The 455,989-nt window shown below is 64.6% G+C and carries 398 protein-coding genes, 3 tRNA genes and 24 pseudogenes (2 of these 425 cut by a window edge); 236 read left to right on the top strand and 189 right to left on the bottom strand.

Going from position 1 to position 455,989, the window contains the following annotated elements; translation table 11 throughout:
* From ACFLEY_RS37405 to ACFLEY_RS37395, 3 genes are all read right to left on the bottom strand, one after another.
* Window positions 1-124: the 5' portion of a hypothetical protein gene (locus ACFLEY_RS37405; protein ID WP_249163212.1), read on the bottom strand. The gene continues 65 nt to the left of window position 1, outside the view; the window shows 124 of its 189 coding nt (coding positions 1-124); it begins with the start codon at window positions 122-124; its stop codon lies off the left edge, out of view.
* A gap of 340 nt (window positions 125-464) precedes the next feature.
* On the bottom strand, window positions 465-1,364 hold the full coding sequence (gene rpoH / locus ACFLEY_RS37400) for an RNA polymerase sigma factor RpoH (RefSeq protein ID WP_060910598.1): 900 nt from the start codon (window positions 1,362-1,364) through the stop codon (window positions 465-467).
* A gap of 219 nt (window positions 1,365-1,583) precedes the next feature.
* Window positions 1,584-2,591 carry an RluA family pseudouridine synthase gene (locus ACFLEY_RS37395; RefSeq protein ID WP_060910599.1) on the bottom strand — a complete coding sequence of 336 codons (1,008 nt, stop codon included), beginning with the start codon at window positions 2,589-2,591 and terminating at the stop codon, window positions 1,584-1,586.
* Here ACFLEY_RS37395 and ACFLEY_RS37390 point away from each other — a divergent pair.
* The 4 genes from ACFLEY_RS37390 (at window position 2,590) to ACFLEY_RS37375 (ending at window position 6,346) form a co-directional block, all read left to right on the top strand.
* Window positions 2,590-2,934 carry a hypothetical protein gene (locus ACFLEY_RS37390; RefSeq protein ID WP_060910600.1) on the top strand — a complete coding sequence of 115 codons (345 nt, stop codon included), beginning with the start codon at window positions 2,590-2,592 and terminating at the stop codon, window positions 2,932-2,934. The two genes, ACFLEY_RS37395 and ACFLEY_RS37390, sit on opposite strands and share 2 nt — an antisense overlap.
* Window positions 2,918-3,097 carry a hypothetical protein gene (locus ACFLEY_RS37385; RefSeq protein WP_060910601.1) on the top strand — a complete coding sequence of 60 codons (180 nt, stop codon included), beginning with the start codon at window positions 2,918-2,920 and terminating at the stop codon, window positions 3,095-3,097. Before ACFLEY_RS37390 ends, ACFLEY_RS37385 begins: the two co-directional genes overlap by 17 nt.
* A 148-nt stretch (window positions 3,098-3,245) precedes the next feature.
* Window positions 3,246-3,320: transfer RNA gene (locus ACFLEY_RS37380), tRNA-Glu, on the top strand.
* Between the two features lie 242 nt (window positions 3,321-3,562).
* Window positions 3,563-6,346: a UPF0182 family protein gene (locus ACFLEY_RS37375; RefSeq protein WP_211434004.1), complete on the top strand. Its 2,784-nt coding sequence runs from the start codon at window positions 3,563-3,565 to the stop codon at window positions 6,344-6,346.
* A gap of 151 nt (window positions 6,347-6,497) precedes the next feature.
* Here ACFLEY_RS37375 and ACFLEY_RS37370 read toward each other — a convergent pair whose 3' ends face one another.
* The 13 genes and pseudogenes from ACFLEY_RS37370 to ACFLEY_RS37310 form a co-directional block, all read right to left on the bottom strand.
* A complete protein-coding gene (locus ACFLEY_RS37370) occupies window positions 6,498-6,917 on the bottom strand; it encodes a CBS domain-containing protein (RefSeq protein WP_028172874.1) in 420 nt (139 codons plus the stop codon).
* A gap of 199 nt (window positions 6,918-7,116) precedes the next feature.
* Window positions 7,117-7,587: an aminoacyl-tRNA deacylase gene (locus tag ACFLEY_RS37365; RefSeq protein WP_028172875.1), complete on the bottom strand. Its 471-nt coding sequence runs from the start codon at window positions 7,585-7,587 to the stop codon at window positions 7,117-7,119.
* Between the two features lie 335 nt (window positions 7,588-7,922).
* Window positions 7,923-11,045 carry an efflux RND transporter permease subunit gene (locus tag ACFLEY_RS37360; protein WP_396604363.1) on the bottom strand — a complete coding sequence of 1,041 codons (3,123 nt, stop codon included), beginning with the start codon at window positions 11,043-11,045 and terminating at the stop codon, window positions 7,923-7,925.
* A pseudogene (locus tag ACFLEY_RS37355) lies at window positions 11,042-12,282 on the bottom strand (efflux RND transporter periplasmic adaptor subunit). The gene ACFLEY_RS37360 and the pseudogene ACFLEY_RS37355 overlap by 4 nt, the downstream one beginning before the upstream one ends.
* A gap of 60 nt (window positions 12,283-12,342) precedes the next feature.
* On the bottom strand, window positions 12,343-12,585 hold the full coding sequence (locus ACFLEY_RS37350) for a hypothetical protein (protein ID WP_309142112.1): 243 nt from the start codon (window positions 12,583-12,585) through the stop codon (window positions 12,343-12,345).
* 200 nt (window positions 12,586-12,785) lie between these two features.
* The gene (locus ACFLEY_RS37345; RefSeq protein WP_129557520.1) at window positions 12,786-12,962 is read right to left on the bottom strand and encodes a twin-arginine translocation signal domain-containing protein; all 177 of its coding nucleotides are present in this window, start codon (window positions 12,960-12,962) and stop codon (window positions 12,786-12,788) included.
* Window positions 12,963-12,964: 2 nt separating this feature from the next.
* On the bottom strand, window positions 12,965-13,522 hold the full coding sequence (locus ACFLEY_RS37340; protein ID WP_060912923.1) for an HdeD family acid-resistance protein: 558 nt from the start codon (window positions 13,520-13,522) through the stop codon (window positions 12,965-12,967).
* 155 nt (window positions 13,523-13,677) lie between these two features.
* Window positions 13,678-14,163, bottom strand: a complete 486-nt coding sequence (locus ACFLEY_RS37335; protein WP_060910604.1) for a DUF992 domain-containing protein — start codon at window positions 14,161-14,163, stop codon at window positions 13,678-13,680.
* Window positions 14,164-14,712 carry a hypothetical protein gene (locus ACFLEY_RS37330; protein ID WP_060910605.1) on the bottom strand — a complete coding sequence of 183 codons (549 nt, stop codon included), beginning with the start codon at window positions 14,710-14,712 and terminating at the stop codon, window positions 14,164-14,166.
* Between the two features lie 11 nt (window positions 14,713-14,723).
* Window positions 14,724-15,842 carry an AI-2E family transporter gene (locus tag ACFLEY_RS37325; RefSeq protein WP_028172881.1) on the bottom strand — a complete coding sequence of 373 codons (1,119 nt, stop codon included), beginning with the start codon at window positions 15,840-15,842 and terminating at the stop codon, window positions 14,724-14,726.
* Window positions 15,843-15,882: 40 nt separating this feature from the next.
* Window positions 15,883-16,122 (bottom strand): hypothetical protein, encoded by a 240-nt coding sequence (locus tag ACFLEY_RS37320; protein WP_038965452.1) that lies wholly within the window; start codon window positions 16,120-16,122, stop codon window positions 15,883-15,885.
* Between the two features lie 30 nt (window positions 16,123-16,152).
* Window positions 16,153-17,592, bottom strand: a complete 1,440-nt coding sequence (locus tag ACFLEY_RS37315) for a basic amino acid/polyamine antiporter (RefSeq protein ID WP_060910606.1) — start codon at window positions 17,590-17,592, stop codon at window positions 16,153-16,155.
* 186 nt (window positions 17,593-17,778) lie between these two features.
* On the bottom strand, window positions 17,779-17,976 hold the full coding sequence (locus ACFLEY_RS37310; RefSeq protein WP_038965439.1) for a DUF6894 family protein: 198 nt from the start codon (window positions 17,974-17,976) through the stop codon (window positions 17,779-17,781).
* A 260-nt stretch (window positions 17,977-18,236) separates the two neighbouring features.
* On the opposite strand from ACFLEY_RS37310, the pseudogene ACFLEY_RS37305 reads away from it, so the two are divergent.
* A pseudogene (locus ACFLEY_RS37305) lies at window positions 18,237-18,936 on the top strand (Bax inhibitor-1/YccA family protein).
* A 15-nt stretch (window positions 18,937-18,951) separates the two neighbouring features.
* On the opposite strand, the gene ACFLEY_RS37300 reads toward ACFLEY_RS37305, so the two are convergent.
* From ACFLEY_RS37300 to ACFLEY_RS37260, 9 genes are all read right to left on the bottom strand, one after another.
* Window positions 18,952-19,455 carry a DUF1269 domain-containing protein gene (locus tag ACFLEY_RS37300; protein WP_011090056.1) on the bottom strand — a complete coding sequence of 168 codons (504 nt, stop codon included), beginning with the start codon at window positions 19,453-19,455 and terminating at the stop codon, window positions 18,952-18,954.
* A gap of 218 nt (window positions 19,456-19,673) precedes the next feature.
* Window positions 19,674-21,452 carry a complex I subunit 5 family protein gene (locus ACFLEY_RS37295; protein ID WP_060910607.1) on the bottom strand — a complete coding sequence of 593 codons (1,779 nt, stop codon included), beginning with the start codon at window positions 21,450-21,452 and terminating at the stop codon, window positions 19,674-19,676.
* Entirely contained in the window at window positions 21,452-21,850 is a 399-nt protein-coding gene (locus ACFLEY_RS37290; RefSeq protein ID WP_249163211.1) for an NADH-quinone oxidoreductase subunit K, read from the bottom strand. Before ACFLEY_RS37290 ends, ACFLEY_RS37295 begins: the two co-directional genes overlap by 1 nt.
* Window positions 21,747-22,811, bottom strand: coding sequence for an IS630-like element ISRj1 family transposase (locus ACFLEY_RS37285; protein ID WP_026192128.1), 1,065 nt, complete (start codon window positions 22,809-22,811; stop codon window positions 21,747-21,749). Before ACFLEY_RS37285 ends, ACFLEY_RS37290 begins: the two co-directional genes overlap by 104 nt.
* 98 nt (window positions 22,812-22,909) lie before the next feature.
* A complete protein-coding gene (locus ACFLEY_RS37280; protein WP_060910609.1) occupies window positions 22,910-23,854 on the bottom strand; it encodes an MnhB domain-containing protein in 945 nt (314 codons plus the stop codon).
* Complete coding sequence (locus ACFLEY_RS37275) at window positions 23,851-24,144, bottom strand: monovalent cation/H(+) antiporter subunit G (protein ID WP_011090052.1); 294 nt, start codon at window positions 24,142-24,144, stop codon at window positions 23,851-23,853. Before ACFLEY_RS37275 ends, ACFLEY_RS37280 begins: the two co-directional genes overlap by 4 nt.
* Window positions 24,141-24,431, bottom strand: coding sequence for a monovalent cation/H+ antiporter complex subunit F (locus ACFLEY_RS37270; RefSeq protein WP_060910610.1), 291 nt, complete (start codon window positions 24,429-24,431; stop codon window positions 24,141-24,143). Before ACFLEY_RS37270 ends, ACFLEY_RS37275 begins: the two co-directional genes overlap by 4 nt.
* Entirely contained in the window at window positions 24,424-24,840 is a 417-nt protein-coding gene (locus ACFLEY_RS37265) for a Na+/H+ antiporter subunit E (RefSeq protein ID WP_039187035.1), read from the bottom strand. The genes ACFLEY_RS37270 and ACFLEY_RS37265 overlap by 8 nt, the downstream gene beginning before the upstream one ends.
* A 124-nt stretch (window positions 24,841-24,964) precedes the next feature.
* A complete protein-coding gene (locus ACFLEY_RS37260) occupies window positions 24,965-25,153 on the bottom strand; it encodes a hypothetical protein (RefSeq protein ID WP_131234198.1) in 189 nt (62 codons plus the stop codon).
* A gap of 81 nt (window positions 25,154-25,234) precedes the next feature.
* Here ACFLEY_RS37260 and ACFLEY_RS37255 point away from each other — a divergent pair, with 81 nt between their 5' ends.
* The gene (locus ACFLEY_RS37255) at window positions 25,235-26,299 is read left to right on the top strand and encodes an IS630-like element ISRj1 family transposase (RefSeq protein ID WP_026192128.1); all 1,065 of its coding nucleotides are present in this window, start codon (window positions 25,235-25,237) and stop codon (window positions 26,297-26,299) included.
* A gap of 9 nt (window positions 26,300-26,308) precedes the next feature.
* On the opposite strand, the gene ACFLEY_RS37250 is transcribed toward ACFLEY_RS37255, so the two are convergent.
* Complete coding sequence (locus ACFLEY_RS37250; protein WP_231166709.1) at window positions 26,309-26,473, bottom strand: DUF3551 domain-containing protein; 165 nt, start codon at window positions 26,471-26,473, stop codon at window positions 26,309-26,311.
* A gap of 415 nt (window positions 26,474-26,888) precedes the next feature.
* Between ACFLEY_RS37250 and ACFLEY_RS37245 the strand changes: the two genes are divergently transcribed.
* From ACFLEY_RS37245 to ACFLEY_RS37205, 9 genes are all read left to right on the top strand, one after another.
* Window positions 26,889-27,944 carry an efflux RND transporter periplasmic adaptor subunit gene (locus ACFLEY_RS37245; RefSeq protein WP_161537149.1) on the top strand — a complete coding sequence of 352 codons (1,056 nt, stop codon included), beginning with the start codon at window positions 26,889-26,891 and terminating at the stop codon, window positions 27,942-27,944.
* Window positions 27,941-31,003, top strand: a complete 3,063-nt coding sequence (locus tag ACFLEY_RS37240; RefSeq protein ID WP_396604362.1) for an efflux RND transporter permease subunit — start codon at window positions 27,941-27,943, stop codon at window positions 31,001-31,003. The genes ACFLEY_RS37245 and ACFLEY_RS37240 overlap by 4 nt, the downstream gene beginning before the upstream one ends.
* 143 nt (window positions 31,004-31,146) lie before the next feature.
* Window positions 31,147-32,580 carry a basic amino acid/polyamine antiporter gene (locus tag ACFLEY_RS37235; RefSeq protein WP_060910613.1) on the top strand — a complete coding sequence of 478 codons (1,434 nt, stop codon included), beginning with the start codon at window positions 31,147-31,149 and terminating at the stop codon, window positions 32,578-32,580.
* Between the two features lie 26 nt (window positions 32,581-32,606).
* The gene (gene arcA / locus ACFLEY_RS37230) at window positions 32,607-33,869 is read left to right on the top strand and encodes an arginine deiminase (protein WP_060910614.1); all 1,263 of its coding nucleotides are present in this window, start codon (window positions 32,607-32,609) and stop codon (window positions 33,867-33,869) included.
* A 264-nt stretch (window positions 33,870-34,133) separates the two neighbouring features.
* Complete coding sequence (locus ACFLEY_RS37225; RefSeq protein ID WP_060910615.1) at window positions 34,134-34,952, top strand: outer membrane beta-barrel protein; 819 nt, start codon at window positions 34,134-34,136, stop codon at window positions 34,950-34,952.
* Between the two features lie 660 nt (window positions 34,953-35,612).
* Window positions 35,613-36,509 carry a histidine kinase gene (locus tag ACFLEY_RS37220; RefSeq protein ID WP_309142158.1) on the top strand — a complete coding sequence of 299 codons (897 nt, stop codon included), beginning with the start codon at window positions 35,613-35,615 and terminating at the stop codon, window positions 36,507-36,509.
* A complete protein-coding gene (locus ACFLEY_RS37215) occupies window positions 36,506-36,805 on the top strand; it encodes an ATP-binding protein (protein ID WP_309142157.1) in 300 nt (99 codons plus the stop codon). The genes ACFLEY_RS37220 and ACFLEY_RS37215 overlap by 4 nt, the downstream gene beginning before the upstream one ends.
* 70 nt (window positions 36,806-36,875) lie before the next feature.
* Window positions 36,876-37,505: a response regulator transcription factor gene (locus ACFLEY_RS37210; RefSeq protein ID WP_038965441.1), complete on the top strand. Its 630-nt coding sequence runs from the start codon at window positions 36,876-36,878 to the stop codon at window positions 37,503-37,505.
* A gap of 168 nt (window positions 37,506-37,673) precedes the next feature.
* Window positions 37,674-38,309, top strand: coding sequence for a response regulator transcription factor (locus tag ACFLEY_RS37205; protein WP_011090041.1), 636 nt, complete (start codon window positions 37,674-37,676; stop codon window positions 38,307-38,309).
* Window positions 38,310-38,409: 100 nt separating this feature from the next.
* Here ACFLEY_RS37205 and ACFLEY_RS37200 read toward each other — a convergent pair whose 3' ends face one another.
* Window positions 38,410-39,294, bottom strand: a complete 885-nt coding sequence (locus ACFLEY_RS37200) for a hypothetical protein (protein ID WP_171901228.1) — start codon at window positions 39,292-39,294, stop codon at window positions 38,410-38,412.
* 337 nt (window positions 39,295-39,631) lie between these two features.
* Between ACFLEY_RS37200 and ACFLEY_RS37195 the strand changes: the two genes are divergently transcribed.
* Genes ACFLEY_RS37195 through ACFLEY_RS37185 form a run of 3 tightly spaced genes read left to right on the top strand, consistent with a single transcriptional unit; the run spans window position 39,632 to window position 42,978 of the window.
* Entirely contained in the window at window positions 39,632-41,137 is a 1,506-nt protein-coding gene (locus ACFLEY_RS37195; protein ID WP_249163191.1) for an amidohydrolase family protein, read from the top strand.
* Window positions 41,138-41,140: 3 nt separating this feature from the next.
* Window positions 41,141-42,070: a GTP-binding protein gene (locus ACFLEY_RS37190; protein WP_060910618.1), complete on the top strand. Its 930-nt coding sequence runs from the start codon at window positions 41,141-41,143 to the stop codon at window positions 42,068-42,070.
* A 44-nt stretch (window positions 42,071-42,114) separates the two neighbouring features.
* Complete coding sequence (locus tag ACFLEY_RS37185) at window positions 42,115-42,978, top strand: DUF1989 domain-containing protein (protein WP_060910619.1); 864 nt, start codon at window positions 42,115-42,117, stop codon at window positions 42,976-42,978.
* Between the two features lie 3 nt (window positions 42,979-42,981).
* On the opposite strand, the gene ACFLEY_RS37180 is transcribed toward ACFLEY_RS37185, so the two are convergent.
* From ACFLEY_RS37180 to ACFLEY_RS37170, 3 genes are all read right to left on the bottom strand, one after another.
* Window positions 42,982-43,377, bottom strand: a complete 396-nt coding sequence (locus ACFLEY_RS37180; protein WP_396604361.1) for a GFA family protein — start codon at window positions 43,375-43,377, stop codon at window positions 42,982-42,984.
* Window position 43,378: 1 nt separating this feature from the next.
* Window positions 43,379-43,750 carry a hypothetical protein gene (locus tag ACFLEY_RS37175; protein WP_011090035.1) on the bottom strand — a complete coding sequence of 124 codons (372 nt, stop codon included), beginning with the start codon at window positions 43,748-43,750 and terminating at the stop codon, window positions 43,379-43,381.
* A gap of 108 nt (window positions 43,751-43,858) precedes the next feature.
* A complete protein-coding gene (locus tag ACFLEY_RS37170; protein WP_011090034.1) occupies window positions 43,859-44,236 on the bottom strand; it encodes a tautomerase family protein in 378 nt (125 codons plus the stop codon).
* A gap of 166 nt (window positions 44,237-44,402) precedes the next feature.
* Here ACFLEY_RS37170 and ACFLEY_RS37165 point away from each other — a divergent pair, with 166 nt between their 5' ends.
* The gene (locus ACFLEY_RS37165; protein ID WP_038965445.1) at window positions 44,403-45,002 is read left to right on the top strand and encodes a TetR/AcrR family transcriptional regulator; all 600 of its coding nucleotides are present in this window, start codon (window positions 44,403-44,405) and stop codon (window positions 45,000-45,002) included.
* Window positions 45,003-45,005: 3 nt separating this feature from the next.
* Here ACFLEY_RS37165 and ACFLEY_RS37160 read toward each other — a convergent pair whose 3' ends face one another.
* A complete protein-coding gene (locus tag ACFLEY_RS37160; RefSeq protein ID WP_060912925.1) occupies window positions 45,006-45,479 on the bottom strand; it encodes a hypothetical protein in 474 nt (157 codons plus the stop codon).
* Window positions 45,480-45,652: 173 nt separating this feature from the next.
* Here ACFLEY_RS37160 and ACFLEY_RS37155 point away from each other — a divergent pair, with 173 nt between their 5' ends.
* Complete coding sequence (locus ACFLEY_RS37155; RefSeq protein WP_026192128.1) at window positions 45,653-46,717, top strand: IS630-like element ISRj1 family transposase; 1,065 nt, start codon at window positions 45,653-45,655, stop codon at window positions 46,715-46,717.
* Here ACFLEY_RS37155 and ACFLEY_RS37150 read toward each other — a convergent pair.
* Window positions 46,704-47,111 (bottom strand): hypothetical protein, encoded by a 408-nt coding sequence (locus ACFLEY_RS37150; RefSeq protein ID WP_396604360.1) that lies wholly within the window; start codon window positions 47,109-47,111, stop codon window positions 46,704-46,706. The genes ACFLEY_RS37155 and ACFLEY_RS37150 overlap by 14 nt on opposite strands.
* Window positions 47,112-47,406: 295 nt before the next feature.
* Here ACFLEY_RS37150 and ACFLEY_RS37145 point away from each other — a divergent pair, with 295 nt between their 5' ends.
* From ACFLEY_RS37145 to ACFLEY_RS37125, 5 genes and pseudogenes are all read left to right on the top strand, one after another.
* Window positions 47,407-49,089 (top strand): methyl-accepting chemotaxis protein, encoded by a 1,683-nt coding sequence (locus ACFLEY_RS37145; protein WP_060910622.1) that lies wholly within the window; start codon window positions 47,407-47,409, stop codon window positions 49,087-49,089.
* A 12-nt stretch (window positions 49,090-49,101) separates the two neighbouring features.
* Window positions 49,102-49,773 carry an aspartate/glutamate racemase family protein gene (locus ACFLEY_RS37140; protein ID WP_011090029.1) on the top strand — a complete coding sequence of 224 codons (672 nt, stop codon included), beginning with the start codon at window positions 49,102-49,104 and terminating at the stop codon, window positions 49,771-49,773.
* A 146-nt stretch (window positions 49,774-49,919) separates the two neighbouring features.
* Complete coding sequence (locus ACFLEY_RS37135; protein WP_060910623.1) at window positions 49,920-51,641, top strand: AMP-binding protein; 1,722 nt, start codon at window positions 49,920-49,922, stop codon at window positions 51,639-51,641.
* Between the two features lie 12 nt (window positions 51,642-51,653).
* Window positions 51,654-54,958 (top strand): annotated as a pseudogene (locus tag ACFLEY_RS37130) (carboxyl transferase domain-containing protein).
* A 252-nt stretch (window positions 54,959-55,210) separates the two neighbouring features.
* Entirely contained in the window at window positions 55,211-57,079 is a 1,869-nt protein-coding gene (locus ACFLEY_RS37125) for a sigma-54-dependent Fis family transcriptional regulator (RefSeq protein WP_060910624.1), read from the top strand.
* Window positions 57,080-57,263: 184 nt separating this feature from the next.
* Here ACFLEY_RS37125 and ACFLEY_RS37120 read toward each other — a convergent pair whose 3' ends face one another.
* Window positions 57,264-57,818, bottom strand: a complete 555-nt coding sequence (locus ACFLEY_RS37120) for a flavin reductase family protein (protein ID WP_028172907.1) — start codon at window positions 57,816-57,818, stop codon at window positions 57,264-57,266.
* A 57-nt stretch (window positions 57,819-57,875) separates the two neighbouring features.
* Complete coding sequence (locus tag ACFLEY_RS37115) at window positions 57,876-58,973, bottom strand: LLM class flavin-dependent oxidoreductase (RefSeq protein WP_396604359.1); 1,098 nt, start codon at window positions 58,971-58,973, stop codon at window positions 57,876-57,878.
* A gap of 216 nt (window positions 58,974-59,189) precedes the next feature.
* Between ACFLEY_RS37115 and ACFLEY_RS37110 the strand changes: the two genes are divergently transcribed.
* The 3 genes and pseudogenes from ACFLEY_RS37110 (at window position 59,190) to poxB (ending at window position 62,567) form a co-directional block, all read left to right on the top strand.
* On the top strand, window positions 59,190-60,104 hold the full coding sequence (locus tag ACFLEY_RS37110; protein WP_060910625.1) for a 2-dehydro-3-deoxygalactonokinase: 915 nt from the start codon (window positions 59,190-59,192) through the stop codon (window positions 60,102-60,104).
* Between the two features lie 15 nt (window positions 60,105-60,119).
* Window positions 60,120-60,752 carry a 2-dehydro-3-deoxy-6-phosphogalactonate aldolase gene (locus ACFLEY_RS37105; RefSeq protein ID WP_060910626.1) on the top strand — a complete coding sequence of 211 codons (633 nt, stop codon included), beginning with the start codon at window positions 60,120-60,122 and terminating at the stop codon, window positions 60,750-60,752.
* 80 nt (window positions 60,753-60,832) lie between these two features.
* A pseudogene (poxB, locus tag ACFLEY_RS37100) lies at window positions 60,833-62,567 on the top strand (ubiquinone-dependent pyruvate dehydrogenase).
* Here poxB and ACFLEY_RS37095 read toward each other — a convergent pair.
* Both ACFLEY_RS37095 and ACFLEY_RS37090 read right to left on the bottom strand, forming a co-directional pair.
* Window positions 62,564-62,929 carry a hypothetical protein gene (locus tag ACFLEY_RS37095; protein ID WP_028172912.1) on the bottom strand — a complete coding sequence of 122 codons (366 nt, stop codon included), beginning with the start codon at window positions 62,927-62,929 and terminating at the stop codon, window positions 62,564-62,566. The pseudogene poxB and the gene ACFLEY_RS37095 overlap by 4 nt on opposite strands.
* 68 nt (window positions 62,930-62,997) lie before the next feature.
* Window positions 62,998-63,921, bottom strand: coding sequence for a PaaI family thioesterase (locus ACFLEY_RS37090; protein ID WP_060910627.1), 924 nt, complete (start codon window positions 63,919-63,921; stop codon window positions 62,998-63,000).
* Between the two features lie 147 nt (window positions 63,922-64,068).
* On the opposite strand from ACFLEY_RS37090, the gene ACFLEY_RS37085 reads away from it, so the two are divergent.
* Window positions 64,069-64,386: a hypothetical protein gene (locus ACFLEY_RS37085; protein WP_060910628.1), complete on the top strand. Its 318-nt coding sequence runs from the start codon at window positions 64,069-64,071 to the stop codon at window positions 64,384-64,386.
* A gap of 39 nt (window positions 64,387-64,425) precedes the next feature.
* On the opposite strand, the gene ACFLEY_RS37080 is transcribed toward ACFLEY_RS37085, so the two are convergent.
* On the bottom strand, window positions 64,426-65,895 hold the full coding sequence (locus ACFLEY_RS37080; protein WP_060912926.1) for an amidase: 1,470 nt from the start codon (window positions 65,893-65,895) through the stop codon (window positions 64,426-64,428).
* Window positions 65,896-66,022: 127 nt separating this feature from the next.
* On the bottom strand, window positions 66,023-67,135 hold the full coding sequence (locus ACFLEY_RS37075; RefSeq protein WP_396604358.1) for a ring-opening amidohydrolase: 1,113 nt from the start codon (window positions 67,133-67,135) through the stop codon (window positions 66,023-66,025).
* Window positions 67,136-67,432: 297 nt separating this feature from the next.
* Here ACFLEY_RS37075 and ACFLEY_RS37070 point away from each other — a divergent pair, with 297 nt between their 5' ends.
* The 5 genes from ACFLEY_RS37070 (at window position 67,433) to ACFLEY_RS37050 (ending at window position 73,797) form a co-directional block, all read left to right on the top strand.
* Window positions 67,433-69,769 carry a Tex family protein gene (locus ACFLEY_RS37070; protein WP_211433972.1) on the top strand — a complete coding sequence of 779 codons (2,337 nt, stop codon included), beginning with the start codon at window positions 67,433-67,435 and terminating at the stop codon, window positions 69,767-69,769.
* A gap of 340 nt (window positions 69,770-70,109) precedes the next feature.
* Complete coding sequence (locus ACFLEY_RS37065; protein ID WP_211433971.1) at window positions 70,110-70,655, top strand: hypothetical protein; 546 nt, start codon at window positions 70,110-70,112, stop codon at window positions 70,653-70,655.
* 100 nt (window positions 70,656-70,755) lie between these two features.
* Window positions 70,756-71,448, top strand: coding sequence for a response regulator transcription factor (locus ACFLEY_RS37060; RefSeq protein ID WP_011090013.1), 693 nt, complete (start codon window positions 70,756-70,758; stop codon window positions 71,446-71,448).
* Window positions 71,435-72,526, top strand: a complete 1,092-nt coding sequence (locus tag ACFLEY_RS37055; RefSeq protein WP_060910631.1) for a HAMP domain-containing sensor histidine kinase — start codon at window positions 71,435-71,437, stop codon at window positions 72,524-72,526. The genes ACFLEY_RS37060 and ACFLEY_RS37055 overlap by 14 nt, the downstream gene beginning before the upstream one ends.
* A 29-nt stretch (window positions 72,527-72,555) precedes the next feature.
* A complete protein-coding gene (locus ACFLEY_RS37050) occupies window positions 72,556-73,797 on the top strand; it encodes an amidohydrolase family protein (protein WP_249163189.1) in 1,242 nt (413 codons plus the stop codon).
* A gap of 10 nt (window positions 73,798-73,807) precedes the next feature.
* Here the strand turns inward: ACFLEY_RS37050 and ACFLEY_RS37045 are convergent, their stop codons facing one another.
* Together ACFLEY_RS37045 and ACFLEY_RS37040 are read right to left on the bottom strand one after the other, a co-directional pair.
* Window positions 73,808-74,179: a response regulator transcription factor gene (locus ACFLEY_RS37045; protein WP_060910633.1), complete on the bottom strand. Its 372-nt coding sequence runs from the start codon at window positions 74,177-74,179 to the stop codon at window positions 73,808-73,810.
* On the bottom strand, window positions 74,176-75,042 hold the full coding sequence (locus ACFLEY_RS37040) for a S1C family serine protease (protein WP_060910634.1): 867 nt from the start codon (window positions 75,040-75,042) through the stop codon (window positions 74,176-74,178). Before ACFLEY_RS37040 ends, ACFLEY_RS37045 begins: the two co-directional genes overlap by 4 nt.
* A gap of 183 nt (window positions 75,043-75,225) precedes the next feature.
* On the opposite strand from ACFLEY_RS37040, the pseudogene ACFLEY_RS37035 reads away from it, so the two are divergent.
* The 3 genes and pseudogenes from ACFLEY_RS37035 (at window position 75,226) to ACFLEY_RS37025 (ending at window position 79,698) form a co-directional block, all read left to right on the top strand.
* Window positions 75,226-76,192 (top strand): annotated as a pseudogene (locus tag ACFLEY_RS37035) (VOC family protein).
* A 56-nt stretch (window positions 76,193-76,248) separates the two neighbouring features.
* Window positions 76,249-77,124, top strand: a complete 876-nt coding sequence (locus tag ACFLEY_RS37030) for a dihydrodipicolinate synthase family protein (RefSeq protein ID WP_011090007.1) — start codon at window positions 76,249-76,251, stop codon at window positions 77,122-77,124.
* Between the two features lie 249 nt (window positions 77,125-77,373).
* Complete coding sequence (locus tag ACFLEY_RS37025) at window positions 77,374-79,698, top strand: xanthine dehydrogenase family protein molybdopterin-binding subunit (RefSeq protein WP_060910635.1); 2,325 nt, start codon at window positions 77,374-77,376, stop codon at window positions 79,696-79,698.
* A 222-nt stretch (window positions 79,699-79,920) separates the two neighbouring features.
* On the opposite strand, the gene ACFLEY_RS37020 is transcribed toward ACFLEY_RS37025, so the two are convergent.
* The 6 genes and pseudogenes from ACFLEY_RS37020 to ACFLEY_RS36995 all read right to left on the bottom strand — a co-directional run bounded on the left by ACFLEY_RS37020 (window position 79,921) and on the right by ACFLEY_RS36995 (window position 86,208).
* Window positions 79,921-80,681 (bottom strand): IS5 family transposase gene (locus ACFLEY_RS37020; protein ID WP_110115998.1). Its coding sequence is split into 2 segments (ribosomal slippage): window positions 79,921-80,342 and window positions 80,342-80,681, totalling 762 coding nucleotides; the frame shifts between segments, so codons are not numbered across the junction.
* Between the two features lie 75 nt (window positions 80,682-80,756).
* Entirely contained in the window at window positions 80,757-81,821 is a 1,065-nt protein-coding gene (locus ACFLEY_RS37015) for an IS630-like element ISRj1 family transposase (protein WP_026192128.1), read from the bottom strand.
* Between the two features lie 46 nt (window positions 81,822-81,867).
* Window positions 81,868-82,929, bottom strand: a pseudogene (locus ACFLEY_RS37010) (IS630 family transposase).
* A 56-nt stretch (window positions 82,930-82,985) separates the two neighbouring features.
* Entirely contained in the window at window positions 82,986-84,182 is a 1,197-nt protein-coding gene (locus ACFLEY_RS37005) for an acyl-CoA dehydrogenase family protein (RefSeq protein WP_396604357.1), read from the bottom strand.
* 17 nt (window positions 84,183-84,199) lie between these two features.
* A complete protein-coding gene (locus ACFLEY_RS37000; RefSeq protein WP_060910638.1) occupies window positions 84,200-85,348 on the bottom strand; it encodes an acyl-CoA dehydrogenase family protein in 1,149 nt (382 codons plus the stop codon).
* A gap of 5 nt (window positions 85,349-85,353) precedes the next feature.
* The gene (locus tag ACFLEY_RS36995; RefSeq protein ID WP_396604356.1) at window positions 85,354-86,208 is read right to left on the bottom strand and encodes an enoyl-CoA hydratase; all 855 of its coding nucleotides are present in this window, start codon (window positions 86,206-86,208) and stop codon (window positions 85,354-85,356) included.
* Window positions 86,209-86,493: 285 nt separating this feature from the next.
* On the opposite strand from ACFLEY_RS36995, the gene ACFLEY_RS36990 reads away from it, so the two are divergent.
* From ACFLEY_RS36990 to ACFLEY_RS36970, 5 genes are all read left to right on the top strand, one after another.
* The gene (locus tag ACFLEY_RS36990) at window positions 86,494-87,102 is read left to right on the top strand and encodes a LemA family protein (protein WP_060910640.1); all 609 of its coding nucleotides are present in this window, start codon (window positions 86,494-86,496) and stop codon (window positions 87,100-87,102) included.
* Window positions 87,103-87,234: 132 nt separating this feature from the next.
* Window positions 87,235-88,125, top strand: coding sequence for a YgcG family protein (locus ACFLEY_RS36985; protein WP_060910641.1), 891 nt, complete (start codon window positions 87,235-87,237; stop codon window positions 88,123-88,125).
* A gap of 4 nt (window positions 88,126-88,129) precedes the next feature.
* On the top strand, window positions 88,130-88,627 hold the full coding sequence (locus ACFLEY_RS36980; protein WP_060910642.1) for a TPM domain-containing protein: 498 nt from the start codon (window positions 88,130-88,132) through the stop codon (window positions 88,625-88,627).
* A gap of 381 nt (window positions 88,628-89,008) precedes the next feature.
* Window positions 89,009-90,016, top strand: a complete 1,008-nt coding sequence (locus ACFLEY_RS36975; protein WP_060910643.1) for a hypothetical protein — start codon at window positions 89,009-89,011, stop codon at window positions 90,014-90,016.
* Between the two features lie 93 nt (window positions 90,017-90,109).
* Window positions 90,110-91,645 (top strand): hypothetical protein, encoded by a 1,536-nt coding sequence (locus ACFLEY_RS36970; protein WP_060910644.1) that lies wholly within the window; start codon window positions 90,110-90,112, stop codon window positions 91,643-91,645.
* Between the two features lie 6 nt (window positions 91,646-91,651).
* Here the strand turns inward: ACFLEY_RS36970 and ACFLEY_RS36965 are convergent, their stop codons facing one another.
* Both ACFLEY_RS36965 and putA read right to left on the bottom strand, forming a co-directional pair.
* Window positions 91,652-92,857 carry a CaiB/BaiF CoA-transferase family protein gene (locus ACFLEY_RS36965; RefSeq protein WP_060910645.1) on the bottom strand — a complete coding sequence of 402 codons (1,206 nt, stop codon included), beginning with the start codon at window positions 92,855-92,857 and terminating at the stop codon, window positions 91,652-91,654.
* A gap of 337 nt (window positions 92,858-93,194) precedes the next feature.
* Window positions 93,195-96,194 (bottom strand): bifunctional proline dehydrogenase/L-glutamate gamma-semialdehyde dehydrogenase PutA, encoded by a 3,000-nt coding sequence (gene putA / locus ACFLEY_RS36960; RefSeq protein WP_060910646.1) that lies wholly within the window; start codon window positions 96,192-96,194, stop codon window positions 93,195-93,197.
* 112 nt (window positions 96,195-96,306) lie between these two features.
* Here putA and ACFLEY_RS36955 point away from each other — a divergent pair, with 112 nt between their 5' ends.
* The gene (locus tag ACFLEY_RS36955) at window positions 96,307-96,768 is read left to right on the top strand and encodes an Lrp/AsnC ligand binding domain-containing protein (protein ID WP_011089995.1); all 462 of its coding nucleotides are present in this window, start codon (window positions 96,307-96,309) and stop codon (window positions 96,766-96,768) included.
* Window positions 96,769-96,940: 172 nt separating this feature from the next.
* On the opposite strand, the gene ACFLEY_RS36950 is transcribed toward ACFLEY_RS36955, so the two are convergent.
* The 4 genes from ACFLEY_RS36950 to ACFLEY_RS36935 all read right to left on the bottom strand — a co-directional run bounded on the left by ACFLEY_RS36950 (window position 96,941) and on the right by ACFLEY_RS36935 (window position 100,952).
* Complete coding sequence (locus tag ACFLEY_RS36950; RefSeq protein ID WP_008563500.1) at window positions 96,941-97,141, bottom strand: cold-shock protein; 201 nt, start codon at window positions 97,139-97,141, stop codon at window positions 96,941-96,943.
* A gap of 197 nt (window positions 97,142-97,338) precedes the next feature.
* Window positions 97,339-97,647 carry a sulfite:cytochrome C oxidoreductase subunit B gene (locus tag ACFLEY_RS36945; protein ID WP_028172935.1) on the bottom strand — a complete coding sequence of 103 codons (309 nt, stop codon included), beginning with the start codon at window positions 97,645-97,647 and terminating at the stop codon, window positions 97,339-97,341.
* 12 nt (window positions 97,648-97,659) lie between these two features.
* Window positions 97,660-98,859, bottom strand: a complete 1,200-nt coding sequence (locus tag ACFLEY_RS36940) for a molybdopterin-dependent oxidoreductase (protein WP_060910647.1) — start codon at window positions 98,857-98,859, stop codon at window positions 97,660-97,662.
* A gap of 362 nt (window positions 98,860-99,221) precedes the next feature.
* Complete coding sequence (locus ACFLEY_RS36935; protein WP_082756012.1) at window positions 99,222-100,952, bottom strand: adenylate/guanylate cyclase domain-containing protein; 1,731 nt, start codon at window positions 100,950-100,952, stop codon at window positions 99,222-99,224.
* Between the two features lie 471 nt (window positions 100,953-101,423).
* Here ACFLEY_RS36935 and ACFLEY_RS36930 point away from each other — a divergent pair, with 471 nt between their 5' ends.
* Window positions 101,424-102,989: a glycosyltransferase family 39 protein gene (locus tag ACFLEY_RS36930; protein ID WP_249163014.1), complete on the top strand. Its 1,566-nt coding sequence runs from the start codon at window positions 101,424-101,426 to the stop codon at window positions 102,987-102,989.
* A 114-nt stretch (window positions 102,990-103,103) separates the two neighbouring features.
* Here ACFLEY_RS36930 and ACFLEY_RS36925 read toward each other — a convergent pair whose 3' ends face one another.
* On the bottom strand, window positions 103,104-104,138 hold the full coding sequence (locus tag ACFLEY_RS36925) for a YcjF family protein (RefSeq protein WP_060910649.1): 1,035 nt from the start codon (window positions 104,136-104,138) through the stop codon (window positions 103,104-103,106).
* A complete protein-coding gene (locus ACFLEY_RS36920) occupies window positions 104,135-105,604 on the bottom strand; it encodes a YcjX family protein (protein ID WP_060910650.1) in 1,470 nt (489 codons plus the stop codon). Before ACFLEY_RS36920 ends, ACFLEY_RS36925 begins: the two co-directional genes overlap by 4 nt.
* A gap of 179 nt (window positions 105,605-105,783) precedes the next feature.
* Between ACFLEY_RS36920 and ACFLEY_RS36915 the strand changes: the two genes are divergently transcribed.
* Together ACFLEY_RS36915 and ACFLEY_RS36910 are read left to right on the top strand one after the other, a co-directional pair.
* A complete protein-coding gene (locus tag ACFLEY_RS36915; protein ID WP_060910651.1) occupies window positions 105,784-106,479 on the top strand; it encodes a hemolysin III family protein in 696 nt (231 codons plus the stop codon).
* An 85-nt stretch (window positions 106,480-106,564) separates the two neighbouring features.
* Window positions 106,565-107,359 (top strand): SDR family oxidoreductase, encoded by a 795-nt coding sequence (locus ACFLEY_RS36910; RefSeq protein WP_060910652.1) that lies wholly within the window; start codon window positions 106,565-106,567, stop codon window positions 107,357-107,359.
* 139 nt (window positions 107,360-107,498) lie between these two features.
* On the opposite strand, the gene ACFLEY_RS36905 is transcribed toward ACFLEY_RS36910, so the two are convergent.
* Window positions 107,499-107,960, bottom strand: a complete 462-nt coding sequence (locus tag ACFLEY_RS36905) for a MarR family winged helix-turn-helix transcriptional regulator (protein WP_171901231.1) — start codon at window positions 107,958-107,960, stop codon at window positions 107,499-107,501.
* 75 nt (window positions 107,961-108,035) lie between these two features.
* Here ACFLEY_RS36905 and ACFLEY_RS36900 point away from each other — a divergent pair, with 75 nt between their 5' ends.
* Window positions 108,036-108,812: an SDR family NAD(P)-dependent oxidoreductase gene (locus tag ACFLEY_RS36900; RefSeq protein ID WP_060910654.1), complete on the top strand. Its 777-nt coding sequence runs from the start codon at window positions 108,036-108,038 to the stop codon at window positions 108,810-108,812.
* A gap of 172 nt (window positions 108,813-108,984) precedes the next feature.
* Here ACFLEY_RS36900 and mdlC read toward each other — a convergent pair whose 3' ends face one another.
* The 4 genes from mdlC to ACFLEY_RS36880 form a co-directional block, all read right to left on the bottom strand.
* Window positions 108,985-110,607 (bottom strand): benzoylformate decarboxylase, encoded by a 1,623-nt coding sequence (gene mdlC / locus ACFLEY_RS36895; protein WP_060910655.1) that lies wholly within the window; start codon window positions 110,605-110,607, stop codon window positions 108,985-108,987.
* A gap of 138 nt (window positions 110,608-110,745) precedes the next feature.
* A complete protein-coding gene (locus tag ACFLEY_RS36890) occupies window positions 110,746-111,597 on the bottom strand; it encodes a MaoC family dehydratase N-terminal domain-containing protein (RefSeq protein ID WP_211433775.1) in 852 nt (283 codons plus the stop codon).
* Between the two features lie 15 nt (window positions 111,598-111,612).
* Complete coding sequence (locus ACFLEY_RS36885) at window positions 111,613-112,713, bottom strand: CaiB/BaiF CoA-transferase family protein (RefSeq protein WP_060910657.1); 1,101 nt, start codon at window positions 112,711-112,713, stop codon at window positions 111,613-111,615.
* 10 nt (window positions 112,714-112,723) lie between these two features.
* The gene (locus ACFLEY_RS36880; protein ID WP_060910658.1) at window positions 112,724-113,893 is read right to left on the bottom strand and encodes an acyl-CoA dehydrogenase family protein; all 1,170 of its coding nucleotides are present in this window, start codon (window positions 113,891-113,893) and stop codon (window positions 112,724-112,726) included.
* A 125-nt stretch (window positions 113,894-114,018) separates the two neighbouring features.
* Between ACFLEY_RS36880 and ACFLEY_RS36875 the strand changes: the two genes are divergently transcribed.
* Entirely contained in the window at window positions 114,019-114,939 is a 921-nt protein-coding gene (locus ACFLEY_RS36875) for a LysR substrate-binding domain-containing protein (RefSeq protein WP_028172945.1), read from the top strand.
* A gap of 235 nt (window positions 114,940-115,174) precedes the next feature.
* Here the strand turns inward: ACFLEY_RS36875 and ACFLEY_RS36870 are convergent, their stop codons facing one another.
* Together ACFLEY_RS36870 and ACFLEY_RS36865 are read right to left on the bottom strand one after the other, a co-directional pair.
* On the bottom strand, window positions 115,175-116,449 hold the full coding sequence (locus ACFLEY_RS36870) for a cytochrome P450 (RefSeq protein ID WP_060910659.1): 1,275 nt from the start codon (window positions 116,447-116,449) through the stop codon (window positions 115,175-115,177).
* A 242-nt stretch (window positions 116,450-116,691) separates the two neighbouring features.
* On the bottom strand, window positions 116,692-117,957 hold the full coding sequence (locus tag ACFLEY_RS36865) for a cytochrome P450 (RefSeq protein WP_211433774.1): 1,266 nt from the start codon (window positions 117,955-117,957) through the stop codon (window positions 116,692-116,694).
* A 302-nt stretch (window positions 117,958-118,259) separates the two neighbouring features.
* Here ACFLEY_RS36865 and ACFLEY_RS36860 point away from each other — a divergent pair, with 302 nt between their 5' ends.
* Together ACFLEY_RS36860 and ACFLEY_RS36855 are read left to right on the top strand one after the other, a co-directional pair.
* Window positions 118,260-119,414: a YjgN family protein gene (locus ACFLEY_RS36860; protein ID WP_038965475.1), complete on the top strand. Its 1,155-nt coding sequence runs from the start codon at window positions 118,260-118,262 to the stop codon at window positions 119,412-119,414.
* 3 nt (window positions 119,415-119,417) lie between these two features.
* Window positions 119,418-120,527 (top strand): M48 family metallopeptidase, encoded by a 1,110-nt coding sequence (locus tag ACFLEY_RS36855; protein WP_060910661.1) that lies wholly within the window; start codon window positions 119,418-119,420, stop codon window positions 120,525-120,527.
* Between the two features lie 161 nt (window positions 120,528-120,688).
* Here ACFLEY_RS36855 and upp read toward each other — a convergent pair whose 3' ends face one another.
* From upp to ACFLEY_RS36840, 3 genes are all read right to left on the bottom strand, one after another.
* Window positions 120,689-121,318, bottom strand: a complete 630-nt coding sequence (upp, locus tag ACFLEY_RS36850; RefSeq protein WP_011089974.1) for a uracil phosphoribosyltransferase — start codon at window positions 121,316-121,318, stop codon at window positions 120,689-120,691.
* A gap of 201 nt (window positions 121,319-121,519) precedes the next feature.
* The gene (locus tag ACFLEY_RS36845; RefSeq protein WP_060910662.1) at window positions 121,520-122,758 is read right to left on the bottom strand and encodes a URC4/urg3 family protein; all 1,239 of its coding nucleotides are present in this window, start codon (window positions 122,756-122,758) and stop codon (window positions 121,520-121,522) included.
* A gap of 7 nt (window positions 122,759-122,765) precedes the next feature.
* Entirely contained in the window at window positions 122,766-124,022 is a 1,257-nt protein-coding gene (locus tag ACFLEY_RS36840) for a GTP cyclohydrolase II (RefSeq protein ID WP_028172951.1), read from the bottom strand.
* A gap of 375 nt (window positions 124,023-124,397) precedes the next feature.
* Between ACFLEY_RS36840 and ACFLEY_RS36835 the strand changes: the two genes are divergently transcribed.
* The 3 genes from ACFLEY_RS36835 to ACFLEY_RS36825 all read left to right on the top strand — a co-directional run bounded on the left by ACFLEY_RS36835 (window position 124,398) and on the right by ACFLEY_RS36825 (window position 127,108).
* Window positions 124,398-125,525, top strand: a complete 1,128-nt coding sequence (locus ACFLEY_RS36835) for a threonine synthase (protein ID WP_060912927.1) — start codon at window positions 124,398-124,400, stop codon at window positions 125,523-125,525.
* Window positions 125,526-125,534: 9 nt separating this feature from the next.
* Window positions 125,535-126,194: a transcriptional regulator gene (locus ACFLEY_RS36830; RefSeq protein WP_060910663.1), complete on the top strand. Its 660-nt coding sequence runs from the start codon at window positions 125,535-125,537 to the stop codon at window positions 126,192-126,194.
* 107 nt (window positions 126,195-126,301) lie between these two features.
* Window positions 126,302-127,108, top strand: a complete 807-nt coding sequence (locus ACFLEY_RS36825; RefSeq protein ID WP_060912928.1) for a class I SAM-dependent methyltransferase — start codon at window positions 126,302-126,304, stop codon at window positions 127,106-127,108.
* Between the two features lie 22 nt (window positions 127,109-127,130).
* Here ACFLEY_RS36825 and ACFLEY_RS36820 read toward each other — a convergent pair whose 3' ends face one another.
* Window positions 127,131-127,946 carry a DUF2927 domain-containing protein gene (locus ACFLEY_RS36820; RefSeq protein ID WP_060912929.1) on the bottom strand — a complete coding sequence of 272 codons (816 nt, stop codon included), beginning with the start codon at window positions 127,944-127,946 and terminating at the stop codon, window positions 127,131-127,133.
* 296 nt (window positions 127,947-128,242) lie between these two features.
* Window positions 128,243-128,821, bottom strand: a complete 579-nt coding sequence (locus ACFLEY_RS36815; protein ID WP_028172955.1) for a L,D-transpeptidase — start codon at window positions 128,819-128,821, stop codon at window positions 128,243-128,245.
* 283 nt (window positions 128,822-129,104) lie between these two features.
* On the opposite strand from ACFLEY_RS36815, the gene ACFLEY_RS36810 reads away from it, so the two are divergent.
* The 3 genes from ACFLEY_RS36810 (at window position 129,105) to ACFLEY_RS36800 (ending at window position 132,266) form a co-directional block, all read left to right on the top strand.
* On the top strand, window positions 129,105-130,652 hold the full coding sequence (locus ACFLEY_RS36810) for an acetolactate synthase large subunit (RefSeq protein ID WP_028172956.1): 1,548 nt from the start codon (window positions 129,105-129,107) through the stop codon (window positions 130,650-130,652).
* 37 nt (window positions 130,653-130,689) lie between these two features.
* A complete protein-coding gene (locus ACFLEY_RS36805; protein ID WP_060910664.1) occupies window positions 130,690-131,208 on the top strand; it encodes a hypothetical protein in 519 nt (172 codons plus the stop codon).
* A gap of 191 nt (window positions 131,209-131,399) precedes the next feature.
* Window positions 131,400-132,266, top strand: a complete 867-nt coding sequence (locus tag ACFLEY_RS36800; protein ID WP_060912930.1) for a L,D-transpeptidase — start codon at window positions 131,400-131,402, stop codon at window positions 132,264-132,266.
* A 201-nt stretch (window positions 132,267-132,467) separates the two neighbouring features.
* Here the strand turns inward: ACFLEY_RS36800 and ACFLEY_RS36795 are convergent, their stop codons facing one another.
* The 3 genes from ACFLEY_RS36795 to ACFLEY_RS36785 form a co-directional block, all read right to left on the bottom strand.
* The gene (locus ACFLEY_RS36795; protein WP_162494155.1) at window positions 132,468-133,196 is read right to left on the bottom strand and encodes a ZIP family metal transporter; all 729 of its coding nucleotides are present in this window, start codon (window positions 133,194-133,196) and stop codon (window positions 132,468-132,470) included.
* Window positions 133,197-133,550: 354 nt separating this feature from the next.
* Complete coding sequence (locus tag ACFLEY_RS36790; protein WP_060910665.1) at window positions 133,551-135,086, bottom strand: heme peroxidase family protein; 1,536 nt, start codon at window positions 135,084-135,086, stop codon at window positions 133,551-133,553.
* A gap of 327 nt (window positions 135,087-135,413) precedes the next feature.
* The gene (locus ACFLEY_RS36785; RefSeq protein WP_060910666.1) at window positions 135,414-135,647 is read right to left on the bottom strand and encodes a DUF3551 domain-containing protein; all 234 of its coding nucleotides are present in this window, start codon (window positions 135,645-135,647) and stop codon (window positions 135,414-135,416) included.
* Window positions 135,648-135,915: 268 nt separating this feature from the next.
* On the opposite strand from ACFLEY_RS36785, the gene ACFLEY_RS36780 reads away from it, so the two are divergent.
* The 4 genes from ACFLEY_RS36780 (at window position 135,916) to ACFLEY_RS36765 (ending at window position 138,195) form a co-directional block, all read left to right on the top strand.
* Window positions 135,916-136,254, top strand: coding sequence for a hypothetical protein (locus ACFLEY_RS36780; protein WP_060912931.1), 339 nt, complete (start codon window positions 135,916-135,918; stop codon window positions 136,252-136,254).
* A 145-nt stretch (window positions 136,255-136,399) separates the two neighbouring features.
* Window positions 136,400-136,885, top strand: coding sequence for a hypothetical protein (locus ACFLEY_RS36775; RefSeq protein ID WP_060910667.1), 486 nt, complete (start codon window positions 136,400-136,402; stop codon window positions 136,883-136,885).
* Between the two features lie 97 nt (window positions 136,886-136,982).
* A complete protein-coding gene (gene greA / locus ACFLEY_RS36770) occupies window positions 136,983-137,471 on the top strand; it encodes a transcription elongation factor GreA (protein WP_060910668.1) in 489 nt (162 codons plus the stop codon).
* 46 nt (window positions 137,472-137,517) lie between these two features.
* Window positions 137,518-138,195: a hypothetical protein gene (locus ACFLEY_RS36765; RefSeq protein WP_011089958.1), complete on the top strand. Its 678-nt coding sequence runs from the start codon at window positions 137,518-137,520 to the stop codon at window positions 138,193-138,195.
* A gap of 330 nt (window positions 138,196-138,525) precedes the next feature.
* Here the strand turns inward: ACFLEY_RS36765 and ACFLEY_RS36760 are convergent.
* From ACFLEY_RS36760 to ACFLEY_RS36750, 3 genes are all read right to left on the bottom strand, one after another.
* Window positions 138,526-138,600: transfer RNA gene (locus ACFLEY_RS36760), tRNA-Val, on the bottom strand.
* Between the two features lie 158 nt (window positions 138,601-138,758).
* Window positions 138,759-140,057 (bottom strand): hypothetical protein, encoded by a 1,299-nt coding sequence (locus ACFLEY_RS36755; protein WP_060910697.1) that lies wholly within the window; start codon window positions 140,055-140,057, stop codon window positions 138,759-138,761.
* 119 nt (window positions 140,058-140,176) lie between these two features.
* Window positions 140,177-140,782: a DUF1134 domain-containing protein gene (locus ACFLEY_RS36750; RefSeq protein WP_060910698.1), complete on the bottom strand. Its 606-nt coding sequence runs from the start codon at window positions 140,780-140,782 to the stop codon at window positions 140,177-140,179.
* Between the two features lie 139 nt (window positions 140,783-140,921).
* Here ACFLEY_RS36750 and ACFLEY_RS36745 point away from each other — a divergent pair, with 139 nt between their 5' ends.
* A complete protein-coding gene (locus ACFLEY_RS36745) occupies window positions 140,922-141,407 on the top strand; it encodes a YHS domain-containing (seleno)protein (RefSeq protein WP_060910699.1) in 486 nt (161 codons plus the stop codon).
* On the opposite strand, the gene ACFLEY_RS36740 is transcribed toward ACFLEY_RS36745, so the two are convergent.
* Window positions 141,401-142,231: a 3'(2'),5'-bisphosphate nucleotidase CysQ gene (locus ACFLEY_RS36740; RefSeq protein ID WP_082756024.1), complete on the bottom strand. Its 831-nt coding sequence runs from the start codon at window positions 142,229-142,231 to the stop codon at window positions 141,401-141,403. The two genes, ACFLEY_RS36745 and ACFLEY_RS36740, sit on opposite strands and share 7 nt — an antisense overlap.
* 186 nt (window positions 142,232-142,417) lie before the next feature.
* Between ACFLEY_RS36740 and chpT the strand changes: the two genes are divergently transcribed.
* The 7 genes from chpT to ACFLEY_RS36705 all read left to right on the top strand — a co-directional run bounded on the left by chpT (window position 142,418) and on the right by ACFLEY_RS36705 (window position 149,927).
* The gene (chpT, locus tag ACFLEY_RS36735) at window positions 142,418-143,071 is read left to right on the top strand and encodes a histidine phosphotransferase ChpT (protein WP_028176023.1); all 654 of its coding nucleotides are present in this window, start codon (window positions 142,418-142,420) and stop codon (window positions 143,069-143,071) included.
* 197 nt (window positions 143,072-143,268) lie between these two features.
* Window positions 143,269-146,070: a hybrid sensor histidine kinase/response regulator gene (locus ACFLEY_RS36730; RefSeq protein ID WP_060910700.1), complete on the top strand. Its 2,802-nt coding sequence runs from the start codon at window positions 143,269-143,271 to the stop codon at window positions 146,068-146,070.
* Window positions 146,071-146,151: 81 nt separating this feature from the next.
* Window positions 146,152-146,622: a chemotaxis protein CheW gene (locus ACFLEY_RS36725; protein ID WP_011084983.1), complete on the top strand. Its 471-nt coding sequence runs from the start codon at window positions 146,152-146,154 to the stop codon at window positions 146,620-146,622.
* A 73-nt stretch (window positions 146,623-146,695) separates the two neighbouring features.
* Window positions 146,696-147,061 carry a PleD family two-component system response regulator gene (locus tag ACFLEY_RS36720; RefSeq protein WP_007600538.1) on the top strand — a complete coding sequence of 122 codons (366 nt, stop codon included), beginning with the start codon at window positions 146,696-146,698 and terminating at the stop codon, window positions 147,059-147,061.
* Between the two features lie 75 nt (window positions 147,062-147,136).
* Complete coding sequence (locus ACFLEY_RS36715; RefSeq protein WP_211433564.1) at window positions 147,137-148,330, top strand: chemotaxis response regulator protein-glutamate methylesterase; 1,194 nt, start codon at window positions 147,137-147,139, stop codon at window positions 148,328-148,330.
* Window positions 148,327-149,199 (top strand): protein-glutamate O-methyltransferase CheR, encoded by an 873-nt coding sequence (locus ACFLEY_RS36710; RefSeq protein ID WP_011084985.1) that lies wholly within the window; start codon window positions 148,327-148,329, stop codon window positions 149,197-149,199. Before ACFLEY_RS36715 ends, ACFLEY_RS36710 begins: the two co-directional genes overlap by 4 nt.
* A gap of 332 nt (window positions 149,200-149,531) precedes the next feature.
* Window positions 149,532-149,927 carry a hypothetical protein gene (locus ACFLEY_RS36705; protein WP_304566241.1) on the top strand — a complete coding sequence of 132 codons (396 nt, stop codon included), beginning with the start codon at window positions 149,532-149,534 and terminating at the stop codon, window positions 149,925-149,927.
* Window positions 149,928-149,984: 57 nt separating this feature from the next.
* Here ACFLEY_RS36705 and ACFLEY_RS36700 read toward each other — a convergent pair whose 3' ends face one another.
* Window positions 149,985-151,145 carry a glutathionylspermidine synthase family protein gene (locus tag ACFLEY_RS36700; protein WP_038966501.1) on the bottom strand — a complete coding sequence of 387 codons (1,161 nt, stop codon included), beginning with the start codon at window positions 151,143-151,145 and terminating at the stop codon, window positions 149,985-149,987.
* Between ACFLEY_RS36700 and ACFLEY_RS36695 the strand changes: the two genes are divergently transcribed.
* Window positions 151,144-151,428 carry a hypothetical protein gene (locus ACFLEY_RS36695; RefSeq protein WP_060910702.1) on the top strand — a complete coding sequence of 95 codons (285 nt, stop codon included), beginning with the start codon at window positions 151,144-151,146 and terminating at the stop codon, window positions 151,426-151,428. The genes ACFLEY_RS36700 and ACFLEY_RS36695 overlap by 2 nt on opposite strands.
* Window positions 151,429-151,436: 8 nt before the next feature.
* On the opposite strand, the gene ctrA is transcribed toward ACFLEY_RS36695, so the two are convergent.
* The gene (gene ctrA, locus ACFLEY_RS36690; RefSeq protein WP_008138878.1) at window positions 151,437-152,138 is read right to left on the bottom strand and encodes a response regulator transcription factor CtrA; all 702 of its coding nucleotides are present in this window, start codon (window positions 152,136-152,138) and stop codon (window positions 151,437-151,439) included.
* Between the two features lie 449 nt (window positions 152,139-152,587).
* Here ctrA and fliI point away from each other — a divergent pair, with 449 nt between their 5' ends.
* From fliI to ACFLEY_RS36660, 6 genes are all read left to right on the top strand, one after another.
* Window positions 152,588-153,913, top strand: coding sequence for a flagellar protein export ATPase FliI (fliI, locus tag ACFLEY_RS36685; RefSeq protein ID WP_060910703.1), 1,326 nt, complete (start codon window positions 152,588-152,590; stop codon window positions 153,911-153,913).
* 121 nt (window positions 153,914-154,034) lie between these two features.
* Window positions 154,035-154,454: a flagellar export protein FliJ gene (fliJ, locus tag ACFLEY_RS36680; protein WP_011084990.1), complete on the top strand. Its 420-nt coding sequence runs from the start codon at window positions 154,035-154,037 to the stop codon at window positions 154,452-154,454.
* 182 nt (window positions 154,455-154,636) lie between these two features.
* Window positions 154,637-155,182 carry a sigma-70 family RNA polymerase sigma factor gene (locus ACFLEY_RS36675; protein WP_011084991.1) on the top strand — a complete coding sequence of 182 codons (546 nt, stop codon included), beginning with the start codon at window positions 154,637-154,639 and terminating at the stop codon, window positions 155,180-155,182.
* A 37-nt stretch (window positions 155,183-155,219) separates the two neighbouring features.
* Window positions 155,220-156,311, top strand: coding sequence for an anti-sigma factor domain-containing protein (locus tag ACFLEY_RS36670; RefSeq protein WP_060910704.1), 1,092 nt, complete (start codon window positions 155,220-155,222; stop codon window positions 156,309-156,311).
* Window positions 156,312-156,662: 351 nt separating this feature from the next.
* On the top strand, window positions 156,663-157,622 hold the full coding sequence (locus ACFLEY_RS36665; protein ID WP_028175163.1) for an AraC family transcriptional regulator: 960 nt from the start codon (window positions 156,663-156,665) through the stop codon (window positions 157,620-157,622).
* A gap of 116 nt (window positions 157,623-157,738) precedes the next feature.
* Complete coding sequence (locus ACFLEY_RS36660) at window positions 157,739-158,959, top strand: NAD(P)/FAD-dependent oxidoreductase (protein WP_028175164.1); 1,221 nt, start codon at window positions 157,739-157,741, stop codon at window positions 158,957-158,959.
* Between the two features lie 306 nt (window positions 158,960-159,265).
* Here ACFLEY_RS36660 and ACFLEY_RS36655 read toward each other — a convergent pair whose 3' ends face one another.
* The 8 genes from ACFLEY_RS36655 to ACFLEY_RS36620 form a co-directional block, all read right to left on the bottom strand.
* Window positions 159,266-159,466 (bottom strand): hypothetical protein, encoded by a 201-nt coding sequence (locus tag ACFLEY_RS36655; RefSeq protein ID WP_011084994.1) that lies wholly within the window; start codon window positions 159,464-159,466, stop codon window positions 159,266-159,268.
* Window positions 159,467-159,760: 294 nt separating this feature from the next.
* Window positions 159,761-161,902, bottom strand: a complete 2,142-nt coding sequence (gene flhA, locus ACFLEY_RS36650; RefSeq protein ID WP_211433565.1) for a flagellar biosynthesis protein FlhA — start codon at window positions 161,900-161,902, stop codon at window positions 159,761-159,763.
* 329 nt (window positions 161,903-162,231) lie between these two features.
* Window positions 162,232-162,534, bottom strand: a complete 303-nt coding sequence (locus tag ACFLEY_RS36645; RefSeq protein ID WP_028175166.1) for a copper-binding protein — start codon at window positions 162,532-162,534, stop codon at window positions 162,232-162,234.
* 16 nt (window positions 162,535-162,550) lie between these two features.
* Window positions 162,551-163,003, bottom strand: a complete 453-nt coding sequence (locus ACFLEY_RS36640) for a cupredoxin domain-containing protein (protein WP_060912936.1) — start codon at window positions 163,001-163,003, stop codon at window positions 162,551-162,553.
* Between the two features lie 32 nt (window positions 163,004-163,035).
* Window positions 163,036-164,373 (bottom strand): copper oxidase, encoded by a 1,338-nt coding sequence (locus ACFLEY_RS36635; protein WP_211433566.1) that lies wholly within the window; start codon window positions 164,371-164,373, stop codon window positions 163,036-163,038.
* Between the two features lie 13 nt (window positions 164,374-164,386).
* The gene (locus ACFLEY_RS36630; RefSeq protein ID WP_060910707.1) at window positions 164,387-165,811 is read right to left on the bottom strand and encodes a TolC family protein; all 1,425 of its coding nucleotides are present in this window, start codon (window positions 165,809-165,811) and stop codon (window positions 164,387-164,389) included.
* Window positions 165,812-165,820: 9 nt separating this feature from the next.
* On the bottom strand, window positions 165,821-166,105 hold the full coding sequence (locus ACFLEY_RS36625) for a hypothetical protein (protein WP_060910708.1): 285 nt from the start codon (window positions 166,103-166,105) through the stop codon (window positions 165,821-165,823).
* A gap of 77 nt (window positions 166,106-166,182) precedes the next feature.
* On the bottom strand, window positions 166,183-166,626 hold the full coding sequence (locus ACFLEY_RS36620; RefSeq protein WP_028175171.1) for a hypothetical protein: 444 nt from the start codon (window positions 166,624-166,626) through the stop codon (window positions 166,183-166,185).
* A gap of 151 nt (window positions 166,627-166,777) precedes the next feature.
* Between ACFLEY_RS36620 and ACFLEY_RS36615 the strand changes: the two genes are divergently transcribed.
* The gene (locus tag ACFLEY_RS36615) at window positions 166,778-168,052 is read left to right on the top strand and encodes an MFS transporter (RefSeq protein WP_060910709.1); all 1,275 of its coding nucleotides are present in this window, start codon (window positions 166,778-166,780) and stop codon (window positions 168,050-168,052) included.
* Here the strand turns inward: ACFLEY_RS36615 and ACFLEY_RS36610 are convergent.
* On the bottom strand, window positions 168,049-168,456 hold the full coding sequence (locus ACFLEY_RS36610; protein ID WP_060910710.1) for a DUF4864 domain-containing protein: 408 nt from the start codon (window positions 168,454-168,456) through the stop codon (window positions 168,049-168,051). The two genes, ACFLEY_RS36615 and ACFLEY_RS36610, sit on opposite strands and share 4 nt — an antisense overlap.
* 66 nt (window positions 168,457-168,522) lie before the next feature.
* The gene (locus tag ACFLEY_RS36605; RefSeq protein ID WP_396604994.1) at window positions 168,523-169,164 is read right to left on the bottom strand and encodes a TetR/AcrR family transcriptional regulator; all 642 of its coding nucleotides are present in this window, start codon (window positions 169,162-169,164) and stop codon (window positions 168,523-168,525) included.
* Between the two features lie 240 nt (window positions 169,165-169,404).
* On the opposite strand from ACFLEY_RS36605, the gene ACFLEY_RS36600 reads away from it, so the two are divergent.
* The 4 genes and pseudogenes from ACFLEY_RS36600 to ACFLEY_RS36585 all read left to right on the top strand — a co-directional run bounded on the left by ACFLEY_RS36600 (window position 169,405) and on the right by ACFLEY_RS36585 (window position 172,940).
* Complete coding sequence (locus tag ACFLEY_RS36600) at window positions 169,405-169,902, top strand: (2Fe-2S)-binding protein (RefSeq protein WP_011085005.1); 498 nt, start codon at window positions 169,405-169,407, stop codon at window positions 169,900-169,902.
* Window positions 169,899-170,954 carry a xanthine dehydrogenase family protein subunit M gene (locus ACFLEY_RS36595; protein WP_060910711.1) on the top strand — a complete coding sequence of 352 codons (1,056 nt, stop codon included), beginning with the start codon at window positions 169,899-169,901 and terminating at the stop codon, window positions 170,952-170,954. Before ACFLEY_RS36600 ends, ACFLEY_RS36595 begins: the two co-directional genes overlap by 4 nt.
* A pseudogene (locus tag ACFLEY_RS36590) lies at window positions 170,947-172,064 on the top strand (xanthine dehydrogenase family protein molybdopterin-binding subunit); the annotation flags it as partial. The gene ACFLEY_RS36595 and the pseudogene ACFLEY_RS36590, both read left to right, overlap by 8 nt.
* A gap of 9 nt (window positions 172,065-172,073) precedes the next feature.
* Entirely contained in the window at window positions 172,074-172,940 is an 867-nt protein-coding gene (locus ACFLEY_RS36585) for a xanthine dehydrogenase family protein molybdopterin-binding subunit (RefSeq protein WP_396604993.1), read from the top strand.
* A 78-nt stretch (window positions 172,941-173,018) separates the two neighbouring features.
* Here the strand turns inward: ACFLEY_RS36585 and ACFLEY_RS36580 are convergent, their stop codons facing one another.
* Window positions 173,019-173,171 carry a hypothetical protein gene (locus ACFLEY_RS36580; protein ID WP_171901232.1) on the bottom strand — a complete coding sequence of 51 codons (153 nt, stop codon included), beginning with the start codon at window positions 173,169-173,171 and terminating at the stop codon, window positions 173,019-173,021.
* A gap of 187 nt (window positions 173,172-173,358) precedes the next feature.
* Window positions 173,359-173,907: a cupin domain-containing protein gene (locus tag ACFLEY_RS36575; protein ID WP_011085008.1), complete on the bottom strand. Its 549-nt coding sequence runs from the start codon at window positions 173,905-173,907 to the stop codon at window positions 173,359-173,361.
* 148 nt (window positions 173,908-174,055) lie between these two features.
* On the opposite strand from ACFLEY_RS36575, the gene ACFLEY_RS36570 reads away from it, so the two are divergent.
* Together ACFLEY_RS36570 and ACFLEY_RS36565 are read left to right on the top strand one after the other, a co-directional pair.
* Window positions 174,056-175,384 carry an aspartate aminotransferase family protein gene (locus ACFLEY_RS36570; protein WP_039185890.1) on the top strand — a complete coding sequence of 443 codons (1,329 nt, stop codon included), beginning with the start codon at window positions 174,056-174,058 and terminating at the stop codon, window positions 175,382-175,384.
* 70 nt (window positions 175,385-175,454) lie between these two features.
* Window positions 175,455-176,720: a D-amino acid dehydrogenase gene (locus ACFLEY_RS36565; protein ID WP_060910712.1), complete on the top strand. Its 1,266-nt coding sequence runs from the start codon at window positions 175,455-175,457 to the stop codon at window positions 176,718-176,720.
* A gap of 97 nt (window positions 176,721-176,817) precedes the next feature.
* On the opposite strand, the gene ACFLEY_RS36560 is transcribed toward ACFLEY_RS36565, so the two are convergent.
* On the bottom strand, window positions 176,818-177,477 hold the full coding sequence (locus ACFLEY_RS36560) for a helix-turn-helix domain-containing protein (protein ID WP_039185887.1): 660 nt from the start codon (window positions 177,475-177,477) through the stop codon (window positions 176,818-176,820).
* A gap of 181 nt (window positions 177,478-177,658) precedes the next feature.
* On the opposite strand from ACFLEY_RS36560, the pseudogene ACFLEY_RS36555 reads away from it, so the two are divergent.
* The 4 genes and pseudogenes from ACFLEY_RS36555 to ACFLEY_RS36540 all read left to right on the top strand — a co-directional run bounded on the left by ACFLEY_RS36555 (window position 177,659) and on the right by ACFLEY_RS36540 (window position 181,131).
* Window positions 177,659-178,422 (top strand): annotated as a pseudogene (locus ACFLEY_RS36555) (ABC transporter substrate-binding protein).
* Window positions 178,423-178,450: 28 nt separating this feature from the next.
* Entirely contained in the window at window positions 178,451-179,104 is a 654-nt protein-coding gene (locus ACFLEY_RS36550) for an amino acid ABC transporter permease (RefSeq protein ID WP_028175182.1), read from the top strand.
* Window positions 179,101-179,832, top strand: coding sequence for an amino acid ABC transporter ATP-binding protein (locus tag ACFLEY_RS36545; RefSeq protein WP_060910713.1), 732 nt, complete (start codon window positions 179,101-179,103; stop codon window positions 179,830-179,832). The genes ACFLEY_RS36550 and ACFLEY_RS36545 overlap by 4 nt, the downstream gene beginning before the upstream one ends.
* A gap of 12 nt (window positions 179,833-179,844) precedes the next feature.
* On the top strand, window positions 179,845-181,131 hold the full coding sequence (locus ACFLEY_RS36540) for an FAD-binding oxidoreductase (RefSeq protein WP_060910714.1): 1,287 nt from the start codon (window positions 179,845-179,847) through the stop codon (window positions 181,129-181,131).
* Window positions 181,132-181,182: 51 nt separating this feature from the next.
* On the opposite strand, the gene ACFLEY_RS36535 is transcribed toward ACFLEY_RS36540, so the two are convergent.
* Both ACFLEY_RS36535 and ACFLEY_RS36530 read right to left on the bottom strand, forming a co-directional pair.
* The gene (locus tag ACFLEY_RS36535; RefSeq protein ID WP_060910715.1) at window positions 181,183-181,404 is read right to left on the bottom strand and encodes a hypothetical protein; all 222 of its coding nucleotides are present in this window, start codon (window positions 181,402-181,404) and stop codon (window positions 181,183-181,185) included.
* 190 nt (window positions 181,405-181,594) lie between these two features.
* Window positions 181,595-183,184 (bottom strand): gamma-glutamyltransferase family protein, encoded by a 1,590-nt coding sequence (locus tag ACFLEY_RS36530; RefSeq protein ID WP_060910716.1) that lies wholly within the window; start codon window positions 183,182-183,184, stop codon window positions 181,595-181,597.
* Window positions 183,185-183,312: 128 nt separating this feature from the next.
* Here ACFLEY_RS36530 and ACFLEY_RS36525 point away from each other — a divergent pair, with 128 nt between their 5' ends.
* The gene (locus ACFLEY_RS36525) at window positions 183,313-184,086 is read left to right on the top strand and encodes an enoyl-CoA hydratase-related protein (RefSeq protein WP_060910717.1); all 774 of its coding nucleotides are present in this window, start codon (window positions 183,313-183,315) and stop codon (window positions 184,084-184,086) included.
* Window positions 184,087-184,171: 85 nt separating this feature from the next.
* Here ACFLEY_RS36525 and ACFLEY_RS36520 read toward each other — a convergent pair whose 3' ends face one another.
* Entirely contained in the window at window positions 184,172-184,348 is a 177-nt protein-coding gene (locus ACFLEY_RS36520) for a hypothetical protein (RefSeq protein WP_171901233.1), read from the bottom strand.
* Between the two features lie 9 nt (window positions 184,349-184,357).
* Window positions 184,358-184,591, bottom strand: a complete 234-nt coding sequence (locus ACFLEY_RS36515; RefSeq protein ID WP_028175186.1) for a DUF6894 family protein — start codon at window positions 184,589-184,591, stop codon at window positions 184,358-184,360.
* Window positions 184,592-184,798: 207 nt separating this feature from the next.
* Between ACFLEY_RS36515 and ACFLEY_RS36510 the strand changes: the two genes are divergently transcribed.
* The 3 genes and pseudogenes from ACFLEY_RS36510 (at window position 184,799) to ACFLEY_RS36500 (ending at window position 188,907) form a co-directional block, all read left to right on the top strand.
* Window positions 184,799-186,871 carry a sorbosone dehydrogenase family protein gene (locus ACFLEY_RS36510; protein ID WP_060910718.1) on the top strand — a complete coding sequence of 691 codons (2,073 nt, stop codon included), beginning with the start codon at window positions 184,799-184,801 and terminating at the stop codon, window positions 186,869-186,871.
* Window positions 186,828-187,766 (top strand): SMP-30/gluconolactonase/LRE family protein, encoded by a 939-nt coding sequence (locus ACFLEY_RS36505; protein WP_060910719.1) that lies wholly within the window; start codon window positions 186,828-186,830, stop codon window positions 187,764-187,766. Before ACFLEY_RS36510 ends, ACFLEY_RS36505 begins: the two co-directional genes overlap by 44 nt.
* Before the next feature lie 125 nt (window positions 187,767-187,891).
* Window positions 187,892-188,907 (top strand): annotated as a pseudogene (locus ACFLEY_RS36500) (histone deacetylase family protein).
* A 99-nt stretch (window positions 188,908-189,006) separates the two neighbouring features.
* On the opposite strand, the gene ACFLEY_RS36495 reads toward ACFLEY_RS36500, so the two are convergent.
* The 4 genes from ACFLEY_RS36495 to ACFLEY_RS36480 form a co-directional block, all read right to left on the bottom strand.
* Window positions 189,007-189,987: an LLM class flavin-dependent oxidoreductase gene (locus ACFLEY_RS36495; protein ID WP_060910720.1), complete on the bottom strand. Its 981-nt coding sequence runs from the start codon at window positions 189,985-189,987 to the stop codon at window positions 189,007-189,009.
* Window positions 189,984-190,715, bottom strand: a complete 732-nt coding sequence (locus ACFLEY_RS36490) for a 4'-phosphopantetheinyl transferase superfamily protein (protein ID WP_060910721.1) — start codon at window positions 190,713-190,715, stop codon at window positions 189,984-189,986. The genes ACFLEY_RS36495 and ACFLEY_RS36490 overlap by 4 nt, the downstream gene beginning before the upstream one ends.
* Before the next feature lie 221 nt (window positions 190,716-190,936).
* The gene (locus ACFLEY_RS36485; protein ID WP_166466031.1) at window positions 190,937-191,104 is read right to left on the bottom strand and encodes a hypothetical protein; all 168 of its coding nucleotides are present in this window, start codon (window positions 191,102-191,104) and stop codon (window positions 190,937-190,939) included.
* 140 nt (window positions 191,105-191,244) lie between these two features.
* Window positions 191,245-197,703, bottom strand: coding sequence for a non-ribosomal peptide synthetase (locus ACFLEY_RS36480; RefSeq protein ID WP_211433569.1), 6,459 nt, complete (start codon window positions 197,701-197,703; stop codon window positions 191,245-191,247).
* A 135-nt stretch (window positions 197,704-197,838) separates the two neighbouring features.
* On the opposite strand from ACFLEY_RS36480, the gene ACFLEY_RS36475 reads away from it, so the two are divergent.
* From ACFLEY_RS36475 to ACFLEY_RS36465, 3 genes are all read left to right on the top strand, one after another.
* Window positions 197,839-201,303: an AAA family ATPase gene (locus ACFLEY_RS36475; protein ID WP_211433570.1), complete on the top strand. Its 3,465-nt coding sequence runs from the start codon at window positions 197,839-197,841 to the stop codon at window positions 201,301-201,303.
* Window position 201,304: 1 nt separating this feature from the next.
* Entirely contained in the window at window positions 201,305-202,099 is a 795-nt protein-coding gene (locus tag ACFLEY_RS36470; RefSeq protein WP_060910723.1) for a protein-L-isoaspartate O-methyltransferase, read from the top strand.
* Window positions 202,100-202,194: 95 nt separating this feature from the next.
* Window positions 202,195-203,145 carry a DUF6492 family protein gene (locus tag ACFLEY_RS36465; RefSeq protein ID WP_060910724.1) on the top strand — a complete coding sequence of 317 codons (951 nt, stop codon included), beginning with the start codon at window positions 202,195-202,197 and terminating at the stop codon, window positions 203,143-203,145.
* A gap of 12 nt (window positions 203,146-203,157) precedes the next feature.
* Here ACFLEY_RS36465 and ACFLEY_RS36460 read toward each other — a convergent pair.
* Window positions 203,158-204,224 (bottom strand): annotated as a pseudogene (locus tag ACFLEY_RS36460) (endo-1,4-beta-xylanase).
* Window positions 204,225-204,609: 385 nt separating this feature from the next.
* Between ACFLEY_RS36460 and ACFLEY_RS36455 the strand changes: the two are divergent.
* From ACFLEY_RS36455 to ACFLEY_RS36445, 3 genes are all read left to right on the top strand, one after another.
* Window positions 204,610-206,046, top strand: coding sequence for a lipopolysaccharide biosynthesis protein (locus ACFLEY_RS36455; RefSeq protein ID WP_060910725.1), 1,437 nt, complete (start codon window positions 204,610-204,612; stop codon window positions 206,044-206,046).
* A gap of 434 nt (window positions 206,047-206,480) precedes the next feature.
* A complete protein-coding gene (locus tag ACFLEY_RS36450) occupies window positions 206,481-206,627 on the top strand; it encodes a hypothetical protein (protein WP_156149857.1) in 147 nt (48 codons plus the stop codon).
* Window positions 206,628-206,672: 45 nt separating this feature from the next.
* Window positions 206,673-207,011 carry a hypothetical protein gene (locus tag ACFLEY_RS36445; protein WP_049832558.1) on the top strand — a complete coding sequence of 113 codons (339 nt, stop codon included), beginning with the start codon at window positions 206,673-206,675 and terminating at the stop codon, window positions 207,009-207,011.
* A gap of 79 nt (window positions 207,012-207,090) precedes the next feature.
* On the opposite strand, the gene ACFLEY_RS36440 is transcribed toward ACFLEY_RS36445, so the two are convergent.
* The 3 genes from ACFLEY_RS36440 to ACFLEY_RS36430 form a co-directional block, all read right to left on the bottom strand.
* On the bottom strand, window positions 207,091-207,318 hold the full coding sequence (locus tag ACFLEY_RS36440) for a hypothetical protein (protein ID WP_028175197.1): 228 nt from the start codon (window positions 207,316-207,318) through the stop codon (window positions 207,091-207,093).
* A 57-nt stretch (window positions 207,319-207,375) separates the two neighbouring features.
* A complete protein-coding gene (locus tag ACFLEY_RS36435; protein ID WP_011085032.1) occupies window positions 207,376-208,053 on the bottom strand; it encodes a Crp/Fnr family transcriptional regulator in 678 nt (225 codons plus the stop codon).
* A 159-nt stretch (window positions 208,054-208,212) separates the two neighbouring features.
* Complete coding sequence (locus ACFLEY_RS36430; RefSeq protein ID WP_011085033.1) at window positions 208,213-208,488, bottom strand: hypothetical protein; 276 nt, start codon at window positions 208,486-208,488, stop codon at window positions 208,213-208,215.
* 278 nt (window positions 208,489-208,766) lie between these two features.
* Here ACFLEY_RS36430 and ACFLEY_RS36425 point away from each other — a divergent pair, with 278 nt between their 5' ends.
* From ACFLEY_RS36425 to ACFLEY_RS36415, 3 genes are all read left to right on the top strand, one after another.
* Window positions 208,767-209,072, top strand: coding sequence for a GlsB/YeaQ/YmgE family stress response membrane protein (locus tag ACFLEY_RS36425; protein ID WP_038966522.1), 306 nt, complete (start codon window positions 208,767-208,769; stop codon window positions 209,070-209,072).
* 729 nt (window positions 209,073-209,801) lie between these two features.
* On the top strand, window positions 209,802-210,851 hold the full coding sequence (locus ACFLEY_RS36420) for a fatty acid desaturase (protein WP_060910726.1): 1,050 nt from the start codon (window positions 209,802-209,804) through the stop codon (window positions 210,849-210,851).
* 427 nt (window positions 210,852-211,278) lie between these two features.
* The gene (locus tag ACFLEY_RS36415; RefSeq protein ID WP_060910727.1) at window positions 211,279-212,841 is read left to right on the top strand and encodes a L,D-transpeptidase; all 1,563 of its coding nucleotides are present in this window, start codon (window positions 211,279-211,281) and stop codon (window positions 212,839-212,841) included.
* Between the two features lie 35 nt (window positions 212,842-212,876).
* On the opposite strand, the gene ACFLEY_RS36410 is transcribed toward ACFLEY_RS36415, so the two are convergent.
* The 6 genes from ACFLEY_RS36410 to ACFLEY_RS36385 form a co-directional block, all read right to left on the bottom strand.
* Window positions 212,877-213,689 (bottom strand): class I SAM-dependent methyltransferase, encoded by an 813-nt coding sequence (locus tag ACFLEY_RS36410; protein ID WP_060910728.1) that lies wholly within the window; start codon window positions 213,687-213,689, stop codon window positions 212,877-212,879.
* Window positions 213,690-213,741: 52 nt separating this feature from the next.
* Window positions 213,742-213,957, bottom strand: coding sequence for a caspase family protein (locus ACFLEY_RS36405; RefSeq protein WP_129557528.1), 216 nt, complete (start codon window positions 213,955-213,957; stop codon window positions 213,742-213,744).
* Window positions 213,958-214,067: 110 nt separating this feature from the next.
* Window positions 214,068-214,607, bottom strand: a complete 540-nt coding sequence (locus tag ACFLEY_RS36400) for a VOC family protein (RefSeq protein ID WP_060910730.1) — start codon at window positions 214,605-214,607, stop codon at window positions 214,068-214,070.
* A 37-nt stretch (window positions 214,608-214,644) separates the two neighbouring features.
* A complete protein-coding gene (locus tag ACFLEY_RS36395; RefSeq protein WP_060910731.1) occupies window positions 214,645-215,613 on the bottom strand; it encodes a tripartite tricarboxylate transporter substrate binding protein in 969 nt (322 codons plus the stop codon).
* Between the two features lie 11 nt (window positions 215,614-215,624).
* A complete protein-coding gene (locus tag ACFLEY_RS36390) occupies window positions 215,625-216,518 on the bottom strand; it encodes an MBL fold metallo-hydrolase (protein WP_060910732.1) in 894 nt (297 codons plus the stop codon).
* Window positions 216,519-216,521: 3 nt separating this feature from the next.
* Complete coding sequence (locus tag ACFLEY_RS36385) at window positions 216,522-217,733, bottom strand: ABC transporter substrate-binding protein (RefSeq protein ID WP_211433572.1); 1,212 nt, start codon at window positions 217,731-217,733, stop codon at window positions 216,522-216,524.
* 167 nt (window positions 217,734-217,900) lie between these two features.
* Here ACFLEY_RS36385 and ACFLEY_RS36380 point away from each other — a divergent pair, with 167 nt between their 5' ends.
* From ACFLEY_RS36380 to ACFLEY_RS36355, 6 genes are all read left to right on the top strand, one after another.
* The gene (locus ACFLEY_RS36380) at window positions 217,901-218,596 is read left to right on the top strand and encodes a TetR/AcrR family transcriptional regulator (RefSeq protein ID WP_060910734.1); all 696 of its coding nucleotides are present in this window, start codon (window positions 217,901-217,903) and stop codon (window positions 218,594-218,596) included.
* Window positions 218,574-219,134, top strand: coding sequence for a carboxymuconolactone decarboxylase family protein (locus ACFLEY_RS36375; RefSeq protein ID WP_028175205.1), 561 nt, complete (start codon window positions 218,574-218,576; stop codon window positions 219,132-219,134). Before ACFLEY_RS36380 ends, ACFLEY_RS36375 begins: the two co-directional genes overlap by 23 nt.
* Window position 219,135: 1 nt before the next feature.
* Window positions 219,136-219,981: an SDR family NAD(P)-dependent oxidoreductase gene (locus ACFLEY_RS36370; protein ID WP_060910735.1), complete on the top strand. Its 846-nt coding sequence runs from the start codon at window positions 219,136-219,138 to the stop codon at window positions 219,979-219,981.
* Window positions 219,982-220,286: 305 nt separating this feature from the next.
* Window positions 220,287-221,126 carry a shikimate dehydrogenase gene (locus tag ACFLEY_RS36365; RefSeq protein WP_060910736.1) on the top strand — a complete coding sequence of 280 codons (840 nt, stop codon included), beginning with the start codon at window positions 220,287-220,289 and terminating at the stop codon, window positions 221,124-221,126.
* 21 nt (window positions 221,127-221,147) lie between these two features.
* Window positions 221,148-221,996, top strand: coding sequence for an amidohydrolase (locus ACFLEY_RS36360; RefSeq protein ID WP_028175208.1), 849 nt, complete (start codon window positions 221,148-221,150; stop codon window positions 221,994-221,996).
* A 29-nt stretch (window positions 221,997-222,025) separates the two neighbouring features.
* Window positions 222,026-223,180 (top strand): ABC transporter substrate-binding protein, encoded by a 1,155-nt coding sequence (locus tag ACFLEY_RS36355; RefSeq protein ID WP_060910737.1) that lies wholly within the window; start codon window positions 222,026-222,028, stop codon window positions 223,178-223,180.
* Window positions 223,181-223,211: 31 nt separating this feature from the next.
* Here the strand turns inward: ACFLEY_RS36355 and ACFLEY_RS36350 are convergent, their stop codons facing one another.
* A complete protein-coding gene (locus tag ACFLEY_RS36350) occupies window positions 223,212-223,628 on the bottom strand; it encodes a MarR family winged helix-turn-helix transcriptional regulator (protein ID WP_038966547.1) in 417 nt (138 codons plus the stop codon).
* A gap of 208 nt (window positions 223,629-223,836) precedes the next feature.
* Between ACFLEY_RS36350 and ACFLEY_RS36345 the strand changes: the two genes are divergently transcribed.
* The 4 genes and pseudogenes from ACFLEY_RS36345 to ACFLEY_RS36330 all read left to right on the top strand — a co-directional run.
* A complete protein-coding gene (locus ACFLEY_RS36345; RefSeq protein ID WP_060910738.1) occupies window positions 223,837-224,778 on the top strand; it encodes an alpha/beta fold hydrolase in 942 nt (313 codons plus the stop codon).
* 38 nt (window positions 224,779-224,816) lie between these two features.
* Window positions 224,817-226,025, top strand: a complete 1,209-nt coding sequence (locus tag ACFLEY_RS36340; RefSeq protein WP_060910739.1) for an ABC transporter substrate-binding protein — start codon at window positions 224,817-224,819, stop codon at window positions 226,023-226,025.
* A gap of 99 nt (window positions 226,026-226,124) precedes the next feature.
* Window positions 226,125-226,709 (top strand): HutD family protein, encoded by a 585-nt coding sequence (locus tag ACFLEY_RS36335; protein ID WP_060910740.1) that lies wholly within the window; start codon window positions 226,125-226,127, stop codon window positions 226,707-226,709.
* 108 nt (window positions 226,710-226,817) lie between these two features.
* Window positions 226,818-227,802, top strand: a pseudogene (locus ACFLEY_RS36330) (adenylate/guanylate cyclase domain-containing protein); the annotation flags it as partial.
* Here ACFLEY_RS36330 and ACFLEY_RS36325 read toward each other — a convergent pair.
* Entirely contained in the window at window positions 227,777-228,376 is a 600-nt protein-coding gene (locus tag ACFLEY_RS36325) for a hydrolase (protein WP_082757212.1), read from the bottom strand. The pseudogene ACFLEY_RS36330 and the gene ACFLEY_RS36325 sit on opposite strands and share 26 nt — an antisense overlap.
* A 152-nt stretch (window positions 228,377-228,528) precedes the next feature.
* On the opposite strand from ACFLEY_RS36325, the pseudogene ACFLEY_RS36320 reads away from it, so the two are divergent.
* The 8 genes and pseudogenes from ACFLEY_RS36320 (at window position 228,529) to ACFLEY_RS36285 (ending at window position 237,158) form a co-directional block, all read left to right on the top strand.
* Window positions 228,529-229,403: pseudogene (locus ACFLEY_RS36320) on the top strand (LysR family transcriptional regulator).
* Window positions 229,404-229,565: 162 nt separating this feature from the next.
* On the top strand, window positions 229,566-230,318 hold the full coding sequence (locus ACFLEY_RS36315) for an IclR family transcriptional regulator (protein WP_396604355.1): 753 nt from the start codon (window positions 229,566-229,568) through the stop codon (window positions 230,316-230,318).
* Window positions 230,319-230,439: 121 nt separating this feature from the next.
* Entirely contained in the window at window positions 230,440-231,351 is a 912-nt protein-coding gene (locus tag ACFLEY_RS36310) for an amidohydrolase (RefSeq protein ID WP_306421874.1), read from the top strand.
* A complete protein-coding gene (locus ACFLEY_RS36305) occupies window positions 231,348-232,271 on the top strand; it encodes an SMP-30/gluconolactonase/LRE family protein (protein WP_060910744.1) in 924 nt (307 codons plus the stop codon). Before ACFLEY_RS36310 ends, ACFLEY_RS36305 begins: the two co-directional genes overlap by 4 nt.
* A 275-nt stretch (window positions 232,272-232,546) precedes the next feature.
* Window positions 232,547-233,911: an MFS transporter gene (locus ACFLEY_RS36300; protein WP_249162867.1), complete on the top strand. Its 1,365-nt coding sequence runs from the start codon at window positions 232,547-232,549 to the stop codon at window positions 233,909-233,911.
* Between the two features lie 2 nt (window positions 233,912-233,913).
* Window positions 233,914-234,828 carry an NAD(P)-dependent oxidoreductase gene (locus tag ACFLEY_RS36295; protein ID WP_060910746.1) on the top strand — a complete coding sequence of 305 codons (915 nt, stop codon included), beginning with the start codon at window positions 233,914-233,916 and terminating at the stop codon, window positions 234,826-234,828.
* A 36-nt stretch (window positions 234,829-234,864) separates the two neighbouring features.
* A complete protein-coding gene (locus ACFLEY_RS36290; protein ID WP_082756037.1) occupies window positions 234,865-236,187 on the top strand; it encodes an MFS transporter in 1,323 nt (440 codons plus the stop codon).
* Window positions 236,184-237,158 (top strand): amidohydrolase family protein, encoded by a 975-nt coding sequence (locus ACFLEY_RS36285; protein WP_060910748.1) that lies wholly within the window; start codon window positions 236,184-236,186, stop codon window positions 237,156-237,158. The genes ACFLEY_RS36290 and ACFLEY_RS36285 overlap by 4 nt, the downstream gene beginning before the upstream one ends.
* 19 nt (window positions 237,159-237,177) lie before the next feature.
* Here ACFLEY_RS36285 and ACFLEY_RS36280 read toward each other — a convergent pair whose 3' ends face one another.
* The 3 genes from ACFLEY_RS36280 to ACFLEY_RS36270 form a co-directional block, all read right to left on the bottom strand.
* Window positions 237,178-237,855: an RraA family protein gene (locus ACFLEY_RS36280; protein ID WP_060910749.1), complete on the bottom strand. Its 678-nt coding sequence runs from the start codon at window positions 237,853-237,855 to the stop codon at window positions 237,178-237,180.
* A gap of 258 nt (window positions 237,856-238,113) precedes the next feature.
* Window positions 238,114-238,242 carry a hypothetical protein gene (locus tag ACFLEY_RS36275; RefSeq protein WP_007600646.1) on the bottom strand — a complete coding sequence of 43 codons (129 nt, stop codon included), beginning with the start codon at window positions 238,240-238,242 and terminating at the stop codon, window positions 238,114-238,116.
* 85 nt (window positions 238,243-238,327) lie between these two features.
* Window positions 238,328-238,789, bottom strand: a complete 462-nt coding sequence (locus tag ACFLEY_RS36270) for a universal stress protein (RefSeq protein ID WP_011085072.1) — start codon at window positions 238,787-238,789, stop codon at window positions 238,328-238,330.
* 798 nt (window positions 238,790-239,587) lie between these two features.
* On the opposite strand from ACFLEY_RS36270, the gene ACFLEY_RS36265 reads away from it, so the two are divergent.
* From ACFLEY_RS36265 to ACFLEY_RS36235, 7 genes and pseudogenes are all read left to right on the top strand, one after another.
* Complete coding sequence (locus tag ACFLEY_RS36265) at window positions 239,588-239,962, top strand: response regulator (protein WP_060910750.1); 375 nt, start codon at window positions 239,588-239,590, stop codon at window positions 239,960-239,962.
* Between the two features lie 417 nt (window positions 239,963-240,379).
* Window positions 240,380-241,442 (top strand): annotated as a pseudogene (locus ACFLEY_RS36260) (IS630 family transposase).
* A 74-nt stretch (window positions 241,443-241,516) separates the two neighbouring features.
* Window positions 241,517-242,623 (top strand): FIST signal transduction protein, encoded by a 1,107-nt coding sequence (locus tag ACFLEY_RS36255; RefSeq protein ID WP_249163283.1) that lies wholly within the window; start codon window positions 241,517-241,519, stop codon window positions 242,621-242,623.
* Window positions 242,586-243,746 (top strand): PAS-domain containing protein, encoded by a 1,161-nt coding sequence (locus ACFLEY_RS36250; RefSeq protein ID WP_060910752.1) that lies wholly within the window; start codon window positions 242,586-242,588, stop codon window positions 243,744-243,746. Before ACFLEY_RS36255 ends, ACFLEY_RS36250 begins: the two co-directional genes overlap by 38 nt.
* Window positions 243,700-245,013 carry a response regulator gene (locus tag ACFLEY_RS36245; protein ID WP_060910753.1) on the top strand — a complete coding sequence of 438 codons (1,314 nt, stop codon included), beginning with the start codon at window positions 243,700-243,702 and terminating at the stop codon, window positions 245,011-245,013. The genes ACFLEY_RS36250 and ACFLEY_RS36245 overlap by 47 nt, the downstream gene beginning before the upstream one ends.
* A complete protein-coding gene (locus ACFLEY_RS36240; RefSeq protein WP_249163281.1) occupies window positions 245,010-246,143 on the top strand; it encodes a response regulator in 1,134 nt (377 codons plus the stop codon). Before ACFLEY_RS36245 ends, ACFLEY_RS36240 begins: the two co-directional genes overlap by 4 nt.
* Window positions 246,144-246,593, top strand: coding sequence for an adenylate/guanylate cyclase domain-containing protein (locus tag ACFLEY_RS36235; RefSeq protein ID WP_249163282.1), 450 nt, complete (start codon window positions 246,144-246,146; stop codon window positions 246,591-246,593).
* 45 nt (window positions 246,594-246,638) lie between these two features.
* Here the strand turns inward: ACFLEY_RS36235 and ACFLEY_RS36230 are convergent.
* Both ACFLEY_RS36230 and ACFLEY_RS36225 read right to left on the bottom strand, forming a co-directional pair.
* Window positions 246,639-246,714: transfer RNA gene (locus ACFLEY_RS36230), tRNA-Ile, on the bottom strand.
* Between the two features lie 345 nt (window positions 246,715-247,059).
* Complete coding sequence (locus tag ACFLEY_RS36225) at window positions 247,060-248,034, bottom strand: tripartite tricarboxylate transporter substrate binding protein (RefSeq protein WP_028174256.1); 975 nt, start codon at window positions 248,032-248,034, stop codon at window positions 247,060-247,062.
* 107 nt (window positions 248,035-248,141) lie between these two features.
* Here ACFLEY_RS36225 and ACFLEY_RS36220 point away from each other — a divergent pair.
* Window positions 248,142-249,103, top strand: a pseudogene (locus tag ACFLEY_RS36220) (TAXI family TRAP transporter solute-binding subunit).
* A 137-nt stretch (window positions 249,104-249,240) separates the two neighbouring features.
* Here ACFLEY_RS36220 and ACFLEY_RS36215 read toward each other — a convergent pair.
* The 3 genes and pseudogenes from ACFLEY_RS36215 to ACFLEY_RS36205 form a co-directional block, all read right to left on the bottom strand.
* Window positions 249,241-250,470 (bottom strand): annotated as a pseudogene (locus tag ACFLEY_RS36215) (ABC transporter substrate-binding protein).
* A 97-nt stretch (window positions 250,471-250,567) separates the two neighbouring features.
* Window positions 250,568-251,461: a helix-turn-helix transcriptional regulator gene (locus ACFLEY_RS36210; RefSeq protein ID WP_060910754.1), complete on the bottom strand. Its 894-nt coding sequence runs from the start codon at window positions 251,459-251,461 to the stop codon at window positions 250,568-250,570.
* Window positions 251,439-251,783: a hypothetical protein gene (locus ACFLEY_RS36205; RefSeq protein ID WP_129557529.1), complete on the bottom strand. Its 345-nt coding sequence runs from the start codon at window positions 251,781-251,783 to the stop codon at window positions 251,439-251,441. Before ACFLEY_RS36205 ends, ACFLEY_RS36210 begins: the two co-directional genes overlap by 23 nt.
* Between ACFLEY_RS36205 and ACFLEY_RS36200 the strand changes: the two genes are divergently transcribed.
* The 4 genes and pseudogenes from ACFLEY_RS36200 to ACFLEY_RS36185 all read left to right on the top strand — a co-directional run bounded on the left by ACFLEY_RS36200 (window position 251,782) and on the right by ACFLEY_RS36185 (window position 256,059).
* Entirely contained in the window at window positions 251,782-252,615 is an 834-nt protein-coding gene (locus ACFLEY_RS36200) for a substrate-binding domain-containing protein (RefSeq protein ID WP_060912937.1), read from the top strand. The genes ACFLEY_RS36205 and ACFLEY_RS36200 overlap by 2 nt on opposite strands.
* A 54-nt stretch (window positions 252,616-252,669) precedes the next feature.
* Window positions 252,670-253,776 carry a molybdopterin-binding protein gene (locus ACFLEY_RS36195; RefSeq protein ID WP_211434131.1) on the top strand — a complete coding sequence of 369 codons (1,107 nt, stop codon included), beginning with the start codon at window positions 252,670-252,672 and terminating at the stop codon, window positions 253,774-253,776.
* A gap of 1 nt (window position 253,777) precedes the next feature.
* Window positions 253,778-255,738 (top strand): annotated as a pseudogene (locus ACFLEY_RS36190) (molybdopterin biosynthesis protein).
* A 51-nt stretch (window positions 255,739-255,789) separates the two neighbouring features.
* Complete coding sequence (locus tag ACFLEY_RS36185; RefSeq protein ID WP_257787561.1) at window positions 255,790-256,059, top strand: FAD-dependent monooxygenase; 270 nt, start codon at window positions 255,790-255,792, stop codon at window positions 256,057-256,059.
* Here the strand turns inward: ACFLEY_RS36185 and mobA are convergent.
* Together mobA and fdhD are read right to left on the bottom strand one after the other, a co-directional pair.
* Window positions 255,992-256,633, bottom strand: a complete 642-nt coding sequence (mobA, locus tag ACFLEY_RS36180; RefSeq protein WP_082756040.1) for a molybdenum cofactor guanylyltransferase MobA — start codon at window positions 256,631-256,633, stop codon at window positions 255,992-255,994. The two genes, ACFLEY_RS36185 and mobA, sit on opposite strands and share 68 nt — an antisense overlap.
* Window positions 256,614-257,504 (bottom strand): formate dehydrogenase accessory sulfurtransferase FdhD, encoded by an 891-nt coding sequence (fdhD, locus tag ACFLEY_RS36175; RefSeq protein WP_038966588.1) that lies wholly within the window; start codon window positions 257,502-257,504, stop codon window positions 256,614-256,616. Before fdhD ends, mobA begins: the two co-directional genes overlap by 20 nt.
* A 207-nt stretch (window positions 257,505-257,711) precedes the next feature.
* Between fdhD and mobB the strand changes: the two genes are divergently transcribed.
* The 7 genes from mobB (at window position 257,712) to fdhF (ending at window position 266,782) form a co-directional block, all read left to right on the top strand.
* Complete coding sequence (gene mobB, locus ACFLEY_RS36170) at window positions 257,712-258,239, top strand: molybdopterin-guanine dinucleotide biosynthesis protein B (RefSeq protein ID WP_011085099.1); 528 nt, start codon at window positions 257,712-257,714, stop codon at window positions 258,237-258,239.
* Window positions 258,240-258,248: 9 nt separating this feature from the next.
* Complete coding sequence (glp, locus tag ACFLEY_RS36165; RefSeq protein ID WP_060910756.1) at window positions 258,249-259,505, top strand: gephyrin-like molybdotransferase Glp; 1,257 nt, start codon at window positions 258,249-258,251, stop codon at window positions 259,503-259,505.
* 44 nt (window positions 259,506-259,549) lie between these two features.
* A complete protein-coding gene (locus ACFLEY_RS36160) occupies window positions 259,550-259,813 on the top strand; it encodes a sulfurtransferase TusA family protein (RefSeq protein ID WP_028174267.1) in 264 nt (87 codons plus the stop codon).
* Between the two features lie 316 nt (window positions 259,814-260,129).
* Complete coding sequence (locus tag ACFLEY_RS36155; protein WP_060910757.1) at window positions 260,130-261,785, top strand: OFA family MFS transporter; 1,656 nt, start codon at window positions 260,130-260,132, stop codon at window positions 261,783-261,785.
* Between the two features lie 92 nt (window positions 261,786-261,877).
* Window positions 261,878-262,159, top strand: a complete 282-nt coding sequence (locus tag ACFLEY_RS36150; protein ID WP_011085103.1) for a hypothetical protein — start codon at window positions 261,878-261,880, stop codon at window positions 262,157-262,159.
* A gap of 154 nt (window positions 262,160-262,313) precedes the next feature.
* On the top strand, window positions 262,314-264,017 hold the full coding sequence (locus tag ACFLEY_RS36145) for an NADH-ubiquinone oxidoreductase-F iron-sulfur binding region domain-containing protein (RefSeq protein WP_028174269.1): 1,704 nt from the start codon (window positions 262,314-262,316) through the stop codon (window positions 264,015-264,017).
* Window positions 264,014-266,782 carry a formate dehydrogenase subunit alpha gene (fdhF, locus tag ACFLEY_RS36140; RefSeq protein WP_028174270.1) on the top strand — a complete coding sequence of 923 codons (2,769 nt, stop codon included), beginning with the start codon at window positions 264,014-264,016 and terminating at the stop codon, window positions 266,780-266,782. Before ACFLEY_RS36145 ends, fdhF begins: the two co-directional genes overlap by 4 nt.
* A 95-nt stretch (window positions 266,783-266,877) precedes the next feature.
* On the opposite strand, the gene ACFLEY_RS36135 is transcribed toward fdhF, so the two are convergent.
* Window positions 266,878-267,942, bottom strand: coding sequence for an IS630-like element ISRj1 family transposase (locus ACFLEY_RS36135; protein ID WP_026192128.1), 1,065 nt, complete (start codon window positions 267,940-267,942; stop codon window positions 266,878-266,880).
* 141 nt (window positions 267,943-268,083) lie between these two features.
* On the opposite strand from ACFLEY_RS36135, the gene ybaK reads away from it, so the two are divergent.
* Window positions 268,084-268,557: a Cys-tRNA(Pro) deacylase gene (ybaK, locus tag ACFLEY_RS36130; protein ID WP_060910758.1), complete on the top strand. Its 474-nt coding sequence runs from the start codon at window positions 268,084-268,086 to the stop codon at window positions 268,555-268,557.
* 10 nt (window positions 268,558-268,567) lie between these two features.
* On the opposite strand, the pseudogene ACFLEY_RS36125 reads toward ybaK, so the two are convergent.
* A pseudogene (locus tag ACFLEY_RS36125) lies at window positions 268,568-269,240 on the bottom strand (GntR family transcriptional regulator).
* 154 nt (window positions 269,241-269,394) lie between these two features.
* Here ACFLEY_RS36125 and tcuA point away from each other — a divergent pair.
* From tcuA to tcuB, 4 genes are read left to right on the top strand one after another with little or no spacing between them, the layout of a single operon-like run.
* Window positions 269,395-270,786 carry an FAD-dependent tricarballylate dehydrogenase TcuA gene (tcuA, locus tag ACFLEY_RS36120; protein WP_211434132.1) on the top strand — a complete coding sequence of 464 codons (1,392 nt, stop codon included), beginning with the start codon at window positions 269,395-269,397 and terminating at the stop codon, window positions 270,784-270,786.
* Window positions 270,787-270,828: 42 nt separating this feature from the next.
* Window positions 270,829-271,893: an IS630-like element ISRj1 family transposase gene (locus ACFLEY_RS36115; protein ID WP_026192128.1), complete on the top strand. Its 1,065-nt coding sequence runs from the start codon at window positions 270,829-270,831 to the stop codon at window positions 271,891-271,893.
* A 43-nt stretch (window positions 271,894-271,936) separates the two neighbouring features.
* Window positions 271,937-272,965 (top strand): esterase, encoded by a 1,029-nt coding sequence (locus ACFLEY_RS36110; RefSeq protein WP_060912939.1) that lies wholly within the window; start codon window positions 271,937-271,939, stop codon window positions 272,963-272,965.
* A 4-nt stretch (window positions 272,966-272,969) separates the two neighbouring features.
* Window positions 272,970-274,070 (top strand): tricarballylate utilization 4Fe-4S protein TcuB, encoded by a 1,101-nt coding sequence (tcuB, locus tag ACFLEY_RS36105; RefSeq protein ID WP_060910760.1) that lies wholly within the window; start codon window positions 272,970-272,972, stop codon window positions 274,068-274,070.
* Between the two features lie 4 nt (window positions 274,071-274,074).
* On the opposite strand, the gene ACFLEY_RS36100 is transcribed toward tcuB, so the two are convergent.
* Both ACFLEY_RS36100 and ACFLEY_RS36095 read right to left on the bottom strand, forming a co-directional pair.
* Window positions 274,075-274,749, bottom strand: coding sequence for an alpha/beta fold hydrolase (locus ACFLEY_RS36100; RefSeq protein ID WP_060910761.1), 675 nt, complete (start codon window positions 274,747-274,749; stop codon window positions 274,075-274,077).
* Window positions 274,750-274,754: 5 nt separating this feature from the next.
* Complete coding sequence (locus ACFLEY_RS36095; RefSeq protein ID WP_060910762.1) at window positions 274,755-278,159, bottom strand: acyl-[ACP]--phospholipid O-acyltransferase; 3,405 nt, start codon at window positions 278,157-278,159, stop codon at window positions 274,755-274,757.
* Between the two features lie 673 nt (window positions 278,160-278,832).
* Between ACFLEY_RS36095 and ACFLEY_RS36090 the strand changes: the two genes are divergently transcribed.
* Window positions 278,833-279,456 (top strand): TetR/AcrR family transcriptional regulator, encoded by a 624-nt coding sequence (locus ACFLEY_RS36090; RefSeq protein ID WP_171901327.1) that lies wholly within the window; start codon window positions 278,833-278,835, stop codon window positions 279,454-279,456.
* A gap of 11 nt (window positions 279,457-279,467) precedes the next feature.
* Here the strand turns inward: ACFLEY_RS36090 and ACFLEY_RS36085 are convergent, their stop codons facing one another.
* The 5 genes and pseudogenes from ACFLEY_RS36085 to ACFLEY_RS36065 form a co-directional block, all read right to left on the bottom strand.
* Entirely contained in the window at window positions 279,468-280,775 is a 1,308-nt protein-coding gene (locus ACFLEY_RS36085) for a GGDEF domain-containing protein (protein ID WP_011085114.1), read from the bottom strand.
* Window positions 280,776-281,012: 237 nt separating this feature from the next.
* Entirely contained in the window at window positions 281,013-282,317 is a 1,305-nt protein-coding gene (gene pncB, locus ACFLEY_RS36080; protein WP_060910765.1) for a nicotinate phosphoribosyltransferase, read from the bottom strand.
* Between the two features lie 183 nt (window positions 282,318-282,500).
* The gene (locus ACFLEY_RS36075) at window positions 282,501-282,695 is read right to left on the bottom strand and encodes a DUF2783 domain-containing protein (protein WP_011085116.1); all 195 of its coding nucleotides are present in this window, start codon (window positions 282,693-282,695) and stop codon (window positions 282,501-282,503) included.
* Window positions 282,692-284,328 (bottom strand): annotated as a pseudogene (locus tag ACFLEY_RS36070) (FAD-dependent oxidoreductase). Before ACFLEY_RS36070 ends, ACFLEY_RS36075 begins: the two are co-directional and overlap by 4 nt.
* Before the next feature lie 28 nt (window positions 284,329-284,356).
* A complete protein-coding gene (locus ACFLEY_RS36065) occupies window positions 284,357-284,899 on the bottom strand; it encodes a VOC family protein (RefSeq protein WP_011085118.1) in 543 nt (180 codons plus the stop codon).
* Window positions 284,900-285,019: 120 nt separating this feature from the next.
* Here ACFLEY_RS36065 and ACFLEY_RS36060 point away from each other — a divergent pair, with 120 nt between their 5' ends.
* Entirely contained in the window at window positions 285,020-285,508 is a 489-nt protein-coding gene (locus ACFLEY_RS36060; RefSeq protein WP_011085119.1) for a MarR family winged helix-turn-helix transcriptional regulator, read from the top strand.
* A gap of 26 nt (window positions 285,509-285,534) precedes the next feature.
* Here the strand turns inward: ACFLEY_RS36060 and ACFLEY_RS36055 are convergent, their stop codons facing one another.
* The gene (locus ACFLEY_RS36055; protein ID WP_028174284.1) at window positions 285,535-286,464 is read right to left on the bottom strand and encodes a LysR family transcriptional regulator; all 930 of its coding nucleotides are present in this window, start codon (window positions 286,462-286,464) and stop codon (window positions 285,535-285,537) included.
* A gap of 97 nt (window positions 286,465-286,561) precedes the next feature.
* Here ACFLEY_RS36055 and pcaH point away from each other — a divergent pair, with 97 nt between their 5' ends.
* Together pcaH and pcaG are read left to right on the top strand one after the other, a co-directional pair.
* On the top strand, window positions 286,562-287,350 hold the full coding sequence (pcaH, locus tag ACFLEY_RS36050; RefSeq protein WP_211434242.1) for a protocatechuate 3,4-dioxygenase subunit beta: 789 nt from the start codon (window positions 286,562-286,564) through the stop codon (window positions 287,348-287,350).
* 4 nt (window positions 287,351-287,354) lie between these two features.
* The gene (gene pcaG, locus ACFLEY_RS36045; RefSeq protein ID WP_028174286.1) at window positions 287,355-287,981 is read left to right on the top strand and encodes a protocatechuate 3,4-dioxygenase subunit alpha; all 627 of its coding nucleotides are present in this window, start codon (window positions 287,355-287,357) and stop codon (window positions 287,979-287,981) included.
* 23 nt (window positions 287,982-288,004) lie between these two features.
* Here the strand turns inward: pcaG and ACFLEY_RS36040 are convergent.
* Both ACFLEY_RS36040 and ACFLEY_RS36035 read right to left on the bottom strand, forming a co-directional pair.
* Window positions 288,005-288,615, bottom strand: a pseudogene (locus tag ACFLEY_RS36040) (NYN domain-containing protein).
* Window positions 288,616-288,957: 342 nt separating this feature from the next.
* Window positions 288,958-289,863, bottom strand: a complete 906-nt coding sequence (locus ACFLEY_RS36035) for a helix-turn-helix domain-containing protein (RefSeq protein ID WP_211434243.1) — start codon at window positions 289,861-289,863, stop codon at window positions 288,958-288,960.
* A gap of 50 nt (window positions 289,864-289,913) precedes the next feature.
* Between ACFLEY_RS36035 and pobA the strand changes: the two genes are divergently transcribed.
* Window positions 289,914-291,086 (top strand): 4-hydroxybenzoate 3-monooxygenase, encoded by a 1,173-nt coding sequence (gene pobA, locus ACFLEY_RS36030; protein WP_060910766.1) that lies wholly within the window; start codon window positions 289,914-289,916, stop codon window positions 291,084-291,086.
* 233 nt (window positions 291,087-291,319) lie between these two features.
* Window positions 291,320-292,384 (top strand): IS630-like element ISRj1 family transposase, encoded by a 1,065-nt coding sequence (locus ACFLEY_RS36025; protein ID WP_026192128.1) that lies wholly within the window; start codon window positions 291,320-291,322, stop codon window positions 292,382-292,384.
* Window positions 292,385-292,415: 31 nt separating this feature from the next.
* Here the strand turns inward: ACFLEY_RS36025 and ACFLEY_RS36020 are convergent, their stop codons facing one another.
* The 3 genes from ACFLEY_RS36020 to ACFLEY_RS36010 form a co-directional block, all read right to left on the bottom strand.
* Complete coding sequence (locus ACFLEY_RS36020) at window positions 292,416-294,566, bottom strand: CHASE2 domain-containing protein (RefSeq protein WP_060910767.1); 2,151 nt, start codon at window positions 294,564-294,566, stop codon at window positions 292,416-292,418.
* An 18-nt stretch (window positions 294,567-294,584) separates the two neighbouring features.
* Window positions 294,585-295,253 (bottom strand): hypothetical protein, encoded by a 669-nt coding sequence (locus tag ACFLEY_RS36015; RefSeq protein WP_211434298.1) that lies wholly within the window; start codon window positions 295,251-295,253, stop codon window positions 294,585-294,587.
* Window positions 295,254-295,439: 186 nt separating this feature from the next.
* Window positions 295,440-296,570 (bottom strand): HD domain-containing phosphohydrolase, encoded by a 1,131-nt coding sequence (locus tag ACFLEY_RS36010; RefSeq protein ID WP_060910769.1) that lies wholly within the window; start codon window positions 296,568-296,570, stop codon window positions 295,440-295,442.
* A gap of 266 nt (window positions 296,571-296,836) precedes the next feature.
* On the opposite strand from ACFLEY_RS36010, the gene ACFLEY_RS36005 reads away from it, so the two are divergent.
* The 13 genes and pseudogenes from ACFLEY_RS36005 (at window position 296,837) to ACFLEY_RS35945 (ending at window position 310,161) form a co-directional block, all read left to right on the top strand.
* Window positions 296,837-297,160 carry a lipid asymmetry maintenance protein MlaB gene (locus ACFLEY_RS36005; RefSeq protein WP_396604354.1) on the top strand — a complete coding sequence of 108 codons (324 nt, stop codon included), beginning with the start codon at window positions 296,837-296,839 and terminating at the stop codon, window positions 297,158-297,160.
* A complete protein-coding gene (locus ACFLEY_RS36000) occupies window positions 297,160-297,525 on the top strand; it encodes a response regulator (protein WP_008142319.1) in 366 nt (121 codons plus the stop codon). The genes ACFLEY_RS36005 and ACFLEY_RS36000 overlap by 1 nt, the downstream gene beginning before the upstream one ends.
* Window positions 297,522-299,591: a chemotaxis protein CheA gene (locus ACFLEY_RS35995; protein ID WP_060910770.1), complete on the top strand. Its 2,070-nt coding sequence runs from the start codon at window positions 297,522-297,524 to the stop codon at window positions 299,589-299,591. Before ACFLEY_RS36000 ends, ACFLEY_RS35995 begins: the two co-directional genes overlap by 4 nt.
* Window positions 299,591-300,052 carry a chemotaxis protein CheW gene (locus ACFLEY_RS35990; protein WP_162185819.1) on the top strand — a complete coding sequence of 154 codons (462 nt, stop codon included), beginning with the start codon at window positions 299,591-299,593 and terminating at the stop codon, window positions 300,050-300,052. The genes ACFLEY_RS35995 and ACFLEY_RS35990 overlap by 1 nt, the downstream gene beginning before the upstream one ends.
* 41 nt (window positions 300,053-300,093) lie before the next feature.
* A pseudogene (locus tag ACFLEY_RS35985) lies at window positions 300,094-301,792 on the top strand (methyl-accepting chemotaxis protein).
* A gap of 65 nt (window positions 301,793-301,857) precedes the next feature.
* Window positions 301,858-302,334, top strand: coding sequence for a chemotaxis protein CheW (locus tag ACFLEY_RS35980; RefSeq protein ID WP_028174296.1), 477 nt, complete (start codon window positions 301,858-301,860; stop codon window positions 302,332-302,334).
* Between the two features lie 59 nt (window positions 302,335-302,393).
* Window positions 302,394-304,199 (top strand): methyl-accepting chemotaxis protein, encoded by a 1,806-nt coding sequence (locus ACFLEY_RS35975; RefSeq protein ID WP_060910771.1) that lies wholly within the window; start codon window positions 302,394-302,396, stop codon window positions 304,197-304,199.
* Between the two features lie 132 nt (window positions 304,200-304,331).
* Window positions 304,332-305,186 (top strand): protein-glutamate O-methyltransferase CheR, encoded by an 855-nt coding sequence (locus ACFLEY_RS35970; RefSeq protein WP_011085135.1) that lies wholly within the window; start codon window positions 304,332-304,334, stop codon window positions 305,184-305,186.
* A gap of 16 nt (window positions 305,187-305,202) precedes the next feature.
* A complete protein-coding gene (locus ACFLEY_RS35965; protein WP_011085136.1) occupies window positions 305,203-306,294 on the top strand; it encodes a chemotaxis response regulator protein-glutamate methylesterase in 1,092 nt (363 codons plus the stop codon).
* Window positions 306,295-306,299: 5 nt separating this feature from the next.
* A complete protein-coding gene (locus ACFLEY_RS35960) occupies window positions 306,300-308,027 on the top strand; it encodes a chemotaxis protein (RefSeq protein WP_060910773.1) in 1,728 nt (575 codons plus the stop codon).
* Between the two features lie 149 nt (window positions 308,028-308,176).
* Window positions 308,177-308,647 carry a hypothetical protein gene (locus tag ACFLEY_RS35955; protein ID WP_028174299.1) on the top strand — a complete coding sequence of 157 codons (471 nt, stop codon included), beginning with the start codon at window positions 308,177-308,179 and terminating at the stop codon, window positions 308,645-308,647.
* Window positions 308,648-308,766: 119 nt separating this feature from the next.
* On the top strand, window positions 308,767-309,831 hold the full coding sequence (locus ACFLEY_RS35950) for an IS630-like element ISRj1 family transposase (protein WP_026192128.1): 1,065 nt from the start codon (window positions 308,767-308,769) through the stop codon (window positions 309,829-309,831).
* Between the two features lie 45 nt (window positions 309,832-309,876).
* A complete protein-coding gene (locus ACFLEY_RS35945) occupies window positions 309,877-310,161 on the top strand; it encodes a hypothetical protein (RefSeq protein ID WP_028174300.1) in 285 nt (94 codons plus the stop codon).
* A gap of 22 nt (window positions 310,162-310,183) precedes the next feature.
* On the opposite strand, the gene ACFLEY_RS35940 is transcribed toward ACFLEY_RS35945, so the two are convergent.
* Window positions 310,184-310,549 carry a VanZ family protein gene (locus ACFLEY_RS35940; RefSeq protein WP_060912942.1) on the bottom strand — a complete coding sequence of 122 codons (366 nt, stop codon included), beginning with the start codon at window positions 310,547-310,549 and terminating at the stop codon, window positions 310,184-310,186.
* A gap of 825 nt (window positions 310,550-311,374) precedes the next feature.
* Complete coding sequence (locus ACFLEY_RS35935; protein ID WP_129557530.1) at window positions 311,375-311,560, bottom strand: hypothetical protein; 186 nt, start codon at window positions 311,558-311,560, stop codon at window positions 311,375-311,377.
* 772 nt (window positions 311,561-312,332) lie between these two features.
* Here ACFLEY_RS35935 and ACFLEY_RS35930 point away from each other — a divergent pair.
* From ACFLEY_RS35930 to ACFLEY_RS35920, 3 genes are all read left to right on the top strand, one after another.
* Window positions 312,333-312,488 (top strand): hypothetical protein, encoded by a 156-nt coding sequence (locus ACFLEY_RS35930; protein WP_165448141.1) that lies wholly within the window; start codon window positions 312,333-312,335, stop codon window positions 312,486-312,488.
* A 206-nt stretch (window positions 312,489-312,694) separates the two neighbouring features.
* Window positions 312,695-312,997 (top strand): hypothetical protein, encoded by a 303-nt coding sequence (locus ACFLEY_RS35925; RefSeq protein ID WP_028174304.1) that lies wholly within the window; start codon window positions 312,695-312,697, stop codon window positions 312,995-312,997.
* Window positions 312,998-313,048: 51 nt separating this feature from the next.
* The gene (locus ACFLEY_RS35920) at window positions 313,049-313,471 is read left to right on the top strand and encodes a hypothetical protein (RefSeq protein WP_028174305.1); all 423 of its coding nucleotides are present in this window, start codon (window positions 313,049-313,051) and stop codon (window positions 313,469-313,471) included.
* Window positions 313,472-313,495: 24 nt separating this feature from the next.
* Here the strand turns inward: ACFLEY_RS35920 and ACFLEY_RS35915 are convergent, their stop codons facing one another.
* Together ACFLEY_RS35915 and ACFLEY_RS35910 are read right to left on the bottom strand one after the other, a co-directional pair.
* The gene (locus ACFLEY_RS35915) at window positions 313,496-314,230 is read right to left on the bottom strand and encodes a metallophosphoesterase family protein (RefSeq protein WP_011085143.1); all 735 of its coding nucleotides are present in this window, start codon (window positions 314,228-314,230) and stop codon (window positions 313,496-313,498) included.
* Between the two features lie 149 nt (window positions 314,231-314,379).
* Window positions 314,380-314,658 (bottom strand): hypothetical protein, encoded by a 279-nt coding sequence (locus tag ACFLEY_RS35910; RefSeq protein WP_309142165.1) that lies wholly within the window; start codon window positions 314,656-314,658, stop codon window positions 314,380-314,382.
* Between the two features lie 345 nt (window positions 314,659-315,003).
* Here ACFLEY_RS35910 and ACFLEY_RS35905 point away from each other — a divergent pair, with 345 nt between their 5' ends.
* The 5 genes and pseudogenes from ACFLEY_RS35905 to istB all read left to right on the top strand — a co-directional run bounded on the left by ACFLEY_RS35905 (window position 315,004) and on the right by istB (window position 322,151).
* Window positions 315,004-316,428, top strand: coding sequence for an undecaprenyl-phosphate glucose phosphotransferase (locus ACFLEY_RS35905; RefSeq protein WP_011085145.1), 1,425 nt, complete (start codon window positions 315,004-315,006; stop codon window positions 316,426-316,428).
* 170 nt (window positions 316,429-316,598) lie between these two features.
* The gene (locus ACFLEY_RS35900; RefSeq protein ID WP_396604353.1) at window positions 316,599-317,663 is read left to right on the top strand and encodes a hypothetical protein; all 1,065 of its coding nucleotides are present in this window, start codon (window positions 316,599-316,601) and stop codon (window positions 317,661-317,663) included.
* A 33-nt stretch (window positions 317,664-317,696) separates the two neighbouring features.
* Window positions 317,697-318,857 carry an acyltransferase gene (locus tag ACFLEY_RS35895; protein ID WP_060910776.1) on the top strand — a complete coding sequence of 387 codons (1,161 nt, stop codon included), beginning with the start codon at window positions 317,697-317,699 and terminating at the stop codon, window positions 318,855-318,857.
* A gap of 765 nt (window positions 318,858-319,622) precedes the next feature.
* Window positions 319,623-321,380 carry an IS21-like element IS1631 family transposase gene (istA, locus tag ACFLEY_RS35890; protein ID WP_100214066.1) on the top strand — a complete coding sequence of 586 codons (1,758 nt, stop codon included), beginning with the start codon at window positions 319,623-319,625 and terminating at the stop codon, window positions 321,378-321,380.
* Between the two features lie 4 nt (window positions 321,381-321,384).
* Window positions 321,385-322,151 (top strand): annotated as a pseudogene (gene istB, locus ACFLEY_RS35885) (IS21-like element IS1631 family helper ATPase IstB).
* A 270-nt stretch (window positions 322,152-322,421) separates the two neighbouring features.
* Here istB and ACFLEY_RS35880 read toward each other — a convergent pair.
* The 5 genes from ACFLEY_RS35880 to ACFLEY_RS35860 form a co-directional block, all read right to left on the bottom strand.
* Complete coding sequence (locus tag ACFLEY_RS35880; RefSeq protein WP_161536154.1) at window positions 322,422-324,632, bottom strand: GNVR domain-containing protein; 2,211 nt, start codon at window positions 324,630-324,632, stop codon at window positions 322,422-322,424.
* Window positions 324,633-324,652: 20 nt separating this feature from the next.
* Entirely contained in the window at window positions 324,653-325,210 is a 558-nt protein-coding gene (locus ACFLEY_RS35875) for a hypothetical protein (RefSeq protein ID WP_231166652.1), read from the bottom strand.
* Window positions 325,211-325,560: 350 nt separating this feature from the next.
* Window positions 325,561-326,199, bottom strand: coding sequence for a transglutaminase-like cysteine peptidase (locus tag ACFLEY_RS35870; protein ID WP_060910779.1), 639 nt, complete (start codon window positions 326,197-326,199; stop codon window positions 325,561-325,563).
* 159 nt (window positions 326,200-326,358) lie between these two features.
* Window positions 326,359-327,027 (bottom strand): hypothetical protein, encoded by a 669-nt coding sequence (locus ACFLEY_RS35865; RefSeq protein ID WP_236842194.1) that lies wholly within the window; start codon window positions 327,025-327,027, stop codon window positions 326,359-326,361.
* 5 nt (window positions 327,028-327,032) lie between these two features.
* Window positions 327,033-328,502: an O-antigen ligase family protein gene (locus ACFLEY_RS35860; protein WP_396604352.1), complete on the bottom strand. Its 1,470-nt coding sequence runs from the start codon at window positions 328,500-328,502 to the stop codon at window positions 327,033-327,035.
* Between the two features lie 348 nt (window positions 328,503-328,850).
* Between ACFLEY_RS35860 and ACFLEY_RS35855 the strand changes: the two genes are divergently transcribed.
* The 6 genes from ACFLEY_RS35855 to ACFLEY_RS35830 all read left to right on the top strand — a co-directional run bounded on the left by ACFLEY_RS35855 (window position 328,851) and on the right by ACFLEY_RS35830 (window position 335,646).
* Entirely contained in the window at window positions 328,851-329,972 is a 1,122-nt protein-coding gene (locus ACFLEY_RS35855) for an acyltransferase (protein ID WP_304566146.1), read from the top strand.
* Between the two features lie 6 nt (window positions 329,973-329,978).
* Window positions 329,979-331,331 (top strand): hypothetical protein, encoded by a 1,353-nt coding sequence (locus ACFLEY_RS35850; protein ID WP_060910782.1) that lies wholly within the window; start codon window positions 329,979-329,981, stop codon window positions 331,329-331,331.
* An 88-nt stretch (window positions 331,332-331,419) separates the two neighbouring features.
* The gene (locus tag ACFLEY_RS35845; protein WP_060912943.1) at window positions 331,420-332,472 is read left to right on the top strand and encodes an acyltransferase; all 1,053 of its coding nucleotides are present in this window, start codon (window positions 331,420-331,422) and stop codon (window positions 332,470-332,472) included.
* Between the two features lie 48 nt (window positions 332,473-332,520).
* A complete protein-coding gene (locus ACFLEY_RS35840; RefSeq protein ID WP_011085157.1) occupies window positions 332,521-333,975 on the top strand; it encodes a lipopolysaccharide biosynthesis protein in 1,455 nt (484 codons plus the stop codon).
* Between the two features lie 31 nt (window positions 333,976-334,006).
* Window positions 334,007-334,558, top strand: coding sequence for a serine O-acetyltransferase (locus ACFLEY_RS35835; RefSeq protein WP_028174314.1), 552 nt, complete (start codon window positions 334,007-334,009; stop codon window positions 334,556-334,558).
* Window positions 334,559-334,914: 356 nt separating this feature from the next.
* Window positions 334,915-335,646 (top strand): bifunctional 2-polyprenyl-6-hydroxyphenol methylase/3-demethylubiquinol 3-O-methyltransferase UbiG, encoded by a 732-nt coding sequence (locus ACFLEY_RS35830; protein ID WP_028174315.1) that lies wholly within the window; start codon window positions 334,915-334,917, stop codon window positions 335,644-335,646.
* A gap of 69 nt (window positions 335,647-335,715) precedes the next feature.
* Here the strand turns inward: ACFLEY_RS35830 and ACFLEY_RS35825 are convergent, their stop codons facing one another.
* Window positions 335,716-340,077, bottom strand: a complete 4,362-nt coding sequence (locus ACFLEY_RS35825; RefSeq protein WP_396604351.1) for an RHS repeat protein — start codon at window positions 340,075-340,077, stop codon at window positions 335,716-335,718.
* 331 nt (window positions 340,078-340,408) lie between these two features.
* A complete protein-coding gene (locus tag ACFLEY_RS35820) occupies window positions 340,409-340,795 on the bottom strand; it encodes a hypothetical protein (RefSeq protein WP_129557531.1) in 387 nt (128 codons plus the stop codon).
* Window positions 340,796-340,949: 154 nt separating this feature from the next.
* Between ACFLEY_RS35820 and ACFLEY_RS35815 the strand changes: the two genes are divergently transcribed.
* Window positions 340,950-342,170 (top strand): glycosyltransferase family 4 protein, encoded by a 1,221-nt coding sequence (locus ACFLEY_RS35815; RefSeq protein WP_249163254.1) that lies wholly within the window; start codon window positions 340,950-340,952, stop codon window positions 342,168-342,170.
* Here the strand turns inward: ACFLEY_RS35815 and ACFLEY_RS35810 are convergent.
* The 5 genes from ACFLEY_RS35810 to ACFLEY_RS35790 form a co-directional block, all read right to left on the bottom strand.
* Window positions 342,167-343,564: a hypothetical protein gene (locus ACFLEY_RS35810; RefSeq protein ID WP_060910785.1), complete on the bottom strand. Its 1,398-nt coding sequence runs from the start codon at window positions 343,562-343,564 to the stop codon at window positions 342,167-342,169. The two genes, ACFLEY_RS35815 and ACFLEY_RS35810, sit on opposite strands and share 4 nt — an antisense overlap.
* A gap of 71 nt (window positions 343,565-343,635) precedes the next feature.
* Window positions 343,636-344,847, bottom strand: coding sequence for a glycosyltransferase family 4 protein (locus ACFLEY_RS35805; RefSeq protein WP_060910786.1), 1,212 nt, complete (start codon window positions 344,845-344,847; stop codon window positions 343,636-343,638).
* A 56-nt stretch (window positions 344,848-344,903) separates the two neighbouring features.
* Window positions 344,904-346,100, bottom strand: a complete 1,197-nt coding sequence (locus ACFLEY_RS35800) for a glycosyltransferase family 4 protein (RefSeq protein ID WP_060910787.1) — start codon at window positions 346,098-346,100, stop codon at window positions 344,904-344,906.
* Between the two features lie 33 nt (window positions 346,101-346,133).
* Window positions 346,134-347,426 carry a hypothetical protein gene (locus ACFLEY_RS35795; RefSeq protein WP_060912944.1) on the bottom strand — a complete coding sequence of 431 codons (1,293 nt, stop codon included), beginning with the start codon at window positions 347,424-347,426 and terminating at the stop codon, window positions 346,134-346,136.
* A 159-nt stretch (window positions 347,427-347,585) separates the two neighbouring features.
* Window positions 347,586-348,815 carry a polysaccharide biosynthesis/export family protein gene (locus ACFLEY_RS35790; RefSeq protein WP_039183945.1) on the bottom strand — a complete coding sequence of 410 codons (1,230 nt, stop codon included), beginning with the start codon at window positions 348,813-348,815 and terminating at the stop codon, window positions 347,586-347,588.
* Window positions 348,816-349,343: 528 nt separating this feature from the next.
* On the opposite strand from ACFLEY_RS35790, the gene ACFLEY_RS35785 reads away from it, so the two are divergent.
* The gene (locus tag ACFLEY_RS35785) at window positions 349,344-349,487 is read left to right on the top strand and encodes a hypothetical protein (RefSeq protein WP_165448142.1); all 144 of its coding nucleotides are present in this window, start codon (window positions 349,344-349,346) and stop codon (window positions 349,485-349,487) included.
* Between the two features lie 11 nt (window positions 349,488-349,498).
* Here ACFLEY_RS35785 and ACFLEY_RS35780 read toward each other — a convergent pair whose 3' ends face one another.
* On the bottom strand, window positions 349,499-350,659 hold the full coding sequence (locus ACFLEY_RS35780; protein WP_028174323.1) for a glycosyltransferase family 4 protein: 1,161 nt from the start codon (window positions 350,657-350,659) through the stop codon (window positions 349,499-349,501).
* 82 nt (window positions 350,660-350,741) lie between these two features.
* Window positions 350,742-351,857 (bottom strand): glycosyltransferase family 1 protein, encoded by a 1,116-nt coding sequence (locus tag ACFLEY_RS35775; protein WP_060910788.1) that lies wholly within the window; start codon window positions 351,855-351,857, stop codon window positions 350,742-350,744.
* A gap of 309 nt (window positions 351,858-352,166) precedes the next feature.
* Here ACFLEY_RS35775 and ACFLEY_RS35770 point away from each other — a divergent pair, with 309 nt between their 5' ends.
* From ACFLEY_RS35770 to ACFLEY_RS35760, 3 genes are all read left to right on the top strand, one after another.
* A complete protein-coding gene (locus ACFLEY_RS35770; RefSeq protein WP_060910789.1) occupies window positions 352,167-353,177 on the top strand; it encodes an NAD-dependent epimerase in 1,011 nt (336 codons plus the stop codon).
* A 250-nt stretch (window positions 353,178-353,427) separates the two neighbouring features.
* Window positions 353,428-354,744, top strand: a complete 1,317-nt coding sequence (locus tag ACFLEY_RS35765) for a UDP-glucose/GDP-mannose dehydrogenase family protein (protein ID WP_011085170.1) — start codon at window positions 353,428-353,430, stop codon at window positions 354,742-354,744.
* 144 nt (window positions 354,745-354,888) lie between these two features.
* The gene (locus ACFLEY_RS35760; protein WP_060912945.1) at window positions 354,889-355,779 is read left to right on the top strand and encodes an aldose 1-epimerase family protein; all 891 of its coding nucleotides are present in this window, start codon (window positions 354,889-354,891) and stop codon (window positions 355,777-355,779) included.
* A 12-nt stretch (window positions 355,780-355,791) separates the two neighbouring features.
* Here ACFLEY_RS35760 and ACFLEY_RS35755 read toward each other — a convergent pair whose 3' ends face one another.
* Window positions 355,792-356,640, bottom strand: a complete 849-nt coding sequence (locus ACFLEY_RS35755) for an MBL fold metallo-hydrolase (protein ID WP_060910790.1) — start codon at window positions 356,638-356,640, stop codon at window positions 355,792-355,794.
* A 333-nt stretch (window positions 356,641-356,973) separates the two neighbouring features.
* Here ACFLEY_RS35755 and ACFLEY_RS35750 point away from each other — a divergent pair, with 333 nt between their 5' ends.
* Window positions 356,974-357,789: a response regulator transcription factor gene (locus tag ACFLEY_RS35750; protein ID WP_011085173.1), complete on the top strand. Its 816-nt coding sequence runs from the start codon at window positions 356,974-356,976 to the stop codon at window positions 357,787-357,789.
* 34 nt (window positions 357,790-357,823) lie between these two features.
* Here ACFLEY_RS35750 and ACFLEY_RS35745 read toward each other — a convergent pair whose 3' ends face one another.
* Complete coding sequence (locus ACFLEY_RS35745; RefSeq protein WP_082756054.1) at window positions 357,824-358,996, bottom strand: S9 family peptidase; 1,173 nt, start codon at window positions 358,994-358,996, stop codon at window positions 357,824-357,826.
* 65 nt (window positions 358,997-359,061) lie between these two features.
* Window positions 359,062-359,448 carry a cytochrome c family protein gene (locus ACFLEY_RS35740; RefSeq protein WP_060910791.1) on the bottom strand — a complete coding sequence of 129 codons (387 nt, stop codon included), beginning with the start codon at window positions 359,446-359,448 and terminating at the stop codon, window positions 359,062-359,064.
* 315 nt (window positions 359,449-359,763) lie between these two features.
* Here ACFLEY_RS35740 and pgm point away from each other — a divergent pair, with 315 nt between their 5' ends.
* From pgm to ACFLEY_RS35715, 5 genes are all read left to right on the top strand, one after another.
* Window positions 359,764-361,410, top strand: a complete 1,647-nt coding sequence (gene pgm / locus ACFLEY_RS35735; protein ID WP_060910792.1) for a phosphoglucomutase (alpha-D-glucose-1,6-bisphosphate-dependent) — start codon at window positions 359,764-359,766, stop codon at window positions 361,408-361,410.
* Between the two features lie 288 nt (window positions 361,411-361,698).
* Window positions 361,699-362,748, top strand: a complete 1,050-nt coding sequence (locus tag ACFLEY_RS35730; protein WP_060910793.1) for an aromatic ring-hydroxylating dioxygenase subunit alpha — start codon at window positions 361,699-361,701, stop codon at window positions 362,746-362,748.
* A gap of 4 nt (window positions 362,749-362,752) precedes the next feature.
* A complete protein-coding gene (locus ACFLEY_RS35725; RefSeq protein ID WP_060910794.1) occupies window positions 362,753-363,511 on the top strand; it encodes a GntR family transcriptional regulator in 759 nt (252 codons plus the stop codon).
* 5 nt (window positions 363,512-363,516) lie between these two features.
* On the top strand, window positions 363,517-364,497 hold the full coding sequence (locus tag ACFLEY_RS35720; protein ID WP_060910795.1) for a PDR/VanB family oxidoreductase: 981 nt from the start codon (window positions 363,517-363,519) through the stop codon (window positions 364,495-364,497).
* 196 nt (window positions 364,498-364,693) lie between these two features.
* Window positions 364,694-365,137 (top strand): DoxX family protein, encoded by a 444-nt coding sequence (locus ACFLEY_RS35715; protein WP_038967373.1) that lies wholly within the window; start codon window positions 364,694-364,696, stop codon window positions 365,135-365,137.
* A 6-nt stretch (window positions 365,138-365,143) separates the two neighbouring features.
* Here the strand turns inward: ACFLEY_RS35715 and ACFLEY_RS35710 are convergent, their stop codons facing one another.
* The 3 genes from ACFLEY_RS35710 to ACFLEY_RS35700 all read right to left on the bottom strand — a co-directional run bounded on the left by ACFLEY_RS35710 (window position 365,144) and on the right by ACFLEY_RS35700 (window position 368,142).
* Entirely contained in the window at window positions 365,144-365,293 is a 150-nt protein-coding gene (locus tag ACFLEY_RS35710; RefSeq protein WP_166466020.1) for a hypothetical protein, read from the bottom strand.
* A 130-nt stretch (window positions 365,294-365,423) separates the two neighbouring features.
* Window positions 365,424-367,445: a bifunctional diguanylate cyclase/phosphodiesterase gene (locus ACFLEY_RS35705; protein ID WP_211433621.1), complete on the bottom strand. Its 2,022-nt coding sequence runs from the start codon at window positions 367,443-367,445 to the stop codon at window positions 365,424-365,426.
* Between the two features lie 331 nt (window positions 367,446-367,776).
* Window positions 367,777-368,142, bottom strand: a complete 366-nt coding sequence (locus ACFLEY_RS35700; protein ID WP_011085182.1) for a nuclear transport factor 2 family protein — start codon at window positions 368,140-368,142, stop codon at window positions 367,777-367,779.
* Between the two features lie 347 nt (window positions 368,143-368,489).
* Here ACFLEY_RS35700 and ACFLEY_RS35695 point away from each other — a divergent pair, with 347 nt between their 5' ends.
* Genes ACFLEY_RS35695 through hemC form a run of 3 tightly spaced genes read left to right on the top strand, consistent with a single transcriptional unit; the run spans window position 368,490 to window position 371,765 of the window.
* Entirely contained in the window at window positions 368,490-369,080 is a 591-nt protein-coding gene (locus tag ACFLEY_RS35695) for a TetR/AcrR family transcriptional regulator (protein ID WP_060910797.1), read from the top strand.
* A gap of 52 nt (window positions 369,081-369,132) precedes the next feature.
* Window positions 369,133-370,758 (top strand): GMC family oxidoreductase, encoded by a 1,626-nt coding sequence (locus ACFLEY_RS35690; RefSeq protein WP_396604350.1) that lies wholly within the window; start codon window positions 369,133-369,135, stop codon window positions 370,756-370,758.
* 26 nt (window positions 370,759-370,784) lie between these two features.
* On the top strand, window positions 370,785-371,765 hold the full coding sequence (gene hemC / locus ACFLEY_RS35685; RefSeq protein WP_082756057.1) for a hydroxymethylbilane synthase: 981 nt from the start codon (window positions 370,785-370,787) through the stop codon (window positions 371,763-371,765).
* 188 nt (window positions 371,766-371,953) lie between these two features.
* On the opposite strand, the gene hemE is transcribed toward hemC, so the two are convergent.
* Window positions 371,954-372,988 (bottom strand): uroporphyrinogen decarboxylase, encoded by a 1,035-nt coding sequence (hemE, locus tag ACFLEY_RS35680; protein ID WP_060910799.1) that lies wholly within the window; start codon window positions 372,986-372,988, stop codon window positions 371,954-371,956.
* 106 nt (window positions 372,989-373,094) lie between these two features.
* Between hemE and ACFLEY_RS35675 the strand changes: the two genes are divergently transcribed.
* Window positions 373,095-373,310, top strand: coding sequence for a hypothetical protein (locus tag ACFLEY_RS35675; protein ID WP_396604349.1), 216 nt, complete (start codon window positions 373,095-373,097; stop codon window positions 373,308-373,310).
* Window positions 373,311-373,482: 172 nt separating this feature from the next.
* Window positions 373,483-375,387, top strand: coding sequence for a diguanylate cyclase (locus ACFLEY_RS35670; RefSeq protein ID WP_060910800.1), 1,905 nt, complete (start codon window positions 373,483-373,485; stop codon window positions 375,385-375,387).
* A 23-nt stretch (window positions 375,388-375,410) separates the two neighbouring features.
* On the opposite strand, the gene ACFLEY_RS35665 is transcribed toward ACFLEY_RS35670, so the two are convergent.
* The gene (locus ACFLEY_RS35665; RefSeq protein WP_011085189.1) at window positions 375,411-375,629 is read right to left on the bottom strand and encodes a SlyX family protein; all 219 of its coding nucleotides are present in this window, start codon (window positions 375,627-375,629) and stop codon (window positions 375,411-375,413) included.
* A complete protein-coding gene (locus tag ACFLEY_RS35660; RefSeq protein WP_028175081.1) occupies window positions 375,619-376,386 on the bottom strand; it encodes a rhodanese-related sulfurtransferase in 768 nt (255 codons plus the stop codon). Before ACFLEY_RS35660 ends, ACFLEY_RS35665 begins: the two co-directional genes overlap by 11 nt.
* 198 nt (window positions 376,387-376,584) lie before the next feature.
* On the opposite strand from ACFLEY_RS35660, the gene ggt reads away from it, so the two are divergent.
* Both ggt and ACFLEY_RS35650 read left to right on the top strand, forming a co-directional pair.
* On the top strand, window positions 376,585-378,171 hold the full coding sequence (gene ggt / locus ACFLEY_RS35655) for a gamma-glutamyltransferase (RefSeq protein ID WP_060910801.1): 1,587 nt from the start codon (window positions 376,585-376,587) through the stop codon (window positions 378,169-378,171).
* A gap of 84 nt (window positions 378,172-378,255) precedes the next feature.
* Complete coding sequence (locus ACFLEY_RS35650; RefSeq protein ID WP_060910802.1) at window positions 378,256-378,720, top strand: FKBP-type peptidyl-prolyl cis-trans isomerase; 465 nt, start codon at window positions 378,256-378,258, stop codon at window positions 378,718-378,720.
* Window positions 378,721-378,877: 157 nt separating this feature from the next.
* Here the strand turns inward: ACFLEY_RS35650 and ACFLEY_RS35645 are convergent, their stop codons facing one another.
* On the bottom strand, window positions 378,878-379,096 hold the full coding sequence (locus tag ACFLEY_RS35645; protein WP_060910803.1) for a CsbD family protein: 219 nt from the start codon (window positions 379,094-379,096) through the stop codon (window positions 378,878-378,880).
* 126 nt (window positions 379,097-379,222) lie between these two features.
* Between ACFLEY_RS35645 and ACFLEY_RS35640 the strand changes: the two genes are divergently transcribed.
* From ACFLEY_RS35640 to ACFLEY_RS35630, 3 genes are all read left to right on the top strand, one after another.
* Window positions 379,223-379,735: a cupin domain-containing protein gene (locus ACFLEY_RS35640; RefSeq protein ID WP_011085194.1), complete on the top strand. Its 513-nt coding sequence runs from the start codon at window positions 379,223-379,225 to the stop codon at window positions 379,733-379,735.
* A gap of 131 nt (window positions 379,736-379,866) precedes the next feature.
* On the top strand, window positions 379,867-380,295 hold the full coding sequence (locus ACFLEY_RS35635) for a VOC family protein (protein ID WP_028175078.1): 429 nt from the start codon (window positions 379,867-379,869) through the stop codon (window positions 380,293-380,295).
* Between the two features lie 44 nt (window positions 380,296-380,339).
* Window positions 380,340-380,828, top strand: a complete 489-nt coding sequence (locus ACFLEY_RS35630) for a VOC family protein (protein ID WP_011085196.1) — start codon at window positions 380,340-380,342, stop codon at window positions 380,826-380,828.
* A 139-nt stretch (window positions 380,829-380,967) separates the two neighbouring features.
* On the opposite strand, the gene ACFLEY_RS35625 is transcribed toward ACFLEY_RS35630, so the two are convergent.
* Both ACFLEY_RS35625 and ACFLEY_RS35620 read right to left on the bottom strand, forming a co-directional pair.
* Window positions 380,968-382,110, bottom strand: coding sequence for a hypothetical protein (locus ACFLEY_RS35625; RefSeq protein WP_060910804.1), 1,143 nt, complete (start codon window positions 382,108-382,110; stop codon window positions 380,968-380,970).
* Window positions 382,111-382,112: 2 nt separating this feature from the next.
* On the bottom strand, window positions 382,113-382,814 hold the full coding sequence (locus tag ACFLEY_RS35620) for a FecR domain-containing protein (RefSeq protein ID WP_060910805.1): 702 nt from the start codon (window positions 382,812-382,814) through the stop codon (window positions 382,113-382,115).
* A 51-nt stretch (window positions 382,815-382,865) separates the two neighbouring features.
* Between ACFLEY_RS35620 and ACFLEY_RS35615 the strand changes: the two are divergent.
* Window positions 382,866-384,295, top strand: a pseudogene (locus ACFLEY_RS35615) (phospholipid carrier-dependent glycosyltransferase).
* Window positions 384,296-384,360: 65 nt separating this feature from the next.
* Window positions 384,361-385,155, top strand: a complete 795-nt coding sequence (locus ACFLEY_RS35610; protein ID WP_309142084.1) for an ATP-binding protein — start codon at window positions 384,361-384,363, stop codon at window positions 385,153-385,155.
* A gap of 179 nt (window positions 385,156-385,334) precedes the next feature.
* On the opposite strand, the gene ACFLEY_RS35605 is transcribed toward ACFLEY_RS35610, so the two are convergent.
* A complete protein-coding gene (locus ACFLEY_RS35605) occupies window positions 385,335-386,351 on the bottom strand; it encodes an IS630-like element ISRj1 family transposase (protein ID WP_082756064.1) in 1,017 nt (338 codons plus the stop codon).
* 42 nt (window positions 386,352-386,393) lie between these two features.
* On the bottom strand, window positions 386,394-387,035 hold the full coding sequence (locus ACFLEY_RS35600; RefSeq protein WP_011085204.1) for an OmpA family protein: 642 nt from the start codon (window positions 387,033-387,035) through the stop codon (window positions 386,394-386,396).
* Between the two features lie 324 nt (window positions 387,036-387,359).
* Here ACFLEY_RS35600 and ACFLEY_RS35595 point away from each other — a divergent pair, with 324 nt between their 5' ends.
* The 4 genes and pseudogenes from ACFLEY_RS35595 to ACFLEY_RS35580 all read left to right on the top strand — a co-directional run bounded on the left by ACFLEY_RS35595 (window position 387,360) and on the right by ACFLEY_RS35580 (window position 390,913).
* Window positions 387,360-388,748 (top strand): caspase family protein, encoded by a 1,389-nt coding sequence (locus ACFLEY_RS35595; RefSeq protein WP_060910807.1) that lies wholly within the window; start codon window positions 387,360-387,362, stop codon window positions 388,746-388,748.
* A 257-nt stretch (window positions 388,749-389,005) separates the two neighbouring features.
* Window positions 389,006-389,251 (top strand): hypothetical protein, encoded by a 246-nt coding sequence (locus tag ACFLEY_RS35590; RefSeq protein ID WP_060912949.1) that lies wholly within the window; start codon window positions 389,006-389,008, stop codon window positions 389,249-389,251.
* Window positions 389,252-389,372: 121 nt separating this feature from the next.
* On the top strand, window positions 389,373-389,627 hold the full coding sequence (locus ACFLEY_RS35585; protein ID WP_060910808.1) for a hypothetical protein: 255 nt from the start codon (window positions 389,373-389,375) through the stop codon (window positions 389,625-389,627).
* Window positions 389,628-389,742: 115 nt separating this feature from the next.
* A pseudogene (locus tag ACFLEY_RS35580) lies at window positions 389,743-390,913 on the top strand (winged helix-turn-helix domain-containing protein).
* Here the strand turns inward: ACFLEY_RS35580 and ACFLEY_RS35575 are convergent.
* The gene (locus ACFLEY_RS35575) at window positions 390,898-391,338 is read right to left on the bottom strand and encodes a DUF2809 domain-containing protein (RefSeq protein WP_060912950.1); all 441 of its coding nucleotides are present in this window, start codon (window positions 391,336-391,338) and stop codon (window positions 390,898-390,900) included. The pseudogene ACFLEY_RS35580 and the gene ACFLEY_RS35575 overlap by 16 nt on opposite strands.
* Window positions 391,339-391,418: 80 nt before the next feature.
* On the opposite strand from ACFLEY_RS35575, the gene ACFLEY_RS35570 reads away from it, so the two are divergent.
* From ACFLEY_RS35570 to ACFLEY_RS35520, 11 genes and pseudogenes are all read left to right on the top strand, one after another.
* On the top strand, window positions 391,419-392,750 hold the full coding sequence (locus ACFLEY_RS35570) for an MFS transporter (RefSeq protein ID WP_060910809.1): 1,332 nt from the start codon (window positions 391,419-391,421) through the stop codon (window positions 392,748-392,750).
* Window positions 392,751-393,099: 349 nt separating this feature from the next.
* Window positions 393,100-394,206, top strand: a complete 1,107-nt coding sequence (locus ACFLEY_RS35565) for an efflux RND transporter periplasmic adaptor subunit (RefSeq protein ID WP_011085209.1) — start codon at window positions 393,100-393,102, stop codon at window positions 394,204-394,206.
* A gap of 273 nt (window positions 394,207-394,479) precedes the next feature.
* Window positions 394,480-397,617 carry an efflux RND transporter permease subunit gene (locus ACFLEY_RS35560; protein ID WP_011085210.1) on the top strand — a complete coding sequence of 1,046 codons (3,138 nt, stop codon included), beginning with the start codon at window positions 394,480-394,482 and terminating at the stop codon, window positions 397,615-397,617.
* Between the two features lie 34 nt (window positions 397,618-397,651).
* On the top strand, window positions 397,652-398,251 hold the full coding sequence (locus ACFLEY_RS35555) for a TetR/AcrR family transcriptional regulator (protein WP_028175068.1): 600 nt from the start codon (window positions 397,652-397,654) through the stop codon (window positions 398,249-398,251).
* Window positions 398,252-398,371: 120 nt separating this feature from the next.
* Complete coding sequence (locus ACFLEY_RS35550; RefSeq protein ID WP_028175067.1) at window positions 398,372-398,995, top strand: flavin reductase family protein; 624 nt, start codon at window positions 398,372-398,374, stop codon at window positions 398,993-398,995.
* 287 nt (window positions 398,996-399,282) lie between these two features.
* Window positions 399,283-401,549, top strand: a pseudogene (locus ACFLEY_RS35545) (acyl-CoA dehydrogenase).
* Entirely contained in the window at window positions 401,549-402,832 is a 1,284-nt protein-coding gene (locus ACFLEY_RS35540) for an acetyl-CoA C-acetyltransferase (RefSeq protein WP_011085214.1), read from the top strand. Before ACFLEY_RS35545 ends, ACFLEY_RS35540 begins: the two are co-directional and overlap by 1 nt.
* Before the next feature lie 2 nt (window positions 402,833-402,834).
* Window positions 402,835-404,931 (top strand): 3-hydroxyacyl-CoA dehydrogenase NAD-binding domain-containing protein, encoded by a 2,097-nt coding sequence (locus ACFLEY_RS35535; protein WP_060910810.1) that lies wholly within the window; start codon window positions 402,835-402,837, stop codon window positions 404,929-404,931.
* Between the two features lie 261 nt (window positions 404,932-405,192).
* A complete protein-coding gene (locus ACFLEY_RS35530) occupies window positions 405,193-405,744 on the top strand; it encodes a fatty acid desaturase CarF family protein (RefSeq protein ID WP_396604348.1) in 552 nt (183 codons plus the stop codon).
* Window positions 405,745-405,823: 79 nt separating this feature from the next.
* Window positions 405,824-406,255, top strand: a complete 432-nt coding sequence (locus ACFLEY_RS35525; RefSeq protein ID WP_028175063.1) for an acyl-CoA thioesterase — start codon at window positions 405,824-405,826, stop codon at window positions 406,253-406,255.
* A 191-nt stretch (window positions 406,256-406,446) separates the two neighbouring features.
* Window positions 406,447-406,638, top strand: coding sequence for a hypothetical protein (locus tag ACFLEY_RS35520; RefSeq protein WP_060910811.1), 192 nt, complete (start codon window positions 406,447-406,449; stop codon window positions 406,636-406,638).
* A gap of 99 nt (window positions 406,639-406,737) precedes the next feature.
* Here ACFLEY_RS35520 and ACFLEY_RS35515 read toward each other — a convergent pair whose 3' ends face one another.
* Complete coding sequence (locus tag ACFLEY_RS35515) at window positions 406,738-407,205, bottom strand: nuclear transport factor 2 family protein (protein ID WP_011085218.1); 468 nt, start codon at window positions 407,203-407,205, stop codon at window positions 406,738-406,740.
* Window positions 407,206-407,360: 155 nt separating this feature from the next.
* Between ACFLEY_RS35515 and ACFLEY_RS35510 the strand changes: the two genes are divergently transcribed.
* Complete coding sequence (locus tag ACFLEY_RS35510; protein ID WP_038967389.1) at window positions 407,361-408,047, top strand: HAD family phosphatase; 687 nt, start codon at window positions 407,361-407,363, stop codon at window positions 408,045-408,047.
* A gap of 91 nt (window positions 408,048-408,138) precedes the next feature.
* The gene (locus ACFLEY_RS35505) at window positions 408,139-408,984 is read left to right on the top strand and encodes a DeoR/GlpR family DNA-binding transcription regulator (protein WP_060910813.1); all 846 of its coding nucleotides are present in this window, start codon (window positions 408,139-408,141) and stop codon (window positions 408,982-408,984) included.
* Window positions 408,985-408,986: 2 nt separating this feature from the next.
* Here ACFLEY_RS35505 and ACFLEY_RS35500 read toward each other — a convergent pair whose 3' ends face one another.
* Both ACFLEY_RS35500 and ACFLEY_RS35495 read right to left on the bottom strand, forming a co-directional pair.
* The gene (locus ACFLEY_RS35500; protein ID WP_060910814.1) at window positions 408,987-409,412 is read right to left on the bottom strand and encodes a type II toxin-antitoxin system VapC family toxin; all 426 of its coding nucleotides are present in this window, start codon (window positions 409,410-409,412) and stop codon (window positions 408,987-408,989) included.
* Window positions 409,409-409,693 carry a type II toxin-antitoxin system Phd/YefM family antitoxin gene (locus ACFLEY_RS35495; RefSeq protein ID WP_060910815.1) on the bottom strand — a complete coding sequence of 95 codons (285 nt, stop codon included), beginning with the start codon at window positions 409,691-409,693 and terminating at the stop codon, window positions 409,409-409,411. The genes ACFLEY_RS35500 and ACFLEY_RS35495 overlap by 4 nt, the downstream gene beginning before the upstream one ends.
* Before the next feature lie 233 nt (window positions 409,694-409,926).
* On the opposite strand from ACFLEY_RS35495, the gene glpD reads away from it, so the two are divergent.
* From glpD to ACFLEY_RS35460, 7 genes are all read left to right on the top strand, one after another.
* Complete coding sequence (glpD, locus tag ACFLEY_RS35490; protein ID WP_060910816.1) at window positions 409,927-411,477, top strand: glycerol-3-phosphate dehydrogenase; 1,551 nt, start codon at window positions 409,927-409,929, stop codon at window positions 411,475-411,477.
* Window positions 411,474-412,550, top strand: a complete 1,077-nt coding sequence (locus tag ACFLEY_RS35485; protein ID WP_060910817.1) for an ABC transporter ATP-binding protein — start codon at window positions 411,474-411,476, stop codon at window positions 412,548-412,550. Before glpD ends, ACFLEY_RS35485 begins: the two co-directional genes overlap by 4 nt.
* A 12-nt stretch (window positions 412,551-412,562) precedes the next feature.
* Entirely contained in the window at window positions 412,563-413,648 is a 1,086-nt protein-coding gene (locus tag ACFLEY_RS35480) for an ABC transporter ATP-binding protein (protein ID WP_060910818.1), read from the top strand.
* Window positions 413,648-414,622 (top strand): carbohydrate ABC transporter permease, encoded by a 975-nt coding sequence (locus ACFLEY_RS35475; protein WP_060910819.1) that lies wholly within the window; start codon window positions 413,648-413,650, stop codon window positions 414,620-414,622. Before ACFLEY_RS35480 ends, ACFLEY_RS35475 begins: the two co-directional genes overlap by 1 nt.
* Window positions 414,622-415,428: a carbohydrate ABC transporter permease gene (locus ACFLEY_RS35470; RefSeq protein WP_060910820.1), complete on the top strand. Its 807-nt coding sequence runs from the start codon at window positions 414,622-414,624 to the stop codon at window positions 415,426-415,428. Before ACFLEY_RS35475 ends, ACFLEY_RS35470 begins: the two co-directional genes overlap by 1 nt.
* Before the next feature lie 10 nt (window positions 415,429-415,438).
* On the top strand, window positions 415,439-415,768 hold the full coding sequence (locus ACFLEY_RS35465; protein ID WP_011085228.1) for a DUF2160 domain-containing protein: 330 nt from the start codon (window positions 415,439-415,441) through the stop codon (window positions 415,766-415,768).
* Between the two features lie 130 nt (window positions 415,769-415,898).
* The gene (locus tag ACFLEY_RS35460) at window positions 415,899-417,641 is read left to right on the top strand and encodes an ABC transporter substrate-binding protein (RefSeq protein WP_060910821.1); all 1,743 of its coding nucleotides are present in this window, start codon (window positions 415,899-415,901) and stop codon (window positions 417,639-417,641) included.
* 117 nt (window positions 417,642-417,758) lie between these two features.
* Here the strand turns inward: ACFLEY_RS35460 and ACFLEY_RS35455 are convergent, their stop codons facing one another.
* A complete protein-coding gene (locus tag ACFLEY_RS35455; protein ID WP_060910822.1) occupies window positions 417,759-418,763 on the bottom strand; it encodes an alpha/beta hydrolase in 1,005 nt (334 codons plus the stop codon).
* 310 nt (window positions 418,764-419,073) lie between these two features.
* Between ACFLEY_RS35455 and ACFLEY_RS35450 the strand changes: the two genes are divergently transcribed.
* Window positions 419,074-419,817, top strand: a complete 744-nt coding sequence (locus ACFLEY_RS35450; protein ID WP_060910823.1) for a helix-turn-helix transcriptional regulator — start codon at window positions 419,074-419,076, stop codon at window positions 419,815-419,817.
* A 115-nt stretch (window positions 419,818-419,932) separates the two neighbouring features.
* Here ACFLEY_RS35450 and ACFLEY_RS35445 read toward each other — a convergent pair whose 3' ends face one another.
* The 5 genes from ACFLEY_RS35445 to ACFLEY_RS35425 form a co-directional block, all read right to left on the bottom strand.
* Window positions 419,933-421,036 carry an alkene reductase gene (locus ACFLEY_RS35445; RefSeq protein ID WP_060910824.1) on the bottom strand — a complete coding sequence of 368 codons (1,104 nt, stop codon included), beginning with the start codon at window positions 421,034-421,036 and terminating at the stop codon, window positions 419,933-419,935.
* Window positions 421,037-421,215: 179 nt separating this feature from the next.
* Window positions 421,216-421,719 carry a DUF1993 family protein gene (locus tag ACFLEY_RS35440; protein WP_011085233.1) on the bottom strand — a complete coding sequence of 168 codons (504 nt, stop codon included), beginning with the start codon at window positions 421,717-421,719 and terminating at the stop codon, window positions 421,216-421,218.
* A gap of 313 nt (window positions 421,720-422,032) precedes the next feature.
* A complete protein-coding gene (locus ACFLEY_RS35435) occupies window positions 422,033-423,334 on the bottom strand; it encodes a lytic murein transglycosylase (protein ID WP_060910825.1) in 1,302 nt (433 codons plus the stop codon).
* A gap of 123 nt (window positions 423,335-423,457) precedes the next feature.
* Window positions 423,458-425,395: a glycosyltransferase gene (locus tag ACFLEY_RS35430; protein ID WP_249163017.1), complete on the bottom strand. Its 1,938-nt coding sequence runs from the start codon at window positions 425,393-425,395 to the stop codon at window positions 423,458-423,460.
* Window positions 425,395-426,753, bottom strand: a complete 1,359-nt coding sequence (locus ACFLEY_RS35425; RefSeq protein ID WP_060912951.1) for an HlyD family secretion protein — start codon at window positions 426,751-426,753, stop codon at window positions 425,395-425,397. Before ACFLEY_RS35425 ends, ACFLEY_RS35430 begins: the two co-directional genes overlap by 1 nt.
* A gap of 286 nt (window positions 426,754-427,039) precedes the next feature.
* Between ACFLEY_RS35425 and htpX the strand changes: the two genes are divergently transcribed.
* Both htpX and ACFLEY_RS35415 read left to right on the top strand, forming a co-directional pair.
* Entirely contained in the window at window positions 427,040-428,011 is a 972-nt protein-coding gene (gene htpX / locus ACFLEY_RS35420) for a zinc metalloprotease HtpX (RefSeq protein ID WP_028175047.1), read from the top strand.
* A 137-nt stretch (window positions 428,012-428,148) separates the two neighbouring features.
* Complete coding sequence (locus tag ACFLEY_RS35415) at window positions 428,149-428,790, top strand: tetratricopeptide repeat protein (RefSeq protein ID WP_028175046.1); 642 nt, start codon at window positions 428,149-428,151, stop codon at window positions 428,788-428,790.
* A 169-nt stretch (window positions 428,791-428,959) separates the two neighbouring features.
* On the opposite strand, the gene ACFLEY_RS35410 is transcribed toward ACFLEY_RS35415, so the two are convergent.
* Together ACFLEY_RS35410 and ACFLEY_RS35405 are read right to left on the bottom strand one after the other, a co-directional pair.
* A complete protein-coding gene (locus tag ACFLEY_RS35410; protein WP_028175045.1) occupies window positions 428,960-429,316 on the bottom strand; it encodes a hypothetical protein in 357 nt (118 codons plus the stop codon).
* 172 nt (window positions 429,317-429,488) lie between these two features.
* Window positions 429,489-430,295: a hypothetical protein gene (locus tag ACFLEY_RS35405; protein ID WP_060910827.1), complete on the bottom strand. Its 807-nt coding sequence runs from the start codon at window positions 430,293-430,295 to the stop codon at window positions 429,489-429,491.
* 228 nt (window positions 430,296-430,523) lie between these two features.
* Between ACFLEY_RS35405 and ACFLEY_RS35400 the strand changes: the two genes are divergently transcribed.
* Entirely contained in the window at window positions 430,524-430,817 is a 294-nt protein-coding gene (locus ACFLEY_RS35400; protein WP_027543691.1) for an antibiotic biosynthesis monooxygenase, read from the top strand.
* Window positions 430,818-431,004: 187 nt separating this feature from the next.
* Here ACFLEY_RS35400 and ACFLEY_RS35395 read toward each other — a convergent pair whose 3' ends face one another.
* Window positions 431,005-432,450: a short-chain fatty acyl-CoA regulator family protein gene (locus ACFLEY_RS35395; RefSeq protein ID WP_011085241.1), complete on the bottom strand. Its 1,446-nt coding sequence runs from the start codon at window positions 432,448-432,450 to the stop codon at window positions 431,005-431,007.
* 228 nt (window positions 432,451-432,678) lie between these two features.
* Between ACFLEY_RS35395 and ACFLEY_RS35390 the strand changes: the two genes are divergently transcribed.
* The 3 genes from ACFLEY_RS35390 (at window position 432,679) to ACFLEY_RS35380 (ending at window position 435,336) form a co-directional block, all read left to right on the top strand.
* Window positions 432,679-434,313, top strand: coding sequence for an isocitrate lyase (locus ACFLEY_RS35390; protein ID WP_060910828.1), 1,635 nt, complete (start codon window positions 432,679-432,681; stop codon window positions 434,311-434,313).
* A 70-nt stretch (window positions 434,314-434,383) separates the two neighbouring features.
* Window positions 434,384-434,593 (top strand): hypothetical protein, encoded by a 210-nt coding sequence (locus tag ACFLEY_RS35385; protein WP_018323282.1) that lies wholly within the window; start codon window positions 434,384-434,386, stop codon window positions 434,591-434,593.
* Between the two features lie 188 nt (window positions 434,594-434,781).
* The gene (locus ACFLEY_RS35380; RefSeq protein WP_396604347.1) at window positions 434,782-435,336 is read left to right on the top strand and encodes a hypothetical protein; all 555 of its coding nucleotides are present in this window, start codon (window positions 434,782-434,784) and stop codon (window positions 435,334-435,336) included.
* A 61-nt stretch (window positions 435,337-435,397) separates the two neighbouring features.
* Here the strand turns inward: ACFLEY_RS35380 and ACFLEY_RS35375 are convergent, their stop codons facing one another.
* Complete coding sequence (locus ACFLEY_RS35375; RefSeq protein ID WP_060910831.1) at window positions 435,398-436,279, bottom strand: metallophosphoesterase; 882 nt, start codon at window positions 436,277-436,279, stop codon at window positions 435,398-435,400.
* A 92-nt stretch (window positions 436,280-436,371) separates the two neighbouring features.
* Between ACFLEY_RS35375 and ACFLEY_RS35370 the strand changes: the two genes are divergently transcribed.
* Together ACFLEY_RS35370 and ACFLEY_RS35365 are read left to right on the top strand one after the other, a co-directional pair.
* Window positions 436,372-436,863 carry an NUDIX domain-containing protein gene (locus tag ACFLEY_RS35370; protein ID WP_011085245.1) on the top strand — a complete coding sequence of 164 codons (492 nt, stop codon included), beginning with the start codon at window positions 436,372-436,374 and terminating at the stop codon, window positions 436,861-436,863.
* Between the two features lie 261 nt (window positions 436,864-437,124).
* Window positions 437,125-437,640, top strand: a complete 516-nt coding sequence (locus ACFLEY_RS35365) for a GNAT family N-acetyltransferase (RefSeq protein ID WP_011085246.1) — start codon at window positions 437,125-437,127, stop codon at window positions 437,638-437,640.
* A gap of 74 nt (window positions 437,641-437,714) precedes the next feature.
* On the opposite strand, the gene ACFLEY_RS35360 is transcribed toward ACFLEY_RS35365, so the two are convergent.
* From ACFLEY_RS35360 to ACFLEY_RS35335, 6 genes are all read right to left on the bottom strand, one after another.
* Window positions 437,715-440,111: a TonB-dependent receptor gene (locus ACFLEY_RS35360; RefSeq protein ID WP_396604346.1), complete on the bottom strand. Its 2,397-nt coding sequence runs from the start codon at window positions 440,109-440,111 to the stop codon at window positions 437,715-437,717.
* 155 nt (window positions 440,112-440,266) lie between these two features.
* Window positions 440,267-440,671 carry a DUF2946 family protein gene (locus ACFLEY_RS35355; RefSeq protein ID WP_028175038.1) on the bottom strand — a complete coding sequence of 135 codons (405 nt, stop codon included), beginning with the start codon at window positions 440,669-440,671 and terminating at the stop codon, window positions 440,267-440,269.
* A 353-nt stretch (window positions 440,672-441,024) separates the two neighbouring features.
* Window positions 441,025-443,088, bottom strand: coding sequence for a hypothetical protein (locus ACFLEY_RS35350; protein ID WP_060910833.1), 2,064 nt, complete (start codon window positions 443,086-443,088; stop codon window positions 441,025-441,027).
* A 151-nt stretch (window positions 443,089-443,239) separates the two neighbouring features.
* Complete coding sequence (locus tag ACFLEY_RS35345) at window positions 443,240-446,053, bottom strand: DUF4159 domain-containing protein (protein ID WP_060910834.1); 2,814 nt, start codon at window positions 446,051-446,053, stop codon at window positions 443,240-443,242.
* Window positions 446,050-446,994 (bottom strand): DUF58 domain-containing protein, encoded by a 945-nt coding sequence (locus ACFLEY_RS35340; protein WP_028175035.1) that lies wholly within the window; start codon window positions 446,992-446,994, stop codon window positions 446,050-446,052. Before ACFLEY_RS35340 ends, ACFLEY_RS35345 begins: the two co-directional genes overlap by 4 nt.
* The gene (locus ACFLEY_RS35335) at window positions 446,994-447,992 is read right to left on the bottom strand and encodes an AAA family ATPase (RefSeq protein ID WP_396604345.1); all 999 of its coding nucleotides are present in this window, start codon (window positions 447,990-447,992) and stop codon (window positions 446,994-446,996) included. Before ACFLEY_RS35335 ends, ACFLEY_RS35340 begins: the two co-directional genes overlap by 1 nt.
* Window positions 447,993-448,292: 300 nt before the next feature.
* Between ACFLEY_RS35335 and ACFLEY_RS35330 the strand changes: the two genes are divergently transcribed.
* Genes ACFLEY_RS35330 through ACFLEY_RS35310 form a run of 5 tightly spaced genes read left to right on the top strand, consistent with a single transcriptional unit; the run spans window position 448,293 to window position 451,866 of the window.
* The gene (locus ACFLEY_RS35330; RefSeq protein ID WP_028175034.1) at window positions 448,293-448,904 is read left to right on the top strand and encodes a DUF1285 domain-containing protein; all 612 of its coding nucleotides are present in this window, start codon (window positions 448,293-448,295) and stop codon (window positions 448,902-448,904) included.
* Complete coding sequence (locus ACFLEY_RS35325; protein ID WP_028175033.1) at window positions 448,901-449,572, top strand: CoA pyrophosphatase; 672 nt, start codon at window positions 448,901-448,903, stop codon at window positions 449,570-449,572. Before ACFLEY_RS35330 ends, ACFLEY_RS35325 begins: the two co-directional genes overlap by 4 nt.
* Window positions 449,569-449,832, top strand: a complete 264-nt coding sequence (locus tag ACFLEY_RS35320) for a DUF6111 family protein (protein ID WP_011085255.1) — start codon at window positions 449,569-449,571, stop codon at window positions 449,830-449,832. The genes ACFLEY_RS35325 and ACFLEY_RS35320 overlap by 4 nt, the downstream gene beginning before the upstream one ends.
* A 10-nt stretch (window positions 449,833-449,842) precedes the next feature.
* Window positions 449,843-451,099: a CCA tRNA nucleotidyltransferase gene (locus ACFLEY_RS35315; RefSeq protein ID WP_161536102.1), complete on the top strand. Its 1,257-nt coding sequence runs from the start codon at window positions 449,843-449,845 to the stop codon at window positions 451,097-451,099.
* Entirely contained in the window at window positions 451,096-451,866 is a 771-nt protein-coding gene (locus ACFLEY_RS35310) for a sulfite exporter TauE/SafE family protein (RefSeq protein ID WP_060910835.1), read from the top strand. The genes ACFLEY_RS35315 and ACFLEY_RS35310 overlap by 4 nt, the downstream gene beginning before the upstream one ends.
* A gap of 283 nt (window positions 451,867-452,149) precedes the next feature.
* On the opposite strand, the gene ACFLEY_RS35305 is transcribed toward ACFLEY_RS35310, so the two are convergent.
* Together ACFLEY_RS35305 and ACFLEY_RS35300 are read right to left on the bottom strand one after the other, a co-directional pair.
* Entirely contained in the window at window positions 452,150-452,368 is a 219-nt protein-coding gene (locus ACFLEY_RS35305; RefSeq protein ID WP_039183971.1) for a hypothetical protein, read from the bottom strand.
* A gap of 176 nt (window positions 452,369-452,544) precedes the next feature.
* Window positions 452,545-453,108, bottom strand: a complete 564-nt coding sequence (locus tag ACFLEY_RS35300; protein WP_011085258.1) for a hemerythrin domain-containing protein — start codon at window positions 453,106-453,108, stop codon at window positions 452,545-452,547.
* 322 nt (window positions 453,109-453,430) lie between these two features.
* Between ACFLEY_RS35300 and ACFLEY_RS35295 the strand changes: the two genes are divergently transcribed.
* Window positions 453,431-455,002: a hypothetical protein gene (locus ACFLEY_RS35295; RefSeq protein ID WP_211433779.1), complete on the top strand. Its 1,572-nt coding sequence runs from the start codon at window positions 453,431-453,433 to the stop codon at window positions 455,000-455,002.
* Between the two features lie 371 nt (window positions 455,003-455,373).
* Here ACFLEY_RS35295 and ACFLEY_RS35290 read toward each other — a convergent pair whose 3' ends face one another.
* Window positions 455,374-455,583: a YodC family protein gene (locus ACFLEY_RS35290; protein WP_011085266.1), complete on the bottom strand. Its 210-nt coding sequence runs from the start codon at window positions 455,581-455,583 to the stop codon at window positions 455,374-455,376.
* 33 nt (window positions 455,584-455,616) lie between these two features.
* Window positions 455,617-455,989, bottom strand: partial view of an IS630-like element ISRj1 family transposase gene (locus ACFLEY_RS35285; protein WP_082756073.1) — the end only. 704 nt of this gene lie beyond the right edge of the window; only the last 373 of its 1,077 coding nucleotides appear in the window; its start codon lies beyond the right edge, outside the window — the gene reads right to left on this strand; the stop codon is at window positions 455,617-455,619.

The raw sequence follows: 455,989 nt of genomic DNA, 5'->3' as shown, positions 1-455,989 counted from the left end.
GCGGCTCGTCCGCTGCGAGCACGCGTTTGAAGAAGTAGTCCAGGAACACCATGTCGTTCGGCTCGGTGACGGTGAATGTCTCGTCGCCGAAGTACACACTGTAGTTAAAGAAGAATGGACCCATGATCGGGATCGTCGCGGTCGAGGCGTAGTCTTGGAGATCACGAACTCCGCGGGATCGAGCCCGTGCTCCCGCATCGCCTGCTCGACCAGCGGCAGCTTGCGCATGAACTGGGCGGAGAAGCCGCCAACGGTGGATTGCAAAATGATCGACACGGCGCGTGTCCGTTCTCTGGATGTGGCCCGTCAAGAGTGTGTCGGGCGACCCGTCACGGGCGTTCAAGGTGCCTCGCCGGCATCGCTGCGAAATATGCCGCAGCTCACACCCAACAAAAAAGCCGGCGTTGCCGCCGGCTTTTCCGTCTCTTTCGATCCGCCAATCTCTGGCGCCAGCGAAGCCTTGCTTAATGCGCGGCTTCCAGCGCGGCCTGTTCTGCTCTTGCGATCGTGCCCTTGACCGCGGACTGCACCTTCTCGAAGGCGCGGACCTCGATCTGGCGGACGCGCTCGCGCGAGACGCCGAACTCGGCAGCAAGGTCTTCCAGCGTCATCGGCTCATCGGCGAGGCGGCGGGCCTCGAAGATGCGGCGTTCGCGCGGGTTGAGCACGCTCATGGCGCCGTTCAGCGCGTCACGGCGGTGATCATACTCCTCGTGCTCCGCCATCATGGCTTCCTGGTTGGGCGTATTGTCGACCAGCCAGTCCTGCCATTCGCCGGCTTCGCCGTCGTCGCGGATCGGCGCGTTGAGCGACGCGTCGCCACCGAGGCGGCGGTTCATGTCGATCACGTCCTGGTCCGTCACGCCCAGCCGCTTGGCAATGGTCGCAACCTGGTCGGGGCGGAGATCGCCCTCGTCCAGCGCGTTGATCTTGCTCTTCGCCTTGCGCAGGTTGAAGAACAGCTTCTTCTGGTTCGCGGTGGTGCCCATCTTCACGAGCGACCAGGAACGCAGGATGTACTCTTGAATTGACGCCTTGATCCACCACATCGCGTAGGTGGCGAGACGGAACCCCTTCTCGGGTTCGAAACGCTTCACCGCCTGCATCAGGCCGACATTGCCTTCCGAGACGACCTCGGAGATCGGCAGGCCGTAGCCGCGATAGCCCATGGCGATCTTGGCCACGAGGCGGAGATGGCTGGTGACGAGTTGGTGCGCCGCGTCGCGATCGTCATGCTCCCGCCAGCGCTTGGCGAGCATGTATTCCTCCTGGGGTTCCAGCATCGGGAACTTGCGGATCTCGGCGAGGTAGCGAGAAAGGCCGGATTCTCCATTGAGGACCGGCAGGGCAGCGGTACGGGCCATAGTTGAGCCCTCCAAAGGTTCAGGCCCCCGATAGCGGCGGGCCAGGCAGACGACCGCTGTGTTAAAGCCGGCCGTAGCTGCGATGTTCCGCGTCGGTCATTTCCAACGCAGGCGCAATATACCCCATGGGGGGGCAAAAAGGGAAGGATTGCTGACGTCACGTCCCCGTGTGGCAGCTATAACTTTTTGTAATGTAACGCTTTTCCTAACGGGCCTGCGTCATAGCGCCGCTTTCAGGGCGCCTTCCAGGAGAAGCAAATCCTCCGGCAGCGGCGCCTCCCAGTGGAGTAATTCTCCCGTCCTCGGGTGCTCCAATACCAGCAGATAGGCATGCAGGGCCTGCCGCCCGAGCGCCGCCAAAGCGGCCTGCGATTCTGGCGCCAGCTGGTTCGCCTTGGTCTTGAAGTGCGGGCCATAGACCGCATCGCCCATCAGCGGATGGCCGATATGGGCGAGGTGGACGCGGATCTGGTGCGTGCGCCCGGTCTCGAGCTCGCAGGCGAGCAGCGCCGCGATCGGCTTGCCGTCGCGCCCCGGAAAACTCTCCAGGATTTCCCAATGCGTCACTGCCTCGCGGCCGCCCTGGCGCACCGCCATCTTCTCCCGCGCATACGGATGGCGGTCGATCGGCGCATCGACGGTGCCGCGATGCCGGCCCGGCACCCCCCAGGCGAAGGCCATATAGCCGCGCCGCATCGCCCCGGTGCGGCCGTGGTCGGCGAACTGTGCCGACAGCGAGGCGTGGGCGAGGTCGTTCTTGGCGACCACCATCAGTCCCGTCGTGTCCTTGTCCAGCCGGTGCACGATGCCGGGCCGGCGTACCCCGCCGATCCCCGACAGCGTCGAGCCGCAATGGGCGATCAGCGCGTTCACCAGCGTGCCGGTCTCGTGGCCGGCCGCGGGGTGCACGACCAGGCCCTTGGGCTTGTTGATGACGATGATGTCGTCGTCCTCGAACACGATATCGAGGGCGATCTCTTCGCCCTTCGGCTCGGCGGGCGCGGCCTCCGGCACGTCGATTATGATCGTATCGCCGTGACTGACGTGATAAGCGGGGTCGCGGACGGCGGAGGCCTTCAGGCTCACCGCCCCCGCCAGGATCAGGGCTTTCAGCCTCGATCGCGACAGGTCCGGCAGGCGCGCCGCCAGCACGCGGTCGAGCCGGGCCGAGCCCTCGTCGCCGGCGACGACAACCTCCAACCTTTGCGCAGAGCCTGAGTTTTCCATGACGACGTCTGATACCGCTGTTCCCGAACCGACCCCCGAGCAGGCCGCGCTGTTCGCGCGGGTGCGGCGGATGATGCTGATCGCGGGGCTGACCACGGCGCTGGCGATCTGCGCCGTTCTGATCGCGGTGGGCTACCGCCTTTTCAAGTCGGAGGGAAGGGCGCCCGAGATCGCGGGCGACGTCACCGCCACCCTGCCGAAGGGCGCCAGGATCGTCTCGACCGGGGTCGCCGGCGACCGCCTCGTGATCACGCTGGATGTCGGCGGGGTCACCGAGATCCGCACCTTCGACGCCCACACCCTGAGGCCGGCCGGAAAGCTCAAATTTGCCAACGAGCCGTAGCGCCGCACCGGCTCAGGATCTGCTCAACCAGGCCATTGCCGGCAGCAGCGGCGAGCAGATCCGCTCGACGTCGCCGTTCAAATCCGCATTTTCGGGCTCTGGCCTGTTCCGCCTGGAGCCGGCCGGCGGCGCCGCGGCGATCGAGAAATTGAAGAAGTCCTGAGTGTTCCCGGCCATATGCGGGAACGCGAGCGGCCGGCCGGTGCTTCGCGCCGTTAAGCCTGAGCCGCACTCGCCATGCATATCCGCCGATTTCGCCCCCGATCGAGGCTTGCCGCCGGCAAAATTCGCGGCTATGTCCTGTCCCTCACGCTCCCTTCGTCTAGCGGTTAGGACGCGGCCCTCTCAAGGCTGAAACAGGGGTTCGATTCCCCTAGGGAGCGCCAAATCCAAGATATTTCCCGACATTGTACGATGGCACTCCGGTTCGGGAGCGCCATGTTGCGCGATAGCTGATTGATCGCGCCGGCTGCATCAGCCGTGCTTGGCGCCTTGCGCCGTTTCGAAATGCCATATTGCGCCGCGGTCCTAGCGACGCAGCTTCGAGCACTTGCGTCGCCCGCCTCGAGGCGTCATCCCGACCACGAATCAAGCGGCGGGCGTCCCTGATTTCGACTATGATCAGGCGATGACGATCGGGATTACAGGACCCGAGCGGAAGGCACCAAGGCAAAGTGCCGTGGTCGGGCTGATTATTGCGGCCCTCGTCATTGCGATTGTCCTGACCCTGCTCGCGCTCGCCAGCGACTTCCTGGTCGACTGGCTTTGGTTTTCCGTGATCGGTTATCGCGAGGTTTTCTGGACAACAATCGGCGCCAAGGCCGTCGTCTTTCTTGCGGTCTGGACGGCAACTGCCGTCATCCTGTTGTTGAACGGATGGCTCGCACTGCACTTCGCCCGACGGCGGTCGACACAGCTTGCCGCCGCTTCCGTGTGGAGCGCCGCGGGCAACGCGCCGCCAGATCTGCTTGCGCTTGTGCGCGACCGACTGCGGTGGCCGCGGTTGATCGCAGCTGGTGCGGCTTCGCTCGCTCTGCTTGTCGCGGCGGCCGAAGCCGGCAACTGGGGCGTCTTCCTGCAGTTTGTCTATCAGGCGCCGTATGGGGCAGACGATCCGCTCTACAACAACGACATCGGCTTCTATCTCTTCTCGCTGCCCGCCTATATCCTCATCAAGAATTGGATGATGCTCGCGCTCGCGCTGAGCGCGCTGTTCGCCGCGGCGATCTACTTGGTGCACGGCGAGATCGAATACGACATTCATCGCCGATCAATGTCGTCGACGGTGATCGCCCACGGCTCGGCGCTGCTCGGTCTTCTGTTTGCGGTGAAGGCCTGGTCCTTTGGTCTCGATCGCTACCTGCTGCTCTATGGCGATAACGGCGTGGTTGTCGGTGCAAGTTACACCGATGTCCATGTGGGGCTGCCGGCCTTGTGGCTGATGATCGGACTTTCGGGCATCGCGGCGCTCGCCGCGTGGGCAAACGTGCGCGTGCGCACCTACCGGCTTCCTGCCGCCGCGTTCCTGCTTGTCGCGATCGGGTCTTTCGTGCTGTCCGGCCTGGTTCCCGTGCTGTTCCGGCAGTTCTTCGTCAGGCCAAGCGAACTGGAGCTGGAAAGGCCCTATATCGAACGCAACATCGCGCTCACCCGGCAGGCCTACAATCTCGATCAGATCGCGGCCAAGCCGTTCGCCGCCGAACAGAAGCTCAGCTTCAAGACGCTCGATGCCAACAAGGCGACCATCGACAATATCAGGCTGTGGGATTGGCAGCCCCTGGCGGACACCTACGCGCAGCTGCAGGAGATCCGCACCTACTACAAATTCCATCACCTTGACGTCGATCGCTACTGGCTCAATGGCTCCTACCAAAGCGTCATGATCTCGGCCCGCGAACTGCGACCTTCCTTGCTGCCGCCGAATGCCCAGACATGGGTCAACCACCACGTGCTGTTTACTCACGGCACCGGCGCAGTGATGAGCCCGGTCACTCGCAAGAGCAGCGAAGGGCTGCCATTCCTCTATTTGCGCGACATACCTCCTGTCGCGGACGGAGGCCCGCAGATCCGCGAACCGCGCATCTACTACGGCGAAGAGCACGACAGCTACGTCATCGTCAAAGGGAGCACGCCTGAGTTCGACTACCCGAAGGGCAAAGACAATGTCTACGCAGCCTATGACGGGACGGGCGGCGTTCCGATAGGAGCGGCGGTATGGAGAGGCCTGTTCGCTTACTACTTCAACGACCCGAACCTGCTGCTCTCAAGCTACATCACGGCGGACAGCCGGATCATGATCCGCCGCAACATCGGGGAAAGGGTGCGAACGATCGCTCCGTTCCTCAGGCTCGATCACGATCCTTATCTGGTCATCAGCAATGGGCGGATGTTCTGGATGCAGGACGCCTACACGGTGAGTTCCTACTTCCCTTCCGCGCAGCCGGCGCAAGATCAGGATCTCAACTACATTCGCAATTCAGTGAAGGTCATCGTCGATGCCTATAACGGCACCGTCGACTTTTATCTGATGGACACCGGCGATCCGGTTGCCGCAACCTGGCGGCGCATCTTTCCGAACCTGTTCAAGCCATTCTCGGTCATGCCGGCGGATCTGCAGAGGCACATCCGCTATCCGGAGGATCTATTCCTGATTCAGGCGCAGCTCTATCAGAGCTATCACATGGAGGCCGCCGACGTTTTCTACAACCGCGAGGATCTCTGGCAGTTCCCGCGCCAGCCGGGCGGCGGCGGCGTTGCAACGATGGCCCCATATTACATCATCATGCGGCTGCCCGGTGAGTCGCAGGCTGAGTTCTTCCTCATGCTTCCCATGGTGCCGAGCCGCCGCGACAACATGATCGCCTGGCTCGCCGCACGCTGCGATGCGCCCGACTACGGCAAGCTGATTGTCTACGAATTTCCCAAGGAGAAGCTCGTCTACGGGCCGTTCCAGATCGAAGCGCGGATCAACCAGAGTACCGAGATATCGCAACAGATCACGCTGTGGAATCAGATGGGCTCGCGGGTGATACGCGGCGCGAACCTGCTTGTGATCCCGATCGAGAACTCGATCCTCTATGTCACGCCGCTCTATTTGCGAGCGGAGCACGGGCACCTGCCGGAGCTGAAACGCGTGATCGCAGCCTATGGCGAGCATGTGGTGATGAAGGAGACGCTCGATGAGGCCTTGTCGGCTCTGTTCACCGAGCCTGGCGCGGTGCGGCCGGTCTCGAGCACGATGGAGGAAATTCCCGTCACACGCCCATCGGCAAGTCAGGCACGGGAGGCGCTCGACCGCTACAATCAGGCCGTTGAACGATTGAGGTCCGGCGACTGGAAAGGCTTTGGCACGCAGTTCGACGCCATGCGCGAGCTCCTGGAGGACATGAACCGACACTCCGCCGACCGCTAGGGCCTCGACTTTTCAGTTTAGCCCGTTCACGCCGACGCAAAGTCAAGCGCTTCGGGCCGCAGCTCTCGCGCCGCGCGATGGTTGCATGACAAACGCCTGACTCCGGCCCAGCTCGACGTCTGGCGATCGCGAGAGCAACTCGGGCCTCAATTCAATGATGCGCCGAAACACTCCTGACGGTCTCGGTCAGCAGATCATTTGAGGCGGAGCGGCTGAGATCGCCCAGGCTGATGATGCCGACCATCCGCTTGCTCTTGTTGATCACGGGCAGCCTGCGGACCTGCAGTTTCTCCATATGATGCATCGCCTTTGCGAGGTCGTCGTCCTCCCGGCAGCAATGAATACCCTCAGTCATCACATCGCGGGCCGTTGCGCGGCGAGCATCAAAGGTGTGGCTCGCGAGCCCTTTGCAGACGATATCGCGGTCGGTCACCATCCCGACCAGCTTGTCGTCCTCGCCAATCGGAATGCAGCCGATGTCATGCGCCCGCATCAATTTGGCAATCTCGGCGATGGGGGTGTCGGGGCTGACCCAGTCGACACCCTTGTGCATCACGTCTTTGACTTTCATGGCGAGCCTCCGTTGTTGCAGCAGCGCCCCCATTCGTTTGAACTGTACAACCGATCGGGTGCGAGGTCACAGGAGAAAGCATCATTACTTCGCGATCTGACCAGACAAGCGCCGACGCTGTCGCCGTCGCTTTCCTGAACAGTTTGACGGCGACGTCGCGGCCGAGGTTCCCGCCCAAGATTGGGCAGTGCGCAAATCCTCAGTCGTGCGCGCTGAAGCGCCCGTGCAGTGCGTTGGCCGTCAGGCGTGCAAACTGCGCGTGACCCATATGAAGCAGCGTCTCGTGGTCGCCGGCTTCCATATAGATGTCGGGCTGCGCCTCGATGCTGTCGTCGACGATAGTATCCAGCCCGTAGCACTTGCCGACGGCGGGAACTGCACCGTGCGCACAATCGCGGAACAGCTCACCGATCTCGGTTTCTTGTGCCATGTGGACATTTCCGCCGAGTATCGTCTTCAGTTCCGACGGGCGGAGGTGATGCGATGCGGGCAAGATGGCCAGCATATATTCGCCGTCGCGCCGCAGCACGACGCCTTTGGCGAGGCGATCGCCCGGGATATGGCATGCCTCGGCCGTGCGAGTGGACGTCATGCTGAGTTCGTGCGGGACCACTTCGTATTGGATGTTCTCAGCGGCGAGGTACTTCTGGAGTGTGGGAGCAATGGCCATGATGTGACCTCCGGCGCAAAATGCACGCCATCCACCGTGAGGTCTCTCCCCTGCAGACTCTCGCCGTACGATGGGCGGCTGCTTGGTTGGAGACTCAACATAGGCCTTCAATCCGCAAGCTGCAATTCGTTGTCGTTGACCAATCTGACGCACGGTCGGCAGTCGGAAGCGCGCGCGTTGCGCTTGTTTTCCCGAACGGGCTCGGGATCACATGAGGCAAGACCGTATAAATTACATAGCAATTTCAATTATATGAGAGTTCGCGGGTTTGTTCGCTCGACAACTGATTGATCGCGCAGGCATCGGCCGAGTTTGCGCACCTTGCGCCAGTCAACTCAGTTGCCGGACTTTGGCGCGGCCTTCATCCGCTCCCGCAGACGCTGGAACGTCACGTAGAGCGTCGGGACGAGAAAGATGCCGATTGAGCTTGCCGCGAGCATGCCCGCAAATACGGCTATCCCGACCGCCCTGCGGCTGAGCTCCGCAGCGCCGGTTGCAATCCCGAGCGGCAGGAGGCCAAGGATGAAGGCGACCGAAGTCATCATGACCGCGCGAAAGCGCATATGCGCGCCCTGGATCGCGGCGTCGTTGAGCGCCACGCCCGCTTCGCGTTGCTCCTTGGCAAATTCGACGATCAGAATGCCGTTCTTGGCGGCGAGCGCGATCAGGACCACGAGCCCGATCTGGCCGTAGAGGTCGAGATTGAGGCGGGCGAGCTTGATGCCGACATAGGACACGAGCACGCCGACGACGACCGATAGCAGCACCGGGATCGGGATCACCGTGCTCTCATAGAGCGCCACCAGGAACAGGTAGGCGAACAGCACCGCAAGCATGAGCACGATGCCGGTCTGGCCAGCGGCCTGCTGCTCCTGATAGGCGGTGCCGGTCCACGCGAAACTGTAGCCCGCAGGCAGCACGGTGTTGGAGATTTCTGCCATTGCGACCATCGCGGTTCCTGAGGAGACGCCCGGCGCCGGGCTGCCGTTCACCGTCACCGAGCGATAATTGTTGTAGCGGGTGATGACCTGAGGCCCGGTCACGATCCTGATCCCGGCGAGCGACCTGATCGGCACCATCTGGCCGGCGCCGTTGCGCAGATAGATCCGCCAGATGTCCGAAATATCGGCGCGATCGAACGCTTCGCCCTGAACGTTGACCTGCCAGGTGCGGCCGAACAGGTTGAAGTTGTTGACATAGATGCCGCCGAGCGTCGCCTGCAAGGCCGTGAAGATGTCGCTGACCGTCACGCCGAGCGCCTGCGCCTTGCGGCGGTCGATGTCGAGATGGATGGATGGATTGGTCGCAGTGAAGGTCGAAAAGACACGCGCAAGCCGTGGATCGGCATTGGCTGCACCGATCAGCGCCCCGGTGACGCTGGAGATCGCGGCCGGAGTCTGTCCTTCCAGCGCCTGAAGCTGGTATTCGAACCCGCCTCCGGTGGAGAGCCCAATGATCGGCGGCAGATTGAACGGCAACACGTTGGCCTGTCGAATCTGTGCGCCGGCTGCGAAGGTTTGCCGGATCAGCGCCTGCGCGGAATCGGCTGCCGCCTTGCGATCGGAAAACGGCTTCAGCCGCGTGACCACCAATGCGCTGTTCGGTTCGGACGCGCCGTCGAGCAGGGAAAAGCCCACGATGGCAAGGACGTGATCGACGGCGGGGATCTGCTTCAGGAGATCCTCGATCTGTTGGGTGACTTCGCTGGTTCGCGCCACCGATGCGCCGTCTGGCAGTTGCACCGAGGTGAAGAAGGCGCCCTGGTCTTCCTCGGGGAGGAAACCTGTTGGCGTGATCAGCGACATGCCGAAGATGCCGGCGGCAACGACGGCGACGAACGGCAGTGAGAGACCCGCCACGCGCACCAGGCGGCGGACGCCGCCGCTGTAGCGGTCGCGCAGCCAGTCGATGAAGCCGAGGACGCGCCCCATGATGCCGCGCCTGGGTCCGGTGTGGCGCAGGAACAGCGCGCACAAGGCGGGCGACAGCGTCAGCGCATTCAACGCCGAGATCATCATCGCGGCGCTGATCGTCACCGCAAACTGGCGAAACAGCGTTCCGGAAATGCCGGGAATGAATGCGATCGGTACGAAGACCGAGAGCAGCACCAGGGTGATCGCGATGATCGGCGCGGTGATCTGGGTCATGGCCTTCTTGCTGGCCTCGGCGGGGGAAAGGCCCGGCTCCTCCTCCATCACCCGCTCGACGTTCTCGACGACGACGATGGCGTCGTCCACCACGATGCCGATGGCGAGCACCATGGCCAGCAGGGATACCGTGTTGGCCGAATAGCCCAGCACCAGCAGGACGGCGAACGTGCCGACCAGGCTCACCGGAACGGCAACGGCCGGGATCACCGTGGCCCGCAGATTGCCGAGGAAGAGGTACACCACGATCACGACCAGGACGAAGGCCTCGCCCAGCGTCCGCAAGACCTCCGTGATCGTGTCGCGCACGAAGCTCGTGGAATCGTATTGCACGAGATAGCTCAGGCCGGTGGGAAAACGCAGCGACAGCCGCTGCATCGTCGCCGCCACGGCCTGTGCGGTGCTCATCGCATTGGCACCCGGCGCCAGATAGATCGCGACCGGCACGGCCGCGCGGCCGTCGATCCGCGCTTCGCTGTCGAGATTTTGCGCGCCCATCTCGACACGGGCAACGTCCTTCACGAGCAGCGACGAGCCGTCCGGGTTGGCGCGCAGCACGATATTGGCGAATTGGTCGACGGTGGCGAGCCTGCCCAGGGTCTGCACATTGAACTGGAGCTGCTGGTCGTCGCTGATCGGACGTGCACCGATGCGCCCCACAGGCGCCTGGACGCTTTGCGTGCGGATCGCGGCAATGACGTCCGAAGGCGTGAGATCGAGGCTGGTGAGTCGCTGCGTATCGAACCAGATCCGCATCGAGTAGTTCATCTTGGCGAACAGGTTCGCCTGGCCGACGCCGGGCGTGCTGGCGATCGCATCGAGCACGTTGATGATCGCGTAATTGGTAATGAACAGCGGATCCTGCTGGCCATTGGCGCTGTAGAGCACGAGGAATTGCAGGATCGACGAGGACCGCTTGTGCACCGTTACCCCCTGCTGCTGCACTTCGGTCGGTAGTTGCGACAGTGCGCTCTGCACGCGGTTGTTGACGTTGACGGTATTGATGTCGGGGTTGGTGCCGAGCGCGAACGAGACCGTCAGTGTGTAGCTGCCGTCATTGGCGCTGGTCGATTTCATGTAGAGCGCGCGGTCGACGCCGATTATTTGCGCCTCCAGGGGTTGGGCGACGCTGCTCTCGACCACCTCGGCGGATGCGCCCGGGAAGGTGCCGGAGACCGTGACCTGCGGCGGCACGATGTCCGGAAATTGCGCCACCGGAATCTGCATCAACGCCAGCGCGCCGGCGATGGTGATGATGAAGGCGATCACCATCGAAAGCCGCGGGCGATCGATGAAAACGGCGGATATCATGGTTTGCGGTCCAGCGGGCGGGTGCTGCCGGAGGCGCCGTGATTTGCGGAGCCGGGGCGTCCGCGGCGGGCTTCATGCTCGACAGGATCAGCGGCCTTGCCGGTCCCGGCGAAACGATCTGGCCGGGACGAACTCGCTGCAAGCCTTCCGCGATGACCTTGTCGCCGGCCGCAAGTCCGGCGATCACGGCGGCGATGGTCGTAGTCGATTGTCCGAGCTGGATGCGGCGCTGCTCGGCCTTGTTGTCGGCGCCGACAGCCAGCACATAGTCGCCCTGCTGATCGGAGAGCACGGCGGAGCGCGGGATTGCCAGCACCTCGACCGGCTGGACGCCCTCCAGCACGACGGTGAAGAACTCGCCGTCAGTCAGCTCGTGAACGGTGACGCCAGCCGCCGAAGAAGCCCGCAGGATTGGATTGCCGATCTCCCCGCGTACGATGATGGTATCGGTGCTCTGGGCGATGGTGTTGTCGACGAAATTCAGCTTGCCGGAGTGGCCGTACATGCGGCCATCGGGCAGTCGCAGCCTGATCACCACCGCGTCCAGGCCGCCTTGTGGTCCGTATCGTTCCCGCAGCTCGAGCCCCTGGCGGAGTGGCACCGGGAAGGTGACATACATCGGGTCCTGGCTGACGATGGTGGTCAGCACGCCCGAGCTCGGACCGACGACGTTGCCTTCGGTCACCGCCGTGCGTCCGATCTTGCCGGCAATCGGCGCGTTGATCTTCGTGTAACCGAGATTGATCTGGGAGGCTTGGACCTGGGCTTGCGCGGCCTGCACCTGGGCTTCGAGGCTCAGCTGGTTGGCGATCGCTGCGTCGTAGATGGACTGTTGCCCGGCGGGACCTCCGAGCAGGGTCCGCGCGCGTTCGGTCGTCAATTTGGCGTTTTCGAGCGTTGCCTGGAGCTGCGCGACCTGCGCCTGTTTCGATGCAAGATCCGCTTCGAAGGGACCACGCTCGAGCCGGTAGAGCTCGTCGCCTTCCTTGATCTCGGCGCCCTCGTCGAACAGGCGCTTGTCCAGAAATGCCGTCACGCGCGCGACGACGCTGACCCGATTGATCGCCTCGATCCGTCCAAGAAATTCGCTGGTCTCGGTGATCGGCCGCCTGGTCGCTTCCACGACGCCGACCGCAGGGGCTCCGGCCGCGGCGGGTTGTGTCCGGGCGGTCCCACCGGCGATGATCGTCAGGAGAGTTGCCGCCAGCAGCCTGATCGAGACGCCAGCAAGGTTCATTGTCCGCTCCTTGCTCCAGACCTAAGAGCCGGGCCGGGTCGGTGCTTCACCAGCGCCTCGTTACTTCCGCCGTATCCGATCGCTGCGCGTGGGCTCGTCATAACCCTTGCGACGGCTATAGAACATCAGCGCGATCAGGCCGCAGCCGAACACCAGCATCAGGACGACGGCCCCTCCGAGGATGATGTTGCGGTAGAGCGGCATCGATGGAGTTGCCTGCCATACCGACACGCAGAAGGCGGCTGCCACCACGAGAAGAGCTATCAGAGCGGCCCACAGGAGCCATTGATTCACGTGGCGCACGATCGCCTCCATCGCCTTCGTGGCAAATCTGCTCCCGGCGGATTGCGCAAGTTAAGAGGGCGGTCCTAGCGCCACCGCCATCCGCAACGACGACGGCCGCGATGCCACCAGCAAACCCATCGGCGCCGGCGCGGCGGTGGGCGGCCCCAGCCCGGACCAGGTCCCCAACCGGGACCGGCTGGGGGTCCCCACCACTGAGCTTACGTCAGGAGGTCCGACGGCTCGCTGGCCTGGCCAAGATCGTGGGCAATCGGCATCGCTTCCGCAGTCTCAATCAGACGAACTCCGACAGCGCCGATCGCCGCGGCAGCAACGGCATTCTGAGCAAAGCCAAGGAAAGCTCGACGGGTGGGAGCGTCCATCATCATCTTCTCCATCGTTACGCAGTTCGCCGCACGGACTGAAACGCATAAAGCAGCCACGCCAGGCCGTGCGAGATCAGGTCGACGCCAAGCAGGAATCCGAGGGCCCAGACGCTGATGGTCGGAAAGCCGAACAGGATCAGCACGCCCGCGAGCAGTCCGAAGATGCCGGAGATCAGCATCATCCATCCGTTCTGTCGCCAATGGGCGAAGCTCAGCACGCATCGAATGACGCCCGAGGCGAGCAGCACCGCGCCGAGGAAATAGGTGAGGATCAGGGCACCGGAAGCCGGCTGGGTGAGCAGCACAAGCCCGAAGGCGAGATAGAGAGCGCCGAGAAGGATCTGCCACAGGAAGCCACCCCATCCCTTGGTCCAGAAGGCATGCATGATCTCGAATGCGCCGGCCGCGATAGCCGTCAGCCCGATCAGCTTGACGCTGATGATCGTCGCGAAAACCACGTCGCTGAGAGCCGCGATGCCGGCGGCGATCATCACGATGCCAAGGAGAGCGCAGACCCACAGCGGAGGCGAGCCCAGAACCCCGATGTCCGACCGGCTGTCATAGACTGTCATGCCATCCTCCTGATCCGTGCGATGATCGGCACGCTTGGGATGGTAGCTTCGAGCCCGCGCCGTCGACATCCGACGAAACCCTGAGCGACGGGGTGGGAATGTTCTCGTGAGCCCAACCGGAATCCGGCGATCGCGCGCGGGATCGCGGTTGCGAGCTAGCGGCTGCCGCGCGGACCCAGCGTCAGATTGGTGACGCCGGCCGCGAGATTGATCCCGATCGATCGCTCGATCGACAGCGGCTGCAACATCACGCTCCTGCGCGAGCCGCCGATCAGGACGTTGGCGCCGAGACCGGGGCCGAATGCCAAGCTGCCGCTCGCGCCGACATAGTTGCCGCGCAGGGTGGCGGAGCCGATCCGCGAGTTCTTGGCGAGCACGGCCCAAGACAGGGAGCCTGCACTGGTCACGCCGAGATCAAGGCCAACGCGCCGGATCCGTCCCTCATAGATGAACTGCCTCGGCGGGTTTCTCGCAAAGAATGTGCAGCGCAGTGACTGCGCCGATCCGAGCACAAGCCCGACGCGCGGGTTGCTCAAGCAGAGGAGCCGGCCGACCCTGAACGTTTCGGCGCGCGCGGGCAGGTTGGCGATGCATAGCAGCGCGGATGTGGCGAAGACTGCAACAGGCCGTGTCTTTCGCATTCAAGCCTCCACTTGGCTGTTGGTGTCGGAGGGCGCAATCCTCGGTCGGCTGTCCTGGCGGAGCCAGAAGGTGATGCCGAGGCCGATCAGCAGCACTGCGCCCAGCAGGAAGAAGAAGACGGACTGCTTCAGCCATGAGATCGCTAGGCTGACGCCGGCAAGGAACGTGCCGAGTGCGAGCAACGTTAGCAGGACGAGGCCGGTTGCCGGTGTCGGAAGCAACTGCTGGACGCCCGAGACCAGTATGATGTTCATCGTGACCAGGACGGCAATCCAATGCAGCGCCTGGGTCCAAATCAATCGGAGCTGGGCCTCTTTGCCCTGAGCCTCCGGCCATTTGGTAACGACGCAGACGACGCAGATGGCAAGCGCCAGGAATTCCCAGTAGCCGACGAGAGGCTGGTGGGAGACGTTGGTATAGGCGACGCCCGCGATAGCGAGCACCCGCGCCACGACATAAGGAAGCTGCTGCCACAGGAAATGAGCCATTCCGGGACGAGGCGAGGGAGGCTCCGTACCCACGTTCCGTTGTACATCGATCTTGCTCATGGGCTATCCAGTCACGATCTGCCGTCGTTGAATGTCTGCTTGAGGTTGTCGCCAAGGTAGTCCTCGACGTAGAATCGGATGATTGCGACACGGCCGATCGCGACCAGTGGCATGGCCAGCGCAATGCCCAGGACGCCGAACAGCGCGCCCAGAATGACGATGGCGACCAGCGTCCAGGCAGGCGGGATCTCGACCGCCTGACGCTGGATCAGCGGGCCGATCACATAGCCTTCGACTGACTGGATGATCGTGTAGATCAGGACGGCCCAGATCAGCAGCGAACTGCCGAGCGGCATTGCGACGAGCGCGATCGGAATTGCGGCCACGATGGGTCCTAGATAGGGAATGAAATTCGACAGGCCCGCCTGCAATCCGAGCACGAAAGGACCGGGCAGCCCGATGAGGTAGAGTGCGATCCAGACCCACAGCGTCATCAGGATGATGCGGATGAGCTGTCCGACCAGCCACAGCCGCATGACGGTGCCTATCTCGTCCATGACGGCTCTTGTCCGCGCGCGATAGGACTGCTTCACCAGCATGACCAGGCTTTCGCGATGGCTGTTCGGATCGAAGGCAAAGAGGATCCCGAGGAACAGGATCACCAGCGCGCCGGTCAGAAGAGTTGAGGCTCCGCCGAGCAGAAATTGTGCATGGCTGAGAAAGCGGCCCTGATCCGAGAACAGCCATTGTGCAAAGTCGCGGCCCCATTCCGGGCCGAGGAGGTCAACGCCATATGACAGGAGATGCTCCTGCAGGACGTCGATCTGGCTGTCCATGACCTTCAGCAGGAGGCGCGTCTGCTCCGGCAGCTTGCCCGCACCCCAGACCATTCCAAACCCCGACAGAGCGGAGAACAGCAACAGGACCAGCGTCAGGCGCCAGGCGCGATTGAGCGGAAGGACCGGCGCCAGAGCCCTTGCGCACGCGTCCAGAAATGCGGCGAACAACACGCCTGCGAAGATGAGCAGGAGACTGGACACCGTCTGCCACGCCAGAAACAGGAAGACGCATGCGGCGAGCAGGGTCAGCCCGGTCGCGAGAATGCTGCGTCGCGCGTCCGGCAGATCGGCGGACGTGTCGCGCAGAACGACCTCGTGGAGCTTCTCCGGTCCTGTCCTGGACTCGCTCATGGATCGGTCCAATCGCTGGAGTGGGCTATCGTCTTTGCGCCTAGGTCCGGACGCGCCGGCTGCCATAGTGCGGATGCTTTCCGCCGCGATGACGCCAGTAACGGTGCTTCGTCGGGTTCGTATTGGTGTTGGGCGCCGCGTTCTTCGGTGCCGGCGCGCCGGCATCTTTTTGGGCAGACACGCCGGTCTCGGTCGACTGGGCCAGCGACAGGGTTGGATATGCGGAGACCGCCACCAATCCGCCGAGGATCAAGGCGCTACAGATGGCCCGGGTGCTCATATCCGCCTCCATGTAACCAGGGACAAGGACTCAAATCGAGATGGCTCCGATGGCCAGCGCGTAGACGCCGGCGCATGCGGCGATCGTGATCGCTGCAAAAAGGATGATTTCGAACGGCCGGAAGATCGCTTCCTTGCGCTCGCGTTTTGCGAGAAGGAACAGCAACGTGCCGGGCGCATAGAGGATCGACGACAGCAGGAGAAACTTGGGCCCGCCTGCGTAGATCATGCCGGCCGCGTAAACTGTCGCGATGGCCGAGCGGATCCAGTCGACAATCCGGGCGTGCTCGCCGGCGTGATAGGCCTCGCTGGTCCAGGCGAGCTTCAGGCCGTACGCCGCAACAAAGAAATATGGGATCAGCGTCATCGCGCTCGTCATCTTCAAGGCAAGCGTGAATGCGTATTCCGCAAACCAGGTGACGAGCAGAAAAATCTGGATGACGCAGTTGGTGAGCCAGAGCGCGCCGGCAGGGACCTTGTACACGTTCACCGTGGCGAGAAAGGAGGGCATGGTGCGGTGGATCGCGGCGGAATGCAGGATCTCGGCCGCCAACAGCGACCAGGACAAATAGTTGCCGAGGACCGAGATCAGGAGTGCCACGCTGATGAACACACTGCCCCAGCGGCCGACGACCGCCTCCATCACGCCGGCCATGGATGGTGTCGGGAGATCCGCCAGCTCCGCTCGTGGCAGCACGCCGTACGACAGGAGCGTCACGAGGACGAGGAGGCACAGAACCGTCAGAAAGCCGGCAAGGGTTGCGAATCCGACATCGGTGCGGCTCCGGGCGTAACGGGAGTAGACACTCGCGCCTTCAATTCCGACGAACACGAACACCGTCAGCAGCATCGTGCCGCGAACCTGCGCGACCACCTTCGATACGGCCGGCTGCTCCGTGCCCCAGAAATTAATGGAGAAGAGCGTGCCGTCGAAGGCGATGACGGCGACGACGATGAACAATAGTATCGGGATGATTTTAGCGTAGGTCGCGATCGTGTTGAGCGCGGCCGCCCCCGTGATGCCGCGCAGCAGCAGAATGTGCACGCCCCAGAGCAGGACGGACGCAGAAGCGATCGCCACTGGCGTCGTGCCGTCGCCGAAGACCGGGAAAAACTGTCCGAGCGTCGCCTTGATCAGGACGAGGCAGGCGACGTCGGCAAGGCAGCAACCGATCCAGTATCCGACGGCCGAAGCAAAGCCGATATAGTCGCCAAATCCGGCCCTGGCATAGGCGTAGATGCCGGCATCGAGGTCCGGCTTGCGCTGTGACAAGGTCTGAAACACGAAGGCGAGCATCAGCATGCCTGTGCCCGCGATGACCCAGGCGATCATCGCTCCGAGCGCGCCCGTGGTCCGCCCGAACGCTGCAGGCAATGCAAAGATACCGGAACCGACCATCGACCCGATCACGAGCGCGATGAGCGCATTCCGGGAGAGCCTTTGATCGGCCTGGCTCGATGGAGGCGCCATGGTGCAAGCTGGCCTTCCAATCGGAGATCGGGCAGGCGCGACAAACCTTTGCGACGGTGGAGCGCCGGCCACCCCTTGGCGAAGACCTTAGGAGCAGCCCTTCTGCTCGAACATCCGTGATTCTATGTAGAGAGCAGTGGCAGGAAACCAGTAGGCCGGACCTGGTCCGGCCAGCCTCGTCTTTCCTCAGTCGCGACCGGACGAAAGTCCGGGAGCAGTATCGGCCACAAACACGAAGCTCGACCGGACGAATTCCCCGGCCTTGGCCAGCTCTTCTGCAATGCGACGGGCATGCAGCATCGCCGCGTGCTGGTCAACGTGCTCGCATCCGCTCTCGTCCGGCGAGAGGCCGTATTTGTCGACGATGTGAAAGAAGTACCGCATGTCGGCCGATTAGGCCGGAAAGCGTGCCGCTTCCAGTGACAAATGCGTAAGGGGCGTGCTCGGAAAGACGAACGCAAGCGGCAGCACCATCTTACGGTTCCGTAAGGCGGAAATCGCCACAACTGAAGGGCCGGCGTGCCGCATTTGCAGGCCGAGTAGGGTGATCGTGCCCCCGGGATATCAGGTGATTGTCCGATATCCCGTGCGAGGGCAGAGGAATAGGGTCGCTGCCTCCCAACGGCTCCGCGAGGAGGCAAGCGATGTCAAACTACGATCAGAACCTGGCGACCTCTGACGCAATCGCGGTGGACGCTGGATTGCGCGGTTACATGCTGCGCATCTACAACTACATGGCCGCCGGCGTCGGCCTGACCGCCGTTGTGGCATGGCTGACCTATCAGCTCACCGGTCCCGCATTGCTGCAGAGTCCGTTAATGTGGGTCTTCATACTGGCGCCGCTCGCGCTGGTCTTTTTCATCAGCGCGCGCATCAAATACGCTGTCGGCGGCGACGGCGCGGCTTCTGTTCTTCATCTATGCCGCGCTGGTCGGGGTCTCGCTCTCGATACTGCTGCATATCTACACCAGCGCCTCGATCACGCGCGTGTTTTTCATCGCGGCCGCGATGTTCGGAGCGCTCAGCGTATTCGGCTACACCACAAGGCGTGACCTGTCCGGTCTCGGCACTTTCCTGTTCATGGGCCTGATCGGGGTCATCATTGCCAGCCTGGTGAACCTCTTCCTGCAATCAAGCGGGCTCGACTGGTTGATCTCGGTCGTGGGTGTCGGCGTCTTTGCGGGGCTCACGGCCTACGACACCCAGCGGATCAAGGCGATGTACGACAGCGGGGACGATGAAACGTCGGCTGGCCGCAAGTCGGTGATTTCAGCGCTGTCGCTCTATCTCAACTTCATCAACCTGTTCATGATGCTGCTGCGTCTGGCCGGCAGCCGGCGCTGAGCGGCCAAAGGGCTGTCAGGCCGCCGGTCGCTCCGCGGCGCTTGCTAGCGCGTCGCGCAGGGCCTGTTCCCTGGTATCATCCAAAGACGTCTTCAGCACGGTCCCTCCGGCGTCCTTGATCTCCTTCAGTACCTTGTCGGCGGTCATACTCTTGATCAGGACGAACAGGGCGGCGTTGCCGGTGTGGAGCGACGCTGACAATTCCTTCATGAAGGAGTCGTCGATGCCGAAATCGGATAACGCGCCGCCGAGCGCGCCGGAGGCCGCGCCGACGGCGACACCGAGGATCGGATTGAGGAAAATCATGCCAATCAGAAGCCCCCAGAAACCACCGGTTACCGCTCCCATCGACGTCGTGTTGACGAGTTGATTGAGCTTGATGCCCCCGGAATCGGTCTTCACGGCGATCACGGCATCGCTGATCGTGATCAGATATTCCTTCTGCAGGTTGAGCAGCCGTTGACGAACTTCCTCAGCCTTCGCTTCGGATGGATATACGATCGCCACTAAATCGGACATGAAGACCTCCTGCTGGATCGCAACTCCCGGCCAAGCCTGGTACGCCAGCGCCGCTGGCGGGATGCGTTGTCAGAGATTAGCCGTCGGTTCACCGGCGCGGGATCGGAGAAAACCCTGAGGCGTCGGGATGAATGTTCCTGATCATGGCGATGGGGAACACTTGGGCCTGACCTGTTCTTGGGCCTCACCTGTTCCCGGCCGATGCATGAGCCGGCGCCTCACGCGGCCACAAGCATCAACACGCCGAACAGCAGGGCCAGCATGAGAAGGCAGATGCTTGCCGCCGGCCACTCGCACAGGACACCGTTGCCCCTTTCAACATAGCCACCGAACGCGCAGCAGCCGCGTCGGAATGAATCGAACACGCCGATGGCGAGCCTCCAACGCACCGAAGACGCAAGCGGGTGCGGCCAGGGGCGGAGCAGGATTGCCAGCACGACGCCTCCCAGGAGAGGCAAGAGGAATTTGGAGAGAGTTTCGAGATCTAAGAGACCTGACGGCGAGATGCGCTGGACAGGCAGAAACGGTTCCCAGGGCACGAGGCCAAGCAATAACGAGCAGAGCGCCAGCACGAGCACCGCCACGTCCGGAAGGCGCGGTGCCGGGTCGGTCAATACAACAGACTTGTCCGGAGGGGCCAGCGCATGAGCCAGAACCAGCACGACATAGGAGGCAGTGAACGCCCCGCTTGCCTGGAGCACGACCGCCCACCACCATTGCTCCCTCTCGGTCGCGGCCTGAAGCAACAGGTCTTTCGCCAGGGACGCGCCACTCGGCTGCACGCCCATCAGCGCGATGCCGGCGATGGCAAACGCCAGGACGCTCAAGGGCAGGACGCGCGCGATACCGCCGAGCCCCGCGATGCGATCGTGGCCCAGCCCGGCGTAGATCGATCCGGCGGCCATGAACATCGCCGCCTTTGCGGTGGCGTGAGAGGCAGCCTGCAGCAGGCCGCCCGCCAGGGCCTCGCCACTCTCCAGATGACCCGAGGCATTGAACGCGAGCGGAAACATCAGGAAGAGATACCCGATCTGGGCCAGCGTCGAATACGCGATCAGGAGCTTCAGTCGCTCCTGGCGCAAGGCGAGGACGCTTCCGAGCACGATTGCCGCAGCTCCCAGCGCGGCGAGCAGTTGTGCGGCGGCGAAACCAGGCAGCCCGGGCATCACCTGGAACCAGAGCCGCACGATGATGAAGAAAGATCCCTTCACGACGAGGCCAGACAGGATCGCACTAGCGGCAGCCGGCGCGCCTGCGTGGGCAGGCGGCAGCCAGAGATGCAACGGAAAGAGTGCGGTCTTGGCCAGAAGACCTGATGTCATCAATGCCGCCGCGACGAGCGAGGCAGGCTGTGCTCCAATCCGGTGCGACAACAGCACGATATCCAGGGTGGCATGAAGACCATAGAGGAGCGCCGTGCCCAGCAAATAGAGCACGGAGCCGAGCAATGCGAAGAGCAGATAGCGTATCGCCGCGCGCAGGGTCCCCGGACGGCCATCCAGCGAGACCAGCGGCACCGCGGCGAATGTCAGCAATTCCAGGGCAACATAAAGCGTGAAGAGGTCTCCACCGACAAAGATTGAGTTCAGCGCGGCCCAGACCGCCAGCAGCAGGATCCAGAACACGAATGGCGCGCGCGCCTCCGTCGTTGTCACGGAGAATTCAGTACCGGCATAGACGGCGACTGCGGAGATCACGACTGCGGTCGCCGCAAGCATCACGGCCGACAATCCGTCCGCGCGCAGCGCCACCCCCAGCGGCGGCGGCCAGGCGCCGAGCAGGTAAACGAGAGGGCCCATGCGCTGCGCAACTGCTGCCAGAATCGCTACGACGATCACCAGCCCCAGCGGGATCGTCGCGAATGCGACCAGCCTGATGTGTCGCTCGCCCAGAACGAAGGCTAGCAGAACACCCGCGATGGGTATGGCAATCGACAGCACCAGCAGGAAGCCGCTTGGGGTTGTTGTCGCGTCCAGCGCTGGGGCAGGGGGCAGCATCAGCCACCGGCCTGATCTGGGTCATCGCGCGGCGAGGCGCGACTGCGCGGCGCCATGGAGGCACTCGTCTGGAACAGCCGCAGCAGCAGTGCAATCGCCAAAGCCGTTGCGGAAAACGCGACGACGATGCCGGTGATCACCAGGGCTTGCGGCACCGGATCATTGCCGATCCCCGCCGCCGCACCGCGCCGTCCAACGACGCCGAACAGGAGGAATACGCCGCTGCCGAGCAGATTGAAGGCGATGATCTTGCGGAGGGGCTGGGGCTTCGTGATCAGGCCGTAGTACCCGGAATCAGAGCTGAGTGATACGGCGGCCTTTGAAACGGCGTTGACGGACCTTTTTCTTGGTCCAGACGAAGGGCTCGGCTCTGTCGTTGTATGCGTTGACGTAGGCATCGATGTGTTCCTGAAGCTGCTTGAGGCTCGTGAAGGAGGTGCCGCTGAGCGACTGCCCCTGCAAGATGGAAAACCATACTTCGACCTGATTGAGCCATGACGCACTTGTCGGCGTGAAATGAAATTGCACGTTGGGGTGGGCCTTGAGCCAGTCCTCGTTCTTTTTATGGGTGTTGAGGTTGTCGAGGATGACGTGAAGCTTGCGGTTCGGAAAAGCCGCGGTGACGCTGTTCATGAAATCGAGAAACTCGACGCGGCGCCGGCGTTTTGAATGGGTCGCGATGATCTTTCCGGTGGCGACTTCGAGCGCCGCAAACAATGTTGTGGTGCCATGCCGCTTGTAATCGTGGCTTTGGCCGGTCAAGGCGCGGCCATTGGGCAACTTCAGATAACCCTGCGCTCGCTCCAAAGCCTGGATCGAGGGCTTCTCGTCCACGCACAGCACAATGGCCTTCGCCGGCGGCGCGACATAGAGGCCGACAACATCGGCGGCTTTGGCCGTAAAGTTCGGGTCGTTGCTCTCGCACCAGGACTTGCGAGCCACCAGGTCAATCTTGTGGCTGCGCAGGAACCGCCAGACATATTGGACATCGACATCGCCCAGCGCCTCGGCCAGCAGGGGGCCGGTCCAGCGCGCAAACCCTTGCGGTGGCGGCTTATCCAGCAGCTTCAGAATCCGCTTGTCGGTCGTCTTCGTATAGATCGGCTGCTTGCCAGGCCGCGGCTTGTCTTGCAGCCCTTCAAGGCCATGGTCGGCATAGCGATGCCGCCAAAGGCTGACAATCCGCGGCTGGACCCCAACTTCCTTGGCGATCGACCGGGTGCTGCGCCCATCCGCCGCCAACAGAACTATCCGCGCCCGCTTCAAATCGCGCTGCAACGTCACCGGTGAGCGACAGCACGCCTCAAGCACCTTGCGATCTTTCCTCGAAAGGTGGACTTCTCTTGCTTCGGGTATCATCCCGACCTTGAATCACGACTCACGTTCCAAGAAAAATGGGTAGTAGAGCCCAAGTCCGACCGTGGCAGCAGCGCACAATCCGAACACCGTCACGCCGCTCACGGCTCCATGCCCCGTTCCGGTACGCCGGCGAGCAGCAGTCCGAGCGTCGCTGCGATCGTCAGGGTCATTGCGACCTCGATGCCAAGTATCAGCGGCTTGGCCAGCGCTGGCGGATAGGACAGGAACGCGGCGCCAAACAGAAGGCAGGCAAGGCCGACGAGCAGGAACAGGCCGGGCCCGGCAACGAGGATGAACCGTACCGATCGATCGCTCACGAGCGGTGTGTCCGCCAATCCGGCCATGACGGCCAGCAGCCACATCGACGCGAGAATCGCGCCGCCCTGAAAAGCTCCGCCGGGATGGTCGGAACCGGTCCAGAGGATATAGATCCCGATGACGATGCCAACCGGCGGCAGCAGCCGCGCAAGAAAGGCGAGAACGCCACGTGGATCGGCTTGGTGGCGCGGCCCGGGACGGCCGCCCCACGCACTGTCAGGCGCAAGCGACCAAACGCCGACGATGGCCAGCAACAGCACGATCTTCTCGAGCATCGTATCCATGGCGCGGAACGCCATGAGCACGTTGGTGACGGGGTTGGACAGACCCGTTGCCCAGGCATTTGCAACAGCAGCCGGAGCAAGCGTCGGAGCGGAATCGGGCAGCCACAGGACCGCGCCGGCCAGCGCCGCAGCCGTCAGCACGGACAGCGCTGCGGCGCCCGCTCGCAGCAGTTTGCCTGGCGCTTCGTCCGCCATCATGTCGGCATCCCGCAATCGCGCCGCCGCGCTCAGCAGCAAGACGCCACCGAGGCCGCCGCCGATTGCGGCCTCGGTCAGAGCAACGTCGGCAGCGTCGAGGCGTACCCAGATCAGTGCCACCAGCAGTCCATAGGCAACGAACCCGACCGTGGCCGAAAACGTCTCGGGCACGACGATCGTCCAGACGCCGAGGGTCAGCACGACCGCGGCAAGGACAATTTCAAAGACCGTCGCAATGCTCATCGGTTCAACTGGCCTTGGCGCGCCGCGCGCGCAATCAGTTGCGAGACGGTGGCGCCCGCGAGCAGGCCGAGCAGCCAGATACCAACCAGCTTCGACCCGTCGCGAAGACCCGCTGCTTGCGGGAGCAGTCCGAGCACGACCAGGCCGAGGCCGAGGTTGTCCGCCTTGGTGAGCGCGTGCAGACGCGTCAGGGTATCGGGAAAGCGAAGCAGGCCGACCGTGCCCGCCAGAAAGAAGAACGCGCCGGCCGACACCGCTGCAATCGTCATCATGTCGCGTGCGAGGCTCATTCGTCCTCCGTTGATGCGGTCCCATCGGCCTCGAAGCGGGAAAGCCCCTTCTTGACGAACGCGATGGAGGCGAAGGTGGCGAGCAGCGCCATGGTCAAAGCCACGTCGATCGCTGCGGGTATGCTCGCTACGGTGCCGAGCAGCAGCAGCGTCGCAATGCCTCCGGTCCCGATCAGTTGCGTCGCCATGACCCGGTCAGCGTCGCCGGGGCCACGCAGGATCGACAACAGTCCAAGCGCCAGCATTGCCAGAATGAAACCGACCACGACCGTCAGGAACTCAGTCATTGTAAAGCGCTCGAACCAAGGCCGCCTCCTCCTGATCAAGTTCGGCGATCACGGGCTGATCGACGTCGAGGCAGTGATAGAGGAGTTGCGCCTCCTCCTCTCCGGCCGGCACGGTGCCTGGCAACAGGCTGGTGAGCGTTGCGAACACGTTGCGACGCAGGCCACGCGGAAGACGGGTTGGATACGCGACAAATCCCGGGCGCAGCGGCAGGCCGGGATCGAGTGCGCGCCTTGCGACGTCCACTCCGGCCACAATGGACTGGTACAGGAACAGAAGCGCCAGTCGGAGGATGGCGCGAGGTGAGCGCCGCGACGTGCCAGGCTCCAGCAAACGCAAGCTCGTCCAGGTTGCCGTCGCGACGGCGATTGTTGCGGCAGGAATGTCATCGACAGAGGTGCCGGCAAGCACGAGCCAAAGGCAGAGGAACCATGCCGCTCGGGACGCCGCGCTTCGCCAGGACGCCCCGACGCCCGTACGCGCGTCTCGTTTTCCTGAGGGTCCGCTCACGTCGGAGTCCTCGGCTGGCGGCGGGTCAGCTCGCGCCGTTCTGCGATGTTTCGAAAACCAGGCCTTGTGCATTGAAGGACGGGATTCCGGCGGCGGCGCTGTCGGCGGCCGCAGCCGAGAACCCGTCGATGTGTCGAAACGGGGGTTGGCGTAGCGATACAACAGCATCCACACCGGTTCGAATGGCGTCCACGAGCGGATCGTTCGACGCCATCGCCCTGGATGGGCTCTCGCTGCCCTGCCACGCAACTAGTACCCATTTTTCTTGGAACGTGAGTCGTGATTCAAGGTCGGGATGATACCCGAAGCAAGAGAAGTCCACCTTTCGAGGAAAGATCGCAAGGTGCTTGAGGCGTGCTGTCGCTCACCGGTGACGTTGCAGCGCGATTTGAAGCGGGCGCGGATAGTTCTGTTGGCGGCGGATGGGCGCAGCACCCGGTCGATCGCCAAGGAAGTTGGGGTCCAGCCGCGGATTGTCAGCCTTTGGCGGCATCGCTATGCCGACCATGGCCTTGAAGGGCTGCAAGACAAGCCGCGGCCTGGCAAGCAGCCGATCTATACGAAGACGACCGACAAGCGGATTCTGAAGCTGCTGGATAAGCCGCCACCGCAAGGGTTTGCGCGCTGGACCGGCCCCCTGCTGGCCGAGGCGCTGGGCGATGTCGATGTCCAATATGTCTGGCGGTTCCTGCGCAGCCACAAGATTGACCTGGTGGCTCGCAAGTCCTGGTGCGAGAGCAACGACCCGAACTTTACGGCCAAAGCCGCCGATGTTGTCGGCCTCTATGTCGCGCCGCCGGCGAAGGCCATTGTGCTGTGCGTGGACGAGAAGCCCTCGATCCAGGCTTTGGAGCGAGCGCAGGGTTATCTGAAGTTGCCCAATGGCCGCGCCTTGACCGGCCAAAGCCACGATTACAAGCGGCATGGCACCACAACATTGTTTGCGGCGCTCGAAGTCGCCACCGGAAAGATCATCGCGACCCATTCAAAACGCCGGCGCCGCGTCGAGTTTCTCGATTTCATGAACAGCGTCACCGCGGCTTTTCCGAACCGCAAGCTTCACGTCATCCTCGACAACCTCAACACCCATAAAAAGAACGAGGACTGGCTCAAGGCCCACCCCAACGTGCAATTTCATTTCACGCCGACAAGTGCGTCATGGCTCAATCAGGTCGAAGTATGGTTTTCCATCTTGCAGGGGCAGTCGCTCAGCGGCACCTCCTTCACGAGCCTCAAGCAGCTTCAGGAACACATCGATGCCTACGTCAACGCATACAACGACAGAGCCGAGCCCTTCGTCTGGACCAAGAAAAAGGTCCGTCAACGCCGTTTCAAAGGCCGCCGTATCACTCAGCTCTGATTCCGGGTACTAGCGTGACGCCTGCCGAGGGAAGCAGGTGCCGCCTCTTCCGCTCCGGGACGCCTGGCACTGATCCTGGGTGGAGTACTTGCAGTTCACCATCCCTTTGAATTTGGAGCACCATTGGTTCTGCTGGGTCTGTGCCGATGCAGTCTGTGGCGCGATGGTCAGCATTGCCGAGATCGCCGCTGCAACTAGGATCAACTTTCGCATCTTGAACCCTCCTGATTCATCAAGCCGACGCGCTCGATCGCTTCATCTGGGTGTGCAACCGTGCGCTCTTGATGAGACCGGCGATATTGGGTGATTGCCTGATCAGGCGTCAGGAATTCCCTAGAGCGCTCTCCGACGGATTGTCACGCCTCGTCGGGTTTCTGCCTGCGTTTGCGTTGCGCCGTAACCGCGATTGCATCCGGCCGCACCGAGTAGATTTGCCGATGTGTGCGGCCGATCCCCTGGGCAAGAATACCGAGGGGCGATATCGCGAAATCGCAACCTCGGGAAAGGCGGACCTGCCCGGCAACGTTTCAGGAGCTTGGCTATGCGCGGTCGCCGAACGACATCTCGGCAAGCCATTGCATTGACGCTGATGGCGGCTGCATCCGCGTCGGTCCTGGCTGCGTGTGACCGTCAAGTGGAAACCAAGGAATCGTCTCCGCGTCCGGTCCGGACCACGACGATCGAGAAGCGTGAGAGCCTGGTGCCGCTGACCTTCACGGGGCGCATCGAGGCGGAGGACGAAGTCAGCGTCGCTTTCCGGATCTCCGGACGTCTGCTTGCGAACGACACCAGGCTCGGTGACAGGGTCGAGGCCGGGCAGTTGCTGGCCCAACTCGAGCCTCAGAACGAGCTGAGCACATTGCGACAGGCGAAGGCCGCTCTTTCCGCCGCACAGGGCCAGTTGACGCAGGCACGCAACCATTACGAACGCCAGGAGACTCTGTTGGCACAAGGGTGGACCACGCGTGCCAATTTCGAGGCGGCGACGCAAGCACGACAGACTGCCCAGTCGCAGGTCGAGGCGGCGGAGGCGCAATTGAGCTCTGCGCACGATCTCGTCAGTTTCACCGAACTGCGAGCCGACGCGCCGGGCAAGATCACCGCGACGGGGCCGTCGGCCGGCGAGGTCGTTCAGGCCGGACAAATGATCGCGCGGATCGCCAGGCAGGACGGCCGCGACGCGATCTTCGATGTTCCCGCTCAGATGGTCAGATCAGCCCCAGCCGACGTGCAGGTCACCGTCAGCCTGACGGATGATCCGAAGATTACGGCGCGAGGCCGCATTCGTCAGATCGCGGCGCAAGCCGATCCGGTCACCCGCACCTTCGAGGTCAAGGTCGGCCTGACGGATCCACCGGCGGCGATGCGGCTCGGCGCGACCGTCAATGGTCGCGTCGAAACCAGTTCCGGTCCAGTGATCGACATACCGGCAACCGCGTTGACGCGGATAAATCGACAGCCGGCGGTGTGGATTGTCGATCCGTCGACGAACCTCGTTTCGGCGCGCAATGTCGATATCCTGCGTTTCGACCAGGCACAGGTCATCGTCTCGCAGGGGTTGGACGCCGGAGAGATCATCGTCACCGCGGGCGTGCAGGCGCTTCATCCGGGCCAGAAGGTGCGGGTGCTCGGGGCAGAGCCATGACCGGGCTCAATCTCTCCGACTGGGCCCTCAGGCATCGCTCGCTTGTCGTCTATGTCATGATCGTTGCCGTGATCGCCGGGGGCCTGGCGTATTTCCGGCTTGGTCGAAACGAGGATCCCTCCTTCACCATCAAGACCATGGTCGTTCAGGCGGCCTGGCCGGGGGCAACGGCCGAAGAGACGATGAAGCAGGTGACTGAGCGGCTCGAGCGCCAATTGCAGGAGACGCCCCATCTGGACTTCCTGCGCAGCTTCACCCGGGCGGGTCTCGTCACCATTTTCGTCAACCTGGAAGGAAGTGCGAACGCGAGGCAAGTTTCCGACACCTGGTATGAGGTGAGAAAGAGCATCGGCGACATGCGGCACACCTTGCCAGCCGGAGTTGTCGGTCCGGGCTTCAATGACGACTTCGGTGACACGTTCGGCATCGTCTACGGCTTCACCAGCGACGGCTTCACGCAACGGGAGTTGCGGGATCACGTCGAGCGCATCCGTTCTCGATTGCTTCAGGTCCCGGACGTGTCAAAGATCGAACTCCTGGGTGCGCAGGACGAAGTGATCTTCGTCGAATTCTCCAAGCAGGAGCTCGCGACCTTGGGCGTCGATCGGGCGGCTCTGCTCGCTGCGCTGCAATCGCAGAATATGGTCCGCCCGGCGGGCGTGATCCAGACCGGCAAGGAAAGCATCTCCGTGCGGGTGTCGGGCGGTTTTCAGTCGGAGCAGGACATCGCCAGCGTCAATTTCGTCGCAGGAGGGCGCACGATTCGGCTGAGCGACATCGCGCAGGTGCGGCGCGGCTACGTGGATCCGCCGCAACCGATGTTCCGGGTCAACGGCCAGCCCGCAATCGGGCTTGCCATCGCAATGCGCGACGGCGGCGACATTCTTGCGCTCGGCCGAAACGTCAAGAAGGTGATGGCGGAGATCACCGCCGATCTCCCGATTGGAATCGAGCCGATCCTCGTTGCCGACCAGGCCGTCGTGGTGGGAGGCGCGATCGGCGAATTCATGACCTCGCTCCTTCAGGCTATCGCCATCATCCTGGTGGTGAGCTTCATCAGCCTCGGAATCCGTCCCGGCCTCATCATCGCGCTTGCCATTCCGTTGACGCTGGCCATCGTGTTTCCGATCATGGAGATCGCTCGCGTCGACATGCAGCGAATATCGCTGGGAGCGCTGATCATCGCGCTCGCACTGCTGGTCGACGACGCGATGACGACCACCGACGCAACGCTCAATCGGCTGGCGCAAGGCGACAGCAAGGTCGACGCTGCGACGTTTGCCTACCGCAGTCATGCCTTTGCCATGCTCGCCGGAACGCTGGTGACGATCGCGGGCTTCATCCCGGTCGGGTTTGCCGCGAGCTCGGCCGGCGAATATACGTTCTCGCTGTTTGCGGTGGTTGCGATCGCGCTCCTGGTGTCGTGGCTCGTTGCCGTGGTCTTCACGCCCTTGCTGGGTGTCGTCATTCTCGTCCCGCCGGTGCAGAAGGGGGCTGCCGAGCCTGGCGCGATGTTCCGTTTCTATCGGAATTTTCTGACGCTGGCGATGCGCGCCAAGTGGCCGACGATTGCGATCTCGCTGGCGCTCTTTGCCGCGTTCGTTCTCGCGCTTCCGTTGATCCCGCAGCAGTTCTTTCCGTCGTCCGATCGGCCCGAATTGCTTGTGGACCTCACCCTGCCGCAGAATGCATCGATCCACGCGAGCGAGACGGCAGCCAAGCGCCTGGATGCAGCATTGGCCGCCGATCCGGACGTCCGTCATTGGAGCACCAATGTGGGGCGCGGCGCGATCCGCTTCTATCTTCCACTGAGCGTGGAGCTTCCGAATGATTCCTTCACGCAGGCGGTTGTGGTGGCAAAGGACGTCGCAGCGCGCGAGCGCCTGCAGGCGAGGCTGGAGCGTCTTCTCGCGGAGCAGTTTCCGGCCGCCGTCGCGTCGGTTTCGCCTCTCGGCCTCGGCCCCCCTGTCGGATGGCCGCTGCAATATCGCGTTGGCGGACCCGATGTGGAGCAGGTACGTGAGATTGCGCTCAAGGTCGGGCAGATCGTTGCCTCCGATCCCAGGACAAAGAGCATCAACTTTGACTGGATGGAGCCGGAGCGCCAGCTGCGGATTTACGTCGATCAGGATGAAGCGCGCCGTCTCGGCCTGAGCTCGCAGGCGATATCGAGCGTATTGAACACCGTGATATCTGGCGCAGTCGTCACCCAGGTCCGCGACGACGTCTATCTGGTCAACGTGGTGGCCCGGGCTATCGACGAACAGCGCATTTCGCTGTCCAACCTGCGCACGCTCCAGGTGCCGCTGCCTGGAGGAAAGACGGTGTCGCTCAGCCAGTTTGCGACGTTCGGATATCATCAGGAGCATCCCCTGATCTGGCGGCGCGACCGTATTCCGACCCTGACGGTGCGTGCCGACATCGGCGGTGGAACGCTGCCCGATACGGTGGTGGATGCCCTATCGCCCGCGATCGAAAAGCTGAGGAAGACGCTTCCTGCATCCTACGGCGTGGCCGTCGGCGGGACCGTGGAAGAGAGCCGGAAATCGCAGGCCTCCGTGCTCGCTGTCGTGCCCATGATGCTGTTCGTCATGTTCACGGTTCTGATGGTCCAGTTGCAGAGCTTCCCGCGGCTGGTCATGGTCGTTAGCGTGGCCCCGCTCGGGATGATCGGTGTTGTGGCCGCGCTGTTGCTGTCCGGCAGGCCGATGGGCTTTGTCACCATTCTCGGCGTTCTCGCCCTGCTCGGCATGATCAGCAAGAACGCGGTGATTCTGATCAGCCAGATCGATGCGGAGCGCGCGCAGGGCAAGAGCCCATGGGACGCGGCGGTGGATGCCAGCAGCTCCCGTTTCCGTCCCATCATGCTGACGGCGGTGTCGACCGTTCTCGGCATGATCCCGATTGCTCCAACCGTATTCTGGGGCCCGATGGCCGTCGCAATCATGGGCGGCCTGCTGGTCGCGACCGTGCTGACGCTCGTCTTGCTGCCGACATTGTATGTGACCTGGTTCGGGGAGAAGGGACCAGCCATGGCCTCCGCTCCACCGTCGTCTTGAGCGGCTGTTTCCGGCGAGGGAAATCCCGACGCTCGACTAGGTAATCACCCGATATTCCAGGTGTCGCCCAAGGCGCATCGTGCGACCGCCGGCAAAGTCGCTCGGCCAGGATGCCGCGCACCCGCGCGTCGCGAGGTCTTCACATGACTGGGACGCCGTCAATCCAAAAGCTCTCCCTGTTCGCATTGACCGCGATGGTGGTCGGCTCGATGGTCGGCTCGGGGATCTTCTCGCTGCCGAGAACTTTCGGCATCGCCACCGGTCCGTTCGGCGCGATCTTTGCCTGGTGCATTGCCGGCGGCGGCATGTACACCCTCGCGCGGGTGTTCCAGGCGCTGGCCGAGCGAAAGCCCGAGCTCGATGCCGGCGTCTATGCCTATGCGAAGGAAGGATTTGGCGATTATCCCGGCTTCTTGTCGGCATTCGGATACTGGATCGGCAGCTGCATCGGCAACGTATCCTATTGGGTCCTCATCAAGTCGACCTTGGGCGCCTTCTTTCCGGTCTTTGGGGATGGCAACACGGTCACCGCAATCATCGTCGCCTCGATCGGAATTTGGCTGTTCCACTTCATGATCCTGCGCGGCGTGCAGCAGGCGGCCGCGATCAACACCATCGTCACTGTCGCCAAGATCGTTCCGATCCTGGTCTTCATCGTTATCCTGATTGTCTCGTTCAACGCCGACATGTTCCGCGGCAATTTCTGGGGCGGCGAGGGCATGCCGGACAAGGGCCTGTTCGAGCAGATCCGCGCCACCATGCTGGTCACGGTGTTTGTCTTTCTCGGCATCGAGGGCGCGAGCGTCTATTCACGCTACGCCAAGGAGCGCGCGCATGTCGGTGCTGCGACCCTGCTGGGGTTTGCGATCGTCACGAGCCTGATGGTGCTCGTCACCATGCTGCCATACGCCGTGCTTCTCCGCGCCGAGATCGCCGGCATGCGGCAACCGTCCATGGCGACGGTCCTGGAGGCCGTGGTCGGGCATTGGGGCGCGATCTTCGTCAGCATCGGACTTCTGGTTTCTGTGTTGGGGGCCTATCTCGCCTGGTCGCTGATCTGTGCCGAGGTGCTCTCCGCCGCCGGCCGGACCAGGGATATGCCGGCATTGTTCGGCACGGAGAACGCGAACAAGGTGCCGGCCGCGGCGCTCTCGCTCACCAACGTGATCGTCCAGCTCTTCGTCATCAGCACCTATTGGTCGCAGGATGCCTTCGCGCTGATGCTCAATCTGACGAGCGTGATGTCACTCATTCCGTTCTTCCTCGTTGCGGCCTACGGGCTCCTGCTCGTCAGGCGTGGCGAGACCTATGAGAAGAGCGGCAGCGAGCGAACGCGCGACACGATCTTTGCCGGCATCGCCGTCATCTACACGCTGTTCCTGATCTATTCGGCCGGAATGAAGTTTCTGCTGCTGTCCTTGATCCTCTACGCGCCCGGCACGGCGCTCTATTTCTGGGCGCGCCTGGAACAGAAGGCGAGGGTCTTCACGGCCGTCGAGTGGGGCATCTTCATCGCAGCCGCCGTCGGCGCGGCTGTCGGAATCCACGGATTGGCCACCGGCTACATCACGATCTAGGCAAGGCAACCCACAAGGGCAGTCCCATGGCAAAGCAGGCATCGGAATCCAACAGAGCCTTTGGTGTTCATTCGGAGGTCGGTCAGCTCCGCAAGGTCATGGTCTGCTCACCCGGCCGCGCCCATCAGCGCCTCACGCCCTCCAATTGCGACACGCTGCTGTTTGACGACGTGCTGTGGGTCGAAAACGCCAAGCGCGATCATTTCGATTTCGTCCAGAAGATGCGTGATCGCGGCATCGAAGTGGTCGAGATGCACAACCTGCTGACCGAGACGGTCGCGATCCCCGAGGCCAGAAAGTGGATCCTCGACAACCAGGTTGTTCCCGATCAGGTCGGTCTCGGCCTCGTCGACGAACTGCGGGGCTATCTGGAGAGCCTCACGCCGCGCGATCTGGCCGAGACGCTGATCGGCGGCGTTTCGACCCATGACTTCCCGGACGCCCATGGCGGCGAGATGCTCAAGCTCGTCCGCGAGGCCGCCGGCATGACCGAGTATCTGCTGCCGCCGCTCCCCAACACCTTGTATACGCGGGACACGACATGCTGGATCTACGGCGGGGTCACGCTGAATTCGCTCAATTGGCCGGCGCGGCATGAAGAGCCGATTCTCGCCACCGCCATCTACAAGTTCCATCCGGATTTCGCCGGCAACGTCAATGTCTGGTGGGGCGATCCGACCCGGGATCACGGTCTGGCGACGCTGGAAGGCGGCGACGTGATGCCGATCGGCAAGGGCAACGTCCTGATCGGGTTGAGCGAGCGCACCTCGCGGCAGGCGATCAGCCAGGTCGCCGCGGCCTTGTTCAAGAAAAAGGCGGCCGAGCGCGTGATCGTGGCTGCAATGCCGAAGCTCCGCGCCGCGATGCATCTCGACACCGTCTTCACGTTCGCGGACCGAGATTGCGTTCTGCTCTATCCCGACATCGTCAACAACATCGCGGCCTTTTCCTACCGGCCGGCCGACAATTCCGCCGGCCTCGAGCTGCGCAGGGACGAAAAGCCGTTCGTGGACGTCGTGGCTGAAGCCCTCGGCCTGAAGAAGCTGCGCGTGGTCGAGACCGGCGGCAACGCCTATATGCGCGAGCGAACGCAATGGGACAGCGGCGCTAACCTGGTTTGCGCGTCCCCGGGCGTGGTGTTTGCCTATGACCGCAATGCCTACACCAACACCTTGCTGCGCAAGGAAGGGATCGAGGTGATCACCATCGTCGGTGCAGAGCTGGGGCGGGGCCGGGGAGGCGGTCATTGCATGACCTGTCCGATCACCAGGGACGCGGTGGACTATTAGGCGGATCGAGTGGGGTCGGCCGCGATACCAGCGTGCCACATCCGCGCGCCGTTCCGCTTTTGCCTGGGGGCAACGCAGCCGATCGGGGTCACGTGCAGCGTGAGTTCCCCGGCGTCTCTTTCGCAGCGTCGGGAGCTTCCGGCATTTTACGAAATGGCAATCTGTCGGTTCAATCCCTGATTTAAAGTATCATCACTAACACGCCACAATCGTTGCCCAATCTAAGGCGATTCCTGGTGTACGCAGAAGCCATCGGGGCATGCCATGCGCGGGTCTATCGTTCTGTTACCGGTCGTTGGATTGTTTGGGGCAAGCCCCGCGTGGGCCGCGGATGTTGATCTCACCGAGCTGAAGGCGAGCAGTCCCGTGCCGTACTACTCCGCTCCGTCGTGGAGCGTCGTCGGTTCCGTCGCGCCGACTTTCACCGACAATGCTTTGTTCAGCCGGGACAACCGCAAATCGGATCTCTACTATGAGCCCGACGTGAGCGTCAGGCTGGACGGGAATCTGACCAATGACCTCTCCTACCGGCTCTACGCCCGCGCCCAATACGAGGCATTCGCGACGGAGAAGGATGGCAACGCTGCAGTCGCACGCGTGGGAGCGCGCCTGACCGAGAATTGGGACGGCTGGCGCTTCTCCGCCATCTACGAGAACCGATACGATTTCGATGGAGTCTACCGGGACCTTGCCTTCACCTCGCACGACGTGATGGGCTCAGTGGCGCGCGACTTCCGCATGAATAATGTGACACTCTCGCCGCTGTTGCTTGTGACCTACCGGTTTTCCGACCTTGCGGAAGCTCGCCGCTGGCGCTTCGATGCGTTGCTTGGCATCGAAGTCAAGCTCGATCCGAAATGGTCAATCGTGAGCACGCCGCTGTTCGAAGCCTTCTGGTTCACAGACGGGCTGAACCGGGGGCGGCAAGACCAGATCTACTCGGCGGACCTGGGTGTGAAGTACAATTTTACCAGCAACGCGTCGCTGACGACCAGTGTGTTGTACGAAGCGCGTACATCGAACGTTGCTGTGCGGCGCTACCGGGACCTCAGGATCGGTCCTCGGCTTGACTTCGCTTTCTGAGGGGCCTGCAAGATGATGAAATACGCGTGGGTGCTGATGGGAGTCGCCGTTGGGCTAGCGGCGCCGTCTGCCGCCGTCGCAGACCCGCGCGATTCAGTCGACCGAAGCCAGCGCTTGGATACTGATGCACTCAGGGACGACGCCGCCACTCACCGCCTCCAAGTGCCGTCTCATCCGCTGGTGATCGCGCCGCCTCAGCAGCCTTCTCCGAGCGCGAAGGCCGGAAAGAAAAGGAAATCCAGCGCGAGCGGAGCCGGAACCCGCTAGCGCCTGGTAGAGTGTCGTCCGATGTTGATCCGAGAACGATATGCATGATTCTCGGAGGGCGCTGCTTGCGTATCAGGGAAGCTGTTATCCTCTCGCGCCGTTTCGTGAAGGCCATTGGCGGCACTTTAGCATTTGTTGCATCTCTTTTGAGTCCAGTGCCGAATGGTCTGGCACGAACCGCATATTTGATCCCTTCAGCTCTCCCCCTCACGAATTCGAGATTCTAATCTCGCGCTACTACTACTTATGGCGCGATCAACCTAACGGTGTATAATCTGCGGACCCCACGGGCGTACTCTGATCCAGGGTGATGCCCCGCCTGCGGGGCAGGACGGCGACTCTCGATATCGAGCTTCAATGTCGGGCGTTGCCGCAGCAGAGTGAGCGCGTACCGTGAAGCCTCATAGCTTTCCCGCTTCCGAGCCAATTCGAACCAGCGGCACAGGGTCGTTCCGGCTCGATTTCGAAGAGGCCAGCGACCGGCTGTACTGGATGTGCTCGGCTGACTTTCTCTTCGTCGTGCGCCCTTCGCCTGGCCGTCGCTTCGTCTATGAGGGGATCAACCCGGCATTCGAGCAGCATCTCGGCATCTCGTCCGAAGACATCAGGGAGATGGACGTCTCCAGCTGCATGAGCAGGGATGACGCCAGATCCATCTATGAAGCCCTTCGCGCCTGTCTCGCGGAAGGAACGGAAGTGAGGATTCGCCATCGTCTCGCATTTGGCGACCGGCGGCAAAATATGGAGACGACCATCGCTCCGGTTGTGGATCCCGTGGCGGGTAGCGCGATCCGGCTGATCGGCAGCCATCGTACCGTGCGCCATGGTGCATTCGAAACCGCGACCGAAGGTGTCGATGATGTTCAAGTCATTGCCAATCTGGCGTCCATCCAGGAGGATATCCAGCAGCGGATTGCTTCCGATCTCCATGATTCGACATGTCAGCATTTGATTGCCGCGAGTCTCGGTCTCATGCGGCTCCGGCGTGAAATGAGCGACGCGGTCGGCGCCGAACGGCTTTGCGGTGAGATCGACGCGTCTATCGATGAGGCACTCAGGGAAATCCGTGCCTTTTCCTATCTGCTACACCCCCAGAATCTGACGATCGACAGACTCAAGGCCGCGATCGAGCACTACGCTGATGGTTTTGCGGCCCGCACCTCGTTGCGGGTCACGACCAGGATCGTGCCCGACGTCGATAGGCTACCTTACGAGAAGCAACGCGCCTTGCTGCGGATCGTCCAGGAAGCCCCACGAACATATTCCGCCACGCGCAAGCGACGGAGGTGAGCATCGTTATCGACGCCATCGGCGCTCGTTTTCGACTGACGGTCACCGACAATGGGCGGGGGATGCGCGCCGACTACGCGAAGCAAGGTGCGAAAACCATATCCGTCGGCGTCGGCATTCCCGCGATGAGGGCACGGCTCGAACAGATCGGAGGGTCATTGGATATCCACTCCGATCCGGCAACACAGCTCTCCGGCACCATCCTGCGCGCGGTGTTTCCGCATGGGCTGACGACGAACAAGCATGGCCGGCGAAAGGCCACGGGCTTCGGGAGGGCCCAAGCTGGCACCCACTGAGGCAAGAAGAAGAAGGTTATCGGTGGCGGGTGGACATGGCTGCCGTATAGCGACATTGGAGTGCTCTGCCATGAAACGCTTTCTTATCGCAGATGATCACGAGGCGGTGCGATTGGGCTTGCGAGCGGTGCTCGAACAGCGGGCGGATTGGGAGGTGGTTGCCGAGGCGAACGACGGCAGCAAGGCGTTGACTGCGGCAATCGAAAGCCGGCCGCACGTGGCTATCGTCGACTTCTCCATGCCGCGAATGACGGGTGTGGAGGTTGCGCGGCGGATCAGGGACTATCCGCTGCAGACGGAGGTTCTGATCTTCACGGTGCACAAGTCCGGTCTGCTCGCGCAGCAGGCGTTCGAGGCCGGTGCACGCGCATTTCTGACGAAATCGGATGCGAACAGATCGCTATTGGCGGCCGTCGACGCGCTTTTGGTGCATAAGCGATTTTGCAGCGAAAGCTGTCGGAACGAACTGGATCACGGCGCGGGCGGCGAAGCAGACCGGGGCCGCGGGCTTACGCCACGCGAGCAGCTTGTCGTCAAGCTGGTAGCCGAAGGCTACAGCAACAAGGGCATCAGCGCGATCCTGAACCTCAGCGTCAAGACGACAGAGGCACATCGAGCGGCTGCGATGCGCAAGCTGGACGTGAACTCAACCGCAGGTCTGGTCCGGTACGCCGTTCGTGCGCAGCTGGTTGAGGCATGACGGCGCGTCGGTCCGTGGGGTCTCCTTGAAGCCGGCCACGTCGGTACATTCGCCGAGGCAGTTCAGGGTTTTGCAGGATGGCGCTTCGAGCCATGATCGGCATGATCGTTCGACCTTGCGGCTGCCGGCCGTCTCCATCGATTGCGGCCGGAAAACGAGAACGACGCCATGAAACGCATCTTGATTGCGGATGATCATGCAGTCGTACGTTCAGGGCTTCGCGCGATTGTCGAAACGCAGTCCAACTGGATCGTCGCCGGCGAAGCGACCAATGGCGAGCAGGCCGTCGGTTTGGCCGTGGAGACGATGTCGGACATCGTCATCGTCGACTATTCGATGCCACTCATGAACGGGTTGGAGGTCAGCCGCCGGCTCAAGGCACTTGATCTGCGCACGGAGGTGCTGATCCTGACGATGCATGAAGACGAGGAACTGCTGTCCGAAGCCGTTCTGGCGGGAGTCCGCGGCTTCTTGTTCAAGTCGGATGCCAAGAAGCACCTGATTTCCGCAATCGAGGCGCTGCTCGACGGCAGGCCCTACTTCACCAGCGCCCTGGTGGAGAAGCTGCTCCACGACTACCAGCTCAACAAGCATGGCAGGTCGGACATGCTGCTGACGTCGCGCGAGCAGAGCGTGGTCCAGTTGATTGCGGAAGGGCATACCAACAGATCCATGAGCGTCATTTTGAAGCTGAGCGTGAAGACGGTCGAGACCCATCGTGCGTCGGCCATGCGCAAGCTTGGAATGTCGTCGACGGCCGAACTGGTCCGCTATGCCATTCGCAAGAAACTGGTTGTGCCTTGAGAGACGCCGCCGTTGCCGCGGAATGGGTGCTGTGCAGATCCATGCAGGATGCACAAGCGTCGACGCGACGATCAGGTGGACCGAAGCCACCCTTCCGCAGTCAAAGCTTCCAGCTCAGCGAAATAATCCGCATTCGGGTCAAGACCCGCGACCGATTATGTGCGAGGTTCTGGCCATAGGTGTTGAGGCAATTCCTCATTGCCTTCGCTTCCTCGGTGATGGCGGCAATCGAATCCAGAGGCAGAAATTCGTAGCCCGCCACCCGGCCGGGTCGCAGCCACATATCGGCGATCGGCTGGCGGCCGAGGTTCGCATGCAGGGCCACGATCGTACGCCAATCCTCTGCGGCCGAAAGTGCGGCATCGATGCGCATGTCCGGCGTCCATGGCCTCTCGATCAGATCATGTCCCAACGTCGCGGGCTCGGTCGAATACCAGGCCCAGAGACAAATCAGCCGCAGCCGTGCAGGCTTCACCCGTCGCGGCTCGCGCGCAAATTCACGCGCGATCCACGCCGCCATCGGTTCGTGCGCGCGCTCGGCGGCATCGGCTACGAGCTGAAGCCATGTCGGCGCGAGCTTGGGAGAGCGCGGAAGGTGGTTCGCGATCTGTCGCCGAAAGAGTTCGCCGTCGGGCAATCGCGGGATCGGACGCGCAAACGTCTCCGGAGGCAGCTTGCGCAGCCACAGCGGGGCGTCGGCGGCAGGCGCCGCCTCCGCGAGGGCATGGCCGTCGATCACGCACGCAATCGCGCGTGCAGGATCGAGCCCCCGCCGCGGAACAGCAAGCGCGAAGAGCAGCGCGGGAAAGCTCGCGGCAAGGTCCGCAATGCGCGGATGCCGCACGGCCAAGGCGCGCACCGCGCCCTGGAAGCGCGGGTGATATCGCCGCAGCCGGCTTTCCAGCAGGTCGCAACGCCGGTCGTCCCGATCAGGGGCCAGCTTGAGATTGGATGTCATGACAATAGGTTCGCAAACGCGCGCCAATAGGTCGCGGCAGATTCGATTTGATGCAGGGCTTGGTGGTCTCACCCGGGAACCCATCCCGGGAAGCGCGTCAAATATCGCGTGACGAACCCGGGAAGCGTGCAGTCGTAGACATGGTCGCCTCCAAAAATGAAATTGCGCGCATCCCATAGCTTGGCATCTGCCGGGATGCAACCCGAGACTGCATCTCGTATGCGCGTCCCCGCGACAGCCGCGCGGCAATATGCATGCTGCATCGGCATCCGCGGCGGTGGTCGTTGTCACAAAAATCTGCCTCTATGCGGCTCAGACGCACCTCCGAAGCTGCTGCCGGGTCTTTGGAGGTTTTGGCAATGGCATGCGGAGTGACGATATGAGCGGTTTGGTGATCTCTGGCGGCCGGGTGGTGGATCCCGCGAGCGGGATGGATGCCATCGGCGATGTGGCGGTGGTGGACGGCAGGATCGCCGCCGTCGGCTCCTCGCTCGGCGGCGCCGAGCGGGTGATCGACGCCACCGGTCTCGTGGTGGCGCCGGGCTTCATCGACCTGCACGCGCATGGCCAGTCGATCCCGGCGGATCGCATGCAGGCGTTCGACGGCGTGACGACGACGCTCGATCTCGAGGCCGGCGTGCTGCCGGTCGCATCCTGGTATGAGCGCCAGGCCAGGAAGGGGCGCGTGCTGAACTACGGCGCCGCCACCAACTGGGCTTTTGCGCGCATCGGCGCGATGACGGGCTCCAACGCGGAGAGCTCGCTCGAGGCGTTCGGCAACGCCATGCGCGACCGCCGCTGGATGGACAATGTGGCGAGCGATGCGGAGGTATCAGGCATCCTCGATCGCCTCGCGCGCGGCCTCAACGAGGGCGGCATCGGCATCGGCATCCTGAACGCCTACGCGCCGGGCGCCGGCGTGCAGGAGCTGACCGCGGTCTGCCAGCTCGCCGCGAAGCAGGACGTGCCGACCTTCACCCACGTCGCCTACATGTCGCGCATCGACCCCGAGAGCGCGGCGGAGGCCTATATCCGCCTGATCGGCTATGCCGGCGCCACCGGCGCGCATATGCACATCTGCCACTTCAACTCGTCGAGCAAGACCGACATCGAGCGCTGCCGCGTGCTGGTCGAGAAGGCGCAGGCGCAGGGCCTGCCCATTACGGTCGAGGCCTATCCTTACGGCACCGGTTCGACCGTGCTGGCCGCGGCCTTCTTCAGTGATCCCCAATTCGTCGAGCGCAACGGCACCGGTTACGATTCCGTGCAGCGCGTGACCGACGGCTATCGCTTCCATGATCGCGCGGAGCTGCTCAAGGCGCAGGCCGAAGAGCCGTCCTCGCTGGTGCTCTGGCACATCCTCGACACCGAGAACAATTCGCATCACCGCGACCTGCTCGACATGTCGGTGCTGTATCCCGGCGGCGCCATCGCGTCCGACGCGATGCCGTGGACGACGTCGGACGGCAAGACTTACACCGGCGATGCCTGGCCGCTGCCGGATGACGCCACCTCGCATCCCCGCTCGGCCGGCTGCTTCACAAAATTCATCCGCGAATGGGTGCGCGAGCGCAAGACGGTGTCGCTGCTGGAAGGCGTGCGCAAATGTGCGCTGATCCCTGCGGAGATCCTGTCGCAGAGCACGCCCGCGATGCGCGCCAAGGGCAGGCTCGCAAAGGACGCCGATGCCGACATCGTCGTGTTCGATTACGAGAAGCTCAGCGACCGCGCGACGTTCACGGCGATGAACCGGCCGTCCGAGGGCGTGCGGCATCTCGTCGTCAGCGGCCAGCCGCTGATCAGCGACGGCATTCTGGATGTGACTGCGCGGCCCGGCCGGCCGGTGCGCCGCCCGGTCGTCGAGGGCTGACCTATGCCGGTCCCCATTCTCCTGGTCACGGGCTTTCTGGGGGCGGGCAAGACCACGGTCGTCAACTATCTGCTGGCGCATGCGGAGGGACGGCGCATCGCCGCCGTGGTCAACGATTTCGGCGCGATCAACATCGATGCGGAGCTGATCGCGGGCGCGAGCGACGGCGTGGTGAGCCTTGCCAACGGCTGCATCTGCTGCTCGCTCGAAGGCGATCTGCTCCGCACGCTGTCGACACTGCTGCGGCGTGATCCGAAGCCGGAGTATATCGTCATCGAGACCAGCGGCGTCGCCGATCCCTCCGACATCGTGCGCAACCTGATGGATCCGGTGATCCTGCGCGAGGCGCCGCTGGAAACCGTGCTCTGCGTGATGGACGCAGGCACACTGCCGTCGGCCCTGGATGATGCGCTGGTGCGCGCGCAGCTGCGGGTCGCCGATATCGTGGCGCTCAGCAAGCTGGATCTGGCGGACGAGGGCGCGGGTGCCCGCATGCGCGAAGCCATCCGCGCGCTGCGCGTCCCCGCCGTGGTGGTCGATGCGCAGCACGGCGAGATTCCCGCCGCGCTGCTGTTTCCCGCAGCCATCGATCGCGCGCCCGCGACACGCGAGCCGGGGCCGCGGCGGCCGGCAGAGGAACGCTTCGAGACGTTGAGCTGGACCTCGGACCACCCAATCTCGTTGCCGCGCTTGCAGCAGGCGATCGGCCGGCTGGCACCGAAACTCGCCCGCGCCAAGGGCCTGTTCGAGACCGTCGAGCAGCCCGGCCGTCTGACGGTGTTTCAGTTCGCCGGCGGCCGCGCAACACTGGCGCCGGGTGAGGCGCCGACACCAGGCGTGCCGCGGTCACGCATCGTTTTCATCGCCGAGCTCGGCGTTCTCTCGAAGGCGGAGCTCGATGGGATCATGGCGGAGTGCGTTGCGAGTGGGTGAGATGAGGCGGTAGGATGGATTGCAGTCACAGGGATCAGCTTGGCATGTCGCCCAAAATCGCACCCGCAGACGCCGCTTCGCGCCGCGCCGCCAAGCCGACGATCGTCTATCCGGCCGGCACGATGCCCGGGCCTGACCTGGCCGCGCTCGAGCAAGCTCGCCGCACGATGGTCAAGACGCACGAGCTCATCGTGCCGCCACGCGATGCCAGAGCATTTCGCGTGGCGCGCGGCCAGTTTTTCCGCATCGTCAGCATCGAAGGTCCTCAGGTCGGCGACCTCAATCTCTGGAATGCGGAGGATCTCTCCGAGCGCTTCTTCAGCGGCAAGACGCGGGCGCTCCATGGTACGCATGTCGGCATCGGGGACCGGCTCTGGAGCAATATGCCCTACCTTCGGCCGATGGCGACCATCAGTCACGACACGCTCGGCTGGTACGGCTTCGACGAGGACGGCGCCGGCATTCATGATGTCATCGGCACGCGCTGCGACCCCTATACAAATCTCCTGTTGAACGGCACGGCTTACGATTTTTGCTGCCATTCCAACCTGTCCCGCGCGCTTGCCGCCGAGCTCGAGATGGAGCCACGCGCGATCGAGCATCATATCCACGACGTACTCAACGTCTTCATGTGCACCGGCTTCACGAAGGACACGCACCAATATTTCATGAAGGCAAGTCCGGTCCGTCCCGGCGACTTCATCGAGTTTCTTGCGGAGATCGACCTGCTCGGCGCGTTGTCGGCCTGTCCCGGTGGCGACTGTAGCGCAACCCATTCCAGCGATGCCGCGGCATGTCATCCGCTCAAGATCGAGATCTTCGAGCCGGATCGAACGGCACTGAAGGACTGGAGCTGGTCGTCGCCAAGCGCGTATCACCGCCGCCACGGTGGGCATGCGCAAAGCTGAGCTTCAAGCCTCCACCGGTAATCCGTCCCCGTGCGCGTACCAATCCGCGCGGGACGTCCAATGCACGTGCCGGTCAGGTGCCGCGCCCAGCGGCTCGTCGAACGCGCCGGCATGAATGATCGCTTCGCGTCCGCTGCGCGTGAGATGCGGCATCGGGCTGCCGCAGCTCTTGCAGAACGCGGTCGCAAAGCTTCGTGCATTGGGCAGATCGAAGCGCGCGACGGATGTTTCCCCGCGCAGCCAGCGCAGCGCCCCCGCCTTCACGATCACCTCGCAGGCATGCGCGGTCCCGGTCGCTTTGCGGCAGCGCGAGCAATGGCAGTTGAGGAAGCGATCGAACGGACCGTCGACCTCGAACGCGACCTCGCCGCACAGGCAGCTTCCGCGGAACGCAGCCATCTCACTCCCCCTCCGGCTCGGCCGGTTTCTCGGCCGCCTCTTCGGCGTGAACCGGCGGGGCGCCGTGCGCGCCGCGCAGCCGGATCATCGTGTCGATCACGTCCACGTCGATCTTCAGCATGTCGAGATCGCGCGTCATCTCGCGCACCTCCTGGCCCTTGCGCGCCAGCTCCTCGGAAACGTCGACCGCCATCTTGCGCTCGGTCACATTGCCCTGCGTGTTGACGAACAGCTTTGCGCGCATCCATTCCAGCCGCGCCCGCTGGGTGTCGCGCTCGAACTTCTTCTCCGCGTAACGGCGCCGCGCCTCTGCGTAGGCGCCGACCAGCGCGGTTTCAGGCAGGCTCCACAATTGCTCGACCGACATGGTCATGCGGCTCAGGTCCCGGGTTCGGCTCGGCGGAGGTTTCCTCCGCCGCCTATCAGACCCTTCCGGCCGGCAATTCTCAAGGGGGCGCGGGCAACTCCGCGCCCGGCAAGTTCACGCGAACTGTGCGAGGCCGTGGCCGACCGACCAGTTCTCCCCGGGGGCATCGAGCACGTTCACGAACACGTCCTCGGGCCGGATGCCCGGGTTCTCGCCGAGCAGCTCCGCGATCCGCCGGTACAGCGCTTTCTTCTGCTCAGGGGTGCGCGAGGCGAACACGGTGATCTGGATCAGCACGGCGTCCTCGCTTCGCTCGACGCCGTAGGCGTTGCCGCAGCGGAAGTTCGCGGGGTCATGCTCGCTGATGGTCATGAACTCGTCGCCCTCGGGCACGTTCAGCGCCTCGCGCATGGCGCGGTAGAGACCGTCGAGGATCGCCTGCCGGTAGGCGTCGGGCTTTCCGGCGCGCATCGAGATGTGGAGGAGAGGCATGAGCTGGTCCCTTTGCATGCGGGCCGACCGGCCAGGGCGCATGGTGCGCGCCGGCGGTCCGGCTCATTGACGAAACGGGCTATCAATCCCAATTGGTTTTTGACACCATGTCGAGAAAACACGTTCTTGACAACGTGTCAAATACTTTCAGGCCGAGGATCGACATTTGAGACCGCGCGAGTTCGACCACGACGACGTCCTGCGCATTGCGTTCGACCAGTTCTGGCGCAAGGGCGTGCGCGGCACCTCGCTGTCCGACATCGCGCGCGACGCCGGCGTCCAGCGCGGCAGCCTCTACAATGCCTTCGGCAGCAAGGAGGCGCTGTTCCTGCAGGCCTATGAGCGCTACGCGGGCGATTACCTCCTCGCCCTGCAAAAGGCGCTCGGTGCCGGCAGTTTGCGAAAACGCCTCACCGCGTTCTTCGACCTGACCATCGTGAATTTCCGCTCGGGCTCGCCACCGCGCGGATGTCCGACCACGCGCGGCCTGATGGAGCTCGGTGCGGTCGAAGGCGAGGGGCTCGACGAGGACGCGCGCCAGGCCTTTGCGAACCTCATCTCGCGCATCACCGCTTTGGTTCAGGACACATTGTCGGCAGGCGCGAAACGCGGCGAGTTCAACGGCAATCCCGCGGTCGCAGCGCTCCACATCATCACGGTGACGCGCGGCCTCGCCGTGCTCGAACGGGCCTTCGGCGACGACGCGCAGCTGCGCAAGATCGCGTCCCACACGATCGATCTCGTGCTCGGCAAGGCCGGAGGTTAGGCGTCAGCAGCAGGCAAGCGCGTTGACCGCCCGCGTTGTCGCATCCTCTTTCCCGGATCCGACGAACCCGCAGACGATGGTCTCGAGTTCACCAGGCTGCTTGCTGCGGGCGACCGACAGCAGTCGCATTAACTCCGCCTCGTCCTTCGAGAGGCGCCGGCACGACGGCGGCATGAAGCACAGCTCGCATGGCCGGCCGCTGCGCAGGATCCTGACGAGCGCAGCCGCTCGCGCGACCAGCAGCGGGCTGTCGGCAATGCCGGGCGCCTCGTCGGCGAAGCGATAGGCCGCCTCCCAGCAATCGGACGCGCCGGTCGCATAGGCAGCGCCAATGAAGCGGAACAGCGAAAGCGCGACGCGGCAGAATTGATCGTAGCCTTCGACGCCGGGACGGGTCGCAAGCGCGGCTTGAAGCGGGCAGAGCCGCGACTGGCCGGCTTCCGGGTCAGGCACGGAATTGCTCGCAGCCTCCATCATGAACGATCTCATCAATGCAACGTGGGACTGCCCACAAGCCAGCTCTTCATCACCATTGTCCGGTCCTGGTCAAAAGGCTCGACATGCCGGTCAGGCAGAATGAGGCCGGCCATGCGGAAGATGGTCGCTAGTACCCACTTTTCTTGGAACGTGAGTCGTGATTCAAGGTCGGGATGATACCCGAAGCAAGAGAAGTCCACCTTTCGAGGAAAGATCGCAAGGTGCTTGAGGCGTGCTGTCGCTCACCGGTGACGTTGCAGCGCGATTTGAAGCGGGCGCGGATAGTTCTGTTGGCGGCGGATGGGCGCAGCACCCGGTCGATCGCCAAGGAAGTTGGGGTCCAGCCGCGGATTGTCAGCCTTTGGCGGCATCGCTATGCCGACCATGGCCTTGAAGGGCTGCAAGACAAGCCGCGGCCTGGCAAGCAGCCGATCTATACGAAGACGACCGACAAGCGGATTCTGAAGCTGCTGGATAAGCCGCCACCGCAAGGGTTTGCGCGCTGGACCGGCCCCCTGCTGGCCGAGGCGCTGGGCGATGTCGATGTCCAATATGTCTGGCGGTTCCTGCGCAGCCACAAGATTGACCTGGTGGCTCGCAAGTCCTGGTGCGAGAGCAACGACCCGAACTTTACGGCCAAAGCCGCCGATGTTGTCGGCCTCTATGTCGCGCCGCCGGCGAAGGCCATTGTGCTGTGCGTGGACGAGAAGCCCTCGATCCAGGCTTTGGAGCGAGCGCAGGGTTATCTGAAGTTGCCCAATGGCCGCGCCTTGACCGGCCAAAGCCACGATTACAAGCGGCATGGCACCACAACATTGTTTGCGGCGCTCGAAGTCGCCACCGGAAAGATCATCGCGACCCATTCAAAACGCCGGCGCCGCGTCGAGTTTCTCGATTTCATGAACAGCGTCACCGCGGCTTTTCCGAACCGCAAGCTTCACGTCATCCTCGACAACCTCAACACCCATAAAAAGAACGAGGACTGGCTCAAGGCCCACCCCAACGTGCAATTTCATTTCACGCCGACAAGTGCGTCATGGCTCAATCAGGTCGAAGTATGGTTTTCCATCTTGCAGGGGCAGTCGCTCAGCGGCACCTCCTTCACGAGCCTCAAGCAGCTTCAGGAACACATCGATGCCTACGTCAACGCATACAACGACAGAGCCGAGCCCTTCGTCTGGACCAAGAAAAAGGTCCGTCAACGCCGTTTCAAAGGCCGCCGTATCACTCAGCTCTGATTCCGGGTACTAGTCCCCGGACCGGCGCCAGCGCCCAATCCGCGCCCACCGGCGGCAGCCAGCACTCGAACTGCTCGCGCGCGACATCGTCGCGCTCCTTCTGCGCGGCGGCGATCGCCCGCAGGATTCCGTGCTCGCTCTCCGACATGCGCGGACAGGTGGGGCAATGCACTTCGATCGCCGTATGCGCCGTGCAGGCAAAGATCTCGATGATCGATTCCAGCGACGGCACGGCATCGCCGACGCGGAAATGGTCGTACACCTGCTGGATGTCGGCCGCGGTCGGAACGGCGCTTCCGCTGCGCGCCTTGGCACGAAATCCCCAGATGAAGAGTCGCTCGGCTGCGGTCAGTGCGGGAAGGTCGATGGGCTTGGCGTATGTCGATTGATGCATTGAGCCTGTGGCCTTGGGCTGGGCGCACGCCGCGTCTGGCGCTGACGATCTGCGTTGATCGTTCCGCCAGAGCCTGTCGCAAGTCAACGCGTCGAGGGCCGATATCGAGGTCTTCTAGATTTGAAGCGTTCGGATCTCGGATGCGGCCGGCCCCGCAAACCTGCCGGGCCGCATACGGCATGCCGCCGAGCGCCCACGCGATTTTGCGGGGATTTGGGGAACCCGAATGCTTAAAGCTTTGCTAAGGGGAGCGGGATAAACTGGCATATCAGCCCTTCCAATTTTGCGAGCCCCGATGATTTTTTCCCGCATCAGTTTCAAGCTGGTCCTGATTGTCGGCATCAGCCTCCTCGGCATGATCGTGCTGGCGCCGATCGCGCTTTCGACCCTGCGCACGCAGATGGTCGCCGATCGCCAGGCCAAGACGCAGCACATGGTGGACGTCGGCTACGGCATCCTGGCGCACTATCAGAAGCTCGAGAGCGACGGAAAACTCCCGCGCGAGCAGGCGCAGGCCGCCGCCATGGCGGAGATCAAGAGCCTGCGCTACGACAAGGTCGAGTATTTCTGGATCAACGACATGACCCCCAGGATGGTCATGCATCCGATCAAGCCCGAGCTCGACGGCAAGGACCTTTCGGGGATGAAGGACCCCGCCGGCAACGCGCTCTTTATGGGCTTCGTTGACGTCGTCAGCAAGCAGGGCGCCGGCTTCTACAGCTATCTCTGGCCGAAGCCCGGCTTCGACCAGCCGGTCGGGAAGGTCTCCTATGTGAAGGGCTTTGCGCCCTGGGGCTGGATCATCGGCACCGGCATCTATCTCGACGACGTCGATGCCGTGTTCCGCCAGAACGCGACGACGTTCGCGCTGGTGTGTCTTGTCGTGCTCGTGCTGGTGCTCGGTGCCTCCTTCGTGATCGGCCGCAGCGTCACGAAGCCGCTGGCAGGAATTACGGCGCTGACCGAACGCCTCGCCGCCGGCGACAGTGCGTTCGACGTGCCCTACACCGATCGGCGCGATGAGGTCGGCGGGCTCGCCAACGCGCTCGCCGTGTTCAAGGACAATGCGTCGGCCGTGGGCCGGATGCATGCCGAGCAGCAGGAGGCGAAGCAGCGAGCCGACGACGAGAAGCGCAGGACGATGGCCGATCTCGCCGGCAAGTTCGAGGCGAGTGTCCAGGCCGTGGTCCGCGACGTGTTCGATGAGGCGCGCGCGATGCAGCAGGCCGCGCAAGGCATGTCGGAGACCGCGAACAAGGCGACCGATCGCGCCAGCTTCGTGGCAACGGCCTGCCAGCAGGCGTCGAGCAACGTGCAGACGGTGGCCTCCGCCGCCGGCCAGCTGTCGTCCTCGATCTCTGAGATCAGCCAGCGCGTCGCGCAGGCCGCGACGGTGGCCGACAAGGCGGCCGCCGACGGCCAGCGCACCAACGATACGGTGCAGGGGCTTGCCGCCGCCGCGCACAAGATCGGCGAGGTCATCGACCTCATCAACCAGATCGCCTCGCAGACCAATCTGCTCGCGCTCAACGCCACCATCGAGGCGGCGCGTGCGGGCGAATCCGGCAGGGGGTTTGCGGTGGTCGCGAGTGAGGTAAAGTCGCTGGCGAGCCAGACCGCGAAGGCGACCGACGAGATCGGCGCGCAGATCACCGCGATCCAGGCCGAGACCAATCAGGTCGTCGGCAATATCGAGAGCATTCGCGCCACCATCATGGAGGTCAACGAGATCTCCTCGTCGATCGCAGCCGCCGTCGAGGAGCAGGGCGCGGCGACGCAGGCCATCGCGCACAGCGTGCAGGAGGCGGCGTCCGGCACCGATCAGGTCTCGCAAAACATCTCCGGCGTGACCGATGCGACCGCCGAGACCGGCCAGGCCGCCGGCCTCGTGCTGCAATCCAGCGGCCGGCTGACGCAGAAACTGCAATCGCTCGAGAACGAGGTCAGCGCCTTCGTTGCCGGCGTGCGGGCGGCCTAGTATAGCGGTGGGATGGACCAAAACCCTGATCGGCGTGCGCGCATCCTCCTGATCAATCCGAACAGTCTCGAGGCGACCACCGCGATGATGGTGGCCATCGCGAAGTCGGCCGCCGTGGCCGGTTTCGACATCGTCGGCGCCACGGCAACGCGCGCGCCGTCGATGATCGTGTCGGCGGAGGCGCTGGAGGCGGCCGCCGCCGAGGTCGAGGAGATCGCGCGGACGCATCGAGCTTCCCCGGACGGCATCATCGTTGCAGCGTTCGGCGATCCCGGTCTCGCCGGAATCAGGGCTGCGATGAAGCTGCCTGCGGTCGGCATCGGCGAGTCGTCGATGCTGGAGGCCGCCGCAGGAGGCCGCCGCTTCGGTGTGGCGACCACGACACCGCTGCTCAAGTCGAAGATCGACGCGTTGCCGGAGGCGCTGGGGCTGCGATCGCGCTACACCGGCACGCGCTTTGCCGAAGGCGATCCGCAAGAGCTGATGCGCGATCCGGCGCAGCTGCGCGCAGCCCTCGCCGGCGCGGTCGAGGCCTGCATCGCGAAGGACGGGGCGGAAGCTGTCATCATCGGCGGCGGGCCGCTGGGGGAAGCCGCGTGCGAGCTTCAGCCGATGTTCACTGTCCCTGTCGTCGCGCCGATCCCATCGGCCGTGAGGCGGATCATTCGCCTCGTCGCGGCGTAACGCCCGCTTTTTCCGCGCCGCGGCATCGGCCGTGATGCGGAAAACTGTTTTCCTTGACATGAAGTCTGCCGTGCTCGACGTGTAACGATGTCGATTGACGGCACGTGCGTGCCTTATGAAAAGAAAAGCAACACGGGGAAGACGTCATGAGCGCGGCCCTCAACGAGAAGGACTACCTCGCCACCTTGCGCGGGTTGTGGGACAAGGCGTGGCCGAAGGGCCTGCCGCGTTCGCCGAACTATCTGCACGGCGAAGCTCCTTTGACGGAATATCTGCGCGCCTGGGCGAGGCGGAGCCCGGAGCGTCCGGCGGTGATCTTCTACGGGCACGTCACCACCTACGCCGATCTCGACCGGCAGAGCGACCGCTTCGCGGCACTGTTGCAGGCCAAGGGCGTGCGCAAGGGCGATCGCGTCGCCGTCTTCCTGCCGAACTGCCCGCAATTTCACATCGTGTTCTTCGGCATCCTGAAGCTCGGCGCGGTCCATGTCCCCGTCAGCCCGCTGTCGCGCGCGTTCGAGCTGTCCTACGAGCTCAACGATACCCAGGCCGACGTAATCGTGGCACTGGACCAGCTCATCCCCGTCGTCGAGCAGGTGAGGGGCGAGGTGCGGATGCGCGAGATCATCGTCACCAGCTTTGCCGATGTCCTGCCGGCGGCGCCTGCATTTCCCACGCCGGAATCGATCCGCGCGCCGCGCATCGCGGCCGCAGGCGCGACCGATCTGTTGCCGGCGCTTGCCGCGATGCCCGCGCCGTCGCCGCTGCCGCCGCCCGGCCTCGATGAGGTCGCTGCGCTCAACTACACCGGCGGCACCACCGGCATGCCCAAGGGCTGCGTTCACACCCATCGCGACATGGTCTATACCGCCGCCGCCAATTACGGCATCTCGGTCCTGTCGGACGAGAGCAGCGTGTTCCTGTCGTTCTTTCCGGAGTTCTGGATTGCCGGTGAGAACTTTGGCTTGATCTTTCCGCTGTTTTCCGGCGCGACGCTGGTTCTGCTGGCGCGCTGGGATGCCGTCGGCGCGATGGCCGCGATCGACAAGTACAAGGTTACGATCACCGCGATGCCGGTCGACGGAGCGGTGGAGCTGATGGACCATCCGCGCTGGAGCGAGTTCGACCTGTCGTCCTTGAAGCAGGTGCGCGTCGTCTCCTTCGTCAAGAAGCTCAACGCCGACTATCGCAGGCGCTGGAAGGACCTCACCGGCACGATCCTGATGGAGGCGGCCTGGGGCATGACCGAGACCCACACCTCCAACACCTTCACATCAGGCTTCCAGGACGACGATTTCGATCTGAACAACCAGCCGATCTTCGTCGGCCTGCCGGTCCCCGGCGCCGAGTTCAAGATCACCGATTTCGAGACCGGCGCGCTGCTGCCGCTCGGTGCGGAAGGCGAGATCCGGGTGCGGACGCCGTCGCTGCTCAAGAGCTACTGGAACAAGCCGGAGGCGACCGCGGAGTCGCTCGTCGATGGCTGGCTGCGCACCGGCGACATCGGCAGCATCGACAAGGACGGCTTCCTGCACTTCCTCGGCCGCCGCAAGGAGATGCTGAAGGTCAAGGGCATGAGCGTCTTCCCGCCGGAGATCGAGGCGCTGCTGGGTCAGCATCCGAAGGTGCTGGGCTCGGGCGTGGTCGGACGCGACGATCCCGACAAGGGGCAGGTGCCGGTGGCCTATATCCAGCTCAAGCCGGAGGCGGTCGGTACCATCTCGGCAGAGAGCCTGCGTGCCTGGTGCGCCGAGCGCATGGCCGTCTACAAGGTCCCGGAGATTCGCATCATCGAAGCTCTGCCCCTGACGGCGACGGGCAAGGTGAAGAAGCAGGACCTCGATCCAAATCTGCCCGCCGCAGTCTGAGTGAGAGACATCATGTCGTTCAAGAAACTCCTGATAGCCAATCGCGGCGAGATCGCCATCCGCATCGCGCGCGAGGCGGCCGATGCCGGCATCGCGACGGTAGCGATCCACCCTGCAGACGACGCGCTGTCGCTGCATGTGCGTGTCGCCGACGAGGCGCTCGAGATCCCCGGCCGCGGCGCGCGGGCCTATCTCGACATCGAGGCCGTGGTGACGGCGGCGAAGGGCGCCGGCTGCGATGCCGTGCATCCCGGCTACGGTTTTCTGAGCGAGAATGCCGCGTTCGCCAAGGCCTGTGGCGAGCAGGGGATCACCTTTGTCGGGCCAAAGGTGACAGCGCTCGAACTGTTTGGCGACAAGGTCGCGGCACGGCAACTGGCCAAACGCTGCGGCGTGCCGATCATCGCCGGCACCAGCGGGCCTTCGTCGCTCGAGGAGATCACGGCGTTCTTCACGTCGCTTGGCGGCAACGCGGCGATCGTGATCAAGGCGATGGCCGGCGGCGGTGGCCGCGGCATGCGCGTGGTCGAGAATGCGGCCGATCTGGCGGAAGCCTATGCGCGCTGCCAGTCCGAGGCCAAGGCGGCATTCGGCTTCGACGGCGTCTATGCCGAGCGGCTGATCCGCCAGGCGCGTCATATCGAGGTGCAGATCATCGGCGACCGTCATGGCGCGGTCTCTCATCTCTGGGAACGCGAATGCACCATCCAGCGCCGGCACCAGAAGCTGGTCGAGGTGGCGCCGAGCCCGTCGCTGAGCGAGCCCTTGCGCGGCCGCATCATCGAGGCGGCGAGGCAACTCGCGACCGCCGCGGCTTACGACAATCTCGGTACTTTCGAGTTCCTGGTCGACGGCACGGCGGAGGATAGCTTTGCCTTCATCGAGGCCAATCCGCGGCTCCAGGTCGAGCACACCGTGACGGAAGCGGTGCTCGGCCTCGACCTCGTCCGCGCCCAGCTCGCGGTCGCAGCAGGCAGCACGCTGGCCTCGCTCGACCTTGCGCAGGGATCGATCCCGAAGCCGCGCGGCTACGCCATGCAGCTCCGCGTCAACATGGAGACGCTGGACGAGACTGGCGCGACGCATCCGACCGGCGGCGTGCTCGCCTTGTTCGAGCCGCCGTCGGGGCCCGGCGTCCGTGTCGATAGTTTTGGCTATGCGGGCTACAAGACCAGCGCGGCCTTCGATTCGCTGCTCGCAAAAGTCATCGTGCATACGCCGGGCGAGGCCTGGCATGACGTGGTCGCCAAGGCTTCGCGCGCCCTGCGCGAATTCCGGATCGACGGCGTCGTCACCAACATCGCCTTCCTCCAGGCGGTGCTCGCGCATCCCGATTTCAGGACCAACCGGATCGCGACCGATTTCATCGATCGCAACATCGCGAAACTGGTCGAGGCGGCCGATGGCGCAGCCAAGCCGCTCTACTTCGCCCCGACTGAGCGAGGCGGCGGTCACGGCATGGAGACGCACATTACGCAGGCCGTGCCCGAAGGCGCGGTGATGGTCGCGGCACCCCTGCAAGGAACCATCGTCACCATCCAGGTGAAGGAGGGCGAGGTCGTGCGCCCCGGCCAGCAGCTTGCCGTGATCGAGTCCATGAAGATGGAGCATCTCGTCATGGCCGAGCAGGGCGGCCGGGTGATGAAGCTCGTCGCCGGAGACGGCGCCACTTTGATGCATGGCGAACCGATCCTGTATCTGGAGCCGCTCGACGTCGCGGCCGACGCGTCGGCGGCGGAAGCCGATGTCGACCTCGACCACATCCGTCCTGATCTCGCCGAGCTGATCGCGCGCCAGGCCAACACGCTCGATGCGAACCGGCCGGCCTCGGTCGAGCGCCGCCGCAACACCAACCAGCGCACCGCCCGCGAGAACGTCGCGCAGCTCGTCGACGACGGCTCCTTCATGGAGTACGGCAGCCTCGCGATCGCGGCCCAGCGCCGCCGGCGCAAGCTCGACGACCTCATCAAGAACACGCCGGCCGACGGCCTCGTCATGGGCGTTGCGACCGTCAATGGCGAGAAGTTCGGCCCGGAGGGCGCGCGCTGCATCGTCGTGGCCTATGACTACACCGTGCTCGCGGGCACGCAGGGCCACATGAACCACAAGAAGATCGACCGCATGCTGACGCTGGCGGAAGACTGGCGCGTGCCGCTGGTGTTCTACGCTAGGGCGGCGGCGGCCGGCCCGGCGATACCGACCGGCTCGGCATGACCGGGCTCGACGGCCCGTCCTTCGTGCAGTTCGCAAGGCTCTCCGGCCTCGTGCCTGTCATCGGCGTCGTCTCCGGCTATTGCTTTGCCGGCAATGCCGCGATGCTCGGTTGCTGCGACGTCATCATCGCCACCAAGAACGCCTCGATCGGCATGGGCGGCCCTGCGATGATCGAGGGCGGCGGGCTCGGCGTCTACCATCCGGCCGAGGTCGGCCCGGTCTCGTTCCAGTCGCCGAACGGCGTCATCGACATCCTCGTCGAGGACGAGGAGGAGGCGACGCGCGTCGCGCAAAAATACCTGTCCTATTTCCAGGGCGCGGTGACCGACTGGCAGGCCGTCGACCAGCGTCTGCTCCGCCGCGCCATTCCGGAGAACCGCCTGCGCGTCTACGACATCCGCAGCGTGATCGATCTCGTCGCGGACAGGGACAGCGTGCTGGAGCTGCGCCGCGACTACGGCGTCGGCATGATCACCGCGCTGATCCGCATCGAAGGCAAGCCGTTCGGCCTGATCGCCAACAACCCGCGCCATCTCGGCGGCGCGATCGATGCCGATGCCGGCGACAAGGCCGCGCGCTTTCTCCAGCTCTGCGACGCCTTCGATCTGCCGATCGTCTCACTCTGCAACACGCCCGGCTTCATGGTCGGCCCGGAAGCCGAGAAGACCGCGATCGTGCGGCACGTCTCGCGCATGTTCGTGACCGGCGCGAGCCTCACCGTGCCGCTGTTCGGCATCGTGCTGCGCAAGGGTTACGGCCTCGGCGCACAGTCGATGATCGGCGGCGGCTTCCACGCCTCGTTCTTCACCGCGGCGTGGCCCACGGGCGAGTTCGGCGGCATGGGCCTCGAGGGCTATGTCCGCCTCGGCTTCCGCAAGGAGATGGAGGCGATCGCCGACCCCGAAGAGCGCGAGACCTATTACCGCAACAAGGTCGCCGAGCTCTATGCCAACGGCAAGGCGGTCTCGATCGCGTCCGTGTTCGAGATCGACAACGTCATCGACCCCGCCGAAACCCGGCGCTGGATCATGGCGGGGCTTAGGTCGGTGCCGAAGCCGCCCGCGCGGACGGAGAAGAAGAGGCCCTGCATCGATACCTGGTGAGCGCAGTGCAGCAATCTTGATGATGCCGTCATTCCGGGGCGCGCGCAGCGCGAACTATGGTGTGCAATTGCACACCTGAGAATCTCGAGATTCCGGGTTCGATGCTCCGGGCCGCGCTTGCGCGGTCCCATCGCATCGCCCCGGAATGACGTCTAGAGACCGTGTGCCATCTCCCCCGTTCCCGGTTCCCGATTGACATCCCCGCCCGTGCTGCCAGACTTTGCACAATAATACAGGGTGGAGACGTCCGCGATGGCCAGCCTTTCGGCCTCGAACCATGTCGCCCGTGTCTTGTCCGTCGCCAATCATGTGGCCGACGTCGATGCCTCTTCGCGGATCGCCAATTCGTGGCGGCGCTGCCTGATCAGCCACAAGCTCGATCCCGCCCGTCAGGGCCCGCCGCAAACGCTCACCGAGGCCGAGATCCGGCATGTCGCCGAGCCGATGGAGGAGACGATCCGGCTCGCGACGCCCGAGCTCGACGACCTCGCCCGCGTGCTGCGCGACGCCGGCTACTGTGTGAATCTGGCCGATGTGAACGCGACCATGCTGTTCAGCCGGCTGCCGGGCGAAGCCGATGCGAAGATGTTTCTGGACTGGAAGATCTACACCGGCTCGAATTTCGCCGAGACGTTTGAGGGCACCAACGGGCTCGGCACCGCGCTTGCCGAGCAGAAGCCGATCCTGGTGCATCGCGACGAGCATTTTCGCGCGCAGTGGCACATGTTCTCCTGCGCCGTGGCGCCGCTGTTCGACCAGGCCGGCCGGCTCGCCGGTGCCATCAACATCACCTCCTGCCGCGAGGATCTCGAGCGCGCCGCGCATCAGCTCGCGCTCGCGGTGACGATGGAGGCGACGCGGCGGATGGAGGGTGCGATCTTCCGCGGTCATTTCCGCAACGCCTGGATCGCGACGGTGCCGGGTGACGGCGGCAGTGGCCTACTCGCCTATGACGACGACCGCCGTATCGTCGGCGCCTGCCGTTCCGCGCGTGCGCTGCTCGGCCTCACCGACGGCATGATCGCATCGGGCATCGATCTGTCGCGTTACGTCAAGTTCGATCATCACGCCGCGCGCAGTGCGGACGATGTTGTCGAGCTGCGCCGCGCCGACGGCAGTCCGTTGGGCGAGGGCCATGTCGCCCCGCCGCTGCGCGCCAAATCCTTCACGGGTCCACACGCTCCGCGCCGCGATGCGACGATCGACCGTTTTGATGACCTGCATCGGCTCGCCGGCCGCGATCCCGGCCTGATCCGAAGCGTGAAGCGGCTCCGAAGCATCGGTGATCGCAATCTGCCGGTGCTGCTGCATGGCGAGACCGGCGTCGGCAAGGACGTGTTCGCCCGCGCCATTCACGCGGCGAGCAACCGTGCCCGCAACCATTATGTCGCGCTGAACTGCGCGGCGATGCCGGAGAGCCTGATCGACGCCGAGCTGTTCGGTTACGAGGCCGGTGCCTTCACCGGCGCGCGGCGCGAGGGCTCAAAGGGCCTGATCGTGCAGGCCGACGGCGGCACGCTGTTCCTCGACGAGATCGGCGACATGCCGATCGCGCTGCAGACGCGTCTCTTGCGCGTGCTGGAAAACCGCGAGGTCTGGCCGCTCGGCGCGCTCAAGCCGGTGCCGGTCGACATCCGCCTGATCAGCGCCACCCATCGCGATCTCGGCCGCATGGCGGAGGAGGGCGCCTTCCGCGCCGATCTCTATTTTCGTCTCCGCGGCATGGAGGTGAAGCTGCCGAGCTTGCGCGAGCGCGCCGACCGCGACGACATCATTCGCCAGATCGCGCGCGAGGAAGCGCCGAATTGCCGCCTCTCGGACGAGGCCTGGGCGCTGCTGTCGGCCTATCCGTATCCCGGCAACATGCGCCAGCTCCGCCATGTGCTGCGGCTTGCCGGCTGCACGGCGGAGAACGGTGTCGTCACCGATGCCGATCTCGATCTGCCGCTGTTCGGCGGCCGTGCGGCGGAGCCGGACCTCGCGGCGGCCGAGCGCGCGACGATCGTCGAGGCGCTGCGCAAGCATGGCGGTCGTGTGACCGAGGCGGCGCGTGCGCTGAAGCTCAGCCGCGCGACGCTGTATCGCAAGATCAAGCACCTGAAGATCGAGACCGCGCAGTAGCGCTTTCGGTTGGAGATGAACGAGGAGCGAGCCGCGGGCTTTCGCCTCTCCCCGCGTGCGGGGAGAGGCCGACGCGCGAAGCGCGGCGGGTGAGGAGGACTCTCCGCGAGTCCAACTGTCACCATCCTCGGAGAGACTCCCCCTCTCCCCGCAAGCGGGGCGAGGGAGCGCACCGCCGCCGCCCTTACGAAAAATCCGTCCAGCTCAGATGCCTTGAATCGAGATCGCCGACTGTAACGGTGCCGCGGATTTCGTGGGGTACGTGGAAGCTGCTGCGCAGATAGACCAGCGGCGCGGCCCCGTCGGAATGCGACACCCCGCGGACTTCGCCGACGAAGATCGAATGCGTCTTCGTTTCGAATTCCTGCGCCAGCTCGCAATCGAACGCGGCCACCGCGTCGGTCAGCACGGGTGCGCCGGTGGCCCCGCGCGTCCACTGCCCGAACGCAAAGCGGTCGTCACCGTTGACGCCCTTCTGGCCGCTGAAGGTGAGTGCCAGCAGCGCGTGGTCCTCGTGCAGGAAGTTGATTGCGAAGGCGCCTTCCTCGCGGATCCGCGTATGTGCGCTGGCGTTGCGGTTGACGCAGACGATCAGCGACGGTGGATTGTCCGACAGTGAGCAGGCCGAGGTGACCGTGAGCCCGGTGCGCTTGCCGTGCTCGGCACCGACCGTGACCAGCGCGACGGCACCGGCGCATTGGCGCATCGCCTGCTTGAAATCCTTTGCGTCCACGCTCACGCGGAAATCTCCGAAACGGGTGCGGATGCGGCACGATCGCGCCGCATCCGCGTCGGGTCAAGCCGCCTTCTTCGCGGAGCCGAGATGCTTCAGGCGCGGCATCACCTCGCTGCTGAGCAGCGAGAGCGAGTGGTGCCAGGCCTCTGCCTTGTGCTTGTAGTCGAAGCCGAACACCAGCAGCACGCCGAAGCCGCCGACCTCGTCGTAGATCTTCTCGATCTTCTCGGCGACGGTGGCGGGCGAGCCGACGATCCAGTTCCGCTTGGCGCAATATTCGACGGTGACGTCGCTGTCGGGCACGTCGGGCGCGTGCTTCAAATAGTCCTTGAAGCCGAAATGGCCGAGCAGGGGCAAGAAGTACTCGTGCATCATCCGGCCCATCATGTCGCCGGTGGAGAGCTTCCAGGCCTCTTCGTCGGTGTCGGCAACGAAGACCTCGCGCACCAGCCGCCAGTCCTGCCGGTTCGGCTTGCGTCCGGTCTTGGCGGCGCCGATCTCGACCGAATCCCAATGGCTGCCGACATAGGCCGGGTTGAGGTTGAGGCTCATCGGGATGAAGCCGCGTTCGCCGGCGAGCTTCAGTGTGTCCGAGTTCTTCGACAGACCGGCAACGCCGATTGGCGGATGCGGCGCCTGCAACGGCTTGATGTGAGGCTTGAGGAAGTCGAACATCGTGTCCGGCTTGGTCACCGTCCAGAATTTGCCCTTGTAGGTCCAGGGCGCGGGATCGGTCCACATCTTCAGGATGATCTCCAACGCTTCGCGGGTCATGTCGCGGTTCTGCCCGCTCATGCCGTCGACGTTGAACATCGCCCAGTCGCTTGGCAGGCCGCTAGCCGCGACACCGAAATTGAGCCGGCCTTCGGACATGTGGTCGAGCATCGCGACGCGGTTGGCGAGCTCGGCGGGATGGTGATAGGGCAGCAGGAAGCCGCCCGGCCCGATGCGCAAGCGCTTGGTTTGCATCAGCGCCTGCGCGATCAGGAGATCCGGCGTGGGATTGGGTTCCCAGGGCGCGGTGTGGTGCTCGCCGACCCAGGCCTCTTGATAGCCGAGCTCGTCCAGCCAGCGCATGACTTGCAGGTCCCAGTCGTTTCCTTCCTTCAGGCCGCACTCCGGCGGGTGCGAAGGCATCGGGAAATAGCCGATCTCCATGTGTTTCCTCTCCACAATTGACGCGTCTTGGTGCGCGGTTCACGGATGTGAGTGGGGATGCATGAGCAAGCGGTGTGCCAGCGCGGCAGCGTCTCAGACCTGCGATAAAACGCTGGTTTGCGGCGGCAATAGCCGATATCCCGGGGCGAATTTGCCAGCCGTCGTCTCATTGTCGCGAGACGGCGTCTTGCCGGTGAGACGAGGACGAGAACCGAGATGAGCGAACCCGCCTATGTCGCGGTGGACTGGGGCACCAGCAGCTTCCGCCTGTGGCTGGTCGATCGGGCCGGCCAGGTCCTGGCCGAACGCCGCAGTGGCGAGGGCATGCTGGCCGCGGCCAAGACCGGATTTGCCGGTGTGCTGCAATCGCATCTTTCCGCCGTCGAAGCACCGGATCATCTGCCCGTTCTCGTCTGCGGTATGGCCGGCGCCAAAACCGGCTGGGTCGAGGCCGGCTATGTCGACACGCCGGCACCGCTCACCTCCATCCTGAAGCAGGCCGTGCGGGTGCCGGGTGAGGCGCGCGACATCCGCATCCTGCCCGGCATCGCGCAGCGCGACGCAGGCGCGCCGGACGTGATGCGCGGCGAGGAGACGCAGTTGCTCGGCGCGCTCGGCCTTAAGGCCGCCGGCGAAGCGCTGGTCTGCATGCCCGGCACGCATTCGAAATGGGTGCGGGTGAAGGACGGCACGGTCGAGCATTTCTCCACCTTCATGACCGGCGAGCTGTTCAGTGTGATCTCGCGCGAGACGATTCTGTCACTCGCGGTCGCAGGCGCCGATGACGCCGAGGATGTTGCAAGCTTCAAGGCGGCGGTGAAAGCCGCGTTCGAGGCGCCGGCGTTCGCCGCCAACCTGCTCTTCGGTGCGCGGTCGCGGCAGTTGCTGTTCGGCGGCACGCCGGCCGCCGCGCGCGAGACGCTGTCGGGCACGTTGATCGGCACCGAGCTGGCGGCGGGTCTCTCTGGCAATGTGCCCAAAGCCGGCATCACGTTGGTTGCGTCAGGGCGGCTGGCGACGCTGTATCAGCTGGCTTTCGATGCGGTGTCGGTGACGCCGCGGCCGATCGATGCGGATGAAGCCGTTCGCCACGGCCTGTCGATGGCGGCGGCGGCGATCTGGACGAGTTAAGAAGGATTTCCTGAGATGAGTGTTCCATTTCCGTCGATGAAGCGTCCGTTGGTCGCGATCCTGCGCGGCGTCAAGCCGGAGGAGGCCGAGTCCATCGTCAGTGTGCTGATCGAGGCCGGCATGACCGCGATCGAAATTCCGCTGAATTCGCCCGATCCGTTCCGCTCCATCACCACCGCCGTGAAGCTCGCGCCGGCCGGCGTGCTGATCGGCGCCGGCACCGTGCTAGCCACCGCAGATGTCGATCGTCTCAATGACGCCGGCGGCAAGCTGATGGTCTCGCCGAATGTGGATACGCAGGTGCTCGCGCGTGCGCATCAATACGCCATGGTGACGTTGCCGGGGGTGTTCTCGCCGACCGAGGCGCTGCTTGCCGCGCGCTCTGGCGCATCGGGCCTGAAATTCTTTCCGGCGAGCGTGCTCGGCGCATCCGGTATCGCCGCGATTCGCGCGGTGCTGCCGGCCGGCGTGATGATCGCTGCCGTCGGCGGTGTCTCCGACCAGAATTTTGCGGAGTATAGCAAGGGCGGCGTCACCGCATTCGGGCTTGGCTCCAGCCTCTACAAGCCCGGCATGTCGGCGGCCGATGTCGCAGCGCGCGCAAAGCAGACGATCGCGGCCTACGATCGGGCGATTGTGAAAGACTGAAGCTGCAATAAACCAGCCGTGATCCCGTCACGGCCGCGCTTTATCCTATCTTGCTGAATCAGCGAGATCAGGAGACCGACATGGCGATCAACAACGTGGCCGATCTGTTCGTGGCAACGCTCGAACAGGCCGGCGTCAAGCGGATCTACGGCATCGTCGGCGACAGCCTGAATGCTTTTACCGAGGCGCTGCGGCGTCGCGGCACCATCGAATGGATCCACGTCCGGCATGAGGAGGTTGCGGCGTTCGCAGCCGCCGGCGAAGCCGAGATGACCGGAAGCCTTGCGGTCTGCGCAGGTTCCTGCGGCCCGGGCAATCTGCATCTGATCAACGGCCTGTTCGACGCGCATCGCAGCCGCGTCCCCGTGCTGGCGATCGCGGCGCAGATTCCGTCGGCCGAAATCGGCGGCGGCTACTTTCAGGAAACCCATCCCCAAAACCTGTTCCGGGAATGCAGCCATTATTGCGAGCTGGTCTCGGATGCGAGCCAGCTGCCTTTCGTGATCGAGAACGCCATTCGTGCGGCCGTCGGCCTGCGCGGCGTCGCCGTCATCGCCATGCCCGGCGACGTCGCGTTCCGCGATCCGCCGAGGCGCGCGCTGTCGACGGCGCGGGGGCTCGCGCTGTCGGCGCCGAAAGTCGTGCCTGAGGCCGATGAGCTGAAGGCGCTCGCGGACCTCCTGAACGGCGCCGAGCGCATCACCCTGTTCTGCGGCCGTGGCTGCGCCGGCGCGCATGCGCCGTTGATGCAGCTTGCGGAGGCCTTGAAGAGCCCGATCGTGCATGCGCTCGGCGGCAAGGAGCACGTCGAATACGAAAATCCCTACGATGTCGGCATGACCGGGTTCATCGGCTTCTCCTCGGGCTATGCCGCCATGCACGCCTGCGACGCGCTGGTGATGCTCGGCACCGATTTCCCCTACAAGCAGTTCTTCCCGACCGGTTGCCAGATCGCGCAGATCGACATCCGCCCGGAAAATCTCGGCCGGCGCTGCAAGATCGACCTCGGCCTCATCGGCGACGTCAAGCTGACCATCGAGGCGCTGCTGCCGCTCCTGAAGACCAAGACCCAGCGCAAGCATCTCGACGATGCCCTCGCGCATTACAAGAAGGCGCGCGAGGGGCTGGACTCGCTCGCCAGGGGCACCCCCGGCAGCAAGCCGATCCATCCGCAATATCTCGCCAAGGTCGTCAGCGACCATGCGTCCGAGGATGCCGTGTTCACCGCCGATGTCGGCACACCCACGGTGTGGGCGGCGCGCTATCTCGAGATGAACGGTCGCCGCCGGGATCGGCTCCTTCGTGCACGGCTCGATGGCCAATGCGATGCCGCAGGCGATCGGGGCGCAGGCCTCGCAGCCCGGCCGCCAGGTGATCTCGCTGTCGGGCGACGGCGGCTTCACCATGCTGATGGGCGATCTGATCACGCTGACGCAGATGAAGCTGCCGGTGAAGGTCGTCGTCTTCAACAACGGCGTGCTCGGCTTCGTTGCGCTGGAGATGAAGGCCGCCGGCTTCGTCGACACCAATGTCGACCTGCAAAACCCTGATTTCGCGGCGATGGCGCGCGTGATGGGCATTTTTGCCAAACGCGTCGAGGACCCCGGCGAGCTTCCGGGCGCGGTGAAGGAGATGCTGGCCTACAACGGACCCGCGCTGCTCGACGTCGTCACCGCCAAGCAGGAGCTGTCGATGCCGCCGACCATCACGAGCGAGCAGATCAAGGGTTTCAGCCTCTGGGTCTTGCGCGCGGTGATGAACGGCCGCGGCGACGAGGTGCTCGATCTTGCGAAGACGAACCTGCTGCCGCGTTAGCTGCGCTTCGCCGACGGCACATGCAACCGCTCGTGGCGGCGCTGGAAGCGCTGCCAGTGCAGTACGCTGCCGATCAGCAGGGCCGGCACGAAGCCGAGCACGATCAGGAAATGCGGCAGCTCCTTCGGCGAGATGAAGGCGATGGCGATGTCCGAGATCAGCCACAGCGCGGCGAACATCACCGCGAAATCCGTGCGCGGGCAGCGCAGATAGTAGAACACGGCGGTGATGACCACGGCAGGCCCGATCGCGATGGCGATCAGCACCGCGGTCAGCTCCTTCGGCGTCACCGCGTCGAGCACCATCGACGCCAGCAGCCACATGGCGGCGAACATGGCGATGATGTCGATCGGATGCCGCAACCCAATACCTCTCACGGGGAACGCGCTATCGTTGTGGTTCCAGGCCCCCGCCGTCAAGTAAAATAGGCCTATTCCTCGTCGTTTCCAGGCGTCGGCCGCAGCATGAAATGGCCGAAGGCAGTGGCGATCGGCTTGTCCGCATCGTCCTGCCAGGCGCGCGCCTCGAAGGCGACGATGCGCCGGCCCTGCTTGACGATCGAGACATTGGCAAAGCTGTCGAGCGCGCGGCCGGAGCGCAAGTAGTTGATGGTCAGCCCGATCGGCTTGGGCGGCGCGGCGGCGCCGAGCTCGCGTGCGACCCCGATGATCGCCGTGGTCTCGAGGAAGGCGCCGGTCATGCCGCCATGGATCGCGGGCAGGATCGGATTGCCGATGATCTTCGGCGAGAACGGCATGGTCAGCGTGCCGTCGTCGTTGACGCGGATGCCGAGGCAGCGCGCGAACGGGCTGCGGGCGAACGGGCCATCCGGATCCTCCGGCGCCTCCAGGGTCGGGATGCTGCGCGAATCCATCCTGCGGTCGGCGAGCATGTTGGTGCGGTTGGCGCCGATCATGAAGCAGGCCGTTGCGGTTGCGACCGGATCGTCCTCGGACTCCTGATACGCGGTGGAGCGTACGAAGGCGATCGAGCGCGTGGTGCGGTAGCAGACCGAATGCGCCTTGATGTCGAGGCCCGGCGTCGCCGGCTTCTGATAGTCGATACGCAGGTCGAGGGTTGCGATCGCGCGCGTGCCGTCGAGCGCGAGCTGCACGGCCATGCCGCAGCTCTCGTCCAGCATCGCGGTGACGACGCCGCCATGCAGCACCCCGGTCTCGGTGTCGCCGACGAAGACGGGACGGTAGGGCAGGCTGGACCAGGCCTCGGCGGGTGCGAAGCGGTCGAGCTGCAGCCCGCTGATATTGCCGTAGTCGGAGCGGCGGCCCTTGATGGCCTCGGCCAGTTCCTCGAACGAGAGCGTGGCAGGTAGGCCGGACGTCGATGAGCTGGACATGGCGATGTTCTAGACCAGTGCCGGGCGCCGCGCAAAACCCCGAATACGGGTCGCACGGCAGGCCTGCGGGCGGTTGGGCCTCGACAGGGCGGTCCGAAGCGCCGATGGTGGGCGCTTCGTTCGTTCGACTAGCCGCAAGGAGCGCTTATGGCCGACCCCGAAACACCCGGCGCCAATCAGGGGCCCGTCACCATTTCGAGCTCGAGCTCCGAGCGGGCGCCGATCATCTATTTCGACGGCGCGTCCTGTTTCGGCCATCACAACGGCGCGATCCAGGTCGAGCTCGCCGCGAACCTCTTGATGCCGGTCGGAGCTGCGGTCAGGGTCGAAGTGGTCCAGACCGCGCACCTGCGTTGCAGCGTGGCCGCCGCGCTGGCCTTGCGCGAAGCGCTCGACAAGGCGCTCGCGATGTACAAGCAGGGGCAGCAGCAGCCGACGGAGGAGATCCCGGCGATGAAGAACTGAAACGGCAGCACGATCGCATATCATGGCGATCGCAGCTCCTCAGCTCACATGCACCTTCGGCTTCATGCCGCCGTTCCACTTGCCGTCGAGCGCGCGCTCGATCTGGGCGGCGAATTGCAGGAGCAGGCCGTCATTGGCCTGCTTGGCGATCGCCTGGATGCCGAGCGGCAGGTCGTGATCCTGGGTTGCCATCGGCATCGAGATCGCCGGCATGCCGCAGAGATTGGCGAGTGGCGTGAAGGCGAAAAAGCGCCAGAGGTTGCCGAACCAGTCGAGCACGTCAGGATTGTCGGAGATGGTGAGATATTCCCTGGTGCCGACTTTCGGCGTCGGCAGCGCCGTGATCGGCGTCAGGATGACGTCCCACTGCTCGAAGAACGCGCCGAAACCGCGTGACGTCGTGTTGAACACGCCTTGCATCTTCGCCCGCTCGGCGAAGCTGGTGTGCCGGCCGGCTTCCCAGATCCTGATGTTCATCGGCTCGATGAGATCTTCCGGCGGCTTTTCCAGGCCGCGCGCGGCCAGCATGTTCGAGATCACCACCGCAAAATTCGAGATGTAGCACATCGTCTGCGCCTCGAACGCCGCACGGAAGTCGAGCTCGGGCAGCGCATAGTCGACGTGATGACCGAGGCATTCGAGGAAGCGGCCGGTCGTCTCCAGCTCGGCGGCGATCTCCGGCGTCGCGGTGTAATCGCCCCATGTGTGCGACAGCGCGATGCGAAGCTTGCCGGGATCGCGCTTGATCATCTCGGAATAGGGCTGCGCCGTGGTCCAGAACGGCATGAACTCGCCGGGCGCAGGCCCGCGCGCGTGATCGACGAAGGCGGCGGTGTCGCGCACCGAGCGCGACTGGCAGCCCTGGATCGAGACGAGCCCGGTGAGGTCGGACATGTGCGGGGCCAGCGAGAACACGCCGCGCGAGACCTTCAGCCCGATATTACCGTTGACGCCGGCGGGAATGCGGATCGAGCCGCCGCCGTCGGTCGCATGCGCGATCGGCACCACGCCGGCGGCAACCATCGCCGCGCTGCCCGCGGACGAGCCGCAGGTGGTGTAGTCGGTGTTCCAGGGATTGCGCGTGACGTAGACGGCCGGATTGTCGGCCGAGCTGCAGACGCCGAATTCCGGCGTCGTGGTGCGCCCGATCAGGTTCAGTCCGGCCTGGCGGAATTTGCCGGTCAGGAAGGTGTCGGCGCTCGCGCGATTGCCGCGCATCAGCAGCGAACCCATCTCCTGGAGCCGGCCCTTCATGGTCGGCCCGAGATCCTTCATCAGGAAGGGCAGGCCGGCGAACGGGCCGGCGAGGTTGGCGCCGTCCTTGGCCGGATCGGCGATCACGTCCTCGAACAGCTCGACCACGGCCGACAGCGCCGGATTGACCTTGGCGACGGCAGCAGCGGCCTGGCGGGCCAATTCCTTCGGCGTCAGCTCGCCCTTGCGGACGCGCGCCGCCAGCCCCACGCCATCGTGCTGCGCCCACTCGTTCCAGCTCATCGGCAAAGTCATGAAATTCAAATCCTCTAGATGCGGCGGTCCTTCCTTTCGCATGGACCCTGCGTGAATCAACTGAGCCGGCGCGAAGGGCAGGGTTGCATGGGGCGGAGAGGTCGCAGGACCGGGGAGGCCGGCCGTCTCAATCCGATAGTCGCGCGATCACCGCAACCGGCCCGCCGCCCGCCGGGCCCTGATGCTCGGCGCCGCCGGACACGTAGACTGCGCCGGTGCCGGCAAGGCCCGCGATCAGGCCGCCGACCGCGGCGCGGGCGTGGCGCGTCGAGCTGATGTCGGTGTCCTCCAGCATGGCGTGGCGAAAGCCGCGCACGCTGCCATCGGGCGAGGCCTCCGCCTTGGCGAAGATGTTGACGAGCTCGCGCCCGGCTTCCGCTTGCGGCGCGACGCCAAGCCCGACACTCTTCAGCGCCGACGTCACAGCGGCGGCGTCGATCGCATCGTTCATCACGGCGTGGCCGATCTCGAATTCGCTGGCCGATGCCGCCGAATTTCCGAGCACTATGACGACGTTGTGCATCAGCTCGATTCCGGCCGAGGTGGATGCCACCTTCGAGAACAGATCGTAGCGGCGCAGCACGTCCCCGTCGCTGATGTCCGAGCCGGTCTCGCCGAGCGCGACCGCAACGCCGAGCGCGGAGGCGCCGCGCGAATAGGCCATCGAACCGTAGGCGCTGGTCGTCGCCGTCTTGTTGCCGCGTGCGCTTGCGGCCGCGACGCGATCGCTGGTGAGCAGCGGGCACTTGATCTGCACGAAATGGACGTCGGCGGGGTCGGTGATCCCGGCGTCCGCCATCGCGGCCTTCACGGCCGCGGCCGTCTCCGCGATCTGCGCGGCGCGTCCGAGCTCCTCCGGCAGGAAGTCCCGCGTGTGCGCCATGCCGATGCTCAGGCGCTTGCCTGACAAGCCCGCCGGCCGCCGCTCGACCTCGCGGCGCGTGAACACCGTGATATGCGGGCTGAGCACGCCTTCGGTGCCGCCGGACATCACGAAAGCGATGCGCTGCTCGACCTCCTCGGGGGACAAGCCGAGCTGTGGCGCCAGCGCCGTGCACAGCGCGGCGACGGCATATTCCCGGGTAAAGTCGTTGACGCCGCCATTGCCTTCGGTCTTGCCGAGGATGGCGAGGATCGATTTGGGATCGATCGCGCCGGAGCCGATCATGGCCATGAGGCCGGAGACGTCACCGGGGCCCTTGGTGACGATCTTGAAGACGCCGACCGATGTCGTCCGCATTGCAGTCCTCGTGTGGAGTTCGGTGGTCCGGCGGTGCAAACAGCCGTGGAACGGAGGCGGCTGTCAATCCCCGTCGTCGTCCTGGCTTTCGCCAGGACGACAAGAGGATAGAGTCTTCATACCAACCGCGCCCGCCGCATCCCCACGATTGTGGCGAGATCGCATCGGTTCAACAAAAAAATCGTCTGTCGACGGTTGCGCGCGGCACCTTGATGAATCAACCTGGGTTGGTCCATAAGCGGCGTCCCGCGACCGGATTTCGGTTTGCGTCGCGTGCTTGGAGAGAGGGATTCTCGCGTGGCAAATATCAACCAGAAAATTGCGCAGGAGCTTGGGGTTCGGGCCGAGCAGGTAGAGGCAGCGGTGACGCTGCTCGACGGCGGCGCCACGGTTCCCTTCATCGCCCGCTACCGCAAGGAAGCGACCGGTGCGCTCGACGACGCGCAATTGCGCACCCTGGAGGAGCGCCTGGGCTACCTGCGCGAACTTGAAGACCGCCGCAAGGCGATCCTCGAATCGATCCGCGAGCAGGGCAAGCTCGATGCCGCACTCGAAGCCACGATCATGGCCGCCGACAGCAAGGCGCGCCTGGAAGACATCTATCTGCCGTTCAAGCCGAAGCGCCGCACCAAGGCTGAGATCGCCAAGGAAGCCGGCCTCGAGCCGCTCGCCAATCAGCTGATGGCGGAGCCCGGCAACGATCCCAAGGTCGTGGCGGAAAGCTTCATCAACGCCGAGAAGGGCGTGGCTGACGCCGCCGCCGCACTCGACGGCGCCCGCGCCATCCTGGTCGAGCGATTTGACGAAGACGCCGATCTGATCGGCGCGCTGCGCGAGGAGATGTGGACCAATGCGCGCATGGCCTCCAAGGTGCGCGATGGCAAGAAGACCGAGGGCGAAAAGTTCGCCGACTATTTTGAATTCTCCGAGCCGCTGACCAGGCTGCCGTCGCACCGCATCCTGGCGATGTTCCGCGGCGAGAAGGAAGAAATCCTCGACCTGCAGATTCAGGCCGAAGCCGAGGCGCCGCCGCCGGGCGTGCCCAGCGCCTACGAATTGAAGATCATGAAGCGGTTCGGCATCGCCGACCTCAAGCGCGCTGGCGACCGCTGGCTGATCGACACGGTGCGCTGGGCCTGGCGCACCAAGATCCAGGTGCATCTCAACATCGACCTGCGCATGCGGCTGTGGAACGCGGCCGAGACCGAGGCCGTGCGCGTATTCGCGTCCAATTTGCGCGACCTGCTGCTGGCCGCGCCCGCCGGCACCCGCGTTACCATGGGGCTCGATCCCGGTTACCGCACCGGCGTCAAGGTCGCCGTCACCGACGCGACCGGCAAGGTCGTCGATACCGCCGTGATCTATCCGCACGAGCCGCAGCGGCAGTGGAACGAGTCGCTCGCGATCCTCGGCAAGCTTGCCTTGAAGCACCGTGTCGAGCTGATCGCGATCGGCAACGGCACGGCCTCGCGCGAGACCGACAAGCTCGCAGGCGATCTCGTCAAGGGCCTGGCCGAGCTGAAGATGAACAAGATCGTGGTGTCGGAAGCCGGCGCGTCGGTCTATTCGGCCTCGGCCTTCGCCTCGGAGGAACTTCCCGGTCTCGACGTCACCCTGCGCGGCGCGGTCTCGATCGCGCGGCGCCTCCAGGATCCGCTTGCCGAACTCGTCAAGATCGAGCCGAAGGCGATCGGCGTCGGCCAGTATCAGCACGACCTCGGCCAGGCCAAGCTCGCCAAGTCGCTCGATGCCGTGGTCGAAGATTGCGTGAACGCCGTCGGCGTCGACGTCAACACCGCCTCGGCGCCGCTGCTCGCCCGCGTGTCGGGCGTGGGCTCGGGCCTTGCGCGGAGCATCGTGGCACATCGTGACGCCAACGGCCCGTTCAAGTCGCGCAAGTCGCTCAAGGACGTGCCGCGCCTCGGGCCGAAGGCGTTTGAGCAGTGCGCGGGCTTTTTGCGCATTCTCGGCGGTGAGGATCCGCTCGATGCGTCCGGCGTGCATCCGGAAGCATATCCGGTGGTGCGCCGGATTCTCGCGGCCACCAAGAGCGACATCAAGGCGCTGATCGGCAGCAGCGAGATCGTGCGCACGCTGAAGCCGAAGGATTTCGTCGACGAGACCTTCGGTCTGCCGACCGTCACCGACATCCTGCGCGAGCTCGAAAAGCCCGGCCGCGACCCCCGTCCGGCGTTCAAGGCCGCTGTGTTCAAGGAGGGTGTCGAGGAGATCAAGCACCTCCAGAAGGGCATGATCCTCGAGGGTACCGTGACCAACGTCGCCGCCTTCGGCGCTTTCGTCGACATCGGCGTCCACCAGGACGGCCTCGTGCACATCTCGGCGATGTCGAAGACCTTCATCAAGGACCCGCGCGAGGTGGTGAAGCCCGGCGACATCGTCAAGGTGAAGGTGCTGGACTTCGAGGTCGCCCGCAAGCGCATCTCGCTGACGCTGCGGCTCGACGACGAGGTCGGCGCCAAGAAGGACGCCCCCGGCATGCAGCGCGACAATGGCTCGCGCAATGCAGCCCGCATGACCTCGTCGGCGCCGCGCAAGCAGGAATCCTCCGGCGGCGGCGCCCTCGCCGAAGCCCTGCGCCGCGCCGCCGAGAAGAGCGGCGGCAAGCGCGTGTGATCTCCAACCTCTCCCCGCTCTTTTGCGGGGAGAGGTCGGAATTCGCGCGCAGCGCGGATTCCGGGTGAGGGGCAGGGCACTATGTTGCCAGGATGGCGGCCCATCCGACTCCGATGTGAGTGCGCGACGAAAACTTGGCCAACAGTCCGCATCGCATTCTTGGAGATAGCCCTCACCCCACCCTCTCCCCGTAAGAACGGGGCGAGGGAGCGAGAGAGTTGGGCCTCCCTAACACCCGCGTCAGAATCTGGCGCATTTGTAAGTTGAAGGTGAGGGCGCATTCTCCTCATCTGATCCCCCGGAGCGGCGCGACCGTCGCCGCGACAAGGAGGATATTCAGATGCACAGCAGGCTTCTCACCGGCATCGTCGCGGCGGCCATGGCTGCGACGTTGGCGGTCGCTTCGCCCGTTCTCGCCCGAGGTGGAGGTGGGGGCGGCGGCCATGGTGGTGGTTTCGGCGGCGGAGGACGCGGCGGCTTCGGTGGCGGAGGACATGGCGGCTTTGGCGGCGGAGGACATTTCGGCGGCGGCATGCACGCCGGTGGCTTCGGCGGGATGCATGTCGGCGGCATGGGCGGTGCTCGTTTCGGTGGCGCCCACTTCGCCGGCTCGCCGATGACCGCCCACGCTGCGATCGGGCCGCGCTTTGCCGGTGCGCCGCTCGCGACCCGCGCCGCCTTCGGGCCGCGTTTCGCCGGCACGGGCTGGCACGGCAGGCCCTTCATCGGCCGCCATGCATTCTTCTTCCGCCATCATCGCTTCCACCGGTTCGCCTTCGTTGGCGCGCCCTTCTACTACGCCAATTACTACGACGACGGTTGCTGGCGCAGGAGCTGGACGCCCTATGGGTGGCAATGGGTCAATGTGTGCGGAGACTATTGGTAGTCGCATCGCCGTACCGCACCATTGTCGCGATCGCCATCGGGCGGTTCCGCTCAGCCCCGGAACGGGATAGTCTGGTGGCGATCGTCGCGCGGAGTTTTGCATGACCGGAGGTCACCGCCGCATCCTGGTCGTCGAGGACGATCCGGAAACCGCAGGCCAACTCGTCGAAGAGTTGACGACCTCTGGCTATGAGGTCGATCTCGCCGCCACAGGGCGCGAAGCCCTGAGCCACGGCGCCGCCCGCGACTATGCCGTGATCACCATCGACCGCATGCTGCCCGACATCGACGGCATCACCGTGATGCGCCAATTGCGCGACGACGGCATCGCGGCGCCCTTCCTGATCATCTCCGCGCTCGGCGAGGTCGACGACCGCGTGCGTGGCCTGCGCGCCGGCGGGGACGACTATCTCGTCAAGCCGTTCTCCTTCGTCGAGCTGCTTGCGCGGCTCGAGGCCCTCGGCCGCCGCAGCGAGACCATCGCCAAGGAGACGCTGTTGCGCGTCGGCGACCTCGCCATCGACCTGATCGCGCGCAACGCCAGCCGCCGCGGCCGCAAGATTCCGCTGCTGCCGCGCGAGTTTCAGCTGCTCGAATATCTCGTCCGCAACGAGGGCCGCGTCGTCTCGCGTGCGATGCTGCTCCAGCATGTCTGGGACCTGCATTTCGATCCCTCGACCAACATCATCGACGTCTATGTCGGGCGCGTCCGCCGCAAGGTCGACGATGCCCAGGCCTATCCGCTGATCCACACCATCCGCGGCATCGGATATTGTCTCCGTGCTCCTGGCTAAGACGCTCCGCTCCTCGACCTTCCGTCTGGCGCTGATCGCGATCGCGGCATTCGGGCTGATCGTCGCGGCGATCATGGCCTACGTCTATTTCGGTACGCTCGCCTATGTGGAGAGCCGGCTCGGCTCCGCCGGCGATCGCGACGGCTTCACCGGCACGATCGAACTCGCCATGGTCGCGGTCGCGGTGCTGCTCCTGGTGCTCGCCGGGCTCGCAGCCGTGCTGGTCACCCGGCGCACGGTGGGACGGATCGAGGAGATCAACGCCACCAGCCGTGCCATCATGCTGTCCGGTCTCGACCGCCGCATTCCCCTGCGCGGCAGCCACGACGAGTGGGACCGCGTCGCCGAAAACCTCAACCAGATGCTCGACCGCATCGAGACGCTGATGGGCGAGGTCAAGCAGGTCAGCGACAACGTCGCCCACGATCTGCGCACGCCGCTGACGCGCATGCGCGGCCGGCTGGAGAAGGCCTATCACACCCCGCGCAACAGCGAGGCGGATGCCGCGCTGATCGGCGACACCATCGCCGATCTCGATGCCGTGCTCGGCATGTTCGCCTCCATCACCCGGATCTCGGAGATCGAGACCCGCGCCCGCAGGAGCGCCTTTCGCGCGCTTGATCTCGCCGAGATCGCCGGCGAGGTCGTCGAGCTCTACGACGCCGCCGCCGAGCAGGTTGCGACGCGTCTCAGCCTCGGCGGCGACCGCGAGGTCGCGATCACGGGCGACCGCGACCTGCTGTTCGACGCCGTCGCCAATCTCGTCGACAACGCGATCAAGCACGGCCGCAAAGGCGGGCAGGTGACGGTGACCTGCCGCAGCGCCGATGGCGGCGCCATGATTACGATCGCCGACGACGGTCCGGGCATTCCCGCTGAGGCGCGCGATCACGTCTTCAAGCGGTTCTACCGTCTCGAACAAAGCCGCTATACGCCGGGCAACGGCCTCGGCCTCAGCCTCGTCGCGGCAGTGGCGCGCCTTCATGGCGCCGAGATTGCGCTGCATGACAATGCGCCGGGCCTGACGGTCCAGCTCCGGTTTCCCCTGCCTGCGCAGCCCGGCACCCAACTTGCATGATTGCACGCGTACCGAGTGGAAGTCCTGCAATGCCCCGCCTGCCAGACCTCGTCATCACCAATGCTCGCACGCGCAGCCGCGAGATCGTCGACATAGGGATCACCGATGGCGTGATCACCGCGATCGGCAACCGGCTCGATCCCGGCGCACAGGCCTTCGTCGATGCCAAGGGCGGCCTGGTGACGCCGGCCTTTGTCAATCCGCACCTGCACCTCTGCAAGGTCTGGACCCTGCCGATGATGTCGGAGGCGGCGCTAGAGGCCTATCAGGGCGGCGGCACGAGCGAGGCGGCGAAGGCGGTCGATCTCGCCGCAGCGGTGAAGAGCAACTACGACGCGTCCTGGATCGTCCCGAACGCACAGCGCGCGGTGGCGTTCGCCGCGCTCCACGGCAACCTCCACATCCGCGCCTTCGCCGACGTCGACACCAAGGCCCGGCTGGAGGGCGTCAAGGCGCTGCTCGCGATCCGCGAGGAGTTTCGCGGCATCGTCGACATCCAGGTCGTGGCATTCCCGCAGGACGGCCTGTTTCGCGAGCCCGGCGCAGAGGGCCTGATGCGCAAGGCGATGGCGCTCGGGGCCGACGTCGTCGGCGGGATTCCCTGGATCGAAGCCGACGAAGAGGACATGCGCCGCCATGTCGCGTTCTGCTTCGACCTCGCGGCCGAGCACGGCGCCGAAACCTCGATGCTGCTGGACGACGTCGGCGACGCCAACATGCGCACGCTCGACATGATGGCGCGCGCGGTGATCGCGCGCGGCGTCGAGGGCCGGGCGCTCGCCCATCATTGCCGGGCGATGGCGCTCTATCCCGAGAACTATCTCCGCGAGCTGAAGGTGCTGCTCGGAAAGGCCCGTGTCAGCGTCGTCAGCAATCCGCACAACGGCCCGCTGCACGCGCGGGTGAAGGAATTGCTCGGTGCCGGCATCAATGTCTGCCTCGGCCAGGACGACATTTCCGAGGCCTATTATCCGTTCGGCCGCAACAACATGCTGGAGGTGGCGTTCCTCGCCTCGCATCTGTTGTGGATGACGAAGAAGAGCGAGTTCGAGACGCTCTACGACATGATCACCACGCGCGCCGCGACGGCGATCAACCTCGAGCGCTATGGCCTCGGGCTCGGCTGCGCAGCCAACCTGGTCGTGCTCGAACAGGCCGACGTCACCGAGGCGCTGCACTTCCACAGCCCGCCCAGCATCGTGATCAGCCATGGCCGCGTCGTCGATACCGACCGCATGCGCGAGCTGGCGCAGACCGCGATCGGCGATTGAACCGCGCCGCTCAGAGCTCGATCACGCCGCGGCGCGCGGCATGCGCCACCGCATCGGTGCGGCCGGTGGCATCCAGCTTGTCGAGCAGCGAGCCGACATGGAATTTCACGGTGTGCACGGAGATGCCGAGCTGACGCGCGATCATCTTGTTGGAGGCGCCCTCGGCCATCAGCGCCAGCACGTCGAGCTCGCGCTGCGTCAGTGCGATGTCCTCGGGCATGCTGCGCGGATCGCGGGCGACGATCGTCGCGGCGGCCTGCTCGCCGGGCGCGGCAAGGCGCAGCCCGGCGACATTGCCGAGCAGCGCCGCCAGGCGATCGGCGAGGGCGGGATCGTCGATCTCCAGGGACAGCACGATCTCCGGCAGCTTCTCCTCGCTCACGCCTCCGGCCTCTCGCCGACCGTGACCCTGAAGCTGATCGGCTCGCCGCCGCGGCGCACCGCGACAACGACCACAGCGCCGACGCTCGCAGGTCCCAGCGTTCGCGACAGCGCGCGCACGCCGGAGAGCTTCTGGTCGTTGACCGCCACGATCACATCGCCCTGGCGGATGCCGGCCGCCGCCGAAGGTCCGGCCTTGTCGACATTCATCACCATGGCGCCGATGCCGTCGTCGAGCCGCACCGGCTGGAGTCCGAGCCCGAGATATCCGCGCGCGATGCGGCCGCGCGCCTCGAGTTGCGGCGCGATGCGCTCGATCGTCGCCGTCGGGATCACCAGCACGCGCCTTGGTCCGAGCACGGCCATCCCAAAGGCTTCACCGGTCGCATCGAGCGCAAGGCCGCCTTCCTGGCCGGGACGCAGGCGAACGTCGAGCTCGATCCGTGCATCGATGTCGCCCCCGCGCAGGGAGCGCCAGCTCTTGCCGGACGCCGATACCATCCCGAGCGCGGCGCTCGGCGTATCACGGTTGGTGGCCACGACAACCGACAACGCGCCGAGGGGCGGGACCGTCGCGGCGAGCTTGACCGGCGCGACGCCGGCCTCAGTGCGCAGCAGCGCGATGTCGGTGGTGTGGTCGCGGCCGGCGATCGTGGCGACCACCCGGCTGCCGTCGGGGAGGCCGATCTCGACCTCGCCCTCGTCGGCCAACGCCTCGTCGGCGGTGACGATCAGGCCGGGCTTCCAGACGAAGCCGGTTGCGCGGGAGCGATGCGAGTGCACGGAGACGACGGAGGGCGCGGTGCGCGCCACGACATCCGCGAGCGCGGACGACAGTGAGGACAGTGGAGTTGGGGCGGTCATGGCGGTCTCCTGTAAGTTGTCCCCAATCTGGGATGTCGCGCGCGGTAGCGAAACTGGCCGGGTGGCCAGGACAGTGCCGGCGCCGGCCGACGAACATGTGATTGGGAGCCGTTCACGGGAACGTGTAGCAATCGGTCGATATTGCGCCGTACGGCCTTAGACGTTTCCAGCGAGCCCCGACCGATGACCATCGATCTCACCCGCCGCACCCTGCTCCAACTTGCCGGCGCCACCTCGCTCGCGATGGCGGCCGCGGCTGCCGCACGCGCCGAGGGGACTGCGCAAGGCGGCGGGCCGACCTATGCCAGCCGCACGCCGATGCGGGTCGGCATGGTGACGCTCCGGGTCAAGAATCTCGACACGGTTGCCGACTACTACCGCGACGTGATCGGGCTGACCGTCATGGAGCGCTCCGCCAGCGCTGCGAAGCTCGGTACGGCCGGCATCACACTGCTCGTGCTCGAGGCGCGTCCCGATGCGGCGATCGAGCCGCGCAATGCCGCAGGCCTCTACCACACCGCCTTCCTGATGCCCGACCCGCAAGGATCTCGCGCGCTGGCTGGTGCACGCCGCCTCGCATCGCGTGCCGCTGTCGGGCTTTGCCGACCATCTCGTCAGCGAATCCGTCTATCTCGACGACCCCGAAGGTAACGGCATCGAGGTCTATGCCGACCGTGAGCCCTCGCAATGGCAGTGGAGCGAGGGCAGCGTGAAGATGGCGACCGACGAGCTCAACATCCCCGACCTGCTGTCGCTGACCAATACGCGCGTTCCCGACTATGCCAAGGCGCCGGACGGAATGCGCGTCGGCCACATGCATCTGCGCGTCGGCGATCTCGCGCAGGCCGAGAACTTCTACCACGGCACCGTCGGCCTCGACCCGACCCGCAAGCGCAACGGCGCGGCGTTCCTGTCGTCGGGCCGCTATCACCATCACCTCGGCATGAACGTCTGGCAGAGCCAGGGCGCGGGCCAGCGCGACGATTCCACAACCGGTCTCGCCTGGTTCTCGCTGGTGATGGCGAAGCAGGAGCTGCTCGCCGCTCAGGAAGAGCGCCTGCGCAAGAGCGGTGTGAAGGTCACGGCGCTTGCCGACGGTTTGGAGGCGGTCGATCCCTGGGGCACGCGGGTGCGCTTGCTCAAGGTTTGATCGCCGGGGCGGGCATTGGTAATACCCGTCGGGTGCCAGCTTCCGGAGCCCCCGACATGTCCGAATTCCACGGCGTCTTCCCCTACCTCGTCTCCCCCGTCGATGCCGACGGCACGGTGCGGACGAGCGTGCTCGCAAAGCTCTGCGACGACCTGATCGGTGCCGGCGTGCATGGTCTGACGCCGCTCGGCTCGACCGGCGAGTTCGCCTATCTCAATGCCGCCCAGCGCACGGCGGTCGTGCAGACCACGATCGAAGCCGCGAAGGGCCGCGTGCCCGTGGTGGCCGGCGTCGCCTCCACCTCGACCGCGGATGCGGTGACGCAGGCACGGACGTATCAGAAGCTCGGCGCCGACGGCATTTTGGCGATCCTGGAGGCGTATTTCCCGCTCGCCGATACCCAGGTCGAATCCTATTTCCGCGCCATCGCGGACGCCGTGGACATTCCCGTCGTCATCTACACCAATCCGCAATTCCAGCGCTCCGACCTCACCCTCGAAATCATCGCGCGCCTCGCCGAGCATCCGCGCATTGGCTACATCAAGGACGCCTCGACCAACACCGGCCGGCTGCTCTCGATCATGAACCGCTGCGGCGATCGCCTGCGCGTGTTCTCGGCCTCCGCCCACATTCCGGCCGCGGTGATGCTGATCGGCGGGCTCGGCTGGATGGCGGGACCTGCCTGCATCATCCCGCGCCAGAGCGTCGCGCTCTACGACCTCTGCCGGGCGGGCCGCTGGGACGAGGCCATGGCGCTCCAGCGCAGGCTGTGGCGGATCAACGAAGCCTTCGCCCGCTTCAACCTCGCCGCCTGCATCAAGGCCGGCCTTTCGATCCAGGGCTACGACGTCGGCGATCCCATCCCGCCGCAGGCCGCGCTGACGGCCGATGCGCGCAAGGTGGTGGAGACAGCGCTCCGGGAGCTGGCGTAGCCGTCATTCCGGGGCGATGCGCAGTGCGTAGGGTGGGCAAAGCGAAGCGTGCCCACCATCTTGATCGCGTTGGTTGAGCGACCGTGGGCACGGCGCAAGTGCGCCTTTGCCCACCCTACGGAATCGCAGATTTGCGGGACCGCATGCCGAAATCGTGGATATCCCGCCCAAAACCGCGGCTGGTATGCCCCCGGTCGATCCGCTAAAAGGCTGCCCGCAGTTTCGAAAAGACCTCGAGGACCCCACGGAATGAACATTCTTCCCGGCAATTTGCGTTTCGGAGCGGGCCAGCCCGTCAAGCGTTTGGAAGACCAGCGGCTGCTGACCGGGAAGGGGCAATTCATCGACGACAAGCCGCAGGACGGCGCGCTGTGGTTGCACGTGCTGCGCTCGCCGCATGCGCACGCGAAGATCGTCTCGATCGACACCAGCGCCGCGGCCGGGATGCCCGGCGTCACGGCGGTCTACACCGGTGCGGATCTCGTCAAGGACGATATCGGCAGCATCCCGACGCTGAGCATCTTCAAGCGCCCCGACGGCAAGCCGATGACGGTGCCGCCGCGCCGGCTGCTCGCCCATGAGGTCGTGCGTTACACCGGCGAGGCTGTGGCGGCGGTGGTGGCGGCCTCCCGCGCGGAGGCGCAAAGCGCAGCCGAAGCGATCGTGGTCGAATATGACGTGCAGCCCGCGGTGGTCGACCCGGTCGAGGCGGTGAAGCCCGGCGCGCCTGTGGTGTGGCCGGAGGCGCCCGACAACATCGTCGGCGCGATGGCTTACGGCGATGCCGCCAAGGTGGACGAGGCCTTTGCCAAGGCCGCGCACACGGTCGAGCTCGACATCATCAGCCAGCGCCTCGTGCCCTCCGCGATGGAGCCGCGCTCGACCATCGCCGAGATCGACAAGAAGACCGGACGTCTCCTCCTGCACGTGCAGTCGCAGACGCCGGCCTCGACCCGCGACGTGCTGGCGGAAGCCGTGCTCAAGCGCCCCAAGGACAGCGTCCGCGTGCTGGTCGGCGACATCGGCGGCGGCTTTGGCCAGAAGACCAACCTCTATCCCGAGGACGGCATCGTCGCCTACGCCGCGACCAAGCTGAACAGGAAGATCCGCTGGCGCGGCGACCGCACCGACGAGTTCGTCGGCGGCACCCACGGCCGCGACCTCACCTCGACCGCGTCCTTCGCGCTGGACGAGAAGGGCAAGGTGCTGGCCTATCGGGTCAAGTCGATCGGCTGCACCGGCGCCTATTCTTCGGGGGCCGCCAACATCATTCCGCTGGTGCTCGGGCCGTTCGTGCAGACCGGCGTCTACGATCTTCCGCTGGTGCATTTCGAGGTGAAGTCGGTGATGACCCACACCGCGCCGGTCGGTGCCTATCGCGGTGCGGGCCGGCCCGAGGCCGTCTTCATCGTCGAGCGCCTGTTCGACGCCGCCGCGCGAAAAATCGGCATGGATCCGCGCGCGATCCGGAAAGCCAACTACATCAAGCCGGCGCAGCTGCCCTACACCAATGCTGCGGGCCAGGTTTACGATTCCGGTGCCTTCGCGCATATGCTGGACCGCGCGGTGAAGCTTGCCGATTGGGACGGCTTCGCCGCGCGCAAGAAGGCCGCGAAGAAGAAGGGCCTGCTCTACGGCCGCGGGCTCACGTCGTACATCGAATGGACCGGCGGCCGCGCCCATACCGAGAAGGTCAGCCTGCACGCGACCTCGCAGGGCCGCGTCGTCTTGCATTCCGGCACAATGGCGATGGGGCAGGGGCTTCAGACCACCTACACCCAGATGATCGCCGACACGCTCGGCATTGCCATGGACAAGATCGATGTCGTCCAGGGCGACACCGATCTGGCGATGGGCTTTGGCAGCGTCGGCTCGCGCTCGCTGTTCGTCGGCGGAACGGCCGTGGCCGTCTCGTCGAATGACCTGATCCAGAAGGCGCGCGAGAAGGCGGCGAACGTGCTGGAGACCTCGGTCGAGGACATCGAATATCAGGGCGGCATGCTCACCGTGGTCGGCACCGACCGCCGCATCAGCCTGTTCGACCTTGCCGAGAAGGAGAGCGGCGCAAAACTCAGCGTCGATTCGGAAGGCGAGGTCGATGGTCCGAGCTGGCCGAACGGCACGCATATCTGCGAGGTCGAGATCGACCCCGAAACCGGCGTCTCCCGCGTCGTGCGCTACACCACCGTCGACGACGTCGGTGTCGCCGTGAACCCGATGCTGGTGACGGGCCAGATCCATGGCGGCGTCGCGCAAGGCATCGGCCAGGCGCTTTATGAGGGCGTCTCCTACGATGCCGACGGCCAGCTCCTGACCGCGAGCTATCAGGACTACTGCATCCCGCGCGCCGGCGACGTGCCGCCGATCGAGGTGACACTGGACGATTCCGCGCCCTGCCGCACCAACCCGCTCGGCGCCAAGGGCTGCGGCGAATCCGGCGCCATCGGCGGCCCGCCCTGCGTCACCAACGGCGTGATGGACGCACTCGCCGAGCTCGGCATCACCCAGCTCAACACGCCCCTGACGCCGCAGAAGATCTGGCAGGCGATCAGGGACGCGAAGGCGGGCGGGTAAGCGCAACGCCGAATCGTTGCGCTGACTGTCGCCGCACACTCAACTGTCGTCCCGGACAAGCGCGCCATAAGCGCGCGCCGATCCGGGACCATAACCACCGGGAATGGTTGTGGCGCGAAGCAGGTAACTCCGAGTCCCCGTAACCACATCCGCCTGTGGTTATGGATCCCGGATCTGCGCTTACGCTTGTCGGGACGACAGCGGAGGATCTAGGGTCCAGACTCAATTGAGCCAATATGCGACGAGAGCGGCGAGATGAACAGCGGCCAAAAAATTACGGGCGAGCTTGTCATATCGCGTGGCGATGCGCCGGAAGTCCTTGAGCCTGCAAAAGCAGCGTTCGATGACATTTCGTCCTTTGTAGGCGCGTTTGTTGAAGCGATGGATGACGACACGGTTAGATTTATTGGGGATTACGGGCTTGGCGCCACGACGAATGATTTCGCCGCGAAGCTTGTCGCCATCATACCCTTTGTCGGCGAGGAGCACGCTCATGGGTGGCGCGAGCGCCAGGACATCGGGAGCCGCAGCGATATCGGCATCCTGGCCTGGAGTCAGATGCAGGACGACCGGCCGGCAGAGCGGATCGCTCAGCGCATGGATTTTTGTCGTGCGGCCTCCGCGCGAGCGGCCGATTGCTTGATTGTGCTCCCCCCTTTTCCGCCGGAGGCACACCGGTGAGCTTTAATCGAGGTCGAGTCGAGCGACAGTACGACGCCGTCTTCGCCAGGCTTGGCCAGCGCTTCGAAGATTGCGCACCATCGTCCTCGCTTGGCCCAGCGATTGAAGCGATTGTAGATCGTCGTGTAAGGGCCGTATTCACGTGGACAATCACGCCATCGTGCACCCGATTGCAGCATGTGAATGATGCCGCTGACGATGCGTCGGTCGTCGTCCCGATCCGGCCCCGTCAGTCCCCTCGGCAGATGCGGTTCGATACGCGCCCATTGCCTGTCGTTCAGCCAAAACAAACCAGCGCGCATTCTCTCGCCCCCGAATCAACACGTAGGCAAGAGAATCACGTGGCGCTATTTAGGTACAGACCCTAGTACCCGGAATCAGAGCTGAGTGATGCGGCGGCCTTTGAAACGGCGTTGACGGACCTTTTTCTTGGTCCAGACGAAGGGCTCGGCTCTGTCGTTGTATGCGTTGACGTAGGCATCGATGTGTTCCTGAAGCTGCTTGAGGCTCGTGAAGGAGGTGCCGCTGAGCGACTGCCCCTGCAAGATGGAAAACCATACTTCGACCTGATTGAGCCATGACGCACTTGTCGGCGTGAAATGAAATTGCACGTTGGGGTGGGCCTTGAGCCAGTCCTCGTTCTTTTTATGGGTGTTGAGGTTGTCGAGGATGACGTGAAGCTTGCGGTTCGGAAAAGCCGCGGTGACGCTGTTCATGAAATCGAGAAACTCGACGCGGCGCCGGCGTTTTGAATGGGTCGCGATGATCTTTCCGGTGGCGACTTCGAGCGCCGCAAACAATGTTGTGGTGCCATGCCGCTTGTAATCGTGGCTTTGGCCGGTCAAGGCGCGGCCATTGGGCAACTTCAGATAACCCTGCGCTCGCTCCAAAGCCTGGATCGAGGGCTTCTCGTCCACGCACAGCACAATGGCCTTCGCCGGCGGCGCGACATAGAGGCCGACAACATCGGCGGCTTTGGCCGTAAAGTTCGGGTCGTTGCTCTCGCACCAGGACTTGCGAGCCACCAGGTCAATCTTGTGGCTGCGCAGGAACCGCCAGACATATTGGACATCGACATCGCCCAGCGCCTCGGCCAGCAGGGGGCCGGTCCAGCGCGCAAACCCTTGCGGTGGCGGCTTATCCAGCAGCTTCAGAATCCGCTTGTCGGTCGTCTTCGTATAGATCGGCTGCTTGCCAGGCCGCGGCTTGTCTTGCAGCCCTTCAAGGCCATGGTCGGCATAGCGATGCCGCCAAAGGCTGACAATCCGCGGCTGGACCCCAACTTCCTTGGCGATCGACCGGGTGCTGCGCCCATCCGCCGCCAACAGAACTATCCGCGCCCGCTTCAAATCGCGCTGCAACGTCACCGGTGAGCGACAGCACGCCTCAAGCACCTTGCGATCTTTCCTCGAAAGGTGGACTTCTCTTGCTTCGGGTATCATCCCGACCTTGAATCACGACTCACGTTCCAAGAAATAGTACCCGGAATCAGAGCTGAGTGATACGGCGGCCTTTGAAGCGGCGTGACGGACCTTTTTCTTGGTCCAGACGAAGGGCTCGGCTTTGTCGTTGTACGCGTTGACGTAGGCGTCGATGTGTTCCTGAAGCTGCTTGAGGCTGTAAAGGAGATGCCGCTAAGCGACTGCCCCTGCAGGATCGAAAACCATACCTCGACCTGATTGAGCCAGGACGCACTTGTCGGCGTGAAATGAAATTGCACGTTGGGGTGGGCCTTAAGCCAGTCCTCGTTCTTCTTGTGGGTGTTGAGGTTGTCGAGGATGACGTGAAGCTGGCGGTTCGGAAAGGCCGCGGTGAGGCTGTCCATGAAATCGAGAAACTCGACGCGGCGACGGCGTTTTGAATGGGTCGCGATGATCTTTCCGGTGGCGACTTCGAGCGCCGCAAACAATGTTGTGGTGCCATGCCGCTTGTAATCGTGGCTTTGGCCGGTCAAGGCGCGGCCATTGGGCAACTTCAGATAACCCTGCGCTCGCTCCAAAGCCTGGATCGAGGGCTTCTCGTCCACGCACAGCACAATGGCCTTCGCCGGCGGCGCGACATAGAGGCCGACAACATCGGCGGCTTTGGCCGTAAAGTTCGGGTCGTTGCTCTCGCACCAGGACTTGCGAGCCACCAGGTCAATCTTGTGGCTGCGCAGGAACCGCCAGACATATTGGACGTCAACATCGTCCAGCGCCTCGGCCAGCAGGGGCCGGTCCAGCGCGCAAACCCGTGCGGCGGCGGCTTATCCAGCAGCTTCAGAATCCGCTTGTCGGTCGTCTTCGTATAGATCGGCTGCTTGCCAGGCCGCGGCTTGTCTTGCAGCCCTTCAAGGCCATGGTCGGCATAGCGATGCCGCCAAAGGCTGACAATCCGCGGCTGGACCCCAACTTCCTTGGCGATCGACCGGGTGCTGCGCCCATCCGCCGCCAACAGAACTATCCGCGCCCGCTTCAAATCGCGCTGCAACGTCACCGGTGAGCGACAGCACGCCTCAAGCACCTTGCGATCTTTCCTCGAAAGGTGGACTTCTCTTGCTTCGGGTATCATCCCGACCTTGAATCACGACTCACGTTCCAAGAAAGGTACTAGCGCGAGCTTTGCCTTCAAATCCCCAGCATCATCTTCGCGATGATGTCGCGCTGGATCTCGGACGTGCCGCCGAAGATCGTGTAGGTCCGGCCGTTGAGATATTCCGGCACCACCGTCAGCATGTCCTCGGGTATCGCCGGCTCGTGGTTGAGCTTGTAGAGCGGGCGCATCGGCTCGACGGCGAGGGCGTCGTGGCCGATCACGTCGGCGCCCAGTCGTGTCACGGCCTGGCGGATCTCGCTGTTGCGCAGCTTCAGGATCGACGACACCGCGCCGGGATTCTGTCCGGTCTGGAGCGCCGAGAGCACGCGCAGCTCGGTCATCTCCAGCGCGTCGATGTCGACCTCGACCTCCGAAATGCGCGTCGCGATGTCAGGACTGTCGATCGCGCGGCCGGTCAGGTCCGACTCGGCAAGGTCCGCGATCGCCTTCAGCCCTTCGCGCAGCTTGGCGGAGGCGATGCCCGAGCCGCGCTCGAATTCGAGCAGGTACTTGCCGTAGGTCCAGCCCTTGCCTTCCTCGCCGACCCGATTGGCCATGGGCACGCGCACGTCGTCGAAGAACACCTGGTTGACCTCGTGGTCGCCGCCGATGGTGAGGATCGGGCGCGTCGTGATGCCCGGCGTCTTCATGTCGATCAGGATGAAGCTGATGCCGTCCTGCTGCCGCGGTCCGTCGCTGGTGCGCACCAGCGCGAACATGCGGTTGGCGTGGTGGGCATGCGTGGTCCAGATCTTGGTGCCGTTGATGATGTAGTGGTCGCCGTCGCGCACCGCGCGCGTCTTCAGCGAAGATAGGTCGGAGCCGGAGCCCGGCTCGGAGTACCCCTGGCACCAATAATCCTCGCCGGAGAGAATCCGCGGCAAATAGAAGTTCTTCTGCTCAGGGCTGCCGAAGCCGATGATGACGGGCCCGACCATCTTTACGCCCATGACATTCACATTGGGCACGCCGGCGCGCGCGGATTCGATCTCGAAAATCCAGCGCTGTGCCGGCGTCCAGTCCGGACCGCCATATTCGACCGGCCAGCCCGGCGCGCCCCAGCCCTGCCTGTGGAGCGCGCGCTGCCAGGCCATGCCGATATCAGGATCGGAAAATACCGAGGGCGTCAGCGCGGTCGCGCGCTTCATCTCCTCGGTGAGATTTTTGGCGATGAAGCCGCGCACCTCGTCCTGGAAGGCGCGCTCCTCGGCATTGAACGACAGGTCCATGATGCGCTCCTTTCGGTTCAGGCCGATACGCCGGTGCGACCAAGCCGGGCGTGGCGGGCATAGTGGTGCGCGCTGCCGCCGAACAGCGTGTCGAAGGCGACGAGCCGCTTGAAATAGGCGCCGACCTCGAGCTCCTCGGTGACGCCCATGCCGCCGTGAAGCTGGATCGACTGCTCGCCGACGAAGCGCGCGCATTTGCCGATCTTCGCCTTCGCGCCCGACGCGGCCCGCGCGCGCTCGGTCGGCGTGCTGTCTGCCTTCAGCGCGGCGCGCAGCGCCATCGAGCGCGCCTCGTCCACCTGCATCGCCATGTCGGCGAGGCGGTGGCGGATCACCTGGTTGGCGGACAGCGGCCGGCCGAACTGCTTCCGGATCTTGGTGTATTCCAGCGTCGTCTCCAGCAGCGTCTGCATGATGCCGACGGCTTCCGCGCCGAGCGCGGCCATGGCGCGGTCGACGGCCCATTCGATTGCGGGCAGCGCATCCTTGCCGTCGCCGAGCAGGGCATCCTCAGGAAGATGCACGTCGGGCAGCTCGATATTGCACGCGCGCCCGCCGCCGAGGCGCGGATAGTCGGAGATTGAGAGGCTTGGCGCCGTTGCCGGCACCAGGAACAGGCCGATCCGCCCCGATGGCCCCCGATGATCGTGAATATGCGCGGAGACGATGATCTCGTCGGCGGCATGGCCGTCGAGCACGGCAATCTTGCTGCCGGCAAGACGCCAGCCCTGCGCGGTCTTGTTGGCTGCGGTCGCAACTTTGGCGAGATCGAACCGCGCTGCGCGTTCGGAATGCGCAAGCGCCAGCTTCAACGACCCGTCCGCGATCTTCGGCAGGCTCGCCTGCTTCTGCGCCGTGCTGCCGCATCTGTCGATCAGCGCGGCTCCGAGCACGACGGTTGCGACATAAGGCTCCGACACCAGCCCGCGGCCGAAGGCTTCCATCAAGATGCCGATCTCGACCGCACCACCGCCGAGCCCATCAAACTGCTCCGGGATCGGCAACGCCAACCAGCCGAGCTCGGCAAACTGCGTCCATACCGCCGGGCTGAAGCCGAGCGGATCGTTCGCCATCTTGCGGCGATGATCGGCATCGTAGCTCTCGGCCACGAAGCGTTCCGCGCTTTCGCGCAGCAGCCGTTGCTCGTCGCTCAGATTGAGGTCCATCGCGTCTACTCCGCGGCCGCCGGCGGCTTGCGCACGGAGGGACGCAGGCCCGATGGATCGACGATCATGCCGAACTCCTGAAGGTTATGGGCGTGACAGAGCTGATGCAGGGCAAAGGCCTGGTCGATTGCAGCCGGCTGGCCCATCACATCGACCGAACGATTGACCGCCTCCTTGGTCAGCTTCAGCGCGAAGGACGGCTTTGATGCGATCCGGCGCGCCAGCTCCAGCACGCGCGATGACAACTCCGCGCGTGGCACGACCTGATTGACCATGCCGAGCTGATGCGCCTCCTGCGCGCTCCAGCTGTCGGCCGTGAACAGGAATTCCTTGGCCTTGCGCGGCCCGAGCTCCCAAGGATGCACGAACCATTCGACGCCGCAGACGCCCATGGCGACCACGGGATCGCAGAACTGCGCATCGTCGCTGGCGACGATGAGGTCGCAGGCCCAGGCCAGCATCAAGCCGCCGGCGATGCACTTGCCGTGCACCTCGGCGATAACAGGCTTTGCCAGATTGCGCCAACGGCGCGTGATCTGGAGATATATTTCCTGCTCGCGCGCGAAGCGGCCGTGCGCGTTGGCTTCGGCGAAGCCGCCCCAATTTCCGATCGGCGGAAAATCGACGCCCGCTTCATTCTTGCCGCCCGGGCGCAAATCGTGGCCCGAGGAGAAATGCGGCCCATTGCCGGCGAGGATGATCACCTTGACCGCGTCGTCCTGCACCGCGGCATCGAAGGCAGCGTTGAGGTCGTAGGTCATTTGCAGGTTCTGCGCGTTGCGCGCATCGGGCCGGTTCATGACGACCCGGGCAATCGCCGGCTCCGGCCGCTCCACGAGGATGGTCTCGAACGAGGACATCGCGTTCCCCCTGGCGTTTCCGTTTGGTCTTATTGTTTCGTTGAGTTGACTATGTTGGCCGGTGATAGGCAAGGGGCTTGCGTCAATCGGCTGGCGATGGGGCGCGCATATGCTTGTTGCAGTCATTCCGGGGCGCGAAGCGAACCCGGAATCTCGAGATTCTTCGATGCTCCGGGCCGCGCTTGCGCGGTCCCGTCGCATCGCCCGGGAATGACGAAAAGAAATCTCGACACTCGCCAGGGCCCTTCTGATAGTTTGCGCCGGATTCCACCGGGAGAAATTTTGATGCGCAAGATCCTGACCGTGCTGGCGGCGCTGGCCTCGCTCAGCCTCACCAATTGTGGCTACAACGCGATCCAGAGCGAGGACGAGCAGATCAAGGCCAACTGGTCCGAGGTCGTGAACCAGTATCAGCGCCGCGCCGATCTCGTGCCCAACCTCGTCAACTCGGTGAAGGGCTTTGCCCAGCAGGAGAAGGACGTGCTGCTCGGCGTGACCAATGCCCGCGCCAAGGTCGGCAGCATCCAGGCAACGCCGGAGGTGCTGAACGACCCCGCGGCCTTCCAGAAGTTCCAGGCCGCCCAGGGCGAGCTCTCCAGCGCGCTGTCGCGCCTCCTGGTCGTCACCGAGAACTATCCGCAGCTCAAGTCGGACGCGCTGTTCAAGGACCTGATGTCCCAGCTCGAGGGCACCGAGAACCGCATCACGGTGGCGCGCAATCGCTACATCAAGGCGGTGCAGGAGTACAACGTCACCATCCGCTCGTTCCCGACCAACCTCACCGCGATGACGTTCGGCTACAAGGAGAAGCCGAACTTCTCGGTCGAGAACGAGAAGGAGATCTCGACCGCGCCGAAGGTCGATTTCAATCCTTCGCCCGCGCCATCGAAGTAAGTGCGTTCGCCTCTCATGCGCGCCACGCCCACCACTGTCATTCCCCGCGAAAGCGGGGAATCCAGTACGCCGCGGCCTTTCCGTATCTCGCTGCCGTCTCGGGAATACTGGATCGCCCGGTCAAGCCGGGCGATGACACTGAGTGTGTGGTTCGCCTTCGCACTCCTCCTCGCCTTCGCATTCCCCGCCTTCGCCGACGTCGCGGTGCCGCAGCTCACCGGCCGCGTGGTCGACCAGACCGGCACGCTCTCCAGCGGCGACATTGCTGCGCTCACGCAAAAACTGCGCAACTTCGAGACGCGCAAAGGCAGCCAGGTCGCCGTGCTGATCGTGCCGTCCACGCAGCCGGAAACGATCGAGCAGTTCTCGATCCGGGTTGCGGAGGCCTGGAAGGTCGGCCGCAAGAAGGTCGACGATGGCGCGATCCTCGTCGTTGCCAAGAACGACCGGCATTTGCGCATCGAGGTCGGTTACGGCCTCGAAGGCGCGCTCACCGACGTCACCTCGCGGCGGATCATCGACGAGATCATCACACCGAAGTTCAGAACGGGCGATTTCAGCGGCGGCATCTCGGATGGCGTCGATCGCATGATCCGCGTCATCGACGGCGAGCCGCTGCCGGTTCCCTCGCCCAGCGTGAATTTCGGCAATCTGGACGATATCGGGCCGCTCTTCTTCGTGACGGTGTTCGCCTCGATCGGGGTCGGCGGGTTCTTCCGGGCCATGCTGGGGCGGCTGCTCGGATCATTGGTGACCGGGGGCATCATCGCAGCATTGACCTGGCTCATTCTCGGTTCTTTCGGGCTTGCCATGGTGCTCGGCGTCGCCGGCTTCATCATCGGATTCATCGCCGATGTGGTTTCCGCGATGGGACCAAGTACGGGGTCGTCGCGTCGGGGCTCGTGGTCGAGCGGATCCTCGGGAGGCGGCTGGAGCAGCGGATCGTCGGGCAGCAGCGACAGCGGCAGCTTCAGCGGCGGTGGTGGCAGTTTTGGCGGCGGCGGCGCCTCGGGGAGCTGGTAGCGGCATGAGCATCAAGCGCATTGCCAGACATCTGGTGCAGCATCATTGGCGGGCAAAGCGGATTTTTCCGCCAAAGGTGCTCACCCGCATCGAGCAGGCGATCAAGCAGGGTGAGACCACCCATTCCGGCCAGGTCCGCTTCGTCGTCGAAGGCGCGCTCGACGGCGGCCCCCTGTTCCGCAACCAGCCGGCGCGCGAGCGTGCGCTCGACGTGTTCTCGCATTTGCGCATCTGGGACACCGCGCACAACAATGGCGTCCTCATCTATCTCCTGCTCGCCGATCGCGACGTCGAGATCATCGCCGACCGCGGCATCGACGCGAAGGTGGGGGCGGCGGGCTGGGAGACCATCTGCCGCGCGATGGAGGCGGAGTTCAGGTCCGGCCAGTTCGAGCGCGGCGTGATCGAAGGCATCGCAGCCGTGTCGCGCGAGCTGGCAAAGCATTTTCCTCCGCAGGGCCCGCATCGCAACGAGCTGCCGGATGCGCCGGTGACGATGTGAGCGCCTGCCAGTAATCCGCACGCCGTCATTGCGAGCGTAGCGTAGCAATCCAGAGTCTTTCCGCGGTGGCAGTCTGGATTGCTTCGCGCGCCCAACTCTCTCACCGTACCCCCGCGCAACCGCGAAGCGGTTGTCGCTCGAGGCGGCCGCTTCTTCGGCTGTCCTCGAAGGGCGGCGGCCCGACCGTTGCCCTGCCGTTCATCTTCCCCCGGTTACAAATTGTTTCACGCCCGCCACACCGGTTCCACTTTCCCGGCCAAATTCGGCCCCTGATGACTTCCTAAAATTTCGGTAAGCGGGTCCGAAGGTAAGGATTTCGCAAGCAATGAAAGTTACCAAAAGGTCAATCCAGAGTGGAGTATTTGAGCCGTGAGCGAACCAATGGCTGAGCAGGCTGCCCAAGAGACCGGCGAACAGACGAGCGTCGAAGCCGCCGCGACCGCGCCGCAGGCCGTTGAGGCCGCCGCCGGCATCGACGCCCCCTCGATCGCGCCCGACCACGAGGCGCCGCCCAAGCCTGATCCAGTCACGCCGGACGCCCCCAGGGTCGAGCCGCCCAGGATCGAAGCCTCGAGGATCGAGGTGCCGAAGTTCAGCGCCACGCCGCAGGCTGAATCCAGGCCCGAGCCGAAGCCCGGCAAGCTCATCGTCATGCCCCCCTCGGATCGCGCCTGGGACCGCGAGGATTTCGCCCCCCACGTGAAGGCGGACGAGCCGCGCGAGGCCGGCGGCAAGCGTCGCCTGTCGGCGATGGCCGCGGTGGTGGCGATTGCCGCCAGCGTCGGCGCGATCAGCGGCGCGCTCGCGACCGCCGGCATGATGCACTTTGCAGCTCCGGTTCCGGCGCCAGCGCAGGTCGCCGACACCAGTGCGCTCGATGCCTCCGTCGCACGGATCGATGCCGACCTCGTCGCGCTCAAGGCGAATGTCGAGCACACCTCCAAGACCGGTCTCAACCAGTTCAACCGGGCCAACGACCGTCTCGACAAGCTCGAGAAGGCGCAGGCCGAGCCGATGGCCAGGATCGCAAAACTGTCCGAGACCGTGGACAAGCTCCGTGCCACGCCGCCCGCAGCCCCCGCGCAGGCTGCCGCCGCACCCGCCAGGGAGACCACCGGCTCGATCGCGCCGACCCAGGTTGCGACCGCTGCCGCCGCACCGGCTCCGGTGCCCGCCGCGCCCAAGACCGAGGTCGGCCGGCTCCCGACGATCGAGGGCTGGGTCCTGCGCGACGTCGCCAATGGCGGCGCGCTGATCGAGGGCAGGGGCGGCCTTTACGAGGTTTATGCCGGCGATCCCATTCCCGGCGTTGGCCGCGTCGATGCGATCCGCCGCCAGGACGGCCGCTGGGTGGTTGTCACCAGCAAGGGCCTGATCGTCGCGCGCTAAGCTGTCGGAATTCAACTTTCGAAGAGGCGCTTCACCACCATGTGAAGCGCCTTTTTGCTTGAATAGGGGTCCTTGCGCGGTGTTACTGAAGGCATGAGCCGCGTGTTGCGAATTCTCCTTGCTGTCGTCGTGCTTCTTGGTGGCGCCATGTCGCTATCGGCAGCGGAGAATGCACAACTGGCGCGCGGCACGGCGATCACCGATCCCGATGTCCTGCGCAGGCTCGACCAGAACGATGCGCTCACGATCTCGCGCCTGCTATGGCCGGAGCGCAACGCGAACTTTCCGCTCACGAGCGATCTGCTGTTCTCCTCGATGCCGCAGCTTGCGCCAATTCCGCCGGCAATCGACGCGGAGTTCGATCGCTACATCGCGGGACACAAGGCGGCATGGCCGAGCGAGACCATCGGCGTCGGCGAAGGCTTTGACGTGCAGCTGTTCGATCGGGCCGCGCTGAAATCCCCCAACACGCGTTTCGTGCTGGCCGGCATCGTCAACCGCATGGACCGCGCCTATGTGGCGGAGGATTCCTGCGGCGAAATCCGCCTGATCTATCGGCTCACCCGTTTCGACGCCGCACCGGACGGGAGCAAGACTGCGACGCGCCTGCCGATGACGTTCAACCTGGTGCTGAAGGCGCGCGATGCCCGCCAGATCGCCTCGAACGGCAAGCCGGTCACCTGCGCCGAGGTCGCGCGGCGCTGGCTCGACAATGGCGACTGGCAGGGGCTGATCGGCGGCAGCTTCTATCCTTACGATGCCATGCTCGATCGCATCGAGACCAACATCCAGGTCTCGATCGCGCCGAAATCGGCGCTGCACGACTTCCGCTCGGACTATTTGCTCAAGGTGTTCAAGTACGACGCCGCGACGAAGACGTTCGAGGAATCGACGCTGGAGAACCAGATCGATCGCGACCGGATTTTTGCGGACAATGATCTCCGGCGCGACTTCAAGGAGTGGCTGCTCGCGCCCGACCATCTGCGCGAGTTCGATCGCGGCACGGTGCTGATCCCCGAGAAGTTTTTGGCCAAGGCCGCGGTGGTGCCGACACCGGCCGGCCTCGATGCCTCCGCGTTGCAGCCGGAGTTCGGCATGATGCAAGGCGAGGGCAAGGACAATCCCGTCTTCACGGACAGCGATGTGGTTAGCGCGTTGAAGCAAGCGACCGCGCGCGGTGACATGCAGAACATCCGCTCGGTCGCGGGCTTCCAGCGCCGTCTCAACGACGTCACTTGCGCCGGCTGTCACCAGACCCGCGGCATCGGCGGCTTCCATTTTCCGGGCGTGGATTGGCTGGCGGACAAGCCGTCAAACTCCACCATCGTGCCGGCCTCGCCGCATTTCCTTGGCGACCAGCTTCGCCGCCGCGACATCCTGACCGCGTTCGCGGCAGGCAAGCGACCTGATTTCTCTCGGGGATTTGCCAGCCGCCCGCAGGCCCGCGGCAGCCAGGAACTGGCCGGCACCGAATATCAGGACGGCTGGGGGGCACATTGTTCCATGCAAGATGCGGGATCGGGAACGCTCGACAAGAGTTTTACGTCATGGAGCTGTGCCAAAGGTCTGACCTGTCAGGCTGCCGCGGCCTCGCGCCGCATCGGCATGTGCTTCATCAAGACGCGCTAGCGCGTCCTACCCCACCGCCCCGTTTGATCGCAGCTGCTTGATCGCTGCCTCGTCGTATCCCGCTCCGCGCAAAATCTCGTCACTGTGCTCGCCGACGCCGGGCGGCTTGCGCGGCTGCACCTTCTTGGTGCCGTCGACCCAGATCGGGCTGGAGATGGTGAGCATGGTGTCGTTCTCGAACGGCACCAGCACCTCGTTGTCCAGCATCTGCTTGTCGTTCGGGATGTCGTCCAGAATGCCGACGATGCCGAACACGAGGCCGTTGCCGTCGAGGATCTTGCGCCATTCGGCAAGGTCCTTGGTGGCGAAAGTCTCGTCGAAAATCTTGATCAGCTCGACCGAGCGGGCGTGGCGGTCGGGCTTGGTGGCAAAACGTGGATCGGTGATCAGGTCTTCGCGGCCAAGGCACTTGGCCAGCGTCGGAAACTGCTTCTCCTCGCTCAGCAGCGACAGGATCAGCCAGCGGCCGTCCTTGCATTGGTAGTGGTTGGCGACCGCATTCAGCGCGCGCTCGCGCGGGCGCCGCTCGCCGAACTTGGCGCCGCAGAGTTTTGCCTGCGCCAGCACGCTCGCCGCCCACACCCCGTTCGCCATCAGGTTGGAAGCCACATGCGAGCCCTTGCCGGTCTTGTCGCGCTGATAGAGCGCGGTGACGATCGCGCCGTACAACGCCATGGCGCAGGGGTGGTCGCCCATGCCGGCGACGGAGCGGGCCGGCGTCGTATCGGTATCGGCGCGGACGAGGTCCATCAGGCCGGAACGCGCCCAATAGGCGTTGCTGTCGAAGCCGGGCTTGTTGGCTTCCTCGCCCTTCTCGCCATAGCCGGTGAACGAGGCGTAGATCAGCCGGTCGTTGAGATGGGCGAGGTGGTCATAGGTGATGCCGAGCTTGGTGCGCACCGGCGGCGGCATGTTGGTGATGAAGACGTCGGTCTCTTCGACGAGCTTGTAGAGCACCGCCCGCGCCTCCGGCTTGGAGAGGTCGAGCGCGAGACTCTTCTTGTTGCGGGCCTCCAGCAGCCAGGCGAAATTGTGCTCGCCGGTCGGGTAGCCCGGCAGGTTGGGCAGGTTGCGGTAGGGGTCGCCGGCGCCGGGCGGCTCGATCTTGATGACGTCGGCACCGAAATCCGACAGCACGGTCGCGGCCGCGGGCGCTGCGATGAAGCTCGCGCAGTCCAGAACCTTCAGCCCCGCAAAAATGCCCTTGTCCATCGCGGCGTTGCTCCCTCGCTCTTGTTGTTTCCCGCGCGCTGGAATTGGCGCGGGCCGGATCAAGTCTGCATTAGACCGATGTTTCGGCGGGATGCAACGGCGTCGGGCGCAGGGCTCGCTGCGGCCTACGGCGCGTGTCCGTCACGGATCCTGAGTTTATTCCCGTCACCCTGAGGTGGCCGCTTCTTCAGTGGCCCTCGAAGGGCGACGGCCGGGCTGCATCCCGGCCATTCATCCTTCGAGGCTCCTGGCGCGATGCTTGGCATCGCGCCACTCGCGCCTCAGGATGACGGAACTGCTTTTGTGCGTGTTGTGAGGGGCGGTTTCAGAAGCGACCTTACTCCTCCCCAGCCAGCAACGCAGCATTGCCGCCGGCCGCAGCCGTGTTGATGGTTACGGTCTGCTCGGTGGCAAAGCGCGCGAGGTAGTGCGGGCCGCCGGCCTTCGGGCCGGTTCCGGACAGGCCGTTGCCGCCGAACGGCTGCACGCCGACCACGGCGCCGATCATGTTGCGGTTGACGTAGATGTTGCCGACCTGGACGCGGTCGATGATCGCCTCGATGCTGTCGTCGATGCGGGAGTGGACGCCGAGCGTGAGCCCGTAGCCGGTGCGCTCGATCGCCTGCAACACGCGTTCGAGGTTCTCGGGCCGATAGCGCACGACATGCAGGATCGGGCCGAACACTTCCTCGGTGAGCTGGCCGGCCTCCGTGAGCTCGAAGATGTGCGGCGCGACGAAGCAGCCCTCCGGCGCGGGACCGGCAAAGTGCAGCTGCGCCTCCGTCTTCATCCGCGCGATATGCGCATCGAGGCGCTGCTTGGCCTCGACGTCGATCACCGGCCCGACATGGGTTGCGACGTCGCTGGGGTCGCCGATCTTCAGTTCGCGTGCCGCGCCCGCGATCATCTCGATCATGCGGTCGGCGACGTCCTCCTGCACGAACAGCAGCCGCAGCGCCGAGCAGCGCTGGCCGGCGGAACGAAACGCCGAAGTCACGACGTCGTCGGCGACCTGCTCCGGCAGCGCGGTGGCATCTGCGATCATGGCGTTGATGCCGCCGGTCTCCGCGATCAGCGGCACGATTGGTCCGTCCTTGGCCGCGAGCGTCCGGTTGATGCTGCGGGCGACCTCGGTCGAGCCGGTGAAGACGACGCCGGCGATATCGGGATGCGCGGTCAGCGCGGCGCCGATGCGGCCGTCGCCGGTGACGAGATGCAGCGCGCTCTCGGGGATGCCGGCCTCGTGCAGCAGGGCTACGGCCTCGCGCGCGATGCGCGGCGTCTGCTCGGCGGGTTTTGCGACAACGCTGTTGCCGGCCATCAGCGCCGCCGTGACTTGGCCGAGGAAGATCGCCAGCGGGAAATTCCACGGCGAGATCGCCACGAAGACGCCGCGGCTACGCATCGCGAGCGCATTGCTCTCGCCGGTCGGGCCTGGCATCGCCGTCTCGCTGCCGAACAGCTTGCGGCCCTGCGCGGCATAGTAGCGGCAGAAGTCGGCGGCCTCGCGCAGCTCCGAGAGCGCATCGTCGAGCGTCTTGCCGCCCTCGCGCTGCAATAGCGCGATGAAATGGGCGCTACGGCTCTCCAACAGGTGCGCGGCCTGCTCCAGCGCCGCCGCGCGTGTGCCCGCGGGCGTCCGGCTCCAGCCGGCGAAACCCGCGCGCGCTGCGGCCACCGCTGCATTGGCCTGGTCCGGCGTTGCATCGGCGATCGGCTTGAGGTCGGCTGTCTCGGCCTTGACGTCGGCCAGCAATTGGTCGAGCGCGGTGCGCGCGCCGAATTCGACGCCGCGCGAATTGCGCCGCTCCGGCGCGAACAGATCGCAGGGGAGCGGAATCCTGGGATGGGCCGCCGCCTGCGGCCGGACGATCGCATCCGCCGGACGCTGCAACAGCGCCGGGACCGGGACGCGGTAATCGGCCGCCTGCGCCACGAAGGAGGAGTTGGCACCGTTCTCCAGCAGTCGCCGCACCAGATAGGCGAGCAGGTCGCGATGGCTGCCGACCGGGGCGTAGGTGCGGTAGGCGATGTCTGCGTGATCCTTGGCGAGCTGCTCGTAGAGCGCCTCGCCCATGCCGTGCAGGCGCTGGAATTCGAAGCCGCTGCTGCCCTCGGCCATTTCCAGCACGGTCGCGACCGTCAGCGCGTTGTGGGTGGCGAATTGCGGGAAGATGCGTGGCCGCAATCCGAGCAGCTTTTGCGCGCAGGCAACGTAGTTCAGATCCGTCATCGCCTTGCGCGTGAACACGGGATAGCCGTCGAGCCCGCGCTCCTGCGCGCGCTTGATCTCGGTGTCCCAATAGGCGCCCTTGACCAGCCGCACCATCAGCTTGCGGTCATGGGCGCGGGCGAGCGCGTCGACATAGTCGATCACTGCGCTGGCGCGCTTCTGATAGGCCTGGATCGCGAGCCCAAAACCGTCCCAGCCCTTGAGCGAGGGATCGACCAGCGTTGCCGCGATCACGTCGAGCGACAGCTCCAGCCGGTCCGCCTCTTCGGCGTCGACGGTGAAGTTGAGATCATGGGTCTTGGCGCGCTGCGCCAGATCGAGCAGCTGCGGCACCAGCTCGACCATCACGCGCGCGCGGCTGATCGCCTCGAAGCGCGGATGCAGCGCCGAGAGCTTGACGGAGATGCCGGGCCGGTCGGGCAGGGCATGGTTGCCGGCCGCCTTGCCGATCGTCTCGATCGCGCTGGCATAGGCGTCGAAATAGCGCCTGGCGTCCGCCGCGGTGCGCGCGCCTTCGCCGAGCATGTCGAAGGAGTAGCGCGTCTTCTGGCCAGAGCGCGGCTTACCCCGCTCCAGCGCCTGCTCGATGGTCTCACCCAGCACGAAATGATTGCCCATCAGCCGCATCGCCTGGCGCGTGGCGGTGCGCACCGCCGGCGCGCCGAGCCGCTTCACCAGCCGGCCGATGGTGCCGTCGGGCGTCTCGCCGGGCTGGATCACCCGCGCCGACAGGCCGAGCGCCCAGGCCGAGGCGTTGACCAGGAAGGCGGTGGACTTGGTCTCGTGATGGATGAAGTCGCCCTCGCCGAGCTTGTCCTCGATGAACTGGTCGGCGGTGCGCGCGTCCGGCACGCGCAGCAGCGCCTCCGCCAGCACCATCAGTGCGAGGCCTTCCTTGGTCGAGAGCGCGAACTCCCGCAGCATGTCCTCGACCCCGCCAAGCCGGTCGTCGCGCTTGCGGATCGCCTCGATCAGCCGTGTCGCGGTGCGGTCGATCCGCGCCTCCTGCGGCGGGCTGAGATGTGACGCCGGCAACAGGCGCGCGGCGATCTCGGCATCATCGGGCGCGTAGGGGGCGGTGAAGGGAGGCGGGATGTTCGGCATGGCGTGTCCTGGCTCAAATCCAGGATAAGGCCCGCGTTACCGGAGTTCGATAGACAAGTTAGTCGATTTGCCTTACAAAATGAAGATAGATGCCACTATAGCCAGATAAAATATGGAACTTGATCGGTTAGACCGGAGAATCCTCTCGATTTTGCAGGAGGATGGGCGAATCGCCAATGTCGAGCTCGCCGAACGCATCGGCTTGTCGCCGACATCGATCGGCGAGCGGCTGAAGCGCTTGCAGCGCGAGGGCTTTGTCGAAGGCTACGGCGCGCGACTCAATCCGCACCGGCTCGGCCTCGGGCTTCTGGTGTTCGTCGAGGTGCTGCTCGACAAGACCACGCCGGACAATTTCGAGCGCTTTGCGCGCGCGGTGAAACTCGCGCCTGAAGTCCTGGAGTGTCACATGGTCGCCGGCGGCTTCGACTATCTTGTGAAGGCGCGGCTTGCGGACATGACGGCGTATCGGCGTTTCCTCGGCGAGACCCTGCTGTCGATGCCGGGCGTGCGCGAGACGCGGACCTACGCGGTGATGGAGGAGATCAAGCGCGACGCACCGTTGCCGGTGGGCTAGGGAAGTGCCGTCGCGATTGTCATTGCCGTGGCGTTGAATGAGCGGTCTTCGCGGGAAAAATAGCTATCCGTGTGCAGTCGCAACGCCCGTCGTCGAATGCACTGGCCGTCTTCTAAATTTTCTTGGCCTCGCTCCCGGATTTGATCCGGGAGGCAGCGAAACGCTGGCGGGCTTATACTTTGAGGTTTTCTGCGGAGGTCTTGCCCCGGTTTGCGATCTCTTCGTATTCAACCGTCTGTCCCTCGTTGAGGGTCGACAGACCGGCTTTCTGCACTGCCGAGATATGCACGAACACATCCTTGCCACCCGACGCAGGCTGGATAAATCCATAACCCTTCGTCGGGTTGAACCACTTGACCGTACCTTTAGCCATCACGACTTCTCCGCGGGTCTTCCTCCGAGATCTCGAACCGCCAGTCCCCGCCAACCGGCCGGTTCGGTCCTAACAGGATACGCGGATTGTGGCAGGCTTGGTAGCTCAAACCACATCAGCCTTTTGCCGAATTCCGCTCAACTTCGCGGCGTTTTTGCCGGTTTTGCCCGTTTCGCGGTCAATTGGCCCGCACTCCGTCAATACGTCGCGGCTAGGTAATCGACGATCTTGCCGACATCCGCATCGTCGATCGGCGCGCCATAGACCTTGATCATCTTGGTCACCTCGGCCTGCCAGAAGCCCTTCTTGTCCTTCATTGGCGGCTGCGTGTTGATGTAGTCGGCCGAGTGGCAGGCGCTGCAATTGCCTTGCACGACCTCGAGATTGGGGCCGGGCTTGAAGGCGGCGACCTCGTCCGGCAGCTGGTAATTGACGGGCGCCGCAGTCGCGGCAGTGATGCCGGCGGCGAGAGCGAGCGAGATGGCGAGGAGAACGGTGCGCTGCATGATCATGCTCCCTCAGGCCACGCTGACGCGGACGGTTTCGACGACGTTGCGCAAATAACCCGCCGGGTTCCAGCGCGGCTGATCCGGTTGGGTCTCGCCGCCGTTGCCGGTGGCGCGGACCTTGAGCTCAACGGTGCCGGCCGCGAGCTTCACCGGCAGCTTCCATTCGCGGAACGAGTATTTGCCGAGATCCTTGCCGAGCTTCACGCTCGTCCAGGTCTTGCCGCCGTCGGTGGAGACCGCGACGTCCTTGATGCCCTTGCCGCCGTCGAAGGCGATGCCGCGCAGTGTCGTAGCTCCCGCCTTCAGCTTGGCGCCGTCAGGCACGCTGGTGATGAAGGAGCGGATGGTGAAGCGGTTGATCGGGATCGTCGCCTTCGGCGTGGTGCCGGGCTCGATTGCATTATTCGGGGTATCAGGAATGCGATAGGCCGACTTCATCCAGAAGCCGTCATAGACATTGTCGATGACGGTGATCTCGTTGAGGTGCTTGACCCAGTAGGTGCCGTAATAGCCGGGCACGATCAGGCGCAGCGGGAAGCCGTTGAGGAACGGCAGGTCCTCGCCGTTCATGCCGTAGGCCAGCATCACCTCGCCGTCGCTGGCGTGATCGATGTCGAGCGCCTTGACGAAGTCAGGCGTCTTGTCGCTGGCCGGGCCGTCCATGCCGTTGAACGTGACCTGCTTGGCGCCGGCCTGCACGCCGGCCATATCGAGCACGGTCTTCAGCGGCACGCCGCGCCAGCGTGCATTCCCCATCGCGCCGTTGGCGAGCTGGCCGCCGGCGACACGCGGCTCGAAGAAGCCGCGGCTGTTGCCGGAGCACTGGTTGACGGCGACGATCTCGGTCGCCTTCATTTTGCGGATGTCCTTGAGCGACAGCTTGAGCGGCTTGTCGACCTTGCCCTTGATCTCGAGCGTGAACTTGTCGGGGTCGAGATTGTAGGGCAGGTCCGAGAGATGATAGCGCACGAAGAATGCGTTGTTCGGCGTGATCGGGCCGTCGTTGAACACCGCGAACGGGGTCTCGAGTTGCGGCGGCCGGCTGGTCAGGCCGATCATCGGCCGCTTCTGCGGATATTTCACCAGCGGCCGTTCGCCGTTGGCGAAGGGCAGGGTGACGGTGTCCAGCGCCAGCGCTTTGGTTGAATTCAGTGTGGCCGCCATGGCGGCAAGCCCCGCTCCCTTGAGCAGGTCGCGTCGATCGAACATCTGGTCCCCTCCCGGAGCTTTTCGTTGGCTCGCGGTCATCACCGCGATCCTGCATTCATCTGTCGCAACGATGCCGATGAAGTCAATTCGTGCTTTCGCAGCAGGCCCATGCCGCTGCGTTGCAGCAAGCCGGTGTTGCGTTCGTAATGAGAGTCGAGCTGTCGCCGCGACGGTGGTGCGCTCCACCTCTCCCGCTTGCGGGAGAGGTCGCGCCGAAGGCGCGGGTGAGGGCTCTTTCCTCTAGGGGACTGTCCCGTTGCGGAGACACCCTCTCCCCAACCGGACTGTCCCGTTGCGGAGACACCCTCTTCCCAACCCTCTCCCGCAAGCGGGAGAGGGAGCGCACCGCGCTCGTTGTTGTCTTACGCCGCCACCCGCGCGCCGCGATCGACCAGCATCTCCAGCTCCCTGGCGTCCGCAACCACGCGCACGGCCATCGGCTCGTCGCGGCCGCGGATCGCGACCTCCTGCTGCGGCAGCGCGTCGTCGGCGAGGCCCGCGGTGCGGCGGACCTCCTCCGAGACGATGGCCTCGCAGGCCAGCGTCTTGGTCATATCCTGGAGGCGGGCGGCGACGTTGACGGCGTCGCCCAGCGCCGTGAACACGATGTGATCGCGATAGCCGATGTCGCCGATGATGACCTCGCCGCCGTGAATGCCGATGCCGAAGCGGATCGGCTGGCGCAGATCGTGGCTCAGGAGCTCGTTGAGCTCGTCGATATGCGTGGCGATGCCTGCGGCGGCTTTCAGCGCCTGCCGGCAGGCCTCTTGCGGATCGGCTGACAGCCCGAACAGCGCCAGCATGCCGTCGCCGACGAACTGGTTCGGCTGGCCGCCGTTCTCGACCACGGCCTGCGAGACCGCGCCGAGGAAGCGGTTGACGATGAAGACGGTGTCGAACGGCAGCCGCTTTTCGGCGAGCTGCGTCGAGCCGCGCATGTCCACGAACAGGCTGACGAGATAGCGCTCCTGGCCGATCCTGGCGGGCGTCGAGGCCTGCCCGCTCGCTGAGAGCGTATGCGCCGTGAAGAGCTGGAAGAAGGAGAGATCCGACGTCGGCCGCAGCTGGCAGGCGAGGCGGATCGAAGGGTCGGTGGCACCGACACGGGTGAGCACGAAGGCCTCGCGCTGTGACGGCTCGGGCAGGGCGCCATGATCGCCGATGATGCGGATGCGGCAGGTCGAGCAGCGGGCGCGGCCGCCGCAGACGCTGGCATGCGGCACATTGTGGCGCAGGCTCGCTTCCAGCACGGAGAGGCCCTTGGGGACCCGCACGGTCTTGCCGTTGCCGTAAGACAGCGCGATCATGCCGCCGCGCCGCTCGCGCAAGGCGCGCACGCCGCGCGCGGCCAGCGCCAGTCCGAGCAGGCCGACATAGCCGATGGTGAGGCCGCCGGTGATGCGGTCGAGCGTGTCGGCTTCCGCGACCGTGCCGACCTGGCGGCGGGTGAGGTTGTGCGTGCGCCATTCCCCGTCGTCGGCTTCGATCGCGACGCTGCGGCCGCCCTGATAGACGCCGAGCAGCGCCAGCGTCGGGATCAGCACCGCGGCCGCGAGCAGATAGGGCGCGGCGCGCGTGAAGAACGGCTTGAGGCGGAGCCAGAAATAAATGCCGATGCAACCGTGGATCCAGGCGATGATCAGCAGGATCGTCATGGTCCAGATGCGGTTCGACGCGACGAAGAACAGGTAGAGTTCCTGCGGATAGAGTTTTTGGTGTCCGTACAGCGTCTGGCCGAGCCGCACACCGATCACATGCGCCATGACCAGGGCGGGGATGCTTAAGCCCAGCACGAGCTGGAGCGGCTCGATCGTTCGCCAGCGGAACTGCCGCCGCTGATACAGCGCATAGATGCCGAGCCCCATATGGGTGAGCGCGGCGGCGTAGAACACGATCGCGACCGGCAGGAACTGCCAGAATGCGGTGTGGTAGTAGACCCCGACCTCCATGGCATCGACCGAGACGTTGCCGAGCGCATGGTTGAGGAAATGCCTGATCACATAGGAGAACAGGATGACGCCGCAGACAAGCCGCACCTGCCGCACGCTGGTCGCGCGGACGAGTTCGGGCATGTGGACAGGAGCGGTGGCCATGATTCGGTTGTATCAGTTCATGAAGGAGAACAGCCAGCCTAGCGTTTAATTCCAGCGGTGGACAGTTTTCGGGATCACATGCGCGGCAAGGTTACGAAACCGTAGGGTGGGCAAAGGCGCGCTGCCGCGGTCAGCCTCCGCTGTCCCCGGACAAGCGCGCCCACAGGCGCGCGCCGATCCGGGACCCCCCGCGAGCGCTTGCGCTCGTCGCGATACCACAGGGAGTAGTTGCGGGCAGGCTGGTAACTCCGAGTCGTCGCCAAACCCCTCCCTGTGGGTATGGGTCCCGGATCTGCACTCGCTTCGCTCGTTGGTCCGGGACGACAGCAGATGGCGGCAATATCCCCCACATTGACTCCCCCTCCCAAGTCGGGGAAAAGCGCGGCCGTGACGATCGCTCCCGACATCTCCGCGAAGCCAGACGGCGCCGAACGCCGTCTCATCCTTGCTGCCGTGCTCGTCATCGCCGCGATGACGCTGCTGCGCATCGTCTACGCTTCCGCGATCGAGCTGCGCACCGACGAGGCCTATTACTGGACCTGGTCGAAGGAGGCGGCGCTCAGCTTCCTCGATCATCCCCCTGGCATCGCCTGGCTCATCCGTTTCGGCACCGCGATCTTCGGTGACACTGCGCTCGGCGTTCGTTTCGGCGGCATCGTCGCGATGCTGGTGACGCAACTCCTGCTCGCCGACATCGTCCGCCGCCTCACCCATGATGCGCGTGCGGTCGTGTTGGCGGTGCTGATGCCGGAGGCTGCGCTCTACTACGGCCTCTTGATGGCCAAGGTCGCACCTGACGTTGCCATGATCCCGTTCGCGGTCGCGATGATCTGGTCGCTGGTGCGGCTGGCGCAGAGCGATGACGGACGCTGGTGGCTGGCAGCGGGGCTGTTCGCCGGGCTGGCGATGCTGTCGAAATTCACCGTGATCATGTTCGCGCCGGCGGTGGCCGCTTTTCTTCTCGTGCCGGATTGGCGCTGGCGCTGGCTGCGCAGTCCCTACCCTTATCTGGCCGTGCTGGTTGCGATCGCCGTGTTCTCGCCGGTGCTGATCTGGAATGCGCAGCACGACTGGGCCTCGTTCCGGTTCCAGGGCGTGCGCGCCACCGCCAATTACGGCATCTCGCTCCGCACCGTCGGTGACTACATCGGCCTGCAATTCGGTCTCGTCGGCTTCGTCATGTTCCCGGTGGTACTGTCGGGCCTCGTCATCACGGCATGGCGCGGCTATCGCACGCGCGAGCCGGTCGCGATCCTGCTGTCCACCGCGGTGCTGGTGCCGTTCCTCTATTTCCTCGCGAAATCGCTGACGCTCCGGGTCGGCGACACCTGGCCGATGTTCATGTGGCCGGTCGGCTTCGCGGCTGCGGCGGTGAACCTCGCCGTGCTGCCGCGTGAAAAATGGTCGGCGCGGATGATCCGGTCGAGCATGTTCTGGGCGAATACGGCGATCGTCTCGGGCATCGCCTTCGTCGTCATCGTGTTCCTCTACTACGTCGCCGCGCCCTGGAATTTCCTCGGCAAGATCGATCCGATCGGCGCCGAAGCCGGCTACGAGCAGGTTGCAGCGCGCGCGCAGGCTGCGCTGGACGAGACCGGCGCGACCTGGATCGCGACCACGGACTACCGCACCTATGCCATGATGCGCTGGCTGTTCAGGGGCCGCGTGCCCGTCATCGAGATCAACGAGCGCGGCCGCTTCCAGGATTTCCGCGATCCCGGCATGGACCGGATCAAGGGCCGCGCCGGCATCTATGTCGGGCGCGAGCCCGACAACCGTTTATCGCTGTGGGAGAACATCCCCGCGAAGCGCGAGCAGCTCGGTCGGGTCGAACGCCGCTGGCGCAGTGTTCTGACCGATACCTACGTGCTTGAAAAGCTCACCGGCTGGACCCCGGAGCTGTCCCCGCCGAAGGATTCGCCGCTGTTCCAGTGGCGGGTGCTGGCTTTCCTCTCCCTCTCCCCGCTCTTGTCCGCCGAAGCCTTGGCGAAGGCCGATGCGCGACGAGCTTCGCTCGCGCTGAGAGGGTTGGGGTGAGGGGGAGTCTCCGCGGGGGAGGTGACAGTTGGACTCGCGGAGAGTCCCTCTCACCCGGATCGCATCTGGCGATGCGCTCCGGCCTCTCCCCGCAAGCGGGGAGAGGCGAAGAAGCTACTCCTCCTCGTCCTCTTTCTTCCGCAGCAGATCCGTCGCGAGATCCGACAGCTTCGGCGGCGGCAGCGCCGCGAAGGGCAGCGGGCGTGTCACCTCGATCGCGGCCAATCCGAGCCGCGCCGTCAACAATCCGTTGAGCACGCCTTCGCCCAGCCGCTGCGACAGCTTCGCTGCAATCCCGTGGCCCAGCATCTGCTGCACCAGGCTGTCGCTCGCGGCCATGCCGCCGGTGATGGCGAGATGGGCGATGACGTGGCGGAGCAGGCGGATCATGCCGAGCGCGCCGGGCCGTCCGCCATAGAGGTACGCAAGCTGGCGGATCAGACGCAGCGCGGCGACGAACACGAACATCACGTCGATCGCCGCGCGGGGCGAAACGGCCGTGACGATCGAGACCTTTTGCGCGGCTGACGACACCAGCCGTCGCGCCTCCGCATCCAGCGGCGACATCAATTCACGCTCGGCGAGGCGGATCATGTCGGCGCCGTCGATGATCTCGCCGGTGTGGCTCTCCAGCGTGGCGCGGGCGCGTGCGAGCTGCGGATTCTGGTGCGCGATCTTCAGGAGGTCCTGCACGATGACGCGGCTCTCCTTGCGGTCGTCGCTGGCAAGGACTGCGGCTGCGCGCTGATGCAGTTTCTCGATCGTCGCGAGGCGCGCCAGTCCATACGCCTCGCGCCCGATCACCACCGCGAGCGCAAGCGCGGTGACGAATGCGAAGGCGAGCCCGACGAAGCCGAGGCTTTCGCTGCGCGCAAACAAATCCTCGATCAGATGAACCACGCCGAGCCCGACGCCGAGCAGCGTCAGCCCGGCAAGGCCGGACCAGAACAGCGCGCCCCAGGGGAGGCCGCGTCGTGCGGGCAGCACGGCTTCAATCGGCACCGGCAAGGTCGCTGGATCGTGCTCCGGCGTGATCTGGATGGTGCCGCGGCCGAGCCGCGCCGCCGTCTCGTCGGCTTCGGTGACGACGACGCCGGGATCGTCGAGCCGGAACGTCGCCGGCCGCCGCGGCGGGGATCGCTCGTTCATGAGAGCTTGTCTCCGATCAGGAACTGCAATGCACGGTCGAGGCGGATGTGTGGCAGCGCCGGCTCGCCGTCACCCTCGCGCGCGAGCTTTGGCGGGCGGAAGCGCAGGAAGCGGAAGTCGCTCTTCTCGGCGGCCTCGGTCGAGAGGCCGCGGAAGGCATCCGTGCCGTTGAACAGCGGCTCGGGATCCAGGGGCAGGTCGCCGGGAAAAGTCGCAACCTCCGTGTTGCCGTCGAAGAACTCGCCGCCGGCGCTTTCGCCCGCCGCCGGTGTTCCCAGGATCGACGGCAATTTGTCGCGGCCGTGGGCGACCTGCGCCTCGCGCGTGGCGCGCACCGCGGCGAGCGCCACCACGTCGATCTGCGCGCCGGTATTTTCCGCGCGCGCCACCGCCTGCGTCACGGCGCGGCGGAGCACGGCCTCGAGACGGTCGTGGCTGGAATGATGCAGGTGGTCCGCCTTGGTCGCCGCGAACAGGATGCGGTCGATGCGCGGCCGAAACAGGCTGGTGAGGAAAGTGCTGCGGCCGATGTTGAAGCAGTCGAGAATGCCGGCGAGCGCGGCTTCGAGATCGTGCAGCGCCTCGGGTCCGGAGTTGAACGCGGCGAGCGCATCGGCCAGCACGATCTGGCGATCGAGGCGCGCAAAGTGATCGCGGAAGAAAGGACGCACCACGACGTCCTTGTAGGCTTCGAAGCGGCGCACCATCATCGCCCACAGCGAGCCGTCCGGCGCCTGGCCGCCGACGGGCACGTCGAGCGGCGCGAAGGTCAGCGCCGGGGAGCCTGCGAGATTGCCGGGCATCAGGAAGCGGCCGGGCGGCAGCAGGCTCATGGCAAAGCGTTCTTCGCGGCACGCGCGCAAATAATCGGTGAAGAGCTTTGCGGCTGTCAGCGTCGCCTGCTCGTCCTCGCGCGCGTCAGGCTTGAGCGTTGCAAGATGCGCGTGCCAGTCGGCGGCAAGATGAGCGCGTGGCGCCTCGCGCGAGAGCGCAAGACTCTCCGCCGACCATTGCTCGTAGCTCTTTTGCAGCAGCGGCAGGTCGAGCAGCCACTCGCCGGGATAGTCGACGATATCGAGTGTCAGGGTGCGATCGGCGCCGTTGTGGCGCTGGTAGTCGACGACGAGGCGAAGCTCGCTGATGTCGACGGTCGAATTCGGCCAGTGCCGTTCCTCGACCAGCGCGCGCAGATGGGTCTCATAGGCAAAGCGCGGCACGGCATCGTCCGGCTGCGGCGCGAGATGCGCCCGCGCGATCCGGCCCGAGGCATAGGCTTCGAATACCGGAAACCGGCCGCCGCGCGTCAGCCCATGGATCAGCGCGGTGATGAACACCGTCTTGCCGGCCCGCGACAGGCCGGTGACCCCGAGCCGCACCGTCGGATTGAAGAAGTGCTCGCCATAGTCGATCAGCGCCCGGGCCGACAGGCGCGCCTCTTCGACCATATCCTGGAAACTGAATGCCATGTGAACGTTAGGGGATCTCGGCGGGCAGAAAAGTGAAGCTGTTCACAAAGGTGGCAATTGCATGAGGAAAATCAAGCTTCATACTTCCACCGCCTTTGTCGGTAAATCAGCCGTTTGAACGACGCGCCGATCCCGAAAGACCCATACAACAAGGGCATTGTCTTGCCTTGCGGATTGCCATGCCCGTCTTCCAATTGAAACAGTTTGCATCCACCTCCGTCCATGCTGCAGCCGACGCGATGGGCTGGAACTACGACCAGGCCGAGCTGATCGCCGACGGGATCATCCATGCGGTTGGTGTGTTCTCCGGTACCGTCGCCGCGACCGTTCTGGTGGTGCTTGCGGTGCTTTATGCCGACGCCACCGACATCGTCGGGGTCTCGATCTATGTCGCCGGCCTGCTCTCGATGCTGGTGCTGTCGGCGACCTATAATCTCTGGCCGGTCTCGCCGGTCAAATGGCTGCTGCGGCGCTTCGACCATTCGGCGATCTATCTCCTGATCGCCGCGACCTACACGCCGTTCATCCTGGAGCTGAAAGCCAGCGTCTTCGCGCTGGCGCTGCTCGTCTGCGTCTGGTGGGTGGCGATCGTCGGTATCGTGCTGAAGCTGCGCTATCCCGGCCGGTTCGACCGCGTCGCGGTCGGTATCTACCTCGCGATGGGCTGGAGCGGCGTGATGCTCTACGACGCCGTGGTCAAGGCGCTGCCCGCGCTGGTGCTCGGCTTCATCCTTGCGGGCGGGCTGCTCTACAGCTTCGGCGTGATCTTCCATGCCTGGCGGCGGCTGCGCTTCCAGAATGCGATCTGGCACGGCTTTGTCTTGGCCGGTGCGGCGTGCCATTATACCGCGGTGCTCGACCTCGTGTTGAGCTGAGCAGGACCCGCGACGCGGAATAAGCCAAGCGGTATAAGAGCGGTATAAGACAAGCGAAGCGCTATAAGAAAAGAGGAGACGTCGCATGCAGGTGACCGGCAAGGTCGTGGTCGTCACGGGCGGCGCAAATGGCATCGGCAAGGCGCTGTGCGAGGCGTTTCACAAGGCGGGCGCAGCCAAGGTCGTCGTCGCGGACATGGACGCCGCCAATGCCAGGGCCGTCGCTGCCATGGTTGATGGTGCAGCCTTCAGATGCGACGTCGCGCAGGAAAAGGAGATCGCCCACGTCATCGAGGAGACCGAGCGGCAGTTCGGCCCGATCGAATTGTTCTGCTCCAATGCCGGTATCGGCGGCGGTTTCGATCCCATGTCGGTCAATGCCGGCGGCGCCTCCGACGAGCCTTGGCAGCGGAGCTGGGCGATCCACGTCATGGCGCATGTCTACGCGGCCCGGCATCTGGTCCCGCGGATGAAGGCGCGGGGCGGCGGCTATTTCCTCAACACCATCTCGGCCGCGGGCCTGCTGTCGCAGGTCGGCAGCCCCGCCTATTCCACCACCAAGCACGCCGCGGTCGGCTTTGCCGAGAACCTCGCGATCTCGCACAAGGCCGACAACATCAAGGTCTCGATCCTCTGCCCGCAGGGCGTCGACACCAACATGCTGCGCTCGATCCCGAAGGGCCCGCAATCCGGCGACGGCGATCTCACGCCCGAGCAGGTCGCAAGTGACGTGCTCGCGGGCCTGGCGCAGGAAACCTTCCTGATCCTGCCGCACCCCCAGGTGCTCGACTACATGCGCAAGAAGACCGAGAACTACGACCGCTGGATCGGCGGCATGGCGAAGATCCAGGCGAAGATGCGGGAAGAGTTCGGGAAATAGGGAAGGTGTTTCCAAAGTTGACGCTGTCATGCCCCGCGCAGGCGGGGCATCCAGTACGCCGCGGCCTGTCGGTTCAATCACGACCGTCTCGGAGTACTGGATCGCCCGGTCAAGCCGGGCGATGACACCGAGAGTGTAGCTACGCTGCCGTCTCCGCCTCGTCCTCCACCCGGCTCTGCCGCAACGCCCGGGCATAGAGCATCATGCCCTCGTGCACCGTGCGCTGCTCGGCCTCCGTCAATGCCGCCAGTGCGCCGCGCACCTGCTGCCGTCCGAATTCATGCAGCGCCTCCAGCGTGCGCCGGCCCTTGGCCGTCAGCGACAGCAGCTTGCTGCGTGCGTCTAGCTCGTCAGGCGTCTCCTTCAGCTCCCCGCAATCGATCAGCTTGCGCACCAGGCGGCTGACGCTGGATTTTTCCAGCCGCAGGAAATCGCCGAGCTCGCCCGAGGTCATCGGCCCGCGGATGCCGATCTCCAGAATGGTATGCACGGCTGAGGGCGGATAGTCCGACGCCGCCACCGTCGCATCCATGAAGCCGAGCTCGCGCACCATCAGGCGCGAGGCGGCGCGGATGTCGTCGATCAGAGAAAGCCCGGCCATCTTGACTCCCGGCATATAGTTGTATCATACAACTATATGCGTGCAGCGGCGCCCGCAAGTGTTTTGGAGTGGCCCATGAGCGGAACTTTGCCGGCTGGTCAGCGGATGAGGGGCAGGGTCTGCCTGGTGACGGGCGGCGGCAGCGGCATCGGCCGCGCCACCGCGCTACGGATGGCGTCCGAAGGCGCGGAAGCGCTCATCATTGCGGGCCGGCGCGAAGCCGAGATCGAGGCGACCGCCGCTGCGTGCCGCGAGATCGGCGCGGCCGCGATCGCGCTCAAGACCGACATCACGCGCGAGGACGACGTCGCGCGCCTCGTCGGAACCGCCGTCGAGCGTTGCGGCCGGCTCGATGTTGCCTTCAACAATGCCGGCTTCCAGGAGCGCCGCGCGCCGCTGGAAGAGCAGGGCACGGAGATCTACGACAGCGTGTTCGACACCAATGTCCGCGCGCTGTTCCTGTGCCTGCGCCATCAATTGCCGGCGATGCTGGCGCAAGGCCGCGGCAGCATCGTCGTCAATGCCTCCGTCAGCGGTGTGCGCAATCCCAATCCCGGCTTCTCGCTCTATTCGGCCTCGAAAGCCGCGGCGATCTCGCTGACGCGCTCAGCCGCCATGGAGAACGCCCCGCGCGGCATCCGCATCAACGCCATTGCCCCCTGCCGGGTCGTCACCGACATGATGCTGCGTGCCGGCGTCGGCGACGTCGCGACGGTAGCCGCAGGCCTGCCGTTGCGGCGGATGGGCAGCCCGGAGGAGGTCGCCGAAGCGGTGGTGTGGTTGTCGTCGGACGCGTCGTCCTACGTGGTCGGCCACGTGCTGGCCGCGGACGGAGGATTTCTGGCGTCGTAGTTTCGGGCGGTGGTGCGGCACATTCCGCCGTCGTCCTGGCGAAAGCCAGGACCCATTACCCCAGGGCGCAGTTGTGGCGCGAGATTGTCATTACCAACCTTCGCCAAATATCCGGCGGTGGTAATGAGTCCTGGCTTTCGCCAGGACGACGATGTGGATGTGGCGTGCCTCCCTAATGCTTCTGCCCGTACAGCACCGGCACCGCCGAATCCACGACCACCTCGACGAGCCTCGTGCCCTCGTGCGCCATCCCGCGCTTCAGCGCCTCGCCGAGCTCTGCCGCCCTGCTCACCCGCACCGCGTGGCAGCCCATGCCCTCCGCAAGCCGTACGAAATCGATCCCCGGCAGCTCCAGCCCGGGCACGTTCCTCACCTGCATCACTTGGCTGAACGAGCGCATCGCGCCGTAGCCGGAATTGTTGATGACGACGACGGTCAGCGGCAGCTTGCGTTGCGCGGCGGTCCACAGCGCCTGGATCGAATACATCGCCGAGCCGTCGCCGATCAGGCACACGGTGCGGCTCTTCGGCTTGCCGAGCGCCATGCCGACCGCGGCCGGCAGCGAGTAGCCGAGGCCGCCGCTCGACATGGTGTAAAAACTGTCCTGGCCGCGCATCGGCATGAACTTCTGCATCGCGGGCCGGTGCGAGGGCACTTCCTCGACCAGCGATGCGCCGTCGGGCATCGCCTGCGACAGAGAGTGCAGCAGGAATTCGACCGGCAGCGGATCGGCGGCCTGCGGCGCCGGCGGCAGCGTGCGGCCTTTGGGCGTCGCCCGTTTGCTCTCCGGCAGCAGGTCGAGCAGCAGGCTCAGCGCCGGCTTCATCGTGGCGACGATGCTGGTGCCGACCGGCGTAACCGCCGCCGCATCGGGATCGTCCGTGATCTGGAAGATTGTCGCGCCGCCGTCGAAGATTGCGGCATGCCCTTCGACATGGAAGGTGAACACGGGGGCGCCGACCACGACGACGAGATCGTGCTCACGCAGCGCGTCGGAGAGTTGCGCCGGCGAGGCATGGAGGAAGCCCGCGAACTGCGGATGACGCTCGGGGAACGAGCATCGCGCCGAGAACGGGCTGACCCAGACGCTCGCCTTGGCTCTCTCGGCGACGCGTACCATCAGATCGACCGCGCCGGCGCGGTCGACGCCGGGGCCGACGACGAGGGCAGGGTGTTTTGCTGAACCGAACGCCGAGACCAGCGCCTTCATCGCCTCCGGCTCGGGTCCGATCTCGCGGCTGACCTTGCGCGCCTCGACCGGCGCCGTGGCATGCGTCCAGTCGTCGATCGGGATCGAGACGAAGGTCGGCCCGCAGGGCGGCTGCATCGCGGTGTAATAGGCGCGCGCGATTGCGGCCGGCACGTCCTCGGGCCGCGCCGGCTCGACGCTGTACTTCACGTATGGCCGCGGAAACTCCGACGCGCGCTCGGCATAGAGGAACGCCTGCAAGGGGAGGATCGAGCGCGCCTGCTGGCCCGCGGTGATCACCAGCGGGGTCTGGTTGCGATGCGCGGTATAGATGTTGCCGAGCGCGTTGCCAACGCCGGCCGCCGAATGCAAATTGACGAAGCCGGCATTGCGCGTCGCCTGCGCGTAGCCGTCGGCCATGCCGACCGCGGAGGCTTCCTGGAGCGCCAGCACGTAGTCGATGTCGTCGGGCCAGTCGCTGAGGAACGGCAGCTCGGTCGAGCCGGGATTGCCGAACACCCTGTCGATGCCGAAGGAGCGCAGCAGGTCGAGCGTGGCCTGCTTGACGGTGACGGACTTGCTGCCGGTCTTGCCGTTCTTGGACATGGTTTCCGTTCCCGCGTGCCTATTGTTTGGCTCGTCATTCCGGGGCGCGAAGCGAACCCGGAATCTCGAGATTCTCAGGTGCGCAATTGCGCACTATAGTTCGGTCCTGCGGACCGCCCCGGAATGACGGTATATCTATCACCACACCGCCGTGCCCTTCATCGTCGGCTGCCCCTCCGCGTTCGCGGTCCACAGCTCCATGCTCTCGCCGCTGTCATTGGCATTGACGGAGAACTCCGTGCCCTCGAACAGCGGCTGAAGCCCGCGATAGGTAAACTTCTTCGGCGCCTTGCCGCCCCGCAATTTCGCCGCCATCTCGATGATGAGCGCCGCCTGCAGCGGGCCGTGGAAGATCAGGCCCGGATAGCCTTCGACCTTGGTGACGTAGTCGCGGTCGTAATGGATACGGTGGCCGTTGAAGGTCAGCGCGGAATAGCGGAACAGCAGCACGGGATCGGAGACGTGGGTCTCGCGATGCTGCGCCTTCGGCGGCGGAGGCGGGGCCAGGGCGCCAGCGGGCGCGCCGCTCGTCATCTCGCGATAGACGATGTCCTGCCGCTCGCGGATGGCGACGCCGCGCGGCGAGGTCACGGTGTGCTCGACCGCGACGAAGCACAGCGTGCCGGTCGAGCCGGTCTTCACCGTGACGTCGGCGATGCGCGAGGTCCGCGTCGATTCATCGCCGACGCACAGCGGCTGCAGGAACTCGATCTCGCCGCCGGCCCACATCCGGCGCGGCAGCGGCACCGGCGGCAGGAAGCCGCCGCGGGTGGGGTGGCCGTCGGGGCCGAGCATCGACATCGGAAACACCGGCTGCGCCAGGCACCAGTGCACCGTGAACGGTGCGGCATCGCCCTTTTTGGGCTCGCCGACCTCCTGGAACAGCGTCGCGCGCAAGCCCATGACGAGCTGCGCGGTGACGATGTCGGTGGCCTCCGTGCTGCGGCCGATCCATTGCCGCAAGTGATCGATGTCGAGCTTCCCGGTCATGATGCCTCGCTCTTGTTATTTCTTGGATGGACGTTCGCCGATGCCAGGCACGGCACCATAGCTGCGCGTTTCGCCGACGATGATCGGCGCCGGTGCGGGATAGCTGACGCGGCCGTTCGGCGTGTCCACCTCGATGCGGCGCAGATGCGGGTGGTTGGTGAGGTCGGCCATGGTGTTGACCTCGGCAAAGGCGATGTCGGCATCCGACAGCCGCTTCAGCAGTTCGTCGCGCGTCATCTTGCCGAAGATGTCGGCGACGGTCTTGTCGGTGAAATCGCGGTTGCGCACGCGCTCCACCATGTTGGCGACGCGCGGATCGGCCGGCAGGTCCGGCTGGTCAAGCACCTTCACGCAGAGCGTCTTCCACTCGCGCTCGCTCTGGATCGAGATCAGGATGTCCTTGCCGTCCTTCGAGGTGAACACGCCATAGGGCGCAATCGAGGGATGGCGCAGGCCCATGCGCTTCGGCGGATTGCCGGCCTCGGAGTTGAGCAGCGGCACGGTGCACCAGTCGGCCATGACGTCGAACATGGAGATGCGAATGTCTGCGCCCTTGCCGGTGCGCCCGCGCGCGATCAGCGCCTCCAGGATCGCCGCATGCGCGGTGGCGCCGGTCGCGACGTCGACGATGGACATGCCGACGCGCGAGGCGCCATCAGGGTTGCCGGTGATGGAGGCAAGCCCGCTCTCGGCCTGGATCAAGAGGTCATAGGCCTTGCGGTGCGCGTAGGGACCCTCGTCGCCATAGCCGGTGATCGTGCACGAGATCAGCTTCGGATAGTCCTTCAAGAGCCGCTCGCGCGAGAAGCCGAGCTTGTCCATCGAGCCCGGCTTGAGGTTCTGGATCAGCACGTCGGCGCTCGCGATCAGCTTCTCCAGTTCGGCGCAGCCTTCCTTGGTGGCGAGATCGACCACCGCCGACTGCTTGCCGCGGTTAAGCCAGACGAAATAGCTGCTCTGGCCCTTGGCCGCCGCATCATAGCCGCGGGCGAAATCGCCTTCCGGCCGCTCGATCTTGATCACCTCCGCGCCGGCATCCGCCAGGCGCGAGGAGCAGAACGGCGCCGCCACCGCCTGCTCGACCGCAATCACCCTGATCCCGTCAAGTGCTCCCATGATCGCCGCCTCAGTACGAGCGGGGCATGCCGAGCACATGCTCGGCGACAAAGGACAGCACCAGATTGGTCGAGATCGGCGCCACCTGGTAGAGCCGCGTCTCGCGGAATTTGCGCTCGACGTCGTATTCCTCGGCAAAGCCGAAGCCGCCATGGGTCTGGATGCAGGCATTGGCCGCTTCCCAGGACGCATCCGCCGCCAGCATCTTCGCCATGTTGGCTTCCGCGCCGCAGTCGAGCCCGGCCTCGTATTTGCGGGTGGCTTCCTTCACCATCAGCTCGGCCGCGCGCATCGAGGCGTAGGCTTTCGCGATCGGAAACTGGATGCCCTGGTTCTGGCCGATCGGCCGGCCGAAAACGCTGCGCTCCTTGGCATAGTTCGTGGCCTTGGCGATGAACCATTTGGCGTCGCCGACGCATTCGGCCGCGATCAGGATGCGCTCGGCATTCATGCCGGAGAGGATGTAGCGAAAGCCCTTGCCTTCATCGCCGATCAGATTCTCCGCCGGCACCTTCATGTCGGTAAAGAACACTTCGGTGGTGGCGTGGTTCATCATGGTGCGGATCGGGCGGATCTCGAGGCCGTTGTTCTTGGCCTCGCGCATGTCGACGATGAACACGGAAAGGCCGTCGGTGCGCTTCTTGACCTGCTCCTTCGGCGTGGTGCGCGCCAGCAGCACCATCAGGTCGGAATGCTCGGCGCGGCTGGTCCAGATCTTCTGGCCGTTGACGATGTAGCTGTCGTTGCCTTCCTTGCGCGCAAAGGTCTTCAGCGAGGAGGTGTCGGTGCCGCTGGTCGGCTCGGTGACGCCGAAGGCCTGCAGGCGCAATTCGCCGCTCGCGATCTTCGGCAGATATTTTGCCTTCTGCTCGGCATTGCCGTGCCGCAGCACCGTGCCCATCGTGTACATCTGGGCATGGCAGCCGCCGCCATTGCAGCCTGCGCGCTGGATCTCTTCGAGGATTGCGGCCGCCGCGGAAAGCTTCAGGCCCGCGCCGCCATATTCCTCGGGGATCAGCACCGAGAGATACCCGGCCTCGGTCAGCGCGTCGACGAAGGCCTTCGGATAGGCCATCTCGCGATCGAGCTTGCGCCAGTATTCGCCGGGAAACTGCGCGCAGAGCTTTGCGACGGCTTCGCGGATGTCGGCGTGATCTTCGCTGTGGTGGTCTTCACTCATGGCGTTTCCCAATTGTAGCGGCAGTTAAGATAACGCCGGCCGATCCTCTGGCGTTGTGAAAACAACGCCCGCCCCCTATGCTCATTTGCTATAGCGTATGGAGTAGCCTTCGAGGATTGGCAAGCATGGATTTCCGGCAGCTCAGGACCTTCAGTTGCGTGGCGGAGCTCGGCAGCCTCTCCAAGGCGTCCGACACGCTGCGCGTGGCGCAGCCGGCGCTCAGCCGCCAGATCAAGCTTCTGGAACACGAGCTGCGCATCGAGCTGTTCACGCGCAACGGCCGCGGCATGGTGCTGACCGAGGCCGGGCGGCTTCTGCTCGCACGCACCTCCGGCATCGTGCGGCAGATCGACCAGATCCGCGACGACATCCAGTCGGCCAAGGGGCCGCCGTCCGGCCAGGTCGTGCTTGGCCTGGTTCCGACCGTGAGCTGCGTGCTGTCGGCGCGCTTCGCGCGGCGCTGCGTCGAGAAATTTCCCGGCATTTCGCTGCGCATTGTCGAGAGCTACAGCGGCCACCTGGTCGAATGGCTGCACCGCGGCGAGATGGATCTCGCTATCCTCTACGGCCGCTCGGCCGATCTGCATCTCAACGTGCAGAGCCTCGGCCGCGACAACATCGTCGCGGTCGGCCCGCGCGGCTGCGGCCTTGCGCGCAAGAAAAGCGTCGAGATCGGCTGGCTGCTCCGGCAGCGGCTGGTGCTGCCGAGTCATTCCCACGGCCTCCGTGCGTTGATCGAGCACGCGGCCGCCCAGCGCAAGATCAAGCTCAACGTCCAGCTCGAGGCGGATTCGTTTCGGGTGCTGACGAGCCTCGTGGAGGAGGGGCTCGGTTTCGCGCTGCTGCCGCCCTCGTCGGTCCACGGCGAGGTCGCGGACGGGCGGCTGGAAACCGCTGTCGTGTCCAGGCCGATGACGCGCGAGCTCATTTTCGCTTCTCCGATCGACCGCCCGGCCTCGACGGCCTCGCTGGCCATCACCGCGCTCCTGCGCGAGGAGGTCGCCGCCTGCCGCAAGGAAGGCCTGTGGGACATCAAGTTGAGCTAGATGCCGTGTCGTAGAACAGCCGCGCGCCATCTTGCCTTCGTATCTGGCGCGACCTGTCATGCCGAAATTTTATAGCTGGGCCAGGGGCCCGATCCTCATCCTGAGGAGCGCGTCTTCGCGCGTCTCGAAGGATGCAGGCCCGGCTCTCGGCCTCGCCCTTCGAGACGCGCGCGAAAGAGCGCGCTCCTCAGGGTGAGGGGATAAAGTCGAATGCGCCGCAAGGACGGCGTAATCGCTACCCCGGAATCCTCACCGGCAGCGACTCATACCCCTTGATGAAGCTCGAATAGATCCGCTTGGGCTCGCCGACCACCTCGATGCGGTCGAAGCGCTTCAGCATCTCCTCCCAGACGATCTTGAGCTGGAGTTCGGCGAGGCGCATGCCGACGCAGCGGTGGATGCCGAAGCCGAAGGAGAGGTGGGTGCGCGGTCGCGGGCGGTCGATGATGAACTCGTTCGGGCGGTCGATCGCCTCCTCGTCGCGGTTGCCGGAGACGTACCACATCACGACGCGGTCGCCTTTCTTGATGTGCTTGCCGCCGATCTCGGTATCCTGCAGCGCGGTGCGCCGCATATGGGCGAGCGGGGTCTGCCAGCGGATCACCTCCGGCACCATGGAGTCGATCAGCGCAGGGTTGGCGCGCAGCTTGTCGTATTGCTCGGGGTTCTCGTTCAGCGCCAGCACCGAGCCGGTCATGGTGTTGCGCGTGGTGTCGTTGCCGCCGACGATGAGCAGGATGATGTTGCCCATGAGATTGTCGGGGTCCATGAAGCGCGTCGCGTCGTTATGGGCCATCAGGGACAACAGATCGTTGCGCGGGGCGGAGTTGACGCGCTCGTTCCACAGCTTGGACATGTAGGCGGAGCATTCGTCCATCTCGCGGCGGCGCTCTTCGGCCGAGGCGACGATGCCGCTCTTGGGCAGCGCGGTCGAGACGTCGGACCAGCGGGTCAGCTTGCGCCGTTCCTCCCAGGGGAAGTCGAACAGCGTCGCCAGCATCTGCGTCGTCAATTCGATCGAGACGCGCTCGACGAAGTTGAAGGTCTCGTTGCGCGGCAGGTTGTCGAGCACGGTCTGCGAGCGCTGGCGGATCAACTTTGCCAGCTCGTCCAGATGCGTCGGCGTGAACATCGGCGACACCGTCTTGCGCTGCGCCGAATGCCGGGGCTGGTCCATCGCGATGAAGCTCGGATAGTCGTAGCCTTCCGGCACGTCGCGGATCGAGATGCCGCCGAGCGTCGAGTCGGAGGAGAAGATGCCGTGATTGGTATCGACATGCATGATGTCGTTGTATTTCACCACCGACCAGTACGGCTCGATCGGCGCGTTGGTGCAGTAATGCACCGGCTCTTCCTTGCGCAGCCGCTCGAACCACGGCCACAGCGTGTCGTCCTGGAACAGCCTGGGGGCGCCGGGGTGGAACTGCGCGAGCGGGGTCGCGTAGGCTTCCTCGCGCGCCCTGCGCATGCGTTCGGCCTTGTCCACTTTAACCGGCGTCTGGATGTTCATGGTCGTGGCTCCAGTTGTTTTTCTAACCTCTCCCCCTTGCGGGAGAGGCATAGGCCGCCTTCGGCGGCCGTCCACTTAGAACGCCGAGGCGCAGCCTCGGCTATGGCGTAGCGCCGGGTGAGGGCTCTTTCCTCTTGGGGGCTCTCGCCCGCGGAAACACCCCCACCCCAGCCCTCCCCCGCAAGCGGGAGAGGGGGCGCAGCTTCCTTGTGGATGTCGTTCACGCTCATCTTACTGCGAATCTACGCCGCAATCTTCACCGGCAAGGTTTCAAGTCCCTTTACGAAACTCGAATAGACCCGCTTGGGTTCGCCGACCACGTCGATATGATCGAAGCGCTTGAGGATCTCTTCCCAGATAATCTTGAGCTGGAGTTCGGCAAGCCGCAAGCCGACGCAGCGGTGGATGCCGAAGCCGAAGGACAGATGCGTGCGCGGGCGGGCGCGGTCGATGATGAAATCGTAGGGCTTCTCGATCGCCTCCTCGTCGCGGTTGCCCGAGACGTACCACATCACGACCTTATCACCTTTCTTGATCTGCTTGCCGCGGAACTCGAAGTCGGAGAGTGCGGTGCGGCGCATATGCGCCAGCGGCGTCTGCCAGCGGATCACTTCCGGCACGAAGCTGTCGAGCAGCGCCGGATTCTCGCGCAGCTTGCGATATTGCTCCGGATGCTGGCTCAGCGCGTAGATTGAGCCCGACATGGTGTTGCGGGTGGTGTCGTTGCCGCCGACGATCAAAAGGACGAGATTGCCGAGGAAGTTCTTCGCGTCCATGTCGCGCGTCGCCGCGCCATGCGCCATCATGGAAAGCAGGTCGCTCTTAGGAGGCTGTTCGATGCGCTCCTTCCACAGGCGCGCGAAATAGCCGGCGCATTCGGTCAACTCGGCCTGCCGCTCGTCTTCGGTGGCGACGAGGCCGTCGGGGCCGGGAATGGTGGTGGCGATATCCGACCAGCGCGTCAGCTTGCGGCGGTCCTCCCAGGGGAGGTCGAACAGCACCGCCAGCATCTGCGTGGTGAGCTCGATCGAGACGCGGTCGACCCAGTCGAACACCTCGCCGCGCGGCAGATTGTCGAGGCACTCGGCCGAGCGGGCGCGGATGTTGAGCGCGAGATTGTCCAGATGCGTCGGCGTGAACATCGGCGCCACGGTCTTGCGCTGTGCCGCATGGCGCGGCGGGTCCATCGAGATGAAGCTTTCGCGGCGCAGGTCGGGATCGATGTCGCGGATGGTGATGCCGCCGAGCGCGGAGGCCGAGGAGAACACTGAATGGTTGGTCTCGATCTCCATGATGTCGTTGTAGCGCGTCACCGACCAGTACGGCCCGAACATCGAGTCCTTGCAGTAGTGCACGGGGTCTTCACGGCGCAGGCGGTCGAAATAGGGCCAGAACGTATCGGTCCTGAACAATTCAGGATCGCCCGGATCGAATTGCTCCAGCGGCAGTGACGTGGCGCGCTCGCGCAATGCATCGAGCTTTGCCGTGCTTTCGATGGTCCCGTGCATGACCGCTCTCCCTGACGTGAACCGCGCGTTCTCGTTGAATTCTGCGCTGCGGTATTTGATTTGCAATTACAGCCGGTTGTCTGCGTCGGGGCAAGGGCGAGTTTTGCCACATCCAACCTTTGCGTGAGTATCCGGCTTCCGTCACGCAGATGTGTCAACGTGATCTCCCGCACGCCGTTTGACCGGGAAACGTGCCAGAAATCGACTGGAATCGAGGTAAATCGAACCCGCCCGTCTTGGGGATCGACCAATCTCTGATCTATAGTTTGACCGCAACAGGCCAACATCCCGAGGTTGCTGCCGTGAACGACATGCAATGGGCCCCTATCGGCTCCGAGCCCGTCCCGCCGCCACTGCCGCCCACGCGCGTCGACTTCGCCGGCGACCGCTCCGTGTTCCGCAAAATGGTCACCAAGGGTGCCATGCTGGAGCTGGTCACTTTCGGCTTCTACCGGTTCTGGCTCGTCACCGACATCCGCCGTCACTTGTGGTCGAACACGTCGATCGACGGCGACGCCGCCGAATATACCGGCCGGGGCAAGGAGCTGTTGATCGGCTTCCTGTTCGCGCTGGCGATCCTCGTGCCGATCTATCTCGCCTATTTCCTCATCGGTATCGAGTTCGAGCGCTGGCAGGGCTTTGCCTCGACGCCGCTGTTCATCAGCTTTTATGCCTTCGGCCAGTTCGCGATCTTTCGCGCGCGGCGCTATCGCCTGACCCGCACGGTCTGGCGCGGCGTGCGGTTCTGGATGGACGGCTCGGGCTGGGCCTATTCGTTCCGGGCCATGCTGTGGGGCCTGCTGGTGTTCCTGACGCTCGGCCTGGCGCTGCCCTGGCGCGAGGCTTCGCTCGAACGCTACAAGATGCAGCACACCCATTACGGTGATCTCTCCGGCGATTTCGAAGGCGATGGCTGGACGTTCTTCAAGCGCGGCTGGTGGCTCTGGCTGCTCAGCCCGATCGCGCTGGTCATCTTCCCGCTCGCCCCGTTCTTCTATGCCGAGTTCAAGGCGCGCGAATGGCGCTGGTGGCTGGACGGCATCCGCATCGGCGGCGTCAGCCTGTCCTCGGAGCTGCCGCATAACGCATTCTACGGCCTGTACTGGAAGGTGATCGGCTGGTGGATGCTGCTCTCGATCATTTTCGCCGCCTATCTCGGCGGTGCCACCATGCTCGTCGTCAAGCTGAGCGGCCTTCCGGTCGAGCAGGTGTTCGGCCCCGACAATACCGCCAAGAGCATTCCGATGCTGGCGATGATGGTCATCGGCTATTTCGCCCTGGCGCTTGCGATCAACATCATCATGCGGGTCTATCTTCAGCGCGATCTCTGGGCCAAGGTGCTGGAGACCGTCGAGGTGCATAACATCGGAGCCGCGGCGGATGTGCGCGGCAGCGGCGAGCTCGCCAGCGCGCTCGGCGAAGGCTTTGCCGATGGGCTCGATGTCGCGGGATTCTGATCTGTGAGTGAGTTGTCCACCGAGGCTCCGGCGCAGTCCGCAAAGCCGACGATCTACTTCGACGGCGTGTCGAGCCGCAGGCGGCAGGTGACGCTGACGCTCGGTGATGCGCTCGAGATCGTTGAAGAGGGCGCGACGCCCGTTCGCTGGGCCTATGCCGACATTCGGCGTGCCGACAGTCCGGCCGGTGTCCTGCGTCTGGCCTCGACGTCCGCGCCGCCGCTGGCACGGCTGGAGATTCGCGATACTGCACTCGCGGCAGACGTGAGCGTCCGCTGCATGCGTCTCGACGAGCACCAGACCACACGCCGCGGTATCGCGAAAATCGTCGGCTGGTCGGTGGCCGCCGCCGTCTCGATCGTCTGTATCGTGCTGTTCGGCGTGCCGCTCGCTGCCGATCGCCTCGCGCCGCTGGTGCCGAAGCCGATCGAGCGCCGCATTGGCGATGCGTCCGAGGTCCAGGTGAAGACCATCTTCGGCGGCCGCACGTGCGAAGACCCCGCGGGCAAGGCCGCGTTCACAAAACTGGTCAACCGCTTGCGCGATGCCGCCGGCCTCGATGACGATTCCATGACCGCGGGCGTGCTGCCGACCCCGGTGCCGAACGCGTTCGCGCTGCCCGGCGGCAAGGTGTTCTTGCTGCAGGGCCTGCTCGACAGGGCCGAAAGCCCCGACGAGCTTGCCGGCATCCTCGCCCACGAGCTCGGCCATCTCAAGCATCACGACAACATGCGCGGCCTGATCTACAACGGCGGCACCTCGTTCCTGATCGGCCTGCTGTTCGGCGACGTCACCGGCTCATCCGCCGTGATCTTCGCCTCGCGCAGCGTGGTCGAGGCCTCCTATTCGCGCGAGGCCGAGACCGGCGCCGACACCTTCGCCATCGACATCATGCACGCGCTCGGCCGCTCGCCGAAGCCCTCGGCCGAGCTGATGTTCCGCATCACCGGCAAGGAAGGCGGCAGCGGTTTCACGATCCTGTCGAGCCACCCGCTGACCGAGGACCGTCTCGCCCGCATGACCAGGGAAGATCGTCCCGTCAGCGGCCCGCCGCTACTGACGGACGCGGAGTGGCAGGCGCTGAAGGGCATTTGCGGCAGCGGGAAGATCTAGAGCGGATGGCTTTGAGTTGAATCGATTGGCCGCGGGCTCGTTCCAACCTCTCCCGCTTGCGGAGACACCCCCACCCCAGCCCTCCCTCGCAAGCGGGAGAGGGAGCGCAGTCCCTTCGTTGCTGCATCAAACCTAATCTCATCGTGCTTTAGGCTTCGCTCTTATCTCGTCCCGTAGGCGCGGTCGCCGGCGTCTCCGAGGCCCGGCAAAATAAAGCCGTTCTCGTCGAGACCTTCGTCCACCGCGGCCGTCCAGATCGGCACGTCCGGATGCAATCCGCGCAGCCGCTCCAACCCTTCCGGCGCCGCGATCAGGCAGGCGAGGCGAATGTCCTTGGCGCCGCGCTCCTTGAGCCGGTCGATGGCGGCCACGGCCGTGTTGGCGGTGGCGACCACCGGTGTCACCACGATCGCAAGCCGCTCGCCGAGATCGGACGGCGATTTGAAGAAATATTCGACCGCGGCAAAGCTGTGCGGCTCGCGGTAGAGTCCGATATGCGCGACGCGGGCGGTCGGCACCAGGTCCATCATGCCGTCGACGAAGGTGGTGCCGGCGCGCAGCATCGGTACGAACACCAGCTTCTTGCCGGCGATCTTGGCCGAGTGCATCGTCGCCAGCGGCGTCTCGATGACGGTATCGGCGAGCGGCAGGTCGCGCGTCACCTCATAGCACAAGAGCATGCCGATCTCCTTGATCAGCTCGCGAAACGACTTGGTCGAGATGGATTTGTCCCGCACCAGCGTCAGCTTGTGCTGCACCAGCGGATGATCGACGATGGTCACGCCTTCCATGTAACGCTCCTAACGAAATGCGCGTTGATTGAAATGCAACGAGCCGGCGCTTCTTCCTTCTCCCCTTGTGGGACAAGGTGGCGCGAAGCGCCGGATGAGGGGTCTGTTTCAGCAAACTCCGGCGAGAGATGTGCCCGCAGAGACATACCCCTCACCCGGCTTCGCTCTCGCGAAGCCACCCTCTCCCACAGGGGGAGAGGGTCAGAAAACCGTGCCGTCGCTGATCACCTTGAGCGGCGGCGAACCGTCGGGACGGCGTGCGAAGGCGATGGCGCGGCCCGCGGCCCAGGTGCCGCCTTCCAGGATGCTGGCGAGCGGCAAGGTCTCAGGCGTGCGGCCGAGCTTGGTGCGAACCAGTTCGGCAAGACGATCCAGCAACGCGACGGTCAGCGCGCGCCACTCCACGACGAGCAGGGAATCCACCGTATGCGCGCGGTCTGCATCAGCGGCATCGCGCAGGCGCAGCACGTCGTGATCGACGAACAGGCCGCCATTGCGGTATTCGGCAAGTCCGGTCAGGCCGTCGATGTCGGTGACCGCGAAGCCGGCACGCTGGAGCGGCTCGATCAGCGAATAGCTCAGCCACTGCGACAGCTTGTGCAGGGGCACGAGGCCGACGGTCGCATCATCCGCCTTGATCGCCGGATGGCGCCAGCAATCGCCGAGCGGAATCCCTGCAAGCTCCAGCCGCGATGGCCAGATCGGCCCGAGCTGGTTCAGCACCGCGGACAGGATCGCGGGCGCGGCGATGGCGCCGCCCACAGCCTGCGCCGCGATGTGGTCGAACAATCCGCCGGGCCGCGGCGTATCGTGCAGGCCGAAAACCTCGGCTCGGTCCGCCACCTGCTTGCCCAGACGCCGCAGCAGATCCGTGCGTCCGTCGAGGCCGAGCAGCGGATTGGCGTCGCTGACCTGAAACGCAGAGGTGAGGGCGGCGAGGGGCAATTGCGCGAGTACGTTCGCATCGACCCTGAACGGCGCGCTGGCATCGCTGGAGAAGAGCCCGCTTGCGAACATGTCGAGGCTCGCGATCGCAAGCCCCTCGGACCGGCCGATGCTTTCGCCCGTCACCGCGTCACGATAGCGCCAGGCAGCGCCGGCGCCGGCATCGAGCAGCACGCTGACGATGGCAAGGTCGAACTCCGCGCGCGCTCGCGCGGCGCGGTCCGGCCACGATGCGGCGTCGGCAAGGCGCGCCCAGCGATCGGCGCCGCCGAGCACAAAATGCCGCCAGCGGGCGTGGAAGGGAACGTCCAGCGTCGGATAGGCTTTTCGCGTGACCGCGAGCACCGCGTCCGCAACGCCGTCCATGCGGTCGAGATCGATCGTGAAGTGGCTGAGCCCGCCCTTGAGGCCAAGCTCGAGCATCTGCCCGGCGCGCGCGCGAACCGCTGCTGCGGTGAGCAGCGAGCGGGCCTGTTGTTCTCTGGTGTCCGCCATCAATCGATCAGTATTTTTCCAGCGAACGCCCGACCACGCCGTTGACGTCCTTCTCCGGCGCGATGTCGGTCGAGTAGTAACCGGCAGCCTTCTTGGCCGCGATCTCGACATAGGCGTCGGCTGGAATCAGCTCCGGCGGAATCGGAACGCGCTCGACGATGTCGATGCCCTGCGAGGTCAGTGCGTCGTGCTTCATGTCGCTCATCGACAGGAAGCGGTCGATGCGCTTCAGCCCCAGCCAGTGGATGGTATCCGGCATCAATTGCTGGAAGCGCGCGTCCTGCACGCCGGCGACGCATTCGGTCCGCTCGAAATAGGCGGCGGCGGCATCGCCGTCCTCCTGGCGCTTGCGGGCGTTGTAGACCAGGAATTTGGTGACCTCGCCGAGCGCGCGGCCTTCCTTGCGGTTGTAGACGACGAGCCCGAGCCCGCCCTCCTGCGCGCCGCGCGCGGATTCCTCGATGCCGTGGATGAGATAGGGCCGGCAGGTGCAGATGTCGGAGCCGAACACGTCGGAGCCGTTGCACTCGTCATGCACGCGGCAGGTGATCTTGGTGCGATGGTCGGGCAGCTTGCTGACGTCGCCGAACATGTAGACCGTGGTGCCGCCGATCGGCGGCAGGAACACCTTCATGTCCGGCCGCGTCACCAGCTCCGGGAACATGCCGGCGGTCTGCTCGAACAGCGTGCGGCGCAGCTCGGTCTCGCCGGTGCCGAAGCGCGCGGCGAGGCCCGGCAGATACCAGACCGGATCGATCGCGATCTTCACCACCGACACGCTGCCATTGGCATGCACGACCTCGCCGTCGGCGCGCAGCCGTTTTGCGGCCAGCGCCTCGCGGATCTCGGGCAGGTCGAGCCGGGCGCGCGTCACCGCGATGCTCGGCCGGATGTCGGAGCCCTCGGCGATCTCCTTGCCAAAATTCTCGGCGACGAGATGCCCCCAGGGGTCGAGCGCGACGATCTTGGCGGGATCGTTCCATTGCGGAAACGGCCCGATGGTGGCTGCCGGAAACGTGTTGGTGAGGTCGGGACGCCTGATGGGATCGAGCGCCCCGGCGGAGACGGCGAGCGCGCGGTACATCGCATAGGAGCCGCCATGGCTGCCGATCACGTTGCGATCCCCAGCGCGCGACACCGTGCCGATGATCGGCCCGCGGGTGCGCGCATCGGCTGCGCCCCAATGGATCGGAAAGGCGGCCTTTCTGCCCGGCTCCGGATGGGAGGTCAGGCGGATGTGATCGGTACGGTTCGCGCGGCTCATGTCCAGGCTCCCAAAAAGCCAACGGCCCGCCGCTCGGACGGGCCTGGCTCACTTTGCGTTGCCGATGCGGAGCACCGGCGGCGCAAGCTCAATCCAACATATTGTAGCGGCCGAGCGCGACAGACAAGTTAATGGTGCAGCGCCCGGCAAGCGTTCATCGCCAAATTCCATCGTCCGCGAACCAACCCGGTCCGCGTGAATCCCGCGCCCTCGCTCCGGTCGAACCCTACCGTTCGATCCGTGCGGTAGACCTAAAGATTTGAAATAGTTTTAGTTTTCCTGTTTTCAAGAGGTGTTGTGGCGATTGCGCCGCGACTGGACAGAACGTATATAATCAGACAAAGCGTATAGATCGTCTCTGCCATGGAGCCTGCCATGCCCGCCGCCAGCTACATCGACCCCCGCACCGGAAAGCTCTATCCGCTCGACCAGCCGCGCTGGTGCTCGGACGAGCGCACGCCGCTGCTGGTAACGCCGGGGGCCGGGATCTCGCGCGAGGAGATCGAGCCGCGCACGCGGTCGCTGTGGCGCTACCGGGCGGCGCTACCGGTCGAGATCAGGAATCCGATCACGCTCGGCGAGGGCTGCACGCCGCTAGTCGCGCAGGAATGGGGCGACCTGCGCCCATTGTTCAAGCTCGAATGGTTCAACCCAACCGGCAGCTTCAAGGACCGGGGCTCCTCCGTGATGCTGTCCTTCCTGCGGCAGATCGGTGTCGACGCCATTCTGGAGGACTCTTCCGGCAATGGCGGCTCGTCGATGGCGGGGTTAGGTGCCGCCGGCGGCATGCGCGTGAAGATCCTGGCGCCGGCCTCGACGTCGCCGGCCAAGATCGCGCAGGTGCGCGCCTATGGCGCTGCGGTGCAGCTCGTCGAAGGGCCACGCGAGGAGTCGGAGGCCGAGGCGATCCGCCAGTCGAGCCAGACTTTTTACGCCAGCCACAACTGGCAGCCGTTCTTTCTCGAAGGCACGAAATCGCTCGCCTATGAAATCTGGGAAGACCTCGGCTTCCGCGCCCCCGACAACGTCATCGTCCCCGTCGGCGCCGGCAGCAGCCTGCTCGGTTGCGCCTTCGGCTTCCGCGAGCTGCTGAAGGCCGGCCAGATCGCGAAGCTGCCGCGCCTGTTCGCGGCGCAGCCGCAGAACTGCTCGCCGATCGATGCGAGCTTCAAGGCCGGCGTCGATACGCCGGTCGCGCGCGAGGTAAGCAAGACCATCGCCGAGGGCACCGCGATCAAGAATCCCCTGCGTCTGCGCGAGATCATCGCCGCCTTGCGCGAGAGCGGCGGCGGCACCGTTGCGCTCGCCGAGGACGAGATCGTCGCCGCCCTGCGACGACTTGCACGGCAAGGCCTGTTCGCCGAGCCGACCAGCGCCAGCGCAGCCGCCGCGCTGGACAAGCTCTCCGCCGCTGGCGCCATCAAGGCGAACGAGACCACGGTCGCGGTGCTCACCGGCACGGGGCTGAAGGCCGCCACAATCGTCGCCGATCTCGTGCAGTAGGGCCGGGCGATGAGCCGCAGCAAATCCGCGTCCGCCGCATCGGGCAGGGCCACGGCCGAACGAAAGCTGCTGTTCGACCAGTTGCAGCAGATCGCGCAGGGGCTGGGGGAGACCTTTGCGCCGTTCTGCGAGGTCGTGCTGCACGATCTCACCGATCCCACGAACGCGATCGTCGCCATTCACAACAACCTGTCGGGCCGCAAGGTCGGCCAGGGCGCGACCGAGCTTGGCCTCGCTCGCATCGCCGATCCCAACTACGCGCAGGTGATCTCGAACTACGCCAACAGCTTCGCCGACGGACGGCAGGCCAAGAGCACCTCGATCGGCATCAAGGGCGCGGACGGTTCATACGTCGCCGCCCTCTGCCTGAACGTCGATCTGACGCTGTTCCAGGGTTTGCAGAGCGCGATCGGCCAGTTCGTCAGCGTCGATGCGCAAAACAATCCGCCCGAATCCCTCAACCCCGTCGGCGCCGACGCCATCCGCGCCCATATCGACCGGTTCGCCGCGCGCCGCGCCACCACGCCCCGCGCCCTCTCCACGGAAGACCGCCGCACCCTGCTGCGCGAATTGCGCGATGCCGGCAGCATGCAGGTGCGCCGCGCCTCCGACATCATCGCCGCCCATCTCGGCGTGTCGCGCGCCACGGTGTATGCCGATGCCAGGTGAGGCGGTCCGCCAGCCGGAACGCAGTGCCGCGACCATCAGCCCGCGTTGAACCTTCCGCGCCCGTCGCCCGCCTCATGGGGATCGACCTCGAGCGATGGGAGAGTTCCATGACCGCGCAGGATCCGTTTGCAAGTTTCAAGGCTGTCCAGAAGGAAGCCTGGTCGCTGTTCACGCCGATGGAGGTTTTCACGACACCGACCGCCGCCAAGCTCGTCGGTTTTGCCGGCGTTGTCGCCGGTCAAAGGCTGCTCGACGTCGGATGCGGCACCGGCGTTGTCGCGATCACGGCGGCGCGTCGCGGGGCAAAGGTGAGGGGTCTCGACCTGTCGCCGGTTCTGATCGAGCGCGCCCGCGAGCATGCGCAACTGGCGAACCTCGATGTCGACTTCGTCGACGGCGACGCGGAAAGCCTGCCCTATGGCGACAACGAGTTCGACGTGGTGCTCAGCCAGTTCGGCCACATGTTCGCGCCGCGCCCGGACGTTGCCATCGGCGAGATGCTGCGCGTGCTGAAGCCTGGCGGCACCATCGCGTTCTCCACCTGGCCGCCGCATCTGTATGTCGGACGGATGTTCGCGATGATCGGCCGCCATCTGCCGCCGCCCGAGGGCGTGGCATCACCGGTGTTGTGGGGCGATCCGAAGATCGTCGCCGAGCGTCTCGCAGGGAAAGCGAAGGATCTCTCTTTCGAGATGGACATGATGACGCCTTCGGCACTCAGCCCGCAGCATTTCCGCCGCACCATGGAATCGACGATCGGGCCCTTGATCAAGCTCGTCGCCCAGTACAAGGACGAGCCGGACAAGCTCAAGAGCTTCCGTGCCGAGTTCGAGGCGCTGATCTCGGAGTATTTCGACGCCGGCCACAACGTGATGCGCCAGCAGTTCCTGATGACGAAGGCAAGGAAGGTGTGAGGCGGCGAGAGGTAAGAATCCCTCACTCCTTCAGATCGTTCACCCGCTTCACCCAGGCGCGCACGTCGGTGAGCACGGCGGGCAGCACCGCCTTGACCTCCAGCACGGTCATGCCGGGCTTGATGCGGGGGTCGTAGAGCAGGTTGAGGATGTATTGGTCGTAGACGTCGAAATAGCCCATCGAGACGTTGTCGTTGAACATGGTCCAGGGCACGCTCGTGGTGTCGTTGATCGGACCGAGCGACTGCAGCAGCTCCTCATAGGCGCAGTCGAGGAAGGTGAAATCGCCGTTGTCGACGGTGAGGATGACGTCGGAATGCTCGATCTCGAAATTGTCGTTCTTGCGGAAGCCGGACAGGCATTGCGGATCGAGCGAGGTGCGGATCTCGCGCGCCTTCTCCGCGCCGTAGAAGCTCGAGATGGTGCGGAACAGATCGCGGTCGCGCACGAGCTTCACCCGCACGTTCGCCGCCTCGCTGCTGCCGGCCATGGCGATGTCGAGATGCTGCACGCGCGTGCCGATGTCGGCGACGACCTTGGCGAGCTGGGTCTTGCGGTCGGCGCGGTCGCTCTCGGCGAACACGCGCACCGGACCGTCGAACTTGCGGATGCGGTCGACGCGGCCGGCGAGGTGGTATTCGGCGCCGAAAGCCGTCTTGAGAAAACCCTCGACGATCTCGCTGTCGGTAAAGCTCTTCTTCTCGGCGCGCTGGCGCGAGGCGATCGCGGGCAATTCGCCCGCGGCGGCCATGGTAGCGGTGTCAGGCACACCGGTGAGCGCTGCGAGCGCCAGGAGGGCGATGCGGAGGGAAGGCGAGGGCGGATCCAATGCGCTCATCGTCACCCGACGCTGCCGCATTCGCGTCGCGCGCACAAGACCGCAAATTCACGCGCCCTGCGGGTTCCCGCCAATCATCTGTAGCAAAAGCGTGACAGACTTCGTGTGATCCAGCCGAAGCCGCGGCTCCCTCAACCTCTCCCGGTTGCGGGAGAGGTCGCCGCGTAGCGGCGGGTGAGGGCTCTCTCCTCTGGAGGATTGTCCCGTTGCGGTGAGACCCTCTCCCCAACCCTCTCCCCAACCCTCTCCCGCAAGCGGGAGAGGGAGCACACCACGTGCGTGGAGGCAATTGCGCTTCAGTTGTTCAGCACGACCACGGTGGTGCCGACCGAGACGCGGCTATAGAGGTCGCTGACGTCGTCGTTGGTCATGCGGAAGCAGCCCGAGGAGACCGCCTGGCCGATCGTCTCCGGCTCGTTGGAGCCGTGGATGCGGTACAGCGTCGAGCCGAGATACATCGCGCGCGCGCCGAGCGGGTTCTCGATGCCGCCCTTCATGTGGCGCGGCAGGTCGGGCCGGCGGGCCAGCATCTGCGACGGCGGCGTCCAGTCCGGCCACTCCTTCTTGGCGGTGATCCTGTGCACCCCGCCCCAGCGGAAGCCGTCGCGGCCGACGCCAATGCCGTAGCGCAGCGCCTGGCCGTTCTGGAGCACCAGATAGAGCCGCCGCTCGGAGGTGTTCACCACGATCGTGCCGGGGGCATAGTTGCCGGAGTAGTTGACGGTGGTGCGGGGGATCGGGCTCGAGCCGCCGCGGAAGAAGTTCGGGCCGCCGCCCATGATGTCGCGCGAGTCGAACTCTTCGGCAAAGGCGCCGCCGGCGGTGGCCGTCAGCAGTGCAATGGCGGCAATCGGCGCGGCAAAAAACCGGATCATTGTTTCCCCCAGCAAAAAAATCGATTCAACGAAGGCCACAGGCCATATTTGCCGGCATTTCGCAAGCCACGGCCCCGTGAGGCAAGTCCTTTCCGAACAAGCCAACCTTAACGAATGGCGTTACCAAATCGGCAACCGGGCCAATTTGCCAAAAAGCGTTAGCCAAACCAGCGCGTCGCGGCGCGGGGCAGGGCCGCGATGCCCCCTATTGCTTTGACGGATGCCGCGAACAATGATTGGTCAGATGGATCACTCGAAATCGCCGGTTGTGGGAGCAAAAAGAATGAACGGTGCGGAAAGCCTGGTGCGGACGATGGTCAAGGGTGGGGTCGACGTCTGCTTCACCAACCCGGGCACCTCCGAGATGCATTTTGTCGCAGCGCTCGACCGCGTGCCGGGCATGCGCTGCGTGCTCGGCCTGTTCGAAGGCGTGGTGACGGGCGCTGCCGACGGCTATTTCCGCATGAAGGGCACCCCGGCCTCGACCCTGCTGCATCTCGGCCCGGGCCTCGCCAACGGCCTTGCCAATCTGCACAACGCCAAGAAGGCGAATTCCGGCATCGTCAACATCGTCGGCCAGCACGCGGTCTACCATATCGGCTACAACGCGCCGCTGACCTCCGACATCGAGGGCCTCGCCCGGCCGATGTCGTCCTGGGTCCGCACCTCGCCGGATTCCAAATCGGTGGCCGCTGACGGCGCCGCGGCGATTGCCGCCGCCAAAAGCGCGCCGCCGCAGATCGCGACCCTGATCCTGCCCGCCGACACCGCCTGGAACGAGGCCGACGGCATCGCCGAGGTCCCGGCCGAGCAGCAGCGCGCGAGCTATTCGCCGCAGGCGGTCGAGCAGGCCGCAAAGATCCTGCACGGCGACGGCGAGGGCACGCTGCTGTTGATGACCGGCAGCGCGCTGAGCGAGCAGGGCCTCGCGCTGGCCGAGCGCATCGCGGCCAAGACCGGCTGCACCGTGATGGGCCCGACCTTCCGTCCGAAGATGGCGCGCGGCCGCGGCCGCTTCTCGATCGATCGCATCCACTACGTGATCGAGAACGCGCTGCCGATGCTGGCGAAGTTCCGCCATATCGTGCTGGTCGAGTCCGACGATCCCGTGGCGTTCTTCGCCTATCCGAACAAGCCGAGCGTGCTGAGGCCCGAAGGCTGCGACGTCCATCGCATGACCTCCTGGGGCGAGAATTCGGTCGCGGCGCTGGAAGCGCTCGCCGGCGCGGTGAAGGCCAGTGCCAAGGACGTCAAGCCGCAGGCAGTGCAGGAGCTGGTCAAGCCGACCGGCGCGCTGACCCACGCGTCGATCGCGCAGTCGATCGCCTATGCGATCCCCGAGAATGCGATCCTGGTCGATGAGTCGCTGACCACCGGCCGCGCCTTCTTCCCGCCGACAGCCGCCGCCGCGCCGCACGACTGGCTGCAGAACATGGGCGGCTCGATCGGCTTCTCCACACCGCTCTCGATCGGCGCCGCGATCGCCTGCCCGGACCGCAAGGTGATCACCATGGTCGGCGACGGCAGCGCGATGTACACGATCCAGTCGCTGTGGACCCAGGCGCGCGAGAACCTCAACATCGTCACCATCGTGTTCGCCAACCGCATCTACCAGATCCTGCGCGGCGAGTTCGACAATGTCGGCGCCGGCGAGCCCGGCCAGCGCGCCAACGACATGCTGCGGCTCGACCGTCCGACGCTGGATTTCGTGGCGCTGGCCAAGGGCATGGGCGTGCCCGGCCGCGCCGTCACCAATGCCGACGAGTTCAACAAGGCACTGGCCGAAGCCGTCGCCGAGCCCGGGCCGCGGCTGATCGAAGTTCAGATGTAGGGCGCATCATAGGGAGCGCCGAGGGCCGGGGGGCACGATGCAGACCGAGCTGAACAAGGTGATCGCGGCGCTCCGGGACTTCTACGCCCACGAAGGATTCCTGTTCGAAAAGGACATCGGCGAGCGCGCGATCACGCATCGCTTCGCCGTGCATCTGGAGAAGCAGTTCGCCGGCTGGTCAGTCGATTGCAACTACGACCGGCTCGGCGAGCGCACGCTGCATCTGCCGCACGGCACCATCGTCTCGACCGACGACCATCTGGACAAGTCGATCTATCCCGATGTCGTCGTGCATCAGCGCGAGATCCCGAACAATTTGCTTAGCGTCGAGATCCGCAAAGCGAGTAATCACACGTCGGTGACGCACGACCAGCACAAGCTGCGGGCGCTGACCGATCCGCATGTCTGGTTCGCCTGTTGGATCGGCGTGCTGCTGGTGCTGGACAAGCACCATGTGACGATGTCGGAGGTCTATGTCGGCGGCCTCGTCGATGAGCCGCTCTCGCGCTGGTTCGCGACGCGCCTCGCGGAGCTCGGCCTCGGGGCTTTGCGCTAGGGTCCGCTTGGCCAGCAGCGACGGCTTGTGACCCGAAGCCGTCGTTAACGAAACAGCGGAGCGTGTCCGCTTCGCGTCACAAGAGTCCGGCGTTAACCACCGTCAACGGGTTCCAGTCTGAGCGGGATCGCTTCGAAGTTTCTTAAATGTTGCCGGGTACCTCTCTTGGGCATGGTGACCTGGGGAAAGACATGAGCAAGCGGGCCAAACGTGGAAAGGCGAAGACGTTCGCACTACCGATGGCCGCAAGAGTTGCAGTTGGCGTCGTGGCCGTCGCCGCGTTGGGGTACGGTTTGCTGTCTCGCCCGGCGAGCGTGCAACCCATAGGGAAGCCGTCCGCACCCCAAGCCATGGCATCGTCATCCCCGGTTTACGTGGCAACTCCGGTTCATGCATCGGAGCCAGCTCCGGCTCCGATTCCGGCCCCGGCCCCGGCCCCGCTGGTCGAACCGCCAAAAGCCGCTGACGGTCCCGGCGCACTTGTCCGGCAGGTGGTTGACTACGCCAGCCACCAGACACCGGGCACTGTGATCATCGATACCCAAAACACATTCCTCTATTTCGTTCTGAACGACAGGCAGGCGATGCGCTACGGCATCGGTGTTGGCCGCGAAGGTTTCGCATGGTCCGGTGAGCAGACGGTGGCTCGCAAAGCAGAATGGCCGGATTGGCGCCCGCCTGCGGAGATGGTCTCGCGTCAGCCTTATCTGCCGCGTTTCATGGCAGGCGGTCCCGGCAACCCGCTCGGCGCCCGGGCGATGTATCTGGGCGAGACCGAATATAGAATTCACGGCACCAACAAGCCCGATACGATCGGGAAGCGGGTTTCGTCCGGCTGTATCCGGCTGACCAATGAGGACGTCGAGGACCTCTATGAGCGGGTGAAAGTCGGAGCGAAAGTGATCGTGCTTCCGGCAACCGCTGCCCGTCGGCCATCCCAGGGAGCGCCGCCTGACGCCGCTTCCCGATCGCCGGACCCGGCATCGCCGTCGAACCGGCCCTCGGCAGCCAACGCGCAGATGCTGTCATCCGGACCGAAGATCGCCGAGGCCCAGTAACCTAGTTCTCCATCTTCGGTCTGCAACTGAAGACAATGAGGCAATTCAAGTCGTCGCTTTTAAGACAGCTTCTGGCCCCAAGCGGTCATTGGGCCGCAGCGTCGGCTGCCAATTGTTTGCCCGTTCTCCTTCGCCGCGCAGCCACAAAGTGCTAGGTTCTGGACGTCGCGGCGACTGCGCCCCTCGCTCGCCAGACAGCACCTACTTCAGCAGCAAATACTGGAAGGCTACCATCCCGGCAAAGGCCAATGTCACGGTCACGCCAACCACGCTTGCCGGCGCATCCTTGTTGGCGTCGGGAATCAGTTCGGCGAACACCATCCAGACCATCGCGCCTGCTGCGATGCCTAAGCCTATCGGCAGGAACGGCGCGAAGGCGGTTACGGCCAAATAGGACGGCACCGCCATCAACGGCTGCGGCAGGCTGGTGAAGATGCTCCACAGCGCAGCCTGCCAAACCGGCATGCCGCGGGGCACGAGCATGAGACTGATTGCGAGTCCCTCCGGGATGTTGTGCACGGCGATGGCGGCGGTGATGAAGATCGCAAGCTCGTCCGAGCCGCCGAATGAGACGCCGACGCCGACGCCCTCAGCAAAGGAATGCGCCGTCATGACACCGATGAACAGCAGCGCTTTGCGTGCGTCGAGCTCCGAGAGGTCGGCGATAGCGGCATGCTGCCGTTTGCCGACTAACGTCCTTCCCGCCAGGATGCCGCCGAGCCCGAGCAGCATGCCAGCCACCAGCCGCGCTGGGCTGAGCAAGACGCCCTCTGCGACTAGGCTGTGGGTAGCTGCGAACATCAGGCCGCCAGCGGTCGCATTCGCGATCGACACCCAATAGGGGCTTAAGCGCCGCACGAACAGGAATGGCAGTGCGCCAAGCCCAGTGGCGAGCGCGGTGAGAATCGCCGCGACGAGAACGGTTGCCATAGCCATCCTAAAAACTGTAACGCCTGGCGCCGCTCGCACCATTGTCTAAGATCAAGTGCGCGGATACGAGTTGGTCATCAATCAGAAGCCGGCCAACGCGCCTGGTATCTCCGTCCCGTCGAGCGTGCCGATGTCCGCTCCTGGCCCAAGGCCGAACCGATGGCCTGTCGGTCTCAATGTCGCCTTCTGAGCGCAAACCGGACGCGACGAGTTCATGAGGACACGCCCGAGAGCTGACTGATCTTCAGCTCACTCGATGCGCGTTAGGAATCCGGTCGCTTCTCCCCGTCGCGTGCGATGACAAAAGGCCGCTCGCGTGATGCGGGCGGCCCTCGCGTCATCGTCCGCGTAGGCTCAGTGCAGCGGATCGCCCTGGCCGAGTGCGTAGGCAACGATGTCCTTCAGCGTGAAGCCGGAGCCGGTCACCGGCGTCCATTGCGGGTCCTGCGACAGCACGGAGGAATTGTCGCCGAACATCATGCCCAGGAAGACCTCGGCGACGATGCGGCCGCCGACGGGACCGAGCTGTGGCGTCTTGACGGTGCCGGGGCCGCCCGTGACGGGGATCGGGACGTCGGCTGGGGACTGCCGCGCCTCGGCCAGGATGTAGGTCCAGAGCGGACAGTTGTCGGCGAACACGCCGTTCGCGATGGTTGCGATCCCGGTTTGTGGATCGCCTGCGCCGGGCTCGTCCACGGCCTTGCCGATGATGATCTGATCGTCCGTCAGCGGCGTCAAATTCATCGCCCTGGCGACCGCCTGGCCCGAGGGCAGGCCGAGCCGCCAGCTGCGTTCGAGATTGCGCAGCGCCAGCGACGACGGATTGGACGCGACTTCCGGCGGCAATTTGCGCAGCGGATCCACCAGCGAGGCATCGATGCGATAGGCGAACTGAAGTCGCTTCTTGTTGTCGGGATTGGTGTCGTCGTCCTCGACGCCGTAAGCGCGCGTGTCCAGATCGATGAAGCGGCCCCAGTCCATGGCGCGGCCCGGGCCCATGGCGCGGAAGCCGGTCAGCGCATTCGTGTCGGGATTGTGGGGGTCGGGGAAGATCTGCAACAGCATATTGCCCGCATCGTTCAGCCGATAGCCTGGGCGGATCATGGAGTGGCCGAGACGGTAGGCCGCAACCGAGAACTCGACCGGCATGAACGGATAGGTCTTCCAGTGATAGTGGGCGAGCTTGCTGCGGTCGTATTGGCCCGCGGTCTTCAGCGCGTTCAGCACGTCGGCCTTGACGATGCGCGGCAGGAAGTCGTTCAGCACGACGTACTGATAGTGGAAGCGGACGCGCTGCTGCACCTCTTCGAACGACAGGCTGTCATTGTCGTCGACCATGCGGTTGTGAAAGCGCAGCATCAGCGCCTGGAACTGCGAGACGATGCTGTTCTCGTCGTTGCGGGGATCGCCGATCAGCGCGCGGCCCTTGAAGCGCGGCAGGTCGCTGGCATCGGGCACGCCCGCGCCGGTCAGCTTCTCGCCGAGGCGGAACTTGATGCCGTCGTACATGTAGGGCTGGTCGTTCGGACCGCGGCCGTAGAGATTGTCCAGATCGAGCGCCGGCGTGCGGAAGTCGACGAGCCCGTCGGGATCCTGCTGCTTGGTCAGCGAACTGACGGGATCGAACGTGATGTCGTGGTCGATGAACTGGCCGAAATAGGTGTAGAGCGCGGGAATGCCGCTCTCCTCCGCGTCCGGTCCGTCCTTCGGCCCATCGAAATCGGCGACCATCTTGTCGGCCAGCGCGGAAAGGTTCGCGACATTGTGGGCGTCGTTGGGACCGAATTTCGCCGGGGCGAGCTTGCGGAACATGCGGCCGAAGCGGCCTTGCGAAAGCGACGAACGCGTTGCGTTCAGGCCGCGCGGAGTAATGCTGTGGCGGCTGCTCATGAATGACCTCCCTGGAAAATCACGATGGAAACAAATCGAGCTGAAGTTGTTCGCGCTGGAATATGCAGGCTAGGCTAGACCACGCCCGCCGAAAGCGAGATAGATCACAATTGTCAGGCATCGACGATTTTTGGGGGGAGGGAGCGTTGCGGACAAGCTGCGGCAGGGCTTTGCAAATTTTTCCCAAAGCGATGACGGATAACATTCTCGTCATCGACGGGTGCAAGCGGCTTGGCGCAGCGTCGGTTCGCCGGCGGCGCGCAGCGGACCGTCTTTTCGTAAAACTGTGGCGGCGCGCGCGCGTCATGCGCGCACGCCGCAAATTCGTCAGTAATAGCGCTGCTGCGAGAACGCGTAGCGCGGGTTGACGCCGCAATAGGCCGACGTGCCGGAGGCGGTGGCTTGGCACTGCTGATAGGTCGCGAACTGGCAGTTGCCGGGATAGCCCCAGATGCGGCCTTGCAGGCAATATCTGTCGTTGGCGGCGTGGGCCTGGGCCGCCGGGAATGTCGCGGCAATCAAGGCCACGAACGATGCGAGAGTGAGGATGGTGCGACGCATTTCAGTCTCCCTTTGGGAACGGTTGGATGTGGAACACCAGCTCGAACCGCGTGTTCCGGGACTTGCCCGACACTTTGTCGTGCTTGTCTTGGTGTCCGCAGTGGGCGCTGCGTTCGACGTGCGTCTATGATGAGGCAAGCCGCGGCGAGTAATGTGATCTCGGCCACAGTTCGCGGCCGGGTTTCGGCCTACCGTCGGCGGACGTGCCCACGTTGCTCCCGGAGGCCTACGCTTTGCCTCATTCGGGTCAGTTATTTTGGAGGTTCTGATGCTAAGGTCATATTTGCTGGCTGCGACAGCAGCGCTGGCGCTTCTCATGCAAACACCGCTCGCGCTGGCGCAGAGCGCTCCGGCCGCCGGCGGGACCGCGGCACCTGCGGCGACGACCGCCGCTCCGGCCGCGACGACGACAACGCCGAGCGCGACCACCGACACGTCAGGCCAGCCGTCCGACTCCAAGAAGAGCGCATCGAAGAAGCCGGCGAAGAAGAGGATGACGCGGCAGCAGGAGATCGATCATTCGGTCGACACCGGCACGGTGCCCGCGCGCTATCGCAGCTCGGTGCCCAGGCAGTACCAGCAATATATTCCGTTCGAGAAGCAGTGATGGATCGCACGGCGGCGCGGCGCAATTGGACGCGCGCGCCGCCGGTGCAACACGGAGGCGGCCCTGGCCAGCGGGAGGCGGACCACACATACGTTGTGGCGATCTGCCGGAGCAGTGCTAGAGTAGGCCAAAGCCGGGGGACGTAATGAGTGACGACGTGAAGGATGCTGGCCTTGTGGCCATGATCAGCAGCATCCTGGGAGGCAACAAGCGCGCAGACGTCGTCGCACCGCCGCCGCTCACCGAGGGTCCACCGACAGCGCCGACGGATGGATTTGAGCCGGTCGAGGCGTCCATCCCCGAAGCGGCACCGGCCAAGCCCGACAATGCGTCCAATGCCGAGCCTGCGGGCGCCAAGCCGGCCGAACCGCCCGCAAAAATCGCCACGACACCGGATGGCAAACGATTGCTGCCCGCGGAAGCGATTGCCGATCTCGTGCTCGGCGAGTTGCGCAAGCTGGACGACTTTCCCGCGTCCGGCGTCTCGGTCACGGTCTACGGCTACCGGCATTGGAACGCGATGATCACCTTCGCGCCATTCTCGACCACGTTCCAGAACGCGACGCGGTTCCGCCAGGCCATGCCGGACCTCGTCTTCAAGCTGCGCCGTTTCGTCCAGCTTGAGATATAGTCCGGGCAATCGCCCGTGAGGTGCGGACGCCCGATCCCCGGGGATTGCGGCGCGAACGCACCGCCGTTAGCCAAAACAGTACGACAGGATTTACGAATTGAGCGTCGCCTTTACCAAGGAAGAAAGCGCCGAAACCGCGTCCGAGACGCTGTTGCCGGATCGGCCGATCTCGCCTCATCCGAACCTCGTGACCGAAGCGGGCTTGCAGGCCTTGCAGACGCAGCTTCAAGAGGCGCGCGAGGCCTATGAGGCCGCGCAAGCCATCGACGACGTCAACGAGAAGCGCCGGCAGTCGGCAGTCCCCCTGCGCGACGCGCGCTATCTGACGGAACGGCTGCGCACCGCGCAGGTCATTCCCACCCCGGCCTCGACCGACACCGTCGCCTTCGGCAGCACGGTGACCTTCAGCCGCCCTGACGGCCGCGTGCAGACCTATCGCATCGTCGGCGAGGACGAAGCCGACCCGAAGGCCGGCTCGATCTCGTTCGTCTCGCCGGTCGCGAGGTCGCTGATCGGGAAGGCGGTGGGAGACGTCGTGGGAGCGGGCGCGCAGGAGATCGAGATTCTGTCGATCGGATCGTGCTGATATCGATGGTCTGTGCTGTGCCCGCGCAACAAAGCCCGATGGTTGGATGAGACGGTTTCTGTCGGGAGCGTTGCCGTTCTACGCGCTGGCTGGACTAGCCATGTGCATGTACCTCGTCCTGTACAAGACCGATCTCTTCGACTTGAACGCCATCGTCGAGGGTGCGACCGGGTCACCGTGGTTTCCGGTCTTCATGTTCGTCTGCGTGCTGCTGGAGTCGGTCTTCCCGTATTTTGGCTATTTTCCCGGGACCGCCCTCATCCTGATGTCCGTGGCGCTCAATCCGAAGCCTGCGGATGTCTCCGTCTTTATCGTGGCGTGGCTGGCCATCATCGTGGGTGCCGTCCTGAGTTACGGACAGGCTCGTTTTTTCAGACCGCTGTTGCAGCGGGTTGCCTCAAAAGCGGCACTGCGCCGGTGTGAGTCCCTGCTCGACGCCTACGGTCCCTACGCGCGCGTTGCCTTGTTCGTTCACCCCAACGCGTGCGCGATGTATTTCACGGCACTCGGACTGCTCGGCCGTAACCTGACGCGAGAGATCGTCCATCTTTGCGTGGGTGCAGCGGCCTCCGTGGGCGTTCTGTTCGTCGTCGTGACCAGACTTGTATCGTCGGTAGGCGCCACCGATGATGGCGAATTGCAGCTGCTGCTGGCGGCAGCGCTGGTCGCGATCGGGACCCTCGTCGGCCTCTACGCGGCCTTGCGGCCGGCTCGGGCCGCTTGAAGCTTGCGTGCGCGTGAACCGGCGCGGTCTCGTCCCTTGCTCCGTCATTGCGAGCGCAGCGAAGCAATCCAGAGTCTTTCCGCGGAGGGATATTGGAATTGCTTCGCTGCGCTCGCAATGACGGGCTCAGGAACTCTCTCCTCGAATGCTGCCATCATGCCCCTGTCTTGCCCGACGGAGCAAGTCGATTCGGAAAAGGCGTAACCCATTGATCCGACTGATGTCGGCTACTGTGCATGGGGTTGTTTTCGACATTTTTGATTTGGGCGGGTGACGATAGCCGCCAGGCGTCGGGGATCGTCAGCAACCGGCAGGGTTCAGGAGGATGGATGGTGGGCGCACAAGGGATCGAACCTTGGACCTCTCCCGTGTGAAGGGAACGCTCTCCCGCTGAGCTATGCGCCCGGGACCATCATGCCGACGGCCGGACTTTCGGCCGGCCGGCGTATCAGAGCCCGCGATTTAGAAGTGCGGGCCGAAGGTGTCAAGTTTCGAGGCGTCCTCCGGCCCGAAAACCTTCCGTAGATGACGCAATCCAGCGGTGAAGCCGGGTTTCGGCCCGCTTAGGCGCCCTGCTGGCGGGCGCGGGAGGCGTGGGCCTGGAGCGCGCGGATGCGCTCGGCGAGCGTTCCGCCGCCCTCGGGCAGGGTGCCTGCGGCCGCGCCGTTGCTGGCGGCGTCGTTGGCCGGGCGCGGCGCCGGCTTCGGCGGCTGGCCGGCCTCGGCCGCAAGCAGCGCCTCGATCGGCGAGTTCGGGCCTTCGAGCTGCATCGCCAGCTTTGCGACCTCGGCGGCGATGTCGTTGATGCGCTCGCGCAGCAACGCGTTCTCCATGCGCTCGGTCGCCCAGGAGCTTTCTGCCTGCTGCTGGATCGCGTTGATGTCGCGCTGGAGCTTGGCGCGCTCGTCGCGCGCGGTGCGGAGCTGCTCCTCCAGCGCGGCCTTTTCCGCGCGCAGCGATTCCATGGCGGCCGACGACTTGCCGCCGCTCAAGGCGGCGATCTCGACGCGGAGCTCCTTGATTGTGCGCTCGGAGCCCTCGCTGGCCTGGCGGAGCTGGTTGTTCTCGTAGTCGCGCTCGGCGAGCAGCTTGCCTTGCGTGGCGAGGCGTCCCTCGAGGTCGGCGACGCGGCCCGAGAGCATCTCGGCCTCCTTCACCTGCACGATGAGCTGGCGATCGAGCTCGTTGACGCGCTGGCTCAGATTCTCGACGCGGCCGCGTGCATCGCCGAGCTCGCGCGAGGCGGTCTCGGATTCGGTTCGCTCCTGCGTCAGCCGCGCCTGCGTTGCGGCAAACTCCTTCTCGGCATCGCCGACGCGGTTCTTCAATTCCTCGATCTGCGCGCGCACCGCGACCAGCTCGACCTGGCGGCTCTCCGCCATCATCGAGCGGTTGGACAGTTCGGAGTTGATCTTTGCCAGCTCGTTCTGCTTGTCGGTCAGCGCATTCTCGGCGCCGCGCAATGCTTCGGTCTTGGCGCTGAATTCCTCTTCGGTGGCGCGGAGCTGCTCCTTCACCGCCTTCTCGCGCGCCTCCAGCGCGAAGATCGTGGCGTTCTTCTCGCCGAGCTCGATCTTCATGCGGTTGATGGCGTCGCTCTTCTTGCCGAGCTCGGCGAGCTGGCTCGTGGTCTTGTTCTTGAGCTGGTCGACGCTCATCTCGAGCCGTCGCGCCGACATGGCGAATTCGGCGCGGAGCTGGTCCTTGTCGGCCTGGATCTCGGCCATCGACAGCGGGGTGGCGGCCTCGAGCCGGCGCGTGGTCAGGCGCACCGCGCGGTTATGCACCAGCGGCACGATGGCAAGCCCGCACAGCATCGCGAGCAGGAAACCGATCGCCAGGTACATGATCGGTTCGACCATGGGCCAGAACTCCCAAAGCTAAGGAAAAATTTACCAACGACAATGCATGGCGGGCCGGCAAAAAGCCAGCCCCGCCCTGTTGTTAACGTGAATCCGGAATTGGACCGGTGGAGGGAGTCCTAGAACGGGTTCCAGGTCGCGCGCGGCGTGTACTTCAGGTAGCCGATATTGGCTCCCAGCCGCAGGCCGAGTCCGGAGCGGATCGGCACCAGCACGATGTTGTTGGCGGTGAGCGCCGTCATGCCGAAGCCGCCGATGATATAGGCCGAGCCGTCGAGGCCGGCGAAGCGCTGGTAGATCGCGTTGGTGGCGGGCAGGTTGTAGACCAGCGTCATGGTGCGCGCGCCGTCGCCGCCCCAGTCGAAGCCGAGCGAGGGGCCCTGCCAGTAGACGCGCAGGTCGCCGGCGTTCTTGGTGTAGAGCGTGCCTTCGCCATAGCGCAGGCCGGCGACGAAGGCGCCGGAGCCTTCCTCACCCAGGATATAGCCGTTCGGCAGGCCCCACTGGCTGACCGCCTTCTCGATGATCGAGGCGAGCCCGCGCGAGACGTTGCCGAAGAAGCGGTGGCCGGCGGTCACGAGCTCGTCCCGCCCATAGGTGGTGGGCGTCGGGGTCCGCTGCGGCGGCGGCAGGTTGGGCGGCGGCGCCTGCTGGGCGGAGGCCGGCACGATCCAGCCGACCATCGCGGCGAGCGCGAGCGCAGCAAGGCGTGATGCGAAAGTCATAAAAGAACCCCTGGTATCGAATCCGATCGCTTCCTTAACCTGACGCCAACAGGCACGGCTCTAGGTTGCGCCGGATGTCCCCTCGACTCGGATGTTATCCGCAGCAACTATGACGGCACAACGGCAGGAAGATAGCCCTTTGCGCCCCGGAATTGCCTTGATCGGCCGCCTCGTCTGCCTGCTGGCGGGCATTTGGATGGCCTGCGCATGGTTGCCCGCCCAGGCTGCCACCACCGAACGGATCGTCGTCAACCGCTTCAGCGGCGTCGCCATCGAGGGCTTCGATCCCGTCGCCTATTTCGTCGATGGCAGCGCCGTGCAGGGGACGGCTGAGTTCGAAGCGAACCTCTGGGGTGCGGTCTGGCGCTTCCGGAACGAGGGCAACCGGGCCTCCTTCCTGGCCCATCCCGAGGTCTATGGGCCGCAGTTCGGCGGCTATGACCCTGCCGACATCGCCCGCGGCGTCACCATCGCCGGCAACCCCCGCTTCTTCGCGATCGTGGCGCAGCGACTTTACCTGTTCAGCCGGGAGGCCAATCGCGACGCCTTCGCCGCCAATCCGGAGCGCTTCCTCTACGAAGTCGGCAAGCGCTGGCCGGCGCTTCAGGAGCAGCTCAGTCAGTAGCGGTCTACCGCCTGCGGGTCGCCCCAGGCGATGAACTCCGGGATGATGAAGCCGGTGTCCTGCCGCTGGCCGAACAGGATCTCGCCGCCCTTGCCGTCGGTGACCTTGCCGCCGGCCGCGGTTACGACCGCGCAGCCGGCCCCGACATCCCACTCCGAAGTGGGCCCGAAGCGGGGATAGATGTCGGCGCTGCCTTCCGCGATCCGGCCGAATTTCACGGCCGAGCCGACCGTCCTTCTGACGGCATTGGGCCTGTTGTCGATGAACGCTTCGCTTTTGGGATCGCCGTGCGAGCGGCTCACCGCCGCGACCCAGGGCTCGCCCGGCGCCGGCAGCTTGCGGGTATGGACCGGCTCGGCGGCACCGATGGTAGCGCCGTCAAATCTGACGCGCTCGGCGCCGCGGCCGACGATGCCGCGCCAGAGCAGCCCGAGTGCGGGTGCGCTGACGATGCCGAGCAGCGGCACCCCCTGAGTGACGAGGGCGAGGTTGACGGTGAACTCGTCGCGGCCGGCCACGAACTCCTTGGTACCGTCGAGCGGATCGATCAGGAAGAAGCTGTCGCGGAACGGCGGAGCGGCGAGCTGGGTCCGTTCCTCCGACAGCGTCGGGATGTCGCCTGCGAGCTGCGCCAGGCCGTCCGCAATGACGCGGTCGGCGGCAAGGTCGGCCTCGGTCACCGGCGAGCCGTCCTGCTTGCCGTCGACCCGCATCGCCGCGCGGTTGACCGCGAGGATCGCTTCGCCCGCCTTCACCACCAGCGCGGTGAGCGGCTCCATCAGGTCGGATGCGGCCGCGCCGTCGATGATCCGCTTCACCTGCATGCCTCATTCATCGGCAATTCCGTTCCTGCTCGACTGATTCGCCCGTGGCTTTATGGCCGCCCCGAACCGATCGCAAGCTAGCTGCCGCAGGCTTGCGAATGTTAGAACCCGCAGCATCCGTCAAGCATGCGTGATTCGCGGCGTCCAGCGCCGTGCAATTCCAGGAACCCTCCAGGACCCCATTATATGTCTGACGCCTCGTCGCCCGCGACCGTTACTGCTCCCGATATGCTCGAACTCGCCGCGCTGCTGTGCTCGCGGGTCTGCCACGATCTCATCAGCCCCGTCGGCGCCATCGTCAACGGGCTCGAAGTGCTCGACGACGATCCCAAGCCCGAGGACCGCGAGTTCGCGCTCGACCTGATTCGCAAGAGCGCCAAGACGGCCTCCGCCCGCCTCCAGTTCTGCCGTCTCGCCTTCGGCGCGGCCGGCTCCTCCGGCGCCCAGATCGACCTCGGCGATGCCCAGACCATGGCGCGCGGCCACATCGAGGACGGCAAGTGCACGATCACGTGGAATCTGCCGCGGCTGCTGCTGCCGAAGAATCGCGTCAAGCTGCTGCTCAACATGCTGGTCGTGGCCCAGCATACGATCCCGCGCGGCGGTACGCTGACGATCGATCCGGTCGGCGAGGGCGAGACGATGAGCTTTCGCATCACCGCGACCGGACACAACGCGCGCCTGCCGCAGAACATCGCCGAGCTCCTGAGCGGCGAGCGCGGGCCCGCTGCGGATGCGCACGCGATCCAGCCTTATTATACGCGGCTGCTCGCGCAGGCCTGCGGGCTCACCGTGACGCTCGCACCGGAAGGCGCAGCCATCATCGTTACCGCTTCGTAAACGCGCGCATCGCTCTCAAGACGTTAATCGAATCTTTACGAGGCGCTTCGGCTTGTCCGGAGCGCCTTATCTCTTTGTTGGTTCCGTTCTTTTCCACATACTCAACCATTATTAAACGCTTTGCGGTGAAGCTGGCCCCATTCCGAAATGGCGCATCACGCCTCGTGCGCGCCCTCCCTGTATGAAGGCCTGTTTTCATGGATGATCTGTTGCGGGAGTTCTTGACGGAGACCAGCGAGAGCCTGGACACCGTCGACAATCAGCTGGTGAAGTTCGAGCAGGAGCCGAACAACGCCAAGATCCTGGATAACATCTTCCGCCTGGTCCACACCATCAAGGGGACGTGCGGCTTCCTCGGCTTGCCGCGACTGGAAGCGCTGGCGCATGCCGGCGAGACGCTGATGGGCAAGTTCCGCGACGGCATGCCGGTGACGGGGCAGGCGGTGACGGTGATCCTGTCCTCGATCGACCGCATCAAGGAGATCCTCGCCGGCCTCGAGGCGACCGAAGCCGAGCCCGAGGGCACCGACCGCGATCTCATCGACAAGCTGGAAGCGATGGTCGAGCAGGGCATGGCGGCGATGGCGGCTGGCAGCGCCGCTCCCGTTGCTGACGCCCCGCCGCTGGTGCCGGAAGCGCCGGCCGCCGCTGCGCCGGCCAAGGACATGACCACGGGTTCGCTGATCGACCAGACCCTGGAGCGCCCGCTGCGCCCGGGCGAGGTGTCGCTGGACGAGCTCGAGCGCGCCTTCCGCGAGACCGCGATCGAAGCCCCAATCCCCGCGCCAATCGTCAAGGCCGAGGTCAAGGCTGAGCCCGCGCCGGCTCCGGCCCCTGTTGCCAAAGAGGCTGCCAAGGAAGCTGCCAAGCCTGCCGCCAAGGAGAAGGCCGCGCCGAAGAAGTCGATGGCCGACGAGGGCGCCTCCGAGGGCGACCGCATCGCCAACCAGTCGATCCGCGTCAACGTGGATACGCTGGAGCATCTGATGACCATGGTCTCCGAGCTGGTCTTGACCCGCAACCAGCTGCTGGAGATCTCCCGCCGCAACGAGGACACCGAGTTCAAGGTGCCGTTGCAGCGCCTCTCCAACGTCACCGCCGAGCTGCAGGAAGGCGTCATGAAGACGCGCATGCAGCCGATCGGCAATGCCTGGCAGAAGCTGCCCCGCATCGTCCGCGACCTGTCGAGCGAACTCGGCAAGCAGATCGAGCTGGAGATGCACGGCGCCGACACCGAGCTCGACCGCCAGGTGCTCGACCTGATCAAGGACCCGCTCACCCACATGGTGCGCAACTCCGCCGACCATGGCCTGGAGACCCCCGCCGAGCGGCTCGCGGCCGGCAAGGGCGAGCAGGGCACCATCCGCCTCTCCGCCTATCACGAGGGCGGCCACATCATCATCTGCATCGCCGACAACGGCCGCGGCCTCAACACCGAGAGGATCAAGGCCAAGGCGATCTCCTCGGGTCTCGTCACCGAGGCCGAGCTCGAGAAGATGAGCGAAGCCCAGATCCACAAGTTCATCTTCGCGCCGGGCTTCTCGACCGCGGCCGCCATCACCTCGGTGTCGGGGCGCGGCGTCGGCATGGACGTGGTGCGCACCAATATCGACCAGATCGGCGGCACCATCGACATCAAGTCGGTGGCCGGCGAGGGTTCCTCCGTCACCATCAAGATCCCGCTGACCTTGGCCATCGTCTCCGCGCTGATCGTGGAAGCCGCCGGCGACCGCTTCGCGATCCCGCAGCTCTCCGTCGTCGAGCTGGTCCGGGCCCGCGCCAACAGCGAGCACCGCATCGAGCGCATCAAGGACACGGCGGTTCTTCGTCTCCGCAACAAGCTCTTGCCGCTGATCCATTTGAAGAAGCTGCTCAAGATCGACGACGGCGCGGCCAGCGATCCCGAGAACGGTTTTATCGTGGTGACGCAGGTCGGCAGCCAGACCTTTGGCATCGTCGTCGACGGCGTCTTCCACACCGAAGAAATCGTGGTGAAGCCGATGTCGACGAAGCTGCGTCACATCGACATGTTCTCCGGCAACACCATCCTGGGCGATGGCGCCGTCATCATGATCATCGACCCCAACGGCATTGCCAAGGCGCTGGGTGCTGCCGGCTCCTCGGCCCATGACATGGGCGACGAGAACGGGGCGCATCACATCGGAAGTGGCGAGCAGACCACCTCGCTGCTGGTGTTCCGCGCCGGCTCGTCCCAGCCCAAGGCGGTCCCGCTCGGGCTCGTTACGCGCCTCGAAGAGCTCCCCGCCGACAAGATCGAGTTCAGCAACGGCCGCTACATGGTGCAGTACCGCGAGCAGCTGATGCCGCTCGTCGCCATGGAGAGCGTCACCGTTGCCAGCCAGGGCGCCCAGCCGATCCTGGTGTTCGCCGACGACGGCCGCTCCATGGGCCTCGTCGTCGACGAGATCATCGACATCGTCGAGGAACGCCTCAACATCGAGGTCGGCGGCTCCAGCCAGGGCATCCTGGGCTCGGCCGTGATCAAGGGGCAGGCCACCGAGGTGATTGACGTCGGCCACTTCCTGCCGATGGCGTTCGCCGACTGGTTCACCCGCAAGGAGATGAAGCCGTCGATGCACTCGCAGTCGGTGCTGCTGGTCGACGACTCCGCGTTCTTCCGCAACATGCTGGCCCCCGTCCTGAAAGCCGCCGGCTACCGCGTCCGCACCGCGCCGACCGCGCAGGAGGGCCTGGCCGCGCTGCGCGCCCAGAGCTTCGACGTGGTCCTGACCGACATCGAGATGCCCGACATGAACGGGTTCGAGTTCGCCGAGGTGATCCGCTCCGACAACAATCTCGGCGCGATGCCGATCATCGGCCTGTCCGCGCTGGTGTCGCCGGCGGCGATCGAGCGCGGCCGTCAGGCCGGCTTCCACGACTATGTCGCCAAGTTCGACCGTCCCGGTCTGATCGCGGCGCTGAAGGAGCAGACCGCGGGCGCCGCCGGCGCCTCCGAGCTGAGCCGGGCAGCGGCGTAAGAGCATGATCCGGAAAAGTGTGAAGCGGTTTTCCGACGAGATCATGCTCAAAACGAAAAAGCGGGATCAGGAGATACGCTGATGGCCAACAAGACCCAGTCCACCGAAGGCGCCATGGTCGAATACGTCACCGCGATGATCGGCGGCCAGCTGTTCGGCCTGCCGATCTCCCGCGTCCAGGACGTGTTCATGCCCGAGCGCGTCACCCGCGTTCCGCTGTCCTCCCGCGAGATCGCCGGCGTCCTCAACCTGCGCGGCCGCATCGTCACCGTGGTCGACATGCGCGCCCGTCTCGGCCTGCCGAGGCCCGAGGACGGCAAGGTGCCGATGGCGGTCGGTGTCGACCTGCGCGGCGAATCCTATGGCCTGCTGATCGACCAGATCGGCGAGGTGCTGCGCCTGCCCGAGGACGGCAAAGAAGAAAACCCCGTCAACCTCGACCCCCGCATGGCCAAGCTCGCCGGCGGTGTCCACCGCCTCGACGGCCAGCTCATGGTCGTCCTCGACGTCGATCGCGTCCTCGAGCTCGCGCCCGAGATGATGGCGGCCTGATACGGCGGCACTGCCGCCGACGGACGTGCAATTGGAAGTGTCCCCGCGAAGGGGACAGGAAGCAGAGGTTCACATGCGAACTTGTCTCGTCGTTGATGATTCCAGCGTCATCCGCAAGGTTGCGCGCCGGATCCTGGAGGGCCTCGACTTCCAGATCCTCGAAGCCGAGGACGGTGAGAAGGCGCTGGAGGCCTGCAAGCGCGGCTTGCCCGACGCGGTGCTGCTGGACTGGAACATGCCTGTCATGGACGGCTACGAGTTCCTCGGCCATCTCCGGCGCATGCCCGGCGGCGACCAGCCCAAGGTGGTGTTCTGCACCACCGAGAACGACGTTGCGCACATCGCGCGTGCGCTTCATGCCGGCGCCAACGAGTACATCATGAAGCCCTTCGACAAGGACATCGTGACGGCGAAGTTCCAGGAAGTCGGCCTGATCTGAGCGACCGTCCGGAGGCTGAACGGCTCCTTCGGCGTTTGTTTTCAACTGAACCGTTTCAGTCTGAGTTGGTGAGTAATGAGTGTTGCGTTCGCAGGTAATTCGACCACGGGTTCGTCGCGTGAAGCGGGACCGCTGCGGGTGATGATCGTCGATGACTCCGTCGTCATCCGCGGTCTGATCTCGCGCTGGGTCGGTGCCGAGCACGACATGGAGGTCGCAGCCTCGCTGCGTACCGGGCTCGAGGCGGTCAACCAGCTCGAACGCATCAACCCTGATGTTGCCGTGCTCGACATCGAAATGCCCGAGCTCGACGGCATCTCCGCGCTGCCGCAATTGCTGGCGAAGAAGCGCGATCTCGTCATCATCATGGCCTCGACGCTGACGCGCCGCAACGCGGAGATCAGCTTCAAGGCGCTCTCGCTCGGCGCGGCCGACTACATTCCGAAGCCGGAATCGACGCGCGAAGCGTCGGCCGCGGACACCTTCCATCATGACCTGATCCAGAAGATCCGTCACCTCGGTGCACGGCTGCGCCGGAAGCCCGCGGTTGCGAGCCCGCCGCTGGCGCCTGCGAGCCCCGCTCCGGCTGCACGTGCACCGATTGTCGCGCGGCCCGCCGCGCCTGCACCGGCCGCCAATGCCCTGTCGTCGGGGGCGCTGTCCACGCGCCCGTTCTCGACCCAGGCCCCCAAGGTGCTGCTGATCGGCTCCTCGACCGGCGGTCCGCAGGCACTGATGGCTCTCGTCACCGAGCTCGGCCCGGTGATCGACCGCTTCCCGGTGCTGATCACCCAGCACATGCCGCCGACCTTCACCACCATTCTTGCCGAGCATCTGGCGCGTTCGAGCCGCCGGCCGGCAGCCGAGGCGGTCGACGGCGAGCCGGTGAAGCCGGGACGGATCTATCTCGCGCCCGGCGGCAAGCATATGCGCGTGGTGCGCAGCGGTGCGGACGTGGCGATCGCGCTCGACGACGGCCCCGCCGTCAATTTCTGCAAGCCCGCGGTCGATCCGCTCTTCACCTCCGCCATCGACATCTGGCACGGCGCCGTCCTCTCCGTGATCCTGACGGGCATGGGCTCGGACGGCATGCGCGGCGGCAAGGACATCGTTGCCGCCGGCGGCAGCGTCATCGCACAGGATGAAGCCTCCAGCGTCGTCTGGGGCATGCCGGGCGCGGCGGCCAATGCCGGCATCTGCGCGGCGATCCTGCCGCTCAACCAGATCGGCGCCAAGGTCAACCGCCTGTTCGCGGGAGACCGCTCGTGACGCCGGTTGACTACGAGTATCTGCGCAAGTTCCTGAAAGAGCGCTCCGGCCTCGATCTCTCCGCCGACAAGCAGTATCTGGTCGAGAGCCGGCTGCTGCCGCTCGCCCGCAAGGCGAGCCTGCCCGGCATCCCCGATCTCGTGCTGAAGATCAGGAACGGCGATGGCCGGCTTGCGACCGACGTGGTCGAAGCGATGACCACCAACGAGACCTTCTTCTACCGCGACAAGATTCCGTTCGATCATCTGCGCGAGACCATCCTGCCGGGCCTGATCCAGGCGCGCGCTGCGCGCAAGTCGCTGCGCATCTGGTCGGCGGCGTCGTCGACAGGGCAGGAGCCCTATTCGATCGCGATGTGCGTGAAGGAGATGGGCGCGGCCCTGGCCGGCTGGCGCGTCGAGATCGTCGCGACCGACCTGTCGCAGGAGGTGCTGGAGAAATCCAAGGCCGGCGTCTACAGCCAGTTCGAGGTGCAGCGTGGCCTGCCGATCCAGCACCTGATGAAGTACTTCACGCAAGTCGGCGAGCTCTGGCAGCTCAATGCCGACATTCGCGCGATGGTGCAGTTCCGCCAGCTCAATCTGTTGCAGGACTTTTCCCATCTCGGCACGTTCGACGTGATCTTCTGCCGCAACGTGTTGATCTATTTCGACCAGGATACCAAGGCGGTGATCTTCGAGCGCATGGCGAAGGGGCTGGAAGCCGACGGCACGCTGCTGCTTGGCGCCGCCGAATCCGTCGTCGGCATCACCGATGCGTTCCGTCCCATCACTGAGCGCCGCGGTCTCTATCAGCTCAACCCGGCGCGCTCCGGCCGCCCCATGGGCGGACTGATGCCGCAGCCGCTGAAGATCGCCGCGGCGCGGTGATTGCCGAATGACAGGCGCTCTGAGAGAGCGCCGTCGTTGCGAACGATCGACAACATCGAGATATCTTCCGTCATTGTGCGCGACGCTTCACGAGCGTTTGAGCCCTGCGAGTTACTCCGCTACCGCGCAATAGACCTCGCGCCGCGATGCAGCACGGTCGTGACCCTGACCAGCATCTGAAAGACCTGCTATGCTGCCGAGGGTCCCGCGGACGCGGGACCCCATTCCATCATGAACGGATTTGAGGAGGACACACCATGCGAATAGCTTGTGCCTCGTACTTTCTGTTGGTCGCGCTCTCGTTGCCCACGACTGCTCGCGCTGGTGAGCAAGTGCTCGAATTCAAGCTCGTCACCAGGCCGGTGGACGTCAAGGTCACCGAGGTCGCGAATGTTGAAGGTCAGACGGTCATGTCCGGCAAGATGTTTGGCGTTGCCGTTTTCAAGGATGGCCGCATCGCCGTGAAGGACTTCGTCAACTCCAGTGATTTGCTCAAGGGCTCGGGGCCCATGTTCGGCTACAGCACCTACACCTTCGACGATGGCTCCTCGATCACGGCGCGCTACGCCGGTGCGATCAAGGACGGTAAGGCAAAGGGCGAATATACGATCCTGTCGGGCACCGGAACGTACGCAAACGCGACAGGCACTGGCGGCTTCGAAAGTGTGCAAAGTGGGTTCAAGGGCGCCTTCCTGTACGACGGACGATTCATCGTCAAGACGCCCTGAGCCGACACCAGGACCTTCGCGCTCGCGTGCCCTTGCCGACGGCGTCGCGAGCGCATTTCACAAGATCGCATGCGGAAGAAAACGCGAGCCGTTGCCGGTGATCGGACTCTCGTCTTCGCGGATCGACAGGCCGCAGGGTTCGTGGTTCACCAGCCAGCTTCCGATCACCGGATAGAAGCCCGAGAAGTTCGGCAGTGGCGAGAGCGCCTGCCGCACGAAGCCTTCTGCACCATAAGGACCTGCGTGCTCGTCGAGCGGCGTTCCGCCGGACACCAGCGTGACATTGGCGCCTTCGCGCGACAGCAGCGGCTTGCGCACATAGGAGCTGCCGAGCTCTGCTGCCCGCACATCGTCCTCGAAGAAGGCCGGCAGCAGGTTGGGATGGTTCGGAAACATCTCCCAGAGCAGCGGCAGGATGCCCTTGTTGGAGAGCACCGCCTTCCACGGCGGCTCGATCCAGCGCGTCGGCGCGCCCTCGAGCTTTGCGCCGAAGGCGTCGTGAAACATCCATTCCCAGGGATAGAGCTTGAAGGCGAGTGCGATGTCGCGATCGTCGAGATCGACGAAGCCGCCAGCCTCGTCACGCCAGCCGATCGCTTCAATGTCGAGCAGCGTGGTCGAAAGCCCCGCCTGGCGCGCGGTGTCTTCGAGATAGGCCAGCGTGCCGGCGTCCTCCTCATTGCCGGTGGTGCCGGTGAGATGGACATGGCGGCCTGCACCAATCTCTTTCCAGGCTTCGATCAGCCGCTCGTGGATGGAGTTGAACTGGTCGGCGCGCACCGGGATGATACGGCGTTCGATCGCTTGTTCGAGCCAGGTCCATTGGAAGACGGCGGCCTCGAAGATCGAGGTCGGCGTATCCGCGTTGTATTCGAGCAGCTTTGCCGGCCCCTTGCCGTCGAACTTCAGGTCGAGCCGGCCGTAGAGGCTGCGGTCGTCCCGCTCCCAGCTCTCGGCGATCAGGCTCCAGAATGCCTCCGGAATCTTCAAGCGCTGCAGATGGCGCTCGTCGCCGATGATGCGACCGGCAAGCTCGAGGCACATCGCGTCGATCTCGCCGGTTGGCGTCTCGATGCCGCGCTCGATCTCGTCGAGCGTGAAGGCGTAATAGGCGCGCTCGTCCCAATAGCGTTCGCCGTCGATGGTGTGAAAGACGAAGCCGCATTGCGCTGCGGTTTGTCGCCAGTCGTCGCGCTCGAGACAGATGATGCGTCGCATGGATCAGCCACCGCCGGAGAAGCCATGGCCAAACGAGCCGAAGCCGCCGCGGCTCACGCTGCTGTGGCCCGAGTCGGATGACGTGCTCGACGAAGAATGGCTGGAGGAATCGCTGCTGAAGAAGCTCGAGCGCGACGATGAGCCCGAGCCGCCGCTGCCGCCTGAAGAGCTGCTTCTGCTGCTGCACGCGGTGCTCGTCTGCACCGCCGGATCCGTCCTGGGAGGAGAGGGCTCGCGGCGGGGTCCAGGCTGGGAGGAGCGAGCCCTGCGGCTCGCGACGTAAACCCAGGATCAGGCGGGAATGCGCTCTTCGTGCTCGTGCGGCTCGCGCAGCACGTAGCCGCGGCCCCACACGGTCTCGATGAAGTTGCGGCCTTCGGAGGCGTTGGCGAGCTTCTTGCGGAGCTTGCAGATGAAGACGTCGATGATCTTCAGCTCGGGCTCGTCCATGCCGCCATAGAGGTGGTTGAGGAACATTTCCTTGGTGAGGGTCGTGCCCTTGCGGAGCGAGAGGAGCTCCAGCATCTGGTATTCCTTGCCGGTCAGATGCACGCGCTGGCCGCCGACTTCGACCGTCTTGGTGTCGAGGTTGACGACGAGGTCGCCGGTCTGGATGACCGACTGGGCATGTCCCTTGGAGCGGCGCACGATCGCGTGGATGCGGGCCACCAGCTCGTCCTTGTGGAAGGGCTTGGTCATGTAGTCGTCGGCGCCGACGCCGAGACCCTTGACCTTGTCCTCGATGCCGGCGAGGCCGGAGAGGATCAGAATCGGGGTCTTGATCTTGGAGACCCGGAGTTGCTTGAGCACGTCATAGCCGGACATGTCAGGCAGGTTGAGGTCGAGAAGGATAATGTCGTAATCGTATAATTTACCGAGATCGACGCCTTCTTCCCCCAAATCGGTCGTGTAGACGTTGAAGCTCTCAGACTTCAGCATCAGCTCGATCGACTGCGCGACGGCGCTGTCATCTTCAATCAGCAAAACGCGCATGCCAGTTCCCCATAGTCGCCGCTCCTGGGCGTCAGGTCGGCCGCATTCGCGGCACTCAACAAAACGCCTTTGAACAACTGATTCGGATCCTGACAACAGATGGTTAACAAATCCTGATTCTGGAACGCAAGTCCCCCCGGTGCAATTTTTGTCGAATCGCCCTAAGGTCTTGCGCAGGAAGCAGCTTTCGTTATCCGACTCCGTTCAAGTTCCACTTTAAGAGACGGGCCTAACCGACTCCCGCGACTCAGCCTTCTTCTGAAGGGGAGCCACGCTCAGTCACAAAGACAGTGACGCAATGATTAACGATGCGGGTAAACACGAAGTTAAGCGCCGTTCAGAAATATGGCGAAACTTAAGAGTTTCCCCGTGAAGGCCCGGGGATCACGACGACGACCACCTTATGAAGGCCCCTCCTATGAAGGCGCGCCGCTTATGAAGGCCCACCGATGAAGGCTCTGGCCGAACAGATCGGCGACATCGACGGCGTCAATATCTATGGCCGTGTGGTCGGTGTGCGCGGCCTGATGGTCGAGGTGGCCGGCCCGATCCATGCGATGTCGGTCGGCGCGCGGCTGGTGATCGAAACCGGCGCCAACCGTTCCATCCCCTGCGAGGTGATCGGCTTCTCCGGCAACAATGCTGTCGTGATGCCGTTCGCCGGTCTCGACGGCGTGCGCCGCGGCTGCAAGGCGGTCATCGCCAATGCCGCCAATCAGGTGCGGCCCTCGGCGGCCTGGCTCGGCCGCGTCGTCAATGCGCTGGGCGAGCCCATCGACGGCAAGGGGCCGTTGCCGCAGGGGTCCTCGCCGATGCCGTTCCGCAATACGCCGCCGCCGGCGCATTCGCGCAAGCGCGTAGGTAGCCCGCTCGATCTCGGCGTGCGCGCGATGAACACGTTCCTCACCTGCTGCCGCGGCCAGCGCATGGGCATCTTCGCGGGCTCCGGCGTCGGCAAATCGGTGCTGCTCTCGATGCTGGCACGCAACGTGGACGCCGCCGTCAGCGTCATCGGGCTGATCGGCGAGCGCGGCCGCGAGGTTCAGGAGTTCTTGCAGGATGATCTCGGCGAGGAGGGCCTGGCGCGCTCCGTCGTCGTGGTGGCGACCTCCGACGAACCGGCGCTGATGCGCCGCCAGGCCGCCTATCTGACGCTCGCGGTCGCCGAATATTTTCGCGACGAGGACAAGGACGTCCTCTGCCTGATGGACTCGGTGACGCGCTTTGCCATGGCCCAGCGCGAGATCGGCCTGTCCGCTGGCGAGCCGCCGACCGCCAAGGGCTATACGCCGACCGTGTTCACCGAGTTGCCGAAGCTGTTGGAGCGTGCCGGACCGGGCCTGGGGGAGGGCGCGATCACCGCGATCTTCACGGTGCTGGTCGACGGCGACGACCACAACGAGCCGATCGCCGACGCCGTCCGCGGCATCCTCGACGGCCACATCGTGATGCAGCGCTCGATCGCCGAGCGCGGCCGCTACCCCGCCATCAACATCCTCAAATCCGTCTCCCGCACCATGCCGAAATCGGCCGATCCGGAGTTCTGGCCGACCATCCAGAAGGCGCGCCAAGTGATGGCGACCTATGCCGACATGGAGGAATTGATCCGGCTTGGCGCCTACCGGGCCGGCTCCAGCCCCGAGGTCGACGAGGCGATCCGGCTGCACGAACCCCTGGAAGCCTTCCTGCGCCAGCGCAAGGACGAAAATGCCTCATTGGCGGACGGTTACCGCCAGTTGGCGCAAATCCTCGGTAATTTGGAAACGGAACGCTAACTTTGTCAGGTCATCATCCGATCCTACAGAGTAGCAGAGCCGGTCTTGGCCCCAATTGGGCCTGTGGGGAGACCGGTGTTGTCCCACGTGCAGCCAGGGGACTTCTGGGGAGTACGAGTCGATGAAGTCACGTGATACCCTCATTCGCCTGAAGAAGTTTCAGGTCGACGAGAAGCGCCGCCGGGTCACCCAGATCGAGACCATGATCGCCGACTTCCAGCGGATGTCGGTCGATCTCGAACGCGAGATCCAGACCGAGCAGGAGCGTGCCGGGATCAACGATCCCTCGCACTTCGCCTATCCGACCTATGCCAAGGCCGCGATCCAGCGCCGCGAGAACCTGACCCGATCGGCCGACGAGCTCAAGGGCCAGCTCGACGAAGCCAAGGCCGCACTGGCCGAGGCCTTCGAGGAGCTGAAGAAGGTCGAGCTCCTCGACGAGCGCGACCAGGCCCGCGAACGCGCCGAGGAAAACGCCCGCGAGCAGGCCGACCTCGACAGCATCGGCCTGATGCGGGCTCGCATCGGCGCTGTCGCCTGAGGCGCTAGCAGCAAGAACCGCCGAAAATTCGCGAAACCCGGACCCGCAAGGTCCGGGTTTTCGTATGCGCTGTCCACAGCGTGGCGCCACGCCCCTTGGTGGTCGGCTTGGCCGCGCGCTATGGTGGTGCAGTGCCGGGGGCCTGCGCGGAACGCGCCTGAGCCTACGCGTTGGGGGGCTGAATGCTGACGCCAGCAGAGCTGGTCGGGCTGATTGAGGCGGTGGCGAAGGGCGATCAGGCCGCGTTCGAGCGCCTTTACGTCGCCACGCGCGCGAAACTCTATGGCGTCGTGCTCCGTATCTTGCGTCGGCAGGATCTCGCAGAGGAGGTCATTCAGGAGACCTACGTCAAGATCTGGAACAGCGCCGGCCAGTTCAATCCGGCTCTGTCCTCGCCGATCACGTGGATGGCGTCGATCGCGCGCAACCGTGCGATCGATATCGTGCGCAAGAAGTCGGAAGTCTCCATCGAGGAAGAGCCTCAGGCGATGGAGGTTGCGGCCGACAGTCCCGATCCTCTGGCGCGCCGGGAGATGACCGAGGAGCTGAAGCGGCTCCTGGAATGTATCGGCCGGCTCGAGCCGGACCGTCAGAGGCTCGTGCTTCTCGCCTATTACAACGGCTGGAGCCGCGAGCAATTGGCGGAGAAATTCGCCGCGCCCGTCAATACGGTGAAGACGTGGCTGCGGCGCAGCATGTTGGATATCCGCGAGTGCCTCGGTTTATGAGGGTTTATGCTGTGAGGGTGGTTCTGGACTGCAAGTGATGGCCTACACGGAGGACCATATCGCGCTCGCCGCGGAGTATGCGCTCGGTACGCTCGACGCCGATGAGCGCGCGCAGGTCGAGACCATGATGGCGGTGGACAAGGCGTTCGCCGATGTCGTGCAGGCCTGGGCCTACCGGCTCGGCGTCCTCAACCAGATGGTCGGCACGATCGAGCCGCGTCCGATCGTGTGGGAGAACATCAGGTCCGAGCTCGCGCGGACGGCTTTCGCGCAGGAGCCCCCGGCGCTGTCCGAAGCCTCGCCGCCGCCGCCACCTGTACCGGCGTCGTCCTCGTTCGAAGCCGTCACGCCGGAAACGTCATCGGACCGCACGGAGCAACCGGAGCCGCAGCCTCCCGAAGCAGCGCAGACCGAAGCAGCTCAGCCCGAAGCCGCGCAATCCGAAACCGCGCGACCGCCGTCCGATGCGCTTCCCGACGTTGCGCCGATCTTCATGCCGCAGGTCCATGCGCCCGATCCGGACGTCGCGCGCGCGCCGCCGGCGCCCGTCGGGGACAACACCAATGTGATCCGGCTCGAGCGCCGCGTGAAGCGCTGGCGCACGATCGCATCCGCCGTCGGCGCGCTCGCGGCAGCGTTGCTGGTGACGCTGTCGCTTCAGATCTTCCTGCCCGATGCGCTGCCGGGCGGCTTGCGTCCCGCACCGCGCATCCAGACGGTCGAGGTGAAGACACCGGCGCCGCTCGCGGCGTCCGCGCAATATGTCGCGCTGTTGCAGGGCCAGGCCGGCGGCCCGGCCTTCATCCTCACCATCGACGGCGCGACACGGAATTTCACCGTGCGCAAGGTCGGCGCGACGCCGGAGCCCGGCAAGAGCTTCGAGCTCTGGCTGATCTCCGACAAGCTGCCGCGCCCGCGCTCGCTCGGCGTGATCGGCGGCGGCGAATTCACCGCGCGTCCGCTGCTCGCCTCCTACGATGCCGACGTCGTCAACGGCGCGACCTACGCCGTCACCGTCGAGCGGGCCGGCGGCTCGCCCAACGGCCAGCCGACCTCGGCGCCGGTATTTACCGGCAGGCTGATCGAGACCGTGCCGCCGTCTCAGCCGCAGGCGCCCGCGAAGAAGTAGATTTTTATCGTCGTCCTGGCGGAAGCCAGGACCCATTACCCCAAGAGCTTGTTGCAAGAGTGAGCTGTGGCCACACGGGCGAGCAACCGCACAATCCTGTGGTAATGGGTCCTGGATCGGTGCTCGCTCCGCTCGCTGGTTCAGGACGACGCTTAGAGGCATTGGGCGCGTCGCCATCGTCGCGGCAGCGCCTGATCGACGCATGTCGCCCCGGTCCACCCCGCTGTCGCATTCCGACAACCCCGGCCAAATCCAGCCCCGCTTTGAACCTCTCCGCAATTCGCGGCGTCAAATCCCCGGAATTCAGGCGGCGCATGCCGATCATGGTGCCGGAGAGGGGCGAGAAATCAAATGGATGCAGCGAAAACGCCGGGCATCTTTGTTCACCAATATGCGGGCCTGCCGATTGGTCCGGCCTTCGAACAATGGCGCGATCGGGCCTTCGGGGCCTGCGGCCTCGACATCGGGCCGAGCCATGGCGACAGCATCGATTGCCGGCTCCAGATCAGCGTGGTCGACAATATCGCGCTGGCCATTCCCGAAGGCGCCTCCGCGCAATATACGCGCACTCAGAGCCACCTTGCCGACGGCAGCGACGATCTCGTCCTGATCGCGGCCCATGCGGGCCTCGTCCGCGTCGGGCAGAACGGCCACACCGTGGAGCTTGCGCCCGCGCAGATGGTGCTCGTCGACATGGGCATCACCGGCACCGTCGGCCATACCGACGAGGATCGCTTCACCACCATCCGCATGCCGCGCCGCGCGCTGCTCGACATCAATCCGCGCGCCGAGGAGAAGCTGTCGCAAGTGCTTGCCGACGGTGCGGTCGCCGAAACCATCTTCCGCTACCACGCGCTCGCCGCCAATCACGGCCCGCATCTAGACGCCGTCGGCCAGCGCCTGACCGCGCAGCACATGGTCGATCTCGTCGGCCTCCTGCTCGGGACCGATGCCGAGCACGCAAGCCTTATGCGCGGCCGTGGGCAGGCGGCGGCCCGTCTCGATCTCATGCGCGCCGACGTGATGGCCGCGCTTGGCCGCAACGATCTCTGCCTGGCGGAAGTTGCGACGCGCTCGGGCCTGAGCCCGCGCCAGGCGCAGCGCCTGTTCGAGCAGGCCGGCACGACCTTCACCGAATTCGTGCTGGAGCAGCGCCTGTTGCTGGCGCGCAAGCTGCTCGGCGATCCCCGCGCGAGAACGCGCAAGATCAGCGACATCGCGCACTCCTCGGGCTTCTCCGACCTGTCCTATTTCAACCGCGCCTTCCGCAAGCGCTTTGGCGCGACGCCGTCGGAACTGCGCGAGGCGTGAGCCGAGATCTTGTGCAGCGGCGCGCGCCGCAGCAGTTGGTCGGCAGGGGCTATTGAGCTATATCTGCCTGCGCGGGGCAGACCGCTCGATTCTTCGGGATAACGCAGTAGGCGGACATGACGCGTATTGTCGTGCTCGGCGCCGGGTTTGCAGGCCTGTGGGCGGCCATCGGAGCTGCGCGCAAGCGCGACGAGATCGGCGCTGCCGGCCGCGACATCGAGATCCGTGTCGTCGACCGCAATCCCTACCACAACATCCGGGTGCGCAATTACGAGGTGGACCTCAGCGAGGTCGCGCTTCCGCTTGGGCAATTGCTCGATCCGATCGGCGTCACTCACGGCCTCGGCGAGGTCGAAGCCATCGATCCGGCACGGCGCGAGATCTCGCTGGTCACGAGCGACGGCGAGGAGACCTTGGGCTACGACCGGCTTGTGCTCGCGCTCGGCAGCGAGGTGACGCGTCCCGACATTCCGGGCCTTGCCGACCACGCCTTCGACGTCGACACCTACATTGCGGCCCTGCGCCTCGAGGATCATCTCGTCTCGCTCGGGCGCAGCGTGCCGTCGCCGGGGCGTTCGACGGTCGTGGTGGTCGGCGCCGGCTTTACCGGCATCGAGGTCGCGGCCGAGATGCCGGACCGGCTGGCGCGTGCCGGGATCACCGGCAGCCGCCGCATCATCCTGGTCGATCCGAATCCGACGGTCGGCGCTACCATCGGCGCGCACGCGCGTCCCGTCATCGAGACGGCGTTGTCGGCGCTCGACATCGAGACACGCCTTGGCGCGCGTGTCGCATCGGTCGAGGCGGCCGGCGTTCACTTGAGCTCGGGCGAGTTCATCCCGGCCCAGACGGTGATCTGGTGCGCCGGGCTACGTGCGAGCCGGCTGGCCGCGAGCCTTCCAGGCGCGCGCGATCGCCTCGGGCGCCTTCTGGTCGATCCGTTCATGCGGGTTGCCGATCTGCCTGGCGTGTTCGCGGCCGGCGACGTCGCCTCCAGCGTGGTCGACGGACTGCATCCCACCGTGATGTCCTGCCAGTTCGCCCGCCCCATGGGCCGCTTCGCCGGCCACAATGTCGTGGCCGATCTCCTGGGCCTGCCGATGCTGCCGCTGCGGATCGACTGGTACGTCACCGTGCTCGATCTTGGCAGTTGGGGCGCGCTCTATACGGAGGGGTGGGATCGCGAGGTCCGCACCACCGGCGCGGCCGCGAAGGCGACGAAGCAGACCATCAACCGCAAGCGCATCTATCCGCCGCTCAACGGGAGCAAGGACGAGCTGTTCGCTGCCGCAGCTCCAACCGTGCAGACGCCGCCGCCGACCTATGGGGCGCGGTAGTGTCCCACATATCCGGTGTCATCGTCCGCGAAGGCGGACGATCCAGTATTCCAGAGACTGCAGGGGGATACGGAGAAGCCGCGGCGTACTGGATTCCCCGCCTTCGCGGGGAATGACAGCGGTGGTCTTGGCGGCATCCCGCGTGACATCCGCAGTGAAAAACATCACCCCAGACGTGAGAAAGCGCCCGTGGGGGGCGGGCGCTTTCTGTAGTCGACTTGGGGTTGGGGTCGTCTACATATCCACGTGGCGACTTTGGGGGGCTGGTAAAGAGCCGCGTGAATTCAAAAAACTCGTCAGATCTCCTTAGCGAACGAGGGATGCGTTCGAACTGGTGATAACAACCGGCTTGCCGGCCTTGATGACGCGGGCCGTCTGGGTCAGACCTTCGTCCGAACCAGTGCGTGCCGTGATGCCGAAGCCTGCCACCGCGATCCCTGCGACGAGGGCTACGACCACGATCTTCAGGTGGGTCGAGCGATCTGCGCTGTAAATCGAGTGGTTCATGGAAGGCTCCTGCCGCCATCTACCCGAAGTAGTCGCTACCCTGTTCGGGCAGGTTCATGCTTCCGGTGCCCAACAACCTAGTATTGGGGGGATTCGTTCCCAAGGGGCGATCACAAGAGCGTGACAGGACGTGAAAGATCGCGATCAAAAACGATCCTTCATCGTATAATTTCGTAATTATTTCAATGTCGTAATGTGCTTGTCAGGCGCCTTTTCCGCATCGGGTCGACAAGGCGCCAGGAACTCAAAAACCATTTGCCTGTGGCCGAAAAACACACGGCTTCTTAAGGCAAATCAGATGCTTCCGACCGTTTTCAACCTCGCCCTGGGGTGGATTTCAGCCTGCGACAGCACGGTCGTCTGAGCGCGGAACCGCTCGACGAGAGAGCGGACGAAGGGACGAATTGCCGCAGAGGTGACCAGCACCGGCGCCTCGCCTTCGCGCGCGGCGCGCTCGAAGGCCTCGCGTACGGCGGTCATGAACTCCGACAGTTTCGAGGGCTGCATCGCGAGGCTGCGCTCTTCGCCCTGGCCGATGATGGATTCGGCGAAGGCCTGCTCCCAGCGCGCCGACAGCGCGATCAGCGGCAGATAGCCGTTGTAGGAGGTGTTCTGCGCGCAGATCTGCCGCGCCAGGCGGGCACGGACGTGCTCGACCATGGTGGTGGGATTGCGCGAGAAGGCGAGCGAGTCGGCGATCCCCTCGAGGATGGTGGAGAGATCGCGGATCGAGATGCGCTCGGCGAGCAGCAGTTGCAGCACGCGCTGGATTCCGGAGACCGTGACCTGTCCGGGGACGATGTCCTTGACCAGCTCGCTCTGCTCCTTCGGCAGCTCCTTGAGCAGCTTCTGCACCTCGCCATAGGAGAGCAGGTCCGACATGTTGGCCTTGAGCAGCTCGGTGAGGTGGGTCGAGAGCACGGTCGCGGCGTCGACCACGGTGTAGCCCTTGAGCGAAGCCTCTTCCTTGAGGCTGGCATCGACCCAGGTCGCGGGCAGGCCGAAGGTCGGCTCGGTGGTGTGGATGCCGGGCACCTGAACCTGGCTGCCGCCGGGGTCCATGACCATGAACTGGTTCGGCCAGATCTTGCCGGTGCCGGCGTCGACCTCCTTGATCTTGATGATGTAGGTGTTGGCTTCGAGCTGGACGTTGTCGAGGATACGCACCGCCGGCATCACAAAGCCCATCTCGATCGCGAGCGAGCGGCGCAGCGCCTTGATCTGCTCGGTGAGGCGGTCGGTGCCGTCGGGGCCGTTGACGAGCGGCAGCAGCGCATAGCCGAACTCGATCTTGAGGTCGTCGATCTTGAGCGCCGCCGAGATCGGCTCTTCGGTCGCAGCGGTGCCCGGCGCACCGGGCATGCCGGCCGCGGGCGCGGCCTTGGCAATTTCGTCAGCCTTGGCGGTTGCGCGGTTGCGGTTGCGCGCGGTCCAGGCCAGCGCACCGGCGCCGGCGCCGAGCGCGAGGAAGGGAATGGTCGGAATGCCCGGCAGCGCCGCCAGCACCAGCATGACGGCCGAGGACATCGCCAGCGCCTGCGGATAGCCGGAGAACTGCTTCATCAGCGCCTTGTCGGCGGCGCCGGAGACGCCGGCCTTGGAGACCAGCAGGCCGGCCGCGGTCGAGACGATCAGCGCCGGCACCTGGGTGACGAGGCCGTCACCGACGGTCAGCAGCGTGTAGCTGCGCCCGGCGTCGGCGAAGGACAGGCCCTGCTGCGCCACGCCGATGATCATGCCGCCGACGACGTTGATGAAGACGATCAGAAGGCCGGCGATGGCGTCGCCGCGGACGAATTTCGAGGCACCGTCCATGGCGCCGAAGAAGCCGCTCTCGTCCTCCAGCGCCTTGCGGCGCTCCTTGGCGACCTTCTCGTCGATCAGGCCGGCGGAGAGATCGGCGTCGATCGCCATCTGCTTGCCGGGCATGGCGTCGAGGTGGAAGCGCGCGGCGACTTCGGCGATGCGGCCCGAACCCTTGGTGATGACGACGAAGTTGACGATGATCAGGATGGCGAAGACGATGATGCCGATGACGAAATTGCCGCCCATCACGAAGCTGCCGAAGGCTTCGATGACGTGACCGGCGGCATCCGTGCCCTCGTGCCCGTGCGACAGGATCAGGCGGGTCGAGGCCATGTTGAGCGACAGCCGCAGCATGGTCGAAATCAGCAGGATGGTCGGGAAGGCGGAGAATTCCAGCGGCGCCTGGATGAACAGCGACGTCATCAGGATCAGGATCGAGAGCGTGATCGAGATCGCCAGGAACAGGTCCAGCACGATCGCGGGCAGCGGCAGGATCAAGACCACCAGGATGGTGAGGATGCCGAGCGCCAGCGCGATGTCGCCGCGCTTGAGGATGTTGACGATCTCGGTGAGGGTGGGGACGGCGGCGTTTGTGCTCCCTACGCCCTGTCCCGCGGTGACGTCGACCATGGTAGCTGCCTCCCCGCGCGACTGCCGGCCGCGCGCCCCAAACGTCTGCGCGGCGGCCGAAGGGCCGCCGTTCCGAAAGTGAGGCACCGCACTGGCGTCCACGGGGGACCTCCCGTTTTACGCGGCTGACGACACTCGACTACACCCGGCAATTCTTGCCGGGTGTATGGTTAGCAAAGGGTTAACGAGGGGGCGGCAGGAGGTCAGACCGGGGTGTTTCGGCCTTCCGGGTCGTCATTCCGGGGCGGTGCGAAGCACCGAACCCGGAATCTCGAGATTCCGGGTCTGGTCCTGCGGACCATCCCGGAATGACGGGGTAGGGGGCAAAGCTACTTCGCCTTCTCCATCTTCGTCACCGTGTAGCCCGAAGCCGCCTCCTCGGCTTCGAAGGTGACCTTGTCGCCGACCTTCACCTGCTTGAGCAAAGCGGGGTCCTTGACGCGGTAGACCATGGTCATGGGTTCATCCATGCCGAGGCTCTTGGCCGGCCCGTGCTTGAGCGTGATCTTGCCGGCGCTCTCGTCGATCTTCTTGACCTCGCCGCTGATCGAGGCGCCTGGCGCCGCGGCGGCACCGAAGGTCAGGCCGAGCGTCAGCGCGAGCGCGGCGGCGATGCGGGTGATCGATTTCATGGCTCTCTCCATTGCTTCACTTGACGGTGACGTGGCCGACCATGCCGTAGTCGCGATGGTCCGGGATCAGGCAGGAAAATTCGAACGTGCCGGCCTTGCTGAACTTCCAGAGGATCTCGGCGGTCTTGCTCGGGGCGAGCCGGACCCCGTTCGGGTCGTCGTGCTCCATGTGCGGATGTTTCTTCATCACCTCGGCGTGCTCGAGGTTCTCCTTGATGGTGGCGAGCAGGAATTCGTGGTCTTCCTTGCCGCTATTGCGCAGCACGAAGCGGATCTGTTCGCCGCGTTCGACCGTGATGTTCGACGGCTCGTAGGACATCTCGCTCATCGCGATCTCGACGGTACGTGCCGGCTTCTTGGGATCGCCGGGCTCGCCGGCCGAAAAGGTCTCATGACCGTGCTGGTCATGAGCAATGGCCGGCGCGATCGAAAGCGCAGCCAGCGCGAGGGCGAGTTTGATCGTCTTCATCTTGTTCTCCAGTTGGTGGTTCATCGAAACGCTCACATCTTCATGTTCTTCATCGGCGGCGTGCCGCCTTGCTGCCGCGCCGGTTCCGTGGCCGGCGGCGTCACTTCGTAGGCGACGGTGCCTTGCGGGAATTTGTACGGGCCGGGATCGCCGTAATCGTCGCGCGCGAGGTCCTCGCGGATCTTCATCACCGTGAACATGCCGCCCATCTCGATCGGGCCGAACTGGCCGGTGCCGGTCATCATCGGCAGCGTGTTGTCGGGTGCGGGCATCTCCATGTTGCCCATCGCCATGCCGGTCGAGCCCATCGCCATGCTGTCGGGCGCGAGCTTGCCGACGGCCTTGGCGAGATCCTTGCGCGACACGCCAATGAGGGTGCGCACCTCGTGTCCCATTGCGTTCATGGTGTGATGCGACTTGTGGCAGTGGAACGCCCAGTCGCCGGGATTGTCGGCGAGCACGTCGAACACCCGCACAGCGCCGACGGGGACGTCGGTGGTCGTCTCGGGAATCTGCGCGCTCTCCGGAATCCAGCCGCCGTCGGTGCAGGTCACCGCGAAGCTGTGGCCGTGCAGATGGATCGGATGGTTGGTCATGCTGAGATTGCCGATGCGCACGCGCACCTTGTCGCCGAGCCGTACCGGCAGTGGATCGATCCCCGGAAACACCCGCGAATTCCAGGTCCACATGTTGAAGTCGGTCATCTCGTTGACCCGCGGCAGGTAGCTGCCGGGATCGACGCGATAGGTACTCATCACGAAGACATAGTCGCGGTCGACGGGCCGAAAATTCGGGTCGCGCGGATGCACGACGACCATGCCCATCATGCCCATAGCCATCTGCACCATCTCGTCGGAATGCGGGTGGTACATGAAGGTCCCGCTCTTCTTCATCTCGAACTCGTAGACGAAGGTCTTGCCCGGATCGATGTGCGGCTGATTCAGCCCGCCGACGCCGTCCATGCCGCTCGGCACGATCATGCCGTGCCAGTGAACGGTGGTGTATTCAGGCAATTTGTTGGTGACGAAGATGCGGACCTTGTCGCCCTCGACGGCCTCGATGGTCGGGCCCGGCGACTGGCCGTTATAGCCCCACAGGTTCACCTTCATGCCTTCGGCGAACTCGCGCACCACGGGTTCGGCGACGAGGTGGAATTCCTTCCAGTCACCGTTCATGCGGAACGGCAGCGACCAGCCGTTCAGCGTGACCACGGGGCGATAGTCCGGGCCGCTGATCGGATGCAGCGGCGGCTGCATCACCACTTTGTCCATGTGAGGTGCTTCCGGAATCGACGCAGCCTGGACGCGGCCGCTGATGGCCGACGCGCTGGCAAGCGCGGCAGTGCCCAAGAATCCTCGGCGGGAATACATGCTGGCCTCCATATCAGTGGTCGCCGTCGGCAGACGCTGCCGCGGCGATGGTGGTTGACGTGTCGCCGCCGGAAGCAGGCGCGCCACCGCCATTGACGGCGGTCTGCAAGTCGGACTGGGCGAGGAAGAATCTTTGCCTGGCATCGATGGCGCCGCGCAGCGACGCCAGGCGCTGCCGCGCCTCGGTGAGCAACGCAAAAATGTCGACCTGCATGCTGGAGAAGCGGAGCTGCATCTCCTCGGTGATGATTTTGCGCAGGGGGATGATCTCGCGCTGGTAATGACTGGCGATATCGTAGGTGGACCGGTAGGTCCGGTAGGCATCGCGCGCCTCGGAGCGAACGTTCACGGCACGCTCGGTCAGGCGATTGAAGGCGAGATTGTAGGTCTCCGCCGCTTGTCGCACGCGCACCTCACCGCCGTCGAAGATCGGGATCTGGAACTGCACGTCAAAACCGCGTTCGCGGAACGGCGCCCCTACCGGATCCTGGGTGCGGCGCGAGATGCCGGCGAGATCGAGCAGCGTCACGAAGCGCGTCGCCTCGGTGAGATTGAGCGATTTGGCCAGCGCCGTCAGCTCGAGCCGCGCGATCTGCAAGTCGATGCGATGGGCGACCGCGTCGGCCTCGATCGAAGGCAGTGCCTGCGGCCGGCGCGGTAGCGGCGGCAACTGGTTGGGCAGACGGAAATCGAGGCCGTCGTCCCACAGTCCCATCAGGCGCGCGAGCCTTTCGCGCGTGCTCGTCGCGGCCTGCCGCGCGGTCGCGAGGTCGGCGGTGGTCTCGGCGTAGAACACCTGTTCGCGGGCCTGGTCGAGCTTGTTGATCGAGCCGGTTTCGCCGAGCTTTACGGCGAGTTGGGCCGTCGATTCCGCCGTCGCTTTCGCGTCCGTCAGCAGCACCGCCAGCTCGTTGCAGGTGACCGCGCGGACATAGGCGCGGCGCACGTCGGCCGCGAGCCGTAACGTCGCCAGTGCCGCGCGCAATTGGGCCTGGCGGAAGCGGTCGCGCGCGATGTCGGAGCGGAACGGCAGGGTCGCCAGCGCGAGGATGTCACCGACCACCTGGCGCTCGATCTCGTTCGCGCCATTGCCCGATATCCGCGAGATCGAGAACACGGGATTGGGCGGCAGGCTTTGCTCCACCAGCTCGGTTTCGGCCAGCGCCAGCTCGTTGTAAGCGGCTTGCAGCCCCTTGTTGTTGAGCAGCGCGATCTGCACGGCGGTCTCGGCGGTCAGCGTGCGCGCCAGCAACCGGTGGACGGTCGCGTTGACAGCCTCGGCGCCTTCTGCCGATCGGACGAAGGCGACGTCCTTGTTGATGGTCTGGCTGGCGAGGTCCGAGACCGTCGTCATGCCGCCGTCCGGCGAGAACGCCATGCAGCCGGAGAGTCCGAACGCGGTGAGCATGAGCAGGCCGCGCGCAAGATGGTGTGCCATGGCGCGCGCCTACCTGTCCTGCTTGGGCTGCGGCGCGACGGCGTCGTTGCGGTCGCGCCACGGCGCCGGCGTCGCAGGCCGCAGGCTGGTATAGGGCGCGACGGTCGACCGATAACTGGCGCGGGCGACCTTTGCCGAGGGATCGGCAGGATCGGCGTCGGCCACTTGCGTGGTGGCCGGCATGCAGCCGGACAGCGCGAACGCAATCACGGCCAGCAGCGGCCAGCCAATTAGAAAGAGTCGTCCACGCACCGCGGATGCGGCGCCGGACTTCGCCCCGGAAAGGGTAAGCATGATTCATCCCTGAACTGTCGTGAGACCACAGGCCCGCGCGCGCAGACGCGCGCTGGCCCTGACGTCATCGTGTCAGATCAGGCGATGGGGGGACGGTAGAGCAGGGGCGGCGCCTCGCTACGCAGGCTGGCCACGATCTCGGGCGCGCAGGCGGAGATGGGCTGAAGCGGCTTGGCGACGACGGGCAGATCGGCCGGCAGCGCACTCACGCACATCATCGCGCAGCACGGGCCGACTGTTCCCTTGCCGTCATGATGATGCGGTGCAGGCGCGTCCTGCGCCGCGGTCTGGGGATGCGCATGCGGTCCGGCGTGGTCATGCGAGGCGCCGTCGTGCATGTGGCCGGCTGGCATCTGATGATGCACCGGCACGGGGTCGGCGAGGAGCGCGTCGTCGAGGCACGGCGCCGGACCATTGCCCCAGGCAAGGCTTGCGGCCGGCGCGAGCACGCAGAACAGATAGGCGAGGGCGATGATCCGCCCCACCCTGATCCGCATCGATCGTGTCAATCGCAACAGCATTCCGCCGATAGGCTCCTCGCGCGGCAGTCTTGCACACGCAGATTGCAAACTAATGGCAAAACGCGCATCCGCCAAGCATCTTCTTACCGCAGTGCACCGCGCATGCCCAATATCACGCCACGAAGCTTGACCGTGTTCCGATCCGCGGGCCATGGTTCGGCCCGTGCACGCCCCAAATCATCCCGGACAAACATCAGACTCATTAGACTCATTCAGCCCTGATTCCCGTCAGGCCTGGGTGCGGCTTGTCATTGCGCTTCTGATCGGATCGATCGGAGGCGTCGGCATGTGGGCGATCGTGGTCATGATTCCCGCGGTCCAGGCCGAATTCGCCGCCACGCGCGGCGCGGTGTCGCTGGCCTTCACCCTCATGATGTTCGGCTTCGGGCTTGGCGGCGTGATCGCCGGCAAGATCACCGACCGATTCGGCATCGTGCCGGCGATGGCGATCAGCATCGCCTTCCTCGGCGTCGCCAATGTGCTCGCGGGCCTGTCTGGTCAACTCTGGCAGTTCGTGGCGGCGTATTTCCTGATCGGGCTCGGCACCTCGGCGACCTTCGCGCCGCTGATGGCGGAGGCTTCGCACTGGTTCGAGCGCTATCGCGGGCTGGCCGTGACCATCGTCGCGAGCGGCAATTACGTCGCCGGCACAATGTGGCCGCCGCTGGTGAATTGGGGCCTGCAGACGATCGGCTGGCGCATGACCCATATCGGCATCGGTCTCGTCTGCGTGGGCTTGATGACGATCCTGGTGCTGGTCCTACGCGCGCAGATGGGCGGCAACAAGGTTCGCGATCATGCCAATGCACCGCCGCCGCGGGTCGATCTCAAGCTCTCGACCAATACGCTGACGGTGCTGCTCTCGATCGCCAGCATCTCCTGCTGCGTCGCCATGGCGATGCCGCAGGTGCATATCGTCGCCTATTGTGGCGATCTCGGTTATGGCGTGGCGAGGGGCGCCGAGATGCTGTCCTTGATGATGGCCTGCGGCATCGTCAGCCGGATCGGCTCGGGCTTTCTCGCCGACAAGATCGGCGGCGTCCGCACGCTGCTGATCGGGTCGCTGGCACAGGGCTTTGCGCTGGTGTTCTACCTGTTCTTCGACAGCCTCGCCTCGCTCTACCTGATCTCCGCGATGTTCGGACTGTTCCAGGGCGGCATCGTGCCGAGCTACGCCATCATCGTGCGCGAGGCGATGCCGGCCGGCGAGGCGGCGACCCGCGTCGGCATCGTGATCTTCGCCTCGGTATTCGGCATGTCGTTCGGCGGCTGGGTGTCGGGCGTCATCTTCGATGCCACCGGCTCGTATGCCGCGGCGTTCGCAAACGGCGTGGCCTGGAACGCGCTGAATATAGGCATCGTCCTGACCTTGCTGATCCGCTCGCGGATGAATTCGGTCAAGGCAAGACCGGGTTTCGCGACCTAAACCGCCTGTCCCGTCTTCAGCAACGAGCAGCCGGTGATCTTGTAACTGCCATCGGCCTGCTGCTCGAGCGTGTAGAGCGCCTCCCAGGCCTCGCCATTGGCGTCGACGATGTGGACGCGCTGGGCGATCCAGTTGCCTTCGGTCTTGCTTTCGCCGAACTCGAAACTCTTGTGGCGGTAGACCGGTGCGTAGCCGTTTTGCACCATGGACATGAAGATGTCGGGCGCCGGAAAGATCTCCTTGATTGCCGGTGCGGCATAGGAATAGGCGGCCGTGGCATCGTCGCGGACGAACGCCTGCTCCTGGGCGCGGATGATGCCCTGTGCCGCGGCGACGTCGTCGGCCAGTGCGCAGAGCGGGCTGAGGACAACAGCGAGAAGGAAAAGCAAGGCTGCGACGCGCACGACAGGCTCCGCGTTGATATCCCGGCGGCCTTGATCCTAGCACGATTTTGCAGAACGCGGGACGCGCTATCGCTTCCGCTTCGGCGCCGGCGTCGCGGGCTTGGCGGCGGAGCGCGCCTTGGCCTTCGCGCCGGGCTGCACGCGCAGCCCGTCGACGAACACGTCGAGCATGCGCAGCACCGAGGATTGCCAGCCGGGCTGGTCGTGCATGTAGCACATGCCGATCAGAGCCCTGAGCAGGTCTTCCGGGCTGACATCGGCACGCATCTCGCCGGCCGCGACGGCGCGGTCGAGCAGCGAGCCGATCGCCTTGGTCAGCCGGTCCATCGAGAAGGCCGAAAGTTCCGACGAGCTCTGGAACGTCAGCGCCAGCGCCGCCGACATGCCTTTTTTCGTGGCCACGAATTCGACCCCGGAACGTAGCCAGCGGCGCAGCGCGTCGACCGAGTCCTTCGCATTCTTCAACTGCTCGGCAAGCTCGCTGAGCTGCTCGACTTCGCGCCGGTATACCGCCTCGAACAGATCCTCGCGCGTCGGGAAATGCCGGTAGAGCGTGCCGATGCCGACGCCGGCGCGTTTCGCCACGGCCTCCAGGCTCGCCTCCGGACCGCCCGCGTTGAACACGGCCTTGGCCGCCTCGAGCACGCGCTCGCGATTGCGCACGGCATCGGCGCGGGGCTTTCGGGTCTGGTCGGTGTGGTCGTCCATGCCGGCAATGTAGATCACGAATTGGTTAGATTGAACCCTTGGCTAGCTGCATCGCGTTGTCTGCGCATGGGCTTTTGACGAATTCCAAATATTTTTCGGCGGCCCTTGTTAAGCGGAGGGTGCCTCCGTATCTTCGTTGGGATGTTGCCCGGCTTCGCCCGGTCAACGCTGGAATCGACGGCGGCCACGGCGGTGGCGCGCCGCGCGATCACTCATGTCCATATCTGATCGGAGCCTTGTATGAACCACTCCATCAGCCTCACCGTGAACGGTGCGCGGCGCGACTTCGTCCTTGACGATCCGCGCGTCACGCTGCTCGATCTCCTGCGTGAGCGCCTCCATCTGACCGGAACCAAGAAGGGATGCGACCGCGGCCAGTGCGGCGCCTGCACTATTCTCGTCGACGGCAAGCGTATCAATTCCTGCCTCGCGCTCGCCGTCAGCCATGACGGCGCCGACATCCTCACCATCGAGGGCGTTGCGCGCGGCGACCAGCTTCACCCCGTGCAGGCCGCCTTCATTGCCCATGACGGATTTCAGTGCGGCTTTTGCACGCCCGGCCAGATCATGAGCGCGATCGGCATGATGCGCGAGGCCCAGGCCGGCGACGATCCCGAACGCATCCGCGAATGCATGAGCGGCAATCTCTGCCGCTGCGGCGCCTATGCCGGCATCGTCGATGCCGTGCGCGAGGCGCAAGAACGCATGGACGAATCCAATCAGAGGCGCTCCGCATGAAACCGTTCGATTATGTCAGGCCGGCCACGGTTACTGAAGCCGTTGCCGCCGCCGGCCAGCCGGGCGCTGTCTATCTCGCCGCCGGCACCAATCTGCTCGATCTGATGAAGGGCGGCGTGAGCCGTCCGGATCGCCTGGTCGATGTCACGCATCTCGAAGGGCTCGACGCAATCGAGCATCTCGCCGATGGGTCGCTGCGTATCGGCGCGCTGGTGAGCAACGCCGATCTTGCGCATGACCCGGATTTTGCAAAGGCCTATCCGGCCGTCGCCGAAGCGCTACTCTCCGGGGCTTCGGCGCAATTGCGCAACGCCGCGACCGTCGGCGGCAATCTGCTGCAACGGACGCGCTGCGCATATTTCTATGACACCGCCAGCCGCTGCAACAAGCGCGAGGCGGGCAGTGGCTGCGACGCCCGCGACGGCGAGAACCGCACCCATGCCGTGCTCGGCTGGAGCGAGAGCTGCATCGCCACGCATCCCTCGGACTTCTGCGTGCCCCTGGTTGCACTTGACGCCATCGTCGAGATCGAGGGCAGGAGCGGGCGTCGCGAGATCGCACTGGACGAACTGCATCGCCTGCCCGCCGATACGCCTCAGCGCGAGGCCGCGCTCGAACCCGGCGACCTGATTGTCGCGGTGCGCCTGCCGGCTGCGGCGCGCGGCTTTGCGGCGCATGCGCGCTACCTCAAGGTTCGTGAGCGCACATCTTACGCCTTTGCCGTCGTCTCGGCCGCCGCTGCGTTGCAGATCGAAAACGGCCAGATCAGGGAGGCGCGGCTCGCGCTCGGCGGCGTTGCCGCAAAGCCCTGGCGTGCCCGCGCAGCGGAAGACGTGCTCAAGGGTGTCGCGCCCACGGCCGACGCCTTCCAGGAAGCCGCCTGGCGCGCGCTCACCGACGCAAAGCCGTCCGGCGACAACGCCTTCAAGATCGAGCTCGCCCGCCGCATCGTCGTGCGCGCGTTGACTCTCGCCGCCGCCGGTACGCCGGCGCGCCTGCCGGCGCTGCCGGCCTCTCCCTTTGCCTCGACCTCCGGAGCCATCCATGCCTGAGCTCAATCTCACCAGCGCTCCCGCCAATCTGCGCCATGGCTCGAGCATCGGCCAGCCTCTGACCCGGCGCGACGGCCTCATCAAGGTCAAGGGGCAGGCGACTTATGCGGCCGACAATCATCCGCCCGGGATGCTGTTTGCGGTGATGGCGGTCTCGAGCATTGCGCGCGGCCGCGTGGTCTCGCTCGATGTCTCTGCTGCCAAGCGCCATCCCGGCGTCGTCGACGTCATGACACCAGACCACAAGCCGCCACTCGCGATCGACCCCGAGATCAAGACCAACCCGTTCGTGTTCCGGATGGAGGTGCTGCAGAGCGACGAGGTCCGCTACGCCAACCAGCCGATCGCCGTCGTGATCGCCGAGACGCTGGAAGCGGCAACGGAAGGCGCGGTGCTGCTGGCGCCGCGCTATGAGGCGCTGCCTGCGCTCGTCGGCCTCGATGCCGGCGAGAGCTACGTGCCGCCGGTCGTCGGCGTCGGCAATCCCACGGAAAGCCACCGCGGCGATGTCGAGGCGGGCCTTGCCTCGGCCGAGAAGCAGATCGATGCGGTCTACGAGACGCCGCCGCAATATCACAATGCCATGGAGCCGCATGCGATCGTGGCCAGCTGGGACGGGGACAATCTGTCGGTCGACATGCCGACCCAGGGCCTGATGCTCTCGCTCGGGCGCATCGCCGAGCTGTTCGGCATTGCGCCTGACAAGATCCACATCCGCAGTCCGTTCCTCGGTGGCGGTTTCGGCTCCAAGGGGCTGATGTCCGGCCCGCCGACCCTCGGCATCATGGCTGCAAGCTCGTCGGCCGGCCGGTGAAGCTCGTGCTGCGCCGTGAGCAGATGTACGGCCCGGTCGGCCATCGCGCACCGACCCGCCAGCGGCTGCGCATCGGCGCCGACGGCGAGGGGCGCCTGACTGCGCTCGATCACCATGCGAGAACCGTGTCGAGCACGTTCGACGATTTCTACGAGCCCGCCGCCGATGCCTCGCACACGCTCTATGCGGCGCCTGCGATCCGCACCTCGCACGATGCCGTGCGTGTCAACACCGGTACGCCGCTGTTCATGCGCGCGCCGGGCGAGGCGACCGGTTCGATTGCGCTCGAGAGTGCGATCGACGAGATGGCCTGGGCCTGCGGCATCGATCCGCTCGCCTTCCGTCTGAAGAACTACGCCGAGGTCGAGCCGATCACGGGAAAGCCCTTCTCATCCAAGGCGCTGCGTGCCTGCTACGAGCAGGGCGCCGCGCGCTTCGGCTGGGCCAAGCGCTCGCTCCAGCCGCGGCAGATGCGCGACGATGCCGGTCTTCTGGTCGGCTGGGGCATGGGCACCGCGACCTTCCCGGCGCTGATGTTCCAGGCGGAAGCGCGTGCCGCGATCCGCCGCGACGGCACCGGTGCAATGGAGATCGGCGCGCATGACATGGGGCAGGGCGCCTGGACGGCACTCGCCCAGATCGCAGCCGCCGGTCTCGGCCTCGATATCGATCGCGTCACGTTCAAGGCCGGAACGTCCGACCTACCCGACGCCGGCATTGCCGGCGGCTCGGCGCACACGGCGACCGCGGGCGCCGCGATCCACAGCGCCGGCGCGGCCGTGATTGCAAAGCTCGCCGCTCTTGCCACCGGCGACGAGCGCTCGCCGCTGTTCGGAGCAGGCAATGCCGGCGTGGTCGCGCGCGACGGAAAGCTGTTCCGGCGTGACGACGGGAATCGCGGCGAGAGCTACGCCGAGATCCTCGCGCGTGCCGGCGTCGCGGACGTCGAGGCGCGTGGCACCGGCGCGCCAAATCCTGCGGCGATGGAGGAGTATGCCATGCACGCCCATGGCGCGGTGCTCGCGGAGGTGAAGGTCGATCCCGAACTCGGCCAGGTCCGCGTCACGCGCATGGTCGGCGCCTTCGCCGCGGGGCGCATCGTCAATCCGCATCTGGTGAAGAGCCAGCTGTTCGGCGGCGCCGCTTCCCGATCCGGATCGAGGAATTGCTGACGCAGTCTTGAGCGCTGCGGCGATGTCAACGAGAGCCGGGCGGAGATCGCCGCGCGGCTCTCGCCCCGCGTCGAAGCGTCAGTTCATCTTCCGCCGGAGGGCCTTGATCGCCTCTCTCTGCGTCTCGATGTATGCGGCGATGGCCTCGCGCAGCTCGCGCGAGCGGAGCTTGTCGGCATCGCGCCGAACTTCGTCGAGCGCGGCTTCTGCATTGGCGAGCGTGATCTTCATCGGCGAGCCCTGTTACGAAGCGGCCCCGGAGTGCCTAGGAGTCCGGGGCCATAACCTCAGCACCTCTGCGCCAGGCTGCTCGGCTACGGTTCGTAATATATAGAGGTTCGGCTCGCGGAAATTGAGATGGCTCAAGCTCCGTAGGAAACCGGTGGCTCCGTAAGATCCCGGAGGAATTTGATCCGCGTCAAAACGTCGGCGGCGTGCAGGCCGAGATCACTTCGCACGGCTTGCCGCCGACGCAGCGGAAGCGATGCGGGCGGCGGCTCTCGAAATAATAGGCATCGCCGGGATTGAGGATGCGGCGCTCGTCCTCGACGGTGACTTCGAGCTTGCCCGAAATCACGATGCCGCCTTCCTCGCCGTCATGAACGAGATGCACGCGCCCGGTGTCGCTGCCGGGCTCGTAGCGCTCCTTCAAAATCTGCAAGCTGCGGCCGAACAGATTGTCGCCGACTTGCCGATACGAGATCGGCTTCTTGCCGACCTCGGTCAGCTCTTCGGCGCGATAGAAGATCTTGCGCCGGCTCTCCGGCTCCAGTGCGAAGAACTCGGCGAGCCCCATCGGGATGCCGTCGAGGATGCGCTTGAGCGCGCCGACCGACGGGTTCATCTGGTTGGATTCGATCAGCGAAATCGTCGAATTGGTGACGCCGGCGCGCTTGGCAAGCTCGCGCTGCGACAGCTTCTGGCGCGCCCGGATGAATCGCAGCCGTCCACCGATGTCGACGCTCATGCCCCTGGTCCCTGTTGCAGGTGTTGCGGATCGCGCAAATATGGACTAATGGCCCTAGTGAAATCAATGACTTGCAGGTCACCAGAAAAGGACTTGTTGCGCTTTGGAAGCCGTGCCTCTGCTATCCCGTCAGCAAAGGAGCGCGGCCGTGACCCTTCATCAGATTCCGAACACTATCAAGACCGACTCGTTCTGGATGCCGTTCACGGCCAACCGGCAGTTCAAGAAGGCGCCGCGCCTGTTCTCCTCGGCCGAGGGCATGCACTACACCACCGTCGACGGCCGCAAGGTGATCGACGGCTCCGCCGGCCTCTGGTGCGTCAATGCCGGCCACGGCCGCAAGCAGATCGCCGCCGCGGTCGAGCGGCAGCTGATGACGCTGGACTTCGCGCCTACGTTCCAGATGGGCCATCCGCTGGCGTTCGACTTCGCCGAGCGGCTCGCCGAAATCGCGCCGAAGGGCCTCGACCGGATCTTCTTCACCAACTCCGGCTCCGAGTCGGTGGACACCGCGCTCAAGATCGCGCTCGCCTATCATCGCGCCACCGGCCAGTCGAGCCGCACCCGCCTGATCGGCCGTGAGCGTGGTTATCACGGCGTCGGCTTCGGCGGCACGTCGGTCGGCGGCATGGTCGCCAACCGCCGCGCCTTCGCGACCCTCCTGCCGGGCGTCGACCACATCCGCCACACCCACGATCTCAGCCGCAACGCCTTCGCCAAGGACCAGCCGGAGCATGGTGCCGAGCTCGCCGACGATCTCGAGCGCCTGGTTGGCCTGCACGGCGCCGAGACGATCGCCGCCGTCATCGTCGAGCCGGTGCCGGGCTCGACCGCGGTGCTGCCGCCGCCGAAGGGCTATCTGCAGCGCCTGCGCGAGATCTGCGACAAGCACGGCATCCTGCTGATCTTCGACGAGGTCATCACCGGCTTCGGCCGCCTCGGCACGCCGTTCGCCGCCAACTTCTTCGGCGTCACGCCGGACCTGATGACGACGGCCAAGGGCATCACCAACGGCACCATTCCCTGCGGCGCGGTGTTCGCGAGCCGCAAGGTGCACGACGGGATGATGGTCGGCCCCGAGAACCAGATGGAGCTGTTCCACGGCTACACCTATTCGGCGCATCCGACGGCCTGCGCCGCCGGCATCGCGACGCTCGACATCTACAAGGACGAAGGCCTGCTCACGCGCGGTGCCTCGATCGCCGAATACTGGCGCGATGCGCTGCATTCGCTGAAGGGCCTGCCGAACGTCGTCGACATCCGCAATTGCGGCCTGATGGGCGCGGTCGAGCTGGCGCCGCGCGCCGGCGTGGTCGGCGCGCGCGGCTACGACGTGATGGTCGACTGCTTCAACACCGGCCTCTATTTGCGCATGAGCGGCGATAGCTTCGCGATGTCGCCTCCGCTCATCGTCGAGAAGAGCCATATCGACCAGATGGTCTCGATCCTCGGCGACGCCATCAAGAAGGTGGCCTGATAATTGCTCTCGCCGTTGCGAAAGTTCTTCTTGCAGCGGCGAGCGTGATGCCGCGGGAGTTTGACGAAGCGTGAAAGTTCTGATCCTCGGCAGCGGTGTCATCGGTGTCACCTCTGCCTACTACCTTGCGCGTGCTGGCCATGAAGTGACGGTCGTCGACCGTCAACCGGAGCCGGCACTGGAGACCTCTTTCGCCAATGCCGGCGAGGTGTCGCCCGGCTATTCCTCGCCCTGGGCGGGCCCCGGCGTGCCGGTGAAGGCGGTCAAGTGGCTCTTGATGAAGCACGGCCCGCTGGTGATCCGGCCGAAGCTCGATCCGGTGATGTGGGTCTGGCTGCTCAAGATGCTGCGCAACTGCACCAGCGCGCGCTACGCGGTCAACAAGAGCCGGATGATCCCGATCGCGGAATACAGCCGCGACTGCCTGCGCGACCTGCGCCGCGACATCGGCATTCAATATGACGAGCGCTCGCAGGGCACGCTGCAGCTGTTCCGCCACCAGGCGCAGCTCGACGGCACCGGCGAAGACATCGCCGTGCTCAAGCAATATGGCGTGCCCTTCGAGGTGCTGGGCCGCGAAGGCTGCATCGCGGTCGAGCCGGCGCTCGCCGGCGTGAAGGAGAAGTTCGCCGGCGGACTTCGCCTGCCGCAGGACGAGACCGGCGACTGCCACATGTTTACGCAGGCGCTTGCCAAGCATGCCCAGGCGCTCGGCGTGCGCTTCATGTTCAACACCGGCATCGACCGCATCGTCACCGACGGCGCACGCGTCAGCGGCGTCGCGACCAGCGCCGGCCTGTTGCAGGCCGAGGCCTACGTCCTCGCGCTCGGAAGCTGGTCGTCGCGACTCGTTGCGCCGCTCGGTATTTCGCTGCCGGTCTATCCGGTGAAGGGCTATTCGATCACTGTGCCGATCAAGGACGCTTCCGGCGCGCCGGAATCGACCGTGATGGACGAGAGCTACAAGGTCGCGATCACGCGCCTCGGCAATCGCATCCGTGTCGGCGGCACTGCCGAAATCTCGGGCTTCTCGAGCAAGCTCTATGACGCCCGCCGCGCCACGCTGGATCACTCCTTGACTGATCTGTTCCCGCGCGGCGGCGATCTGTCCAAGGCGACGTTCTGGAGCGGCCTGCGTCCGATGACGCCGGACGGCCCGCCCGTGATCGGCCCGACGCAATACGCCAATCTCCACCTCAACACCGGACACGGCACGCTCGGCTGGACCATGTCCTGCGGTTCGGGTCGGGTGCTCGCGGACATGCTGTCAGGCAAGAAGCCGGAGGTCGACGTCAGCGCGCTGACGGTGGATCGGTACGCGCACCGGTTCGGGTGATTGACGCTGTCATTCCGGGTCGATGCGAAGCATCGAATCCGGAATCTCGAGATTCCGGGTTCGCCTCTTCGAGGCGCCCCGGAATGACGGCAATTGACTACCCCGCCCCCGTCACGCAATTCACCCACAGCACCACGGCCTTGGCATCCTGCGCCGGATTGGAAAACCGGTGCGGCCGGCGGCTGGCGAAGCGAAAGCTGTCGCCCGTCTTCAGCGACCACGTCTCGCTGTCCACCGTCAGCATCATCTCGCCTTCAAGCACGAGGCCGGCTTCCTCGCCGTCGTGGGTGTAGAGCTCGTCGCCCGCGGAGCCGCCGGGATCGATGTGCACCAGGAACAGGTTGAGCCGGTTGTCGCTGCCCGCGGCGCTCAGCAATTGCTTCGAAATTCCGCTGCGCCAGAGTTTCAGTTCTGGCCGCTGAAGCCCGCGCGTCACCACCTGGTCGGAGGCACCGTCGGCACTTGGGTTCGAACCGAACAAAGCCGCCATGCCGACGCCGAGCACGTCGGAGAGCGTTGCCAGCGCGCGCAGCGACGGCGACGACAGGCCGCGCTCGATCTGGCTGAGGAAGCCGATCGACAGGCCGGTGCGCGCGGCGACCGTTTCCAGCGAGAATTGCCTGACGCGCCTGATATCGCGGATGCGGCGGCCGACCGCGACGTCCATCGCGGGCTCGGCCGGCTTGGTCATCGCCTTGGCCGGCACCGTCTTGGCCTTCAGCTTCCTGGCCGGCTTTGCGGCGGCCGGTTTGCGCATTCTTTTGCCACCGCTCACGTCAAACCGCTTCCTTCATGTGCATGAAAACCGCTTGCATCACCTGCGAAAGTGTGACCAAATTTTCATATTGGTGAAAATAGGCCGAAACGGCTTGGCCCGCAACGTCTGCGATCAAGACATCTGCGAGCGCCGCTAGCGGCCGGACCCAAAGGGGGATGCGATGGCGTTGAAGCGTTTTGTCCAGGCCGCAGTCGCGGCGCTCGCGATTGCCGCAGTCGTGCCGGCCTCCGCGCAGCAGGTGCTGAAGGTCGGCTCGACGCCGACGGGCATTCCCTTCACCTTCCTCGACACCAAGACCAATACCATCCAGGGCATCATGGTCGATCTCATCACCGAGATCGGCAAGGACGCCGGCCTCAACGTGCAGATCGAGCCGATGTCGTTCTCGGCGCTGATCCCGTCGCTGACTCGAGCAAGATCGACATCATCGCGGCCGCAATGTTCATCACTGCGCCGCGCAAGGAGGTCGTCGACTTCTCCGACCCGATCTACACTTATGGCGAAGGCCTGGTGGTGCCGAAGAACGACACCAAGGCCTACGCCACGCAGGACGATCTGAAGGGCGAGACGGTCGGCGCCCAGGTCGGCACCGCCTTCGTCGACGCGTTGAAGAAGTCCGGCCTGTTTGCCGACGTCAAGGCCTACGACACCATTCCCGACATCCTGCGCGACGTGAACACCGGCCGTCTCAAGGCCGGCTACGCCGACTATCCGATCCTCGCCTACAACCTGAAGCAGGGCGGCTTCCCCGAGGTGCGGCTCGTCGACAGCTACAAGCCGGTCACGGTCGGCTCGATCGGCATCGGCGTGCGCAAGGGCGACAGCGCGCTGCTCGGCAAGATCAACGCCTCGCTGGCCAAGCTCAAGGCCAACGGCACCATCGACAAGATCCTCGAAAAATGGGGCCAGAAGGCCCAAGGCTGATTGCTAGAGGCTGATCGAAGGCTGCCCGATGAAAGGCTTTTGGCACGACGCTGCCGAGTTCTTCCCGATCCTGATGAGCGGCGTCGCGCTGACGATCGTCGTCACCATCGGCTCGCTGCTGCTCTCGACGGTGCTCGGCCTCGTCTGGGCGATGATGCGGGTCTCCGGCATCAAGGTCCTGTCGATGCTCAGCGCCAGCCTGATCAACGTGATCCGCGGCATCCCGATCATCGTGCTCCTGTTCTACCTCTACTTCGTGATGCCCGATCTCGGTGTCACGCTGTCGGCCTTGCAGGCCGCCATCCTCGGGCTCGGCATCGCCTATTCGGCCTACCAGGCGGAAAACTTCCGCGCCGGCATCGAGGCGATCGACAAGGGCCAGATCGAGGCGGCGCAGTCGATCGGCATGGGCTGGTGGCTCACCATGCGCCGCGTGGTGCTGCCGCAGGCGGTGCGCATCGTGCTGCCTCCCTACGGCAACGTCATGATCATGATGCTGAAGGATTCGTCGCAGGCCTCGACCATCACGGTCGCCGAGCTTGCGCTGCAGGGTAAGCTGATCGCGTCCTCGACCTTCAAGAACACCAGCGTGTTCACGCTGGTGGCGCTCATGTACCTCACCATGAGCATTCCGCTGATCCTGCTGGTTCGCCACTTCGAAAAGCGGGCGGGCAAGAAATGATCGAGCTCACCGACGTTCACAAGAGTTTCGGCAAGGTCGAGGTGCTCAAGGGCATCACGGCGAAGGTCGAGAAGGGCGTGGTGGTCTGCATCGTCGGCCCGTCCGGCTCCGGCAAGTCGACCATCCTGCGCTGTATCAATGGGCTGGAAAGCTACGATCGCGGCGAGATCAATGTCGAAGGATTGAAGGTCGACCGTGATGCGCCGTCGATCGTGAACGTCCGCACCCAGGTCTCGATGGTGTTCCAGCGCTTCAACCTGTTTCCGCATCGCACGGTGCTGGAGAACGTGGTCGAGGGCCCGCTCTACGTGAAGAAGGAGGCTCGTGCGCAAGTGCTCGAGCGCGGCCGCGCGCTGCTCGCCCAGGTGGGCCTCGCCGAAAAGGCCGACGCGCACCCTCCGCAGCTTTCCGGCGGCCAGCAGCAGCGCGTCGCGATCGCACGCGCGCTCGCGATGCAGCCCAAGGCGATCCTGTTCGACGAGCCGACCTCGGCGCTCGATCCCGAGCTCGTCGGCGACGTTCTCGGCGTGATGCGCAAGCTCGCCGACGACGGCATGACCATGGTCGTCGTCACCCACGAGATGGGCTTCGCCCGCGACGTCGCCGATCGCGTGCTGTTCATCGACGGCGGCGTCATCGTCGAGCAGGGGCCGGCCAAATCGGTGCTCAACCAACCCCAGCACCCGCGCACGCAGGATTTCCTGCGCCGGGTGCTGCATCCGCTCTGATCGGTCTTCGCCATGACTGCGCGCCTGCCTCTGCCGCCCTCGATTTATGCTGACACCGCCGTTGCGCCGGTCGCCACGCCGCCGCTCGACGCCGACAAGACCGTCTCCGTCGCGATTATCGGCGGCGGCTACACCGGCCTGTCCACCGCGCTGCATCTGGCGGAGCAGGGCGTCGAGGCCTTGGTGCTGGAGGCGCAGGAGCCGGGCTGGGGCGCGTCCGGCAACAATGGCGGCCACACCAATCCCGGCCTGAAGCACGATCCCGACCAGATCGAGGCCGATTTCGGCACTGAACTTGGCCGCCGCATGATCGAGTTCTCGTATGGCACGCCGAATTTTACGCACGAGCTGATCCGTCGCTACCAGATCCCGTGCGAGGCGCGGCAAAACGGAACGCTGCGTGCGGGCTATAACGAGGCCAGTGCCGCTGCGATCGAGAAGACGGCGCAGCAATGCATCCGCCGCGGCATGCCGGTGACATATCTGAACCGCGAGCAGCTGCGCGAGATGACCGGCACCGACCGCTATATCGGCGCCATGCTGGACGCGCGTGGCGGCGACCTGCATCCCCTCAGCTATGCCCGCGGTCTCGCGCGCGCCGCGATCTCGGCAGGCGCGAAGGTGCATGGCGAGACGCCGGCGCTGTCGCTGCGCCGCGACGGCGCGCATTGGCGCATCGAGACGCCGCGCGCGGTGGTTCGTGCAGAAAAGGTGCTGCTCGCCACCAATGGCTTCACCGATGATCTCTGGCCGGCGCTTCGCCGCACCATCGTGCCGGTGTTTTCCTCGATCGTCGCCTCCGCGCCGCTCTCCGACGAGGTCGCCCGCTCGATCATGCCGACGCGTCCCGTGCTCTACGAGAGCGGCCACATCACGGTCTACTACCGCATTGACCAGCACAACCGCCTCTTGATGGGCGGCCGCGGCCCGATGCGCTGGATCAGCTCGCCGTCGGATGTCTCCTATCTCATCCGCTACGCCGAGCGGCTATGGCCGCAGCTGAAGGGCGTCGCCTGGACCCATGGCTGGAATAGCCGGCTCGCGATCACCAAGGACCACTATCCGCATGTGCACGAGCCCGCCGAAAGTATCCTGATCTCGCTCGGCTGTAACGGCCGCGGCGTCGCGCTCTCGACCGCGATGGGCGCGCAGCTCGCCCGCCGCCTGATCGGCGGCGCCAAGGCCGAGATCGACATGCCCGTCACCGGCATCAAGCCGATCCCGATGCATGCGTTCTGGCCGGTGGGGGTGACGACCGCGGTCATCACAGGGCGCGTGCGGGACCGGCTCGGCATATGAAGAAGGCGCCGCCTTGTCAGGGGCGGCGCCTTGCAGGAATTGCAGATCGCGTCAGCAGCGGCCCTGCTTCCACAGTCCGGGCGGGCACCCGTGACCGCGCCAGCCGACCTTGCGTCCATGCGACCATCCGGGCGGCGTGCCATGGTAATGATGGCCCATCGCGTGGCCGTAACCGTGGCCGTGACCATGACCACCCTTTGCAAACGCAGGGTTGGTCGGTGTGAAACCCGCCGCAATGATCAGCGACGCGGCGAGCGCAAGTTTCTTCATCATGTTCTCCAGTGGGGCGAGCGCACTTGTCCGATCAATGAACGGACTGTGCGCAGCTAAGTTCCCTGCAAATGTGGAGGAGTCGTGACGCTCGCGGAGATGCGCGATCGCGCATCGGCTCAACGCGTGCTGGCACATCCGCGCTTGCGACGTGCCCGCGGTTCACCGCTGGCACGCTCTCTCGTAAACGGACTCAGGCCTCCGCCACCGCATCGGCCCACGGCTGGAAGATCTCGACCGCGCCGGAATTGACCTCGCCCTCGCGCGTCACCACGCTCGGGCAGGCGAATTTCTGCGGCAGCGCCTGCACCCGGCTCTCTTCATAGTCGAAGCGTGCGGCCAGCGCCTTGCGTGTGTCTGCCGGCAGTCTGACATCGCCGATCACGACCGCGCCCTCGCTGGCGTCGATGCGCGGCTGGTGGATCGCCGCGTCGAGGTCCATGCCGAAATCCATTGCGAACGATGCGAGTTGCATCACCGCGGGCAGGATGCGGCGGCCGCCGGAGGCGCCGATGGCGAGACGCTTGCCGTCCCTGGTCTCGGCGATGACGGGCGTGTAGTTGGTGAGGCAGCGCTTGCCGGGAGCGAGCGAGTTGGTGGTGCCGGGCGTCGGATCGAACCACATGATGCCGTTGTTCATGGCGATGCCGGTGTGCGGCGTCACGTATTTCGAACCGAAGGACGAGAGCAGTGTCTGCGTCACCGCGGCGACATTGCCGTGGCGGTCGACGACGGAGAAATGCGTGGTGCAGGCCGGTGCCAGATATTCGGCGCCGAGCGAGCGCTTGCCGTCGGCATCGCCCATGTCCTTGAGCCGTTCGCGATAGGCAGCTTGCAGGGCGAGCGCATATTCGGCGTAGGTGGCGGCATCGGGTGCACCTGCCGGTTTCAGATTTTGCTGCAACAGGCGCAGCGCGTGCGCCAGCGTCGGTCCGGCGGTGAGCTCCGGCGTCGCAAACACCTTGCCGCCGCGATAGGGGATCGCCAGCGGCTCGCGCAGATGGGCGCGGAATGCGGCGAGGTCCTCGACCGACAGCGAGCCGCCGTCGGCCTTGATGTCGGATGCGATGCTTTTGGCGAGATCGCCCTGGTAGAAATCACGCGGTCCGGCTTCGGCGAGGTGCGATAGCGTTGCCTTCAACTTGTCCTGCGGCAGCCGCGTCTCGGACTTGATGCCCCATGGCGCGGTCGGCGGCAGGCCGTCCTTCAGGAACGCCGCCGCGCTCGCGGGATAGCGCCGGAGGTCAGCCGCCGAGCTTGCGATCGTCAGTGTGGTCCACCAATCGGCCAGCAGGCCTTCGCCGGCGAGCGCGGCGGCCGGCGCGACCAGGTCCTTCCACGGCAGTCTGGCGTGGCGGCGATGCGCTTCCTCCATGCCGGCGACGACACCGGGCACGGCGATCGCGCCGGGGCCGTGAATGTTGCGATCGTCCTTCACCCGCGGCCAGGGAAAGAGATCGGACGCTGCGCCTTCGCCGCTGAGCGGATAGTCCGCGACGCGCAGGCTCTGCGGGGCGCACATGCCGTAGTCGATCACCTCGGTGCGATTTTCCCTGGCGCGGTAGAGCACCATCGCGCCGCCACCGCCGATGCCGCTGTTCCAGGGCTCCAGCACGTTCAGCGCCATGGTGGTCGCGACGATCGCGTCGACGCAATCGCCGCCCGCGGCCAGCACTTGCGCGCCCACTTCGGCGGCCCGGCGCGATTGCGCGGCGACGATACCGCCCTTGGTCTTGACGGCAGGCTTGCGGACGGTTTGGGCGAGGCTGAACTGATGAGGCATGATGCGGTCTTGTGTCTGTCTTCGGTGGTCTTGGCTTGGTGGTGCCGACTTGAAAAGCTCCGCATTTGGCGAAGCGCGCGGACAATGGCACATTGCGGCCAACGAGAACATCCAAAGGGAGAAGCGGCATGGCTGGTGTGAAACAGGCGCGGGATGGCGCGGTCGGGATCCTGACGCTGGACGAGCCGGCGAGCCTGAACGCGATGACGCCGGACCTGCTCGGCGCGCTGGCTGCCGCCGTCGGCGGCATGACACAGGACGAGGGTGTTCGCGCGCTGATCCTCACCGGCGCCGGGCGCGGCTTCTGCTCGGGACAGAATTTGAAGGCCTCCGAGGCGCTCGGCGAGGACATCGCCGCCGGCGTGATGCGCTTCTACTGGCCGGCCTTCAAGGCGCTCCGCGAATGCCGCGTGCCCGTCGTCGTCGCCGTCAACGGGGTGGCGGCCGGCGGCGGCTTCAGCCTCGCGATGGCCGGCGACATCATCGTCGCGGCGCGGTCGGCGAGCTTCATCCAGGTGTTCAGCCGCATTGCGCTGGTGCCCGATCTCGGCTCGACCTGGCTGCTGCCGCGCCTGGTCGGCCGGCAGCGGGCGCTCGAGCTGATGCTGCTCAACGAGCCGCTGACGGCGGAACGCGCCCAGGAGATCGGCCTGGTGCGGCAGGTCGTCGACGACGAGAAGCTGATGGGAGAGGCGCTGGTGCTGGCGCGCGGCCTGGCGGAGGGCCCGACGCGCGCTTTGGTCGCAACCCGCGCGCTGGTCGAGGAGAGCGAGCACGCGACCTATGAGGCCCAGTTCCGCCGCGAGATCGAGCTTCAGGCCACGATCCGGAAAAGCGCCGACGCCATCGAAGGCCGCAATGCCTTCGTCGAGAAGCGTAAGGCGAAGTTCACCGGGCGGTGACGAGCCGAAGACGTCAATGCCCGGGAGCTGCCCGGGCATAGCGAGTTTGGAGAACCGGTTTGCGGCAAGCGGCGAGACGACAGCTTCAGAGCGCGCGGTTCAGACGGCTGGCCTGATACTTGGCGTGCCATTTCGGGCCGGGGCCGCGCATGTAGTGCAGCTCGGGGCGGTAGGGGTCGCCGGCGACCCTGACCAGCGTCAGCCATTTGGTGGCGACGAAGTGCAGGGGCTGGCGGAGCAGGCTCAAGGACGCGATCAGCATGGCATCACCTCAATGCGGCTTGCCGAGCATGGCGGTGAAGGGGAGGTCGAAAATCTCCTCGCCGTCGTCGCCGCTGACATGGATCACCCAGTCGCGCCAGTCTTCCGCACCGGGCGTCAGGATCATCGAACGCATGATCTGGGCGGCGCGGTCGCGTGCCTCGGTCAGATTGGCTACCGCCGTGCCGTACCGATCGATCAGCGTGCCTTCGGTATTCGAGCAGTGGAAATACATCTGAACCATACACGCCTCCTGTAGAAAGCGATTGGGACGGCAGACCGATACCATCGGAAACGGTCGAAAAATATTCGGGTCGAGCCCGGTAAGGGAATCTACGGAGGTTGGTCGGCACCAAGGTCGTTACAGGTTTAATCACAGGCGGGTGATCGGCAACTGGACGGCGCGCAGGCGGCATGGAACAACCCTGGACGATACGTCCGGGAGGCCGCTGTGAACGACTTCACATTCCGCTGTGAACGCCCGAGCCTGCGCTTGTTTGCGGCGGCCGTCGTCGCAGTGCTGCTCGGCCTGGCCCCGGCCTCGTCCGAGTCGGTCAGGAAAAGCGGCTATGCGATCGGCACGGAAAGCTGCGGCAGCGGCGATCTCGCTTTTCCAAGACTCCAGATCGATATGAAGGCGGGATTTTGCGCCGGCCTCGTCGCCAGCGAGGAGGATCACCTCAAGTTTCCGCGTTCAATCGTCCAGGTGCCCGGCCGCGACCTGTTCGTGGTGGCCGACATGGGCGGCTGGGGCCACACCGATGGGCGGCTGCTGCTGCTCGATCCGCATGCGCTCCCGGGGCAGCGATTCAAGGAACTGCTGACCGGCCTCGAATATCCGTTCGGCCTCGTGATCGGCCCGGACAAGAAGCTCTACGCCTCGACCGCGGAGGCGATCTTCCGGTTCGATCCGCTCGCGGACAATCCGCGCGGTACGGTCGAGACCGTCATCCGTCACATGCCGGGCCGCCGGATCACGCTGCCCGACGGCACCAGGCTCGACGAGAGTGCGCATCCGCTCAAGCAGTTCGTCTTTGACAGGAACGGCCGGCTGTTCGTCAATGTCGGCTCGCACAGCGACGACTGCATCACGCCTGCGCCGATCACAAAGCCCTGTGCGGCGGCCGAGGGTGCCTCCGCGATGGCCGCGATCTGGCTGTTTACGCCGCAGTCAGGCGGCGTCTTCCCGGCATTGAGGCCGAACGATCCTGACCCGCCGCACACCGTCTACGCGCGTGGCCTGCGGAACTCGATGGCGCTGGCGCTGCATCCGAATTTCCCCGATGCCGGCTATGCCTTCCTGCAAGGCGAGAACGGCCGCGACCTGCCCGACATCTTCAAGCCCAACGAGGAGATCAACGCGATCGAGCAGGGCAGGCACTATGGCTGGCCCTATTGCTACGACCTGTCGACGCCGAGCCCCGAGTTCAGGAGCGTGCTGCAATCCGGGACCTACAAGTCGCTCTGCACGGCCAATGCGCTCTACAAGCAGCCGTTCTCGCTGCTGCCGCCGCACGGCGCGCCGCTTGCGATGCTCTATTATCACGGCGCGAAATTCCCGGAGCTCGAGGGCAAGCTGCTGGTCGGCCTGCATGGCTATCGCCCGACCGGCAGCCGCGTGGTCGCCTACGATGTCGACGACCACGGTTTTCCCAGGCCGAGCCCGGCGCCGGTGCGCTACCATGTCAGCTGCGCGGCTGATCCGACCCACAGCTTCCAGACCGACGCCGGCGAGGTCGCTGCCGCGCCGTTCGAGGAGCTGATCGCAGGCTGGCACCGCGTCAACGGCGCGCGGCCGCAAGGTGCGCCGGTCGGCATGACGGTCGCCGACGACGGCGCGATCTGGCTGGTCGAGGACAAGAACCAGACCGTGATCCGCATCGATCGTGCCGCGGGCGATGCGCCTCCGCCGCTGCCCTGCGACACGCGCAGCCAGGCGATGATCGATCAGCTCGCGGCCTTCGTCGCCAGGGACACGCAGAACAGCGTTCGCCTCACCACGCTGCGCAAGGGCCTCGTCGAGAAGCATTGCCTCGGCTGCCATTCGGATTTCGGCCTGAAGGCAGGACAGTCGGATGCGGAGAAGGATGCGACGGCGCTCCGCTTCATGCTGTCGCAGGACGGCTGGATCTATCCTGGTGATCCCGATGCCGGCAGGCTGCGCACGCGCCTTCGCGGCCTCGGCGCCGAGAAGCTGATGCCGCCGGGCGGCGAAAGCCTGCCGAAGACCGAGCCCGGCTATTCGCGTCTGCTCGATACCGCCGACCTGCTCGTCGCCAGAATGGTTCCGGGAACGCGAATGCGGATCAAGGCCGGCCCGCCGCAACGCAAGTTCTTTGGCAAGACCAACAAGGAATGCGGCGAAATACCGGCTGCCAAGGTCGTTGTCGTGACACAAAGGAGCGCTGTAGACAAACCCGGCTTCAGCCGCTTCTTCCGGCCGGCCGATCCCTATCTGAATGGCGAGTGCACCGACGACGATGGCTATTACATCCGGCAGGAATTTCTGGTGCCTGTGCAGTAGCATTTTGCTCATCGCGGCGCCGTCCGCTGCTGCCGAAACCAAGCTTTTCGACAGCGTGCAGGTCACGCCCGCCAGCGAATACACTTTCGGCATCGAAGGACCCGCCGCCGATCTCGACGGCAATTTGTTCGTCGTCAATCTCGGCAAGGCCGGCACCATCGGCAAGCTGCCTGCGGGCGCTGCGGCTTCGGAGCTGTTCACGACGCTCCCCGATGGCAGCGTCGGCAACGCGATCCGTTTCGATCGGAGCGGCGCGATGTTCATTGCCGACTACAAGAAGCACAACATCTTCACCATTGCGAAGGGAAGCACCGAACCTGCCGTCTGGTTTCACTCCGACGAGATGAATCAGCCCAACGACATCACGGTCGCGCGCGACGGCACGGTCTATGCGACCGATCCGAACTGGAAGGGCCGCGAGGGCCACATCTGGCGCATCGCGAAAGCCGCCGACGGAACGGTGCAGGGGCAGGTGATGACGGCGCCCCGCGCGATGGGCACCACCAACGGCATCGATCTCAGCCCCGATGGCAAGACGCTCTATGTCGGCGAATCCAGCAGCGGGCAGATCTGGTCCTACACGATCAGCGGCAACGAACTCACCGGCGCAAAGCTGGTGAAGTCGTTTCAGCCCGACACCGTCGACGGGCTGCGCACCGACGTTGCCGGTCGCCTCTACGTCGCGCGCATCCTCAAGGGCACGATCGCGCTGATGAAACCCAATGGCGCGGTCGAGCGCGAGATCGCGCTGAAGGGCAAGGAGCCGACCAACCTCGCCTTCGGCGGCAGCGACGGCAAGACCGTCTTCGTCACGCAGCGTCAGGGCGGCTTCGTCGAGTCCTTCCGTACCGATCAGCCGGGCCGCGAGCACTGCCTCCAGCGCGGGCGCTGCTGAGCATCAGGCGCGATCTGCTTCCGACGCAGGGCGGTGCGACAGAGGCGGCATTCTTCTTGCTTGCATCTGGCCGCCGCAGCGATCAAGAATCTGTGGCACCGTCAAAGCGACCACGGAGTGTTTGAGTGAAAGCCGTCCATACCGAACTGCACCGCAGCCATGATCCGCAATTCTTCCTGGTTCGCGGTGTCGTCAAGCGCACCACCGAGCAGCCCGAGCGCGCCGACCGCCTGCTCAAGGGGTTGAAGGACGGCAAGCATCAACTGGTCGAGCCGACGACATTCGGGCAGGGACCCCGCGCGCGCATCCACAGTCCGGAATATCTGTCGTTTCTGAGCGAGGCCTGGGACGCCTGGACCGCGCTCGGCGATTCCGGCCCCGAGATGATCGGCAACATCCATCCCGTGCGGCATGCCGCGACCTATCCGACCCACATCGTCGGCAAGCTCGGCTGGCACACCGCCGACACCGCAGCGCCGATCGGCCCGGGCACCTGGGCCGCGGCTTGCGCTGCGACGGACGTTGCGGTCACCGCCGCGCAGATGGTGATGGATGGCGAGGACGCGACCTACGCGCTCTGCCGTCCGCCCGGCCATCACGCCTATCGCGACATGGCCGGCGGCTTCTGCTTTCTCAACAACAGCGCGATTGCAGCCGCGCATCTGCGGCTCAAGCACGAGCGCGTCGTGGTCCTCGACGTCGACGTCCACCACGGCAACGGCACGCAAGGCATCTTTTATGCGCGGCCGGACGTGTACACGGTGTCGATCCATGCCGATCCCGTCGCGTATTATCCTTATGTCTGGGGCTATGCGCACGAGCGCGGCGAAGGCCCGGGCCTCGGCACCAATCTCAACATCCCGCTGGCGATCGGCACCGGCGACGACGCCTACATCCAGGCGATGGATGTCGCGCGCAAGGCGATCGAGTCCTTTGCTCCCGGCGCCCTCGTCATCGCGCTCGGCCTCGATGCCTCCGAGCACGATCCACTGAAGGGCCTTGCCGTTACCACGCCGGGCTTCCGCCGTATCGGCCAAGGATGGGCCTGCCGACCGTGTTCGTGCAGGAGGGCGGCTATCTCTCGGATATCCTGGGTGCGAACCTGACCTCGGTGCTGGCAGGATTCGAAGAGGCGCGGTGATATCTTCGCCTCTCCCCGCGTGCGGGGAGAGGCCGGAATCTGCGACAGCAAATTCCGGGTGAGGGGGACTCTCCCCGCAAGCGGGGAGAGGGGGAAAACTCAGAACATCCCGCTCGCCGCAAGCGCCTTGCAGACGTGCTGCATCTCGGCCTCGTCCGCGACCATGTCGAGCATGATCGTGATCAGGCCCTTAGCCGCGAAATCCTTCAGCTTCGCGCCGATCTCGGCATAGCTGCCGACGAGATAGGGGCAGTCGGCCTGGAAGGTCAGGAACGGCAGCAGCCAATAGCCATTGTCCGCGAGCTCGCCGCTTTGCCCCTCGTACAGCCGCCGCTTCCACACGGAGTCGCTGTTCTCCACGGTGAGCGCGAGCAGCTCGCGATCATCGGGATTGTCGCGAAAGCGCGCCCTGGCCGCCTGCCGCGCCTCGTCGCGGCTCTCGCGCGCGAAAATGCCGAAATTCATGCCTGATACATCGAGCCCGCGATCGAGGTCCGGCGGCAACATCTGCATCTTGATGCAGCCGGTCTCCTTCGCCACGCGCTGTGCCGCCTCGGACTGGCCCGCGATCAGAAATTCCGGCATCAGCTCCGCGGGCAGGCGGGGGCGCAGTTGCAGGTTGCTCGCACGGTAGAACCGGCCCGCGACATTCACCGGCCGCGTGCTTGAGAGCAACTGGCGCATCAGCGCGACGAATTCGCCGAGACGGACGTAGCGGTCCGCATGGGACTGGTCGTCGCCGAGGCCCTGCAAGTCGCTGACCGCGGTGCCCGTGATCATGTTGAGATAGACCTTGCGGCCGTAGAGCTGCGCGAAGGAGGAGACGAATTTGGCTGCCGTGAACGGGTGCATGTAGATGGGGTTGACGGCGATCAGCGGCGAAGATCGCGTCGTCCCAGCCATGATGTGCTGGGCCATTGCCCAGGGCTCGACGAACACGTCGTTGCCTTCGAACAGCAGAATGCCTTCGAAGCCGTTGCTGTCGGCGAACTGCGCCACCCGCATCAGCTCGCCGACATATGTCCTGGGGTCGCGGTTGCGCGAGATCGCGGGGAAGACGCGCAGCCGCCAGGTCGTCATTCAGCCGCTTCCTGGAGCGGCCAGGCGTTGCGGCTGATGGGAAGGCCGCCGTCCGCACGGGAGCCGTCGGCAATCGCGAGGCGATGCGAGGGGGAGGGCGAGCACAGCGAGAAGCGCCATCCCGACGGATCGTCGGCGATGTCGGGCTTGAAGCTGATCTCGATGGCCTCGCGCGACACCTGCATCGCGAAGGCGTCGAGCGGCAAATTGAGGCCAAAGCCCCTGGCCTTCAGATAGGCCTCCTTGAGCGTCCAATAGTCGAAGAAGCGCTCGATCGCCGCCGGCTCCGGCAGGCTGCGCAGCGTTTCGACCTCCTCCGGCGCAAAGAAACGATTCGCGGTGGAGAGCGGGGCGACACGCCGCGACACGGTTTCGACGTCGACGCCGACGGCCTCATGCCCGGACACGACGCAGGCGACGCAGCCATCGGCGTGCGACAGGCTGAAATGCAGCGTGGTCGCGGTCGCGGGCGCAGCGACAAACGGTCGCCCGTAGCGGCCGGCCCCAAAAGACCAGTCGGAGGGAGCGACGTTGGGCGCGACCCGCGACAGTGCCAAGCGCAGCATGGCATGCGCGAAAATATATTGCCGCCGATGCCGCTCGAACACGAAGCGGTCGGCGCGGACTCGTTCGTCGACCGAGAGCAGGCGCCGGCACGCATCGGCCGCGCCCGGCGCGTCAATAGTCTCGATCAGTCCGACAAACAGTTCAATTCTGTCGTCTGCCATCAATCAGGCCCATGGCGTCAGGCGGAGGCCAAATCCCCCGGTCCTGACGGAAGAATCAATTGAGCAAGAACCAACTGAGCGGACCGTTGTTATCGGTCCACCCGGGCGAATTCTTGTCGATTTGCAGGCCGGTTTACGAGCTCAAGCTTGTGCGAGACCCCAACTCGCAGGCAAGCGGCCCGTTTTCCGAAAGATTCGTGCGGCGTCCCGGCCGACGAGTCTTACTTTTTCTTCTTGGCCTTCTTCGAGCCGCCCAGCATGGAAAGGCTGGCGTCGACGTCCTTCAGCGCGGACTGGAGCTTCTTCTTCTCGTCGGTCAGCAGCTTTTGCAGGGCCTTGCGGTCCTTGTCGCTCAACGAGGTGCCCTTGGTAAATTTGATGAAACCCATAACACTCCCCCGGATCAAAATAATCGTCCAAATCGAAACGCGAGAATAATCTTGCGCGCTGGCGCCAAATAATCAAGATGCAACTTGGTCATTCACAGCTTTGACGAGTGAACCTGTATTCGCCCGTGCTGTACAGGCGGTCAAGCAGCCCTGCGATCGAGCAATCGGTCGAGCGGCGTGTTGGGTTGGGCGGCGGCGGCCCCCAGCAGCGCGACGAAATCCTCCATCCACTCGCCGACCATACGGGCCTCGAGCAGTTCGCCCTTGTAATTGCATGAACCGGTGATTCCGGTCGGGCGCTCCTTGAGCATCAGCGACAGCCAGGTCTGGTCGATCGGTAGCACCGGCTGCCCCTCGCGCGCGATGTTTCCGATCGATTGCACCGCAATCTCCGGCAGGTCGAGCGGCTGGCGCAGCGGATTTTGCAGCGTGAAATAGACTTGGAGCAGCGCGGCCGGGTCGATCCCCTGCTGCTCCAGATGGTCGGCCAGCATGTTGAACGGCAGCTCCTGCCGCGCATGCGCATCGAGCACGCTCTGGCGCACGCGGACCAAGGCTTGGGCGAACGACAGATCCGGCGTGATTGTCGTGCGGACGATCACCGTATTCTCGAACGGGCCGACGATTCGGTCGGTGTCCGGCTGGGCGCGATTGGCCATCGCGGTGGCGACCGAGATGTCGGTACGGCCGGTCCGTGCCAGCAGCAGGGCCTTCAGGCCGGTGAGCAGGCACATGAACAGCGTGGCGTTATGCTGACCGGCGAACGCCGTGAGCCGCGCGATCAGGTCGGGTTCGAGCCTGAGCGGATGGTGACCGGTGGATGCGCCCGGGCTCGCGTTGCCGTCGAAGATTGGAGCCGCACCGCGCAGATTCTCCGTCCAGTCGGCGGCCTGGCGGCGTGCGGCGTCGGTGCCGCACCACCAGCGCTGCCAGCGTGCGACGTCCGAAAAGGCCGACGGCAGCTTCGGCAGCGGCGCTGAGGGACGTCCGGCCAGCGCCGCATAGCGGCTCGACAATTCCTCGAACAGCACGCCGATCGACCAGCCGTCGGCAACGGCATGGTGCAGCGTCAGCAGCAGCACGTGATCGTCGGCATGGAGCCGCAACAGCCGTGCCCGCAACAGCGGCGGCCGCGCGGCGTCGAACGGGGTGTAGGTCTCCTGCTCGATCAGGAGATCGATCTTCCTGAGTTCGAGGGCCTGGCGCCGCTTGTTGTTGTGCGGCCGCCCGTCGCCAATGACCTCGACGGTGAGGACCGGCCCGAGTTCGCTGGGTGTGGCGATGCGGCTGACCGGCTCCCCGCCGCTCCAGCCGAACGCGGTCCGCAGCGATTCGTGGCGACGCACGATGTCGCCGAACGCCTGGGCGAGGGTGGCCGGATCGAGCGGGCCCTGGAGGCGGAAGGCGAAGGGCAGGTTGAACAGCGGCAGCCCCGGCAGGCTCTGCTCGATGCGAATCATCTGGTCCTGCGCGATCGAGAGCGTTGGAGGGCCGTTTTCAGCCAGCCTTGTTTCAGTGAGTCTTGGCAGGCTTGCAGCAGGCTTGTGCGGCTTCGCCGCCACGGCCTCGTCGACCCGCCGGGCAAGTTCCTCGATCGTCGGCGCCTCGAAGATGGTCTTGATCGGCAGCGAGACGCCGAGCGCGCGGGCGACGCGCGCCATCGCCTGGCCCGCCAGCAGCGAATGGCCGCCGAGATCGAAGAAATTGTCGGTGACACTGAGGTTCTCGACCTTCAGCAGATCGATCCAGATATCCGAGAGCACCTTTTCGGTGAAACGCCGCGCCGGCACGGCCGCATCCGGCTCGGATGCCTCTTGCTGTGCGGGTGCCAGCAGCATGGACCGGTCGATCTTACCATGGGCGTTGAGCGGCACCTGATCCATGAATAGGAATGCGGACGGGATGGCATGGCCGGGCAGTCGGCTCTTCAGGAAGTCGCGCAACTCGCTGGCGCTGACCCGGCTGCCGGGCCTTGCGACGATATGGGCGATCAGCCTGACGTCGCCGCTGGCCTCGCGGCGCGGCTCGACGATGCCGGCGCGCACACTCGGATGGTCAGCCAGCGCATTCTCGATCTCCTTGAGCTCGATGCGGTAGCCGCGGACCTTGACCTGATGGTCGGCGCGGCCGAGGCACTCGATCGTCCCGTCGGCGCGGCGGCGGGCGAGGTCGCCGGTCCGGTACAGCCGGCTAGCAGCCTGGCGCAAGAACGGATCGGGCAGGAAACGTTGCTTGTTCTGCGCGGGATCGTTGATATAGCCGCGGCCGACGCCCGCGCCGCCGATGCAGAGCTCGCCGGTCACGCCGACCGGCTGCGGCTCAAGGTTTGCGTCGAGCACGTAGAGCTGGGTGTTCGGCAGCGGCGCGCCGACCGGAACGTTGCTCGTCGCGGTCGCGGGCGGCTTGGTCAGGCGATGCAGGGAGACGTCGTCGGAACATTCCGATGCGCCATAAGCATTGATCAGCGGCACTTTCGGGCAGCGGGCGAACCAGGCGCGGCAGAGGTCGACCGGCAGCGGCTCGCCGGTCGAGATCAGGAGGCGGAGCCTCGCGAAGGCGCGCAGGATCGGCGCTTCGTCCATGCGATCGACGATCACGCGCAGCAGCGACGGGACGATCTCGAGCACGGTGATGCCTTCGCGCTCGATCTCCCGCGCGAGCAGGGTCGGGTCCTGCACGATCGCGTTGCCGCAGACATGCACGCGCGCGCCGACCATCGGCGCGGCGAGGAACTGCCAGACCGAGATGACGAAGCTTTGCGGCGCGGTTTGCGCGATCACGTCCCTGGCCGACAGCTTCAGCTCGGAAATCAGCGACGCCAGATGGTTCGACAGCCCGCGCTGTTCGATCATGACGCCTTTCGGCGCGCCGGAGGAGCCCGATGTATAGATGAGATAGGCGAGGCTGGATGCCGCGCGCCGCGCGGCGCGGGCCGGCTTGGTCGCCCCCGGCGCGATCGCGTCGTCGAGCTCGGCCACCTGGATGCGCTCGACCAGCGGCTCGAGCAGAGCCTCGACCATGGCCGATTGGGCACGCCCGATCAGCAGCACGCGGGCGCAGCTCGATCCAAGGATGGTCGCAAGCCGCGCCGGCGGCTGGTCGGGATCGAGGTTCAGGAAGGCCGCGCCCACGCGTTGCACCGCGATCATTGCGGCGAGCAGATCGGGTCCGCGCTCCGCGAGCAAGGCGACCACGCTCTCGGCACCGACGCCTTCGCGGGCCAGCCAGCGCGCGGCCGCCTGGCTGCGCCGGGCCAGCTCGCGATAGCTCAGCGATGTGTGTCCGTCCGACACCGCAACAGCGTTCGGCGTTGTCCTGGCCTGACGGTCGAAGCGTTCGCTCAAATTGCCGCGCGTGGTGAAATTGGCCGGCACGCCGTGGCCCTTCGCCAGCAGTTGCCGGCGTTCGGCTTCGGTCAGCAGCGGCAGGCGCGAGATGCGCTGTTCCGGATTGGCGATGACGGCCTTGAGCAGGGTCTTGAATTGAGCAGCCATGTCTTCGATCGTGGCCGCACCGAACAGATCGGTGGCGTACTCGAAGAACCCGGTGAATCGGCCGTCGGCCTCGACCAGCTCGAGCGTGATGTCGAAGCGCGCCACTTTTGGATCGACCTCCAGCCGCCGCGTCGACAGACCCGGAAAGCGTGCCGCCTCGATCGAGGCGTTCTGGAGGATGAACATGATCCGGAACAGCGGATTGCCGTCGCTCCGGCGTGCGATCTGCAACGCACGCAGCACCTCCTCGATCGGGAGATCCTGATTGCGGTAGGCATCCAGCGTGACCTGGCGCACCCGCCGCAACATCTCTCCGAAGCTGGGATCGCCGCCGAAATCGTTGCGCAGGATCAGGGTGTTGGCGAACAGCCCGATCAGACGCTCGCTCTCGATCTGGTTGCGGTTGGCGATCAGCGATCCGGTCGCGACATCCTCATGCGAGGTGTGATGGAATAGCAGGCACTGAAACACCGCGAGCAGGATCATGAAGGGCGTGACGCCCTGGTCCTGGCTCAGCGCGCGGACGTCGCCCGAGAGGGCCCTGGAGAATTCGAAATAGTGACGGGCGCCGTGACCGCTCCAGATCTCAGGCCGTGGCCGGTCGGTCCGCAGCGGCAGCGTGGTGACGCCGTCGAGCTGCGTCCGCCAGTAATCGAGCTGTTCTTTTGCCGCCGGCGTTCGCGCCCAGCTCTGCTGCCACAGTGCGAAGTCGCGATACTGGAAAGTGGGCGAGGGCAGCGCTGCCACGCCCTTCTTGCGTGCCGCGGCATAATGGGCGGCGAGCTCCTCCCAGAACAGCCGCTGCGACCAGCCATCGGTGACGAGGTGATGCAAATTGACCACCAGCGCGTGGCTGGATTTGTCGAACGACAGCAGCGTGACCTTCAGTGGCGGCTCGTGCGCCAGGTCGAACGGATATTGCGCGAGCTTGAGCGTCTCGCGCCGGACGACCGCGACCTGCTTGTCCGCAGGGCAGGGCTTGAGCTTGATCCGCTCGAATTTTGGCGGCGATTGCAGCACAAGCTGCGCCGGCTCGCCCTGCCGTTCGACGAAGACCGAACGCAGCGCCTCATGGCGGGCGCAGATCGCGGTGAGGCTCGCAGAAAGCGCGGTGACGTCGACCAGGCCTTTGAGGAGCGCGACTTCGACGACATTATAGTTGTAGTGGGTCGGATCGAGCCGCGAGAGCAGGTATATCCGCTGCTGCTGGTACGACAGCGGCGTGTCCGCTGTCGCAGCTCCGGCTCGGCGCCAGGCCGGTAGCGCCGCTTCGCGATGGGTTGCGGCGGTCTCCAGCCGGGTCGCAAGCGCGGCGACCGTAGCGCAGTCGAAGATGTCCTCGAACGAGAAGTCGACGTTGAAGCGTTCGCGCAGGCGCGAGCGCATCTGCGTCACCGCGAGCGAGTCCGCGCCGAGCGCGAAGACGTCCTGATCGATGCCGACCTGCGGCAGCTCCAGAAGACCGGCCCAGATCTCCGCGAGCTGCGTCTCCAGCGTGGTGCGCGGCAGGCGCGGCGCATCGGCGTCCTCCGCCGTCGCGATCAGATCGGCCAGTGCGTTGCGCTTGACCTTGCCGCTGGCGCCCTTCGGCAGCGCCGCCACGCCGCGGATCAGACTCGGCACCTTGTAGGCCGCGAGACGCTTTCGCGCGAACTGGCGCAACTGGTCCGAGGTCGCCTCGGAATTCGCTCGCAACACCACGACGGCGGCGACGTTCTCGCCGAGCTTTGGGTGCGGAACGGCAAAGACGCCGGCCTCCAGCACTGCCGGATGGCTGAGCAGGACCTCTTCCACCTCGAGCGGCGAGATCTTCTGCCCGCCGCGATTGATGACGTCCTTGATGCGGCCGACGATGAAGAGATAGCCGTCGGCATCGAGATAGCCGAGATCGCCGGTCCGGAACCAGCCGTCGCGGAAGGCGGCCTGCGTCGCCGCCTCGTCATTATAATAGCCACGGCTCATGTTCGCGCCGCGCAGCACGATCTCGCCGTGTGCGCCGCTCGCAAGCGCGCGGCCCGTCTCGTCCATGACCGCGATCTCGGGCCCCGCGGCTCGGCCGACCGATCCGAGCTTGCGCAGCTCGAACGGGTTGGCCGCGATCTGCGAGGCCGCCTCCGTCATGCCGTAGGTTTCGAGCACGGGAACGCCGAACGTTGCCTCCAGTCCGCCAAGGATCGCGGGCGCGAGCGAGGCCGAGGCCGAGCGGATCACGCGCAGCGACGAGGCCCGGGCGCGGTCCGGATTCGCTTCCGCCGCCGTCAGCAGCGCGCGATGAATGGTCGGCACCGCCGTGTACCAGGTCGGTTGCAGCTCCCGCATCCAGCCGAAGAAGGACGAGGCGTCGAAACCCTCGGTGCAGATCACGCTGGAGCCCGCGGCCAGCGCCGTCAGCAGACCCGAGATCAAACCATGGGCGTGAAACAGCGGCAGGACGTTGAGCAGGCGATCGTGGGACGTGAGCGACAGCACGCGGCCGGCATTGGTGGCGGACAGGCAGACATTGCGATGCGTGAGTGGCACCATTTTCGGCCGCGCCGCCGTGCCTGACGTCAGGAGGATGAACGCATCGTCGTCGCCGCGCGAGGCGCCGCTCGTGCTCGCCGGACCGACCGCCGGGCCCACGAACGCGCAGCCTCCGAGATCGTCGTTCGGCCCCGGCACGAAATCGATCACCGCGATATCGAGCGCCCTGGCGACGTCGCGACTGGCCGAGTTCATGTCGGCCCGGGTGACGAGCGCCGTCAGCTTCAATTCGCTGAAATAGCGTTGCAGCTCGTCCGCGGTCAGATCGGGATTGACGGGGATGCAGGCGCAGCTTGATGCGACCGCGATCAGTGCCAGCGCGCTGTCCGCGCCGCGCGGCAGCGCAACGGCAATCCGGTCAGCCGGCGCGATGCCGAGCCCGCGCAGCGTGCGGACCAGATCCTGCGTCCGCTCGCCGAGCGCGCCGTAGGTGAGGGCCGGCCGGCCAGGGGCGAGGAGGGCGGGCGCCGCCGGCGTCCTGCGGGCGTAGAAGTCGAGAAGGCCGCCGATATGGGAAAAGATCTTCGTTTCGCCGCTCGCGCCGACCGATCCCGCTCCGGATGCAATGTCCGACAATGCCATTCCTTTTTGATCTGATTGAGCTATTCTTCCTATGAGTTAGGGAACGCGTCCAGTCTGAGGTGAAGTTCGGGCCCCAAAATCTGTGGTTGAGGGGCCTAAAGCCCTTCGACGGAGTGATGGTCGGGCAGAATCACCATGCTGGAGAATGAGCCGAGCACGGGAGCGGAAGGCGGGCTGAAGCGCTGGCTCGAAGGCATCGGCCTTGCGCACTACTCCGATCTCTTCGCGCAGCACCGCCTCGATCTCGATGTCATGGCGGATCTCACCGAATCCGACCTGGTCGAGCTCGGATTGCCGCTTGGTGATCGCAAGCGGCTCCAGCGAGCGATGGCGGCGCTGTTCCAGGCTGAAACCGCGGAGGCGCCGGCCGCCGCGGCGCCCCCGCAGGCCCGGGCGGAGGTCGGGGCCGAACGGCGTCAACTCACCACCATGTTCTGCGACATGGTGGATTCCACCTCGCTCTCGGTGCAGTTCGATCCGGAAGACGTGCGTGACTTGATCGCGAGCTTCCGCGAGACCTGCGTCCGCGTGGTCAAGCACTACGAGGGCTTTGCCGCTCGGTTCGTCGGCGACGGAATTTTGGTCTATTTCGGCTATCCGACTGCACATGAGGACGACGCCGAGCGCGCGGTGCGTGCGGGGCTCGAGATCGTGCGGGTGCTGTCGACCGCACGCGCGATCGAGCCGCGTGGCGCGCTCAGCCACTCGCCCGCCGTCCGTATCGGGATCGCGACCGGTCTCGTCGTGGTCGGCGACCTCGTGGGGCAGGGCACCGAAGAGCGCGACTCCGCGGTCGGAGAAACCGTCAATCTCGCCGCGCGCCTGCAAGCGCTGGCGCCGCCCAATGGCGTGGTGATTTCGGCCTCGACGCAGTCGCTGCTGAAGGGGAAGTTCGACTACTGCAATCTCGGCGTCCATGCGCTGAAGGGCATCTCGGAGAAAACGCAGGCCTGGCATGTGGTGCGTGCCTCGCGCGTGGAGACCAGGTTTGCCGCCGCGATGGGCACGCGGCTGACGCCGCTCGTCAACCGCGAGGAGGAGATCGCGCTGCTGATGGGGCGCTGGCAGCAGGTCAAGGATGGCGACGGCCAGGTCGTGGTCAAGTTCGGCGAGCCCGGCATCGGCAAGTCGCGCATCATTCAGGAGATATTCGAGCGGATCGCAGGCGACCGCCACGGACAGGTCTCGTTCCAGTGCTCGCCCTACTACACGTCCACCGCGTTCTATCCGTTCGCCGAGCAGCTCAAATTCTCCCTCGGCCTCGACCGGGAGGATGCGTCCGCGCACTCGCTGGCGAGCCTGGAGACCGCTATCGCCGCCGCCCATGGCGACATCGAGCAGGTCACGCCGCTGTTTGCCGCGCTGTTGTCGATACCGACCGGCGACCGCTATCCGCCGCTCGAGCTGTCGCCGCAGCAGCAGAAGGACGCGACGGTCGTGGCGCTGGTCAATCATTTCCTCGGCCTCGCACGCGAGATGCCGCTCGTGATGGCCTTCGAGGACCTGCACTGGATCGATCCGACCTCCCGCGAGGTCATCGATCTCTTCGTCGACAAGGTGCAGAACGAGCCGATCCTCGTCATCATCACGGCGCGCTCCGAGTTCCAGCCCAGCTGGAATGCGCATTCGCACATCACCACCCTGGTGCTGAACCGCCTCAGCCGGCAGTTGCGCACGACGATGGTCGAGCGCGTCGCCGGGAGAGAGCTTCCCAAGGAGGTCGTCGAGGAGATCATCGTCAAGACCGACGGCGTGCCGTTGTTCCTGGAGGAGCTGACCAAGACCGTTCTCGAATCCAACCTGCTGACCGAGCGGCATGGGCGCTACGTGCTGTCGGGCCCGTGGCGGCAACTCGCGATCCCGGCAACCCTGACGGACTCGCTGATGGCGCGTCTCGACCGGATGGGGCCGTTCAAGCGGATCGCGCAGATCGGTGCCACCATCGGCCGCGAGTTCTCCTATGAGACGCTGCACGCAGTCGCCAATACGCCTTCGGAGCAGATCGAGGCGGCGCTCAATCACCTGGAGGAGGCGGGGCTGATCATGCGCCGCGGCCATCCGCCGGACGCGCTCTACTCCTTCAAGCATGTGATGATCCAGAACGCCGCGCATGCGAGCCTGCTGCACAGCGAGCGGCGCAAGCTGCATGCCCGCATCGTCCAGGTGCTCGCCGAGATGTATCCGGAGAAGACCGAGCGCGAGCCGGAGCTGCTCGCCCATCATCTGACCGAATCCGGCCAGAGCGAGGGTGCGGCGAGCCTCTGGCTCAAGGCCGGCAAGCAGGCGGCCAAGAGCGGCGCCAATCTCGAGGCGATCGGCCATCTGCACCGAGGCCTCAGCGTCGTGCAGGCCAATGCGCGCATGCAGGGCGCCGACGAGATGGAGCTCGAGCTGCGCATCGCGCTCGGCAACGCGCTGATCGCCGCCAAAGGCTATGCGGTGCAGGAGGTCGAGGAGAACTACGTCCGTGCGCTCGAGCTCGGCCGGCAGCTCGACGATGAGGAGAATACCTTTGCTGCCACGCGCGGGCTCTGGGTGTGCCACTTCATCCGGGCGGATCTGACGCGCGCGCACGATCTCAGCGTCGAACTTTTGAAATTCGCCAAGCGCGAGCGGCTGAGCGAGCGGACGCAGCCGGCGCAGCAGACCGGCTATCTGATCGAGGCGCATCGCGCGATCGCGATGACCATGCTCTATCGCGGGCGCTTTGCCGCCTCGCAGCATCATTTGCACCGCTGCATCAATCTCTACAGCCCCGATCTGCATTCCGACCTGATGGTGCGCCACGGCACCGATCCCGGCGTGGTCTCGCTGTCCTATCTCGGCTATCTCCTGTGGTTCCTCGGCCGGCCCGACGCGGCGCGCCAGCACAGCGAACAGGCGATCGCGAACGCCGAAAAGATCCGCCATCCCTTCACGCTCGCCTTCGCGCTGGTGTTCGGCGCCTATCTCTGCCAGCATTTGCGCGACGTCGAAGGCACGCGCGATCACGCCAACCGTGCCATGATCATCGCCACCGAGCACAATTTCCTGCACTGGAAGCAGCAGGCCGCGATCCTGCGCGGCTGGGCGCTGACCCAGCTCGGCGAGGCCGACGAGGGCCTCAGCCAGATGCGCTCCGGCCTCGACGAATATGAGGCGATGGACTCCTGGCTCGCCGGCTGCTGGTTCCGATGCCTGCTCGCGGAAGCCTACGCCAAGGTCGGCCTGCGCGACGCCGCCCTTCGCGCGCTGGACGGAGCACTGGCGACCGCAAGGCGGACCGGCGATCACTCCTACCTTGCCGAGGTCTATCGGCTGCAAGGCGAGATCACCCTGTCGGACGGCAATCCGGCGTCGGTGCAGGAAGCGGAAGATCTGTTCGTCCTGTCGCTGGAGACCGCGCGCAAGCAGGGCGCGCTGTCCTGGGAGCTCCGAACCGCCGTCAGTCTCGCGCGCCTGTCGCATGATGCCGGCAAGGGCGAGCATGCGACGCTCCTGCTGACGCCGATCGTCGGCAAGTTCAGCGAGGGCTTCCTGACGCCGGACCTGAAGCAGGCGATGCAGCTCGTCAACGACCTTCGCGCGGACGCGCCCGTTCGGGAACGGGTCGATCCCTGACATGAGCGATCTCGCCGCCGCGCGTGCGCGCTACGTGGAAAGGATCGCAAAGCGCGAGCGGATTTCCTCAAAGCGCCTGCTCGAAGCGCTCGCCGCCGTGCCGCGCGAGGATTTTCTGGCGAGAGGGCCCTGGCGCATCAAGAGCGAGGCGGCGCGCAGTTATCGGCTGACACCCGACGCCGATCCCGTTCATCTCTACGACAATGTGCTGGTCGCGATCGACGCGCGCCGCAAGCTCGACACCGGCCTGCCGAGTCTGTGGGCGCATTTCATCGATTTGCTCGACGTCGGGGACAAGGACCGCGTGGTCCAGATCGGCTGCGGGCTTGGCTATTTCTCGGCGGTGCTGTCGAAGATCGTCGGTCCGAAGGGCAGCGTGCGTGCGATCGAATGCGACGAGCGGCTTGCAGCCCGTGCCGCGAACTATCTTCGCGCCTATCGCAATGTCGAGGTCGTCCACGGCGACGGGTGTGAGGACATCGGCGCGCCCGCCGACGTCATCATCGTGCATGCTGGCTTCTCGCATCCGCATCCGCTCTGGCTCCAGTCGCTCCGCCCGCGCGGCCGCCTTCTGGTGCCGCTGACCCAGCGGGACCGCGAAGGTGCCGTCGTCAGGATCACGCGCAAGGGCAGGGGGTTCGAGGCCGAGCCGGTCCAGCAGATCCGGATCTTTCCCGGCCGGGGTCGCGGCACGACCGCGCTCGACGACCGTGTCGCCGACTGGTGGCAGCGCGCCTCCGCCCTGGCGCCGCTGCGGTTTCGCTGCATCGAGCAGGGACTGCCGTCGGATGGCTGATGCTTCGTTTCATTTTACCTTGATTGCGAATGTGAGTATCCAGCGCCCCCCGGTGCGGTTATGACTGTGGCTTGATGGCCATTTGAGCACGCTCCATGCATTCCGTTGCACTGCTGACTGCCAGCTATGCCAAGGATATCGAACGCTTTTCGCTGCTCAGCGAGAGCATCGACACCTGGCTGACGGGATATACGCGGCATTATGTTCTCGTTAACGATGAGGACGTGCCGCTGTTCGAGCGGTTCGCTTCCGACAAGCGCGTCATCGTTCCGGCCTCGCGGTACTTGCCGAAATGGCTCTGGGCGCTGCCGCCGGCGCTCCAGTTCATCAGCAAACGACGCGTCTGGCTGTCGCTGCTGTCGTCACCCGTGCACGGCTGGCACATCCAGCAGATGCTGAAGATCGCCGGCGTCCTCAATGCGCCCGAGCAGCGCGTCTGCATCCTGGATTCAGACAATCTGTTCTTCCGCGAATTCGATGTCGGCCAATATGCCGGCGGTGAGAAGACGCCGCTGTTTGTCACGCGCAAAGGGATCGACGCCGACCACCCGTTACACGTGCTGTGGCTCCGCACCGTCGATCAGCTTCTCGGTATCAAGGAGCGCTCGTTTCCGGCAGACGACTATGTCGGCAACGCGCTGGTCTGGGACAAGGATACCGCGCGCGCGATGACCGACGCCATCAAGTCGGCGACTGGCCTCGGCTGGGCTCTCGCACTGTGCCGGAAGAAGAAGTTTTCCGAGTACCTGCTCTACGGCCACTTCGTCGCCAATTCGCCGGAGCATCTGGCAACACATCGGGTGACGGAAGACAGCATCGCGGTCTCGCATTGGGATGACACGCGTCTCGACCGCCCGGCCATCGAGGCGATGATGCGCGCCGCCTCGCCCGAGCAGGTCGCGCTCTGCATCCAGTCCTATTCGTCGACCTCGATCGACGATATCCGCGATGTGTTTCGTCTCAGCTCGCGCGACCGTCGCGGACCGAGCCTGTCTCCCGATCATATGGGAGACGAAGCCGAGTTCGAGACGCCGAAGACGCGCTAGAACAAGCTGCCCTCAAACGTCCCTCGTGAACCTGCTGATGACGTCCATGAACGGCTTCGGCCTGAATTCGCCGTCGAGCGGCAGGGGACGGTTCGGCTGCTTGTCCGCGCGGGCGAAGGTGCCGTTGATCCAGCTGTAGCGATCCGAGAGGCCCCAGGTCAGGATCGAGCGCACCGGGCCGCTGGTCGAGATCGCGGTCAGGAGATCATCGACACGCTTGGCGACGATCTTGTCGCGCTCGGCCGGACTGCCGGTCAGCTTCTGATCGTCGACGTCGAGCTCGGTGACGAGAACTTCCAGCCCCCACGAGCGCAGCTCGGTGACGAATTCGGCGAGCCCATGCGTGTCGATCTCGAGCTCGGCATGCAGATGCGATTGCAATCCCACGGCGTGCAGCGGGACACCTTGGTCGAGCAGCTCCATGATCAGGTTGCGGTAGGCAGCGCGCTTGGCGATGAAGGAGTCCTTGGCCGACTCGATGTCGTATTCGTTGATCGCGAGCTTGACGAAGGGATCGGCCGCGGCCGCCGTGCGGAAGGCGAGCGGGATCCAGTTGTTGCCGAGATGCTGCGTCCAGAACGTGTCGCGCCGGTCTTTCGGACTGCGGGGATTGTCCGGGATCGGCTCGTTGACGACGTCCACGACGTCAGCTTCTCCTTGTAGTAGGAGACGACGGTGCCGATGTGGTCGAGATACGCACGCTCGACGCCTTTGGCGTCCTTGATCTGCTTGGTCCAGTCCGGAATGTCGTGATACCAGGCCAGCGCATGCCCGCGCATCGTCAGATCGTTCGCCCGCGCGAAATCCAGGATCGCGTCGGCGCGCTCGAAAGCAAACGTGTGCGCGTCCGGCCGCAGCATCGGCCATTTCAGCTCGAGCACCGGCACGACCTGCGTGCAATAGGTGCTGATGGCTTCGCCGAGCCGCGGATCGGCCTGCAGGTCCCAGAGCGTTGCCGCAGCACCAAAGCCCGGACGGCGCTGGGCAAGTTTCGACGCCGGCAAGGCTGACGCGGATCCGCCCGCCGCAAGCGTCGCGGCGCTGCCGAGAAGAGATTCGCGTCTGTCGAGCCTGGCCACGGCATTCCCTTGGGAACCAATGTGCCATCGTACCGACCGGCGCCGTGCAATGCCGGGGTTTCGTCGTGTTGGGTTAACCTTTGCCGGGTGTCCGGCGCGTCAACCCATGGGCCGCTGCATCGCTGTTCCGGCGCGTTCACGCGCTGGAAAGCGTCGCAAGACGCCGGAATCGTGGTTTCTTCTCAGTGATCGCGGCAGCCGGTTCGAGGAAAGCGCAAATTTAACGCTAACGCGCGAAATCCGCCGCGTGGCTCCATTCGCGGCCCGATTTGCAGACTTATGTGACACTCTTCGGGGATGCTGCGGCGCAGTCCGATCGTCACCCCAAGGTCCAACTGATCAACGGCCGCAAAACTCGCATGACCGCTTCCGGTCCCGTGCCCGCATGCTGAACCGCCATTTCTCCATCTACCTGGTCGCCTATATCCTGCCTGCGGCGGTGGGCTTCTTCGCGGTCACCGCCTACACGCGGCTGCTGACGCCCGCAGAGTACGGCGTCTATGTCGTCGGCATCAGCCTTGCCGGCATTCTGGGTGCGATCTTCTTCGCCTGGATCAAGCTGTCGGTGTCCCGCTATCAGGCGATGTCGGCGGAGGTGGATTTTCGCGGCACGGCGATGGTCGCCTTTGGGCTCACGGCCGCGGTGCTCTGTGCCACGACCCCGCTGGTCTTCCTGTTCCGCAGCGACGTCAGCGTCGAGCTGCTGCTCGTCAGCATGTTCGTCGCGATCATGGCCAATGCGGTCGATGTCGGCCAGGAGTTCGAGCGCGCCAAATTGCGCCCTTACCGGTTCGCGGCGATCTCGATCGTGCGCAGCGTATCGAGCGTGGGCTTCGGCCTGCTCGGGATCTGGCTCGGCTGGGGCGGCATGGGCCTGCTCGCGGCGTTCGGGCTGGGCTCGCTGACCGGCATCATCCTCAATCTCGTCGGCGACCGCACCAGGATCGCGCCTTTCCAGCGCAGCCAGTTCATGCAGCTGGCGCGCTACGGCCTGCCGCTGACGCTGGCCGGTCTCTCGGTCGCGCTGTACTCGACCTGCGACCGCCTGATCGTCGCTTATCTCCTCGGCAAGGACGCCGCCGGCATCTTTGGCGTCGCCGCCGATCTGCCGCGCCAGTTCATGGTGATGATCGCCTCCAGCGTCGCCGCGGCGACCGTGCCGCTCGTGTTCCGATCGCTGTCGGAGAAGAACAATGAGACCACGCGCGAGCGGTTGAACGAAAGTCTCGAGCTGCTGCTCGTCGTCGTCGCGCCCGTCGCGATCTGGCTGGCGCTGGCGGCGGACCAGGTCGCAGGCACGCTGGTCGGCGTCGACTTCCGCGCCGGCGTGTCGGCGCTGCTGCCGACCCTGGTGCTCGCCCGCTTCTTCGGCATCGCCAATCAGTTCTACGTCCAGATCAGCTTTCAGCTCGCCGAGCGGCCGTTCATGCTGGCGGCGCAGTCCTTCCTCACGCTCGTGGTGAGCGTCGCGCTGATGTTCGCGCTGGTCGCAGGCTACGGTCTCAACGGCGCGGCGCTGGCGACGCTTGCGACCGAGGCGATCGGCTTCGTCGTCGCACTCGTCCTGATGCACCGTGCCCATCCCGTGCCGTTCGACGTCAATCGTCTCGCCGGCGTTGCCGCCTCCGCCGCAGCCATGGCGGCTGCGATCCTCGTCGCGCGGTCGCAGGTCGACGGCACCGGGCTCGTCGCGCTGGTCATCGTGAGCCTTGCGGGCGGTTTCGCTTACGCCGCCGCGGCGTGGCTTCTCAATGTCGCGAACGTGCGAACGCTGTCGCTGCGTGTTCTGCGAACCTTCAACCGGAAGGCGCTGGGCGTCTAGCAGCGGTGTCTGCCGAGGCAACCGGGCCGGGCTCCAGGCGGCGGGAACTTTGCTCGAGCGAGCAATATTGACCAGTAACTTCGGCCCCGGCGGCTCATGCTGGCTGTATCACCGCCCCTTATCGGCATCTATCGGTGACTGAGAGTGCTGTAACGCTCCCGCCTGATCTCGAGGGTGCATCGCATGCATTTGCAACATTCCCACTCATTCGGTTCGTCACTTGCATCAGACCGGCGGCCGCGCTGTCCCAGGTGCGGCGAACCCATGAGCTTGGTGAGGATCCCCGGCTCATCCGCCTTTGACATCGGAACGTTCGCGTGCGCCTGCCATCACATTCGTGCTGCCGCAGTCGAAACCGACCCGATGAGATCGGCCGCGGCCCTCTGGCTCGCCAGTCACGATTTGAGGCCACCGACCTGAGCGGGTGCCCCCGAATGGAGGACCTGGAAGACTTCATCCACCTCGAAAACCTCAAAATCCTCAGACGGCAGATCGATCTGGCCAAAGACGACGTCCGGCGGCAATGGCTCATGATACGTCTGGCCGAGGAGGAGGCGAAAGGCCGGGTTGCGACCCGATAGGCGGTCGCCGGCGTACCGCCAAGGGCCGTCGATGGGAGATGTGTGGTGAGCGGATACATATTCAACAACAGGGGAATCCGCGCCGGGGTTCTGAACGGCACATCGATCTTCGACCTCACCGGCAAGAAAGTCTACGATCTCCGGGGGAACAATATCTATCGTCTCTCGGGCGAGTTGGTCGGCCATACGCTCGACGCGTCGGGTGCTGACAAGCGTCTGGACCGCGACAGCGAAGCGCTGCTCTCCGTCCTGCGAGCACCGGAGCCTGACGAGCCCGAGAACCGTCCCGCTCCGCAAAGGCAGCCATCTGACAGCTTTGCGGAAGCAATACGTCTGCGCCGGCAGGTCTCGGACACCCCGTCCGATCGTCCCAAGAAAGGATGATCCTGCATTCCGAGAGCTTCACGAACACTTCGCACAGGCCCGCAACGACACCCGATGCGGGCCCGGTCACGCCGAAAATCTATTGCAGCGGCGACCGCATCCCGGTCGCAGCATCGTAGACCAGGATTTGCAGCATTGGGAATCTGCCGAGCAACTCGGCGCCGGCTTCTCGGGCAGCAGTTTCGCTGTCGTAACGGGTCTTGAAGTGGCCATCGACCACAAGCGTGAAGCCATCGGCCGGTGCGACGTCAGCCCTTTGAATGATTCTCGGCGCGATCTCGTCGACGTGCGCGGTCGGCTTTTTCATGGGGTACCTTCATATCGTTGCAGGAGGCGGCTCGAGGCGTTCTTGCCCCCAACTGTCTCAGTCGTCCCTCACGATCTCAGGCTTGTCATACAAGACCGCGTTCAGGAGGGAACTGTGAACCTCGATCTTGCCGTTGTAGGTGATAAAGCCGAGCTTGCGAAATTTGTTCATGAAAAAGCTGACGCGTGAGCGGGTCGTCCCGATCATCTCTGCGAGCGTCTCCTGACTGACCTGCGCCGTGATGGGCTGCGTGGCGCCATCCTTGCCAAAATTCGCCAGGAGCAGGAGAAGACGCGCAAGCCGCTTCTCGCTCGAATTGAACAACTGGTCGATCAGGTCTTCTTCGATGCGGCTGTTTCGACTGAGCAGATACTCCATGAACAACTCGGAGAACTTTGGCTCGCCCTTGAGTATCGCAAGCATAGCCGATTTCGCGATCGACGTGACCAGGCATTGCTCCATCGCCACCGTTGTCGAAATCCGCAAGGGATGGCCGTTCAGGCAACCTTCGCCGAAGAATTGTCCGGGCTCCATGATTCCGACCACGGCTTCCTTGCCCTGCTCGGAGACGACGAGAACCTTGATCCTGCCCTTCTGGATGTAGAAAACCGTGTCCGCGGCGTCGCCCTGCGAGAACACGACCTGGTTCTTGTCGAATTTCAGTATGGCTTTGCCCTCGCCGACCTTGGCGAGAAAGAGTTTTGGATCGAACGAGCTTTTCGCCGCTTTTAGCATAACGTCGTCAAGAACCTGATGGAGGGGGCTTCAGTTTAGCAGGGCCGGGGCCGGGCGCGTTAGGCAAATCTTGCGTCCGCCTTCGGGCCCCCCGGTGATCCCGGCCAGGCAATTGTGGCGGCGGCCTCGGCCGGCTCGCCATACGGCTCGCCTGCGGTCTCAATGCCGTACGACCGTCTGATGCCGGTCCTTCATGAGTGCGGCATCCAGCTCCGTTTGGCTGACCGAGTAGAACTGGATCAGTAATTGGGGGGCAGACCTCGCGGGCGTCTGAAGCAGCGTCGCCACGCGCCGATAGGCGATCCTCGACAACCCTTCGATCTGCTCGTCGTCAGTGACGACGACATATTCACCGGCGGGCTGAGTGCCCTCCAGGCCCTGAAGGACGAAGGGATTGGCGAACGAAACGGTGGTCCGTGTTGTTCTGATAGTCAAGGTGAGATCTCCTGGACGAACTGCAGAGGCGTCAGCCGCGCCACTTGTCGACCCCTCTTCGTGCCGGTCGAGGGACGGCCATCAGAGAGCCTATCGGTTGGCTCGCTCTGCTGCAGAGCAAAATTGCTCAGCTTTGAAGGAATGGTCCGCAACTGATCCTGAGCCGCGCGCCGATCATACGATCGGCATCTGAGCAGTTTTGCACATCATCCGCCCTTGCCCGGGTCTAGTCTGACGGGTGACGGAACACTGCTTGGTCGTCCGTTGGTGAGGTGAAAATGAACATATCTGGTGAAAGCCTTCTCGTCATATTGGCTGTGGGCATCGCGGCCGGTTGGCTTGCGGGCCAGATCGTCATGGGTACGGGCTTGGGCCTGGTCGGCGATCTCGTCGTGGGAATAGCGGGCGCCTTCATCGCGAGCTGGTTATTTCCGCAGCTGGGAATCCATCTCGGTTCGGGGATCGTCTCGCAGATCATCGACGCCGCGGTCGGCGCGGTCTTGCTGCTCATGATCATCGGGCTCGTCCGCGGACGAAGCCGATGGGGCGGAAGCTGGGGCGGCGTTTGGCGCAAACGCTGGTAGGCGGGCATCGTGAGAGTCTGCCTGGAACGAACGTCGCCGGGACTACTTGGTGATGGCGACCGGATATGATGCCCACTCATCATACCCGATGAATGGCGGCCCCGGTTCGCACCCCCGTGCTGGGGCCGCTTCCTTGAGCGTTCCCCTTCAGCTGCTATTTGGCTGATCTCATCGGGTCGTCCATGGATATCTTGTGGACGTTCCCGCATTTGGCACATTCGAAGATTCGAAGATTGGGACCGTCGCAGCTTGCCCCGACGTGGATCAGCATCATGCGGCTCTGGCAGGCCGGGCAGAGTGGCCGGGGTATCGGAATCAGCGTCGGTTCTGGACGAGCATAGACCTCGGACATATGAAGCTCCTGCCCATATGGCGGGGTACGCTGTACCCGAAGCCGCCGCCGATGACAGCCGATTCGCCGGCTGCGTCATGGCCAGCATGCCGCGCTCGCGTGTCAGCTTCAGTTCAATATTGCTCACATTGCCGGAAAATCGCCGGCCGGTCGGTGAACATCTCCGACCTGCGTCCCTTCCCATCTCAGTCGCGGTGTGTCATGGGGGGCAGGCCAATTCGGCGGGACGCCGGCTCCCGGCGTGAGCAATATTGCTCAGCAGGACATCCAGGCTCGGATCAATATGAGTGCGTGGGGGCAGGACCTCAGAACTGCTGCCGGAGGCGTCCGTGGGCGATAACGATACTTCTTCGGCGGACATCGGGAACAGACCAGAAATGACTGAGAGAACGCCGGAGATCCGCGCGACGGCGCGGATGCTCGCCCGCTACCGCGAGCCCGACAGTGCGCGCGGTGTCCTCGAGCTGGCGATCACGGCGGTGCCGCTTGTCATCATCTGGGTTCTGATCTGGGCCGCTCTTGACCACGGCTATTGGTTTGCCCTGCTGCTCGAGGTGCCCGCGGCGGGTTTGCTGGTCCGTCTCTTCATGATCCAGCACGATTGCGGACATGGCTCGTTCTTCCGCGGCCGCGTTGCGAACGATTGGGTCGGCCGCGCCATCGGCGTGATGACACTGACGCCATACGATTACTGGCGACATAACCATGCACGCCACCATGCGAATTCCGGCAATCTCGATCACAGGGGCTCGGGCGACATCGATACGTTGACCGTGCGCGAGTTTCGCGACCAGCCCCTATGGGGTCGGATGCTGTACCGTTTGTATCGCCATCCCCTCGTGATGTTTGGCGTCGGTCCCTCGTATTTGTTCATCTTGAAGCATCGCTTGCCGGTCGGGCTGATGCGTGGTGGCTGGAAGCCCTGGCTGAGCACAATGGGCACGAACGTTGCGATCGCGGTTCTCGTCGGCGCGATGATCCGGCTGGTCGGCTATGGGCCGTTCCTGCTGGTACACCTGCCGATCATCGTTCTGGCGGCGTCGATCGGTGTCTGGCTGTTCTATGTCCAGCACCAATTCGAGCACACCCACTGGTCCCACGACGACAACTGGAATTTTCACGACGCTGCGCTGTACGGCAGCTCGCACTACCAATTGCCGGGCGTCTTGCGATGGTTCACGGCAAATATCGGCGTCCACCACATCCATCATTTGTGCAGTCGAATTCCCTGCTATCGCCTGCCGGACGTGTTGCGGGACCATCCGCAACTCGCCGGCGTCGGACGGATCACACTGCTCCAGAGCTTGCGGACCGTGCGGCTGACCTTGTGGGATGAGGAGCGCTTGCGGCTCGTCTCCTTTGGAGAGGCAGCCTTGACCTCAACCGCCTCGCCGACGCCGGCGGCCGCCTCGCTGCGAGGCCGCTGAGGCTCGTGAAGGTGCGCGCCCCGCAGTGGTGTTTACTGCCGAGGTTCGGCCGGAAGGTGCCGGGCGTTTAGCCACCATTCTCAACCAAAGCCTGCCGGTTCAAAGAATATAGGCCGGTTTGCGCCGCACCGTTGTGATCCGGGTCGTGATCGCCGCGGCGCTCCACCGCAACGGGGGGAAAACCGGCGGATCCGCCCCCTCCGAGGCGGACATTCTGCCGCAGCGATCGCCGCCAGCCTCGGACCAGCCTTGGCCGGGAGCCACCCTTCCGCCCGCGCGAGCCGTCGTATATGAGAGATTTGTCGTTGGAACGTGCCGAATATCGCCACAGACGGAACGTATGGCGGCTGCGATTTCTTAATCCAAAGATCGCAATCTGAGACCTAATCGACATGAGCGCGGACTGGCATTTCGACCGGGGCATGGCATGAAAAACCGACTGACGACGGCGCAATCCACCCTGGCGATGCGGCGTTGGGCCCCTCCCGGCAGGATCGCGCTTACGGCGTTGGCCGTGCTTGCCGTGGTGAACCCGGCGACCGCGGCCAAGCAGGCGCGCCAGCCGACCGAGGCGGTGGCGCCGCGCGAGGCCGGCGAGCCGATCATGGCGATCGTGTCGATCAAGAGCCAGCAGGTCACCTTCTACGACGCCGACGGCTGGATCCTGCGTGCGCCGGTGTCCACCGGCACCACCGGGCGCGAGACGCCGGCCGGCGTCTTCGCCATCGTCGAGAAGGACAAGGACCACCACTCGACCATGTATGACGATGCCTGGATGCCCAACATGCAGCGCATCACCTGGAACGGTATCGCGCTGCATGGCGGGCCGCTGCCGGGCTATGCCGCCTCGCATGGCTGCGTGCGGATGCCCTTCGGCTTTGCGGAGGGCCTGTTCGACAAGACCAACATCGGCATGCGCGTGGTCATCTCGCCGAACGACGCGGCCCCGGTCGATTTCACCCATCCCTCGCTGTTCGTGCCGAAGCGCGAAGCCATCGCGGCGGTGCCGAACCGGGCCGACAAGCTCTCCGCCGAGGCCGAGGAGGCGACCCGGGCCGCCGACGATGCCAAGAAGGCCGCGGCAATCGCCGCGAAGGAGGCCGCCTCGCTTCCCGCCTCGCTGCGCAAGCTGGAACAGCAGAAGGCCCGCGCCGATGCCGAGCTTGCTTTTGCCGACAAGTCGCTCGCGGCGGCAAAGACCGATCAGGCCCGCGCCAAGGCCGAGGAGCTGAAGCAGAAGGCCGCCACCAAGGCTGCGGATGCGACAACGCAGCTCGACACCGCCAAGGCCGCCGCGCAACCGAAGCGCGACGCTGTCGCGGCAACAAAGGAGGCCGCGAAGGCGGCTGCGACCAAGAAGGCCGAGATCGTGAAGGTCGCGACCGACGCAAAGCTCGCGCTCGAGCCGGTCTCGGTCTACATCAGCCGCGCGACGCAGAAGCTCTATGTGCGCCGGAACACGCACAAGCCGGCGCCGGATGGCGGCGGCGAGGTGTTCGACACCAGCATCGAGGTCCCGGTCACGATCCGCAATCCCGACCAGCCGCTCGGCACGCATATCTTCACGGCGATGGCGAAGAACGACACCGGCCTGCGCTGGAGCGTTGTGACGATCGAAAGCGGCGACGACGCCAAGGACGCGCTCGACCGCATCACCATTCCGCAGGACGTTTGGGATCGCATCGCGCCGACCGCATTGCCGCGTTCGTCGATCATCATCTCGGACGAGCCACTGAGCAGCGAGACCAACTACCGCACCGAATTCGTCGCAGTGCTGAGCAACCATCCCCAGGGCGGCTTCATCACGCGCAAGCCGACCGCGCCTCCGATGGACATTGCGAGCGACGACAGCTGGGACAATGGCGGCAACGGCTTCGGCTTCTTCTTCCAGCGCGATCCGAACCCGCAACCGGTCAATCCGCGCCGGCAGCGCGGCGGCCAGTACCCGTACTATCAGCCGGCGCAGCCGATGCCGCGGAGCTTCTGGTAGGACGCGCAGCCGTCGGGGAGCGAGCTCTCCTTCGACTAAGGTCGCGCCGTGATCACCAGGGCCTGAATCCTGGCTTCGACGGGGCCGGGCCCATGGCGCATTCGGATTGCCTCGGCAACGGCGTCCGTCGCGGCCTCAAGCTTGCTCGCGTCCCTTGCCTCGATCTCGTTTCGCAGCGGCGTCCCCTGGCAGTATGCGAACGCCACATATTCGGGTGTCGGCGCGCGGCTCACGGCAGGAAGCGTTTCGATTGAGATGTGGCGGAAGCCCGCTTGCTCCAGATCGGCGTTGATGACGGCCTTGTCGTGATAGCCGTGCGGCGTCCGCGCCATGAAACGCGGCGGATCGTCGGGAAAGATCTTTCCGAGCACGGCCGTCGCCTCGTCGGCGAACACGTTCTCCTCGATGCGGTCCCAGACGTTGAACACGAACGTGCCTTCCGGCCGTAAGACCCGCTTCGCCTCGGCGTAACCCTTGATGCGATCCGGAAAGAACATGGCGCCGAACTGGCAGCAGACCACGTCGAACGCGGCGTCGTCGAATGGCAGCGCGATGGCATCCGCCGGGCGCCAGGTAATGCGATCGTCATCGGCCTGGCGCTGCGCCGCGACCGCGAGCATCGGCTCGTTGAGATCGGTCGCGACGTAACGGATGCCGGGAGGCAGCGCTGCCGTCACGGCCCGCGTCACGGCGCCGGTGCCTGCGGCGGTTTCCAGCAGCGTTGACGGGGAGAGCGCGGCGACACGCCTGGCGATGTCGGCGGCGTAGTGGGCGAAGATCAGCGGGACGAGATACTCGTCGTAGATTTTCGGGATCGAGCCGGCGAAGACCTTGTCGGTAGAGGACATGTTTGCCTCGCTGAAGGTTCGGACACGGGATCAAGCTACCATGGATCGCCATCTACCGGGCGAGCAGCGATGTGAACCCCGCCGGTTCCTGCATCGCCTTGCGCGCTTCGAGAAGGTCCGCGTCGTTGGTGGCATTCGCGAGCTTGGGTGCGCGTTGATAGGCCGAATTGCCCATCACCAGCGCCATGCGCTGGTCGGCCAATGCTCCGGTCGGCTGGAAGGCGAGCGCCAAGGCGCTGAGAAGAAATAGACAAAAGAACTTCATCACGGCCCCCGAGCCGGGATTGCAATGTCGGCGAGAATATCCGACCGGGGTCGCAATACAATTTCTATTTGATTTCGTCCGGCGCTTGCTGTCGCCGCAAACCGGCGAAGGTCCTAGGACTTTCCGCCGCCGACCTCCCGGATCGGCCGCGATCCGTCCCAGTTCATCGCCGCCTGCCGGACCTTCTCGAAGAACGGCCCCTTGGTGCCGCTGGTGTCGGAGATCTCGATCACCGTTCCCGGATGCGCCTGGGTGTCGAAATAGGCAAAGCGTCCCTTGTCGCCGCCGATCTGGCCCTCGTGGCCGATCCTGTAGCCAAGCGCGAGCGCCTTGTCGTAGAGCGCCTGATAGTCGTGGCTCCAGTACGACATGTGCTGGAGTCCTTCGTGGCCGGCGTCGAGGAATTCCTTGTACAGCGAGGGCGCATCGTTGCGCTGCTGGATCAGCTCGATCTGGAGATCGCCGGAATTGGCGAGCGCAATGCTCATCTCTATGCGAGAGTCCTGGCCGCGATGGCGGAACCAGTCGGTCCGGACGCGGTCCATGTAGTACCAGGGGCCGACGCCCATCACCTCGATCCAGTGCCTCATCGCGGCGTGGATGTCCCGCACCACATATCCGTTCTGGCGCACCGCGCCGAAGATGCGGCTCATGCCCGCGCTCCTCTTGCCTTGTTCACTTGACCTCGATTCACTTGACCTCGATGCCGGCGTCCTTGGCAACCTGCTTCCAGGCCGCGATGTCGCGCGCGTTGATGTCGCGCTGCTCCTCGCCGGGGACGAATTGCGGCGTGATTCCGAGCGCCAGCAGCTTCTCCTTCACCTCGGCATCGCCGAGCGCGTCCTTCAGGGCCGCCGAGAGCTTCTTGGCGACCGACTCGGCAAGGCCCGCCGGCGCATACATCGCCCAGGACAGGCTGCGGTCGAACGCCACGCCCTGTTCCTTGTAGCTCGCGACGTCGGGCAGGCTCGGCGAGCGCTCGCCGCAGGCGGCCAGCGCCTTGATCGAGCCGTCCTTCACCAGCGGCGTCGCGGTCGCCATGTCGAGTGTCGCAAGCGAGATGTGGCCGCCGAGCAGGTCGCCGGCGAGTTTCGCGATGCCGTTGAAGGGCACGTGATCCATCTTGATGCCGCTCTGCTGCATCAAGATCTCCGCGCAGAATTGCCCGGTCGAGCCGACGCCCCAGCTGCCATACTGGATCGGCTCGCCCTTCTTGGCGAGCGCAATCAGGCCCTTGATGTCATTGGCGGCAAAGTCCTTGGTCGCCACCAGCATGATCGAGGAGGTGCCGACGCGGCCGATCGTCGTGAAATCCTTGATCGGATCGTAAGCCAGCTTTGGATAGATCGCGGGCGCCAGCACATGCGTGGTCATGCCGCCGACGGTGATGGTGTAGCCGTCGTTCGGCGCCGCCGCGACCATTTGCGTGCCGAGCGTGCCGGCCGCACCCGTGTGGTTCTCGATATAGATGCTCTGCCCGAGCGTCTTGCCCATCCTATCCGCGAGCAACCGGCCGACCACATCGCCGCCGCCGCCAGCCGCGTAAGGAAGCAGCATCCTGATCTTGTGGGTGGGGTAGGCGGCGGGATCCTCGGCCCGGACGGGCAACGCCGCCGACAGCAATGCGAGAAACGAAAGCGTGACGGTGCGCAACATCATGATGGCTTCCCCTAATCCTCGAAACGAAATCTGTAAGTGTCGCCATGCCGGATCACGCGTCCGGCGGTCGGCGCGGGAAAATGGCCGGTGAGCAGATAGCTCGGCGTATCCGCGAGCTCTTCCAGCAGCGCCATCCGCGTCGCGACCGCCGCTGCCGGATCGACATCGGCGGCATTGGACAGCCACGGCGCAGCGCACTGGATCGGGTGATGGATGACGTCGCCCGACATGACGGCGTGATCGTGGCCGCCGTTGAGGTGGATCTGCATGTTGCCGGCGGTGTGGCCCGGCGCCGGCGCGAAGCGCAAGGCCGCGTCGCGATCCTCGAACAGGCGATGGTCGGTCTCGACCAGTTCGGCGAGGCCGGCGGCGACGACCGGCAGCACGGAATCCTCGAACGAGCCGTGGTTCACCGGGTTCTTCGGTGCGGCATTGTGCGCGGCCTCGAAATGTCGGTACTCCTCGCGTCCCATCAGATAGCGCGCGTTGGGGAAGGTCGGCACCCAGCGGCCGTCGAGGAGCCGCGTGTTCCAGCCGACGTGATCGACATGCAGATGCGTGCACATCACGAAGTCGACCTCTTCAGGCGCAACGCCAAGCGCCCGCATGTTTTCGAGATAAGGCTGGCTGAGGTCGTTCCAGACCGGGACGCGCGGCCGTTTCTTGTGATTGCCGCAGCAGGTATCGACGATGGCGGTCCAGCGCGGCGCGCGCACGAGATAGGAATGATGGCTGAGGATGAAGCGGCCGGTCCCCGGCTCGATATAGCGGTGATCGAGCCAGCTCCGGTTCTCCGCGATCACGGCTTCGGTGACGTTGGCGAACAGCCAGCTCTTGTCGAAGGCGAGCGAAGCGATCTCGCTGACGAGATCGACCCGCATGCCGCCGACCTTGACCTGCCGCATCGCTCAATTCTTCAGAAGTTCGCCGAACGGCACCCAGCGCGTGCCGTCGAAGCGGATCAGCTGGAGGCTCGTCATCGGCGTATAGCGCTCCGGCGAGTTGTTCACCGTGGTGCCGTTAATTAGCATCGGCAGCTTGACGTCCTTGAGCGTCGTCGCCTGCTTCATCACATTGGCGCGGGTGAGGTCGTTGCCGGACGCCTTCAGCACGGTGACCAGCGTCTGCGCGATGGTATAGCCATAGACGTTGAGCCAATCGCTCTTGTTGGCTTCAGGCAGGTACTTGTCCATAAAGGCGAGCCACTCCTTGTAGCCGGCATCGTCCTTCAGCGCGGGGTCGGTCGCATCCTTCAGGTACTGGCTGGAGATGATTCCGGTGGAATTGTCCTTGCCGGCCGGCTCCAGCACGCCGCTGATCGAGGCCGAGACGTTGGAGATGATGGTCACGGGCTTCCACCCGATCTCGCCGATCTTGCGGATCGCCTGCGCTGCAAACTTTGGCGTCGCCGCAACCAGCACCACATCGGCGCCGGCAGTCTTCAGTTGCAGGATCTGCGTGTCCACGGTCGGCGCCGTGGTCTCGTAAGCGGCGCGCGCCACGATCGCCTCACCACCGCCGAGTCCTTCCTCCAGCGCCTTCAGATAGTCCTTGCCGAGATCGTCGTTCTGATAGAGCACGCCGATCTTCGCATTGGCATGGCTTGCCTTGATGTACCTGGCGTAGGCGATCGCCTCGTCGCAATAGGTCGGCTGCCAGCCGACGGTCCACGGAAAGTTCTTCGGATCGTCCCACTTCGCGGCGCCCGAGCCCAGGAAGAGCTGCGGTACCTTGCGGTCGTTGAGGTATTTGTGCACGGCGCTGTTGGTCGGCGTGCCGACGCCGCCGAAGATCAAGAGCACTTCCTCGCTCTCGACCAGCCGCCGCGTCTGCTCCACCGTCTTCGGCGGGCTGTAGGCGTCATCGGCGATGATCATCTGGATGCGCCGCCCGTTGACGCCGCCGTCATCGTTCACCTTGCGGAAATAGGCCTCGGCGGATTTTGCGATCTGCGCGAAAGCCGAGACCGGTCCGCTCAGCGGCGCGGTGGTGCCGATCTTGATGGTCTTGTCGTCGGCGCCGGGATCGTATTTTGCGCTTTGCGCCTGGGCGATGCTTGCCGCGAGCATGGGCAACAGGATGCAGGCCGCGGCCAGGCGAAGGCGGGCAAAGCGCGCCATGAGGTCGTCTCCCCAGATTTGCTCTCCGCCTCTCAAGGGAGCGGAGTTGAAACGCGAGAACAGGGCCCGCAACCGGATTTGCGGGCCGCGACCGTAGCCGCCAGACTGGCAAACGAACGATCGTTCGTACGGTTGACTAGCGAACGATCGTTCGTTAGTCAAGTCGCATGGCTGTCCACACCTCCAGCGCGGCGGCAGCGGCTGCGCCCACCACCCGCGAGCGCATCCTCTCCGAAGCGCTCAACCTGTTCGCGCAGAGCGGCTATGGCGGCGCCTCGATGCGCGAGCTCGCGCGCCGTGTCGGCATTCGCGAGAGCAGCCTCTACAATCATTTCGCCGGCAAGGCCGCGATCCTGGAAGCGATCGTTGCCGAGCATGGCCCGGCCAGCTCGGCGAGCCGGCTGGAGGAGCCGCGCTACAAGCAGCTTGCGCGCCAGCCCGCCGCGTTCTGCCGGCAGTTTGCGCTTGATCTCGTCGAGCAATGGTCCGATCCGCGCGAGCATCAGTTCCAGAAGGTGATCACCGCCGAGCGTAACCGCGTGCCCGGCATCCGTGCCAAGTTCGCCGACCATTTTTACGCGCGCGAGCAGAGCCTGATGACGGATTACTTCCGCGGCTTTGCGCTCGCTGGCCTCGTCTCGACGCCGGATCCGCGCGAGACCGCGCGGCTGTTCGCGGCGGGCCTCATCTATATCCGCCTCGAACATTACGTGATGGGCGCGACGCCGTCGTCGCGGCCGAAGGTGATCGAGGCGATCGACCGCTACCTCGCCTTCTTCCTGTCGCTGATCGCGGCAGGCAATGACGACAACAAGAAACGAAAACCCAAGGGAGAAACGCGTGGCAAGGCTGCCCCTGATTGATCCGGAGACGACGAGCGGCGACATCCGCGCCTCGTTCGACCGCATGCCGGTCAAGCTGAACATCTTTCGCATGATGGCTCATGCCGAGGCCAACATGATCCCGGCGATGCGGCTCGGCAATTCGATCCTGCACAAGCAGAAGCTCAGCGCCGTCAACCGCGAGCTCTTGATCCTCCAGGTCGCCCAGCTCGAAGGCGGCGCCTATGAGTGGCGCCAGCATGTTCCGATCGCGCTCGGTGTCGGCTGTACGCAAGCGCAGATCGATGCGGTCGAGCGCAGTGACTACGATGCAGCCGGCTTAAGCGAGGCTGAGCGCGCGCTGCTCAAATTCGGCCGCGAGGTCGTCGAGAACGTCCGCGTTCCCGAGGCGACCTTTGCCGCCATGCGCCGCCACTTCAGCGACCAGGAGGTCGTGGAATCCATCGTCGCGCTCGGTTTCTACATGATGATGGCGCGCGTCACCGAGGCAACGGAAACCGATCTCGATCCCGCGGCGGGCATGAAGGTCTATGACGGCGGTAAGAAGCAGGGCGGCTGAGATGACGGAAACCGAGACCAAGCCGGAGCGTTACGTCCGTCCGCCGAGCGCGGAATCGCTGGGCGAAGCGCCGGGCAGGGGGCGCCTGAGCGGCCGCCGCATCCTGATCGTCGGCGGCGGCCAGCGCGTGTTCGATGCCTTAACCGATCCGATCGGAAACGGCCGCGCCATGAGCATCCTTTGCGCGCGCGAGGGTGCGAAGGTCGCGGTCGCCGATCTCAACCGCACCTCGGCCGAACAGACGGTGAAGCGCATCACCGCCGAAGGCGGCGAGGCATTCGCCATCGCGGCGGACGTCACGTCCGAGCCCGACGTCGTCCGCATGATCGACGAAGCGCACCGCGCGATGGGTGGGCTCGACGGCATGGTGCTCAACATCGGCACCTTCGGCAAGGTCGGTCTCGATGCCGTCAGCCCCGAGGAGTGGAACAGGATCTACGACGTCAACGTCCGCGGTCCGATGCTGTGCTGCCGCGCCGCCATGCCGAGATTCGACGATGGCGGCGCCATCGTCTTCATTTCCTCGATCGCCGCGCTGAAAGCCGGCTCGCAGATGGCGGTGTACGATTCCTCCAAGGCCGCGCTCGGCGGCCTCATGCGCAACATCGCCCATCTCGGCGCGCGCCGCGGCATCCGCGCCAACCTCATCTATCCTGGCCTCGTCGACACTCCCAACGGCCGCGAAGCCGGCGCCGGCCGCCCATCGCGCGGCAAGGGCCATGTCCCCTTCAGCCGCCAGGCGACCGCGTGGGAGATCGCCTATGCGGTGCTGTTCTTCCTGTCGGACGAAAGCGTCTATGTCACCGCGCAGACGCTCGCGGTGGATAGCGGGTTGAGCGGGATGTGATCGGACCGGTCACTGCGTGGCGAGGCTACGACCGCGACGAGTGCCTGGAAGCACGATGCCCCTTCAGCGTCGCCCCGGCGAAAGCCAGGACCCATAACCACCGTCGGATGTGGTTACGGGAACTCGCAGTTGCCCCCTCGCACCACAACCTCTCCCTGGGCTAATAGGTCCTGGCTTTCGCCAGGACGGCGGCGCTTCCCCAGATTCAGATTGCACGCGCTAGCCATTCCCTCTAATTACTTTGTACAACTGACCAAATAAGATGGTCGCGCGCCGAATGGCGCGATCGAGGATGGAAGCGCAGCATGTCGCAGGACGGATTTGGACTGGCGGGTATCATGGGCATGCCGGTTGCGCATTCGCGCTCGCCCGTCATTCATAATTATTGGCTGAAGGCGCACGGCATCCGCGGCAGCTATGTCCCGCTGGCGGTGAAGCCGGAGCGGCTGGAGGATGCGCTTGACGGGCTGATTGCGCTCGGGTTCCGCGGCTGCAATGTCACCATGCCGCACAAGCAGACGGCGATGCCGATGCTCGACCGCGTCCACGAAACGGCAAAACGCATCGGCGCCGTCAACACCATCGTTGTCGAGGCGGACGGCACGCTCTCCGGCCTCAACAATGACGGCAACGGTTTTGTGCAGAGCCTGCGCGACGCCAAGGCTGACTGGCGCGGCGATGCCGGGCCGATCCTGCTGCTCGGGGTAGGCGGCGCCTCGCGCGCTGTGGTGGTGGCGCTGCTCGAAAATGGCGCGCGCGAGATCCGCATCGCCAACCGCACCGCGGAGAAGGCGCAGGCGCTCGCAAAGGATTTCGGTTCCGCCATCAGCACCGTCGCGTGGGACGACCGCGGCGCCGCGCTCGGCGATGTCGCGCTGCTCGTCAATTGCACCGATCGCGGCATGGTCGGCAAGGCCGCGCTGGAGATCGACCTGTCGCGCCTGCGGCCGGAAACGCTCACCGCCGATCTCATCTACACGCCGCTGGAAACGCCGTTCCTCGCCGAAGCCCGCGCGCGCGGCTGCGTCACGGTCAACGGGCTGGGCCTGCTGCTGAACCAGGCTAGGCTCGCCTTCAAGGCTTGGTTCGGTGTCATGCCCGACGTGACGCCCGAGCTGATCAAGGCCATCGAAGCGACGTTCTGAACCGCCGGGGAGCTTTGCGCCATGACGCTGCCGGTGTCCCCCAGGATCGACTGCCACATCCACGCTATCGATCCCGCCCGCTTTCCCTATTCCGCCGATACGCCGTACCGGCCGAGCGGGCAGGAGATCGCGCCCGCGGCGCAGCTCATCCGCGTGTTCGACGCGTTCGATATCAGGCACGCGCTCGTGGTGGCCACCAACACCGGCTACGGCAGCGACAGCCGCATCCTGCTCGATACGTTGCAGCAGGGCGGCGGCCGCTTTCGCGGTGTCGCCGTCGTCGAGAACGACGTCGACATCAGCGAGCTCGAACGGCTGAAGGCGGCCGGCGTGATCGGCGTCGCCTTCAACGTGCCGTTCCACGGTGCCGCTTACTACCAAGAGACCGCACCACTGCTGGAGAAGCTGACCAGCCTCGGCCTGTTTCTCCAGATCCAGGTCGAGCAGGACCAGTTGCTCGACCTGTTACCGCTGATCGACAAATCAAATGTGCGTCTGGTGTTCGATCATTGCGGCCGGCCCTCCGTTGGGCAGGGATTGCAGGGCAAGGCCTTCCAGGCGCTGCTCGCGATCGGCCGCGAGCGCGACGCACACGTCAAGCTCTCCGGCTATTACAAGTTCTCGCAGCAGCCGCATCCGTATCAAGACGCCTGGCCGTTCATCACGGCGCTGGTCGAGGCCTTCACGCTCGACCGTTGCGTCTGGGGCTCGGACTATCCGTTCCTGCGCGCCCCAGAGCGGCTCGATTACGGTCCGCTGCTCGCGGTGCTGACACAACTGTTTCCCGACCCCGGCGATCAGCATCGCCTGTTGTGGCGAACGCCGGCACGGCTGCTCGGCTTCGACGGCGGGACGGATCAAGCGAGATAACAACAGAGCAAAATGGGAGGGAGGACGTCATGAGGCATTTTGCAGGGCCGGTTAGCATCGCGGTTGCGGCATCGCTGTGGGCGAGCGCGGCCTGCGCGCAGAGCACGGTCTACATCCCCGACGTCATCGAGCTGTCCGGCCCCGGCGCCGTCTCCGGCACCAACTGGCGCGACGGCGTCGCGCTCGCGGTCGACGAGATCAACAATGCCGGCGGCATTCTGGGCCGGAAAATCCAGACCGAGCATCTCGACACCCAGAGCAATCCCGGCATCTCGCGCGCGCAGGTGCAGAAGGTTTTGGACAAGGACCCTTATGTCGTGCTCGGGCCGATCTATTCAGGCTCGGTCAAGGTCAACATGGCGCTAACGCAGGCAGCCGAGATTCCGCAGATCGTCGGCGCCGAGGCCGCCGACATCACCACGCAAGGTAACCCCTGGATATTCCGCACGGCCTTCGGTCAGCAATTCTCGATGCCGAAGATCGCCAACTATCTGCACGACAAGCTCAAGGTGAAGACGGTCGCGCTGGTCTGGGTCAACAATGATTTCGGCAAGGGCGGCCACGACAACTTTCTGAAGGAGATGAAGGCGCGCAATATCGAGATCGCGGCCGATATCTCCACCGAGCAGGGCCAGGTCGATTTCGGCTCCGACGTCATCAAGCTGAAGAGCGCCAAGGCCGACGCGATTTTCGTCTATACCAATGAAGAGGAGAGCGCCCGCTTCCTGATCGAGGCGAAGCGGCAGGGCTTGTCGACGCCATTGTTCGGCGAGACCACGCTGCTGAGCCAGAAGGTGGTCGAGCTCGCCGGCCCCGCCGCCAACGGCGTGCGCGGCCATGTCGGCCTTTCCGCCGACGCTCCGATTCCCGCCATCGAGGACTTCACGAAGAAATTCAGCGAGCGCTACAAGTACCGGCCCGACCACAACGGCATCAAGGGCTACACCGCGGTCTATCTGGTCAAATACGTCACCGAAAAGATCGGCAAGTTCGACAGCAAGGCTTTTGGCGCCGCGATGAAAGGCCTGACCCTGAGGCCCGACAAGGCGCCGGGCATGCTGATGGAAGCGAGCTGGGACCAGAACGGCGACATCGACCGCGCCAGCTTCCTCGCCGAGATCGTCGACGGCAAGCAGAAGATCGTCGAGACATTGCCGAAGCTGAAGGCGGGCAAGGGCGAGTGAGGGACGCCTCGCCCGCGCGATCGCTCCGCCCTCAGAGTTCGTCGAGCGCAGCCCAATGCGGGACGTGCGCGGCGAGCTTGTCGAGCAGGCGCTCGAATTCATTGCGCTCGGCCCGCGTGAGGCACGCGAGCATGGCGCGCTCCCGCTCGCGCAGGGCCGGGATGTATTGTGCGTAGAGCGCCCGCCCGGCCGCCGTCATGAACAACTGCTGGCGGCGGCTGTCCGTCTTGTCGGCGGCACGCCGTATCAGCTTCTTCTTCTCCAGCGCGATGATTCCGCGGCTGATGTTGGCCTTAAGATGGCCGGAGAATTCGCAGATCTCGCTCGCGGTCACGCCCTCTCGGAAATCCAGGAAGATCAGGGTGACGATCTCCGGCCGCGTCAGGCCGAATTCCATCTCGATCCGCCGGAATGACGGCTCGCGGTAGAAGTTCAGCACGTAGCCCATCCTGTAGGCGATCTGGAGTTCGGTGCCGCCTATCACCGCCGCGAGCGGTTTTCGCTCGGGTGAATGGCTCCCGGTGGTGCCGTTCGTCGATTTTCGAGATGGTCTCATATGAGACTTTCTGGTTGCTTTTCGATCCGGCTTGATCTTAACATCGCTGTGAGGCCCGCAAGAACGGCCGTCGACGATAGTTGTGGAGGATCGCAGGAGCATGCCGCTGGCCGGGCAGAGGGTGATGGACCTGTCGTGCGACGGCGAGATCCGGTGCTTCCATGCGGGAACGCCGGAGCATCCGGTCTATGTCGACCAGGTGCGATCGTCCCACGCGGCCCTGCGCAAAATGCCTGTTGTCATGGTCCATGGCGCCGGTCACACCGGGACCTGCTATCTCGCCACGCCGGATCGGAGACCGGGTTGGGCGCCGCGCTTTGCTGCGGCTGGCCGGGACGTGTTCGTGCCGGACTGGCCCGGTCACGGCCGTTCGCCGTCAGGTCCGGACTTTTCGCGGCTTGGAACGCGGGATGTGGCGACGTCGCTGCTGGCGCTGATCGAGGAGATCGGGCCGGCCGTGCTGCTGGTGCATTCGGCGAGCGGTCCGATGGCCTGGTGGATGGCCGAGCGGCGTCCCGATCTGGTCCGCGCCGTGGTCGGCATCGCCCCCGGTCCACCGGCCAATCTGCTGCGCGATCTGCCCGACGATCCGGCAGCGATCCGCGCGCTGCGCGATGACGCCAGCGCCGGTCATCCCGTTTACTCGAGCGAGGATGCGCCGGTATGGCTGACGGCGGACTTTGCCGCCGCCTATTGGGCCAACGGGCCGCGCTTTCCGCACCACGCGTTCGAAAACTACTGCCGCTCGTTTGCGCCGGAGAGCGCACGAATCCTGAACGAGCGCTTCAACATCGGCGGACGGGGGCTCAGGATCGCTGATCCCGAGCGTCTGCGGGAAAGGCCGATCATGATCGTGACCGGGGACCGCGACCCGCGCCATCCGCGCGAGGTGGATGCGGCGACGGCGAGCTATCTCGGCGCCGAGTTCGTCTGGCTTCCCGATCGCGGCATCGAGGGGAACGGCCACATGATGATGATCGAGGACAACAGCGATGATCTCGCCGCCATGATCCTGGCCTGGCTCGATACGGTCGGATGCTGAGATCCCGCGCCCTGCAGGCACATTGGAGGATACCAAGGATGAGACGGATTGCATGTGTCCTTCTGCTGCTGGCGCAGCCCGTCGCGGCACGGGCGCAAGTCAGTGGTGACGTCGTCAAGATCGGCGTCCTCACCGACATGGCCGGCGTGACCGCCGACATCACCGGCAAAGGTTCGGTCGTCGCCGCCGAGATGGCGGTGAGCGAGATCGGTGGCGCGGTTCTCGGCAAGCCGATCCAGATCGTCTCGGCCGATCACCAGCACAAGGCCGATGTCGGCACGGCGATCGCCCGGCGCTGGTTCGATGTCGAGGATGTCGATGCGATCGTCGATGTGCCCAATTCCGGCGTTGCGCTCGCGGTCCAGAGCCTCGCACGCGAGAAGAAGCGGATCGTTCTCTATTCGGGGCCGGGGACGACGGCGTTGACCAACGAGCAGTGCTCGCCCTACGGCTTCCACTGGACCTACGATACCTATGCGGTCTCGCACGGGACCGCGTCCGCGGTCGTCAAGGCCGGAGGCGGCACCTGGTTCATCCTGGCGTCGGACTATGCCTTCGGCCATCAGCTCCAGCAGGACGCGACCAGCGTGATTGCGGCCTTGGGCGGCAAGGTGCTGGGCAGCGCACGCCATCCGCTCAATACGCCGGACTTCTCCTCGTTCCTGCTGAGCGCGCAATCCTCCGGCGCCAAGGTCATCGGCCTCGCCAATGCCGGCAATGACACCGTCAACGCGATGCGGCAGGCCGGCGAGTTCGGGCTGGTGCAGGGTGGCCAAAGCCTCGCCGCGCTGATCCTCTTCCTCCAGGACGTGCACGCGCTCGGCCTCAGGGATGCGCAGGGCACCTACCTGACGACGGCCTCCTACTGGGACATGAACGAGGCGACGCGCGCATGGTCGAAGGCGTTTTTTGCAAAGACCGGCATGATGCCGTCGATGCTGCATGCCGGCGTCTACGGCGCGGTGCGTCACTATCTCAAGGCCGTCGCCAGCGCCGGCACCGACGATGCCGGCCGGGTTGCGGCCGCCATGAGGACGATACCGGTCGAGGATGTCTTCTCGGAGGACGCCAGCATCCGTGAGGACGGCCGCGTCACGCGCACCATGTACCTCGTTCGAGTCAAGAAGCCGTCCGATTCGAAATATCCCTGGGACTACTTCGACATCGTGCGCAAGATCCCGCCTGAAGAGACCGTCTGGCCGCTCGCGGAGAGCAAATGTCCGCTGGTAAAGGCCTCCAGCCGCTAAATCGGAAACGGCCGTCGAACGGGTTGGCAAAGCGGGTTCGCCACGCGCATGATGCTGCGTGATATCTCGCCCTTTTGCGATCCCGGACGACCCAGGAACATGAAAACCACGCTGCTGAAATCCGAAGACTACACCCGCTCGCCCTGGAAGAACGGCGGCGGCATCTTCACCGATATTGCGGATGCGCATCGTGCGGGCAGCCCGACGAAGGATTGGGACAGCCTGCTCTGGCGCTTTGCGTCCACGCCGATCGTGGCGCCCGGTCCGTTCTCCTACATGCCCGGCATCGACCGCTTGCAGATGGTCGTGGGTGGGCGCGGGCTGGTGCTGAAAGCACCGGGGCGGGAATTCGACGAGCGCGAGCCGTTCACGACCGTGCGCTTCACCGGCGAGCTCGAGATCGTGACCGAGCTCGAGGCGGGTCCGGTCGAGGTCGTGAACCTGATGGCCCGGCGCGGTGCGGCGGAGATCGAGCTCCTGGCGCTCCGGGAGCCCGGCGATCGGCCATTGTCCCCCGGCACGCATCTGGTTTACGCGGTTTCCGGCAATTGCAGCATTCGTCTCAATAGCGAGGAGTTTGCGGTTCCCTACGGCAGCACGCTGAAGGTCGAGCTGACCGAGCCGTCCAGGCTGGCGCTCGTCTCGGGGCTGGGGGTGTTAGGTTCAATCCAGCTCGTCGGCTAGATCGCAACTGCGTTGCTGATGCGCACGATCCGTGCAACTGGCTAGGTTGACGCGGCCCCGCCAGCGCACGATATCTGCCTTGATGCAAGCCGCCGCGAAGGGCAGGATATGAGCGCACCAGACAAGAATCCCCCCGCGACGTTGTCCGACGGCGTCGTCGACTGGCTGACCAACGGCACCCGCGACGAGCGCTTCATCGACAATATCTTTGCGCAGATGTGCATCCGCCTCCAGCAGGCCGGCATTCCGCTGAAGCGCTCGACGCTTCATGTCCTGATTCATCACCCGCAATGGCTGGGGGCCCGCTTCATGTGGTCCGACGGCATGCGCGAGGCCGAGATCGCGCGGGTCGATTATGACGTGCGCGAGCGGTCCGAATTCATCGGCAGCCAACGAAATGTTCGACGGGGCGACCGAGGTGCGCGAGAACCTCGAACGCGATCCGGCGCTCGGCCGCAAGCACGCCCTCTATGACGAGATGCGGACGAAGGGCCTGACCGACTATGTGGCCTGGCCGCTCTACCACACCCTCGGCAAGCGTCATCTCATCACCTTCGCGACCGACCGGCCCGGCGGCTTCGAGGAGGCGCATATCGCTGCGCTGAAGAAGCTGTTGCCGGTGCTGGCGCTGGTCAGCGAGATCCGCATCAAGAACCGCCTGGCGCGGACCCTGCTGGAGACCTATGTCGGCGCGCACGCCGGCGAGCTGATTCTCGCCGGCGCTACCCGGCGCGGCACCGGCACCACGGTTCGCGCCGCGATCATGATCTGCGACCTCAGGGATTTCACGAAAATCTCCGACAACTGGCCGCGCGACGACGTCATCGACCTCCTCAACGACTATTTCGACGCGATGTCCGAGCCGATCGCGCGGCACGGCGGCGAGATCCTGAAATTCATCGGCGACGGCCTCCTCGCCATCTTCCCGCTCAGCCAGCCCAACGCCTGCGCAAACCTGCTGCATGCCGTGACCGAGGCTCGAGCGGCCATGGTCGCGCTGAACGAGCGGAATAACGGCAGCGGCCGCGCGCCGCTGAACTACGGCATCGGCGTCCATGTCGGCGACGTCATGTACGGCAATATCGGACCGCGGCCGCCTCGTCGAACTCTTGCGACGCCAGGGGCCATTGCCCCGCGTTGTCGCGCTGCCATTCGGCCGCCACTGCCAACCAGGTCATCATGTTGGCGCCGGCGGTAATCATGCGCTGGATGGCGACCTCGTGGGCCTCGACCGAAACGGCGCCGGACGCATCTGTGACCACAGTGACGTCCCAGCCTTCGCCGAGGGCCTGGATCGTCGGCATCGCGACGCATATCTCGGTCCACAGACCGGCGATGATCAGCTGCTTGCGGCCCGTCGCCTTGACCGCGTCCACCACCTTCTTATCCTGCCAGGTGTTGATGAACGTCCGGTCGATCACCTCCTGTCCGGGGAACACTTCGGTGATCTGGGGGAAGAGCAGGCCACCCCGCTCGGCAATCACGCTCGTCAGGATCGTGGGGACACCGAAGGCCTTGGCTGCCTTCGCGAGAGCTGCCGTGTTGTTGATCACCATCTGCGGTTCGTGGCTGTTCACGTTCGCAAGCTGGTAGGGCTGGTGGTCGATCAGGACGAGCACTGAGTCTTCGGGACGAAGAAGCGAAGCAAGGCCGTTACGAAGTTTCATCATGACATCCTTTGTTGCCGTTCAATGCGGCATCGGTTTTGGGGAGACGCTCGCCGAAGGCGGCGCCACCTGCAGGGCTTATTGCCGTTCCCGTGTTCGATGCGGTAGTACCGTTTTGTGGCGAGCTGTGTCGCGAAATGAGGAACGCCAAAGTGGACATCGAAGAGCTGCGGACATTCGTAGAAGTTGCTGATGCTGGCGGAGTTTCGCCTGCTGCGCTCCGGCTCGGCGTCTCCAAGTCAATCGTCAGCCGACGGCTCTTGCGGCTTGAATCGGAACTTGGTGTCCAGCTTCTTGCACGAACCACCCGCGGCGCCGCTCTAACGGAAGCTGGGGCGACGTTCCGAGACTATGCTGCCAGAGTCTGCACCGAGATCGACGTAGCCAAAGAGACGATCCTGCCTGCCGGCGAGCTTCGTGGACGCTTGCGAGTTGCTGTGCCGCTGTCCTTCGGCTCGAACTACTTCGCCCCCATGATGGCGGAAATGGCGCGACCACACCCTCAGCTCCAAATCCACACCTGCTACAGTGACCAATTCGTCGATCTCATCGCAGGAGGTTATGACTGCGCGATTCGGATTGGCTATCTTCAAGACTCCAATTTGACGCCAAGCGCGTCGGACCGATCTACGGCAAGTTCGTTGCGAGTCCTGGCTACGTCAAAGAGCACGGGTCGCCTGAGACACCCGAGGAACTCGTCGCCCATCAAGCGCTCATGCAGGGCACCGAAACTTGGCAGCTCATGGACGGCGACAAGATCATCACGGTTCGTCCACAGGGTCGCTTCAAGGCTGACAACGGCACTGCTCTGGCGGCCGCCGCAACAGCAGGGCTCGGGATTGCCTACCTCCCCGATTTCCTCACCAATGAATTGCTGGCATCGGGTGCGCTTGTTTCCGTCATGACCCGTCATCCACCACCTCCGGCGGGTGCCTATGTCATCCGCCCGCCAGGCCAGCATCCCGCGCGGAAGATCCGGGTCCTCACGGAATTGCTGGTCGAGCATTGCAATCCGGTCTCGGGATAACGATCAGCTTCGCCTTCACGGCAAAACGACCCGCGGACCTCACGCAGAGCAGCCCAGCTCGGAACGCGATCTCTCGATATCCCGCCAAAGCCCTGCAGGCCATCGTAGCCCTTCTACCCGCGGCGAGAATGCCGTAGGAAATGGCAGCGACGAGGATTGGACATGGCAAAGCAGACCGAGAAGAAGCCGCCTGCACTCAAAGGCGTATCGGCAGCCGAACGGGCGTTAGCGGTATTGACGGCATTTCGCCGGGGCGACGGCGCCTTGAGCCTGGCTGAGTTGGCCGAGCGGACCGGTCTGGTGAAGAGTACCATCCTGCGGCTAGCTCTATCGCTGCAACGTTACCGGCTGCTCGCGCGCCTGCCGGACGGCTCTTATCGGCTCGATGCGGAGACCTTGCGTCTCGGGACAGCCTATCAGCAGGCGTTTCGTCTGTCCGATCATGTCATGCCCGTGCTTGAGCAGCTCGCGGCGAAAACCGGCGAGACGACGTCCTTCTATGTGCGAAACGGCGAGGAGAGGCTGTGTCTTTTCAGGGTGGAGACCACCAATCGGATCCGGATGACCGTGCAGCCGGGCGACACCCGTCCCATGGACAAGTCCGCCATTGCCCAAACGCTCCGCCGCTACGAGTCCGGGCCGCCTCGACCGGATGACGAATTGCCGCTGTTCACCTCCGGCATCACGGATCCTCATGCGGCCGCTCTCGCCATGCCCGTCTTCGGCATCGGCGACTCCCTGGTCGGGGCGCTCGCCATCTCCGGGCCGGTCAGTCGGCTGACGGCGGCGCGCGCAGAGCAAATCAAGGGCGCGCTGGTCGAGGCTGGAAACAGGCTCACTGTGGCATGCGGGGGAACCCCGCCATCTGGAGCCGGAAAGAGCACCCGCAAACGGGCGGCCAGCCTGTCTGCATAAAACGCAACGTCGTTTCATTTTTTATTGCCTGGTCCGTCGACGCGACTTATAAGGCTCGCCATAACAAAGTATGGGGAGGACGAACGTCGTGGCTTCAGCTTCGCTCACGCGGAGGACGGTCTTGGCCGGACTCACTGCATCCGCGCTTCCCCGGTTTGCGACAGCGCAGGAGGTGCGCTGGTCGAGCGGCTCGGAGAAGCCGCACTTCGTTCCGCCGCCGGGCGCGACCGATTGCCATTTCCACACCTATGACAAGAGCTATCCGGTCATGAAGGGCGCGACGCTGCTGCCCGAGGACGCCTTGCCCGAAGATTATCGCGCCCTGCAGCGCCGGATCGGCACGACGCGGGGCGTCATCATCCAGCCCTCGACTTACGGTACGGACAACCGGCTGCAGATTGCGTCACGACGGGCGCTTGGGCCGGAGAACTTTCGCGTGGTCGCCGTTGTGCCCGAGGACGTATCGGATACCGATCTGCAACGGCTCGACGAGCAGGGCGTCCGCGGTGTCCGCTTCAATCTCGGTTTTCCGGGAGCGTTGACGGTGGACTCTCTCAAGTCGCTCGCCCCGAGACTGGCCAATCTCGGTTGGCACTGCCAGATCAACATGCGTCCCAAGCAGATTGAGGACAATGCGGACCTTCTGGCGTCTTTGCCCGGGGGCCTCGTCTTTGACCACTTGGCCCAGATACCGCAGCCGGCTGGCCTGGAGAGCGCGCCTTACAAGATCATCCGCGGCTTGCTCGACCGCGGCAAGACCTGGGTGAAGCTGTCGGGTCCCTATGTGTCGAGCAAGCAGGGTGCGCCGGACTACGCTGACGCAGGAGCCGTCGCGGCGGCCTATGTCAAGGCGGCGCCCGAGCGAATGGTCTGGGGCAGCGACTGGCCGCACCCTTCCGAGAAGGAACGCAAGCCTGATGATGCGCACCTGCTCGATCTTTTCGCCGTATGGGCGGGAGGCGAGGCCGTGTTCAAGCGCGTCCTCGTCGACAACCCTGCCGAACTCTACGGTTTTCCCAAGGTCGTGCCATGACGTTCTTCGGCCCACCGCGTCGGATCGAAACCAGCATCTTCACACGGCTTCCGGACCAGTTCCGCAAGCCACGCCGCACCGCCTGGGCGGACGCCAATCAGGGCGGACGTGAGATCGACTCCTTCCTTGAAGGGCCATCCTTCGATCGGCAGGGCCGACTGTATGTCACCGATATTCCGTATGGACGCATCTTCCGTGTCAGTCCGGAAGGCGAGTGGGAGCTCGTGACCGAGTATGACGGGTGGCCGAACGGGCTGAAGATTCACCGCGACGGCCGCATGTTCATCACCGACTACAAGCGCGGGATCATGCTGCTGGACCCGGCCAGCGGCAGCGTAACGCCATTTCTGGAGACGGCGGCAAGCGAGAGCTTCAAGGGCGTGAACGATCTCATCTTCGCGCCGTCGGGTAATCTTTACTTCACCGATCAGGGCCAGACCGGGATGCACGATCCCACGGGCCGGGTCTGGAAGCTCACGCCCGACGGCCGGCTCACCTGCCTGATCAACACGATCCCGAGTCCGAACGGCATCGTCGTCGACCACGAGGAGAGCTTTCTGCTGGTGGCCGTGACACGGGCCAACCAGGTCTGGCGCGTGCCACTGCCGGCCAGCGGCCTGACGACGAAGGTCGGCATATTCTCGCACCTGCACGGCGGTCCCGGCGGCCCCGACGTTTTGGCGCTGGACAGCGGCGGCAACCTGCTGGTCTGCCACACCGGCTTCGGCTCCGTGTGGCGGCTGTCACCCCTGGCCGAGCCGCTCGACCGCATCGTTTCCTGCGCGGGCGTGGGCACGACCAATCTTGCGTTCGGTGGACCGGAACGAAAGAGCCTCTTCGTTACCGAGAGCCGCACGGGAACACTGCTCCGCGCCGAACTCGAAATGCCGGGCATGCCGCTGTTCTCGCACGCCGACTAGGTCAGCGCCCGGCTCGCGATCAGTTCGGTATGCATCGGAGCAGGTGGCCGCATATCGAAAACGCGCGGCAGCCTGTCTCTCTCCAGGCCTCCCGGACACCGTAACCGGCGGCCAGCACTCCACTTTTCCAGGGGAGCGCCTCCGATCGGGCGACGCAAGCGCTTCGCTGTAACTCTTAGAAAATGAAACAGCGTTTCATTATAAATTGCAACGTCGTTCTATTTTTGTTATGGCGCGTCATGGCCGGGAAACATCGGCCGGTCTCGGAGGGAACAATGGCAAGTGTCTCTGCCGCGTCGGTCGGCGCCGGCTTCACACCCGAGCAGGAGAAAATCCTCTCGAAGTTGCTGTGGCGGATCGTGCCGTTCCTGCTGCTCTGCTACATCGTCGCTTATCTCGATCGGGTGAACGTCGGCATCGCCAGCCTGACGATGAACCGCGATCTCGGCATCTCGCCTTACGAATTCGGCTGGAGCGCGGGGCTGTTCTTCTTCGGCTATTTCCTCGCAGAAGTGCCGAGCAACCTTGCCTTGCAGGCGATCGGCGCCCGTAAGTGGATCGCGCGCATCCTGATCACCTGGGGCCTGATCTCGGCCGCAACGGCATTCGTGGTCGGTCCCGTCAGCTTCGGCGTCATGCGCTTCCTGCTCGGCCTCGGCGAAGCCGGCTTCACGCCGGGCGTATTCCTCTATTTTACATACTGGTTTCCGGCGCGCGTCCGGGGCACGGCGACTGCGGCCTTCCTGCTCGGCATTCCGATCGCGAACATCGTGGGCGCCCCGATCTCGAGTTCGCTGCTGACGCTCGACGGCTTGGGCGGCTTGCATGGTTGGCAGTGGCTTCTGATCCTGGAAGGCCTGCCGGCCACGCTCCTTGGCTTCGTGTGCTTCTTCACGCTCACCGACAAGCCCGAGCAGGCCAAGTGGCTGAGCCCCGAGGAGCGGAGCTGGCTCGCGGAGGTGCTGGCGGCGGAGCGTCAGGCCATCGCCGCCAAGCACTCATCGCGGCTCAGGGACGCCTTCGTCAATTGGCGGGTCCTTGTCTGCGCCGCCGTCAACGTCTGCGCCATCATCGGCTCCGTCGGGCTTGGCCTGTGGATGCCGCAAATCATCAAGGGCCTCGGCTTCAGTGTCGTTGCCGTCGGCTTTATCGCGGCAATTCCCTACATCTGCGGCGCCGTCACGATGATGCTGTGGGCTCGCCTGTCGGACAGGGGCGGGGAACGAAGCTGGTTCGTGGCATCCGCGCTGCTCGTGGGCGCAGCGTCACTGATTGTCTGCGGCTATGCAACATCGTCCGCGCTGATCTCGATCGTCGCGCTCTGCGGCGCCGTGATCGGGATCATGTGTTACCAGTCCACTTTCTGGCCGATCCCGTCGAGCTTCCTCACCGGCAGCGCTGCCGCCGGCGGCCTCGCGATGATCGTCTCGATCGGCAATCTCGGCGGCTTCGTTGGTCCCTATCTCATCGGCATGATCCGGCAGTCGACCGACAGCTTCTCATGGGCCCTGATCTCGGTGGCCGCATTTCTCACCTTGGCCGCCATCCTGATCCGCGTGGTTGGTGCCAGTCTCCAGCGACCGGGCGGGGCGACTGACCGCCACACCGGCCCGATCGCAAGCCTCTCGAAAGGAACCTGAAGATGAGCGAAAAGCAGCAATTCCGCCTCGGTCTGGTCGGCTACGGCGAGATCGGCAGCACGCTGGGAAAAGGGCTGCGCGAGGCCGGACTGCAGCAGATCTTCTGCTACGACAAATACGCCTTCGACGGACCATACGCCGATTTGATCCAGAGCCGCGCCAAGGCGGCAGGCGTCACGCTGGTCAAGTCCAACAAGGAACTGGCTGATGCCGCGGAGCTGATCTTCAGCGTCACGCCGGGCTCCGCGTCGCTCGAAAGCGCAAGCGCGTTTGCACCCGTGCTCGATGGCCGCCACACCTTCCTCGACTTCGCCTCCGCCACGCCGAAGGTGAAGTACGGCGTGGCCGAGCGACTTGCCAGGACGGGCGCCACGCTCGGTGACGGCTCCATCATGGGGACGCCCAAGCACGGCTATTCGATGCACATGATGTCGAGTGGCCCCGCCGGGCAGCGCGTCGTCGATCTGCTCGTGCCTTGGGGCATGAGCATCGCATTCGCGGGCGAGAAGCTCGGCACGGCTTCGGGCATCAAGATCCTTCGCTCCGTCCTGATCAAGGGCATCGAGGCGCTGATCGATGAGACGCTGTTGGCGGCCCGGTCCTACGGTCTGGACGAAACCGTACTGGCCTCGGCGTCGAAGACGCTCACGCGTCCGTTCATGGACACCGTCGAGAGCCTCACGCCCTCCGGCGTCATCCATGCCAAGCGGCGCACCGAAGAGGTCGAGATGGCCGCCGAGGCGGTCGCGGATGCCGGGATCGAGCCGCTGATGGCGCGCGCCACGGCGGCGCGGCTTCGCTGGAAGGACAGCCTGGGTCTGAAGGAGCATTTCAAGGGCGTCGTTCCCGAAAACTACAAGATCGCCATCGACGCGATCGTGGCCAGGACGCAGGCCGGGGCGAAGGCGGCCGAATAAGGCCAAGCCCGCCGGGAAGACAACAGGGAGAGAAACGTGACGGCCGCCCGAACGGAAATCGACCAGATCGAAAAGGTGACGATGCGCAGGGTTATCCTGCGCCTCGTGCCGTTCCTGATGATCTGCTACTTCTTCGCGTTGCTCGACCGCGTCAATGTCGGCTTCGCAGCGCTACAGATGAACAAGGATCTGGGGCTGACGCCGGCGATGTTCGGCTTCGCCGCCAGCCTGTTCTTCGTCTCCTATTTCCTCGTCGAGGTGCCCAGCAACCTCGCTCTGCAAAAGGTCGGCGCCCGGCGCTGGATCGCCCGCATCATGATCACCTGGGGATTGGTGACCGCGTGCATGGCGTTCGTCGTCGGGCCGTACTCGCTCTATGCGATGCGCTTCATTCTCGGCGCGGCCGAGGCCGGCTTCTTTCCCGGCGCCATCCTCTATCTGACCTATTGGCTGCCGTCGCAGTATCGGGCGCGCATCCTGGCGACGTTCACGGTTTCGATTCCGCTCGCCACGTTCCTGGGCTCGCCGCTTTCGGTCGGCCTGCTTGAACTCGACGGCGCGCTCGGTCTGCGCGGCTGGCAGTGGCTGTTCATTCTGGAAGGGCTGCCGACGGTTCTGCTGGGTCTTGCGTGCCTGTTCGTCCTGACCGACAAGCCCGCGCAGGCGTCCTGGCTGACCGTGGAACAGCGGGAATGGCTGACCCGGCGCATGGAGGCGGAGGCCGCCGCGCGCAAGCCGGTCGGGCATCTCACGCTCTGGCAGCTCGCCACCAACAAGCATTTTCTTGTCATGGCCTTGGTCTGCTCCGGCGCCTCCGCCACGGGCAGCGTGCTGTCGGTCTGGCAACCGCAGTTGCTGAAGTCGTTCGGCCTCTCCAACCTGCAGACCGGCTTTGTCAATGCGATCCCGTACGGCATCGCGACCGTGCTCATGGTGCTGTGGGGCCGCCATTCGGACAGGACGGGTGAGCGCCGCTGGCACACGGCGATCCCGCTGTTGTTCGCAGCAGGTGGTTTTGCGGCACTGGGCATGACCGGGACCGCGGTTGCGCCGACCATCGTCATGGTGACGTTCTGCCTGGTCGGCGCATATGCCTTCAAGGGACCGTTCTGGGCACTTTCGGCCAGCTGGCTTTCGGCGAGCACGCTCGCGGCGGGGCTCGCCGGGATCAACGCGATTTCCAACCTGATCGGCGGCGGCCTGATGGTGAACGTCGTCGGAGTCGTCAAGGAGCAGACAGGCAGCTTCGTGCTCGGGATGTTGCCGCTCGCGCTGCTGTGCGCCGTGGCCGCAGCCTGCGTCCTTGTGCTTGGACGCAATGTCGCACGCGCGGCGGAAATGGCGGCGGTGAAGCCATGAGCGCACGCAGCAAAGGACCGCAGCGCTTCATCACGCGACGCGGCGTTGTCATGGGCATGCTGGCTTGCAGCACAGGCGCTTTGGCTGTCGGCGCGTTGGCTGCCGGGGTGGAGCAAGCGGTGCCCAACAGCACCGGGTCGGCGGCGCCACGCCTGGATGCGCCGGCGGGCGCGTGTGACTGTCATCATCATATCTATGACGGGCGTTTTCCCGTCTCGCCGCATTGGCGCCAGGGCTTTCCGCCGGGCGCGACGGTCGCCGACTATCGGCTGCTGCAGCGGCGGCTCGGCACCACGAGGAGCATGGTGGTCCAGCCGTCGACATATGGGATCGACAACCGGTGTCTTGTGGACGCGTTGGGCCAGCTGGGCGCCTCGTCGCGAGGGGTTGCCGTCGTTGACACGGATGTCAAGGATGCGGAGCTGCAGGCGCTTGCCGATGCCGGCGTCCGTGCCATCCGCGTCAATTTCGTTTCTCCGCAGACCTGGGGCACGACGACACCGCAGATGCTGACCACGCTCGCAGCGCGGGTGAGTCCGCTCGGCTGGCACGTGCAGATCCTGATGACGGGCGATCAGATCGCCACCCATGAGAGCGTGATCCGGTCGCTTCCCACCAGGGTGGTCATCGACCACCTCGGCCGTATCCCTCAGCCGGAGGGCGTCAAGCATTCGGCATTCGCCGCGATACGCCGCATGCTGGATGGCGGCCGCACCTGGGTGAAGGTGACCGAGCCCTATGAGGACAGCAAGCTCGGGCCGCCCTATGCCGACTCCGGCGAGGTTGCGCGTGCCTACGTGCACGCAGCGCCGGAGCGCATCCTGTGGGGCACGGACTGGCCGCATCCCACCCAGCGCGGGACCAAGCCGGATGATGCCCTGCTGGTCGATCTCCTCGCGGACTGGGCGCCGGACGAACGTACGCGCCGGCGCATCCTGGTCGAAAATCCTGCCGAGCTGTTCGGCTTTTAGCCATTAGACGATAGGCGTCTCAGTCGATGCCTTCGCATTTCAACTGGCGCAATTGCCTGTCCACCCAGGAGGCATCGTGCGTGCCGGCCTCGATGTTGGCGATCTGCTTCTGCTCAGCCTCGAACTTCGCCGTCGCGGCCTTGAACACCGCGCCGGTCTGATCGAACGGCACGCAGAGCAGGCCGTCGTCGTCGCCAATGATGAGGTCACCCGGCTCGATCACCATCCCGTTGATCGCGATCGGCACATTGATCTCACCAGGCCCGTTCTTGTAGGGGCCGCGGTGCGTGACTCCAGCCGCGAAAACCGGGAGCTTTTGGCCGCGAATATGACCGGCGTCGCGGATCGCGCCGTTGATGACCACGCCGGCCACCCCTCGCCTAGCCATTTGCATCAGCATCATCTCGCCGATGATTGCGTTGGTCAGATCGCCGCCGGCATCGACCACGATGATGTCGCCGGGCTCGGCGAGCGCGATCGCCTTGTGCACCATCAGATTGTCACCGGGAGGTGCCTTCACCGTCAATGCGGGGCCTGCGAGCCCGCCACCCTGATGCATGGGACGAAGCCGGGCGCCGGCTGCCGTCAGACGGGACATGCTGTCGCTCACATTCGCGACGGGCAGGCGGGCAAAGCCTGCGACGACGTCTTCGCCGACCTTTCGTTTCCGCGGCAAAACTCGAAATCCGGCAGACATCGGTGTTCCTCCACTCGAAGGCGACTATATTTTAGAACGCCGTTTCATTATCAGAAAGACGGGCGTTGACGCAAGGCGATCCACCTCGCGTCAGAGTTCCCCCTATGCTCGCGGTCGAACATGGCGCGGGACGCCTCTGCGGCGCCGCGGCAGGTTGCCGACACAGCGGCAGCGAAACGAAAGTCCGATAATCCGTTGACGTACTGGTGGGCAGCTAGCGGCTCTTACCTTGGTATTGGAGAGGTCATCAGCTCAACATCACCGCACGCCAGTGCCCTTGCAGCGCTGGCACTTCACCACCTTGTCGCCCTTCTTGAGCAAACCTTTGCCTTCACAGTTTTTGCATTTCTGCTTCTTCTTGATGTTCGGGCCTTTTTCACTGGTCATGAAATTCTCCTGCCGCGAGAGAGCGGTCTTGTCCGGTAGCTCAGCGGAACAGCCGAGCGTCGCCGGGTCAACCCCGCACGGTCATCTATGCCGGCTTCGGCACCACCAGCACCGGAATGCTTCCGTCCACCAGGACTTCGGATGTCTGGCTGCCCAAAAACAGCTTTCTGAGGCCGCGTCGTCCATGAGAGGCCATGACGATCAGATCGCAACCCCTGGACTTCGCCGTTTCAATGATCGCAGTCGCCGGGTGCGCATTCGGAACGTGCAAAAATTCTGCAGGCGCACCGATCTGCTCCGACATGGCGCGGGCGTCATCAAGCACTTTGCCCGCACGGGCCTTGCAGGCCGCGTTAAAGCTGTCAATCTCGTCCCGCGTCGGAATCCATCCCGAGTCGTGTCCGCCCCCATAGTCAACCGGCATCGCTTCCGTCACGGTGATGATTGTCAACCTGGCGTTCAAGGCCTTCGCCAAGGCAATGCCATGCTCAACGCCTCTTCTCGCGACGTCCGATCCATCCGTGCTCAAGAGAATGTTGGCGTACATTCAGTGGCTCCCTTGCTCGTCGAACAAAGTAATGCCCGGCTAATATGGTCCGATACGCGCCGCGGGTCCATTGCCGCGGTGACAACCAATACGGGTCGTGCGTTAGATTCATGAGCCTTCGAACCCGCGAAGCGGCGGGAGCCCACGGTTTGCCTCTCGTTCTCCGCGCGGCTGCGCCACGCGTAGCCCGCAGGGTTCAGATACCCGCCTTCGCCCTTTGGGCTTCGGCGCGGCAGCCTCACTCGCTTCGCCTTGGATGTGTGGCGCTGGCTCGCCGAGCCGAAGCTCGCGAAGCGAGCGAAGGCTGGTGGGCCCGGCAGGACTCGAACCTGCAACCAGACCGTTATGAGCGGCGGGATATGGTGCAGCTTCGTTGATCTTGCTGTGCCATTGTTCGGGTTGGATCGCGTTCGTTGCATTTTGGCGCGGTCGTTTCTGGTGCGAAACTGGTGCGGTGCGCGTGGTGGTTGGTGGGAACGGCGATTGCGTCGATCTCCGTAAGCGAGCAGCAAGAGCTGCGTCGCGGTACGGAGCGCTGTCGACCTCGCCTTGCGGACAAGGGAAAGCGACCCCGCATCAACCATCTGCAACGCCGGCTCACGGCCGTCCTTGTGGCAGAGGTGGTTAGCTACCTGTCGGCGCAGCCCCAGATCACGCGTCCCGCCTCAATTCAATGTCGGCGCCACTGCTCGCCATTTTTTGTGATGCGACAGGTAGGCTTGGGTGCTAAATTGTTCTTCAGGCGTCTATTTGGAAGTCTCGGCAAGCGGTACTCACAGTCCGGCTCGAGGCGGTGCGATGCCCAAGATCCTGCTGGTCGAAGACAACGAGATGAACCGCGATATGCTCTCGCGACGCCTCGTGCGCGGTGGGTACGAGATCATCATTGCCGAGGACGGAGCGCGCGGCGTCGCGATAGCGACGAGCGACAGGCCAGATCTCATTTTGATGGACATGAGCCTACCGGTGATCGACGGTTGGGAGGCGACGCGCCAGATCAAGGCGACGCCCGAACTGCGCAAGATCCCTATCATCGCGCTCACGGCGCACGCCATGGCGACCGACCGGGACAAGGCCCTCAAGGCCGGCTGTGACGACTACGACACAAAACCGATCGAGCTGCAGAGGCTGTTGGGCAAGATCGAGACGCTGCTCGCAGCTACGGGACAATGAAGGAGTTAGAAATTCCGGACAGATGACGAGCTAGCTACACGGCTTCAGGAGGTTGTCGTCGCCATATTGCGGCCGGCGTAAGAACACACAAAATGGCCGCTCGCCGCGCTCCAGATGGGATGGACTCTGGCCAGGCGGTGGGTGCAGTCCTGCGAATTTCATCGCCGGCACCGGCGATCAGCTACCCTGCTCAGGCGGACGTCCTGACCGGGGCAGAGGCCCGATCGGGGCGGAGAGTTTGTCTTTGTGATGGAGACGACTCATGAAAACAGCGCAGTACGAGTGGTCCAAAAGTGACGGGTGGCGGCCGAATTTGCCAACTGGCGAAGTCGGACGTCTCGGACGTCAGAGTGTCGTGTTCGTTTTCGGTGCTAGTACCCACTTTTCTTGGAACGTGAGTCGTGATTCAAGGTCGGGATGATACCCGAAGCAAGAGAAGTCCACCTTTCGAGGAAAGATCGCAAGGTGCTTGAGGCGTGCTGTCGCTCACCGGTGACGTTGCAGCGCGATTTGAAGCGGGCGCGGATAGTTCTGTTGGCGGCGGATGGGCGCAGCACCCGGTCGATCGCCAAGGAAGTTGGGGTCCAGCCGCGGATTGTCAGCCTTTGGCGGCATCGCTATGCCGACCATGGCCTTGAAGGGCTGCAAGACAAGCCGCGGCCTGGCAAGCAGCCGATCTATACGAAGACGACCGACAAGCGGATTCTGAAGCTGCTGGATAAGCCGCCACCGCAAGGGTTTGCGCGCTGGACCGGCCCCCTGCTGGCCGAGGCGCTGGGCGATGTCGATGTCCAATATGTCTGGCGGTTCCTGCGCAGCCACAAGATTGACCTGGTGGCTCGCAAGTCCTGGTGCGAGAGCAACGACCCGAACTTTACGGCCAAAGCCGCCGATGTTGTCGGCCTCTATGTCGCGCCGCCGGCGAAGGCCATTGTGCTGTGCGTGGACGAGAAGCCCTCGATCCAGGCTTTGGAGCGAGCGCAGGGTTATCTGAAGTTGCCCAATGGCCGCGCCTTGACCGGCCAAAGCCACGATTACAAGCGGCATGGCACCACAACATTGTTTGCGGCGCTCGAAGTCGCCACCGGAAAGATCATCGCGACCCATTCAAAACGCCGTCGCCGCGTCGAGTTTCTCGATTTCATGGACAGCCTCACCGCGGCCTTTCCGAACCGCCAGCTTCACGTCATCCTCGACAACCTCAACACCCACAAGAAGAACGAGGACTGGCTTAAGGCCCACCCCAACGTGCAATTTCATTTCACGCCGACAAGTGCGTCCTGGCTCAATCAGGTCGAGGTATGGTTTTCGATCCTGCAGGGGCAGTCGCTTAGCGGCATCTCCTTTACAGCCTCAAGCAGCTTCAGGAACACATCGACGCCTACGTCAACGCGTACAACGACAAAGCCGAGCCCTTCGTCTGGACCAAGAAAAAGGTCCGTCACGCCGCTTCAAAGGCCGCCGTATCACTCAGCTCTGATTCCGGGTACTAGGTCGTTGGTGCAGGCAGGCAGCCTCGTGGGCGAGTTGCGCGACCACTTCAAAGGGGCCGCCATGCTTGGTTGCTCGACTTCCGGCGAGATTCTCGGCGACGTGGTCGTCGACGACTCTGTGAGTGCCACCCTGGTCGACTTCGAACATACGCGACTGCGGTTCGCCTCCGCTACGATTGGTGACGCAAAGGCAAGCTACAACGTCGGCAAGGAGCTCGCGCAGCAGTTGAACGACGCCTCGTTGCGCCACGTGTTCGTGCTTTCGGACGGCTTGCACGTCAACGGGTCCGACCTGGCGCGCGGTCTCGCGAGCGGCGTCTCGGAAGGCGTGTCGATCACTGGCGGCCTTTCCGGAGATGGAACCAACTTCGCCGAGACTTGGGTCATTGCCGACGGTGGCGCTGGCCCTCAGCGCGTGGCGGCGGTCGGTCTGTATGGCGACGATTTGCGCATTGGCTACGGATCGATGGGCGGCTGGCAGGCATTTGGGCCCCTGCGCACCATCACACGGGCCGAAGGCAACATCCTCTATGAGCTGGATGAGCGTTCGGCGCTCGATCTCTATAAATCGTACCTGGGCCCCCACGCCGACCAGTTGCCAAGCTCTGCCTTGCTTTTTCCCATCCTGGTTACCGAGGCAAAGGGCGGCCAGGGTGTCGTCCGAACCGTCCTGTCTGTGGACGAGCAGAAAAAGTCAATGACGTTCGCGGGCGACATCCCACAGGGCGGAACGGCGCAGTTGATGAAGACCAATGTCGACGATCTGGTCGACGGCGCGACCGCTGCCGCCAACGCCAGTCTCAGCGGGCTCGGCGGCAGGCGACCGGACCTTGCAATTCTGGTGAGCTGCGTCGGTCGTAAGCTCGTGATGAAGCAGCGCACCGAGGAAGAAATCGAAGCAATTCGAAATGTCTTCGGGGCGGATGCGAAGATTTCCGGGTTCTACTCGTACGGCGAGCTTTGCCCCTTCATGCATGGCGGCGACTGCCGGCTTCACAATCAAACCATACAATTACAACTTTCGCCGAGGACTGAACGGTCACAGGGCACAGATGCACAGGCTGCTACGACGCCAGCTCAGAAAGCACCTCGGTATGGAGGGCGAAGTACCGGCTGCGTTGCAGTCTTTCGTGGCGGCCGTCGATTCCGCATACACCGATTTCGATAGCGATCGGGCGATGGTCGAGCGCTCGCAAGAGCTGAGCTCGAAGGAGTTGTCGGAGGCACGCGACAAGGCAACAGAGGCGCAGCGCCGGTTGGTCGACGCGATCGAGAGCATCTCCGAGGGTTTCTCGCTCTACGATGCCGACGACAAGCTGGTTATATACAACCGGCGGTACCGGGACATGCACGGCACCGCCAGCATCAATGTCGTGAATCAGGGCGTATCGTTCGAGACAATCCTCCGCAACGCGACCGCGAGCGGCGAGATCCGCGACGCGGAGGGGCGCGTCGAAGCCTGGATCGAGCAACGCCTCGCTCAGCATCGCGATCCCAAGGGCACGCATGTGCAACGCCGCTCCGACGGGCGCTGGATCCAGATCAACGAGCGCAAAACCGACGACGGCGGCACCGTGGCGACCTACACCGACATCACCGACGTGAAGAAGGCGGAGCAGGCGATCCAAGAGAGCGAACAGCGGCTGCGCGTCATCGCCGAGGCCGCGCCTATGGCGGTGGCGATCGTAACCTTTGATGACGGGATCATCCGGTATGCCAATCGGCGCTTCAGCGAGATGTTCGAGCTCGAAGGTTCGTCTGCCCTGGGCCTGCAAGCGAAAACCCTCTACGCAGACCCGCAACATCGCGAGCGCTTCATCGGCGCGCTCACCGAGCACGGCCATGTGGAGGGCATGGAGATGCTGCTCAAGCGGGTTGGAGGCGAGGAGTTCTGGGCGCTCATAGCTTCTCAGCGCGTCGAGTTCGAAGGGCGCCCGGCGATGATCAACGGCCTCGCCGACATCAGCGACCGCAAGCGCATGGAAGGCGAGCTGCACAAGGCGATCTGGGCGAGCGAGCAGGCGACACGCGCGAAGTCGGACTTCGTAGCCAACATGAGTCATGAACTGCGCACACCCTTGAACGCGATCATCGGTTACAGCGAGATCCTGTTCGAGGACGCCCAGAGCGCCGGCCGCGAATCGGAGATGGCGGACCTGCCTGCGCAAGATTCAGGATGCCGGCAAGCATCTGCTCGGCCTGATCGACAACATCCTCGATCTTTCCAAGATCGAGGCTGGCAAGATGACGCTTTATCTCGCGACCTTCGAGCTCCGCCCCATGATCGATAGCGTCGCCGCGACCGTCACCCCGCTGGCCAAGAAGACCGGCAACGCTCTGGTGGCGAACTGTGCTGACGAGATCGGCACGATCCACAGCGATCTGACCAAGGTTCGGCAGACCCTGTTCAACCTTCTCAGCAATGCCTGCAAGTTCACGCGGAACGGGACGATAACGCTGACCGCGCTGCGTGACACGAATGCGGCTGGCGAATGGATCGAGTTCCAGGTGCGCGATACCGGCATCGGCATGACGCCAGATCAGCAGGCCAAGGTGTTCGAGGCCTTTACTCAGGCGGACGACTCGACGACCCGCGTCTATGGTGGTACGGGGCTGGGCCTCGCCATCACCAAGAGCTTCTGCCGGCTGATGGGTGGCGACGTGACGCTGACGAGCGAAGCCGGCAAGGGGACGGCGTTTGTAGTTCGTCTGCCGGCGGTAACACGCGCTGCATCGGACACTACAGTCTCGGCGGCAGACAAGCGTTCCGAGGGTCCGCAGGCTGCCGAGCCCGAGCATGCGCCGATTGTTCTCGTGGTCGACGATGATCCCAATGCGCGTGAGCTGCTGCGCCGACACCTGCAGCGAGGCGGTTACGCCGTTCGCCTGGCTGCCAATGGCGAGGAGGCGATGCAACTCGCCCGCACGCTGCACCCCGATGTCGTCACGCTCGACGCTCTGATGCCGCAGATGGATGGTTGGGCCGTGCTCAGCGCCATGAAAGAAGATGCGGTACTCGCGGAAATTCCTGTGATCATGGTCACGATCGTCGACAACCAGGGCATTGGCTTCTCGCTCGGTGCCGCCGATTACCTGGTCAAGCCGATTGATCGCGACAGACTGGTCAGCGCGGTGGAAAAGTGCTGCCCAAGGGGCGCGCCGCGACACGTGCTGATAGTCGAGGATGACGCGTCGGCCAGCGAGCTGATGGGGCGCGCCTTGCGGCAGATCGATTGCATGGTGACGCAAGCAGAGAATGGTCGGATTGGTCTTGAGCGTTTGAATGAGGCTTCACCCGATGCAATTCTGCTCGATCTGATGATGCCGGAGATGGACGGGTTCGAGTTCATCGCACGGGTGCGAGCCGAGTCCCGCTGGCGGAGCATCCCGGTCATCGTCGTCACCGCAAAGACGCTGACCGTTGAGGATCGCTCGCGCCTTAACGGCCAGGTACAGCATTTGGTGCACAAGGGCGAATACAGCGGCAAGGCCGTGCTGGCGGCGCTTGACGAGCTGGTACCCCTGCACGCCCGGCGCGCGCGCGCGGATCGGCCATGAGTATCATTAACACCGACAGCGCGCGCGCTTGGCGCATTCAGCTTGCCCATCTTCGCCAGGAACTGCAGTCCCCGGTCAACGCCTTGCTCGGCTACGCAGAGATCCTGCACGAAGAGGCGTCCCGGAACGGGCGCTTGGACATCCTCCCCGATATGAACCGTATCCTCGGCGCAGCCCGGGATCTCGCCGGCAAGGTCGACCGGCTGATGGACGGCGATCGCGCCAAGAGCCCGCCCGGCTCAGCGGCCACCACGCAAGAACAGGATCTTCGTCACGAGCTGCGCACGCCGCTCAACGCGATCAAGGGCTATGGTGAGATGCTGCGCGAGGATGCAGCCAGTTTCTCAAGCGACTCCCTGAGGGCGGATTTCGATCGCCTGCTGGCTGCGGCCACCGACCTGTTGCTGCGCCTCGATCGCATCGTGCGATTCTCGGTTGATGTCGAGGAGACGAGCTTGGCTCCCGATCAGACCGGCGCGGTCATGGTTAGCGACCTGATGCGCAGCCTCGGGCCGGTCCGGCAGTATGCTGCCACCGAAACCGGTTCTATTCTCGTCGTGGACGATATCGAGGCCAATCGCGACCTCCTGTCGCGCCGACTGACCCGCGACGGCCATCGCGTCTCTTCGGTGGCCGGCGGCCAGCAGGCGCTGCAGGCGCTCGCCAACGATGAGTTCGACCTCGTCCTGCTCGATTTGATGATGCCCGATATCAACGGGCTTGATGTGCTGGTGCGCATGAAGGCGGATGAGCGGCTGCGCCGCATTCCGGTGATCATGATCACGGCCTTGGCGGAGACAGAGAGCGCCGTCCGCTGCATCGAGGCCGGGGCCGAGGACTATCTGCCGAAGCCGTTTGATCCGATCCTGCTGCGCGCGCGGATCAATGCTTGCTTGCACAAGAAGCGCTGGCGCGACCGCGAGCAGAAGTATCTTCGCCGCATCGAGGAGGAGACGGCCAAGTTTGAGCGGCTGCTGCTGACAATCCTGCCAAGACAGGTGATTGGCCGTCTGAACCACGGCGAAGCCATGATTGCCGACCGCTTCGAGGGTGTGAGCGTTCTGTTCGCCGATCTGGTGGGCTTCACCGAGCATTCGTCACGGGTCACGCCTGCAGCGATGGTCGAGTAATTGAACCGGTTGTTCTCGGAATTCGACGCGCTTGCCCGTGAGCTCGGTGTCGAGAAGATCAAGACCATCGGCGACGCCTACATGGCCGTCGCCGGTTTGCCCGATCCGAACCCCGATGCGATCGCAGCGATCGCGAAAATGGCACTTGGCATGATCGATCGGCTGGGACGCGTCAACAGCCATTTCGGCTGGCCGTTGCAAATCCGGATCGGCATACATTCGGGCCCCGTGGTTGCCGGCATCATCGGCGCACACCGCTTCATCTACGACGTGTGGGGCGATACCGTAAATGTCGCCAGCCGGCTCGAGGCCTACTCTCTGCCCAATCGAATCCATGTGTCCCGGGATATCGCCCGCCACCTCGTCGGTCGCTTCGCGCTGGAGCCACGCGGGAGCATTGACGTGAAGGGCAAGGGCAAATTGGAGACTTTTTTCTTGAGCCGGATTTAGGCTCGGCGTGGCTGCGCCACGCGTAGTCCGACGAAGGGCGAAGCGTGGTGGGCCCGGCAGGACTCGAACCTGCAACCAGACCGTTATGAGCGGCCGGCTCTAACCATTGAGCTACAGGCCCCGCCGCGAGACGGCCGCGGGACTACGCGGCCGGCAACGGTGCGCGGTTCGTTTACAAGGCTGGAGGCGAGGGTGCAATGCCGGCCCCGGCCGATGGAAACGCCGGCGCAGCAATGCCTGCGAGTTCTAAAATACCGAAATTGGCGATGATGCCCTTATAATCCTGTTTTGCCCGACGGTCAAACCAGCCCCGCCTAGGCTCGTTTTCCTGGATTTTGTAACCCTTTGTGATCGCTTGATCTTTCTACTGTGCATGGGGTTGTTTTCGATGTTTCGATGGGAGGGGCTTTCCTGGGGCCCCTCCAATGTTTTGCCGGCGAGCTGCAAGCTCGCCGCAGATCGCCGTCTAATCCACCGAAACCCCGGCGAACTCCACCACCTTGCGCCACTTCTCGGTCTCGTCCGCGACCAGCTTGCCGAACTCGGCGGGTGTCATCGGCTTGGGGATGCCGCCGGTCTCGGCGAGGCGGGCGACCAGCTTGGGGTCCTTCAGCGCTTCACCGACGGCCTTGTTGAGGATCTCGACCACGTCGGGCGGCGTGCCCTTCGGCGCGGAGATGCCGTAGAAGCCGACCGATTCGAATCCCGGCACGGTCTCGGCGATCGCGGGCACGTCGGGCACGATCGGCCAACGCTGCGGCGAGGTCACGCCGAGCGCGCGGACATTGCCGCCCTTGGCCTGCTCCAGCGCGGACGGCAGATTGTCGAAGATCAGCTGCACCTTGTTGGAGATGATGTCGGGGAAGGCGATGGCGGAGCCGCGATAGGGCACGTGCACCATGTCGCACTTGGTCATCACCTTGAACAGCTCGGCCGACATGTGCACCGAGGTGCCGTTGCCGGACGAGGCAAAGGAGATCTTGCCGGGATTGGCCTTGCAGTAGTCGATGAACTCCTGAACCGTCTTCACCGGCATCGCGTTGGAGACGACCAGCATGTTGGTGAGCTGCATGATGCTCGCGACCGGGACGGTGTCGCGCAGGAAGTCGTAAGGCAGCTTCTTGTAGAGCGAGGTCGAGATCGCGTTGTTGGGCGCGACGAACAGCAGCGTGTAGCCGTCGGGGGCTGCGTTGATCGCGGCGGCGGCGGCGATGTTGCCGCCGGAGCCGGCGCGGTTCTCGACGATGAATTGCTGGCCGAGATGGTCCGACAGCCACTGCGCCATGATCCGCGCCACGATGTCGACCGGGCCGCCGGCGGCAAAGCCGATCATCCAGTGCACGGGGCGGTCGGGATACGCGGCGGAGGCGGGAGGTGCGGCGCTGAAAAGACTTAAGAGAAAAACCAGCCCGAAAACATAGTTACGCAAAATTCGCAACATGACGCCTCCCATTGCATTATTGTCGTTGGGCTGCATGCTTTCACAAAATCGGGCCGCTGCCTACATCGTCGCAAGTCGGTGTTGACGCAGGTCCGCCGGGAACGACCATGAGATTCGCGATCATCCTTCTCGCCGCGGCGCTGCTCTTAAGCCCCGCTGCTGCTCAAACCGGAGGCACGGCCATTCCGACCACGACACTCAGCCTCGGCACCGCAACGCCCGGCGGCGGCTTCCCGCTCTACGGCAACGCCTTTGCGGAGGTGATGAACGCGGCCGATCCGCAAATCACCATCGCACCCCGCAACACCAAGGGCAGCAACGAGAACATTCCGCTGTTGGAGAAGGGCGAGCTCGATCTCGCCTTGGTCGCGGGCGAGCCGGCCTACGAGGCCTTCGCCGGCATCGGCCGTGCGAAGGTGCGGCTGAAGATTCTCACCGCGATCTATTCCAACCCCGGCATGTTCGTGGTGCGGGCCGACAGCCCCTACAAGACCATTCGCGATCTCGTTGGCCAGCCTGTTGCGTTCGGCGCCAAGGGCTCGGGCCTGCCGATCCTCGCGCGCTACGTGCTCGATGGCCTCGGGCTGAGGCAGGACGAGGATTTCAAGGCCGTCTATCTCGACCGCGCCGGCGACGGCCCCGCGATGGTCGAGGACGGCCGCGTCGCCGCGCTGTGGGGCGCCGGCATCGGCTGGCCCGGCTTTGCCGCGGTCGCATCGAGCGCATCAGGCGCGCGCTTCATCGCGCCCAGCGCGGAAGAGATCGCGCGCATCCGCGCCAAGCATTCGTTCCTGAAGCCGATGATCGTGCCCGCCGGCAGCTACCCGAAGCAGGCCGAGCCGATCGCCTCGCTCGTTCGTGGAGTTTTGTCCTCACGCGCGAGGATCTGCCGGACGATGTCGCCTACCGGCTGGCGAAGACGCTGCATGGCGTGGAGGCGACGTTCTGCAAGAAGCTCGCACAGGCCTGCGAGACGACCGCGGCGAACACCGTCGCGGCCGCGCCGAAGCCGGAGCTGATTCATCCGGGCGTGATGAAGTACTTTCGCGAGATCGGCGTGGTGAAATGACGATCGCTCCCTAAGCGGCCGTCATTCCGGGGCGCGCAAAGCGCGAACCCGGAATCTCGAGATTCTCAGGTGCGCAATTGCGCACCGTAGTTCGGTGCTTTGCACCGCCCCGGAATGACGATCGCTTTAAGCGATCGTCACTTCTTCACCATCGCACACGCCGGGTCCGGCGGCCCGAACGCCTTGTCGCCCGAGATGGTCGTGAGGATCTTGTAATAGTCCCACGGATATTTGCTCTCTTCCGGCGTCTTCACCTGCACCAGCCAGAGGTCGTGCACCATCAGATTGTCATCGCGTAAGCGGCCGTTGCGGGCGAAGAAATCCTCGATCGGTTTTTCCCGCATCTTCGCCGCCACCTTCAGCGGATCGTCGGTGCCGGTCTCCTTGATGGCGTTGAGATAGTGCATCACGCTCGAATAGACACCGGCCTGCCACATCGACGGCATCTTGTTCATCTTGGCGAAATAGCGCTTCGACCATTCGCGCGTCTTGTCGTCCATGTCCCAGTAGAACGAGGTGGTCAGCAACAGGCCTTGGGCCGCCTGCAGCCCGAGGCCGTGGATGTCGGTGATCAGCGCCAGCAGCGCCGCCATCTGCTGGCCGCCCTTGAACACGCCGAACTCCGAGCCGGTCTTGATCTCGTTCATGTTGTTGGGGGGACCGGCGGCAATGCCGATGATCTTGGCCTTGGAGGCCTGCGCCTGCAGCACGAACGAGGAGAGATCGGGCGTTGCCAGCGGCGGCTTCACCGAGCCCAGCACCTTGCCGCCATTGGCGGTGACGACGCTGGAGGCGTCCCGCTCCAGCGAATGGCCGAAGGCGTAGTCGTCGGTGATGAAGAACCAGCTGTCGCCGCCGCGCTTGACCACCGCATCCGCGGTGCCGACCGCGAGCGCGCGGGTGTCGAACACCCACTGGATCGCGTAAGGAGAGCAGAACTTGCCGTGGAAATCGGCGGTGCCGGTGGAGTGGGTGATGAACAGCCGCTTCTTCTCGTTGGCGATGTTCTGCACCGCGAGCCCGACCGCCGAGACCGGCACGTCGACGATCAGGTCGACCTAGTCGACGTCGTACCAGCGCCGCGCGATGGCGCCGCCGATATCGGCCTTGAGCTGATGGTCGCCGATCACGATGCTGATCGGCTTGCCGAGCACGGTGCCGCCGAAATCGTCGATCGCCATCTGCGCCGCCGTCACCGAGCCCTGGCCGGTCGGCGCGGAAGCGGGACCGTTCATGTCGGTGAGCACGCCGATCTTGACGACGTTGTCGGAAACCTGCGCCATTGCGGCGCCCGGCAGCAGGGCTGCCGCCAAGAACGTCGCTGCAAAGCCGGCCGCGACCGGCAGTCCAAATCTTGCTGGATTCACGCTTGTCCTCCCCTGATCCGGCTCGTTGGCCGGTGTTGCCCGGGTATGCCCGGCTGAATTAGTTTCTTTTGCAACTATTTGGGGGCGGGCGTCAATGTCAGGCGGCGAAGCGGATCTGCCCCGCCGGCGAGGGGTCGTAGCCGGTCAGCTCCTCGGCGCGCTGGCGCAGCCGTCTTTCGCTCAGGAACCGGATCAGGGCCTGCATGGTGGGGCGGAAATAGCTGCGCTGCCGCATCGCCAGATCGAGATTCTCCCAGACCAGCGGCACGAAATCGAGGCCGGCCGAGCGCGCCGCCGCGCGTGTCGCCACCCCGCAATCGGCCTGGCCGGCGCGGACCATTTCGGCAAGATCGGGCCCGGTCAGGGCCGGCGTCTCCACCCGGCGCAAATCGCGGGTGGTGGCGTCGGCGCGCTTCAGGAGCACGTCGAGCAGCATCTGCGCGCCTGTGCCCTGTTGTCGCATCGCCATCCTGGCGCCGAGCGCGAGCACGTCGGCGAGACCGCGCAATCGCTGCGGATTGCCCGGCGGCAGCACGAGACCCTGCTCGCGGCGCGCGAATGCGACCAGCAGCGCGTCATGCACGTCCGGAGCGTCTCGCAGCGCCGTCACATTGGCGTCGGAGGCAAGATTGCCTGAGGCATCCAGGCTGTGGAAGTGCACTGCGACAGCCGTCACTTCGTCGCGCTGCAGGCGCTCGAGCCCGCGCGCGCTTCCCTCGCTCATCGATCCCAGGCCGGAGCCGGATTCGCGCAGGCTCCAGTCCAGGAGCTCGTCCTGGCTCCCGCCCACGACGGGTGGCGGCTCCGTGGCCAGCATGCCCGCAGGGCGCGCCAGTCCGGACAGCACCCAGAGATCGAGTTCGTGCCGCGGGAAGAGCCACTTCCCGGTCACCTTGCTACAGGGGATCGCGCCGGTGGTGACGAGTTCGTAGAGCTTGCGTTCGCCAAGTCGGAGATAGTCAGCGGCTTCACTGGTCGTCAGGAATTCCATCCTGCATTCCTATGCAAATTCTTGCTTCTTTTTGGACTTTCGTCGCAGGTGGAATTCTGCAGTTCATTTTCGGTCCGCGGGAACCATGCCCGATCATCTCGTTGCTTTGCAACACATCCGCGGTCGCCTCTTCCGCTTTGGTGAACGATCCTGAAGCGCTCACATGGTGCGGGCCTTGCTGTCGCGCGCGCGATGGCAATCGGCTGCCGCTCAGTGCATTGCCGGAATTTCCCGAATGGTAGCGCGCGAGGGGCAAATGCGTCACGAGCGCGGCGCAATCGATCCTCATGATCGTGGCCGTATCCAATGGGAACCAGCTCATGGCCTTTCGCCGCCTGTCCGTTGCACTCGTGCTTCTCTGCGGTTTGACCGCGGACATCGCAGCGTCGTTCGCGGAGGACCGCGCCATCGTCCTGGCCTCCACCACAGCGACACAGGATTCGGGCCTGCTCGATCATCTGCTGCCGATTTTCCGTGACAAGACCGGCATCGACGTGAGGGTGATCGCGCAGCGCGCCGACGAGGTGCTCAACGAGGCGCGCAAGGGCGATGCGGACGTCGTGCTGACGCATGCGCGGCCACAGGAGGAAAAGTTCGTCGCCGACGGTTTTGCCGTGAAGCGCTTTGACGTGATGTACAACGACTACGTGCTGATCGGGCCGAAGAGCGATCCTGCCGGCGTGAAGGGCAAGGACATCGCGACCGCACTCAAGGCGATCGAGGCCAAGGGCGCGCCGTTCGTGACGCGCGGCGATCGCTCCGGCACCCACGCCGCGGAGCTCGCGCTCTGGATCGTCGCCGGCATCGACATCGCCGCTGCCAAAGGCGCCTGGTACCGCGAGGCCAAGGAGGGCATGGGCGCCGCGCTAGAAGCTGCGCGTGCCGCAAATGCCTATGTGCTGTCGGACCGCGGCAGCTGGATCGCCTTCAGGGAGCGCGGCGATCTCGACATCATCGTCGAAGGCGACAAGCGGCTGCTCAACCAATACGGCGTGATGCTGGTCAACCCCGAGAAGTTTCCGAGCGTGAAGAAGGAGCTGGGGCAGACCTTCATCGACTGGCTGATCTCGCCGGACGGGCAGGCGGCGATCGCCGGCTACAGGGTCGACGGGCAGCAGCTGTTCTTTCCGAATGCGGACAAGTCGGCCGGCTGACATCTGCATCTCCGGCGGTTGCCAAACGCAGCGTTGCATGGTCCATCATGGCGCATGACCCAGCGCCTGCCGCCATCGCTGACGCCGCTCGACACCGCGCTTGCCGCATTGCTGCGAGACGTTGAACCGATCGCACCTGTTGCGTTGCCGCTGACTGAAGCGATCGGCTGTATCGCGGCGGACGCTCCGCTGCTTGCGGCCTATCCGCCGCATGACATTGCCGGCATGGACGGGTGGGCGTTGCGCGCCAATGATCTCGTCGGTGCGTCCGCCTATTCGCCGTCGCCGCTGGCGACGGCGCCGGCCTGGGTCGATGCCGGCGACGCGATGCCGGCGGGATGCGACTGTGTGCTCGATGCCGACGCCGTCGAGATGTCTGGACCGCTCGCGCAGGTGCTGGCGGAGGGCGTGCCGGGGCAGGGTATCCGCCGCGCCGGAAGCGACATCGCCGTTCGCACGCTTGCCGGCACAGAAGGATATCCGGTCGGTCCGGCCGCGCTGATGCTCGCCGGCGTCGCGGCGGTGGACAGGCTGAGCGTGCGGCGGCCGCGGCTGCGCATCGTCAATGTGCCTGATACGACGACGACGGCGCATATGATTGCCGGGATCGCGCGCGCCGCGGGACTGGATGTGCAGGCGTTCGAGGCCGCCGCGCGCGATGACGCATCGATTGCGGATGCGCTCGATGCTTCCTCCTGCGACCTGCTGCTGATAGTCGGCGGCAGCGGCGTCGGCCGCCGCGATGCCGCTGTCACGGCGCTGGCCCGGCGCGGTGACGTGATCGCCCATGGCATTGCGCTTCAGCCCGGCCGCACCGCCGCGGTCGGGCGGCTCGAAAAAGTTCCCGTCGTTGCCTTGCCCGGCTCGCCGGATCATGCGCTCGCAGCCTGGCTCGCGCTGGTGCTTCCGCTCGTCGATCGTTTGTCGGCACGGCAGCAGCGCCGGCAGGTGACACGGCCGCTCGCGCGCAAGATCGCATCCAGTGTCGGCATTGCCGAAATCGCACTGCTGGCCGAGGACCATCATGCCTGGATGCCGCTTGCGGTGGGGGAGTGGCCGTTCCAGGCCATTGCCCGTGCGGATGCATGGCTGATCATTCCAGCCAGCCACGAGGGATTTGCAGCGGGCGCATCCGTCGATGCCTATCTGATGTGGGAGTGATATGGGTTCCGGCATGACGATGATCCCGCAATCGCAAGACCGCAGCGCGCTCGAACAGGAGCAGTTCCTCAAGATCCTCTCGCGTGAGGAGGCGATGGCACGTTTCGAGGCGGCGCTGTTTCCCCGCGCGATTCCGAGCGAAACGCGCAAGCTTGCCGATACGCTCGGCACGGCGCTCGCCGAAGACGTCACCGCCCCGATCGACGTCCCGCCGTTCGACCGTTCCAATGTCGACGGCTTTGCCGTCCGCTCCGCGGACCTCGCCGCGGCCGGCGAAGGTGCGCCTGTTCGCCTTGCGTTGAACGGAGAGACCATCCACTGCGGCACCGCACCGAGGATGCAAGTTGCCACAGGCACCGCGACGCCGATCGCCACCGGCGGCCCGCTGCCGCGCGGCGCCGACGCCGTCGTCATGGTCGAGCACACCCAGCCGGCCGGCCCGGATGCGATCGATATCCGCCGTGCCGCGTCTCCCGGGCAGTTCGTCTCCTATGCGGGCTCCGACATCGCGCGCGGCGAAGCCCTGCTGCGCGCCGGCACGCTCGTCGGCTCACGCGAGATCGGCATGCTGGCGGCCTGCGGCATTGCCGAGGTGGCCGTCGCGCGCAAGCCGCGGGTCGCCGTGATCTCGACCGGCGACGAACTGGTTCAGCCCGGCGAGGTGCTCGCGCCCGCGGAGATCTACGACACCAACGGCGCGATCGTCGCGGCCGCGATCGACGAGAATGGCGGCGAGGCAATCTTCCTCGGCGCCATTCCCGACGACGAAGCGAAGCTCGAAGCGGCGATGCGCCGCGCGCTGGCGGACGCCGACATGCTGGTGCTCTCCGGCGGCACGTCGAAAGGCGCGGGCGACCTGTCCCACCGCATCATCAGCCGGCTCGGCCAGCCCGGCATCGTCGCGCATGGCGTGGCGCTCAAGCCCGGCAAGCCCTGTGCCTCGCGGTCTGCGACGGCAAGCCGGTGGTGATCCTGCCGGGCTTTCCGACCTCGGCGATGTTCACCTTCCACGACATGATCGTGCCGGTGCTGCGCAGGATGGCCGGCCTGCCGCCGCGCTCCGATGCCAAGGTCAGCGCGACCGTGCCGGTGCGCATTGCCTCCGAGCTCGGCCGCACCGAATTCGTCATGGTCTCGCTGGTCGAGGGCAGGGGCGGCCTGATCGCCTATCCCTCCGGCAAGGGCTCCGGTGCGATCACCTCCTTCGCGCAGGCCGACGGCTTCCTGCGCATCGATGCGCTCGCCGATCAGATGCCCGCGGGGACCGAGGCCGAGGTGACGCTGTTCACGCCGCATGTGCGCGTGCCTGATCTCGTCATCGTCGGCAGCCATTGCACCGGCCTCGACCTCGTCACCGCACAGCTCGCGCATGCGGGCCTCACAGTGCGCTCGATCGCGGTCGGCAGCCTCGGCGGGCTTGCGGCGGCGAAACGGGGCGAGTGCGATCTCGCGCCGATCCATCTGTTCGACGACAGAAGCGAGACCTACAACACGCCTTACCTTGTCGAAGGGCTCGAGCTCGTGCCGGGCTGGCGGCGGATGCAGGGCATCGTGTTTCGCAAGGGCGACAAGCGCTTCGAGGGCCTCAGCGCAAAGGACGCCGTTGCCGCCGCGCTCACGGATCCCGCCTGCATCATGGTCAACCGCAACCAGGGCGCCGGCACGCGTATCCTGATCGACCGGCTGCTCGGCGGTGCGCGCCCCGAAGGCTATTGGAACCAGCCGCGCTCGCACAACGCCGTTGCCGCCGCCGTCGCGCAGCAACGCGCCGACTGGGGCATGACCATTGCGCCGGTCGCCCATGCGGTCGGCCTCGGTTTCATTCCGCTCGCGGAAGAGCATTATGACTTTGCGTTGGTGACGGCGCGCAAGCAGCGTCCGGCGGTACAGGCCTTTCTCGACGCACTCGGCTCGGGCGAGGCACGTACGGCACTGGAGCGAGCGGGCTTCCGGCCGGCGTAGACGATAGACGACGACGCGGCGTTCAAGCCGTGCGACAGGTTGGGGGACGCGATGGCAAGGCCGCTTTCGGTTGCGATCGTCGGTGCCGGCATGGGCGGGCTTGCGACCGCCGCGGCGCTCCGGCGCGTCGGCATCAATGTGATGGTCTACGAGCAGGCCTCCCAATTCGCCCGCATTGGCGCCGGCATCCAGATCGGCTGCAATGCCATGAAGGTGTTGCGCGCGCTGGGGTTGGAGGCGCGGATGCGCGAGGCTAAGCCGCGTCATCCAGCGCCGCGAGCCGCTCGGCCTCGGCGATGTCCTCGACCGTATTGGCGTTGAAGAACGGATCGAGCGGCTCGGCCGGCCACGTCACCGTCGCGAGCGGATAGCGTGCGGTCCAGCGGTCGATCTTGCGCAGGTCCTCGACGACGAGGGCGTGGCGCAATTCGTCCCGCAAGGCAACGCGCCACAGCCCGATCACCGGATGCGTCTGGTCGCCCGATGCGGCGACCGCGAGCTGCGCGCTCTCCCGCTCACGGGCTTCATGCAGGCGCGCGACGAGATCGCGCGGCAGGAACGGGCAGTCGCCGGCGGCACTGAGCACCCATTCGATCCCCGGCCGGTTCGCCGCGGTCCAGTCGAGCGCGGCGAGAATGCCGGCGAGCGGGCCGGGAAAGCCGGGTACGTCGTCGGCGACCACCTGCAGGCCGAATGCGGCGAAGCGCGCGGGATCGCCGTTCGCATTGAGGATCAGTCCGCTGCACTGGGGCGAAAGACGTGCGATCACGCGCTCCAGGATGGTGCGTCCGCCGATGGTGCGCATCGGCTTGTCGCCGCCGCCCATGCGTCGCGCGAGGCCGCCGGCGAGCAGCACGCCTTGCGTCAGCGGAGTTTCAGTCGTCACCACCTTCACCCTTGCGCTTGTGCTTGGCTGACTCCTCTTCGACGTAAGCAAGGTTCTGGTCGTAGACGATCCGTTCCTCGCCCGCGAGCGCGATGAAGCGCTTGCCGCGGGTGCGGCCGACCAGCGTCAGGCCCACCTGTCTTGCGAGATCGACGCCCCACGCGGTGAAGCCGGAGCGCGACACCAGGATCGGAATGCCCATGCGTACCGTCTTGATCACCATCTCCGAGGTGAGACGTCCCGTGGTGTAGAGGATCTTGTCGCCGGCATCGACGCCGTGGCGGTACATCCAGCCCGCGATCTTGTCCACGGCGTTGTGGCGGCCGACGTCCTCAGTGTAGCAGAGCGGCTCGCCCTCCTTGCACAGCACGCAGCCATGGATCGCACCGGCCTCCAGATACAGCGAGGGCATGGTGTTGATGGTCTGCGTCATCTGGTAGAGCCAGGAGGTGCGCAGCTCCGCCTTCGGCAGTGCGACGCTCTCGACTGCTTCCAGCAGATCGCCGAAGGCGGTGCCCTGCGCGCAGCCCGAGGTCTGTGTGCGCTTCTTCAGCTTGGCCTCGAAATTGGTGTGATGCGAGGTGCGCACGACCACCACCTGGAGGTCGTCGTCGTATTCGACCTCGGTCACCGCGTCATTATATTTCAGCATGTTCTGGTTGAGCAGATAGCCCAGCGCCAGATATTCCGGATAGTCGCCGATCGTCATCATGGTGACGATCTCCTGGGAATTCAGGTAGAGCGTCAGCGGCCGCTCCATCGGCACCTTGATCTCGACTCTGGCGCCGGTCTGGTCGGTCCCGGTCACGCTCTGGGTCAGGCGCGGGTCATCCGGGTTGGGGACGATCAGGGGCACCGGGGCTTTGTCGATCTTCATCATGGCCACGACGTTAGCATGACATTCGGGTCAAGCCGATATAAGCATGCTGGCGGAAAGCGAAAATGCTGCCTCGCCGTCATTGCGCGCGGCGAAGCAATCCAGAACTATACCGCGGTGGCAGTCTGGATTGCTTCGCTACGCTCGCAATGACGGGGAGAGGCCGGCGGTTCCATCGGCAGGCGTGTCGTTGGCGGAGACGGATCGGTTATGAAAGTCATCGGCCTTGCAGGCTGGAGCGGTGCGGGCAAGACCACGCTGTTGACGCGGCTGATCCCGTATTTCAGCGCGCAAGGCCTGCGCGTCTCCGTCATCAAGCATGCGCATCACCAGTTCGACGTCGACGTGCCCGGCAAGGATTCCTGGCGCCATCGCGAGGCGGGCGCGGCCGAGGTACTGGTTGCCTCGTCAAATCGCTGGGCTCTGATGCACGAGTTGCGCGGCGCGGCGGAGCCGCGGCTGCCGGAACTCCTGAGCAAGCTTTCCGCGGTCGATCTCGTCGTGGTCGAGGGTTTCAAGCGCGAGCCGCACCGCAAGATCGAGGTCCATCGTGCCGGCAACGGCAAGCCGTTGCTGTTTCCCGACGATCCCGGAATTGCCGGGATCGCGACCGACGCCCCGATTGACACCCGGCTGCCGACCGTCCATCTCGACGATATCCCGGCCGCGGCGTCGCTGCTGTTGCGTGTGGCGATGCCGGTCGAGGAAGCGGTCGCGAAAAGCGCTGCTATGCGCTGACGAGGCACCATGGCGCAACTGTCTGACGATTGCTTTGCCTTTGGCGGACCGATGATGTCGGTCGACGAGGCCGTCGGCCTGATCACGACGCGCGTCAACGCGATTGCCGATCTCGAAACCGTGGCGCTGGTCGATGCGGACGGGCGCGTGCTGGCCCGAGACATCGCCGCGCCCTTGCCGCTGCCACCCTTCACCAACTCTGCCGTCGACGGCTATGCCGTGCGCGACGCCGATCTTCCGGACAGCGCGGAACGGACGTTTCCGCTCGATGGCCGTATCCAGGCCGGCGGCCTTGCTCACGCGCCGATCAGGCCCGGCCACACCGCGCGCATCTTCACGGGTGCGCCGATGCCGCCGGATGCCGGGACCGTCTTCATGCAGGAGGATGTCCGCATCGATGACGCCGGCAGGATCGTGCTGCCGCCAGGGCTGAAGCCGGGCGCCAATGTCCGCCCTGCCGGCGAGGACATTCCCCAGGGGCACGTCGCGCTGCGCGCCGGCCAGCGGCTGCGGCCACAGCATGTCGCGCTCGCCGCGGCGTTCGGCCTGACGAGGGTCGACGTCGTCAGGCGCATCCGCGTTGCGGTGTTCTCGACCGGCGACGAGCTGGCGTCGCCGGGCGAGCCGCGCGCCGCCTCGCAGTTGTTCGACTCCAACCGCTTCATGCTGATGGCGATGCTGCGCCGGCTCGGCTGCGAGGTCAGCGATCTCGGCATCTTGCGTGACGAGCGGACTTCCCTCGCGAATGGCTTGAAGCAGGTTGCAGGCAGCCACGACCTGATTCTCACCACCGGCGGCGTCTCGACCGGCGAGGAGGACCACGTGAAGGCTGCGGTCGAGAGCATCGGCTCGCTGGTGCTGTGGCGGATGGCGATCAAGCCCGGCCGGCCCGTGGCAATGGGCATCATCGGCGGCACGCCGCTGATCGGCCTGCCCGGCAATCCCGTCGCGAGTTTCGTCACCTTCGTCCATGTGGTGCGGCCGACGGTGCTGGCGCTGATGGGTGGTTTGTCGGAGCCGCTGTTGCCGATCCCGGTGCGTGCGGCGTTCACCTACAAGAAGAAGATCGGCCGCCGCGAATATGTTCGTGTCTCGTTGCGGAGGGGACAGGACGGCGCGCTGGAGGCCATCAAGTTCCCGCGCGAAGGCGCCGGGCTGTTGTCGTCGCTGGTCGAGACCGACGGCCTCGTCGAGCTCGGCGAGGATATCACGCGTGTCGAGCCAGGGCAGAGCGTGGGGTTCCTGTCCTATGCCGATCTGCTCTGACCGGTTGCGTTGACGCCATTGATCGGTCCCGCCATGTTGCGCCCATGACCAGAACCACGCTCGATCTCACCGGGCTGAAATGCCCGCTGCCCGCCCTGAAGACACGCAAGGCGCTCAAACCGTTGCAGCCGGGCGATCAGCTCGAGGTGTACTGCACCGATCCGCTGTCGGTGATCGACATTCCGAATCTGATTCGCGAGACCGGCGACACGGTGGAGATCACCGAGCGCAACGACGCGCGCATCGTGTTCTTGATAGAAAAGGCAAATGGTCCGATAGGCAACACCAATGGTGCGCTGCGTTCCTGACGCGTTACCGCGTTGATACCGACCTTTTGTCTATCGACATCGATCATGGCTTCTGCCCAAATTGACTTTCTCCGTGCGGGCGCGGAGGTTGAGTGTTGTCTGCGATACGCGGATCGACGGGCCAAACACGAAGCCTGCACGTGGTATCGGGCATAGAGCCCCGCTCGAGGGGTTAACTTTTCGGAGGTGCGTGACCGATCCTGGCGCGCGCCGTATGATGTGCGGGGCAGCGGGGACAGCTGGCTGCACCGTGAATGGCTGAGGATCAGGATCTTAGCGGCAGGCTGCTCAGAAGGGCGGCTTAGGGGAGGACTGTATGTCTACTATTGAGAGCGCTGGAACGATATCGGGCGCTGGCTCTGGCTTTCTTGATCGTGAGCGGACGATTGCGACCGCCGGCTTCAATCGCTGGCTGGTGCCACCTGCGGCGCTGTGCATCCATTTGTGCATCGGCATGGCCTACGGCTTCTCGGTGTTCTGGCTGCCACTGTCGCGCGCGATCGGGTTGAACGCGCCGAAGGCGTGCCCCGACATCTCGCTGTTCCAGGAGTTGTTCTCCACCACCTGCGACTGGAAAGTCGCGAGCCTGGGCTGGATGTACACGCTGTTCTTCGTGCTGCTCGGCGTTTCGGCCGCGATCTGGGGCGGCTGGCTCGAGCGGGTCGGTCCGCGCAAGGCCGGCTTCGTTGCCGCGTTGTGCTGGTGCGGCGGCCTGTTTCTCGGCGCGATCGGCATCTACACCCACCAACTCTGGTTGATGTGGCTGGGCTCGGGCGTGATCGGCGGCATCGGTCTCGGCCTTGGCTATATCTCACCGGTGTCGACGCTGGTGAAGTGGTTCCCCGACCGCCGCGGCATGGCGACCGGCATGGCCATCATGGGCTTCGGCGGCGGCGCCATGATCGGCGCGCCGCTGGCGAACCTCTTGATGAACTACTTCAAGACCCCGACTTCGGTCGGCGTCTGGGAGACCTTCGTGGCGATGGGCGTCATCTACTTCGTGTTCATGATGATCGGCGCGTTCCGTTATCGCTTGCCGCCGCCCGGCTGGCAGCCCGAAGGCTGGACCCCGCCGTCCAAGGCCAACGCGATGATCTCGAAGAACAACGTTCATCTCAATGACGCACACAAGACGCCGCAGTTCTGGCTGATCTGGTGGGTGCTCTGCCTGAACGTGTCGGCGGGTATCGGCGTGATCGGCATGGCCTCGCCCATGCTGCAGGAGATCTTCGCCGGCAAGCTGATCGGCCTGCCGGACGTCGGCCTCAACGCGCTCGATGCCGGGCAGAAGGCGCAGATCGCGGCGATCGCCGCGGGCTTCGCCGGATTGCTGTCGCTGTTCAACATCGGCGGCCGCTTCTTCTGGGCATCTCTGTCGGACAAGATCGGACGCAAGAACACCTACTACACCTTCTTCATCCTCGGCATCGTGCTCTATGCGCTGGCGCCGACCTTTGCGGCGATGGGCTCGAAGCTGCTCTTCGTGCTCGGCTTCGGCATCATCCTGTCGATGTATGGCGGCGGCTTCGCGACCGTGCCGGCCTATCTCGCCGACATGTTCGGCACGCAGTTCGTGGGCGCCATCCACGGCCGGCTGCTGACGGCATGGTCCACCGCGGGCATCATCGGCCCCGTCGTGGTCAACTACATCCGCGAGTTCCAGCTCGCGGCTGGCGTGCCGCGCGATCAGCTCTACAACACCACCATGTACATCCTGTGCGCGATGCTGATCGCGGGCCTGATCTGCAACTACCTGATCAAGCCGGTCGATCCGAAGTGGCACATGAAGGAGGCCGATGTCGCCAAGTTGCAGGCGGCGAGCGCCAGCGCCGCCGCAGCCGGACCGCACGGCTCTTACGGCATCGGGTTTGGCGGGCTTGACGCCAAGGCGGCGCTGTTCTGGGCCTTCGTCGGCATTCCCCTGCTCTGGGGTGTGTGGAAGACGCTGGAGAGCGCGGTCAAGATATTCTGATCGCCATCAAGACAGCCGCGGGATGCTCATCATCGGTGTCCCGCGGCGTTCGCCTTTCAGACATCATCAAGACTGGTACTTAGGGGATTTAAATGCTTCGCACCCGAATTTGCCTTGCGGCCGTGTTGCTGGTCGCTGGCCTTCATGCCGCGTCCGCGCAAACCGCGGCGGCGCCTGCCACCACGGCACCGGCCGCGACGACGGAGGCCAAGCCGGGCAAGATCAAGCTCACCATGCAGAAGCTGAAGGACATGAAGGCGAAGTGGTCCGCCAACAAGCCGAAGCTCAAGGCCTGCCGCGCCGACGTGAAGTCCAAGGGCCTCGCCGGCGACGATCGCTGGTTTTACATCGAGGAGTGCATGAACAAGACCTGATGTCGGGTTCCACCAACAGTTCGAGGCAAGGGGCGTGGGGCTTGTTGGCCCCGTGCCCCTTAAATGCTTATCGGAATGGATGAATTCTCTTGGCATCTGGTATGCCAACGGCTAGACTTGGACGCGTTTTAAAGAAGGTTTACGAGACTCATCGATGAGCCATGACGTGCACGAGGTCCGCTCGTTCGAACATCCGGGCGAGGGGCGGAAGCGAGCCAAGGCCACGCCCAAGGGGCGGCAGGTCGATCCCACCGCCGCACACGAGATCGAGCAGCTGCTCGGCGATCGCCCGCGGCGGCGCGACCTCCTGATCGAATATCTCCACCTGATCCAGGACAAATATCACCAGATCTCGGCGGCGCATCTTGCGGCCCTCGCCGACGAGATGAAGCTCGCCTTCGCCGAGGTGTTCGAGACCGCGACTTTCTACGCGCATTTCGACATCGTGAAGGAAGGTGAGCCTGATATCGCGCCGCTGACGATCCGCGTCTGCGATTCGTTGACCTGTGAGATGCTCGGCGGTGGGCAGCTGTTGCAGGATCTCCAGCGCAGCGCCGGTCCCGGCATTCGCGTCGTACGCGCGCCCTGTGTCGGATTGTGCGACGCGGCCCCGGTCGCGGAAGTCGGCCATCATTTCGTGCATCAGGCTACGGCCGCCGAGGTGCTGGCCACGGCAGCGCGCGGCGACGTTCACGCGCACATTCCTGCTTATGTCGACTACGACGCCTATGTGAAGGACGGCGGATACAAGCTGCTGGAGCGGCTGCGCTCCGGGGCGGTCAGCAAGGACGATATCCTCAGGCTTCTCGAGGATTCCAGCCTGCGTGGTCTCGGCGGCGCGGGCTTCCCGACGGGACGCAAATGGCGCGCGGTGCTTGGCGAGCCCGGCCCGCGGCTGATGGCGGTCAACGGCGACGAGGGCGAGCCGGGCACCTTCAAGGACCGCGTCTACCTCAACAACGACCCGCACCGCTTCCTCGAGGGCACCCTGATCGGCGCGCATATCGTTGAGGCGTCCGACGTCTACATCTACATCCGCGACGAATATCCGGCCGCACGCGAGATCCTGGAGCGCGAGATCGCAAAGCTGCCGCCGGGCGGCCCGACGCTGCACATGCGCCGCGGCGCCGGCGCCTATATCTGCGGCGAGGAATCTTCACTGCTCGAGAGCATCGAGGGCAAGCGCGGCCTGCCCCGGCACAAGCCGCCTTATCCGTTCCAGGTCGGCCTGTTCGGACTGCCGACGCTGATCAACAACGTCGAGACGCTGTGGTGGGTGCGCGACATCGTCGAGAAGGGCGCCGACTGGTGGAAGGGCCACGGCCGCCACGAACGTCATGGCCTGCGCAGCTTCTCGGTCTCCGGCCGCGTGAAAAATCCCGGCATGAAGCTCGCGCCGTCAGGCATCACCGTGCGCGAGTTGATCGACGAATATTGCGGCGGCATGGCCGACGGCCACACCTTCTACGCCTACCTGCCGGGCGGCGCCTCGGGCGGCATCCTGCCGGCGTCGATGGACGACATCCCGCTCGATTTCGGCACGCTGGAGAAATACGGCTGCTTCATCGGCTCGGCCGCGATCGTGATCCTGTCGCAGAAGGACAGCGTGCGAGCCGCGGCTCTGAACCTGATGAAGTTCTTCGAGGACGAGAGCTGCGGCCAGTGCACGCCGTGCCGCGTTGGAACCCAGAAGGCGGCGCTGCTGATGCAGAAGCCGGTCTGGAACCGCGCGTTGCTGGAAGAATTGAGCCAGGCGATGCGCGATGCCTCGATCTGCGGGCTCGGACAGGCGGCATCGAATCCGCTTACCACCGTGATCAAATATTTCCCTGACGAGTTCAAGGAAGCGGCCGAATGACGAAGATTACGTTCGAGCTCGACGGTAAGCAGGTCGAGGCCAGTCCCGGCGAGACCATCTGGCAAGTCGCAAAACGCCAGGGCCGCGAGATCCCGCATCTCTGCTACTCGCCGGCGCCCGACTATCGTCCCGACGGCAATTGCCGCGCCTGCATGGTCGAGATCGAGGGCGAGCGCGTGCTGGCTGCCTCGTGCAAGCGCACGCCGTCGGTCGGCATGAAGGTGAAGACCGAGTCCGCGCGTGCGGTTTCCGCGCAGAAGATGGTGATGGAGCTGCTCGTCGCCGACCAGCCGGCGCGCGAAACCTCGCACGATCCGGACTCGAAGTTCTGGCACTGGGCCGAGACCACCGGCGTCACCGAGAGCCGCTTTCCCGCCGCCGAGCGCTGGGCGACCGACGCGAGCCATCCGGCGATGCGCGTCAATCTCGATGCCTGCATCCAGTGCGGCCTGTGCGTGCGCGCCTGCCGCGAGGTCCAGGTCAACGACGTCATCGGCATGGCCTACCGCAGCCATGGCTCGAAGATCGTGTTCGACTTCGACGATCCCATGGGCGAGTCCACCTGCGTTGCCTGCGGCGAATGCGTGCAGGCCTGCCCAACCGGCGCGTTGATGCCGGCCGTGATGCTCGACGAGAACCAGACCCGCGTGACTTATGCGGACAAGAAGGTGGATTCGCTCTGCCCGTTCTGCGGCGTCGGCTGTCAGGTCACCTACGAGGTCAAGGACGAGAAGGTGATCTATGCCGAGGGCCGTGATGGCCCCGCCAATCACAACCGTCTCTGTGTGAAGGGCCGCTTCGGCTTCGACTACATCCACCATCCGCACCGCCTGACCAAGCCGCTGGTGCGGCTGCCCAATGCGAAGAAGGATGCCAACGACCAGGTCGATCCGGCCAATCCCTTCACCCATTTCCGCGAAGCGAGCTGGGAAGAGGCGCTCGACATCGCCGCCAAGGGGCTCGTCAAGATCCGCGACACGAACGGCGCGAAGGCGCTCGCCGGCTTCGGCTCGGCCAAGGGCTCGAACGAAGAGGCCTATCTGTTCCAGAAGCTGGTGCGCACCGGTTTCGGCTCCAACAATGTCGACCACTGCACCCGGCTGTGCCACGCCTCGTCGGTGGCGGCGCTGTTCGAAGGTCTCAGCTCGGGCGCCGTGTCGGCGCCGTTCTCCGCGGCGATGGACGCCGAGGTCATCATCGTGATCGGCGCCAACCCGACCGTGAACCATCCGGTCGCCGCGACCTTCATCAAGAACGCGGTCAAGCAGAACGGCGCCAAGCTGTTCGTGATGGACCCGCGCCGGCAGACGCTGTCGCGCCATGCGACCAAGCATCTGCAGTTCAAGCCCGGCTCCGACGTCGCCATGCTGAACGCGATGATCAACACGATCATCACTGAAGGCCTGACCGACGACCAGTACATCGCCGGCTACACCGAGGGTTTTGAGGACCTCAAGGAGAAGATCAAGGAATTCACGCCGGAGAAGATGGAGGCGATCTGCGGCGTCCCGGCGCAAACGCTGCGCGAGGTTGCACGCACCTATGCGCGGGCAAAATCGTCGATCATCTTCTGGGGCATGGGCATCAGCCAGCACGTCCACGGCACCGACAATGCGCGCTGCCTGATCGCGCTCGCGCTGATCACCGGCCAGGTCGGCCGCCCCGGCACCGGCCTGCATCCGCTGCGCGGCCAGAACAACGTGCAGGGCGCCTCCGATGCCGGCCTGATCCCGATGTTCCTGCCGGATTACCAGCCGGTCGGCCGCGACGACTTGCGCGGGGCCTTCGAGAAGCTGTGGCAGCAGGATCTCGATCCCGTGCGCGGCCTCACGGTGGTCGAGATCATGAACGCGATCCATGCCGGCGAGATCAAGGGCATGTATATCGAGGGCGAAAACCCCGCGATGTCGGACCCCGATCTCCAGCACGCGCGCCACGCGCTCGCCATGCTCGACCATCTTGTGGTGCAGGACCTCTTCGTGACCGAGACCGCGTTCCACGCCGACGTGATCCTGCCGGCCTCGGCCTTCGCCGAGAAGGAGGGCTCCTTCACCAACACCGATCGCCGCGTGCAACTCGCGCGACAGGTGATCAAGCCGCCGGGCGATGCGCGGCAGGATCTCTGGATCATCCAGGAGATCGGCAAGCGCATGGGCCTGCCGTGGAATTATGCCGGCGCCGGCGATGTCTACACCGAGATGGCAGAGCTCATGCCGTCGCTCAAGAACATCAGCTGGGAACGGCTGGTGCGCGAAGGTGCCGTCACCTATCCGGCGGACGATCCGAACAAGCCGGGCAACGAAATCATCTTCACCACGGGCTTCCCGACCGCGAGCGGCCGCGGCAAGATCGTGCCGGCGAAGGTCATCCCGCCGGATGAATTGCCCGACGCCGAATATCCGATGGTGCTCTCGACCGGCCGTGTGCTGGAGCATTGGCACACCGGCTCGATGACCCGCCGCGCCCAGGTGCTCGACCAGATCGAGCCGGAGGCGGTCGCCTTCATGAGCCCGAAGGACATGCACAAGAAGCAGCTCGCGCCTGGCGATTTCATTCGCCTGGAGACCCGCCGGGGCGCCGTCGAGGTCAAGGTCCGCTCCGACCGCGACGTTCCGGAGAACATGGTGTTCATGCCGTTCTGCTACGCGGAGGCAGCGGCGAACCTCCTGACCAACCCGGCGCTCGATCCGTTCGGCAAGATCCCGGAATTCAAGTTCTGCGCGGCCAGAGCCGAACGCGTGGAGATGCGGGACGCTGCGGAGTAAGGGCGGCCAGGACCCATACCGCGGAATCTATCGAGCGCGGACGGTGGCAATACCGAACGACGAGTCTTCGCCAAACTGCTCCCTAGTACCCGGAATCAGAGCTGAGTGATACGGCGGCCTTTGAAACGGCGTTGACGGACCTTTTTCTTGGTCCAGACGAAGGGCTCGGCTCTGTCGTTGTATGCGTTGACGTAGGCATCGATGTGTTCCTGAAGCTGCTTGAGGCTCGTGAAGGAGGTGCCGCTGAGCGACTGCCCCTGCAAGATGGAAAACCATACTTCGACCTGATTGAGCCATGACGCACTTGTCGGCGTGAAATGAAATTGCACGTTGGGGTGGGCCTTGAGCCAGTCCTCGTTCTTTTTATGGGTGTTGAGGTTGTCGAGGATGACGTGAAGCTTGCGGTTCGGAAAAGCCGCGGTGACGCTGTTCATGAAATCGAGAAACTCGACGCGGCGCCGGCGTTTTGAATGGGTCGCGATGATCTTTCCGGTGGCGACTTCGAGCGCCGCAAACAATGTTGTGGTGCCATGCCGCTTGTAATCGTGGCTTTGGCCGGTCAAGGCGCGGCCATTGGGCAACTTCAGATAACCCTGCGCTCGCTCCAAAGCCTGGATCGAGGGCTTCTCGTCCACGCACAGCACAATGGCCTTCGCCGGCGGCGCGACATAGAGGCCGACAACATCGGCGGCTTTGGCCGTAAAGTTCGGGTCGTTGCTCTCGCACCAGGACTTGCGAGCCACCAGGTCAATCTTGTGGCTGCGCAGGAACCGCCAGACATATTGGACATCGACATCGCCCAGCGCCTCGGCCAGCAGGGGGCCGGTCCAGCGCGCAAACCCTTGCGGTGGCGGCTTATCCAGCAGCTTCAGAATCCGCTTGTCGGTCGTCTTCGTATAGATCGGCTGCTTGCCAGGCCGCGGCTTGTCTTGCAGCCCTTCAAGGCCATGGTCGGCATAGCGATGCCGCCAAAGGCTGACAATCCGCGGCTGGACCCCAACTTCCTTGGCGATCGACCGGGTGCTGCGCCCATCCGCCGCCAACAGAACTATCCGCGCCCGCTTCAAATCGCGCTGCAACGTCACCGGTGAGCGACAGCACGCCTCAAGCACCTTGCGATCTTTCCTCGAAAGGTGGACTTCTCTTGCTTCGGGTATCATCCCGACCTTGAATCACGACTCACGTTCCAAGAAAAGTGGGTACTAGGGTAATGGGTCCTGGCTTTCGCCAGGACGACCCGGGGAGAGTTTGCGCCGTACTCGTCCCTTCGATCTTCGCAATGACGGTGGTAAACGTGACCCATGTCCAAAGTCACTCCCGCCACACGCGCGCTCGCGGCCGCCGGTGTAGCCTTCACCGTCCACGCTTACGACTATGATCCCGATGCCGAGAGCATCGGGCTCCAGGCGGCGTCCGCCCTCGGTGAGGATCCGGCGCGCGTGTTGAAGACGCTGATGGCGCTCGTCGACGGCAAGCCGGTCTGCGTGATCGTGCCGTCCGACCAGGAGGTCTCGATGAAGAAGCTCGCCGCTGCCGTGGGCGGCAAGTCGGCGCAGATGATGAAGCCGCCGGAAGCCGAGCGCGTCACTGGCTTCAAGGTCGGCGGCATCAGCCCGTTCGGGCAGCGCAAGCCCGTGCGCACGGTGATCGAGCAGAGCGCGCTCGCGCATGACTACGTCTATCTCAATGGCGGCCAGCGCGGCTTGCAGGTGCGGCTCAAGCCCGCCGACGTCCGGGATGTCTCGAAGGCGGTCGCCGCGGATGTGCTGGCGTGAGCGCAGCGCTCTACTGCTTCTGCAACAATTTGAGCCGGCAGCGCAGCGCCTCGCGGATGTGTGCGCGCGCAAGCCGTTCGGCCCTGTCGCCGTCGCGTGCGGCGATGGCGTCGATGATGGCCTGGTGCTCGCCGTGGCTGGTCGTGGGGCGTCCCGTCACCGTGAAGGTGGTCGGGCCGAGCAGGGCGATCCAGTCCTGTAGTTCGCGGGAGGCGTTGTAGGTTGCGCGCGGCGCGGCAGATCGCCTCGTGGAAGGCGCGGTTGAGCCGCGCCATCTCGATCGCGTCGGTCGCGGGCGCCTCGACGAAGGTCTGCTCGATGTCCCTGAGCGCGTCGATTTCGGTCGCCGAGGCGTGCTCGGCGGCGAGGCGCGCGGCGGCGCCTTCCATGATCTCGCGCATGGCGTAGAGCTCGAGCACCTCCGAGATATCGAGGTTGCGGACGATCAGGCCGCGGCCGCCGGCGGGCTCGACGAAGCCGCGCGCCGCGAGGCGGCCCAGCGCTTCGCGAACCGGCGTGCGACTGACCTTCAGCCGCTGCGCCACTTCCTCCTCGCGCAGGCGATCGCCCGCGCGGTAGCTGCCGGCCTGGAGCGCCTCGCAGAGTGAGCGGAACACCGCTTCGCCCAGCGCGACGCCCGCGCCGCGCGCGATCGATCCTGCCTTTGCCGGGCGTCGCGTCATGTATCCTCGAAGCGCCAGGCGCATCCTGCCCATGCAGAGATGCGGCTTGCGGCTTCTGTATATCTTTGTATACAAAAGTACGCAATGGCAAACCGGTTGACCGAGGCCGCCGGCGGGCAGAATGTCTCCAACTTCGTCGCATCGGGCAGACGACATGAGCAGCAAATACGACGTGCTGGTGATCGGCGGCGGCAACGCGGCGCTGTGTGCGGCGATCGCGGCGCGTCGTGGCGGCGCCTCGGTGCTCGTGCTTGAAGGCGCGCCAAAATTCTATCGCGGCGGCAACACCCGCCACACCCGCAACATGCGCTGCGCCCATGACGCCGCCACCGAAATCCTCACCGGCCCCTACACCGAGGAGGAATTCTGGAAGGATCTGCTGCTGGTCACCGGCGGGCAGACCGACGAGGAACTTGCGCGCCACATGATCCGGGAGTCCAAGGACATCCTGAACTGGATCGTGGAGCAGGGCGTGCGCTGGCAGCCCTCGCTCGGCGGCACGCTGAGCCTCGGCCGCACCAACTCCTTCTTTCTCGGCGGCGGCCGCGCGATGCTGAATGCGCTCTACCTCACCGCCGAGCGGCTCGGCGTCGATGTCGAATACGATGCCGAGGTCACGGACCTGGTGATCGAGGACGGCATGTTCCTGGCCGCCCGCCTCAAGCGGCCGATCAAGGGCGAGACCGAGATCCGCGCGACGTCGCTGGTCGCCGCGGCCGGCGGGTTCGAGGCCAACATCGAATGGCTGAAGCAGTATTGGGGCGAGGCGGCTGACAACTTCCTGATCCGCGGCACGCCCTATAACCGCGGCTCGATCCTGAAAATGCTGCTCGACAAGGGCGTGCAGGAGGTCGGCGATCCCACCCAGTGCCACGCGGTGGCGATCGACGCCCGCGCGCCGAAATTCGACGGCGGCATCATCACGCGTCATGACTCGGTCGTGTTCGGCATCGTCGTCAACAAGCACGCCCAGCGCTTCTATGACGAGGGCGAGGACATCTGGCCGAAGCGCTATGCGATCTGGGGCCGGCTGGTCGCGGCGCAGCCCGATCAGATTGCCTATATCATCTTCGATTCCACCGTCGTTACCTCGTTCATGCCGACGCTGTTCCCGCCGATCGCCGGGCAGACGGTCGCGGAGCTTGCCAGCAAGCTCGAGCTCGATCCGGCCGCGCTGGAAAAGACCATCACCGAGTTCAACGCCGCGGTGAGGCCCGGCACGTTCGACCACACCATCCTGGACGACTGCCGCACGGAGGGCATCACGCCGCAGAAGACGCATTGGGCGCGGCGGATCGAGACGCCGCCCTATCTCGCCTATCCGGTGCGGCCCGGCATCACCTTCACCTATCTCGGCACGCGCGTGACCAAGGAAGCGCGGATGCTGATGGCTGACGGCAAGCCATCCGGCAACATGTTCGCGGCCGGCGAGATCATGGCCGGCAACGTGCTCGGCAAGGGCTATGCGGCGGGCATTGGCATGACCATCGGCAGCGTGTTCGGGCGGATCGCAGGGCGGGAAGCGGCACGCCATGCGAAGAACTAGTACCCACTTTTCTTGGAACGTGAGTCGTGATTCAAGGTCGGGATGATACCCGAAGCAAGAGAAGTCCACCTTTCGAGGAAAGATCGCAAGGTGCTTGAGGCGTGCTGTCGCTCACCGGTGACGTTGCAGCGCGATTTGAAGCGGGCGCGGATAGTTCTGTTGGCGGCGGATGGGCGCAGCACCCGGTCGATCGCCAAGGAAGTTGGGGTCCAGCCGCGGATTGTCAGCCTTTGGCGGCATCGCTATGCCGACCATGGCCTTGAAGGGCTGCAAGACAAGCCGCGGCCTGGCAAGCAGCCGATCTATACGAAGACGACCGACAAGCGGATTCTGAAGCTGCTGGATAAGCCGCCACCGCAAGGGTTTGCGCGCTGGACCGGCCCCCTGCTGGCCGAGGCGCTGGGCGATGTCGATGTCCAATATGTCTGGCGGTTCCTGCGCAGCCACAAGATTGACCTGGTGGCTCGCAAGTCCTGGTGCGAGAGCAACGACCCGAACTTTACGGCCAAAGCCGCCGATGTTGTCGGCCTCTATGTCGCGCCGCCGGCGAAGGCCATTGTGCTGTGCGTGGACGAGAAGCCCTCGATCCAGGCTTTGGAGCGAGCGCAGGGTTATCTGAAGTTGCCCAATGGCCGCGCCTTGACCGGCCAAAGCCACGATTACAAGCGGCATGGCACCACAACATTGTTTGCGGCGCTCGAAGTCGCCACCGGAAAGATCATCGCGACCCATTCAAAACGCCGGCGCCGCGTCGAGTTTCTCGATTTCATGAACAGCGTCACCGCGGCTTTTCCGAACCGCAAGCTTCACGTCATCCTCGACAACCTCAACACCCATAAAAAGAACGAGGACTGGCTCAAGGCCCACCCCAACGTGCAATTTCATTTCACGCCGACAAGTGCGTCATGGCTCAATCAGGTCGAAGTATGGTTTTCCATCTTGCAGGGGCAGTCGCTCAGCGGCACCTCCTTCACGAGCCTCAAGCAGCTTCAGGAACACATCGATGCCTACGTCAACGCATACAACGACAGAGCCGAGCCCTTCGTCTGGACCAAGAAAAAGGTCCGTCAACGCCGTTTCAAAGGCCGCCGTATCACTCAGCTCTGATTCCGGGTACTAGGGACCAAGAAGAAAGGTGATGGGAGAAACCATGTCGCGCATTGTCATTGCCTCGATCACGGCGCTGCTGATCGCCGGCCACGCCCGCGCCGCCGAGCCGATCACCCTGCGCGACATGGGGTCGTTCCATGTCGGCGGGCGCCTTGTCGAAATCTCCGGCAAGCCGGTGAAGGAGGTCGTGTTCGCGCCCGGCGGCGTGCCGGCCAAGGTCGATCCCAACGGCACCTATCAGGTCGAGCAGATGTACGTGCAATATTTCCTGCCGGCAAACGAGAAGGGGGCCTATCCGCTGCTGATGTGGCATGGCGGCGGACTGACCGGCGTCACCTACGAAACCACGCCTGACGGACGCGAAGGCTGGCTGAATTATTTTCTGCGCAAGGGATGGGCAGTCTACAATTCCGACGCGGTGGAGCGCGGACGCGCGGGCTGGGCGCAATACCCCGATATCTTCAAGAGCGAGCCGGTCTTCCTCACCACGGCCAATCCGTTCGAGCGTTTCCGCATCGGCGATGGACCAAACTCCTACGATCCCGATCCCGCCAAGCGAAAGGTGCTGCCGGGCAACCAGTTTCCCGTCGAGGGCTACGAGAATTTCGTCAAGCAGAACGTACCGCGCTGGACCACGACTGATGATGCGGCCATCGCCGCCTATATCGCCGAGCTCGATCGCGTCGGCCCCTCGGTGATCCTGTTCCACAGCCAGGCCGGCAGCTTCGGCTTCAAGGTCGCGCAAGCCCGGCCTGACAAGGTCAAGGCGCTGATTGCGATCGAGCCGGCTGGCATCGGTGATCCCGCGAGGGCGGATGTGCTGAAGAACATTCCGACCCTCATCATCTACGGCGACTATATCGAGCGCGATTCGCGCTGGCCCAAGATCCGCGCCAACGGCATCGCCTTTGCGGACGCCATCAAGGCGGCCGGGGGCAGCGTCTACATCGTCGACCTCCCACAGGCCGGCATCAAGGGCAATTCGCATATGGTGATGATGGACAAGAACAACCTCGAGGTCGCGGCCCTGATCCAGAAATGGCTCGAGGGCAAAGGCCTGACGAAGTAGAGCCATGCACGGAACCCAAATTCTGGACGAAGCCGACCGCCTGATGACGGTCTGCAATTCCTGCCGCTACTGCGAGGGTCTTTGCGCGGTATTTCCCGCCATGGAAATGCGCCGCGCCTTCTCCGACGGCGATCTCAATTATCTCGCCAACCTCTGCCATTCCTGTGGCGCCTGCTACGTCGATTGCCAGTTCTCGCCGCCGCACGAATTCGACGTCAACGTCCCGAAGACGCTCGCGGTCGCGCGCGCGGAGTCTTATGCGGCCTACGCCTGGCCGCGGGCGCTGTCCGGCGCCTTCGCGCGCAATGGTCTCGTGATCAGCATCGTCGCTGCGCTCAGCATGGCCGCCTTTATCTTCGGCTTTGCTGCGCTGAACGATCGCAGCGTGCTGTTCGGTGTCCATACCGGGCCGGGCGCGTTCTACAAACTGATGCCGCACAACGCGATGGCTGCGTTGTTCAGCGCTGCATTCCTCTATGCCATCCTTGCGCTTGTCATGAGCGTGCGTGCCTTCTGGCGCGATATCGGCACGCCGATCGGCGGCCGCGCCGACGGCGGCTCGATTGTCCAGGCGATCCGCGATGCCGGCGAGCTGCGCTATCTCCATGGTGGCGGCGTTGGCTGCTACAACGAGGACGACAAGCCGACCGACCGGCGCAAGCTCTATCATCACCTGACGTTCTACGGCTTCCTGCTGTGCTTTGCCGCGACGTCCGTCGCCACGCTGTATCACTATCTCCTCGGACGCGAGGCGCCGTATCCGTGGTGGGATCTGCCCGTCGTGCTCGGCGCGCTCGGCGGCATCGGCCTCATCGTCGGGCCGATCGGCCTGTACGTCGCGAAATTGCGCAGGGCGCCGGAACTGCTGGACGAGAACAGCTACGGCATGGATGTCGGCTTCATCGCCATGCTGTTCCTGACCGGTCTCACCGGCATGCTGCTTCTGCTCCTGCGCGAGACCGCGGCCATGGGGCCGTTGTTGGCGCTGCATCTCGGCGCCGTGTTTGCGCTGTTCATCACCATGCCCTACGGCAAGTTCGTGCACGGCATCTATCGCTTCGCGGCGCTGGTTCGCTATGCACAGGAACGGCGGACGGCGCCGTGACCCGTTACCTCGGCCGAAAATGGCCGTTGCGTAGAAAAGCGATCGTCTGCGCGATCGCGGCGGCGTGACGCGGCAGCCCGGTGTGGGACGCCTTCACGACGACATGGTCGGTCATGCCGGCAAGCATCGTGCTCTGCACCGACACCCGTCCGTCATTGGGCTTCGGCAGAACGAAGAGACCGGCGACGGGATCGATGAAGCGGTTTCCGGCGATCACACCGACCGGATAGTCGATGGCGGGGAGGGCATTCGGTGCGGTTGCGGGCGTGGTGGTCAGCTCGAGGCCGGCTGGCCCGTAGAATGCGCGGTAGGGCAGCAATCCCTGCAGGAGATCAGCGACCTCGCTGCCGCTGTTCGGCGTGCCCAGCATCACGACGCGGGCAAGCCGGGCGGGGCGGTGTCTTGCGATGTAGGCGCGCGCGACGAGGCCGCCCATCGAATGTGCGACGAAATGCAGCGGCGCCTCAACTTCGGCGAAACGGGCGATCGCCGGATGAATGTCGTCTACGATGGCCGCGATCGGCTTGCTGCGGCTGGAATAGTCGATGTTAAGCGTCGTGAACCCGCTCGCCCGGAGCGCCCGCTCCAGTTTCGTCAGGGATGCCGAGGTGCGCGCGATGCCATGAAGCAGAACCACTCCCGGACATCGCGTGCCGCCTGATTGAGGCGCCTCGCGCATCTGGCTTACGCCACCTCGCGCTCCGGCGAGGACGCCTGCTCGCGGGCCATCGTCGTTGCCGTGACATAGTCGGTCTTGCCGGTGCCGAGCAGCGGCACCTTGTCGACCACCATGATCGCGGCGGGCACGGTCAGCTCGGACGCGCCGATCGCCTTGGCCTGGCCCTGCATCGCGCTGCGCTCGGCGGTCTTCTCCGTCGTCAGCAGCACGATGCGCTCGCCCTTGCGCTGGTCGGGGATCGACACGGCGACCGAGCCGGCCTGCGGCCACAGCGTCGCCGCGATGCTTTCGACCGCGGACAGCGAGACCATCTCGCCTGCGATCTTGGCAAAGCGCTTGGCGCGGTCCTTGATGGTGATGAAGCCGGCCGGGTCGATTGCGACGATGTCGCCGGTGTCGTGCCAGCCTTCCGCGAGCACTTCGAGCACGCCGGGATTTTCGGCCCTGAGGTAACCGAGCATCACGTTCGGTCCGCGCACGGAGAGGCGGCCGCCGTCCTCGATGCCGGGGACCGGATCGAGGCGGCTTTCCATCAGCGGCGACAGGCGGCCGACGGTGCCGGGACGGTTGGCCATCGGTGTGTTCATCGCCAGTACCGGCGCCGTCTCGGTGACGCCATAGCCCTCGAGGATGCGGATGCCGTAGCGCTCCATGAACACCTGCCGCGTGCGATCCTTGACCGCTTCGGCGCCGGCGATCACGAGACGCAGGGTGCGGAAGTCGTAAGCATGCGCCGAGCGCGCGTAGCCGGTGAGGAACGTGTCGGTGCCGAACAGGATGGTGGCGCCGGTCTGGTAGATCAGCTCGGGCACGATCCTATAGTGCAGCGGGGACGGGTACATGTAGATCGGAATGCCCGCGAGCAGCGGCATCATCATTCCGCCTGTCAGCCCGAAGGAGTGGAACACCGGCAGGACGTTGAACACCTTGTCATTGGCGTTGGCGTCGACCCGCGCCAGCGCCTGCGCCGCGTTGGCGAGGATGTTGCGGTGGGACAGCACGACGCCCTTGGGCGTGCCTTCCGAACCCGACGTGAACAGCACGACGGCCGGATCGTTCGCCTGGCGTGCGACACGCGGCGCGGTGCCTGCGAGCAGGCCCTTGATCTTGTCGGCCACACCGATCGAGGCGCGGACGTCTTCGAGATAGACAATTCGGGCCTCCGCGGAGATCGCGGCCATCAGTTTGTCGAGCTTGCCCTTCTCGATGAAGGCCTTCGAGGTCAACACGGTCTTGACCTGCGCGGCCTTCATGGCGGCGAGGACGTTGACCGGACCGGCCGAGAAGTTGAGCATCGCCGGCACGCGGCCGATGTTCTGCAGGGCCATGAAGACGACGGCGACGCCCGCGGAGTTCGGCAGCAGCACGCCGACATTCTCGCCGACGGCGGTGCCGTCTTCCAGCTTCCGGCTCAGGACCTGCGCGCCCAGGATCAGCTTGCGATAGGTCAGCTTGGTGCCGAGCGCGTCCTCGACGATGACCTTGCCGGTGTCGCGGTCGCGATAGGCGTGTCCGAGCGCTTCGAACAGCGAGTGATCGAGCATGGCGTTCTTGACCAGAGCGTCGATCATCACGTCCTGGAGCGCTGCACCCGCGGCGTTGCGGCGTGCCTTGCCCTTCAGCGCCGGATCGACCGGAAGCTTGACCGGCGGCAGGATCGTGACCGTCACCCGCGGAAACCACGAGCGCTTGATCTGGCTGCTGTTGAGGTAGCTGAGATGCGAGCGCTGCGCGCCTTCGATGCGGACGGGCACGACCACGGCGTCGGCCTTGTCCGCGATCATCGCGGTGCCGTCATAAACCTTCATCAGCGAGCCGGAGACGGTGATGCGTCCTTCCGGAAAGATGACCACCGGCTCGCCGGCGGCAACCAGCTTGATCAGGTCGCGCGCGGCCAGCGGCTTGGTCGGGTCCATGGTGTAATGCTTCACCACCCGCAGGAACGGCTTGGCCCACCAGGCCTTGGCGATGCCGGTATCGACCGCGAAACTCGCGTCGATCGGCAGCACGGCGTGCAGCAGCGGGCCGTCGATCAGGCTGACATGGTTCGGCGCGATCAGCATGCGCGTGCCGGATGGCGGCAGGTTCTCGAGGCCGCGGATCTCGGTGCGGAACAGTGCGCGGAACAGCAACCCGCCGAAATCGCGCACGCCTTCCTTGCCCCATTTCGTCAGCACGAACCACACCGCGCCGAAGCTGGCGACGCCAAGGCCGAAGAAGATCCAGCCGACACGGAGGCCTGCGGCCTGCAGCAGCGCGACGAACAGCGAGCCGACCACCATGAAGGCAGCCTGTAGTACATTGCCGGCCGCGATGATGCGGGCGCGCTCGGAGGGGACCGACCAGGCCTGGACTGCGGCGAAGGAGGGGACGACGAACAGGCCGCCGCCGAATGCGAAGGCGACGAAGTCGATCAGCATGCGCAGGCCCGCGAACGAGGTTGCGAAGTCGAGCGCGGTGATGTCGTGACCCTTGGTGGTCACGCCGATGGCCCAGGCGAGATCGAGGCCGGCAAACCCCATGATGATGGCGCCGATCGGCACCAGGGCGAGGTTCGGGCGAACGTGGCTCAGTTGCGCCGCGAACAGCGAGCCGATGGCGATGCCGATCGCGAAGATCGCAAGACACAGCGTCACCACGCCTTCGGTGCCGCCGACGACCTCCTTGACCAGCGCCGGCAGCAGCGACAGCACGATGGCGCCGACCAGCCAGAACCAGGAGACGATCACGGTCCCGTCCCACAGACGGTGGTCGGCGTGCAGCGTCTTCAGTAAGCCGAGCGTCGAGGTCCAGGGATTGGCATCGACGGGCAGATCGGGCGCGGAGGGCGTGGTCTGCGGAATGCGGGAAGCGAAAGCCCAGGACAGCAGAGCCAGCACCACCACGGCGGATGCGACCCAGCCCATATGGGCGGAGCCGGCCACGAACTGGCCGCCGGCGACGGTGCCGAGCAGGATGGCCATGAAGGTCGCGCCTTCGACCAGCGCATTGCCGGTCGCGAGCTCGCCGAGCTCGAGCTGGTCCGGCAGCATGGAATATTTCACGGGGCCGAACAGGGCGGCGATGATGCCGAACAGCGCGAGCGCTGCGAACAGCAGCGGCACCGAGTGCAGGAAGAAGCCGGCGGCGGCAAAGCCCGCGGCGAAGATCTCGGTGAATTTGAGTCGCCTTGCGACGACGGATTTGACGTATTTGTCGGCGAGCTGTCCGCCGAGCCCGGACAGGATGAAATAGGGGAAGATGAAGACGGCGCCTGCCACCGTCACCAGCGCGTCGCCGTGGCCGGTCGCGGCACTGTAAAGCAGGATGATGACGAGTGCGTTCTTGAGCACGTTGTCATTGAGCGCCGAGAAGAACTGCGCCCAGAACAGCGGCGCGAAGCGGCGTGACGACATCAATTCCCTGATCATGACTAGTCCTGTTTTGGAAAGGCAGCCTGAGGTTGCTTCGTGGGCGGTGAAAGCGTCACGACCGGAAGGGAATGGGACGAACGATTGCAGAGTGACGATGGTCGTCGGCCTGCTCTGTCCCCTCGATCCCTCCGATCCTGTTGGTCTCCAAATGGTCTCGTTAGGTTCGCAAATTTCCGGTTGCGGCCGCGTCGGCTTTGGACGGAAGGGCCGCGCTGACCCGGATATGCGACGGGCCGTGAGCAAAAACTGAACCGCACCGGCAAGGCCCGCGACATCAGCCGCGAATGTCGGAAAATGGTAAGTCCTTCATTGCGGCCTTTTCTTGCATTCGAACCGCTTCGCGGCGGGTGCCTCAGGTGAGGTGAGCGAGGTGGCGAAAGGGGGAGAAGCGACCAAGCAGGCCGAACCTGCGGCCTTCGCGACGGGCGCGGCCACGGTTGGCGCGCCACATCCGGAAGGTCGCGCGACGCTCAGCGAGCACGCCGGCAATGTCGCAGGCATTGGCGATGCGATCGATCGGCGCCATCACGAGCTTGAGGGCGGCCCGGCCAAGACCGGTCACGAGGGCTGCGGCGTCGTCGACGAAGGTGGTGGCAATATCAACAGCGAGGGTTTGCATTTTGCAGGTCTCCGGGTTAATTTGAACAATGTTCACATGAGTAGCTTGAAAATGAACAATGTTCAAGAAGAATCGCTGCGCGACCAAAAAAAAGTTCGGCGACGGCTCCTGATCCTGGAGATCGCCCGCACCATAATTTCTTCTAAGGGTTTGAGATCATTGAAGGTTCGTGACGTCGCCGAAGCCGCCGGCTGCTCGGTCGGCAGCGTCTATAACGAGTTCGGCGACTTCGACGGGGTGATCCTGACCGTCAATCGGGAGACCGTTCAGGCGCTCACATCGCGGCTTTCGGGGGTTCCGGCCGAGGATCCGGTCGGCCAGCTCTACGGGCTTGCCGAGGCCTATCTCGAATTCTTTGCGGAGCACGCCAATTTGCTGCGTTCGCTGTTCGAGCATCGGATGGAGGACGATCGCCCCTATCCGGACGACATCCTTCAGATGGTGATGGACGCCTTCGCGCTGATGCACCCGCCGCTGGTGCGGCTGCTGCCGGAAGCGGATGACGTGAAGATCGCGCTGTTGTCGCGCACCCTGTTCTCCGCGGTGCACGGCATCATCTCACTCGGTCTCGAGGAGCGCATGGTGGCCGTGCCGCCCCAGTTGCTGCGCCAGCAGGTGGAGCAGTTCCTCGACGCGCACCTTGCGGGCCTCGGGATTCTGCCTTTGCGCCGATAGGGCGGGCGGCCTCAAGCGCGGGCCGCTTCGCGTGGCCGTGCTGCAACGAGGACGACGTCGGCCCGCACACCGTCGACCTGAACCCGATTGCGTCCCTTTTCCTTGGCGCGATAGCAGGCGGCATCCGCGCGCCGCATCGCGTCCTCGAGCGTGGTGTCGCGGTCGGTGATGCAGGTGATGCCGATGCTGGCGGTCACTGCAAAGCAGCGATCGTCCCAGGCGAAGCTGAACAGCTCGAGCGCTCGTCGCAGCCGTTCGGCGATGTCCGTTGCGTCGAACGGCGAGCACCGCGGCAGGATCAGGCCGAATTCGTCGCCGCCGAGCCGGGCCACCAGATCATGCGGTCGCCGGTCCTGTTGCAGGAGGCGCGAGACCTGGCAGAGCAGGCGGTCGCCCGCAAGATGGCCGCAGCTGTCGTTGACGTTCTTGAACTGGTCGAGGTCGAGCAGGATCAGGCCCAGCGAGCCTGCCGCGATATTGTCGAGCTCGCCTTGCAGGCGCGCCTCGAAGGCGCGGCGGTTGGCAAGGCCCGTCAGCCAGTCGTGCGACGCCTGCCAGGCCAGGCGCTCCTTCTCGGCATGCAGGGCATCCTCGAACGCCTGTCGTTGCAGCACCAATCGCCGCGTGTGCCAGATCAGCAGCAGGATCAGCGTCACGGCGGTGAGGATGTTGATGCTGGTCAGCGTCAATTTGATCGCGCGGGAGCCTTCGCCGAGGACGGTGGAGAAGCGGTTGGCATGCACCGTGAACTGGGTGTTGAGCTCAGAGAGCCGCGACGACAGGAATCGCAGGCGGCCGCTGTCCTGAACAGGGCCCTTCTCCAGCTCGGACCGGATGACCTCGCCGAACACGCTCAGCTCCAGCAGCATCGGATCGGTGGCCGCCCACTCGCGGATCGCTTCCTGGAGGAAGCTGACGCGGTTGAAATAGCGAAACAGCCAGATCAATCCCGGAACGTCATCGGGATGGTTGCCGCCTTGCAGGAAGCCGATGCGGGCGGCTTCGACGTCGACGGGATCTCGCTCGAGCGCCCAGCGTGCGAACTCGTCGCCGATCGGAACGGCGAGCGAGGCCTGGTATTGCGCGAACTGGCTCGGTTCGCCCGAATGCAAATAGCTATTGAGGAAATAGACGGCGTTCTTCTGCGAGCGCGACCACAGCGCTTCGCCCGCGACATAGGCGCGGACCGATGACATCACCTCGAGGCTGAATCCCGCAATCGCCGCCTGAAGCACGACGACCATCACGAAAGGCGAGACGAGCTTGATGACATGAAGGAAGCTGTGTCCCTTCGTCGACGCCGATGTCCTGCGAAACACCCTTAGTTCCCCAAATCGATCAACGACCCCAGCGGAGCGTTGCGCCTGCAACGTCAAGTAGAAGGGATGGTTGCTTAACTCGACCTGAAAGACGCGGGGGACTGCGCCGTAGGGTGAAGGCGTCGTGACGTGGATGCGCGCAGATCGCTTCAAATACTGAGGAAGCGGAACTGGCGCGGTATTGGCGAACCAATGCCGCGCATTCGTGGCGTGCGGTTTACCCGATCGAGAGAATTGCTAGACCAGCACCGGCTTGCGCACGCGGCCGACGTCGCCGAACACGCGCAGGTAACGCTCGATCTCCGAGGGGAGGCCGGTTGCCTTCTCCGGATTGTCGGAGAGCTTGACCGCCGGATGGCCGTCGACCGACGACACCTTGCAGACCAGCGAGATCGGATCGAGATTGAACGAGCCGTCCGGGGCGCAGCCGACGAAGTCGTTGGTGAGGTTGGTGCCCCAGCCGAAAGAGAGCCGCACGCGGCCGGTGAAGTGGTGATAGGTCTCCTCGATCGAGCCGACGTCCATCGCGTCGGAAAAGACGAGCAGCTTGTCCCTGGGGTTGCGGCCCTTCTTCTCCCACCAGGCGATGATCTCCTCGCCGGCCTGGATTGGCGGCGCGCTGTCGGGGCGGAAGCCGGTCCAGTCGGCGACCCATTCCGGCGCATCGCGCAGGAACGCTTTCGTACCGAAGGCGTCGGGAAGTGCGATCAGGAGGTTGCCGCCGTAGGTCTGACGCCACTGGTCGAGAATGCGATAGGGCGCCCAGCGCAACTCCTCGTCGTCCTTGGCGAGCCCGGCCGCGACCATCGGCAGCTCGTGCGCGTTGGTGCCGATGGCCTCGAGGTCGTTGTCCATCGCGAGCAGCACGTTGGAGGTGCCGATGAAGGAGGAGCCCAGGCCTTCCTTCACCGCCTCGACGCACCAGCGCTGCCAGAGAAAGCCGTGACGCCGGCGGGTGCCGAAGTCGGAGAGCCTCAGGTTCTCGAGCTTGCGCAGCCGCTCGACCTTGGTCCACAGCTTGGCCTTGGCGCGGGCGTAGAGCACGTCGAGTTCGAAGCGGCCGCGGCCCTTGATCGCCGCGCGCGAGCGTAGCTCGTTGAGAATCGCGAGCGCCGGAATCTCCCACATCGTGGTGTGGGTCCACGGCCCGTGGAAGTGCAATTCGTACTGCCCCTCGACCTTGCGCAGCTCGTATTCGGGCAGGCGGAATTCGGCCAGCCAGCGGATGAAATCCGCCGAGAACATATGGGTCTTGCCGTAGAAGGTGTTACCGGCGAGCCAGATCAGCTCCTTCTTGGTGAAGCGGATGGTGCGGGCGTGGTCGAGCTGGGCGCGCAGCTCGCCCTCGTCGATGATCTCGGCGAGCCGCACATGGCGCGAGCGGTTGATGACCGAGAAGGTCACCTGCTGATTCGGGTAGTCATCCCGAATCATCTGCAACATCAATAGCTTATAGAAGTCGGTATCGAGCAGGCTGCGGATGATGGGATCCAGCCGCCAGCTGTGATTGTAGGTCCGGCTCGCAATATCGGTCACTGTCATGGCCGAATTCTAGCGTGGCGGTCCGCGCGCAACCAGTGGGTTTGGCGAAGGGCGGCCTGAATTTGGGAAAGGCCTGTTGGAAGGCTGCCTCCCGTCACCGCCGGCCCGTACCGGAAGATGGCTTCGGCCTGATCCGGCAACGACGCCGAACATCCTGATATCGAGGGCGGTGCGAAGACGCGCCTATCCGCGGCCGCTGCGCGCGCAGCTGATTGCCTCCGCGAGCACGTCGCGGTCGCCGATGTGATTGGCGAGCAGCAGGATCAGCCGAGCGTTCATGCGCAGCGCTTGCTCTTCGTTCAAATCCCGCTGGCTGCCGATCAGTTCGGCATAGAATCCGTCTGGATCGGCGATATTCGGTGAGCGGTTGAGCATCATGCCGCAATCTCCTTCTGCCGTACGGCGTCTTGAGCAGTAGCGCGCAACAGCGCCGCGGAGATCTCTCCTTCGTCGAAGCCAGCCCAGCGCGCGGCGACATATTGGTCGGGCCGGAAGAGGTATGTGGTGCCAGTCGACGTGCCGTAGCGACTCGCCAGAACACCCCTGGGATCATCAATGTCACGCCCGACACGGATGACCCGTGCCTCGATTGGCCCGACCTCGATCCGCTCGTTGTCCACCGCTTGGTCGAATGTCACGACGACGAAGCCCGCGCCAAGGCAGTTGAGAAACCAGTCGGGCTTGCCGCCAATCGTCACCGGAGCGTCGCAGCGTTGGTGCCGGGCCGCATCTCGCCGTCGAGCAGGCTGTCGTCGAAGGTATTGAGGGGCGAGGTAACGTAAGGCGTCGGTGTCGACAGCCGGCCGCTGTTGACCAGTGGGCGCGCAAAGCCGTGATGCTGCGCGAGTTCGAGCACGGCGTCGCGGAAATGGCGGCTTACCTTGGTTTTTGGTGTGATGAAGTCGGTCGCTCGCGTCGAGTTCAGGATGTTGTCATCGGCGGCGTATGCGCGTTCGTCGTGATAGCTGTCGAGGAGCGCCTCCGGCGCCTCTCCACGCAATACCATAGCGAGCTTCCAGGCGAGATTGTCGATGTCCTGCACGCCGGTGTTGGCGCCGCGGGCACCGAACGGTGAGACCTGGTGTGCAGCATCGCCGGCAAACAGCACCCTGCCGTGGCGGAACTTGTCGATCCGCCGACAGGCGAACTGATAGATCGAGACCCATTCGAGCTCGAACTCCGTATCCTCACCCAGCATCGCCTTGATGCGCGGGATGACCCGCTCCGGCCGCTTCTCCTCGTCGGGATCTGCGTCCCAGCCGAGCTGGAAGTCGATGCGCCATATGTCGTCGGCCTGCCGGTGCAGGAGCACGGACTGCGCGGGATGGAACGGCGGATCGAACCAGAACCAACGCTCGGTCGGGAAATCCGCCTTCATGGCGACGTCGGCGATCAGGAAGCGGTCCTCAAAGTACTGCCCCTTGAATTCGGCGCCTACCATCTTGCGCGTATCGGAATTGGCGCCGTCGCAGGCGATCACCCACTGCGCCTCCATAGTGAAGATGCCATCGGGCGTCTCCACCGCGAGCTCGGCATGATCGGCCGCCTGCTTGAGGCTGATCAGCCGGTGCTTCCAGCGTAGATCGATGAGTGGGCTGGCGCGGCACCTGGCGACCAGGATCTCCTCCAAATGATATTGCTGGAGGTTGATCATGGCGGGCCACTCGTGGTCGCTCTCGGGCAGGAGGTCGAACTGGTAGGAAAGCTCGTCGCGAAAGAATACCTTGCCGACGTTCCAGCTCACGCCGCGTTCGACCATGGGATCGGCGCAGTCGAGCCGGTTCCAGATCTCCAGCGGGCGCTTGGCATAGCACACGGCGCGTGAGCCGATGCTGACGGTATCGTTGTCGTCGAGCAAAACAACCGGCTGGCCGCGCGCCGCGCAATCGAGGGCTGCGGTGAGCCCAACGGGACCTGCGCCGATGACGACGATCGGGTGCCGTTTGACGATGCCCTCGGCCTGTTCTTTCGAGCGCAAATAGCCGAACTTCGGATAGATGTAGTTCGTCATGTCCGGTTCCTCGCGAGTCGTGCCGAATTCAATGCGCGTCCTGAAACTCTTTCTCGTGCATCCAGGCGTTATGACGTGGCGGACGCTTGGTGCGTGACCATTCCTCGACCATCTCGTGCGCGACCGATTTCATGCGGTCGATCTGGTCCGGCGTGGCGGTCCAGGCCGCGATCTCGAGGCGGTGGCCGCTCGGATCGCGAAAGTAGATGGACTTGAAGATGGTGTGGTCGGTGACGCCGACGACGTCGAGGCCGGCAGCTTCCGCGCGCGCCCGGGCTTCCTCGAGCTCGGCGAGGTCCTTGACCTGAAAGGCGATGTGCTGGGTCCATTCCGGCGTGTTGGGATCGCGGCCCATGGGCGGCGAGTTCGGCAGCTCGAAGAAGGCGAGGATGTTGCCGTTCCCCGCATCGAGGAAAATGTGCATGTACGGATCGGGTGCCTTGGTGGAAGGCACGCGATCCTCGGCGATCGCGCCGAGAAGATCCATGTTCAAGACCTTCTTGTAGAACTCGACGGTTGCCTTGGCGTCGACGCAGCGATAGGCGACGTGATGGATCTTCTCGATTTTCATGGCGGCGTCACTCCCTTTGATGGTTGCGGAATTAGTATCAAATGTTACAATCTCCTGGGTTGATCTGGATCAATCTGCCCGGAAAACTTTTGCAGGAATGCAAGCCAGGGACTGAGCGGCATGGCGGGACGTTTGCGCGAAGCACGAAATAGGGCAGCGGGTCCGGCGCAGGATGCTGGCACCGAGCTCGATCTGCAGCAGTATTTTCCGTATCGGCTGGCGCGTCTGGCCGAACAAGTGTCGCTGGCCGTGGCCGAAGTCTATTCGGAACGCTTTGCGCTGACGCGTCAGGAATGGCGTGTGCTTGCCATTCTTGGCGCGCGGACCCAGATTGCGACCAAGGAAATCGGGCCGCTCACCACGCTCGACAAGATGCAGGTCAGCCGCGCCGTCCAGGGACTGGAGACGCGCGGCATCGTCAGCCGAAAACATGCTTCTGATGACCGTCGCGAGCTGATCGTTTCGCTGACGTCAGCAGGCCGCGCGCTTTTCCGCAAGATCGTGCCGTTCGCGCTGGAACGGGAGACGAGGCTGCTTGCCGTACTGACTTCGGAGGAGGTCGAGGTTCTCGACCGCGCGATGCGCAAGCTGTCGGCGGAATTGACCTGAAGTTCGGACGTTCCCGATTCTGCCGTTCATGCTCCTGCGGCGGTCTCTGCTACCGTCTCGAGCTGGTTCCTGATCCAGCGATGGGCCGGGTCTTTCTGGTAGCGCTGGTGCCAGACCATGAACATCGGCAGCTCGGCCAGGGTCCGAGTGCCCGAGGCCAGCGGAATTCGGGCATGTGCGAAGCCCTGCATGACACCGGACGCGAGCAGGCTCGGCATGCTCGCGAGCATCTGCGTGCCGCGCAGGAACGACGGCACGCCTGAAAAGCTCGGCACGGAGATGGCGATGTCGCGGTGGAAGCCGTTGGCCGCCAGCCGGCGGTCGAAGTCGAGCCGCTCATTGTCGGTGTAGACCACGGTGATGTGGCGCGCTGCGAGATAGGCGCTGCGACCTGCGGGCGCGGTACGTGCCTTCGGGTCAAAGTAACAGACGTAGTGGTCGCTCAGCACGCGCTTCTGCACGATGTCGACGCCGGACGGCGGCAGCGGCGTGATCATGAGATCGCACCGGTTCTCGCGTAGCATCGCGGGTGAGGGTGACTGCGAGGGGATTACCCGCAGGTGCAGGCTCTTCACCTGTTCGCTGACATGGCCGAAGAAGCGCGGCAGCAACAGGTCGCGCTGGAAATCGTTGGCGGCGATCGTCAGCGAGAGCTGGGCCTGCGCCGGCTCGAAGCTGACGCCGCCGGCAAAGCTGCGCATCTCGTCGATCAGCGCACGCGCCTTCGCCGCGAGGGCCTGGGCGTGCGCGGTGGCGACGATGCCGCGGCCGGACTTGGCGAACAGCGGATCTCCAGCGATCCGCCGCAGCTTATTCAGGCTGTGGCTGACGGCGGATTGCGTCAGGCCGAGCCGCGTTGCCGCCGCCGTCACCGAGCCTTCTTCCAGCACGGCGAGGAACAATTCGAGGGCATGGCCGTCGAGGGCCAAATGATCGATTTTTTTCATGGAATTCATTATAATCGATCTATTTATCTTGAGAATAGGTGGCGGCATTATCGTTCAATAAGCCGCGCACCCGGACCCCGGGATGCCCTAGGGAGAGACAACGCCGATGAATGCCCAGGCGACAGCCTTGCAGGATCCCCGCCTCAACCGCCCCGAGCCGCTCACGCCGCCGCTCGGCGACGGCGGCTTCTTCCAGCGCGACCGTTCCATCCATCCGCCCGCGTATGCCCCGGGCTACAAATCCTCGGTGCTGCGCTCGCCGCGCCAGGCGCTGCTGTCACTGGAGAATTCGGTCTCGGAAATCACGGGACCGGTATTCGGCCACAACGATCTCGGCCCGCTCGACAACGACCTGATCCGCAACTACGCCAAGGACGGCGATCCCGTCGGCGAGCGTATCATCGTCCACGGTCGCGTGCTGGACGAGACCGGCCGCGGCGTTCCGAACACGCTGGTCGAATTCTGGCAGGCCAATGCCGGCGGCCGCTACCGGCACAAGAAGGACACGTATCTGGCGCCGATCGATCCGAATTTCGGCGGCTGCGGCCGCGCGCTGACTGACGACACCGGCTATTATTATTTCCGCACCGTGAAGCCGGGCCCCTATCCCTGGCGCAACTTCGTCAACAGCTGGCGTCCCGCCCACATCCACTTCTCGGTGTTCGGCTCGGGCTTTGCGCAGCGGCTGATCACGCAGATGTATTTCGAGGGCGATCCCCTGATCCCGGTCTGCCCGATCCTGACGACGATTCCGGACAAGGATACGCTCGACCGCCTGGTCGCGCCGCTCGACCTCAACGCCTCGACACCGTTCGACTCGCTCGCGTACCGCTTCGACATCGTCCTGCGCGGTCAGCGTTCCACCTATTTCGAAAATCGCACCGCGGGGAACTGAGCAAATGCCGCAGCCGCTCAACTATCTCAAGGAAACCGCCTCGCAGACCGCCGGCCCCTACGTCCACATCGGCCTGATCCCAGCCATGGCCGGCTTCGATATCTTCGAGAAGAACTTTTCCAACGTGCTGGTGACGCCGAACACCCGGGGCGAACGCATCACGCTGGAAGGCAAGGTGCTTGACGGCACCGGTACGCCGCTGCGCGACGTGCTGCTGGAAATCTGGCAGGCCAATGCGGCCGGCCGCTACAACCATCCAGCCGACCGCTCGGCCGGCGCGCTGGAGCAGGAGTTTCGCGGCTGGGGCCGCGCCGGCTCCGACTTCGACAGCGGGCTCGTGACCTTCGAGACCATCAAGCCCGGCGCCATCACCGACAAGGCAGGGCGCAAATGCGCGCCGCACGTCAATGTCTGGATCGTCGCGCGCGGCATCAATATCGGTCTCAACACGCGGCTCTATTTCTCGGATGAAGAGGCTGCCAACGCCGGAGACCCCGTGCTCAACCTGATCGAACAGCCGGCCCGGCGCAAGACGTTGATCGCAACGCGAAGCGAGCGCGCCGGCAAGGTCGTGTATTCCTTCACGATCAATTTGCAGGGGCCCGAGGAGACCGTGTTCTTCGACGTCTGAGAATCGTGCGGCCTCCCGCAGGATCACTCCACCTGGTCGCCGCGATCGATCGCTACGCGCGCGAGGAATTGCGGTAACTGGCGCATCTCGCGCGATCCCGGCCGATTGGCCGGATCGCGCCCCACTTTTGGTTTCAGTTCTGCCAAATCAATGAATACGTCCGCCTGTCGGCGCAGGTCGTCGGCGACCATGGCTGGCTGAGTGGAGAGTGTGGAGACGACCGTCACGCGGACACCGCGGCGCTGCAGAGCTTCCACCAGCGAACGAAAATTCCCATCGCCCGAGAACAACACGATCTGATCGACGTGCTCGGCGAGCTCCATCGCATTTACGGCGAGGTCGACACCATGCTGCCCTTCACCTTGCGGCGGCCGGTGATGGCGTCGACGAATTCCTTCGTGAACTTGGTGACGACGGTGTATCCGTTATAGTCGAGCCAATCGATCAAGGGGCGGATCGACGAATACTCCTGATCCTCGATGAGGGTCGTGTAGTAGAAGGCCCGCAACAGCGCACCTCGGCTTTGGAATTCGCCGAGCAGACGCCTGTAGTCGATGTCGAAGCCGAGCGCCTTGGAGGTGGCATGGAGATTGGAGCCATCGATAAAGAGTGCGATCTTCTCAATCGAAGACATTATGCGTAAATCTCCAGTTGCACGCGAAAGGCGGCCGATCCCACCGCCAGGGCGCGGTGTGTCGGCCGGAAAAACAATGAAGGCACCGATGGCTTGCCGAAAAAGCAGCGCAGACGACCGGACAGGGGCGGCCGTCTTGCGCCTTGCCACCAGCGCCAGGGCGCCGAATGCAGCCAGGCTAAGGCGCGCGCATTCCCTACTCAATTGTACTGAGGTAAAGGGCCTCTATCCAAAGGATAGGGCCCGATATACGAAGGTAAGTGGCAGCGCGGGCAACAAAGGCCATTGCGGTTCCCAGCGTGGCCTTCGACCATGGGCGCGGCTGTTCGATCGGCTGATGTGTCAGCCTTCATCACCATGCAGCCGGGTGCGAAAGGCGCGCGGCGATAGCCCCGTGGCGGCGGCATAAACGCGGCTGAAATAGGCGGGGTCCTCGAAGCCGAGCGCGTAAGCGATCGTCGAGACCGGCAGGTTGGTGTAGACGAGGTTGCGCCGCGCCTCGCGGATCAGGCGGTTGAGGATCAGGTGCGAGGCGGTGTCGCCGGTCGCCGCCCGCGTCACCCGGTTGAGATGGGTCGGCGTGATCGACAGCGTGCCTGCGTAGTCCGCGACGCTCCAGCGTTCCAGATGATGCTGCTCGAGCAGCGCCTCGAAGCGGCGGAACAGGCCGGATTCGGCAGTGCCATTGCCACCGGTCTCGCTCGTGAGCGCGCGGGCCACGAGCCCGATCATGGCTGCGGACAAGGCGCGCAGCACATGTGCGCGGCCGAAATCGCGGGCGGCGTGTTCGGCGAAGATCTGCTTCATGGTGGCGCGGATCTGCGGCGTGCCGCGCACCACGCCTGATTGTGACAGGGCCCTGCGCAGGCCTTCGGCGGCGAGCAGCGCCTCGTCCAGAATCTCCGCCGCGATGGTCAGCACCCAGCCTTGGGTCTCAGGCACGAAGCGGAAGCCGTGGACGTGTCCGACGGGTACGTTGACGATCTGCATCGGCTTCAACGGCACCACGCGTCCGTCGAGCGTCGCCTCGCCGCCGCCGCGCTCGACCAGCAGGACCTGATGCAGCCGGGCATGGCGGTGCACGGCCAGGGTCCAGTCGTGAAGTACGGAGCGGGACGCGATCGTCTCACAATGCACGACGTCGGGCAGGTCGCCGGACTCGCCGAACAGATTGTAGACCCGGATCGCGGGGGCAGGGGCGGCGCTTTTCATGTTCGAATAGTACAAGACAAAGACGAAACCCTCCATCGGTTTGCGCGGCTGAATCTGCAAAAAAGTGCCGACGGGAGGACGCGAAAATGAAAGTTCAGGTCTGTATCATCGGTGGCGGGCCGTCCGGGCTGCTCTTGTCCCAGCTCCTGCATCTGAAGGGCATCGACACGGTCGTGCTGGAGAAATACAGCCGCGACCACGTGCTGGCCCGGATCCGCGCCGGCGTGCTCGAGCACGGTTTTGCGAAACTGATGCGTGAGGCGCAATGCGGCGAGCGGATGGACCGCGAAGGCGAGATCCACCGGGGGTTCGAGATCGCCCATGACGGGGTGCTCTCCCACATCGATCTGCACAAGCACTCCGGCGGCAATTCGGTGCTGGTCTACGGCCAGACCGAGCTGACGCGCGACCTCTACGAGGCGCGCGACCGCCTTGGCGGCAAGGTCGTGCACAATGCCGAGGACGTGACGCCGCATGATCTCGCGTCGGACCGCCCCTACGTGACGTACCGCTCGAACGACGAGATCGTTCGCGTCGATTGCGACTACATCGTCGGCGCCGACGGCTTCCACGGCGTCAGCCGCAAGTCGATCCCAAAGGACGTGCTGCGCGAATACGAGAAGGTCTATCCGTTTGGCTGGCTCGGGGTGCTGTCGCGCACCAAGCCGGTCTCGTCCGAGCTGATCTATGTGAAGCACGAGCGCGGCTTTGCGCTGTGTTCCCTGCGTTCACAGGTGCTGAGCCGCTACTACATCCAGGTGCCGCTCACCGACAAGGTCGAGGGCTGGTCGGACGACGCGTTCTGGGCCGAGCTGAAGCGCCGCCTGCCGGAAGAGGTCGCCGGCCGCTTGATCACGGGGCCCGCCATCGAAAAGAGCATCGCGCCATTGCGCAGCTTCGTCGCCGAACCGATGAGCTATGGCCGCCTGTTCCTCGCCGGCGATGCCGCCCACATCGTGCCGCCCACCGGCGCGCGCGGACTGAACAGCGCCGCCTCCGACATCTACTATCTCTATCATGCCATGCTCGCACATTATCAGAGCGGCGATGATTCCGGCCTTGAAGGCTATTCCGCCAAGGCGCTGGCGCGGATCTGGAAGGCGCAGCGTTTCTCCTGGTGGATGACGATGCTGCTGCATCGCTTCCCCGATCGTCTTGACTATGAGGATCGTCTTCAGCAGACGGAGCTGGAATATCTGTTCTCGTCCGAAACGGCGCAGCGCCTGCTCGCGGAGAACTATGTGGGCCTGCCGTTTTGAGCGAGATGATAGCGCAACACGCGATGCTGCCCTCCCTTCTCCCCTTGTGGGAGAAGGTGGCGCGAAGCGCCGGATGAGGGGTATGTCTCCGCGAATTCAAGTGAGAGTTGGATGCGCCGAGAGAAACCCCTCACCCGTCTCGCCGCCTTGCGGCGAGCCACCCTCTCCCGCAAGGGGAGAGGGGAAGCTAGTACCCACTTTTCTTGGAACGTGAGTCGTGATTCAAGGTCGGGATGATACCCGAAGCAAGAGAAGTCCACCTTTCGAGGAAAGATCGCAAGGTGCTTGAGGCGTGCTGTCGCTCACCGGTGACGTTGCAGCGCGATTTGAAGCGGGCGCGGATAGTTCTGTTGGCGGCGGATGGGCGCAGCACCCGGTCGATCGCCAAGGAAGTTGGGGTCCAGCCGCGGATTGTCAGCCTTTGGCGGCATCGCTATGCCGACCATGGCCTTGAAGGGCTGCAAGACAAGCCGCGGCCTGGCAAGCAGCCGATCTATACGAAGACGACCGACAAGCGGATTCTGAAGCTGCTGGATAAGCCGCCACCGCAAGGGTTTGCGCGCTGGACCGGCCCCCTGCTGGCCGAGGCGCTGGGCGATGTCGATGTCCAATATGTCTGGCGGTTCCTGCGCAGCCACAAGATTGACCTGGTGGCTCGCAAGTCCTGGTGCGAGAGCAACGACCCGAACTTTACGGCCAAAGCCGCCGATGTTGTCGGCCTCTATGTCGCGCCGCCGGCGAAGGCCATTGTGCTGTGCGTGGACGAGAAGCCCTCGATCCAGGCTTTGGAGCGAGCGCAGGGTTATCTGAAGTTGCCCAATGGCCGCGCCTTGACCGGCCAAAGCCACGATTACAAGCGGCATGGCACCACAACATTGTTTGCGGCGCTCGAAGTCGCCACCGGAAAGATCATCGCGACCCATTCAAAACGCCGGCGCCGCGTCGAGTTTCTCGATTTCATGAACAGCGTCACCGCGGCTTTTCCGAACCGCAAGCTTCACGTCATCCTCGACAACCTCAACACCCATAAAAAGAACGAGGACTGGCTCAAGGCCCACCCCAACGTGCAATTTCATTTCACGCCGACAAGTGCGTCATGGCTCAATCAGGTCGAAGTATGGTTTTCCATCTTGCAGGGGCAGTCGCTCAGCGGCACCTCCTTCACGAGCCTCAAGCAGCTTCAGGAACACATCGATGCCTACGTCAACGCATACAACGACAGAGCCGAGCCCTTCGTCTGGACCAAGAAAAAGGTCCGTCAACGCCGTTTCAAAGGCCGCCGTATCACTCAGCTCTGATTCCGGGTACTAGCGCTCTCGGCTGACGCGGCTACTTCCCTTCGAGCGTGTTTACCGGCGTCCATTCCAGCGACGGTGGATTTGCGACAAGCGCTCTCGCGCGCTTTGCAAACATTGACGATGGCGGATCGACCTTGGCTAGCCGGTCGAACGCATCAACCGCCTTCGCGAACTCCCGTGCGCGCCAGCAGGCCAGTCCTTCCGCATACAACGCCGTCACCTTCTTCTGCTCGGCACTCTCCCCGTCTCTCTCCGCCAGCGGCTCGAACACCTTGATCGCCTCGCCGCGGCCCTGCACCCTGATTGCGTCGAGCTCGCGCCAGGCGAAGGCGTCACCTGTCTGCGCCACTGTCGCCTCCGAGGCCATGATCGCGGTGCCGTAATATTTGTTCGCACCCTCGAGCCGCGAGGCGACGTTCACGGTGTCGCTCATCACGGTGTAGTTGAAGCGGCGGCGGGAGCCGATATTGCCGACCACGGCTTCGCCGCTGTTGAGCCCGATGCGGTGCGACAGGCCGTGGCCCGCGAAGGCGGCGTTGTTGGCGTTGAGGTCCGCCAGCTTTTCGTGGCACTTCAGCGCCGCGCGGACGGCATTGCGCGCGTGGGCGGGATCGTCGGCCGGCGCGCCGAACATGGCGACGATGGAATCGCCGATATATTTGTCGACATAGCCGCCATGGCCTTCGATGATGTCGGTCATGGCGGAGAGATATTCGTTCATCAGCGTGACCAGCTCGCCCGGAGTCATCGTCTCTGCGATCGAGGAGAACCCGCTGAGGTCGGAGAAGAACATGGTGACGTTGCGCATCTCGCCGCCGAGCGCCGGCATCTTGCCGGACGCGACCATGGTGTTGATGACTTCAGGCGCGAGATAAAAGGCGAAGCTCTTGCGCAGAAAACGCTCGTCGCGATCGGCCAGCATGAAGCGGTAGCCGATCATCATCGCGAGCGCGGCGAGGCTCGCGAGCGCGGGTTCCGTCAAGGGCAGCGCCAGGGCATGCACGAACGCTCCGACGGCCACGCCGGCGTAAACGGCGGTGAGGGCGAGCCAGGCGATCACAGCGCCGCCAGGCGCGAGCATGCAGGCCGCGCAGGCGATGATCGCCGCGAACGCAATCGTGAGGATGGTCCGCGCCGGAAAGCCGAGCTCGGTCACGGCATCGCGCTCGATCAGGTTTCGCACGACGGTGGCATGCACGAACACGCCGGCGATATCGCTGCGGGCCTTTTGCGCGGTGCCCGCCGGGGCGGGCAGGGCGCAGCGCGGCACGGGCGAGCCGTCATATCCGCCGGACAGCCGCATCGAGGTGAGCTTGCGGTCCTCGAAATTGAGGACGGTGCCGAGCAGGACGACCTTGCCCTCGAAGGCGCGGCGGAAGAAATCGTGGTCGCCCTTCTCGACGCAGGCACGCAGGTCGGCGAAGGAATAGGCAGGGATGTCGCGGCCCATGCCGCGGAAGTTGAGCGTCAACGTGTTGGGGATCGCGCTCGGGATCGTGTAGCCGGACAGCTGCATCGCGCCGGATGGCTCGGTTCCGGGCGTCGTGCCGAGCGCGCGCGCGGCGAGTTCGATCGCCATCGCAGGGACCGGCTTGCCGTCGATGGCAAAGCTCAGCGGCATCCGCCGGATCACGTCGTCGGGGTCGGTATGGACGTTGAGGGCGCGGATATTGTTTTTCACCGCCAGTTGCTGGGCGCGGTAGGGCCTGTCCGGATGATCGTTGCTCAGGATCTCGCCGAGCACCAGCTTGCCGCTGTCGGAAAGTTGCCGGAGTGCGATGAGGTAGTCCCGGTCAAAACCCTTCATGCGGCTGCCGAGTGGCGCGTCGCCGAAGGGAATCTCCGACTGCTCGATCGAGCTGGGAAAGATGACGTCGAAGCCGATCACCTTGGCGCCGCCCTCAGTGATGCTTCCGAGCACGCGGCCAATTTCGCGCGTCCAGGTCAGCGTCGGCGATCCCTTGAAGGGCGGAGTGTCGTAGGTCTCCCCGTCGATGGCCACGACGACGACCGGCGATGTCGCGGGATCGCGGCGGTCGCTGACCAGCTTGCCGCGCATCGCGGTGAGGATGTCGAGCGACAGGCCTTGCAGCGTCTGAAGCGGCGGAGATGTGAAGACCGCGCCCGCGAGGAGCGCAATCAGGATCGCTGCAACGATGTCCCGCCTTCCGATCCGCCGCATCGCCCCGTCGCAAGCCGCCTATTCGAGCCGCAGCAGGCGGCCGACGATCGGCGTCGGCGATGAGGTGGCGCTGGCGTCGACCTGGAAGGCATAGCGCTTGGCGCCGAGGATGGCGAGATAGCTGCCGCCGGGGGTCAGTGATTTCCCGGCTTTGGCAAAATCATAGAACTTGCCGCCGATCATGACCTCATTCTTCAGCGGCACGGTGATCGTGGGTTCCTTGCCGTCGGTGCGCTCGATCACCAGCGTGCTGCCGCTCTTGGCCTGCACCAGCGGTGCGACGCCGTAGATCGTCGGCAGCTTGGCCGGCGCGCCCTTGGCGTCCGAGCGCATGGTGCGGAAGGTGGTCGCGGCGCTCTGGTTGGCCTCCCGCTCGGACAGCTTCACCGCGTTGGTGTCGCAGGGCACCTTGTCCCGCTTGACCTCGCCAAGCTGCACGGTGCTCTGCTCGGCGCCGACCAGCACAACGCCTTCGCTGATCGTCTCGCGCAGGCAGGATTTGAGATAGCTGAGCGTGACGCTCGCCTTCGGGCCGAGCTTGATGATCTTGCCCGGCGCCACATAGTCCATGAACGCGATGCCGTCGACCTTACCCTGGACGTCCTCGACGATCGCGGCCGGGGTCTCCGCCAGGGCGGGGGTCGCCACACAGAGCGCGCCGACAACGGCGCCGATCAGGCTTCTCATGGGGATTCTCATTCAATTCTACCGATGCTCTACCGGTCCCGTCCTGGTTCGATGCTTAGCAGAGGAGCGCCCAGGCAAGTGTGACCGGAATCACTCTTGGACATTGGTGCACTCTATCAGGAACAGGTTCAAACCGGCGACCGGAGAAAACAGAGCCGCGGCAAGCTGTTGTCGGGATATGCGACCTCAGGCGGCCGGAACGGCCTGCGGCGAACGGTCTTCGGCCGTCCGGCCCTCGACGGCTCTCTCCATGACAGGGGCGAGCGTCGCCTCCGTCTTCTGAAATGGCGTCGCCTGCTGCCCGGCAGCGATCTCCATGACTTCGTTCCAGCGCGACAGAAAAGCCTCGACGCAGGCCGGGTCGAACTGCCGTCCCTGGTTCTCGACCAGGTAATTGCGCGCCGCCTCGAGCGGCATCGGCTCTTTATATGGCCGCCGCGTCGTCAGCGCGTCGGCGACCGCGACCACGCGTGCGGCCACCGGGATCTCGTCCGTCTTGAGGCCGTTCGGATAGCCTGCGCCGTCCCAGCGCTCGTGGTGGCCCGCGGCAATTTGCGCACCGAGCTGGATCAGCTCGCAACTGGAGTCCGCCAGGATCCGTTCGCCGATCGTGGCGTGGGTGCGGATCACCGCCATCTCCTCGTCGGTCAGCCGGCCGGGCTTGAGCAGGATATTGTCGGGAATGGCGACCTTGCCGACGTCGTGCAGCGGTGCGGCGAGATAAATGTCGCGGCAGAGCCGGGCCGGCAGGCCGAGCTGCTCGGCGATGATGCGGCTGTAGCGGGCGACCCGCAGGGTGTGCTCGCCGGTGTCGTTGTCGCGGTATTCGACCGCGAGCGCGAGCCGCAGGATGATCTCTTCCTCGCGCTCGCCGAGCTTGCGCGTCGCGGCCGCGACTTCGCTGGCCAGATGCGCGGCGCGATCGTTGAGCTTGCGTACGGCTGCACCAAGCTGAATCAAATTCCGTAGACGCACCGTCATCTCGACGCTCTGCGGCTGCTTGGGCAGGAAATCGGTTGCACCGGCCTGCAGCGCTTCCATCTTCACGTCATCGGTCTGCCGCGACGTGATCATCGCGATAGGGATGTCGACGCAACCGGGAAGGGTGCGGAGCGTGCGGATGAAGCTGATGCCGTCCATGTGCGGCATCTCGTAGTCGACCAGCACGAGGTCGAAGACGCGCTCCCGTGCGCAGGCCAGTGCCTGCACGGGATCGAGGAAGGTGGTGGCTTCGACCAGACCTTCGGCCTCGATGTGACGTTTCAGGAAGTTGAGGACGGAACGGCTGTCGTCAACCAGAAGCGCTTGGGTCAGCATCGGCGGCCGGGGCTCTCTTCGCTGGCAAGGGCACGAACCGACTGCATAACCCGAGCGAATTTAACGCGAAGCAAATGCGCCGTGTGTGCGCACGCGCTGCGATATGCGCGCCTCGCATGCGATTTCAGCAGGCTATGCACCGTTGCATGCAATTGCGCGAAGTCCTCGGGAATGTGACCCGTAGTTGTACGGACCTCTCCGTTAGGGGTTTGCTCACTTGATTCGCGTCAAACGTGTATCGGAATTTTGCAAGGGCGGGGGCAGCGATGGCGCTCAATCCGACGGAGCCGAAGTGGTCGTTGCGGTTACCCGCCGATTGCAGCATCGCGGCCATTCGCAGCGTCAATGACCTCATTCGCGAGGCGTTCGGCCGCGAGCAACGGCTCGAGATCGATTGTTCGCGCGTCGACAAGGCCGACGTGACCTCGATCCAGCTTCTGCTGTCGACCGCCAGGACGGGCGAGGCCCAGGGCCGCCCGGTGGTGCTCACCGCATTCTCCCAATCTCTGCGCAACACCCTTCGCCGCGCCGGCTTCGCCAGCGAGGCGATGATCGAACAGCACTTCCCGCAAAAGAAAGATGGCACCTGATGGCCACGATTCTGACCGTCGACGATTCCCCCAGCATTCGGCAAATGATCAAGGTCGTGCTCGAGCCGGCCGGTCATAACGTGATCGAGGCCGGTGACGGTGCGCAAGGGCTCGCCAAGGCCCAGGCCGGCAAGCTCGACCTCGTGATCACCGACCTCAATATGCCGGTCATGAACGGGCTGGAGCTGATCCGGGCGCTGCGCAAGCTGCCGAGCGCGGTCGGCATGCCGATCGTGTTCCTGACCACCGAATCCAACGACACGGTGAAGCAGGAGGCCAAGAGCGCCGGCGCCACGGGCTGGATCACCAAGCCCTTCAAGCCGGAGCAGTTGCTCGCCGTCGTCGGCAAGCTGGTGCGCGCATGAGTGCAATGGACCCGACCGAGGTCTTTCGTCAGGAAGCCAGTGAGCTCTTCGAAGTTCTTGAAGGAGCCCTGCTCGATCTCGGCCTGCGTCCCGATGACCGCGAACTCGTCGATTCCGCCTTCCGCGCCCTGCATACGATCAAGGGCTCGGGCGCCATGTTCGGCTTCGACAAGGTCGCCTCCTTCACCCACGAATTCGAGACCGCGTTCGATCGCGTCCGCAAGGGCGAGATCAAGCCGACGCAGGAACTGATCTCGGTCGCGCTCGCCGCCAAGGACTATATCCGCGCCCTGATCGAGGATCCCCAGTCGACCGATGAGGTCATCGGCGAAGGCATCCTCGACGACCTCAAGCGCTTTGTCTCGTCCGACCAGCCTGTTGCGCCGGTCGCCGGGATCGCGGAGGCGGCGGCGCCGGTCGAGAGCAAGCAGGCCGGCTGGCACCTGTATCTGGAATTCGAATCGCACATCCTGCGCAACGGCTCGAACCCGCTCGACCTCCTGGAAGATCTCTGCAAGCTCGGCCCCTGCTTCGTCGTGCCTGTTACCGACGGCATCCCGTTCCTCGACGAAATGGAGCCGGAAGACTGCTATCTGAAGTGGGACGTCAAGCTGCACGCGGCCTGCGACAAGGACGCGATCGACGACGTCTTCATGTTCGTCCAGGACGAGATGAAGCTGACCCTCTCGCCCTTGGAGCATGTCGAAGCGCCCGCGCCGATGCCGCTATTCCAGCTCATCGACGAGGAGCCGGCACCTGAGGCCGAGATGCCTGCGCCGGTGGTCGAGACTGCTGCCGCGCCGATCGCCGCGCAGCCCGCCGCAAAGGCGGAGCCCAAATCTGAACCGAAGCCGGAGCCGAAGGCCGAGGCCAAGCGCGACGATCGCGGCATCGCCACCGTCCGCGTCCAGGCCGAACGCCTCGACGAACTGATGGACCGGGTCGGCGAGCTCGTCATCGCCCAGGCGCGGCTGACCCAGCTCGCATCGTCAGGCTCCGACCTCTCGATCAAGATGATCGCCGAGGAGATCGAGCGCCTCGCGTCTTCCTTGCGCGACACCACGATGGGCGCGCGCATGGTGCCGATCGGCTCGCTGTTCGGCCGCTTCCGCCGCCTGATCCACGATCTGTCGCGCGATCTGTCGAAGCCGGTCGAATTCGTCACCACGGGCGAGGACACCGAACTCGACAAGACCATGATCGAGTGCCTGGCCGATCCGCTGGTGCACCTGATCCGCAACGCCATCGACCACGGCATCGAAGACACCGCAACGCGCGCCGCCAACGGCAAGACCGAGCAGGGCCGGATCGAGCTCGCCGCCGTTCATTCCGGCGCGCAGGTGCTCGTCACCGTGAAGGACAATGGCGGCGGCCTCAACACCGCGCGCATCCGTGCCAAGGCGGAAGAGCAGGGCCTGATTGCAGCCGGCGCCGTGCTGACCGATCACGAGCTCCACCAGTTCCTGTTCCACCCGGGCTTCTCGACCGCACAGACCATCTCGGCGCTGTCCGGACGCGGCGTCGGCATGGACGTGGTCAAGCGCACTATCGAGAACATGCGCGGCACCATCGACCTGTCGACCAAGCCGGGCCAGGGCACCACCGTGACGCTGCGCCTGCCCTTGACGCTCGCGATCATCGAAGGCCTCCTGATCCGCGTCGGCGAAGGCCGCTACATCATTCCGCTGTCGGCGGTGGAGGAATGCGTCGAGCTGACGGCCGAGGACGAGCGTTCGCGCGGCCGCAATTTCCTCAACGTCCGCGGCAACCTCGTTCCGTTCCTGCGCCTGCGCGAGATCATGTCGTCGTCGGGAGCGCCCGACCGGCACCAGAAGACGATCATCATCTCGACCGGTGAAAGCCGCGTCGGTCTCGTCGCCGACCAGATCATCGGCAACCACCAGACCGTGATCAAGTCGCTCTCCAAGCTGCATTCGGATGTCACGATCTTCTCGGGCGCGACCATCCTGGGTGACGGCACGGCGGCGCTGATCCTCGACGTCGCGCAGCTCGTCGCGCTGGCGCAGTCGAAGGTCGAGAAGCAGCACATCAGCGAGGCGGCGTGATGAACGAGACTTTGGCCGGCGAGCATCAGGCCGACGCGATGCAGGTCGTGATGATCGGCCTCGGCGAGGAGAAGTTCGCGCTCGACGCGGGCCTCGTGCGCGAGATCATCGATCCCGTGCCGGTGACCAAGGTCGCCGGCGCACGGGCTTTCGTTCCCAGCGTGATCAACGTACGCGGCAACGTCATTCCGCTCGCGGACCTGCGCATCCGCTTCGGCATGCCGCAGCTCGACAACTCGGCCGACACGCGCATCGTCGTCATCGAGCTGGAGCTCGACGGCGAGCCCGTCCTCGTCGGCGTCACCGCCGACAAGGTCTATGAGGTCACGGAGATCTCGCAGACCGACGTGCAGCAGACGCCGCGCGTCGGCATGCACTGGAAGCCGGAGTTCATTCGCTTCATCGCCAAATGGCGTGAAGAGTTCGTCATCGTTCCCAACATGGAACGCATTCTGAATTGAAATGAGTCCCAGGGGTGGGACTTGAGGTTTAGGGGCTGGAAATGAGATTTACGGTCAAAGCGAAGCTGGCCAGCGCATTCGGCCTGGTCATTGTCCTGTCCATGGTCGCCGGCGGTGTCGCGTACATGAAGCTCGGCGACATGATGGCCACTGCTGACAGCATGGTCCTGCGCGCGACCCGGATGGAGAAGGCGACGCAAATCGAAAAGGATATCCTGCTTCAGCTGCGGGCGGAGAAGAATTCAATTCTCGGAGCGGAAGCCCAGGCCGAACAGTTTGCCGCCGATGCCGCCAAGATTCGTGACCAGGCGCTGAAGACCAAGGACGAGGTCTACGCGTTGGCGAGCGAAGCCGGCAGGAAGCTGCTCGACAGCTTCGCTGTGACATACGCCAAGATGAATGTGTATCAGGAAGAGACGTTCAGACTGGCCAAGACCGACAAGGCAAAGGCGACCGAACGCTCCATGGGCGACGGTCGCAAGGTCGTCGCGGACGCGATGGAAGCCATGAGCGCCTATGTCGGCAACACGAAAAAGCAGATGGCGGAGCAGGCGGTCCAATCCAAGGAGGAAGGCCACCAGGCGCAGTTCGTGCTGATGACGCTGCTCGGCATTTCGCTGGCGATTGCGATCGGGGCTGCGCTCTGGATTTCCATCTCGATCAGCCGTTCGCTGGGCCGCGCCGTTGGCCTTGCCGGCGCGGTTGCGGAGGGCGATCTCAGCCAGACCATCCCGTCCGCCAGCAACGATGAGATTGGCGACCTCGTCAGGTCCCTGAACGTGATGGTCGAGAAGCTCCGGCAGATCGTCGCGGAGGCGTTGACCGCCGCGCAGAACGTCTCGGCCGGCAGCCAGGAGCTCTCCGCCAGCGCCGAGCAGCTCTCGCAGGGCGCGACCGAGCAGGCCTCGTCCGCCGAGGAAGCTTCCTCCTCGATGGAGGAGATGGCCTCGAACGTGAAGCAGAACGCCGACAACGCCAACCAGACCGAGAAGATTGCCGCGCAGTCCGCCAAGGATGCGGAATCCAGCGGCGCGGCCGTCGGTCGTGCGGTTAACGCGATGCAGACGATCGCCGAGAAGATCACCATCGTGCAGGAAATCGCACGGCAGACCGATCTGCTGGCGCTCAACGCCGCGGTCGAGGCCGCGCGGGCCGGCGAACACGGCAAGGGCTTTGCGGTGGTCGCTTCCGAGGTCCGCAAGCTCGCCGAGCGCAGTCAGGCGGCCGCGGCCGAAAATCGGCACGCTGTCCACGGAGACGGTGAAGGTCGCCCGGGAGGCCGGCGACATGCTGTCCAAGCTCGTGCCCGACATCAAGAAGACGGCTGAGCTGGTCCAGGAGATCACCGCCGCTTGCCGTGAACAGGACGTCGGTTCGGCCCAGATCAACCAGGCGATCCAGCAGCTCGACAAGGTCGGCCAGCAGAACGCCAGCGCCTCCGAGCAGGTCTCCTCGACCTCGGAGGAGCTCGCTTCGCAGGCCGAGCAGCTCCAGTCCACAATCTCGTTCTTCCGCATCGACCATGCCGGCCGCGGCGAGAGCGCGGCGCCGGCGCCGATCGATCGTGCCGTTACCCAGCTCCGCGCCAAGGCGGCGCACATGGCTGCGGCGGATCGCGGCGTGAAGAAGCCCGCGCCTGTCCGCAAACCCGCACGTGCGATGAAGGTCGCCGGAAGTGGCGGCTTCGCGTTCGACATGCACGACGGCGAAGACGACCGCGACGCCGAATTCCAACGCTGATCAGGCGGTCCGGCCTCGTGCCGGATCGTGCTCATTCGCAAACCCCGGGACCCCTGGACTGCAGCATGGCCGCAACCTCGCAATATCTGACGCTCGGACTTGCCGGCGAGACGTTCGGCATCAGCATCCGCAACGTCCGCGAAATTCTCGACATGCGTCCGATCTCGCGGCTGCCGCATGCGCCGAACTTCCTGCTCGGCATGATCGACGTGCGCGGCAGCGGCTATCCGATCGTGGACCTCAGGACCAAGCTCGGCCTGCCGAGCGTGGCGACGACCGAGGCGACCCGCATCATCATCCTCGACGTGCCGATGAAGGACCGTCTGGTCGGTGTCGGCTTCGTCGCTGATTGCGTGTTCGAGGTCACCGACATCGACGAGCAGGCGATCGAGCCCATCCCCGAGGTCGGTGGCAAATGGCAATCCGACTACGCCGCCGGCATCGGCCGCAAGGGCGAGAAATTCGTCGTGATCTTCGATCTCGCCAAGCTGATGGCGCATGACGAGATCCCGGAAGGGCGCGACGCGCCCCGCGCCGCCTGAGTTTGCAAGAGTAAGCATGGTCAAGCGTATGCCCCCCAATTCGAACCAACGAGATTGACATGAGATTTACCGTCAAAGCCAAGCTTGCCAGCGCCTTCGGCGTCGTCATCCTGCTCTCCATGATCGCCGGCGCGGTCGGCTATGTGAAGCTGTCGGACATGGTCGGCACCACCGAGACTCTGGTTAGCCGCGCGGGCCGCATGGAAAAGGCCGCGGAACTCAAGGAAGGCATCCTGTTTCTGGTGCGCGCCGAAAAGAACTCGATCCTCGCGGCGACCGATGCTGAATACGATCAGTTCGTAGCCGACCTCGCCAAGAATCGCGAAGCGCTCATCAAGTCCAAGGACGAGATCCACGCCGCCGCCAGCGAAGGCGGCAAGAAACTGATGGAGAACTTCTCCACGGCGTTTGCCAAGCTGAGCGCCTATCAGGATGAGACGGTCAGGCTCGCGAAGTCCGACAAGCCGAAGGCCCTGGACCGGTCCATGCATGACGGCCGCAAGGTCGTCGCGGACGCGCTGGAAGCAGCCGACGGCTACATCAAGAACGTCAAGAAGAACATGGCGGAGCAGGCCGAGCAGTCCAAGCAGGACGGCGCCCGCGCCGAAATGCTGCTGATGAGCCTGGTCATTGCCTCGCTCCTGATCGCCGCTGTTGCCGCCACCTGGATCGCCCTCAACATCAGCCGCGCGCTGGCACAGGCCGTCGGCCTCGCCGACGCGGTGGCGATCGGCGATCTCAGCCGTAAGTTCGAGTCGTCCAGCAATGACGAGATCGGCGATCTCATCAAATCGCTGAATGCGATGACCGTGAACCTGAACGCCACTGCGGCCGTCGCCAACGAGATTGCGCAGGGCAATCTCATGGTTGAGGCCAAGCCGCAGTCGGACAAGGACACGCTGGGCCTTGCCCTCGAGCGCATGGTGGAAAAGCTCCGCCAGATCGTGTCGGAAGCTCTGACGGCGGCGCAGAACGTCTCTGCCGGCAGCCAGGAGCTTTCCGCGAGTGCCGAGCAGCTTTCGCAGGGCGCGACCGAGCAGGCCTCGTCAGCCGAGGAAGCCTCGTCCTCGATGGAGGAGATGGCCTCGAACGTGAAGCAGAACGCCGACAACGCCAACCAGACCGAGAAGATCGCCGCGCAGTCGGCCAAGGACGCGGAGGCCAGCGGCGCAGCCGTCGGACGCGCCGTCAACGCGATGCAGACCATCGCCGAGAAGATTACCATCGTGCAGGAGATCGCGCGCCAGACCGACCTGCTCGCGCTGAACGCGGCGGTCGAAGCCGCGCGCGCCGGCGAGCACGGCAAGGGCTTTGCAGTCGTCGCTTCCGAAGTGCGCAAGCTTGCCGAGCGCAGCCAGGCTGCGGCGGCCGAGATCGGCACGCTCTCGACTGAAACAGTCAAGGTCGCGCAGGAAGCCGGCAATATGCTTGCCAAGCTCGTCCCTGATATCAAGAAGACCGCCGAGCTGGTCGAGGAGATCACCGCGGCCTGCCGCGAGCAGGACGTCGGTTCGGCCCAGATCAACCAGGCGATCCAGCAGCTCGACAAGGTCGGCCAGCAGAACGCCAGCGCTTCCGAGCAGGTGTCCTCGACCTCGGAGGAGCTCGCCTCGCAGGCCGAGCAACTCCAGTCCACTATCGCTTATTTCCACATCGAGCAGGGTGGAAAGGGCCGCGCGGCCGCACCGATCGACCGGGCGGTCAATCAGTTGCGCGCCAAGGCGGCCACCATGGCGGCCGTCGAGCGCCCGGCCAGGAAGCCGCCGGCCAAGCCCGCGCGTGCCATGAAGGTTGCGGGCGGCGGTGGCTTCGCCTTCGACATGAACGACGGCGAGGACGATCGGGACGCCGATTTCCAGCGCTAAGGCTCTCTGAGGGATCGGCCCCCACCGGGGGCCGATCTGTCTTCAGTGATTGCGTAAACGTGTAGGATTCAAGATGGCCGGTACGGCCCGACATTCAGTGCAGGCGGCCATCTCGGACCGGGGCCGGCGACCATGATGCCCGCCGTGCAGGACATGGCCGTGCATCTGTCGGACCGCCACTTCCGGACCATTGCCGAATTGATCGAAGGCCAGGTCGGCATCAAGCTGCCGCAAGGCAAGCGGCTGATGCTGGAGGGGCGGCTGCACAAGCGCGTGCGCGCGCTGAACTTCTCTGACCTCAACGAATATGTCGACAACCTGTTCGGGGCGGAGCATTTCGACACCGAGCTCACCCATTTGATCGATGTGGTGACGACCAACAAGACCGACTTCTTCCGCGAGCCCCAGCACTTCACTTTCATGCGGGACGTCGCAATCCCGGCCCTGCTCAAATTGCATGGACGGAAGAACGCGAACCTGAAGATCTGGAGCTCGGCGAGCTCCACCGGCATGGAAGCCTACACGACCGCGATGGTGCTGGACGACATGACGCGGAACGGCTCGCGGTTTCAGTACCGCATCCTCGGGACCGACATCTCGACCGCGGTGCTGCGCCTTGCCAAGACCGCGATCTACACCCGCGACGTTCTCGCGCCGGTGCCGGAGCCCTTCGTGAAGCGATACTTCCTGTCGTCGCGGGACAAGTCGCGCGGCGAGGTGCGGGTGGTGCCGGAATTGCGGCGCATGACGCATTTCATGCGGATGAACCTCATGGATGCGTCCTATCCCGTCGACCGCGACGTCGACATCATCTTTTGCCGCAACGTCCTGATCTATTTCGAGCGCGAGACGCAGCGCAAGGTGATCGAGCAATTGTGCAGCCATTTGCGGCCCGGCGGCTATCTGCTGGTCGGACATTCGGAATCGATGATTCACAGTGCGGTGCCGGGTTTGAAGCAAGTTCAGCCAACGATTTTCAAGGTCTAGCCGGAGCGCAACCAGAATGCCGAGGGAGAAAGTTCGCGTGCTGATCGTGGACGATTCGGCGTCGGTGCGCCAAATCCTTCAGACGATCCTCAATGACGATCCGGACATCGAGGTGATGGGGACCGCGTCCGACCCGTTCGCAGCCGCGCGCCGCCTCCAGAACGAGATCCCCGACGTCATGATCCTCGACATCGAGATGCCGCGCATGGACGGCATGACGTTCCTGCGCAAGATCATGGCGCAACGTCCGATCCCGGTGATCATCTGCTCCTCGCTGACCGAAGAAGGCTCGAACGTGATGTTCGAGGCGTTCGAGGCGGGCGCGGTCGACATCGTGCCGAAGCCGAAGATCGACACGCGGCAGGCGCTGCTCGAATGCTCCACGCGGCTGCGCGAGGCCGTCAAGTCGGCGGCGCGCGCCCGCGTGCGCCCGCGTGCGGAGCGCCGGGTGGTCGAGAAGAAGCTGACGGCCGACGCCATCATCCCGCCGCCGGTGCAGGGCAAGGTCCGGCCGACGACGGAGCGCATCGTGTGCATCGGCGCATCGACGGGCGGCACCGAAGCGCTCAACGACGTCCTCGAGATGCTGCCGCCGCACTGCCCTCCGCTTCTCATCGTTCAGCACATGCCGGCGGGGTTCACCGCGGCGTTTGCAAGACGTCTCGACAGCGTCTGCCAGATCCGGGTCAAGGAGGCCGAGGACGGCGAGCCGGTGCTGCCGGGCAGCGCCTATATTGCTCCGGGCGCCCGTCACATGCTGCTTCAGCGTATCGGGCTGCGCTACCAGATTGCGATCAAGGACGGTCCGCCGGTGTCGCGGCATCGCCCCTCAGTCGACGTGCTGTTCCGCTCGGCGGCCCAGCACGCCGGCGCCAACGCGCTCGGCGTCATCATGACCGGCATGGGCGACGACGGCGCGCGCGGAATGCTGGAGATGCGCAAGCTCGGCGCCTCGACGCGAGCACAGGATGAAGACAGCTGCGTGGTGTTCGGCATGCCCAAGGAAGCCATCGCCCATGGCGGGGTCGAGAAGGTCGTGCCGCTGCACCATATTCCGCGCGAGATCATGCTCTGGTACCAGGCCGGACACGTCGCGGTGGCAGGTTGATTGCAATGTCCGCCATTCCGGCCACCACGCTCACTGAAGCGACCGCGGCGATCGAGGATGTCTCGTCGCGCATCGAGGATGTCTTTGCACGCGTCGGTCGGGAGCTCGGTCGCGGCCACATCATCTTCAAGGAGCTGAACCAGGGTCTCGCGACGCTCTCCGAGGAGCTCTCCGGCGCCGAGATCGAGGGCGCTGCGACCGCGCTGCAGGAGATCGCCGCACGGCTCAGCGAGCTGGCGCAGACGCTGCCGGCCGAGAGCGCCCTGCTTGCGACGATCGGCACGAGCACGGAGGAGGCGTCCTCGCTGCTCAAGCCGCTGTTCAAGCACATCGGGATGATCACCATCATCGCGCGCAGCGCGCGGATCGAGGCGGCTTCGCTCGATGGCGACCGTGAAGGCTTTCTCGCCTTTACGCAGGAAGCCTACGATCTCGGCAAGGCCGTGCAGCGCTCGATCGAGGGCTGCGCACGGGACCAGCAACGTCTGTCGGAAGCCGTTGCCACCGCCTCCGGCCGGCAGAAGGAGTTCGAGAGCCGTTACGGGAACCAGCTGGTCTCGGAGAGCGCCGAGCTCGGCGAGGCCTATGGCGGATTGCGCGACCAGCGCAGCAAGAGCAGCCATGTCGCCGATCTCGCCAGCGCCAGCACCAGGAAGATCGCCGAGGCGGTCGGCAGCGCGATCATTTCCTTGCAGGCCGGCGACAGTACGCGCCAGCGTCTCGAGCATGTCTGTCACGGTCTCGGTCTTGCGTCAGGACCTTCACCAAGCCTCGTTCCCGAACCCGTCACGAGCGATGACGGCGCGCGCGCCATCTGCCTGTTGCAGGCCGCCCAGCTGAGGGACGCCCAGCGCGAGTTCGGTGGCGACATCGGCCAGATCGTTCGCGCGCTGGCGGCTATCTTGAATGATGCGGCCAGCGTCGTCGGCCACGGCCGCACCCTGTTCGGCGGTGAGGATGGCGGCTCGTCGTCGTTCCTGACGCGCATCAAGCAGATATTGGCGCATGCCTCGACCCTGATCGCCACCTGCGAGGGCGCCGGCCGTGCGGTCGATGACGCGCTGGCCATTGTCGAGGATACGCTGGCGAAATTTCGCCAGGCGATCGCCGGGCTCGCCGATGCGACCGTCGACATCACCCTGATCGGGATGAATGCCGGTCTCAAGGCAAGCCATCTCGGCAGCCGCGGCAGCGCCTTCGTCGTGATCGCCAACGAGCTCAAGGCGACTGCGGACCAGGTTTCGGCGGGGGCGGGGCGCCTCCGGCCCGTGCTCGACGGCATCGAGCGCTCGGCCAAGGCACTGAAGGAGCTTCGCGTGCAGGGCGATCCCACGCAGCTTGCCAACCTCGAGCCGCAGATCCTCCAGGCGCTGCGCGAGGTCGAGGCCGGCAACGAACGGCTCGACAAGCTGATGAGCCGGCTCGTCGACGAGGGAGCGGAATTCGAGAGCCTGATGAATTCGGCGCAAGGCCTGATGAGCAAGCTCGGCGAAAGCTCCGCGACTTTGCCTGCGGTGGCCGCGCGCCTCGAGACTGCGAGTGCGGTCGCCCGGCGGCCGCAACCGGGTGCGCAGGACGAGGCCATGCTCGACGATCTCTTCGCGCGCTACACGATGGAGCGCGAGCGGGACGTCCACCGGGAGTTCCTGCAAACGCTCGGGCTTGCGTCGGTCGCCGCCACGCGGCGCGTCGAGGCGGTCGAGACCGCCGACGACGGCATAGAATTGTTTTGACGTCGGTGCCGTCGCGTCGCGCGCCGGCGGCAATTCGATGGATCGGGTTTTCGGGGCGTTAACCCTGCCGAAAGCGCTGGCGGTTTGGTCATTGTCGCGCCCCAGAGTTGGTTGCAAATACCCGTCAATTTTCACGCCGAGAAATTCGTATGTTGAGAGACGGCAAATACGCTGCCTGGTTCAGGACGCCGCGCGGCCAGGGCACCGGCGTCGTGGATCTGATCGAGGGCCGGATCTCGGGTAGCGACAGCTTCTTCACCTATGGTGGCTCTTATCGTGTCAATGAGAAGCACTTCTCGGCCGTCTTGACCGTGAACCGGCACACCGATGGTCCGCCGAGCGTGTTCGGGCCGGACGAGGTCGAGGTCGATCTTGCGGGTGTGTGCAATGGCCTGGTCGCGACCTGCTCGGGCACGGCCAAGGAAGCACCCGACGTCAAATTCGAGGCGACGCTGATCTACAGCCAGGAAGATGCGCCTGCCGCCGACGCTCGATGCGCGGTCGTGAAGCTCAATGCCGACAAATTGCCCAAGAATCTCGACAGCCGCTCCCGGCCGCGCCATCCATTTGCGTCGCCCAAGGATACAGCAAAGGATACAGCAAAGGATCCCGCGTCTTAGCTTTGCATTGACGCTGTTGTCGCGAAAACCCTTCGTCACCGCATTGCGGCAACCGTGCCTTTAGAGGTGAAATCTAGTACCCACTTTTCTTGGAACGTGAGTCGTGATTCAAGGTCGGGATGATACCCGAAGCAAGAGAAGTCCACCTTTCGAGGAAAGATCGCAAGGTGCTTGAGGCGTGCTGTCGCTCACCGGTGACGTTGCAGCGCGATTTGAAGCGGGCGCGGATAGTTCTGTTGGCGGCGGATGGGCGCAGCACCCGGTCGATCGCCAAGGAAGTTGGGGTCCAGCCGCGGATTGTCAGCCTTTGGCGGCATCGCTATGCCGACCATGGCCTTGAAGGGCTGCAAGACAAGCCGCGGCCTGGCAAGCAGCCGATCTATACGAAGACGACCGACAAGCGGATTCTGAAGCTGCTGGATAAGCCGCCACCGCAAGGGTTTGCGCGCTGGACCGGCCCCCTGCTGGCCGAGGCGCTGGGCGATGTCGATGTCCAATATGTCTGGCGGTTCCTGCGCAGCCACAAGATTGACCTGGTGGCTCGCAAGTCCTGGTGCGAGAGCAACGACCCGAACTTTACGGCCAAAGCCGCCGATGTTGTCGGCCTCTATGTCGCGCCGCCGGCGAAGGCCATTGTGCTGTGCGTGGACGAGAAGCCCTCGATCCAGGCTTTGGAGCGAGCGCAGGGTTATCTGAAGTTGCCCAATGGCCGCGCCTTGACCGGCCAAAGCCACGATTACAAGCGGCATGGCACCACAACATTGTTTGCGGCGCTCGAAGTCGCCACCGGAAAGATCATCGCGACCCATTCAAAACGCCGGCGCCGCGTCGAGTTTCTCGATTTCATGAACAGCGTCACCGCGGCTTTTCCGAACCGCAAGCTTCACGTCATCCTCGACAACCTCAACACCCATAAAAAGAACGAGGACTGGCTCAAGGCCCACCCCAACGTGCAATTTCATTTCACGCCGACAAGTGCGTCATGGCTCAATCAGGTCGAAGTATGGTTTTCCATCTTGCAGGGGCAGTCGCTCAGCGGCACCTCCTTCACGAGCCTCAAGCAGCTTCAGGAACACATCGATGCCTACGTCAACGCATACAACGACAGAGCCGAGCCCTTCGTCTGGACCAAGAAAAAGGTCCGTCAACGCCGTTTCAAAGGCCGCCGTATCACTCAGCTCTGATTCCGGGTACTAGGTTGAGGTCCATAACAAAAGACGGACAGGGACATGCCTCAAATCTGGATGACATATGACGAACTCGCGACGCTCAACGGCTGTAGTGCTGCCGAAGCCCGGCTTCAGGCGCAGCATCTGTCGCTCGATCGCCGCAAGAGTCGCGACGGTAACACCCGCGTCAAGCTGAACCTCGCCTTGATGGCCCGGTTCTTCGAGACCATTCGCGAAGCCGAATTCGGTCTCGATGATGCGATCGCGGCGTTGCGTGAAACCCATCGGCAGATGTCGGGAGTTCTCGCGACCCAGCAGGAAAGCCTCAGGCGCGGAGTGGCGTAGGTCCGCCGCGCCCTCGGCCGCGCTAAGTCGGCGGCCTTGGCAGGAAAGCCAGGATGGTTTGGGCCAGAAGGACGCCGACGGTGCCGCCGGCGGCCTTTTGCAGCACATCGATGAGCCGCGGATCACGATCCGGCGTCACCGCCTGCAAAACCTCGAGACCGACTGCAACGGCCACTACGAACGCGCAAGCCAGTTTGACGCGCCCCGGCAGCAGGAACGACAGCAGGAAGCCCAACAGGCCGTAGGCGCTGAAGCGCTCGATGACGACGACCGAGTAGGCCTCCGCATGGCCCATGAGCGCCGGCCTGCCCGCGAGCTTGGCCAGCGTGGCATAGATGATGAGCGCGAGGCAGATTCCGGCGGCTGCGATGAGATGGTTGCGGCGCATGGCGCCAACATAACCGGTCGGCCCGCTGGCTGATGACGCCCCCAGCCAATTCAGCATGAAATCGCGACTGCATCGCCACGCTTCAACTCGCCGGCTCCCCGGTCTTGTGACCCACAATCTCACGGCCACGAACAGGATGTTGATGCCAAACCAGATCGACATCACGGTCAGGAAAGAGCTTGCCATGGCGCCGCCTCCCGCATTCCTTTCGGGAACAATGCGGGGCGCGGTCGAGAGTTCCGGCTTTGCGGAGGGGCAGCCGATCGTCCCTGCCCAAATTCTCGTCATTGACGAGCCGGGCCAGCCGGGTCAGGCACGAAGCCGCGCGCCTGACCGCATGACGAAGTCGTCGGCAGGAGGGCGACGTTCAGCGCCGATTGTAGGACCAGCCCTTGTCGACATCGGTCGGGTAGTGGGCTGCGAAGTACGGATTCTTGAGGCAGTTTCGCGCAGGATCATAGATCCAGTCCGCGCACTCGCGGTAATTCAGAAATCTGCAATCGAAGCCAAAGGCACACCATGGCGCGCCATTCGGAAATCCGAACCGCACGGGGACTTGCGCCGACGCCATCGAGGGCAGAGCCAGGAGCAAAGCTACAGCCAGTGCGCGGGACAACATGATCCATTCCTCCAACAAACGATCGGGCGGACATCGAAGCCCGTCGATGATCAATCTTCATCGCCGGGCAGCTTAACATCCAGGCGCGGAGAGATCGAGTGCGCTGAAGGCGTTCGGGCTGCGTCGATTGGCGGCTTTCCGCTCACCGGTCGATCGGGCAGGCGCGCACGTCCGTGAACTGTCGCGCACGGCCGGCGTGACGGACGCTAGTTCTTCTTGCTGCCCTTGGATTTCAGCGACAGGCCGAGACGCAAGGCCATGCGCTTGATCGCATCGGGCGAGCGACCGAGAAGCTTTGCCGCCTCTTCCAGCGAAGTCGAAGACTTGGCCAACTCCATCAGCCGGCGGTCTTCCTTGAACGACCAGGGCCTGCGCGCCATAACCGAATTCATCCTCTCGTCGACACAACGACAAAGCCGCCAAGCGGACCCATGTTCGCTCGACGGCTTTGCTTGGGTGGGGCCGGGCTTGGGGCAGCCCGGTGTGAAGATGGATATGCGATCCCTCGGCATTCGCAACAAACAACGCGGATTAAGCTAACCGCTCAACCTTACCGCGATGAAATCGGCGCGCGGCGCTCCGTAGTACCACGGTGTTTTTGTGAACCGCGGTTGATCCGCGCGCTCCGACAGCCGCGATCGAGGATGTTCTGTCATCATGTCCGGCTGTCGCAGAGCCAGCGGACGGCCTTCGCCAAGCCCGCTTTCGAAGCCTCGCGGGGACGCCGGCCGGGCTCGCGTCCGGCCTTGCCGGAATCCACGGCGTCGCGGAGATCGTGGCCGGACCGATCCGCCACGAAGCCGGCCTCGTCGCGTACCCGTTGTGCGGAGCCGGGTCGCCGCATCCTCGACTGACGGGCGCCATACCCGGAGACATCATCTTGCAGCGATCACTTGATCTTGCCGCGATCACCTGCGCGCGATTGCAGAATCGTCGTCGCGGCGGCTGCGTCGCGCGGAATCAATTTGAATTGAATCACCGCGCGGTGTCGATCGCAACCGCTCCGAACGAGAAGCGATCCAATCGCGACGACGCGCAAGGTGCAAGCAAATCCCGACAAGCAGCATTGCGCTTCGCTCAGACGACTCGTCACGAGATCGTCGAATTCGTTCGGCTATGTTCGCGCGAACGGCGAAGAACAAATCAAACAATCAGAAGACCGAGATGCTTCAGAGAGCGCGAGCGGCACTTCCCCTCACGAAGATCAGAGAGTGGGCATTCGAAGGCGCATTTTTCAGCGTTGCGCTGATTGCGATGGCGGGCTGGGTGTACTTCATCACGCTGTTGCTGGTGCGGTTGTTCCTCTGGTTCTTCGGCTGAGCGCGCGGCGGACCACTTCGCAAGCACGGTGCTGCCCAAAAAATCTCGGGCGTGGCAAGAAAATCAGCGGCGCTCATCATGATCTCGACACAACTCGAAGATGACACTGGCGCATCGTGTTGGCGATGGCGCGGACGTGTATTCCGATGATTTGCAACCGGCGTGGGACGGTTGCAGGCAGCGGCGTGGATGCAGGGGAGTGGATCATGACGGGAACGCGGGTAGATGCCATCACCAGTTCGACGAACACGGCGCCGCGGCGCTATTTCGTCGATGCGGGTGGCCGGCGTGTCCTGATTGGGCTGACGCCCGAGGAGACGTTCGAGTTCGAGCGGCTCGACAGTGGCCAGGCGCCGGGCCGGGTGCAGGTCGCGTCCGGCGGCCGTGACGTGTGGCCGGATGCCGGTGAGCGGCGCCGGCTCGAGCTCTACGAGAAGCACGAGGGCGCCTGGAGGGCCTGGATGGCGCAAAGCCGCACCGAACGGCGCGAAGGCTTCAATCTTTATTAACTATCCCGGACCCATTTTCTGGTCTGGCGCCTCGAACCGGAAAGTGCACGCATGTTTCAGCTCTTCTTGCGGGCCCGCACCCATAACTTCCTGAAGGACCGTTTCGGGGGAGAGCAGACGTTCCGTGCGCGCTCGCCCGAGCGCGACGCCGAAACCGATCGCACGCGGATCGAAGCCATCATGATCGCGATCGAGGACGCGCTCCATGCGGCGGAGCGGGAGCAATCGGGCCTCAATCGCCGGGTGGAAGACGTGCTGGCGCGTGCGGCCGTGACCTTCGGCAACGGCGATGACGAATATCTCGAGCGCGAGGCGCTCGACAATCACCATCAGGATCTGTTCGACAAGGAGATCCTGAACGGCCAGCGCCGGCTCAAGGAGCTCGGTGCCTCGATCGCGCATTTCAAGTTCCTGAAGGCGGCGATGCTGAGCCGCTTTCCGGAATATCGGCCTCCGGCAAGCTCCACCAATTAGAGTGTGGCGCGCGAGCGCGGGCGGCTAGATCGCGAGCATGCTGTTGCCCTGGATGGACAGCAGCGTCAGATTTCCGGTGGCGTACGCCCCGGTATCGATGTTGGCGCGGTTCTCCAGCAGCTCGGCCTGCCGCACCGGCGTGTGGCCGTGCACGACATACTTGCCGAAACGCCTCTTGCTCTGGAGGAATTCGTCCCTGATCCACAACAGGTCGGATTCGCGCTGTTCGGAGAGCGGAATGCCCGGGCGCACTCCGGCATGGACGAAGAAGAAGTCGCCGCATGTGAATGTCGGCCGCAGCTGGCGCAGGAACGCGATGTGCTCCGGCGGCATCGCGGATGTGAGTTCGCGCACGAGATCGGACTGTTCGTCCTTGCTGAGGCCCGGCGCGGCCGACACGCCATACGACATCAGGGTCTGGAGTCCGCCGAACTGAAACCATTCGGTGGCGCGCGAGGGGTCCTCCAGCACCGAGGTGAAATAGGCCTCGTGATTGCCCTTGAGGAAGACCGTGTTGCGGCGGCGGCTGCGCCTGATCAGGAGGTCGAGGGTGTGGCGCGAGTCCGGTCCGCGATCGATGTAGTCGCCGAGGAAGACCTCGATCGCGCGATAGGGCCGGCTGTTCGCCATGTCCGCATCGATGACGGCAAACATCTGTTCGAGCAGGTGCGCGCAGCCGTGGATGTCGCTGAGCGCATAGATGCGCACGCCGTTCGGTAGCTTCGGCCGGGGCGAATTTCGGGGCGCTGTCGTGGGCATGGGGCCCAACTCTTTCAGAGAGCTTCGCCCGGGATGTCAATATGCTATCGACGGAATCGGGGTGCCAAGAGCCGATTTTTTCCCGCCTTCTGATGCTGAAGGCTCATCAGAGCTCTGCGAACCGCCGATCGTCGCTGCTTCCAGGCCGACTAGCCGAAGCTCCGGCTGTCGAACGATGGCGCGGCCTTGCCGCGATAGGCTGACGCTCGCACGCGGACCAGAGCCGCGCCGCAGAAATAGCCAAACTGGAGCACCGCCGCAAAGACGAGAATCGTAACAACGGCGTGACCCGAATCATGTCCCTGCCAGACCGCGCCCGCACCGAGGATCGCTGCACCGAGAGTGATGGCAGGCGGCAGGATGAAGACTCGGAATCGGCCTCCCAGCAACGATCCGATCAGCAGGCTGAAGACGACGACGGTACTCACGACACAACTCCTCGAATTGGTCACGAGTGTTAATGGCCGCGGGCTAATAACGACTTAAGCGGCATGGTTGAACAGTCGTTCAAATGCGCGCGACACGCTGCGCGAAAATGACGCGATTTGACAGAAATCGCGGCGCATTGCCCGCATAATTGTCACGTGTGTGACAGCAGTTTGAGCATTCTCTCGATGCGATACTGCGTTGCAGAAAAATCGATTTGATTTTTTCGGTGCACTGCCGCAATGTCGCTTTGTTTAGTTAAGATATACTTCGGCGCACGTCGAAAAACTTCGATCGATTTGCTCGCAATCGTGATTGCGGGTGCGTGACGAGGCAGCGAGGTTCGGATGGCTGTAGCAACTTACGGTTCGGAAAACTATTATTCGGCTATATCGAACCGACGCGGTGCCCTCCAGAGACCCCTCCAGGTGGCTTTGATCGCCGGCGACTTCCTCGCCGTGCTGCTCAGCTATTTCGTCGCGAGCGGTTTGTATCGCGTGCTTGTCGTCGAGCAGGATTCGTCCGTCGGAGCCGGTCTCGTCGTCGGCGCGGTATTCGTGACCATCGCCTATTTCCAGGGCGTCTACGATCATCACCGCCTGTTGAGCACGGTCTGGCAGCTGCGCAAGGCCCTGGCGGTCTGGCTGATCTCGTTGACCATCCTCGCGGTCGAGGCGTTCCTGCTCAAGTCGTCCGCGGATCTGTCGCGCGGAACTACGCTGCTGTTCGCTGCGACCGGCGGCGTTGCCTTGGGCGGGCTCCGCGTGTTGTGGCGCCTGGCCCTGACCTCGAGCTATGCCAAGGGCCGTCTGGTCGATCGCAAGGTCGTGCTGCTCAGCCTCAAGCCGCTCGATTTCACCTCGACCCGCTTCAAGGATCTGCGCAAGCACGGCTTCAACGTCGTGCGGCATTTCGTGCTCGAGCCGTCCGAAGAGGGCGCAGGCTGGGACAGCGAGATTCGCGACATCATTCGTCAGGGCCGGACGGCGGACGTGGAAGAATATCTCCTGGTCATCGACTGGGACGAGATGCCGCTTCTCCAGAAGCTGAGCCAGCATCTGCGCGTCGTTCCCCAGCCGATTCGTCTCCTGCCGGATTTTCCGATCGCGGATCTGGTGTCGCGTCCGTTCCAGCCGGTCAGCGGCACGGTCGCGATCGAGATCCAGCGTGCGCCGCTCAGCGTGTTCGAGCAAGCGCAGAAGCGCTGCCTCGATATCGGCCTTGCCTCGTTCGCCCTGCTGTTGCTGGCGCCGCTGCTGGTGACGGCCGCGATCATGATCAAGCTCGATTCCAGGGGCAACGTGATCTTCAAGCAGTCCCGGCGCGGCTTCAACGGCAAGCAGTTCGAGATCTGGAAGTTCCGTTCCATGACGGTGGCGGAGAACGGTCATGTCGTCACGCAGGCGACGAAGAGCGACGCGCGTGTCACCCGTGTCGGCCGCGTGCTGCGTCGGACCAGCATCGACGAGCTGCCGCAGCTCTGGAACGTTCTTCGCGGCGAGATGTCGCTGGTCGGGCCGCGCCCGCACGCGCTTGCGCATGACAATTACTACGACCAGCTCATCAGCAATTACGTGTACCGGCATCACATGAAGCCGGGCCTGACCGGATGGGCCCAAGTCAACGGCTTCCGTGGCGAGACGCCGACCATCGATCTGATGGAAAAGCGGGTCGAGTATGACGTCTGGTACGTCAGCAACTGGAGCATCTGGCTCGACATCAGGATCATCCTGAAGACCGCGCTGGCGCTGATTCATCAGGAAGCCTACTGAGCCGGACTGAATCTGGCGCGCATTCGTCGCGCTGGATGCCGATCACGTCCGTGCGAGGCGGAGACGGCCTGCATCTTGCAGCACGCGATCTATCGCTCCCCATCGGCCATTGGAGCCACCGAAACGCGGAGCCTTGCAGATTGAGCCATCGCCTCGTCAGGTCAGCCCTCATGCTGTTGCTGCTCGCCGTCGCGGTTGTCGCGTCCTGCTCCGATGCGCTTGCATTGGAATGGGGCGTCGGCGGACCGCCGCAGAAGCGCAGGGATCTCGAGCCGATCTTTCAGCTGATGAAGGCGCGAGGGCTGACGCAATACAGGACTGGCCTCAATCTCACGCAGGATGCCGAGCCGGTCGAAGCGCCGATGTTCCGGAAAACCGTCGCGCTGGCCAAAAAATATTCGATCACGCTTCATCCTCTCATCAACTTCCCCTTACGCTATGGCGACCGCACAGACAGGGGGCGCTATCCGAAGGGAGACGGGGAAGCCCTCTACAGGCAGGGTTACGATCGGACCTACGCGTTCGTCCGGCAGTTCAGCACAGATGTCCTCGACTGGGAGCTGGAGAACGAGATCAACCTGCTCGCTCTCGATTCCGACGGGAAAAAGCTGTTCGGGCGCGGGATGACGGCGGCTGACTTCGAAATGCCGGTGATGGAGGATTGGGCCCAGGTGTTGCATGGCGCCTCCGATGCCATCGACCAGATCAATCGCGAGACCGGTAGCCATCTGCGCAAGGTGTTGAACACAACGTCGACGATGCTGGGCTTCCTGGACTTCATGGAGTCCAGGGGCGTGAAATACGACGTGATCTCCTACCACTATTACGAGGTGGCGGGGCAGAATCCGCATCGGCACTGGAATGGACGAAATTTGCCCTTCGACCTGTTCAAGAAGCTCGCGTCCTATCGCCGCCCGGTGACGTTCAACGAGGTTAATTGCGGCGAGATCTACAAGCCGGCCTATGGAAACCAGCCCGGCGATGCTCTGACGGAGCAATGCCTGCGGACGTTGCGGGACACCTTCCAATATCTGAAGAACCAGAAAGACGTCGAGATCGAAAGCGTCATGGTCTACGAGCTGTTCGACGAGCCGCAGAAGAAGCCTCCGGAGAACAGGTTTGGGCTGATGTACGAGATCGACAGGCCCAAGGTCGCGCTCTTTCTGCTCTCGGAGTTTGCGGGCGGCCGTCTGTCGGCTGAAGAATTGACAGAGTTGAGAACCAGGGGACTGTAGCTCTCGGTCTCCGTGCAAAGAGAAGAACCAGCAATGTCCCTACTTGGATCCGACCGCCCCAACGCCGAAAAGTCGGGCAGTATTCTAGGCTTCAACGGACTGCGCGGTCTTTCGGTCGTTCTGGTCTATCTCAATCACAAGTGCGGACTGCAGTTCTACTCAGGCAGCGTCGGCGTCTGGATCTTCTTCATCCTGAGCGGGTTCCTCATCATCGGCGAGCTCAACAGGCAGCGCAGCAAGGCCGAGACGGCCGCGTCCCGGCCTGCAGCGGAGATCGTCACCTTCTGGGTGAAGCGCGCGACGCGCATCTTTCCCGCATATTATGCGCTTCTCGCCATCCTGTTCCTGACCCGGGCGTATTTTCAGCACGCGGGGCCCGACCTCGGCTTCCGCTATCACGTCGTGTACCTGTCCAACTATTGGATCGGCAGCGTCATCGGCGGGACCGCAGGTCCCTTCGGCGTGCTCTGGACGCTCTCGGTCGAGCAGCAGTTTTACGTGGTCGCGCCCTTCCTGTTCATCCTGCTTCCTCTGGAGCGCCATTTCGTCACCTGCATGTGCGTCGTCGCCCTCGGGCTGGTCGGTCATTTCCTGATGTATTCGTCGGGCTTCAATCACACCGCCATCCACACCTTGTCGCCCTGGAATTTCAGCCTGATCGCGTTCGGTGGCGCGATCACGATCCTGCATCTTCACAGGCAAGGATGGGCTCCGAACGGCAACGGCACGTTCGCGTGTCTCCTCATTTTGGCGTTCGCGTTGTGCTCGAACGGCGTGATTTACGACGCGCCTTCGTATCTTTTCCCGGTGATCGACACTGCGATCGGGCTTTGCCTAGTCGCCCTGGTGTGGTGGGTTCGCGCCAACCAGGAAAGTGTCGTTGTTCACGCACTGGAGTGGAAGCCGCTCGAGCATCTCGGGAAGATCAGCTACGGCTTCTATCTCGTGCATAACTTCATCCCGAACCCGCTCGGCAAGGCGCTCACGCTCTATGGCGGGATCTCGGTGCCCAACAGCGTGAAGATCAGCGCGGGCGCAGCCATCGGCTTCGTGATCTCCTACGCGGTCGCGCATGTGTCCTGGAAGTACTTCGAGTCGCCGATCCTGCGCAGCCGCCGCGGGCTGACCAAGTTCTTCCTGCAATACCTGCCCGACAGCCCTTCCCAGGGCGTGCCGCGAACCGAACTCAAATAGGCGAGGTGTTTGCGTGGCGCCGAATGTCGCGGACATCGGCGCACACACCGCGAGCCCCTGCCAACCTCAACGGCTCGTACGAACGCCGTCGCCGTCGGTTGATAGCAGCGATGGCGGACCCGCAGGCCTTTCTCCGCGACGAAATGCGAGAACAGGTCCCGATCGGCTTCCGGCGCCGCGCAAGTGCGTTCGAGCAGCGCGACGCGCGCCTCCATGCCCGCCGCCTGATAGAGCGTGGCGGCGCTGGGGAACAGGCGGGCCTGGAAGATGTCGGCGAAGTCCTGTGTGGCGTAGTCCTTGAGCTCCGGCGAGACCGCGTTGAAGACGCGAAGAGCCAACGGTGCGCGGATGAGCTGGAGCCAGGCCTCGTGCGGCGCGAAGCGATAGGAAAGATCCAGCAACTCCGCTGTTCGCGGCCCGAAGCCGACCTGGCGGATTTCGGCCCAGTAGCGGCCGAACCAGCCCAGTCCTTCCGTCGGTGCGCACGTCAGCAACGCGAGGCTCGTGGACGCGACGGCGTCTGCGTCGATGTCGATCTGCTTCAGATCGCCTGCGCGGGTCGAGTCGTCGGCGATTGCGAGCTGGAGCAGCAGGAGTTCGCGCAGCGTCTTGGCGCTGCATAGCCGGCGGGCGGACGGCAGATTGTCCCCCACGATCCCCCCGTGGGTCGGTCAAAATCCCCCGGGTATGGTCACTTGAAACTCCCCCACCTGATGATCGCCGTCAGCGCCGCTGAACAGCAGTAGCCGGTCAGGCAGGACGTTTATGTTCGACCCCTTTAGCCAGCAAGGGGCCGGGGAGTTGAACGTCTTGAAGCGACATCTGCAAAGCACCGTACTTACATTACTTGATCGCAACACCAGCCAGCGCGAGATTCACCGGCTGACGGGTGTCGATCGCAAGACGATCCGGCGTTATCAGGCGCTGCGGGCCGGTGCGGAGGCAAATTCCCCCGGGGAAGTGACCACCGGCTCGGTGAGCGCGGACGGCCAAATTCCTCCACCCCGACCACCGGCTTTTGGGACATCGGAAGCGACGGTCACCAGCAGCCTGGCCCGTTCGGCTTGCGAAGCGCATCGGACGTGGATCGAAGAACAGGTCCGGCTGAAGCGGAACGCGCAGGCGATTTACCAGGACCTGGTTGATCAATTTGGCTTTCCGTCCAGCTACCAGAGTGTCAAGCGGTTTGTGCGCCGGTTGCGGCACGCTGATCCTGAGCAGTTTGATCGTCTTGAGTTCCTCCCCGGCGAGGAAGCTCAGGTCGACTATGGCGAGGGCGCGCCGACGGTTGATCCGAAGAGCGGGCGGTACCGTCGTCCCCGCCTGTTCGTGATGACGCTACGCTACTCGCGGCGCAGCTTCCGGCGGGTAGTCTGGAAGTCCAGCCAACAAGTCTGGGCGCAGCTCCACGAAGAGGCGTTCCGGTATTTTGGCGGGGTCCCCAGCTATGTCGTGCTCGACAACCTGAAGGAAGGCGTCCTCAAGCCGGATTTGTACGAGCCCCAGCTCAACCCGATTTACAGCGCGATGCTGGCTCATTACGCCGTGGTCGCCGATCCCGCGCGCGTGGCCGATCCAAATCGGAAAGGATGCGTCGAGAATGCGATTCAACATACCCAGGGCACTGCGCTGGCCGGACGGCGCTTCGAGACGCTGGAGGCGCAAAACGAGTTCTTGAGGCACTGGGAGGAGAACTGGGCTTCCAAACGCATCCACGGCAGCACGCGCCGTCAGGTCGAGGCGATGTTCCAGGAAGAGAAGCCGCACCTGCGGCCGCTGCCTGTCGCTCCCTTCCGCATCTTCACCGAAGTCGTCCGGACTGTCTGCGACGACACCACCGTACGCGTCGACAACAGCTATTACGCCGCGCGGCCCGCGCCGATCGGCAGCCAGGTCGTCGTGCGCATCTACACCACCACGATCGAGATCCGTGATCGCCACACCCGTGCGCTGCTGCGTGTTCATTCCCGGATGGCGCACCCCGGTTCTGTCGTCCTGCCGACCAGCGAACGGCCGTTCAACCCGTCGCGGCAAACCGCCGTGCTGCTGGCGAGCGCCGAGCGCATCGGACCGCAGACCAGGGCCTTGTGCCAGCAGGTGTTCGACACCGAAGGGCGCCCCGGACAGCGCGCGATGTGGGGCATTGTCGGGCTGGGCCGGAAGTATCCGGCGCGGCTGGTCGAGCAGGCCTGCGCGCACGCCATCGACAACCGCATCTACCGCTACAAGCACGTGCGTGCGACCGTCGAGCGGTTGTTCGAACAGGCGATCGAGCAGGTTGGAGTGACGCCACAGCCGGCATCGCCGCTCACCCAGGATCATCCGCTGATCCGTACCCCCGCGGAATACGGCGACCTCTTCAGCCGCGCTGTGCGGCGCGACGCCGACGACAATGGTCGGCAGGCCGAGGCTCACGACGATCACGCCACGGCAATCCGCGCTCGTGTCGCCTGCGCAACCCCGGCCAACTCCGGCGCCACGAGCGCTCCCGCTGCACCTTCTCACCTTAAACTGGAGACCTAGCCACATGATGACCATGCCGGAAATTGAGCGTTGCCTACGACAGCTGCGCCTGTCGGGTGTCCGCGACACGCTGCAGACGCGCGTGCTCCAGGCGCAGGGCGCCAACCAGCCCTTCCTCGAGACCTCTCCCTTATCCTGCAGGATGAACTGGACCGTCGTCAGTCCCGTCTTATCGAGCGGCGATACCAGCAATCCGGGCTCGACGAAAAGCTGACGCTCGCCGAGTTCGACTGGTCCTTCAATCCCAAACTGCCACGTCAGACCTGCTTCCAGCTCCACACCCTGGCGTTCATTGCCGCTGGCGAGAACGCTCTGCTTGTTGGCAAACCTGGCACCGGGAAGTCGCACATCGCCAAGGCGATTGCCTATCAGGCGATCCTGCAAAGCCACAAGGTCCAGTATCTTGAGACCGACGACTTCTTTCACCGCTACGCCCTGAACTCTCCGGCACAACGCGAGGTCCGGCTGCGAACCATCATCGACTGCGATCTCCTCGTGCTGGACGATCTATTCCTCGCACGCGCCATCCCCGACGACGCCGGCACTTTGCTGCAGACCCTGATCCATCAGCGTTACAAACTGCGCCGCAGCGTCATCGTCACCTCCAATCGCGTCGTGCAGGATTGGGGGGCATACCTTGGGGACAACACTATGAGCACGACGATCCTCGATCGCCTTATGCATCATTGCCATCTGCTTGAGTTCGACGGACGCAGCTATCGGCTCAAAGAAGCCGCTGAAGCTCTTGCCCGGGAAACAAACTCAAACTAACAGTCCCTTGTCCTGCCTCGCGGGTGGAGGAATTTGACTGACCACACCCGGAGGAATTTGAAGTGACCCGCGGGGATCCGCCTCAAGCGATCGGTTTCATAGCGTTCGCCGCGCGCCACGCGGCCGGCGATCTGCGGGACCGCGGGATTGGTCACATCCGGGACAACCGATGCGACCCAGACCAGCGCGACAGCGGCGAGAGCGATGGTCGAGCCGCGCAGAAGCCAGCGAAACGCGGATCCCGCCGGCTGCTGTGCCGGCGGCTCGGCGCTAGGCGCCCTCGACATAATAGCTGTTGTAGTGCGAGCCCTTGTACGCCTCGATCCGCTTCAGCATCTTCGGATTGGCGCGATTGAGCACGGCGCCCAGGAGCTTCTTCTGGATGCCCTCGGAGCTGGCCATCGATTCCTGGAGCGCATTGCGGCTCGTGCGACCCCACTCGATCACGTAAACCATCGCATCGACGAGGTGGCTGACGGCCTTGGCGTCGGCCACCGGCATCACCGGCGCCAGATCGATGACGATGTACTCATACTCCTCGCGAACCACCGCGAGCAGGTCGGCCATCGACTTCGAGGCAATGACGTCCGCCGAGTTCACCATGCGCGAGGCGACGACGGAGGGCAGGAAGTCGAGCCCGCTCTCCTTGCTGCGCTGGATGTGGTAGCCGAACGAGTGCGGATCCTTGAGGGCTTCGACCAGACCGGTCTTGGAATGTGGAGCCAGCGCCCGCGTCAGCGAGCGAGTGTGAAGGTCGCCGTCGATCAGCAGCGTGCGGTGGCCGGTCAACGCGGTCAGATGACCGAAATTGGCGGCGACCGTGGTTTTTCCTTCCTTCGGCAGGGACGACAGGATGCCGATCACCTTGACCTCGCGCGAGAGGCGCGCGACGTCGATCGACACCTTGATGTTCCGCAGCGTCTCCGCAAACCGCGAGAACGGATGCTCGACGACGTAGCTCGATATGTTTGCTTCCGGATGATCCGCCGAGGCTCTCGCCGGGCGAATGTCGGGAAGGACGCCGAGGCATTTCACCCCGAGCTGGTCCTCGACGTCGTTCGGAGACCGCAGTACGTCGCTCATCAGCTCCTTCGTGAAGGCGGCGCCGAAGCCGAAACAGAGGCCGCCGAGCAGGCCGCCGGCCAGCGCCAGCAGCGTCTTGGGCGAGCTCTTCTTGTCGGGCTTGACCGCCGTGCTGATGATGCGCGCTTCGCTGATCGGGAAGCTCTGGTTCTGCGTCGCGTTCTGAAGCTTCTCGAGGAAGTTGTTGTAGAGGTTGCGATAGGTGTCCGCCGCGCTCTCGAGATCGCGCAGCTTGACCTGCGCCTGGCTGGTGCTGCCAGCCTGGGACACGAGATTCTTGAGGTTGTCCTCGAGTGCCGTCTCGCGGCTCTTGGCGATCTCGTACTCGCTGCGATACGCGTCCGCGATACGGCGCACTTCGTCCGCGATGGCCTTGCGCAGCTCGTCCATGCGGTTGGACAGGTTGACGGCCGCCTGGTGGGTCTTGCCGTAGCGGGTCGACCAATCGGCGTATTGGGCCGCAAGGTCGAGATACTGGGCGCGCAGGCGGGTGATCACGGTGTTGTTGAGGGCGTCCGTCACCGTCGGCTGGACCAGGTCCTTGTCCAGCAACGCCTCGATCCGGTCGAGACGGGCCTTGGCCTCCGCGGTTGCCGCATGCGCGGCGATGAGCTGAGAGTTGACGTCGGCGAGCTGCTGCTCGCTCATCAGGCCCCGGCTGGTGCCGACGATGTTGTTCTGCGCCTTGAACGTTTGCACGGCGCGATCGCTCGCTGTCGCTTGCTCACGCAGCTCGGCGCTGCGTTGCTGGAGCCATTCGCCGGCGCGCTTGGTCGACTGATATTTCGCTTCCAGCGCGCCCACGATGTAGGCGTCCGCGATGGCGTTCGCGATCTGCGCCGCCTTGTTCGGATCGATCGAGCGGAAGTTCATCGAAAGGACATAGGTCGTCAGCACGCGCTCGACTTTGAGATTCTTCTGGAGCAGCTCGACCGCGCCACGCTCGACGCGCTCCTTGCTCGGAGGGCCATCCGATCCGAACATCGCGACGACCTTGCCGATGACCAGCGGAATCAATCCTGGGTCTGAACCGTTGAACTCCGAATCCTCGGTGAGCTTCAGGCGCCGGACGATCGACAGGAGCAGGTCGTCGGACTGGAGAATCTCGACCTGGCTGTCGACGAAGCCCGGGTCGATCAGCGCGTTGGCGGTTCCGCTGTCCTTGTCCAGCACCTGGGTCTGACGCGTATCCATCAGAATGCGCGCATTTGCCGTGTACATCGGCGTCGCAACGATCAGGTAGACGAGAACGAGCGCGAGCGTACCGGCCACGATGGCGACGATCAGCGGCCATTGGCGACGTACGATGTCCAGAGCGCGCTCGGCGCTAAGCGTCGTGCCACCGACCTCGATGGCATATCTCGGACGTTGCGGAAACTGGTCTCGTGGCTGAAACATCTCTGGGAATCTTGAGGTTGTCACTCAGGGAGGGGAACGGGCTTGAACGGGTCGGCGAGTTCGGTCTTCCATTCACCCGACATCAGGCCGGCGCCCTGGCTCGAGCCTGCCGGCTGGTTATTGGCTGTAGATGGGGCAGGGCTCCCCGAAGCGGGCGCAACCGCCGTATCCTGATCCGCGAAATATCCCTTGAGCACGGAGCCGTCGTGCAGCTTGGCGACGAATTCGCTGATCCTGCGCGCGACGTCGGGTTTGGTCGCGACGCAGCGCTCCTCGGCACGGTGAAGCCCGGCGCCGATTGCGATGCGATCGGCCTGGCTCGCCTCGCGCAACATGTCCCGGACCGGCTCGAGCGCCGCGATGTCGGTCACCAGCAGCCCGGTTAGCCGTCCCGAAAGCTTGTCCCTGTCGTTCTTCGACTGCCGCAACAGAACCGAGGGATCCGAGACGAAGGCACTGATCGCGGCCGATGGGGCGCGTTCGCCGCGATCGACGCATTGCGCATGCGCCGGCGTTGCAAACGCTGCGAACAGCGCAACGGCGACGGCAATCGGCGAAGCCCGGAGAGGACCACGCAACAAGCTATCGAGTTTGAGGAGGATCGCGCTCATATCTCGTTGCGAACTATGGATGGCGTATCGATCTAGACCGTAGGTCCTTGATGGCCCAAAACTATGTCAAATTCTTGTGCGGCGCAAAATATAACCCAGCGCGGACCGAATTGCCATCCTCCGCACCGCGATTCAACATCAACGAAGCTGCTGCTGCGATCAGACGCAGATTCAGCAAATGATTGCATCAAGGTCGCATGCCTTAAGCACGATTCTTAGGCAAACGCCATGGTCAAGACAAAGGCGCGAGGGAATGGTCCAGGGACCATCTCCTCGCGCCTGTCGATTGGGGCGGGTAGAGTGGAACGTCGCGCGATCTATTGGACGGTTCGCAGCATCGCGAGACGCGTGGCGCGCAGGCGCTCGCCATGCTCGCCGATCGCGACCCAGAATTGCGGGTTGCCGCCGGACTGCATCGAGATCCACTCATAGTCCGCCGCGTTCCAGGGGCGCACCGAAGCGGAAAGATTGTCGAGAACGAAGTCGCCGTCGGCGAGACGCGCGACCAGCACAAGGTGGCCCCTGCCGCCCGTCAGGACAACTGCAAGTCGCAGCGCCGATCTGGGCCAGCCCATCTCGATCAACTGATGGCGCTTGGTGACCGCGTAGTCGTTGCAATCGCCGGCGGACGGCGCAAGCGTCCAGCGCGCCACCATCGGATTGGTGGATTTCTGCATCGGAGTGATGGACGCGTTGACCGAACTGTTGACCTCGCGCAGCATGCTCATTGCCCGCTCGCCCGAAGGCAGGGTCCGTTCGGCGGTGTCGGCGGCGCATTCGGCGTCGTAGTTCATGCAGAACTTGACGAATTGCAGCGGCGCGAGCGCATTGTCGTACTCGCTGATGAATGCGCGCTTTGCCTGGTTCTGTGAACCGTCGTTCAGCGTGTCGGCCTTGGCTGCCGCACCGGCCGTCGCGACCCCGATCGCAACCAGCGATTTGATAATCCAGCTCATGACATCCCCATTTCGCGTTTTCTTTTTGACGCTACGGGTATCTCACAAACGATTTGAGCTTTGGTTCCGCGGAAATTTACAATTGTAGCGAAATTGGCCGGTCTCGAGACCGGCCGGGCAGGGGTGGTTAATCCGCTGTCAACGCGGCGGTTCCAGTCGTCAACGCGACGGGCTTACGGAGGTCAGAACCGCGGTCGACGTCGCTGCAAACAGCGTTTGCGTCTGCGACTGGGCGCTGCCGCCGCTCTGATTCAGCACCACGGGCACGGTCGAGGTTGCCGCGCCACCGCGCGCCTCCGCGGCGGTCGAGCCCGGTCCGCCTCCGGCAGTGGTTTCGCCCGTCGGATCGGCGCCCGCCGTCACTTCGGTGGCGATATCGCCGGTGATGCTGGTGAACGACTGGATCAGATCGGGATTGTCTGTCTTGAGAACCGCCTGCTGGATCAGCTGGGCAACCTGAGGCTGCGTCAGCACGCAGGTGGAAGCCGCAGTGCCGAGTCCGGCGCCGATGGCGCGGCTCTGATCCGCGCTGCTGGCCTTCGCTAATGAGGCGATGCCCTCGACGGTCTCGGGACGTGCGGTCAAAAGGTCGCGGACAGCCGATGCGAGACCGCCCTGGCCGTCCTTGAACTGATCGAGCAGGCCTCCGGGATTGGCCAGAAAGTCGGTGGCGCGCTCCGCCGAAACGATTCCGGTGTTGGCGACACAGCCTGCACTGACGCCGGTCGCAGCAAATGCAGTCGGCGACCAACCAAATAATGTTAGTGCTCCGACAACCACAGCGAAGCGCTTACCAGAATTCCAACTCATTGCCCTGCCCATTTCCATTCTTTTTACTTTAACTCGATTTGCGCAGATTTGCCACGTTCTTTTCGCAATTGTGACGACAGCGATTGCGCGAGGCCACATCCGACGATAGCCGCGAAAAACACGCCATATCCTGGGATTTGCAGTGAAAAATCGATGCAGCTATGTGATACGCCCAATACGGCGACGCTCGCGCCGATGACGGGTATGTAGCGATCGCGCTTCCTGCGCAAGCTTCCGGTAAGCAAATGGTAAAAGTACCAGAGGCTGACGAGCGCGATCACGGCAAAGGCGGGAATGCCCAATTCGACGGCAATTTCCACCGGCGTGCTGTGGGCGCGATCCCAGATGCCGAGACTGCCGAGCACTGCGGGCCTGTAGGCGGGAAAAACAGCCTCGAAATTGCCGAGCCCGATTCCGAGCAGCCGATGATCGGCGATGATCCCCAATGAGGCCTGGTAGGCTGCAATCCTCTGGGGATCGATCAGCCCATGTTCGACGATTCGCCCTGCGACGAGGCCGCCGACGAGCTGCAGGAGCACGAGCCCTGCAGCCGCCGAGCCGCCAAGGACCAGCCATTTCCGCGATCTGCCGAGTTCGAGCGGCACGAGATAGAGGATGATGGCCAGCACGAATGTGCCGACCGACAGCAGAAGGCCCGCGCGCGATCCCGTCATGGCAAGCGCAATCGTGCAGATCGCGAAGCCCGCGCCAAGCGCCACCGGCGCGGAGAGCATCTGCTCCGGCTGCGCTCGCCAATCCGGTTGCTCCGGCGGCCCGCTCTCCTGGCGGTGCATGGTGCGCAGAAGCGGCACCAGAAACAGCAGGGCGCAGGTGCCCCAGAACGTCGCCGCCGTGTTTCGGTTGACAAACGTTCCCGTGACGAAGCCGGGATAGGCTTCCTTCTGCCGGAATAGGACCACGTCAGGCGCGATCAGCTCCGCCAGGATTCCGTAGAGTGCATACAGGCACCCGGCCCATGCCAGTATTCGTAGCAGTGAACGGGCAGCTCTCGCATCGCTTGCAAGAATCGCCGCGCGCGTGAAGGCGAGTGACAGCAGCAGGACCGACCCGAACGCCAACCACGGTCCGCGTGCGGTCATAGAAAGGCGGTCAGGCAGGGCAAGGCCGAACGACCGTCGCGGCAGTTCCCAGATGGTCGCGGATTGTGCAGGAGGGCCGCTCCACATTTGCAACGTGACGATGACGCCCACTGTCGCGACGGCCACTGCCGCCGGAATCAGCAGCATGGCGTTGCGACGGCTCACCGCTGAGAGATCGGCGGTCAGCAGGCTGCAAACGAGCAGAAAATTCCAGAAGCAAATCCACGCGAGGTCGAGGGATCCGAGCGGAAGTGGCGCCAGCACAAACACGGCTGCGGCGAAAAATCGCGATATCGCGCCCAAAGGCCCCTCTGTCGTTCTGCTCAGCGCCGACGGAGCTATCAGAACCTCGCATGAGATCAAGTTAATGCGAGCTGGCGTGTTGACCGTCATTCGCACGATTGCACGGAATGCGGCGGAGGTTCGCGCGCGCAGCCCTGATCTGTTCCAAACGCAATGCCCGTTGCCTCACGAAAGCTGAATTGAAGTTTATGAGCACGTTGCCGAAGCCGGAGCACAGATGTGTGCGGCTTCTTGCTGCCGCATCTTGTGTGCAGTGTCCGGCGGCGGAGATCGGCGTTTCGGCTCTTTTCAGTTGAATAAACCACCCGGTGGAGGCATTATATTGCACCGCAGCATTTCGCTTTGGTCGAATCGTAGAGCGTCTTTCAAGTGCTAGCTCATCAAACAAAGGCGCACTACGTTCCACTGGACAGCGTCCGCGGCCTCGCCGCCCTCTGCGTGGTCGTCCATCACTTCGTCGGATCGGATCCGCTCGCCGCTGCGCTGCCTCACCGCGCCTGGATCGACGTCGCGTTCTTTCACAATTCCTGGCTCTTCGTCGATTTGTTCTTCGTGCTGAGCGGCATCGTGATCTCGATGAGCTACGTTCAGTCGGAATTCAGCGAGTTCGACTTCCGAACGTTTACCCTGCGTCGGATCGCACGCATCTATCCGCTGCACATCGTCATGCTGTTCGCGTTTCTGGCGTTCCGCCTGATGCGGCTATCGCTGACCGAAATGGGCCTGCTGCACTTCTCCACCAACGAATCAGCGGATCTCCAGGTTAACAACGTGTACTCGTTCGTCGCGAACGTGTTTTTGCTCCATGCCATGGGCGTGCTCGACTATCTGAGCTGGAACGGCCCGAGCTGGAGCATCAGCGCCGAATTCTACACCTACATTGTATTCGCCGGCGTCGTCGTCCTGGCGCAGCGCCTCGGCTACATCAGGCTCGTCTATGTCCTCAGTGCCGTGCTGGCCGTCCTGGGCGCGGCGCTCATCATCTTCGTGCTCAAGAATGAAACGCTTGATTTCCAGACCAACGGCTTCACCCGATGCTTTCTGGGTTTCTTCATCGGCGTGCTCACGCTTCGCTTCGTCACCGGGAGAGGCCGCGCGGTGAGCCCTCTCGTTCAGTCGGTTTGCCAGATTGGACTGGCCGCCGTTGCCGTCGTGCTGGTCTGTGTCGTCGGCTTCGATGAACGGCTCAGCTTCGTCGCGCCGATCGTTTTCGCCGCTCTGCTGGGCTCGCTGATGGCGTTTCCCGAGCGGCTCCTGCCGAAGCTGTTGTCTGTTCGACCCCTGGTGTGGTTGGGCAAGCGCTCCTATTCGATCTACATGGTGCACGCCCTCGTCCTCGTTCTCATCCAGTACTTCGCGCGGGGCGTGGGGCCGGCGCGTCTGCAGATGGTGGACAATCTTCTTCCCGGACTGGCGGCGTCGCTGCTGCTGGCCGTCTTCGTCGTGGCCGTGCTTGCGCTTTCCAACTTCACCTATCTCCGGGTCGAGATGCCCGGTTCGCGGTTCGTGCTTCGGCTGTTCAGCCGCCGTGCCGTTCCCTCTGTTGCCGCGGCGGAGTGAGGCGCGATGTCCAGCAGCTCTTCGGCTCTCCCGAGTTCGGACTGGCGCATCGTCGATCCGGTGCGGATGCCTCTGCATCATCAGCAGGAAGGCAGTGCATTCTTCAATCTCGAGGCGATCGCACTCCTGCTTTATTTCTACCGCGACGCGCTCGCGGGCGCGCTGCGCTATTATCTGGCGGTCCTCAAGATCAGTCCGTTGTGGTTCCTGCCCGACATTTTTGCCCTGGTCTGCATTTTCGCCTTCGTGCAGCGCTACATCCTGATGGGACGGAACCTCGTCGCCATCCTCACGCTGTTCTACATCTGCTTTGCGCTCTACCTCGGATACGTGTTCCTGGGTTATTTCAGCGGCATGATGTCGTCGTTCAAGATGATCGCGCCGGTGTTCGTCGGCTTCTGCTTCTGCGGGCGTAATTTTGGCGATTACGATCGACTACAGCGCTGGCTTCACCCGATTTTCTACCTGACGATCGTCGGGATCATATTGTCGTCTCGCTTCCAGATGCCGTGGGTGGGCTATGCCTACGAGACTTTCGGCACGACGCGGCAGGCGACGCGGCTGTGGTGGTCGGCTTCCGAGACACGTCTGGCGGGACTGGCTGCCGACAGCACGATGGCCGCGTTCTTCGTGTTCATTTCCTTTGTGATCATCTCGGTGCGCCGAAGCCTGCCGTGGTGCTTGTTCTGGACGCCCATCGGTCTCTACGCCATCAAATTGACCACAAACAAGACGTCGCTCGGCGTGATGGTGATCTACGTTCTTTGCCTGATCATCGTTCGTCTCGTTCCCGAGCGGGAGAAGTTTCCCATGCTGCGGCGGATGGCGCTTCTTTCGTTCCTGTCGATCCTGGTGCCGGCGGTGCTGATCGCCTTGTTCTCCGGCAACGGCCTCGTCAGCATGTCGCGCGGCCTGTTCAGCCTGCAGGACCGCGTCAACAACAGCTGGCAGCTGCCGTTCGTCTACATGGCCGATCTCATGCCGGTCGGCTTCTTCGTCGGCTGCGGCCTCGGTTGCTTCAACTATCCGCAGCTGCTGTTCTCGAACAAGCTCAGCTATTACGTCCCGGTGGACAATTTCTACCTCGGCACCTACCTGATGTTCGGGCCGATCTTCGTGGTGTTCATGATCCTGGTCATCCTCGCGGTCGCAAGGACCAGGGACATCTACAAGCTGTCTTTCGCGGTCGCCATGAACCTCTTCACCATCACGGTCTTGGCCTATGGCCCGGCAAGCGGTCTGATCATGCTGGGCGTGGCCTTCAGCGAGGTCTTTGCGCGGGAGAAGGGTGACAGGACCGCCCCGAGCACGGCACCGCTCGCGCCTGACGTCGAGGATCTGGTTTCGCGGCCAGCATGATCGCCATGGTGCTTCATGCAATGAACTGCGGCGCGCAGCGCGGGCTCCGGTCCGTTACCTTCTTTCATCTTGAGATCGGATCGTGGTGGTGAGCGGAGACAGCAGGAATTTCGTAGAGGCGATACAGGGGCTGCGTGGTGTCGCGGCGCTCAGCGTGCTGATCGTGCACCTCCAGGACATGCCGCTTCTGGCGGGCTTCCTGCCCCCCATCTGGCCGTGGCTTGAAGCGACGGTCTACATGGGCGGGCACGGCGTCGAGCTGTTCTTCATGATCAGCGGCTTCCTGATTCCGGCGAGCCTCATGCGCCACCGCAGCGTCGGGAAGTTCTTTCTCGATCGCGCCCTGCGTATCCTTCCCGTGTTCGTGATCCTGCACCTGATCCTGTTCACGGCAGGGCCCCTGGTTGGCTACAAGTTCTTCAAGGGGATCGATCTGCCGACATATCTCAAGCTGTTCCTTGTCAATCTGGCGTTCCTGCCGGACGCACTGGGATTGCCTATCGGCCAGCAGAACGCCTGGACCCTGAGCTACGAATGGGCGTTCTACATCCTGTTCGCGCTGGTCTTCGTGACGGTGGTGCGGCGGAAGAACTGGCTTCTGGCGGCGCCTTTTATCCTGCTCGGTCTCGCGGGCATCGCCTTTCGGCCGATCGCCGCGTTCTTCCTTGTCGGATTGCTGTTCAGTCTCGTCCGCCTGCGGATCCGCGTCGTCGGCTGGCCCGGGTTGCTGGCCGGCATCGTTTGCGGGGCCGCGATGTACGTGTCGATCGAATATGTGCATCCGCTGGTCGGCTTGCTCCCGGGGGCGCTGCTGTTTGGAATGGTCCTTGCTCCAGACTCCGGTGTTGCCGTTGCTCTGAGCGGCAAATTCCTCCAGTTCCTTGGAAAGATCAGCTATAGCCTCTATTTGGTCCATCCTTTTGCGCTATTCCCGTTGCAGGTGATCGGAGTGAAGCTGGCCGCGCACGGAGTCAATCTCTGGCTCCTCTGGGCCGGATTTGCGGGTCTTGGCTTAATTGCCGCGCTGATAGCGGGTACGGTCAGTTATGAGCTGATCGAAGTGCGACTGCGCCGTTTGCTGGATCCGGCGCTGCGAGGACTGTTTTTCGGAGTGCGTCGTGAAGCCCGTTATGTCGCCTGAGCGCATGCGCTCGCCATCGTTTCAGCCGGATCACATGCGGGTAACGTCATGATCATCAAGAATCTGCTCTCGATGTCGAGCGTGAACGTCGTGAAGTCGGCGGTTCAGTTCCTCATCACGCTGCTGATCACCTATTTCGTGACGCCGACGGAATTCGGGCTCGTGGCGTTTTCGCTGCCGTTCATCGCCTTCATCTCCATGCTGACCGACCTCGGGCTGTCGAGCGCGATGATCCAGAGGACGTCGCTCACGAAGGAGGAGGCCGGTGCGGCGACGACGCTGATGGTCGCGATCGGGATCGGCTGTGCATTGGTGCTGGCCGCCGCATCGAAGCCGCTCGGAGCCGCCGTCGACATGCAGGGACTGCCGGCCGTGCTGGCCGCGCTCTCCGGTTCGGTCGTCTTGTCCATTTCCGCGATGGGACCGCGTGCGGTTCTGGAGCGCTCGCTGCAATATCAAACGATCGCCCTGATCGAAGCCGGGGCCGCGATGGCGTCCGCGACGGTGGGCGTGGTCGGCGCCCTGCTCGGGTGGGGGATCTGGGCGTTGATCGCGTACTATGTCCTGATGCAGGCGGTGCGCGCCGTCGCGTTCTATGTGAACACCAGACGCCACATTCATCTCAACTTCAAATGGCGCGGCGTCGCCCTGATGCTGTCGTTCGGCGGCTGGGTGCTGGCCTCGAACGTCCTCAACTTCACTGCCAGAAACGTCGGCAATCTCCTGATCGGCGCCAAGTTGGGCGCGGCGGCGGTCGGCCTGTTCGGTCTCGCCTTCCAGTTCATGACGCTTCCGCTGATGATTCTCTCCTGGCCGGGCGGAGGGGTTCTCATGGCCACCTTGAGCCGGATGAGCGGCGAGCGGGAACAGGACCGGCGCAAGGCGGCAATTTGCGCGGTGCTCGGCATGACGGCGATGATCACGTTCCCGGCGATGATCTATCTGACCTTCGGGCTGAAATATCCCGTTGCGACATTCCTTTCGCCGCATTGGCAGGAGGTGCTGCCGCTGATCGCCATTCTCGCGCCCGCGGGTGCCGCGCAGTCGATTGCGGCCTATGCCGGCCCGATCCTGCTGGCCCACAACCAGGCACGGCTCCAGTTCTGGGTGAGCAGCGCCAATAGCGCCAGCATGATTCTTGCTTTTGTCGTCGCACTGCCGTTCGGACTCACGGCCGTCGCCGTGGTGTACCTCGTCGTGTCGATCCTGGTTTGCGCTTTCATGCTGATGATCGGAGCCCGCAACTGCGGGGTTCCCTATGCGTCGTTGTTCGGTTCCCTGATGCCCGCCACCGTGGGGACGTCCCTGGGGACGTTGTGCGCGCTCGTGGCGACGAAGGGCGAGGTCGCAAGTCTGTCGCATTGGCTGATCGCGACGGCCGTTTATGCGGTCGTCGTGCTTTGCAGCTACGTGATATTCAGGCGTCGTATCTGGAACAGCATGCAGTCGCTGCTCGGCGGATCGGTTCCGCCGATGCAGGCAAATCTTCCCTCGGCAGGTTAGTAGAGATCGGTTGATGTCTTCAGGAGAGGGAATGGGCGACAAGTCCCAGCCGGGAATTCCGTGGCGCGAGGACCTGATGGCAAACACCGGCAGGTCCGGCGTTGGAGCCGCTATCGTCGCCTTGCTGACGAGCCCGGGCTTTGCCGTGATCACGACGTGGCGGATCGCCAAGATGCTGCGTTTCCGGACGCGCTGGGGTCATCAAATCACCTGGCTGCTCGTGAGGGCGCTGATGCGGCGAGGCTGCTACATCTCGGTTCTCGCAGAAATCGGTCCGGGACTGATCCTGCCGCATCCGACCGGAGTCGTGATCGGCGAGGGGGCGCGGATCGGCCGTTCCGTGATGCTGTATCACAACGTCACGCTTGGCCGGCGCGCCTGGGATGAGCCGGGTTGTCCGACCATCGGGGACGATGCCGTCATCTATACCGGTGCCGTAATCGTCGGCCCCATTTCGATTGGCGCAGGAGCAAACGTCGCCGCCAACGCGGTTGTGACGCGTGACGTTCCGCCGCGTTCCGTCGCTGCGGGAGCACCTGCGCGGGTCGTGCGCTCGGAAGCACCCGATCGGATGCGCGCTTAAAGCAGCAAGGCGGGGCGCAGGGCCCTGCTGGTTATCGGGGCATTGCGCTCGAAAGAGGCTCTTGTTCAACACCTGCTTTTCGGGTGGTTCAGTGTTGTTCGGAACCGTCATCCGTTCCGCGCTGCTCGTTTGTTCGCGGACCGGCTAACCGTCCTACGCATGGGCCTGAGCAGGTTCCGTTGGTTCGAGCGATGTCGCGGCCGCCCATGATGCGACAAGCGGCAAATTGCATAGATTCCGGCCATCATCGTGACGCCCTTCTAGTCGGCCTTGGCGGCAAAGCGGTCACAATTCTGATTGCTGGCTATGTATAGTTGTGTCGGGAAACGTCCAATCATGTAACCGAGGGCCAGCCGATGTCGTCGATCATTACCGATTTTTCGCAAGTCTATCCCTATCTCGACGGCTCGAAGTTCAAAGACACCATCGTCGTGCAGTATCGGGGCGACGGCGACGTCAGATACAGATGCGACGTCCTGGTGGATATCTGTCGGGGCAAGCGGGTCTTGCATGTCGGGTGCTGTGACCATCTGCCGCTCATCAAGCGCAAGATCGACAACCGGGATTGGCTGCACGGCCTGATTACGGAATGTTCCGAATACACCGTCGGCGTCGATATCGATGCGGACGCGGTGCGGGAAGCGTCACGAGTTTCCGGCCTCGACAACATGGTCGCGGGAGACGTGACGTCGGGTCAAAAGATCGAAGCAATATCCGGCCGGAAGTTCGACATCGCCGTGTTCGGCGAAGTCGTCGAGCACATTCCCAACCCGGTCTCGTTCCTGTCGCGCTTCAGGGAGAACTACGGCGACGTCGTCGACCAGATCGTGATCACCGTTCCGAACGCCTTCAGGGGCGGCAACATCAAGGGTATCCTGAAGAACGTCGAGACGATCAACAGCGATCACCGGTTCTTCTTCACGCCCTATACGATCGCCAAGGTCGCAATCGATGCCGGGTATGCGCCGGTCGAGGTGAAGATGGCGACCTTCATGCGCGCCGGAATGCTGAAGTCGATGCTGCTGCGGCAGCTTCCGCTGCTCGCCGAGGACATCATCTTTATCGGTGCGGCCACGCGGCCGCACTGACGTCGTTTCATCCGCTCATCCGTGTTCCGCCATCGGGCCGGCAGGCGTACCTGCCGGCCCGATGCGTCGTCAGGCGAACAGGAAGTTGCCGTGATCGAGCGTCGCCGAATTCACATTCTTCAGCAGGATGGAATCGGCCGAGGTGAGCTGGATCAGCGTGTCGGAGCCCGATTGCGAAATCTGGAGGTGGCTGTAGTCGGCCACCAGTGATTTCAGGATTTCGATCGTGTCGTGGTTGGACGCGGTTCCGGCGTGGAAGCTCTTGATCTGGTCGTTGCCGCCGTCGAACATGACGGTAGTCGTGCCCGGTGCGGAGGAGAAGACGTCGTTGCCGGTGCCGCCGGCCAGCGTCAGTCCCGCAGTCACGGCCGTGACGGTGTGGGTGCCATCGGTGTTGAGGACGTCGATCGAGAGCAACGAGCCGCTGGTATTGTAGCTGTCGTGCTCGACGGCGCCCGGCAGGCCGGAGACCTTGAACTTGAAGACATCCGTCGTTCCGTCGGCGTTGTTGAGGGTCTCGGTCGTCTTGACCCCGGTAGAGTCGTAGACATCGGTGACCTTGCTGCCGTCCGACTTGATGACTTGCGTGTAGTCGAGCGTGCCGTCTGCGTGCGAACGGATGAGCGACGTCATCTTGCCCGCAGCGTCGATGTGCTGCTGCTCCGTGACGTAGCTCTTGCCGGTGATGTTGTAGATCGTGTTGTCGTGCGAGCCGTCGGTGTTGTTGGCATAAACCGCGGTCTTGACGCCCGACGTGTACACCGTCGTCGAGTTCGAGCCGTCTTTGTTCAGCACGTAGTCGCTGGTCAGGCTGCCGCTGCTGTCGAACAGCTTCGTCTCCTTGGAGCCGTCGGCGTTGACGACGTAGATCGAAGCGTTCAACCCGTTCGCGTAGTTCGTGGTCGTGACGTCGCCGCCCGCTGTCTTGTGGATCTCCTGGCTCAGGGCTCCCGATGAATCATAATTGTCCGTCGTGGTCGAGCCATCGGTTGAGTTGAGGATCTCGCTGGTCTTGTGGCCGGTGCTGTCATAGAGGTCGGTGACCTTGCTGCCGTCGCTGTTGATCACCTGCTTGTAGGCAAGCGTGTCATCGGCATGGAGTCGGGTCAGGGTCGTGAGCGTGCCGGCCGCAGTGAGGTGCTGGATCTCGGTCGTGTAGCTCTGGCCCGTGATGTTGTAGAAGGAGTTGTCATGGCTGCCGTCAACATTGGTGACATAGAGCTTGGTCTTGACGCCGGCCGAATAGACCGTGTTCGAGGACGAGCCATCCTTGTTCTGGACCAGGTCGCTGGCGATCTTTCCGCTGGAATCGTACAGCTTGGTGTCCTTTGACCCGTCGGCGTTGACGACGTAGACCGACGCGAGCAGCGAGCCATTGTAGTTGGTCGTGGTGGTGTTGCCGGAACTCGTCGTGACGATCTCCTGTTTCAGTGCTCCGGACGACGCGTCATAGATGTCGGTCGTCGTGGCCGACGACGTGACGGTGACGACGGAGATCTTGTGACCCGTGGAGTCGTACTGGGTCGTGACCTTGCTGCCGTCGCTGTTCAGCACCTGGTTATAGGCCATCGTGCCGTCGGCGTGGGTGCGGCTGACCAGCAGCAGCTTTCCGCTCGGGTCGATGTGGTCGTGCTCGGTCGTGTAGGACTGGCCGGTGATGTTGTAATAGTAGTTGTCGCGGCTGCCGTCGGCGTTGGTGACGTAGGCCTTGGTCTTGACACCGGCCGTGTAGACCGTGTTCGAGGACGATCCGTCCGTGTTCTGAACCAGGTCCCCCGAGATGATGCCGTTGGAGTCGTAGAGCTTCGATTCCTTCGAGCCGTCGGCGTTCACCACGTAGACCGACACCAGCAGCGAGCCGTTATAGTTGGTCGTTGTCACGTTGCCGGAGGTCGTCTGCACGACCGTCTGCTTGAGGACGCCGGCGGTGGTGTAGAAATCGGTCGTGGTGGCCGTCGACGTCGTGGTGACGACCGAGGTCTTGTGACCCGTGGAGTCGTACTGGGTCGTAACCTTGCTGCCGTCGCTGTTGAACACCTGGCTGTAGGCCATGGTGCCGTCGGCATGGGTCCGGCTGACCGACAGCAGCTTGCCGCTTGCGTCGAGATGATCGTGCTCGCTGGTGTAGGACTGGCCGGTGATGTTGTAATAATAGTTGTCGAGGCTGCCGTCGGCGTTGGTGACGTAGGTCTTGGTCTTGACACCGGCTGTGTACAGTGTGTTCGAGGACGAGCCATCAGCATTCTGGATCAGGTCGCTCGCGATGATGCCTTGGGCGTCGTACAATTTCGACTCTTTTGACCCGTCGGCGTTGACGACGTAGACCGACACCAGCAACGAGCCGTTGTAGTTCGTCGTGGTGACGTTGCCGGAGGTCGTCTGCACGACCGTCTGCTTGAGGACGCCGGCCGTGGTGTAGAAATCGGTCGTGGTCGCCGACGCCGTGACGGTGATCACCGAGGTCTTGTGGCCCGTGGAGTCGTACTGGGTCGTGACCTTGCTGCCGTCGCTGTTGTAGACTTGGCTGTAGGCCATGGAGCCGTCGGCATGCGTGCGGACGACGGACAGCAGTCTTCCGCTCGCGTCGAGCTGGTCGTGCTCGGTCGTGTAGGACTGGCCGGTGATGTTGTAATAGTAGTTGTCGTGAGTGCGGTCGGCATTGGTGACATAGACCTTGGTCTTGACGCCGGCCGTGTAGAGCGTGTTCGAGGACGATCCGTCCTTGTTCTGGACGAGGTCCGCGATCAGATTGCCGCTTGCATCGTAGGTCTTGGTGTCCTTGTCGCCGATCGGCGAGACCGTGACGTCACGCACCATCTTGCCGTCGGTATAGGCGATGTTCTCCGACGAGCCGTCGGTATTGAGCGTGACCTTGCTGGTGATGACGCCGTTCGTGAAGTTGGACGTGCTGGTCGATACAAGCCTTGCCGAGGAGTCGTAGACCCTGGTCACGCTCCAGGTATCGGTCGAGTTGGTGACGGAGAACTGGTAGCCGCCCTGGATCGCCGCCAGCGCGTTGGTATAGTGCGAGATCATGTACTCCATGGTCGCGATCGAGGCGACCGGAAGCACGTGCGTGTCGGTGAGCGTGATGGTCTGAAGCGAGGTCGAGGCGTTCAGCTCGGACATCTGCGACACGATGTCCTCGGCGGTTCCGCTGACGTCGGTCACGGCGGGCGGTGTCGTGCCGCCTCCTGTCGGAGCGTCGATCTCGATGATCAGGGGATGATCCGTGATCGGAACCACGATCTGGCTGACGTCGGTGTAGGTGGCGATCGGCGAACTGCCCTTCAGCGGGTCGTAAACGTTGATCAGATGGTGGACGCTGCCGAGGTTCACCGTGACCGAACTGGTTGGGTTCGAGATCTCGGTGTCGGTGGCGTCGTTCCAGATCTTGGGTTCCGCCCAGACCACCAACTCGTAGGCGCCGTTGCTCTTGCCGAGAACCATGCTGTTCCCGGACGCCGGCAGACCGTCGAGCGTGTAGTTCAGCGAAGCCGTCGGCGTGTGGCCGCCGGTGCCGTCGTCAGCCAGGATTGTCGTCAGATTGTGGATCGCGGTCGCCGCCAGCTTCGGGGTTCCGTCGCCGTTGAACAGGCCCCAGTGCGATTCCGGATCGGTGGGGTCGTTGCTCGCCGAAGCGTCGAGCAGCTGATAGAGATAGGTGGTGCTGACGCCGTCCTTGTAGGCGTCGACCAGCGTGTTCAGGATCGACTTGGCCTGCACGTTTTCGCTGGCGCCAACATAAGGTGTATCGCTCTTGGTCGTATAGCCGGTTTCCGTGATGACGACGGGATCGCCGGGTGTGATCGACGTCGCGTTGCCGAGCAGAGCCTGGAGGGCTGCCGCGGGGGTCAGGCTGGTGCTGACATAGGCGTGGGAGTTGGCGTAGTCGGTCGCTCCCGACATATCTCCAAGTTTGGCGTAGTCGGTCGTGTCGTTGTAGCCCAGTGACAGATTGTAGACGGGGATGTCCTTGAGCGCGGCGTCGACCTTGATTGCGTTATAGTAGGCCGCCTGGAACTGTGCCGCGGCGGAAACGCTGGAGCTGCCGTTGTAGCTGAAGCCCTGGATGTTCGCCTCGTTGAGGCCTTCCAGCGCGATGACGCTGCCGGGATGACTGGCCGCAAACTCCTTGACGGACTCGAGATAGGCTTGGAGCGCTGCGGTTCCGCCTTCTGGAACACCCGACGGAACCACGAGATCGAATTTGTATCCGTCCTTCGCGAGTCCTTCGACGATCGGTTGCGCCTCGGGGCTCGTGGCGAGTCCGCCGCGCAGTTTGGTCACCCCGAGATATTTGAGGTCGTCCTCTACGAGGGCGAGGTTGTCGTAGGCGCCCCACGAATAACCGACATGGACATTGACGCCGATGGAACTGATGAAGGTGCTCGCCGACAGGATCGTTTGATCTGGTGATGCGGTGGTCATCGGTATTTCAGAGCCTTTTCTGGAACGCGAGAGTTCGTTGCCGCGTGTGTCCGTCGTATCGGCCAATCTCCGTTTTTCGAGTTGGTGAGATCGGTAAAAATGGAAGCACCCCGGAGATTCTCTCGCCGAGACTTTCCTGCGCGACGCTCACAGCGCACGAATCTGCTTAGACTGAGCTTCATCTGTGAAGACCACGCTAATGTGCTTGCAGCATGACGTCGCGATGGCGATGCAACGACGATGTTCGAGCGATGTTGTGCCGATGCCTAATCGCAACGCATTTGCTTCTCGTGCGGGCAGATTTGTTTCCAATGTCTTGCGTCAAGCGCTGTTAGGAGTCGTAGAAACACGGATCAAGCGTCGAATGTGACACTTGGTCTTGCGCCGAAGTCGACTGGAGCCTTCCAAATTTTCCCGAGAAGCTGGCAAGCAGTGCCACGGCACTTTCGCACGCAATTTTTTTCTTCTCTCCTGGTGTTGTGGTGGTCGCGTCGATGTCGATGAAATTTTCGTCTGCCTTCCGAACGGGCAGGGGGTGATCTTCACTGGCATTGAAGCGGGAGGTCGAACGAACGACACGATCGGACGGGCGCGCGTCGCGGAGGCGGGCGAATATCGAGGATGTGCAACCTGGCGTTGCTTTCGCGATCCGCGTGGCAGGCTCACCCCGACCGAGGCGGCGGGGGCGCGTGAAGGCAACGTCGAGCGATGCGGCCATGCCGGGCGGAGTGTCGCAGATCCGCAACGTCAATATGTTAGGCGCGCAAAGCTATGGCGGGCAAACCGCTGGCACGGCACGAATTTTGCCGCTAAGCACTGGTTAAAGTCTCGTTGATCGAACGGAGTAGAAGGCCATTCCTATGCAGGATCCCATGTCGGGCGCCCCGAATGTCATGTTTCTGGTTGAGGTCGTGAATTGCAATGACGGGATTGCATCCTATTGCGAGACCTTGGCCACGGGGCTGCACGCCCGCGGCGTGCAGATCCACCTGGTCTCCGGCATCGTGCGGTCGGACGAGAAGTCCGAATACAAGCGCCAGAAGCTGGCGGCGGCGGTCAAGCAGTGGCACGTCGTTCCCGGACTTCGCAAGCTGCCCTTGCTGTCGATCTTCATGCAGCTCTGGAAGCTGATCCGGGAGAACGACATCACCGTGATCAACGTCCATGGGCTCGGCATGCTGATGTGGGGCAGGCTGCTCTCCCTGCTCACCGGCGCGCGCTGCGTCGCGACCTATCACCCCTCGGTGCTCGGGAACATCGAGAAGGTGCAGAATGCGCCGCAATCGACTTTCAGCCCGGTCCAGATCCTGTTCTTCAATCTTTTCTTTCCGCACACCCTCATCCTGATGTCGGAGGAATCGCTCCGGCATCTCAGGCGCTACGTCTTGTTCGGCAAGAACCGGATCGCCAAGGTGTATGGCGGCGTCGATACGGTGCATTTTCGGCCGCCGTCGGATGCCGAGCGCCGCGATGCGCGCGCGAAATTCGGGGTTGCCGAGGGTGAGTTCATGTGCCTGCTGGCGGCCCGTCTCGCCTGGGTGAAGGGCCATGATTTGCTCATCAAGGCGGCGCGCAGGATCCGCGACAGCGCCAGTCCTTCGCCCATCGACATCAAATGCTACTTCGTCGGCAGCGGCGGTGCCGAGCGCGAGAAGGAAATCAAGTCGTTTGCCTTCGCCGACGAGAAGGACAAGGACACGTTCAAGTTCCTCGGGTTCATGGGCGACGTCCGCGAAATCCTCTGGGCCGCCGATGTGTTCGCGCTGCCGAGCCGGTTCGAAGGATTCCCGCTCGGCGTCGCCGAGGCCATGGCGACGGGGCTGGTCCCGGTGCGGACCCCGGCAGGGGGCGCTTCGGACCAGATCATCGACGGCCAGACCGGCTTCATCGTGCCGTTCGAGGACGTCGACGCGCTCGTGGGGGCGCTCGAGAAGTTGGCCGATCCCGCGTTGCGCGCCGCGCTGTCGCGCAATGCTCTTGCGCGCGCCCAGCAATATTTCGGTGTCGGGCCGATGGTTGACCAGACCCTCAGGATCTACGGTTTGGCGGGCGATGCCAGCGGGAATCCGCTGGCCCATCCGATGCAGGCCTAGTTCGAACTGCGTGCCGAGGCCAGCAGATCGCCTCGCCACGTCACCAGGACGACGGCGAGCCCGGCGAAGGCGATCTTTCCCGCGAGCCAGAGCAGAGAGGCCGACGGAGCTGCCGCGAGCATGGCGATCGCGGCGGCCGCGACGGTTGCCTCCACGATCAGCAGCGCCCGTGGCGCAGCGCGGAACCGGATCAACGGGCCGCTGGCGAAGAGGATGATGAGTGCGGTGGCCAATGCCGCACTCGCGATTTGTCCGGCGACCGATATGTGCAGCAAGGCGCCGATCGAAGCGGCCGCCGATACCAGCACCAGCTGGCACGCCGCGACGACCACCAGCCTGGTGGCCGATTTGGTCAGATGCGGCACCACTGCGAGCGTGGCCTGAAGGTGAATGTGGAGGAAGTAGAAGACCGCCGCGACCGGCGCTGCGTTGAGAAAATCGACCAGCAGATCGGCCGGGACGAACAGATGCGCCGCATCGGGCAGAAGGCCGATCAGCCCCCCCAGCATCACGATCGTCGCGCAGAGGATGAAGTCGAGCATGCGGGCGGTTGCTCTGCGCGCCTCGCCGTCGACGTCGCGCTCGAACTGCACGACGACATTGGGGTAGCTGACGGTGTGAATGGCGGTCACCAGAACGGAGAACGGCCGCTGCAGGAGGTCGATCGCCATCGAAAAACCGGCGGCTCCCGTCGACGTCCGTCCGAGCGTGGCGATCACGATCAGGCGCAAGGTGACGGGGACGGAGAGATGGATGACGGAGGCGGCCGCGGCCATGATGCCGTATCGGCAGAAATTGCGCCAATCCGTCAGCAAGGCGTGTCGCGACGCCCGCTGTAGCGAGGTGCGATGCACGATCAGGCTCACCAGAAGCGCCGCGCCGTAGCCCGCGGCGATCCCGCACAGCGTCGCCGCCGCGGTGCCGCAGAGCAGCGCCGCCGTGACGGCGCCGGCCAGGAGCACGCTGGCGCGCAGGATCAGGAGGACGGATGCGGTCGCCAGCCGATCGGACACGCGCACGATCATGAAGTACAGGTCGGTGGCGCCCTGTAGCACGGCCATCGCCAGCGCGAGGGCGACGACGCTTGTCTCGAGCGTGCCCACCAGCCCCGCCACGCCGCCGACGAGCAGCAGAACCAGCGCGCTGAGCAGTCCCGCGCTGAACAGCGAGAATCGCAGACGCGCCGCCTCTTCTCCGGAAGCGGCGGCCAGGAAGCGAACGCCGGCCAGTTGCAGCCATTCGAACACGAAGACGCAGAACAACTGGCTCGCCGCCAGTGCCAGCGAAAACGAGGTGTATTGGGCTGGCGAGAGGATATGGCTGACGGCGAAGATCAGAATGATCGCGGACGCACTCTGGTAGATGTAGCTGCCGAATGCGAGCAGGCTGATCATTTCTGGCTACGCGTTAAGGAAAACATGGCGGGATGATTGAAGGCCGTCGGTGGCATCTGCGTCCGGCCCCATTACGTGCGAGGCATGCCGCGGCCGCGCATGAGCTGGTCGTAGACGTTGCGATAGCCGGTGACCACGTCGTCAAAGGACCATTTGTTGATGCCGGATTTTAATCGTCCGCTCATCTCCACGATCTGCTGGGGAGCCTCGACGATCGCCGAAATGCTCTTGGCGATCGAGTCCGGATCGGGAGACGTCAGCCAGCCGGTCAGGCCCGGCTTGATCGCCTCCTGGATGCCGCCGAACGGCGTGCCGAGCAGGGGCTTGCAGGCGGCCTGGGCATCGGCGACGACGAGCGGGCTTGGATCTTCCCAGACCGAGGGGACGACCACGACGTTTACCTGTTCGTAAAACTCCTTCGGCTGCACGAAGCCGAGAAACTCGATCCGCGCATTGGGGGCGAGCCCCTTGATCTGCTTGCGCTGGCTCTCGGAGGCATGACCCGCGATGACGAGCCGGATCCGCTCAGGCGGGATCGTCGCGATGGCGCGAACCAGATTGTAGATGCCTTTTTCTTCGGTCAGTCGCCCGATGAATCCGAATGTGACGGTGCCGTCGAGCATCGCCGTCTCTTCGCTGCCGACGTCGGCCGTCGAGGCGTTTCGAATGACGATCTTCAGCGGTGTCTGCGTGAAAAGACCGAGCCCGGTATGGATGTCGAGAATGCGCTGGCTGACGCCGACGACGGCGTCCAGATGTCGCGTCGCCCCGCGGCGGCGAAAGGTCAGGATCTGGCAGCTCATGCAGCTCGCCTCGCAGGCGTGTCCGTCCGAGAAGCGCGAGCAGCGGGGGCAGGTGAGATAGTAGTCGTGAAGCGTGTGCAGGACCGGAATGCCCAGTTCCGCCGCGGTTCGCCACACCGCCGTCGTCAGGCCGGAGAGATTGTTGGAATGCAGGATGTCCGGTTTGAATGCCTTGATCCTGGCCGCGACGAGCTCCGACATCTGCTGCCAGTCCTCGATCGCGTGCCAGATGCCGCGCACGGGCGCGCTGTGCTGCTTGGCGAAGGGGAAGTAGATGTTGTGCACGGCCGCCGAGTGCACGTCGATGCCGTTGCAGGTCTCCATCTGCTGGTTCGGTGTGGAGGCAGCACGTATCACTTCCACGCTGTCGTTCTGGCCGACCAACGTCTCGGCGAGGCGACGGACGAAAGTTTCCGCGCCACCGACCACCTTCGGAGCCAACGGCGTCGGATAGAGGGATGACGTGATAAGGATCTTCATCGAAAAGGTCTGTCCAGCTATCCTGCCAAATGGCTTCGTGAAATCTCCGTTTCGGCCTATTGCCGGCTCGTTCGACTGTTATTCAAATAGACGTCCAAATATTGACCTGTCACTGAATCGGCAGAGAACCTCTCGGCAAATCCGGGCTGCGGAGGCCGGGCGAGCTTCCAGCGTGATCTCTCGTTGACGGCCTTCAGCATCAGTTCTCCCAGTCGCTTATGGTCGTTGGGCTCGTAGGACCCAACCATGTTGGAAAACCCCGCGATCTCGGGAATCCCTCCTGCTGTGGAGCAAATAGTTGCCCGGCCGGCGTTGATGCTTTCGATCAACGTCCGGGGCAGCGGCTCCGGCCAGACCGAACTCACCAGGCATACGTCGATGCTGGCATAGAATTCGGCCGCCTTTGCAAAGCCAAGCCATTCGACGTTCCTCCCGCTGCGGCTTTTGAGCCCCCGGACGTAATCCTCAAGCCCCTTTCCGGCAATTTTCAGCTGCCATCCCCGGTCGGGGAGCTGCTCGGCGGCTTTTAGTACCACTTCGATACCTTTTTCCGCCTCGAGCCGGCCGATGAACCCGAATATCAGGTCATCCGAGCTCGAGGGAGGTGAGGGTACTACGGAGCTTGGATCGGCGATGTTGAAGATGACCCGGCCATCGGTGCCCGGGAAGTATTTCAGCTTGGTATGCTGGTCGAGCACGAACTGGCTGTTCGAGACCACCGCATCGACCATGCGCGAGGCCAGCAGATAGGGAGACGTCATGGCCGCGCAGAGGGTGCAGCGCTGCGCACATGTCGCGTCTCCGCGAAACAACGTCGAGCGTTTGCAGAGCAGGGAATAGTCGCGCAAGGTGTGCACGATCCGGATGTTGCGCCGCCTGGCTTCCGCCCACAACGAGACCGAAAATCCGGTGAGGTTGTTGGTGTGGACGACCTCGGGTTTTTCGAGATCGAGAATTTCGGCGAAGCGCGCCGCCGACTTGCGATTCCACGTGTCCTGGAGATGCCACTTCAGGCGCTGGACCGAGGAGGGCTTCCTGTCGTTGCCGAACGGCCAGTAGTCGTTGTCCAGCGGCACCCGGTAGATGCGCACGCCCCTGAGCTCGTTGACGGTGCGATCCTGCTTGTTCTGAAGGCAGACCACGGCAACCTGGTGGCCGCGCTGAACCAGCGCCTCCGCGAGCAGCGACACAGACACTTCGGCGCCGCCGATGATTTCGGGCGGATAGAGCGTGTTAACGATCAGTATCTTCAAGGATAGCCCCGGATTGCGCAGTCCGCCGCAGCGTCAGTTCGATGGCCGAATCTCGAAATCCGGCACGGTCGTGCCCTTGACACTGACAAGCAGGGGCGTCGTCGATAACGCCGTCCAGGCGCCGGCGGCAGGGCCCGGTGCTTGCTGACATACATAGCTGATCTCGGCATTCGGTTCCGCATTTTTTAATCGAACTTCGAAGCGCTTCGACGGATTCTCCGACCAAAGCGCCACTTTCGTCTCGGATCCGCTGTCACTGCGGATCTGCGCGACGCCCGGCATCGGCGTGGTGCGCGCCGCCTTCAGGCTCGTGCGGATGAAGGCCCAGCTTTCGCGAATGGAACACACCGCGGGCTTCGGCGAATTGTCGAAATGATAGATGCCGAAATTGTCCTCGAGTTCGCCGGGCTTCGTCCCGCTGTCCTTGAGCTCGTAGAGCCATATCCCCTTGAGCCAGGGACCCGCGGTCGATGACCAGAGGATGATCTGCGCCATGTTGTCGGCCGAGAGCTGCTCGTTCACGCCGCATTTCGCGGTTGGGGTCGGCCAGCCCGTTTCGGTCAGGTAGATCGGATAGTTCGGATTGCCGGTCGCCTGTGCGACGCGTTGATGAAAGTTTTCCAATCGCTCGATCGCTTCAGCCGCGGTGCGCCCGGCCGGCGGCAGGCAATGGTTGTAGATGTGGATGGACATGCCGTCGGCGATGCGAGGCAGGTCGGTCTTCAGCAGGGCGTCGGTCCATTTCCAGCCCGGATCGTCGCCGAGTGCGCCCACCACGAAGGGCGCAGACGGCGCCGCCTGCTTGACCGCCGGCTGCACCAAACGGGCAAGCGTCACGTAATTTTCGACCGTGAATTGCGGCTCTGCGCGCGCTCGGAGATTGTACTCGTTCCACAATTCGAAGATGGGCTGCCGCGCTGCGACCGCTTGCGCGGCCGCCGCAGCATAGGTGACGAATCTCTGGCGCGCTTCGTCGGTCGTCGGCGGATCGGAGTTCGGGACGAGGTGATGGCCGGCTCCGAGGATGAGCAGAGGAATTCCGACGCCGGACCTGATCTGGGTCTCGAGGCGGCCGTTCAGGGCGTTGAAGCCGAGCCGCTTGCCGGGCAACTCGAAATCCGACCAGGGGAAGTCGTCCCGGAACGCGGTGACCCCGAGCTCCTTCATTTGCTTGATGGCCGTCGCAGGTACGTAACCGCGAGCACTGGTGACGCCGCCCAGGCCCTGGTGCGTACCGACGCCCAGCAGGAAACGCTGGTCGAGCGGTTGCGCGGTCTGCGCGTTCGCAGGATATGAGAGGCCGGTCGCGGCACAGAGACCGAACATCAGCATCCGGAAACGACGCAAGGCTCGTTTCCTCTTTGGCTCCGTCACGCTCGTATCCACTCCTGCTCGCGTCAACTCGACAAGGCTAATCCTCTTCTGTGGCCCGAATTGGGTGAGGCGACCTTGTCCGCGCGCCCCCACGGAGCGCGCCGAGTTGGGCTATTTGGAGTTCACGATCACCGTGCTGATGTTGTCCGCATTCGTGGTCGCCGCGTTCAGCGGGTTCATCAGCTTGACGAATTCGGTCGACGGCGATTCCGCCACCGAAATCACGTCATGATCGCGCATCCTGAACGTATCCGCCTGGAACCAGCCGTCGGGCTTGCTCATGTCGAACTTGTAGACGGCGGGGATCGTCTTGGTCGGGAACTGGGATACTTCGACCCCGATACGCTCCAGGAGCGGCTTCGGCTCGAAACGGTAGACGTAGATGGACTTGGAATCCGCACGGTTGCCGTCGAGGCCGCCCGCCTTCGCGATGGCTTCAGCCAGCGACATGTTGTCGTTCTCGAACGAGAAGCGGCGATTGTTGGTGCCGCCGATCGATCCCGGCGATGGCGTCGAACCGAACACCATGTAGACGCGCGGAATGCGGGTCAGGAAGACGACGTCGCCCGGCGCGAGCAGGACGTCCTCGCCGGGGTGGTGCACCACGGTCGACATCGACTCATTGTAGGTGCGGCCCTCGCGCTTGATCGTGATCGTGCTCTCGTAGGAAGGGTATTTCGGGCCGCCGGCGCGCGCGATCGCGCCCATCAGGCGAATGCCGCCGGGGTCGACCGGAAAGCGGAGCGGCGAGTTGACCTCGCCGAGCACGCTGATCTGGTTGCCGCGCTGCTCGGCGACGCTCACGACCGCCTGCGGATCGATGGCGCGGTCCTTGAGGCGTTCGCGGATGATGTTCGACACGGCGCGCGGCGTCAGCCCGGCGACCTTGATCGATCCGGCGTACGGAATGTTGATGTTGCCGGACTGGTCGACCTGCTGGCGCGGAATGTCGACGAAGTTACCCGGCCGGACGCCCGCTTCGCGCGGAATGAACAGGCCGCCCGCCTGCGCTTCGTACACGGTCACGGTGACGATGTCGCCGATGCCGATCGTGACGTCGCGATAATTGCCGCCGGGAAGACGCGAGAACACCATCCCGGAGGAATCGGTGAAGGCGTTGGTCGCCTGAACGATCGCCGGATTGACCGGCATCAGGGCATAGGCGAGCGGTGCGGTCGGCTCGGTGACCAGCGCAGCGTTGGTCTGCGTGGCAACGGCATCCGGAGAGTCCAGAGGGATGAAGCCCGCGCAACCCGCCAGCGAGATGCCGACAGCAGCCAGCGCCAGGATTCGACTAATCCCGAAATCAAAAGAAAAACGTTCGGTCTTAGCCACCACCATTCCCTCGTACTCATTTAAAATCGGAATCACCGTACCAACCATCGTGCGGGTGAGTCACTGCTGCCTCTTCGACTTTATGGTAAAGCACTTATGGCTGTGACCTTATTGCAACTTGTGAACCGAGATACACGTCGGAATCGCTGTGCAAAATTTGTGCGCGACGTACTCTTTTATAAGCAGTTCGCAAACTAGACATACACGTGTCCGATCGATGTCACGATTGAGGCCGCGGCTGAACTAGTGAGCTGCGGCGCGGAGATGGAATTGCATCGTCGCGAGATGAGATCGCCTAAACTTCAAGTCTTGGATCCGATTTTGAGTGACCCTGCGTTGTGTTTTCGTCGTCCTGCGGCGGGCATGGAGCCTGAGCGGACGCCCTCGCCGGGTGATCGCACCGATATTTCTGCGGCGGGATTCCACCTCCGTTAACGCTTAGATTCGGAAGCTGGCCGCGCGCTGGCGTCCGTAAGGTCTTCCTAATCCTGATCCGCCTACTTGTCGGCCAAACCAAAAGGGAAGGCGAAGACAATGTTGCACACCGGATCACTGCTGTTCGCAGCCGGCTTTCTCACCTGCGCGATGATGGTCGCCTCCGCAATTGCGTGGTCGTTCTCCGACAACCGTGTGAGTGACGGCGAGTTCGCGCAGGGCGATGCCCGCCGGATGGCTTGATCGCACGGCCGCTACGACCGCAGATTGTTCGGGAAGTCGGATTGCAGCTTCGCCTGCTGCCCGGATTCGCTTGTCCGCACGTGCAGGACGTCGGCATAGACCTGGCTCAAGGTGCGGTGCGTCTGCTCGATGTCGTAGAGGCGGCTGAAGCGCTCATATCCGGCCCGGCCGACCGCAGGCAGGTCCAGCCGGCTTGCGCGCTGAAAACCTTCAACCAGCTTTTCCGCCGAGACCTCGTCGCACAGCACGCCCGTCGCATTGTCTTCGACGATTTCCGGCAGGGCGCCGATGCGGAAGGCGATGATCGGCTTGGCCGCCCGCATGGCCTCGATCGCCACCAGGCCAAACGCCTCCCAGCGTGACGGAATTGCGACCATGTCGGCCTGGTCGAGCTCGGCCTCGATCTGGTTGCGGTTCATCCAGCCCAGGAAGGAAACGTTGGCCGGCAGATCGCTTCGGTGGAATTTGCTGACGACCGACGCGCCGATCAGGCGCACATCCAGCGTGTTTCCGAGCGCGCGGGCCGCCTCGATGAGGAGATCATACCCCTTCTGGCGGTCGAGGCGTCCGATGAAGAGGACCTTGATCTTCTCCGATCGCCACGGCGCTGCGCGCGTGTCGAGCACGGGCCGCTGCTTGGAAATCCCGTTGTGCACAAGAACGAGGCGGTTCGCCGCGATCCCGACCTGCATCGCATCGGTCCGCTCGCTTTCCGAGATGCACACGATGCGGTGGGTGAATTTCGACAGCACGAGCTCGGTGAACTTCGTGACTTCGCGGCTGAGGCGGCCGGTCTCGCGGCCGAAGGCCCATCCGTGCGGGCAATAGACGATGCGTGAACGCCGATAGGTCAGCCAGAGCACCGGGCGCACCACGAGCCCGGCGAAGGACGAGTGAAGATGGATGACGTCGGGCCGAAACTCCCGGACCGCACGCATGGTCGCAGACAGCATGCGAAACAGGCCGACCGCGTTGCGGCCGTCGCGCGGAAACGTGGTGATGGCATCATCCTCGATGTTCACCAGATCGCTGCGATGATCGGACGGGACGACATAGTTGACGTTGCCGCGCCCGAAGCTCGCGCATTGATGCGGATGCAGCTCGTTGAGGTAGGTCGCGATGCCGCCTCTGACCGTTTCGGCGACATGCAGGACTTTCAGGCCGCTGGACAACGGTCATTCCTTTCTTGGCTTGCAGGCGCCGGATATTGCAGGCGCGCGTCTAACGTCTCGAAGCAGCAATATTTGGGCCGCGTCATTGTGTCTGACGGCTGGATGCGCCGTGGGGAGCGGGTTTGGCGAGGAATTCGAGCATCGCTGCGGCGGACTTGGCCCAGGAATATGTCGCCAGTCGCCTCTGCTGCTTCTCCTGTTCCGCCGGCGAGATCCGGCCGAGTGCAATTCTTTCGTGCATTCGTGCCGAAAGCTCGCCCGCGTTGAGGGGGTCGAAATAAACGGCCGCGTCGTCGCAAGTTTCGCGCACGGCTGCGGCCGAACTCGCGATCACCGGGCAGGCGAAGTACATCGCCTCCAGGGGAGGTATGCCGAAGCCCTCGTAGAGGCTGGGAAAAACGAACGCGGCAGCTCGAGCGAACAGCGCCGCGATCTCCTCGTCCTTGAGGCGCCCGGCGACGACGACGCCGGTTCTCGATTCCATGGCGTTGCCGCCAAAGACCTTGCTGTTGTCGCCTCCGACCACGACCAGCGGAAAATCCGCGCGGCCAAGCCGCTCGGCGGCGCGAATGGCGGTGTCGACATTCTTGTTCTTCGTCATCGAGCCGACGAAGAGGAAGAACCCGTAGGGCGCAAGATGCAGCTTTTCGATGATCGAGAAATCGGGCACGACGGTGGCGAAGTGCTCTGCGCTGTTGGGGATGACGGGGATCGACGCAGGATCAAGCGACAGCGCCTCGGCAAGTTCGTTGCGCGAAAACGCGGAAACTGTTGCGATCGTTGCTGTGCGTGCCAGCAAATGGCCGAGCGTCCGATGCAGGGCGAGGTAGCGCCAGCTGAAGAAGTCCGGACGTTTGAAAACCTGCGCATCGTGAATCACGACCAGGTGGTCGCGATGAAGCACGGGGCCGGAATTGGCGAGGCTGATGAGGCGCGTGCCGGCGGCCGCGCGTGCCAGATCGATCTGGTCCCACGCGTGCCCCTGCAACGATCCGACCTGCCTGACGTTGATACGGCGAAGACCGGGGAGCGGCTGCGCGTTCGGCGGCGACAGCACTTGCCACTCTGCGTCCAGGAGTTGTCGCGGAGCCTCTCCGCTCGCCAGCAAACGGTCCATCGCCTTGACGATTTCGGCGGCATAGCGCTGCACGCCGGTTAGCGACTGTGACAGGAACCTGCCATTGATGGAGAGTTTCAAAGCCGATCTTTTTCTTCGTGAGTGTCTTGTTTTTCGTGGGTGTCTTACGGTGGTATCCTGCGCGAACGTTGCCTCAAGACTGAGCATTCGCGCCGAATATACGATCTATGCGGTGTAACACATGTGGAGCTATCGTCCGAGCATCCTCGCAGGCGGATAGCATGCGAGGATGTATGGCGCCATCATGTTTCCTACACATTTCGATGCGCTTACATGAGCGACTGATTTGACGATTGTCGTGATCGTCCGAACCTTGCCTCTCATGTCCTGGTCTGGCATTGCATTCGCGGAATCAACGAGGTGACAAATTTGCGGCCAGTGATCGTTACCGGTGCTGCCGGCTTTATCGGAATGCACGTTTGTGAACGGCTGTTGGCGCGTGGCGAGCAGGTCGTTGGCATCGATGCGCTCACTCCGTATTATGATCCAGCGCTGAAACGTGCACGCCTTGCAACGCTCGAGCACCGTCCGGGGTTCAGCTTCCACGAGATCGATCTTGCGGACTTCGCCGCGGTGACGCGCGTTTTCGACGAGGTCTCGCCCGATCGCGTCGTGCATCTGGCGGCGCAACCCGGCGTGCGTGCGTCGATCGACGATCCCATCACCAGCATCCGCGCCAATTGCGACGGCTTCGTCACCGTGCTCGAGGCCGGGCGGCGCCATGGTGTGGCGCATCTCGTCTACGCTTCGTCGAGCTCCGTCTACGGCGCCAACCGCACCCTGCCGTATTCGACCGAGCATTCGGTGAACCATCCGGTCAGCCTTTACGCCGCGAGCAAGAAGGCCAACGAATTGATGGCGCACACCTACGCGCATGTTCACAAGCTGCCGGTGACCGGTCTGCGCTTCTTCACCGTCTACGGTCCGTGGGGCCGGCCCGACATGGCCGCCTGGCTGTTCACGCGCGCGATCTTCGCCAATGAGCCGATCAAGATTTTCAATAATGGCGACATGTGGCGCGACTTCACCTATATCGACGACATCGTTGAGGGCGTGATCCGCACCCTCGACCGGCCCGCGACGCCGAATCCCGCGTGGAACGCGGAAGCGCCGGAAAACTCGACGAGCTATGCGCCGTATCGCGTCTACAACATCGGCAACAACAGGTCGGTCAATCTGATCGAGTTCGTCGAGACGCTGGAGAAGATCATCGGCAAGCCCGCGATCCGCAAGCTGCTGCCGATGCAGGCCGGCGACGTCCTGGAGACGCGCGCCGACATTTCCGCGCTCCAGCGCGACGTCGGTTTCGCGCCTTCGACGCCGCTTGCGGAGGGCCTCGGCCGCTTCGTCGAGTGGTATCGAAAGTACCACGGCGTGTAACCCCGCGATCGCGCCAACACCGTGTTCCGCATCCGGACCGATGGTTAAGTGCAGCGCACCGGTCGCATATGTCGACTGCATTGCGTGCATGCGGCGCGTTTTGGGAAATGTCCGCCGTTGCCCCCGCGCAAGGCGGTGAAGGTTTGTTCGGCAGGTGATGCAGGCTGCCCTAATGTTGGGCGTGCGGTCGGATAGAGAATTGGTCTAGGGTGTTCAGTGGAGCAACCGTCTTCAACGGAAAGAGTCTTTCATGCGAATCGCGATGATCGGAACGGGCTATGTGGGACTGGTGTCCGGGGCCTGCTTTGCGGATTTCGGTCACGACGTCACCTGCGTCGACAAGGACGAGAAGAAGATCGCGGCGCTCCATCGCGGCGAGATCCCGATCTACGAGCCCGGGCTCGACGAGCTGGTCGCGACCAACGTCAAGGCCAAGCGGCTCGACTTCACCACCGACCTGTCGAAGCCGGTCGCGGACGCCGATGCCGTCTTCATCGCGGTCGGCACGCCGTCGCGCCGCGGTGACGGCCACGCCGATCTCTCCTACGTCTACGCCGCCGCGAAAGAGATCGCGCAGTCGCTGTCGGGCTTCACCGTCGTGGTGACGAAATCGACCGTGCCGGTCGGCACCGGCGACGAGGTCGAGCGCATCATCCGCGAAACCAATCCCAACGCCGACGTCGTCGTCGCCTCCAACCCCGAATTCCTGCGCGAGGGCGCGGCGATCCGCGACTTCAAGTTCCCGGACCGCGTCGTGGTCGGCACCTCCGACGAGCGCGCCCGCAAGGTGATGGGCGACATCTATCGCCCGCTGTCGCTGAACCAGGCGCCGCTGATGTTCACGGCGCGTCGCACAGCCGAGATGATCAAATACGCCGCCAACGCGTTCCTCGCGACCAAGATCACCTTCATCAACGAGATCGCGGACCTTTCCGAAAAGGTCGGGGCCAACGTGCAGGAGGTCGCGCGCGGCATTGGCCTGGACAACCGCATCGGCACCAAGTTCCTGCATGCAGGTCCCGGCTTCGGCGGCTCGTGCTTCCCGAAGGACACCAAGGCGCTGATCAAGATCGCGCAGGACTACGACGTGTCCTTGCGCATCGTCGAATCCGTGCTGGCCGTCAACGAGAACCGCAAGCGCGCGATGGCGCGCAAGGTCAGCCAGGCGCTCGGCGGCTCGCTGCGCGGCAAGACCATCGCCGTGCTCGGCCTCACCTTCAAGCCCGACACCGACGACATGCGCGATGCGCCGTCGATCCCGCTGGTGACCGGCCTGATCGACATGGGCGCCAAGGTGAAGGCCTTCGATCCCGTCGGCATGGAGCAGGCCAAGAGTGAGCTGCCCAGCATCACCTATTGCGAGGACGCCTATTCCTGCGCGCAGGGCGCCGATGCGCTGGTTGTCGTCACCGAATGGGTGCAGTTCCGCGGCCTCGATCTCGACCGGCTGAAGAGTGTCATGGCGCAGCCCGTCGTCGTCGACCTCCGCAACATCTACAGCCCCGAAGACATGCACGCCGCCGGCTTCACCTACGAGAGCGTCGGCCGTCCGTCGTCTCAGGCCTAGTACACGAGCCGCGGGGCACTGAGCTTCGCGACCTTTCGCCCGCCTCGTCCCGAGGCGGGCGAAATCGTCTCCGATGCGATATGATCGGTCACACGAAGCGGTCGCGCCCGGCCCGTCGGCCTCGCTGCCGCTATGGAGATTGTCATGACCGACGACACGCACTCGATCCGCAGCGGCGGGCTGACCGCGACCATCAAGGCGCACGGCGCCGAAATGTGCTCGCTGAAGAGCGATGCCGGCCTCGAATTCGTCTGGCAGGCCGCACCGGCCTGGCCGCGCCACGCGCCGCTGTTGTTTCCCATCGTCGGGCGTCTCGCCAACGACGAGTTGCGGCACCGGGGCAAGACATATCGGATGACCCAGCACGGCTTTGCGCGCGACAGCCGCTTCGCGTGGGCGGAGCGCGGCGAGAGCCGATGTGTGCTCGTGCTCGAAGACAGCGAGACGACGCGCGCGCTCTATCCGTTCGCGTTCCGCCTGACGGCCACCTATGCGATCGACGACGCCGGTCTCGATCTCTCGCTCACGGTTGCCAACACCGGCAAGGAAACATTGCCGGCTTCGCTCGGCGGCCATCCCGCATTCAACTGGCCGCTCCAGTCCGGCGTGTCCAAGGAAGACTATGCGCTGACCTTCGCGAACGCCGAGTCGTCGCCCATCCGCCGTCTCGACGGCGGCTTGCTGCGCGCGGCCACGGAGCCAAGTCCCGTCAGCGGCACGGTACTCCCCTTGTCCGATTCCCTGTTCGTCGACGACGCCATCATCTTCGACCGCATCGACAGCAATTCGGTGCTTTATGCGGCCGGGCCGAGTGCATCCAGCGGGCCCTGGCTAAAGATGTCCTGGCGCGGCTTTCGCGAGCTTGGCGTCTGGTCGAAACCATCGGGCGCCCCGTTCCTCTGCATCGAGCCATGGCGCGGCTATGCCAGCCCGGCCGGCTTCGACGGTGCGTTCAGTGACAAGCCCGGCCTGATGCATATCGCAGCCGGCGCCGAAGAGCGCTTGTCGTTCCGGATCGAGGTCGCATCGTCCTGAGATCGGTGGCCTTCAGACCTCGATCCGCGTGAGGTCCTCGCCGAGCACGACGGGACCCGAATAGTCCTGCCGGACATCCGCGAGCAGCGCGTTCAGCATGGAATCGTCGGTGCGCGGCCGGTGATGGGTCAGCGCGAGCTTCTTCACGCCGGCCTTGGCCGCGACCTTGCCGACCGTGTTGCCGCAGGCGATCGTGAATTTCGCAAGCCGGCGGAGGTGCTCGTTGTTGATCTCCGGCGTCGCGAGAAAGCAGCACTGCACCAGCAGGTCGGCTCCCTCAGCCAGTCGTTCCAGACCGGGGCAGGGGACCGTGTCGCCGGATATCGCGATGACCTTGCCCTCCGCCTCGAAGCGGTAGCCGAGACACATCCAGCGCGCGAGGAAGGCCGGCGGCATGTCGAGGCCATCGCCATGCGAGACGAGCTCGGCGCTGATCTTCCAGCGCCCGGTGTCGAGAACCGGGCCCGGAATGATGTCGGTTGCGATGACCGGCTTCCAGCCGCCGAAGGTCGGCTCGCCCCGATCCCGCCAGGTGATGTCCTTGTCGTAGACCTGTGTGACCAGCGTGTTGACCAGCCGTTCGGTATCCGGCGGCCCATAGATGCGCAGCGCGTCCTTGCGCCCGTGCATCCATGAATTCAGCATCACATCGTAGAGGTCGCCGATATGGTCGAAATGGTGATGGGTGAGAAAGACCGTGTTGATGGCGCCAAGCGGCACGCCGGCCTTGCTGAGCTGCACCATGACGCCGCGGCCCGCATCGAACAGGATGTTCTCTTCGCCGAGCCTGATCAGCGTGGTCGTCGCCATGCGGCGCGGGTCCGGGCGCGGGCCGCCGGTGCCGAGCAGTATGACTTCCATGGCGCCTACTCCAGCGTCCAGATCCCCCGGGGACTCACATTAGATTTGAAGTCCGCGGCGGGGCAAGCCGCATCGGCGTCGGAGGCGCTGCCGTTTCTCCGAAGTGACGGGCTTCTTTGCATAAGCCGGTGGTTGAATCCGGGTCCCGATGTGCGCGGTCGGCCGTCTTGGGCCGGCTCCCGGCGCTCGCGCGAGCCGTGCCTGCGCGATGATGCGCGGGATGAGAATTGTGGGCCAATTCATACTTTATACGTCGAGACTGTGACCAATATTGTTTAGGCAACACAACACGCCTAATATTCCAGCAGGCAATTTCGGGGGCTCGAACCAGTTGTGAATGTTCGTTCACAGGACAGCGCGTTGCGCGACGACTTGAATTTTCAGGCCGGCCCGCAAGCACACAGGACATCCACCATCGTGGCTGATCCCGCACGTCAGGACGTGCGTCCCGCAGGCCGCGAGCGGCTGATCGTCGTCGAAGACGATCCGGTGACGCGGACGATGCTGGTCGGTTACTTCGGCGAGAACAATTTCGACGTGGTCGGCGCCGGCTCCTGCGCGGAATGCCGCCAGGCGCTGCGTGGGCGCGCCGACCTCATCTTCCTCGACGTGCAGTTGCCCGACGGCGACGGCTTCGAGCTCGCCAAGGAAATCCAGGCGACCAGCAACGCGGGCATCATCTTCGTGACCCGCCGCGACACCGACGTCGATCGCATCCTCGGCCTCGAGATCGCGGGCGACCACTACGTCACCAAGCCGATCAATCTGCGCGACCTGCTTGCGCGCGCCCGCAGCGTGCTGCGGCGGCGCTCGATCGACCGCAAGGCGGCGCGCAACCACAATTCGATCGCCTTCGGCGACTGGATCATCGATCTGACGCGGCGCGAGCTGCTCGGCAACGACGGCAAGCCGGTGTCGCTGACGCGGGCCGAGTTCGACCTGCTGGCGGCGCTTGTCGGCGCCGACGGCAGGCCGCTCAGCCGCGACTATCTGATCGAGGTCGTCAGCAACCGCCAGGCCGAGGTCGACATCCGCACGGTCGATGCGCTGGTGGCGCGGCTGCGCCGCAAGCTCGTCGGCAGCGGCACGCCCGTGATCGCGACCGTCACCGGCGTCGGCTACAAGCTCGCGCTCAGCGAACGGCTCTAGCCTCATCCGTCGAAAGACCTGATCGCCCTCGCGCCTACCGCGCGCGGGCGCTCTGGTCCGTTATTGTCCTTTGCGCGGCCCCGACCAGCCGGTCATCGACCGCGTAGAGCGCGCAGGTGGGCGACCATTTCATGCAGGCGCTGAGCGAATCGCGCTGGGCATCGTCGGCCGTCGCGCGCCCCGACCGCCAGCCGTAACCGCCGTTGGGCGACACCGCAAAAGCCTTGTGCGGCACGGTGCTGGCGAGATAGCGCGCGAACTCGGAGCGCGCGGCCTCGTTGAGCTGGCTCGGCGGCGGCAGCGGATCGGGCGGACTGAGGACGTCGTGGCCGAGCCCGCGCTCGCGCAGGAAGGCGTCCATATACGGCGTCCATTGCGGACGGCCGACCACGGAATAGAGATAATGGCCATCGTCGCCGTAAGGCGCCGCCGCGACGAATTTCACGTTGCCGCCGCCGCCGCGAAACCCGTCATAGAGCCGGCGGGCGAGATCGGGCCCGAAGAACAGATCGTTGGTCGCGTAAACCCACAGCATCGGCACGCGGGACGTCTTGCCGAAGGTGGCGAAGGCCTGCACCAGCCCACCCTCGTTGCAGACGTCGTCGTCGTCGCGCGAGCCGCGGCCGCCGGCAAAGCTGATCGCGGCGACGAGACCGGCCGGTGCCTGCGCCGTCAGCGCGACGGTGGCGAGCCCGCCGGCGGAATGGCCGGCCGCGATCATGCCCGATGTCGTGACGTCGGCCCGACGGGCCATCGCATCGATCGCCGCGCGCAAATCCGCGACCGCAACCGCCGCCGCCGGCAGGTAGGCCGCGTTGGCGCAGCCGCCGACGCTGTCGACGCGTCCACCGGGCGAGGTGCCGTAGCCGCGCCGCATCACGATCAGCGCAGCAAAGCCGCGCCGGGCGTATTCCAGCGCGATGCCGTAATATTTGTGCGCGGACATGGTCGCGCGGTCGTCGAAATTGCGCGGCGAGCCGTGGCTGAGCAGCGCGAGCGGATAGCGCTTCGTCCCCGCCGGGCGCACCAGGAAAGCTTCCAGCCCCTGCGGCCCGGCCTCCGTCATCGGGATGCGGAGGTCCTCGGTGTAGAACTCGGCGGCGTTCGCGCGAGCCGCAGCCCCCGCGATGGCGAGCAAGATAAGCACGGGCAGATGCCAGCGCGCGAGGTCAATGCGTGGATGATTCTCCGTGGCCGCGCGGATCATAACAGAACCGCATGACCCGGCGAACGGGCGTTGTCCCGGATCGATCTAGCGTCCGCCCCGATCGTTCATCTCAACGTCTGAAGATAGGCGATGACATTGGCCCGGTCTGCGGGGTTCGGCAGCCCCTTGAAGAACATCTTGACGCCGTGGACGTCGCCGCGGGGGTCTGCGAGATAGGCGTCCAGCGTTGTTGGCGTCCAGGCCTGCTTGTTGGCCTTCATTGCATCAGAATAGGCGAAGTCCGGGACGATTGCAGGCTTGCGGTCGATGACATTCCAGAGACTTGGGCCGACCTTGTTCACCCCGATCACCGCCGCGTGGCAGTTCTCACAGGTCCGCTGGAAGACGGCCTTGCTCCTCGCCGGATCGCCCTCCGCGGCGGAGGCGGACGACGTGGCCAAAGACGATGTGGTCAGGGCCAGCATGAGCACGAAGATCAGACGACCGGTCATTTAGTCTACTCCCCCACGGAATCAGCCAAGGAATCAGCCAAGGGATCAGGCGGCTAATCCCGCAAATCCCCACCTTCGTTCATCAATCGGAAAGCAGCGTGCCCACGCGGCGCGGCGGCGTCTTTGTCCTGCATCAACCGATATCCGGGACCAAAGTACGAGGGCGCGCCATGCGTAATCGCCATGGATCATCCTGTGCGGATTGGCGTTGTTGGTTGATCGTTGACCGGAGCGCGGCATCGGGCCGGTTTGGCGACGGGCTGGCCGATGGTATGGTGTTCTAGTGCGTCGTTCGAAGGGTACAGGGGAGTTGCAGTGGCAGAAGTTGATCCCGCGGCGGGTAAGCCGGTTGCGCCGAGCGCGCTCGCCAATATTCCGCGGCTGGTGACGGCCTATTTCGCCGGCAAGCCGGACGTGGCTGATCCGGCGCAACGGGTGGCGTTCGGCACCTCCGGCCATCGTGGCACCTCGTTCAGGAACACCTTCAACGAGGGCCATATCCTCGCGACCACGCAGGCAATTTGTGACTACAGAAAGGAGAAGGGGCTGACCGGCCCGCTCTTCATCGGCATCGACACCCACGCGCTGGCCGAGCCGGCGCTGGTCAGCGCCGTCGAGGTGTTCGCGGCGAACGGCGTCGACGTCATGGTCGACAAGGATGGCGGCTACACGCCGACGCCTGTCATCTCGCACGCGATCCTCACCTACAACAAGGGCCGCACGTCGGGCCTCGCGGACGGCGTCGTCGTCACGCCCTCGCACAATCCGCCGGAAGACGGCGGCTACAAATACAATCCGCCGCATGGCGGCCCGGCCGACACCGATGCGACCTCCGTCGTCGAGAAGCGCGCCAACGCCTATCTTGCCGATGGGCTCAAGGGCGTCGCGCGCATGGACTATGCCAGGGCGAAAAAGTCCGCGACCGTCCACGCCTACGACTTCATCACGCCCTACGTCGCCGATCTCGGCAACGTCGTCGATCTCGATCTCGTCAAATCCGCCGGCATCAATATCGGCATCGATCCGCTCGGCGGCGCCGCCGTGCATTACTGGCATCCGATCATCGAGCGCTACGGCCTCAAGGCCACGGTGGTGAACGAGGCGATCGATCCGACCTTCCGCTTCATGACCGTCGACTGGGACGGCAAGATCCGCATGGACTGCTCCTCGCCTTACGCGATGGCGAGCCTGATCGCGATGCGCGACCGCTTCGACGTTGCCTTCGCCAACGACACCGATGCCGACCGCCACGGCATCGTGACGCGCACCGGCGGCCTGATGAATCCGAACCACTACCTCGCGACCGCGATCTCCTATCTGTTCGCGCACCGCCCGAACTGGAGCAAGGATGCCGCGATCGGCAAGACCGTGGTGTCGAGCTCGATCATCGATCGCGTGGCCAAAAAACTCGGTCGCAAGCTGGTCGAGACGCCGGTCGGCTTCAAATGGTTCGTCGACGGCCTCCTCACGGGCGGCTTCGGCTTTGGCGGCGAGGAGAGTGCAGGGGCCTCGTTCCTGCGCCGCGACGGCACGGTGTGGACCACCGACAAGGACGGCATCATCCTCGGCCTGCTTGCCGCCGAGATCATTGCGAAGACCGGCCGCGATCCGAGTCAGCTGTTTGGCGACCTCACGGCCGAGTTCGGCGTGCCGCATTACGCGCGCATCGACGTCGCGGCGACCACACCGCAGAAGAACATCTTGAAGTCCGTCACGCCCGAGCAGCTCGGCCTGAAGGATCTCGCCGGCGATCCCGTCCGCGCCACGCTGAGCAAGGCGCCCGGCAACGGCCAGCCGTTCGGCGGCATCAAGGTCGAGACCGATTTCGGCTGGTTCGCAGCGAGGCCGTCCGGCACCGAGGACGTCTACAAGATCTACGCGGAGAGTTTTCGCAGCACCGAGCACCTGAAGCGGATTCAGGAAGAGGCCCAGGCCGGGCTGGCGAAGGTGTTCGGGGTGTAGTTGCGGGCGAGGGCGCCGCTCTCATTGCTCCCCCACGGGAGGACTCCCCGTATCAACAGGTGTCATCACCCGCGCAAGCGGGTGATCCAGTACGCCGCGGCAGCAGTTGTGTGAACCAATGACCGCCGCGGAATACTGGATTCCCCGCTTTCGCGGGGAATGACAGTGGAGCTATATCTGTATACATTCAATCCAATAACGGTAGTATAATTCGCCTATTTTGGGCTTGAACTGCGCCACCTCATTAATGTATACATAACGTATTCATAAGCCGTGGGAGTGAGACCGATGACAAAACCCTTCCCGATGAACGCCTGGTACGCCGCCGCCTGGGACGCCGAGGTGAAGCCGGCGCTGCTGCCGCGGACGATCTGCGGCAAGCACGTCGTGATGTACCGCAAGGCCGACGGCTCGGTGGCCGCGCTGGAGGATGCCTGCTGGCATCGCTTGGTGCCGCTGTCCAAGGGCCGGCTCGAGGGCGACACCGTTGTCTGCGGCTATCACGGCCTGAAGTACAATGCGCAGGGGCGCTGCACCTTCATGCCCTCGCAGGAGACCATCAATCCCTCGGCCTGCGTGCGCGCCTATCCCGTGGTCGAGCGGCATCGCTACATCTGGCTCTGGATGGGCGACCCCGCGCTGGCCGATCCCGCGCTCGTGCCCGACATGCACTGGAATCACGATCCGGCCTGGGCCGGCGACGGCAAGACCATCCGCGTCAATTGCGACTACCGCCTCGTGCTCGACAATCTCATGGACCTCACCCACGAGACCTTCGTGCACGGCTCCTCGATCGGCAACGACGCCGTTGCCGAAGCCCCTTTCGACGTCACCCATGGCGAGAAGACGGTGACGGTGACGCGCTGGATGCGGAACATCGAGCCGCCGCCGTTCTGGGCCAAGCAGCTCGGCAAGCCCGGCCTCGTCGACCGCTGGCAGATCATCCGCTTCGAGGCGCCCTGCACCATCGCTATCGACGTCGGCGTGGCGCCGACAGGCACCGGCGCGCCGGAAGGCGACCGCTCGCAGGGCGTCAACGGCTTCGTGCTCAACACCATCACGCCGGAGACGGAGAAGACCTGTCACTATTTCTGGGCCTTCGTCCGCAACTATCAGATCGGCGAGCAGCGCATCACCACCGAAATCCGCGAGGGCGTCTCCGGCATCTTCCACGAGGACGAGCTGATCCTCGAAGCGCAGCAGCGCGCGATGGACGAGAACCCGGATCGCGTCTTCTACAACCTCAACATCGACGCCGGTGCGATGTGGACGCGCAAGCTGATCGACAAGATGGTGGCGAAGGAAAACGCGCCGCAGCACCTTCAGGCCGCGGAGTAGCGATATGGCCGAGCGCGAGGTCGACCGCTCCGTCTCGCAGACCGTGAAGGCGCAGCTCGCACTGCGCGACCAGATCCTGTCGGGGTCCTTGCGTCCCGGCGAGCGCATCTCCGAGCTTCAGGCGGTGGAGACGACGGGTGCCTCGCGCACGCCGGTGCGCATGGCGCTGGTGCGGCTGGAGGAGGAGGGCCTGCTCGAGGCGATCCCCTCCGGCGGCTTCATGGTGAAGGCGTTCTCCGAGCGCGACATCTCCGATTCCATCGAGCTGCGCGGCACCTTAGAAGGACTCGCCGCGCGCTTTGCCGCCGAGCGCGGCGTCTCCGCGCGCGAGCTCGAGCCGTTGAAGGAATGTCTCGCCGCGATCGACGAATTGCTGCGCCAGGTGCCGATCTCGGTCGACGCCTTCTCGTCCTATGTCACGCTGAACGCGCGCTTCCACGCGCTGCTGACGGAATTGTCGCGCAGCCCGCCCTTGATCCGGCAGATCGACCGCGCCTCCGCGCTGCCATTCGCCTCGCCAAGCGGTTTTGTGATGGCGCAATCCGCATTGCCCGAAGCCCAACAGATCCTGATCATCGGCCAGGAGCACCACCGCGTCGTCATCGACGCCATCGAAAACCGCGAGGGCGCGCGCGCCGAAGCGATCATGCGCGAGCACGCGCGGCTCGCCGTACGAAACCTGCGGCTCGCGCTGCGCAACCGGACTCATCTCGACCTCTTGCCGGCGCTCGCGCTGATCAAGACCGCAACCGACCAGGGCTAGTCACCATGCGCTTCATCGAAACCTGGACCCCGGCGACGCTCGTCTCGACGCGTGACCTTGCGCCCGGCATCCGCGAATTCCTGATCCTGCCCGACCAGTTCGACGGCGCCGCCTATCCGGTCGGCAGCCACATCAATGTCAGCGTGACCATCGACGGCCTGCCGGAGACGCGGTCCTATTCGCTGGTCGGCGAGGCCTCCTCGCGTGGCTTGCGGATTGCGGTGCGCCGCGCCGAGGATTCCCGCGGCGGCTCGCGCTATATGTGGCAATTGGCACCGGGCGTGCGGCTCGACATCACGCAGCCCGCCTCGCTGCTCGCGGTCGACTGGGCGCGCGACAATTATTGCCTGATCGCCGGCGGCATCGGCATCACCCCGATCCTCGGCGCGGCGCAGGCGCTGGCGCGGCGAGGGGCAAACGTCACGCTGCACTATGCCGTGCGCTCGCGTAGCGAGGCCGCCTATCTCGACGATCTCGCCGGGATGCTCGGCGACCGCCTGGTGGTCCATGCGAGCGACGAAGGCTGCCGGCTCGATCTCGACGCGCTGTTCGCGTCATTGCCGCAAGGTGCGCTGGCGCTGTTCTGCGGCCCGATGCGGATGCTGGATGCCGCGCGCCACGCCTGGATCGGCGCCGGCCATCCGCTTCCCGATCTCCGCTACGAGACCTTCGGCTCCAGCGGCACGCTGCCGACCGAGACGTTTCGCGTGCGCTTGAAGGACACGGACATCGAGCTCGAAATTCCCCGCGAGCGCTCGATGCTGGACGTGCTCAATGCCAGCGGGCATGACGTGATGTACGACTGCAAGCGCGGCGAATGCGGGCTGTGTGCCATCGACGTGGTCGAGGTCGACGGCGAGATCGACCATCGCGACGTCTTCTTCAGCGACCATCAGAAACAGAGCAACCAGAAGATCTGCGCCTGCGTCTCCCGTGCCCGCGGCACCATCACCGTGGACACGTTGCTGCGCGCGGACGCGATCTGACCGGGCTGGAAGGCGTACCCGGAAAGCGCGATCGGCCTGAAGGCTTGCGCATCCGCTCTGCGTGACGAAGCGGGCTTCGTTTGTCGCGCCAACGAGCCGGCAAGAGCGCTTCGTACGGTCCACCAATCATGATAGGATTGCTCTCGGCAGTCAAAGTGTTCAGCCGGTCTTGGACAACAAGGGTGGAGGTTCTGCCATGAAATCCAATTCGGTCTCGCGGGCAGTCGATGAGTTCGCCACAGGGAGTGCCGACTCGCTGATTTTGATCGGCCGCGTTCTGCTCGCGTGGGTATTCGTCGGAAGCGCCTACGGAGCAATATCCGACTTCAGCGGCTCCGTGGGTTATTTCAGGTCCCTGCACCTTCCAGCACCTGAGCTGTTCACCATGACGAACATCGCACTGGAAGTATTGATATCCGTTGGTTTGATATTGGGCGTCGGCACGCGCTACTGCGCAATTCTGACGTTTGTGTTCGTCGTGGCGGCAACGGCTATCGCGCACCGCTACTGGGAGTATCCCGCGGGCGCGCAGCAGATTGGTCAATACAACCATTTCCTGAAGAACATCTCGATCATGGGAGGTGCGATGTTGATCTTCGTCACCGGGGCAGGCCGGTTCAGTTTCGATCGGGCATCGTAGCCGACATCACTTCAAGTTGGGCTTGAAAGCTTCCGCGATCACGCGGCGGACGCTCTTTGAGAGCGGTTTCAGGGCCTTGCTCAGGAAGGCGAACAGAAGCATCAGCCATGTCGCAAGCGCGGCGCACCACAGCACAACGTCAAATATCTCAGGCATGATGATGCCCCTCAAAAATGACTCCTCTGAAATGGGGGCAAGTGTTGCTTAGTGGAGCCGACACAGCAAGTCATCTTTAGAGGTAGCGCGCCGAAACACTCGGAAACCACTCTCAGAACAGCGGGTAGCCTTAGGTCATGGAAGCAGACCAATCCCATGATACCGGCGACTTTCCGACTGTGTGCTCTACGCCGCGTAGGTCGCCACCAACTTTTTCGTTCGTGTCGAGCAGCGCGAGCACGCCATCGGCCGACACCGGCCGGCTGATCAGATAGCCTTGGACTTCGTCGCAACTGATCTGGCGCAGATATTCGAGCTGGTCGGCAGTCTCGACGCCCTCGGCGACCACGGCGATGCGCAGGTCGCGTGCGAGCGAAATCACCGACTTCACGATCGCGGCACAGTCGGGCTGCACCAGCATGTCGCTGATGAAGGACTGGTCGATCTTGATGCGGCTGAACGGCAGCTTGCGCAAGTAAGTCAGTGACGAGAACCCGGTGCCGAAATCATCCAGCGCCACGGTGACGCCGAGTTGCAGCAGCGCGTTCAGGATCGACGCGGCCGAGCCGTATTTCGACAGCAGCATCGATTCCGTGATCTCGACCTCGAGCCGGCTGGGCGAGACCTTCGCGTCGGCCAGCGCCTGCACGATGGTCTGGAGGATGCCGGTGTTGTGAAACTGCGCCGCGGAGAAATTCACCGCGACCCTGATCTCTTCGGGCCAGTCCGCCAGCGTGGCGCAGGCACGCCGGATCACCCATTCGCCGATCTCGTGGATCAGCCCTGTCTCCTCGGCGATGGGGATGAACTCACTCGGCGGCACCAGTCCGCGCGAGGGATGCTGCCAGCGCAACAGCGCCTCGAAGCCCGTGATCCGGTTCTCGGCGAGGTCGAGGAACGGCTGGAACGCCAGGAACAGCTCGTCCCTGGCGATCGCGCCCTCGAGGTCCGATTGCAGCGCCTTGCGGTCGCGCGACACCCTGTCGTCGCTGTCCTCGAAGAAACAGACCGTGCCGGGTCCCGCCTTCTTGGCGCGGTAGAGCGCGGCGTCGGCATTCTTCATGACGTCGAGCGCCGTGTTGCCGTCCCGTGGCGCCAGCACGATGCCGACGCTGGTTGCGCCCACGATCTGGCGGCCTTCGATCGGGAACGGCTCGGCGAACGACGCGACGAAGCGCTCGGCTATCTCGAGCGCATCTTCGGGCCGTGCCAGATTGGCCATCACCAGCGCGAACTCGTCGCCGCCGATGCGCGCGACGTGCTCGGCTGCGCGGGTGCAGTGTTGCAGGCGGCTTGCGACCTGGACCAGGAATTCGTCGCCGGCGGGATGGCCGAACTTGTCGTTGACCTCCTTGAAGCGATCGAGGTCGAGCAGCAGCACCGCGAACTCTTCGCCCGACAGGGCCAGCCGCTTCAAGGCGGCATCGAGCGTCTCGTTGAAGGCGAAGCGGTTGGGCAGATGCGTCAACGGATCCTGCCGCACCGTGCGCTCGGCCTCGACCTGCCGTATCACGCGCCGCGCAAACGAGAACGAATTGACGAACACGGCGCGGAGCAGCACGGTCCCGTAGACCGCCACCAGGATGGCGATCAGCAAATAGGCCACATCGTTGCTGCGTCCAAGGCAGATGGCGATCCCGAGGAAGAGGGGCGCCGTGAATGCGATCGCCGCGATCGGAATCGTGGCGAAGGCAAATGCGCCGCCGGCAAGCATCCCGGAGCACAGGCAGGTGATGACGAGTTTTCCGCCGGTGTCGGCGTCGGCGAAGAAGGCGACCGGTACGATGCCCCAGACAGCCCCGAGCACGAAGGCATTGCGCACCAGCCGGTGCACGGCGCGCCGCGAGACGAATTGCGGCTTGGTGATGCGGCGCGAGGCATGGGATTGCACACCGAACGCGATTGCGGCGCCGGCCACGGTGACCGCCCAGATCAGGGCGAACGCCCTGTCCGGCGACTGCCACAGCGCGATCGCCAGCACGGCGGCGTTGCAGGCATTGGCGAGCATGATGCCGACCGAATAGCCGAGCACCAGCGACATCTGTTCTGCGCGGATGTGACCGGCCAACGCCTCGTCGGTTGCGGGACCGCCGAACGCTGATAGATCGCCGGCGAACAGCCGCGCGAAATAGGTGGTCAGTTGAGTCCGCATTCCAGAGCCTAGCAGGATGGGCCGTTCGTCCGGCTCGATCGGGAGAATTCGCTGCAAACCTTTGACGAACTATGAATTATCCCCGCTTGGCACGGTCGCCGCGACCACTTCTGCGTGTTCCAATCGACAGTATCGATAACAAATCGATACAAATGCGGCACCCCGCGTTACGGTTGTAACGCGAGGAACATTTCGCCACCAATTCTGCTGTCATGCCCCGCGAAGGCGGGGCATCCAGTACGCCGCGGCCTATCGGATCAATCACCGGCGCTGGTGGAATACTGGATCGCCCGCCTTCGCGGGCGATGACACCTGTGTCCGGGAGACGCGATCATCGCCCCAGCTGCTTCGGATCGTAATAGAACCGTTCTTCGATCAACTCGTCACCCCGCCAGGTCTGCCACGCGATCTCATCCAACGTTCGGACGACCCCTTCAGCGCTGGTGAAGCTGAACCGCCAGCGTGTCGCGACAGTGTCGCCCTCGATCAGGCTCGGCCCGATGCGCGCGGCCTTGACCTCCTTGGTCGCTGCCAGCACACCGCGCTCTTTTGCTGCCAGTGCTTCCCGGCCGACAGTCGGCGCGGCGTTGTTTTCATAGGTGGCGGCGTCGGGCGCATAGAATTGTTCGATCGCGCCGACGAAATCCCCATCCTCCAGCCGCTTCGCAAAGGCTTCGACGATCTCACGACTCGGCATGGCACACCTTTCGATTAAAACCGACTGCTAGTCGGTAAGTACCGACCGGTAGTCGAAAAGTCAACTGGCTGCGTGAAGCGAATTCGATTACACGAGATTGATGAGATGAAGCCCAGCTAGTGCCTCAACGAAGATGCGTTCCCTCCCCCCTTGTGGGGGGCTAGGGAGAGGGGTAGCTCAGCAAAGAGTGCCAGTTGTTGATGATGCACCGAACGGATGCGCGATCGATGGAATCCCCGTGTGGCACCCCCCTGACCCTCCCCCACAAAGGGGGAGGGAACGGAAGCAGCGTCGCTCGTGGCCGAACTCGCTTCGATCTCAACTCACCGCGCTATAGACGAGACGACATGGCGAAACAGGCGGAGCGGCGGGCGGCGACATCGGAGGCGATCCTGACGGCGGCGCGCCGCCTGTTCGGGACGCAAGGCTTTGCCGCCACCACCATGGACGAGATCGCGGAGGGGGCCTCCGTCGCCAAGGGGGCGGTCTATCATCACTTCAGGACCAAGGAGGCGGTTTTCGAAGCCGTGTTCGAACTGGTCTCGCGCGATCTCGTTGCGGAGATCGACAGCACCGCGCGGGCCGAGAGGGACGTGCTCGCCGCGATGGTCGCCGGCACCCAGCATTACTTTGCTGCGACCGCCAAGGGCCCGACCGGTCAGATCATCCTGCGCGACGGCCCGGCCGTGCTGGGCTGGGAGCGTTGGCGCGAGATCGACGCGCAGCATTTTGGCGGCAAGCTGCCGCGCGCGATCGCGGCCGCGATGGAGGCCGGCCTGATCGCGCGGCAGCCGGTCGAGCCACTGGCGCGGCTGCTGCTCGGTGCGGTCACGGAGGCTGCGGTCGCCTGCGCCGGACGCGCGGATATCGCAAGGGCGGGCGCGGAATATGCCCGTGCGTTCAAGTCGCTGGTCGAGGCGCTGCGTCTGCGCGCATGATCGTGGTAAGTGACGAAACGGAAACGCCCACCAACAAGAACACTGGCAAGACATGACCGCAAACTCCTCTCTCTCGCCGTCCGATCCCGAATTCGACTACATCATCGTCGGCGCCGGCTCCGCCGGCTGCGTGCTCGCCAACCGGCTGTCGGCGGAGGGCAAGCACAGCGTGCTGCTGCTCGAGGCCGGCCCGAAAGATTCCAACATCTGGATCCACGTGCCGCTCGGCTACGGCAAACTGTTCAAGGAGAAGAGCGTCAACTGGATGTACCAGACCGAGCCGGAGCCCGAGCTGAAGGGGCGCCAGGTGTTCCAGCCGCGCGGTAAGACGCTGGGCGGCTCGAGCTCGATCAACGGCCTGCTCTATGTTCGCGGCCAGCACGAGGACTATGACCGCTGGCGCCAGCGCGGCAACACCGGCTGGGGCTATGACGACGTGCTGCCCTATTTCAAGAAGGCCGAGAGCCAGTCGCGCGGCGCCGACCAGTATCACGGCAGCGGCGGCCCGCTGCCGGTCTCCAACATGACCGTGACCGATCCGCTGTCGAAGGCCTTCATCGACGCCGCGGTCGAGACCGGTCTGCCCTACAATCCCGATTTCAACGGCGCCACGCAGGAAGGCGTCGGCCTGTTCCAGACCACGACGCGCAACGGCCGCCGCGCCTCGACGTCGGTCGCCTATCTCGGCCCGGCGAAGACGCGCGGCAACCTCAGGATCGAGACCGAGGCGCTCGGCCAGCGCGTGCTGTTCGAGGGCCGCCGCGCCGTCGGCGTCGAGTATCGGCAGGGCGCAACTGTGCGCCGTGCCCGCGCGCGCAAGGAGATCGTGCTATCGAGCGGCGCCTACAATTCGCCGCAGCTGCTGCAACTCTCCGGCGTCGGCCCCGGCGATCTGCTGCGCAAGTACGGCATTGACGTGGTGCTGGATGCGCAAGGCGTCGGCCACGATCTCCAGGACCACATGCAGGTCCGCATCGTGATGCGCTGCTCGCAGAAGATCACGCTCAACGACACCGTCAATCATCCGCTCCGCCGCACGCTCGCCGGCGCGCGCTATGCGCTGTTCCGGAAGGGCTGGCTGACGATCGCGGCGGGCACGGCCGGCGCGTTCTTCAAGACCAGCCCGCGGCTCGCCTCGCCCGACATCCAGGTCCACTTCCTGCCGTTCTCGACCGACAAGATGGGCGAGAAGCTGCACGATTTCTCCGGCTTCACCGCCTCGGTCTGCCAGCTCCGCCCCGAAAGCCGCGGGACCTTGCGGATCCGGAGCGCCGACCCGACCGTGCCGCCGGAAATCCGCATCAACTACATGTCTACCGAGACCGATCGCACCACCAACGTCGAGGCCCTGAAGATCCTGCGCAAGATATTGAATGCGCCGGCGCTGAAGCCGTTCGTGGTCAGCGAATACGATCCCGGGGCGAAGGTATCCACGGATGGAGAGCTGCTCGATTATTGCCGCGAGCGTGGCAGCACCATCTACCATCCGACCTCGACCTGTCGTATGGGCAACGACGCGCTCGCGGTGGTGGACCAGCGGCTGAAGGTGAGGGGGCTCGAAGGCCTTCGCGTCGTCGACGGCTCGGTCATGCCGGACCTCGTATCGGGGAACACCAACGCGCCGATCATCATGATCGCCGAAAAGGCCTCCGACATGATATTGGAGGATGCGCGGTAAAACCCGCGCGAGAAGGAGCAGACAGTTTGGCTACGCGACTGAAGATCGGCACACGCAAGAGCGCGATGGCGCTGGCACAGACGGAAGAGATCGCGCGCCGCCTGACCGCCGCCGTGCCCGGTCTCGACGTCGAGATCGTCAAGTTCGACACCACGGGCGATCTCGACCAGACCAGCAAGCTGTTGCCGCATGGCGGCAAGGGCGGCGCCTTCGTGGCGCAGATCCGCGCCGCCGTCCTGTCGGGTGAGCTCCAGGCGGCGATGCATTCGCTGAAGGACATGCCGGGCAACGAGGACACGCCCGGCCTCGTCATCGGCGCCACGCTGTCGCGCGATCCGCCAAGCGATGCGCTGGTGCTGCGCGACGGCGTGACGCTGGAGGCGCTGCGCCAGTCGCGCGGCAAGGGTTTTAAAATTGGCACCAATGCCGTCCGCCGGGCCGCCTATGCGCGGCGGTTGTTCCCCGATGTAGAAGTGATCCACTTCCGTGGGGCTGCTGACACGCGCGTGCGAAAGCTCGACAATGGCGAGAAGCAGCGCCTGCCGGATGGCGGCGCGGTGGGGCCGGCCGATGCGCTGATCATGGCGCGCTCGGGCCTTGATCGCGTCGGTCTGGCGGGCCGCATCGCCTACGAGTTTACACCGGCGGAGATGCTGCCGGCGGCGGGGCAGGGCATCGTCGCCGTCGAATGCGCCGCGCAGGACTGGCAAACGCGAAAAATCCTGTCATCGATCGACGATCCCTCTGCGCACGCCTCCGCCGATGCCGAGCGCGAGGTGCTGTGGGTGCTGAATGGCCACTGCAATTCGCCGGTGGCGGGCTTCTCGACCATCGCCGGCGATCAGATGTCGCTCACCGCATCCGTGCTCGACCTCTCCGGCAACACCATCATCGAAGCCTCGCGCACAGGCCCCGCCAACCGGCCGCGTGAGCTTGGCCGTGCGGTGGGACTTGAATTGCTGGGGAAGGGCGCTGCCGAGATCATCGAGCGCAGTCGGCCGCGCTAGCCTGCTGCCAAACGCTCATCGGTGCGATCATGTAATTCTGCGCCTGTCTTGCCCGACGAGTCAAACGTGACCGCGGCAGGGCTCAGAACCATGCCGACCGAAATTCTCCAATGATTTGTACTGTGCATCTACTGTGCATGGGGTTGTTTTCGCGTTTTTTGTTTCCGCCGCGTCGGAGGCGGGACTTGTCACCCCCGCACGCGCTTCAGCATCTGCTCGACATGGGCGATCGGCGTTTCCGGCTGGATGCCGTGACCGAGATTGAAGATGAAGCGCCCTTGCGCAAAGTTCGCCAGCACGTTGTCGACCGCGCGGTCGAGCGCGGCCCCACCCGTGATCAGCACCAGCGGATCGAGATTGCCCTGCACGGCGACGCGTGATTGCACGCGCTCGCGGATGAAGGCCGGCTCCGCGGTCCAGTCGATGCCGACGCCGTTGACGCCGGTCGCCTCGACATAACCAGGCAATTGCGCGCCGGCGCCGCGGGGAAAGCCGATGATCTTCGCGTCCGGCACTTTTGTGCGCACGCCCTCGACGATGCGCCGCGTCGGCTCGACCGACCAGCGCGCGAACTCGGCGGGCGGCAGCACTCCGGCCCAGGTGTCGAAGATCTGCAAGGCATTGGCACCGGCTGCGAGCTGCGCCAGCAGATACTCGATCGAGTTGTCGACCAGCACGTCGATGATCTTCGCAAACGCGTCCGGATGCCGGTACGCCATCATCCGCGCCGGGGCTTGGTCGGGCGTGCCGTGGCCCGCGACCATGTAGGTCGCCACCGTCCACGGCGCGCCACAGAAGCCGATCAGCGCGGTCTTGGGATCGAGTGCGCCGCGCACGATCTTCAGCGCATCGAACACCGGCGCGAGCTTGCCGAAGTCGGCGCGCGGGGCGAGCGTGGCGACCTTCGCAGGATCATCCAGCGGCTCGAGCCGCGGGCCTTCGCCGACCTCGAAGCGCACGGAGCGGCCGAGCGCGTAGGGGATCACCAGGATGTCCGAGAAGATGATCGCCGCATCGAAGCCGAATCTCCGGATCGGTTGCAGCGTGACCTCGGCCGCAAGTTCCGGGTTGAAGCAGAGATCGAGGAAGCCGCCGGCCTTGGCCCGCACCTCGCGATATTCCGGCAAATAGCGGCCGGCCTGGCGCATCATCCACATCGGCGGGATGGCTTGGCGCTGGCCGGAGAGCACGTCGATGAAGGGCTTTGTCGCTGACTGGGGCACGAAGGATCCTGAGCAAGGTTACGGCTCCTGATACACCGCCGCGGCCTTCAGCGGAACAGGGGAACAAGCGCAATTGGGCCGCGTTGACCAACCAATGGAGGAGATCATGGTTGACTCATTCAATCCCGCGCCGCACGACAAGCACGCCGACGATCTGCATGAGGCACTCGTCGCCGATCGCCATGCCAAGCTCGATACCGGGCTCAAGGACAGCTTCCCGGCGTCCGATCCCGTGAGTGTCGCCCAGCCGACACCCTCGAAGGCCGATGCAGACGCGGACAATCCCTCGCTCTGGGACAAGGTTAAGGCCATCTTCAGCTAGCGGGAGGGGCGCCGGATTCCGATAGGTTCGCTAATACCCTGTTAGCGATGCGCTGATCCTTGCGTCCGTAGGACTACGGGAAAGCGCAGGTATCACGGTGTATTTCGGCAGTCATTTCAGAGTTCAATAACAGAAGCGGCAGAGTTTCCGAACGATCGGAGAACTCTGCCGCATGAGCGCTGCTACCCAACGAGCCGGATGGAGCCGCCTGCCGCTACGCGCGGCGGCGTTTGTCGTGCTGACCTGCGCGACCATCCTCGGCGTCAGCGCCTGGCGTGAATGGGCCGCTCGCGACGCGGTGCTCAAGGGCGCCGAGACCGAGATGGCGAACGTTGCGCGCTCGCTGACGCAGCATGCCGAGGACAGCCTCGATCTGCTCGATTCCGGCGTCGTCGGCGTCGTCAGCCGGCTGGAGATGGACGGCACCGACCCTGCCACGATCGCCAAGCTCAGAAACCTCATGGAGGTGCGCAAGAAGGCGACGGAGCGCGTGCACAGCTTCGCCATCATCGACGACCATGGCAACTGGCTGACCTCGCCCGGCACGATCGGCTCGACGCTCAGCGACGACGCGTTCTTCCGCCATCACCAGCTCTCCCCGAAACGAGAGGCCCATCTCGGCCGTCCCGTGAAGAGCCTGCTCGATGGCGAATGGGTCCTCACCCTGTCGCGCCGCTTCAACAAGCCGGACGGCAGCTTTGGCGGCGTGGTGCTCGCGACCATCAGCTCCGGATATCTGTCGCATTTCTACGAGCAGTTCGAGATCGGCCGCAACAGCTCCGTGGCGCTGACGCATGGCGACGGCCTGATCGTCGCGCGCTACCCGAGCAACGAGAAATTCGTCGGACGCAGCGTCGCCGACAAGCCGCTGTTCCGCAACCCGAGCCTGCAACGGCCGAGCGGCGCCTATCACTTCAAGTCGCCGCTGGACGGCGCCGAACGCGTCAGCTTCTTCAAGCGCTCTGGCCGCTATCCGTTCTTCCTGCTCGCGACCGTCGACAAGGACCAACTGCTGGCGCCCTGGCGCGCCGCCGCGATTTCCCGCATGCTGTATGTGCTCGCGCTGGTCATGTTGATCGCGATCATCGGCGCGGTGCTGGTGCGGCAGTTGCAGCGGGGCCAGCGCATGGCGGCGGCCCTGGTCGAGAAGGAAGCACATTTCCGCCTGCTCGCAGAAGGCTCCAGCGACATGGTGACCCGTATCGGGCTCGACGAGCGGCTGCGCTATGTCTCTCCCTCGTCGATCCGCGTCGTCGGCTGGCGGGCCAGCCAGCTGATCGGAACGCCCGCGCTCGCGGGCGTTCACGCGGACGACCTGCCGCAGGTCCAGGCCCTCGTCGATGCCATGAAGCGAGGCGAGAAGGACGAGGTGCGCGTCACCTATCGCAACTCGCACCGGCAGAAGGGCGAAGTCTGGCTCGAATCGACCATGCGGGTGACACGCAAGGACAACGGCAGCGTCGACGGCGTGGTCGCGATCTCGCGCGACATCACCGAGCAGAAGACGCTGGAAACCAGGCTCGAGACGCTCGCGACCGAGGACAGCCTCACCGGGCTTGCCAACCGCCGCTGCTTCGACGACCGGCTGAACGACGAATGGGCGCGTGCCTATCGCGACCGCTCCAGCCTCGCCCTGCTCATGATCGACGTGGATCATTTCAAGGCCTACAACGACGAATATGGCCATCCCGCGGGCGACGCCTGCCTGCGCGTGGTCGCAAAGATCCTCGCGGCCGAGATGCACCGCGCCGGCGATCTGGCGGCGCGCTACGGCGGCGAGGAATTCGCCATGCTGCTCCCCAATACCGATGCGGCCGGCTGCGCCCGGATCGGCGAGCGGATCCGCGGGGCCATTCACCAGGCAGGCCTCGTCCACGCCTCGAGCCCGATTTCGGCATCTGTGACCGTTTCGCTTGGCGGCGCGACCTGCCGGCCGTCGTTCGAGCGCACCGCAGGGTCCGCTTCGCTGGTGGAGGCCGCCGACCGCGCGCTCTACGCCGCCAAGGATATGGGCCGTGACCGGCTGATGATGTCGGGCGAGGTCATGAACCTGCTGCCCAAAGCGTCCGGTCAGTAAGGGCCGTCCGGCAGCAATATCGCTCAATAATGCGGCGGGCGCTCGTTGGCGGGGCCCGGCGCATTCGTCTCGGCCTCCTGCAGCCGCTCACTGAGCTGCGCGATCTGCCGCGTCAGCGCGTCGATCTGCTTCCACTGCGCGGTGATGGTCTGGTTCAGCGTCTCGATCGTGTCGTCCTGGTAGGCGAGGCGTGTCTCCAGCGTGTCGATGCGCTCGCTCAGCGTCTTGATCTCATTGGTCACGTGTTGCGTCCTTGTCCCGTTCCCGCAGTCCGTGGCCGAGCGCGACGCGCTCGTCGAACACGAAGCATTCGCCGCGCCAGCGGCTCTGCGCTTCCGGCACTTCTTCCAGATATTTCAGGATGCCGCCCTTGAGGTGATAGACCTCGGCAAAGCCGCGCGCGAGCAGGTGCGCGCTCGCCTTCTCGCAGCGGATGCCTCCGGTGCAGAACATCGCGATCCTGCGGTGTTTTGCCGGATCGAGCCGTTCCGCGGCAAAGTCCTTGAACTGGCCAAAGCTCTTGATACCGGGATCGACCGCGCCCTCGAACGTGCCCATCGCCACCTCGAAGGCGTTGCGGGTGTCCAGCACCAGCGTGTCCGGCGCCGCGATCAGCGCGTTCCAGGCGGCGGCATCGACATAGGTGCCGACCTGCCGGGTCGGATCGGCAGCCGCGTCCCCGAGCGTGACGATCTCCTTCTTCAGCCGCACCTTGAGCCGGCCGAACGGCATCGCCTCGGCGGTCGAGAATTTCAGCTCGAGATTGTCCAGCCGGCCGCCGAACATGACGCCATGGGCGAGTTCATGAGCGAAGGTGTCGATGGCGTCAGGTGCGCCGGCGATCGTGCCGTTGATGCCCTCCTGCGCCAGCAGCACGCTGCCCTTCAGCGCCAGGCCAGCGCAGAACGCGCGCAGCGGCTCGCGCAGCTCGCGGTAATCGGGCAGGGCGGCGAACTGGTAGAAGGCGGCGACCTTGGTGACCGAATTCTTGTCAGACATGGGGCTCGTTTAGCAGGCGGCCGGCGCCCAGAAAACCCGCATGGCCGGAGCTTGCAAAAGGTCTATACGTCCAGCGGATGGCAGCCATTTCCCTGGCATGCCAGCATTGCCCCGGCGGGCGGGAATGTGTCATGTAAGCCCGGTTTTTCCGAGAGGGCGCGCCGTGCGCGTGCACGGCCCAAGAGAGCAAGAATTCGCATGAGAAACTTCCATTTCCCCGGCAGGTCCACGGTTCACGCCACCAACGCGATGGTGGCGACCTCGCATCCGCAGGCCTCGCTGGCCGCGATCGAGGTGCTGCGCGAGGGCGGCACGGCAGTGGACGCGGCTGTGGCCGGCTCGGCCGTGCTCGGCGTGATCGAGCCGCAATCGACCGGCATCGGCGGCGACTGCTTCGCGCTGATCCAGCCGCGCGGTGAAGGCAAGATCATCGCCTATAACGGCTCCGGCCGGGCACCGAAGGCGGCGAATGCCGACTGGTATCTCGAGCGCAAGATCACGTCCGTGCCGCTGACCTCGGCGCACGCGGTCTCGATCCCCGGCGTGATCGACGCCTTCGCGACCGTGCTGCGCGATCACGGCAAGTTCGGCTTCGACCGCCTGCTCCAGCCCGCGATCAAGGCGGCCGAGGAAGGCTACGTCGTCGCCCCCCGCATCGCGTTCGACTGGAAGAACCAGTTCGAGAAGCTGAAGGGCGGCACCAACACCGTGCGTTACCTGTTGCCGGGCGGCAAGCCGCCGGTGGCCGGCGACATCATCCGCCAGGCCGAGCTCGGCAAGACGCTGCGCGCGATCGCCAAGGACGGCCGCGACGCCTTCTACAAGGGCGCGATCGCGGAAGACATGGTCGAGACCCTGCGCGGCATCGGCGGCCTGCACACGCTCGACGATTTCGCCGCGCATACCACCGAAGTGACGACGCCGATCGGCACCATGTACAAGGGCTACGACGTCTGGCAGTGCCCGCCGAACGGCCCGGGCGTCACTGAGCTTCTGATGCTCAACATCCTGTCGCGCTTCGACCTGACCAAGTATGCGCCCGTCAGCGTCGAGCGCTTCCATCTCGAGGCTGAAGCCGCGCGCATCGCCTACATGAACCGCGAGATGCATGTCGCCTCGCCCGACCACATGAAGATCAACGTCGCAGAGATGCTCGAAAAGGGCTTTGCCGACGAGTACATCAGCAAGATCCGCATGGACGGCATGCTCGACCTGCCGAACGTCGCGCCGCCGATGAACCCCTCGACCATCTACATCACGGTCGTGGACAAGGACCGCAACGTCTGCTCGTTCATCAATTCGGTCGCGCATTCCTTCGGCTCGGCGATCGTCTCGAACAAGACCGGCGTGCTGCTCCAGAACCGCGCCGGTGGTTTCCGCATCCAGCCGGGCCATCCGAACTGCATCGAGGGCGGCAAGCGCCCGCTCCACACGATCATGCCGGGCCTGCTCACCAAGGGCGGTCGTTCCACGATGCCGTTTGCGGTGATGGGCGGCCAGTACCAGCCGACCGGCCAGACCCATCTATTGACCAACATCCTCGACTATGGCTGCGACGTGCAGGAGGCGATCGACATGCCGCGCGGCCTGCACTACGAGGGCCAGTACCAGCTCGAGGACAGCGTGCCGGCCGACATCGTCGAGGGCCTGAAGAAGCTCGGCCACAAGACCACCAGCGTGGTCGGCCCGCTTGGCGGCGCCCAGGCGATCTGGATCGACTGGGACAAGGGCACGCTCACCGGCGGTTCCGATCCGCGCAAGGACGGCTGCGCGCTCGGCTATTGATCGAGGGCCAGAGCTGCAACGTTACGGCTGGAAACTGCACCCTCGTTGCGCTAGACACCTCCCGCCTCAAACGGAAGGTGTCTTATGCAGCGTTTCCAGCGCGTGCTCCTCGCCATCATGTCGGCACTCGCGATCACCGTGATCGCTGGCGTGTCCGATTTCGTTTCCACCACGGCCTCGGCCCAGACCGCAGGAAAGACCATGACCACAGCTTCAGGCTTGCAAATCATCGACACCGCCGTCGGCACCGGCGCCTCGCCGCAGCCCGGCCAGATCTGCGTGATGCACTATACCGGCTGGCTTTATGAAAACGGCCAGAAGGGCAAGAAATTCGACTCCTCGGTCGATCGCAAGGAGCCGTTCGAGTTTCCGATCGGCAAGGGCCGCGTGATCGCCGGCTGGGAGGAGGGCGTCGCCTCGATGAAGGTCGGTGGCAAGCGCACGCTGATCATCCCGCCGCAGCTCGGCTATGGCGCGCGCGGCGCCGGCGGCGTGATCCCGCCGAACGCGACGCTGATGTTCGACGTGGAATTGCTCGCGGTGAAGTGACGGCGCAGCCGTCATTCCGAGGCGATGCGTTAGCATCGAGCCCGGAATCTCGAGATTCCGGGTCTGGTCCTTCGGACCATCCCGGAATGACGGTCAAATGGACAAAACAAAAAGACCGGCCTTGCGGCCGGTCTTTTCGTTTGCAGCTCTGCGCGCGTCACTCTGCCGCGCGCCTCGCTGCAGCCGCGGCGCGATCGATCGCTTCCTTCGCGGCGTCCTTGGCATCGCCCATGGCCTGCTGGCCCTTGCCCTTCACCTCCTGGACTGCGCCTTCGCCCTTCAGGCGGTCGGAACCGGTTGCCTCGCCGATGCCCTGCTTGGCCTTGCCGATCGCCTCGTTGGCGTTGCCTTTGATCTTGTCGGTCGTGCTACCCATGAGACTCTCCTTCCAGTTCTATCGCGGGGACAACACGGGACGACTACGAGCGTTCCTTTTTTGGTATGGCTTGATGCCGCGGCTTTGGTTAGTTTGCCGCGCACGGAACCAACAGAAAGCAAGATCATGACGGGCCATGACCACACGCATTCCCACCATGCACACGATCATGACGATCGCTGGAAACATGACGGCGTGCGCGTCATTCCCGGCAACCAGCTCGATACCAACGTGCCGTCGACGGCCGGCATGGACCGCGCGGCCGCCATCAACTTTGCACGCGTCGGTGCGCAGAAATTGTGGGCGGGCACGGTCAGCATCAAGCCCGACGCCAAGACCGGTGCACATCACCACGGCCATCTCGAAAGCGTCATCTATGTGGTGAAGGGCAAGGCGCGGATGCGCTGGGGCGAGAGCCTGCAATTCACCGCGGAGGCCGGCCCCGGCGATTTCATCTTCGTTCCGCCCTACGTGCCGCACCAGGAGATCAACGCCAGCCCCGACGAGGTGCTGGAATGCGTGCTGGTGCGCAGCGACGGCGAGGCGGTGGCGATCAATCTCGATATCGAGCCGGTCGAGAAGCCGGAGACCGTGCTGTGGATCGATCCGGTGCACCGGGACCCGAACGAGAAGAAGTAAGCCCGGCCCGGGCCTGCCGGTTCTGTGCGACAGAACTACGGCAGGCGGGCCTGAAAAAAATATCCGGAAGCCGTGTCGGATGGCCGTCTGTCTGTCCGTCCTTGGGCAGAACCCCGCCCAAGGAGCTTCCGATGCCCAAGATGATCTTCGTCAACCTGCCGGTGACCGACCTCAAGCGCGCCACGGCCTTTTATGAGGCGGTCGGCGCGGTCAGGAACCCGCAGTTCTGCGACGATACGGCGAGCTGCATGGTCTTCTCCGAGACCATTTTCGCCATGCTCCTGACCCACGATAAATTCCGCCAGTTCACACCCAAGCCGATTGCGGATGCGAAGACCTCGAACCAGGTGCTGCTCTGCCTGTCGGCCGACAGCCGCGACGAAGTCGACGCCATCGTCGGCAAGGCCGAGGTCGCGGGCGGGGTGGCCGATCCCAGCCCGAAGGATGAGTACAGCTTCATGTACGGCCGCAGCTTCGAGGATCCGGATGGCCATATGTGGGGTGTGAATTGGATGGACCTCGCGGCATTCGCCGCGCAGTCCGAGATGGCGAACGCCTGATCGAAAATCCGAGAGCATTGAAAACCTGAAGAGGAGCGTTCTCCATGTCCAAGCTCGTGCCCTGCATGTGGTTCAACGGCGATGCCGAGGAAGCCGCGAAGTTCTACGTCTCGCTCGTTCCGAATTCGGAGATCACGCACGTCCAGCGCAACGTTTCGGACGGCCCATCCGGCAAGACAGGCTCCGTGCTCGTCGTCGAGTTCACGGTGGCCGGGCAGCCCCTGGTCGCGCTCAACGGCGGCATGAAGATGGAGTACACCCACGCGATCTCGCTGATGATCCATTGCGACGACCAGGCCCAGGTCGACAGCGTCTGGAACGCCTTCATCGCCCATGGCGGCAAGGAAGAGCAGTGCGGCTGGCTCAGGGATCGCTGGGGCGTGGCCTGGCAGGTCGTGCCGAAGGTGATGTTCGAATTCCTTACGAGCCCCGACAAGGCCGCGGCCGCGCGCGCGATGCAGGCCATGATGAAGATGGTGAAGCTCGACGTCGCCGTGTTGCGTCAGGCGTTCGAGGGCAAGTCGGCGGCATGACGGCGGCACAGGTGCTGTAGGGTGGGCAAAGGCGCTATTGCGCCGTGCCCACCATCTGTCCCCAGTTGAGAGAGGAGTGGTGGGCACGCTTGCGCTTTGCCCACCCTACGAGACCGGGGCTGCGCGTACCAAGCCGCCGCTAATAATTAATCCTTAGCCCCACGCCGCCGTGGATGGTGTTCCCCACCGGCTGCGGACCCAGCGTGCCGTTGGCGAAGAGGTCCACGATCCAGCCCTTCTGCACGCGGAAGCCGAGGCGGCCGCCATATTCGAACCAGCCCTGGTTGCCCATGGTCGGCACCACCATGCCGTCGCCAGTCACGGTGGCGACGATGCCGCTATGGCTGGCGAACGCCTGCACCCAGCCGCCGTTGATGTTGGCCTCGATGTTGCTGCCGAAGAGATGCGTCCACTGGCCGCCGATCTTGACCAGGCTGGTGCGGTCGGTGCCGGTCGCGATCGTGGCGTCGAACGGATTGAACGCCACGGCGCTGTCCGAATAACCGGACACGCGCTGCCAGAGCTGCCAGACCTCGATCGAGGCGGCGACCTCGTCGCGCGGCGAGACGCGGCTCATCCAGCCGGCGCGGCCGTAGACGGCGTAGTTGGAGGCGTTGGTGGAGCTCGTGACGCTCACCGGGCCGAGGCTGGTGTTGTAGCTGCGGGTGTAGCGCGCCTTCTCCCACGGCGTCAGGATCGTGCCGATGTCGAAGAACGGGCGCGACGAGCCCCAATCGGTGAAATCATAGCGCAGCGCGAAGGCGCCGATCGGTGCGCTGGTGATGTTGTAGCCACCCTCGCTGTATTGCGTGTAGGCGATGCCGGCGAGCAGCGACAGATTGTTGGTCAGCTCCTTGCGGCCGTGGATGCCGGCCGAGAACGAGCCGGCCGAGCCGAACGCGCTGATGCAGTCGCTGCAATTGACCTGCTCGTTGACGCCGAGCAGCACCGTGCCGAGCACCCGGTTGGTGATCATCTGGTTGAAGCGCTGGTTGGCGAGACCGCCGATCGAGTTGCCGCTGGAGTCAGCGCCGGTCGGCGTCGGGCTCGGCGCGGGATACGGACTCGACGACGGATACGGGCTCGGTGACGGATACGGGCTCGGGGACGGCGCCGGCGAGGGCGAATATGTCGGTGACGGGGTGGGCGTCGGTTCGCCGCACTCGGACTCGCAGGCCGCCTGCGCAGCCGCTGGACGGGCATCGAACGCGACGAGCGCAAACGCAGCCATTGCGGTCAGCACGCCGGCGAGAATGAAGCGCCTCAGGTGGAGTTTCGCCATCGTCACCGTCCGCACAGCATGCCGTCGTCATGGACGGCGGGCGTGATGGTCGGCGAGGCGTTGGCATATTGGTTGACTGAGCATAGCCCGGCATTCGCGGCGCAGGTCGCGGCAAAGGTCCAGGGCGGCGTGTTGGTCTTGGTGATGCTGACCTTGCCGCCCGTCGAGGTGATGACCGCGGTATCGCCGGGCTGGGTGAGCTGCACGCACTGGAAGCTCGTCGTGCAGACGCTGGCCGCGCCGTCCTGAAGCACGACGACGGACCGGCCGCGCTGGGACAGGATGTCGAGCGTGGTGCCGCGCACGCCGATGGTCGCGAGCGGCGTCGTGATCTTGTAGGCGGTCTTCTCGGAATGTCCGGTGACGAAGCGGAATGCGCCTGTCGTCATGCGGATCGCGACGTCGCGATAGCTGTGCTCGTCGTTGAAGACGGTGCGGTCGAGCTTCAGCGTGGCGCTGGGACCGAGCGACAGATTGGTGCTGTCGGCCATGACGAAGCGCGCCGCGCTGTCGGCGCCGGTGCGCACGGTCTCGTCGCGCAGCATGCTGTCTCCGACGCTGATCGGCGTCGTGGTCGCGGCGACGCGCACCACCTCGTTCTGGATCACGACGGCTTCGCCGACGCGCGTCTGCGCCTGCGCGCAGGGCGCCGCGCACACTGCGGCCGACAACAGAGAGAGGAAAAGCCAGAAACGCAAATTCATTTCGCAACCGATCGATGTGTCCCTGATCGTACCGGATCGCGCGCGCTTGCGATGTGGCGAAATTATCACAAGCGGCGCGGGACATGCGCTATGCTTAGTGACAGTTGCGGCAGAATGCGTTCAATGAAAAGCGTCATCCATAGTTTTCTCCGCGGTGAAGCAGATTTGCCACGCAAAACATCCCCACAAAAGCCGCTTGAATTGCCTGCGGTTCCGAAGATGTCGCGGAGCGCAGTGATTGCTGTCGCAATTTTCCTGATGGCGCATCTGGCGCTGCTGATCGGTCTTACCGCGCCGGAGAAGTTCGTTTTCGACGAGGTGCATTACGTCCCGGCGGCGCGGCAGATGCTTGCGCCGGTGATGTCGCAGCCGATGCTCAATCCGATGCATCCGCCGCTGGCCAAGGAGCTGATCGCCGCGTCGATTGCGACGTTCGGCGATAACGCGCTCGGCTGGCGCTATCCGGCGACCTTGTTCGGCGCGCTTGCGATCGTCGCGATCTATCTGTGCGGCCTCGCGCTGTTTGCCGCGCAAGGGCCCGCGGTCGCCGCGGCGCTGATCGCGGCCTTCAACCAGATGCTCTACGTGCAGGCGCGCATCGCGATGCTCGACATCTTCGCGCTCGGCTTCGGACTGCTCGCGACCGCCGCCTTCATGCATGGCTTTCGCAGGGAACGGCCGCATGCGCTGTTCGCGCTCGCGGGCAGCCTGTTCGGCTGTGCTGCGGCCTGCAAATGGAGCGGCCTGTTTCCGCTCGGCATCTGCATCGTCATCGTCGCGGTGATCCGCCTGATGCAGGGCTGGCGCACGCTGTTCGCCGACGCAAGACCGGACGATTGGTATCGGCCCGACCTCTGGCCCGACTTCAGGGCGCCGCATGTCGCGCTCTGCTTCGCGGTGCTGCCGGCGATGACATATCTTGCCGCTTTCATTCCGCTTTATGGATTGTCGCTGCCCGATCTGATCGAGGGGCAGCGCCGGATCTTTGCCGACAACACCACCACTGCGATCGCCGGCCACACCTACATGAGCTCGTGGCCATCCTGGCCGCTGCTCGCCCGTCCGGTGTGGTTCCTGTTCGACAAGACGGCGGAGGACAGCGTGTCGGCTATCGTCTTCCTCGGCAACCCGCTGGTGCTGTGGCCGGCGCTGGCCGCGCTCGCGATCGTGCTGCGCGACGTCGTCGTCGCGCGCCGCTGGGACGCGTTCCTGATCGCGGCGTTCTATTTCGGCCCGTGGCTCGCCTGGGCGCTGCTGCCGCGCACGCTGGGTTTCATCTACTATTATCTGCCGGCCGCGACAGCGGCGTCGCTTGCGCTGGTCTATGTGCTGCGCCGGAACGGCCTGCCGCGCTGGTTGCTTTGGGCCTATGTCGGCCTCGCCGCGATCGGATTTGCGATCATGCTGCCGATCTCCGCAGCCTTATCGGAACGTCGATGCAGAGCTTCAACCGGCTGATGCTGTTCCAGAGCTGGATCTAGTGCCCGCTCGCGTGCATAGGCCCCGGTAGAATTCTCTTGCGCTGCGGCAGGCCTTCGCCGATCCGGTGCAGCTCGAATCGGCGATCCTCAACCTCGCGCTCAACGCTCAGGACGCGATGGTATCAGGCGGGCGCCTGACCATCTCGACGGCGAACGCATCGCTCGATGTGGGCGATCACAACACGCATCCCGACGTCGGGCCGGGCGAGTATATCGTGATTGCCGTGACCGACACCGGTTCCGGCATGCCGAGGCGGGTGCTGGAGCGGGCGTTCGAGCCCTTCTTCACCACCAAGGAGGTCGGCAAGGGCAGTGGGCTCGGGCTCAGCATGGTCTACGGCTTCGTCAAGCAATCCAACGGCCATGTCACGATCTACAGAGAGCCGGGCCTGGGGACGACCGTGCGGATCTATCTTCCGGCCGTGCTGGCGAAGACGCAGAGCGCGCCGCTGGCGGTCGAGAAGGAGGTGGTGCAGAGCGGCTCCGAAACCGTGCTGGTGGTCGAGGACGATCCGTTCGTCCGCTCCTATGCGGTGATGAGCCTGGAGAGCCTGGGCTACAGGGTGATCTCCGCGGTCGACGGCAAGGAGGCGCTCCAGACGCTCGCCGCAGCGCCGCACATCGACCTGCTGTTCACCGATGTCGTGATGCCCGGAGGCGTGAACGGCTGGGAGCTTGCAGGGCTCGCGCGCAAGGCAAGGCCCGAGATGCGCGTGCTGCTGACGTCGGGTTACGCCCTCGAAACACTGGCGGCGAACGGTCACGTCCAGCAGGGCGCCCCGATCCTTGAAAAGCCTTACCGCAAGGCGGAGCTTGCGCGCTTGGTGCGGGAGGCACTCGCCGCAGCGGTGCCGGTCTGAGCCGGGGTCCGCCTGCCGCGCGGGCGGCGGGCGGTGGGTCGGCACTACAGCGCGATGAGATTGAAATGAATCGTCATCGCGCTGTAGTTCATTGTCTGAGCATGGTCTTTTCGGAAAGCCGCTGCGCACTTTGCGCTAGCGCGGCCCTCCGGGTCCGGATCATGCTCTAGTACCCGGAATCAGAGCTGAGTGATACGGCGGCCTTTGAAACGGCGTTGACGGACCTTTTTCTTGGTCCAGACGAAGGGCTCGGCTCTGTCGTTGTATGCGTTGACGTAGGCATCGATGTGTTCCTGAAGCTGCTTGAGGCTCGTGAAGGAGGTGCCGCTGAGCGACTGCCCCTGCAAGATGGAAAACCATACTTCGACCTGATTGAGCCATGACGCACTTGTCGGCGTGAAATGAAATTGCACGTTGGGGTGGGCCTTGAGCCAGTCCTCGTTCTTTTTATGGGTGTTGAGGTTGTCGAGGATGACGTGAAGCTTGCGGTTCGGAAAAGCCGCGGTGACGCTGTTCATGAAATCGAGAAACTCGACGCGGCGCCGGCGTTTTGAGTGGGTCGCGATGATCTTTCCGGTGGCGACTTCGAGCGCCGCAAACAATGTTGTGGTGCCATGCCGCTTGTAATCGTGGCTTTGGCCGGTCAAGGCGCGGCCATTGGGCAACTTCAGATAACCCTGCGCTCGCTCCAAAGCCTGGATCGAGGGCTTCTCGTCCACGCACAGCACAATGGCCTTCGCCGGCGGCGCGACATAGAGGCCGACAACATCGGCGGCTTTGGCCGTAAAGTTCGGGTCGTTGCTCTCGCACCAGGACTTGCGAGCCACCAGGTCAATCTTGTGGCTGCGCAGGAACCGCCAGACATATTGGACATCGACATCGCCCAGCGCCTCGGCCAGCAGGGGGCCGGTCCAGCGCGCAAACCCTTGCGGTGGCGGCTTATCCAGCAGCTTCAGAATCCGCTTGTCGGTCGTCTTCGTATAGATCGGCTGCTTGCCAGGCCGCGGCTTGTCTTGCAGCCCTTCAAGGCCATGGTCGGCATAGCGATGCCGCCAAAGGCTGACAATCCGCGGCTGGACCCCAACTTCCTTGGCGATCGACCGGGTGCTGCGCCCATCCGCCGCCAACAGAACTATCCGCGCCCGCTTCAAATCGCGCTGCAACGTCACCGGTGAGCGACAGCACGCCTCAAGCACCTTGCGATCTTTCCTCGAAAGGTGGACTTCTCTTGCACTAGATCATTTCGACGCGGTCTTGGTGTCCATGTTGACGACCTGAACGCGGCGGTTGATCGGGTCGGCGCCGTTGGCGGTATCCTTCAGCTTGGTCTTGCCGTAGCCGACGGTGACGAGATCGGTGCCGTTGAGGCCGTAGTTCTGCACCAGGTACTTCTTGATGGTGTCGGCCCGACGTTCGGAGAGCCCTTGGTTGTACTCTTCGCCGCCGATCGCGTCGGTGTGTCCGGCGACCACGAAGGTCGAGCCCTTCAGCGCCGGGTCGGAGAGCGCCTTGCCGAGCGCCTGCACTGACGGCACCGACGTCTTGGCGATGTCGGCCGAGTTGTAGTCGAACTGGATCTCCAGATCGATCTTCGGCTTGGTCGCAGCCAACTCGGCGATCTGCTCGCGTTCGCCGGTCGAGAGCGACCGGGTCGAGCGGTTGCGCACGGTGTTCAGGAACGTCGCTTCCTTGGCCTGCACCGCCGGATCGGCCTGCGGACCGGCGGACAGACCGCGGGTCACCGGCTTCGGCTTCAACGCATCCAGGATCTTGTCGGAAGAGATGTTGTTGTCGCCGGCCAGTGCCAGGCCCGCCGTCATTGACAGCGCGGCCGTGAGCGTAATCGCCTTCAGTGCAAAAAACTTATCAAAACGGGTCATTGTGGTATCCTCGCTGTTACGCCTGATGACGATTTGATGCTGCGAGCATAGGGCAGGTTCAAAGCCCCCGATGTGATCCTGGTCACGGTGGCTGCAGGAGCCTGCGGGCTCATCCTAGCGCACTTTGCGCCGTTTCGGAGTGCGCGACCGGGCTGCTTTGCTTCCGGAGGGAAGGTCAGGCTCGGCAGGCCAGCAATTATCGTCGCGTCTTCTTTGAGGCCGGTTCGATCCTTCACAACCCAAACGTGATCTAAATCACATTTCTCTTCCGTGGAAGAGATCACACTGGGGGCGTCGGTGGTTCTTGATCTCTGGAGAAAGACCATGCGTTTCCTGATCGCGGCAGTGTCCTTCGCAGCCTTCGTCTTCAGCGGTAACGCGGCGTTCGCCGACAAGCGCGTTGCCTTCGTGGTCGGCAACGCCGCCTACAAGAATGTCCCACAGCTTCCAAACCCCGCGATCGACGCCAGGTCGATGGCACGGGTGCTGCGCAATGTCGGCTTCGACGTGGTCGAGGGTAGTAACCTCAGCCGCGACGCCATGACGGCGAAGCTGCTCGAGTTCGGCAAGAAGAGCGAAGGCGCCGATGTGGCGCTTTTCTTTTATGCCGGCCACGGCATCGCTGTGAACGGCACCAATTACCTGCTGCCTGTCGACGCCGACCTCAAATCCGAGATGGACGTCAAGCTGGGCGCTGCCATCAACGTCGATCTGACGCTGGAGCAGACCATGGCGGATGCCAAGGTGAAGCTGGTGTTCCTCGATGCCTGCCGCGACAATCCCTTCGCCGCAAAGATCCGCTCGGCCAGGGCGACGCGGTCGGTCAATGTCGCGAGCGGCCTTGCCGAGATGAAGTCGGGCGAGGGCACGCTGATCGCGTTCGCAACCGGCCCCGGCCAGACCGCGCTCGACGGCGAAGCCGGCACCAACAGCCCGTTCACCCGCGCGCTTCTCGCCAATATCGCCCAGCCCGGCATCGAGATCCAGCAAGCGATGACCAGGGTCCGGGCCCAGGTCAACGACGAGACCAACAAGGCGCAGCTGCCTTGGGGCCACACCAATCTCACCGGCACGGTCTATCTCAATCCGGCGGCCATGGCAGCGCCCGATGCCGCAGCGTCGGCATCCGTCGTCGCGCAGGCCGGCGAGGTCGAGCTCGAGTTCTGGCGCTCGATCAAGGACACCAACAAGGTCGAGGAGTTCAACGCCTACCTCACCAATTATCCGAACGGCACCTTCAAGCCGCTGGCGCTCGCCCGCATTGCCGCGCTCCAGGACGGCCCCTCGACGACGACGCGCAACCTCACTGCCGGCGTCGATCCCGCGACCTTCACGGATACGGCCGACCAGGTGTCCGAAGACCAGATCGGTCTCGACAAGAACCAGCGCCGCGACGTGCAGCGCCGCCTCACCGGCCTCGGTTTCGACGTCAGGGCGACCGGCAAGTTCGACGAGGAGACCCGCACCGTGATCAAGCGCTGGCAGGCGGCGCGCGGCTATCCCACGACCGGCTATCTCAACAAGCTTCAGCACAAGGCGATGCAGTCCGAGATCGTCTCTGCCCGCGTTACCGCCTCCGACGAGTCCGAGGACGAACCCGCCCGTCGCCGCGCGTCCGGTGGTGGCGGCCGCCGTGCTCACGGCAGTGGCGGTGGCATGGGCGGGCCGGGCGGCTTGTTCGGCCACATGATGGGCGGCCTGTTCCGGCGGTAGTTCGGCGAACGGCGATGCGTGAAGGCAGCTCGATCCCGCGGGCCGCTTCCGCTTTGGAAACCCTTGCACACCGATGGCCGCAAAGCCGTCTCCGCAGGGCCCGCTCGCGAACAAGAAATCGGCCAGATGCACGCCTAGCAGAGTTCTTCGCCATCAACCGCAGACGAAGGGGAGCCGAGTTCCATCCAGTGCCGAGGCCGAGTGATTATCAGTCCTATCGCAGCGGCCCGCCGGATCGGTCTGTGTCCCTGAGCTCCATGCCCATCTATATCGGCGCGGCGATGATCGCGGTGGCGATCCTGCTGTCGACCCTGATCACGGGCCTGACCTCCCGCTATGTCGGCCTCGACGGGCCGAACGACGAGAACATGTGGCTGGTCGATCGTCTCACCGGCAGCGTCTATCGCTGCCAGGCGGAGGGGCGCGGCAAGGCCTCGTGCGAGCCCGATATCGCCACCGGTAGCCTCAGCGATCGGCCCAGAGCGCCGAAAGACGGCCGTTGAGGCCCTTCGTCTTCGCAGCGCAGCAAGAAAATTGCCTTCTCCGCGAAACGTCCGCGCGAGAGAATACGTAATTGCGAAGGCCGGCATGACGCCGGTTTCGTTTTACGGAGGAGACTTTTCTATGAAGATGTTGCTCACGACCGCAGCTTTTGTCGCGTTCACTCTTTCGTTGTCCCCCGCCTCCGCCGCCATGATGGCGTGCACCGGCGAGAACATGATGAAATCGACGGCCATGATGATGGGCACCGCCGACACGCCGGCCAAGATGGTGGCCAACAAGGAAATGGCCATGGCCAACACCGACATGAGCAACGGCAAGATGAAGAGCGGCTGCATGCATTACATGAAGTCGCAGAAGGCCATGATGGCGAAGTAGGCCTCGTTCATGCCGAACGGCCGCGCTGTCAGCAGATGGCAGCGCGGCATTTTCTTTTGTTGCTCCTGGTCCGCTGCTTTCTCCCGGTGCGAATCCCGCTACATTGCTTCCTGCAATGTCACGCGCGCCCAAACCGATCCCACTCACCACGACACAGGCCCGGCAGATCTGGCTGCACGCCCAGCGGCTGGATGAGCGCACCCCGTTCGGCGAGGGTGCGCAGGCCGTTGCGGATGCGACCGCTCATCTCGGCTACGTGCAGATCGACACCATCAACGTCATCGAGCGCTGCCACCACCACATCCTGTTCAGCCGCATTCCGTCCTACCGCCGCGCCGATCTGCGCCAGGCCCAGAGCGTCGACAGGAGCGTGTTCGAATACTGGACCCATGCGCTGTCCTACATCCCCTCGAACGATTTCCGCTTCTTCCTGCCGGCGATGCGCGAGCACCGGCGCGAAGGGCACAAATGGTTCGCCTCGGTGAAGCCGGCCGACACGCGCAAGGTGATGCGGCTGGTGCGTGCCGGGCCGCTGACGATCCGCGACATCGAGGACGACGTGCTCACCGAGAAGGAGCATCTGTGGCAGAGCCGCAAGCCCTCGAAGCGCGCGTTGCAGCTTGCCTTCTACACCGGCGCCGTGACCATCAGCGAGCGCCAGGGCATGCTCAAGACCTACGAGCTGATGACGCGCCATTTCGGCTGGGACAAGCTGCCGAAGCCGGCATCGGCAAAGGACATCACGGCCTATCTGCTCGATCGTGCGCTGCGGTCGCAGGGCGTGGTGAGTCTCGATTCGGTCTGTCATCTCGACGCGCCGAGCAAGAAGGCGGTCGCGCGCCTGATTGCCGCGTGCGTGCGTCCGTCGCGGCGAGCTCGTCCCTGTCGCGATCGACGGCGCCGGCAAGCAGGAGCATTGGGCGGCGCCCGCGGTGCTGGAGGCCGGCGGTGAGGGGCCATCGCCCGATCTCGTCCACATCCTCTCGCCGTTCGATCCCCTGATCATCCAGCGCAAACGCACCAGTCTCATTTTCGGCTACAACCATCTGTTCGAGGCCTATGTGCCGAAGGCCAAGCGCAAGCTCGGCTATTTCGCGCTTCCGGTGCTGGTCGGCGACGAGATCGTCGCCGCGCTCGATCTCAAGACCGACCGGCAGGCGAAGAAGCTCCTGATGCAGAAATGGACCTGGGTCGGGGAGGGGAGGAAGACCGCGGGGCGCAAGGAGCTCAAGCGTGTGATCGAGGAAGAGCTCGATCGCTTCGAGCGGTTTCAGCTGGCGGATTGAGCGAGGCTGCGCCTCTCAACGAGCCGATCGATCCAGACGCCGAACGCAATCCCAGCTGCGTAGGCGACCAGATTCCACAGCGAGAAGATGCGCCCGAGCAGCAGTGCGCCGGCCGTGGTGAGCCGGAACGCATCGAGCCACGGCGTGTGCACCAGCCGGGAAAATTCGACGACCACCGCGATCGCCGCCGCGATGGCTGCAAGCTGCATCCGCGACAGCCTTGGCAGCAAAACCCCGACCAGCACGAACACCATCGTGGCCCACAACAGCGAGCCGCCATACTTCACGACGAAGGCGGGAAGGCCGAGCGGGAAGCCGTACCAGCGCAGGGACAGTCCGCAGGCGATCACGACCAGCGCCAGCCCGGCCCGGACCAGGGATGTCCGAAGCGGCGCTATGGGTTTGACCGGCTGCGCCCCATGCATTGCTTGCTCCATTGACTCTTTCGCGGCGATGCTCAAAACCCCGGATCAGCCCATAAAAGCAACAACCCCGGGGGGAAGCCATGAGCCAGACCACGACCTATGCCGGTTCCGCCGGCACAGCCAAGACGGAAATCGAGACCTCGACCATCCGCGCCATCTCCTGGCGCCTGATCCCGTTCCTGGTGCTGGCCTACTTCTTCTCCTATCTCGACCGCGTCAATCTCGGCTTCGCCGCGCTGACCATGAACGCGGAGCTGAAATTCACGCCGCTGATCTTCTCCTGGGGCGCCGGCATCTTCTTCATCGGCTATTTCATCTTCGAGGTGCCGAGCAATCTGGCGCTGGAGAAGTTCGGGGCCAGCCGCTGGATCGCCCGCATCATGGTGACCTGGGGCATCATCTCGGCGCTGATGGCGATGGTCAGCGGCGTGACGAGCTTCTACGTCCTGCGCTTCCTGCTCGGCGTCGCCGAAGCCGGGTTCTTCCCCGGCATCATCCTCTATCTCACCTATTGGTATCCGGCCGAGTATCGTGCCCGCTTCCTCGCGGCCTTCGCCATCGCCGTCCCGGTCTCGACCGTGATCGGTGCGCCGGTCTCGGGCCTCTTGCTCGGGCTCGACGGCGTGATGGGGCTGAAGGGCTGGCAGTGGCTCTTCATCATCGAAGGCATCCCCTCGGTGCTGCTTGGCATCGTCACCTGGTTCTACCTCACCGACAGGCCGGAGAAGGCGGATTGGCTCTCGGCCGAGCAGAAGGCCTGGCTCAAGGCGAAGCTCGATTCCGAAATTGCCGCCAAGCAGGCGGTGAAGCATCTGTCGCTCGGCGAAGCGCTGTCCTCGCCGAAGGTGATCGCGCTCAGCCTGATCTATTTCGGCTTCGTCGGCGCGCTCTATGGCATGCAGTTCTGGCTGCCGCAGATCGTGAAAGCGTTCGGTCTCACCAATGCCCAGACCGGCTTCGTCACCGCGATCCCGTATCTGTTCGGCACCATCGCGATGATCCTGTGGGCGCGGCATTCCGATGCGACGCGCGAGCGCGTGATGCATGTCGGCGCGCCGCTGCTGCTCACCGCGGTCGCGCTCGGCGTCTCCTCCTACCTCACCGACCCCACCCTGACGATGGTGGTGCTGACGGTGGCCGCGATCGGCGTGTTCTGCTGCTTCGGCGTGTTCTGGACGCTACCGACCGCCTGGCTGTCCGGCACGGCCGCGGCCGGCGGCATCGCCCTGATCAACTCGATCGGCAACCTCGCCGGCTTCGGCGGGCCGTATTTGATCGGCTGGGTCAAGGAAGCCACCGGCCAGACCTCGACCGGACTGCTGGTGCTCGCGGTGCTGCCCCTGCTCGCCGGCATCCTGGTGTTTGTCGGCGGCCACGACAGCAAGCACGAGTTCGCCGGGCAGGGGCGGTAAAGCACCACTCACGACTGCGTAGCCTGGATGGAGCAAAGCGAAATCCGGGACCACGCGCACGATGCTCCAAAAGGCCCCGGATTGCGCTGCGCCCATCCGGGCTGCGAGCTGTCTCCTCCAACGTGGCCCTGGCGAAAGCCAGGGCCCATACTCCGCGGCTCCTCTTGGGGCACGCGGGGAGACGGCCTCTTCCAGCAACCGAGTTCAGGGGTAATGGGCCCTGGCTTTCGCCAGGGCGACAGGGATCACTACCCCTTAACGATCAGGCTTTCCTGATGACTGACGATTATTGACTTTTATCAGTGATTAGTCGACATTCCTCTCATTGCAGTCGCAGGAGTGTCCTCCGATGTTCGTCCGGTCGGTTTTATCCAGCTATTCCAAGCTCTTGGCGGGTGTGTCGCTGGCCCTGATGGCCGCGGCGCTGGCCGGGTGCAATGACACCGTCGCCGAGAAGGCCGAGCCTCCGCGGCCGGTCCTGGTCGCGACTGCGCATTATGATGCAGAGACCCCGGAGCGCAGCTTCGTCGGCACCGTCAGGCCCCGGATCGAGAGTGACCTCGGCTTCCGCGTCGCCGGCAAGGTCGCCAAGCGCCTCGTGGAGGTCGGCCAGACCGTCGAGATCGGCCAGCCGCTCGCCACCCTCGACGAGGTCGACCTGAAGCTCCAGGCCGAGCAGTCCGTGGCCGAGCAGACCGCTGCGACCGGCGTGCTGGCCCAGGCCGCCGCCGCCGAGCAGCGCGCCAAGGATCTGAAGGCCAAGGGCTGGACCACGGACGCGCAGATGGATTCGAGCCGCGCCGCCGCCGATGAGGCCCGCGCACGGTTGAACCGGGCCGAGCGCTCGGTCGAGCTGACCAAGAATTCCCTTTCCTACGCGACGCTCAACGCCGACGCCCGTGGCGTCGTCACCGCAACGCTGATCGAGCCCGGCCAGGTGGTTGCCGCAGGCCAGGCTTCGATCCGTGTCGCCCGCTTTGCCGAGAAGGAAGCGGTCGTCGCGATCCCTGAGACGCTGGTCGGACGTGCTAAGTCGGGCGCCGCCAGCGTCACTCTTTGGTCGGAGCCGGGCAAGAAATATACGGCCAAGCTGCGCGAGATCGCGCCCACCGCGGACACCGCCACGCGCACCTATCTCGCAAAGTTCTCGCTGCCCGAGGCCGACGACAAGGTTTCGCTCGGCATGACCGCGACGCTGACGCTGTCGGACGCCGCCACCGAGCGCGTCGCGCGGCTGCCGCTGTCGGCGCTGTTCAACGAAGGCGGTAAGCCCTCCTTCTACGTCGTCGACGACAACGGCGCGGTGACGCTGAAGCCGGTGGTGGTGAAGTCCTACGAGAGCAACGACGTCATCATCACCAGCGGTGTCGAAGAGGGCGCCAGGATCGTCGCTCTCGGCGTGCAGAAGCTCGATCCGGGCCAGAGGGTGCGGGTCGTCTCGTCACTGTCTTTCTAGGGGCGCCCCGAAGGGCGAACTCTATGGTGCGCAATTGCGCACCTGAGAATCTCGAGATTCCGGGTCTGGTCCTTCGGACCATCCCGGAATGACAAGAGAAGTCGAGTTTCGTCGTGTGAGGTGAGTTTCGGCCCAAGCGCAAATGCTGGGGCTGAAGCGGCGAAGCGATCCAGAACCTGCCCAGCCCCCTGGATTGCTTCGCTGCCTCGCGACGACGGGTTGAACTGAGTGGCTGTCGTTTTTTGCAACTGGATCGTCTTTTCGGAGAGAGCGATGAAGCGCTTCAACCTTTCGGCCTGGGCCGTCAGCCATCCGACGCTGGTCCTGTTCCTGATGCTCGTGCTCGGTGTCGCCGGCTTCTTCTCCTATCAGAAGCTCGGCCGCGCCGAGGATCCGTTCTTCACGGTGAAGGTGGTCAACGTCTCCGTGATCTGGCCGGGCGCGACCGCGCAGGAGATGCAGACCCAGGTCGCCGATCCCATCGAGAAGAAGATCCAGGAGCTGCCTTACTTCGAGAAGGTGCAGACCTATTCCAAGCCGGCCTTCACCGCGCTCCAGGTCACCTTCCGCGATTCGACGCCGCCGAAGGACGTGCCGTACCTCTTCTATCTGCTGCGCAAGAAGCTTGTTGACGTGCAAGGCCAGCTGCCCGCCGGCATCCTCGGACCCGTCGTCAACGACGAGTTCTCCGACGTCGATTCGATCCTCTACATGATGACCGGCGACGGCGCCGACTATGCCCAGCTCAAGAAGGTGTCCGAAGGCTTCCGTCAGCGCCTCCTGAAGGTGCCGGGCGTGACCAAGGTCGACGTCTACGGCAATCAGGACGAGCGCATCTTCGTCGAGTTCAGCCACGCCAAGCTCGCCACCCTCGGCATCACGCCGCAGGCGCTGTTCGACTCGCTTGCCAAGCAGAACAACGTGACCCCGGCCGGCACGGTTGAGACCTCCTCGCAGCGCGTGCCGCTGCGCGTCACCGGCGCGCTCGACGGCGCCAAGGCCGTGGCCGAGACCCCGGTCGAGAGCAACGGTCGCGTCTTCCGCCTGGGGGATATCGCCACCGTCACGCACGGCTATGTCGATCCGCCGAGCTTCGTCGTGCGCCAGGAAGGCAAGGCCGCGATCGGCATCGGCGTCGTCACCGCCAAGGGCGCCAACATCCTCGATCTCGGCAAGGAGGTCGAGAAGGCCACGGCCGAGTTCATGAAGGCGGTGCCGCAGGGCATCGATGTCAAGCTCATCGCAGACCAGCCCAAGGTGGTCGAGCACGCCGTCGGCGAGTTCGTGCACTCCTTCATGGAGGCGCTCGTCATCGTGCTGTTCGTCTCGTTCCTGGCGCTCGGCTGGCGTACCGGCATCGTGGTCGCGCTCTCCGTGCCGCTGGTGCTCGGCATCGTCTTCATCGTCATGAACACGATGTCGCTCGACCTGCACCGCATCACGCTCGGCGCTCTGATCATCGCGCTCGGCCTGCTCGTCGACGACGCCATCATCGCGGTCGAGATGATGGTGGTGAAGATGGAGCAGGGCTGGGACCGTATGCGGGCGGCATCCTTTGCCTGGGAATCCACTGCGTTTCCGATGCTCACGGGAACGCTGGTCACGGCCGCTGGCTTCCTCCCCATCGGCTTTGCCAATTCCGCGGTCGGCGAATATGCCGGCAGCATCTTCTGGATCGTGGCGATCTCGCTGGTCGCCTCCTGGTTCGTGGCGGTGATCTTCACGCCCTATATCGGCGTCAAGCTGCTGCCCAACATCAAGGTGCACCACAACCACGATCCGCACGCGGTCTATGAGACCCGCATGTATCGCGGTCTGCGCGCCGTCGTGCAGTGGTGCGTCAATCACCGCATCACGGTGGTGGTCGCGACCGTCGGCGTCTTCGTCGCCTCGATCGTCGGCTTCGGTCATGTCCAGCAGCAGTTCTTCCCGCTGTCGGAGCGGCCCGAGCTGTTCCTCCAGCTGCGCCTGCCGGAAGGCACGGCCTTCAACGTCACCGAGAAGGCGGTGAAGAAGGCCGAGACGCTGCTCAAGGACGACCAGGACATCGAGACCTATACCGCCTATGTCGGCCAGGGCTCGCCCCGATTCTGGCTCGGCCTCAACCCGCAGCTGCCGAACGAGGCCTTCGCCGAGATCGTCATCGTCGCCAAGGGCGTCGAGGCGCGCGAGCGCATCAAGGCCAAGATCGAAAATGCGGCTGCCGAAGGTTTTCTGTCCGAGGCGCGCGTCCGCGTCGACCGCTTCAACTTCGGTCCGCCGGTCGGCTTCCCCGTGCAGTTCCGCGTGATCGGTCCCGACGCCAACAAGGTGCGCGAGATCGCCTACCAGGTCCGCGACGTCATGCGCGAGAACAAGAGCGTCAAGGATGTCCAGCTCGACTGGAACGAGCAGTCGCCCTACCTCAAGCTCGTCGTCGACCAGGACCGCGCCCGCGCCATGGGCCTGACCCCGCAGGACGTGTCGCAGGCGCTCGCAATGCTGATCTCGGGCTCGCAGGTCACGACCGTGCGCGACGGCATCGAGAAGGTCGGCGTGGTCGCCCGTGCGGTCCCGTCCGAGCGCCTCGACCTCGGCGGCGTCGGCGACCTCACCATCACCTCGCGCAATGGCGTTGCCGTGCCGCTGCAGCAGATTGCCAAGATCGAGTACTCCCACGAGGAGCCGATCATGTGGCGGCGCAACCGCGACATGGCGATCACCGTGCGCTCCGATGTCGTCGACGGCGTGCAGGCGCCCGACGTCACCAACCAGATCACGCCGAAGCTGAAGGCGATCAAGGATCATCTCGAGCCGGCCTACCGCATCGAGCCGGGCGGCGCGTTCGAGGAATCCGCCAAGGGCAACGCCTCGATCTTCATCCTCTTCCCGGTGATGGTCATGGTGATGCTGACGCTCTTGATGATCCAGCTTCAGAGCTTCTCGCGCCTGATCCTGGTGTTCCTGACCGCGCCGCTCGGCATCGTCGGCGCGTCCCTCGGCCTCAACGTCGCCAACGCCCCGTTCGGCTTCGTGGCGCTGCTCGGCCTGATCGCGCTCGCCGGCATGATCATGCGCAACGCGGTCATCCTGGTCGACCAGATCGAGACCGACGTTTCTCATGGCTTGACGCGCCGGGAGGCGATCGTGGAGGCGACCGTCCGCCGGGCCCGTCCGGTGGTGCTGACGGCGCTGGCCGCCATCCTGGCCATGATCCCGCTGTCGCGCTCGGCGTTCTGGGGCCCGATGGCGATCACCATCATGGGTGGCCTGTTCGTGGCGACCTTCCTCACACTCCTGTACCTGCCGGGCCTCTACGCCCTGTGGTTCAGGAAGAGCCTGGACGAGGCCGGCACCCCCGAGCAGCCTGCCGCGCCGCAGCATGGGAGCGATGACCCGCACGCAATTCCGCTTGCTGAAGCGGCTGAATAAGTGAGAAGAAGTGCTGATTGACGAGTCCTGACAGATGACACTGATTGCGGAACATATCGAAGGCGACACCCGGGATCGTATCCTCGAGGTGGCCGAGCGGCTGTTCCGCCAGATCGGCTACCAGAAGACCACGGTCGGTGACATCGCCAAGGAGCTCAGGATGAGCCCCGCCAATGTCTATCGCTTCTTCGAATCGAAGAAGGCGATTCACCAGGCGGTGGCCCGTTCGCTGATGGGCGAGGTTGAGATCGAAGCGCAGCGGATCGTGGCAAGGCCCGGTCCGGTGCTCCCGCGCTTCCGCGAGCTGCTAACCACCATCCATCGCATGAACACCGAGCGCTATGTCGGCGACAACAAGCTGCATGAGATGGTCGAGATCGCGATGCAGGAGGACTGGGACGTCTGCGTCGCCCATATGGAGTGCATTGCCGGGGTGATCGGCCAGATGATCGCGCAAGGCGCGGCCTCCGGCGAGTTCGAGGCCCCGGACCTGCAATTGGCCGCGCTCTGCGCCTCCACGGCGATGATGCGCTTCTTCCACCCCCAGATGATCGCCCAGTGCGCCACCAAGCCGGGCCCGACCATCGACCAGATGATCGATTTCGTCATCGCGGGTCTGTCGCCGCGTCACTGATCAATGTTTTGAGTTGACCGTCATTCCGGGGCGATGCGAAGCATCGAACCCGGAATCTCGAGATTCCGGGCTCGGTCCTGCGGACCGCCCCGGAATGACGGAAAACGGAGAAGCAAGCGCGTGACCGACAAAGACCTCTACTTCTACGAACCCTCCAAGGGCCACGGCCTCAAGCACGATCCGTTCAACGCCATCATTGCGCCGCGGCCGATCGGCTGGATCTCCTCCCGCGACACCAGGGGCCACGTCAACCTCGCGCCCTACAGCTTCTTCAACGCGTTCGCTTACGTGCCGCCGATCATCGGCTTCTCCTCCACCAACTGGAAGGACACGGTCGAGAACATCAAGCAGACCGGCGAGTTCGTCTGGAATCTCGCCACCATGGATCTTGCCAGGCACATGAACGCGACTGCCGCGCATGTCGCCCCCGAGGTCGACGAGTTCGAGGTCGCCGGCCTCACCGCCGTGCCCGGCAAGCTCGTCAACGTGCCGCGCGTGGCTGAGAGCCCGGTCGCCTTCGAGTGCAAGGTGTCCGACATCGTCCGCCTCAAGGGCGCCGACGGCAGGGAGGCCGATGCCTGGCTGACGCTGGGCGAGGTCGTCGCCGTCCATATCGACAAGGCCATGATCAAGGACGGCGTCTACCAGACCGCCGCCGCCCGCCCAATCGTCCGCGCCGGCCGCCGGGGCGACTACTTCGAGATCAAGCCGGAAAACATGTTCGAGATGGTCCGGCCGGATTAGGTCCGGCCACCGCTCTCTCCACACGTCATTCCGGGGCGACGCGTAGCGTCGAGCCCGGAATCCATACTCCCGATCGTGGTTATGGATTCCGGGTTCACGCTACGCGTGCCCCGGAATGACGGTGGCAAAAGCGGCTCTCCATCCCTCCCGGAACTGCCCCCACGCCTGGCCGTTATGGCCCCTGGGGCGGCCGCCCGGCCGCGTCAATTTCGCAGGGGAAGTGTTCACCTCCGCCAGCCACTTTCCGCTAAAATGTCGGTCACCCGCGCCGATGCATGAGGTCCGCCATGAGCTTCCGCCGCGACACCATCACAAAACCGGTCTTCTCCTGGGCGCGCGGCGTGCTGCCGGCGATGTCCGACACCGAGCGCGAGGCGCTGGAGGCCGGCGACGTCTGGTGAGACGCCGATCTGTTCACCGGCAATCCTGATTGGGCGAAGCTGCTGAAGGTCCCGCAGGCGACCCTGACCGACGAGGAGCAGGCCTTCCTCAACGGCCCGGTCGATGAGCTCTGCGCCATGCTCGACGAGTGGAAGATCTTTTGGGAATGGCGCGATTTGCCGCCGGATGTCTGGCATTTCGTCAAGCGCGAAAAGTTCTTCGGCATGATCATTCCGAAGGAGTTCGGCGGCCTCGGCTTCTCGCCCTATGCCCATTCGGAAGTCGTGCGCAAGATCTCGACCCGCTCGATCGCTGCCGCCGTCACGGTGATGGTGCCGAACTCGCTCGGCCCCGGCGAGCTCCTGATGCGCTTCGGCACCAAGGAGCAGCAGGCGCGCTGGCTGCCGCGGCTGGCCAACGGCCGCGACATTCCCTGCTTCGGCCTCACCAGCCCGGAAGCCGGCTCCGACGCCGCCTCGATGGTGGACAGCGGCGTCATCTGCAAGGGCACCTTCGAAGGCCGCGAGGTCGTGGGCCTCAGGCTCAACTGGCACAAGCGCTACATCACGCTCGGCCCCGTCGCGACGCTGCTCGGTCGCCTTCAAGGCCTATGACCCCGACCACCTCGTGGGCCAGCAGGAAGAGCTCGGCATTACCGTGGCGCTGATCCCGAGCAATCTGCCCGGCGTCGAGATCGGCCACCGCCACCTGCCGTCGATGCAGGTCTTCCAGAACGGCCCGAACCGGGGCCGCGACGTCTTCATTCCGCTCGATTACGTCATCGGCGGCAAGGAGCGCCTCGGGCAAGGCTGGAAGATGCTGATGACGGCGCTTGCCGCCGGCCGCGGCATTTCGCTGCCGTCGCTGTCGGCCGCGGGCGCTGCCTATGCCGCGCGCACCACCGGCGCCTACGCCCGCATCCGCGAGCAGTTCGGCATCTCCATCTCCAAGTTCGAAGGTGTCGAGGAGCCGCTCGCGCGTATCGTCGCCACCGCCTATCAGCTCGATGCGGCGCGGCGGCTGACCTGCGCGGCGCTCAATGCCGGCGTCCATCCCGCCGTCATCTCCGGCATCATGAAGCTGCACGCGACCGAGCGGATGCGCACCGCCGTCGACGACGCCATGGATATCCACGGCGGCAAGGCCGTGATCGACGGTCCGCAAAACTATCTCGGCAATCTCCACCGCGCCGTTCCGGTCGGCATCACGGTCGAGGGCGCCAATATCCTCACCCGCAATCTCATCGTGTTCGGGCAGGGCGCGATCCGCGCCCATCCCTATCTGCTCGACGAGATGAACGCGCTCGCCGACACCGACCGAGAACGCGGTTTGACGGCATTCGACACCGCGTTCTGGAAGCATGTCGGCCACAGCTTTCAGACACTCTTTCGTGCCTTCGGCCGGAGCTGGACCTTCGGCGCGTTCGCGTCGGCGCCGGATGCGGGCGACGCCACGCCCTTCTATCGCCAGCTCTCGCGCTATTCGGCGGCGTTTGCGGCTCTGTGCCGACATGGCGCTGCTCACGCTCGGCGGCGCGCTCAAGCGCAAGGAGATGCTGTCGGCGCGCTTCGGCGACATTCTGTCCGAGCTGTATCTGCTCTCGGCCGCGCTGAAACGCTGGCATGACGAGGGCCGGCAGACGGAGGACTTTGCCGCGCTGGAATGGTGCATGGCGACCGGCTTCAAGACAATTGAAAATCGGCTCGCCGAAATTCTCGCCAATCTGCCGAATCGCTTCGTCGCGGGATTCCTCAAGCTCGTGGTCCAGCCTTTCGGCGCCCGTGTGCTCGGCCCGTCCGACCGGGTCGTGCATCAATGCGCGAGCCTCGTGCTGGAGCCGTCGGCGGCACGTGACCGCTTGACGGCCGACCTCGCTCATGTCGACGATGACGGCGGCTTTGCCCGGCTGGAGCGCGCCTTCAAGCTGGTCGCGGGCACGGATGCGATCGCCAAGCGCATGCGCGCCGCGCACATCAGCGACTGGAAGGAGGCGGTCGCCAAGGGCGTGATCACGCAGGCTGAGGGCGAGCAGCTCGCCGCAACCCGCGAGGCCGTCACGAAGGTGATCGAGGTCGACGATTTTGCGCCGGAGGCGCTGTCGCCGATTTACAAGAAAACCGGAGATGTGCATCAGTTCTTCCAGGAACTCGGTGAACAGAGGGCGGCGAGCTGATGGCACGACCGGTATTCATCGTCGACGGCAGCCGGACGCCGTTCCTGAAGGCGCGCTCGGGGCCGGGGCCGTTCACGCCGGTCGATCTCGCCGTGCAATGCGGCCGGCCGCTCCTGGCGCGCCAGCCGTTTTCGCCCACAAGCTTTGATCAGGTCATCCTCGGCTGCGTCAACGTGATCGCGGACGAGATGAACCCGGCTCGCGTCGCGGCGCTCCGGCTCGGCATGGGCGAGGATATGGTCGCCTTCACGGTGCAGATCAATTGCGGCTCCGGCATGCAGTCGATCGACACCGCCTACCGCTACATCCGCGAGGGCCACGCCGACATGATCCTGGCCGGCGGCACCGAGGCGCTGAGCCACGCGCCGCTGGTGTGGCCGAATTCCGGCGTGCGCTGGTTTGCCGGTCTTGCCACAGCGAAGGGCGTGGCCGCGAAGCTCGCCGCCGCCTTCAAATTGCGGCCGCGCTATCTCAAGCCGATCATCGGCCTCGAGCGCGGCCTGACCGACCCCATCACAGACTTGAACATGGGCCAGACCGCCGAGGTCGTCGGCCATCTCTTCGGCATCACGCGCGCACAGTCCGACGCCTACGCAGCCGAGAGCCATCGCCGGCTCGCGCATGCGCAAGGCGCGGGTTTTCTGAAGGGCGAGGTCGAGACCGCCTTTTCCCGCGACGGCAAGTTCTTCGACCATGACGACGGCGTGCGGCCGGACTCCACGGCCGAGACGCTCGCAAAGCTGAGGCCGGTGTTCGAGCGCCCCTGGGGCCAGGTCACCGCCGGCAATTCCTCGCAAATCACCGATGGCGCCTCCTGGGTGATCCTCGCCTCCGACGCGGCAGTCGCAAAGCACAAGCTGACGCCGAAGGCCGTCATCGTCGACAGCAACTGGGCCGCGCTCGATCCCAGCATCATGGGGCTTGGTCCCGTGATGTCGGCGACGCCGCTGCTTGCGCGCAACAACCTCACCATCAAGGACGTCGAGACCTGGGAGCTGAACGAAGCTTTCGCAACTCAGGTGCTCGGCTGCCTCGCCGCCTGGAACGACGACAAGTTCTGCCGCGAGATTTTGGGGCTCGACGGCGCGGCCGGTGAGATCGACCGTGACAAGCTCAATGTCGACGGCGGCGCGATCTCACTCGGCCATCCCGTCGGCACCTCCGGCAACCGCATCGTGCTGCATCTGGTCAACGCGATGAAGCGGCTCGGCACCCGGCGCGGCGTTGCCACCGAATGCATCGGCGGCGGGCTCGGCGGCGCCATGCTGATCGAGGCGGTGTGACCATGGATTCCAGGATCATGACCGCGCTCGGCGACCGCGTGCTGACGCTCGGGCCTCAGCCCGCGGCAGACAGTCCATACAAGCACTTCAAGCTCACGCGCGATGCCGACGGTGTCGCCTGGCTGCTGTTCGATCGCGCCGATGCGAGCGCCAATACGCTCTCCTCCGACGTGATGGAAGAGTTCGACGCGGTGCTCGCCGCGATCGAGACCGAACGCCCCGCAGGTCTCGTGATCCGCTCGGCCAAACCGTCCGGCTTCATCGCCGGCGCCGACGTCAACGAATTCCGCGGCGCCAGCGATCCCGAGATGGTGGAGACGCGCATCCGCGCCGCGCATGCCGTCGTCGACCATCTGGAGGCCTTGAGGCTGCCGACGGTCGCGGTCATCCACGGCTTCTGCCTCGGCGGCGGGCTCGAGGTCGCGCTCGCCTGCCAGTCGCGCATTGCCATCGAGGGTGCGCGCTTCGGCTTCCCGGAGGTGATGCTCGGCCTGCATCCCGGTCTCGGCGGCACTGCCCGTTTCACGGCGCTGGTCAATCCGACCCAGTCGATGGCCTTGATGCTGACCGGCCGCACCATCGATGCGCGCCGCGCCAAATCGCTCGGCCTCGTCGACACCGTGACGCAGGAACGCCACGTCCGTGGCGCGGTGAAGGACGTGCTGTTCGGCCGGCTGAAGCGGGCCAGGCCCGGCCTGCTGACGCGCGCGGCCAATCTCGGGCCGGTGCGTGGACTGCTGGCCAAGCGCATGCGCTCGGAGGCGGCGAAGGCCGCACCGCGCGAGCACTATCCGGCGCCTTACGCGCTGATCGATCTCTGGGAAACGCATGGCGGCAGCAAAGCCGCGATGCTGGCGGCCGAGCAGGCCTCGTTCGCCAAGCTGATGGTGACGCCGACCGCGCAGAATCTGATCCGCGTCTTCTTTCTGCGCGAGCAGATGAAGAAGGCGGCAGGCGCCGGCAACGCGGTGAAGCATGTCCATGTCATCGGCGCCGGCGCCATGGGCGGCGACATCGCAGCATGGTGTGCGGGGCAGGGGCTGCGGGTCTCGCTCGCCGACATGAAGGCGGAGCCGATCGCAGGGGCGGTGAAGCGTGCGGCCGAGCTTTACGGCAAGATCATCCGAAAACCCACCGAGGTGCGCGACGCCCTCGATCGCCTGATTCCGGACATGGACGGCGAGGGCGTCCGCAACGCTGATCTCGTCATTGAGGCGGTGCCGGAAAAGCTGGAGCTCAAGCAGAAAGTCTATGCCGGTCTCGAGCCGAAGATGAAGCCGGGTGCGATTCTTGCGACCAACACCTCGAGCATTCCGCTTCAGGACCTGCGCACCACGCTGGCGCGGCCCGAGCGGCTGGTCGGGCTGCACTTCTTCAATCCGGTGTCGCGCCTGCAATTGGTCGAGGTCGTCAGCCATGACGGCAACGATGCACAGGTCTTGAGGGAGGCACTCGCCTTTGTCGGTGCGATCGACCGCCTGCCGCTCGCCGTGAAGAGCTCGCCCGGCTTCCTCGTCAACCGCGCGCTGACGCTCTACATGCTGGAGGCAATGGTGATGCTGGACGAGAAGACCGACCAGCGCCTGATCGACGCGGCGGCCGAGCAGTTCGGCATGCCGATGGGACCGATCGAGCTTGCCGACCAGGTCGGGCTCGACATCTGCCTCGATGTCGGCGACATGCTGCGCACCAAGTTCGGCGATCTGCTGCCGCCGACGCCGGCCTGGCTGCGCGAGAAGGTCGCCAAAGGCGAGCTCGGCCGCAAGACCGGCAGGGGCTTCTACACCTGGAAGGACGGCAAGGCCGAGAAGGTGCCGCTCCCCGAGACCGGCCCGCGCGTGACCGACCAGATGATCGACCGCCTGGTGCTGCCGATGTCCAACGTCTGCGTCGCGGCGCTGCGCGAGGGCATTGTCGAGGATCCCGATGCGGTCGACGGCGCCATGATCTTCGGCACGGGGTATGCACCGTTCCGCGGCGGCCCGCTGAACTATGCGCGCACGCGCGGCGTGGATAATGTCGTGTCCACCTTGCGCGAGCTTGCCGATCGATTCGGCGGACGTTTCGCGCCTGACGCGGGCTGGGACAATTTGAAATAGGGATGATGTCGGCAAAAGGTGCTATCATGGGTAGTGGAGCCCGTGGAGGAGCATCGCCGATGCCGACGATCCCGTTCTTCAAGCATGCGACCTTGCGCGAGATCATCATCACGCGGCTGTGCTGTGCGGCTGATGCCGTCGTGATCCTGTGCTGCGCAATTTATCTCGTCGAATGTTACCACGCGGCAGGATTGCGCTGGCCGTGGCTGATCGTGGCACTCCTGATCGGTTATTTCCTCGCTGATTTTTTTTTCGGGGCTGGTGCATTGGGCGGTCGACACGTGGCTCGACGAGGGGGTGCTCGGCCGCGGCATCGCGATGACGCGAGAGCATCACACCCATCCGAGCCACGTCCTGCTCTACGAATTCCTCGACCAGGCTTCCCTCGGTGCGGCACCGAGCGCCGTGGTGGTCGGCATTGCGGCCGCGATCACGGCGTTGTTCCCGGTTTCCGCGCTCACTTACGCGCTGATGATCGTCTGGTTCGTGATCGCGACTTGCATGCTGTTTGGCATGAGCTTTCATAATCTTGCGCATTGGCGGGTCCGCCCGCCGCTCCTGCGCATGGCGCAAAGGCTGCATCTGGTCTGCTCACCCGAGCATCATTTGCGTCACCACCGCGACCACACTGTCCGCTATTGTGTCATCAATGGATGGGCCAACTATCCGTGCGACCGTCTCCGGCTTTGGAGCAGGCTGGAACGGCTCGTGACGGCAACGACAGGGCGCACGCCGCGGGCCGACGATGCGGAGTGGCAACGCAAGCTCAACGATACCGGAATCTTCGTCGGGACGCCGCGGCCGGCTGGATAGCGCAAGCTTGTCGCGTGCCGATGTTGCGCAAGGCGCCGCGGCTTTGTATCCAGAGCCGAGAGCCGCGGAGATCAACCATATGACCGACACGCACGTCAAAACCCCTATCAGCTCCGGTACCGAGCCGAGCGGCGATCTCTGCATTCGCACGCTGGCGATGCCGGCCGACACCAACGCCAATGGCGACATTTTCGGCGGCTGGTTGCTCAGCCAGATGGACGTCGGCGGCGGCGTGTTCGCCTCGAAGATCGCGAAGTCGCGCACCGTGACGGTTGCGATCGAGGCGATGAATTTTCGCAAAGCGGTGTATGTCGGCGATCTCGTCTCTGTCTACGCCAATCTCGTGCGGGTCGGGCGCACCTCACTCACCGTGCATCTCGAAGCCTGGGCGCTTCGCCGCAGGGAGGCGCACCCGTTCCTCGTCACCGACGGCAACTTCACCTATGTCTCGATCGACGATCACGGCCGTCCGCAGTCGATAACCCCCACCGATACGCCGATCGCGACGTAGCCGTACGCGGCGCATCACCGCGCGACGTTGCGTCCGCGGTCGTCGCGTCTTCGCCAAGAACAAGTCATAAAACGGATGAGGTCCCGGCGTACTCAATTGCGTGTCGATTCGGGGTGGAAACGGCCTCAAATGCCCAGGAACCTTTGGGCAGAGGTGTCGTTATTTGCCCGCACTTGAGGAATCCATGGGCCATGCCGGACAGCTACATCATCGAAGTTAATTCACAGACCGCAGGTATCGTCGTTCGCTCTCAAGGAGGCTATTGCTTCTTCGCCTCATCCGACCGCTTCCACCGCCTCGAAGGCCAGCTCTTCCGCAACGCCCGCGAAGCCGAGCGCGCTGCGCGCAAGCTGGTTAACGGCGATGTGAGGGAAGCGGCGTAGCCCCCTGTCATTCCGGGGCGCGCGTAGCGCGAACCCGGAATCTTTTGCCGCGCACTTCGCCTTACCCTCTCCCGCAAGGGGAGAGGGTAAGAAGCGACATCACAATTTCGTCGCCGCGCGTGACAGCAGCTTCCAGTCGTCGCCCTGCTTCTGCCAGTTCATCAGGATGTGAAGGTTGGTCGGCACTTTTTTCCCATCGGCCGCCATCTCCTGTTCCGCGACCCAGTGGAAGCGCACGATCGCGGCCGGGCCGACGACCTTGATGGTCGGGTCCTTGTATTCGATCGACAGGAATTTCGATTTGCCGTCGGTGGCGTTGGTGATGAAGGTCGCCTTGTCCTCCACCTTGCCGCTGGAATGGCTGTAGCTCAGATCGTCCCAGCACAGCGCACCGAGCGCCTTCGGGTCGGCCGCGATCTGGGCGAGGCGGAAGGCCTCGACCTTCTTCGCCACGGCTTCTTCGTCCGCCGCCGCGGCCAGCGCCGGTGTCGTAAGGGCGAGCGCAGAGATGGCAAGAGCTGGAACGGCAAGGGTCGAGAGAGCCAGATCGCGTCGGTTGATCGTCATCGTTTCCTCCTTTTTGCTCTTGATGAGAGTGTTACAGCCGCGCGCGGCTTTGTCGAGTGGTCACGTCGTCGTCATGCGCATGCGTCATTGCGTGATCGCAGCCATATTGATACGTGTCGCGCATCGATGCGTCGTGCATTTGGGAAAGTACGGAAATGATCGAGGCCAAGGACAATGCGACGGGCAGGGCATTGCTGTTCGACATCGACGGTACGCTTGCCAATACCGACCCGCTGCACTTGAAGGCTTTCAACGAGGTGCTCGGCCCTCGCGGCCATGTCTTCGATCACGCGCGGTTCTCGAGGGAGCTGCAAGGGTTCGCCAATGTATCGATCGGTGAGCGCTTTCTGCCCGACGAGGCGCCGGAACGGCGCGCCTCGATCCTCGATGAAAAGGAGGAAGTCTTCCGCGCGCTCGTCGCCGGGCAGATCGAGCCGCTGCCGGGTCTGATGGCGCTGCTCGACCGGGCGGACGCGGCCGGCGTTCCCATGGTTGCCGTGACCAACGCGCCGCGTCTCAACGCCGAGCTGCTGCTCTCCGGCCTCGGCATCACGGACCGTTTCAAGGCGCTCGTGATCGGCGACGAGCTGCCGCACGGCAAGCCGCATCCGCTGCCCTATCAGGAAGGCTTGCGCTTCGTCGGCGCGAGGCCGGAAACCTCGGTCGCATTCGAGGACTCCCGCACCGGCGTGCAATCGGCCACCGCGGCCGGCATTCCGACCATCGGCATCCGGACCAGCCTCAGCCATGCCGACCTGGTTGCCGCCGGCGCGGTCGCCTCCGCCGGCGCCTTCGACGATCCGGCCCTGCTCGCGCCTCTGGCTGCCGCGATGGCGTGGTGAGAGGCCTCATCCGTTAACCGTGATCGGCGGGCGCATTGACCGATGGCGCGAACCGCCGCACCATGCACCTTCCTGATTTGAGGCCATTGCCGTGACCGGATTGACCCATCGCCAAGCCGAAATCCTCAACATCGCGCGCGCCTCCGGCCGCGTCATGGTCGAGGAGCTCGCGCGCCGGTTCGAGGTCTCGGCGCAGACCATCCGCAAGGATCTCAACGACCTCTGCGAACGGCGTTCGCTGACCCGCATCCATGGCGGCGCCATCATCGCCTCGGGCGTGGAAAACCTCGCCTATGAGGCGCGCCGCTTCGTTGCCGCCGAGGAGAAGAAGGCGATCGGGGCTGCGGCCGCATCGCTCATCCCGAACGGATGCTCGCTCTTCATCAACATCGGCACCACGACGGAGGAGGTCGCGAGCGCGCTGACCTCGCATGAGGATCTCCTCGTCATCACCAACAACCTCAACGTCGCGATGCTGCTCTACCGCCATCCCCGCATCGAGGTGGTGGTTGCCGGCGGCACGGTGCGGCGCGCCGACGGTGCGGTGGTCGGCTCGACCGCGACGCAGCTGATCGGCCAGTTCAAGGTCGACTATGCCATCATCGGCGCCTCCGCGATCGACGAGGAGGGCGCGCTGCTGGATTTCGACTATCGCGAGGTGCAGGTCGCGCAGGCCATCATCGCCAATGCCCGCAGTGTCATGCTGGTCGCCGATTCCACAAAACTCCGCCGCAGCGCGCCGGTGCGCATCGCCCACATGACCCAGATCCAGACCTTCGTCACCGACCAGGAGCTTCCCGAACGCCTCGCCACCATCTGCCACAGCAAGGGCATCGAAGTGGTGGAGGCGATGCCGAAAGGGGCGGATATTGATGATGTGCAGGCCGATGCTCAGGAAGCTGCACCCGAAGCGGCGCCGGTGGTGCGGTTAAGATAGGACTATCGGTCGTCCCACGGATTGAGCAGGGGGACGCCGAATGCAGCAAAATCCTTCACATTGCGCGTGGCGAGCGTGAGATCGTTTGCAAGCGCGGTCGCGGCAAAGAAGCCATCCATGACGGACAGAGCAACGCCGCTGCGGCGGCTCTGAGCCATCAGGTCGCCCCAGCGCTCGACCACCGCCTGGTCGATCGGCAGGACACGTTCGCCAAACCGCGTCGGCAGATCATCGGCAAGCCAAGCGGCCAGTGCCGAGCGCCGGCGGCCATCCTCCAGCAATGCGATGCCGCGGCAAAGCTCGGCGATCGATGCGACGCTGATGAACGCACGATCTTCATCGATCGTGTCAAGCCAAGCCAAGACATTCGGCGAGGGGGCTGGCCGCTGAACTTCCGACAGTACGTTGGTGTCGAGCAGCAGGTTCACGGCATCTCGTCGCGCGGCGCATCGTGCATGCGTTCAAGTGCGAGGTCGGCGCCGCGCAGCGGCGAGGCCAGCAGGAATTCGGCCAACGTGCCTTTGCGTGCGGTCTTGCGGGCCCATTCCTCTGCGGAAACGATCACGGCGTTCGGCTTGCCGTGACGGGTGATGATCTGCGGGCCGGTTTGGGCGCGGCCGATCACCTCGGACAGTCGTGCCTTGGCGTTGGCAAGCGTCCACGTGTCATCAGCCGGAAGCGTGTCGGGTGCAGTGTTGTGATCGGCCATGCCAGCAAGAACCAATATGACTATTATGACTATAATCTATCGTGGCTGACCATTCAAGCGCGCTATTGCTTCTCGAATTGCCGTCTAAGCTGCTCATTTCCTCGTCCGATTGCCCACTAAAAAGTTCCGCTTTCACTTCCCTTCGCCTCTCTTTCATCTTGCTTTCGCTTTTCGGTGTGATCTAATCAAAAACGAAAGTAGTCGCTCGAAGGAACGAGCGAGTCGCCCGGGGGATGCGTCTGTTGGAGCGTATTTTCGACCTCGCCATTATTGGAGGCGGTGTTAACGGCTGTGGCATCGCGCGCGACGCGGTGGGCCGCGGCAACACAGTTTTCCTGTGCGAAATGAACGATCTGGCGAGCGGGACGTCGTCCTGGTCGACCAAGCTGGTGCATGGTGGCCTGCGCTATCTCGAATATTACGAGTTTCGCCTGGTCCGCGAGGCGCTGATCGAACGCGAGATCCTCTGGGGCATCGCGCCCCACATCATCCGCCCCTTGCGTTTCGTTTTGCCGCATCACGCAGGGCTGCGCCCGGCCTGGCTGCTGCGGCTCGGCCTCTTCCTCTATGACCACATCGGCGGCCGCCATCTGCTGCCGGCGACCCGCTCGGTCGATCTCAGGCGCGACGAGGTCGGCCGCCCGCTGATCCCGAATCGCTACAGCCGCGCCTTCGAATATTCCGACTGCTTCGTCGATGACGCCCGCCTCGTCGTGCTCAACGCGCGCGATGCCGCCGACAAGGGCGCCGAGATCCGCACCCGCACCCGTGCCACCGAGATCCGCCAGGCCGACGGCGTCTGGACGGTCAGCATGGTCAACACGCTGACCGGTGCGCGCTCGCAGGTCCAGGCCCGGGCGCTGGTCAATGCCGGCGGCCCCTGGGTCGAGGACGTGCTCGGCCGCGGTGCCGGCGTCAACGCGAAAGCCAAGGTGCGCCTGGTGCAGGGCTCGCATATCGTGGTCAAGAAGCTCTACGACCACGACCGTGCCTACATGTTCCAGAATGCGGACGGCCGCATCATCTTCGTGATCCCGTACCAGGACGATTTCACGCTGATCGGAACCACCGACCGCGACTATGACGGCGATCCCGCCAAGGTGAAGGCGACGCCGGAGGAGATCCAGTATCTCTGCGCCGCCGCGAGCGAATATCTGGCGAAGCCGGTGACTTCAGAGGACGTGGTCTGGACCTATTCCGGCGTGCGGCCGCTCTATGACGATGGCGCCAGCGAAGCCAAGGCCGCAACGCGCGACTACGTGTTCGAGCTCGACACGCCCGGCGGCTCGCCGCTGCTCTCGATCTATGGCGGCAAGATCACGACCTACCGCCGCCTCGCCGAAGAGGCGCTGGAGCGGCTTTCGCCCTATCTTCGCAGCGCGAAAGCGCGCGAGGGCTGGACCGGCAAATGGCCGCTGCCCGGCGGCGACATGGATGTGTCCGACATCGACGGGCTGATCGCCGAGCTCCAGCGCGGCTATCCCTTCCTCGGCCATGCGCATGCGCGCCGCCTCGCGCGCGCCTATGGCACCCGTGCCATCAAGCTGCTTGGCGATGCGAAATCGGGCGCCGACCTCGGCCAGGCCTTCGGCGCGACGCTCACCGAGCGCGAGGTCCGCTATCTCATGGCCAACGAATGGGCCGTTACCGCCGAGGACATCGTCTGGCGCCGTTCCAAGCTCGGGCTGCGACTATCTGCCGACGAGATCGAGGCGCTTGACGACTGGATCACGACCCACGCCGTGCCGCAAAGTCCCCTGCTGGAAGCGGGAGGACGCTCATGACCGTCACGCTCGATCACGTGACCCGGACCGTCGATGGTGTCGCGCACATCCGCGACGTCTCGCTGACGCTCCAGAGCGGCACGCTCAACGTGCTGCTCGGGCCGACGCTGTCGGGCAAGACCTCGATCATGCGGTTGCTCGCCGGCCTCGACAAGCCGACCACGGGCAAGGTGCTGGTCAACGGCAAGGACGTCACCGGCGTCGATGTGCGCCAGCGTTCGGTTGCCATGGTCTATCAGCAATTCATCAATTACCCCTCGTTCACGGTCTATGAGAACATCGCTTCGCCCTTGCGCGTGCAGGGCAAGCCGCGCGAGGAGATCGATGCGCGCGTGGCGGAAGCCGCAAAGCTGCTCAGGCTCGAGCCGTTCCTGAAGCGCACGCCGCTCCAGCTCTCCGGCGGCCAGCAGCAACGCACTGCGATGGCGCGTGCGCTGGTCAAGGGCGCCGATCTCGTGCTGCTCGACGAGCCGCTCGCCAATCTCGATTACAAGCTGCGCGAGGAGCTGCGCGCCGAGCTGCCGCGCATCTTCGAGGCCTCGGGCGCGATCTTCGTCTATGCCACCACCGAGCCGACCGAGGCGCTGCTGCTCGGCGGCAACACGGTGTGCATGTGGGAGGGCCGGGCGCTTCAGATCGGCGAGACGCCCAGCGTCTATCGCCGTCCGCAGACGCTGCGGGTTGCCCAGGTATTCTCCGATCCGCCGCTCAACCTCGTCGGCATCGAGAAGAAGAACGGTTCGGTGCAATATGCGGGAGGTATCGCCGCGCCGGCGTCCGGCCTCTATTCCGCTCTCGCCGACGGCGCCTATCGCGTCGGTTTTCGCGCGCATCAGCTTGCGCTCGCCAATGGTGAGACCGACCGCCATGCCTTCCACGCCACTGTCACGGTGACCGAGATCACCGGTTCGGAGAGTTTCGTGCATCTGACCCGCGACGGATCGAACTGGGTGGCGGTGCTGCACGGCGTGCACGAGTTCGAGCCCGGCCAGACCATCGATGCCGTGCTCGATCCCAATGATGTCTTCGTATTCGACGCGGCTGATCGCCTCGTCGCAGCTCCAAGCCAGTGAGGGGGATGCGCCATGGCCCGCATTGACCTCGTCGATCTCGCCCACTCCTACGGCGGCAACGCTGCGCCGCAGGAAAGCTTTGCGCTGAAGCCGGTGACCATGACCTGGCGGCAGGGCGGCGCCTATGCGCTGCTTGGGCCGTCCGGCTGCGGCAAGACCACGCTGCTCAACGTCATCTCCGGCATCATCACGCCGTCGCGGGGGAAAATCCTGTTCGACGGGGTGGACATCACACCGCTGTCAACCCAGAAGCGCAACATCGCCCAGGTGTTCCAGTTTCCGGTGATCTACGACACCATGACGGTGGGGGAGAACCTGGCGTTTCCGCTGAAGAACCGCGGCGTGCCGAAAGCCGAGATCGACAGGCGCGTCGCCGAGATCGGCCGCCTGCTCGACCTCGAGCCCTATTTGAACCGCAAGGCCACGCGCCTGACCGCCGACGCCAAGCAGAAGATCTCGCTCGGCCGCGGCCTCGTGCGCAACGACGTTGCCGCGGTGCTGTTCGACGAGCCGCTCACAGTGATCGATCCCGAGCTGAAATGGCAGCTCCGGTCCAAGCTGAAGGCGCTGCATCGCGAGCTCGACCTCACGATGATCTACGTCACCCACGACCAGACCGAGGCGCTGACCTTCGCCGATACCGTCGTCGTCATGCATGACGGCCGCGTGGTGCAGAGCGGCACGCCGGCCGAGCTGTTCGACAAGCCGGCGCACACCTTCGTCGGCTATTTCATCGGCTCGCCCGGCATGAACATCCTGCCGGTCGAGGTGAGGGGCCGCGAGGCGCGCATCGGCGGGAATGTCATCGCGCTGGGCCGCAGCTACGACAATCTGCCCGCGGGCGCGAAGATCGAGATCGGCGTGCGTCCGGAGTTCGTCGACGCCGTCGCGCCGGCACCTGGCCTGCTCGCCGCAAAGGTCGAACGCATCGACGACCTCGGCCGCATCCGCTTCGCGCGCGTCCGCATCGGCGAGGCCAAGATCGCGGCGCGCGCGCCGGCGGGCTTCACCAGCGCGGACGGCACCGCCGGGCTGAAGTTCGATCCGTCGCATGTCCACGTCTATGCCGACAGCCTTCTGGTGGAGGGAGCCGCCTGATGGACAAGACCATCAACCAAAAAGCCTGGTTCCTGGTGCTGCCGGTGTTCCTGGTCGTCGCCTTCTCGGCGGTGCTGCCGCTGATGACGGTGGTGAACTATTCGATGCAGGACACGTTCGGCAACAACCAGTTCTTCTGGAACGGCGTCGGCTGGTTCAAGGAGCTGCTCGATCCCTCGACCGATCTCGGCGGCCGCTTCCTCGCGTCGCTCGGCCGCAATCTGTTCTTCTCGCTGGTGATCCTCGCCATCGAGGTGCCGCTCGGCATCGTCGTTGCGCTGTCGATGCCGCGCGACGGCTGGACCGTCGCGGCCTGCCTCGTCATCCTCGCGCTGCCGCTGCTGATTCCCTGGAACGTCGTCGGCACCATCTGGCAGATCTTCGGTCGGCCCGACATCGGCCTGCTCGGCTATACGCTCAATGCGATGGGCCTCGACTACAACTACGTGTCCAACGCAGTCGACGCCTGGGTCACGGTCATCGTGATGGACGTCTGGCACTGGACCAGCCTGGTCGCGCTGCTCTGCTACGCCGGCCTGAAGTCGATCCCGGACGCCTATTACCAGGCGGCGCAAATCGACGGCGCCTCGCGCTGGGCCGTGTTCAAGGCGATCCAGCTGCCGAAGATGAACCGCGTGCTCTTGATCGCGGTGCTGCTGCGCTTCATGGACAGCTTCATGATCTACACCGAGCCGTTCGTCGTCACCGGCGGCGGACCCGGCAACTCGACCACCTTCGTCTCGATCGAGCTGGTCAAGATCGCGCTCGGCCAGTTCGACCTCGGCAAGGCCGCCGCGCTGTCGCTGGTCTACAATCTGATCATCCTGATCGTCTGCTGGATCTTCTACACCGTCATGACCAATGCCGGCGTCGAGCGTAAGGCACAGGCGGAGACGGAGCCGGCGGCGGAGCCCAAGCCCGCAGGCGCGCTCCAGCCTGCGCCCGCGCTCAAGCCGAAGGAAGGAGTGGCCTGATGCATTCGATTCCCGGCCGCCGCCTCATCATGGGGCTGTTCCTGGTCTTCCTGCTGCTGCCGATCTACTGGCTCGTCAACATGAGCTTCAAGACCAACAGCGAGATCGTCTCGACGATGACGCTGTGGCCGCACGCCCCGACGCTCCAGCACTACAGGCGCATCTTCACCGACGAGAGCTGGTACTCCGGCTACATCAATTCGCTGGAATACGTCGTCCTCGACACCATCATCTCGATCTCGGTGGCGCTGCCGGCGGCCTACGCCTTCTCGCGCTACCGTTTCCTCGGCGACAAGCACCTGTTCTTCTGGCTGCTGTCGAACCGCATGGCGCCGGCCGCGGTCTATGCGCTGCCGTTCTTCAACCTCTATTCGGCGATCGGGCTGTTCGATACGCCCTGGGCCGTTGCGCTGGCGCACTGCATCTTCAACGTTCCGCTGGCGGTCTGGATCCTGGAAGGTTTCGTCTCCGGCGTGCCGCGCGAGATCGACGAGACCGCGTTCCTCGACGGCTATTCCTTCCCGCGCTTCTTCATCAAGATCCTGGTGCCCCTGATCGCCAGCGGCATCGGTGTCGCCGCCTTCTTCTGCTTCATGTTCTCCTGGGTCGAGCTCTTGCTCGCGCGCACGCTGACCTCGGTGCAGACCAAGCCGATCGCGGCGATCATGACGCGCACGGTGTCGGCCGCGGGCATGGACTGGGGCCTGCTGGCCGCGGCCGGTGTGCTCACCATCATTCCGGGCGCGCTGGTGATCTGGTTCGTCCGCAATTACATCGCGCGCGGCTTCGCGCTCGGCCGGGTGTAGGGAGGCATCGATGGAATCTATTGCATGGATGGCCTGGACGCTGCCGACCGCGATCTTCTTCGTCGCGCTCGCCTGCACGCTGGCCGTGATGACCTGGCTCGCCGCGGTCTATCCCGAGGCCGAGCGCGTCGGCGTGCTCAGTATTCCGACCACGCGCGGCGACCGCCTGTTCATCTCGCTGATTGCAGCCGCCGTCATCCATCTCGTGTGGATCGGCCTCGTCGGCACCGACGCGCTCGCGACGCTGCCGATCGGCGAGGATGGTTTTGAGATTTCGAGCCTGTGGCTCGCAAGTGGAATTTCGCTGGCCACGGCCGTGCTCATTTTCCGCACGGTCTGAAGCTTGCGAAGGGACGGCCAGATCCGGGGGCAACCCGGGCCTGTATAAAATTTTGTCGCTGCAACGGAGGAACAACATGCGACAGTTTAGGAGAAGGAAAGGTCCATTGACCAAGAGCAGTTTTCTGACCATGTCCAGCACTGCCGCGCTTCTGGCGGTGTCGTTCGCCGTCTCGGCGCCGGTTCGTGCCGCCGACGACGCCGCGATCCAGAAGTGGATTGCGGAATTCCAGCCCTCGACGCTGTCGAAGGACGACCAGAAGAAGGAGCTGGAGTGGTTCGCCAAGGCCGCCGAGCCCTTCAAGGGCATGGAGATCAACGTCGTCTCGGAAACCATCGCGACCCACGAATACGAGTCGCAGACGCTCGCCAAGGCGTTCTCCGAGCTGACGGGTATCAAGCTCAAGCACGACATCATCCAGGAAGGTGACGTCGTCGAGAAGCTTCAGACCCAGATGCAGTCCGGCAAGAACGTCTATGACGGCTGGATCAACGATTCCGACCTGATCGGCACGCACTTCCGCTACGGCCAGACCATCGCGCTGTCGGACTACATGACCGGTGAGGGCAAGGACGTCACCGACCCCATGCTCGACGTCAACGACTTCATCGGCAAGTCGTTCGGCACGGCGCCGGACGGCAAGCTCTACCAGCTGCCCGACCAGCAGTTCGCCAACCTCTACTGGTTCCGCTACGACTGGTTCACCAACCCCGACTACAAGGCCAAGTTCAAGGCCAAGTACGGCTACGAGCTCGGCGTGCCCGTGAACTGGTCCGCCTATGAGGACATCGCCGAGTTCTTCACCAACGACATCAAGGAGATCAACGGCGTCAAGGTCTACGGCCATATGGACTATGGCAAGAAGGACCCTTCGCTCGGATGGCGCTTCACCGACGCCTGGCTGTCGATGGCCGGTAACGGCGACAAGGGCATTCCGAACGGCCTGCCGGTGGACGAGTGGGGCATCCGCATGGAAGGTTGCCGTCCGGTCGGCTCCTCGGTCGAGCGTGGTGGCGACACCAACGGTCCGGCCGCGGTCTACTCGATCACGAAGTACCTCGAGTGGATGAAGAAGTACGCGCCGCCGCAGGCCCAGGGCATGACCTTCTCCGAGTCGGGTCCGGTGCCGGCGCAGGGCAACATCGCCCAGCAGATGTTCTGGTACACCGCCTTCACCGCCGACATGGTGAAGCCGGGCATCGCCGTGATGAACGCGGACGGTACGCCGAAGTGGCGTATGGCTCCGTCGCCGCACGGTTCGTACTGGAAGGAAGGCATGAAGCTCGGCTATCAGGACGCGGGCTCGCTCACGCTTCTGAAGTCGACCCCGGCGGATCGCCGCAAGGCGGCCTGGCTGTATCTCCAGTTCATCGTCTCCAAGACGGTGTCGCTGAAGAAGAGCCATGTCGGTCTCACCTTCATCCGTGAATCCGACATCTGGGACAAGTCGTTCACCGAGCGTGCGCCGAAGCTCGGCGGCCTGATCGAGTTCTACCGCTCGCCGGCGCGCGTGCAGTGGACCCCGACCGGCAACAACGTGCCCGACTATCCGAAGCTGGCGCAGCTGTGGTGGCAGAACATCGGCGATGCGTCGTCCGGTGCGAAGACGCCGCAAGCCGCAATGGACGCGCTGGCCGCTGCCCAGGACTCCGTCATGGAGCGCCTGGAGAAGTCCGGCGTGCAGGGCGCCTGCGGTCCGAAGCTGCACAAGAAGGAGTCGGCCGAATACTGGTTCGCCAAGGCCCAGAAGGACGGCACCATCGCGCCGCAGCGCAAGCTCGCCAACGAGAAGCCGAAGGGCGAGACGGTCGACTACGACACGCTGATCAAGTCGTGGCCGGCCACCCCGCCCAAGCGCGCCTCGCTGCAGTAAGGTACGCCTCATCACGACGAGCAAAGGCCGGGAGCAATCCCGGCCTTTTTTCTTTGCGCGCGCACCGACGCGCTGGATCGTACCTACGTGTCGGGATTGGCGCCGTCGGACCGGCGATCACACCAGGAAATCGTGATGGTGATTGACCGGCGCCACCTTCTCCACGAAGTCGATGATCTGCGCGAAGGTCTGGTGCGCATTCTGCGACAGCGTAACGTCGTGACCGGCATTCTTGACCACGAGTTGCTCGAAGTCGGACGAGTTGGGATAGAAGGCGCGTTCTGCAGCAAAGGTTGAGGGATCGGTCTGAAACAGCAGGTCGTGATCGCCGACGACTTCGAGCACGGGCGCTGTGATTCCCACCGAGCGCGCCGGATCGAGCGCGAATGCGAAGTTCAGTTCGGCGGCCGTGCCCATGCCGATATGCGAGGCGTCCCAGGCAAGGATCTTGGGCGAGGTGTTGTTGCTGTCAAACAGGAAGCTTCGATCGTCGAAGGTCAGGTACCCGTCGGGCTGGCCGGCGGCCGGGCGAATGGCGTTGGCGAACTCGCCGGCGCCTGCCGGGTTGACCTCGTGCCGAAAGCCCGTGAGCACGAGCGCGTCGGCATCGTGGTATGTGCCGGCCTCGGTTTGCGCGATGCCTGAACCCAGGGAGTGACCGACCAGGACGATCTTGGAGAACCCGTAGCTGCTCAGGGCGCCACTCTTGATGGACTGAATGATCTGATGCAGCTCGTCGGCCTGATCCTGGATCGTTGTCAAATCGGCCGGCGGTTTGTCGCTCGTTCCCGTCCCCAGCCGATCGAGATTCAAGGTCGCGTACCCGGCGTCATTGGCCGCATCGACGAACGAATATTTTCCGTTACCGACCGGGGGATCCCAATATGTATGGTCATACGAGAAGCCGGGTAGCAGGATCATCAGCGGTCGGCCCTCGGTCGACCCGGGCGAATCCAGCACCGCGTGCATGTTGAAATCGCCGGACGTCGCCGTCGGAGCGACCGACAGAACCAGGTCCTTGTGAATGGCATGGTGGTCTTCGTGGCCACGGAAATCGAACCGGTGACTTTCGCCTCCCCATCCGGCGCCATCGTCGTCCCATCGTACGTCATCGTCGTTCAAATGGCCGGACCGGCCGAAAGCAAACTGCCTAGAACTCGTCATGAGATTTCCCCTTCGACCTGGCCGCAACAGACTTCGCCGTTCACATCTCCGGCGCTTCGCTCTTGAAGAGCGCGCGTCTCATCGGGGGCCTGCGCAGCAGAGGCGTACGCTCTGCATGCGACCCCACGTGCAAGGCGCACCCGTCAGGAACGCGGATGTTCGCGAAATTGCCTGTGCTTGACGGGTTGAACCCTATGTTCCAAGGTATCGGTCGCCTATCCCTGTTTTCTGGGATGCCCGGCTTCACGATGATGGGCATGGGGTGGTGATGGCGATTTCACTTTCTGCGCGCGAAGTGACGCTGCTGAAACGCGTCGGCGAAGGGCTTCTGCAGCCCCTGCGACCCGATTGGCTTTTGGCCATGCCGGATATCGCTGCGGATTTAAAGCGCCTGCTGGCGATGGATTTCATTGGAACGACGCGGTGGGATCAGCGAACCGGCCGCTACGAGAATCCGGCATGCTCCGGACGCGGAGTGGAGATGGCGCGCGCCTATGTCGAGGAGTTTCAGCGTTGCGATCCGATTTCGCCACGGCTGCGTTCCCGTCGCGGGCCGACCCCGATCTATTCGGTCATCAACCGAACCGAGCTCGAGCGCACGCGCTACTTCAACGAATTCCTGCGCGTCCACCAGACGACGGATGGTATCGATCTCCACCTCTACGACGGTGACACGAGCGTCGGCGACTTTCGCTTCTGGCGTGCTCCCGGCCGGGCCCCCGTCGGATCTCGCGAAGTGGCGCTGCTGACCTTGCTGCAGCCGATCCTCCTGCGCGCGACCAAGGACGTGCACAGCACCAGCACGGCAGCAGGCCACCGCCTGCCGCAACTGACGGATCGGGAGAACCAGATCGTCGGTCTGGTCGCCGACGGCCTGACGGACGGCATCATCGCCCGGAAGCTGGGGATCAGCTACTGGACCGTCCGCTCACACCTCGACCATGTTTTCGAGAAGCTACAGACGCCCAATCGGGCGACTCTCATCGCGCGTATCCACCGCGAGGGTCGGTGACGCCGTTTCCGCGGCCCGCGGCGGAAGCGACGTAGATCCAGATCGATCTCCACCGAGCCGGTCTGGATCGTGTCGTCGCTTCGCTCACAATGATGGCGTGGAAGGCGCGCAGCCTCTACTGCGCCGCTTCCGCCGCTTCGAGCGTCGGGTAATCGGTGTAGCCCTTCGCGCTGCCGCCGTAGAACGTGTTCTTGTCCCAGTCGTTCAGCGCCGCGCCCTGCTTCAGCCGCTCCACAAGGTCGGGGTTGGAGATGAACGGCTTGCCGAAGGCGATGAGATCGGCCGCGTTCGCGTCCAGCACCTTGGTCGCCAGATCGAAGTCGTAGCCGTTGTTGGCGACGTAGGCGCCGGAGAAGCGCTTGCGCAAGGACGCATAGTCGAACGGTGCGAAGTCGCGCGGCCCGCCGGTGGCGCCCTCGACGACGTGGAGATAGACCAGCTTCAGCGCGCTGAGGCCGTCGACGATGTGATCGAACAAGGCTTGCGGATTGCTGTCGGAGACGTCGTTGGCGGGCGTCACCGGCGAGATGCGGATGCCGGTGCGCTCAGTGCCGGCCTCGGCGGCAACCGCCCTGGAGACCTCGAGCATCAGCCGCGCGCGGTTCTCGATGGAGCCGCCGTAAGCGTCGGTGCGCTTGTTGGCGCCGTCCTTGGCGAACTGGTCGAGCAGGTAGCCGTTGGCGCCGTGAATCTCGACGCCGTCGAAGCCGGCCTCCAGCGCATTCTTCGTGGCGCGCTTGAAGTCGTCGATGATCCCCGGAATTTCGGAGAGCTCGAGCGCGCGCGGCTCGGAGACGTCGGCAAAGGTGCCGTTGACGAAGGTCTTGCCCTTGGCGCGGATCGCGCTCGGCGCAACCGGCGCTGCGCCATTCGCCTGCAGCGCGACATGCGAGATGCGGCCGACATGCCAGAGCTGGATGAAGATCTTGCCGCCGCGCTCATGGACCTTGTCGGTGACCTTGCGCCAGCCGGCGACCTGATCCTTGGAGTAGATGCCGGGGGTGTCCTGGTAGCCCTGGCCCTGCTGCGAAACCTGGCTCGCTTCGGTGATCAGGAGGCCCGCGGACGCACGCTGGCCGTAATAGTCGGCGGCGAGCGCACCGGGGACGAACGTGCCGGGAACGGCGCGGTTGCGCGTCAGCGGCGCCATGACGAGGCGGTTGGCCAGCGTGATCGGGCCGAGCTTGTAGGTCTCAAACAATTTGGTCGAACGGCTCATGGGAGTGCTTCCAGGCGGTGAGAGGTCCGGAACACTTGTGCATCGCGGCAATCAGCGCAAGGGAGGAGCCATACGGAAAGTGCAGGCGAGCTACGCGGCAACGCCCGCGTAGCATAATTCATGTGCAATCTTGGCCGCGACAGCGGATTTCGGCTATCGCGGCCGTGCGATTTCGCAAATCAGCTCGCGCCGAGGAAATCGCGCTTGCCGATCTCGACGCCGTTGTGGCGCAGGATGCCGTGCGCGGTGGTGGCGTGGAAATAGAAGTTCGGCAGCGAGAACGCGCTGAGGAACTGCTGGCCCTTCATGGTGATGGATTTGTCGGGGCCGGCCGGGAAGGTGACGTCCTTGGTGTCGGCGCCCTCGAACTGCGCGGGCTTGAACGACTTCACGTAGTCGATCGTCTTGGCCAGCCGCTGCTTCAGCTCCTCAAACGTCTTTTCCGTGTCGGGCGTCGAGGGCACCTCACTATGGGTCAGCCGCGCGCAGCCCTTGGCGGCGAAGTCGCTGACGAGCTGGATCTGCTTCGACAGCGGGAGCATGTCCGGAAACAGGCGGGAGCCGAGCAGGACGCTTGGGTCGACCTTCTTGGCCGCGCAATGCGCCTCGGCTTTCGTGAGCAGGCCGGTGAGGCTGTTCAGCATCTGCAAATAGGCGGGGACGACGGCGTCGTAGAAGGACATGTGATGCTCGCTTCAATGGTGAGGAATCTCAGGAGAAAACCTGATCCACTCACATGGGAACGTCATGGAAAAATACAATCGCAGGAGCCGCTTTTGCGGTGCGAAAATTCTAGTGCCCGCGGCCCATCCTTCGAGACGCCCGCCTATGGCGGGCCCTCAGGATGAGGTCACGTTCTGCGGCGAAAGATTAGACCCTCATGGTGAGGAGCCCGCCAAAGCGGGCGTCTCGAACCATGCAGGCCGAGCTCTTCCGGCGAACTCTCGCTGCCATATGCGATGATTTTGCTCTCAAGGGCATGAGGGCGCGCAGGGGCTACCGCACCACCCCCACTGGCTGCGCCTGCGCCGTGCTGCCGCGCATGCGCGCGAGCAGCTCCGCGGTCGGCCAGGAATCGGCCGGCAGGCCGTATTTGATCTGCATCGCCTTCACGGCGGCGCGGCTCTGCTGGCCGAGCACGCCGTCGACCTTGCCGACATTGAAGCCGGCCTGGACCAGTAGCTGCTGCAATTGCTTGAGCTCATTGAATGGCAGCTGCGCGACCGGCGCCGCCGGCTTGCGCATCGGCGCGGCGCCCGCGATGCGGGTGGCGAGATAGCCCGCGGTGGTCGAGTAGATCAGCGAGTTATTCCACTCGGTATAGGCGGCGAAATTCGCATACGCCATGAAAGCCGGCCCGGAGCGCCCCATCGGCAGCAGCACGGACGCCGCGAGATTGTCGTTCGGCAGCGGCCGTCCGTCGGGATAGGTCACACCTAGCTGCGCCCATTTCGAGCGCGGCTGCTGCACGGTGAGATCGGTCTGCTCCCACGGCAGGTTCTGCGGCACCTTGATCTCCTCCAGCCACGGCTCGCCGCGCCGCCACTTCAAGCCGTTGGCGATGTAGTTCGCGGTCGAGCCGATCACGTCGGGCTCGCTGCGCAGCAGATCGCGCCGTCCGTCGCCGTCATAGTCGACGGCGTAGTTGACGTAATGCACGGGCAGGAACTGCGTCTGTCCGAGCTCGCCGGCCCAGGAGCCGATCATCTCGTCGGGTGTGAGATCGCCGCGGTCGATGATCTTCAGTGCGGCGATGGTCTCGTTCACGAACATCTCCGAGCGGCGGCAGTCATAGGCGAGCGACACCAGCGATTTCAGCGTCGGCAGGTTGCCCATGTTGGCGCCGAAGTCGCTCTCCAGGCCCCAGAACGCAGCGATCACCGCCGGCGGCACGCCATATTCCTTTTCGGCGCGCGCGAAGGCAGCCGCGTGAGCCTTGATGTGCTGCTGGCCGTTCTGCATGCGATAGGGCGCGGCCATGCGGCCGGCGAACTCGGTGAAGAGCTGGCCGAACACGCGTTGGCCGCGGTCGCGGTTGACGATGCCCTGGTCGTAGACGAGGTAGGGCGAAGCCTCCGAGATCGTCCGCTGCGATACGCCGGCGGCCACCGCCTGCTGTTTCACGTCGGCCAGGAAGCGATCGAAGCTCGCCCCATTGTGGCACGAGGCCGCGCGCGGCGAGGGCGCGGTGGCCTTGGGCGCCGCAGGCCTTGCGGGCGGCGGCGCGAACTGGGCGGAGGCAGTGGCGGAGCATGCGAGGAGCGCGACGGTTGCGATCGCAAATCGGGTCTGGACCATTGGGGTTCCGGCGGGGAGGGAAGGCGTGGATTCGCTTGAAGTCTAGGTGAAGTGACGGCCTCAGGCCATCCTTTCCATGCCATGCCAATAAGCGGAATGCGAGGGAGCGGATGCCGCGCCAGCCTAGCCGAACAGACGCATCAGCAGCGCTTTTCCGACCGGAAGCGCCCTGACGCCCTGATAGGCGCGGACATACTCGCCGGCATAGAACGCCCGGATCGCATGCACGCGCGTATCCATGCCTTCCTCGAACCGCACCGCGAATCCGTCCGTGGTTCGTCGCACAACGACGGCCGCGATCGAGCGGCCATAGATGCGGCAGTCGATCGTGCTGCCGGGTGCCGGCGGATCGGGATCGATCAGCCGGGCGCCGGTAATGGAAATATCGGCGAGCCGCGCCAGATGCCACTTGCCGTCCTGACGCAACAGGATCGGCTCATTGCGATCGAAGCGCTCCGCCTTGCGCTTGCGTGGCTGCTCGATGCAGACGAAGCAGACCACGGTGAGGATGAGCGCGTTGTAGAGGCTCCAGGCCAGGGCCAGTCCGCCATAGGCGATGTTCTCGCCGCGCAGGTGCAGGATGAAGGCATAGGCAATGGCCGCCAGCGTGATGAGAAGCGCGCAGCCATAGATCCGCAGCAGCGGCCATTCGACAAATCTCCTGTCGCCGTCGCCGCCCTTCGCCGTGACCTTGAATTTGTGTCCCTTCGGCTTCAACAGGCCGGCTGCCACCGCCTTCAGCACCGCGGGCGCGGCGATGAGTTGCGAGACGTCCGACATCATGGCGAGCGAACGGCCGTGCGACAGCCAGGCCATGCTGAGTCCGTGCCAGACGTAGAACGGCAGGAAGAAGCGCAACAGCTCGGTGAGATCGGCCTGCACCGCCTTGATGCCGAACAGCAGGAACAGCCAGGGCACCATCAGTCCCGCGACCTTCGACGTGTAGACCGCAGACCAGCTCATGAAGGCATCGACCAACGAGAGCCGGTCGATAAAGGACAGCTTCGAGTCCTGCGAGAACGGTCCGCTGCGGCCGCGCACGATTTGCATCAGGCCGAGGCACCAGCGCGCACGCTGGGTGATGTATTCCTTCAGCCCCTCGGGCGCGAGTCCGATCGTCAATCGTTCGTTGAGATAGATGGTGTTGAAGCCGCGCTCCTTCAGGCGAAGGGTGACGAGGTAGTCTTCCGTGACGGAGTCGGTTGGAAAGCCGCCGATCTGCACCAGCCCGGCGTAGCGAATGAGCGATGAGGTGCCGCAACAGAAGGCGACGCCCCAGGCGTCCTTCGCCGGCAGAAGGATGTCGAAGAAGAAGCGCTGCTCGTCGGGCCATACATCGGTTGCAGCGAGGTTGGTCTGGATCGGGTCGGGATTGATGAAGTGCTGCGGCGTCTGCACCACGCCGACCGAAGCGTCGTCCATGAGGGAGATAGTGCGCGCGAGGAAGTCGGGCCGCGGCACGAAGTCCGCGTCGAGAATGGCCACGAAATCCGGTCGTTCCGGCAGGGCGCCGACGTGCTTGAGCGCATGGTTGATGTTGCCTGCCTTGGCGTGGTGGTTGTCGGGCCGCGCGAGATAATGGCAGCCCAGTTCGCTCGCGAGGCGCCGCAGCCAGGGGCGCCTTCCGTCGTCGAGCACCCAGACGCGATAATTGCCGTACTCCATACCGGTCGCGCCGATGATCGTGCGCTCGAGGATGAATCGTTCCTCGTTGTAAGTGCAGATCAAGACGTCGATCAGCGGCGCGTGTGGATCGATGGCACGGCCGTCTATTCTTGCCGCACCTGTGCGGTCGAGGGTCCGGCTCAGAAACAGCAGGGACAATGCGACCGCGACGAGCGAGGCCGCCTCCAGCAGCATGAAGGGATAACCGATCACGGCGTCCGCCGTCAGATGCGGTGGCGGGAGTGTCGCGGTGACACGCCAATAGAGATAGCGGAGCAGGAAGACCAGCGACACGACGGCCAGGAACGAGCGCGCCATCGTGCTGTCGCGCCTGAGCAGCGGCACGAGCGCCATGAAGGCGCCGAGCGTAATCAGGCCTGGCGTCAACGCCGTCATCACGGTGCGGTCTCGCGCCGGGCAAACACAACGCGGCCGGTGCGCCCCACGGTGCAGGCGTGGGCAGCGGCATCGCCGGGCGCCACGGTCACGCGATAGGGCTCCTTGCTGAGCGCGTCCGGATTGATGGCGAGATTGGCGGGCGCGCCGGCGGCGCCGGTCAAATTAACCACGGTGCCGGAGATCGGCTCGCCGCCGTCATTCGGCTCGAAGCTGGCGCGGTCGCCGAGCTGCAGGCGATTGTAGACGCTCTCGGTGACATTGGCCGTAATGACGGCGCCGCTGCAATCGAGGATCTTGAGCAGGGGTTGGCCGGCCTGCACGTCCTCGCCCGGCGAGGTCATCATCTCCCAGACGCGGCCCGCAACGGGTGTCGTGATGTTGGCTTCGGACAGATCGGCGAAGTGGACCTCCTCGATGATGATCTCGTTGGCGAGCCAGGCGATCTCGGTGTCGGTGCGCGCGAGATCGGCCTCGAGATCGCCGGCGCGCTGACGCATCTCCTCCTCGCGCTGCACCGAGCTCGGGCGGTCGTTGTAGCTGTCGCCGAGGAACGTGCCGTTCTGTGCCGCCGTGAGCTCGACCTTTGCAGCATCCAGCCGCTTGCGCGCACCGAGCTCGGTTTGCTGTGCCACGGAAAGCTCGCGCGTCAGCCGCGCCAGCTCGACCGTCGAGACATTGCCGGACTTCGCGAGTGAGGATGCGCGCTCGACGGCGGCGCTGGCTTCGTCCCGCCGCGCTGCCGCGGCCTCGATCGAGGTCTGGATCTCGGCGATGCGGGCCTCGAGCTGAAGCATGCGTCCCTCGCGGAATTGAGCGGCCTGCCGCGCCAGATCCTTTTGGGCTGCCTGGGCCGCGGCAAGCTTGGTGGCGAGACTGGGCCGCTCGTTCTCCAGGCGCGATTTCTGCCGCCGGAGATCGTCGAGCCGGGTGCGATCCCCGCGCGAGTTCACGATGCGCAGGAGCACGGTTCCGGCACCAAGCCTGGCCTGATCGGTGATGGGCTGGGCGGCGACCACGCGGCCGCCGATCGGCGTGCGCAGGGTGACGAGACGAGAATTCAGCACCGCCTCGACGCTCGAGTTCTCCCAGATCGCACGCAGCGGCAGCCAGCCGAACACGGCGACGATGGCAAGTCCGATGGCGATCTTGGCGCCGCGTCGCAGATGCGGCCAGCGCGGCCCTGGTTCCGGCGCCGTCTGCGCCTCGCATGCGTGGCCGGTTTCGTCATCGGCGAACAGCTGCTCGTGCAGCGCCTCCTGTAATCCCTTCGCGTCGGTCTTGGTCTCGCTCTTGGTCTCGTGAGGGGAAGGCGTGGATGCGGGGTCGATGGAAGCGGCGCGTAAGCGGTCTACCATGACGGTCACCTGGTTGACGGGAGGCCAACGGAACCGGTCAATGCGCGAGGGCCGCGCAGCGTGCCCGGTTACCGCGGATTAAGCCGACGCTGAGCTTTCCAGGTTGCTAAGCGTCCGCGCGTGTTTTTGCGCAAATCCCGGTCAAGCTTTAGCGACGGGTGAAAGGCTGGCCGCGCGGCCCTGTAGCTGCGGCTCCGCGCCGCATGAACCCTTGCGTTGCCCGGCGGCATTCATACGTCGAAGACGCCGGCTGGAGGCTCGCCCGCGGCCGGTTCAGGAGACGGCCATGAACTATCTTCGTACCGCAATGCTGCTCGCAGGCCTCACCGCCCTGTTCATGGGCGTGGGCTATCTGATCGGCGGTGCCTCCGGCGCCATGATCGCGCTCGTCATTGCCGCGGCGACCAATCTCTTCACCTATTGGAACTCCGACCGCATGGTGCTCTCGATGTACGGCGCCCATCAGGTCGACCGTTCGACCGCGCCGGAACTGGTCGGTCTCGTCGCCGAGCTTGCGGGCCGCGCGGGCTTGCCGATGCCGCGCGTGTTCCTGATGGACGAGGCGCAGCCCAACGCGTTCGCGACCGGCCGCAATCCCGAGAACGCCGCCGTTGCCGTCACCACCGGCCTGATGCACCAGCTCAGCCGCGAGGAGCTCGCCGGCGTGATCGCGCATGAGCTTGCGCATATCAAGCACCACGACACGCTGCTGATGACGATCACCGCGACCATCGCGGGCGCGATCTCGATGCTGGCGCAGTTCGGCATGTTCTTCGGCGGCCACCGCGACAACAACAACGGCCCGGGCATCGTCGGCTCGATCCTGATGATGATCCTCGCTCCGCTCGGCGCCATGCTGGTGCAGATGGCGATCAGCCGCACCCGCGAATATGCCGCGGACAATCTCGGTGCGCGCATCGTCGGCCAGCCGATGTGGCTGGCGTCGGCGCTGGTGAAGATCGAGGGCGCCGCACATCAGGTCCCGAACTTCGAGGCCGAACGGAATCCCGCGACCGCGCACATGTTCATCATCAATCCGCTGTCGGGCCACGGCGTGGACAATCTCTTCGCCACCCATCCCTCGACGCAGAACCGTATCGCGGCGCTCCAGCAGCTCGCGGCCGAGCTCGGCGCGCAGGCGGCGCCGTCGGTCGGCGCCAACGAGAACTATCCGCCGGCGAGCCCGTGGGGCCGCTCATCTTCGCGCGGTCCTTGGCGTGGTCCTTCGCAAGGTCCTTCTCGTGGGCCTTGGGGCTAATCCGGAACCGGCAAGGATTTGCGCGTGGCTTTGTGACCTGGCGCACACAGGATCGTCCCGGCCAGTGTTAACACCTCGCCGTGACACTTCCTTCGAAAGGGGATGCGTGGCCGGCCCGTCGCCGGTCACCGTCGAAGATGACCAGAGCTGCCGTACCATTGCTGATCGTCCTGGGCGTGCTGATCGGCCTGTCCACGCATATGGTCGTCAATTGCGGGGACGAGGACGAGCCCGACATCTGCGCGGCCGTGATCGGTTTCTCGCCGCTCCGCGGTTCGCTGATCGCCTTTGCCTATGAAGGGCGCGGGCGGATCGCGCTGCGCCACGGCGACTGGCGGCGGGCGATCGCGGATTTCGACGAGGCCATTCACCTCAATCCCAATCGCGCCTCGCTCTATCGCGACCGCGCGGAGGCGCGCCGGCAGAACGGCGACCTCGAACTCGCCATTGCGGATTACGACGAGGCGATCGCGCATGATCCCAAGCTCGCCGCGCCCTATCACCAGCGCGGTCTTGCGCTCGCCGCCACCGGCGATCTCGATCGCGCCATCCTGAGCTACAACACGGCGGTCCGTCTCGCCCCCTCCGATGCGCAGGCCCGGCTCGACCGTGGCCTGGCGTTCCTCGCCCGCGGCCAGGCCGACGATGCGCGCGCCGATTTCGAAGCCGCTCTCGCGCTGCCCGCCGGCAAGGATGCCCGCACGCGCGAGGCGGCGCGCGCCAAGCTCGCCGAACTCGCCAGCGCCGAGCCGACCCGGGTTTCAGCACCGCGGCGGTGAGGGGAGTCGTCTCCCTCTCCGTTCTTACGGGGAGAGGGGCTCTCTCCACGCATGAGGCTGTCGAGAGACCGGTACCCCCCTCACCGGATCGCACCGGACGATGCTTCGCATCGCCGAGGCGATCCGACCTCTCCCCGCAAGCGGGGAGAGGTGAAGGGCGCAGGCGCGCCTACTTCGCCTTCTTGGCTTTCGCCTTCTTCGCCTTGGCCGCCTTCTTCGCCGGCTTCTCTTCCTTCGCCTTCTTCTCCACCTTCGCCGCGATCGGCGTGCTAGCAGCGATTCGCATCGATCGTGCGTAGCTGTCGGCGACGTTGTCGGCGGACATCTGGAGGCGCTTGGCGGCGGCGGTGGCCTGCTCCATGGTGGCCTTGGCCATCATCTTGAAGCGGTCGCCGGTCTCCTTGCCCTTGGCCTTGGCCGCAAGGCCGTTGAAGCGATCCCGCCGCTCCTTGGCGCGGGTCATCAGGCCCGTATGCAGCTGTCTGGCCAGTTGCCGGATCACGACATCCAGGTCGGCGTCCGCCATGTTCTTCTATCCCCTTGAAAACAGTATCGATGCGGGCGGGACTATGCAGATCGGGCCCCGCCTTGGCAATTCCCGGCCGGGCGTCATCCGCAGCTTCCGGGACCCAAAACAAGAAAAGCCGCGCATTTTGCGCGGCTTTTTGCCTGGTTGGTGCAGATGGGCTAGGTCCGCCTCACTTCAGCGAGGCCACCGGGCCGCTTGACGCAGTCGGGTCGGGGTCGAAGCCGAACACGCCGACCAGGTATTTGTAATAGTCCGGCATCTTCTCCTTGAGCGTCTCGCGCGACTTGGGATCGTGGAATTCGCTCTTTCCGGCCAGGAAGATGCTGGCGGTCACGGCAAAGAACTCCATGGGATTCTTCAGCGCATAGGATTCCTTGGGCAGGAGGTCCTTGGACTTGGCCAGGGCATAATAGCCGATCACGCCCTTGTTGGCGTAGCCGTCCGGCAACAGGCGCGCGTGATAGGCGTGCAGCAGTTCGTGCAGCAGCACCGCCTCCTTCTCGTACCGCATCATGTCCGGCCGCAGCATAATCACGCCGAGCCCCGAATCGACGGCGAGGTCGATGGCATTCGGATTGGTCCAGCGCTGCTTGTTGGGGTCCCAGACCGTCAGCGTCCGAGGAGCGGTGCGCTGGATGTCCGGCGTGACCCTGCCGTAGCATGCGGTCGCGGCGCCTTCGTCGAGGCAGGCCAGCTCGCTCGCGACGATCGGAACGGTATGGAAGAAGCGCAGCACGCGCGGAGAGAGGCCGGCGCCTTCGACGACGTCGATCTGGCGCTTCAGATTGTCGGTGAGCTTGTCGACATCCTTGCGATCGGAATTCTCCGACAGGTCGAACATGTAGCCGCGGTAGCTCTGGAAGCCCGGCGGCAGCGCCTGCGCTGCCTCGGCGGATGCATCGAGCGATCCGGCATTGGATGGACTGGCGAAAAGCGCGCCGACAATGGTCGCGGTCAGCAGCAACGCAATGCGCATGATGAACCCCCTGATGTCACTTCGCCCGGCAGAATAAGCCACCGTTGTTTGCGAAAAGTGAGTGGGGCGAGACTAGGGCAGCGATGTTGAGGCGTGCTTAACCATTGGTTGCAGATCGCGCAGACGGATTAGTGCCGGGTTAACCAAGGAGGGTATCCGGGCCCCGCGCTTCGGCGTAACATCAAGTCCGGGCACAAAGCCCACATCAATAGCCGGGAGGAGGAAGCCATGTATGCCGCCATCCGTCAGGCCAAGGCGAAAAGCGGGAGCGCGGAGGAGCTGGCGCGCCGCATCAAGGACGGCGCCGTTCCGATCATCAGCGACGTCGACGGTTTCCGCGCCTATTACGTCGTCTATGCCGGCGACGACACGGTCACAGCGATCTCGATCTTCGACAAGTTCGAGCAGGCGGAGGAGGCGAACCGGCGCGCGATCGCCTGGATCGAGAAGGATCTCGGCCCGCTGCTCGCCGGCGACGCGCGCGCCGCCGCGGGGCCGGTGATCGTGCATACGCTGGCGTAGTTGGACGGATCGCTGCCTCCCAATGTCGTCCTGGCGAAAGCCAGGACCCATTACCCCAGGGAGGAGTTTTGCGACGCGTGGCCGCCACCTGCGCTTGCATGATAGTTCGGTGGTTATGGGTCCTGGCCTTCGCCAGGACGACAGCGAGTTTGTGGCTGCATCTAAAGCCAAGCGCGAGCCTTCGCCCTCACAACTCCCGCGCGTTCGAGAACGCGAAACTCGACACCCGCCGCGTCGTCTCGTCCAGGATCAGCGTACGCGTGATCGGCGGCTCGGCGCGCTGGGCGCAGTTTTCGCGTTCGCAGAGGCGGCAGTTGACGCCGATGGGCGTGCCTTCCGTCTTCTCCAGGTCCATGCCGGCGGCGTAGACGAGGCGCGCGGCGTGGCGGATCTCGCAGCCGAGGCCGATGGCGAAGCGCGGCTGCGGCAGCGGGTGCGGCGCGACCGGGCGGCGCACCATCTGCGCGATCGAGAAATAGCGCGTGCCGTCGGAGAGCTCGATCACCTGTTTCAGCAGGCGATCCGGCGTGTCGAAGGTCGAGTGCACGTTCCACAGCGGGCAGGTGCCGCCGAATTTCGAGAACGGGAAGGTGCCGGACGAGAAACGCTTGGAGACGTTGCCGGCATTGTCGACGCGCAGGAGGAAGAACGGAATGCCGCGCGCGTTCGGCCGCTGCAAGGTGGTGAGGCGGTGGCAGACCTGCTCGAAGCCGGAATTGAAGCGCTGCGCCAGCACATGGATGTCGTAGTTGAGCGCTTCCGCTGCGGCCAGGAACGCCGGGTAGGGCATCATCACGGCCGCTGCGAAGTAATTGCCGAGCGTGATGCGGAACAGCCGCCGCGGCGCGTCGTCGAGTGGGCCGGCGCGGTTGATGATGGTCTCCAGCTGCTGCGCGCATTCGCCAAGGCCGAGCTGGAAGGCGAGCTGGAACGCGCGGCCGGGCGGGTCGACCAGTTCCGAGATCAGGAGCTGGCGGCGGTGGCGGTCGAAGCGCCTCAGCGTCTCGCGCATCACATCGACAGGCATGATGCGGGTCTGGATCGAATGCTTTTCGCGCAAGCGCGCGGCAAGGGCCGCGTAGAGCCCTTCGGCCGGCACGTTCAGCTCGTCGCGAAGCGTCTCCGCGGCCTGTTCGAGTTCCGGAAAATAGTTGCGGTTCGCCTCGATCAGCTCGCGCACGCGTTCGACCGGATTGGCCTCATAGCGCGTGCCGACGTCGCGGTCGGCCATTTGCGCGGCTGCCAGCGTCTCGCCCTGACGGGCCTCGGTATAGGCCGCGTAGAGCCGCTGCAGCGCGTGGGTGACGCCGGGACAGAGTTCGGCGAGGTCGCGCAGCTCCTGCTTGGGTACGTCAATCTGGCGGAACAGGGGATCGGAGAAGATCTCGTTGAGCTCGGCAAAGAATCGGTCCTCGTCGGCGGTGGCGAGGTCGCGCAGGTCGAGGTCGTAGGTTTCGGCCAGCCGCAGCAGGATTTGGGCGGTCACCGGGCGCTGGTTGCGCTCGATCAGGTTGACGTAGCTCGGCGAGATCCCGAGCCCCTCGGCGATCTGGGTCTGCGACAGGCCCAATTGCTGCCGGATCCGCCGGAAGCGCGGGCCGACGAACAGTTTCTTCCCGGATTCGGCGGGCATTCTTCAGATCTCCAGCGGCATTAAGGACAGTCTCACTGACCTTTAATTTACAAACTTTACAAAATAACATCTATACATGTTCTGATGTTACATGACATCACCAATAAAAAACAAGCCATCTATACGAAGTTTCCGTTTTCGCGTTTACGTCGTGACAAGCATTTCGCAATGCACTGTCAAGAATGTCGATGGCCAGCCATCGCCATCGTCAGCGAAAGGATCAGGCACATGAACTACCAGCCCCGTGGCATCAGCACTTTCCAGGCGCCGGCCTCGTATCAGAGCGAGATCGATGCAGCGAAGGCGCTCCTCGAGACCCAGCCGACCTGGAACGGGGTGTCGGCCGAGGCCGTCGCGCGCATGCGCCTGCAGAACCGCTTCAGGACCGGCCTCGACGTCGCCCGCTACACCGCGGCGCTGATGCGGGCCGACATGGCGGCCTATGACAACGACCCCACCAAGTACACCCAGTCGCTCGGCTGCTGGCACGGCTTCATCGCCCAGCAGAAGCTGATCTCGGTCAAGAAGCACTTCGGTGGCAGGACCGATCGCACCTACCTGTATCTCTCCGGCTGGATGATCGCGGCGCTGCGCTCCGAGTTCGGACCGCTGCCCGACCAGTCGATGCACGAGAAGACCTCGGTGCCGGCGCTGATCGAAGAGCTCTACACCTTCCTGCGCCAGGCCGACTCGCGCGAGCTCAACGACATCTTCCGCAACCTCGACAAGGCGCGCAAGGAAGGCGACAAGACCCGCGAGAAGGAGTTGATCGAGAAGATCGACGGCTTCCAGACCCATGTCGTGCCCGTCATCGCCGACATCGATGCCGGCTTCGGCAACGCGGAAGCGACCTACCTGCTCGCCAAGAAGATGATCGAAGCAGGCGCCTGCGCGCTCCAGATCGAGAACCAGGTCTCGGACGAGAAGCAGTGCGGCCACCAGGACGGCAAGGTCACCGTGCCGCATGACGTCTTCCTGGCGAAGATCCGCGCCTGCCGCCACGCCTTCCTCGAGCTCGGCGTCGAAGACGGCATCGTCGTGACCCGCACCGACTCGCTCGGCGCTGGCCTGACGCAGCAGATCGCCGTCAGCCACAAGCCCGGCGACATCGGCGACCAGTACAACAGCTTCCTCGATTGCGAGGAAATCACCGCGGAGAACGCCCGCAACGGCGACGTCATCATCAACCGCAACGGCAAGATGATGCGTCCGAAGCGGCTGCCCTCCAATCTCTACCAGTTCCGCCCGGGCACCGGTGAGGACCGCTGCGTGCTGGACTGCATCACCTCGCTGCAGAACGGCGCCGACCTGCTCTGGATCGAGACCGAGAAGCCGCATATCGAGCAGATCGCCAAGATGGTCGATCGCATCCGCAAGGTGGTTCCGAACGCCAAGCTGGCCTACAACAACTCGCCGTCGTTCAACTGGACCCTCAACTTCCGTTGGCAGGTCTACGACGCGATGAAGGAAGCCGGCCAAGACGTCAGCAAGTACAACCGCGCCGAGCTGATGAAGGCGGAATATGACGACACGCCGCTGGCGAAGGAAGCCGACGAGCGCATCCGCACCTTCCAGGCGGATTCGGCCAAGCGTGCCGGCATCTTCCACCACCTGATCACGCTGCCGACCTACCACACCGCGGCGCTCTCGACCGACAATCTGGCCCGGGAGTACTTCGGTGAGCAGGGCATGCTCGGCTACGTCAAGAACGTCCAGCGCGCCGAGATCCGTCAGGGCATCGCCTGCGTGAAGCATCAGAACATGGCCGGCTCCGACATCGGCGACGACCACAAGGAATACTTCGCCGGCGAGGCTGCCCTGAAGGCGGGCGGCGCGCACAACACGATGAACCAGTTCGGCTAACGGCGGAATTGATCAGTCCGGGGTCCCCTCGGAGCCCGGACTGGTCACGCACCTCAACAGGAGACTGACAATGACCAAGGGCAGCAATTTCTGGGTGATCGGCGGCGAGTTCGGCTCGATGAACTTCCACAAGCTCGTGGAAGGCTCGGCCCAGGTGCAGGGTCCGTTCAAGACCCGCAAGGAAGCCGAAGATGCCTGGCGTACGGTCTCGGAAGAGAACCGCCACAAGGCCGGCGTCCGCTTCTCCATCGTTGAAGAGCCGTCGCGCGTCTCGGCCTGACGGCTGCCTGAAAATCTAAGAAGACGTCCAAGGACGGAGGGTCCCATCCGGCGCAAGCCGGGTGGGATCGTCTGTTTTTGGCACAGGTGAGACAGCTGTGGGTGCCGTAAGTATCTGGAATTGTGGACCCTTTGCGGAGGGTGTGGTTGCTGATAGGTTAATGGAGGCAAGTGAGGACGAGGCCGACAATGTCAGAGCCCGAGACCAGCGGGACCCATCCCAGCCAGCCGCACCCGGTGCGGCTGCGCGACGCGCTGCTGCGCGCGCGGATCGAGGCCGCCGACCGGACCGGCGTCGTCGTCGATTTGCGCGATGCCGAGGTGGCGCGGCTCGAGATCCTCAACGACGCGCTCGATCCCCTGTTTGCACAGGTGCCCGAGCAGATCGACCTGTTCGACCCCGGCATCAGCCAGGGCGATACGCCCAGACTCTGGATCGACGTCGTCGCGCACATCATGATGGGGCGCGACAAGCGGATGTATCGCTTCGTCCAGGACACCCGCTTCGGCCGCATCGTGCTCGCCGAATCGCACGACACGTCCGTGATCGTCGAGGCCGTCACCGACTATGTCGCCCGCCGCATGATCGAGCGCGAGCATGCGATGGTGGTCCTGCCCGAGCCGAAGCCGGAGGCCGCGGAGCGGCCGGCGCGCTCGCGCGTCTGGCCGTTCGTGTTCGGCTTCATCCTCGGCGCCGCCGCCTTGTTCGGCTTCGCCGTTTTGGCGGCCTTGCGGAGCTGGTGAATTTCCCTCCGCCGTCATTCCGGGCTCGCGCCTTTCGGCGCGCCCCGGAGTGACAGTGGCCTCAAACCAACCTCGCATGCTTGATCTGCCCAATCTGAAATCCGGACCCGAGCCCGCGCACCGTCTGCTCGCAGCGCCAGCCGGCATTGTCCTTCTCGATCGTGAACAGATTATACGCCGCCGCCGGGTAGCGCCCGTGTGCGAGCGCGGACGCCGACGGCACGCCGATCGCGGGAATGTTGCCGTTGGGGCCCTCGAACCACATCGTCGAATGAATGTGGTCGTGGCCGTGCAGGACCAGCTCGACACCGTGGCGCTTCAAGAGCGCCAGCAGATCGGCCGCGTCCGTCATTCGCTTGTGGCGCGCATCGGACTTTAGCGGATGATGCACCAGCAGCACGCGGAAGACGTCTTCGGTCGCGAGCCGCTCGAGAACCTGTTCGAGCGCTGCGAGCTGATTGTGCCCCAGCGTGCCCGTCGCCATCAGCGGCAGGGTCGGCACCGCCGTGGACAGGCTGATGAGCGCGAGCGGCCCGCGCCGGCGCAGGGCCGGAAAGCCAGCGCTTCCCTCGTCGCTCGCAAGATAGGGCGCGAAGGTCTCGCCGAAGCGATGATAGGTGGCGCGGACATAGGCGTCGTGGTTGCCGGGAATCGTGGTGACGCGGTCGGGCGGGCCGACGCCGTCGAGCCAGGCGCGCGCCGGCGCGAACTCCGCGTCCAGCGCCAGATTGACGAGATCGCCCGTCACCGCGATGTGGTCGGGCGCCTGCGCCTTGACGTCGGCGACGAGTGCGTCGAGCACCTCGCGGCGCTGGTACTTGTGGCGGTTGCGCGTCCAGTTGACGTAGCCGAATACGCGCTTGCCGGCGAGCTCGATCAGCCGCGGCTTCGGCAAAGGCGGCAGATGCGGGTCGGACAGATGGGCGAGCGTGAAGGAAGCCATGGCGCGCGATTGCCTCGCTATTGCTCCGCTGTAATGGCAAGGTCGCGAGGACTGCGCAAGCGCAGCCTGAACAGGGGACCAAAGAGAACCTGATGGGAGATCGTCTGAACCGCATCCGACGGAAGTTCGAGCCGCTGCTGCGGCGAATCTTCCACGCCTATTTCCTGCTCGTTCGCGGCATGACCCTCGGCGTTCGCGCCGTGGTGCTGGATTCCGACAACAGGGTGTTCCTGGTCAGGCACAGCTACATCTCCGGCTGGTATCTGCCCGGCGGCGGCGTCGATCTGGGCGAGACCATGGAGCAGGCGATGCGGCGCGAGCTCAAGGAGGAGGGCGACATCGACCTCACCGCAGACGCCGCGCTGCACGGCATCTTCCTCAACAGTCACGTCTCCCGCCGCGACCACGTCGCGGTCTACGTCGTCAGGCAGTTCAGGCAGGATCGCCTGCCCGAGCCCAACCACGAGATCGTCGAATGCGGGTTCTTCGCGATCAATGCGCTGCCCGAGGGCACCACGCCGGGCACGCGGCAAAGAATCGTGGAAGTGCTGGATGGCACGCCGTTGATTGCGACATGGCGGTGAGATCAACCGCCGCGTTGGCCGTTGGCAGGGGCTCGACACCAGTCTCGCCCGTGCAACCGATGGCTATCTCGCGGACAAGCTGCACAGTATCGGTTATCCGGACTGGAGCTTCGCGACCATCCTCAGCCGCAGCCCGGCCGGCAGTTCGGCCCGGTATGAGCCCGATGGACCGCAGCCCTCCGAGATGTTATCCCGCTCCCCTCATTGACGCGTTTTCATGACGCGAACCCGGGTCCACTTCGCTCGAAGACGCATGCCGACATGAACGATCTCTCGCTCACCATCCTTCCCGAAGCTGCCGGCGACGCCCAGGCGATCGAGCGGCTGCACGAGCGCACCTTCGGCCCCGGCCGCTTCGTGCTCAGCGCCTACCGCATCCGCGAGCACGTCGACCATCTGCTCGAACTGTCCTTCACCGCTCGCATCGGCACGCTGCTGGTCGGCTCGGTCAGGCAATTGCCTGTGCTGGTCGGCGAGACGCCGGCGCTGCTGCTCGGGCCGCTCACCGTCGAGCCGCCGTTCCGCGACCGCGGCATCGGCCGTCTGTTGATGGAGCGCGCGCTGAAGGACGCCAAGGAGCGAGGTCACCGCCTGGTGCTGCTGGTCGGCGACGAGCCCTATTACAGCCGCGTCGGCTTCAAGCCGGTCCCCAAGGGGCGCGTCACCATGCCGGGCCCGGTCGACGCCGCCCGCATCCTGGTGTTCGAGCTCGTCGACGGCGCCTTCGAGGGCGTGTCGGGAGCGGTCGTGCCCGACTGGAGCAAGGCGCGGGGGTAGCGGCGTGTGATGCCGCGACAGCCCGCTCGCTCGACGTGGGTGTACCGGGGCCCGCAGGCCCCGGCTGGAGGCGATCAGAACTTGAAGTTCGCGAACGCCCGCACGCCGATGCCGGGCATCAGCACCTCGTCCTTGGTGTAGGACACCGAGTTGCGGATGCTCTCGTTGAGGAGATTGTTGCCGACGACGCCGGCAATCATCTCGCGCGCACCGAACCAGTTGCGGTCAAGCTTGGTCTTGTAGCTCACCTCGGCCTTCAGGAGGTTGTAGCCTGCCGTCGGCGTCTCCGCGATCACGGCGACGTTGTTCTGCGCGAAGGCGTGCAACAGGTTGACGCGCATCAGCCAGTTGTCGTCGCGCCAGAACACACCGCCGCCCATTCTGAGCGGCGGAATCCGCGGCACGTTGGTGCCGTCGGTGAAGGTGGCGCGAACCACGTCGAGCTGGTTCTCGATGCCCCAGATGCCGCCCTGGAACGCGCCGACGTCGAGCTGCGACTGGAATTCGCCGCCGCGGAAGTTGGCATTGCGTTGCGAGTAGACCGCCTGGTTCAGCTCGGCCCCGGGCGTGCCGCACGAGGCGAAGTCGTCGCCGCACATCACGCCGGTGAGGCGGCGGAAGATGAAATTGTCGAAATGCGTGTAGTAGATGGTCGCCTCGAACCGGAACGGCCCCGTCGCCTTGCGCACGCCGAGCTCGACGGACTTTGCGGTCTCGATCGTCAGGTTCGGATTGCCGATGTCGAAGGTCGCGGTCGCATCATGCGCGCCGCGCGAGAACAGTTCCGCCGCCTTCGGCGCGCGCTCGACATATTGCGCGGTGATGCTGCCGACCATGCCGCCCGGCAGGTCCTGCAACAGGCCGATGCTGCCGCTCTTCGGCGTGTAGAACGGATTGCGCGCGATCGCCACCTGCGGCGTGCCGTCGGGCAGGAAGTCGGCCGGGAAATTCGGCGTGGTGCCGTGCAGCTCGACATGCTCGATGCGGCCGGCGATCTGCGCCCGCGTCGCGTCGGTGAACTTGAACTCGTTGAAGGCGTAACCGGCAACGCGCGTGCTGTTGTTGGGGTCCCACAGGCCGTTGAACAGCGTGCCGGGATTGTCCGGGCTCGGCGCGCTCAGCTCCTGATGCCCGACCTGGAAGCCCAGCGCCGTCGTCACCTCGGCGAAGCGCGCGTTGAACGGCATCAGCTGCACCTCGGTGCGAATCTCCTGCTCCTTGTTGGTGAAGGTCTGCCGCACGCCGTCGCTGTTGGGGTCGGCGGGATCGGCAAGCCCGATCTCGTTGTGCCGGTAGTCGGTCGCGCCGGCCCAGAACCGGATCGTGTCGATCGCGGCCGCATCGGGACGGTACTCGCCCTTGACGTTGATCTTGGTCTGGTGACCGTCGATGCGCGTGTTGTGGTCGGCGCCGTCCATGCCGGGGATGTGGTAGAGCGAGTCGTTCTGCGTGATCGCAGCCCCGATATAGCCGCCCTGGAAGAAGTAGGAGCCGCCGATCGAGGCGCCGTCCGAGCGCGTCGCCGAGTTCGGCTGGCGGCCGTTGGCGACGGATCGCGTCTGGTCGTTCAGATAGGGATAGCTCGGGATGCCGTAGTCCGTGGTGGTGCGGCCATAGACGTCGGCGTGGAAGGCAAAATTGCCGCCGCCGGTGTCGAGCAGCACGCCGCTTTCGACGCCGCGATCGACCGAGCTGAATGCGGAGCGCGTCTCGGCCGTGACGCAAGGCGAGGTCTCGGCGGTTGCCAGCGGCGCCTTGGTCGGGAGGCCGTAGGTCTGGAACGACGGAGCGCAACTCGGCAGCGCATCCGGAATCCGGTTGTTGGTCGCGCTGACGACGCCGCCGATCGAGGTCGAGCCGTAGCGGAGCGCAGCCGGCCCGCGCACCACCTCGACCTGGTTGGTCGCGAGCGGATCGATCGGGACGAAGTGATCCTCGCCGAGGTCGGAGGCGCCACCCGAATTGGTGCCATTCTCGACGATGCCGACGCGGTTGACGTCGAGCCCGCGGATGATCGGTCGGCTGGAGGCGCCGGGCGCGAAGCTCGAGCCGGTGATGCCCGGCTTGGAGAACAAGAGATCGCCGAGCTGACCGGCGCCCTCGCGGCGGATCTCCTCGTTCGGCACCACCGTGACGGTGGCGAACTGGTTGGTCACGATGGGCAGCACGCCTTGCTGAGGCGCGGCGGCAGACGCCGCGGCTGGCGGCGTAGCTTCGGCCGCGTGTTGCTGGCTGCGCGACCGTCCGGTGCGCGCGACATGGACCGGGCTGCGGGTCGGTACCACCCTGCGCACGATCGGGCTCGGCGCCGTCACGGTGATGGCGGGGAGCTCGGTCGACGACTTGTCCTGCGCAGGCTGTTGTACCGGCTGTTGTACCGGTTCTTGGGCGAGCGCGGATGTGGCGGCGGCGCCGAGCAGGAGCAGGCTTGCTCCTGCGAGACGCTGCACGCGTCGCAATTCAAATGACATGGTCCTGATTCCAGTCAGGCGCCGTCCGCATGCTTGTCTGATGATCGGAGGCAGCCTGCCGTCGCGGCGCGACGGAATTCGACTTCAACGGCTCCCGGGCGATCGTCCGCGCGTGTGGCGCGGCGAGCCCGGGCGTGATCAAGCGATGTCGAGAGTCAGGACGCTGGTGGGGCGCGGGGCTGGAACGCCGTGCCGGCCGATTTCAGATGGATGAACTCGGCATCTAGGGTGCGGTGGAGCAGCTCGATCGCCTGCGGCAGCGCAAGGAGAGGCGGCGTCGCGGACACCACGGTGCCCGCCATCGCGACCACGGCGCAGATCGCGCAATTGTCGTCGCCCGGCTGCTCCCGGTCGGATCCTGAAGGAGATTGCTTCTGGACCGCAGCGCGGTCGGTCGAAGCGATCGCCTTGGCGGTGTCGGTCTGCTGGAGCGAGGCTTGGGAGAGGGAGGCGGCCTGGACGAACCAGTGGCTGTGGCCGAATGTCAGCGCGAATTGCACCAGCATCGCGAACAACGCGAGCCGGGCGCCGTGCCTGATATTCGACCGGAACCACTTCATCTGGAAACGCCACCCCACATCGCGAGGATCATCCCCTGATACCGCGATGTTATAATGTAACATCGCAGGAACGAGGAACGGATGTCAACGGCGGTCCGACCATCTCGTGTTGGTGGCCGCGTGATGTGTCGTTCGGGCTACTAACGCGAAATGGCTTTAGGCTGAATCGATTGGCCGCAGTCTCGTTCAACCTCTCCCGCTTGCGGGAGAGGTCGGCGCGAAGCGCCGGGTGAGGGTTCTCTCCACACCGGGGTTCTCGATTGTGGAGACACCCCCACCCCAGCCCTCCACCGCAAGCCGGAGAGGGAGCGCACCTCCGTTGTTGCGGCAATCAAACCTGATCTCATCGGGCTTCACCGCCCTTCGCGGACCCAGGTCGCGGCGAAGGCGCCGAGCAGCAGCAGCAGGCCGATCAGGCCGGCGAAGATCGGCAGCACGCCAACGCCCTTGACGACGCTGGCGTCGCGCATCCGCACGCCCATCCAGCCGTCGCCATGGAAGACGCTCACCGAGCGCACCGGCACGATGCGCGGCAGCTCGACGCTGGCGCCATCAACCACGCGCACGGCATTGCCGCCGGTCGCCTGCGTCAGCGGCTTCAGGGTCTCGGTGGTGGAGGTGACTTCCGAAAACTCCTTCGGATTGGTCGGGCCGACATTGATCAGCGCCTTCAGCGTGCCGTCGGTCGCTTGCCACAGGCCGAGCTCGTTGGCCGGCAGGCTGGCGCGCCACTCGCCGGGATCGCCGGCGCTGAGCGTCAGGTCGCGCGACACGCCCGACGGCGAGGTCACGCTCACCGGCTGGACGCTGTCCGACATGGTCTGGCGCACCACCACGAGATCCTTGCCCTGCACCTGCAGGCGCAGCGCCTCTTCATCAAGATCCGGCTGCTTCATCAGCCAGTGCGACATCCGTCGCAAGAGGTCGAGATGCGGGCCGCCGCCCTCATAGCCGCGCGCCCACAGCCAGATGTGGTCGGAGAGCAGCAGCGCGACGCGTCCCTCGCCGAAGCGCGACAGGAACAAGAGCGGCTTGCCGTCGACGCCCGTCATGACCGGCGGGTTGACGGAATTGCGGGTGTCGACGGTGCGGAAGAACCGGCTCCAGCGCGGCGGCTCGCTCGCCGAGCCCTCCAGCCCGCGCGTGACGGGATGGCGTTTGCCGATGTCGGACAGGTGCGCATAGAACGGCTTCTCGGTCACGCCGACCGGCTCGGCCGGCAGCACCGAATCCAGCGGCGTGCGCCAGATGCTGGTGTTGGAGGCATAGTCGGGACCGGCCGAGACCAGCACCGCGCCGCCCGCGCGCACATAGCGCGCGATGTTGTCGAAATAGGCGATCGGCAGTACGCCCTGGCGGGCGTAGCGGTCGAAGATGATCAACTGGAATTCGTTGATCTTCTGCTGGAACAGCTCGCGGGTCGGAAACGCGATCAGCGACAATTCGTTGATCGGCGTGCCGTCCTGCTTCTCCGGCGGGCGGAGAATGGTGAAGTGCACGAGATCGACGCTGGCGTCGGACTTGAGCAGATTGCGCCAGGTGCGCTCGCCGGAATGCGGCTCGCCGGAGACCAGCAGCACGCGCAGCTTGTCGCGCACGCCGTCGATGGCGACGACGGCGCGATTGTTCACCGGCGTCAGCTCCCGCTCGAGCGGCGAGGCTTCGATCTCGACGATGTTCGGGCCGGCATGCTTGATGTCGACGTCCACGCTCGCGGTCTGGCCGCTCGAGAGCGTGCGCTCGTTGATGACCTCGCCGTCGCGGCGAACCGTGACCTTGGCGCGCTCGCCGGAAACGCCCTGGTCGTCGAGCCGGTAGGTGATGGTCTGGTTTTGCCCGACGATGCCGAAGCGCGGCGCCGCCGTGATCGCGATGCGGCGGTCGCGCTCGTCCTTCTGCCCGGTGATCAGCGCGTGCACCGGCGCCTGGAAGCCGAGCGCGGCGGCGTTCGCGGGAATGTCGTGGACGCGGCCGTCGGTGATCAGGAACGCGCCGGCGACGCGGTCGACCGGCACGTCCGACAAGGCCGAGGCGAGGGCGCCGAACAATCTCGTGCCGTCGGTCTCGCCGTCGGCCTGTCCGGCGTCGACGACGCGGACCTCGAGGCCCTTGATCTTCTTCAGTCCGTCGACCAGCGCTTCCTGCGCCTGGGCCGCCTCGCGATTGCGGTTGCCGAAATTCTGGCTCGGGCTCTTGTCGACGACGACGGCGGCGACCGAGGTGAGGGGATCGCGGTCCTCGCGGGTGAAGGAGGGATTGGCGAGCGCGAGCAGGAACAGCACCAAGGCGGCCACGCGCACCGCGGCGCCGCGTGCACGCGCCAGCAGCAGCACGAGCGCGATGACGACGATCGCGGCCAGCGCGAGCCAGAGGACGATCGCGGGAACAAGCGGCGTGAACGCGATGCCGTAATTCATCAGACAGACCTATCAACGTCATTCCGGAGCGATGCGAAGCATCGAATCCGGAATCTCGAGATTCCCCGGTGCGCAGTGCGCACCTGCGGTCTGGTCCTTCGGACCATCCCGGAATGACGGGGCGTGTGGCTCAAGCTCGTCACGCGCATCTCTATTGCCCCAGCCGTTCGATCAGGGCCGGTGCGTGCACCTGGTCGGCCTTGTAGTTGCCGGTCAGCGTGTACATCACGATGTTGGCGCCGGCACGATAGGCGAATTCGCGCTGGCGGTTGTCGCCGCCGGTCACCGGCAGCATGTACTGGCCGTCGGGGCGCACGGCCCAGGCGCCGGCAAGGTCGTTCGAGGTGATGATGATCGGCGAGACGCCGTCGCCGCCGCGCGCCGGACGCTGCGCGCTCTCGTCGTCGTCCTCGCGCGGCAGGGTCTCGACCCAGGTCTGGCCGGAGTTGAAGCGGCCGGGGAAGTCGCGCAGCAAATAGAAGGTCTTGGTCAGCACGTGCTCGCGCGGCACCGGCTCGAGCTCGGGCACGTCGAGCGAGGACAGGATCTCGCGCAGCGCCCGCATGCCCGGCGTCTGCGAGGCGCCGTTGTCGCCGGGCGGCGCCTCGATCGCGTCGCGGGTGTCGAACAGCACGGTGCCGCCCTGCTTCATGTAGGCGTCGATCTTGTTGATGGCGTCCTGCGGCGGCTTGGGCGCGCCGGGCACGATCGGCCAGTAGATCAGCGGGAAGAAGGCGAGCTCGTCGCGCGCGGGATCGATGCCGACGGGATCGCCGGCCTCGAGCGCGGTGCGTTGCGCCAGGAACAGCGTCAGCCCGGTCAGGCCGGCCTTGACGATGGAATCGACGTCGGCATTGCCGGTCACGACATAGGCGAGGCGGGTCTGCGACACCGCCTTCATCGCGAACTCGTCCGCGGCGCTGTCGGCGCGCGCGGGCGTCGGCGGCAGTGTGGAGAGGCCCGCAAGCACGAGGCCGAGCAGGATCATTGCGGGCGCGGCGCGGCGGCGCAGCAGCGCGGCGAGGCCGCCGCCGAGCACCGCGACGATGATGGCGTCGATCAGGAACAGAGCGAGCGCCGTCGACAGCAGCCAGCCGCGCAAGTCGCGCGGCTCGGCATTGGTGTAGGTGGCGTGCCGGGCGCGCAGGCTCGCGGTGTTCAGGGCTGCGATGCGGTCGGCGCTAGCAAGCGTGTTCACGGCGAGCGGTCCTTCTGCAGGACCATAGAAGCCCGGCGGATGATCGGGTGTGGCGCGGTCGCGATAATCGGCCGGAAGCGGCTTTGCCGTGGCCGGCGGCGGACCGAAGGCGCCGAACCCGTCGAGCATGTGCAGCGGCGCCACCGTCTCGGTGGTTGCCTCGCTGGCAACGCCGGCGCCGGGCTTGGTGGTGTAGCCCGACATGTCGACGACCCGCCGCAGCATTTCGACGAAGATGCCCGACATCGGCAGATCCGACCAGCGCATGTCGGCACTGACGTGGAACAGGCTGACGACGCCCTTGCCGCGATGCTCGCCGGTCACCAGCGGCGTGCCGTCTTCCAGCGACGCCCAGCTCTTGGTGGCGAGCACGGCATCGGGCTCGGCCAGGACCTGGCGGCTCACGGTGACGTCCTTGGGGACCACGACGCCGGCAAACGGACCGTCGGCCGCAAAGGCGGCGAGGTGCTGCGGCTTCTCCCAGGTCAGGCTGCCGCCGAGCGTGCGGCCGCCCTTGCGCAGCTTGACCGGCACGAGATCGTCTTCGGCCTGCGCCAGGCGGGGCCCGGCGAACCGCACCAGCACGCCGCCCTGGTCGATCCAGGCATTGAGACGCTCGCGGATTTCAGGCGCGATGGTGCCGACATCGGCGAGGATGATCATCGGCAGCTTCTGGTCGAGGAACTGGGTGATGCCCTGCTGCGGCGAGCCCTTGTCGGCGAGCCGCACGTCGGCGAACGGCGCCAGCGCGCGGGTGAGGTAGAAGGTCGGCGCCAGCAGCGGCTGCGCGGTCTCGCTGGTCGAGCCCGAGACGATGCCGATGGCGCGGCGGCGCCAGCGCTTGTCGAGCAGCTGCACCGCGCCGGCGGAGCGCTCGCCCGATATCTCGAGCCGCGTGATGTCGTTGCGCAGCTCGACCGGCAGGTCGAACGAGGCCTCGGTTTCCTTGTCCTGCGGGCCGAACGAATAACGGGCTTCGCCGATCGGCGATGCCTTCTGGTCCAGAGCGCGCACGGTGCCGACGGCGATGCCGCCGTCGGTGCGCAGCACCTTCACCGTCATCCTGGCGGCGGCGTTCTCGGCCGCGACCAGTGCCAGCGGCGAGGAGGTGCCGCCTTCGAAGATGGTCAGGCTGCGATCGCCGATGGTCTTGCCGAGGGCTTGCACGAATTCCTCGCCGCGGCCGGTATCGACGCCATCCGACAGCCAGGCGATCTCGCAGTCGCCGGTGGCCTTGAGGAAGCGATCGACCGCTGCGAGGGTTTCGACGCGCTCGATCGAATAGGGCTTTGGTACCAGCTGGCGCAGCGCGACACGCGCCGCGCCCGCCGGCATCAGGGTGATGTCGCGGTTCGGCTCGGACAGCGGCACCAGCGCGATGGCGCGGCGGTCGTTGTCGGCGTTGGCGATCAGCTCATCGGCGGCCCTGATCCTGACGTCCCAGTTCGAGGCCGCGCTCCAGCCGTCGTCGAACATGATCATCAGCGGAGCCTTGCTGCCGGCGAGTCCGGCCTGCGGATTCCAGATCGGGCCGGCGGCGGCGAATATTACGAGGGCCGCAGCCAAAAGCCGCAGCGCCGTCAGCCACCACGGCGTCCGCGAAGGCGTCTCTTCCCTTGGCGCGATGTCGAACAGCAGGCGCGTCGGCGGAAACTCGATCCGGCGCGGCCGCGGCGGCATCACGCGCAAGAGCCACCACAGCACCGGCAGGCTGACGAGGCCGATCAGGAGCAGCGGTTCGGTGAAGGCGAGCGGCAATCCCATCATGCGGCCGGCCCCGCTTTGATGGAGGTGGTGCGGGCGCCCGACTTGCTCACCTGCATGCCGGCATGCAGGAACAGCAGCAGCTCGGCGGCGGAGCGGTCGGTCGCGTGGGTCGTGAACAGCCAGTCGAGCTTCGAGGTCTCGGCGCGGATCTGGTCGCGGTGCAGCGCGAGCCGCGCGGTGTAGTCCTGCGCCCAGCTTTCGGCGCGGCCGGCGGTGATCACGCCAAAACCTTCCGGCTCGACGAACTCGACGCGGCCGGAATAGGGGAAGGACTCCTCGGCGGGATCGACGACCTGCACCATCGTGCCATGTGCGCCGGAGCCGGAGAGCCCTGCGAGCGTCGTCCTGATCTCGGCGATCGGCGACCAGAAATCCGACAGCACGATGATCTCGGCGAGCGCGGAAGGAACGAAGGAGGGCGGCAGGCTCAGCCGGTCGGCATCGTCATGCAGCATCGCCTGCGCCATCTTGTCGATGACGCTGCGGCTCGCGGTCGGCGCCATCAGCCCGGGAATGCCGACGCGCTCGCCGCCGGAGACCAGCAGTTCGGCCAGCGCAAAGGCGACGATCAGCGTGCGTTCGAGCTTGGACTCGCGCGCGGTCTTGGAGGCAAACGCCATCGACGGCGAGCGGTCGGGCCAGATCCAGACCGTGTGCGAGGCTTCCCATTCGAGCTCGCGGACATAGAGATGGTCGTCGCGCGCCGAGCGCCGCCAGTCCACGTTCTGCGACGGCTCGCCGGAGACGAAGCGGCGGTATTGCCAGAAATTTTCGCCGGAGCCGGCGCGGCGCCTTCCGTGCAGGCCGTGGATGACGTTGGCGGCGACGCGGCGGGCTTCGAGCACCAGGCGCGGCAAGGAAGCTGCGAGCGTGCGGCTTTCGCCATCGGCACGTCGGATCGCGATGATCTCCTTCGCTGTGTGCCCGTTCTCGGCGGCCATCAACCGATCCGTGTTTTCAACTGCCGGATCACGTCCGGAATCGTGCGCCCCTCGGCGCGCGCCTGGAAGGTCAGCGCCATGCGGTGCTTCAGAATGGGTTCGGCGAGGTCGAGCACGTCGTCGACCGAGGGCGCGAGCCGTCCGTCGATCAGCGCACGGGCGCGCACCGCCAGCATCAGGGATTGGCTGGCGCGCGGGCCGGGGCCCCAGGCGATGAACTTGCCGGTCTCGCCGCTGTCCGCACCCGGACGGGCCGAGCGCACCAGCGACAGGATCGCCTCGACCACGGAATCGCCGACCGGCAGGCGCCGGATCAGCCGCTGCGCGGTGATCAGCGCATCCGCGGTCATCGATCCCTTCGCCAGCGTCTCCTCGGCGCCGGTGGTCTCGAACAGGATGCGGCGCTCGGCGTCGCGATCGGGATAGTCGACGTCGATTTCCATCAGGAAGCGGTCGAGCTGCGCTTCGGGCAGCGGATAGGTGCCTTCCTGCTCCAGCGGGTTCTGGGTCGCGAGCACGTGGAACGGCTTCGGCAAATCGTGCCGCGCGCCGGCAACGGTGATGTGCTGCTCCTGCATCGCCTGGAGCAGCGCCGACTGCGTGCGCGGGCTGGCGCGGTTGATCTCGTCGGCCATCAGGAGCTGCGCGAACACCGGACCTGCGATGAAGCGGAAGGAACGCTTGCCCGCGGTGCTCTCGTCAAGCACCTCGGCGCCGAGGATGTCCGACGGCATCAGGTCGGGCGTGAACTGGATGCGCTTGGCGTCGAGACCGAGCGTGACGCCGAGCGTCTCGACCAGCTTGGTCTTGGCAAGGCCCGGCACGCCGATCAGCAGCGCATGGCCGCCGGAGAGGATGGTGACCAGCGTGTTCTCGATCACGCGGTCCTGGCCGAAGATGACGGACGCGATCGCGTCCTTTGCCGCCCGAATCTGGCTCGAGACCTGCTCGGCCGAGCGGACGATTCCATCCTCGAGTTTCTCGACACTCTCCGCCATCCGTTAGCTCCTTCAGCCCGCCGCGCGGCTCGCTCGCGTCGTCATGTCATCGCATCAGGTCAGATGCATCAAATCTTCACTTCAAGCGAAGACGTCAAACCAAGTCATGGCCCCTATGCTAGACTTGCAGGAAGGCCATGTATTCGTTGAATTAACCTATCCCCACCTTATCGGCTTAAGGGTATGTAGGGCATCACGAAGTGGCGACCTCCACACCGGACTAATCCGGGGTGGAACCGTTCGCCGATGGACAGCGTAGACCTGCACCAATCGTGCCAAAGGACAAAGTCAGGGCAAACCATGGCGAACCAAGGGCAGAGCGCCGATCGTGGTCTTGAGGGGCTGACTGCCGCCGCCAAGAGTGCTGCCAGTGCCGAAGGCGCCAAGAAGGGCCTGCCTCCGGTGCATCTGTGGAATCCGCCGTTTTGCGGCGATCTCGATATCCGAATCGCGTCCGATGGTACTTGGTTCTACATGGGGACGCCAATCGGACGTCACGCGCTGGTCCGCCTGTTCTCGACCATCCTGAAGCGCGAGGGCGACAAGCATTTCCTCGTGACGCCGGTGGAGAAGGTCGGCATCCGCGTTGACGACGCGCCGTTCATGGCGGTCGAAATGCAAGAGGACGGCGAGGACAACCATCGCGTGCTGCGCTTCCGCACCAATGTCGACGACTGGGTCACCTGCGATGCCGCGCACCGGCTGCGCTTCGAGCAGGCAGTGGACGGCGGGCTGACGCCCTATCTGCACGTCCGCGCCGATCTCTGGGCCAAGGTGACCCGCGCGCTCTATTACGATCTGGTTGACATGGGCGAGGAGCGGATGGTCGATGGCCAGCCGATGTTCGGCGTCGAATCGGCCGGCGAATTCTTCGCCATGGCCGATGCGGACGAGGTGAGGGCCGCGCTTTGAACAAGCCTATCCTGAAAAGTGATCCCGTCGCGCTTGGCGCTGCGGATTTCTTTACCCGTTCCAGGGCGAGGCTCGGCTTCGACGTGCCGCCCGGCCTCTACGATCCGAACATCATTCCGGCCTCGGGCGATCCCGGGACCGACAAGATGCTGGAAATCGTCGCGCGCGAGCAGCCGGTGCGGCCGGCGGCGGTCCTGATCGCGGTGGTGGACCATCCCGAGCCGACCGTCCTGCTGACGCAGCGCTCGGCGCATCTCAACGACCACGCCGGCCAGATCGCCTTTCCCGGCGGCAAGATCGACGCGACCGACACCTCGCCGCTCGATGCGGCACTGCGCGAGGCCGAGGAGGAGGTCGGGCTGTCCAGAGACTTCGTCGAGCCGATCGGCTATCTCGATCTCTACGGCACCGCCTTCGGCTTCCGCATCCTGCCGACGGTCGCGAGGGTCCGGCCCGGCTTTGCGCTCACGATCAACCATTCCGAGGTTGATGATGCGTTCGAGGTGCCGCTATCCTTCCTGATGAATCCGGCGAACCACCAGATGCACAGCAAGGAATTCCGCGGCATGGAGCGCTTCTACTATGCGATGCCGTTCGCGGAACGTTACATCTGGGGTGCAACCGCCGGAATGCTGCGTGTGCTGTATGAGCGGATCTACTCATCATGATCCGGACGGTTCTGACCGAGATCGGAATTTTCCTCGTTCCCTTTGCCGTCTATGCGTTGTTCCTGGCCGCCAGCCGGTCCGGCCTGTTCGTGCAATCGTCCTGGCCGGTCACCATCGTCGCTCGCCTTGCCCTCATGGCGATCGTGCTTGTGATCGCGGGTCTGATCGGCCTGGCGCAATTCTCCGGCGCCGGCCCGGAGTCGACTTACGTTCCCGCCCATATCGAGAACGGCAAGTTCGTGCCGGGCACGGAAAAATAGGGGCCTGCCGATGAGCGCGGAGCCGATCCTCGCCGATGCGCCATGGCTGATCTCCGGCGGCACCGCGCGCGTCCTGCAATTGCTCGATGCGGATGGCGAGGAGGCGCGGGTGGTCGGCGGCGCGGTGCGCAACGCGCTGCTCGGTCTTGTGCCCGGCGACATCGACATCGCGACCACGGCGCGGCCGGAGGAGGTGGTGCGGCGCGCCAAGGCCGCCGGCATCAAGAGCGTGCCGACCGGCATCGACCACGGCACCGTCACGCTGGTCATCGACGGGCATCCCTACGAAGTCACGACCCTGCGCGAGGATACCGAAACCTTCGGCCGCAAGGCCAAGGTCGCGTTCGGCCGCGACTGGGTGAAGGATGCCGAGCGGCGCGACTTCACCATGAACGGCCTGTCGGTCGATGCGACCGGTGTCGTGTACGACCATGTCGGCGGGATCGCGGACGCCAGAGCGCGCCGCGTGCGGTTCATCGGCGACCCCGACCAGCGCATCGCCGAGGATTATCTGCGCATCCTGCGCTTCTTCCGCATCCACGCCGCCTTCGGCGCCGGCGAGCCCGACCGCGACGGCTATCTCGCCTGCATCCGGGGACGTGGGGGCCTTGCCAGCCTGTCGGCCGAGCGGGTGCGCATGGAGATGCTGAAGCTGCTGGTGGCCGGCGGTGCGTCCGCCGCCGTGCTGGCCATGGCCGAGGGCGGATTGCTGCAGGCGCTGATCGGCGGCGTCGCCTATACCGGGCCGCTGGCGAGCATGGTCGCGATCGAGCGCGAGCTTGGCCTGCCGGCGAGCGTCACCCGGCGCCTGGCCGCGCTGACGGTGGCCGTGACGGAAGACGCCAAGCGCGTCGCTACGCGCCTGCGGCTCTCCAATGCCGAGGCCAAGGCGCTGGATTCGATGGGGCACCGCTGGTGGCGGTTTGCCGCCAAGGACGAGGCCAATGCACGGCGGCTGCTCTACCGGCTCGGTGCGGAGCGCTATCACGATCGCGTGTTGCTCGGCTGGGCGCGGGCGGCGGGCGACGTGCATTCGTCGCGCTGGCGCGAACTCGCCGAGCTGCCGCAGCGCTGGACTGCGCCGAAATTTCCGCTCCGCGCCGCCGACTTCATCGCGCGCGGGATGGCGGAAGGGCCCGCGCTCGGACATGTGTTGACACTTGCCGAGGACGCTTGGCTTGCGGCGGATTTTCCACTAGAGGAAGCCGCGCTCGCTTCCATCGCAGATCAAGCTGCGGCACGCGTCAGCCGCGAACGGAAAACGTGACCATCGTCTCGGGCTTCGCCGACATCTCGATCTTTCAGCTTCTGCTGGTCGCGTTGATGGCGTTGTTTGCTTCGATCATCGGTGGTCTCGCCGGCTACGGCACCGGCGCGCTGATGCCGCTGGTGCTGGTGCCCCTCGTCGGCGCCGAGCCCGTGGTGCCGATCATCGCGATCTCCGCGATCTTCACCAATTCGAGCCGTGCGCTCGCCTATGTCCGCTATGCCGACCGCCGCCGCGCGCTGATCGTGCTGGCCTGCGCGGCGCTGACGACCGCGCTCGGCGCCTACGGCTATACGCGCCTCACCAATGCGGGCGCCGCGCTCGTGATCGGCTCCATGCTGATCCTGAGCGTGCCGCTGCGCCGCGTGCTCCGCCGCCGTCAGGTCAGGATCGGCGACACCGGCCTTGCCGCAGGCTCGGTCGGCTACGGCGTGCTGGTCGGCGGCACCTCGGGCTCCGGCGTGATCCTGCTCTCGCTCTTGATGGCCGCGGGCCTCGAAGGCGCCGCCGTGATCGCGACCGATGCGATGATCTCGCTCGGCACCGGCCTGATCAAGATCTCGGTGTTCGGCCTCGCCGGCGCCGTGAATGCGCAGGTGCTCGCCTTCGCACTGCTGATCGGGGCGATCGCGATCCCCGGCGCGTTCCTCGCCAAAGCCTTCGTCGAGCGGATGCCGGTGAACATCCACACCGCGATCCTCGATGTCGCGGTGATCACCGGCGGGCTGGTGATGATCTCGGCGGCGGCGCGGCAGCTCGTCGCGTAGGTGATCCACGCGGCATTTGCGTCTGGACCGCGGATATTGGCCCCGTCGTCATTCCGGGGCGCGCCTCTTGGCGCGAGCCCGGAATCCATTCATCCATCGACGCTGCAGCCCGATGGATTCCGGGCTCGCGCGGCGCGCGCCCCGGAATGACGAGACGGGCCAGGGCGTGTGCCCAGGAACGTCAGGTTTCGCGCCCAAACCGGAAATCGCCAGGCATAACCGCCATCGGCGGCTTTTGACCCAACTCAGATATCGGCGCCAGCTTCCGTCTCGCGTTTTGCGTTCAGGACCACGGCGGCTCTTCGCCCGCCGCGGCTGCCTCGTGGTTGATCGTGACGCCCGCCGAACGCAACCCGGTCAGCAAGACAGTTCTTACCGAGGCGGGATCAAATCCAATATCCTTGGCGTTTGGTGGATGTGCCTCGCTGTCCTTCAATCGGAGCGCCAGGTGCAATTGCTCGCAAAGGTGCTGAACGACGCGATTGACTTGATCGTCAGTCATCGTTGGCTTCCTCCTGCTACCTTTTGTCCGACTAGGTAGCACAAAATAGGGCGGTTCGCGATTGGACGGCCCAAGCCCAACCCCACACTCGTGGACGGGCCGGCCCGTCTGGTACGCCGGAAGTGACTGGCAGCGATGGGACATTGAGTCCAATCAGCGCATGCGGATGAGCTTGACTAGTGCCGTTCGGCTTCGGCTTCCTGTTCCAACTGCAGGATGCGCGCCCGTAACGCGTCGAACGTCTCTTCGGCGGCCTCGCTGAACAGCGGATCCTCAGGATTGGTCATGGCCGAGGCGATCTCCGTCCAATCCTCAGGCTCGAGAGCCTTCAGGGCGGCGGGAAAGAAATCGCGATCTTCCTTCATGATGTGGCGCCGCTCGTGCTCGATGAAATCGCGAACGATGGCATCCACGTCCTGCCGAAGCAGTTCGCGGTCGGCAAGAACGTTGTCGACCGCATGAGCGACGCGGCGCAAGAGTTCGGCCCCTTTCTGGTGTTCGCGGGCGAGATCACCGACCTTCGCAGCCGCAGCCGGATCGCGAATTTGCAACTTGGCGAAGACCAGGTCTTCCTGAGGGTGGTGGTAAACCTCCGGGTAAAGCTCGAAGTAGCTGATAACCGCGCCAATAACCTCATAGTCGGGGCGGTCGCCGCGGTCGAAAACCTCAAGTTCCCGCTCGAGGATGGCGAGCAGTTTCTCAATGTTGCGGTGCTCTTGGCTTAAGCGCTCAATGATCATTGGTGCGATCCACAAGGTGACCGATTGAGAAGCTCTTGAAAGCTTAGCCCCAAGTCGCCTCAGCGCTTTGCGCTAGATCAAGCTCCGGAGGCATGGTGCGCCATCCGCCTGTTCTATGTCGCTTATTTTGCCAATAGCGCGTCACGAATGGGAGGTCCGGGCTTGGACCGAAGCGGAACTCACCCAACAAAATTGGAAACTCTTCCGCTGGTAGCTGTTTCTCGATAGCTCAACCGTTTAACGAATTATTAGGAGGCTCTACCGCAACTAGTTCTAGAAGAAAACAACAACCCTGCCGGGTTTCAATACCCGGAGTAATCGCGTGAATGCACCCGCTCTCCTGATCCCAGAAGATCTCATCGATCGCGGTGCTCGCTCAGATCGATCGGTCGCGACCACTGTGTTCGCCCTGCTCGCCATCGCGTCGCTTCTCCCCACGCTGCTCACGCCCATTCCGGCGATGGTCGATTACCTCAACCACCTCGCCCGCATGTATCTTCTGAGCCAAATGGGCACCGCCAATGCCAATCCATATTACCAGGCGGCCTGGGCCTTCTATCCCAATCTGGCGATGGACTTGGTGGTCCCGCCAATGGCGCGGCTGATCGGCGCCGAGAACGCGACTCGGCTGTTTCTTCTTTTCGGCCAGTTGTTGATCATCGGCGGCGCGCTTGCGCTCGAATGGGTTGTGAAGCGGCGCGTTCACCTCGCCGGCTTCGCGGCGCTCTTGTTCCTCTACTGCCTGCCGTTCACGTGGGGATTCGTCAACTTCGAATGCGCTCTCGGCATCGCGCTCTGGGGCATCGCCGCTTATCTGTTCGCCGCCGAGCAACCAACTCCGGTACGTTTCGCCGTCAACACAGCTTTCGTGGTGGTGCTGTTTGCGGCGCATTTCTTTTCCTTGGGGATCTATGGCGCGACGCTCGGGTTCTATGAGCTGTGGCGCGCCTTCGACCGGAAACTGCCTTACCGCGACGCCGCGCTCCGGCTCGTCACGCTCGCAATACCGGCCGTGGCGCTGTTGGTCGTCATGCGACTGACCGCGGGCTCTGTCGGAAGCGAGGGCACGTTTTGGTATTTTGACTACAAGCTGCTCTGGCCATTTTTTATCATGAACGGCTACAGCATGGCTGTCTCGGGGGCGAGCGCGCTCGTGCTAATGGCTGCGTTATACGTCGCCGCAAGGTGCGGCATGCTAAAGCTGCAGCCTGCCGGGATCTGGGTCGCAACTGGCTTCGCGCTCCTCTACCTTGCGATCCCGCCAAGGCTATTCGGCACGGCGTTCGCGGATATTCGGGTTCTTCCTGCGGCCGCTTTGATCCTTCCCGCCTTCTGTTCGCTGTCACTGCCGAGCCGACGATGGACGATGGCCGCGCTCGCCATTGTCGGCGGCATCACGCTGGCCAATCTGGCCGTCGTGCTCGTGGTCTGGCTGTCGTACCGTGGAGACTATTCAGCTTTCATTCGGTCTTTTCAGAAGATTGATCGTGGTTCGAAGATACTGATCGGGACCAGCGGAGAGGGCGATGATCCACCGTTCAAGGACCTCACTCAGTATCCAATGTATTATGCGCCGACCCTGGCGGTGCATTACGCCAATGCTTTCGTGCCGAACGTATTCGCCGAGGCCGGCAAGCAGCCGGTTCAGGCGCGGACCGAAGTCCGCCGTCTCGCCATTCCCTACGGTGGGCCTGTGCCGATACGCCTGTTGAGTGCAATCGCCGCAGGCCAGATGACGGCGTCCGACGACGCCGCCTTCATCCGCACCTGGTATCGAGATTACAACTATCTTTATCTGCTCGGCACCGGCGTGGCGAACCCGCTGCCAGACATGCTGAAGGAATTGGACAGGTCCGAGCGCTTCGTTCTCTACAAGATCCGCCGCACACCTTAGAGTATTTTCCTCTACGCGACGGACATGATTTCTCATCATCGATCATTCGCTGGAGCCCGTTTGCTCCTGACATTTTTTCTATAGGCATCCGCGGACGGCGGGCTCGCCGCAGCGATGCCGGCTGCGCGCTTAGCGCAGCAGTTGCCCTCGTGTAAGCGTGCCGATGATGAAGTTACGCCCGCAACTAGGGAGAACAATGAGAACAATAAGTCCCGACGCATCAGATGGCACCTGTCCGAGGTAAGTCTGGTCGTGGCCCTTCTGCACCATGTGGCGATGTCCGCTCCTGCGCCGCGATTGGCGCAAAAGCGGACATCAGACGCTCCGGAGCCGAGCGCTCCGATCTAACTAGGCCGCGGCCTTAACCGCGCCTACTCCTCGTCTTCGTCGTCCTCATCCTCTTCTTCATCCTCGTCCACCTCTTCCAGGTGTTCGAGCACGGCGAGCGGCAGCGTCTCGCGAAACAGGTCGCCTTCCACGCCCATCCAGAGGCAGATCACGTCGTCGCCTTTGACTTCTGCGACGGTCAGCGGCTGGCCGCCGGATTTGAGCATGACGATATCGCCGGCTTTCAGTTCCATGGATGGTCCTTTCGGGTTGATTGACTTGAGAGGCTAGTACCCGGAATCAGAGTGAGTGATACGGCGGCCTTTGAAACGGCGTTGACGGACCTTTTTCTTGGTCCAGACGAAGGGCTCGGCTCTGTCGTTGTATGCGTTGACGTAGGCATCGATGTGTTCCTGAAGCTGCTTGAGGCTCGTGAAGGAGGTGCCGCTGAGCGACTGCCCCTGCAAGATGGAAAACCATACTTCGACCTGATTGAGCCATGACGCACTTGTCGGCGTGAAATGAAATTGCACGTTGGGGTGGGCCTTGAGCCAGTCCTCGTTCTTTTTATGGGTGTTGAGGTTGTCGAGGATGACGTGAAGCTTGCGGTTCGGAAAAGCCGCGGTGACGCTGTTCATGAAATCGAGAAACTCGACGCGG

The sequence above is a fragment of the Bradyrhizobium sp. YCK136 genome, assembly GCF_044570075.1.
GTDB classification, from domain to species: Bacteria; Pseudomonadota; Alphaproteobacteria; order Rhizobiales; family Xanthobacteraceae; genus Bradyrhizobium; species Bradyrhizobium diazoefficiens.
The sequence above is the reverse complement of the archived record's forward strand: the minus strand, read 5'-3'. Positions and strand labels throughout refer to the sequence as shown.

Coding starts and splice junctions, on each gene's coding strand:
- ACFLEY_RS36560 (WP_039185887.1), bottom strand. CDS start 177,477: ATGCGCAAACCGGCCGCCGCAAAGCCGGCCAGGAAGCTGAAGGCCAAG.
- ACFLEY_RS36350 (WP_038966547.1), bottom strand. CDS start 223,628: ATGGGCTACGTGCTGAACTTCTACCGCGAGCCGTCATTCCGGCGGATC.
- ACFLEY_RS37145 (WP_060910622.1), top strand. CDS start 47,407: ATGATTTTTTCCCGCATCAGTTTCAAGCTGGTCCTGATTGTCGGCATC.
- ACFLEY_RS36525 (WP_060910717.1), top strand. CDS start 183,313: ATGGCTGGTGTGAAACAGGCGCGGGATGGCGCGGTCGGGATCCTGACG.
- ACFLEY_RS36595 (WP_060910711.1), top strand. CDS start 169,899: ATGAAACCGTTCGATTATGTCAGGCCGGCCACGGTTACTGAAGCCGTT.
- ACFLEY_RS36150 (WP_011085103.1), top strand. CDS start 261,878: ATGCTTCGCACCCGAATTTGCCTTGCGGCCGTGTTGCTGGTCGCTGGC.
- ACFLEY_RS37085 (WP_060910628.1), top strand. CDS start 64,069: ATGGCCGACCCCGAAACACCCGGCGCCAATCAGGGGCCCGTCACCATT.
- ACFLEY_RS36535 (WP_060910715.1), bottom strand. CDS start 181,404: ATGATGAAGAAACTTGCGCTCGCCGCGTCGCTGATCATTGCGGCGGGT.
- fdhF (WP_028174270.1), top strand. CDS start 264,014: ATGACGAAGATTACGTTCGAGCTCGACGGTAAGCAGGTCGAGGCCAGT.
- ACFLEY_RS37300 (WP_011090056.1), bottom strand. CDS start 19,455: ATGTCCGATTTAGTGGCGATCGTATATCCATCCGAAGCGAAGGCTGAG.
- ACFLEY_RS37185 (WP_060910619.1), top strand. CDS start 42,115: ATGTCGCCCAAAATCGCACCCGCAGACGCCGCTTCGCGCCGCGCCGCC.
- ACFLEY_RS35385 (WP_018323282.1), top strand. CDS start 434,384: ATGACCAAGGGCAGCAATTTCTGGGTGATCGGCGGCGAGTTCGGCTCG.
- ACFLEY_RS35945 (WP_028174300.1), top strand. CDS start 309,877: ATGCCTCAAATCTGGATGACATATGACGAACTCGCGACGCTCAACGGC.
- ACFLEY_RS36540 (WP_060910714.1), top strand. CDS start 179,845: ATGACTGCGCGCCTGCCTCTGCCGCCCTCGATTTATGCTGACACCGCC.
- tcuA (WP_211434132.1), top strand. CDS start 269,395: ATGAGCAGCAAATACGACGTGCTGGTGATCGGCGGCGGCAACGCGGCG.
- ACFLEY_RS37235 (WP_060910613.1), top strand. CDS start 31,147: ATGACTGGGACGCCGTCAATCCAAAAGCTCTCCCTGTTCGCATTGACC.
- ACFLEY_RS36675 (WP_011084991.1), top strand. CDS start 154,637: ATGCTGACGCCAGCAGAGCTGGTCGGGCTGATTGAGGCGGTGGCGAAG.
- ACFLEY_RS36825 (WP_060912928.1), top strand. CDS start 126,302: ATGACCGCGCAGGATCCGTTTGCAAGTTTCAAGGCTGTCCAGAAGGAA.
- ACFLEY_RS36580 (WP_171901232.1), bottom strand. CDS start 173,171: ATGAAGATCACGCTCGCCAATGCAGAAGCCGCGCTCGACGAAGTTCGG.
- ACFLEY_RS36485 (WP_166466031.1), bottom strand. CDS start 191,104: ATGGGTTTCATCAAATTTACCAAGGGCACCTCGTTGAGCGACAAGGAC.
- ACFLEY_RS37325 (WP_028172881.1), bottom strand. CDS start 15,842: ATGAGCGAGTCCAGGACAGGACCGGAGAAGCTCCACGAGGTCGTTCTG.
- ACFLEY_RS37135 (WP_060910623.1), top strand. CDS start 49,920: ATGAGCGCGGCCCTCAACGAGAAGGACTACCTCGCCACCTTGCGCGGG.
- ACFLEY_RS35600 (WP_011085204.1), bottom strand. CDS start 387,035: ATGACCCGTTTTGATAAGTTTTTTGCACTGAAGGCGATTACGCTCACG.
- ACFLEY_RS35725 (WP_060910794.1), top strand. CDS start 362,753: ATGGCCGAGCGCGAGGTCGACCGCTCCGTCTCGCAGACCGTGAAGGCG.
- ACFLEY_RS37245 (WP_161537149.1), top strand. CDS start 26,889: ATGGCGGCTGCATCCGCGTCGGTCCTGGCTGCGTGTGACCGTCAAGTG.
- ACFLEY_RS36740 (WP_082756024.1), bottom strand. CDS start 142,231: ATGCAGGTGAAGCGGATCATCGACGGCGCGGCCGCATCCGACCTGATG.
- ACFLEY_RS35825 (WP_396604351.1), bottom strand. CDS start 340,077: ATGACCACCGCATCACCAGATCAAACGATCCTGTCGGCGAGCACCTTC.
- ACFLEY_RS36620 (WP_028175171.1), bottom strand. CDS start 166,626: ATGCTGTTGCGATTGACACGATCGATGCGGATCAGGGTGGGGCGGATC.
- ACFLEY_RS37195 (WP_249163191.1), top strand. CDS start 39,632: ATGCGGAGTGACGATATGAGCGGTTTGGTGATCTCTGGCGGCCGGGTG.
- mdlC (WP_060910655.1), bottom strand. CDS start 110,607: ATGTCCAAGAACGGCAAGACCGGCAGCAAGTCCGTCACCGTCAAGCAG.
- ACFLEY_RS35970 (WP_011085135.1), top strand. CDS start 304,332: ATGATGCCCGCCGTGCAGGACATGGCCGTGCATCTGTCGGACCGCCAC.
- ACFLEY_RS36315 (WP_396604355.1), top strand. CDS start 229,566: ATGGCAAAGCAGACCGAGAAGAAGCCGCCTGCACTCAAAGGCGTATCG.
- ACFLEY_RS36100 (WP_060910761.1), bottom strand. CDS start 274,749: ATGCGCGAGGCGCCTCAATCAGGCGGCACGCGATGTCCGGGAGTGGTT.
- ACFLEY_RS35915 (WP_011085143.1), bottom strand. CDS start 314,230: ATGCCCACGACAGCGCCCCGAAATTCGCCCCGGCCGAAGCTACCGAAC.
- ACFLEY_RS35640 (WP_011085194.1), top strand. CDS start 379,223: ATGACGGGCCATGACCACACGCATTCCCACCATGCACACGATCATGAC.
- ACFLEY_RS37345 (WP_129557520.1), bottom strand. CDS start 12,962: ATGGAGAAGATGATGATGGACGCTCCCACCCGTCGAGCTTTCCTTGGC.
- ACFLEY_RS36025 (WP_026192128.1), top strand. CDS start 291,320: ATGATACCCGAAGCAAGAGAAGTCCACCTTTCGAGGAAAGATCGCAAG.
- ACFLEY_RS36845 (WP_060910662.1), bottom strand. CDS start 122,758: ATGGCGGACACCAGAGAACAACAGGCCCGCTCGCTGCTCACCGCAGCA.
- ACFLEY_RS37015 (WP_026192128.1), bottom strand. CDS start 81,821: ATGATACCCGAAGCAAGAGAAGTCCACCTTTCGAGGAAAGATCGCAAG.
- ACFLEY_RS37395 (WP_060910599.1), bottom strand. CDS start 2,591: ATGGAAAACTCAGGCTCTGCGCAAAGGTTGGAGGTTGTCGTCGCCGGC.
- ACFLEY_RS37250 (WP_231166709.1), bottom strand. CDS start 26,473: ATGCTGACCATCGCGCCACAGACTGCATCGGCACAGACCCAGCAGAAC.
- ACFLEY_RS37075 (WP_396604358.1), bottom strand. CDS start 67,135: ATGCGGACGACATCGGTCGGCGTCTTCAAGATCGTCACCAAGGGCCCC.
- pcaG (WP_028174286.1), top strand. CDS start 287,355: ATGCCGCAGCCGCTCAACTATCTCAAGGAAACCGCCTCGCAGACCGCC.
- ACFLEY_RS37190 (WP_060910618.1), top strand. CDS start 41,141: ATGCCGGTCCCCATTCTCCTGGTCACGGGCTTTCTGGGGGCGGGCAAG.
- ACFLEY_RS36265 (WP_060910750.1), top strand. CDS start 239,588: ATGCCCAAGATCCTGCTGGTCGAAGACAACGAGATGAACCGCGATATG.
- ACFLEY_RS36925 (WP_060910649.1), bottom strand. CDS start 104,138: ATGAACGAGCGATCCCCGCCGCGGCGGCCGGCGACGTTCCGGCTCGAC.
- ACFLEY_RS36945 (WP_028172935.1), bottom strand. CDS start 97,647: ATGCAGCGCACCGTTCTCCTCGCCATCTCGCTCGCTCTCGCCGCCGGC.
- ACFLEY_RS35745 (WP_082756054.1), bottom strand. CDS start 358,996: ATGATCCGCGCGGCCACGGAGAATCATCCACGCATTGACCTCGCGCGC.
- ACFLEY_RS36950 (WP_008563500.1), bottom strand. CDS start 97,141: ATGGCTAAAGGTACGGTCAAGTGGTTCAACCCGACGAAGGGTTATGGA.
- ACFLEY_RS36450 (WP_156149857.1), top strand. CDS start 206,481: ATGGAGGACCTGGAAGACTTCATCCACCTCGAAAACCTCAAAATCCTC.
- ACFLEY_RS36885 (WP_060910657.1), bottom strand. CDS start 112,713: ATGGGAGCACTTGACGGGATCAGGGTGATTGCGGTCGAGCAGGCGGTG.
- ACFLEY_RS36655 (WP_011084994.1), bottom strand. CDS start 159,466: ATGAACCACTCGATTTACAGCGCAGATCGCTCGACCCACCTGAAGATC.
- ACFLEY_RS35690 (WP_396604350.1), top strand. CDS start 369,133: ATGACCGCAAACTCCTCTCTCTCGCCGTCCGATCCCGAATTCGACTAC.
- ACFLEY_RS35705 (WP_211433621.1), bottom strand. CDS start 367,445: ATGCGGACTCAACTGACCACCTATTTCGCGCGGCTGTTCGCCGGCGAT.
- ACFLEY_RS35540 (WP_011085214.1), top strand. CDS start 401,549: ATGGCACGACCGGTATTCATCGTCGACGGCAGCCGGACGCCGTTCCTG.
- ACFLEY_RS36395 (WP_060910731.1), bottom strand. CDS start 215,613: ATGATGTTGCGCACCGTCACGCTTTCGTTTCTCGCATTGCTGTCGGCG.
- ACFLEY_RS36965 (WP_060910645.1), bottom strand. CDS start 92,857: ATGGACAAGGGCATTTTTGCGGGGCTGAAGGTTCTGGACTGCGCGAGC.
- ACFLEY_RS36355 (WP_060910737.1), top strand. CDS start 222,026: ATGAGGCATTTTGCAGGGCCGGTTAGCATCGCGGTTGCGGCATCGCTG.
- ACFLEY_RS36475 (WP_211433570.1), top strand. CDS start 197,839: ATGCTGGAGAATGAGCCGAGCACGGGAGCGGAAGGCGGGCTGAAGCGC.
- ACFLEY_RS37000 (WP_060910638.1), bottom strand. CDS start 85,348: ATGGACCTCAATCTGAGCGACGAGCAACGGCTGCTGCGCGAAAGCGCG.
- ACFLEY_RS36835 (WP_060912927.1), top strand. CDS start 124,398: ATGCCCGCCGCCAGCTACATCGACCCCCGCACCGGAAAGCTCTATCCG.
- ACFLEY_RS37140 (WP_011090029.1), top strand. CDS start 49,102: ATGGACCAAAACCCTGATCGGCGTGCGCGCATCCTCCTGATCAATCCG.
- ACFLEY_RS35935 (WP_129557530.1), bottom strand. CDS start 311,560: ATGAATTCGGTTATGGCGCGCAGGCCCTGGTCGTTCAAGGAAGACCGC.
- ACFLEY_RS36955 (WP_011089995.1), top strand. CDS start 96,307: ATGGAACTTGATCGGTTAGACCGGAGAATCCTCTCGATTTTGCAGGAG.
- ACFLEY_RS37150 (WP_396604360.1), bottom strand. CDS start 47,111: ATGCATCAATCGACATACGCCAAGCCCATCGACCTTCCCGCACTGACC.
- ACFLEY_RS35515 (WP_011085218.1), bottom strand. CDS start 407,205: ATGACGATCAACCGACGCGATCTGGCTCTCTCGACCCTTGCCGTTCCA.
- ACFLEY_RS36135 (WP_026192128.1), bottom strand. CDS start 267,942: ATGATACCCGAAGCAAGAGAAGTCCACCTTTCGAGGAAAGATCGCAAG.
- ACFLEY_RS37390 (WP_060910600.1), top strand. CDS start 2,590: ATGACGACGTCTGATACCGCTGTTCCCGAACCGACCCCCGAGCAGGCC.
- ACFLEY_RS37080 (WP_060912926.1), bottom strand. CDS start 65,895: ATGACTTTGCCGATGAGCTGGAACGAGTGGGCGCAGCACGATGGCGTG.
- ACFLEY_RS37180 (WP_396604361.1), bottom strand. CDS start 43,377: ATGGCTGCGTTCCGCGGAAGCTGCCTGTGCGGCGAGGTCGCGTTCGAG.
- pncB (WP_060910765.1), bottom strand. CDS start 282,317: ATGACAGTGACCGATATTGCGAGCCGGACCTACAATCACAGCTGGCGG.
- ACFLEY_RS35940 (WP_060912942.1), bottom strand. CDS start 310,549: ATGCGCCGCAACCATCTCATCGCAGCCGCCGGAATCTGCCTCGCGCTC.
- ACFLEY_RS35590 (WP_060912949.1), top strand. CDS start 389,006: ATGCCCATCTATATCGGCGCGGCGATGATCGCGGTGGCGATCCTGCTG.
- ACFLEY_RS35850 (WP_060910782.1), top strand. CDS start 329,979: ATGTCCAGCAGCTCTTCGGCTCTCCCGAGTTCGGACTGGCGCATCGTC.
- ACFLEY_RS36075 (WP_011085116.1), bottom strand. CDS start 282,695: ATGATGCTCAACCGCTCACCGAATATCGCCGATCCAGACGGATTCTAT.
- ACFLEY_RS36295 (WP_060910746.1), top strand. CDS start 233,914: ATGAGCGAAAAGCAGCAATTCCGCCTCGGTCTGGTCGGCTACGGCGAG.
- ACFLEY_RS36975 (WP_060910643.1), top strand. CDS start 89,009: ATGGCTGAGCAGGCTGCCCAAGAGACCGGCGAACAGACGAGCGTCGAA.
- ACFLEY_RS35880 (WP_161536154.1), bottom strand. CDS start 324,632: ATGTTTCAGCCACGAGACCAGTTTCCGCAACGTCCGAGATATGCCATC.
- ACFLEY_RS35360 (WP_396604346.1), bottom strand. CDS start 440,111: ATGTCATTTGAATTGCGACGCGTGCAGCGTCTCGCAGGAGCAAGCCTG.
- ACFLEY_RS36630 (WP_060910707.1), bottom strand. CDS start 165,811: ATGGCACACCATCTTGCGCGCGGCCTGCTCATGCTCACCGCGTTCGGA.
- ACFLEY_RS37030 (WP_011090007.1), top strand. CDS start 76,249: ATGTCCGAATTCCACGGCGTCTTCCCCTACCTCGTCTCCCCCGTCGAT.
- ACFLEY_RS36010 (WP_060910769.1), bottom strand. CDS start 296,570: ATGCTGACCCAAGCGCTTCTGGTTGACGACAGCCGTTCCGTCCTCAAC.
- ACFLEY_RS36790 (WP_060910665.1), bottom strand. CDS start 135,086: ATGAGCAGCCGCCACAGCATTACTCCGCGCGGCCTGAACGCAACGCGT.
- ACFLEY_RS36900 (WP_060910654.1), top strand. CDS start 108,036: ATGAGCGGAACTTTGCCGGCTGGTCAGCGGATGAGGGGCAGGGTCTGC.
- ACFLEY_RS35905 (WP_011085145.1), top strand. CDS start 315,004: ATGGCTGTAGCAACTTACGGTTCGGAAAACTATTATTCGGCTATATCG.
- upp (WP_011089974.1), bottom strand. CDS start 121,318: ATGGAAGGCGTGACCATCGTCGATCATCCGCTGGTGCAGCACAAGCTG.
- ACFLEY_RS35305 (WP_039183971.1), bottom strand. CDS start 452,368: ATGACTGACGATCAAGTCAATCGCGTCGTTCAGCACCTTTGCGAGCAA.
- ACFLEY_RS35300 (WP_011085258.1), bottom strand. CDS start 453,108: ATGATCATTGAGCGCTTAAGCCAAGAGCACCGCAACATTGAGAAACTG.
- ACFLEY_RS36820 (WP_060912929.1), bottom strand. CDS start 127,946: ATGAGCGCATTGGATCCGCCCTCGCCTTCCCTCCGCATCGCCCTCCTG.
- ACFLEY_RS36195 (WP_211434131.1), top strand. CDS start 252,670: ATGACCCAGCGCCTGCCGCCATCGCTGACGCCGCTCGACACCGCGCTT.
- ACFLEY_RS36750 (WP_060910698.1), bottom strand. CDS start 140,782: ATGACTTTCGCATCACGCCTTGCTGCGCTCGCGCTCGCCGCGATGGTC.
- ACFLEY_RS36005 (WP_396604354.1), top strand. CDS start 296,837: ATGGCGCTCAATCCGACGGAGCCGAAGTGGTCGTTGCGGTTACCCGCC.
- ACFLEY_RS35570 (WP_060910809.1), top strand. CDS start 391,419: ATGAGCCAGACCACGACCTATGCCGGTTCCGCCGGCACAGCCAAGACG.
- ACFLEY_RS36495 (WP_060910720.1), bottom strand. CDS start 189,987: ATGACGACCTGGCGGCTGCGCGTCTTCCCCGCGATCTCGCGCAACCGC.
- ACFLEY_RS35710 (WP_166466020.1), bottom strand. CDS start 365,293: ATGCCTGAGATATTTGACGTTGTGCTGTGGTGCGCCGCGCTTGCGACA.
- ACFLEY_RS35860 (WP_396604352.1), bottom strand. CDS start 328,502: ATGACGGTCAACACGCCAGCTCGCATTAACTTGATCTCATGCGAGGTT.
- ACFLEY_RS36730 (WP_060910700.1), top strand. CDS start 143,269: ATGGATGATCTGTTGCGGGAGTTCTTGACGGAGACCAGCGAGAGCCTG.
- ACFLEY_RS37005 (WP_396604357.1), bottom strand. CDS start 84,182: ATGGACCTGTCGTTCAATGCCGAGGAGCGCGCCTTCCAGGACGAGGTG.
- ACFLEY_RS36225 (WP_028174256.1), bottom strand. CDS start 248,034: ATGTTGCGAATTTTGCGTAACTATGTTTTCGGGCTGGTTTTTCTCTTA.
- ACFLEY_RS36455 (WP_060910725.1), top strand. CDS start 204,610: ATGCTGAACCGCCATTTCTCCATCTACCTGGTCGCCTATATCCTGCCT.
- ACFLEY_RS35675 (WP_396604349.1), top strand. CDS start 373,095: ATGGTTGACTCATTCAATCCCGCGCCGCACGACAAGCACGCCGACGAT.
- ACFLEY_RS37340 (WP_060912923.1), bottom strand. CDS start 13,522: ATGACAGTCTATGACAGCCGGTCGGACATCGGGGTTCTGGGCTCGCCT.
- ACFLEY_RS36400 (WP_060910730.1), bottom strand. CDS start 214,607: ATGAGCCGCATCTTCGGCGCGGTGCGCCAGAACGGATATGTGGTGCGG.
- mobB (WP_011085099.1), top strand. CDS start 257,712: ATGAAAGTCATCGGCCTTGCAGGCTGGAGCGGTGCGGGCAAGACCACG.
- ACFLEY_RS37105 (WP_060910626.1), top strand. CDS start 60,120: ATGAGTGTTCCATTTCCGTCGATGAAGCGTCCGTTGGTCGCGATCCTG.
- ACFLEY_RS35435 (WP_060910825.1), bottom strand. CDS start 423,334: ATGGTCCAGACCCGATTTGCGATCGCAACCGTCGCGCTCCTCGCATGC.
- ACFLEY_RS36920 (WP_060910650.1), bottom strand. CDS start 105,604: ATGGCATTCAGTTTCCAGGATATGGTCGAAGAGGCGCGCCTGTCGGCC.
- ACFLEY_RS37270 (WP_060910610.1), bottom strand. CDS start 24,431: ATGACTGAGTTCCTGACGGTCGTGGTCGGTTTCATTCTGGCAATGCTG.
- ACFLEY_RS36935 (WP_082756012.1), bottom strand. CDS start 100,952: ATGGCCACCGCTCCTGTCCACATGCCCGAACTCGTCCGCGCGACCAGC.
- ACFLEY_RS35950 (WP_026192128.1), top strand. CDS start 308,767: ATGATACCCGAAGCAAGAGAAGTCCACCTTTCGAGGAAAGATCGCAAG.
- ACFLEY_RS36015 (WP_211434298.1), bottom strand. CDS start 295,253: ATGAGAAGCCTGATCGGCGCCGTTGTCGGCGCGCTCTGTGTGGCGACC.
- ACFLEY_RS36785 (WP_060910666.1), bottom strand. CDS start 135,647: ATGCGTCGCACCATCCTCACTCTCGCATCGTTCGTGGCCTTGATTGCC.
- ACFLEY_RS36110 (WP_060912939.1), top strand. CDS start 271,937: ATGTCGCGCATTGTCATTGCCTCGATCACGGCGCTGCTGATCGCCGGC.
- ACFLEY_RS35340 (WP_028175035.1), bottom strand. CDS start 446,994: ATGGCCGCCGAGAACGGGCACACAGCGAAGGAGATCATCGCGATCCGA.
- ACFLEY_RS37330 (WP_060910605.1), bottom strand. CDS start 14,712: ATGAGCAAGATCGATGTACAACGGAACGTGGGTACGGAGCCTCCCTCG.
- ACFLEY_RS36470 (WP_060910723.1), top strand. CDS start 201,305: ATGAGCGATCTCGCCGCCGCGCGTGCGCGCTACGTGGAAAGGATCGCA.
- ACFLEY_RS35795 (WP_060912944.1), bottom strand. CDS start 347,426: ATGTTCGGTCTCTGTGCCGCGACCGGCCTCTCATATCCTGCGAACGCG.
- ACFLEY_RS37115 (WP_396604359.1), bottom strand. CDS start 58,973: ATGGAGATCGGCTATTTCCCGATGCCTTCGCACCCGCCGGAGTGCGGC.
- ACFLEY_RS35810 (WP_060910785.1), bottom strand. CDS start 343,564: ATGATCAGCCTGCTCGCATTCGGCAGCTACATCTACCAGAGTGCGTCC.
- ACFLEY_RS35630 (WP_011085196.1), top strand. CDS start 380,340: ATGTCCAAGCTCGTGCCCTGCATGTGGTTCAACGGCGATGCCGAGGAA.
- ACFLEY_RS36245 (WP_060910753.1), top strand. CDS start 243,700: ATGACGCTTTATCTCGCGACCTTCGAGCTCCGCCCCATGATCGATAGC.
- ACFLEY_RS36300 (WP_249162867.1), top strand. CDS start 232,547: ATGGCAAGTGTCTCTGCCGCGTCGGTCGGCGCCGGCTTCACACCCGAG.
- ACFLEY_RS35555 (WP_028175068.1), top strand. CDS start 397,652: ATGACACTGATTGCGGAACATATCGAAGGCGACACCCGGGATCGTATC.
- ACFLEY_RS36335 (WP_060910740.1), top strand. CDS start 226,125: ATGAAAACCACGCTGCTGAAATCCGAAGACTACACCCGCTCGCCCTGG.
- ACFLEY_RS36865 (WP_211433774.1), bottom strand. CDS start 117,957: ATGCACGGGACCATCGAAAGCACGGCAAAGCTCGATGCATTGCGCGAG.
- ACFLEY_RS35440 (WP_011085233.1), bottom strand. CDS start 421,719: ATGTCCTTCTACGACGCCGTCGTCCCCGCCTATTTGCAGATGCTGAAC.
- ACFLEY_RS35470 (WP_060910820.1), top strand. CDS start 414,622: ATGCATTCGATTCCCGGCCGCCGCCTCATCATGGGGCTGTTCCTGGTC.
- ACFLEY_RS36830 (WP_060910663.1), top strand. CDS start 125,535: ATGAGCCGCAGCAAATCCGCGTCCGCCGCATCGGGCAGGGCCACGGCC.
- flhA (WP_211433565.1), bottom strand. CDS start 161,902: ATGGTCGACGTCACCGCGGGACAGGGCGTAGGGAGCACAAACGCCGCC.
- ACFLEY_RS35870 (WP_060910779.1), bottom strand. CDS start 326,199: ATGAGCTGGATTATCAAATCGCTGGTTGCGATCGGGGTCGCGACGGCC.
- ACFLEY_RS36155 (WP_060910757.1), top strand. CDS start 260,130: ATGTCTACTATTGAGAGCGCTGGAACGATATCGGGCGCTGGCTCTGGC.
- ACFLEY_RS36755 (WP_060910697.1), bottom strand. CDS start 140,057: ATGGTCGAACCGATCATGTACCTGGCGATCGGTTTCCTGCTCGCGATG.
- fliI (WP_060910703.1), top strand. CDS start 152,588: ATGAAGGCTCTGGCCGAACAGATCGGCGACATCGACGGCGTCAATATC.
- ACFLEY_RS35365 (WP_011085246.1), top strand. CDS start 437,125: ATGAACGATCTCTCGCTCACCATCCTTCCCGAAGCTGCCGGCGACGCC.
- ACFLEY_RS36305 (WP_060910744.1), top strand. CDS start 231,348: ATGACGTTCTTCGGCCCACCGCGTCGGATCGAAACCAGCATCTTCACA.
- ACFLEY_RS36060 (WP_011085119.1), top strand. CDS start 285,020: ATGGCGGGACGTTTGCGCGAAGCACGAAATAGGGCAGCGGGTCCGGCG.
- ACFLEY_RS35820 (WP_129557531.1), bottom strand. CDS start 340,795: ATGGCCGCATCGCTCGACGTTGCCTTCACGCGCCCCCGCCGCCTCGGT.
- ACFLEY_RS37210 (WP_038965441.1), top strand. CDS start 36,876: ATGAAACGCTTTCTTATCGCAGATGATCACGAGGCGGTGCGATTGGGC.
- ACFLEY_RS35585 (WP_060910808.1), top strand. CDS start 389,373: ATGAAGATGTTGCTCACGACCGCAGCTTTTGTCGCGTTCACTCTTTCG.
- rpoH (WP_060910598.1), bottom strand. CDS start 1,364: ATGGCCCGTACCGCTGCCCTGCCGGTCCTCAATGGAGAATCCGGCCTT.
- ACFLEY_RS35460 (WP_060910821.1), top strand. CDS start 415,899: ATGTCCAGCACTGCCGCGCTTCTGGCGGTGTCGTTCGCCGTCTCGGCG.
- ACFLEY_RS35445 (WP_060910824.1), bottom strand. CDS start 421,036: ATGAGCCGTTCGACCAAATTGTTTGAGACCTACAAGCTCGGCCCGATC.
- ACFLEY_RS36360 (WP_028175208.1), top strand. CDS start 221,148: ATGACGCTGCCGGTGTCCCCCAGGATCGACTGCCACATCCACGCTATC.
- ACFLEY_RS37370 (WP_028172874.1), bottom strand. CDS start 6,917: ATGAAAGTCAAAGACGTGATGCACAAGGGTGTCGACTGGGTCAGCCCC.
- ACFLEY_RS36000 (WP_008142319.1), top strand. CDS start 297,160: ATGGCCACGATTCTGACCGTCGACGATTCCCCCAGCATTCGGCAAATG.
- ACFLEY_RS36440 (WP_028175197.1), bottom strand. CDS start 207,318: ATGAAAAAGCCGACCGCGCACGTCGACGAGATCGCGCCGAGAATCATT.
- ACFLEY_RS35975 (WP_060910771.1), top strand. CDS start 302,394: ATGAGATTTACCGTCAAAGCCAAGCTTGCCAGCGCCTTCGGCGTCGTC.
- ACFLEY_RS36390 (WP_060910732.1), bottom strand. CDS start 216,518: ATGCGGCAGGTCAAGGTCGGCGGCATGCGGGTCGATCTCGTCAGCGAG.
- ACFLEY_RS36795 (WP_162494155.1), bottom strand. CDS start 133,196: ATGGCAACCGTTCTCGTCGCGGCGATTCTCACCGCGCTCGCCACTGGG.
- ACFLEY_RS37315 (WP_060910606.1), bottom strand. CDS start 17,592: ATGGCGCCTCCATCGAGCCAGGCCGATCAAAGGCTCTCCCGGAATGCG.
- ACFLEY_RS35785 (WP_165448142.1), top strand. CDS start 349,344: ATGTTGCACACCGGATCACTGCTGTTCGCAGCCGGCTTTCTCACCTGC.
- ACFLEY_RS36255 (WP_249163283.1), top strand. CDS start 241,517: ATGCTTGGTTGCTCGACTTCCGGCGAGATTCTCGGCGACGTGGTCGTC.
- ACFLEY_RS36810 (WP_028172956.1), top strand. CDS start 129,105: ATGAACGGTGCGGAAAGCCTGGTGCGGACGATGGTCAAGGGTGGGGTC.
- ACFLEY_RS35355 (WP_028175038.1), bottom strand. CDS start 440,671: ATGAAGTGGTTCCGGTCGAATATCAGGCACGGCGCCCGGCTCGCGTTG.
- ACFLEY_RS37170 (WP_011090034.1), bottom strand. CDS start 44,236: ATGCCTCTCCTCCACATCTCGATGCGCGCCGGAAAGCCCGACGCCTAC.
- ACFLEY_RS36915 (WP_060910651.1), top strand. CDS start 105,784: ATGCCCGTCTTCCAATTGAAACAGTTTGCATCCACCTCCGTCCATGCT.
- ACFLEY_RS36990 (WP_060910640.1), top strand. CDS start 86,494: ATGCGCAAGATCCTGACCGTGCTGGCGGCGCTGGCCTCGCTCAGCCTC.
- ACFLEY_RS36660 (WP_028175164.1), top strand. CDS start 157,739: ATGACGCGTATTGTCGTGCTCGGCGCCGGGTTTGCAGGCCTGTGGGCG.
- ACFLEY_RS36520 (WP_171901233.1), bottom strand. CDS start 184,348: ATGCTGATCGCGTCCTTGAGCCTGCTCCGCCAGCCCCTGCACTTCGTC.
- ACFLEY_RS36985 (WP_060910641.1), top strand. CDS start 87,235: ATGACACTGAGTGTGTGGTTCGCCTTCGCACTCCTCCTCGCCTTCGCA.
- ACFLEY_RS35955 (WP_028174299.1), top strand. CDS start 308,177: ATGTTGAGAGACGGCAAATACGCTGCCTGGTTCAGGACGCCGCGCGGC.
- ACFLEY_RS35960 (WP_060910773.1), top strand. CDS start 306,300: ATGTCCGCCATTCCGGCCACCACGCTCACTGAAGCGACCGCGGCGATC.
- ACFLEY_RS35560 (WP_011085210.1), top strand. CDS start 394,480: ATGAAGCGCTTCAACCTTTCGGCCTGGGCCGTCAGCCATCCGACGCTG.
- ACFLEY_RS35830 (WP_028174315.1), top strand. CDS start 334,915: ATGTCGTCGATCATTACCGATTTTTCGCAAGTCTATCCCTATCTCGAC.
- ctrA (WP_008138878.1), bottom strand. CDS start 152,138: ATGCGCGTTTTGCTGATTGAAGATGACAGCGCCGTCGCGCAGTCGATC.
- ACFLEY_RS37290 (WP_249163211.1), bottom strand. CDS start 21,850: ATGCCTACGTCAACGCATACAACGACAGAGCCGAGCCCTTCGTCTGGA.
- ACFLEY_RS35995 (WP_060910770.1), top strand. CDS start 297,522: ATGAGTGCAATGGACCCGACCGAGGTCTTTCGTCAGGAAGCCAGTGAG.
- ACFLEY_RS36020 (WP_060910767.1), bottom strand. CDS start 294,566: ATGCGGCGGATCGGAAGGCGGGACATCGTTGCAGCGATCCTGATTGCG.
- ACFLEY_RS36575 (WP_011085008.1), bottom strand. CDS start 173,907: ATGAGCGTCGACATCGGTGGACGGCTGCGATTCATCCGGGCGCGCCAG.
- ACFLEY_RS37320 (WP_038965452.1), bottom strand. CDS start 16,122: ATGAGCACCCGGGCCATCTGTAGCGCCTTGATCCTCGGCGGATTGGTG.
- ACFLEY_RS35790 (WP_039183945.1), bottom strand. CDS start 348,815: ATGGTGGTGGCTAAGACCGAACGTTTTTCTTTTGATTTCGGGATTAGT.
- ACFLEY_RS36815 (WP_028172955.1), bottom strand. CDS start 128,821: ATGATCCGGTTTTTTGCCGCGCCGATTGCCGCCATTGCACTGCTGACG.
- ACFLEY_RS36695 (WP_060910702.1), top strand. CDS start 151,144: ATGGATCAGCCACCGCCGGAGAAGCCATGGCCAAACGAGCCGAAGCCG.
- ACFLEY_RS36145 (WP_028174269.1), top strand. CDS start 262,314: ATGAGCCATGACGTGCACGAGGTCCGCTCGTTCGAACATCCGGGCGAG.
- ACFLEY_RS36550 (WP_028175182.1), top strand. CDS start 178,451: ATGAAAGGCTTTTGGCACGACGCTGCCGAGTTCTTCCCGATCCTGATG.
- ACFLEY_RS35700 (WP_011085182.1), bottom strand. CDS start 368,142: ATGCCGAGTCGTGAGATCGTCGAAGCCTTTGCGAAGCGGCTGGAGGAT.
- ACFLEY_RS36840 (WP_028172951.1), bottom strand. CDS start 124,022: ATGAGCCGCGCGAACCGTACCGATCACATCCGCCTGACCTCCCATCCG.
- ACFLEY_RS36635 (WP_211433566.1), bottom strand. CDS start 164,373: ATGTATTCCCGCCGAGGATTCTTGGGCACTGCCGCGCTTGCCAGCGCG.
- ACFLEY_RS35510 (WP_038967389.1), top strand. CDS start 407,361: ATGATCGAGGCCAAGGACAATGCGACGGGCAGGGCATTGCTGTTCGAC.
- ACFLEY_RS36665 (WP_028175163.1), top strand. CDS start 156,663: ATGGATGCAGCGAAAACGCCGGGCATCTTTGTTCACCAATATGCGGGC.
- ACFLEY_RS36065 (WP_011085118.1), bottom strand. CDS start 284,899: ATGAAAATCGAGAAGATCCATCACGTCGCCTATCGCTGCGTCGACGCC.
- ACFLEY_RS36345 (WP_060910738.1), top strand. CDS start 223,837: ATGCCGCTGGCCGGGCAGAGGGTGATGGACCTGTCGTGCGACGGCGAG.
- ACFLEY_RS36545 (WP_060910713.1), top strand. CDS start 179,101: ATGATCGAGCTCACCGACGTTCACAAGAGTTTCGGCAAGGTCGAGGTG.
- htpX (WP_028175047.1), top strand. CDS start 427,040: ATGAACTATCTTCGTACCGCAATGCTGCTCGCAGGCCTCACCGCCCTG.
- ACFLEY_RS35520 (WP_060910811.1), top strand. CDS start 406,447: ATGCCGGACAGCTACATCATCGAAGTTAATTCACAGACCGCAGGTATC.
- ACFLEY_RS36420 (WP_060910726.1), top strand. CDS start 209,802: ATGACTGAGAGAACGCCGGAGATCCGCGCGACGGCGCGGATGCTCGCC.
- ACFLEY_RS35670 (WP_060910800.1), top strand. CDS start 373,483: ATGAGCGCTGCTACCCAACGAGCCGGATGGAGCCGCCTGCCGCTACGC.
- ACFLEY_RS36380 (WP_060910734.1), top strand. CDS start 217,901: ATGGCTGTCCACACCTCCAGCGCGGCGGCAGCGGCTGCGCCCACCACC.
- ACFLEY_RS35575 (WP_060912950.1), bottom strand. CDS start 391,338: ATGCATGGGGCGCAGCCGGTCAAACCCATAGCGCCGCTTCGGACATCC.
- ACFLEY_RS37060 (WP_011090013.1), top strand. CDS start 70,756: ATGACCGGAGGTCACCGCCGCATCCTGGTCGTCGAGGACGATCCGGAA.
- ACFLEY_RS37365 (WP_028172875.1), bottom strand. CDS start 7,587: ATGGCCATTGCTCCCACACTCCAGAAGTACCTCGCCGCTGAGAACATC.
- ACFLEY_RS36515 (WP_028175186.1), bottom strand. CDS start 184,591: ATGGTTCAGATGTATTTCCACTGCTCGAATACCGAAGGCACGCTGATC.
- ACFLEY_RS36880 (WP_060910658.1), bottom strand. CDS start 113,893: ATGAGTGAAGACCACCACAGCGAAGATCACGCCGACATCCGCGAAGCC.
- ACFLEY_RS35930 (WP_165448141.1), top strand. CDS start 312,333: ATGCTTCAGAGAGCGCGAGCGGCACTTCCCCTCACGAAGATCAGAGAG.
- ACFLEY_RS35730 (WP_060910793.1), top strand. CDS start 361,699: ATGACAAAACCCTTCCCGATGAACGCCTGGTACGCCGCCGCCTGGGAC.
- ACFLEY_RS35290 (WP_011085266.1), bottom strand. CDS start 455,583: ATGGAACTGAAAGCCGGCGATATCGTCATGCTCAAATCCGGCGGCCAG.
- ACFLEY_RS35370 (WP_011085245.1), top strand. CDS start 436,372: ATGGGAGATCGTCTGAACCGCATCCGACGGAAGTTCGAGCCGCTGCTG.
- ACFLEY_RS36240 (WP_249163281.1), top strand. CDS start 245,010: ATGAGTATCATTAACACCGACAGCGCGCGCGCTTGGCGCATTCAGCTT.
- ACFLEY_RS37240 (WP_396604362.1), top strand. CDS start 27,941: ATGACCGGGCTCAATCTCTCCGACTGGGCCCTCAGGCATCGCTCGCTT.
- ACFLEY_RS36160 (WP_028174267.1), top strand. CDS start 259,550: ATGACCAGAACCACGCTCGATCTCACCGGGCTGAAATGCCCGCTGCCC.
- ACFLEY_RS35840 (WP_011085157.1), top strand. CDS start 332,521: ATGATCATCAAGAATCTGCTCTCGATGTCGAGCGTGAACGTCGTGAAG.
- ACFLEY_RS36645 (WP_028175166.1), bottom strand. CDS start 162,534: ATGAAATCGATCACCCGCATCGCCGCCGCGCTCGCGCTGACGCTCGGC.
- ACFLEY_RS35740 (WP_060910791.1), bottom strand. CDS start 359,448: ATGACCGGTCGTCTGATCTTCGTGCTCATGCTGGCCCTGACCACATCG.
- ACFLEY_RS36115 (WP_026192128.1), top strand. CDS start 270,829: ATGATACCCGAAGCAAGAGAAGTCCACCTTTCGAGGAAAGATCGCAAG.
- ACFLEY_RS35645 (WP_060910803.1), bottom strand. CDS start 379,096: ATGGGTAGCACGACCGACAAGATCAAAGGCAACGCCAACGAGGCGATC.
- ACFLEY_RS35620 (WP_060910805.1), bottom strand. CDS start 382,814: ATGAATTTGCGTTTCTGGCTTTTCCTCTCTCTGTTGTCGGCCGCAGTG.
- ACFLEY_RS35380 (WP_396604347.1), top strand. CDS start 434,782: ATGTCAGAGCCCGAGACCAGCGGGACCCATCCCAGCCAGCCGCACCCG.
- ACFLEY_RS36870 (WP_060910659.1), bottom strand. CDS start 116,449: ATGAACATCCAGACGCCGGTTAAAGTGGACAAGGCCGAACGCATGCGC.
- ACFLEY_RS37275 (WP_011090052.1), bottom strand. CDS start 24,144: ATGAGCCTCGCACGCGACATGATGACGATTGCAGCGGTGTCGGCCGGC.
- ACFLEY_RS35425 (WP_060912951.1), bottom strand. CDS start 426,753: ATGGTAGACCGCTTACGCGCCGCTTCCATCGACCCCGCATCCACGCCT.
- ACFLEY_RS35650 (WP_060910802.1), top strand. CDS start 378,256: ATGCAGCGTTTCCAGCGCGTGCTCCTCGCCATCATGTCGGCACTCGCG.
- ACFLEY_RS36205 (WP_129557529.1), bottom strand. CDS start 251,783: ATGAGCTGGTTCCCATTGGATACGGCCACGATCATGAGGATCGATTGC.
- ACFLEY_RS37155 (WP_026192128.1), top strand. CDS start 45,653: ATGATACCCGAAGCAAGAGAAGTCCACCTTTCGAGGAAAGATCGCAAG.
- ACFLEY_RS36615 (WP_060910709.1), top strand. CDS start 166,778: ATGGTTCGGCCCGTGCACGCCCCAAATCATCCCGGACAAACATCAGAC.
- ACFLEY_RS36640 (WP_060912936.1), bottom strand. CDS start 163,003: ATGAAGACGATCAAACTCGCCCTCGCGCTGGCTGCGCTTTCGATCGCG.
- ACFLEY_RS36700 (WP_038966501.1), bottom strand. CDS start 151,145: ATGCGACGCATCATCTGTCTCGAGCGCGACGACTGGCGACAAACCGCA.
- ACFLEY_RS36270 (WP_011085072.1), bottom strand. CDS start 238,789: ATGTACGCCAACATTCTCTTGAGCACGGATGGATCGGACGTCGCGAGA.
- ACFLEY_RS35765 (WP_011085170.1), top strand. CDS start 353,428: ATGCGAATCGCGATGATCGGAACGGGCTATGTGGGACTGGTGTCCGGG.
- ACFLEY_RS37335 (WP_060910604.1), bottom strand. CDS start 14,163: ATGCGAAAGACACGGCCTGTTGCAGTCTTCGCCACATCCGCGCTGCTA.
- ACFLEY_RS35815 (WP_249163254.1), top strand. CDS start 340,950: ATGTCGGGCGCCCCGAATGTCATGTTTCTGGTTGAGGTCGTGAATTGC.
- istA (WP_100214066.1), top strand. CDS start 319,623: ATGTTCGACCCCTTTAGCCAGCAAGGGGCCGGGGAGTTGAACGTCTTG.
- ACFLEY_RS35375 (WP_060910831.1), bottom strand. CDS start 436,279: ATGGCTTCCTTCACGCTCGCCCATCTGTCCGACCCGCATCTGCCGCCT.
- tcuB (WP_060910760.1), top strand. CDS start 272,970: ATGCACGGAACCCAAATTCTGGACGAAGCCGACCGCCTGATGACGGTC.
- ACFLEY_RS35565 (WP_011085209.1), top strand. CDS start 393,100: ATGTTCGTCCGGTCGGTTTTATCCAGCTATTCCAAGCTCTTGGCGGGT.
- ACFLEY_RS36055 (WP_028174284.1), bottom strand. CDS start 286,464: ATGAATTCCATGAAAAAAATCGATCATTTGGCCCTCGACGGCCATGCC.
- ACFLEY_RS36585 (WP_396604993.1), top strand. CDS start 172,074: ATGGCCTGGGCCTGCGGCATCGATCCGCTCGCCTTCCGTCTGAAGAAC.
- ACFLEY_RS36415 (WP_060910727.1), top strand. CDS start 211,279: ATGAAAAACCGACTGACGACGGCGCAATCCACCCTGGCGATGCGGCGT.
- ACFLEY_RS37040 (WP_060910634.1), bottom strand. CDS start 75,042: ATGACCGCCCCAACTCCACTGTCCTCACTGTCGTCCGCGCTCGCGGAT.
- ACFLEY_RS35900 (WP_396604353.1), top strand. CDS start 316,599: ATGCTGTTGCTGCTCGCCGTCGCGGTTGTCGCGTCCTGCTCCGATGCG.
- ACFLEY_RS35350 (WP_060910833.1), bottom strand. CDS start 443,088: ATGAATTACGGCATCGCGTTCACGCCGCTTGTTCCCGCGATCGTCCTC.
- ACFLEY_RS36720 (WP_007600538.1), top strand. CDS start 146,696: ATGCGAACTTGTCTCGTCGTTGATGATTCCAGCGTCATCCGCAAGGTT.
- ACFLEY_RS35695 (WP_060910797.1), top strand. CDS start 368,490: ATGGCGAAACAGGCGGAGCGGCGGGCGGCGACATCGGAGGCGATCCTG.
- ACFLEY_RS35395 (WP_011085241.1), bottom strand. CDS start 432,450: ATGCCCGCCGAATCCGGGAAGAAACTGTTCGTCGGCCCGCGCTTCCGG.
- ACFLEY_RS36185 (WP_257787561.1), top strand. CDS start 255,790: ATGGCAAGGCCGCTTTCGGTTGCGATCGTCGGTGCCGGCATGGGCGGG.
- ACFLEY_RS37295 (WP_060910607.1), bottom strand. CDS start 21,452: ATGCTGCCCCCTGCCCCAGCGCTGGACGCGACAACAACCCCAAGCGGC.
- ACFLEY_RS35390 (WP_060910828.1), top strand. CDS start 432,679: ATGAACTACCAGCCCCGTGGCATCAGCACTTTCCAGGCGCCGGCCTCG.
- ACFLEY_RS35475 (WP_060910819.1), top strand. CDS start 413,648: ATGGACAAGACCATCAACCAAAAAGCCTGGTTCCTGGTGCTGCCGGTG.
- ACFLEY_RS35400 (WP_027543691.1), top strand. CDS start 430,524: ATGTATGCCGCCATCCGTCAGGCCAAGGCGAAAAGCGGGAGCGCGGAG.
- ACFLEY_RS36910 (WP_060910652.1), top strand. CDS start 106,565: ATGCAGGTGACCGGCAAGGTCGTGGTCGTCACGGGCGGCGCAAATGGC.
- ACFLEY_RS37280 (WP_060910609.1), bottom strand. CDS start 23,854: ATGAGCATTGCGACGGTCTTTGAAATTGTCCTTGCCGCGGTCGTGCTG.
- ACFLEY_RS35535 (WP_060910810.1), top strand. CDS start 402,835: ATGGATTCCAGGATCATGACCGCGCTCGGCGACCGCGTGCTGACGCTC.
- ACFLEY_RS36465 (WP_060910724.1), top strand. CDS start 202,195: ATGCATTCCGTTGCACTGCTGACTGCCAGCTATGCCAAGGATATCGAA.
- ACFLEY_RS35660 (WP_028175081.1), bottom strand. CDS start 376,386: ATGTCTGACAAGAATTCGGTCACCAAGGTCGCCGCCTTCTACCAGTTC.
- ACFLEY_RS37175 (WP_011090035.1), bottom strand. CDS start 43,750: ATGACCATGTCGGTCGAGCAATTGTGGAGCCTGCCTGAAACCGCGCTG.
- ACFLEY_RS36425 (WP_038966522.1), top strand. CDS start 208,767: ATGAACATATCTGGTGAAAGCCTTCTCGTCATATTGGCTGTGGGCATC.
- ACFLEY_RS37110 (WP_060910625.1), top strand. CDS start 59,190: ATGAGCGAACCCGCCTATGTCGCGGTGGACTGGGGCACCAGCAGCTTC.
- glp (WP_060910756.1), top strand. CDS start 258,249: ATGGCGCAACTGTCTGACGATTGCTTTGCCTTTGGCGGACCGATGATG.
- ACFLEY_RS35990 (WP_162185819.1), top strand. CDS start 299,591: ATGAACGAGACTTTGGCCGGCGAGCATCAGGCCGACGCGATGCAGGTC.
- ACFLEY_RS35635 (WP_028175078.1), top strand. CDS start 379,867: ATGCCCAAGATGATCTTCGTCAACCTGCCGGTGACCGACCTCAAGCGC.
- ACFLEY_RS36940 (WP_060910647.1), bottom strand. CDS start 98,859: ATGTTCGATCGACGCGACCTGCTCAAGGGAGCGGGGCTTGCCGCCATG.
- ACFLEY_RS36385 (WP_211433572.1), bottom strand. CDS start 217,733: ATGGCGCGCTTTGCCCGCCTTCGCCTGGCCGCGGCCTGCATCCTGTTG.
- pcaH (WP_211434242.1), top strand. CDS start 286,562: ATGAATGCCCAGGCGACAGCCTTGCAGGATCCCCGCCTCAACCGCCCC.
- ACFLEY_RS36765 (WP_011089958.1), top strand. CDS start 137,518: ATGAGACGGTTTCTGTCGGGAGCGTTGCCGTTCTACGCGCTGGCTGGA.
- ACFLEY_RS36280 (WP_060910749.1), bottom strand. CDS start 237,855: ATGTCTGCCGGATTTCGAGTTTTGCCGCGGAAACGAAAGGTCGGCGAA.
- ACFLEY_RS36805 (WP_060910664.1), top strand. CDS start 130,690: ATGCAGACCGAGCTGAACAAGGTGATCGCGGCGCTCCGGGACTTCTAC.
- ACFLEY_RS35450 (WP_060910823.1), top strand. CDS start 419,074: ATGGCGATTTCACTTTCTGCGCGCGAAGTGACGCTGCTGAAACGCGTC.
- ACFLEY_RS36200 (WP_060912937.1), top strand. CDS start 251,782: ATGGCCTTTCGCCGCCTGTCCGTTGCACTCGTGCTTCTCTGCGGTTTG.
- ACFLEY_RS37065 (WP_211433971.1), top strand. CDS start 70,110: ATGCACAGCAGGCTTCTCACCGGCATCGTCGCGGCGGCCATGGCTGCG.
- ACFLEY_RS36505 (WP_060910719.1), top strand. CDS start 186,828: ATGGCTATTACATCCGGCAGGAATTTCTGGTGCCTGTGCAGTAGCATT.
- ACFLEY_RS36875 (WP_028172945.1), top strand. CDS start 114,019: ATGGATTTCCGGCAGCTCAGGACCTTCAGTTGCGTGGCGGAGCTCGGC.
- ACFLEY_RS37375 (WP_211434004.1), top strand. CDS start 3,563: ATGACGATCGGGATTACAGGACCCGAGCGGAAGGCACCAAGGCAAAGT.
- ACFLEY_RS35595 (WP_060910807.1), top strand. CDS start 387,360: ATGCGTTTCCTGATCGCGGCAGTGTCCTTCGCAGCCTTCGTCTTCAGC.
- ACFLEY_RS37285 (WP_026192128.1), bottom strand. CDS start 22,811: ATGATACCCGAAGCAAGAGAAGTCCACCTTTCGAGGAAAGATCGCAAG.
- ACFLEY_RS35925 (WP_028174304.1), top strand. CDS start 312,695: ATGACGGGAACGCGGGTAGATGCCATCACCAGTTCGACGAACACGGCG.
- ACFLEY_RS36285 (WP_060910748.1), top strand. CDS start 236,184: ATGAGCGCACGCAGCAAAGGACCGCAGCGCTTCATCACGCGACGCGGC.
- ACFLEY_RS36035 (WP_211434243.1), bottom strand. CDS start 289,863: ATGGAGGGTTTCGTCTTTGTCTTGTACTATTCGAACATGAAAAGCGCC.
- ACFLEY_RS37255 (WP_026192128.1), top strand. CDS start 25,235: ATGATACCCGAAGCAAGAGAAGTCCACCTTTCGAGGAAAGATCGCAAG.
- ACFLEY_RS36890 (WP_211433775.1), bottom strand. CDS start 111,597: ATGACCGGGAAGCTCGACATCGATCACTTGCGGCAATGGATCGGCCGC.
- ACFLEY_RS35335 (WP_396604345.1), bottom strand. CDS start 447,992: ATGGCGGAGAGTGTCGAGAAACTCGAGGATGGAATCGTCCGCTCGGCC.
- ACFLEY_RS35525 (WP_028175063.1), top strand. CDS start 405,824: ATGACCGACACGCACGTCAAAACCCCTATCAGCTCCGGTACCGAGCCG.
- ACFLEY_RS37125 (WP_060910624.1), top strand. CDS start 55,211: ATGGCCAGCCTTTCGGCCTCGAACCATGTCGCCCGTGTCTTGTCCGTC.
- ACFLEY_RS37205 (WP_011090041.1), top strand. CDS start 37,674: ATGAAACGCATCTTGATTGCGGATGATCATGCAGTCGTACGTTCAGGG.
- ACFLEY_RS36905 (WP_171901231.1), bottom strand. CDS start 107,960: ATGGCCGGGCTTTCTCTGATCGACGACATCCGCGCCGCCTCGCGCCTG.
- ACFLEY_RS35625 (WP_060910804.1), bottom strand. CDS start 382,110: ATGGCGAAACTCCACCTGAGGCGCTTCATTCTCGCCGGCGTGCTGACC.
- ACFLEY_RS37090 (WP_060910627.1), bottom strand. CDS start 63,921: ATGTCCAGCTCATCGACGTCCGGCCTACCTGCCACGCTCTCGTTCGAG.
- ACFLEY_RS35415 (WP_028175046.1), top strand. CDS start 428,149: ATGACCAGAGCTGCCGTACCATTGCTGATCGTCCTGGGCGTGCTGATC.
- ACFLEY_RS35345 (WP_060910834.1), bottom strand. CDS start 446,053: ATGATGGGATTGCCGCTCGCCTTCACCGAACCGCTGCTCCTGATCGGC.
- ACFLEY_RS36275 (WP_007600646.1), bottom strand. CDS start 238,242: ATGACCAGTGAAAAAGGCCCGAACATCAAGAAGAAGCAGAAATGCAAA.
- ACFLEY_RS35480 (WP_060910818.1), top strand. CDS start 412,563: ATGGCCCGCATTGACCTCGTCGATCTCGCCCACTCCTACGGCGGCAAC.
- ACFLEY_RS36970 (WP_060910644.1), top strand. CDS start 90,110: ATGAGCCGCGTGTTGCGAATTCTCCTTGCTGTCGTCGTGCTTCTTGGT.
- chpT (WP_028176023.1), top strand. CDS start 142,418: ATGTCTGACGCCTCGTCGCCCGCGACCGTTACTGCTCCCGATATGCTC.
- ACFLEY_RS36715 (WP_211433564.1), top strand. CDS start 147,137: ATGAGTGTTGCGTTCGCAGGTAATTCGACCACGGGTTCGTCGCGTGAA.
- ACFLEY_RS36780 (WP_060912931.1), top strand. CDS start 135,916: ATGCTAAGGTCATATTTGCTGGCTGCGACAGCAGCGCTGGCGCTTCTC.
- ACFLEY_RS35755 (WP_060910790.1), bottom strand. CDS start 356,640: ATGGAAGTCATACTGCTCGGCACCGGCGGCCCGCGCCCGGACCCGCGC.
- ACFLEY_RS36410 (WP_060910728.1), bottom strand. CDS start 213,689: ATGTCCTCTACCGACAAGGTCTTCGCCGGCTCGATCCCGAAAATCTAC.
- putA (WP_060910646.1), bottom strand. CDS start 96,194: ATGCCGAACATCCCGCCTCCCTTCACCGCCCCCTACGCGCCCGATGAT.
- ACFLEY_RS37225 (WP_060910615.1), top strand. CDS start 34,134: ATGCGCGGGTCTATCGTTCTGTTACCGGTCGTTGGATTGTTTGGGGCA.
- ACFLEY_RS37160 (WP_060912925.1), bottom strand. CDS start 45,479: ATGATGGAGGCTGCGAGCAATTCCGTGCCTGACCCGGAAGCCGGCCAG.
- ACFLEY_RS35330 (WP_028175034.1), top strand. CDS start 448,293: ATGGCGAACCAAGGGCAGAGCGCCGATCGTGGTCTTGAGGGGCTGACT.
- fliJ (WP_011084990.1), top strand. CDS start 154,035: ATGAAGTCACGTGATACCCTCATTCGCCTGAAGAAGTTTCAGGTCGAC.
- ACFLEY_RS37310 (WP_038965439.1), bottom strand. CDS start 17,976: ATGCGGTACTTCTTTCACATCGTCGACAAATACGGCCTCTCGCCGGAC.
- ACFLEY_RS35485 (WP_060910817.1), top strand. CDS start 411,474: ATGACCGTCACGCTCGATCACGTGACCCGGACCGTCGATGGTGTCGCG.
- ACFLEY_RS35980 (WP_028174296.1), top strand. CDS start 301,858: ATGGCCGCAACCTCGCAATATCTGACGCTCGGACTTGCCGGCGAGACG.
- ACFLEY_RS35895 (WP_060910776.1), top strand. CDS start 317,697: ATGTCCCTACTTGGATCCGACCGCCCCAACGCCGAAAAGTCGGGCAGT.
- ACFLEY_RS36490 (WP_060910721.1), bottom strand. CDS start 190,715: ATGGCAGACGACAGAATTGAACTGTTTGTCGGACTGATCGAGACTATT.
- ACFLEY_RS37050 (WP_249163189.1), top strand. CDS start 72,556: ATGCCCCGCCTGCCAGACCTCGTCATCACCAATGCTCGCACGCGCAGC.
- ACFLEY_RS36435 (WP_011085032.1), bottom strand. CDS start 208,053: ATGCTAAAAGCGGCGAAAAGCTCGTTCGATCCAAAACTCTTTCTCGCC.
- ACFLEY_RS35920 (WP_028174305.1), top strand. CDS start 313,049: ATGTTTCAGCTCTTCTTGCGGGCCCGCACCCATAACTTCCTGAAGGAC.
- ACFLEY_RS35315 (WP_161536102.1), top strand. CDS start 449,843: ATGAGCGCGGAGCCGATCCTCGCCGATGCGCCATGGCTGATCTCCGGC.
- ACFLEY_RS35320 (WP_011085255.1), top strand. CDS start 449,569: ATGATCCGGACGGTTCTGACCGAGATCGGAATTTTCCTCGTTCCCTTT.
- ACFLEY_RS35465 (WP_011085228.1), top strand. CDS start 415,439: ATGGAATCTATTGCATGGATGGCCTGGACGCTGCCGACCGCGATCTTC.
- ACFLEY_RS35410 (WP_028175045.1), bottom strand. CDS start 429,316: ATGGCGGACGCCGACCTGGATGTCGTGATCCGGCAACTGGCCAGACAG.
- ACFLEY_RS35805 (WP_060910786.1), bottom strand. CDS start 344,847: ATGAAGATCCTTATCACGTCATCCCTCTATCCGACGCCGTTGGCTCCG.
- ACFLEY_RS36340 (WP_060910739.1), top strand. CDS start 224,817: ATGAGACGGATTGCATGTGTCCTTCTGCTGCTGGCGCAGCCCGTCGCG.
- ACFLEY_RS35715 (WP_038967373.1), top strand. CDS start 364,694: ATGAAATCCAATTCGGTCTCGCGGGCAGTCGATGAGTTCGCCACAGGG.
- ACFLEY_RS36625 (WP_060910708.1), bottom strand. CDS start 166,105: ATGCTTACCCTTTCCGGGGCGAAGTCCGGCGCCGCATCCGCGGTGCGT.
- ACFLEY_RS36325 (WP_082757212.1), bottom strand. CDS start 228,376: ATGAAACTTCGTAACGGCCTTGCTTCGCTTCTTCGTCCCGAAGACTCA.
- ggt (WP_060910801.1), top strand. CDS start 376,585: ATGAGAAACTTCCATTTCCCCGGCAGGTCCACGGTTCACGCCACCAAC.
- ACFLEY_RS36095 (WP_060910762.1), bottom strand. CDS start 278,159: ATGATCAGGGAATTGATGTCGTCACGCCGCTTCGCGCCGCTGTTCTGG.
- ACFLEY_RS36480 (WP_211433569.1), bottom strand. CDS start 197,703: ATGGCATTGTCGGACATTGCATCCGGAGCGGGATCGGTCGGCGCGAGC.
- ACFLEY_RS35760 (WP_060912945.1), top strand. CDS start 354,889: ATGACCGACGACACGCACTCGATCCGCAGCGGCGGGCTGACCGCGACC.
- ACFLEY_RS35965 (WP_011085136.1), top strand. CDS start 305,203: ATGCCGAGGGAGAAAGTTCGCGTGCTGATCGTGGACGATTCGGCGTCG.
- pobA (WP_060910766.1), top strand. CDS start 289,914: ATGAAAGTTCAGGTCTGTATCATCGGTGGCGGGCCGTCCGGGCTGCTC.
- ACFLEY_RS36530 (WP_060910716.1), bottom strand. CDS start 183,184: ATGCCTCATCAGTTCAGCCTCGCCCAAACCGTCCGCAAGCCTGCCGTC.
- ACFLEY_RS35495 (WP_060910815.1), bottom strand. CDS start 409,693: ATGGCCGATCACAACACTGCACCCGACACGCTTCCGGCTGATGACACG.
- ACFLEY_RS36600 (WP_011085005.1), top strand. CDS start 169,405: ATGAACCACTCCATCAGCCTCACCGTGAACGGTGCGCGGCGCGACTTC.
- ACFLEY_RS35405 (WP_060910827.1), bottom strand. CDS start 430,295: ATGCGCATTGCGTTGCTGCTGACCGCGACCATTGTCGGCGCGCTTTTC.
- ACFLEY_RS35430 (WP_249163017.1), bottom strand. CDS start 425,395: ATGACGGCGTTGACGCCAGGCCTGATTACGCTCGGCGCCTTCATGGCG.
- ACFLEY_RS35835 (WP_028174314.1), top strand. CDS start 334,007: ATGGGCGACAAGTCCCAGCCGGGAATTCCGTGGCGCGAGGACCTGATG.
- ACFLEY_RS36670 (WP_060910704.1), top strand. CDS start 155,220: ATGGCCTACACGGAGGACCATATCGCGCTCGCCGCGGAGTATGCGCTC.
- ACFLEY_RS35720 (WP_060910795.1), top strand. CDS start 363,517: ATGCGCTTCATCGAAACCTGGACCCCGGCGACGCTCGTCTCGACGCGT.
- ACFLEY_RS36605 (WP_396604994.1), bottom strand. CDS start 169,164: ATGGACGACCACACCGACCAGACCCGAAAGCCCCGCGCCGATGCCGTG.
- ybaK (WP_060910758.1), top strand. CDS start 268,084: ATGTCCAAAGTCACTCCCGCCACACGCGCGCTCGCGGCCGCCGGTGTA.
- ACFLEY_RS36090 (WP_171901327.1), top strand. CDS start 278,833: ATGAACAATGTTCAAGAAGAATCGCTGCGCGACCAAAAAAAAGTTCGG.
- ACFLEY_RS36370 (WP_060910735.1), top strand. CDS start 219,136: ATGACGGAAACCGAGACCAAGCCGGAGCGTTACGTCCGTCCGCCGAGC.
- ACFLEY_RS36775 (WP_060910667.1), top strand. CDS start 136,400: ATGAGTGACGACGTGAAGGATGCTGGCCTTGTGGCCATGATCAGCAGC.
- ACFLEY_RS36980 (WP_060910642.1), top strand. CDS start 88,130: ATGAGCATCAAGCGCATTGCCAGACATCTGGTGCAGCATCATTGGCGG.
- arcA (WP_060910614.1), top strand. CDS start 32,607: ATGGCAAAGCAGGCATCGGAATCCAACAGAGCCTTTGGTGTTCATTCG.
- ACFLEY_RS37260 (WP_131234198.1), bottom strand. CDS start 25,153: ATGGCGTCGAACGATCCGCTCGTGGACGCCATTCGAACCGGTGTGGAT.
- ACFLEY_RS36930 (WP_249163014.1), top strand. CDS start 101,424: ATGACGCTGCTGCGCATCGTCTACGCTTCCGCGATCGAGCTGCGCACC.
- fdhD (WP_038966588.1), bottom strand. CDS start 257,504: ATGATGAAGATCGACAAAGCCCCGGTGCCCCTGATCGTCCCCAACCCG.
- ACFLEY_RS36725 (WP_011084983.1), top strand. CDS start 146,152: ATGGCCAACAAGACCCAGTCCACCGAAGGCGCCATGGTCGAATACGTC.
- ACFLEY_RS37025 (WP_060910635.1), top strand. CDS start 77,374: ATGAACATTCTTCCCGGCAATTTGCGTTTCGGAGCGGGCCAGCCCGTC.
- ACFLEY_RS36365 (WP_060910736.1), top strand. CDS start 220,287: ATGTCGCAGGACGGATTTGGACTGGCGGGTATCATGGGCATGCCGGTT.
- ACFLEY_RS36210 (WP_060910754.1), bottom strand. CDS start 251,461: ATGGAATTCCTGACGACCAGTGAAGCCGCTGACTATCTCCGACTTGGC.
- ACFLEY_RS37360 (WP_396604363.1), bottom strand. CDS start 11,045: ATGATATCCGCCGTTTTCATCGATCGCCCGCGGCTTTCGATGGTGATC.
- ACFLEY_RS36800 (WP_060912930.1), top strand. CDS start 131,400: ATGAGCAAGCGGGCCAAACGTGGAAAGGCGAAGACGTTCGCACTACCG.
- ACFLEY_RS36995 (WP_396604356.1), bottom strand. CDS start 86,208: ATGTCCTCGTTCGAGACCATCCTCGTGGAGCGGCCGGAGCCGGCGATT.
- glpD (WP_060910816.1), top strand. CDS start 409,927: ATGCGTCTGTTGGAGCGTATTTTCGACCTCGCCATTATTGGAGGCGGT.
- ACFLEY_RS35865 (WP_236842194.1), bottom strand. CDS start 327,027: ATGGAAATGGGCAGGGCAATGAGTTGGAATTCTGGTAAGCGCTTCGCT.